This window comes from Profundicola chukchiensis, assembly GCF_029664245.1.
GTDB lineage: Bacteria > Bacteroidota > Bacteroidia > Flavobacteriales > Weeksellaceae > Profundicola > Profundicola chukchiensis.
The window spans coordinates 1-461,373 of sequence record NZ_JANAIE010000001.1; the positions used below are offsets into that span (position 1 = coordinate 1).

The following is a 461,373-nucleotide window of genomic DNA, read 5'->3' on the forward strand; positions in this document are numbered from 1 at the left end:
TATAGAACTTTTATTTCTTCCCAAACAAAAGTTTTATTGATTTATTTTTAAAGTAATTTGCTACTTTCTTATTTACAATTACTTATGTCTTGAATTAATTTTATCTACTGGATTTACTCCTCTATTTTGAGTGAATTTTTACTTTAATATTGGCTCCAGAGTCGTGCGTCTTTCGCGTGAAGGATGGACAGGGCTTGGTCTTCTGCTGGACTTAGTGTGAATTTCATGTGAGGCATGTTTAGTGACGTATTGGTTTTACCTGTTACTAAGTTGGTCCAGGCCAGCAGAAGACGGAACCCCGAAACAGCCTGACCTTGTTGCCTATCTTCTTGTTTGTTTAATTAGAGGACTAACCTCGCAATCTGTGATGCTTCTTTAATCAAGGACCTAAGCCGGCAACAAGGGCACGCCCAAATAAAAAAAGGAGAGCTAATGCTCCCCTTTCTTTATATCTATATATGTAATAAGATTATTTACGTATTACTTTATAACTATTCTTAGCTCCCTGATCGGATGTGGTTATTATATACATACCTTTTTCTGGCAATGGAACCTCCTCTACTCCTTTATAAGTTTGGATTAACTGCCCCATACTATTATATACGTTGATAATCGCTGTTGATGTTAAACCTGAAAGATTAACTGTTTCAGTGGTTGGGTTTGGATACACTTGAACCTTAGAAGAAGTAAGATTAACTGTTCCTAAAGTTGTTGGCCAAGTATTTTCAGCAGCCGGTCCACCCCAAATAACTGTCGCCAAGAATGGATTGTCTATGAAAGGGTTTCTATTTCCTTGAACACCTTGAAGAATTGTGTTGCGACTGGTTTCAATTTCCGATACTGGATCCTCGGCGTTCCATTCCAAAAAAATATCTGGCATTTCGGAATGGTAAGAATTAGCACCCGTTCCTGTGTAATTAGGATTCCACTGCTCGCCATAACGCAAATACATATACATAATAATACGTGCGACATCACCTTTCCAGTTTTCACCTGGATAGAAATCACCATTTGAATTGATGTAAGAAGGAACTCCTGATCCAAAACCGAAAGGTCTGTTTCCTCTTGAACCATTCATTTCAACATCTGACGGGCGCAAGTGATGCGGATCTGCTGTCGGGCCGTTATTATCTGAATTAGAGCCATCTAAACCTTTTGGAAACACATGTTCACGGTTCCATGTGGCATCAGTACAAGGATTTCCGTTACCACAAGTCGCATCTTTGTCACGCGAATAATCGTCGTCGTCCTCAGCATTGTTATTATCCCAACCGTATATTAGAACAACCTCTGAGGAATTTTCTGGATTTTCATCGGTTTGTTTCAAAATACTCCACAATTCATTATATGTAACCGTATAATTATGAGTATTTGTGATTAATCCACTCAAAGCTTGCTTGAGTGCTTGGCCTTCTAAAGAAAGATCAACACTCTGATAGTATGGTGGTGCGGTTTGCGCATGGAGCAAAAAAGAGAACGAAAGAAATAAAAGATATAAATAATTCTTCATTTGTAAATGGTATGTATATTTTTGTTAACACAAATGTAAGTAAAGTTTTCATTTTAAGTGAAAAATGGATATTAAGGACAAGATTTATAACGAGTTTCAATTTTTTGGAGTAGAAAGAAATTATCTTTTGGCCATGAGTGGTGGTATTGATAGTAGCGTTCTATTTAATCTAATGTTAGACCTAAACCTAAATTTTGGGGTTGCTCATGCTCAGTTTGGGTTAAGAGGCGAGGAATCTGAAAAAGACGAAGCTTTTGTGAGAGAGCTTTGCGCAGAAAATGAGATTCCATATTTCACGGAAAAATTCAATGTTCCGGAACATATGGAAAGTGAAGGCATCTCATTGCAGATGTCGGCGCGCGAATTAAGATATGAATGGTTTGAAAGATTATTGGAACATGAGCAGTTTAATTATTTGGTTACTGCCCATCATTTAAATGATTCAATTGAAACATTTTTTATCAATTTAACGCGAGGCACAGGTTTAAGAGGTTTAACTGGCATTGATCATAATGAAAAAGTTATCCGTCCTATGCGCGGTGTTAGTTTAAAAGAAATTGAAAATTACGCCGATGACAACCAAATAAATTGGCGCGAAGATGCTACCAATGCCGAAGATCATTATTTAAGAAATAGAATTAGACATCATATAGTTCCGGCTTTGGAGGAGTTAGATGTGAATTTCAATCAGAGTTTTTCTAATAGCCTTGAACACCTGAAGCAGGATGTTGAGTTAATTTCTGATTATATAGATGAGCTAAGAAATCGATTATTTATTCGAGAACAGAATCATATTAAAATCGAGGTTTCATCCTTAAAAGAGAAAAAGAACGCAAAAGCCATCTTCTATTTGTTTGAGCCCTTTGGTTTTAAGCATCCTAAAGCAGTCGAAAAATTATTGAATAGTCAAGAAAGTGCTGAAATTCGATCTGAAAATTATAGATTAATCAAAAATCGCTCACATCTGCTACTACAGGAAAAGTCTGAAAAATCTTTAGAGAAATACGTTTTTCACAAAATTAATGATATTGAAAAACCGATTCGATTGCGATTTAAGAAAAAATTAACTCTCCCAGAGGATTTTTCGAGCCATTTGGACTTCGAAAAAATTAAATTTCCCATATCTTTACGGATTCGTGAAAATGGTGATAAGTTTCGCCCGAGTGGCATGGGAGGACAATCCAAAAAAGTGAGCAAATTTTTCAAAGATTTGAAGTTATCTAAAATTGAAAAAGAAAACACTTGGATTTTGTGTGATGCAGATGATAAAATCATTGGTATTCCTGGGCTACGATGGGACGAAAGTTTTATCGCCGATAAAGAAACAAATATATGGTTACAGGTAGAAAAATTGGATTAACTCTATTATTAATTGTCCTTCATTTTTTCGCATTTTCCCAAATTCTGAATCCGATCAAGTGGACCTCGGAATCTAAACAAATCAACGACAACACTTTTGAGATTCACATGACAGCTATCCTAGAGGATACTTGGCATGTTTACTCTACCAAACAGGGTGATGATTCTGGTGGTGTTGGGATCCCGACTTCATTTACATGGACGGATAACAAAGACATTAAGATTGTTGGTGAAATTCAAGAGAAGGGGAAATTATTAGATGTTTTCAACGAATTGATTAGTGCGCGTGAGCAGTATTATGGCGGTAAGGTTACATTTATTCAGAAAGTCGAAGTAGCTAAAACCACCAAGGCGGAGGTTGAAATTATGTTTCAAGTTTGTAATGATGAAGGTTGTTTAGCGCCAGACTATAAAACATTTAGCTTTGATCTTAAACCTAAAAAATCAACCACACAAAACAAAACACTTGACGCTGAAGAGGGAGATAGTTCGGAGGACAACAATGAATTGACTTCAACTACGGATGACAGTAATGATTCTTCTACAGAGGAAACAGATGCTGATGGGGCGGTAAATTTACCTGCACCAGATTTATCTTCGGCTAACCAAGATGTAGACAATACATCTGAGTCAGCAAGCGTTGAGACTAATGTTGACGTAAAAGAACCAAGCAATAAAGGAAACCGCACGTTTTGGGAGATCTTCATTTTTGGATTCTTAGGGGGATTTGCAGCTTTATTAATGCCTTGTATTTTCCCAATGATTCCATTGACGGTGAGTATGTTCACCAAGCAAAGTAAAACAAGAAGTAGCGGAATTACTAAAGCGCTTATATATGGTATATCGATAATCGTAATTTATGTTGCTTTAGGACTAGTAATTACAGCTATTTTTGGTCCAGGTGCATTAAATGCTTTGGCAACCAATCCATGGGTGAATATCGCATTCTTTGTATTATTCATCATTTTTGCTATTTCGTTCTTTGGAGCCTTTGAAATTACATTACCTTCTAAATGGGTAAACAAAGCAGATAAAGGAGCTGACAAAGGAGGTTTAATTGGAATCTTCTTTATGGCATTGACTTTAACTCTAGTTTCGTTCTCTTGTACAGGACCAATTATTGGAACATTATTAGTAGAGTCAGCTAACACAGGAGCTTTATTAGGACCTGCTATTGGAATGTTTGGGTTCTCATTGGCATTAGCTTTACCATTTACTTTGTTCGCAATCTTCCCAGGATGGTTGAATTCATTACCAAGTTCTGGTGGATGGTTAAACACGGTAAAAGTATCTTTAGGTTTTATCGAATTAGCCTTTGCACTTAAATTCTTATCAAATGCTGATTTAGTTTGGCAAGCACACTGGTTAGAAAGAGAGATTTTCTTATCAATTTGGATTGGAATTTTCTTTGTGATGGGATTATATTTAATCAACGCATTCCGTTTATCATTAGATTCTGACGACAACAAAATTGGAGTTCCAAGATTGATGTTTGCGATCTTAACTTTTGTGTTCGTCTTCTATATGATTCCAGGTTTATGGGGAGCACCTCTTAAATTATTAAGTGGTTTAACGCCACCTAAAAACTATGCAGAATCTCCAACAGGATTCTTTGGCGGCGGAGGATTAACAAACAATGCAACTCAATTACCAGAAAATGCACACTATGGTCCACACCAAATTCCTGCTTTCTATGATATTGACGATGCATTTGCATATGCTAAAGAAGTTGGAAAACCAGTTATGATTGACTTTACTGGAGACGCTTGTGCGAACTGTAGAAAAGTTGAAGATAATGTTTGGTCAGACCCAAGAGTTATGGCAAAACTATCAGATGAAGTTGTTTTAGCTTCACTTTATGTAGATAGAATGATTGAATTACCAGAGGAAGAAAAGGTTTATTCGGAAGTAAAAGGAAGAAAACTAAGAACGATTGGTGACAAGTGGTCAGCTTATCAAATCGAGAAATTCCAGTCAAATTCACAACCATTATATATAATTGTTGACGAAGATTTAACTCACTTCAACGAACCGATGGGAACTGAGTTGAACATCGACACCTACCTACAATGGATGGATGAAGGAATTGAAAACTTCAATAAGAGTAATTAATCTTAAAGGATTTAAAAATAAAAAAGGCAGTCAGAATTGGCTGCCTTTTTTTTTATGGGTTAATGTTTTAAATTTTAATTCAATCGTCTAATCTCTACTCTCCTATTTTGCGCTCTACCCTCTTCGGTTTCATTGGTACGCAAAGGTCGAGTTAATCCAAAACCTTCGGTTTCTATACGACTTTCATCGATATTATTTTGGATTAAATAATTTTTCACGGCTTTGGCTCTACGTTTAGACAAATTAAGATTATAAGCAGCAGAAGCCACATTATCTGTGTGTCCAGAAACTTTGATTTTAATCTCAGGGAATTCTATTAATTTTTCAATAACCTTATTTAAATCCACTGTTCCGCTATATTGAATTTGATCTTCATCGGTATCGAAATAAACATTCTCTAGAATTAATATTTCATCAGTTTTTTCTTCTTCAAAATACTCTTCTACTTGGTCCATTCCTACATATAATCTCTTGTTTGCACCCGGTAATGCGTGTACAGAAACCAAGTCAAAACCTGGCGATGCACATTTAACATCAAGGCCTACCACCTTTATGAATCTTACGGGTTTATCGAATCCAATATCAGCCAAGTCTAATTTATCTTGCCCACAATCATTAACAACTCCCAAAAATGAAAACTCCTTACCATCGTTACTAACATAAATTTCTGCCCATTCATCACAACATCCGTGCTCCACAACTATAATATCGGGTTGATTGGGCGCATCTATAATTTCATTATCGGTAAACTCAAGTATGATATAGCTGTCTTTGGGCAAACTCACGAACCATTTTTCTTTGTTTTCTCCCAAAATCTTATCGTGGTTCATTCGGATGGGAAAGTTCAAACCTTGTCCGCCATAAAGTTGTTCAAAAACATCGAAATAGCCAGAATAATAGGCTTCTACTACAATGTCTGGATATTTGGATTTATCCTCTTTTTGAGCCAAAGCAATGTTTGTTAACCCAAAGTATAGGATTAAAAATGAGATTAAGGGATAATATTTAATATGGACTAGGAAGATGAGTTTTGCTTTTTAATATTTTATCAAATTTAGTTATATTTCGCTTACTTCTAATCTTTATGATAAAGCTTGCATTTCGTTTTATTTATTAGTTGCTGGGTTCGGCAATATTTTATTTTGTGGTTTATTATCCAGAATCGATAAATCAACCTCTACAATGGAGCCCACTATGGAAAAGTATGCTAGCAATGCTACTTATTTTGATCATTGGAATTTATATGGATAATAAATTTAAAACCGAATGATTATCCAGATGTAATTTTACATAAATTATTTTAAGACCATTATATCATTGAAAACAGATTCTGAATACAGGAAAATTACTTAATTTTGCCCTGTTTTGAACATTACTACACTTAAAGAAATAAAATCCTTACACAAATCAGCCGATTTTGTGCAGAAAGCTATTGCTTTTCATCAAGAAAACGCAGAAGGTAGTTTACAAATTAAAGGATTAATTGGTTCGTCTAAATCCTTTACTATTGCTAATTTATTTGAAGAAATTAAGCAATCCATATTAGTAATCTATGATGATCCAGAAGAGGCATCCTATGCTCTAAATGAGTTAGAGGAAATCTATGATAAAAACACCGTGCTTTATTTCCCTCCCTCGCACCGTAGGCCTTACGAAATCGAGGAAGTTAATAATGCCAATGTGGTTTTAAGAACCGAAGTTTTAAATAAACTTTCATCTTCTAAGAAGCCACGCATAATTGTATCTAACTCGAATGCGATAACAGAAAAAGTAGTTACTAAAGCTACTCTATCGAATAAAACGCAAAGACTTAAGGTTGGCGAACAAATTTCTGTTGAGTTTTTAAATGAAGTTTTATTCGATTATGACTTTCATAGAGTTGACTTTGTAACAGAACCCGGTGAGTTTTCCGTTCGTGGAGGAATTATTGATATATTTTCATTTTCTGATGAAAACCCATATCGTATCTCTTTCTTTGGAGATGAAGTGGAAAGCATCCGAAAATTCGATATTGAGACCCAGCTTTCTATTGAGAAAGTGAATAAAATTACAATTGTAGCCAATGTCGAGAATAAATTAGTTTTTGAAAAAAGACAGAATTTCCTTGAATTCCTACCAAAGTCGACTTGCATTGTGGGGACAAATTTAATTTTAACTGCTAAGCATTTAGATGATACCTTTTCAAAAGCCAAAGATGCTTTTGAAGGTTTATCACAAGATATCCAGCGTTCAGAACCAGAAGAAATATTTACTACAGAAACTGAATTAAAAAAAGAATTAGAAGCAAGATTTGTAGTTGAACTTTCAAATCAAACCTTGCTTACACCACATTATATTTACGAGAGCAATCAAACACCTCAACCTCCATTTCATAAGAAGTTTGATTTATTGATCGACGACCTACAAGAAAAGTCGGAGGATGGTTATACCAATTATATTTTCTGTTCGGGAGAGAAACAGGTGCAGAGATTCAAAGATATTTTTGAGGACATTGGTAGAGAAGTTAAGTTTAACCCTATCATCAGCACAATTCATTCAGGTTTTGTAGATAATGAATTAAAGATTACTTGCTATACCGATCATCAAATTTTTGAACGTTATCATAAATACAACTTAAGAAATAGCTTCTCTAAGAAAGAAAGTATTACGCTTAAGGAGCTTACAGGACTTCAAGTTGGAGATTATGTAACTCACATTGATCATGGTGTTGGAAAATTCGGTGGTTTAAAGCGAATCGATGTTAACGGAACTATGCAGGAGGCGATAAAATTGATTTATCGAGATAACGACATATTATATGTATCGATTCATTCCTTGCACAAAGTCGCTAAATTTTCGGGCAAAGATGGGAAAGAGCCAACCATTAATAAATTAGGTTCGCCAGCTTGGAAAAATCTTAAAAATAAAACCAAGAAAAAAGTTAAGGAAGTTGCATTCGACTTAATTAAACTATATGCTAAACGAAAAATGGAAAAAGGATTCCAATTTTCTGAAGATGGCTATATGCAAAATGAGTTAGAAGCATCTTTTATGTATGAAGACACACCAGACCAATTAAAAGCCACAGAGGATGTGAAAGCCGATATGGAAAGTCCTTTGGTAATGGATCGATTGATTTGTGGTGATGTTGGATTCGGGAAAACCGAGGTTGCTATTCGTGCTGCATTCAAGGCGGCTACAGACGGAAAACAAGTGGCTGTTTTAGTTCCAACTACTATTTTAGCTTTCCAGCATTGGAGATCTTTTAAAGAAAGATTAGCTGATTTTCCAGTTAGAATTGAATACTTAAATAGATTTAAAACTGCCAAACAAAAGACAGAAATCTTAAAAGATTTAGCTGATGGTAAAATTGAAATTATCATCGGTACTCATCAGATTGTTAGTCAAAAAGTAAAATTCAAGGATTTAGGTTTATTGATTGTAGATGAGGAACATAAATTTGGTGTTTCTGTCAAGGATAAACTAAAAACCCTTAGAGCACATTTAGATACGATTACATTAACGGCGACGCCAATTCCAAGAACGCTACAGTTCTCATTAATGGCAGCACGTGATTTATCTATCATAAAAACTCCACCACCTAACCGACAACCGGTTGAAACCAAATTGATTGGTTTAAACGAAGAGGTGATTCGCGATGCTGTGTTTTATGAACTTCAGCGTGGCGGTCAAGTCTTTATAATTTTCAATCGTATTGCCGGATTAAAAGATATCGCGGGAATGGTTCAAAGATTGGTTCCAGAGGCAAAAATTGGAATCGGTCATGGCCAAATGGATGGGAAAAAACTAGAAAAAACCATGCTTGATTTTATGGCAGGTAAATTCGATGTTTTAGTTTCAACAACGATTGTAGAAAGTGGTGTTGACGTACCCAATGCCAATACCATGATTATTGTAGATGCTCAGAATTTTGGTTTGGCTGATATTCATCAAATGCGTGGTCGTGTTGGTAGAAGTAATCGAAAAGCATTTTGTTATTTAATTACTCCTCCACTAGTGACCCTAACCAGTGAAGCCCGAAAAAGACTTCAGGCCATTGAGCAATACAGTGATTTAGGTTCTGGATTCAACATTGCCATGAAGGATTTAGAAATTCGTGGAGCTGGAAATTTATTAGGTGCTGAGCAAAGTGGTTTTATGGCAGAAATGGGTTTTGAAACCTATCAGAAAATCTTAAATGAAGCTATTGAAGAATTGAAATATTCACCAGATTTCAAAGAGCTTTTTGAAGACGAACCAGAGAAAGATCACTACGTATCTGATTTTAATCTAGATTCTGATTTAGAGCTATTACTTCCATATGATTATGTAAACTCGGTCGAAGAAAGAATGTCCTTGTATCAAGAAATCACGCAGATTGAAAATGAAGAGCAGCTAGAATCTTTCAGACAAACTTTAATTGATAGGTTTGGTGATTTACCAACTGAAGCCGTGGAGTTATTAAAGTCTATTGAATTAAAATGGTTAGCTCAAAAACTTGGTTTAGAGAAAATCATCATGAAAGGAAAAATTCTTTCTGGATATTTCATTAACAACACTCAATCGCCTTTTTATCAAGGAGAACAATTTCAACATATCATTCAATATTTAGCACAAAATCCAAATTTTGCTAGTTTAAAAGAAAGAACGGTTCGCGGTAGTGATTTACCTTCTTTAATCTTAAAAATTAAAGATGTTAGTTCCGTAGATGAAGCGCTAGAAGTTCTTGGCCGACTAAAAAAATAAATTAATCCTATCTATTTTTAAAAATTTAAGCACTAAGTTTGAGATCTAAAATTGGACTTAGTGCTCTCATTTACTTTAGATTCTAAAATTGTTAGATTGCTCTAACAATTTTATTATATTTGCAGAATAACATTTAAATAAATGAGAAAATACTGGATAAATTATTTAGTCATTATTTCTTGCTTCATGCTAATTTTCAGCTGCCAAAAAAAGAAGAAAAGTGCTAAATTCAAGGTGGTAACTACTACCAACATGATTTCTGATTTATTACATCAGATTGGAGGAGATTCTATTGAAGTAGTTGGTTTAATGGGAGCTGGCGTAGATCCGCATTTATACAAAGCAAGCGAAGGAGACGTTACCAAACTTACTACAGCCGATGCTATCTTCTACAGTGGCCTTCATTTAGAAGGTAAAATGGTAGATGTTTTCGAGAAAATGAATAAATCTGGCTATAAAACATTTGCCTTGAGCGATGGTTTGCCTGAAAAAAACAAAATTTCATCAGCAAATTTTGCAGGAAATCATGATCCACACATTTGGTTTTCTGTTGAGAATTGGAGACTTGCAGCTAAATATGTTACGAAACAGCTTTCCACCTTACAGCCACAGAATAAAAATTTTTTTGAAGAAAATTTAAGGACTTATGATTTAGAGTTAAAATCCTTGAAAGAAGATTTAAATGAAATTGCTTCTAAACTTCCTAAAGAAAAAAGAATTCTTGTTACAGCTCATGATGCTTTTTCATATTTCGGTAAAGAATTCAATTTTAAAGTGGTAGGGTTACAAGGTATTTCTACTACGGCTGAAGCTGGAACCAAAGATATTTTAGACTTAGCGAATTTTATCGTTGAAAATGATGTACCCGCCATATTTGTAGAAAGTTCAGTTCCAGAACAAACTATTCTCGCATTAAAAAGTGCAGTAGAGTCAAAAGACAAAAATGTTGCTTTAGGCGGAACTTTATATTCAGATTCATTAGGTAATTCTGGCACACCAGAAGGAACCTATCTTGGAATGTATATTTATAATATGTCAACCATTGTAAACGCATTAAATGTCACAGAATAAATTTGCCATAGAAGTAGACGATCTTACGGTTGCTTATCATCAAAAACCTGTACTGTGGGATATTGACTTAAAAATTCCTCATGGTGTGTTAATGGCGATAGTCGGGCCTAATGGAGCAGGAAAATCCACTTTAATCAAGTCGATTATGAATTTAGTTGATCCATTGGCTGGAACTATTACTATTAATGGAGATTCATACGACAGTCAGAAGAAAAAAATCGCTTATGTACCTCAGCGTGGAAGTGTGGATTGGGACTTCCCAACAAAGGTGCTTGACGTAGTGATGATGGGAACTTATGGTAAATTAGGTTGGATTAAAAGACCTGGAAAAAAGGAGAAAGACCAAGCGATTGACGCATTGCGCAAGTTAGAGATGTTAGATTTTAAGGATCGACAAATTTCTCAACTTTCAGGTGGGCAGCAACAGCGAGTTTTCCTAGCACGTGCGCTAGTTCAAGATGCCGATATTTACTTTATGGACGAACCTTTTCAAGGTGTTGACGCTACTACCGAGGTAGCCATAATTGCACTTTTAAAAGAATTAAAAGAACAAGGAAAAACCGTAGTGGTGGTTCATCATGATTTGGACACAGTTCCAGAGTATTTTAATTGGGTGTTGTTATTAAACGTCAAAGTAATTGCTTGTGGTCCGATGGAATCAACTTTCACCACTGAAAATTTAAAAAAGGCTTACGGTAGCAAACATTCTTTTGCTTATTTACTTACAAATCCCGAAAACTAATGGAAGTTTTATTCGAAAGAACTTTTTGGATTATTGCGTTAGGAACGGGATTGTTAGGTGCGACAAGTGGCATTTTAGGAAGCTTTGCTGTTCTTAGAAATCAAAGTCTTTTAGGAGATGCTATTTCACACGCAGCATTGCCAGGAATTGTTTTGGCTTATTTAATAACTGGAGAAAAATCCAGTTTCGTTCTTTTATCTGGTGCCATTGTTTGTGGAATTTTGGGTTCTTATTTCGTGAATGATATAGTTAAAAACTCGAGATTGAAAACCGATACCGCATTAGGAATCATACTTTCGGTTTTCTTCGGAATTGGAATGATGTTATTAACTTATGCTCAATCTTTAGACGATGCCAATCAAGCTGGTTTAGATAAATATTTATTTGGGCAAGCTTCAACTTTAATGCAAAAAGATGTGTTATTAATGTTAGGTTTCTTAATTCCATCTTTATTACTAGTATTCACTTTTTGGAAAGAAATCAAAATATTCCTGTTCGACGCTGAATATGCTCAAACCTTAGATATTCCTGTTCAAAAAATAAATTTAATGTTGACTTTACTCATTGTCATCATTATCGTGATGGGTTTACAAACCGTTGGGGTGGTTTTAATGAGTTCGCTTTTATTAGCACCTGCAGCCGCTGCAAGACAATGGACTAATTCCTTATCAAAAATGTTAGGAATTGCTGCTATAATTGGAGCATTTAGTGGAGTTTTCGGATCTTATATAAGTGCTACGGAATCCAATTTACCAACAGGGCCAGTGGTCGTTTTAATCGTGTCGGCAATCGTTTTCCTTTCTTTATTATTTGCACCTCAACGTGGTTTAATCGCCAAGTATTTAACAAATAAGGAAAAACAAAAACAGTATACAAAATGAGTCTTTCACAAGTAGAAATACAACTTATTGCTGTTCTAGTATCGCTTTGCTGTTCGATATTGGGTGTTTTCTTGGTATTAAGAAAAATCGCCATGATTTCAGATGCGATTAGCCATTCTATCCTACCAGGAATCGTTTTGGGATTCTTCATTACAGAGGATTTAAATTCTCCATTATTAATTTTAATGGCGGCTTTAATGGGCATGTTCACCGTGTTTTTAGTCGAATGGATTCAGAAAACCAAACTCGTAAAAGAAGATACATCTATTGGAATAGTATTCCCTGCCCTATTTAGTATTGGTATCATAATGATTACCCGGAGCGCCGGCGATGTACACTTAGACACTGACGCCGTTTTATTAGGGGAACTAGCTTTTGCTCCCTTTGATAGATTTTTCTTTAATGATATGAACTTAGGTCCTAAAGCTCTCTGGGTAATGGGAATTATTTTCGTCGTAATTATTTCACTTTTACTCTTATTCTACAAAGAGTTAAAAGTCTCGTCATTTGATGCAGGATTAGCGGCCACATTGGGCTTCTCTCCTATCATCATTCATTATTTACTGATGTTCTTATCCTCTGTCACTATAGTTGGGGCATTCGACGCAGTTGGGTCTGTATTAGTTGTTGGATTTATGATTGTTCCAGCGGCAATAGCTTATTTACTTACGAATGACTTAAAACAAATGATAATCATCTCTATGATTTCAGGAGCTATTTCAGCTATTGCGGGTTATTGGTTAGCACATAGTTTAGATGCATCTATTGCCGGAAGCATGATGGCAGTTCTTGGCGTCATGTTTTTAATCGTTTACTTATTCTCGCCATTAGAAGGTAGGTTTACCAAGAAGATTCGTCATAAAAGAAAGCGTCAAGAGATTTCCCTTCTAACTTTACTGATACATTTACAAAGTCATGAAGAAAAAAGTGAAAAAAGCGTAAATCATTTACAAGAACATATAAACTGGGACGAACTCAAAGCCAACAGAGTTCTTAAACTTGCTGTAAACAAGAACTTTGTAGACATAAATGAAGGTGTAATTCATATCACCGAAACAGGTCAAACATTCACTAGATTGAAGGTTAAAGAGTATTTAGAGGAGTAAAAAGCCGACTTTTATTAAACTTTTTTGAAGAAATGTTTGGTAGTTAAAAAATCGTTTGTATATTTGCAGTCCAATAACGCGGGATGGAGAAGTCGGTATCTCGTCGGGCTCATAACCCGAAGGTCGTTGGTTCGAGTCCAACTCCCGCTACTAAGCAAAAGGTTTTACAGAAATGTAAAACCTTTTTTATTGCCTTTATTTAAGCTTTCTTAATCTAAGAACTTAAAACAATCCAATCATTCCAACACAAAATTATCTGAATAGCAGAACTATAGCTTTAGACTATTTTTATAATTATTAATTAAAATTTGATTTGGTTTAATCCTAATAAACCATTCAAGTTTATTATATTTATTGAAAACCTAAAGATATGGCCAAGAAAATAGCAGATTTATTAGTAGAAAATTTAGTTGATGCAGGCGTTAAGAGAATATATGCCGTTACTGGCGATAGCTTAAACCCCATCAACGATGCCGTTAGACGAGACGGAAGACTGGAATGGATTCACGTGCGCCACGAAGAAGCTGGAGCTTATGCTGCTTCTATGGATGCCGAACTCGACGGAATAGGTTGTTGCATGGGAAGTAGTGGCCCAGGACATGTTCACTTAATCAACGGACTTTATGATGCTAATCGTTCTGGAAATCCTGTTATCGCGATTGCTTCTACCATTACAACGGATAAGTTTGGAATGGAAAATTTTCAAGAAACCAATATCGTAAAGCTCTTCGACGATTGTAGTAAATATTGCGTTATGGCTAATACACCTCAACAAGCTGCTAACGCATTTCAGTCTGCAATTCAACATGCGATTCAAATGAGAGGAGTTGCCGTGGTTGGTTTACCAGGAGATGTTTCGGAAGCTGAAGTAAAAGACATCACGGTTGCGAGTAAAAACTTTTACACCAATTCTATTGTAACTCCAGGAAAACAAGAGCTAGCTGAATTAGCTGAAGTCATTAACTCTAAAGAAAAAGTAATGTTATTCTGCGGCTACGGCTGTAAAGACGCTCAACAAGAAGTCATGCAACTAGCAGAGAAAATCAACTCCCCTATTGGATTTAGTTTCCGCGGTAAAATATTCTTTGATAAAATTGACAATCCTTATGCAGTCGGTTTAAATGGACTTTTAGGAAGTAAATCTGGCTTCAAAACCATGCAGGAAGCTGATCTTGTAATTATGTTAGGTACAGACTTCCCATACACTGACTTTTTACCAGAGGAAAATACCATGATTCAAATTGATGACAAACCTGAAAGAATTGGACGTCGTGCAAAAGTAGATTATGGTTATGCAGGCAAGATTAAAGATACTTTAGAAGCTTTACTTCCTATGATTATCAAGAAATCGGATGATGAATTCTTGAAAGATATGCGTGAGCTACACGAGGATCAAGAGAAAAAATATGCTTCTTATGTAAATGAAAGATCGAAGGATAAGTTTATTCATCCAGAGTTTGTAGCATCCATAATTGATGAAGTAGCAACTGATGATGCTATTTTCACTGTTGACACCGGAATGTCGGCTGTTTGGGCGGCAAGATATATCCGCGGGAAACGCAATCGTTATTTAACGGGGTCTTTTAACCACGGTTCGATGGCGAATGCAATGCCTATGGCTATTGGAGCTGGACTTTCTAGACCCGACCGACAAGTTATTGCTCTTTGTGGTGATGGTGGAATCAGTATGCTTTTAGGAGATATGATGACGATTAGTCAGTATAACATTCCTGTAAAAATGATAGTTTTCAATAATCGCTCTCTTGGAATGGTGAAGGTAGAAATGCTTGTTGCTGGATACCCAGATTGGCAAACAGACATGAAGAATCCGGATTTTGCTAAAGTTGCCGAAGCTATGGATATTAAAGCCTGGAATGTAGAAGAATGTGCAAATGTTAAAGACATTATTCAAGAGGCTTTAAATCACGATGGACCAGCCTTAGTAAATATATTTACGGATCCAGATGCGCTTGCTATGCCTCCTAGAGTTGACTTTAATCAAATAAAAGGTTTTGCAAAAAGCATGGGTAAACTTATGCTAAATGGACAAACAGCAGACGTAATCGATTCAGCAAAATCAAATATGAAGTACTTAAAAGAGTTATTTTAAATTAAACATAAAACACTTATTAATTCAAGACCGTTTTCTTAAAAAGCAAACGGTCTTTATGTTTACAAATATTTTCTACTAACTCAACCATTGAAATCAACCTCAACGAATGGAATATTTCTTGTTGCTTTTTCATGAATTAAAAAACTCTTACATGACATTATATTCAGCCTTAATAATTATCTCTTCAGTTTTCGCCATTTTCGCTATCATGATCCTCTTTACGCGAATATTTGGTCTGCGCACTTTCGCTAAAATGAGTAGCATCGACTTCGCTTCTACTATTGCTATTGGATCAATTTTAGCGAGTACGATTTTAAATAAAAATCAAAGTTTAGAACAAGGAGCCTTAGCCTTATTTTGCATTATTACTTTACAAACCATCTTTTCCTTTTTGGTTAGAAAGAGTAAACTCTTTAAAAAGCTTCTTACAAACAAACCACAATTCTTAATGCTGGATGGCGAAATTATAGATGAAAACCTAAAAAAGTGTAATGTCAGTTTAGACGATTTATTAGGAAAACTGAGGGAAGCGAATGTAAAACAAATGAAAAATGTGAAAGCAGTTGTCTTCGAAAGCACAGGAGATATTTCTGTTTTGCATGGCAACGACAACACTGAAATAGATGATATCATTTTAAAGGATGTTGAGAAACTATAAAAATCTATATTTTCACAAAACAAGCACTTAAAAACTCAATAATCACTAAAAAACACCGCTCAATTTTGGCATTTATTACACAAATTCACTAACTTTCTAAGAATTAAAATTTTAGCGAATTATGATAAAAAAAATAGCAGTTTTAGGTCTTGGTAAAGTAGGAAGTTTAGTAGCGACCTTACTAAGTTCAAAATATGATGTAATAGGTGTTGATCAGGCAAAAAGTGAAGAAAACTTCCCTTTTGAACAAACTACAGGTGATGTTTCCGATGAAAGCTTTATGCGTGAGTTTTTAAAGGATAAAGATGCTGTCGTTTCTTGTTTACCTTTCTTTTTAAACATTAAAGTTGCAGAAATAGCCGTTGATTTGGGCGTTCACTATTTTGACCTAACAGAAGATGTTCCAACATTACACGCAATTCAGAAAATGGCTGATAAGAGTAATTCCGTCTTAGCACCACAATGTGGTTTAGCGCCAGGGTTTATTGGAATTATGGGCGCCGGACTTTATAAACAGTTTTCAGAAGTGCGCAGTGTAAAATTAAGAGTAGGTGCTTTACCTCTACATCCTATGGGACAACTTGGATATAGTTTTACTTGGAGCGCTGAAGGTGTAATCAACGAATATATTAATGACGCGGAAGTTATTCATAATGGAGAAAGAAAAATGCTAGCTTCTTTGGATGATGTTGAATCGATTAATATTAACGGAAGACAATACGAAGCATTTCTTACATCTGGTGGATTAGGAACTATGTGCGAAACTTTAGAAAACAAAGTAGATACTTTAAACTATAAAACCATTCGCTACCCAGGACATAGAGATGGGATGAAACTTCTTTTACATGATTTATTACTTAAAAACGACAGAAAGCTAGCAAAGGATATTCTAAATAACGCTCTGCCTATCGTTGATGAGGATATTGTTTTGGTTTATGCAGCTGTGGAAGGTAAAATTGATGGAAAGCTATGTAGAAAAGAATTCTCTGAATCTTACCGTCGAATAACTTTAGACAATAAAGAATGGAGAGCCATTAGCTGGACAACTGCTTGTAGTATTTCAGCGGTAGTTGATTTGGTTTCGGAAGGAAAACTTAAAGACAAAGGCTTTATTAAACAAGAAGAAATCCCATTTGATTTATTTATGGAATCACATTATGGCTCTATGTACGAGACTTATAAGGACCCAAAATAATTAGGATTAAGTTTTAATAAGCCCGCTTTTAAATTACAATCATTGTCGATTTAACCTTTATCTATTTCTTAAATAATTTAATAAAAATAAGCTCAACTTATTCATTATCATAAATATTTATTAAAATAGCTTTGGTAGGCTCACGTGATTTGTTAGATTGGCATTTCTGAAAAAAAAATTACATGAAAAACCCTATACATTTTAATAAATCGAGGATTCTAGCTTTAATTTTCACATTTTTCTATGTTTTTAGCTTTTCTCAGCAAGTAGAAACCAATGCGTTGGAATTAGATATTGAGTTAATCAATCCATCTAAAGAGATTAATAATGGTATTGCGAAAGCTAAAGTGGTTGGAGGAAAAGCTCCTTATCAGTATAAATGGACCAACCAAAGCACACCTTTAAATTCAGCAGAATCAAAGGGTTTGATTGAAGGTATGCCCTATTCTCTTACTGTTACAGATGCCGATGGCAACAAAGCCACAAAAGAATTTGAACTCAAGGCTGAATCTATTACCGAGATATTTAATAGTAATGTTCAGCCCGCAGTAGATATTTTAGGGGCCATTTTATTTTGGGATCCATTTGCTAGCCTTGGCATTTATGATCCTGTGGTTTATTCTTCTTACCAAAACATAAACCTACCAAAGGAGATAATTGACGAAGAAACACAGAAATATTATCTTAAGGAATGGCTCGTAGCTAGCGGTGAACGTGTAGAAAAAGGTCAAGAGATTGCCATTATAGAAGATGAGAGCGGAAAAGAAACTTTGATTTCGGCCAAATCTAATGCGACTTTAAAACATTTATTAAAAGAAGGAGGTTTAATTTCTTCTGAGTCTAAAGCGATTTCAACCACAGCTAAAAAGCTAGGAAAACTTGAATTTGACCAAGCTCGTCCAATATTACACCCGAATGGAGACAAGAAAAAAAGCAACATTCCATTCATTGTAATTTGGCTCATCTTGGGTAGTATCTTCTTTACTCTAAGACTAAAGTTTGTTAACATTCGTGGTTTTTTACACTCTATTGATTTAGCTAAAGGTAAATATGATGACCCCAATGCGCCAGGAACTATTACCCATTTCCAAGCCATGGCAACTGCGGTTTCTGCAACTGTTGGATTAGGTAATATCGCCGGTGTGGCAGTAGCCATTTCCTTAGGAGGAGCTGGAGCAACTTTTTGGATGTTCTTAGCCGGATTCTTTGGAATGTCATTAAAATTCGCCGAGTGTGCCATGGGTGTAAAATATCGTTTCATTGATGATGATGGGCGTATTTTTGGTGGTCCGATGAACTACTTAAGACATGGATTGGAAAAAAGAAACCTCACTAAATTAGGTAAATTCTTAGCTGCATTCTTTGCCTTTTTAGGAATTGGAGCATCTTTCGGAGGAGGAAACATGCTACAATCTAACCAAGCATTTAAGATTGTATCAGAACAGATTCCCATTCTACAAGGTCAAGGATTTTGGTTTGGAATTGGTTTCGCCTTATTAGTGGGTGCCGTAATTATTGGTGGAATTAAGAGTATCGCTAAAGTAACAGCCAAGGTTGTTCCTATTATGGCCTTACTATATATTATAGGTTGTCTGGTAGTTATTGGAACTAATGTTCAACATTTAGGAACTGCATTTATGGCAATTGTAGATGGTGCTTTCTCAGCAGATGCATTAAAAGGTGGGTTTATTGGAGTTTTAATTGTTGGACTACAAAGAGCTGCCTTCTCTAGTGAAGCTGGTGTTGGATCTGCCGCAATTGCGCACAGTGCTTCAAAAACTAATCATCCGATAGCCGATGGTTTTACCGCTTTAGTAGAGCCTTTTATTGACACCATGGTAGTTTGTACCATGACGGCATTGGTATTAATCTTTACAGGGATGCACGAATCTAGTCAAGGAATGGGTGGTGTTGAATTAACCGCAGATGCCTTTGGTAGTGTAGTTTCATGGTTCCCAGTTGTATTAGCTATTGCTGTATTCCTTTTCGCATTTTCAACAATGGTTTCTTGGTCATATTATGGAATGCGTTCGTGGACTTATTTATTCGGTAGAAGTAAAAAAGGTGAGTTAGTGTATAAGTTGATGTACTTAGGCTTCGTAGTATTAGGAGCTTCTGTGAGTTTAGGCGCAGTTTTAAGTTTCGCAGATATGATGATTTTAGCGATGTCCTTCCCGAATATTATTGGTCTATATATTTTAGCTCCAGAAATTAATGCGGATATGAAAGCATATTGGAAGAAACTCAAGGAAGGGAAATTATACATCAATCCTAAATTCCTTAAAGCTAAATCTTAAAAACGCAGGAATTTAATCTTCCCAACCACAAAGTGTTCTATTGAGTCTTCTAGCTTCGTCTTTTGTGACTTTATAAATCTTGGTTGAACAATTAGACAAACCTCTGCAATTGGGAGTCAGGTGATATTTCTTGCTTGATTTTCCGTTGCAGATATAAACCGTATTAAAAGAAACATCCTGAAAAGAAGTTGTTCCGAACCAAAGTAGACAAAGTAAGAATATGCGCATTTGGTAAAAATAATGAATTTATTTAGCTTGTATAAAAGCTTTGTTTTAAAATTTACAAGTTTCCTTAATCAAAAATAATTTTACGTTACCTTTGTCGCTATGTCAGTTCGCGCAAAAAAACATTTAGGTCAACATTTTCTGAACGATAAAAATATCGCAGAGCAAATAGTCAATTCTCTAACTTGGGAGAACTATCATCAAGTTTTAGAAATAGGGCCTGGAATGGGTGTGTTGACAGAATTTTTATTAGAGCAAAAGCGTAATGTTTCTGTTGTAGAAATAGATCGAGATTCGATTGCTTATCTTAAAGAAAAATATAATGGAATTAAAGAAGTTTTGCCTATTTATGAGGAAGATTTCTTAAAAATGGATTTGGCTTCAGAGTTTAAAGAAGATTTAGCGGTAGTAGGAAATTTCCCTTATAATATTTCTTCTCAGATTCTATTTAAAGTCATTGAACATAAAGATATGGTGCCAGAGGTGGTAGGTATGTTTCAAAAGGAAGTTGCAGAGAGAGTTGCTGCGCCTCATGGAAATAAAACTTATGGTGTGATTTCTGTATTAATTCAAGCTTATTATAAAGTTGAATATTTATTTACAGTTCACGAACATGTATTTACGCCACCCCCTAAAGTTAAATCTGGTGTTATTCGACTGAATCGATTTAGACAAGATTTAGAAGTAAATGACAAGAAATTTAAGCAAGTTGTAAAAGCTGGTTTTAGCCAGAGAAGAAAAACTTTACGTAATGCTCTAAAGCAATTAGGTATTCCTGAGTCGCAAAAGGATCACAAATTCTTTAGTATGCGCGCAGAACAATTATCTGTAGAAGACTTTATTGAACTAACTAAAATAATGACAGGATGAACGAATGGAACATGAATGAAATTTTAGATCAAATTCTTCCATTTATTGAAGAAAAAAACGCTAGAGCTACCCTTGAAATACTCGCGACATTACACAATGCCGATATTGCAGAGTTGTTTCCAGAGCTGGATCTAGAGTATCAACTATTCATTCTTTCCATTTTAGAAAACGAAGACTCGGCGGCAGTTCTACTTGAGCTTGACGAGGAATATCGTAGACGTTTATTAAAGAATTTATCTTCAAAGCAAATTGCTGAAGAAGTTATTCAGGAGCTAGAATCGGATGACGCGGCCGACGTTATTTCCGAACTTTCTGATAGCAAGAAACAAGAGGTAATTTCTGAGATCCTAGACGAAGAACACGCCAAGGATATTGTTGACCTTTTACGTTATGATGAAAACACCGCGGGTGGTATCATGAGTAAAGAGCTTGTGAAGGTTAATCATAACAAAAGTGTATTAGGTGCTATTCGCTCTATGCGTCGTCAAGCCGAAGAAATGGAAGAAGTTTATTCCATTTATGTGGTAGATGATAATGATAAACTTCTCGGAACCTTAAGTCTTAAAAGTCTTTTAACCACTTCATCTAATACCAAGATTGCAGATGTTTATAATCCTAGATTTAACGCGGTAACCGTAACAGATCTTGCAGAAGATGTGGCTATTGACATCCAGAAGTATGACCTTTTTGAAATGCCAGTTTTAGATGAACGAGGACGCTTAGTCGGACATATTACAGTCGATGACGTGTTAGACGTTATGAGAGATGAAGCAGAAAAGGATTACCAAATGGCTTCGGGTATTTCTGTGGACGTAGATATGCAAGATAATCTTTGGACTAAAACCAAAGCACGACTACCATGGTTATTTATTGGTGTTGTGGGAAGTCTGGTGAGTTCAAGAATTCTAGATGGCAACTTAGGAGCTATGGAGAAAATTCCGATGCTGATTCTATTCATCCCTTTGATTGCGGCAACTGCTGGAAATATGGGAGTTCAATCATCAGCGATTGTGGTTCAGTCTCTAGCCGGTGGAACTATGAAAGGAAGTTTATGGGAGAATTTAGGCAAAGAAATCGGTATGGGACTCATCAGTGGCCTTGCTTTATCAGTACTTTTATTTGCTTTTAGCTATACCATGTATGGAGATTTTTTAGCTGGAGTCACTATATCCATTTCATTATTTTCTGTTGTAATTGTAGCCGCGATTGTAGGAACAACGATTCCAATATTTTTAGATAAAAGGGGTATCGACCCAGCTATTGCGACAGGTCCATTCATCACAACTAGTAATGATGTTATCGGAATTTCAATCTACTTTTTGGTAGCGAGACTATTTCTTGGGATTTAATTTAATAAATACTTAAGGCCTAAGATTTAAACCTCATCATTATCCTGATTCTTTTTACCAAACCAAATATTCCAGATATTTTTAATTTTTTCTAAAATTGTTATGCGCGGAGCTTCTGGTTCTGCAGGCGTTAAACTAATCTCCGTCTTTCTTAAATCCACATGATCCGGAACATCGATATCATCTTCATATAGCTCCTCTCCCATTAATAAAGCTAGAGGCTGTAGCCCAGAAACATGTCTAAAGATTTTTTTAAGCATAGCTATAAATGGAATAGACAACACCATTCCTGCAATTCCCCATATATATCCACCAGCGATTAAAGCAACAAAAGCGGTAAGAGCATTCACACTGGTATTGCTTCCAACAATTTTAGGTGTTAAAAAGTTACCTTCCACAACCTGAACGACAATAAATCCTATCAGAATCATAATAGCATGTGTCAAATCCATCGTTACCAAGGCGTATAAAATAGGTAGTGCCGCTCCAACATAGGTTCCGATATAAGGCACTATGATAAGTATCGCAGCCAAGCACCCAAACATAATAGCATAATCAACTCCGATAATTAAAAGCATAGTACTATTAATAACAGCCATTATCAGCATTACCGAGAATAGCCCTACAATATAATTCTTACCAACTCCTTGAACTTCATATAAAATCTCCTCTACTTTTTCTCTTTTTTCGATAGGAAAGAAAAATGTAATTCCTTTTTTAATCCCTTGTCGATACAATAACAATAAGAAAACATATACCGGAACTAAAAACACGTGCGCTACAAATGTAGAAGTCTGCGTAAACGTAGAAGATAATATCGAGCCTCCAGAACTTTCAAAGAAACCTAATACTTTCTGTCTCACAACACTCACATCAATCGGTGGCAAATAGGTGAAAGTTGAGTTATATTTCTCGATTCCTTGACTCAGTAATTGAACAAAATTATCTCTGAAATTATTGAACTCCGAAATTAAATTTGCAATCTGAGATCCAAAAAAGAAGGACACACCGAAAATAGCTGCGATTACCACCACAAAAACCAATACAATGGAAAATACAGTGGGAATTCCTTTTCGCTCAAACCAACGAACTAAAGGAACAAATATAAAAGCTAGTAATAAAGAGAAACTAAAAGGTATCAGAAAACTTTTACCATAATAAAGACATGCAATACTTAAAAATATTCCTGCTATGGTATAAAAGTAATTTTTCGGAGAAAATGTGAAGTTCAACATGGCCTTTCTATCTTTATGAGATACGTGTCAAATATAAACTTATTTTCTATAGCATTATTTATATCTAAATCAGATTTATAATTTTTAATTCTTAATAAACCCTCAGGCAAAACAGACAAAATGACAGATTATTAACCAAATTTTAATGCATCTTCAATTCTTAAGGCTCATTAATGCCTAATCTAGCCAAGAATCTTATAAAAGATGTTAAGGCTTGTTAAGGCCCTTGTATAGCTAATTGAATTGGTACTAAATTTGTTCTTGTTGATTCAAATAAACAATATACAAATGAAAAACATTCTAACTTATGCGTTCGTGGGTGTTTTAAGTGCGGGAACTACCTACGGCTTAATTCAATATTCATCCGACAACAACTTGTTGAATGATTCTAATTCTATAATAACGCAAGCTGATCCTGAAGCCGAGGCCGATGGAAAATTTGCAACTTATAATTACGCATCATCTGGTACTGTAATGCCGGATTTCACACAAGCTGCCGACAAATCAGTAAATGCGGTGGTTAGTATCAAAAACTTTGGTAACCCTTCTGCTAGTCAAAGAGGACAAAATCCATTTGATTTTTTTAACGATCCTTTCTTCGATCAGTTCTTTGATCAAAGAGGAAGAAGACCTCAAAGAGACGAAAACACACCTAGCGGCGCTGGTTCTGGAGTAATTATCTCTACAGATGGTTACATTGTCACAAACAACCACGTGATTGCTAATGCAGATAAATTAGAGGTTACATTAAACAATCAACAAACTTATACCGCCAAATTAATCGGTACCGACCCTAATACAGATATCGCTTTGATTAAGATTGATGAAGATAACTTACCTCATTTATCTTTCTATAACTCAGACCAAATTAAGGTTGGAGAATGGGTACTAGCGATTGGAAACCCTTTTGGACTTAATTCTACAGTAACTGCAGGAATTGTGAGTGCTAAAGGAAGAGGTATTGGAATTTTAAGTCAAAACGGAGATCATCCTATTGAATCATTTATTCAAACTGATGCCGCCATTAATCCAGGAAACTCGGGTGGTGCTTTGGTAAACACCTATGGACATTTAGTGGGAATTAACACTGCTATATACTCTAAAACAGGTTCTAACGCTGGATACGGTTTTGCTGTTCCTTCTAACTTAGTTAAAAAAGTAGTTGACGACATCAAAACTTACGGAATGGTTCAGCGTGGCTATATTGGTATTCAAGGTATCGACTTAACCAATGAAGCTGCTGTTAGAGACTACAACCGCATTAACAAAACAGAACTTAAAACTACACAAGGTGTAATGGTTGCTGAGCTTTCTGAAAACGGTGGAGCTATCGAAGCTGGAATCGAGGAAGGTGATATCATTAGAGAAGTGGATGGCAAGAAAGTAACAACTTTCAACGCACTTTCAGTTGCTGTTGGTTCTAAAAAACCAGGAGACATCGTTGATGTAAAAGTTGAACGCAATGGTAAAATGAGAACTTATAAAGTTAAACTTAAAGACCTTCAAGGTAACGACACGGTTCGTTCTTTAGATGACTTAACTATTACAGAGAAAATGGGTGCTAAATTTGAGCCTTTAACTAACAAACAAAAAGTTCAATACGGCATCGAGAGTGGAGTCTTAGTAACTGATGTTAATAGAACTGGAATCTTACAAGAAATTGGAGTTCAAAATGGATATATCATTCTTAAGATTAATGGAAAAGAAGTTAATTCGGGAGATGATATCGAGAAAATCCTTAAGAAACATAAAGGTAATGTGTCTGTAAACTTTGTAGACCGCTATGGAAGAATTTACACCAAAGGATTTAAAATGTAATTAAAACCTATAGGTTGAAAAACAAAACCCTGAAATCATTGATTTCAGGGTTTTTATATTAATATAAAATTGTAATTTAATTCTTGCTGAGAACTCTAAGTTTTGCAAACTTTAATAATAATTTCTTCTCGCCACTATTATCAAACAATATCTTAGCTTTCACATTATCGGGCTCACCCTCTAAAGAAAGAACTTTTCCTTTACCAAATCTATCATGAACCACTGTGTAACCTTCTTCTATGGTTTGATGATCTGCATCACCAGGATTTACTTGAGCTTGTTTAAGCGGTCTTAAAGTTTGAGTAGTATTCGTCAACTTCTTCTTAATCGGCTGAGATTTCTTTTTAAACCTAGGAACTGGTTTATCACCAAATAAATCTCCTGACAAGCCACTGTTATTAACCGGTAACATAGGCGTTGGGTTTTCCCAATCAAGGTATTTATCATCCATTTCCTCTAAGAATCTACTTGGCTCAGCATCTATAATCTTACCCCATCTCTGTCGAGAAACTGAATAAGAAAGAATAGCTTGTTTTTCAGCCCTTGTTAAAGCCACATAAAACAACCTGCGCTCCTCTTCTAACTCTAAACGCGTATTCAAGTTCATCATAGAAGGGAATAAATTCTCTTCTAATCCTGGAATGAAAACAATCGGAAACTCAAGACCTTTCGCCAAGTGTACTGTCATCAGCGCCACTTTATCAGCATCTTCGTCTTCGTTATCCATATCAGTAGCCAAAGCAACATCTTCTAAAAAGTTAGCCAAAGATGGATCTCCTTCATCTAATTGTTGCTGCTCTTCAACAAATCCTTGTAAACTGTTCAACAACTCTTGAATATTCTCTAATCTAGAGATTCCTTCTGGAGTATCATCATCTCTTAACTCCTTCAACAAGCCTGTTTGCTTAGCTACTTCAAGTGCTACCTCAAAAACATCATGAGTTTTTAATTTAACCTGAAAGCTTTGTAGCATCGTAATGAAGTTATGAAGCTTATTCAAAGTCCCACCATTCAATCCTGTTCTAGGACCATGTAGAGGTAAGTTTTCTAAAACTTCGTATAAAGTCATTTTTTGCTCATCCGCAAATACAGTCAACTTTTGAATCGTCGTTAAACCAATTCCACGTTTTGGATAATTAATTACTCTTAATAAAGCTTCCTCGTCATTGGTATTGATTAGCAACCTTAAATAAGAAATTAAATCCTTAACCTCTTTTCTTTGGTAGAACGAAATCCCACCAAAAATACGATAAGGAATATTCTTTTTCCTTAAAGCCTCCTCTATCGCTCTAGATTGAGCATTGGTTCTATATAAAACAGCAAAATCATTATTATTTAATTGATCTCGCATTTTGATTTCAAAAATTCTAGAAGCAATAAATCTCGCTTCATCGATATCCGTCAAGGCACGATATACTGGAATAGTCTTTCCCTCATCATTACTTGTCCAAACATCTTTTTTCAGCTGATCTTTATTTTTAGCAATTATGTCGTTGGCCGCATTTACAATATTTTGTGTCGAACGGTAATTCTGCTCTAAAGCAAAACTCTTAGCATCTGGATAATCCTTTTGAAAACCTAAAATATTACGAATATTAGCACCACGGAAAGCATAGATACTTTGTGCATCATCACCCACCACACATAAATTCTCGAATCTTGAAGCCAAAGCCTTTACGATTAAATACTGAGAATGGTTGGTATCTTGGTACTCATCCACCATAATATACCTAAATCGATCTTGGTATTTCGCTAACACTTCTGGGAAACGTGTAAGCACCTCATTGGTTCTTAGCAATAAATCGTCGAAGTCCATAGCACCAGATTTATAACAACGCTCTACATAGGCTCTATAAACCTCACCTGTCTTAGGTTTCATAGCTGCCTCGTCGGCTTCTATAAGCTCTGGATTATTCAAGTAAGCTCTTACAGTAATCAAATTATTCTTGAACTGAGAAATTCGATTAAGCATCTGTTTAGGCTTATAAATATCTTTGTCCAACTGCAAATCTGTAATCACTTTACGCATTACCGACAAAGCATCTTGCTGATCGTAGATAGTAAAGTTAGATGGATAACCTAATAAAGGCGCCTCAACCCTTAGGATTCTAGCAAAAATGGAGTGAAAAGTTCCCATCCATAAGTTTTTTGCTTCTGAATGCCCTACAACTTTGGCAATACGCTCCTTCATTTCACGTGCCGCCTTGTTGGTAAAGGTTAGTGCAAGTATATTAAATGAATCCACTCCATTATTCATTAAATGAGCGATTCGATAGGTTAAAACACGCGTTTTACCAGATCCAGCACCGGCAATTACCATCACAGGACCTTCTAACGCCTCGACAGCCTGACGTTGAACATCGTTTAATTCTGATAAGTATGTTGACATGGCGATAAAGATACAAAGGATTCTTTTTACAAAAGAATTCATTTAAAATACTATGCTATAAAAACAATCTAAATGTTATTCTTGCATTATTCTTTTAGTTTTACTATTGTCATTTTATCAAAATAAGCAATAAAACTTTTTAGTTTAACAAAATTTTAATTTACTATTCATTGATTTGAATTTTAGACAATTAACTTATTTAATCTTTTAAACTTTAAGATTAATATTAAATTTTATTTGTATATCTAATTATATCTTGACATATTTGTAGGGATTAAAAAATAATTTTTTTTTCATAGGTTTAGGTTGATTAGTTAGGGTTTACCTCTCCACTGCGGTGGAGAGGTTTTCTTTTTTTAGGAAGTCAAGCCAAAAGTTCGTAAAATTGTATAAAAATTTATAGTTAAATGAAGAAAATAATCTTAACAGCCGCTTTAGGTATCATCGTTTTTTCTTGTAAGAAAGAAGGAGATGCTGTCGTTTCTGGTGTTGATGCTAAAGGCGAAAAAGTAGAGCTATCTGAACTAGATATGAAAGCATCTTACGCCTATGGAGTTTCTCTAGGTCAAAACACTGAGCGCTACAACCAAAACCCTCAACTTCAAGATTCTCTAGACATTGATCAAGTTAAAAAAGGAATTCAAGATTTCCTTAAAGACTCCAAAACATTAGACTCATACGGCTATGGTCTTAATATTGGTAAACAAATTAAAGGAGCTTTAGAAAACAATGTAATCCAAGGTCACTTAGACACAGATGAGATCTTAGTTGGAATGATGGATTATTTAAAGAAAAATAACCTAAAAGTTTCTGTAGACTCAGTTGCTATGGTAATGGACGAGTTCTATCAAACTCAATTAGCTAATTCGGCTGCAGCCAACAAACAAAAAGGATTAGACTTTTTAGCAGCAAAGAAAAAAGAAGAAGGTGTTAAAACTACAGAAAGTGGACTTGCTTATAAAGTAATTAATGAAGGTAGCGGACCAAAAGTTAAAGAAGGTGATAAAATTAAAGTTAAGTATAAAGGAACTTTAATCGATGGAGACGTTTTCGACAGCACAGACTTAAACAACAATGGCGAGCCTGTAGAATTCACCTTACAATCAGGTGGTTTAATCCCAGGATGGGTAGAAGGAATGCAACTTATGTCTAAAGGAGCTAAGTATGAATTCTACATCCCTTCAGACTTAGGATACGGCGACATGGGAAGTGGTAAAATCGGACCAGGTGATGCTTTAGTATTTGATATCGAGTTAATTGATATTTCAGAAGGAGTTGGTGCTAATAGAGCTCCAGGTCAACCAGGCGTTAACATCGAAGCTGTTAAACCAGGTAACTAAAAATATTCGTCAAATAATTATTTGACTTAATTATGTCCCAAGATTCAATGCTGAATTTTGGGACATTTTTATTTTAATCCTATTAGAACTCCACGCAAAACTTAAACACAAAAAAAGAGGAAGACCATTGGCCTTCCTCTTTTTATATAATTTATAAACTAAATTATCTAGCTAAATAAGTCTTTAAGATTTTACTTCTAGATGTATGTTTCAATCTGCGAATTGCTTTCTCTTTAATCTGTCTTACTCTCTCTCTAGTTAAGTCAAATGTTTCACCAATTTCCTCTAAAGTCATTGGGTGATTTCCATTTAAACCAAAGTATAAACGAATCAAATCAGCTTCTCTAGGCGTCAATGTTTGTAAAGATCTTTCAATCTCAACGCGCAATGATTCAATCATCAATTCCTTATCTGGATTTGGCGACTCACCCGAACGCAATACATCGTATAAGTTAGAATCCTCTCCTTCAACCAACGGAGCATCCATAGATACGTGACGACCACTATTCTTCATAGATTCTTTCACGTCTTCCTCCGTCATATCCAACTGATCCGAAATCTCCTCGGCAGAAGGCGCACGCTCATGCTCTTGCTCTAAAGATGCGTAAGCTTTATTAATTTTATTAATCGAACCAATCTTGTTCAATGGCAAACGTACAATTCTCGATTGTTCCGCTAATGCTTGCAAAATCGACTGTCTAATCCACCAAACTGCATAAGAAATAAACTTAAATCCTCTAGTTTCATCAAATCTTTGAGCAGCTTTAATCAATCCCAAGTTACCCTCGTTAATCAAATCCGGCAAACTCAAACCTTGGTTTTGGTATTGCTTAGCAACCGATACAACAAATCGCAAGTTAGCTTTGGTCAGCTTCTCTAGCGCAACCTTGTCCCCAGCCTTAATACGCTGTGCTAATTCAACTTCCTCCTCTGCTGTAATTAGGTCAACCTTTCCAATCTCCTGTAGATATTTATCTAAGGAAGCCGTTTCACGATTAGTTACCTGCTTTGTAATTTTTAACTGACGCATATTATATGTTCTCTATTTTCAGGGTTAATATTTACGAAAAGGCACACGACTATCTGCTGCAGATATTGCAGAAAAAATTCTAATAAAAATAGGATTATATACTTGGTAGCGTATTCATTCTCGTATCTATATATACGGATGTACTCTAGGAATGTTACAAAACTAAATTGTTAAACTTTTGTTAACAAGATTCCTTTTCACGTTAATTGCCCTCCCGACATCAAAAATAAAGCGTAAATTAACACTCTTTTTCACCAAAAGATCAGCCAACTTTAGGCTAAAATCCTATACAACAACACTTTAATTTCTTGGGCGGCTTTTCACGCTATTCGTTGCAATCTTTTCTACAATAGCCAACAAAAAATCTCGTAGAAGGAGTTTGTTTCATAACGACACTCTTCTACTTCGTTTTTTGTAAATGTCTTTTGTAAAAAAGGATTTCCACTGCTATCGTGGCCGCACTACGACTACGATTTAACTATAAAGTCTCTTGCGAATAAACATTCCTACCAAGCCAATTAACCAAATAAAGATGAGAGGAAAAACAATGTTATACCATCTCCAGGTTTTTTGATCGGCTGCTACGGTATTCTTATCTAAAATATGAAGCTTTCGTTGTTTCTCATTCAGCTGAATCATCATATCATCCCCCGTTAAATAATCAAGAGAATTAATCAAGAAAGCAGCATTATCATATATCACTGTAGCTTGATCAGAAACATCTGGTCGCATACTATACTTATCAGCTCCTAGTGCTAAAGGCTCACCTCTAAAGATATGATTCTTAGCAAAATCACCATCTGAGATAACAATCATTTCATTCAAATCTGATTTTGACTTGAAATTAGCAACTTCTTGAGATTCAATTCTACCCTTATAAGCCGAATCAAAATAACCTTCTAATAAAACCGCCATCGGATAAACTCCTGGCTGCTCCGGATAGTTCTCTGGTTTTACCTGCTCAATTTCCCCGAAATCAATATAAGTCATCGGTTTCTGCAATTGAACGTGTCTAGATGTTGTTAACAACACCTCAGCGTTCACAGAGTCTCTTGGTAATATCTCAATTGGATTCGCAAACTCAAAACGAATAGGATTAGCTATTTTTCTATTAATCGTGTGATTCTGTTTAGAAATGCTCAACGGGAAATACGGCCACGGAAATTGCTCATAAGCTGTATTGTTCCCTGCTTGACCAATTGCTAAAGTAATATAACTAGATTGTAAATCTTTAACAACAGAAGGCATTAAACGAACACCATAAGCAAACATCAAATCCGTAAGATTTGTATTTCTTGGGAAGGCAACAATTTTCTCCGACCTAAATAAACTATCCATTTCGGCGTCCACGTCCTCTATCATCCACAAAGTCTTCCCTCCATTCATAATATATTGATCCATGACCAATTTATCTTTATCACTGAAGGGTTTTATTGGCTTTGCGATAATCAGTGCATCAAACTTACTTAAACTATCTAAATCAGATAATTGCAAACTACCTGTTCCATTTTGTAATGGACTCGTAAAAGGTGTTACATCATAATCCTTAGCTGCTACTCTAAACAAACCATCTAAGTAGTTTGGCAACAACTCATCATGATGAACAATTAAACCAATTTGTTTACGCTCCTTAAAACTCAAGCGATAAATTTCCTTTACAAAATTGCCTTCTAGGATATCAACAGATGCCAAGGCTCTCTCCTCAATAGGAATCTTCTTATTTGACAATAAAGGAACACTTGCTGTCTTGCCTTTGGTATCTACCGTAGCAAAAGGAAAAACGCGTAGAATCTTATCTTGTGTCGGTACCGACATGTCCATTACTCCTCTCGAACGCAGGGAATCAATATTTAAATTCGCGCTTATCGGGTTTATAAATTCATATTGAACTTGTGGATTCCTACGACTAATTTCATTTAATAAAAATCGGATTTCATTCTGTAGAACTCTAAAATTACCAGTTAAATCCCCTTCTAAATAAACATTAACCTTAACTGGATCTTCAATATTTTCTAATAAGCTAAGCGTTCCTTCAGAAAAAGAATAACGCTTATCTTCGGTTACATCCCATCTTTCATAAACAAAAAGAGACAACAACCAAACGCTGAGCAATACTAAAACTCCTATAATCGCACGATACTTTTTCATTGTCTTTGGAGTTGTTGTAATGTGAAATAGGTGAAATATAAAAACAGCCCAGAAAACCCTAAGAAATAGATTACATCTCGACTATCTATGATTCCCTTTAAAAAGGAATTGTAATGAAATTCTGCACCAATTTGCTGCATGTAATAATCTGCATTTCCTAATAAATTATAAGACGCCAATCCTTGGAATCCATAAAATAAAACAAAACAGATAAAAACACTTGCAACATAAGCCACTACCTGATTTTCAGTAATAGAAGACATCGCAAAGCCTATCGCCGAAAACAAAGTCCCTAATAAAAATAGACCTAAATATCCCGAAACAATGGCACCTATATCTGCCTGTCCATCAATACTAAAATGTTGTAAGCTGCTAATATAAATCAAGGTTGGAATTAGCATAAATAAGATTAAAACCAAAACCGAGAAAAACTTACCAAAAATGATATGGTGTATTTTAATAGGCTGAGTCATCAACCAATCTAGCGTTCCCATTTGCTTTTCTTCCGACAATTGACGCATCGTTAAGGCTGGAACTAAAAATAACATAGCCCAAGGCGCAATAAAGAAAAACGTACTTAGCGAAGCATTTCCAAGATTGAAAATATTATATTGATTGTCAAAAAACCAAAGAAACAACGAGCAAATCAGCACAAAAATACTGGCTACGATATATGCCCCTGGCGAACAAAAAAAACTTCTTATTTCTTTTTTAAAGATTGTAAACATGCAGAATTCCTAACCACAAAATTAAACATTTATTGTTGGATAAAACCATTTTTAGGCTTTCTTACCTCGATTAACTATTTTCACAACAAGCATAATAAAAATACCCATCGCTACAAATGAAATCAACGCCCAAAACCAATTGGCTATAAACATGGTTTTCAGCACTACAGCAAAAACAACCACGAATAAAATCAAAGTCGCCACCTCATTCATCATTCTTAACTGAGTAGATGACATCCCTGTTTTCGCTTGATGTAATTGCTTTAAAGTCCTCCAACTCCAAAAATGATAGACGAATAAAATGAGAATAAAACTTAGTTTGACGTGCATCCAACCTTGTTCTAGATAAGCCCAATTCCCAAGATAGAGCATATAAGTTCCCGAGAGAATCATAATGATAAATGCAGGAACCGTAATAATATTCCACAGTCGTTCTTCCATGAATGAAAATTGCTCATGAAGAATATCTTTCTTAGGCCCATCTTGATCTAGAAGTGCTTCGGTGTGATAAATAAACAACCTAACGATATAGAACAAGCCTGCGAAATAACTCACCACAAAAATGATGTGAATAGCTCTTATAATTGAATATTCCATTTAACTAAATTCTACGCTAATTACATCTCCAACACTCAAACCAAGCAAACTGCTTGCTCCACCAAAACTATTAGGATTTCCTTTATAAACTGCTACCTCTAAATAACCAGCAGAATTAAACAAAACCATCTTTTCTCCATGAGAGTCCACTTCATTATCAAAATCCTTAACCGCATCGGCATAGCGATCTAAGATTTTCTCAAAAGGCAAATGCCTCACTTGAATAACGAAATTTCTACCTCGTCTCTTTTCCTCAAATAATTTCTTCTGAATATTGGTTACGACATTTCCATAATTGTCGATATGGATAACATTTCCCATGATATTATCATCACCATGAACCACTGGGCGAATGGTATTCAACTCTTTATAAGTTTCAGTATAATTTCCAATCACCTCAAGCTTACCTCCTCTTAATAAGTGACAAGCCACCGGAACAAATATATCTCGCGTTGGGAAATTACTAAACTCATGGAACCTACCTAAGGTAATCTCTACCATATTCTCTGGTCTTTGCTCCGCAAGAATAAGTGATAAAATCCCATTATCTGCTGCAATAAAATAATGACCATCGATCTTAGCCGCAAGTAATTTGGTGACTTTATTAGGTAAAGAATCAACACCAATTATATGCACTGTCCCATCGGGAAAATCCTTATAGACATTACGAATTAAAAAAGCAGCCTCAGCTATATTAAAAGGTTCAACCTCGTGAGTTATGTCTACCAAACAGGCATTTTCAAACTCTTTTAGGATTGCACCTTTAATGCTGGCTACCATATAGCCTCTATTTCCGAAATCTGTTGTTAAAGTAATTACTGACATCTGTGAATGCACAAATATATTCCTTATTTTTGTCTTAAATAACTAAAATATAAATCATTTGCACGAAAGATTAATCGAACTCAAAGATATTAATATTCAAGATTTTTATGGAAGTCAAAATAAGAACCTTGAATATATTACTTCACACTTTCCTAAACTTAAAATCGTTGCGCGCGGTAGAAATGTTGCAGCGGTTGGTAGTACTGAAGAATTAGACGTTTTTCAGGAGAAAGTAGAAGAAATCATCCAGCATATTCAACATTATAATCGTTTAAATCAAACTGATTTAGATTTAATATTATTGGAAAACGCTCCCAAAAAGATGAATCCCAAAGATGAAGTCTTAGTGCATGGCGTAAGCGGAATTTTAGTCAAAGCCATTACACCCAACCAACGAAAAATGGTGGATGAAATGGCGAAGAATGACATGATGTTCGCCACTGGTCCTGCCGGTACCGGAAAAACCTACACCAGTGTTGCTCTTGCGGTTAGAGCTTTAAAAAACAAAGAAGTTAAAAGAATTGTTTTAACTCGACCTGCTGTAGAAGCTGGAGAAAGTTTAGGCTTTTTACCTGGTGATTTAAAGGAAAAACTAGATCCTTACCTACAACCTTTATATGACGCTTTGCGTGACATGATTCATTATGAGAAATTAGAAAACTACATAGAGCGTGGCGTTATCGAAGTGGCTCCATTGGCTTTTATGCGTGGTAGAACTTTGGATAATGCTTTTGTTATCTTAGATGAAGCTCAAAACACAACACACTCTCAAATGAAAATGTTCTTAACCCGAATGGGAAAAAGAGCTAAGTTCATTATCACAGGAGATCCTGGACAAGTTGATTTACCACCAAGACAAAAATCTGGCTTAATCGAAGCTATGCACATCCTAAAAGATGTAAACGATATCTCTTTTGTTCATTTAGATGGGAAAGATGTTGTTCGACACAAATTAGTGAAGAAGATTATCGATGCTTATGATGAGGAAGATGGAAGAACGCATCAACCAAAACAGCAACCTACTATCACCAAATAAAGTGATTTCAAAAACCACCTACATTGTTCTCTACTTACTTTTAGGCGTAGCACTTGGCTATGGCCTTATGTTGCCTTTAATGGAAAACGACAGTGCGCAACATGCCACCATGGCTATGCAAATGGCACAGTCTAATCATTATTGGGAAATACTAAAAGGTGGTGGAGATTATTTAGACAAACCTCATATGCACTTTTGGTTATCGGCTTTTAGCTTCGAGCTTTTTGGCTACGAAGTTTGGGCCTATCGCCTACCCGCTTTGGTGTTGACGCTTTTGGCTGGTTTTGGAACTTTTAAGTTAGCAGATTTACTGTATCAAAATAAAAATACAGCTCGTCTTAGCGCTTTAATGTTTTTGACAGCCCAAGCGATTATACTGAGTCTACACGACGTTAGAACTGATGCTGTTTTAACTTCCTTCACGATTTTGGCTATTTGGCAATGGACTTATTTCTTGAAGAAAAAAGCTTTGCTAGGCGCTATTTTGGGAGGACTTTTCACAGCTTTCGCCTATTCAACCAAAGGAATTATAGCCATTGCAGTGATTGGAGCTTTTCTGTTTTTCATGGTGTTGTACAAAAACTATTGGCAACGTCTTTTAAGCTGGAAATTAGCTCTAGGTTTAGTTGCTTTCATATTGGGTTCAACTCCGATGCTTTATGCTTATTATTTGCAATTCGGCATGGAAGGAATAGAATTCATCACCTATGGACAAGCGACCGGCCGTTTTAGTGGCGAGGACTTTGGTGGCGCAAGTAAAAACGATTATTTTTTCTATTTCCACACCTTATTATGGGCGTTTTTACCATGGAGTTTATGGTTTTATATGTCCTCATATCTCAAGATTAAAAACTGGAACAAACCCAAGTGGGTTGAAGTTTCAAGTTTGGGAGCTACCTTGCTTTTTATTGTTGCTATGAATTTCTCTCAATTCAAGCTTCCGCATTATTTGAATATCGTTTTCCCATTAATGGCCATATTCACAGCGAGTTCGATTGTTGAGATTTTTCAAAATTATAGAAGTAGAATCCCTAAAGCTTTTCAAATTACACAATATAGCATTGCGGCTTTAGGCTTAGTTTTATTAGCGTTTTTAGGTTTAATTGCTTTTCCTCTTGAAAGTATTCCAGTAATTGGAATTTTACTTTTAACTCTTCTTCTATTGATCGTATTATTTATTAGAAGCAACACAAGATTAGAGCGCACCGTTGTAGTAAGTGCCGGTTTTATTTTATTTACTAATATTTATTTAAACACAACTTTTTACCCACAACTCATCGAATATCAAGCTGGTGAAAAACTAGGTAAAGTTGCTGCTAGAAATGAAATTAAAGCTAAGGATCTATATATGATCGATGGTCAATATAGCTGGGCGATGGACTGGCATATTCAAGGGACTACGCAGAAAACAAGTTTGATGGAGCTTCGTAGCAAAACAGAACCATTTTGGGTGATGGTTTATGATAAACACCCAAATGACATTAAAGCCGCCAATTGGTCTATCGGCAAATCATATCGTGTAGATAATTATAGAATTACAAGATTAAACAAAGATTTCATCAATCCATTATCCCGTCCCGAAGTCTTAAGCGATGCTTGGCTAATTCAATTTATTCCTGAATAAACGAATGCATTCGGCCTTAAAAATCATTAAAAAATAAATTTCACAAGATTTATAGTCGGCCTAGTGTAGTTTCCTTTTGGCTTAATAGGAATGTCAGTATATTTGCCAAATGTTACAAGCACAAAAAGTTGGAGTTCATTTTGCGGGAAATTATCTATTCGATAATGTTTCTTTTAGAATTAATAAAGGAGATAGAATTGGTTTGGCCGGAAAAAATGGAGCCGGAAAATCAACCTTATTACAAATTTTAGCTAAAGCTCAACCTGCCACCGAAGGAGATGTGGTACACGAAGGTGAGGTTAGCGTTGGTTATCTTTCTCAAGATATTGATTTTGAAGAAGGTCGCACGATTTGGGATGAAGCTTCACAGGCTTATGTTGAGTTAAATAAAATTCAAGCAAGAATAGATGAAATCAATCATCAGCTAAGTACGCGCACAGATTACGAAAGCGATGAGTACAGCAAATTGATTGAAGACATCAGCCATTACACCGATCGATTCACTGTTTTGGGTGGATATAGTAAGGATGCGGACATGGAAAAAGTGCTAAAAGGCTTAGGCTTTAAGGAATCTGATTTCCCTCGTCTTACTTCTGAGTTTTCAGGAGGTTGGAGAATGCGTGTTGAATTGGCAAAATTATTACTTAAGCATCATGATATTTTACTTCTTGATGAGCCAACTAACCACTTGGACATAGATTCCATTGTTTGGTTAGAGGAATTTTTAAGTGGCTATCCTGGAGCAGTAGTGTTGGTTTCTCACGATAAGTTATTCTTAGATAACATTACCAACAGAACCCTTGAAATCGCCAACAAACAAGTGCATGATTACAAAGCGAACTATTCTAAATATCTCCAATTGCGTGAAGAAAGAAGAGAAAAGTTAGAATCTGCGAAAAAGAATCAAGAAAACTACATTAAACACACCGAACAACTGATCGATAAGTTTAGAGCGAAGGCATCTAAAGCTTCTACAGCTAAGTCTTTGCAGAAAAAACTTAACCGAATGGAGGTGATTGAAGTTGAGAACGAAGATGTTCACTCTATGAATATCAGGTTTGCGCCATCACAACGTTCGGGTAAAGTGATTTTCACTTTAGAGGATGTTTCTAAATCATTTGGTGATAACACAATTTTCTCTGGCGTTAACTTAGAAGTAGTACGTGGTGAAAAAGTAGCATTCGTGGGACAAAACGGACAAGGTAAAACAACTTTGGCGCGTTGTATTGTAGGAGAACTCGATTATGAGGGAAAAATTCAACATGGACATAATGTTGAAGTAGGTTATTTTGCTCAAAATCAACATCATGTTCTTAAAGACGAAAGAACAGTCCTAGAAGAGGCAGAATATGCTGCAACCGAACAAACTAGACTTAAGGTTCGTGATATCTTAGGTGCATTCTTATTCAGTGGAGAGGCTGCAGAAAAGAAAGTGAAGGTTTTATCCGGAGGGGAGAGAAACCGTTTGGCATTAGCTAAATTACTTCTACATCCATCGAACGTGTTGATTATGGATGAGCCGACTAACCACTTAGACATTCAATCAAAGGAAATCTTGAAAAATGCTTTAAACAGCTACGAAGGAACTTTGATTTTGGTTTCTCACGATAGAGAATTCTTATCTGGTTTAGCTCAGAAAATCGTTGAATTTAAAGATGGAGAAGTAAAAGAATTTTTAGGAGGCATCGACGATTACTTAGTTTATCGCAAAGCAGAAAACATGCGAGAAATTGAGAAGGTTGAAAAGACTAAAGCTGCTCCAGTTCCTAAAGAAGCTCCTAAAACTCAAACCGATGAAGCTGAGATTAAAAAAATTAAAAATAAAATTAGTCAAGTTGAATCAGAGATTACTGAGATAGAAACGGAGATGGAAAAAATGGAGAAATCATTTGCAGAACATAACCCAAGCGAGGAGGAATTAGCTAAATACGCTGAGCTACAAGAGTCTCTAGAAGATAAAATGCAAACTTGGGAAGAACTTGCTGCTCAAGTTTAAAACCTTAAAAACTAATACTTTAAATCAAAAAATTGCTTTTCTCTAGTTTTATGGGAATAAATCAAGTAAACTCATTAAATTTGTGTTAAGCGTGGTTGAGCCCACAACTTAAATTTCAATCATATGAAGAAATCAAATAAAATCATTGCTGGCTATCACTTGTTGACGATGTTGGCAACTGCAGAAGGACATTTAGACGCTAAAAGCGATGATGTGATTCGTGAGTACTTATCTGTTGAGTCATTAATTCGACTTAATCTAGATGATGAATTAGATCAAATCATCACCTTAACTGAGTCTAGTTTCGATGAGCATTTTGCTAATAAAGCTCGTGATTTTTATGATGATTCATCTTATGAGGAAAGAGAAGAATTTATATTATTTGCTAAAGATTTAATTCGTGCAGATGATGAGATTACCGACGAAGAAAACTCTTTATATAGACTATTATTAAAGACTTGGCGTAGCAGAGAAGAGGAATTAAAAGCAAATTCATAAGCATGGAAAGAATTGCCGTATTCCCAGGATCTTTTGACCCTATCACTTTAGGACACCAAGACATTATAGAAAGAGCTTTACCGCTTTTTGATAAAATCATTGTGGCTATCGGTCATAATGCATCAAAAAAATACATGTTTACTCTTGAGCAAAGAATTGAGTTTTTAGAGAAAACCTTTGCTTCTCACGATAAAGTTGAAGTTGATACTTACAAAGGATTGACTGTAGACTATGTGATGTCTAAAAATGCTCAATTTATCTTAAGAGGTTTGAGAAACCCTGCCGATTTTGAGTTTGAGAAAGCCATTGCTCACACCAATCGAGCTATGACAAATAAAGAGATTGAGACTGTATTTTTACTTACCTCATCAGGTAAATCCTACATCAGTTCAAGTATTGTGCGTGATGTAATGCGCAATGGAGGTGATTACACCATGTTAGTTCCAGATACGGTTAGATATCCTTTTTAAATTCGATTTCGATTTGAGGGGAAATTAAATTAAAACTCATGCGATGATATTTGCATGGGCCATTTTCTTTGATTCCTAATCTGTGTGCTTTGGTAGGGTAACCCTTGTTTTTATCCCATTGATAATATGGGAATTCCTCGTGAATCTCTTTCATATAATCATCTCGATAAGTTTTAGCCAAAACAGATGCTGCTGCAATATTTAAATATTTTGCATCGCCTTTCACCACACACTGATGTTTTACTCTTTTATAAGGTGTAAAACGATTGCCATCAACCGCAATAAAATCAGGCGAAAGTCTTAAGCCATCTAGGGCTCGGTGCATGGCCAAGAAACTTGCATTTAAAATATTGATTTCATCAATTTCTTCGGGAGAAACATATCCCACCGCCCAACAAACAGCTTCGTGCTCAATTCTAGTGCGTAATTCATAACGCTGTTTCTCGCTCAATTGCTTAGAATCATTGAGCTCACCTGGATTAAAATCATGTGCTAATATCACCGCAGCAGCGACCACAGGCCCCGCTAAACATCCGCGTCCTGCCTCATCGCATCCGGCTTCTAAAAATTCAGTCTGAAAGGTGAGTTGCATATGGGCGCAAGTTAAGAATTATTTAAAAATTAAAAATCCCTAGCTTATATGAATGGAGCTTAAATAAAGTTATGATTAAGGTTGTAAGCTTTTGTTCTCTAAACGTTTTGCGCTTTCTGTAATTAAATCTGCATTTTCTAAGGTCCAATCTCTAGCCATAAGAAGTTCTTTTAATACCAACTCAATTTGCTCAGCAGCAGTTTGAGGTAAATGACTCTTCATAGCGGCAATTCTGATCTGATTTTTTCCTTCTCTCTGAATATTAGCTAAATCTTCTTTACTAAAAAGATTATAAAACTGCTCCTCTATGTTATAATACTCATAATCTGTATCCAAGGAAAGTAATTCAGGCTCTGGAAAATGAATTAATTTTATTTTCTTGTTGTCTTCGTCTATTTCCCATTTAGCTTTAGCAAAGTCATAGCCTAAGTGAACCTTACCTTTGATAATAACCAAAGCTTTTTTAGTAGAAGGAATAAATTTAAACAATTTAGAAGTTTCCTTATAGTCGTAAATCTCGTTGAAGTGACCTTCTGCAGTTACAATTTTAAACACCTTTTGCATGCTCTCCATCACCGTGTGTGAAGATTCTGTTCTAAGTGTTGGGGCTGCATCTTTTCTATCTTTATTAAGAATGATTACCAACAATGCTCCTAAAATCAACCCGAGAATTAAAAACGCCACCATCAAAAGTGTTGGGTCTTGATTTTTTTGAAGATTATAAACAATATACGCGATGTCTACTAGCAAGAAAAAGCTCAGTGTCCAAAGCGCAGCACGGTGTTTTAAAAATCCTAACATTCAATTTATTTTGTTAAAAGATTAACGAAAATCGTTCCATTGTTAAAGATAAGATATCCTCTAAACTATTAGGCAAGCATTTGAACTGCCATTTTAAGACCTTTAATGAGCTCATCTACTTCTTCTTTGGTATTATAAACCGCAAAACTCGCTCTCACCGTACCAGGAATCTCAAACTTACTCATGATAGGTTGACAACAATGATGTCCCGTTCTAACCGCAATACCTAATTTATCTAAGATCATTCCTACATCGGATGAATGCACTCCTTCTCTTTGAATATTAAAAGAAACAGCTCCCGAACCTGGGGCATCTTTTGCATACACAACAATTTCTGGAATAGTAGCCAGTTGCTCTCTGGTATATTTAATCAGTTCTTGCTCGTGTTCATAAATAAAATCAATACCGATTTCATTCATAAAATCAACTGCTTTTCCTAAAACTATATTACCAGCAATATTAGGCGTTCCTGCTTCAAACTTAAAGGGTAAACCAGCATAAGTGGATTTCTCCATGCTCACCGTATCGATCATCTCTCCTCCTCCGCGATAGGGATTGAGCTGATTTAGGATTTCTTCTTTTCCATAAAGAATTCCAGTTCCGGTTGGTCCGTACATCTTATGTCCTGAGAATGCATAAAAATCTGCATCTAAAGCTTGTACATCAACTTTCTTATGTGGGATTGCTTGTGCTCCATCTAATAAAACCCAAGCGCCCACAGCATGTGCTCCTGCTATAATATCTTCAACTGGATTAACCACTCCTAATGCATTTGATACATGGTTAACTGAAACCAGTTTGGTCTTATCAGATAACAAGTTTTTATAAACTTGCATATCCAATGTTCCATCTTCTTTAAGTGGAATATATTTTAAAATTGCTCCCGATTTCTGACATAGCATTTGCCAAGGAACAATATTAGAGTGATGCTCTAACTCAGAAATTATGATTTCATCACCTTTTTTAATAATTCCTTCTAATCCTCTTGCAACAAGATTAATTGAATCTGTAGTTCCATAGGTGAAAATTACCTCATAATCATGTTTAGCATTAATAAATGCCTGAATTTTCTTACGGCTATTTTCCATAGCATCTGTAGCTTCCTGACTTAGCGTATGGATTCCACGATGCACATTGGCGTTGATGCTTGTATAATAATCTACAATAGCATCATTCACCGATTTCGGGTTCTGCGACGTAGCTCCATTGTCTAAATAAACCAATGGTTTTCCGTTCACCCTGCATTCTAAGATGGGAAATTGATTTCTTATGTGAGATACGTCTTTCATATAAAATGATTGTAAAAATGAATAGCTCAAAATTGAGCTATTCATATGTAATTATTAATTTTTAAAAACTTAAGTCAACGCCCAATTTTTTGGCGATAATGACTGAAATTTTGTTTTTCAATTCTGGGATATCAATTGTTTCCATTACGTCGGCACAGAAAGCAAATAACATCATTGCTTTGGCTTCTTTGTCTGGAATACCTCTTGATTTTAAATAGAACATCGCTTCATCATCTAACTGACCTACTGTACAACCATGTGAACATTTCACATCATCTGCGAAAATCTCTAATTGAGGCTTGGTATCTACACCAGCGTTAGGAGATAAAAGAATATTATTGTTTTGCTGGAATGCATCAATTTTCTGTGCATCTGCATCAACTAATACTTTCCCGTTGAATACTCCTTTTGAATTATCATTCATTACAGTTCTGTACAACTCATGGCTTTCGCAATTTGGGCTCATGTGCTCTACAAATGTATGGTGGTCGATCAACTGATCTCCTTCACCTAAGGTAATTGCCTTCAAAATTGAATTACAATTAACTCCATTTTGAATAAAGTTCAAGGAGTTTCTAGTGATATTTCCTCCTAATGAGAAAGTATGTACGCTAGAAGTTGCATCTCTTTCTTGTGTAGAATAAGTGCTATCTACTAGAGAAGCCGCGAAATCATCATTTTGAATTTTATAATAATCCAAGTGGGCGTTTTTACTCACGTGAATCTCAGTCACTGAGTTAGAGAAATTCTCTAAACCATTCAGCGTTTGATGTCTTTCGATAATTTTGGCGCTAGAGTTATCTCCTAAAACTACTAAGTTTCTTGGGTGTGAAATCAACTTTTCATCTCCCGTTGTGAAATAAGTAATTTGAATAGGTCGAGATAAAATCACATTATTTGGAATGTGAATATAAGCTCCGTCTCTTGTATAAGCTGTATTTAAAGCAACAAAATGCTCCTTATTATCAGCGATTTTGTTGTAATAATTCTCAATAACTGGCTGATATTTACCTTGTCTCATTGCGCTTGACAAAACACAAATATCTGCTTCGTCGTGCGTTGTAGTTGATAAATAGCTTGAATAAACACCATTGATGAACACCAAATTATAACTATCGATATTATGTACCATGTACTTTTTAATATCAGAATAGTTTAATGGGATGTCTTTGGTTTCTGAGAATATTTTATACTCGTCTTTTAAGACTGAACGCATATTGGTGTATTTCCAATCTTCTAATTTAGTCGTTGGAAAACCTAATTGTTCAAAATTCTTTATGGCTTCTTCTCTCAACTTTTCCATCACCGTAGGTTGCTTACTGCCTCTACGATCGAATAGAATATGTTCTGAGATAAGTTTTTCTTGTAATTCTTTCATTTTAAGCTTCTTCTTTTACCCAATCATAACCTTTGCTCTCTAACTCTAAGGCTAATGATTTATCTCCAGATTTAATGATTTTACCGTCTGAAAGAACATGTACAAAATCTGGTTTAATGTAGTCTAACAATCTTTGGTAGTGAGTAATTAATAAAACTGCATTATTTTCATTTCTGAATTTATTAACTCCCTCTGCCACGATACGTAATGCATCGATATCTAATCCACTATCGGTTTCGTCTAGAATAGCCAATTTTGGATCTAACATCAACATTTGGAAGATTTCGTTTCTCTTTTTCTCACCTCCAGAGAATCCCTCGTTTAGTGATCTAGAAAGAAAATCTCTTCTAATTCCTAATAAATCCGATTTTTCACGAATCATTTTCAACATTTCAGCTGCAGGCATTTCTTCCTGTCCTCTAGCTTTTCTAACTTCGTTTATAGATGTTTTGATGAAATTCGTTACCGAAACACCTGGAATTTCAATTGGATATTGGAAAGAAAGGAAAATTCCTCTGTGAGCTCTCTCGTCTGGTCCAAGCTCCATAATGTTTTCATTCTCCATTTCAATACTACCCTCAGAAACCTCGTAATTCTCGTTTCCAGCAATTACAGATGACAAAGTCGATTTACCAGAACCGTTTGGCCCCATGATAGCGTGAACTTCACCTGGTTTAATATCTAAGTTAATTCCTTTTAATATTTCATTACCCTCAATACCGGCATGAAGATTTTTTATCTTTAGCATAATCAATTTATTGTGGTACAAAAGTAGTGAATTTAAACGCTATTTAAAATTAACCTAAATAAAAATTAGTTATCTGCTTATATCGAAAATGATATCAGTTAAAAATAAACTCTAAAACACGTCCATATCCACTATTTGCGCAAATTGCTCTACCTAAAGTTGATTTTAATCATGCCTGAGCAAAATCCAGATAACATAAAGCGTGATTGATGACGCAACTTTCATCTTGGCGGTTTTATATTTTTAGTATCTTTAAAACTTAAATTTAAATAATTAATGAGAAAAATAGAGCATTTAGGCATAGCAGTTAATAACTTAGAGGAAGCCAATGAACTTTACACCAAATTACTAGGTGTAGAGCCTTATAAGCAGGAAAGCGTAGAAAGAGAGGGCGTTACAACTTCCTTTTTTAAGATTGGTGAAAGTAAAATAGAATTATTAGAAGCTAGCAATCCAGAAAGTCCTATCGCTAAATTTTTAGAAAAACGCGGACAAGGAATTCATCATATCGCTTATGCTGTAGATGACATCAAGGCAGAGATGAAGCGTTTACAAGACGAAGGATTTGTTTTACTTTCAGATGAGCCCAAACCTGGAGCAGATGGGAAAGTTGTAGTTTTCTTACACCCTAAAAGCTCGGGAGGAGTTTTGGTAGAGTTGTGTATGGATCAGGATAAATATGAGGCATAAGAAAAAGTCCCAAGCACAGCTTGGGACTTTTTAATTTTTAACTTCGTAAGAAATAGTTATCTAGTTGCTACTACCTCATAATCGGTACCATTTGATTTCAACTTGACAGATTTATAACCAGACCCCAATACAAATGTATTATTTGTACTTCCAGTTCCTACTATTGATCCAGCACCGTTTACCTCTAGTGTAAAGGATTGTGTTCCATCTCCATCATACACAAACACTATCTCCTGCCCATACATGTGCTCGATTGTCGGCGTTATTAACTTAATATTTCCAGCAACAAACACTTTCCTATCCGTTCTAGCGGTCAATTCATTATTAAATAACTTCACAAACTCAACTGCATCTGGATTTTCTAAATTTGTTTCACTTATAACATACCATCTATCTAAATACTGCAAAGTATAGCTAGGCGTGTTTCTACTTAATACCAATTCGTTTGTAGTATATGCATGATGTTTGATAACTCCCGAAGCCGGAACAATCTTTTGAATACCCGGATGTTGCGTATCAAACACTACATTTATCACTTTGCCAACATACTCATCCCCTACAGGTAAAGTTAATGTAGTTCCATGTGTTCCTCTAGTTAGAAAGCTGTAATCATCAGGTCCAACTGTTATTACATCACCCAATTCAGCCTTTCTGATTGGCATATATGTTAAATTCATTTCTTCATCGGCTCCATTGACTTCATATCCTCCTACAACAAACCATTTAGAACCATCGGATTGCAATGTGTATCCAACATTTATATCATTAATAGGTAAGCTATTAATCAAATATCCTTTATATTTCATTGGGCCAGTAATAGTATAACTTAATTCAGTTTGAGAATCATAAACTAAATTAATCATTTTACCAACAAACTGATCTCCCGTCGGAAGAGTGATGTCTCCTCTAACTAAAATTGTATAATCCATTTCATCAATTTCTCGATAACCTATAAAAGGAAGAATAGATGGTCTTGCTGGAAGATAAGTGAACGCCCATCGCTTCATATGATTTACCTTACCATCGGAAGCATTCTGAACCAAGATATTTTGACTTTGTAATTCATTAAATCCCAATAAAGGATTAGAAGATGCAAGAGTCGTTTTTTCCACTCCCGGGTATTCCAAAATCATACCTCCATTGGTATAATCAGAGTTTGAGTTGTTGGAGTCTTTACTTACATGTAATGTCGCTTCTGGAGTATCGGTATTGATACCTACCTGAGCGAAGACTAAGGAAGAAAACAGCAGAGCTGTTATAAAATAAATTTTTCTCATTTTTAATGCTTTTAGTTTAGTGTTTTCAAATATACATTATTTTTCCATATCATATCATCAAGAAATAAATGATTTTATTGATGCTTTTTAATTTGCAAAGATTTCAGCATATATCTTATTTTAGAAAATAAAATTTAACACTTATATATAATTTAAGTTTTTTTTAACTATATTTGAAGTGAGCAAAAGAATGATTTGAGCTTCTTTTTGCTCATAATAAAGTTAGTTAGTTAGATATTGATTTGATAAAGTCAAAAAAAAACTTTATCAAAATAAAAATTGGTTGTCACTATGGATCACATCTAGTTAAACATAATTTAATTAGAAGGCGATTCTGTACATGTAAAATCACCTAAAAATTTGAGTAGAGGTATTCAGCTTACGCAAAAGAATCCTCCTTAGCAGTATGTTTATATTTTTTAGTAAATAAAAATCTATATTATCAGTTTTGATAATAGTAAAAAGTGCACTCAAATTTTAATCTCTAACTATCATGTTTATTGTAGTAAGATTGAAGAACTATGACCAAAAACATTGATACTAAGAGTAAAAATAGTATAAACTCAAAGGCTAAATCAGCCTTAGAAAAACTCATTCGTGAAACTTATGGTAAGCCCATAAATTCCATCAATAGTTTCAAAGAATTATCTGAAACTACTCAACTGAGTGTTCAAACCCTAAGACGCTTTTTTGGAAAGATTGAAAAAAATAAAAATGTAAGTAAATCCAGTCTTACTATACTTTGTAGATATGTTGGATATGCCGATTGGGACAGCTTTGTAACCGAACTTAATACTGAAAAGCAGCTAGATGCAAAAGATAAAATCTATATCGAGAGCATGAAGCCCTTTTTTGCGAGTGGAGAGAAGTACTTCGTTAAATATTCTCAAGACACTGTTTCTGTAGACACTCTAAACGCCTATGTAAATGTAATCTATAAGAATATTGAAAACATAAAGTATTTTCACAAACTCTACAAGAAAAACAACTGGGCTTGTGATTACATCTATGCTTGGCTACCGAATTACAACTATTTTGGCAATACAGAATTTAGGAAATTATTATCCGAAAGAGTTAAGTCTACACCTTCTAAAAAAGTAAAATTAGCTTTATGTAATTTCTTGTATTTCGGTGAGTTTTTGAGTGCGAAGGAATGTCAGTATACTCCAGACATTTCAGTTATTAAAAAACATTACGCAGCTTATAAAAAAGAACATCCTTATATGGCCTATCATGAAATGCGATATACTAGCATTTTATTGATGGACGCTAAAATAGAAAATAATAAGGAGGCTTTTCAAGAAATTTTGGGCAATTATTTATTTCAACTTGAACAAGCTGAATTAAGCGAATTCAATAAAATAGAAATTCTCATTTTCTTTAGTAATACCCTGATTTGGTTAGAAGAATATAAATTGGCTTACAGCCTTCTGAAGGACAAAACTAGTTTTATTAAGGATTTCATTGACCAAAAACCTAATAAAAACCCTCTCCATTTTTATGGGATTAATTTAGCTTTTGTCAAGACAACTTTTCTTATAACTTGGGTTACCAATGGACTACCTCCTTTGAAGGATTTCGCTTTGTCAGATAAGGACTTTAAATCCCCAACAGGATTATTATATAAGGACTACATTAGACTAATGTACCTATTAGCTTATATACTTAAAGAAACCAAGTCAAAAGAAATTGAATTTTCGACACAAGAACTGGACAAATTAGTAAATAAAACCGGCTACAAAAGAACCTTAAACATCTCAAAACAAGATAGTTAAAGACAAACTAATAATAGACATCAAATTGGACAATTTTGGACTTTTTATTCTTTTCTATTGACTTTATCTTTGTCTCAGCGAATAGAGGTGAATCGCTAACTAACTAACTTTAACCAAATGTTGCAATAACAGGTAATCAAGGTTTACTTGGACAATCTAAATGCTTTAGTCGATCCATTATAACTTCTCAAAAAGTCCTTGAAACCTGTAATTGCACATTTTTTATTCTAAGCATTTCAAAACTTTTTGTACGAGGTTTTGCGAACAAGTTTTGCGTCTACCTTATTACTTGCACAATATACTTCACAGATAATTTTACAAAAACTATCATTTAATTTTTGGTACCCAAATTTCCCATAGTATCAAAAGGGTATCAAAAAAATGGTTTATTGTGGAGACTACACAAAGTCTAAATCGCTGATATAAACCCTTTTAAACTAAAAAAAGCACCCATAAAGAGTGCTTTTGGTGGTCCCACCTGGGCTCGAACCAGGGACCACTTGATTATGAGTCAAGTGCTCTAACCACCTGAGCTATAGGACCTTTCCTTCTTTATGGCATTTAAGCCATATTCCGGACGGCAAATGTAATAATTTTAGATTAATTGTCACAACAATAATACACTATTTTTTAGAAATATCCTCATCACTATTAAATGCAGTTGAACGTATATACAGCCTAAGCAAGATTTAAATATTAATCGGAAGAAACATCTGCTTAGAAATCTTTACCTTTAATTCATTATGAAATCATCGCCAGAAGACAAAACACAGATTCCACTTAATAATATCGAGATTGAACGTAAATACAAAGTTCAGATCTTGATAGATGAACTAAATTTACCCTACCATGAGGTTGAAATCTACCAAACTTATCTAACAACACAGGACGATAATATAGAAGAACGCGTAAGAAAGATAATCGACGATCAGGAGATTAAATATGTTCATACCATCAAAAAACCTATTTCTGATACAGAAAGAATTGAAGATGAAAAGACCATTAGTGAACTAGAATACAATGCTTTTCTTAAACGCAAAAATTCAGTAAGTCAGACCATTCACAAAAAGAGAAAAACCTTTAACTACAAAGGTCAAAACTTTGAGCTTGACACCTACTTTTCTCCTCAACTTTCGTTTTTAATATTAGAACTTGAAGGAATAAAAAATCATCAGGACATTGATTTCCCTCCATTTATAGAAGCTTTAGAAGATGTTACAGGTAATAAAGCATATAGCAATCACTCCTTGAGTTTAAAGTAATTTCTATTTCACACACAGCGACTTTAGTCAGCTAAACTTGAACGCATAAAAAAACCACCTACAATCTGTAAGTGGTTTTTATTATTTTTAAATTCTCTTGTGAATTAGAATTCCATTCCTTCAGCTTCGTCTACTCCACCGTTCATTCCTCTTTCACGTTTCTTTTTCTGATTAATTCTATAAGCGAAGTTCAGCGTAAACTGTCTTCCTCTCCATTGCATATCCATGTTAGACTCATAACCAGGACCAAAGTTAAACACCTTTCTTCTACGTGTTTCGAATAAGTCTCTTACGTTGAAAGATAGAGTTCCTGCACCAGCTAAGATATCTTTACTTAAAGCTAAATCAACTCCATACATTGGATCTCTTTCACTTTGTGCATTTTTAGATCCACCATAGTAGAATCCACTCACTTGCATATCTATCTTAGATGGCAATGAGAAAGTATTCGACATTCTACCAAACCAGCTAAATCCATCTCCACTTAAGTCATAAGTAGTATCTGAAATAGGATCATAATAACTTCCATTAGCATCATACCCATAGAAATTCACGTTACCAAAGGCTCTCCACCAAGAAGTAAATTGCGTTGCAGCTACTAACTCCGCTCCATATCTTACCTCGTCACCAGCGTTTACAGGCTGAGAAATAAAGATTTGATTTCCATTAAACTCAGCTCTACGACGGAAAACATTCATATTATCCGTACTCTTTTGGTAGTAAACAGAAGGCGTAATAGATGTCTTGCCGATTTGAGTAATATAAGCCATTTCAAATGCATTAGTAAATACAGGATCCAAATCAGGGTTACCCATAAAAGTGTTTCTATCGTCAGAGAAGTTTCTGAATGGCGTTAACCATCTACTCCAAGGTCTACGAATTCTTTTACTATAACTTACCTGTAATTGATTTCTATCGTCCTCGTCAAACGAATAGTTTAATGTTGCTGATGGGAAGAAATTAGTATAATTCTTTTTGTCATCACTTCCTAAACCATCATTAGCATTTGCCGATTGAATTCTAATATCTGAATTCTCCATTCTTAAACCTAACAAGTAAGAGAATTTACCCATTTTGTTTCCGTATTGTGTATACAACGCATTAACATTCTGATCGTAATCAATAACATCTGTAAAGAAAGGATTCTCTATAAACTCTCCATTTTCTCTTTGCATCACCGTAAAGTCATTCATATTAGATGCAAATTGTCCCTTATATCCTAACTCAAATCTTGCGCTTTCTCCGTGTGGATAAACATAATCAGCTTGCAACAAATATCTTGTTTGCTCCTCGTAGTTAGAAGTTTTATCATGACCATTTTCTCCATTCCCCATATAGGTTCTTTCAATAATATCTGAAAACTCATCCTCTTTAGCAAATGAAGCACTCGTTTCAATTCTCAACTCATGTCCTTTATCGTCAAACTCAAGTCTATAGCCCACATTAGCTTCTATACTTTCATCTGTCTCATCCTCTATCTCTTGTCTACTACTTTTACCAAATAATGTATTACCTGCATAGTCATTATAGTTCAAGGTATTTTCGTTCTCTCCAGTAGACCTTCTTAGGTTAACAGAAGCCGTAAGCGTATTTCTATCATCAATGAATCTCTCGAATCCTATCCCTGTACCGTAGTTAAATCTTTTTCTAATTCTATCACCATCCTGAGTTTCAATGGTGTCTGGTTGAAATTGAGAGTAAAATCTATTCTTAAATGAAGAAGATCCCTCTGATCTTCCATATCGTACGTAAGGTGAAATAAAGAAATTCCACTTATCTGTCTTGTAGTTTAAATTCGCATTAACTCCTGTCTGAAAAGGAATACCAACATTGGTATTGAAACTTGCGTTAAATCCTTGATTAGTTCCTTTTTTCATGATAATGTTGATAATTCCACCTGTTCCAGCAGCATCATATCTAGCCGAAGGATTTGTAATTACCTCTACTCGCTGAACAGCATCTGCTTGAATATTCTTTAATGCATCTGCAATATTAGAAATACCTGTCATCGCCGATGGTTTACCATCAATCAATACTGTGATACTTTCACTTCCTCTCAAAGTAACCGTACCATCACCATCTACCGTTACAGAAGGTACGTTATTCAATGCATCCGATAAATTCGCTCCTTTAATGGTAGGGTCACGATCCATATCATAAACTCTTTTATCAAGTTCGAGTCTATATAGAGGTCTCTCCGCTACAGCTACAGTAGACGCAAGCTGAATCGCTTCTGACAATCTTATAATTCCTAAATCAGTATCTTTTGTAAAAGTTTCAATTCTTTCGGTAATGGATCCAGTGGTAGGTTGAATAATGATATCATACTTACCTGCTGGAATATGGACCATAAAACTTCCATCTCCTTCGGTATAGATTTGCTCGAATATATCATTGTCTAACCCATCAAACGTGATTGATGTGTAGGCTAATGGTAAGTCCGAATTATCCTGAACCGTTCCAGTTACCGTAATTTCTTGTGCTAGAGTCAAAACTCCCACTAAAACCATTGCAATGGCTAATAAATTCCTCATAATTGTCCTCTATAAATTTGGGGTGCAAAATTAGTATTAAAATTGTTAGACAAAGACTAAATCAAAAGGTTTAATATAAGATTATGAATTTCTTAAAAATAAGTTTACTTTTTAATCCCCAAAAGCTCTTAACACCTATCCCCTAATCACGACGCAAATTCTTATAAAAAAAGGACTTAATCTAAATTAAGTCCTTTATAATTAACCATCTATAAATTTAATAATTACTTCTAAGTAGTGGATTTAAGAACAGGTTTCACCTCATCTATCTGCTTAATGATTTCCTCATAAGTTTGTGCAGTAAAAGTAGCGTGTCCCATTTTTCTACCTGGTTTCGTAATTTTCTTACCATACCAATGCATCGCCGCACCAGGAATTTTCATTAAATCATCTAATCCCTCTACTTTTGCATTTCCTTCGTGACCTTCTGCACCAATTATATTAAGGATAGCTGCTTTAGATGTCATTTCAGTTGAACCTAATGGAAGATTTAGTAATACTCTCAACATCATATCAAACTGAGAAGAAGCCGATGCTTCTATGGTAGCATGCCCACTATTGTGAACTCTTGGCGCTGTTTCATTAACCCAAATAGAATTATCATTATTTAAGAACAACTCAACAGCATAGATTCCAGGCTCATCAAAAGCATCAACCACTTGCAACGCAACTTCTTTAGCTCTTTCAGCTATGTCATCATTTATTCTAGCCGGAATTAATAAATACTCTAATAAATTATAAGTTGGATTCACCACCTGCTCCACTACGGGATAAATCGCGGTTTCACCAGCAGCATTTCTAGCAATAATTACGGCTAACTCTAATTTAATGTCGGCTAAAGTTTCAAAAACAGAATCTTCGCTCCACTTTTTATCTTTGTTTTCCTCAGTTAAAACCTGAACACCTTTACCATCGTAGCCACCTCTACAAAGTTTTTGCACTACAGGAAATGTATTTTCATCCTGAACAGGCGCTGTTGGAATATTATGTTTTAAATAAAAATCTTTTTGAATTCCTTTATCTTGAATGATTTCTAAAACTTCTGGATCTGGAATTACGGTTTTCCCTTGAGCTTTTAACTTTTTAAGCGCTTCTAGATTTACGTGCTCAATCTCTATCCCAACAATATCTACATCTTTAGCAAAGTCAAGCACAGTTTGTTCATCATTAAAATCGCCTACCACAAATCGATGCGCAAAATTCGCACAACTCGCCTCTGGATTGGGATCTAATATATGTATTTCGATAGGATAGCTCAATGCATTTTGCACAAACATTAAACCTAATTGACCGCCGCCTAAAATTCCAACTTTTAACATGTTATTGAAGAAATAAAGATTTTTAAATAATATTTTGTTATTAAAGGGTGCAAAGTAAAAATTTTAATTTAAAATTGCATTGCAAATAGAATGGATTGTAATAAGTAATCACAAATTCTTGGATTACTTATTTTTTCTTTAACTTCAATCGATAATTTATTTTGAAATGAAATTAAAATACCGCGACTTAATAGATCAGACCTATTATTTTCCACAAGATGAATTCGATACCAAGGGAAGTAACCTAACTTTTCATGGTATAGAAGTAATGGATTTGGTAAATAAATATGGTGCACCTTTGAAATTCACCTATCTACCCAAGATTTCGGAGAATATTCAGAAGGCCAAAAATTGGTTCAGAGAAGCCATGGAAAAACATGATTATGAGGCTACTTATAATTATTGCTATTGCACCAAGAGTTCGCATTTTTCATTTGTATTAGATGAAGCGCTTAAGAATAAAATCCATATTGAAACTAGCTCTGCCTACGACATCAATATTGTTGAGATTCTTAAAAAAGAAGGAAAACTAAGCAACAAAAGCTGGATTCTTTGTAATGGTTTTAAACGCGATCAATACATAGACAACATAGCTAGATTAGTAAACGGTGGTCACAAAAAGTGTATCCCAATTTTAGATAATGCAGAAGAATTAGATCTTTTATCAGAAAATATCAACGGTAAATTCGATATTGGAATCCGTATTGCCTCTGAAGAGGAACCAAAATTTGAGTTCTATACTTCTCGTTTGGGAATAGGGTATCGAGACATTGTGCCTTTCTATAAAAGCAAGGTGAAAGAAGATCCAAAAGCAAGCTTAAAAATGCTTCACTTCTTTATTAATACAGGAATTAGAGACACTGCTTATTATTGGAACGAGCTACATAAATGTTTAAAGGTTTATGTTAATCTTAAAAAGATTTGCCCAACATTAGATTCATTAAATATTGGTGGAGGATTCCCGATCAAGAATTCATTGGCTTTTGAGTATGATTATGCTTATATCATCGACGAGATCATCAACCAAATCAAAGTAGTTTGTCAAGATGCCGGAGTAGAAGTTCCTAATATTTTCACAGAATTCGGTTCATTTACGGTTGGAGAAAGCGGTGGTGCGGTATATGAAGTTTTACACCAAAAACAACAAAACGACCGTGAAAAATGGAACATGATTAACTCATCTTTCATTACTACCCTGCCAGACTCTTGGGCGATTAACAAACGATTTGTTTTATTATCTGTTAACCGTTGGGACGACGAATACGAAAGAGTTTTATTAGGTGGTTTAACTTGCGATAGTGATGATTACTATAACAGTGAGCAAAACTTAAACGCTATTTATCTTCCTAAGTTCAAAAAAGACAAACCATTATATATAGGTTTCTTCAACACAGGAGCATATCAAGAGAGCATTGGAGGTTTTGGTGGAATTCAGCATTGTTTGATTCCTACGCCAAAACATATCCTGATCAACAGAGACGAGAATGGAATTATTTTCACCAAAGTTTTTGCTGAGCAACAATCACACGATAATATGTTGCGCACCTTAGGATACAATGTAGACGAAGAGAATAAATAAATCTTAAATTGTTTGGAGATTTTGGAATATATCATTTAGTTTGCTCTAATAATTCAAGCCAAAGCTTCAATCACATTGAAACAATTTTGAATATAAGTTTTTAACAATAACATAAAAAAATATAAATGAAAGGGCCTATATCTAATTTTATAGAAAAATATTATCTTCATTTTAATTCTGCTGCTTTAGTGGATGCTGCTAAAGCTTATGAGCAGCAATTAGCACAAGGTTCTAAAATGATGGTTACCTTGGCTGGAGCCATGTCAACCGCCGAATTAGGGAAGATTTTTGCTGAAATGATTCGCCAAGACAAAGTGCAAATCATTTCTTGTACAGGTGCCAACCTAGAGGAGGATATCATGAACTTGGTAGCTCACTCACACTACAAAAGAATTCCAGAGTATAGAGATTTAACACCTCAAGAAGAATGGGATTTAATGGAGAAAGGCTTGAACCGCGTTACGGATACTTGTATTCCAGAAGAGGAAGCATTCAGAAGATTACAACAACATATCGTAAAAATCTGGAAGGATGCAGAAGCTGCAGGTGAGCGCTATTTCCCACACGAATTTATGTACAAAATGTTGCTTTCTGGTGTTTTAGAAGAATACTACGAAATCGACTTAAAAGACAGCTGGATGTACGCTGCAGCAGAAAAGAATTTACCAATTGTAGTTCCAGGATGGGAAGACAGTACCATGGGTAATATTTTCGCAAGTTATGTGATTAAAGGTGAATTAAAAGCCACCACCATGAAATCAGGAATTGAGTACATGGCTTGGTTAGCTGATTGGTACACAGAAAACTCTAAAGACGGAGTAGGATTCTTCCAAATTGGAGGTGGAATCGCGGGAGATTTCCCAATTTGTGTAGTTCCGATGTTATACCAAGATTTAGAAAGAGAAGACACACCTTTCTGGAGTTATTTCTGTCAGATTTCTGACTCAACTACAAGTTATGGTAGTTATTCAGGAGCTGTACCGAATGAGAAAATCACTTGGGGAAAACTAAGTGTAGACACTCCTAAATTTATTATTGAATCAGATGCAACTATTGTTGCTCCATTGATATTCGCCTATTTATTAGACTATTAAAAACTTAACTTAAAAATGAAAAAGCCAACACCAAAAAGAAGAGTTATCGTAGATTTCAAGAAATTGAACGACGAGATATTAACTTTACTCGTTGAGAAATATCCAGATGGCTATAGTGATAAAGATGTAATCGTTTTCAAAAATGCTAAAGGAGAAACTGTTGAAGCCGTTGAGGTTCAGACAGAAGATAGCAGCTATTTAGTTAAAATTAGCCAGCGTCTAGAAAACGTTATGGAAATGTTTGAGGAGGATGAAGATTATTCATTCGACGACGACGTAAGCTTCGACGAGCCAGATCCAAGCGCTCTAGAAGATTAAGAGATTGCATTTACAAAATATAAAAGACGAGACTTTTGAGTTTCGTCTTTTTTTTGTTTTAAGAATAGTAGTCCTTAGTAGTTAGTAATTGGTTTAGGGTGTAGAGTGTAGGGTTTAGAGTTTTCATTTAACGAAATAAAAAGGCTCATGTCATGCTGAACTTGATTCAGCATCTAGCGCAATAATCGGTTATAGCTTAAAAGATTCCGCATCGAGTGCGGAATGACGCTCTGGGTTTAATTTAACGAAAAGCCAAAACGCTTGTCATTCCGGGCTTGACCCGGAATCTAGTTTTAGCTATTCGAAGAAAACTTTTACATCTTATCTCGAAAGTTAGGAGCGAAGAAACTGCTCCTCTTTTAAGGGGAGCTGTCCGCAGGACTGAGGGGTTCTACATTAGTATATAGTAATGAATAGTTAGTACCTAGTAGTCAGTAATTAGTTTTGGATGTAGAGTGTAAGGTGTAGAGTTTTCTGTCTCATGGAGGAGGATTTTTCCTTAGAAAAATTTGTATCGAAATGTCGACAGAAAAGAGGCTTAACCTACTTCGCTTTTCATTTAACGAAATAACAAGGCGCATGTCATGCTAAACTTGATTCTGCATCTAGCACAATGATCGGTTAAAGCTTAAAAGATTCCGCATCGAGTGCGGAATGTCGCTTCGGGGTTGTTTAGTTTTGAGTGTAGGGTTTAGAGAATTACTGCTATACAGCATGCAGAATAATTCAAAATTTATAATTTAAAATTCATCATTTCCTTCGTGTCTTAGGCTTCGATACAATTTTGTTTCACAAAATCACTCAGCCTGACAAGAAAGACTCTGAATCGAGTTCAGAGTGACGCTTCGGGTTTTCATTTAACGAAAAGCCAAGCCGCATGTCATGCTGAACTTGATTCAGCATCTAACATAATGATCGGCTAAAGCTTAAAAGATTCCGCATCAAGTGCGGAATGACGCTTCGGGATTTCATTTATCGAAAAGTCAAAGCGTATGTCATGCTGAACTTGATTCAGCATCTAGCGCAATGATCGGCTAAAGCTTAAAAGATTCCGCATCAAGAACGGAATGACACGCTAGATTAAATCACCTTTAAACACTAATAGCGTCCGCAAGCCCCTGAAATACAACAACTAGGAAAAACCGCGAGTAAACTCTTCATTTTCTCCTGGGATGCTTATCTTAAACTTCTTAATTTAGCTATGATTCAAATGATCACACATGAAAAGCCTAAGCAACATCCTATATCCGAACTTCTTAACAAATAAATTTATTAGTTTCATTTCATCTATTCTCATATATTTCAAATTAACTGAACTGATATCAGAATTTCTTCTGGCGAATAATCAACTTGAAATCTCTAAACATATTAAGGTTCAGCAAACACTGAACTTCTCACTAACTCAAATTCAAAAAGAAAAGAATTACACGCAATCATATTTTAGTATTTCTTCTAAATTCTCTTATGCTCACTCCCCCTTAGGCTTAAGATTTTATAATCTCATTTAGCTTACTTATAGAGGTAAATCATAATATTCAAACAGCCTGAAATTTCATTTCAGGCTGGTTTTTTGGTTAAAATCATGCGTATCTTTTACTAAAAAGATGCGCATCTTCTACAAATTTCATCCGCATAAAGTTGTTTCATCATGCGCATAAAGTGTTTTGATCATGCGGATGAAATAAATTTTCATGCGGATGAAGTTATTTTTACTCAAAATCATAGATTTTAAGGCTCTTTATCGGGTGAAATGGTTGTATATATCTAGCATTTTCACGCTGTTTTAATGCCCATTTTGTGGCTTTTAACTGGTGTTTTTTGAGGATTTTAAGGGGAATTCAGTTTAGGGTGTAGGGTTTAGAGTGTAGAGCTTTCTGTCACATTGAGTGTTTTTCTCCTTAGAGAAAAATGTATCGAAATGTCGACAGAAAAGAGGCTTGACGTACTTCGTTCTTCTCTTGTCTTAGGCTTCGATACAATTTTGTTTCACAAAATCACTCAGCCTGACAAGAAAGACTCTGAATCGAGTTCAGAGTGTCACTTCGGGGTTTCATTTAACGGAAAGCCAAGGCGCATGTCATGCTGAACTTGATTCAGCATCTAGCGCAATGATCGGTTATAGCTTAAAAGATTCCGCATCAAGTGCGGAATGACGCTCCGGGTTATATTAGTGTAGGGTATAGAGCGTAGTGTTTAGAGAATTACTGCTATACGGCATGCAGAATAATTCAAAATTTATAATTTAAAATTCATCATTTCATCCCTGTCTTAGGCTTCGATACAATTTTGCTGCGCAAAATCACTCAGCCTGACAAGAGATGCTCTGCATTAAACAACCTTTAAACAATTTAAACTACTTTTAAACCACCTTTAACCCACTTGAGCATGAGATTCCGCATCAAGTGCGGAATGACGCCCCGGGTTTCTTTAGTTTAGGGTGTAGGGTTTAGAGAGTTGCTACTCTGCTGCAAGAATAATTCAACATTTATAACTTAAAATTCATCATTTCATCCCTGTCTTAGGCTTCGATACAATTTTGCTGCGCAAAATCACTCAGCCTGACAAGAAAGACTCTGAATCAAGTTCAGAGTGACGTTTCGGGTTAAACTATTTAAACTACTTTTAAACCACCTTTAATCCACTTGAGCATGAGATTCCGCATCAAGTGCGGAATGACGCTTCGGGTTAAACCACCTTTAATCCACCTTAACCCTACCTTATCATCAAAAGAAAAGCCCCTTAAAATCTTGCGATTTTAAGGGGCTTAATTGTTTTTAATTTAGATTAATCTCTAAACCTATTAATTCCAGAAGCTCCAAACTTGGCCGTTGTAAATAGCTAAAGATTGACTGTTTCTATCATATACGATCGTACCTGCTTGTGGAGATGGTAATTGGGTAACGTCTGCTACATTAGGTAAAACCATTGCTTTATCACTTGCATTTAAAGATAAAACACTATCTGGTGTTTCCATTCCACCTATAGTGAATCCAGTAGTAATAGCAACTCCCTCTGCATTCAATTCAGCAAAATCAGGATTAGTGTAAACTGCAAAACCATTATATGGATGTGACAATCTCACCCACTCTGATCCATTATAATATTCTACTTGCTTTTTAGCTTGATTGTATGCCAAAGAACCTGCTGCTGCATTAGCAACATTAACTGTGTTTAACAATCTTGGTAATAAAATTCCTCCTTTTGTATTTTCAGCATCTATTGGAAAGTCTAATATAGCACTTCCTCTTACGTCTTCACGATCTATAGCTACTTGAGCACTCATCGCTCCTAAGCCTAAAACTAATGTTATAGTTAAAAATATATTTTTCATTGTATTATTTCTTTAAGTTAATTATTGATTTGTTCTTAACACAGGTTTGTTACATCCTTCTCTCAGCGTACTCCACCCTGATGCTTTGTAAAGCTTCAAACTTCTTGTGCTAGTTTCCCAAACCAACATTCCCTCTACTGGTTCAGTTATATTAGAAACATTAACTACTCTTGTAATTACAAATGGCTTAGTAGATGACTCCAATACTAAGTTCACTCCCTGGTTTACATCTTCTAACCAAGTATTAGAATTTCTATTCAAGGTTGTAATACCTGTAGACGCAACTAGAGCTGGTACGCTTGTGTTTCCTTCTACAGTACAAACACAGTGCTCAACATTAACTGTAATTGTTGCTGGCAATGAACGATAATCGTCTCCATCATAAGGAGAAGTTCTACCTATAATACTATACTGAATGCTTGCCTCTCCCTCAAAGCCTTCTTCCTTTGTGAAAGTAACTAGCCCTGTATCTGAATCATAAGACCAAACACCTACTCCATCTTGAATATAAGAATTTGTATAGACATTACCATTCTCAGCAATAAAATTAAATTTAGTTTTATCTATGTATTCACTAGATGCAACAGCAGGAATACCCTCGTAAGCAAAATCATTCTCTAACACAGCAATCTCAACTGATTCTTCACAAGATAGACTCGCCAAATCGTCTTCTGCTTCTGCAGCAAATAACTTCTCTACTTTAAGATTTCTAATTAAATGGATATTTGTTTCACCACCTGTTGAAGCACCAAAACCAATTTTAAAATTATCCGGGATCGAAGCGTCTAAAGTATGTTTAGAATCATCACTTCTTTCTCCTCCTAGAATATTTCCTTCTCTATTATCTCTAGCATTTGCATTCTCTGTATAACGCAAAGATTCTTTATAATGATAATTTTCGATTATAGTGGAAATTGTATTGCCATGTTGAATTTTAACGGTAACTAAGTATCCATTTGGTGATGCAGGTACCAATTCAATGATAGCCTTTCTATAATTTTGATCAGATGGATTGTCTCCAAATGATTGAGTATTCAATGTAAAACCTGTTGGATTATTAACAGCTGTAATATCAAAATCACCATTATTTTTTAGAATAACTTTTTTCTGATCACCACTATTGGTTGGTTCTGATATCAAAACAGGATAGCCATGATACCCTTCCGTTCTACCATTATAACCATAAACATTTGGATCCGGCAAATCCCCTTTTCCAAATGCTCCTCTTAGTGTAACATGGTTCTTAATAAATTCTTCCCCAATATCCTCCGTGCGCACTCCATTCTTTCTTTTATCATTAAAATAAGCTTGTTCCTTAAATTTACCCCAAGCATCTAAACCAATACCTAAATAAGCTCCAGATAATCCTTTTTTTCTATCCCCAAGATTCCCAATGCTTTTAGCTCGATTGTACATATAAGCCAATCCTTCACCCTTAGCTCCTATTTCAAAATTGTCATTATCTGCTTCTGCATCAAATAAAAATACAGAAATACCATCAGCTCCAGATCCGCCGTACATTCCATATTCAAATTCAATCTTTAGCCCTTCGTTCGAAGCAAATGTTGCTCCTGCTAAAATAGCAGCACCAAATTTACTATTCTCTGCCGGTGTCAGTCGTAACCCTAACCCATCAACAAATTGAGCATCATTGTACAACCTAATTTCGCTAGGATCTACCGCAGTTGTAAGATTTTGAGAGTAAGGAAAAGAGACTTGCGCCAATAAAGGCTGTAATAAAAAACCACTAAGAAGCAACAGACTCCAATGGGTTTTACTTAAATAGTAAGTTAGTTTTTTGTTCATAATCTAATGTTTAGTTTGATATATTATTTTCTTAATTTGGTTTGTTGTTGGATACTGGTTTTAAGATAAATTGAGTTAAAACCTAACAATCTGCAAAGTTAATACACTTTTAACATTATAAAAAGCTTTACTATACTAATTATTCATAATATGATAAATATTTTGTATAACCAGTCTTTCATAAGTTCTTAATTTATAGGTTTTTTAAGACCTATTTGTAACAGAGATTAAACAATTTCTCAGTTTATTAATAACAAAGCGCATGTCATGCTGAACTTGATTCAGCATCTAGCGCAATGCTCGTTTAAAGCTTAAAAGATTCCGCATCAAGTTCGGAGTAAAACTTCGGGTTTTCATTTAACGAAATAGCTAGGCGCATGTCATGCTGAACTTGATTCAGCATCTAGCACAATGCTCGGTTATAGCTTAAAAGATTCCGCATCAAGTGCGGAATGACGCTTCGGGTTATATTAGTTTAGGGTGTAGGGTTTAGAGTGTAGTGTTTAGAGAATTACTGCTTTACGGGATGCAAAATAATTCAAAATTTATAATTTAAAATTCATCATTTCATCCTTGTCTTAGGCTTCGATACAATTTTGCTGCACAAAATCACTCAGCCTGACAAGAGGATGCTCTAGTCGAAAGTAGAAGGTAGAAAGGAGAAAATAGTGAAGAGTGTAACGTTTTTCTGTCACATTGAGTGAATTTTTCCTTAGAAAAATTTGTATCGAAATGTCGACAGAAAAACAGCTTGACGTACTTCGTTCTTCTCTTGCCCTAGGCTTCGATACAATTTTGCTATGCAAAATCACTCAGCCTGACAAGAGTATGTTCTAGTCGAAAGCATAAAGTAGAAGGTAGAAAGGAGAAAATAGTGAAGAGTGTAACGTTTTTCTGTCACATGGAGGAGGATTTTTCCTTAGAAAAATTTGTATCGAAATGTCGACAGAAAAACAGCTTGACGTACTTCGTTCTTCTCTTGCCCTAGGCTTCGATACAATTTTACTCCACAAAATCACTCAGCCTGACAAGAGAGGTTCCGCATCAAGCTCAGAGTAACGTTTCGGGTTTTCATTTAACGAAATAACAAGCCGTGTGTCATGCTGAACTTGATTCAGCATCTAGCACAATGTTCGGTTAAAACTTAAAAGATTCCGCATCAAGTGCGGAATGACGCTTCGGAATATATTAGTTTAGGGTGTAGAGTGTAGTGTTTAAAGAATTACTGCTATACGGCATGCAGAATAATTCAAAATTTATTATTTAAAATTCAACATTTAACTCTTGTCTTAGGCTTCGATACAATTTTGTTTCACAAAATCACTCAGCCTGACAAGAGGATGCTCTAGTCGAAAGCATAAAGTAGAAGGTAGAAGGAAGGAAATAGTGTAGAGTTTAGAGCTTTCTGTCACATTGAGTGTTTTTCTCCTTAGAGAAAAATGTATCGAAATGTCGACAGAAAAACAGCTTGACGTACTTCGTTCTTCTCTTGCCCTAGGCTTCGATACAATTTTGCAGCGCAAAATCACTCAGCCTGACAAGAGAGACTTTAGGTTAAACAACCTTTAAACTATTTAAACTACCTTTAAACCACCTTTAACCCACTTGAGCATGAGATTCCGCATCAAGTGCGGAATGACGCTTCGGATTTGATTAGTTTAGGGTGTAGGGTGTAAGGTTTAAGGATTCCTAGTGTTGCAATATGAAGAGTAATTCAAAGTTTAGAATTTAATATTCATCATTTCATCCTTGCCTTAGGCTTCGATACAATTTTGCTACGCAAAATCACTCAGCCTGACAAGAGGAACTCTGAATCAAGTGCGGAATGACGCTTCGCGTTAAACAGCCTTTAATCAGTCTTCGTCACAACTTATTAGCAATAAAAAAGCCGACTCTAATGAGTCGGCTTTCTTTATGAATGTGTTAATTGAATTAATTCCAAAAATGCCATAGGCTACCATTGAATACGGCTATGGATTTACTTTTTAAATCATAAACCAAAGCACCTGGCTGTGGATTAACTACCTCTTCGATTCCATTAACTCTTGGCAGGACTAATGCCTTGTCTTTACTATTTAATTTTAGAACCGCTGGAGCATCAGCTGTAACCTCTGCTGATTCTGTAAATGTACCATCCGTAATCTCAACACCTGCGTTATCCTGAGTGCTTCCTTGAACTTCATTAGAAACCTCTTCAGTTCCAGCCTCTGTAAGATCTACCCAAACATCGCCCTCCTTTAAAAGCTTTACTTTTTTGTCTGCAGCGTCATAAACAATCGTTCCTTGCTCTCCTGTTTTATCTGCTCCAACCCAAGGAAGGATAATGGATTTAGCTTTTCCATTCGTATTCCCTTCTGCTTGATCATTAAACTCTAATAAAACTGAATTGTTGGTGACATTGTCTTTTTCAATGGCAACTTGTGCCTGTATCATACTAAATCCTACTATTGTAAATAGTATTATATATATATTTTTCATTATTATTTTCATTTATTTATTATTGATTACAACCTTTTTGTGTACAAACCCATTGTGTACCATTGTACAACTCTAAACATTGCGTATCGATATTCCAAATCACCATTCCCTCGATAGGTTCAGCAATAGCATCTCTTTCGTCTGTTTTAATTCTAGTAGGTACAAAACCATATTTATCAGACTCTAGCTTGATAAATCCATTTTTATGTTGCGTCACCCAATCCGTTGTATTTCTATTTAATGTAGAAATTCCGATAGGTGTATTTGAATCTGTGCCACCGCGAGTTGGTTCGGCTGTACAGTTACAAGCATTTATGCTTGCATCCTTAGAGGTTCCTACTCCTTGTCCTCTATCTCCTCCAACATCAGCAGCTCCACCATCATTTACTAAAGTTGGAACTCCCTTATCATCTACAGGTGAATTAATTGTATTATCATCATTTAAATCATGCCTCGTTACATTTTCGTCCCCTTCAATCGCATCTGGGCAACCATCTCCATCACTATCTGTATCTAAATAATTTGGAATCCCATCGTTATCTGTGTCACACACCAAGAAAAGACCAATCGCAAAGGCTTGCTGTTGTGTTGAAGGTGATTTAAGCTCAAAACTCAATTCAGTAGCATTAGGTGAATAGAAGAATGCATTACCTGTATTTAATTCTGTATCAGTGGTTGTAATCTTATTACTTCCAACGCCTTCCCATACACCCCCCGTACCTATGTGATCTAGATATTGCCAATTACCACCGTTGGTAGTTGCCGACCAACTTTCTTCTAAGCCTAAAGAAGGGGTAGTTGTCTCAGAATCCATTGCTATCAGATCTAGCCTAAAAGGAATATCAACACCATCAACAGTTTTATGGGCTGAGAAAGTTACTGTGGCTTTTAAAGAAGTAACCGCTTGATTACCATAGAAACTCGTATGATTACTCTCGGTGTTATATTTTTTAGCTAGCCAAGAATGAGTCCAAGTTTTAAAAGGTTTGGTGTCTACCGCAGCTGCACCTTGGCTTCCCCCGCCGCCGCCAACAATCTCAACATTAGAAAATGTAGCAGTAATTGTTAAACCATCTGGAAGGGTAAACGTTTTAGTAGCACCATTCGTTAAGCTTATACCTTGCCAATCAAAGAAATATAATTGTTGTTTATAAGCTCCAGGATTATAATCACCACCGGCATTCTGAACAATATTAGACACATCTGGGGTATCACACCTCAGTTCATCAGCATCTAAAATACCATCGTTATCATTATCCAAATCACAAATATCACTAACACCATCACCATCAGTATCTATCCCCGAATTACATGGTTTAGCTACGACTTCTACAGCCACACTAGAAGTATTATCTCTAGTATCTAAATCCACATCTGCACTAGTAATAGTAGCCGTGTTTAATAAATTATTAGTATCAGCTCCTTGTGCAACCGTAGCTGTTATATCTAAGATCTCTGTTTGGTTTGCATCCAAGTCTCCAATACTCCATTGATTATCTGCCCAAGTACCAGCAGAAGGACTAGCAGAAACAAAAGTATAACCTGCTGGAAGTTGGTCGTCTACTTTAACAGCCGTTGCATTTTCACCACCAATATTTTTAGCTGTCAGCCTAAATATTACAGTTTCTCCCACTTGAGCCTGCGCTGGATATACTGTTTTAGAGATACTTAAATCTACTGTATTACACCCACCAAATGGGTCTTGTTTTGAGGTAGCGCCCAAAAAAGTTTTACCTGGGCCTAAATCTACGTCTTGAACCTGTTCATAATCTAATACATAATTATCATTTGCTACTGTAGGTACAACTATTTTTTGTAAACCACGATCCACCGTGGCATAAAGTTGCCCATCTACACCAGCCAAACCTAATGGTTTTGCTCCGAATCTCCCTAAAGACCTAAGAGATGAATAGTTATAATTAGAGTCTAGCGTAATTTCATACAACCTAAACTGCCCATCACGGTGCGAAAATGTTGCATAAAGCTTACCATTTAAATAAACCAAATCACCAATAGGCCCATAGCCTTGATATGAAAATTGGAAGTCCAAATCTTTCCAAACTGAGAGCTGATCTGAACTTTGATTTAGCTTAAGCCTATAGACAATCGTACTTCTACTAAAACTCATAAGAGCCGACCCATCCGGCAAAAAGGTTAATGATTCTCCAAAATCATACGTTGTACCTTCAGAGGAAAAAGTGTATTTCAGAGTATTATTTCTTGCCGCGCACGAAACAGAAGTAGTAGAACCAAGGTCTGTCACAGAGGTGTTCACCTCATAAATCTTAGCTGGGTTTTCCCTTGTGATACCATACAACTTACCATCTACATCAAATGCTATATCACCAAATATGCTTCGCCCGCTTCCAACATCACACCTTGGATTCCAAGAGTTACCGTCAATTGTGTCTAATTCAATATAGCCTAACATACCGTCTGAATCTGTATACCATATGTGCTCGCCTTCCGGCGTACCACATGGTGAAATTTGCGCCTGCACAGCTTGCAGGAAAATAATTTGTAGAAGGCCGCAACATAGCCATAACAGCTTATGCCGACCTTGAGGATTAAAAATCATAATTAAAGTTTTATGGTTAAAATTTAGTTTAGTTTGTTTGGGCGCTGATTTAAATTATAAATATTTTACTATCAATTACTTAAACCAACCTCGCAAACATACAAATAAAATTAAATTCAAAAAAAATCTTTAATATTTTAACATTTCACCCTACAAATCAAACCATATTTCTCTTAAAATATTAATTTCTAGATGCTATTTTTAATGATTATAAAAATTGTGCTGCAAAATATTTTTGTTTAATAATCATGAATAAAAAGTTTCCAGATTTTAAAAGTTAAGGCCGTGTACACTCTACACAAAGTCTATGACTAAAGACGTTGAGGAAGCACAAAAAAATATGAACAAAAAAAAAATCAGCTTGAGAAAATCTCAAGCTGATTTATATATAATTAAACTATGTGAATTCTTATAACTGTGGTCCAGCAGCAACTAATGCTTTTCCTTCGTCGTTATCTGTATATTTCTCGAAGTTTTTGATGAATCTCTGACCTAAATCACGAGCTTTCTCTTCCCATTTGTCTGGGTTTTCGTAAGTATCTCTTGGATCTAAGATATCAGGGTTCACATTTGGCAATGCAGTAGGAACCTCTAAGTTAAAGATAGGAATCATGGTTGTTTCCGCTTTTTCGATAGAGTCATCTAAAATAGCATCAATAATAGCACGCGTATCTTTAATAGAAATTCTCTTTCCTGTTCCGTTCCATCCTGTGTTTACTAAATAAGCTGTTGCATTGTTAGCTTCCATTTTCTTCACTAACTCCTCACCATATTTGGTTGGGTGTAATGATAAGAAAGCCTCACCAAAACATGCAGAGAAAGTTGGTGTAGGTGTATCTACTCCTCTTTCTGTACCTGCCAACTTAGCTGTAAATCCAGATAAGAAGTGATATTTAGTTTGCTCAGGTGTTAATTTAGATACTGGAGGCATAACTCCAAACGCATCTGCTGTTAAGAAAATAACCTTCTTAGCAGGTCCAGCTTTAGAAACTGGCTTAACAATATTGTCAATATGGTAGATTGGGTAAGAAACGCGTGTATTTTGTGTAGTAGAACCATCTGTAAAGTCAATTTTACCGTTTTCGTCTACAGTTACGTTTTCTAATAATGCATCTCTCTTGATAGCACCGTAGATGTCTGGCTCAGCTTCTGGATCTAAGTTAATAGTCTTAGCATAGCATCCACCTTCGAAGTTGAATACACCTTCGTCGTCCCATCCGTGCTCATCATCACCAATTAATTTTCTTTTTGGATCTGTAGATAAAGTAGTTTTACCAGTTCCAGATAAACCAAAGAATACCGCAGTATCACCATCTTCGCCTACGTTAGCAGAACAGTGCATAGAAGCGATACCTCTTAATGGTAGGTAATAGTTCATCATCGCGAACATACCTTTTTTCATTTCACCACCATACCAAGAACCACCGATTAACTGCATTTTCTCAGTTAAGTTGAAGGCAATAAATACTTCTGAGTTAAGACCGTGCTCTTCCCATTTGTCGTTTACAGCTTCAGAACCATTCATAATAACGAAATCTGGTTCACCGAAGTTTTTAAGTTCTTCTTCCGTTGGGCGGATAAACATATTAGTAACGAAGTGAGCTTGCCATGGCACTTCCATAACAAATCTAACTTTAAGGCGAGTATCCTCATTAGCACCACAAAAAGCATCAACAACATATAATTTTTTGTTGCTCAACTCGTCTGTAACAAGACCTTTAAGGTCGTTCCAAACTGCTTGTGTAGTAGGTTTATTATCATTTGGCGCTGCAGGCGAGTTCCACCAAATAGTATCTTTAGTCACGTCGTCTTTAACGATGAATTTATCTTTAGGTGATCGTCCGGTAAATTTTCCAGTCATTACATTCACAGCACCTAATTCGGTATCCTGTGCGCGTTTGAACCCCTCTAATCCAGGTTGCATTTCTTCCTTATATAATACATCATAAGAAGGATTATACATGATTTCCTGGACGTTTTTAATTCCGTAAGATTCTAGAGCTGACTTTATTTTTTCCATTTAATAATTAATTTAGAAGGGTAAATTTATGAAGATTCAATTAAAGAATCATTATAAAAATCCCTAATTTTAATCATTAAATAAAAATTGGATTTAATAATTATTGTGTTGGTAGCCAACTCACTACAGGGGTTATTATGCATACATTGTAAAAATTTGGTGCCATATTGATAAAGTTTCTTATTTTTGCCCAATAATCTAAAAAGTAAAATTATGTCTGATATTACATCAAGAGTAAAAGCAATCATCGTTGATAAGCTAGGAGTAGAAGAAAGCGAAGTTACTACAGAAGCTAGCTTCACCAATGATCTTGGAGCAGATTCTCTAGACACAGTTGAATTAATTATGGAATTCGAAAAAGAATTTGATATCCAAATTCCTGATGATCAAGCAGAGAAAATCTCTACAGTTGGTCAAGCTATTCAATATATTACAGAAGTAAACAAATAATAAAACATTATTTATGGAGCTCAAAAGGGTAGTTATTACCGGATTAGGCGCACTTACACCAATTGGTAACACGTTCTCAGAATACTGGGAGGGATTAATTAATGGTGTAAGTGGCGCAGCTCCTATTACTTTATTTGACGCTTCGCTTTTCAAAACACAATTCGCTTGTGAGGTGAAAAACTTTGATCCTCTAGACCATTATGATCGCAAAGAGGCGCGAAAAATGGATAGGTGCGGACAATTAGGTATAGTAGCAGCAAGAGAAGCGGTAGCACATAGTCAATTATTGGATGCTAAACCGGATAAAGGAAGAGTGGGCGTTATTTGGGGTTCAGGAATTGGTGGACTTACCACCTTTGAACAAGAAGTAACTTCTTATGTTAAAGGGAATGGGATTCCAAGGTTCAATCCATTCTTTATTCCGAAAATGATCGCTGATATCACTCCAGGTCTTATTTCTATGGAATATGGATTTATGGGACCTAATTACACAACAGTTTCTGCTTGTGCGTCATCATCAAATGCTTTGATTGATGCGTATAATCTATTAAGATTAGGAAAAGCAGATGCTATTATTACAGGTGGTTCAGAAGCTGCAGTTACGGCTGCAGGTGTAGGTGGATTTAATGCATTACATGCGATGTCGACCAGAAACGATGATCCAAAATCAGCATCACGTCCTTTTGATAAAGGAAGAGATGGTTTTGTTTTAGGTGAAGGAGCTGGTGCGATGGTTCTAGAAGAATTAGAACACGCACTAAAAAGAGGTGCAACAATTTATGCAGAAGTTGTTGGTGGAGGTTTATCTGCCGATGCTTATCATATGACAGCACCACATCCGGAAGGATTAGGCGTATATCGTGTAATGAAAAATGCATTAGAGGATGCCGAAATCACAGCAGATAAGATAGATCACATTAACATGCATGCTACCTCAACGCCTTTAGGTGATATTGCGGAGCCAAAAGCAGTGGTTGATTTATTTGGAGATCACGCAAAAAACATTCAAATCAATGGTACGAAGTCTATGACTGGCCATTTATTGGGAGCAGCAGGCGCTGTAGAAGGAATTGCCACCGTGGCAGCTATTTATAATAGTTTAGTTCCTCCTACTATCAACCTTCATGAAAAAGATGAAGAAGTACCTGATCTTAATTACACCTTTAATAAGGCGGTAGAAAAAGACATCGAATATGCGATGAGCAATACCTTTGGATTTGGTGGACACAATGCATGTGTTTTATTCAAAAAATATTAAATGTTATCTGGGCTTAGGAAATTTCTAAAAATTGGAGCAAAACAGAAAGTTGCTTCCACCGAAGAGTTGTCTCCTAAACTCCTAGATATACTACAATTCAAGCCTCTTAAACCTCATTTGTTTAAAGAGGCTTTTATACCTCGTAGCGCTCAGATTCTTGACGCTAACGGAATTTCTGTCAATTACGAACGTTTAGAATTTTTGGGAGATGCCATGTTGGGTGCAGTGATTGCCGAATTTTTATTCGATCAAGCGCCCGAACAAAAAGAAGGCTACCTAACTCAGATGCGTTCTAAAATTGTAAGCCGTAGACATCTAAACGAAATTGGTAAAGATTTAGGCTTAGTTGGATTTGTTGATAAAGGCAACAAACAAAAAAGCGCCCTAAGCAATAATGTGGCGGGAGATTTATTCGAAGCTTTAGTGGGTGCTGTCTACGAAGATCAAGGTTATGCTGAGACCAAAAAATTTATTGATCGCATAGTTATTAAGCGATATGTAGATTTAAATCAGCTAGAAAATCGAATTAGTAGCTACAAAAGCTATATATTGGAATGGGCTCAAAAACAAAAGGTGAACCTAGAGTTCAATACTTTTGAAGAGCAAAATGCAGAAGACATCACAGTTTTTGTGAGTATTGTGCGTATAAATAAGACGGTGATTGCGAAAGGTAGAGGTACGTCTAAGAAAAAAGCAGAAGAAAATGCTGCAAAACGTACTTTCTATACCAAACAAAATGAGATGAATTGATATGGCACTACAATTATGGGATGATTTCGAAGATGAATTTACACTATTCGGAATAAGCTCTAATCGCCTAGACGAAGTCAAATTTATCTATTCAATCAACAAAATTTTCAAGGTTAAGTTTGCCCGTATAAAAGACTTTGATATTTACCTAGACGAGCAAGTTTTTCACTACTCGCTTTATAGTTGTGCCTTAGGGTCTGAGCAAGATCCATTCTATATCATCAAAAACCTTTCACATCCCAATCAAGGTAAAGGAAACAAGGATTCCTTATTCCCCAATATGGGCTCACAAAGACATATATTAAAAAAACATAAACATTTTGATTATCTGCTTAAAATACCCTATCATTTGGAAGCAGGTGAATTAAATCCTCTACCTTTGGAGCAAGCTTGGTTTGTTTCAAATTATAGCCAAATTATAGATTTATCTAACAAAGAAGAAAAACTATTTTTCATATGACAATCGAAAGAAAAATATTTAATAAAAAGACTAAAATCGTTGCAACCCTAGGTCCAGCAACGAATACCAAAGAAATATTACGCGAATTAGTTTACGCAGGTGTAAACGTATTTCGAATCAATTTCTCGCATGCTGATTATGAAGATGTTCTTCAGAAAATGGCTTGGATTAGAGAGATTAACGAAGAAGAAAATGTTTCTATTGGGATTTTAGGAGACTTACAAGGTCCAAAGTTACGTGTGGGCGTAGTTGAGGAAGGATCTTTCTTAAATCCTGGAGATGTTTTAACCTTCACCAATGATAAAGTTACCGGAAACGCTGAAAAAGTTTTTATGACTTATAAGCAGTTTGCGAAGGATGTAAAAGTTGGGGAAAATATTCTTATCGATGATGGTAAATTGATTCTTGAAGTTTTATCAACCGATCAAGACAAAGAAGTTACGGCGAAAGTAATTCAAGGAGGTGAATTAAAATCTAAAAAAGGGGTTAACTTACCTAAAACCAATGTTTCCTTACCCGCTTTAACTGAAAAAGATATTGAGGATGCTAAGTTTGCCATTGAGCAAGAAGTAGATTGGATTGCTTTGAGTTTCGTAAGACATGCACAAGATGTAATCGACCTTAAGAACTTAATCAACGAGCATTCTCCACATAAGATTCCAATTATTGCTAAAATCGAAAAACCAGAAGCAATTGAGAATATCGACGAGATTATCACCCAATGTGATGGATTAATGGTAGCCAGAGGAGATTTAGGTGTTGAAATCCCTATGGAGCAAGTTCCGGTAATTCAAAAAGTCTTAGTAGATAAAGCAAAAATTGCTAGAAAACCTGTGATTATTGCGACTCAAATGATGGAGTCTATGATCGATAGCTTAACGCCTACGAGAGCGGAAGTGAACGACGTAGCCAACTCTGTAATGGATGGCGCTGATGCGGTTATGTTAAGTGGTGAAACTTCGGTAGGAGAAAATCCAGTGGAAGTTATCAAAGTGATGGCGAACATTTGTAAGACAGTGGAAAATGATCCGCACATTAGTGTTCCTACGCATACACCATCAGATACAGAGGGCAAAAGACATATTACCAATGTAATTTGTTTTAATGCAGCTAAAATGGCTGAACACACAAAAACAAAAGCTATTATTACTATCACCTACTCGGGATACACCGCTTTCCAAATTTCATCGCACAGACCAGATGCTAACATCTTTGTATTCACACCTAACAGAACCATTTTAGGTATGTTGAATTTACTTTGGGGTGTAGAGGCTTTCTACTACCAAGGAGATAAGAGTACAGACGAAACTGTGATTGAAGTAAACCGTTTCTTGAAGCGTCGTGGATTGGTAATGGATGGTGATTTTGTGATTAACTTAAATGCCATGCCAGTATTTAGAAAGGGTATTACGAACACTTTAAGATTTACTACCATCTAAGGCATAATATTTGCACTTTCTACCGGTCAATTGGTAGATAATGAGCTATAGAATATTATTACTTTTTACCTTATGCATAGGGTGCTTTATTAGTGGTCAAAATATTGTTGTAAAAGACAGCCTCACAAACATACCGTTGGAGGCTGTTCTCATTAAATCAAATAACGGCTCTAAACCTACGTCTACCAATCATTTAGGTGTTGCACATCTACCAGAAGTTCTAGGAGATTCGATTAGTTTTTATCATGATAAATATGAACCGAAAACTATTGCTACTAGCCGATTATCTAAGTCAGAACAAAATACAATCTTCCTACAACACGAGATTTTTACACTACAAAGTGTTATTACAACAGGTACCAACTGGAAAAATAACTCTCAAAAATCTCCGATTTATGTTTCTTCACTATCTGAATCAGAAATTCAAATTTTAAATCAACCTACCACAGCTGATTTACTAAGTCAGACCAATGAAATTTATGTTCAAAAAAGTCAACTTGGTGGCGGAAGCCCTATGATTAGAGGCTTTGCGACCAATAGATTGTTGTTAACTGTGGATGGTGTGAATATGAACAATGCGATTTTTAGATCTGGAAATCTGCAAAACATCATTGCAATTGATCCTTTTACGGTTAAAAACATAGAGGTAATTTCGGGTCCTGCATCTGTTTTATATGGTTCTGATGCCATTGGTGGTGTAATTAGTTTTGAAACTAAATCTGTTTTACCCACCTCAGAATTTAAGGTTATTGGAGATGCCAGCGTAAGATACGCTTCGGCTTCAGAAGAGAAGACCATACACGCAGATGTTGACATTTCAATGCCTAAATGGTCTTCTATTACTTCCATTACCTACACCGATTATGGTGATTTAAAAATGGGAAAACATGGTCCACAAGAGTATTTGCGTCAACATTATGTTACACGTGTAAATGGACAAGATATTCAAGTTGAAAATGATAATCCACATATCCAACGCGAGACAGGTTATAATCAAAAGAATTTGTTGCAGAAGTTTCATTTTCAACCTTCTTCGAGTTTGGATTTAACAGCTTCCTTTTCCTATTCAGAAACTTCAGATGTTCCGCGATATGATAGACTATTGAGATATCGAGGCGAGAATCTTAGATCTGCAGAATGGTATTACGGACCTCAACAATGGTTGTTTTCAAATATTAAGGCTGATTATCATCAACCCAATCTTTTGTTTGATGAGGTTCAAAGTATTTTTTCTCATCAATACTTTACAGAAAGCAGACATGATAGAGACTTTGATTCATTCCTTAAGAACAATCGATTTGAGCGTGTGAATGTTTGGGGCTGGGAAAATGCTTTCTTGAAAAAGATTGATGATAAGAATACCCTACGCTATGGAACCGACATGAAGTTCAACTATGTGAACTCTTCGGCTAACATAGAAAATATCAACACGGGAGAGAAAGTTCCTGGTGCTAGTAGATATCCAGATGGTTCAACATGGAACCAATATGGAATTTATGCTAAATATATTAGAGACATTACCAGCCGATTGAATATAGTTTCAGGAATTAGATATGGTTATGTAACTTCTAAATCTAAGTTTTCTAATGAATTTTATCCTTTGCCATTCGAAGAATCTGAATTAAAAACGGGTTCTTGGACAGGTAAAGTTGGTGCTTATTACAAACCTTTTCGCCAATTGGTGTTAAACGCTCAATTCTCTACCGGCTTTAGAGTTCCGAATATAGATGATATGTCTAAAGTTTTTGATTCTGAGCCAGGAAGTGTAGTTGTTCCAAATCCTGATTTAAAACCTGAATATATTTATAATATAGAAGCAGGAATTTCTAAATCTTTTGGAAATACGTTTTACATAAATGGAATCGCATATTATAGCTGGCTAGAGGATGCATTGGTTAGAAGAGATTTCACGCTCAATGGTGAATCAACTATGATGTATGACGGAGAGTTAAGTCAAATTCAAGCTATTCAAAATGCGGCAAGCGCTAGAGTTTATGGTGGTATGATCCAAATGGAGCTTAACATAAGTAAAGAGTTTAAGTTTTTGAGTAAAGTTAATTACACCCATGGTGAAGAAGAGTTAGATGATGGTAGTATTGCACCTTTGAGACATGCTGCCCCCCTTTTTGGTAATCTTGGTTTAGAATATGCGAAAAATAAGTTTAAAGCTAAATTACTCTACCAATACAATGATGGTGTGAAGGCAGAAGATATGCCACCTAGCGAGAAACACAAGGAATATTTATACGCTTTAGATGAGAATGGAATGGCTTATGCGCCTTCTTGGAATATTTTCAATATTTCAGCAAAGTATAAATTAACCGACTATATCTCATTACATGGGCGCGTAGATAATATTTTTGACCATTTATATCGTCCTTACTCCTCTGGAATTTCTGCACCGGGTAGAAATTTCGTATTTTCGATTCGAACAATTTTTTAATCAAGCGCATGGATTCCAAACAGAAAAAATACGACAAGGCTTATTTGAAAATGGCCATGGAATGGGCAAAACTTTCCTATTGCAAAAGAAAACAAGTAGGCGCACTTATTGTCAAAGATCGCATGATTATTTCTGACGGTTATAATGGCACGCCAAGTGGCTTTGAAAATCATTGTGAAGATGCCGAAGGCGACACCAAATGGTATGTATTGCATGCCGAAGCTAACGCTATTTTAAAAGTAGCATCCTCTACACATAATTGTAAGGATGCGACCTTGTACATAACTCTTTCTCCATGTAGAGATTGTAGTAAATTAATCCACCAAGCAGGTATCAAACGTGTGGTTTATATTAACCCCTATTCAGATACTGCTGGTATAGACTTTCTAGATCGTGCTGGTGTTGTTGTAGAACAGATCACCATGGAAGAATTAGCTTAAATCGCCTATGAACTCTACCCTCCGCACTTTAAATATTATTCTAGCTTTGATAGCTGTCCTCATTATTTTTGGACTTGGCTACCAGACCGGGAAGAGATATGATATTGCGGTAGATGAGAATGATAAATATGTTGCTATCTCCTATTCGGTAAATGAACAAAAAATGCGTCGATTGATGAGTTTAATCGACAATCACTATGTACATGATATCAATACGGATAGCTTAGTGGATAAGACCATTGGTTTTGTAATGTCTAACCTAGATCCACACAGTGTTTACTTAGAAAAGAAACTATCCAGAAATATGGATAGAGAAATGAAAGGCTACTATGTTGGAATTGGAATCCAATATGTGATTTATAAAGACACAATAGTCATTACGCACGTAGATAAAAACAGCCCCAATAAGAAATTGTTTAAACTTTCGGATCGTGTCATTCAGGTAGGCGACTCTACGGTTGTAGGCCAAGCAGCCGAACGGGTGGGTGATATGATACAAGGAGAAAATAATTCTACGGTTGAATTAGACATTCTTCGTGATGGAAAACGACAAACACTCACTGCAAAACGTGGTGTAATACCAAAAGCTAGCGTTACCGAATATTTCATGATAAATGAAAATTTAGGTTATGTGAAGATAGCACGCTTTGTTTCTACCACTGCCGAAGAATTTAGCGAAGCCCTAAAGCAACTTAAAAAAGAAGGCATGCAAGAGCTGGTTTTGGACTTAAGGGGAAACCCTGGTGGAATCATGAGCGCTGCCGAGAAGATTGCCGATGAGTTTTTAACCGAGAATAAGCTAATTGTGTTTACGCAAGACAATCAAGGTAAAAAAGAATTCCGCTATGCTACCAACAGAGGTACAATGGATGGCAAACCACTTTATGTCTTGATAGACGAAGGTTCGGCATCGGCGAGTGAAATTATAGCCGGTGCAATTCAGGATAACGATGCGGGCGTTATAATTGGCCGAAGAAGTTATGGTAAAGGACTTGTTCAAAGAGAAATTAGCTTGGGCGATGGTTCTAAATTAAGATTAACCACTGCCAAGTACTTTACACCTTCAGGTAGATCTATTCAAAAACCCTATTTAAACGGAATCGAGGAATATAATAGAGATATTAGTGCGCGCTACATGAGTGGCGAAGTTTTTAATAAAGACAGCATTAAAGTTCCGGATTCATTAATGTTTAAAACCAGTAAGGGAAGAACTGTATTTGGCGGTGGAGGTATTATTCCGGATGAGTTTATTCCGATTGATTCTGTAGGCTATGGAAGATGGTATTATGAGCATGCGCATCGCAATATTTTTAATACAAGAATCTTTGAATACATTGAACAAAATAACAAGAGTTTAAGTAAGATTAAAGAAGAGCATTTTATAGCTTTTCACAATCCAAAGGAATTGGCAGAGGAGTTATTGGCTAAAATAAATCTAGTTCCAGAGCAGTTTAGTGAAGCTGAAATGATGAACTTCCATACATTTATTAAGGCTACCATGGCTAGATTTTTATATGGTGAATCTGCTTATAACAAAATTTGGAATCAACGCGACCCTATGATTCAGAGGGCGATTGAACTTAATCAAGCGAATTGATATGCAGTGGAAAGAAGCACTCGAACAATATCGCATCTATCTTAAATTAGAAAGAAATTTATCTGAAAACACGATTTCAAACTATATCCGGGACATCCTGAAACTAAAAACAATGTTTCCCGATCTTGCACCTACCAAAATCACTTCGGAACAGGTGAGAGAATTTAACTACGAGAACGGAAAGAAATACGCTGTACGTTCACAGGCTAGAATTCTTTCAGGTATTAAAAGTTTCTATGAGTTTATGATAGAAGAAGAATGGATTGAAATTAATCCTACCACTTTGATTTCTGCTCCAAAAATCGGAACCAATATTCCTGACACTCTTTCTACCAAAGAGATTGACAAAATCATTGCAGCAATAGATTTATCAGCTGCGCATGGAGAGAGAAATAGAGCCATTATCGAACTCTTGTATGGGTGTGGGCTTCGTGTGTCGGAGTTAACAGAGATTAAAATTTCTGATTTATTTTTTGATGAAGATTTCATTCGTGTGGTGGGAAAAGGAAATAAACAACGCTTAGTTCCTATTGCTTCTTATACCCAGAAAGTGATTAATATTTATAAAGACCAAGTTCGTGTTCATCAAAAAATTCAACCCAAGTTTAGCGATCATTTGTTCTTGAATAATCGTGGTGGTAAGCTAACTCGAGTGATGATTTTCACCATTATAAAAAAATATGTTGAACTAGCTGGGATTAAAAAGAATATTAGCCCACACACTTTTAGACATAGTTTCGCTACACATTTATTGGAAAACGGAGCTGATTTACGCTCTATTCAATTGATGCTTGGTCATGAAAGCATCACCACGACGGAGATTTACATGCATATCGACAAGAAATTCTTAAGAGAAAACATCGAGAAGTTTCATCCTAGAAAATAATTCGAACTAACTATAAATTTAAGCTTTTATTAAATTAAATAATAGGATAGTAAAAGTGACTTTAACGTCTAAGCTTGCTATATCTTTGCTGCGTGGAAATTACATCGAGAGAAAAATTAATATTAGTCTTAATATTAGGTAGTATTGCTGCCTTAGGACCTTTTACAGTAGATATGTATTTACCAGCATTCCCTGCGATTGCTGAAGATTTATCTACGTCGCTAAAGGTGATGTCTTATACCCTAACAAGTTACTTCTTGGGGATTTCTATCGGACAATTAATCTATGGTCCTATCATCGACAAATATGGTAGAAAACCTCCATTATTAATTGGTTTGGCGATTTATTCTATTGCCTCATTTTGCATTATTTTCTCGCCCAATATCGATACGATGATTGTGCTGAGGTTTGTTCAAGCTTTGGGCGCCAGTGTAGGTATGGTGGCAAGTATGTCGATTGTTAGAGATATTTTCAAAGGAAAGGAAATTGCCAAAATGCTCACCAATATTATGTTGGTGATGGGTGTTGCTCCTGTGATTGCTCCTACTTTGGGTGGTCTTTTTCTAGATAACTTTAAATGGGAAGCTATCTTCTTTTTCTTGTTTGCTATCTCAGCCGTGGTTTTAATTGCCGTTTATTTTTTACTCAAGGAAACCACAGGATATCAACCAGATGTGAAGTTGAGGTTTGTTTCTAGCGTTAAGAACTATTACAAAACGTTGCAAAATAAAGCTTTTACTAAATTCACCATATCGGGAAGTATGGCGATGGCATTTTTATTCTGTTATATCGCATCCATTCCATTTATTTTCATGACTTGGTATGAGGTTTCACAACAAAATTTTGGTTTGTTATTCGGGATGAATGCCTTTGGATTAATCATCGGAAGTCAGGTGAATCGCGTATTGCTCAAGAAGTTTAACTTAATCTACATCACCAATGTAGTCTTTGTAATTATGTTGGTAGTAATGCTTGGTTTACTAATAGCCTTTTATATCACCACTGTTAATTTGGTGGCTTTTGCTATTACCATCTTTTTTATCATGTTTCTGATTGGCTTTTTAAACCCTAATTCGATGGCACTAGCTATGGACAATGTTGACAAAAACATTGGTTTAGCCTCTGCCCTCAATGGAAGCTTTAGAATGGCGTCTGGTGCTGTAGCCTCTGCTGCAATTGCAATTTTCTTTGATGGAACACCTATGCCTTTTGTTTGGTTTATTTTTATTCTAATGAGCCTAAGTTTTGCATTACACCTTTGGGCTATGAAAGGAAGCAAAGTGGCAGAATAAAAAATAAAAGACACAAAAAGCGAAAAGCAGAGCTTTACCCCACCATTCTAGATTTTAATTTTCTAAAAACTGATTTACAATTTGTTGAACCTCTTTTTTAGCTTCATCTAATTGGTCATTAATCAAAATCGTATCAAATTTTTCGGCAAAAGCCAATTCATCTGCAGCTTTCTCGATACGCATTTTTAGCTTTTCTGGGCTATCTGTATTTCTAGCTGTTAAACGTTTAGCTAATTCATCCAACGTTGGAGGTTGAACAAAAATAGATAAAGCTTGGTCGCCGAAGAGTTTCTTTAATCTCAATCCACCTTGAACATCGATATCAAATAATACATGTTTTCCTTCAGCCCAAATACGTTCGATTTCTTGGTTTAAAGTTCCGTAAAAGTGATCTGGATAAACCTCTTCCCACTCAGCGAACTCTTTGTTTTCTATCTTTTTGTTAAACTCATCTACAGAAATAAAGTAATAATCTTTTCCGTGGACTTCTCCTCTTCTTTTATCGCGCGTAGCACAAGAAATAGAAAAGCATAAATTATCGTTTTGTTCTAATAAATGCTTTACCAATGTGGTTTTACCAGCACCCGATGGCGCAGAAAATATGATTAATTTACCCTCTTGCATTATAGTACGTTTAACATTTGTTCTTTGATTTTCTCTAGCTCGTCTTTCATGTCTACCACCAACTTTTGCATTTCGGCGTGATTGGATTTAGAACCTAAAGTATTGATTTCTCTACCTAATTCCTGAGAAATAAAATTAAGTTTCTTACCATTACTCTCCTCTGAATTCATGGTTTCTAAGAAGTATTCACAGTGGTTTTTTAAGCGAACTTTCTCTTCTGTGATATCCAACTTCTCTAAGTAGAAAATAAACTCCTGCTCTACTCTATCTTGGTCTACATCTTTAAAATCTTCTAAAGATTTATGAATTCTTTGCTTTAATCTTTCAATACGCTCTTCCTCATACGCAGGAACTTGCGCCAGCAAATCCATAATGTTATGAATTCTTTGTCTAAACTCTTCTTCTAACACTTTTCCTTCGTCTAGCCTAAACTGCTGAATATTATCTAAAGCTTCCTTCAAGCCCACTTGGAATTCCTTCCAATCCTCTTCAGAAAATTCATTTTGATCTGATTGCATTACATCAGGCAAGGTCATAGCTGCCTGAAATCTCTGCTCAATACTCAACTCATGTGATATAGCATCCATTTGACTCATATAAGCCTTAATCACCTTAATATTAAGATTGGTAAGTGCAGCAGGGTCTAACACATCTGTATTTACATACACATCCACCTTTCCGCGCATAAGCGACTCTGTGATTTGCTTTCTCATGTCTAGCTCTATCGAGCGCATCCAATGCGGTAAGCGAATATTTAAGTCTATATTCTTACTATTCAGAGACTTTATATCTAAATTATATCGAATTCCGTTGATGGTAACACTAGATTTACCAAAGCCCGTCATGGATTGTAACATAAGATTGTATTATTTGCATCAAAAGTACTAAAATGTGTTAAGAATTCCTTGTATAATGCCCTGTTAAACTATATTTAAACTCAATCTATCATCAAATAAATGGTGTAAGATTTGCATAAAAATCAAGTCGAATTTAAATTAAAACATATCTTGATTTAACCTATTAAGAACAAGCTCTCAATGAAAAATTTATTATATTTTTTTATACTTATTTCTAGCCTAAGCTACGCCCAAGATTTAAGTGGAAGATGGGTAGCTATTACAGGCTATGACTCGGGATATTATGCCGAACTTTATTTAGTTCAGAATGATAAGGATGTATACGCCGGACATTGCTATGACACCCAAGAGGGTGGCTATTGTAGACATTGGTTGGATGCTACTTATAATCCCGACACCAAAGAGTTTATTGGTTTGGATATGGAGCTTATTCAAAAATCCTATAGCCACGAACCCACGGACTATATCTTGAAATATGAAAAGGGAGAAAATGGTAAAGAATATTTAGTAGGAACTTCGGGTACTATTCCTTATTTCATACGACCGAATGGAATCATGCGTCCTAATAAAGCTCAACTTTTTGATTTAAGGTTTCGTAGTAGAAGTATTCCTAATGTGGTTCGCTATGTTAAGGTTTCGGACGATTATAAAATTTACAATGATGAAATGCCTTTAGCGATGACAGAAGATCAGATTATGTTTGAAAAAGCTGCTTTTCCAGAGGTTTATGACGAGGAAGAGGTGTCTAAATTGAATGAATTACACGATCTTCAAAAAGCACCAGACGTTATTTCATTCCCGAATATTTTAGATATTCCAATGAGACGAAATAGACCCAACCCTCCAACGCTAGAAATTCCTGAATTGCCAAAGGCTCCCGAGGAATTAGCCGAAGCAGAAGAAATAATCCCAGAGGAGGAGGAAGTTGTTGCAATTCCAGATGAGGAAATTAAAACCGAAGAAACCCAACCCGAGGTTGAAATAGAAGGTTATGTAAGTGTAGAACCAAAAAAAGAGGAAGTAGAGGTCAGCATTACTGAAAAGAAAGAAAAGCGAAGTAATCAAATCTTCTCTCATTTAAGATTGAAAACCAATAAAGTCACTTTACTCATTATGGACTACGGAACTATTGATAATGATACTGTTACCGTCTTTTATAATGATAAAATCATTGCAGATGGGATTCGTTTAACTCATACAGCTGCTGAGTTTGAGTTGGAATTAGATCCTAACAAAAGAAATGAATTAACTTTTGTTGCCAATAATTTGGGTGACGTACCTCCGAACACAGCGAGAATTACATTAATCGCCGATGACAAGAGATATAATTATAGACTTTTTTCTGACGAGCAAACCAATGCGGTGATTCTGTTAGAAAATGTTGGACGAATGGAAGAAGAAGATTAAATTGAAAAAACCATAAAACAAAAAGCCACTTTCTAAAGAAAGTGGCTTTAATATTTTAAACTAAAATTTGTTTTAGTTTACTTTAGACTTAATGTAATCAACTAATTCTTGTGCTACGTCTTTTCCAGTTGCCTGTTCCATTCCTTTGAAGCCTGGTGATGAATTAACTTCGCAAATCATATAACCATCTTCTCCAAATAGTAAATCAACGCCAGAAATTTCTAATCCTAATTCTGATGTTACACTTAATGCTAATTTTTCTATTTCAGGAGTCACTTCAAAATATCTTACACCACCTCCGCGAGAGAAATTCGCTTTGAAGCTATCATCTGTAGCATATCTTTCCATACAACCTACCACACGATTTCCAATCACGAAAACACGCAAATCTCGACCTTTACTGCTGCTAATAAACTCTTGTAGAATAATCTCAGCATTAGGATTCGTAATTTGAATTAAATTTCCTAAATCCTCAAAAGACTGAGCATCGTGAGATAGAATCACACCACTTCCTTGAGAACCTGATAGTGTTTTTATAATCACTGGAAAACCTAATTTCTTAGCGACTATATCTGCATTCACAGGAAACTTAACCATAATGGTTTTAGGAACTGGGAATTTCTCTGCTAAAATCTGCATTTGAAAAAGTTTGTCTTTTACTTTTTCAATCGCCTCCGAAGAGTTTACACTATAAACACCTAATCTCTCTAAATGACGAATTACTGCCAAGGCAAAATAACTCGTTGTAGCTCCCATTCGTGGGAATATAAAATCTGGTAATTTGGTTATTTTATCATCTAAAAGAACACTCTTTCTGTCGTCTTGGGTAACAATAATTTCTATTTGGCGAGGGTCGTGCAACTCAAGCTCAATTCCTGCTTGCTTTGCAGTTTCTATCAGCTTTAATGTTTCGTACGAAGGCTCCTTTCCATAGACTTGCTTTTGCAAAATCCAACCTTTCATCATATAAATATTTAAAGTTGCAAAGGTAGACTATTCACCGATATGAATAATCATGATTTAATCCTGATTCTTTATCCCTAAAAACTTATCTCTACCCACCAAATACACAAAAACAGCAAGCATTGGAATCGTAGCGAGAAATAATATCCACATCAGCTTATCGTGAACGGGATTTTTAATTAAATCTATAATCACAGCAATTAGAGAAACTAAATTTAATCCTATACCTACATACAGCCAAGTGGTATCTACATTATTCTGCTGAAAGGCACTGTAGAAGGCTCCTATAATCATGGCAATACCAATCCCAGAGAAGGCTACCAATAGTTTCTTAGGTAATATTAAATCTTGAATCTGCATTATTCTTCTTCTGAATTACTTTCCTTCTTAGCCTTAATAACTTCTTGCTTATACTTTTGAAATGAATCCCAACCTTGTGAAGTTAAAGGCACTTTCGTTTGAAAACCTCTACTTACCAAATTACATCCTTCGCTTTTGGCTGTTGCATGACCAATAACGGTTAAATGAGGATTGGCTTTAATTTTTTCGTGATCTTCTAATGGAATTGTAAACAACAATTCATAATCCTCTCCTCCATTTAGAGCCGCGATAGATGCATTTACATCAAACTCCTCTCCTGCACTAATCACTTGTTGATCCATTGGAATTTTTTCTTCATATACCACAAAACCAACATTACTCTCCTCAGATAAATGAAGAGTTTCTGAAGCTAATCCATCGGAGATATCAATCATAGCTGTTGGCTTAACATCTAATTCTTTTAGAAGTTTCACGATATCCAACCTTGCCTCTGGCTTTAATTGTCTTTCGATCAAATAATTATAAGGCGACAAATCAGGTTGTACAGCAGGATTCGCTTTCCAAACTTCGTTTTCTCTTTCTAGGATTTGCAATCCAAAATAAGCAGCTCCCAAATCACCGGAAACTACTAATAAATCATTTTCTTTAACCCCATCGCGATAGACAATCTCCTCCTCTTTTTGATGTCCGATAGCTGTAATACTGATGACCAATCCCGATTGAGAAGAAGTTGTATCTCCACCAACTAAATCCACCTTGTATTTCTGACAAGCGATTAGCATTCCGCTGTATAATTCATCGATGGCTTCTACCGGAAAACGATCTGAAACCGCAATAGAAACAAGTATCTGAGAAGGAATGGCATTCATGGCACAAATGTCACTTAAATTAGTAACTACGGCTTTATATCCCAAATGTTGTAAAGGAACATATCCCAAATTGAAATGCACTCCCTCGGTCAACATATCTGTAGACAAAATAGTTTTTTCACCTTCAAAAGAAAGCACAGCAGCATCGTCACCAATACCTTTTATACTACTTTCGTTTTTAAGTTGTACAGAATCTTTAATCCTATGAATTAAACCGAATTCACCTATTTCACTAAGTGGCGTTCGTTGTTGCTCTTTATCTTCTAACATCTTATTTTAAATCTTCTGGATTAATATTTTGTGGAGCTACACCCAAGTTTTTGATATCCATTTTACTCAAAATTCTTGCTCCTTCTGTATTTAAGGCCTCCATTACTCCCATCATTTCTTGTGGAAGTTCTGTGGCCATTTTGCGGGTTGTAAAGTCTAACCAACAACCAAATATTTTAGATTTAGCCTTGTGTTGACCTTGCTCATCATACAAATCATGTTCAAATTCAAAAAGAACAAAATCTTCTGATACACCTGAAATTTTGGTATGAATATAAATCGTTGTATCAGGTAAAATCTCTCTGAAGAAATTAAATTTTTCTTCAAAAATAACTGGACCTCTTTTCCAAATATGCATGTGTTTGGTGTCAAATCCAAGTTCGTTTAATGCTTTCATTCTCGCAAAAGAAGTAAAGCTCATATAGGATTGATTAGCCAAGTGCATATTAGGATCTAGGTCACTCCATCTAACTTGTACATGGGATTTAAATATCTTCATCTTCTAAATTTAAGGGTAATGTGATAATAAACGTTGTCCCCTTGTCTGGGTTGTTTCTAAAACGAATACTACCATCGTAATCTTTAATAATTTTATTCACCATCGGTAAGCCCAATCCAGAGCCCGATGATTTTGTGGTAAATTTAGGTTCAAATAGCTTTTCGGCAATGTCATCGGGAATTCCAACACCATTATCTTTAATGAAAATTTCTACTACTTTTTTAGATTTAACCACATCGATTTTAACTTCTGGTTTTACACGAGCTGGAACCGATTGAATTGCATTTTTAACTAAATTGGTAATAACTCTTACCAAATAATTCGGGTCGAATTGAATATAAACCGGTTCTTGACTTGAATCAAATTCAATTAATTCATCATCAAAAATATCTAAACTGGTATCTATTTCTTCGATTAAGTTGATATCCTCATCTTTTCTAAGCGGCATTCTTGTGAAGTCAGAAAAGGCTTCTGCAATTCCACTTAGGGTATCAATTTGTTTAATAATTCCTTTGGCTAATTCTGCAACTTTTTCGTTCGCATCAGGTGCCGTGGGGTCAAATCTTCTTTGGAAACTCTGCATCTGTAGACGCATCGGAGTTAATGGATTTTTCAGCTCATGAGCTACTTGTCGTGCTGCTTCGCGCCAAGTTTCTTCACGCTCTATTTTCAATAATTGCTCTGATTGTTCATTCAACTCACAAAGCATACTATTATAAGATTCAATCAAGACTTTCACCTCATCATTAAACTGATATTCAATAGGTTTATTCCCTTTAATCATGTGAGTAGATTGCAAAATTTCAGCAATTTCATTTAATCTACCCGTAATGGATTTAGAAATCCACCATGATACCAAAGCACCAATCACCAATACACCAATCACTACTCCCAAGAAAAGTTCTAACAAGGCGTATAATTCTTCTTTCAAGAATGAATCATCGTGCAAGTAAGGCAAACTCACAATTGCAATCGGTTGCTGAAAAATATTATAAATGAGACTATAGGTGGTTAAAAAGGTATTATCACCTTCTGTTCTTCTCACCTCAAATCTATCATTGCTTGGATTAATTCTCTCTAGAATATAACTTGGTACTTCTCGTCTTTGATCAGAAATTTTAGCTTCTGAGGTAAGTAATAATTTTCCGCTTAAATCATAAATATTAATTGGAATATCATTAATGTCAGCAAATTCAAAGAGTTTGTGCTCTAGAATATCCTTGATGTTTTCTTCTGTTCCTTCCTCTGGATAATCTGTAATAGCATAATCCAAAGTTTCGATAATGGTTTTTTCCTTTCTCGCCAGTCTGTTTTCGTGATAAACTTTAGTGGTTTGTTGGAAATGGAAAAAGGTTAACAGACCAATAATAGTAGCCGTAAATAAAATCATCACCACTAGGGCAATGAAAATGCGCATTCGCAGCGTAAGTCTGTCTATGATATTCAAATTATTTCTTTTTTTGATTAAGCCCTAGCATCAAAAATCATGCTATGACCTTTTCTCCATGAGTTTCTGGACATATTTCCCCAATATATCAAATTCTAAGTTCACTTGATCTCCTACTTTAAGGTCTCCTAAGTTGGTATGCTCCCAAGTATATGGAATAATGGCAATCGAAAATCCGTTATCATCAGAATCAACCACCGTTAAACTAACACCATTTACACAAATAGAACCTTTTTGAACCGTCACAAAAGTGTTCGCTTTATAAGAAATATAGATTTTATAACTTCCGTTTTCATCGGTAATGCGCTCTACTGTACCAACTTGATCTACATGCCCTTGAACCACATGACCATCTAGTCTGTCGTTTAATTTAATACAACGTTCTAGGTTGATGTTCTTACCAACTTCCCAAGCATTAAGATTGGTTTTTTGTAAAGTCTCTTCAATTGCAGTTACCGTGTAAGTTGTATCCGTAAGCGCAACCACGGTCAAACAAACACCATCATGGGCAACACTTTGGTCAATTTGAAGCTCATCTACAAAAGAGCAGCTCAAAGTATAATGAGTGTTTGATTTATCTTGTTCAATGGCTTCAACTTTAGCCATTTCCTCTACAATTCCTGTAAACATAATTTTCTATTACTTAATTCAACCTAAATATAAGGTATTTTACCAATAGCCATTAGAGCTATAATCACCACCAAATCCATAAGGATCATCATCTTCGTCTTCATCGTCAAAATCGAACTCCGAGTCGATGTCTAATTCACCTAATAAATCCTTTTCTGGCGCTTCTTCGGGTCTTTGCCCATAGCTGAATACAACGGCTGGAAATTCAGAATTTACAGAAATTACATCAGTTTCCACAACTTCAACATAGAAAGTCCAAAGTGAAAGGAAATCATAAACAAAGATCATTTTATTTCCTTTTTGTGGAATCACTTGTCCCACGGTGATATCAGCCATGGTTTCGGCTGCCTCTTCTTCCGAGATATCCATCAATGGAATTTCGCTTCCTTGAAACCAATCATCATTAGAAAGATAAAAAGATGCCATTTCCTCTCCTTCCATTTCAAAGGCTTTTTTGATTCCCTTGTGCAATTCTAGAAGCGTTTGATCGTCTTTGATTTCAATATCTCTGAAAACGTCTTCCTCTGCCTCTAGTATTATTCTTAGTTTGGTTATTGTCATTTGCTGATTTTATTGCTGTTTGTTTGCGTCATTCCCATTTTCTCACCCAAAGCAATCATATACTTATAGGCATCTTCGCGATTGTTGTGCAAATCGCCTTCCAAAATGGCTTCTTTTATTTGGTTTTTAATTTTACCCACTGCCGGACAAGGCTTAATATCAAAAGCTTGCATGATATCCTCTCCACTAATAGGCGGCTGAAAGTTTCTTACGTGATCCCTATCCTCTACTTCTTTAATTTTTTGCTCTACCAGGATAAAGTTTTCAGTAAAACGCTTTTGTTTTTTGTTATTCTTGGTCGTGATGTCTGCTTTACACAGGATAAATAAATCCTCTAAATCATCACCAGCATCAAATAATAGTCGTCTTAAAGCAGCATCTGTAGCAGTTTCGCTCACCAAGGCAATGGGGCGCGAACTTAGCATCACCAACTTTTTAACGTATTTCATTTCTTGGCCCATTGGTAATTTAAGCCTTCTGAATAACTTTGGAACCATTTTACTTCCCACAAATTCATGGGAATGGAATGTCCACCCGATTTTTTTATGGAATTTCTTGGTAGGTGCTTTTCCAATGTCGTGTAATAAAGCTGCCCAACGAAGCCATAAGTTATCGGTGTTTTTTGAGATATTATCAACCACTTCAAAAGTGTGATAGAAATTATCTTTATGTCGCTGACCTTCTATTTCTTCTATTCCTTTAAGCGCTACTAATTCCGGTAAGAATTTCTCTAAAAGTTTAGCCTGATCTAGCATGATTAAACCTACAGATGGTTTATCGGTCATTAAAATCTTATTGAACTCATCCATGATGCGTTCCTTTGAAACGATTTTTAATCGATCGGATTTATCTTGAATCGCAGCAAATTCGGTGTGATTGATATCAAAACCTAGTTGTGCTGCAAAACGAATGGCGCGCATCATGCGCAAGGGATCGTCTGAAAAAGTAATATCAGGATCCAAAGGTGTGCGAATCATTTTGCTTTCAAGGTCTTGTAGGCCTTCAAAAGGATCTACAAATTCGCCATAAGTTTCTTGATTTAAGGAAATCGCCAAGGCATTGATGGTAAAATCTCGTCGAAGTTGGTCGTCTTGAATACTACCATTTTCTACCGCAGGATTTCGGCTATCTTCTGAATAACTTTCTTTTCTAGCACCCACAAATTCCCAGTCTACGCCTTGATAGCGAAACATAGCGGTCCCAAAGCGCTTAAATACAGAAACCTTGGGTTGATTGGGTAGACGCTGAGCTACTTTGCGCGCTAGTTCTATTCCGCTTCCCTCGGTAACGATATCTATATCTTTCTTGCCAGGCCGTTGCAAAATATGATCACGTACGAATCCTCCAATCACAAATGTTTTTTGGGCTAATTGATCTCCGACCTTTCCAATTTCCTGAAAAAGTGGCTCCTCCAGAGCATCTTTCAAATTCATGGGGCAAAGATATAAATTTGTTATCTGAAATATAGGTTTTAGACGAAAGACTGCGGTGCTGATTGTAGCAAAAATCCTTTTCTTTCTTTGGGCACTACAAAATACGAAATACAGAGAGCGACCCTAGAAGCTCCTCTGGATGAGATATTTTGTTGGCAAAAGAAGGAAAGATTGCCGCGGAAAGCAGCTTCAACCGCCCTAATCATATTTATTTTTTTAAGTTCTTAAAACTTTAACCTGAAAATCGTGCGTGATTTGAATCAGCGACGAGGATGGGAATTCGGGTACAAAGTTTTGGGCTTCGGGCATAATGTAGTCTACTTGTTCAAGAATTTGATTTGAGATCTGCTGATAATTCGTTGGGGCAGCTTCGCCAGCAATATTAGCCGAAGTGGAAATTAATGGTTGTTTGCTACGTTGAATAAGACGTTGCAACAAGGGATATTTTACCACTCGAATGGCGATAGTGCCTTCGGGAGACAATAGAAAGTCTGGCAACTCGAGGATTTTCTCGTAAACTATGGTTACGGGTTTTTCGGATAAATCAATGATGTCCCAAGCTAAATCGGGCACGTCTACATATTTCTGTAAACTAGCATCGCTGTCGACTAGCAAAATATAGGATTTATTGTCGGGCCTGTGTTTTAATTGGTTGAGTTTGACAATGGCTTTTTGGTCAAAAGCAAGACAACTCAGACCAAAAGTGGTGTCTGTGGGCGTGAGAATTACGCCTGAATTTTGTAGGATTTCTGTGATTTGTTGCATATATGATTTAGAAAACATTGAACTTTATAACAGAAATAGTCGCCTACAATTATAGGCGACTAATCAATGAATTTGAAATTCTATTCTTGCCAATTTGCTTCTATATTAATTGAATCATACATATCCCAGTTGCTGGCACCATTATCTGATTGTTTGTAAAACCATAATTGACCACTCCAATAGAAATCATAATCTTTACCCAAATTATTAACCAACCCTTTAAGATTTGCCGAAGCAAGAACGTAATCCTGTATACCTTGTACAATTGTCATTTGAGCCGGGGTAGGTGAGTAAGAAGTCATTGGTATATCCGAAGCGTAAATCCATGAATCTGTAACTTGATAAGGTGGAGCAGAACTGAAACCTATTCTATAAACATCTGAACTATCATACCATCTTCCAGTCCAAAGACTTCTCGAATGGTGTTGTAAAGCAATTGCTAACTTTATTTTACTGCTAGTGTAAGTGCCATTCCACACAATAGCTTCATTTCTCATCCAACAATACATCCTTCTGAGAGTAGCACCTGTATTATAAGAACCAGTAATATAATTTTGCTGCCAATCACGTAAATCAAAAATATCCATACGTTTTGTTGATGTATTTAAATCGTGATTAACAATCCTCCCTAAAACTAAATTGTCTTTTGTAATAAATTTATTATTATTTAAGGTGATTACTTCGCCTGAAATGATAATTTTATAGTCTGAATTAAATAATCTACTAATACTGTTTGAATAAAATTCATTAATAGAAATATCATTTTTACTAAGAAAATTCTTTTTCAATAGACTTGAATAATTTAGTTGATTTAATTCACTAATTACCAATTCATTACCCTTATCCAATTCATTGTAATAATACATAAAATCATCAAAACTATCCAAAGTTAATATTCCATTATAAACTTTAGCCTTGACTTTATTATTTGAAGATTGTAATTCTTCACTTAACGTAAACTCATCTTCATCATAGCTATTGCATGAGAAAGTAATACTCAATGCCATTACAGCAAACCATACTTTGAAAATTAAATTTTTTATAATGTAAATTTTAAATTATGATTCAAATTTACAATCCCTTTTTGCTATAAAAAATGACTTAAATCATTCTTCAATGTTATTTGTTTTACCCAGTTCTCTATTGTGTATTTTTTGTAAATTTCGTTAGGAATATCCTCATAAGGTGTTGTTAAAAAGTCGATTGGGATTTTCGAATCATTTTTTAATATATGAATATTATTAGGGTTGAAAAAGTCGTAATTTTCAATGTCTTGATTGGTCGTTATTACTTTTTGCTGCAAGCCCATAGCTTCAAAAATTCTAAAAGAAACCCCTGACTGCCTATCTCTCTGAATATCAATTTGAAAAGATGCTTCTTCTAATTTTTCATATACTTTTTGTAGAGGAATTCCTTTAGTTTGGATTTGGATGAAATCGTTATTTTCTGGTTTTTTTGAAATCAAAAAAATATCATACGGAATTTTAGAAGATTTGAGCTGTTGCGCAATTTTGGTCAATATTTCTTTACGGTTTTTTCTTTGAGAACTGATATGAAAAAGGTAATTTTTCTTTTTTTCACAAAACTGCAACTCATTGTATGGGTTAAAATTAGGCAAAAAATCAATGTCATAATTTTCTGCATCTTTTGGTTCAAAAGTATAAACTTTGTCAAAATAATAAATCATTTTTGGAATTCGTGGATAATTGGCGACAGCGTCGTAAAACCATGCGATTATCTTATCTGTTTTTTTCTTTAATTTTTTGATTGTTTCTTGCGGTAACCAATCAGAACTCACTACAAGTATCAAATCTTGCCTAGGCATTTCATTAATCTCTTTTTCAATGTTTTGCGCTAATTTTTCTCTTTTGAAGTTATAATTAAAGAGTGTTTTTGTGAAAGCATTTACAAATTTGATAAAGAAATTAGGATAGCTATAACTTAGCTCGTTCATTTTTATATGATTTACCGTGTGACCTTGTCGTTTCATCTCTTTATCTACCAAAGAAATGTATCCTAAATTATCCCAACTAATCAGCGTAATTTTCATTTCGTATACAATACTTTTTTAACCCAATTTTCTACTTTGTATGGAGTCACAAATTCGTCTGAAACAGGAACATAATCAACTTCAAAGAATTCTTTTGGGATGTGCATTTTGTCCCAGTCTAATAAAAGTATATTTTGTGGATGATAAAATTCGTAATTAACAATATCTTTATTGGTTGTGATGAGCTTTTTTTCATTTCCGATTGCTTCAAAAACACGGAATGTCAAACCATTTTGAATAGGTCTTTGAATATCTAGCATGATTTTACAACTTTTAATGTAGGGCAAGACTTCGTGAACAGTAAGTTTTTCTTTGATTTGTTGAAAGTTATCGAATTTCTTTTGGTTGAAAAGCATGAATTTAAAGGATATGTTGTGATTCTTTAAATAGGAAGCTAATTGTTGAATTTTGGAATATCTCTCGTCTATTCCACCTACATTAAAAACCGTATAATCATATTCACTAGATTTGTAATTTGTTGAAGGAATAAAGTTGGTAATGAATTGGTATCCTTCTACCTCACAATCAATTGGCTCATAAGAAAAAACTTTGTCGAAATGCGGCGCAATCGTTTTTTGTTGTGGCATTTTTGCCAAACTATCAAAAAAATAAGCAACATATTTTTTAGAAATGGACTTTAGAAAAACATGTGTTTCTTGATTTAGGTATTGTCCGTGGATAATTAGGGTATAATCAAATGCTTTATTACTTAATGTTTTTTTTAATGCTTTTTCACGAGCTTTCTTTTTAGCATTTTCGCCAAACAACTTACCTATTCCCGCGCTAATCTTATGAAAGATATTTTTGTATTCAAATTTAAGCGGTGCATCTTCATAGTACAAAACTTCCACCTCATGACCTTGGCGTTTCATTTCTTCCACTGCAAAATCCATGTATCCGAAGATATAACTAGAAATAAGTAGAATTTTCATGCTTTTGGAATCTTGATTAAACCCAACTTTCTTTTAAAATAAACTTTTCGAACTTTGTTTGTCCAATTTTTTCTCATGTCGCCTAACCAATAGATATAAGGATTTCCTCGCCTTATATCACCTGGAATCGTCGCAAATTCAAAATTATTTTTCCAAGCGACATAATTAAAACTCATTTGGTCCCTTTTGCTATAGTTTTCTACCATATACCACCAATCTTCCATTAATTTAATGACTTCAAGATGGTTATGATTTCTAACTAAGCATCCTCCTTTTATAAGTCCATTATCAGCTGGATAATTTTCACTTTTTAAAAATTTTAAATGATTATCGATAATAGATAAGTCATCTTTAAAATATAGACCTTGTTCATGTAAATCTTTGATGGCCCGACCTTCTTCGTAAATGCAATTTCTGATGTCTGGAAAGGTCTGCGCATGACTAAATGCTGCCATATTGTGATGTTCTAAACTCTTCTGAAGCAAGTGATTCATATCGCCAACAATCAGAAAATTGGCATCTATATAAATACTTGTTTCGTATTCGCCCACAAACTGATGTGCCAATATTTTAATTTGACGGTTAGAACGTGTAAAATCTGTAGCATCGTAAGGCGTGACTTGAATTACTTTCCAAGGAATTGCTTGTAGGTTAGATTGATCGGTAAAACAAATAAAATCGAAACCCTCTATTTTAGGTTGCGGAACAAGTCCACATTGATCCCCAAAAATAGCTGTATAAATTACTTTCTTGTTTATTGGTTTTCCCATAATTCATCTAGATACACATATCTTTTGTGTACGTAATCCGCGAGTAATTTAGACATTTTAAAACCAACAAGACCATCTAAGAAACCAAATCTCAACACATAATGATGGAAAAACCTGAATCCAGGTTTAATATAAAAATGAAAGAAATTAGGCTTCACTCGTTTTTCATACAATTCTTGAGCTCTTAATTGAGAGTAAAAGAAGAGTTTCTCCTTATAATTATCAAAAGACTTATAAGAGTAATGATCTAGTTTTGTTTTAAGCTTACCAGGCTTTTTATCACATTCTAGAATTTCATGCACTAAGAACTCATCTTTATATCGACAACATGATTTTCTAAATAATCGAATCGCTTTATCATTTTGCCAACCACTGTATTTCAAGCGGTTATTTTGAACATAGAATTTTCTATAATTATAAAAAGAGCTAATTTCCTTTTCTGTTCTCACGGTATGTAAAATCTCTGCGATTAAGGCTTGCGGCAATCTTTCGTCGGCGTCATAAAAGGTTATCCAGTCATATTGAGCTTTTTCTAAGGCAAAATTTCTCTGACTAGAGAAGTTATCGAATTTGCGCTGATAGACTTTCACTTTCGAATTTCTTTTAGCCAACTCTACGGTTCTATCCGTACTAAATGAATCTACCACAATAATTTCATCAGCAAATTTATCCACCTCCGATAAATATGCCAAAATATTCTCTTCCTCGTTTTTAGTGATTACCAATGCCGAGATATTTTGATGTTGAGACGGAACTATTTGCTGAGACTGAAACTGAGGGAAATTTTGACTTAAGAATTCTGAAAGTTTTTCTATCACAAAATCCTCCGTTAGCAAATCATAATAAGTTGCAGCCTTTTCCTCGTATAATTTCAGATCCGGTTTAATGTATAAATCTGGTCGAAGTTGTCTTAAATGAACACTCGAGTGCTCTACCTTATTTTCCATACATCCCCAAATTTCTGGGAATTTATGAGGAGAGTAAATACTAAAAGTTTTTTTATCTAAAGCCTTAGCCATATTGATTCCGCCACCTTCGTTTCCAATGTAGGCATCACAATTCGACATTATTTTTAGATACTCGCGTACACTTTTCCCAATTAAATGAGGATAGATTTTATCTTTAGACTTTAAGTTCTTTAAGATTAAATCAACTGATTCTTGCTGTTTAGGAATATAATTAAAGAGAATATTCACGTCATAATACTCCTGAATGAATTCAATGAGCTGAGCCATTCTCTCTAGACTCCATGATTTAACAGGACTACTTCCTAGAATTCCTAACATAAAACTAGGACGACTCAAATCTAAGCCAGCATCTTGCATGAGTTGCTTGCCTTCTTCTTTTTCCTCTTCAGAAAGAAATAATTTAAAACTAAAATCCAACTGCGTTAAGTCCTCACAAAAAGGTTTTAATAACTTCAAACGATCCTCCAGGGCTTTGCAATAACCCATTTGAGTAGTATCTGCTTGATTTATCAAATCCGTATATAAATGTCGGAAAATAGGCTTGTTATAACTCACGCGTTGTTTAGCTCCAGAACGCCAAGTGATGTATCGACTCTGTAACTTGGCATAAGGATCAATCAGGATATCGTAGTTTTCTTTACGAATGAGGCTAGCATATTGCTTAAGAACTTTAAACTTTTTTAATTCTACATCATCAAAAGATATTACCCTATCGATATTAGGATTTCCTTTTAGCACATCTAAAGCCTGTTTATAACAGAAAAAATGAATTTCGCTATTAGGGTAAATCTTCTTTAAATTATTGGCAATGACCGACGAAGCCAAGACATCACCAATGAATTTATTTTGTATGATTAAAATCTTCTTCAACAATACCGATACAAGAAATTAATTAAACAGCAACATTATGCGTTCTCAAAGCTTCGTTTAAAGAAGTCTTTTTATCTGTAGAAGCTTTTCTTTGACCAATAATCAGAGCACAAGGAACTTGGTACTCACCTGCTGGGAATTTTTTGGTATAACTACCTGGAATCACCACAGATCTAGGTGGCACATATCCTTTAATTTCTTTTGGCTCATCACCGGTTACATCGATGATTTTAGTTGAAGCTGTTAAAACAACATTAGCTCCTAAAACGGCTTCTGTTCCAACCCTAACACCTTCTACTACAATACAACGAGAACCAATAAATGCATTGTCTTCAATGATTACAGGAGCAGCTTGCAATGGCTCTAAAACCCCACCAATTCCTACCCCTCCACTTAAGTGAACGCCTTTACCAATCTGTGCACAACTACCCACTGTAGCCCAAGTATCTACCATGGTTCCCTCGTCTACATATGCACCTATATTTACATAAGAAGGCATCATGATTACTCCTTTAGCTACAAAAGCACCATGTCTAGCAATCGCATGAGGTACTACGCGCACTCCTTTAGCAGCATAATCTTTCTTTAATGGAATTTTATCATGAAACTCAAAAGGGCCTACTTCAATGGTTTCCATTTCTTGAATCGGAAAATACATTACAACTGCTTTCTTCACCCATTCATTCACTGTCCAACCACCTTCACTAGGCTCTGCCACACGTAGCTCTCCTAGATCCAACATATCTACTACTTTTCTAATGGCATCTTGATTTTTTTTATCTTTCAATAAATCCCTGTTTTCCCAAGTATCATTGATAATCTGTTGAAGTTCTTGCATGTTCGTATTTTCTAATTTTACAAAGATAATTTCTAATTCTTAAAAGCCTCGAAAATAGGCAAATTAATTTTATTTAAGAATTAAAAGGAATGTGAGCAGTTAAGCTTGAGTTTGGGTCGGGAGTCTGTATTTTTTAAAACTAAATGCATCATTGATAATTTAATTATAAATTATGCATTCCTCAACAATAAAACACCCTAAGTCTTAACACACCTAATTGTTTTAAATTGAACTAATTAAGAAATCTCGACAAAAAAATAAACTTTCTTAAAATATACTTTCCGCAAAGGAATTAACTAAAAGCGCCAATGTTTTGTTAAAAATCCAATAAAATTTAACATTCGTAAAAAATAATTTTCTAAATCGGCTCATCTCTTAAATTATCATATTCTCAAAATATAGCAAAGCATATATCGAATTCAATAAATATATTTGTTTTATACGTATATATCCATATATTTGATAGTTCACAATTAAAACTTTTATATTATGAAGAACTTTTACTTCTGGATGTTAACGGTGGTCAGTAGCACGTTAATGTTTTCAGGAACTAACAACTTTACGTTTGAAACCCAGACCAAGGGTTGGTCTATGTTTCAAACGCGGGCATTTGGTCCAGAAACAGCATTTAAATACGATGGTAACTTCAACCATGTGTTTTATGCGAATAACTCGGCAACTTTAGCTGAACCTTATTGTACCCCTGAAGGAACTAATTCTGGTAGGTACATTAATAACTTTACTACTAGTCCAGGAATTTCTAATTTAAACTCTGGTTTTTCTGAAGGTGGTTATGGTGAGTTTAATTCGATGACAGTTTCTCAAGGAAGAGGTGAGTCAGTAAATTTCACTGCAGGTGTAAATGGTGGTACTGCTGGATTCAGAATTTGGGTTGATTGGAATCAGGATGGTGTATTTGATACTTCCACAGAAGTAGCTTATGCCTCTAATGGTTATTTAGACAATCATGTAGGTTCCTTTACGGTCCCTACTTCTGCTCTAACAGGACAGACTACAATGAGAATAGTTAGTCATTGGCTAAGTTCTACTGGTAATATCGATCCATGTGAGACTGGATTTACTTATGGTGAGTTTGAAGATTATACATTTAATGTAACTACAGAAGCAGTTTGGGATTGTCCAAATCTTCAAGCTAACATTGGAGATTCTTGTGATGATGGTGATGCAACAACTTCTAATGATACTATTAACGAAAACTGTGAATGCGAAGGTATTCCAGCTGCTACGAATGATGAAGCATGTACTGCTACGACATTAGCATGTGGAGATGTAATTACGCAAACTTTGATTGGAGCAACGGAATCTGTAAATGATAGCTGCTATGGCTCGGGCACAAGTGATGTATGGTTTACATTTACTTCAGATGGTTCTCAGATATATACAGTAGCAGAGACTTCAAATTTTGACGCAGTTGTTCAACTTTTTGTTGGTGATGATTGTGGAAATTTAGTACAAGCAGCTGCTTGTAAAGACGGTCCAGAAAACTTTACCGTAACAGAAGCTGGAACTTATTACTTCAGGGTAAGACCTTATTACTCTAGCGACAATGCTGGAACGATTGTAGTTGGACTTACTTGTGTTGATTATGATTGTCCAACACTACAGGCTAATATTGGTGATACATGCGACGATGACAATCCAGACACTTTTAATGATGTTGTAAATGAAAACTGTGAGTGCGAAGGAATTATTCCTCCTGCAGGATCTACACAGGAAAACCCTATTGAATTAACATGTAACGATGACCCTTCAACGCATTCATCAACTACGAGCATTGCAACGAATACTACAGGTTGTTCAATGGGAAATAAGGGTCTCTGGTTCTCATTTGAAGGTACTGGTGGAGATATTACTGTAAATTCTTCAGCCACTTTCGATCACGAAATGTCTATTAATTTTGAGGTTTATGGGGACTTGGTAAGTATAGTGTGTAGAGATCTAGCACTTTCTGGTAACACGGAAACTTATACGATTGAATCCACAGAAATAAATCAAACGTATTTAGTATATGTGGCTCACTATGGTTCAAATAACACTACAACTGGTGATATAACCATTGGTATTGAATGTGCGAGTCCACCAGTATTATGTAACGATGTGGACGCTGGAGTAGCTAGCTCTAGCAGTAATGAAGTTTGTGCAGGCCAATCATTCACCTTAACTTCAGAAGGCAGCACAATGGATGAGGAGAACATTACCGGACTTTCAGGACAGTGGCAAGTCTTGATAGATGGTGAATGGACAGACATTGCAGGCGCCAACAGTACATCTTATACAGTTCAAGATGGTATTAATGCACCAACATCTTATCAGTTTGTTGTAAATTGTTCTGAAGGTAATTCTGATACTTCAAATGAAGTTACTTTAAGTATTAATTCAAATATAAATGAATGTTATTGTGATGTGAATTTCTCCAATGCAGTTGAACCAATTACTTATGTTGGATTTGCTGGAATTGATAACACTTCGGATGCAACTATCGACGGAAGTCCAGCTTGGGAGGATTTTACAGCCCAAACAGCTTTTGTAAACGCAGGCAATGAATATGCTATTGAAGTTAAAGGAAATACAGATGGTAATTATACATCTAGAGTAGTCGTTTATATAGATTGGAATCAAGATGGTATTTTTGATAATGCTGCAGGTTCTAATGAAATGTATTCACTTCCAGATATTATAAGTTCAACTGGTGAAGATGATATTAGTTCTGAAGGAATGATTGCAGTACCTGAATCGGCAATAGCTGGTAATACGCGTATGCGAGTTATTAAGAGATTTCTTACTGTTCCCACTCCTTGTAATACATCAGGATATGGTCAAGCAGAAGATTATACTGTTAATGTGAGTTCGGAGGAGCCAGTAGAATGTGAATCTCCATTAGGAATCACCGTTAATGATATTACAGAAAGTTCTGCCAATATCACTTGGTCACCAGCTAATGATGGTGATAATATGTGGGAGATTTCTCTTGTTACTGGAGGTTTAAGCGCAGATGAAGGTATGATAGATACAGTTTCTGAAACACCAATGTATGATGCAATGGGATTAGATTCAAGTACCACTTATAGAGTTTATTTACGTACTATCTGTACAGATGCTAGCAGCGAGTGGGAATATAATGGGGAATTTACAACTAATGAAGCAACTCCTGAATTCGACTGCCCTGAATTACAAGCTAACATTGGCGATAGTTGTGATGACAGTGATGACACAACAGAAAATGATGTTGTTACAGAAGACTGTGAGTGTGTTGGTACGCCAATCATTGTTGAACCTGAATTCGACTGCCCTAGCTTGCAAGCTAATATTGGCGATAGTTGTGATGACGGTGATGACATGACAGAATATGATGTTGTTACAGAAGACTGTGAATGTGTTGGTATTCCAATCATTGTGGAACCTGAATTTGACTGTCCTGAACTACAAGCTAACATTGGCGATAGTTGTGATGACGGTGATGACACAACAGAAAATGATGTTGTTACAGAAGACTGTGAATGTGCTGGTACGCCAATCATTGTTGAACCTGAATTCGACTGCCCTAGCTTAGAAGCTAACATCGGAGATAGTTGTGATGACGGTGATGACATGACAGAAAATGATGTTGTTACAGAAGACTGTGAATGTGTTGGTACGCCAATCATTGTGGAACCTGAATTTGACTGTCCTAGCTTACAAGCTAACATTGGTGATAGTTGTGATGACGGTGATGACATGACAGAAAATGATGTTGTTACGGAAGACTGTGAGTGTGTTGGTACGCCAGTTGAACAAAATGATATGGATGGAGATGGTATTCCAGATGATATCGACAACTGTCCTAGCGTTTACAACCCAGATCAAGCTGATGGAAACGGCGATGGTATTGGTGATGCTTGTGAGGAATGTGACGTTCCATACATGGTAGAATTAGCTAGAACTAGCCCTACAACGGCTACCTTCAATGCTGGTAACTCTGTGTGGCATTATCAAGGTTCTGCGAACAGAGCAGGTAGACCATTACGCCCTTATCCAATGTATGGTATGAATGACATGACCGTTCCGCATACGCAGTATGCTTTGGTTCCTGCATTTGAATACGATGTTTGGTTGAGAACAATCTGTGATGATGGATCATTTAGCCCTTGGGCAGGTCCTTACTTCCTTCCAACCTTCGAAACAGGCGCTAGAAGGACTCCAAGAATGGACATTACGCCTAACCCTGCTATTGCAATCGTGAAGATTTCTAAAGTAGAGGCTAAAACTATCGAAGTATTTGATATGAATGGTGGACATGTGAAAACATTCAACACCAATGACAATCAATTTGATATGACAGGACTACCAACTGGTAAATATAACTTAAGAGTTATAGATACAGAAGGTAATATCCACTACGATCAAGTGATTAAAAAGTAATTATTATTAACCCTTAAATAGATAAATAAGCCGCTCAATGAGCGGCTTATTTTTTTGTATAAACTTAAATGCTTTTTGACTATAATTTAAACCCAACCCTAATATATAAAGTTTTAGCACAAAAGTTGGAGGAGGTTGAATTAGACTAATTTACCGTTTATACAGCATTCCTTACCGTTTATACAATATTTCTTGCCGTTCATACAATTTTCACACAAGTTTTAAACTAATTTGATAATTTAGTGTTACTAACAATTAAAACTTAACACAATGAAAAATTTTTACTTCTGGATGTTAACTGTATTTTATAGCACGTTAATATTCAGCTCTCCCAACAATTTAAATTCTGAACATTCATCCCCTGATGAAACGTGGTATCAGACTAAAGCTTTTAACCTAGACACCTCCTTTAACTATGAAGGTAAGTTTAACAATGTCTTTTATGCTAACAATTCTGTGAACCCAGAATATTGTGATGTATCAATTAGTATTATTCACCCAATAACACTAGTTAGCTTTGGGGACATCAACAACTCAACTGCTGCAGACTCAACCGTTGGCTATGAAGACTTCACCCATTTATCTACAGAATTATCCCTATTAGAAAATGTTGAAATTACTCTTAAAGGCTATACCGATTCATCGAATGGTTATTTTGCTTTTATTGATTGGAATCAAAATGGCATTCTTAATGATCCAGGTGAATGGTATTGGTTAGGGGGCCATGGTCCTAGCTCCGGTGAGGATGACATTTCCCAAATCACTTCATTTCAAGTCCCTATAGATGCCTTGCCAGGAGTTACACGTATGCGTATAATTAAATATGCTAGAGGGAATTTTAGTGGCAATCCTTGCGGCCGCCATTATGATCGAGGACAGATAGAGGATTACTCTATAATAGTAACAGAAAATATTATGTGGGAATGCCCTAACTTGGAGGCTCAAATAGGCGATGCGTGTGATGATGGCGATCCAAATACAAACCATGATACAGTAACGGAAGACTGCCTATGTGTAGGAGAACCAGCCCCAATTAATGATGATTGTATAGATGCAATACCATTAACCTGTGGAGATAGATGGATTCCTGGGACAACTTATGGAGCAACATATAGCGAACTCGGTAACATGTCTTGCCAAAATGAAGTAGGTCAGGATGTTTTCTACAGTATAGATGCAGTTCCAGGGATAACTTATCACATAGGAATAAGTCGTCAAACACTAGGATATAGAGCAGCTATAGCTATTTATTCGGGGACATGTGGTGATTTAACTGAAATAGGTTGTAGCTCTGGTTCTTATCCTGAATATTATGATTTTTATGTCGATGAACCTTCAACAATTTATGTTAGAACTTTCGATAGGTCTTATAATAGCCAAAGAGGGGACTTTACTATTTCATTAAATTGTTCGTCAAATTACACCTGTCCTAACTTACAAGCTAACATTGGCGATAGTTGTGATGACGGTGATGACACGACAGAAAATGATGTTGTTACGGAAGACTGTGAATGTGTTGGTACGCCAATCATTGTTGAACCTGAATTTGACTGTCCTAGCTTACAAGCTAACATTGGTGACAGTTGTGATGACGGTGATGACACAACAGTAAATGATGTTGTTACAGAAGACTGTGAATGTGCTGGTACGCCAATCATTGTTGAACCTGAATTTGACTGTCCTAGTTTACAAGCTAACATTGGCGATAGTTGTGATGACGGTGATGACACAACAGTAAATGATGTTGTTACAGAAGACTGTGAATGTGTTGGTTCGCCAATCATTGTGGAACCTGAATTTGACTGTCCTAGTTTACAAGCTAACATTGGCGACAGTTGTGATGACGGTGATGACATGACAGAAAATGATGTTGTTACAGAAGACTGTGAATGTGTTGGCACGCCAGTTGAACAAAATGATATGGATGGAGATGGTATTCCAGATGATATCGACAACTGTCCTAGCATTTACAACCCAGATCAAGCTGATGGAAACGGAGATGGTATTGGTGATGCTTGTGAGGAATGTGACGTTCCATACGATGTAGTTCTAAACAGAACGAGCCCGACGACAGCTACATTTACTGCGGGGAATACCGCATGGCATTATCAAGGTTCTGCGAACAGAGCAGGTAGACCATTACGTCCTTATCCAATGTATGGTATGAATGACATGACTGTTCCGCATACGCAGTATGCTTTGGTTCCTGCATTTGAATATGACGTTTGGTTAAGAACAATCTGTGATGATGGATCATTTAGCCCTTGGACAGGTCCTTACTTCCTTCCAACCTTTGAGACAGGCGCTAGAAGAACTCCTAAAATGGATTTAACGCCTAACCCTGCTATTGCAATCGTGAAGATTTCTAAAGTAGAGGCTAAAACTATCGAAGTATTTGATATGAATGGTGGACATGTGAAAACATTCAACACCAATGATAATAAATTTGATATGACAGGACTACCAACTGGTAAATATAACTTAAGAGTGATAGATGCAGATGGTAATATCCACTACGATCAAGTGATTAAGAAGTAATTAGTATTAACCTTTAAATAGATAAATAAGCCGCTCAATGAGCGGCTTATTTTTTTGGGATTTACCTTTAAATACGTTTGTACAGCCATAAGGATAATCTCTCTATAAACAACTATCCCTGGTAATCTGCACAAAATAAAATACTCAAAATATCCAAAGCCCTTGAATAATATTTATTTTGAGCAAATAATATTTAAATAATTTTTATAATAGTTCATTTATTATTATCTTTAAGGTATCAACTACTCAAAAAACTTATTTTTATGAAAAAACATTCCCACTCTTTACTTGACTTGCTATTCCTATTGATTACAAAATAATTCAATAAGCATTATTTACACTTACAGCCAAGCATGAAACTCAAAAGTCTATATTAACTTTCTGAGGAAGTATATGAATGTGAACAACAAAACTATTAAACCTTTTAAAAACGAGTGTTTTCTGTCTCTAGTTCAGAAAATTAACTGAAATGTGAATATTATTCACATCATTAAAAGCTCAAGGCTAAATGGCGCTTAAAGCGTATATCAATCTATCAATATTTTTGATCAAATATTCTTTAGAATTTTTGATACGATGAAAAGATTATTATTTGATAGATTAATATGACTAAACCGAAATTCAAATAAACTAAATTAGGAAACCATTCATTATTTCCCTTATAGTTGAATTTGAAAATCAATTTAGAATTTTATAGCAACACTGCTATTGTATTAGGCTTGATTTCTATTTTGGCAATACTTGTCTTATGGAAATACTCTTCAATAAAAAAAACACAATCTACTCATTATCAATAATTAAAAATTAAAATCATGAAAAAGTCTATATTATTAATTCTTGCATTTCTAAGCTTTCAACTTAGTGCTCAGATGACTACAGCCCAGCTAGAAACAAGGCCTGAAGTTTCGTTAGAAATGCAAACACAAATACAGCAGGCATTAAGTAATTCTACGGCGATTAATCCTCATACCAACAGAACTATGACATATACATATGTTGGTTCATTTCAAACCGATGCTGGTCCGAATTGGACAACTAATCCAGATGTATATAGTGGTGTAGAAGCCGCTGCTCAAATTTTTGGCGGCAATCCATCGGATTATGCTATTTCTACAAATTCTAATACGACAGATCCTAATACTATTACCCATACAGCATGGGCAAGCATTTGGGGAATAACAGGTTGTCACGAAGTTGCAGAAGATTATTCTTTAGACCTAGGAAATCCTGGCTATAATGATCCAGGAGGAGCCAATACAGCTACCTCGTCTTATGTTGATGACAATTGCACCTCTAATAACATAAACCATGTTTGGCTTGTCAACCATACTCCTTCAAATTCATTCATCACCACTTGGCAGACAACATCAGATAATGAATCCATTACAATTCCCACCACAGGAAGTGGATATAATTATAATATAGATTGGGGGGATGGAGATACACAAACAGGTCTGTTAGGAGATGCAACACATACCTATTCAACTGCTGGGCTTTATACGATTGAGATTAGCGGAGATTTTCCACGTATTTATTTTAATAATACTGGTGATAAAGATAAAATTATGTCAATTGAACAATGGGGAGATATTAACTGGACTTCCATGGAAAATGCGTTTACGGGATGTAGTAATTTAATTAGTAATGCCTTGGATATGCCAGATCTTTCAATGGTAACTAATATGAAAGGCATGTTCGGTTATGCAACTTCTTTTAATGGTGACGCGAATATAATGAATTGGGATGTTAGCAATGTAACTAATATGCATGGTATGTTTGGCGGAGCCTCTAATTTCAATGCTGACATAAACAATTGGAATGTGGAAAACGTGAGCAACATGAAGCTTATGTTTAGCTATGCAACTTCATTTAATCAAGATTTAAGTTCATGGAATGTTGGAAGCGTTATAAATATGGATAGTATGTTCCGAGGCGCTACCGCTTTTGATCAAAATATAGGCAATTGGAATGTCACCAACGTAGTAAACATGTCGAACATGTTGAAGGGCGCTTCTCTTTCAACCGAAAACTATGACGCTTTATTGATTGGATGGAGCACTCAATCTCTGAATAACGGAATCGATTTTCACGCTGGAGATAGCATGTATTGCTCAGGTGAAGATGCAAGGCAAGAAATTATAGACAATTTTGGATGGACTATCACAGATCTTGGCTTAAATGAAGGTTGTACCTTAGAGCCATGTGGAATTCCCTATGATGTGGTGCTAACAAGAACTAGTGGGACAACGGCTACCTTTATGGCTGGTAATACAACTTGGCATTACCAAGGATCTGCCAATAGAAGCGGTAGACCTTTACGCCCTTACCCAATGTATGGCATGAACAACATGACAGTTCCGCATACACAATATGCTCTTGTACCTGCCTTTTCATATGATATTTGGTTAAGAACTATTTGTGACGATAATAGTTTTAGTCCATGGGCTGGACCTTTTTCTTTACCTACATTTGAAGGAAACATCACTAAAGTTTCTTCCATGAATTTATCCCCTAACCCAACCGTTTCAATGGTTAAGATAAATAAAGTTGACGCTCGAACTATTGAAGTATTTGACATGAGTGGCACACATATTAAAACTTTTATTACTCAAAACAATCAATTTGATTTAACCGGCTTACCAGTTGGAAAATATAACTTAAGAGTTATAGATGCAGAAGGTAATATCCACTATGATCAAGTGATTAAAAAGTAATGAGTATTAACCTTTAAATAAATAAAAACGCCGCTCAATGAGCGGCTTTTTTTGTTTACAACTTAGGGTCAACTTGAAGAACTCAATAATATGTCAAAATAACTTTGAACCGAATATAAACCTAAAACTTCACGCACTAACGAATACCGTTTAAACAGCATTTTGAGCACTTTATACATCATATCCTACCGTTTAAAAAGTTTTCTTAAATCGACGATGCATAAGTTATAACTTAGCCTATATACTTTAAATAAAAGTTCATGAAAACAATTCAACTACTCAGTTTGAGCCTCGCATTAGCTGTAGGCTCCACAAATTTGGTAAGTGCTCAGCATTCACCATTGGATCAGATGCCAAAGCCCGGTACAAATGCATATAAAACAGCTAAGAAAAATGGGGATTTAAATGCATTTCAACCCCAATCTATTCCCTCATTACAGAAAAATAATATTTCTAGTCAGGGATTACAAAGTCCAGCCATGGACAATATGTCTGTAGGATGTTATATTCCACATGATATAAATACCTATACCATGATTCCTATGAATGACGATGACTCATCCGATGAAATAATTTTACCTTTTACATTTAATATGTATGGCACGGAATACACTTCAGTGTTTGTAAATAACAACGGAAACATAACATTTGATGAAGAGTTCTCTAATTACACAGCGGATGGTTTTCCTATCGAAACGCCTATGATAGCACCATTTTGGGCAGATGTTGATACAAGAGGGACAGGATCGGACGCAGTTTGGTATAAAGTTACTCCACATGCTTTGTATGTGAATTATCCAGGAGTTGGATACTATGATTCAGAAGACGACAAACTCAATACATTTCAAGTGATTATTACTGATGGCACTGACCCAGTAATTGGCATTGGGAATAATGTAGCTTTCTACTATGGAGATATGCAGTGGACAACAGGAGAGGCTTCCGACGGTATCAATGGATTTGGAGGAACACCATCAACGGTGGGAGTTAACAGCGGAGATAATGTTAACTTTTTTCAAATTGGAAGATTTATTCAACCTGGAGATACTTTCAATGGTGCTTATGATATGAATGGTGGTGTAGACTGGTTGGATAATAAATGTTTCATTTTTAATGTAGATTCAGAAAGCACATCCAACATTCCACCTTTATTATTAAACATTTCCAGCACTTCTGAAACCATTTGCGAGGGCGAAAGCAAAGATATAAACTTCAGTTTTATCGGTCCAGAAGCAGGACAAGTAATTGCAATTAACCTTGTTGATCCTTCAAATACAGGTAGTTCAATCATTACAAGCATGGAAGGTGACTCAACCAATGGCATTTTAACTTTAACAGGAGCAACCGCTGGCACTTATAACCTACAATTAGTTGCAACAGATAATGGAGTACCATCTGAATCGACTACGGTTAATATTGAATTAATTATTGAGAATTGCGAGGTAATCGATTGTCCCGAGTTAGGTATAAGCATAGGCGATGCATGTGACGATGGCGACGACAACACTGAAAATGATGTTGTTACTGCAGATTGCGAATGTGCTGGTACACCAATCGTAGTTGAGCCAGAATTTGATTGCCCTAGCCTACAAGCTAACATTGGTGATAGTTGTGATGACGGTAATGACATGACAGAGAATGACGTAATAACTTCTGACTGTGATTGTATTGGTACGTCAGTAGAACAAAATGATTCGGACGGAGACGGCACTCCAGACAATATCGACAACTGCCCTAACGTTTACAATCCTGATCAAGCTGATGGGAACGGAGATGGTATTGGCGATGCTTGTGAAGAATGTGGTCCTCCATATATGGTAGAATTAGCAAGAACCAGTGGCACTACTGCTACATTTAATGCTGGTAATTCCGTATGGCACTACCAAGGTTCTGCCAACAGAGCAGGCAGACCACTACGTCCTTACCCTATGTATGGCATGAATGATATGACTGTTCCACATACGCAATACGCTTTGGTCCCTGCATTTGAATACGATGTTTGGTTAAGAACTATATGCGATGACGGAAGTTTTACATCTTGGACAGGACCTTACTTCCTGCCTACATTTGAAATGGGCTCAAGAGTTAATTTATCCATGAATTTATCCCCTAACCCCTCTTCATCTATTGTGAAAATATCGAAAGTAGATGCTAAGTTGATTGAGGTTTACAACATGAATGGCACACTCTTAAAAACATTAACACCTTCTGAAAATCAATTTGATTTAACTGGATTACCTGTTGGAAAATATAACTTAAGAGTTATTGACGCTAATGGAAACACCCACTACGATCAAGTGATTAAAAAGTAATTATCATTAATTTTTAAATAGCTATAAGCCGCTCAATGAGCGGCTTATTTTTGTTTTTATGAAAATTAACTTGATTTTAAAAAATATAAAACCAATATAATATGCAAGCCAATTATTCTTTACCACTAATTCCGATTTTAACCGAGTTATGATTTTGTGTAAGTATCAAAAAAATAATTTTCCACTGGATTAAAATTATTGATGTTGAAATTATAAGCATTGAAGTATAAAATCATCATGGACTTTCATCATTATCCATAACAGATCCAATATTAAATATTAGTTTATCTGTATTATTTTCAGGTAACTCTTATAATGAAAATTATAGATGTTATGGGAAAAACTTATAAAGAACAAATCAATAAGAATTAAAGTTTAAAAAAAACCTAGATGTTTCAATATTATTTATATCTCAAATCAAATGAATTCTACTGATAATCAGCGCTAAATTTTGTTATAATTATTATAAATTCCTAAATTAGAACATTATTAACCAATAAATTCATAATTATGAAGAAATTTACTTTTTTTCTCTGTGCAATCTTCCTATCTCTTATAGGATATGCACAGAATTCAGAAACATTTACAAACCTTGACAACGCTTCAGGTGGTGGAAATGGAATATCAAGTTCATATCAAACATGGACGTGGATAGGAGACAATGGTGCAACATGGGAAGCTACAGATGCAAGAAAAGATCAAAATATTGATGGAAAAGCAATCACTGTTCGAGATGGAAGTTTAACCACAACGATTTCTGGAGGCATTGGTAACTTAACGCTTACAACCCAACGTAAATTTACCGGTGGCTCAGGTAATTTAACCGTTTTAGCCAATGGAGAGGTTGTAGGAACTTTTGCGTACGGTGATTCTGAGCAAACCAATACAATCGCCGGAATTAATCTATCGGGTAATGTAGCCTTAGAAATACAGACTCCAGGTAATGGTGATAGAGTGGCTATGGACAACTTGAATTGGACAAATCCCATTGATAGTCCAGATTATGACTGCCCAAGTTCACAAGCCAACATTGGCGATAGTTGTGATGACGGAAACCCACTTACAAATAACGATACGATTAATGAAGATTGCGAATGTGTTGGTACACCAGTAGACGTTGGTAATCTATGCGGTTTTGAGAATTTTGATAATGCTGATCTTTCAGGGTCATATGAAGATGGTAGCTTTGTAGGAAATGATAATATCACTTGGACTTATATAGAAGCTAGAAGTGAATCTGCAAATTCTGATACTGATGTTAATGCACTACTTGATGGAAATGCAATCATATTAAGAAACTCAGATACTGGTAGTAAGATTTACTCTAGTACTATTTCTGGCGGAATCAGTAGGTTCTCTGTTAAATTATATAAAGCATTTACTGGTGGCGGAGATAGACAAGTGGAACTATTTATTAACGGAGTATCCTATGGAAATTCAACAGTATTTGATGATTATAATGAACACATCTTTACAGTAGATGATATTGATTTGGCGGGTGATTTCACCTTAGAAATTAGAAATACTACAAGCAAACAAATCATTATAGATGATATTTCATGGACTTGCTTTGAGGATGAAGGAGGACCAGCTGATTGTGAAGCTCCAGATACGCTTGAAGTAAATAACATTACTGAGAACAGTGTTGACTTAATTTGGAGTGGAGGAAGCATTGAATATCATTGGCTCGTTGCCTATGGAGAATCTCCTTATACACCTTCCGAGGAAGATGGAGAACTAGTTTATGGTTTTATTGACTACGATTCAACGAATTTTATGACACATTCTTTAGGAGAGTTGAATCCTGGAACCCAGTATGATGTTTATGTAAAAACAATGTGCGAAGAATCATGGGATAATTTAAGTGATTGGATTCAAACATCCTTCACAACTGAAGCTCCAGCACAATGTTTAGCTCCACAATCAGCAGAAGCTTCTGACATTACTCCTCATACTGCTAACATATCATGGACTGGCGGTAGCGCTGCTGAGGCATGGATTATTGCTTATGGCGTAGCACCTTATACTCCAATGGAAAGTGATGAGGAACTGGTAATAGGTAATGCACAATATTTATTGGAGAGATTAGAGGCTGATACAGAGTATGAGTTTTATATCAGAACAGCTTGTGATGAAGATCTTGAAAACTTAAGTGATTGGCTATTTATTACGTTTACAACGGAAGCAGCAGAACCTTGTTTAGCTCCTGAAACTATTGATGTTACAGAAATCACTGAAACTTCAGCACAAGTTTCTTGGTCTGCAGGTAGCCAAGAATATTGGTTTGTTTCTTATGGAGAGTCTCCTTTTGAGCCTTCAGGAGATGTTACGATGGTTAGCGGTAACCCAAGTATTAGTTTAGATAATTTAGAGCCTGGAACAAGCTATGATGTGCATATTCAATCAATTTGTAATGATTTTGACACCGCAAGTGAGTGGACCACTGTAACATTCACTACAACAAGTACAGAACCTGAGCCAGAAGAATGTGATATACCTTATGGTGTTGCATTAAATAGAATTAGCCCTACGAGTGCAACATTTGTTGCTGGAAACTCAGTTTGGCATTACCAAGGTTCTGCAAATAGAGCAGGTAGACCATTACGTCCATATCCAATGTATGGAATGAATGATATGACAGTTCCACATACTCAACATAGACTTGTTCCTGCATTTGATTATGATGTTTGGATTAGAACAATCTGTGAAGACGGAACGTTTAGTCCATGGGCAGGGCCATTCTATCTTCCAACGTATGAAGATGCGTCTAGACGTACACCAGACATGATTCTTAGCCCTAACCCAGCTGTTGCGATGGTAAGTATCTCTAAAGTGGATGCTAGAACCATTGAAGTGTTTGATATGAACGGAAGTCATATTAAAACTTTCAATACAAAAGACAGTCAATTTGATGTAACGGGATTACCAACTGGTAAATATAACCTAAGAATTATAGACGCTGATGGTAGTATACATTATGATCAGATGATCAAGAAGTAAAATTATAGTTTAATCTTTAAATTTAAGAAGCCGCTCATTGAGCGGCTTCTTTATTTATATTATTTTTTATTAAAACACCTTTAAATATAATTTATATAGTTGTTCTGCTTTAAGCTAGTTTTGACCTTTTCACTAATTTGGAGCCCTTCATAAGCTTTGTGATAAAATGATAAATAATAACCTCATAAAATGAAGAATCAGTCTTCGTGAGTTCAATTAAGAACTAAATTAAATTTGAAATAAGAGCCTTAAATGATTCTTAAGAAAACGCAGAAACATTAAGTAGCCATATTTATACCTACTAGATTTACTACAAAGGCATTATCAACTATTCTTTACTAACGCATGTACTTAACAAATAATGTATTCATACCTATTTTTACCTAGGATCAGACAATACGCATAGAGACTATAGCTATTCCTTATTCTAAAATTTAAAGACTTGGACTTCCTTTATTAAGAAAGCGAATACTTACAGGACTCACTATTTTCTAACTAGCAAGATTAGTACTACCTAAGTTACATACAAGATTAAGAATATTGTCCTCCAAAAGTTATTAGATAAAAAAAAGGCTACTCACTGGGAGTAGCCTTTTCTATATATTATTCTTTAATGATTTATTTCTCAATAAAGATTACACGTCTGTTTGCATGGTTTTTCCACTCAGGACATTTAGTCGCTGGTTGACACTCAGGGAATCTAAGGTCATCTTTACCCATAGCTACTACGTTTAATTGACTAGCAGGAATTCCGTGCTTCTCAACTAAGTAGTTCTTAACATTTGTTGCACGTCTTTCAGATAAGCTTAAGTTATAAGCTCTAGACGCTCTAGCATCTGTATGTCCAACAATGTCAAATGATTTGTCATTGAAGTGCTTCAAGTACTTAGCTGCTTGATCTAAGATTGGATAGTAGTTAGGAGAAATTACGTCAGAATCTAATGAGAACTCTAAGTTAGCAATCGCTAAGTTCAACATTTCTTCTGCACTTCCACCTTCTGGACATCCATTGTTACTTGCAGGACCAGGTAATGTAACACATTCATCATATAAGTCAATTACACCATCTAAGTCAGTATCTAATGCACGACCTGCACCATCAACTCTTGCACCAGCTGGAGTATCTAATTCTCTATCCCAATCATCACAAACTCCATCATCATCTTTGTCTCCTGAAGCACAAACTACTAACATACTTTGTAATTCCTCTGGAGAAGGACCTGGATAAATATCTGCTAATGGATCAGCCCAAGCTAAATGCTCTTGGTGTTTACCAATTTTATACATTAAACCAAGGTTAAAAGTAAACATACCGTCATCTTTACCTTCTTCAATATCAGCAATTGCACCATGCGAACCAGAGCCATCAAACTCCTCATCTCCTGTTAATACATACATAGCTTTAAGCTCTGCATCAAACTTTTGGTTGATTTTATACCTTAAACCAGTACCAGCTGTTGCGTACATTGAACCAAACCCTCCTGGATCTGCAACTTTCTTGAATCCAGCATTATTAGATTTATCTCTAATATGCGCCTCATACTGTAAAGTACCGATTCCAGCATATCCATGTAAAGCCCATCCAAAACGAGACTTATTGTCAACTCTTCTGAACAATTGGCTGAAGTTTAAATCTCCCATTAAAGCCCACATCCAATATTTTGTATGCGCTCTATATTGAGTAGATTGTTGTTCTGTTCTACCCCAGTTTACTTGTGCTCCTAATCCAAATGCATGCGTGATTTGTTTCATCAAAACAGCGTGAACATCATAACTATATAAGTTTGACATATCATCACTATCAATCCAAGAGTTTAAATCAGCACCTTGAACTAAGTTCATACCACCGTAAACACCGATAGACCAGTCATTAAATTTCTTTTGATCGGAAGTAAAATCAACATAGTTTTGATTCATTCCGTAATATTTGTTTTCAAAATATTCGTCTGCCGTAAGTTCGTCTGTTTCCACAGCACTGTCTGTTACCACTACAACTGTTTCCTCCTCCTGTGCGAACAAAGGAAGTGCACAAAACAGTAAGGTAAGCAATGTTAAATAATTCAGTTGCTTCATAAGTTTATCGTTTTAATTTCATTAGTTTTCAAGACGCAAATTTAACACATCATTCGTCAATAACAAATTAATCGTTACTAAACTTTAGTCTTGTAGACAAAAATACAATAATTTAAAACATTTCCAACAAATCGCTTACGAATTTTCGTGTAAAAATTTGATTATGAGGAACAACTAAATCCTTAGACACATAATTAACACCTCCGAATTGAAGTATGTCAATGTCTATAATTCTGGAAACATATTTTTCGTTGGGAAGAGGTTCGGTATATTTTCTACCCATTTTATGTTCTATTTCTTTAATAGATTTTAACAGTTTTATAGGACTTAGATTAATGTTAATTTCTATCAATTGATTCAAAAACATAGTAGATGATGTGAAACCTACAGGTTCTGTTTCTATAATTTCTCCAACCTTAACAATCCCCCCTACTTCAGTATCTATGTAGGTTCTAGCTAGCTCTAGGTTTTTATTTCTATCACCTAAATCACTTCCGAGTAACAAAATGGCATTCATTGTCGACATATAGAGGTAAAAGTAAGTAATTTAAAAATATGAAGACATTTTTTGGAAGAGTAATAGCCGTTGTATTCGGTATTACGCTATTTATTATAGGATGCTTTATTGTGATTTCGATTCTAGGCTCAATCTTAGGTGGCGCAGATAAAGTGACAGTTGATTCAGGTAGCGTTCTAAAACTAGACTTTAAGGAACCTATTTATGAAAGCAATATGGAGATTCAAACATCTTTGTTTAATCTTACTGAGAAAGAATCCCCGAATTTATTGCAAATTCTTAATGCCATTGAAAATGCTAAAGAAGATGATAACATAAAAGGTATCAGCTTAGAGCTTAATACAACAACACCAGAGGAGATAACTCAAATTGATTTAATTAGAGATAAAATTCAAGACTTTAAATCTAGTGGAAAGTTTGTATACGCTTACACGAATAGAGCTTCACAAGCTGATTATTACCTAGCTACGGTAGCAGATTCTATTTTCCATAACCCTCTTGGAAGCATTGACCTTAAAGGACTTTCATCTGAAGTTATGTTCTTTAAGAACTTTGGAGAAAAGTATGGAATTGAATTCGAAATTATTCGCCATGGTGATTATAAATCTGCTGTTGAACCATTCTTACGCGATAATTTATCTGATGAGAATAGAGAGCAATTAACACAAATTGTTACTCAAATTTGGGATGGAATGACAACCAAAATGTCTGACTCCCGAAACATATCAACGGAACAATTAAATCAATACACTGATAGTTTAGTAGCATTTAATGCTAAATCTGCCTTGAGTCACAAACTAGTAGATGCGCTATATCAAGAAAGCGAATACCATGAGTTTTTAAAGTCTAAATTAAACATTGATGATGATAAAAAACTTAAAGCTATTGAGATAAAGGATTATGCGACAACCTTAAAGAACAAATTTGAATCTGATAAAATCGCTGTTTTATATGCACACGGAACCATTATGCCAGGCGACAGTCAATTTGGGATTCAATCAGAAACTTATAAAGAAGCTATTCAGAAGATTGCTAAAGACGATAAAATCAAAGCTGTTGTACTACGTGTCAACTCTGGTGGTGGGGATGCGAATACTTCAGAAGAGATTTTACACGAAATGAGAAAACTTCATGCTAAAAAGCCAATCGTTGTTTCGTTTGGAGAAGTAGCGGCAAGTGGAGGTTATTATATTGCCATGGATTCGGATAAAATCTTTGCAGAACCTTATACCATTACTGGTTCAATCGGTGTTTTAGGAATGATTCCTAACATAAAAGGTTTGGCTAACAACAATGGATTTACCACTGATTATGTTAAAACCAATGAAAACACCATATATTATAGTCCGTTCCAAGGTTTATCTAAGGGTGGATTAGAAACCATCACTAAATCTACAGAATCGATTTATGAAATCTTCGTGAACCACGTGGCTGCCAATAGAAACAGATCTTTCGAAGAGATTGATGCACTAGGTGGGGGAAGAATTTATACTGGAACCGAAGCTAAAAAGCTTGGTTTAGTAGACGAGCTAGGTTCATTACAAGATGCAATATCTTATGCTGCAGAGATAGCCGAAATTAAAGATTACCAACTTAAATCTTATCCACAAAAGAAAACGGATTTGGAAACGCTAATGAAAGAATTAAACTTATCTACAGAGGTTAAAGCTCAAATCCAAAACTCGATGGATCCAGCTCTTTTGAAAACTTATATTCAAATCGATCAAATGCGTAAATTGAATGGCGTACAGGTTCTTTGGCCCTACGACCTCAACATTAGATAGGAGTAATTAATAAATCATCTTAAAAACTGGAGCATCACTTGATATTCCAGTTTTTATTTTTTATAATACATACTTCTTTAATAATCAATTCATTAAAAAATAAATTTCAATTTTAAGCTCAAAAATTATAGTCATTTATAACTTGATTTTTAAGCATTCATTTACAATTTGAAAAAACGTAACTTTGCAAAAATTTATTCAATGTCAAATATTGTAGCTCTTGTTGGAAGACCCAATGTCGGAAAGTCAACCTTGTTCAACCGAATGCTAAAGAAACGCCAAGCGATTGTAGACAGCGTTGCTGGTGTAACGCGTGACCGTCACTATGGAAAATCGGATTGGAACGGAAGAGAATTCACAGTTATCGATACGGGTGGATACATTGAAGGTTCTGATGATGCTTTTGAAGGTGAAATCAGAAAACAGGTAGAACTTGCTATTGAGGAAGCTACCGTAATTCTTTTTGTTGTAGATAACCAGATTGGCCTAACCGATATGGACAAAGAGGTTTCGCGTTTATTACAAAAAACAGATAAACCAGTTTTATTAGTAGTTAATAAGGTTGAAACAAATAAAAATCGCCTTGACGCTGTTGAGTTCTACGAATTAGGTTTCGAAAGATATTATACTATTTCGGCTATGGATGGAAGTGGAACAGGTGATTTGTTAGACGCTGCTATTTCTCATTTTAGCCCAGAGGTACATGTGGATAAATTTGAAGGCTTACCTAAATTCACGATTGCGGGTAGACCCAACGCAGGAAAATCAACCTTCACCAATGCTTTATTGGGAGTTGATAGAAACATTGTAACCGATATAGCTGGAACTACAAGGGATTCGATTGAAACTATTTACAATAAATTCGGACAAGAGTTTGTGTTAATCGACACGGCGGGAATGCGTAAGAAACGTAATGTTGAAGAGGACTTGGAATTTTATTCTGTTATGCGTGCCGTTAGAGCGATTGAAGACTCTGATGTAGTTTTATTAATGTTAGATGCACAGCGTGGAATTGAATCACAGGATATGAAGATATTCCAGTTGGCTCAGAAAAACCGCAAAGGTTTAGTTATACTTGTTAACAAATGGGACCTTGTTGAAAAGGATTCTTATACTATGAATGAGTTTGAAGATCAAATCAAACGCAAAATTTCTCCTTTTACAGATATTCCAATTTTGTTTATTTCTGCTCTTACAAAACAACGTATTTTCAAAGCTGTTGAATTGGCGATGAGAGTTTATGAAAATAGAAATAGACGAATTAAAACAAGCGAATTAATTGATGTCATGATTCCGATTATTAATGCTACTCCTCCACCAGCAGTTAGAGGTAAGTACATTAAAATCAAATACGCGACTCAATTACCGACGAAAACACCTCAGTTTGCATTTTTTGCGAATTTCCCTCAGCACGTCAAAGAACCCTACAAGCGTTTTATAGAAAATCAAATACGCGAAAGGTTCGATTTTTCTGGTGTACCAATTCAAGTTCATTTCAGAAAGAAATAGAACTTTTGTTTGGAGCTGAGGAGGGGTATAAAGTGTAAAGATTCTAGTTAATATTTAGAGATTGCAACTCTGCAGGTTCATTAATTTCAATGATTGATTTGATATTTAAATTTTAAATATCTGAATCTGCGGATTACAGCTCTCTTGTACTATTCATAATCTAGAAATCAGAACTCTCAACCTCTAGCCATCGTAGCCAAAACGTTTAAGCTCGATATCTCTTTTTCTCCAATCTTTTTTAACCTTAACAAATAATTTAAGGTAAATCTTTTTATCGAAAAACTTTTCTAACTCTTCTCTAGCCTCCTTCCCTACTTTTCCTAAGGAACGACCTTTGTGACCAATTAAAATTCCTTTTTGAGAATCACGTTCAACATAGATATCACTATCTATTTTAATGATATTTGCTTCTTCCACAAAACGCTCTGTAACCACTTCTACAGCATACGGAATTTCTTGTTGAAAGTTTTCTAGAATTTTTTCTCGAATCACTTCGTTAATAATAAACCTCTCTGATTTATCTGTAAGCTGATCCGCTGGGTAATACATAGGTCCCTCTGGCAGCAACTCTTGAATTTTTGCCAACAAAAAGTCTGTATTCAATCCTTCTAAAGCTGAAATCGGCAGAATGTTAGCCTCTGGTAATTGCTCGTGCCAATAATTCACTGCTTTTTCCATGATTTCCTGAGATGTTTGATCAATTTTATTAATCAAAACAATAATCGGAACGTTCAAGGATTTCAGTTTATTATTAAAATCTTCGTTTAAAAGCTCGGTATCATTAGGTTCTACTACATATAAAATTATGTCAGCATCATCAAAGGCTTCTTTAACGAAGTTCATCATCTTTGATTGCAGTTCATAAGCTGGGTTTAAGATACCCGGTGTATCCGAAAACACCACTTGCATATCTTTAGTGGTAACAATCCCATGAATCCTATGTCTGGTAGTTTGTACTTTATTTGTAATAATAGAAAGGCGCTCTCCCACCAATTGATTCATCAGTGTAGACTTGCCTACATTGGGGTTTCCAATAATATTAACAAACCCAGATTTAAACTTTTTTTGCATGCTACAAAAGTACGAAAAGCTATGATAAGAAAAATAAATAAAAATTATTTTCAGAATTATTTGCTTCATATAAAAAGTGTTTCTATATTTGCCGTCCGATTCAAGAAAATTGAAAGGCGAAAATAGCTCAGCTGGTAGAGCACAACCTTGCCAAGGTTGAGGTCGCGGGTTCGAGCCCCGTTTTTCGCTCAAATTATCACTCCGGTGATGATTGGCAATTAAGCCGCCCTGGTGGTGGAATTGGTAGACACGCAGGACTTAAAATCCTGTGCTCATTAGAGCGTGCGGGTTCAAGTCCCGCCTGGGGTACAAAAGCTGTTCGAAAGAACAGCTTTTTTGTTTTGTATTAATTGGTAAACACGTCATGACATAGACGCTGATGCTCATTTAATCATTCGGCTTCAAAACCTACTTGAAAAAGTAATTGAGCGTTTTAATCTATAAAACAATCCAAATTCGTTGTAAATAAAAAAAAGCTGCACCTAAATGCAGCTTTAACTTTTATATAATTTTGAATAAATTTTATTGCTCTTCTAACATACTCTCTAATGAGTAAAAAAGCCTATTCTGAGCACCATCTTGTGATCCAAAAATAGATTTATACAATTCTCCCTCTTTATTAATTAAGAGCCAATGTGGCGTTCCGTCTGCTTTTAACTGATCATATACTTTGTGATTCTCATCAATGTAAATTGGAAACGGTGCTTCTCCACTTGTAAAAATGGCGTTGATGTTTTCCTTGGTTCCTTCTCTGTTGGGGAAATCAGAGTGAATTCCCACTACTTTAATCGATGGGTACTTTTGCTGAAAGTCATAAGCCAATGGAATTCCTCTTCCAGTACAACCCATACAATCATTATTATAAATTATAATTAATAAGTTTTCATTGGCGTATTTCTGCATTAAATCCACAGCATTACCTTCAAAATCTTTGAGCTTTATATTATTGATTTTCATATCGTTCTTACCTTAAACATTTACAAAGGTAAGTGATTCCTCACTCAAAGTTGGTGACAAGAGTATCCTACTTCAAAAAGCTGTTTCGGATTAATTTAAAAAAATGTAGTTAATAACTAAGGCTTCTTAACAATAGGAAGAATTTCTCCTTTCATTAAGGCATATTTTCTTTGCTCTTCAACCGAAAATTGGGATGTTGCATAAGTTGTATCCACTTCAAAACCTGCGGACCTCAACCTTTCAAAATAGTCCATTCCATACCAACGAACATGATCATACTGACCAAAATGCTTTTGTCGCTCTTGTGGTGAAGTTATTGAGAAATCCTCATAAGTTTCTTGCTGGTCATATTTCATCGGAACTTGAAAAATCCCCCAACCACCAGGCTTCATAACGCGATACAATTCTTTCATCGCTTGGATATCCTCTGGTATATGCTCTAAAACATGATTGCAAAAAATAACATCATAAGTGTCATCCTCTAAAGGCAATTCCCTAATATCTGCCTTAATATCAGCTAATGGAGACTCTATGTCTAATGTAGTGTAATCTAAATTAGACATTTTTCTAAAACGCTTTAGAAAAGCTTGTTCTGGAGCAATGTGCAGAACCTTTAAAGGTGCTGAAAAAAAATTGGTTTCATTCTTTAAATAAAGCCACATCAGGCGATGCCTCTCCAATGATAAGGTTGAAGGAGAAAGAACATTTGGACGAGGGTTTTCATAACCGTAGGCCAAAAGCTTTCGGTAGGATTTACCATCTATAGGATCTACATAATTATTTCCTTTATAGAATTGAACCAAAAATGGTCGTGCTACATAACTCATGCGAATAAGCCACGGGCGTGGAAAAAGATTTAAGGCTTTTTTTAAAAGATATTCCATAAGCTATGTAGCCGACGAAGCTTGTTTTAATTAATTAAAAGTAGCGTCTTTAAACAAAAACTCTTGTTCTTCGTCACTTTCAATTCCTAAAACATCATAAATATATTGGAAAGTAGAAAGCAATCTAGGCTCTCCATTTACCATCGCCACATCGTGTTCAAAATGCGCTGAATATTTATTATCTCGGGTTGTTACCGTCCAGCCATCTCTGTGAAACTTAACAGCTCTAGTTCCCATATTAATCATAGGTTCAATAGCTAGCACCATTCCATCTTTTAAAGCTTTACCGGTACCACGACGTCCATAATTTGGCACTTGCGGATCTTCGTGCATAGTCTTACCCAAACCGTGACCTACTAGTTCTCTAACAACACCATAACCTTCGGCTTCGCAATAAGTTTGGATAGCATAGCCAATATCACCTACTCTATTACCTTTTTTAAAGGCGCGAATTCCTTCGTATAAACTTTCCTTGGTGATTTTAAGTAATTTTTCAACTTCAGGCGAAACTTCTCCTACCTTAAAAGTATAAGCATGATCCCCATAAAACTCATTCATATAAACACCAATATCCACAGATACAATATCGCCATCTTTTAATGGTTCATCATTAGGAATTCCGTGTACAACTTGCTCATTAGGCGAAATACAAAGTGATTTTGGAAAATCATACATCCCAAGAAAGGCTGGATAAGCACCATGGTCACGAATAAATTCATCACCCAAATCATTGATTTGCTGCGTCGTTACGCCTGGTTTAATGATTTTCGCAACCTCGCCCAAGGTTTTGGACACCAATTGCGCACTTTGATACATTAACTCTAATTCCTCTGCTGTTTTAATTATAATCATACTTTATTCTAAAATCCGAACCAACCTTTTTTCTTTTTCTCTTCTTCTCTACCGTGTATATCAAGATCGAATTCAATTCCTTCTGTGATAATACGATAAACTTCTCCCCAACCAGGGAAACCACCTAAATTTCTATCATCGATAAAAATATCAGCGTTTAATTTTCTACTTGCTTTTGCTGGATCATAGTTTTCTCCACTAAAGCTGTTGTTGATGGCATAAAACTCAATCCCATTTTCTCTACAAAACTCAACCGCATCGTCTAATGTTTGTCCGTGACGATAAGTCCAAAGAATCAATCTATGGCCATCTTCTTGTAACTTTCTTAAAGTTTCAAAAGCAAACATCTTTGCTCTACCCACTTTTGGATAAGCGTCATCTGCAATAGTTCCGTCAAAATCAACGGCAATAATCTTACTTTCTGTCATCTTAAATTTCTTCTATAATAATATTTCCTGTCATAGCCTCTGGAACAGGAACATTCATCCATTTCAAGAAACTAGGAGCTAAATCTCCCAATTTTCCGTTCGAAATTTTCGCATTTCCATGAGGAGTAGCAAAAAAGAACGGAACTGGATTAGTTGTGTGCTGTGTATTTGGCGAACCATCCTCATTGATCATCATGTCTGAATTTCCATGGTCAGCAATAATTGCTACTGAATATCCATTCGCTAAAGCTGTTTCAGCTACTTTCTGAGTACATTCATCTACTACTTCGCAAGCTTTAACCGCTGCTTCAAAAACCCCTGTATGCCCAACCATATCTGCATTAGCAAAATTTAAACAAATAAAATCTGCTTCACCTTTTTCTAATTCAGGAATGATACTATCTCTAATATCATATGCTGCCATTTCTGGTTTTAAATCATAAGTCGCAACCTCTTTTGGAGAAGGACATAGGATTCTAGATTCCCCAACGAAAGGCTCTTCTCTACCTCCTGAAAAGAAAAATGTAACATGTGGGTACTTTTCAGTTTCTGCTATTCGAATTTGATTTTTACCATGTTTCTCTAGCACTTCACCCATTGTTTCATTTATGGTGTCTTCTTTATATATAACATGAATATTTCTATACTCCTCGTCGTAACTTGTCATTGTGACAAAATACAAATCAAGTGTTTTCATGTTGTACTCTCCAAAATCTCTTACCATTAAGGCTTCTGTAATTTGGCGAGGTCTGTCTGTTCTAAAGTTAAAGAAAATTACCACATCTCTATCTTCCACCTTGGTTTGTGGTTCTCCATCTTCGTTTAAGCAAATAATTGGCTTTAAAAACTCATCTGAAATTCCTTCATCATAAGAATTCTGAATCTCTTGAAGAGGATGAGAAGTATGCGTACCCATGGCATTCACTATCGCATCATAAGCGAACTTAACGCGCTCCCATCTTTTATCACGATCCATTCCATAGTATCTTCCGGTAATTGAAGCTAACTTACCTATAGAATGATCCATATAATCCATTATATCCGCGATAAATCCTTTTCCACTATGTGGATCACAATCGCGTCCATCTGTAAATGCATGAACAAAAACATCTTGTAATCCTTCATTTTTCGCAGCATCTAACAATCCTTTTAAGTGATTGATATGCGAATGAACGCCACCATCTGAAACCAATCCCATAAAGTGAACTTTCACTTGATTGTTTTTAGCGTATTCAAAAGCTTTTTTTAACTCCTCTTGTTGAGCTAAAGATCCATCTCTAACGGCAATATTGATTTTTTCAAGATTTTGATAAACCACTCGACCCGCACCGATATTCATGTGTCCAACTTCTGAATTCCCCATTTGACCAGCTGGTAAACCAACCGCAGTACCCGAAGTATCTAATTCTGCGTGTGTATAGTTTTTATAACAACTATCAATAAATGGTGTATTGGCTTGGGCTATGGCAGAAACTTGAGGGTTTTGGGTTTGTCCCCAACCATCAAGAATCATTAAAATCACTTTATTTTTCATTCGATTTATTTCAGATTGACAAAGTTACGAAATGCGTTTTTGTTTATAGAATTTCAGCCACTTTGGTCATTAAATCCTCTAATAAGGCTTTATCCTCTGCTGTGATAGAATCTTTATAATGAGAATCTATATCAATTTGCCCAATGTTAACTCCATCCTTAAAAATAGGAACTACAATTTCGGCTTTAGTTTCAATACTACATGCAAGATAGTTTGACTCTTCATGAACATCATTTACAAGCATAGCTTCATTGCTAACAGCCACTTGACCACAAACTCCTTTACCATATGGAATAATCGTGTGATCCGTAGCAGCTCCAACATATGGACCTAACTTAAGTTCATCTTTATCGCCATTTTTGAAATAAAATCCAACCCAATTAAAATGTTCAAATTCGTCGTGTAATAACTGACAAATCATTTGAAGTTTTGCATTGGTTTCTTGTTTTGAGCTTAAAATTGTGTCTAAACGTTTTTGCATGGGATTCATTTAATTTTATTTTGACAAAATTAGTGAATTAAATCTTCGTATTTTTGCATTTATGTGGAAGGAATTTAAACCTATTGTATTATTTATCGCCAAATTCTTTTTGGTTTATATCGTCCTTACCGTTATTTATAGTTGGTATTTACAGCCCTATTTATACGAACAAAACATAACAGACCCCATTACAAGTTGGATGGCAGATGTTTCTGCGTCTCTAATGAGAGCAGTTGGTTTTGATGCTTATACGGTGCAAGTTGAAGGCGAAACCCATAAAAGATTTTTTCTTGATGGCGAATTTGCTTCCTTGGTCAACGAAGGTTGTAACGCTCTTTCAGTCGTAATTATTTTCATTTCCTTTATCGTTGCATTTTCAAATGGAATCCTTAGAACCTTAAGCTATGTCCTTGGCGGATTAGTTCTTTTATTAGTGACAAATATTTTTAGAATTAGCCTATTAACCTACATTTACAGGCATTTACCGGAATATTCTAAAAGTGCACATGACTACCTTTTCCCAGCGATTATCTATGGAATGGTTGTGGTTTTATGGTTTATTTGGGTCAACAAATTCGCATTTAAGAAATGAAAATCCTAAGAGGTTTATTGGTTGTGATATTAATCATTGGTTTGGTGATGGTTCGCAAATACGAAACACAACTATTCTATGATCCTATTTTAGCCTTTTTTAAGGGAGATTTTCATCACGCTGCATTCCCAGAAATTCAATTGGGTAAACATTTATTAAGTATTAGCAGCAGATATGCTTTGAACGCATTGATAACGCTTGGAATAATTCAGCTTATTTTTAATGATGCGAAGATTTTAAAGTTCTCTTTATTAATCCTTTTAATCTTCTTCATTCCATTTATATCCCTGTATACCTATTTTATAAATATAGAATTTAAGGAAGTGTTCACAGCTGGGTTTTATGTCAGAAGGTTTCTTCTACAACCCATTATGTTACTGATTCTAGTTCCAGCAATTTGGTTCTATAAGAAGCAAAAGGAAGCTTAAGTTAAGTAAATTTAAAATTTACTTAAAATCTATTTCCAGCGAATTGTTTCCATTAAATGTTCTACATCTTTTCTAATGTAGTCTAAAGCTGGAGATAAAGAATCTGGTTTTGGATGTGATCTAAAGTAAACCGCACCTCTCAAGAAGTTTTTGGTGCTATCTGTTACGTGAAACTGATAGTTCATAGCTGATTCTCCACCTAAGGCATACAATGTTCCATAAACTTTTTCATTCGGGCGAACGATCAATTTTGGCTCGATATATTCCGCTTTGGTCGTATGAGGCTCGTAAACTGCCTTCTCAGCATCGCGGATAAGAGAAACTATACCTTCTTCGCCTATTTCTTCATAGGTCAAATAGATCGTAGCTTTTAATTTTGGATAATATAAATCATAGGCACATAATGAGTCTTTTGGCTTTTTTTGCGCTCTATCAGAATACTCAAAAGTATAAGAACATTCCGTTTTAAAATCGATGTAATTCGCCTCAGCATATTCTAACCTAACATTTCCATAAGGCTTTGGAATACTTTCATCTTTGCAGGCTACAAATAAGAATAAAACACTAAATAGCAACATCAACTTATTCATCATCTTGATTTTCTTCTACTCTTGGGGTTCGTGTAACTTTAATTCGTTTAATTCTCTTTTTATCTAAAGATTCAATCGCGAAAACGTAATTCTCAAACGTGATTTTTTGTCTTCTATTGGGTACCTCTTGTGCAATTTCTAAAACAAAACCAGCTAGTGTTTCTGCCTCACCCTTATGTTCATCAAATAAATCTTCTTCCTCAACCTCCATCAATCTAAAGAAATCCTTTAGGGAAGTTTTACCCTCGAATAAGAAATTATCATGATCTAATTTTGAGTAATAAATCTGCTCATCATCAAACTCATCTGAAATATCACCTACAACCTCTTCTAATACATCTTCTAAAGAGACGATTCCTGAGGTTCCTCCATACTCATCCACCACAACTGCCAAGTGTGTTTTTCTATCCTGAAAATCACTTAGCAAGTCATCCAACTTTTTATTCTCTGAAACAAAAAATGGTTTACGAAGCAATTTCACCCAATCCACCTCTTCTTTGTTCAAATACGGCAATAAGTCTTTGGCATATAAAATCCCTCTAATTTCGTCGATATTGTCATCATACACTGGAACGCGAGAATATCCCTTATCTGACACTCCATTAATCACCTGATCAAAAGTCATGTTTAACCTCAGCGCATACATATCCACCCGAGGCGTCATAATCTGACGAGTTTCTGTATTCCCGAAGCTTACAATTCCTTCTAGTATTTTCTGCTCTTCAGAAGTCGTCATAGCATCTTCAGAAGTTAATTCCAAAGCTTGAGATAATTGATCTACCGAAATTTTATGAGAAGTTTTCAAGTTTTTTTCAAGCAAATTACTCATCCACAATAATGGGAGCGCAATTGGTTTGGTCAATAATTGAGCAAATTGAATAGATGGCGCAGTGAATTGAGAGAACTTCAAGGCATTTTGGGCAGAATAAATTTTTGGTATAATCTCCCCAAACAATAACAAGATGAAAGTAATAATAATTACATCAAAAATTACTGTAAAATTAATCCCCAAAAAGCTTAAACCTTCTAAGTAAGGGTGAATTATATTTGCTGACAAATAAGCTGAAAGCAAAACAATTCCTATATTAATAAAGTTGTTCCCAACTAAAATAGTTGCTAGAAGTTTCTTCTTATTCCTAAGTAATTTCTGAATAAGTTCAATGCGTGGTTGTTTATCATCTTTGGCTACATCGATGTCCTTTTTCTTCAATGAAAAGAAAGCCACCTCCGATCCAGACATAAGTGCGGATAAGAAAAGCAGTACGATTAGGGCAAAAATTTCTAGGGTTACTGTAGCTGAAGAGTAACTTTGTAAAAAGAATAATAAACTCGTGGGTTCGGGTTCCAATTTAAATTATTTAATTAAAAATCTTAATGAAGTTAAAACGGTAAATCATCATTTAATTCGTTTGAAGAATTGTCCTCATTCGAATCATTAACTTGAGTATCTGACTTAGATTCTTCACTAGGTCTTGTGTAGCTAGCCTCCTCGCTTTGTCCACTTGATTTTTTTGTATTTAAAAATTGAATGGTCTCAGCATGAATTTCAGTCTGATAGCGATCTACACCATTATCATTCCATTTTCTAGTTTTTATTTTACCTTCAACAAAAACCGTATCACCTTTAGATAAATATTTTTCGCATAGCTCCGCCAACCTATTTCTAGTAACTACTCGGTGCCACTCTGTTTGGGTAACACGTTCATTACTTTCTCTTAGGGTATAGGTTTCATTGGTAGCCATAGGAAAGCGAGCAATACAATTCTTATCGTCGAAGTAATGTATTTTGACATCATCGCCTAAGTTTCCAATTAACATTACCTTATTTAATGATCCACTCATAATAATTTATCTATCAAAAGTACAAAAATATAACAAGCAAATTAAATCAGACTGATTTTATGGATTTTAAATCAATTTTTCAAGTAAATTCCTAAACTTTCTAATAATTAGCTAAGCTTAAGGTCGATTTATATTTTTAAAATTACTTATTTTTAGAATTCTTAAAATAATTTAATATGAAACATACTTTTACTTTATTCCTAAGCTTTCTCTTCGTTGCTTTGTCAGCACAATGCGAAAGTTTAGATATCGACAGAACTGGGTGGTCTGTGCATTCCTTTGACACAGAGGAAACCAATGGAGAAGGCCCAAACAATGGCCATGCGATACACGCCATTGACAATAATAACAATACTTTTTGGCATACTAGATGGCAAAATTTCACGGCTGAATTCCCTCATTTTATAAGCATTGATATGGGTGCAGTTTACCCAATTAATGGTATTTCAATTAGATCTAGACACGACAATCCTTATAATAAAGCAAAAGGATATGAATTGTACCTAAGTTTAGATGGTGAAACTTGGGAACCTTTACAAGCTGCTGGGGATTTAATTTATCCTAATCCAAATGACACGGGTCAAACAGCATCCTTTGAATTTGGAGCTGTGAATGCTCAATACTTTAAATTGGTTTTTAACACCAACTATTCTAATGACAACCACGTAGCTATTTCAGAAATTAAAGCAACTCAAATTTCGGGTGATGGTTGTTCGGCGACAGGTCAAAACAATCAAGTTTTAGTATTTGATGAAATTGAGCAGCATTACACCACAGATAATGACTTTGAATTAAGTGCATCTTCTAATACGTCTACGCCTATTCAGTATGAAGTTGTATCTGGACCAGCAACTGTTTCCGGGAACACTTTAAGCCTTACAGGAGATGGTGGCGTCGTTGAGGTTCGTGCTTATCAAGAGGCAAGCACTGATTATTATTTAAGTGAAGTTTTCAGAAGTTTTGATGTAGTTGACCTTTCAACTATTCAACCTGAAATTATAACTAGAATCACCTCAGCTTATCCGATTGAAATGCCAGCTCTTTATGCTTATAAACTAATCGCAAGTTCTGTAATTGCAGAGGATGAAGTTTTAAGCATTAGTAATATGGAATTCTATGTAAATGGGGAATTATTAGAAACTGAAGAGGGTAACAATTCTTATTTCGCATGGTGGACGCCAAGTGAGTATGGCACACACAACATTGAGATTAAATCTTATGCTAGTAACGGCATGACACAATCTTTGTTCAAAACTGTTGAGGTTACTAATACCATTAATACCCGCGAAGTAACAACATTACAAAATGCGGTAATAGATTTTGGTTCGATTGGTTCACAATGGTATTATGGAACCTATGAAATGCCACAATTCGTAGGAGCTTATGATCAAATTTTAGCTGAGTTCAATGTTACATGTCCAAATGTTCCAGGAGGATGCGACGACTGGGATAGATTAGGCTACTTACAAATTAAAAATCCTGATGGAGAATGGGTAGAATTAATTCGATACATTACTCCTTATGGTGTGGCTTGTGACCATGAATTAGATGTAACTGACTTTGCAAGTTTATTACAAGGTGAAGTTGAATTTAGAATGTACATTGAAACTTGGGGAACCGGTGGCTGGGAGCTTGAGTTGAAACTTCATTATTACCAAGGAACGCCAGAATATAGATACTCTGAAATAGAAGAAGTATGGCATGGAACTTATAATTTTGGTGATTTAGCGGATTTACAACCTGTCCCGCAAGCGACTATTGATGCACCTTTGAGCACAGAAGAAGCAAGCTTCAGAGTGGTAACTACAGGTCATGGTTGGGGTGCTAATAATACAGGTAATGCAGCTGAGTTTTATTATGCAAATCATCACTTTAACGTAAATGGAAGTAATACTTTTGAACAAAGTATGAGAGTAACTTGTAATCCAAACCCAGATGGATGTACAGGGCAAATGGGGACTTGGTATCATGCTAGAGCTGGATGGTGTCCGGGGGCAATTGCAAAACCATATATCTATGACTTAACACCTCACATTGGAGAGAGCTTTGCTTTTGATTATGAGCTTGAATTAGATTATGTAGATTATTGTCATCCTAATAACCCAGAGTGTGTTAGTGGTGTGACTTGTGCCAATTGTAACGACGGATATAATCCACACTATAGAATTGGAGCTTATGCAGTTTACAAAAGCAATAACCCATTGGGAGTTTTAAGCACTAAGGAAGTTCAACCGGTAATTGATAATAAATTATCAGTATTACCTAATCCAACTAATGGTATTTTTAAAGTTTACTTAGAAAATGAAATGCAAAAATTAAACTTGCAGATTTATGATACGAATGGTGCTGCAATTAAGCGATACACGTTTAATAATGCTGCTGAGTTAAATAGTTACACATTTAATGTGGAAGATTTAACTTCGGGCGTTTACTTCATTAAAGTTTATAATGAAAAACAAATGGCAGCAACTAAGTTTATCATTAAATAATAAACACTAGATTTAAAATTAGCAGAAGGCGGCAATCATTTGTCGCCTTTTTCTTTTGATAAGATTTTCTGAATAATTAGGACAGGTATTAAACCTGAATCAAAATAATTTATTGAGCAGAAGGAGGGAGTGTTTTGTCAACCTCTTTTGTTTCTAGAGCTTCAGGTGGAAGTTCCGCCTCTAATTCTTTTTTTACTTCGTCTAAAAGAACATCATAAGCCGCATTATCTATGATATAATATTGATAGGATCTTTTAAATTGATCTAAACTAACATTATGCTTTCTCAGTACCTCAACATTAGCTTCCTCTTCTGCAGGAAGATCTTTGGCAACTCTGTAATTTTTAACTTGCTTAAAAACGTACACATCCTTAAGAATGGAAACCATGGTTTCTCTTGGAATTAAATCCTCTGGCTTCTCCATTTCTTTATTACAAGCCAAAAAAGTGAAGAACATGAGTGAATAAATGATTAGCTTTTTCATAATCGACCTAGCATACTTTTTATTCTCAGCTCAATCACGCCAAAAACAGCTTCCTTAACGATAGAATTACTAATTTTTGATTCGCCTAAAGTTCTATCCGTAAAAATAATAGGCACTTCAACGACTTTTAATCCTTTTTTCCAAACCTTATATTTCATTTCAATCTGGAAACCATAGCCTTTAAACTTAATTCTGTCTAAGTCTAAACTTTCTAACGCCTTACGCGTATAGCAAACAAAACCTGCTGTTGTATCATGGATCGGCATGCTCGTAAAAAAGCGAACATATTTAGAAGCAAAGTAAGAAAGCAAAACTCTCTTCATGGGCCAGTTGACCACATTCACACCTTGGGAATAACGAGAACCTACCGACATATCTGCACCGTCTACACATGCTTTCCAAAGTTTTGGTAAATCATTTGGATTATGCGAAAAGTCGGCATCCATTTCAAAAATATAATTATACTCTTTAGATAATGCCCACTTGAAACCGTGAATATAAGCTCTTCCTAAACCATCCTTAACCTTTCGTTCCTCTAAAAATAGTCTACCCGGATATTTAAGCATCAAATCTTTAACAATCTCTGCTGTACCATCGGGCGAAGAATCATCTACAACCAAAATATGAAATGCATCAGGCAATTCCAAAGTAACGTTTAGAATACGTTCGATGTTCTCTCTTTCGTTATAAGTAGGTATAATTACAAGTTTGTCTGGCATCGGGCAAAGATAACAAAGGTTAACAAGATAATTTCATAAATTTGTCGCAAAACAAATCAAATTTGGAGCCAATTGCAAGATCTTTCACGGATAATTCGTGGGTTTTTATAGTCCTATTAAGCATTATCGTCTTATTGGGCGTATCTCGAATTATGTTCCAACGTAATTATGCATCCCTGGGAACGCTTACTATTTTCCAAGAAAATCAAGAGAATTTTCTACCATTTGCATTCATGACCAATGCGATGCTGATTACCCTCATTGGCCTTGTTTTCTATCCTTTTACCAACCTAAATTGGCATATTATTGACTGGCCACCTGTTTTTAACCTATTTGGTGTAGTTTTTCTATGGCTTTTTATAAAATTCATAGTTAACACCTTATTAATCTACCTATTAGGCCTAGATGAATACTATAAAGACATCATAAAAGCCAAGATTTACTTCAGGTTATTTGGTGTTTTCGCCCTCTTAGTTTCGGTAATGTTTTTATATTATTCGGATGTTGATCAACAAATAATGTTCTATGTCTCTTTAGGCATCATAGTTATCATGAATTTGTTTGAATATATCTTTCAGTTACGCAAAAACGGCTTGTATGGCTTGTATGGTTCGTATTATTTTATTTTGTACCTTTGCATGCTCGAAATCCTACCTATTCTGTATGTTATAAACCATTGGAATGGATAGTATTAAAACTTAAAGAAAACTATGAGAGTAAAATCTATTCTGGTATCTCAGCCAAAGCCAACAACGGATTCTTCACCTTATTTTGACCTTAGTAAAACCCAAAAAGTAACAGTTGATTTTAGACCTTTCATTCATGTTGAAGGATTATCTGCTAAAGATATTCGTCAACAAAAAGTGGATTTAGCTAAGTTTACTGCGGTTGTTTTTACTAGTAGAAATGCCGTTGATCACTATTTTAGATTAGCGGAGGAATTAAGGTTTCCGGTGCCAGATGCCATGAAGTATTTCTGTCAGTCAGAAGCAGTAGCTTACTATCTACAGAAATATATCGTTTACAGAAAGCGTAAAGTTTATATCGGCGGAAAAACCTTTACAGACTTAAAGCCAATTCTTAAAAAGCACAAAGACGAGAAATTCCTTTTACCATCATCTGATACTTTGAAACCAGAGATTGTAAAAACAATGAACTCTGAAAAACTAAATTGGCAGCGAGTTATTATGTACCACACAGTTTGCAGCGATTTATCTGACTTAACTGATGTTAAATATGATATCTTGGTATTCTTTAGCCCTTCAGGCATTAAATCTTTATTAGAAAATTTCCCTGATTTCAAACAAGAGAATACAAAAATTGCAGCTTTTGGTAAAACAACTGTTGCCGAAGCTAAAAAAGTAGGTTTAAAAATAGATATTCCTGTTCCTACTCCAGAGACTCCTTCTATGGCCATGGCTTTAGAAAAGTATATCAAAAAAGTAAATAAGAAGTAATTTTAAATTCTCTTGAATTTAAATATGAAAAAAGCAAAGCGACTGATAAATCAGTCGCTTTTTTATGCGTTTAACTTTTCTAAGATTTAAGCACATAGAGACTGGGTTAATAAAATGAAATTAAATCCTAGCCACGCTAATTGCTCCATTTTGCTTTAACATATTCTAATGTTCAAGTTGTTAACCTAAACAATAACGAATCATTAGCTTTTTAGGATATATCATTAAAACATACTCAAACAATAATTAATAACATTGACTATCAGCGCTTAATAAGACTAACCACTTATTAACCTTAAAGGGTTCTTTCTTTAAAGACCATAATTAGTCAGTTAAATCCCGTATTGAGCTTATTCTATTTCATCTTAGATATGTTAATATTTTAACTTTTAAATCTGTTTGGCATATACTTTGAATCTAAAGAAGGCTAAACAAATAAAAATATTATGAGAAAATTAAGTGTTTTATTTATGTTGTTGATCGGTTTTGCATTTACTAATGCACAAACAGAAGGATCAAACTGGCTTAAAGTAGGTATTCACGCAGGTATTCCTGTAGGTGATGCTGGAGATATTTCTTCATTTGCTTTAGGTGTTGACGCTAAATACCAATTTCTGGATTTAGAAAGCTTTGGTATTGGTGTAGCTACTGGTTATACTAACTACTTTGGAAAAGAAGTGGATATTGCAGGACGCAAATTTGATATGGATGACTTTGGTGTTGTTCCAGTTGCTGCTTTATTCCGTTACTATCCAACTCAAAACTTCTTTGTTGGAGCTGACTTAGGATATGGATTCTTAGTAGGTGACAATGTTGATGGAGGCGGATTCTACTACCGTCCAGAAGTTGGATACCATAATAATGATTGGAATATCTTTGCTTACTACGCAGGTGTTTCTGATAACGGATCTATTGCTAACGCAGGTGTTGGTGTAAACTACAACCTTATTAAAGGAAAATAATTCCAATAATTAGATAAGAAATAAAAGTCCCTTTCGAGGGACTTTTTTTATGCCTATTTTTGAAACATGAATACGGATCATTTACTCGAAATACAAAACTTTAGCCTATCCTTCGATAATAAGGTGGTGATAGACCAAATCAACTTTGAACTTAAAAAAGGGGAAATATTAGGTATTGTAGGAGAATCTGGTTCAGGTAAATCCTTAACATCCTTAGCTATTATGGGCTTATTACCTAAAAACGCTAAGACTAGTGGTAAAATTCCATTTAGATTGGATGATAGAATTATTGACTTAGCTCAAGAATCAAATGAATCCATACGAGGTAATGAAATTGGAATGATTTTTCAGGAACCGATGACGTCACTAAATCCAAGTATGAGATGTGGTCAACAGGTTATAGAAAACATATTACAACATAAAAAGCAAGATTTAAAATTAGCTAAATCCAAAGTTTTATCTTTATTTGAAAAGGTGAAATTACCGGATGTTGAACGTATTTATAAGGCATATCCACACGAACTTTCTGGAGGACAAAAGCAACGTGTGATGATCGCTATGGCGCTGGCCTCTGAACCTAAATTGTTGATTGCAGACGAACCAACAACGGCATTGGATGTTACGGTTCAGCGATCTATTCTTGAGTTATTAAAGGAATTACAACAAGATTTAGGAATGAGTATTATTTTCATTTCTCATGATTTAGGTGTTATCGCCGAGATTTGTGATCGTGTGGTTGTGATGTATCAGGGTAAAATTGTAGAACAAGGCCCAGTTCAGCAAATATTTAATCACCCAGAGCAAAGTTATACGCAAGGATTAATCGCCTGTCGCCCAAGATTAGAAGGCAGGTTGAAAAAGCTTCCTGTAATCAGTGATTTTACCTCAGGAGTCGAAATTGATAATACCTTAGAAACACTTGAAGAAAGAAAAGAAAGATTTGAGAAGATTTATTCTAAAAAGCCTATTTTAGAAATTAAGAATTTATTCAAGTATTTTGAATCAAGCGGCGGTTTTTTCTCTCAAAACAAACAACAAGTGAAAGCCGTGGAGGATGTAAGTTTTGAACTTTATGAAGGAGAAACTTTAGGATTAGTTGGAGAATCTGGAAGTGGAAAAACAACTTTAAGTAGAACCCTTTTGCTATTAGAAAAGCCAACCGACGGAAATATAATTTATCAGGGTCAGAATTTAACTGAATTAAGCAAGAGTCAAATTAGATCGATTAGAAAAGATATTCAAATTATCTTTCAGGATCCTTATTCTAGTTTAAATCCTAGGCAAAGTGTAATGCAAATCATTACCGAACCTATGTTAATTCACAATATTGGAAAGAGCACCAAGGAAAGAAAACAAATTGCGGGTGAGTTATTAGAAAAAGTTGGCTTAAACAAAGAAGCTTTAAACAAATATCCGCATGAATTCTCTGGTGGACAAAGACAGCGTATTGGTATAGCTCGCGCATTAGCCCTACAGCCTAAAATAATCATCTGTGACGAAAGTGTTTCAGCTTTGGACGTATCGGTGCAAGCACAAGTTCTAAACCTCTTAAATCAGCTTAAAGATGAGTTTAATCTTACTTATATCTTCATATCCCATGACTTATCGGTTGTGAAATATATGAGCGATCGATTGATTGTGTTGAGATATGGTGAAATCCAAGAATATGGAGATGCTGATGAGATTTACAAAAAACCAAAAACACAGTATACTTCTGATTTAATTGCGGCTATTCCTAAACTTTAAGGACATTCCCACTACTTTGAAATTAGTTTAAAATAGAAATTCCCTTTCATTGCTGAAAGGGAACTAACCTATTAAATTAACCTAAACCTATGAAAAAACTGTTAAACTATAATTTAACAACATCTCAAAGATAAGGAAATATTATTTGATTATACAAATATTATTCAATGAAATGTTTCGACATTACAACAAAAGTCTCTTATTACTGACTAAAGTCGATAGTATCACTATCCGAAGATAACATTTCATTAATCGTTTTCTGTCTTACTTGTTGTTGAACTTTAGGCTTGTTATCCTCCATCGATCCAATGTTTCCGAAGTTGTAGAAACCTTGTAATGAGCTACAATCCCATCTTTCATCAATTCCTGGTGGCTTCTCGAATTTATCACTTTGTTTAACTCCAAGTTTTGAACCTTGATCATAAACATCTTTCATATAATAAGCCCAAATAGGCAAGGCCATTTTAGCTCCCTGAGATTGCCAACCTGGGAAGTGAGCTGCTCTATCTTCGTTACCTACCCAAACACCTGTAACAAGGTTTGGCGTTAAACCAATAAACCATGAATCCGAACCTTCGTTGGTGGTTCCTGTTTTACCAGCTACCTCAGCGGTAATTCCGTAATTTCTAATTCCTTTACCTGTACCAATTTCGATTACTCCTTCCATTAAATCCACCATGGTATAGGCAACATCTTCACTTAAAACCTCACGAGTTAATGGCTCGAAATCTTTGATAATTTTACCATTTTTATCTTCTACTGATAAAATATATTCTGGTTTTATATAAATCCCTTGATTCGCAAACGTACTATAAGCTCCCACCATTTCATATAATGTAAGGTCAGCAGACCCCAGTGCAATGGTTAAGTTTTCTGGAATTTCCGATTCCACGCCCAAGTCTTTTGCTAATTGAATCACAGCCTTTGGTCCACTTTCAGAAATTAACCTCGCAGAAATCATATTCACTGATTGCGCAAGTCCTTGTCTTAATGATAAATACCCACCATAAGCTCGTCCAGCGTTTTGAGGTTGCCAGTTACCCGCCTTAAATCTATCGTTTGATATTTTATGACATGGCGTATAGTTCATCTGATGAATTGCCGTAGCATAAACAAATGGCTTAAATGTAGATCCAACCTGTCTTTTAGCTTGTTTAACGTGATCATACTTAAAGAAATCCCAATCAATTCCACCAACCCAAGCTTTAATAGTTCCATCTTTAGGATCCATGGATAATAACCCCGCTTGAATAATGTGTTTGTGATATTTAATCGAATCCATCCAAGAAACATTCTCTTTTCTTTCGATTCCATCCCATGTGAAATACTGAACTGACTCTCTAGGTTTATTGAATTCTTCTAAAATCTCTTCGTCGTTTAAGCCTTTAGCCTTTAATTCTTGATATTTATATGAACGTTTCATTCCGGTCTCAAAAATATCTTGAGCTTGGCTTTGTGAAATATTATAGAATGGCGCTAATTTTCGCCCTTTTTGAGAATTAAAAAATTGCTTTTGTAATCCTACTAAATGCTTCTTAATCGCCTCCTCACCCATTCTCTGCATACGAGAATCGATAGAAGTATAAATCTTTAAACCATCACGATATAGGTCGTATTTAATTCCAAATTCCTCTTCATAATCTTCAAAATATTGCTGAAGTTCTCTCTGCATTGCATATTTAAAGTAAGCCGAATAAGCTTCTTTCACACTAGTTTTCAGCATTAAAAAATTAGTTTCAATTGGCTCATCTTTTAATTGATCATATTCAGTTGCTGATAAAAAGTTATATTTCATCATTTGACTTAAAACCACATTTCTTTCCTTCTTAGCCGCTTCTGGATGACTATGAGGATTAAACATATTAGGGTTTCTAAGCATAGCAACAAATACAGCTGATTCACTTACCGTTAAATCTTGAACATCCTTTTGGAAATAAGTTCTAGCTGCCGCCTGAATACCATTTGCTCTATAAACAAAGTCAAATTTGTTCAAGTACATGGTAACAATCTCCTCCTTGGTATAGCGTTGTTCTAATTGAACAGAAACAACCCATTCTTTTAGTTTTTGCTTTACACGCTCTAGTTTACTAGAGGCTGTTTTCTTGGTAAATAACTGTTTAGAAAGCTGCTGTGTAATCGTACTTCCTCCACCATCTTTACCTAAACTATAAATTGCACGTAGAACAGACTCTCCGTCAATACCCGAGTGATCATTATATCTAATATCCTCTCTTGCATATAAAGCCTGAATTAAATGCTCAGGAATATCATCATATTTAATAGGGATACGCTTCTCACTTTCGAATTTGTCAATTAATTTACCATCAGAAGAGTAAATCTCCGAAGCCACATTAATCTCAGGATTTTCTAAATCCTTAACGTCTGGTAATGGCCCCAACATACCTATAGAGGTTCCATAGATAATTCCAAACACAGTTCCAACGCCTAATAATAGAAGTATCCAAAAAAGGGCAATGATTCTCCACACCCACGGATTTCGTTTTTTATTTTTCTTTTGAGGTTGTTCCATCTTAGTTTTTTTCAATCATTAAACTGATATCTTCTATTCCAATTAGGTCGTTTTCACGCATGGCTTGAGCCACATTTATTTGATAAACACCCGTATCTTTCAACGCTACCTTTTCTTTATAAACAAGTGTATTTTGCTTAATATCACCCATTCCAAATCCCATCCACTCACCTGTAGGATAAGCCAACTGATATTCTAAAGTATCTACTACTCTTTCGCCTTGTGGGGATTTGAGCTCCGTAAATAAATAGATATTACTGTATGCGTATTCACTATTATTTCTTAAAATGAAATACATCGTGAATTCTTGATCAGGATTTTTCACGGGAACCGTAAATGTTTTAGGATCCGTAGATTTCCAACTAGAACCGACCTTAGCCACTTCTTCAAAATAAAAATTATTTTGCTGACAAGCGGCTAAGAAAAATATTCCTAGAATTATTAGATATCTTGATTTAATCACCTTTTTTCTTGGGTTTAGTCTTTTTATAACGTTTTTTATTCGGTTTTCTTTTAGCATTAGTCGTGCCATCTGTCTTCGTTTTATCCGAAGACTTATTTTTATTTTTAGAATAAGTATTCTTATTTCTTTTTCTACGACGCTTAGACTTAGGTGTTTCGAAACGTTGAAGCGAGTTTTCTTCAATAATATCCTTATTAAAACTACTTGCTACCTCGTTATATTCTTGATTAAGATCTTCTAAAGACTTCGTTGGTTTTCCTGCCTTATTTTCGGCTAAGAACTTTTGAACCTTATCCGCTTTAAAACTATACCAAGTCGATAATCTCGGGTCTTGATAAGCCAACCATACTTCTTTCTTAAAAACATCAATCTTAACACAATAGGCCTTTCCTTTTTCGGTTTCTAATAATAAATCCGTTCTTGGAAAGTCTTTCAATGCGTCTAAATAAGAATCTAGTTCATAATTCAAACAACATTTTAGTTTACCACACTGACCTGCAATCTTTTGAGGATTAATCGAAAGTTGCTGATATCTTGCTGCCGAAGTACTTACCGACCTAAAGTCTGTTAACCAAGTAGAACAACATAACTCTCGTCCACAAGAACCAATACCTCCTAATTTAGAAGCCTCTTGTCTGAAACCAATCTGTCTCATCTCGATTCTACATCTAAATGCAGAAGCGTACTCGCGGATTAATTGTCTAAAGTCTACTCTTGTTTCGGATGTATAATAGAAGGTGGCTTTAGAACCATCTCCCTGGTATTCTACATCAGATATTTTCATTTCTAGGCCTATCTCGCGCGCGATTCTTCTAGCATCTAACATCATTTGATGTTCTTTTTCGCGACAAGCTTGCCATACATCTATATCTTTTTGGTTTGCCTTTCTGTAAATTTTTGGTAGCGCCTCGCTAGGTTTAACTTTGCGATGTTTCATTTGAGATCTCACCAATTCGCCAGACAAGGAAACTCTTCCTATATCATGACCTGGATTGGCTTCAACTGCGATTACATCGCCTACCACTAAGGGTAGATTATCTATATTATAATAAAACTCTTTTCTATCGTTTTTAAACTTAACTTCCACATAAGGAAATTTAAGTATATCAACTGGTTGCGACATATTCGCTAACCAATCAAAAACTGGAAGTTTCTCACAACTTCCCGAGGCACAGGCACCATTATTCCTACATCCTTTTGGCAATCCATTCTCTGTGCTGCATCCACTACATGCCATATATTAATTTCTTAGTTGCAAAATTACGGAAATAAATGAAATTAAAATTTAAAATAATTATCACTCTCGCAATCAAGCCATTATTTAAATTGAAAAATATCCTAAAATCAATGATTTTCCCTAATTTTTCAGTTAAATTAAATCATTAAATACTTATAAATATTTCTCTTTTTTAAAATGCTAGTTCAAGCATTATTGGACAATGGTCGGAGTGCTTAGCTTCTGGCAAGTGCACCGAGCGAACTAAATTATCCTTTAAATCCTCCGCTACCATATGATAATCTATTCTCCAACCTTTGTTATTATTACGCGCATTTGCTCTATAACTCCACCATGTATATTGATCAGGCTCTGAGTTAAATTCTCTAAACGAATCAACTAAACCACACTCATCAATATACCTTGTTAGCCACTCTCTCTCCATAGGCAAGAAACCAGAGGTGTTTTTTAATCTCACCGGATCGTGAATATCAATGGGTTGATGACAAATATTGTAATCACCACAAATCACCAATTTCGGGTGTGTTTTTCGAAGTTCTGCGATATATTTCAGAAATGCTTCGCAGAATTCCATTTTAAATCCAAGCCTCGCTGCATTGCTAGCCGATGGAACATAAACCGAAATAACTGAAAACTGATCAAAGTCGGCTCTAATCACACGCCCCTCTCCGTCTAACTGTTCAACACCAGTTCCATATTCTACGTGATTGGGCTCAATTTTAGTCAAAATGGCCACGCCACTATAACCCTTTCTTTCTGCTGAGTGCCAATAATGATGGTAACCTTCTTTTTCTAAAACGTCTAAATCAACTTGTTCTTTGTGCGCCTTGGTCTCTTGAATACATAGAACATCGGGCTCTACCGCTGCTGCCCATTCAATTAAACCTTTTTTCATCGCTGCGCGAATTCCATTTACATTATATGATATTACTTTCATGTCTTTTTTAAATTCTTCAGTGCAAATTAAGCTTCTCAATTTATAATTAAAAACTTAACTTTGGAAATATGAAAAAATCCTTCCTCATTATCAGCATGATTTTCTTGTCTTTGAATTTACATGCCCAAGACAAGTCAGAAATCCTTCCGATGATGGAAAAGATCATAGAAAACTCTTTGAATAAGGATTTTGCCGAGGTCTTGGATTACACTTACCCTAAAGTTTTCGAATTTGCAAGTAAAGAGCAAATGGTTGAATTAATGACTTCAATGCTAGACAATGAAGATTTCTCACTTGTTATTTTACCAACTAATTATGATATTCAAGTATCTGATGTTAAGAACATAGATGGAGATAAATATGCTATGATTGAGTATAACAACTTTATGAGGCTGAAGTTTAAGGATGAGGAAAGTTTAAATACGGAAGAGTCTTTAAACCTTCTGAAAGTGGCATTTTCTAACGCCAATGTAAGTTATAACGAAGAAACCAAGACTTTTGACATTATGATCCGTTCTCAGAATTTAGCAATTTCTGATGAATCAACGGCGGGTGTTTGGAGATTCTTAAATGCCAACAAGCAAGACGGACAAATGTTGAGATTATTATTAAATGAACAAATATTAAATGCTTTTAACTTATGAGTGATGCATACGTAAATTATGAAATTGAAAATGGAGTGGCTACGATAGAATTCTATCATCCGAAAGGAAATTCTTTTCCTACTTTTCAATTAGAAAAACTAATAAAAACCATCGATGAACTAGGTCAAAATAAAGAGGCTAAGGTAATTGTTTTAAAAAGCGCTGGTGAAAAAGTATTCTGTGCTGGAGCTTCTTTTGATGAATTATTAGTGATTGAAGATTTTGAAACTGGGAAAAAATTCTTTTCTGGTTTTGCCAATTTAATTCTAGCCATGAGAAACTGCCCTAAGTTTATCATTGGTTGTGTAGAAGGCAAAGTAGTTGGCGGCGGCGTTGGAATCGTTGCGGCGTGTGACTATGCCTTAGCAATGGACAATGCAAGTATTCGTTTGAGCGAATTATCAATTGGGATTGGTCCTTTTGTGATAGAACCAGCTATTTCTAGAAAAATCGGCGTAAATGCTTTTTCTGAATTAACTTTAAATCCAAAAGAATGGGTTTCAGCTGAATGGTGTAAAGACAATGGGTTTTATAACAAAGTCTTTAAAACAGAAGAAGAATTAAAAGCAGCTACGCAAGAATTTAGCCAGCAACTTTCTAAATATAGTCCAGAGGCTATGCAAAACTTAAAATCAATCTTTTGGGAAAATGCAGCTAATTGGGATGAAATTATGCCACAGCGTGCTGCTATGAGCGGTAAATTAGTTTTATCTGACTTCACAAAAGAAACTTTAAATAAATTTAAATCAAAATAAAAATGACTTATAATAATTTAGAAATATCAACTGAGGATAAAATTGGATTGATTACGATTAATCGTCCAAAAGCTTTAAACGCATTAAACAAAGAAACTATTGAAGAGTTGAGCAATGCTTTTGGAGAATTAGAATCCAATGAAGACATCCGAGTGATTATTCTTACAGGAAGTGGCGAAAAAGCATTTGTAGCCGGTGCTGACATTAAAGAATTCAAGGATTTTGATGGCAAACAAGGTCAACAATTAGCACAGGTGGGACAAACGATTTTATTCAATAAAATAGAAAATCTAAAAAAGCCGGTTATTGCAGCTGTGAATGGCTACGCACTTGGTGGTGGTTTAGAATTGGCAATGTCTTGTCATTTTAGAATCGCTTCTGACAATGCTCTTTTAGGTTTACCAGAAGTTACTTTAGGTCTAATTCCTGGTTATGGTGGAACCCAAAGATTACCAAAATTAATAGGTAAAGGACGAGCGATGCAAGCTATTATGACTGCTGAAATGTTTAAAGCTGAGAAGGCAGAACAAATTGGCTTGGTTAACGAGGTTGTTGCGTTAGATGAGTTATTACCTAGAGCTAAGAAAATTGCTTCTAAAATTGCTTTCAACTCACCTGTGGCAATTAGTAAAGCGATTGAAGTGATCAACTTATCTGATTCCGATAAAGGCTTTGAAGCAGAAATTAATGCTTTCGGGGAGTTGTTCGATGCTGAAGATTTTAAGGAAGGTACCACTGCGTTTTTAGAGAAGAGAAAACCTAATTTCTAAATCGCGTTTAACCCATAAATTCATGAGCGACTAAGTCAAATTAGTCGCTTTTTTTGTACTTGAATTTAGACTACAAAAAAAAGAGTGAAAGCATATAGCTTTCACTCTTTTCTATTATCTGTAAGTGCCTATTGCAACTTAAGTTCAATTACTCAATAGTAAAGTTATCGAAATGTAAGTCGTAATCTGCATTTTTACCAATCTTTAAAGCAAATAAAGCTTCAGATGTGTTAGAAACGTTTAAGTCAGAGATTGATGATAAATCTAAAGTTACCAATACCCACTCTCCACCTGTATTAATAGTTCCTGTATACTGGTTAGATGGCGCATCTACAATTGTAGTGCTAGAAGTTAAATCACCTAAGTTAAACTTGTAATATCCATCTGCTTTGTAAACATTTAAAGAAACTGATTTAGAAGAGCTTCCTTTCATGTAGAAGCTAATCTTAGAATAAGTTGTTGGAAGACCCGCGATTGCAAGAGAAGTAAACACATAATCGTTTCCATCTGTAGTTGACGGATCTGTTGAGATGTGTAATGAATTACTTCCGTCTACACCAGTACCTTCGCTTAAAGTAGCATAGTCTTTAAGACCAAAACTGTTTAATCCACCTGTAAACGCAGCCCAGTTTTCGAAATTATAACCAGCAAATAATGCTTCGGCATCTTCTGATGGCTCTTCTGGATCAACTCCACCATTTCCTCCATCATCAGTTCCACAGTTAGGATCGTCGTTATTAACCACCATAATATCATCTAACTGAATAGTAGTTGTTACACCACCAGCGCTAGAGTATTTGAACATGATCGCACCGTTTCCAGTAATACCTGATAAATCATAATCACCTGAAGCAACGAATGTATCACCGTATCCGTTTGTATTACCTGTAGAGATTGTAAACTCAGATGTAATATCTGTTAACGAAGCAGGGTTTACGTCATCACCAATTTGGTATGAAGTTGTATAATAAACAGATAATGGGTTACCATTGTTGTGACCATCTTTAGATTTGAATGAGAAAGTATCTGCATCACTAAAGTTTACTGGAATAATGAAATAAGTTTCAATTTCAGCGTTTGCGTTAAATGCTGTCATTTGGATGTATTTATTTCCACCAAAGTCTTTAACAGTCCAATATCTATCTCCATTATAAGCATAGTTGATATAATCAGCAAAGTTTACAAGATCAGCATTAAAGCTTGTGAAATCTTCTGCATAACAAGCCTCGAATGATGCATTTCCACCACCAATAGCTCCAATACCACTAACGATATCCATTCTTGGTTGATCAAAGTTTACATCAGATGTATCTCTAATAAACATTTGGTATGTAGAAGGCGTTACGTTGTTACTGTTTGAGTAAGCAGATAAAACTGCCGTTAAAGAACCACTTCCATCAGGTAAAATATCAGCAGCAAAGTCAGCAAAAGATCCCGTTCTTAATACCATTGTATTACCTTCTGAATCTTCTACAACAACGTTGGTTGCACCACCGAATGCGTTATTTTCATCATAGTAAGTTTGACCATTTCCAGCTGATTGGAATTGAACGTTTTCTAATCTAATTAAAGTATTAACATTAGATTCGTTCAAAGCGTCAGGGATACGAGAAAAACTTTGAGGAGTAATTTCAACAACTGGCTCACAAGAAGCGGCAACGTGTGCTAAAGCATCAACCTCAGCCATTCTACCTACTCTCACAACACCGTCTGTATCAAATGTAGAACCTACTTTATAAGACCCTCTATCTTTTGCTACGTATAAACCATTTAGGTCAACTAATACTCTACTTCCCACTGGGAATCTAGTGTAGGTATTTGTAACATCCATTTCAATTGTCATACCCGCGCTTGGGTTGCTTGGAGAATCTTGAATAACTACTGATTTAAAGAAGTTACCAGTTTCGTCACTAGAAACAACATATCCTTCTAAAACAGAATCTGTTGTAATTTGGAATGGCGTACTAGTATCGTTTAATGCTTTAACAGCTGCAATATCTGTATTAGCTTCCCAACGATCATTACAATTCACTGGTGGAATATCAAAATCGTCGTTATCCACACAACTAGATACCGTTAAAAGGGCAGTAGTTGCTATAAATACGTTTTTAAAAAATTTATTCATCTTTATATTTTTTTACTTTAATTATTGAGTTTTTATTTAGAATCTTAAGAATACGTTCAAGAAATAACTTAAACCTTGGTCATACCAATATTTATTACCAAATGTTTTCATGTAGTTTTCGTCTTGCGCATTGTTGTAGTTAGCTACACGCAACTGCTCGAATCCTCCTGTTCTATAATCTTTATTATCTAATACGTTATTAACAGTTAAGCTAATTCCCATATAGTAATCTCCAAATCTGAAAGTTTTACCAGCATTTGCATTTAACATAAACTGATCGTCAAATTTCTCTTGCTGTAAAGTTCTTCTTAATCCTTCCTCAGTCACTTGTGGATATAAATCCCCGTACTGATCTCTAATAAATCTATCAGTTCTTCTAGATGGAGAAATGTCTACATAATTGTCAGCTAAGAAGTTTCCGGTTACACCAAACCACCAATACTTTGGATCGCGGTATTCAAATCCTAATGAATAACCTTTTTGAGGAGAAACAGCTAATTTGTAATCTTTCAAATAACTTGTTCCTAAGTATCTATATCCACCTTCTTCTGCATAGTCATCAGAGAAATAGTATAAATCTGGATTATTGGCATAAGTGTATTGTCCGATTGACGCTACTGCTTTAGCTCTAATTCTAGTTGTTAATTGTGCATCAACTGCGATTTCAGTTCCGAAGTATTGCTTATCAACTCCTGATAAAACCTCTGCAGTAAACAAGTTAGCATCTTCGAAATCTAAATACCCGAATGAAGTTTCTACCTCATCTGCAGTTTTAGTGAAGTATCCTGTTAATCTTGCTTTAACTTTAGATCCACGTAGGATATAGTTAATGTCAGCAGAAGAAACTTTAGTACTTTCTAAATCTGGAATAGAAGAGTTGTTTTCTCTACCTTGTGGGAATACATCATTCACAGTTGGTGCATTTGTATAATAAGCACCATTTGCAGTAATGAAGTTTCTACCATCAATTTTATAGATTAATTGAAGTTTTGCTCCATAATCTAAGAAATCATGCTTCTCACTTTCCCCATAAGAATTCGTGTATTGGTAGTTATCAAACAACCCATTTCTTTGGATTGAAGTATTAGATAACTTACCACCTAAAGTAACATCAAACTTCTCTACTTTGAAGTTAGCAGATGCCCAAGCATCCATTACATCATGTGTAGTTTCGTAGTTATATTGAATTCTGTCTCCTTCGTATGCTTTTCTGTTAGGATTAGATTCATCGTAGTTACCAGACTGTCCTGGATCTGCATAGTCATCAATATCCCAGTAGAATTGAGCCCCTAATAAATCATCTAATTCTCTATAGATTTCAGAATTTGTTGACTTATAATTAACTCCAGCAAATAAAGTTGTTTTATCATTTAACTGACTTCTTAATGTAGAACTAAAAGCTAAAATATCATCTTCGTTTACATCACTAACTAAAGCATAAACACCGTGACCATCAGCCTGATTTAAGTTGGCTGTATAAATATCTTGCCAGTTGATTTGTGTAAAAGAAGTATCATTGTTTTGCCATGCAGCTAAACTAGAATCATCAAAACTTGGCATTCTTCTATAATATATAGGAGAAGGATTATTACCCTTATACCAATCTAATCTTGAACCACCGTTCTTACCTGTTTGGTATGAAATAGTTGAGGTTAATTTAGAATTTTCACTAAAGTCCCAGTGGTGCGTTAACTGTCCCATTGGTTCGTGATTTTTCTTAATACGCTCACTTCTTTTCTCACCATTTTGATAACCCCAATAAGCATTGTATCCTGTTCCCATAAGATCATAAATCTCTTGTGTTGCAGGAGAATTAGTTGATCTTCTGTATGGAGCACCCATCACAGTTAAGTTTAAGGTATGCTGGTCATTAATTTTTTTCTCAGCTCCTAAATAGTAAGCCCAAGCGTCATAGAATGTACCATCGATTCTACCCTCGTTAGCCCATCTTCTAGAACCTGAAGCCATGAATCCCCATCCGTTTTTGTTTAAACCTGTATTATGAGTTGCCATAACACGTTGACGGTAAGATCTATTTGCTAAAGAGTAAGAAAGGCTGGTTCCTGTTCTCATCGTTGAAGGTCTTGTATCAATGTACATAACACCTCCTAAATCCCCGAATGTATAATCCGAAGGCTCTAAACCATAAGTTACCTCAGCAGGATAACGAGTTACATCGTTTAATCCACCCCAGTTACCAAAATCCACACGGTCATTATCAACTTTGTTCATTCGAACACCGTTGAACATAACATCACTGTACTTATTATCATATCCTCTAGTTCTAAACCAATAGGCACCTAATTCATAAGCTGCTGCTTGAGCGAATACATCTTTAGATGCTGACAATAGACCCACAGAAGATTGAGAACTTGACTCATCTGAAGATAATTCCTCATCTGACAATGAGATTACCCCAAGATTCATGGACTGTGGATTGTAGGAAAGTAAAATATCTCCTAATTCTAAAGGTTCCTCACCTACCGTGATCTTTTGAACAAAAGAATCATAGCCCATTTGATTCACCTCGATGGTGTAATCGCCTGGCGCTACATCTGATAATTGAAAAAATCCTAATCGGTCTGTTGTAACCGATACATTTGTCGGATTCAGCAAAACATTAATGTTGTACATTGGCTTCTCATCCATTGAGGATTTCACCGTACCAGTCACCTTCGTTTGGCTGAATATTTGCGTAGTCAAAAGTAAAACTACAAACGTTAACCATATTCTTATCATGAAAGAAAATTTTTATTATATTTTTGTACGAATAAAATTAGATCACAAAATTTAAATTATGAATATTTTAGTTTCGAGCTACAAATTTAAGAAAGACTTAGCATATTTAGTGTTAGTTTTCTTATTTATTTCAAATCTCACAATTGCACAAGAGAATCAATTCCAAGCTGCAACCGTTGGCTTCTACAATGTAGAAAATTTATTTGACATTTACCCATCCGCTGGGTTAATTGATGGTAACAAGGATTATCAGGATGAATTCTACCATATTAATATAAAGCGTGAAGACATCCCTAAATACGACACTGTTGACTGTAAATGTAGATTAACAGAAGAGAACCTTAAAGGAAAAAAGGTTGTTCGTGAGTTAATCCTAATCGATGAATTCACCCCAGATGGACCAAAAGCTTGGGACGAAACCAAGTACAACCAAAAGCTTAGAAACTTGAGTAAAGTTATTTCTGAAATGGGTGCAGATGTTACAGGAACCGCTCCTGTGGTAGTTGGTCTTGCCGAAGTGGAAAGCCGTGAAGTTATTGAGGATTTAATTGCTATGCCTTTGCTACAACCATTTAATTATGGTGTGGTTCATTACAACTCTTTAGATAAAAGAGGTATTGATGTTGGTTTAATTTATCAAAAAGATAGAGTAGTTGTAACTAAAACACAGAAATATGAACTAGAGATTTATAATACGAACGGCAGAAGAGATTACACGCGTGATATCCTTAGAGTTGATGCTTTATTAGATGGTGAGCCTATGCATTTTCTTGTAAATCACTGGCCATCTCGTAGAGGTGGAGAAGCTGCTAGTTCTCACAAAAGAGAAGCTGCTGCAGAATTAATGTTATCGATATTTAATGAAATTCGCGAGGAAGATAAAGATGCTAAAATCATCTCAGTTGGTGACTTCAACGACGATCCGAACTCTCCGAGCATTAAAAATGTTTTAAATTCTGTGGATAAGAAAAGAAAAGTGAAAGATGGTGATATATTTAATGCTACCGGAAGCATGTTCGAAAAAGGCTTTGGAACTTTAGCTTATAGAGATGGATGGAATTTATTTGATCAAATCTTGACTTCTAGCTCTTTGGTTGGAGATGATTATGATTCATACCAGTTGTATAGAACAGAGATTTTCTCACCTTTATATTTAGTGAGTAGAGAAGGTTCATTTAAAGGTTATCCTAACAGAATGTATGGCGGCGACACCTACAATGCTAATGGATACTCAGACCACTTCCCTGTTTATTCAATATTATTAAGAAAAGTTAAAAAGTAAGTTTTTATGAAAAAATTCCTTTGCCTGTTTTTAATAAGCTGTTCTATATTTTCAATGGCTCAAGTTTCTTCAAAGTCAGAAGATACCGCACCACATAGCGTAGCAAAAAAAGCTTTAAAGCCGGTGATGAAAATTGATTTTGAGAAGGAAGTATATTTCCCGAATCAAATTACAAAAATGGCTTTATTTCCGAATTGTACGGCTACAGAAACACTAAGAGAAGGCTTTGAATGTTTTAATTATGAAATGCAAAATCTAATTGCTGAAGCTAAAGAAGAATTAAACTTTAAGTCTACATCTGCCGAGGAAACAGATATCACTATGGAATATACCATTAAGAGAGATGGCACGATAGAGAATCTTATGGTAAGAAGTGGAGATGAGGCTTATCACAAAGAAGCTTTAAGAATTATGCAGAAAGTTGTTTCAGACATCAATGGAGCAGATGAAAAACTAACTCCTCCTATGATCAAAAATAGAGAAGTTAATATGTTTATGAGAACAGTTATTCGATTATAAATTGAATTAAAACTTGGATAAAATAGAAAAACACTACTTTCGAGTAGTGTTTTTTTATGCTTTTATCTTAAATTTATTTTATCGTTTTAAGAATGACTTTAAGATTTCTAAACTTTCCTTTGGCGCTTCTAAATGCCCCATGTGCCCAATCGGCAATACATTTAATTTAATGTTTTCTCGATTTGGAATAACTTTCTTGAACTCTTCTAAATCAATAGCCCCATCAAACTCACCTAAAATTATTTGAATTGGATAATCAGCTTTTTCTAACACCTCTGTGGTATCAGTACGTTCACGCATACCTTTTAAAGCAGAAGTAACACCATCCACAGGCATTTCATAAGCCCAAGATCTAGCAATTTCGATTTCGTCTCTTAAATTCGAAAGATTATTTTGATCAAATAAATTCTTAACCCCAATTCTCACAAAATTATCCTTATCCTCTCGTGCGGTCTCAGCTGCTTTTAATCGTTGTTCTTTTTTCTCTTCAGAATCCGGAAGTATGCTAGAGAAAAACAAACCTAATTTTTCAACTTTATCTGTATAGTCACGTGCTAGAGCTAAACTTATGTATCCACCCATAGAGTGTCCGATAAATGCAGCAGATGAAATCTCTAGATGATTTAAGACTTCCATTACACCAGCAGCTTGCATTTCCATGGTGTGCTTCTCATCTATAGAGGCCGTTTCACCATGACCATATAAATCTGGACTAATTACACGATACTCTTTTGAAAGTTCCTCCGCGAATTCATCCCACATTTTTGAGTTTTCAAGAAAACCATGTAAAAGGACTACCGGCTTACCTTTCCCTATATCTTTAAATTTCATCATGACAATACGTTTTTTAAATATTGAACTAATACTTAATGCAATAACTACACCATCTCTGGAAATTTTTCAGCCAGAAAACTTGCTATTGGTTTCGGAAATGGAGTGTGTTTAATTTCACTTGTTTTTATCCTAAGAAAATCTTGATTTGTTATAGTTTGAAACTCTTCAATCCCACCTTGAAATTCATAAAATTGAATATTCAAATGCTGATGCGTAAGTATATGTCTTAATTCCCCTACTTTACTGACTTTATTTTTAGGTATAAATGAAACATCATAATTCTTGGTCTTCGTTTCTATCATGGGCAAATCATATAGATTCTGCCAAACATCCTTATTTATTCTCTTCTGAACTAAAAACTCATTGGTTAAAGCATCGAAAACAAAGAAATAATGAAAATTACGTTTTCTAACTTTCACTTTCTTTGTCTTAACAGGGTACTTTTCTATGCTCCCAGTTTGATAGGCTACACAAGATTCAGCGATGGGACAGTCTTTACACTTAGGCGATTGAGGCAAACAAATAGTTGCACCCAGTTCCATAATAGCCTCATTAAAATCTCCTGTATTTTCATTAGGCATTATTTCCAACACATAATTAAAGAAGAATTTATGCGCATTTGAATCACTAATATCTTTATCTAACCCAAACAGTCTAGCGTATACTCTATATGCATTTCCATCAATAGCCGGCACTTTCTCGTCAAAACAAATAGATGCAATTGCCGCTGCAGTGTAAGGTCCAATGCCAGGCAATTTCTTTAAATCATTGAAGTTATTAGGAAACTCTCCATGGAATTCGTTTGATATGATTTTTGCTGTTTTATGTAAATTTCTTGCTCGAGTATAATAGCCCAAACCTTGCCAAAGGTTGAGTACCAACTGCTCATCAGCTTTTGCTAATTCATGAACATCAGAAAAGTGATTTACGAACTTCTCATAATAATTTAATCCCTGATTTACACGTGTTTGCTGAAGTATGATTTCTGAGAGCCATACATTAAAAACCTTCCTTTCTAAACGCCAAGGAAGAGGTCTTTTATGGGTATGATACCAATCTAATAGCAAGAGTATGAATGACATAATTTAAATAGTTATATGCTTTTAATTAATAAAAAGTCCCTATATTTGCAAACTCAAAATCAAACAAATTAAATAAATATAAATGACTAAAGCAGAAATTGTAAGCAACATTTCAAATGAATTGGGATTAGAGAAGAACGATACCCAAAGAGTTGTTGAAACTTTTATGGAAGAAGTTAAGAAAGCCTTGACAAGCGGAGAAAATGTTTACCTAAGAGGTTTTGGATCTTTTATTATAAAGACACGTGCAGAGAAAACAGGTAGAAACATATCAAAAAATAAGGCGATTATAATTCCTGCACATAACATTCCTGCATTTAAGCCTTCTAAGACTTTTGTTGAGGATGTAAAAAAGAATGTAAAAGTAGATTAATTTTAAAAACGAGAATTTATGCCAAGCGGAAAAAAGAGAAAAAGACATAAGGTTGCAACTCACAAAAGAAAGAAGAGAAGAAGACTAAATAGACACAAAAAGAAAAAATAATTTCTTTTCGTGGACTAAAAATTAATGCACCGCTCGCAAGAGCTGGTGCATTTTCGATTGAAATATTGTGACGCAAAATGAATAAGGAACTTGTAATAAGCACTAGTGATGATCTGGTGAAAATAGCATTGCTGGAAGATGGTAGATTGATGGAATACCAGCAAGAAGAGGCCAATCAAAAATTTACTGTCGGTAATATATACCTCGCTAAAGTTAAGAAACTAGCGCCGGGTATGAATGCTGCATTTGTTGGAATTGGGTCTAAAAAAGATGCTTTTTTACACTATCATGATTTGGGGCCACAAATCAAATCCTTATTAACTTACATTCAAATTGTTAGAACTGGAAAGTTCAAAACTCACCTGCTTAAATCATTCAGAAATGAAGAAGACATCAAAAAAGATGGTAAGCTAGAGGAAGTTTTACAACCAGGTCAAAACATACTTGTTCAAATTGTAAAAGAACCCATTTCTACGAAGGGACCAAGAGTTACTTCAGAGATTGCCATACCAGGTAGATATTTGGTATTGGTTCCATTTTCGGATAGAGTTTCTATCTCACAAAAAATTCAAAACAAAAAGGAACGCGATAGATTGACCATGCTTATCGAAAGTATTAAACCCAAAAATTGTGGGGTCATCATTCGTACGGTAGCGGAAAATAAAAAGGTTGCAGATTTACACCAAGATTTAATTGATTTATCAGAAAAATGGAAAGGTGTTTACGACAACTTAAGAGCCAAAAACCTACCGAAATGCGTTCACTCAGAGTCAGGTAGAGCTGAGACTATCTTGAGAGATAAATTCAACGCTGACTTTGTTAAGATTCAATCTGATGACAAAGAACTAGTTAAGGACATTAAAGAGTTATTATCTGTAATTGCTCCTGAAAAGGTGGATATTGTTGAATATTACAACAAACAAACACCGATTCTAGAATCTTATGGCATCGAAAAACAAATCAAACAATCTTTCGGGCAAAATGTTAATATACCAGACTCCAAAGGAGCTTATTTGGTGATTGAACATACCGAAGCATTACACGTGATTGACGTAAACTCTGGAAACATTAAAGGATCCAAAGATACTCAAGAACAAAACGCATTAGACATCAACATGAAAGCGGCTAAAGAAGTTGCTAGACAGTTGAGATTAAGAGATATGGGTGGTATTGTTGTGGTAGACTTTATCGATTTGAGAGAGTCTAAAAACAAAAAGAAATTCTACGAATATCTGAAAAGCGAAATGGCTAGAGATACAGCCAAGCACAAAGTTCTACCTCCTAGTAGATTTGGTTTAGTGCAAATTACACGTCAGCGTGTTCGTCCACAGATGGTGATTAAGACTCATGAACCCAACCCTAATCCAAATGGAGAAGTAGAAGCTCCAATTGTTATCTTGGATAGGATTGAAGCTAAAATCAAAGAAATTTCAGAAAAAGGTCAAGCCAAGAAATTAAGCATTCACATGCATCCTTTTGTGGCAGCTTATATCAAACAAGGCATTCCATCGCGTCGTAAAAAATGGGCTTGGAAATATAAGATTCAAATTAAGATCATGCCTCGTGATGCCTTTAAATATCTTGAATTGCATTTCATCAATGAAGACGATGAAATTGTTTACCAAGAATCTAATTAAAAAACCTACTTCTTATCTTTTTTTTAACCATGCCTACATCACTTTGGCCATGGTCAGAACAGATATTTTTAAATCTTTTTTATTCAAAATAGATTGACAACAACTGCTTAAGGTAGCTCCAGAAGTTAATACATCATCTAATAAGAGAATATTTTCATATTGCTGAATATCCTCAGAAACGTGAAAAGCATTCGCTAATGAATCATATCGCTCGGATCTATTCCTATGGGTTTGAGAATCTCTCCTTTTGGTTCGTTTTAGAAGATGTTTATCAAATTTAATATTCATTTTCTCTGATAGCTTTTCGCTAAACCTTTCTACTTGATTATAGCCTCTCTGGCGAAGTGTTCTAGGATGTGAAGGAATACATAGAATTAAATCATATTCGTGCTTAGAAACCACTGGGAAAGCTAATTCAGCCATAAAATCACCAATATGTGGTTGATTAAAATACTTATTTGCCATGACGAGTTTTTGAACGGCGTTGCCATGCTGATACATTAAAATGGAAGTTCCTTTTTCTACCGCTACAGATTTCCGAATTAGCTCATAGCTTATATTTTTGTCATCCATTTCCCAATGTGTAAACGGAAGATTGGCGTAGCAGACCAAACACAAAGGCATCTCTTTTTGGTGAATTATTTTGCTACAATTCACACAACGATGAGGGAAAATATAGTCGAAAACACCACGCATTGCACTAAATTACTGTAATTTTGTAAATTAATCTAACAAAAATCGACTAACTCAGGACCAAATTTTGGTTCCTTTTCGATTTATTTTAAAGCATTTTGAAATGAATAACATTCGTGTTACCAAGATATTTAACTTTGAAACTGCACACGCTTTATTTGGGTATGAAGGGAAGTGTAAAAACATCCATGGACACTCTTATAAGCTGTGTGTTACCATATTAGGACAGCCTATTGACGAGAAAAACCATCCAGAATTAGGAATGGTATTAGATTTTGGTGATTTAAAAAAGATTGTAAATCGTACGATAGTAGATCGTTTGGACCATGCCATTTTATTGAATGAAAATACAGAGCATAAAGTGCTTGGATTACATTTATCTAAACAAGGTCATAAGGTGATTTTCACGGATTATCAGCCGACTTGTGAGAATATGTTGATTGATTTTGCTCAAAAGTTACAGAAAGAACTGCCTGAAAATATATCTTTGGTGAAGTTAAAATTATACGAAACAGAGAATTCTTACGGTGAATGGATCGCTTCAGACAACATACAATAAAACTAGAGGAAAATAAGAAAATATATTTCTGCTCAGATCAACATTTGGGTGCTCCAAACGATGCCGAAAGCGCTGTTCGTGAGCGAAAATTTGTTGCTTGGTTAAATGAAATTCAAGCCGATTGTCAAGTTTTATTCTTACTTGGTGATTTATTCGACTTTTGGTTTGAGTACAAAGAAGTGGTTCCAAAAGGATTTGTTAGAACCTTAGGTAAATTAGCTGAATTTCAAGACAATGGAATTCAGATCTATTTCTTTATTGGTAATCATGACCTGTGGATGCGAGATTATTTAGAAAAGGAAGTTGGTGCTATTATGTTCCACCGTCCACAGCAGTTTAGCATTAATGACAAAGAATTCTTTATTGGGCACGGAGATGGATTAGGACCTGGAGATAAGGGATACAAACGAATGAAAAAAGTATTTACCAATCCTCTTGCAAAAAAATTGTACTATCTACTCCACCCCGATTTTGCTATTTGGTTAGGGAAAACTGTCTCTAGAAAAAACAAATATATTTCTGGAGATCAAGATGATACCTATTTGGGTGATGATAAGGAATGGTTGGTTCAGTATGCTTTAAGAAAGCTAGAATCGAATCACTACGATTATTTTGTTTTTGGACACCGCCATCTCCCGATTGAGGTTCAACTCAATAAAAACAGTCAATACATTAATTTAGGCGATTGGGTAAATTACTTTACCTATGCCGTGTTTGATGGTAAGGAGCTTAAGCTTTTAGAACGTGACCGTATCAAATAAATCTGGCACCTTGATATAAGGGTGGAAACGATACAATACTAGACAAATCACAAACAACCATAAGATAACTTCTGACTTCCAGAAGGTTTTGCTGTATGTTAAAAGGTTGGAGGTGTACAATACTACCGGTAAAACCAATAAAAGCAAACCATTGTCATTATTGCCTCCATACAAGACATTAAAAATTACTGCGAATATAAACCATAACATAGCATCAAAGAATACTGCTTTTTTATTAGCAGACTGTCTGTTGATATTGGTGTAGTAATCTACCAAACCAAAAATTGCGACTAATACCAAAGGAGCTAGAAATAAAAGATCTAAATCTAAATGCATAGGCATTAGATATAGCTGCTCTACAAATCCATCCCAATAATGCCATGAATCAAATATCGCTAGAATTTGCAAGCATAGAATAAATAAGGCAAGAGTTCCCAATAAAGAAAAAATAAGATTTACAATCTGTGTTTTACCTAAAACAATAAAGTGGAAAAGTAAAAACAAGCCAAAAACCCAAAAAGGTGGATAGAATATAATGGCTACACCTATATAGAATCCTAAATCAAAGGAATTAAAAATCTGGTGTTCCTTTTGATTTATATAGAGTATTTGAGATAAAATTAGATATAGAAAGAATAGCCCTGCAAAGAAATTGAGATTCTCTAAGCAACACCCAAGGAGTAGAAAACTCAGAGAGAATAGAAAAGCAAAATAGAAGTTGTTTTTAAAATAAGGGAAATTGTTTACCACAAATATGCTTGAACCAACTGTAGTTGCCATTAGAGCAAACGATATAAGTTGTTGATTTAAGTCGATATTATTTACATTAAGCAAGAAAAAACCTATCGCCCACAGGATAAAAATCATGATAGGTATAAAATTTTGGTTCCCCCTTAGGCTTTTTGTCAACATTTTTTATAAATTTGATGCAAATTAAAGCAATAATGAGACACTTTGCATTTTTCAAGGAAATTATTTTCGGTTTAGGTGATTTTTTCACGTGGAGTTTTCAAGTTTTACCTCCAATTGGAATTTTAATGAACTGGATATTGGTGTTTATTCTCGTAGGATTATTAACTTATTGGTGTATCCAAATCGTGAAATACGGTACAACTTCAGACAAAAGAGCTGTTGACTTCCGCGAGCCACACAATTTCATAGATTAAGAAATATTTTCATTTTTAATAAATAAGTGATTTTTATCTTTTTAGGTAGAAATCACTTTTTTATGCGATAAAGTCAAGCTTTTAGAATAAAGCTCAATTAATACAGATCTCTAAGGCTTTTAGATGGCGTTTTTATCTCCTTTAATCATATTCGCTACGGTTCTGTAGATAATCATTAGATCTAGCCCAAAAGACCAATTACGGATATAATACAAGTCTGATTGGATTCTGTTCTTCATATCTTCATCACGTTTAATTTCGCCTCTAAAACCATTAACTTGTGCTAAACCTGTAATTCCTGGTTTCACATAATGTCTAAAATTATACTTAGAAATAATCTGATTATAATGATTATTTTGATTTACCATATGCGGACGCGGACCTACCACCGACATATCTCCTTTTAATACATTTATAAACTGTGGAAGTTCATCTAAGCTCGATTTCCTAAGAATTTTACCAAACTTGGTAATTCTTGGATCATTTCTGACCGTAATCTTATCGTTTGAGTCTTTATTAACGACCATGGTTCGAAATTTCAAACAATTGAATTCTATATTATCCATTCCGTGTCTTCTTTGCTTAAAGAAAATAGGAAATCCGCTATCCAATAAATTAATAAGTGCAATCAATGGAAATAACCAAATCCCAATAAATACGAAGAATGCTAAGGCAAAAAACACGTCAAAAAGTCTCTTTAATGTTAGGTTAAATGCATTATCTAAAGGGAAATGATACAGATTTAAATAAGGGAAGTTACCTGCTAGATAATAGGTGCTTGGGATTAATTTAGACGCAAAAATCTCTGAAATTGCAAAAAACTTAATATTCTTTTCTTCAACTATATTTCTCAATACTTGTTCGCGCTGTTCATTTTGTGCAAACTCATCCCAGTTGATAAAAACAGCATCAATTTTAGACTCTTCTAAAAACTCGGCAAAACCATCTCTAGAAAACTCGCCTGGAACTAGCTTTTTAATAAACTTAAAGCCCATCCATTCATTTTCCTGGATACTTTCTATAAATTGTTGCGTGAATTTATTCTCACCAATTACTAGCGTATTTACACATGGAATATCAATTTTATACCAACGCAAAACCCTAATATAGTAAGCGTTTGCACCTAAAATTAAAGTAAAATAGAACAAAAAGAATAAGGTAATTTGCTCTTTACTGTAATTGATAGAATTAATTGCAAACCAATACATTAAAACTAATAAAATATACAGAAAAATGAATTCAACGTTTTTCCAGATCAGTTGTGGAATTTGTGTGGTTACATTGATTAAATTCTGTCGACTCAAGAAGTAAGTAAAGACCGTAGAAAGTCCACTAATTAACAATAGAGATGGATATGATTTTCCATCCATCCAAAAATGACCAAAAATGATCAAATTGGACAAACTAAAGGCTAAAAAATTGACTGTTAAATAAATAAGTAAATGAATCCAAATTCTATTACCCTCCGTCTTGTACTTCATTCGATGCTTGCGATTAATACTTTGTCTCCAATCTTTTTATCAAGTAAATAATAAAGATATATTCTAACTAAATTCTATCCCAAATATCATTAAAATAAAACTTAAAACCATAGCTTTTTAGTGTTTCCAAAGAAAATATAAACTTTTCGTTAATTCAGCTTTAATTTAAGCTCATCTATTTAGCATAGACTGTGGGTAGTTGAAGAATTTATAAATAAATATAATCATAATTTTCGCCTATCATTATCGATAATAAATAACGCAACTAATGGCGGTTTTTCAACTAAATTAAAGAAACCATTTTGGCTAATATTCTTTTGGATTTAATGCTTTGCATTCAGTTTATCTTGAACAAAATCAGATATTTCCGAAACAAATCGCCCCTCTGAAAATTGAAGAGCATGGGCCCTCATTTTATGAATATCAAAATTTTTGGTTTCAAACTTTTGGATAGCTTGGTTGAGTGAGGCTGACGATTGTTCATTAAAAAAAATGCCCGTTTCGTCTTCCACAACTGTTTCTAACACGCCGCCCATGCGATAAGCAATGACCGGAGTTCCACAGGCTTGAGCTTCTAAAGTGGCAATTCCGAAACCTTCTATACCCACTTGGATAAATGCTTTTGCTTTTTTTAAATATACATTAACCTCATCCGAATTTAAGAAACCAGGCATTGAAATATTATCGGGAAGATTCTGTTTAAATTGCTGATATAAATCGCCATCTCCAATAAGAATAAGCTTTTTCTTGTTTTCTCTAAAAGCCTCAATCAAGACATCAAAGCGCTTGATATGAGCCATTCGCCCTACTGCAACATAATAATCCTCTTTGTCAGCATCTAATTCAAATTTAGACAAGCTAACTGGCGGATAAATAACAGCGGCGTCGCGCCCATAGGTCTCCTTTACCCACTCTTGGACAAACTTAGAATTACAAACGATATAATCAGGGCGTTGTGCCTGCATCACATCAATCTTTCGTAGGATTGCAATGATTGGATAAATGAGATAATAACCTTTCCCAAAAAAAAGTTTGGCTTGGTCCCAGATATAGTTTGCATTACGCGCTTGGAAATAACTAATATGAATTTGACTATCGCGAGACTTTCTGATGCCTTTTGCAATAGCGTGCGAGGAAGATATAATTAAGTCTGCATCTTTTTCTATTTTGAACCTAGAGATAAAAAAGGGAAAAACGAAAAAAAATAATCTAAAATACTTACCTAAATATTTGAGTGGAGTCGTTTTTATTTCATGAGCTTGGTTGAGATAAATCTTTTGCAGATCATCTGGTTCCATAACGCAGGTTAGGGTATATGTTTCTGTAAATCTAAAAGTTTTCTGTAATAAAGAAATCACGCGCTCTGCTCCTCCATACTTATCTAACCAATCAGCGACCAACACTTTTTTCATGTACTAACTCTTTTTTACAAAAATAAATTATTGACTTAGGTTGTTTCTCCCCGGTTCTGTTTTGGCGGACAGAAAGCTCAAAAATACGACAATAAGCCCTATCAACATAGTCCCTAGTTGTCTATAAATAAGATTCTCAGTGGTTAAAAATAAAATCAAAAACACCAAGATAGCCGTTGCAAAGTAACTATTTCTATTTTCTATAAAGGCAAAAACCAAAAATCCAACGAATAAAATAAGCGCTATAATGCCTAAACTCAAGTAGATATCAAGGTACTGATTATGTGTGTTAAATCTACTATTCACAAACCATTGTTTCTGATCTTCTGTGTAGAAAGTTGTTCTTTGCTGATAACAATTTGTCAATTCTCTCTCAGTTTGTTTAAAGCCTTTTCCGAGAAAAAATGATGGTACTGAATGCTCTAAGTTTGCAGCACATTGCCAAATATGAAAACGAGGTTCTAAAATTAGTTTTTCTTTCAGAACGTAAGTTTTAGACGCCGGGGATGTTAATAGAAATCTTTGCTTAAGGTTATCATTCAACTTAAAAAGTCCAGCGACAAGAAAAAGGATTGAAACAAGAATTAATACTGCTATTTTAAGATGTCGGAAAAGATAAAAAATACTTGCAAAAGCCATTAGCAAAACGCTTATAATAGCCATACGGGCAGAGATGCTTATCACCATTACTATAAAACATAAACTCAAAAGATACCACACAAATTTCTGGCTAGTACGTGCTAAGTAAAAGGAAATGGCGGCTGCCAAAATATACATAAATCCAATATATGGTCGTTCACCCAAAAGCAATTCATTGATCATTGAACCGGTTGCAAACTTAAACTCCTGAAACTCTATAACATGGCGCACAATCTTGAAGACAGAGAACAATAATAAAGCAAATGTACTTAAGACAAATATTTTGAGAACGAGCATATACCGTTTGATAGGAATAGCCAAAATAGGAAGTGCTAAAATGCTCAATAGTTTGGGGATATATCCCGAATCTTCCCATCGGCCTTTGATTACAATCAGAAAAATTGCGAGCAAAACAAAACTAAATAAGGCATAAAAAGATTTAGTTTGTAAGCGTTTTATATCCTTTTTTTTAACGATAAATAAAAAAGCTACGCCTAAGACAATCAATAATAAGTTAGGTAAAACCTTAATAACATTTCCAAAAGGTAAGCTACCGCAAAAAATGGCAAATACATAGGGATATAACTTTGAGACTTGCCTCATCTCTTTAGTATTTTTTTTAAGGTGAGAATAAAATCTTGAGGAATTAGTTTTAACAAAGAATTTCTGAATAATCCATAGATGGGATAAAATCCAAAGTAGAAATGATCTTTGATAATAGAAATTCGGGCATTCACTTGCTCTTTTCGTCCTTTGGCAGAAAGTGAATTCGGGTTGATTTCATAATCAAGTAGTACTTCCGGTAGATTTTCAGCTTTAAAATGTTGAATGGCATTAAAGTAGAAAGCATAATCCTCACCATTTCTATGATATTTTTCTGGGAAAAGACCAATTTCCCTTAAGATATCTACCTCATAAATCGTTGCTGAATTAATAAAAGTGCTATTTAAATAAATCTTTTTACGAATTTTCTCATAGGACACAGGATGCCTTAAAACAAACAATAAATTACCCTGTAAATCCACCATATTCCCCCAAGTTCCTAGGATTTTTACATCGGGATTTTGCTGCAAATAGCTCAGTTGTTTTTTATATCTGTTTTTATGGTTTTTATCACCACAATCAAGCCTACCAGTATATTGATAGCCCATAGAAATGATTTTTTGCAAACCTATATTGGTAGCTTTTCCTACGCCCATATTCTTGGGCAGCAATTCCAGGAAAATTTTACCGTTTTTATATATAGATTGTAAATGCTCCAAATTGGGTTTTTGTACGCTTCCGTCGTCAATGATTAAAACATCAACATCAAAATCTTCTTGAATAGAAAGCAGCGAGACCTCTAAATCTTTTAGATTATTATAGTGACAAATAAGAACTATAATTTTTTTCATAACTGCACCTGGGTAAAGTTAAGTTTAGCTCGCTCTATAGTTTCGTTGACATGAGAAGGGAAGGTATAATCTCCTGAAACAAAACGAGCTATATCTTGCGCTACTTCTTCGGGATTTTTCTCTCCATCATAAATTCTCGCGTTTTTATCATAGCCAATGTCATCTAGAAAGTTACTGCACTTTCTATGGTATTCTATCAGCATAAAAGGAACCCCTGCATAACAGGCAAATATGCTTGCATGCAACCTGGTTGAGAACATGAAATCACATGCTTGTATTTCTCTCCAAGTAGATAAGGTTGTTTTTGAGTAAGGAACAATCTCATATTGCTCTTTGGGCAATAAACTGGCTACAGAATGTGTAAGACGCTCATCTCCGATGTGCTTATTCCCATTAAAAATAAAAAATTTAAAGCTGTATTCTTTATTTTTAGCGAGCCTAGTCAATACATTTTCTACAAATTGATTTCGTCTTTCTTCATTCTTAATATCACCATTAATATATCTTTCATAATTACATATGCTAATGCCAATTGTTTTTTGTTTACTTTCCTTTTTGGTCCGGATTGAATTCTCGTAACAAAACGGAAGCAATGCAGCTAAATCAAATGCCTTGATAGGCTCATAATCCAAGTCTAAGGACTTTGCATATTCATATGAATATGTATCTCTAAGTGCTAGGAATTTTAAGCTTCTTAAATAATTTTGAACTGCTTTTTCGTTTTTTATATTCGCAAAAGGTCCAATAGAAACACCGATGGCAGCATGTTTAAGCTTAGGGTTGAGCCATCTTGCTTTTTGTGCAAAGGCAATGTTGCTCAAGGGTCTTATTTCACTAAAAACAGAACCACCAGCATTAATAAAGTAATCACTTTTAAGCGATGCGTTAAAAACAGATATTTTCTGCGAAATTTTATGAGTATTAGGTGAATAAATCTCTTTTATCGGAATTTGCGTGTTGGGCAAATCATCTCCAGAAAAATATGTAATTTCTTTGTTGTCCCAATATGTTTTACTTCCCCACGAAGCTATTTCTACAAATGCATCGTCACCCGTATTTTTGAATCCATAAAATCCATTAAATATAATTTGGCTCATGCAGTGACGTGTTTTTTATAAAAATATATGATACTTATATTTGATAAGAAATATGCCAAAAATAAAGTTAATGACATACCAATATCTTTCCAAAGATACATAAATAAAATACCTAAAGAAGCTAAACCAAAGAGAGCAAGTGCGTGTGCTATAAACAATGGATAACTCACTTCTTTGGCCTTGAGCGCCATAGATAAAGGTCGAGAAAAGACCACCACAAGTTGAGATAACCATAAAATGCCTATAATGTAGATGCCATCACCAAATTTATCGAAGTAATAATAGTCATATACAAAATAAAACACCGGGAATGATATTAAAAAGATGATCGCCAACACCAAAGTGTATTTCTGGTAAAATTCTTTTACAACTTTTGATAGTACCTCAACATTTCTAGAAAATAAAGGTATGAAATAACTCTCCATCGACACGAGCAAAATCGTAAATAATCCTAGTAGGTTTTGAATAGATCTGACTTTTGCAATTCCCAAATCACCTACTCCCAAAAGGTCAGCCACAATAAAAATCCCCTGACTATAGCCCCAAAATAAAATACCGGCTGCTACAATCCATTTAGAAAACGTATAATGTTCTGTTATATATTTCCATGATTTTTTAAGATTATCACTTGTAGGAATAAATGATTTCCAGTTCAAAAACTTTTTGATGCAAATAATTATCAATAGAAATAAAGCTGATAATAAAAATCCCAAAGTATAAACCCCAAATACAATATCCAGGCTTAAGGAATCTTTGAAATACCAAATCATTCCAAAAAATAAGCTGACCAATCCAAAAGAAGAAATTACTGTATAGATATAGCTCACGCGGATTTGTGCAAAAATGAACTTCTTAAATAAATCATAGATAATCATACTAAAATTGATTCCTAGGAAAAGCAGAAAGGGCAAACCATCCACCTGAGAACTCACAAAGGGAAAGCTAATAAGCGTTAGTATAAGAGATAGTATAATATTTGAAACCAATAGAGAAGCCAGATAAGAAGACCCTTCTTTTTCTTCTTTTTTCGGAAAAAAAACCAAAACGGGAGCCGTTAGGAAATAAGTAACTAAAATAAATATCAGATTTGAATATCCATACGCCAAGACAAAGTTCGCAAATACAGGTATGTCTGCAAATTTTGATAATAAAAAAACAGAACCGAAATTTAATAAGGAAACAAATGCCTGATCAGCTAGAACATAATATTTGTTTTGAAATAATGTTTTTAAAAATACCATACGGATCATGAAATATTTTTATTGGAACAAAAACATTAAACGCGTTTTAATTTAAAGTTTGCGATTATACCATTGTCTTTCTCCAAAAAGCTTTTGCTCATCCTTTTTCAGCTTTTCCAATAAGTCAATTTTATTGCTATACTGGCGAAACCAAAACGAATAAATTTGACTAAAAAATCACCTAAATATAGGATGTTACAATAATACAATTATTTTTAATTTCTTAATCAGAATACAAAGTTTCTTTTCGCTTCAACCTCGCACGTTTTAGGTTATTTCAACAGAAACAGTCCTAACCATATTGGGTTAAAAACAAGAGAAAAAAATCATTTATATTCGGTTTTTAGCGAAAGATGAGCTGCTCGAAAGTAGGTTTCTCATCCTACGCCGATTTACCTTGAAAATGAGGTAGTATAAAATTCTGCGAGAAAGACTATTTTTGTTTATCAACAAATAAAAAGCAATAACGCAAGGCTTTTGCTAAGTGAAATAAACCAAATATGAGAGTTTTTTGCTTAAAACTAAAAAATACACAATTCCTTTCAATCCTTCTTATTTTTCTAAGTATGATGAGCTGTTCCACTTCTCATTTGAGCAGTACATCTCCCAAAGAAATCACAAGCAAATCCCGTTTAGTGCCAAATAACAAAATATTTATTTGGGGCGTCAACGGTCATCCTGTGACAAATTTAGACTATGTGAACACTAGCCTTGATCAAGATTTACGCATATTGAAAGAGCATCAATTCGACGCTTATAGATTTGATATAAGAACAGATTTGGAAGGAAATGTCAGGTTACATCCAGATAGATTTCTGGTTTTATTGCAAAAAGCACAGAAAGAAGGGATTTCGATTAATCCTGTGTTGCTTATCAATGAATTCTTAGATGATTTTAAGCTTAATCTAGACGAAGCCTATAACAGAGGATATAGACAAATGAAAGGTTTTGCCCGTCAATACTCCGAATTTATTGAATATTATACTTTAGGCAATGAGCAAGAACTTCGCTTTATCACGTCGGGATCGGATGGGAAATATATGCACGATTATGATATCAAAAAATTTAAGGTTGTTGCGGCGTATCTCAAAGGTATGCATCAAGGGCTGAAAGAAGTAGATCCCAACGCCAAGGCGATCATAAATAGTGCAGGATGGCTACATTTTGGTTACTATGAGTTACTCCAAAAAGAGGAAGTTCCCTATGATATTTTAGGCTATCATTGGTATTCAAAAGATTATACATTTATTTCTGATTTTGGTGAAGGAAGGATTATTGACATTCTCTACGAGCGTTTTCAAAAACCTATTTGGTTAACCGAAATAAACGCAAAACGAGGTAGTTATGATTCGGAGATAAGTCAATCGGAATTAATGCAAACATATATTAAGAGCTTGTATCAACAGGAACATGTTAAAGCTTTTTTTGTGTATGAACTGTATGATCAGCCCTATTTAATCCACCAAGATTGGGCCGGTCCGGAGGAGGCAAATTTCGGTATTGTAAAATGGAAAAATGCGCCCAATCAATATGAATATAAACCCATCTCTAAGGTTTTACGCTTTGGTATTGAAGAAGCAAATCATGGTTATGAAGATTATATTTATGCGCTTTTTTCTGACTTAAAAAATGAGCTTCCTTCTAAAGAAAACCTAGCCTATTGGATACAGCGTTTAAAAGATTTAAAAAATAGCCCACAATTCGTGCATGAGTTTTATGAAAAGAATGAAATTAAAAAAATAGCTCATAAGACACCCGAAGCAATGATTAGTCAAACCTACCAAGATTTGCTACACCGTTTACCCTTGAAATCCGAAATCAAATTTTGGTTAAAAAAACTTGAGAAAAATCCGAATTTAGATATTAGAAAATCAATTATCGTTTCTCAAGATTATTGGGATGAATCTATTTGGGTAGGATACGAACGAAGAACTGGATTCGACCGACCATAGTCCGTATTTACTCACCCGGAAGTAGCCAAGTCATTTTTTGCGAGAATTGCCATACGATTCTGCCATAATTTAATTAAAATAGCCATACTCATCCACACGCCATATTGTCTAAAAAAGTCGGTCTGAAACCAGTTTACAAAGAGACCAACAAAGGAGACTAATAATATCAGTGCTATGTTTGCCACCACGGGATCAGAACTCTTAATCCAAAGGATACGACTTCTGTTTAAACAAATGAACAATAGACTAGCAAATATGCCAAATCCAATAATTCCAGTTTCTGCAAGAAGTCGGGTGTAGATATTATAAGCAGAGGGAAAAGATTTTAGTTTTTGGTTTCTATATCTATATTTAAATTCCCAATTACCATAAGTTGCCCAAAAAGGGTATTCATATATTTTGTGATAAGTTTCTTGCCCTAAACCAACACCTACAATTGGATTTTTTTTAAACACTTGTAAAGAGGCATACTGCATCCCAAAACGTGTTCGATTTGACAGATCATGCGCCGTTTTCTTGGTTGGATCTAGTGATTCTATTTTCTCTTGGATCGTGGAAATAATAGGTTGAGAATAAAACGTAAAAAGAATGCCAATTAAAATGCTTGTCGCCAAAAAAAGCTTTGTTATATCCTCTCTGTATTCCTTTTTAAAATATAATGCTACAAAGAAAACAATCAACTGTAACGAGACATTAATCAAAGCTGTCCTTGAGCCCGATAGAAACATCAACAACAAAACCATGAGCATTGGAATATATCGCCATTTGCTCTTTTCGGTTGCCACATAACTAAACATCCAAGCAGAAATCGTTATCAAATAATTACCCAAAGAAGGCACCTCATAGGTAACTGAACTTATGCGCCCTATGTCATTTAAACTTACATTAACAAACGGAAATATCTCAAATAAATTCAAAATGGGTAGCAGTTGACTCAGCCCAAAAATAACAATGGCGGACTCTATGATACCATACACAAAAACAAAAATGAAACTGAACAAAAATGTTTTTCTAATAAGGCGTAATATCTGCTCAAAACTTAAACCCCGTACGACATTCCAATACAAAGTAAAAAATACAAAAACAGAAATAATTAATGATAAAAACTGTCTAGCAAACCGACTCAGCCCAGACGTTTGTTTATAAAAACTATCTATAACGGTGGGCAAATTAAACAATGTGGCGATGATAGTCCACAAGACAAAAATGAAAATTAATTGAAAGATAATACTCTTGTACGGAATGTTTATCCGTCCTTTAAACAGTGTTTCTAACCCTAAAGCAGTAAAACCGAGTAAAAAGAAATAGGTTGCAGCTTCATTTTTATATTCACCTAAAAATGAGAGACCATCAAAATCGTTAAACGGAATAAAAAATAATCCTACAATGAATAAAACTGTATAAACATCTCGTAAAGTCCTCATTGCAAGTAAGCTAATCTGGAATGATTTTTAAATTCAAAAACACTATATTTCCAACGCAGTATCAAGATATTCTAGCGCTAATCTTCTTATATTTCCCAAGGAAAAACACCAGTAGTAAATAGATCAAAATCAGTACTAAAGGTATAATTATCATATACGACAGCGTATTATCTTTTATGTTCTGAACCCTAGCTATATCATAAAAAACCTTGGACTTTTCGACTTGCGAGATTTGGAGCTGTTCTATATTAGATAACAAATAATTCTTACTTTCTATCAGCCCATTTAGCTCAGGATACATTTCTATATTAAAATCGCTTTTCGCCACAGTATCAGCAGCACCCATCTTTTGAAACATATTATTTATGTTCTGAATAGAGGCTCGCTTTTCCTCTATCTCATTTATAATATGTGCTTGTTCGATTTCTTGTCTTTTCAGGAAATAAGGTTGTTGGTTTAATTTATTCAAATAATTACTTACAATTTCACCATCCGTGTCTCGTCGATCTGTCTTAATCGTTAACTTATGAAGTTTATAAATTATTTCTGTTTGATTACCAGGTTCATGCGTAGAAATATTGATATTATTCTCACTTAAGAACTCTCCTTTTTCCAAATTATTTGACCCAGAAGATAACAGACCAAAAACATCTATAATCGGTTCAACCTCTATTCCTACAATAATAGAATCTAACTTATCCTGCTGACTCGAAACTTTCTCATACAAATAAGATGAACTATCAAAGTTGGGTGACAAAATTATTTCATGCCTATATTCATCCTTTTTATTGGAATCTAAAAGATAACCTAGTACAATTCCGACTACAATTAAACCTATGAAAATAAAAATATTTCTAAGTATAAACTGAATAAACCGAACCGCTAATTCACCTAAGTAATCAAAAAAATCACCAATTTTTTTCATCACATAGAATAAATCTACTTCTGGCTCTGTATTTTCTAAGTTTGGAGACATATATTAATTATTTAAACAAATAAAGGTCACAAATATAGCGTAAAAATGTATACTGAAGTATTTTCGTTTGGCTATATGCCGCTAAGGGCCCAAAATATTACTATTTGGACTTATTGCTAGCGCTGGGTAATCTTTCAGATTTAAATAATTAATTTTAGATATGTTGTGAAATCGTTCTAAAGCTTACTAAGAAGCAACTTCAAACTATCTTTCCAGTGAGGGCTCTCAACATCATATACCTCTTGAATTTTAGCTGTGTCTAAAACTGAATAAGCAGGTCGTTTCGCCGGTGTGGGAAACTCAGAAGTTGGTATAGGATTAATCTTTATTTCTGCATTTGTAAGCTCTTTGATAGCCTCTGCAAAGCCATACCAGGTGGTGTCTCCTGCATTGGTAAAGTGATAGATACCTGGCGTCTTCTTCTTAGCTTGAACAACTTTTAGAATAGCTCTAGCGATATCATTTGCATTCGTTGGTGTTCCTTTTTGATCATTTACCACCGAAATTTCGTCTTTATCAGCGAACAAACGCAACATGGTTTTCATAAAATTCTTCCCATGTTGAGAGTAAACCCAGGCCGTACGAATAATAATCGTCTCTGGATTATTTTCCAATGCCAACTGCTCACCTACTAATTTAGATTTACCGTAAACGCTTATTGGATTGGTTTCATGATCAGCAGCAAATGGTTTATCAGCATTTCCATCGAATACATAATCCGTTGAAACATGAATTAACTCAATATTTTTTTCAGCGCAAATTTTCGCCATTTCTCCAACAGCTTCTGCATTCACAGCATAAGCCTTATCAACTTCTTCCTCGGCTAAATCAACAGCTGTATAGGCTGCACAATTTATCAAAACATCAAATTCATTTTGAGTCAAATAATCGCGCATCATTTGAATATTAGCCAGATCAAACTCTTGTCGAGTAACAAAGGTATAATGATATTCGCTGTTGTTTATTTGGCTAACGGCATCCTTGATACATTGTCCTAACTGCCCATTTGCTCCTGTAACTAATACTTTTTTCATAGCTCAACCGCCTTAAAATCAGAGAAAAGTTTTTGATTTAAATCCTTTTCTGATAAAATAGCTTTATCCTTTGGAATTCCCCAATCAATATTTAAATCTTCGTCAAATAAATAAATACCATCTTCTGCATCTTTATCGTAAAAGGCGTCACATTTATATGCGACAACCGCTGTTTCCGATAAAACTGAATAACCATGTGCAAATCCATGAGGGATATAAAGCTGTAGATTGTTTTCAGCGCTTAACTCAACCGCAACATGTTGACCATAGGTCGGTGAGTCTTTTCTAACATCTACCGCTACATCGAGAATTTCACCCTCTAAAACACGCAAAAACTTAGTTTGTAAAGATGGTTTTCTTTGTAAATGTAAACCTCTAATAACCCCATATTGAGATTTGGCTTGGTTATCTTGCATAAAAAGCAAATCTATTCCAGTGGCTTCTTTAAATCTTTGGAAGTTATAACTTTCAAAAAAGTATCCTCTTTCGTCTTTAAAGATTTGAGGTTTTACAATAAAACAACCTTCAAGTTTTGTTTGTGTTATTTTCATATCTATAAGGATTGTGACAAATATACAATCTTTAGAATTATTATATATTTTAGAAACATAAACTTAATAAAATTACACTTAAGTTATCGCCTTATTAACAAAAAAAGCCGACTCCATAGAGTCGGCTTTATAGTACTTATTTAGGTTCAATAATTATTGAGCTCCTAATTGTTTTTTAACGTCGTTTGTGATATCTACACCACCTTTAGAATACAATACAGTTCCGCTTGGTCCTGCAGTTGCCATATCGATGATATACGCTAACTGTTTTTCATCACCTACCTGCTGGATAGCTCCCAGTACTTTTTCACGGATAGGTTGTATTAAATCTCTTTCCAATTTATTTAAAGTATCAGCCGCAGTTTTTCGGTACTCTATTAATTCTTGTTGTTTCTTTTGAAGATCTTCTTGAACAGGTGCCAATTTTTGAATTAAAGCACGTTGTTCTGCTTCTGATTTATCTTGTATAGCCTCCATTTGTTTTTGACCGTCAGTCCAAATGGTTTGCATTTCTGCTTCTCTTCTTTCAACCTCTGCTTGGTGACGCTCTGCCTCTGTTTCTAATTTAGTCTGCGCAGCTATATAATCAGGAAGTGCCTCTAAAATTGTATTAGAATTTACGTGAGCAACTGATTGAGCGTTCACACTACCAATTCCTAATAATAGGAATGAAAAAAAGGCGATTAATGTTAAATTTTTCATAGTTATATTCAATTTATTTTATTACTTACTTTTAACCGGTTTAATAGACTCGGTTTTTTGAATTTTTAATCTGTTATCTATTTTCTTTAAAACTCTTTTGTCGCTATTCATAGGGTTCACACTATTATCTGGTGTTCTTCTATTTTTAGCATCGCGAATAGGTTCTTTTCCTTCTGGTAAAACCATTCTTAAAACTTCTTCGCTAATATCATATTTTGGATCTGAATAAAGCATAACCAAGTCACTTCCTTTGTCAAACACAAAACTGTATTTTCTTCTTTCAGCAACTGTTTTTACAGCATTCCAAATTTGATCTTGAATTGGCTTAACTAAGTTTCTACGCACTGAAAGCATATCACCATTAGGTCCATATCTCTGTGCTTGTAAATCCTTAATCGTTTGTCTTTTTTCTGCAATCTCAGCCTCTCTTTCTACAACCTGATCTTTTGTTAAAAGAATTTTCTCGTTTTGAAATTCAGTTAACATCACTTCTAATTGCTCATTATGATTCTCAATTTCCGTAGCCCAATTATTTGCCTGCATATCCAATCTCTGTTGTGCATCTGCATATTGCGGTAAACTATTCAATACATAATCTGTATCAACATACCCAAAACGCTGCCCAAACATACTGGTGCTTATAAGGAAAATGAATATTACAATACTGTTTTTCATAATGACTAATTTTGATTAAACGAAAATCGTGCCAAGGGTAATAGCTTTAGAATGACTGACCAAATATAAAGTGTGTTTGCCATCCAGATGCTTCCCCACTTGAATTAAGATAAGGATCGAATCCATATCCAAAGTCAAATCCTAACATACCAAAGGCCGACATAAATACACGTATACCAACTCCGGCAGATCTTTTAAGCTCAAATGGTTTGAACTCTTTGTGATCATCCCAAGTATTACCAGCTTCAAAGAAACCTAAACCAAAAATCTTAGCTTGTTGTCCCATCGTGATTGGGTATCTTAACTCTAACAAGAATTTATCATAAATAGTACCTCCACCTAAGGGTGTAATATCTCTACCTACTTGTCCTCCACCATCAGTGAAATCTTGATAACCTCTCAAAGGTACAATCTCACGACCATCGAAACGGTTGGCTTGTAATCCAGTTCCTCCCATGAAGAATCTTTCGAATGGTGAAATACCAATATCTTTATTATAGTTTCCTAAAAGACCGAATTCTGCACCCGTTCTTAAAACTAATTTTCCTACTAATTCCTTATACCAGTTACCAGAGAATTGAACTTTATAGTATTCTAACCACTTGTATAACTGTTCGAAATTACCATCTTCTTTTAATGCTTTGTAATCCTTGTTATTGTTTAATAAAGAATAAGGCGGTGTTACTTTTAAACTTACATTAAAGTCCGATCCATAAGTTGGGAACACAGGATCATTACCTGCAGACAATCTACTTAAACCGATTTGGTAAGCCAAGTTATTAGACTGACCGTTTTCGTATTGAATTGTACCTACATTATATCTATAGTTCTCAAAGTTGTAGTTCTGGAATGAAACCGCTTGATTTAATCTGAAGTAATCATCTGGCCAAGCTAATAATTTATTTAAACCAACTGAAGCACCCAAAATTCTCAATTTAGAATCCTCTGAGCTATATAAATTCTTATAGTTTGAGTTATAAACTGATAATGACAATGCTGTTGGTTTACTTCCTCCAATCCAAGGCTCCGTAAATGAAATACTATAGTTTGAGAAATAACTACCTGCTTGTGCTCTAATCGACAATGCTTGTCCATCTCCAAGTGGAACTGGCTTCCATGCTTCGCCTTTGAACAAGTTACCAATAGAGAAGTTCTGGAAAGTTAAACCTAAAGTACCGATGAATCTTCCTCCACCATAACCACCTTGTAGCTCAATCTGGCTAGAAGATTTTGGTGCTAATTTCCAATCGATATCAACTGTGTTATCTTCAACATTAGGTTTAATGTCCTGTGAAATTTGTTGAGGATCGAAGAATCCTAAACCTCCTAATTTAAAGTATGTTCTCTTAATATCACTTTTAGAGAATAAATCTCCTGGGCGCGTCATTAATTCACGTGCGATAACGTGGTCATGGGTTTGAGTATTTCCATTAAATGTAACACGATTCCAAGTTGCTTGCTCTCCTTCTTGAATTCTAATTTCTAAATCAATGGTGTCATTTTTAACTGACTTCTCAATCGGCATAGCGTTAGAGAATAAATAACCATTGTTTAAGTATAGCGTATGAATATCATCGTCTTTATCCGAGCCTGATACTTTTTTGTTGATACCAACTGCATCATAAGCATCACCTTTTTTATACGCGAATATTCTTTCTAAAATTTCCGTATCATATACTGAGTTTCCAACAAAAGTAACATCACCTAAGTAATATCTTTCTCCTTCGTCAACTTTTACTTTAACAACATATCTATTTTCTGAAACGCGTTCAATCGTATCCGATACTATTTTAGCATCTCTAAATCCATATCCTTTATAAACGTCGATTAAGTTTTCTTTATCTTCTTCGAAATCTTTCGGAACTAATTTAGATGACTTCAAGATACTTCTTAAGTCAGTTCTAGAGGTATTCTTAAATCCTTTTCTTCTTAGCATTCCGGATTTAAGCTCCTTATTTCCTTCAATGATAATATCTTTCACCTTCACACGAGGCCCCTTATCGATTACAATCTTTACATCTTCAGTAAGATTTTTACCTTCAACTGGAACCGTAGTGAAATCTACTTTTGCATCTGGGAATCCTTTTCCTGTAAAGTGATTCTTAATATTAATTCTTGTTTGATTAATAAGGTTTTGCGTAATCTTTTCGTTTAGCTTAAGCTTATTATCCTTGATTAATGTTTCTCTTAAAGACTTTTTAACGCCAACTATTTCAACTTCGTTGATTTTTGGAAGCGCTACCAAATTAACTCTAAGATAGATTTCGTTCCCTACAACTTTAGTTGCAAAAAACTCAACATCAGAGAACAAGTTAGTTCTCCATAATTTTTTAATCGCATTATTGATTTTCGCACCTGGAATTTCAATTTCTTCGCCTAATTGTAGGCCTGTAAATCTCAGGATTTGGTTTGTACTATAAGGCGTACCACCACTCACATCTAAACCTTTTAGAATGTACTGTGCCATCATTTCTACAGAACTACCTGGCATTTCAGTCACTTGAGCTGGCGCCGTAAGTGTGTCCTGTTTACTACCTATCTTTTCAAAGTTAAAAACGCCGTGTGTATTGATTTGCGTAGAATCTACGTTAAAATCAACCACTTTCTTTGGCTGAATTCCTGTCGAATCTACCTGCGCACTCAATGTAACACAACTAAATAAGGTTAGTATATATAATTTCTTCATCATTAATTCTTCGGTTCCGTTAATTGATCACCAGTTTTCCCAAACCTTCTTTCTCTTTTCTGATAAGAGTAAATAGCCTCAAATAGATCTTTTTTTCTAAAATCTGGCCATAAAATATCAGTAAAATAAAGTTCTGCATAAGCAATTTGCCACAGCAAAAAGTTGCTTATCCTCGTTTCGCCACTTGTCCTTATCATTAAGTCTACATCTGGTAAATCAGCAGTAAACAAGTAGTTTTTGAAAACTTCTGGTGTAATGTTGTTAATTTCTAGGTTATCTTCTTTGACGTCTTTTGCAATTGATTTTACAGCAGAAATGATTTCATCTTTAGCGCCATAACTCAAAGCTAGCGTCAAAACAGCTTTGGTATTATTTTTTGTCGACTCCATTACCGATTTCAACTCGGCAGACACATCTTTGGGTAGTTTGTCTATATCTCCAATCGTGCAAAGTCGAATATTGTTTTCTTGAAGTGTTTTTAACTCTTTTTTGAGTGAACTTGCTAGCAAGCCCATTAAAAAGCCAACCTCTTCCATGGGTCTAGACCAATTTTCAGAGGAGAAAGCGTAAAGTGTTAAATAAGGAATACCAAGATCGTCGCAGCCTTCAATGGCCGAGCGAACAGCTTTTATGGCATTTTTATGCCCAAAGGTTCGCAACATACCCTTCTTCTTAGCCCAACGACCATTTCCATCCATAATGATGGCAACGTGTTGTGGTATATTCGATGAGTCAATTTTATTTCTTAAGGTTTGTTGCATTCTTATTAATCACAGAAACATGCTGGTCTTCCGAAGGTGTAAGTTAAAGTTAAACCAGTGAAAACATACCAATCATTATTTGAATGATCTCCTAATTGTCTTCCGATAATTAACTCGTCGTTACGCTTTTGGATTTCTTGCGAAATTCCATTGTAAGTTTCTAATCCTGGTTCTATGACGTAGCTAAAGTCTTCGGGTTGCGCGAAAGCCATATCTAGGTCATCAACCATAGTAGGTCTAACGCCAACTTCTGCAGCTACAATCCAGTTCCATCTGAACTTGTATTTATATCCAGCTCCAAAAGGAACGGTATATGATATTTTTGTCTTATTTGATTTTTCTATTAAAGTTTCAAAATCTTGTGCTGATGTTGGTGCTGTACTTCCATCATGTAATTGGTGAGTAACTTTATACTCTGGATGATTATATCCAAAAACTCCACCACCTGCAAAGATGTAAGGCGAATGACCTCTTTCTTGCTCAGCATTAATTGGGAAGAAATTATATTCAAAAACTACGGATGCTTCAAATAAAGATTGAGAGTATTTGGCACCACGATCATATCTATAATCCTCAGCTGCTAATTTATCGTTATCAATAAACCTAGAATAATCTAAATTCAAACGTAGTGATTGTTGTGGGTTTAAATTGAATCTATAAATAGCCCCAATCGCAATAGGAATAGTTGGTTCACCTTTATCAAAACTCTTGGGCAAAGGATTGATAAAATCAGTTCTACCAACATCTGTAATACCATTGGCACCACCCAAAAACAAACCTACTTCGTGCTTTTGCGCTTGCAGATTACATGCAAAAATTGTTATAAATATGAATACAAAAAATCCTCTCATAATAATTGTATAATGTACATTGTTAACGTACAAACTTTGCCAATGTTGTATTTCCTACATTTTTTATGCGGGGCAAATATAAACATTTATGTCGGCAGAGCGTATGCTTTTAATAATTTCTTTTAAAATCCCTAAAGTTAGTTTCTTCTATCAATTCCCCAAAATAATTTTTGTCTTAATGTTTCTAAATAGTTACTATGGTTTAATTGAACAATATTGACCATAAAATCAGCCTTACTCACACATATTTCGTGTTTTACGTCTATAGAATCCAAGCGATTGTCTAGTGATAAAGAATATTTTGGTACTCGACTGTGTACTATCAATCTAATTTCAACACTATCTTGAATAACCAATGGCCTAACATTCAAGTTATGTGGCGCCATCGGGGTAATCACAAAATTCTCTGTTTCTGGAGAGATAATCGGACCATTACAACTCAATGAATATCCTGTAGATCCGGTAGGTGTAGAAATAATTAAACCATCCGCCCAAAATGAATTCACCAACTGCCCATCAATGTATGCATCAATCGTAATCATACTGGTAGTTTCCTTGCGCATAAGCGTAACTTCATTTAATGCAAAAGGAAATTTTAAATGTAAACCTGGTGAATGAATTTTGACTAAAGAACGTCGACTAATCTTAAAATTCTTAGCCAATATATCGTCTAAATAAGGAAGAATCTCTTTTTTATTAATTCCAGCTAAATAACCCAACCTACCTGTATTCACTCCCACCATAGGAACGTTAGAATCCTGTACAATCGTGATAGCAGACAAAATAGTTCCATCTCCACCAAAAGTGAAAAACAAATCTAAATCATCCCACATATCCTCATGGGATTTAAAAGTTGGAACGTTTTCTAAATTAATGGATTTAATAAATTTCAGGATTTCCAAGAATTTTTCTTCCACCTGAAACTCAACTTCTTTTTCTCTGAATTTATCTAATAATTCAGGCATAAAATCCTCTAAAGCTTCAGAGAATTGCATTCCATATATCGCAACCTTCATTTTAGACATCTAGGTACTTCATTAGTTGGTCATATCGATCGTGTATCATGTCTTGTTTTTCGTCGTTAAAGAATTTGAGTTTAACTAAATAACCAAAACGTTCAAAAGTTTCGACAACAGAAGACAGGCTTTCTGCATTGAATTTAATTGTAATCTCGGTTAAATCATCTTCAAAGCCAGAAATAAAGCTACCGAATATTCTTCCGTTATTGGATTCTACAATTTTAGCCACCTCGCTCATCGAAAACTGCTTGGTAGGAATCTTAACTGTTAACATAGCCGATGGCTCCGATAGCAATGGAAGTTTTGATAGTTTCCCCATCACATCCTCCACCAACAGAACACCAAGATATTCTTTTTGTTGGTTTAATACCGGGATTACGTTGGTATCATGTGTATAAAACTCGTTGATCGCATCGAAAATGCTACTTGTCTCCGTTAAGAAAAAGTAATCTACATATGGCTTTGCGTTGGTCAGAACATCCTGAAGTGGCGCCTCGTTTAAATGCGCCTCTGAAATGTTACCTAAAAAGGTTAAACCTTCAAACAAGGGAATATGTGTTAGATGAAATCCATCTAACATTTGTAATGCCTTTTCTACAGTTGTATTTGTAGAAACAGGAATAATTTCTTTTGATATTAAATCTGTAATTAACATGGGCAGATTTTCAGCTAAGTTAAAAAAAAATGACTACTAGTTATGGCTATCTGTTATTTTAACAAGATAATGTCAAAATGAGTACCAAGAATTATTTAATCTAAATCTAGGTTTTCCAATTCCATTTTTACTTTTTTAGTAAGTCCATTATAGACTCTTTCATAAGAATGATTAATAAGCTCTTTTAAAAATTCACCTGACAAACTTCCCTGAAAAGATACGGTATTCCAATGTTTCTTGTTCATATGATAACCTGGTTTAATTTCATGATATTTTTCTCTTAATTCAATTGCCCATTCTGGATCGCATTTAAGGTTTACCCTAAAATCCTCTGAGGACAAATCAGTTATGGCAAAGATTTTGTCTCCTACTTTAAGAACTAAATTATCTGGCCCAAAGGGGAAATCCTCTTGAGTATGAGGCAACGACAAACAGTAGTTTAAAAAGTTTTCAATATGCATGTTTAAAAATATGTATATTTGCACAGAATAATAGAAGGTATGAAACAACCATCTTTTTTTGCTAAAATCTTACTTTTCGGTGAATATGGAATCATCGAAAACGCTAAAGGATTGACTATTCCGTACAATTTTTATAAAGGTACTTTAAAATTTGTAGACGCGGAAGCGCATTCTGATTCTAACGAAAAATTGATGGAGTTTGCTGATTACCTTTCATCTGAAATGCCCGATAGTTTTGATATTGAGCGCTTAGAAAAAGATTTAGCGGCAGGCATGTACTTCGATTCAGATATTCCACAAGGATATGGCGTAGGTAGTTCTGGTGCTTTGGTAGCAGCGATTTACGATCAATATGCACATAATCCTATTGCTACAAATGGATTATCTAAAGGCAAAATCAGCGAATTAAAGAATATTCTAGGTAAAATGGAGTCTTATTTCCATGGCAAATCATCTGGAATTGACCCTCTGATTTGTTATATGAATATTCCTTTGTTGATTAATTCTAAAGACGACATTGACACTGTAGGTCTTCCAGAGGAAAAAGCAGGCAAAGGCGCTATTTTCTTAATCAATAGTGGTGTACCAGGTAAAACAGAACCTATGGTTCAAGCATTTTTTGAGAAAATGAAAAATGAAGGTTTTAGAAAAACCATGCACAAAGAGTTTACGAAGTACAACGATGCTTGTATTGATGCTTTTGTGAAAGGTAAAACCGAGCCTTTATTTAAAAATTTAAAGAATTTGTCTACTTGGGCATTTGTGAATTTCAAACCAATGATTCCTACTCGATTGCTTAACGCATGGGAAAATGGAATTCAATCCAATGATTATTACCTAAAACTGTGTGGTTCTGGTGGTGGAGGATTTGTTTTGGGCTTTACAAAGGATTTTGAAAAAGCGCAACAATCGCTTCCTGACTTTGAATTGGAGCCATTTTACCGTTTCTAATACATACTTATGACCTCTAAAGTAGCCAAAAACAGTTTCCTGAAACTTCTGGCACTTTTCACGGTGATTCGGGGTTACAATATTGCTGCACTTGTTGTGGCCATGATATTTACGGCCTATTTTATTTTCGCTAAAGATCAAACTTTAAGTCATTTTTTCTCTACTTACAAAGTACATTTAATCGTATTAGCATCAGCTTTTACCATTTCTGGGGGTTATATTATTAATAACTTCTACGATTTAGATAAAGACCGAGTGAGCCGACCGCTCACCACTTATATCAGTAGGTTTATTAGCCAGTCTTTTAAACTGAATGTTTATCTTGTCCTTTGTGGAATTGCTCTTGCTTTGGCTTTTTCTGCATCTTGGCGAATTGGGATTTTCTTTATTATATATCAGTTTCTAGTTTGGCTTTATAGTCACAAACTTAGTCGCCTACCCTTTATACAGAATCTTTCCTATACCATTTTGGGTATGTTGCCTTTTTTGGCGCTTCTATTACACTACAATAATTACTCACCAATTATATTCTTCCATGGTTTATTTCTTGGTTTGATTTTACTCATCATGGATATTTCAAAGGATTTAGTGAGTTACAAAGGAGATTTAATTTATAATTACAAAACCTTACCAGTGACATTGGGCATTCCGAAAACTAAGTTAATTTTAAGTATTTTAATACTAATTAGCATATTTTGGACGATAATAATGACACAATTTGAGGAGGTTGGTCATATGGATTATTATTTTGGAATCTCTGCGATTTATCTTCTAATCTCCTTGATTGTCATATGGTTTATTAACAAAAAATGGCAATTCAACCTATTTTATCTTAGTTTGAAGTTAATGCTTGGAATTGGTATCATAAGTATTGCATGGATTAAGATAAATCCCTTAGATTTGCAAAAGTTTTTCCCTATCAATTAACGGATTGAATTTTGCTGGTTTATACAACAGCAGAGGAAAGGCAATAAATATAAGATTATGAGAAGAAAGAATCCAAAATTCGACAATTCGAATTCAGATCGTCGCGAGGACGAATCAAGAGGTTCATCCGAGAGACGAAACACGGGGAACAGAAGAAGCAGTGGCAGAAGCCAAGATTCAAGAACCAAAGGGCGCTCTTTCGGAGGCGGAGATCGCAACAAAAGATCAGAACAACCGGGAGGCAGTGATCGAAGAAAGTCAGACAGAAGTGGTGGACCAAGTAGAAAACCATCTTTTGGTGGACGCAAACCAAATAGTAACTGGGGTGAAAGAAAAAGCTTTGACCGCAGTGGAGACAATGACAGAAGCTCTTCAAGCAGAGAAGGCTCAACAGAAAGAAGAACATTTAACAAAGATTCTAGAGATAATAGAGGTTCATCTGATAGAAAACCATCTTTTGACAGAAAAAGTTCATCAGACAGAAGTTCATCTTACGAAAGAAGAGGACCTTCTAATAGAGGTGACGCATCAGAAAGAAGAGGTTCATCAGACAGAAAACCATATAGCAGAGACAGTAGAGGCTCATCAGATAGAAGAAGTTCTACTGACAGACCCTACTCTTCAGATAAACCTAGTTCAAGAGGGAACAAATTCGGAGGAAATAAAAGCTACGGCGATAGAGAAACTGATAACAAAGGTTCTTTTGACAACAAAAGAAGTTTTGATAAAGATAGATCAGATCGCAGGCCAGCTCCAAGAGGAGGCAAAAAGTTTGGCGACAGAAAAAGAGCGGCCGACAGTGGACGTGATTTTAAGCGCAACTTAAGACCAAGAAGAAAAACAACTGAACCAGTTAAGGAAGATGATGGTTTAATTAGATTAAACAAATACATCGCTAATTCTGGTATGTGCAGTCGTCGTCAGGCAGATGAGTACATTAAAACAGGTGTAGTTGAAGTAAATGGAACTGTTATTACTGAAATGGGCTTCAAAGTTAAGCCAGAAGATGATGTAAGATTTGACGGTAGACGTTTGACTCCAGAAAGAAAAACTTATGTTCTTTTAAACAAACCCAAAGGATACATTACTACAACTAGCGACGAAAGAGACAGAAAAACAGTAATGGATTTGGTTGGAAATGCAACTAAAACTAGAATTTTCCCAGTTGGAAGATTAGATAGACAAACTACAGGTGCGTTATTATTTACCAATGATGGATATTTAGCTAAGAAGCTTACGCATCCAAGTCATGGTGTTAAGAAAATCTATCATGTTATTTTAGATAGAGATCTACACGGTGATGATATGGAGAAAATCCGTCAAGGTATTCACATGCACGAAGGTGTAGCTAACGTTGACAAAGTATCTTATATCGATGGAAAATCAAGAAATGAAATCGGTGTTGAGATACATATTGGATGGAACCGCGTAGTTCGTAGAATCTTCGAAAAATTAGGTTATAAAGTGGAAGCGCTAGACAGAGTGCAATTTGCTGGATTAACTAAAAAGAACCTTAAAAGAGGTGATTGGAGAATTCTTGATGAAAAGGAGGTTAACTTCCTGAAAATGATGTAGGATTAGTAAGTAGTATTTGGTAATTGATACGTAGTAGACAGTAACTAAATTCTATTGATAATATTTAAAAGAGAGGATGTAATCATTCTCTCTTTTTTATGTCCTAAGATGAAAGTTCTTAAGAGCACATTGCTAATTTTCAATTGAAGCATTCTTAAAGCTAGGTGTAGTTAGACTGTCCTTTCAAATAAACTCATAAGTGATAATTAAATAAATTCTTTAACTTTAAACGAGTTAAGCATCCACTATCGTTTAATATAAAATAGAAAGCTTATGAAATTCGTCGTCAAAAATTCTTTGTTTTTTGGTGCAGGCTTATTGGTTTTGTACAGTATTTATCACTTTCTAATTTTAAATGAGGGTTTTAACCTAAAGCGTCTATATTACATATTAGGCATATCGGTATTATCTAGCATAACATGGGGTATATGTATATATTATATCAAAAAGAAAAAGTAGGTGCCTGAAATTTTAAACTAAAACTTATTATCTCTACTCAAGCAATTGAATTGTTTAGATTTATATTATTAAATAGCTTAACTCCCCTTCTATTCAACTTAGCTCTATTGACTATTTTAACGAGCTTTGAACAACTTATTTATTGAAATAGGAACATTCCCCTTAAGAACAATTTTAAGCCCTAATACCTTTATTTTAAATAAAATTAAATCGTACAAAAAAGCCCGAAACAGAATTTCTATTTCGGGCTTTTAGTTTTTGGATTAAGTATATTGAATCTTACTTCAATTTCTTAATTCTATTATCTTTTACATCAGAAGCATCTACCAATGATGGAATCAATGAATTCTGAATTAAGCTTCTATTTTGTGTTTGAACACTTCTTCTTAATACAGAAGCATCATCCATTTCAGCAACAGCTCCTTTCTTAGTAACTTTTACAAAGTAAACTCCTGCGTTCCCTTGGATAGCACCCGAAGTTTTACCTTCTGCTAATCCTAATGCAGCTCCACCAACATTTGGCTCTAGACCAGCACCCTCGATCATTGGACGAGAATAGTTGATAGATGCAGTTTGTTTAGTTACACCTAATTTAGATGCTAAACTATTTAAATCAGCTTCTGTGTTTTCTGAGGCTAATTTCTGTGCAATTTTTCTGTTTCTCACTTTAGCCTCAATCTGAGTTCTAGCTGCTGCGATATTGTATTTACCATCTTCGTATTTGTTAGATAAGTAAGCAACGATTTGTCCACCATCTAAAGTTTCAAATGTAGAAACCGCACCTGGTTTTGTATCATCGTTGAAAGCCCATCTTAAGATGTCAGCTTCTTTTCTTGTTCCACCTAAACCTACTAAGTTAGTAGCAAATCTCGTTACACCATCTGCATTGTTCACCTCTGCATTCTCTTGACGAGCTGCATTAATGAAATCGTTTGCTGATTGGTCTTGTGCATTTAATGCTAAATTATTAGCTGAGCTAAATAAGTTTTCTTGAGTTTCCTCAGAAGCTTTAATTTGCTTTTGAATCGTTGCTAATTGATAACCTGTAACTTGTTTTACATCATCAATTCTAATGATATGGAATCCAAATTGAGAAGGAACAACATCAATAGTACCTTTTGGTTCTGTTACCGCAAAATCACGGTAAGACTCTGCAAATCCTTGTTGGAATCTACCAACCCATCCAATATCACCATTAGATTGAGCTGCTACAGCATCATCAGAAACCGTTCTAGCTAATTCATTAAATTTAGAAGGGTCTGCTTTAATAACAGTTAATAAACTATCTGCCATAGCTTGTGCCTCTTGTGGAGTTCTTGTGATTCCAGCTCCTCTTGCTTCGCTACCCGCATAACCGATTAAGATATGACTTGTTTTAGCTGAGTCAGTGATTGCTTTAACGTCTGAAATTTTAATTAAGTTATATACACTACCAATTTTAGTTGGCCCGATAACATCACCTTTATTTGCATTCTTAAGTTTCTCTTTCAAACCTTCATCTGGGAAACTCTCGAATTGTGCTTTAGTATAATAAGTAGGATCGAATTGAGATTCAGAAAAACGACTTACATACGCAGAGTCATTAACAGCTTGAGCAAAAGAACGGATAGTATCTGAAATACCATTCACTTCATCTTTAATCACCTGTGGCGCTAAGTAAGAGTTTAATTCATTTAAAATCTTGTTATTATCCTGCTCAGATGCAACACCAGGGAAATAAGCATAAGCTAAATTCACACTTGGTTCTGCTTTAAAGTTTTTAGGATGATCTTTCATATATCCTAAAATCTCATCATCTGTAACTTCAATTTTATTTTTTTGTGCGTAGTCTTCGTAGTTAACAACAATATACTCGATGTCGTTATTAGCATTTGCTTTGTTCATGAAAGCAGCATCAACATCCGTTGCCAAACCACCACTAGAAACTAAACCTAAGTAAGTTCTGTTAAGTAAACGAAACTGTGGATTTGCGTTTTCCCACTGCTCATAAAAATTTTGAGCTTGTGGATTACCTGCAAGAGCTGCAGTTTTAAGTTCACTAACAAATTGTTTAGTTAACTCAATGTTGACACGACCATTAGCATCTGTTAAATTTGGATTCACTGAAGAATAAAATCTACCAGCTTCCTCAAAATACTTGTTTTCGTCAACACCAATCCCCAATTCTTCCATTTGGTTAGTTACCAACACTTCAGAAACTAATTGATTCCATGCCATTTCTGATAACACGTTCTCACTTGCTTCCTGCATTTGTGGGTTTTTACTCAAGCGATTATACGCCAAGTTATAGTCTTGAATGTTAATAGGCGTTCCTGCAACAGAACCTAATTCATTTGGATCTCCAAATATACTTCCTTGTGAAAATGCGTCTCCAACAATGAAAGCAAATAAAGGCAAACCAATACCTAAAATCAATAACCAAGATCTTTTTCTAATATCTCCTAAAAGAGCCATCCTTAATAATTTACGTTACAATTTGCGAAAGTACAACATTCCTGTAAAAACAAAAAACAGATAAAGCATTTACACCCAATAATGTTAAGATTTATTAAATCTTAGTTGGATTTAGAACTATACCTATATGCTAATATTTGAAATGCTATACTTTAGCCTTAAAATTTCTAAAGTTCAAATATAAACTTTTCAATAAAATAATTTGCAAGTCTACTGATGAATTAATCCTCTTGGACGTAAATTCTAATTTCCTCGATGCGTGTATCCGAAACTCTTTCGATTAAAAGAATATAATCTTCTACTCTAATTTCTTCACCAATATCAGGCAAGTCCTCGTTGAGCTTTACGGCCAATCCTCCTAGGGTTTCATAAGCATCGGACTCAGGCAAGTGTAGTCCAAAGTTCTCGTTTAAATAATCGATTTCTAATCGGGCTGAAAACAAATATTCATCGTCGCTGATTTGTGTTTGAACCAGTTGAACACTATCATGCTCATCCTCTATCTCACCAAATAATTCTTCTACAACGTCTTCTACCGTTACCAAACCAGCTGTTCCACCATATTCATCTAATACAATCGCCACCGATTTGCGGTTTTTGATTAATCTATTCATTACGTCCTGCGCCAATACAGTTTCATTCACAAAATCAACAGGCAAAAGGGCTGAACGAATGTTTTTTGGTTTTTTGAACAAATCAAAGGAGTGTATATATCCAATGACTTGATCCATATTTTCTTGATAAACTATTAGCTTTGAGAACCCAGTATCAATGAATTTTTCTCTTGCGTAATCGATGCTTTCATTAATATTTACACCAATAATTTCCTTTCGTGGAATCATACATTCCCTCACCTTAATCTCAGAAAATTCTAAAGCATTGTGGAATATTTGAACCTCGGTGTCTATTTCTTCTTCATCAGCATCTATCAACTGTTCAGATAAGAAGTATTTTAATTCTTCCTTAAAGAATAATTCATCCTCCGAAACTTCTTTTCTACCTACCAATTGTAAGAAGATGTTTGAAATCCAAATAATGAAAGTAGTGAAGATTGAAAATAATTGGAAAATAATCCAAGCCGGAAAGGAAAAGAATTTAAATAACTCGTTGGAATAAATACTAAAAACAACTTTTGGCAAAAACTCAGCAGTTACCAAAATAACCAAAGTAGAAATTAGGGTTTGAATTAAAAGAGATAATAAATCTGAGTTTAAATCTGGAAGATTACTCATAATTAAATCTCCCATAAAAATACCGTAAACAACCAATGCGATATTATTACCAACCAGCATGGTGGCAATAAATTTTTGAGGTCGATCAGATAAATAAAGCATTAACTTAGAAACCCAAGTTTCTTTTTTGCGCTCAAGCTCTAAACTCATCCTATTGGATGAAATAAATGCTATCTCCATCCCCGAAAAGAAGGCTGAAGCAATAATCGATAAAATGATAATAATGAGAGTCGTCGCCATTATTGTTTTTCTTGTGATTCCATCAAAGGATTCAACTCAACCATGTCTTCTGGTATTTCTTGTTTCGGCAATTGAGGTTTGGTTCTTGGCGTTGTTTTATTATCACCAGCTTCATCGAAAAAGATTACACCATGATTATCAAACAAAGTAAATTCCTTGAAATCCTCAGATGCTGTTAAGCCGTGATTGGCAATATTTATGGTTCCGTCTTTCCTTTTGATAGTTACTGTATCTTCTGTAAATATACGCCTATTTAGATTATCCCAGAAAATATGTTGGGTACGCAAAGTATCTCCATCATTATTGATCATTTCAACATTTCCTTTGCCTTCATAGAACTTTTTTCGGTCTATTATTTTAGCCCAATCTGCTCTAAGATAATTTGGATTTGGTTTCCCAGAGTTCCAAAATTTAATATTTACCCCTTTTCGCATGATGGTGTAAGGTGAGTCGATTAAAGTAAACTCTTCAATCAATGGAGATTTCAACTCCATGGTGATTACACCAGAATCCTTATAGGTTAGAAAGGCATCAACGATGGTTCTATCAGCAAAATTTTTATTGAGTTGCCCCAATGGTTTGGAGTCTTTTTCCTCACAACTCACAAACAACAAAGCAGCCCCAAATAGGGCTGCTCTGATTATATTATATGTCTTTGAGACATTTCTTTTCATTATCTAACGGTGGTTGTAGCACCTCCAAGACAACTAATAGAAACTCTATCTCCTTTCTTTTTACCTGCTTGGAAAATTAATTCTTGATTTGGTGCTGTTCCTTCATAAGATCTTACGGCGCTCTTTGCCCAAGATGCTGAACGGCTATCTACCGCAGCAGCTTTATTAGCATAGTCAGCAGCTACCCAATAAGTAGATAATTTCTCGAATTGTGAATTACCACATGCGTTAGCACTTGCACCAAACGCACTTGCTATTAATTGGTAAGGTGCTCCCCAACCTGGCTTATAATTAGCGGCTCTTTTCGCCCAACTAACTGCATTACTTAAACTACCAGTTTTTTGATAAGATAAAGCAATGTAGTAAGCAACATCACCACGTGTAGTTCCAGTTACCTCATACATAGCTTTCTTAAAGTCTTCAATAGCTCCGCTATAATTTCCAGCTTTATATTTTCTAGCACCAGATCCATATGGAGAACCTACAGTTCCACCCCCACCTCTAGAAGCAACTTGTGTTTGCTCTGCTTGAGGGTTTTGTTTTTTCCAAACAATATTATATTGTTCTTCGATTCTTTCCATTATTGGATTGTCGTAACAATCTTTTGATGCTAAAGCTTGGTAAGAACTAGTCAACCACTCAATGCTATCTTTATTAGCTTCAAATCCGTTGTCAAACATAGGTGCAATATTATCACAAGTAGTATATTGTTCTAATATTGATTCCATACTATCATGTATATTAACAAATGCATCTTTATTCGTTTGTGCATTAGCCATCATTTGTTTTTCAGCTGGAGTTAAATCTTTCTTAGGATTAGTTTTCTGAATACTATCTAACTTTTCAGCAAGTGTACCATACTCAACTGAACGCATTTCGATATTATCTTCTGCAATTTTCTTTGTTTGGAAGTAAACTTTTAAAACTTCCTCAAAGCCTAATTTCTCTTCATTTAATAACTGTAGGGAAGTTGAAAAGTAAGCATAAACTGCTGGACTCGAAAACTTCTGAACGTCTTCTGATGAGCTAAACAATTCTTTAAACTTTTTGTAAGCTCCCATTTTATCAACTAAACCATAATTTAACTCATAGGTAATTGCTTCTCCTTTCCAGAAAGCTTCTTTACCATCTTTAAAATTCTTAATTCTATTATCGATTAAAGTCACTAACTCATTGGCATATTTCTTCTTCTCAACTTCATTCGCTGCATTAGCAACTTTATTCTCTAAAATTGTTTCACCAAATATATAAAAGTTGATTTTCTCACTAGGACAAGCTGCTAAAGCTTCTTTTAACTTAGGATAAGCTGCGTCATAGTCTTTTGTCTGTACCAATTTATTTAGCGAAATCTCATAGCTATCGCAATTTTGGGCATTTCCAAAGTTGGGTGCGATAAATGCAGATGCGACAAATAGTAGTGGTATTATTTTTTTCATTTTGATAGATTTTCTAGATTCAATTTAATCATATTTTCTTCGCTGGAACCAAGTGTCGTTTAATGTAAAACTTAGCTTAACGTTCGCGTAAGTTTCTTTCACCAAACTCTTATCAGTAGTACCTCTCTGCCCTAGCTCAACACCGATGTTTAACTCAGACGCGTCAGTAGCTTTTCCAACGGGTAGTCCAATTCCAAAAGTTATGCCATAATCTTTTATATCTTCTCCTTTAACGCTTATAGGCGTCTTCTCATAATACATACCTCCGCGGTAAGTTGCGCGAGACATATAACTCCTATAACTATTAAATTGAGGGATATAATATCCACCAACCGCAGCCTTAAATCTGTCGTTTGATGTATTCTTTTCATGTATTAAATTAAATGCAGAAGTCTTTTCCCAATCTACTTGTGCTCCAATATTCCATTTTAAATCTTTACCGTAGCTAATACCAAATGATGCGTTTTCTGGTATTCTAACTTTTCTATCTGAATCATTGAAGCTAATCGTATCAACATTAAACTCTACAAAGTTGGTTGGGATGATTTGATAAGTTTTAACAAGATAATTTTGATCTGCTTTAATATTAGATCCTAAACCATAAGTAGCACCAACCGTCAATAATTTATTGTTATCGAATTTCTTAGCAAATGAAATACCTCCATTCACAGTGATTCCGCTGATTTTACTGTCAAAATCATATGCTGTAAGCAATTGAGATTCAGAAGCGCTGAAGATTTCTGTTTTATCTAAAGATCCAAAAATATAATTTGCTCTAACCCCTAAAGCTAAATTGCTGTTCAAGTTATAAGAAGTCATAAAATGTAAACTATTCAATCCTCCACTACCTTCAAACTGGCTTGTGGTTGAAATATCATCATACATTTTAGTTGTACTTGTTTTATAACCTAAGGCTGAGAAAGGCTGAAAACCAAATCCACCTCTCCATTTTTTACCTAATGGAAATCCTAATGAAACCTTAGAAAGATAGGTAGTTGATCTCGAAAACTTATCGCTTTCGCTTTTGAACCTTGTCATATCTGTAGAACCTTCGAAAACGAAATTGGTAAATCTCAAGTTTTGGTTGGCGGCTGGGTTCATAAAGTTAGTTTCTGTTCCATAAGGACTCAAATAAGCTGTGCTTAATCCTCCCATTCCAAAGCTGGCTGCGCCGTTGCTAAGTCTATTGTCTCCATACCCAAAGGCTGAATAGGGTGAAATAGATATGTTTTGAGCGCTAACTTGCGCTACTGTAATTAGCAGTATCATACTGCATAAAATCCTTCTCATTCTTCTTTTGCTACTTATTAAATATTTGCAAATATGATGATTTGAATCCAATCTGAAAAAATATATTGTCATTTGTCGGTGAATTTGTTTGATTATTAAGCAATTAATACCTCCTATGTCCGCATAGGATAGTCACGAGCCTAAAAATTAAGTTTTAATTGAACATTTCCGGAATGAATCGCTTTATACTCTTCGTTCTTTCTTCCAGAATACTGAACGTTTAATTCTAAATAATTATTAATATTTCTTTGTAAAAGTAAACGCCAAACCAAGTTATTCCCATCTCGCAAACCTTCCATCATTCTATTTCCTACCACAGAATTTGGATTGCCCACGAAATCATTTTTAACCCAGTCCACACCCGCTAATACAGATGTTTTATTTTGATCGTTCCATGTGAAATCAAAATTAAGTTGATGAGCCTTTAAACTTTCCTCGCCCAAAGCATTCGAGTAATCTTGGTATTTATAGGCTAATGCATATTTAAAATTCTCTGAGCGACTATAATATACTTTTGGAATCCATTCGGAAGCTGAAAGCGCATATCTTCTACTTTCAAAAGCCTCTGAATCACTATCAATCCATTTAAGATTATTAGAAAATTCTAGTGTTAAGAATTCCGTCCAATTATATTGAGCTTTAATTTTATTTAATTGAGTAGAAAGTTCTTCTAAACCGGTAAAAACATACCTCGCATTCTCTTGAATACTAAATTCATGCACAAAATTCCATTTGTATTGTTTACCCGTATTATATTTATTCTGCATATAAAACTGCAAGGTTCTGAAACGTAGACTTTCATCATTCTGCCAGGGATTAAAGGCAGCTGTTTCATCATATTTTAAATAATTTCCCTCTGTGGAATACGTTAAATTCGACTGAACTCTTCTCCAAAATGTTTCATTACCAAAATAGCGCGATGGGTTTAATCTCAAAGAAACGCGCAGCCCATTTTTATTGGTTCTAATCTGATCTACGGTATTGGTATAAACTCTGATAAACTTAGCTTCATCGGCAAAGTCAGCTTGCTCAAACTCATCTAACTGCTGAATACCATCACCATTATAATCTGTCCATTTATAAATCCCCATACCATCTGCAACTTCTACATAGGTAAATGCTCTCTGTAATTCAGTCCCACCCGAAATCTCATAATTCGCATTTAACTCTACTGCCTTATTCCATAGACTTTTTCTCCATTGAATAGTTGCGTTCAAAAACGAAACTTTATTAATTGAATCGGTGTAATTCAATCTTCGGTAATGCGTCATAAACCTCAATGCATGATTTTCATTTTTAATAATTTGTGTGTTAAACTCAACACCAACAGCTTCTGAATATCTTTTAAAACGACCCAAACTCACCGAATCATCTTTTCTTTGATAAGCTCTTAAATAAGCATATTTATTAATGGTATCGCCCAACATAACCGAACCAAAAACTTCATTCCACCCAAAACTCAACGAATCAATTTGATGGTTCAGCTCTCTTCTGTTTTGCTCACCAACAATTCCTGTTGTCAATCTTACCTTACCGACTTGCCTTCCTACCAGCGCACGATATTCATCAAAAGTTGTTTTCTCATTATAGGAACTTGAATTCATGGTTTTATAAGAAGCTAAAAACTCTGTTTCAGGCGTTAAATATTGTAAATTCAACCTATGTCGATTACCGTTGTATCGGTTAGCTTCGTCTAGATAATCAAATCCATAATTAACAAAAATTGAATCTGAAACAGCTAACAAAATATTTGATTGTAAGAACTGCTGATCTCCTCCTCCAATTTCTTGATTTAAATTAAAATCTCTAACAAACTCAGGCGAGCGTAATCTTTCTAATGGCGAAAAATTCTCTTTTATAAATTCATAATTTAAACTTGGTGTAATTTGAAGTTTGCCTTTCTTATAAGATTTTTCTGCTCCTAATTTTAGTGCATAACCCACATTTTCTTCATCATCTACATCAGAAAACAAGTTTTGATCAACATTAGAAACACCCACATCTAAATTAATTTTTCCATTATTTTTAAGTTTATAAGAAGAAGCTAAACTTAAAACTTGATTCTTTTGTGGTGCCACTAATAAGCGAATAGGTTCGTATTCCCCTTGTTTAACACCATTTATCGGAGGAACAAATTCAAATACACGTCCATTCACTGCATTATCAGATAGCTTATAATTTCCTTTGTTTTTCCCTAAACGCGTAAAGTTGACATTATAAACCTCATCATGAGATTCTGCGGTATATTCAAAAATCTCTAAATCATTCCAAAAGACTTTTTTGTACAAAACCTTCCCCTCCTCAAATGGAACTTGCTCATAAGAATCAGCATACATCGCACTAGCATCATTTCCTGCTTGAGATAAGATTTCTTTATCTTCTAAACTTAAACTTTGATTGACAGCATTATTCTTACTATCACTTTCAGAATAAATATGCGTTGACAAAGAAAAACGCTGACCCACATGCTTTGCACCACCATACAACAGAAATCGATTGTAATATCGGTTTGTATATTGATATTCTGCAATAAATCTATCAGTCGAACGCACCAAGTGTTTATTCGTAAATGTAATTTCCCCGGTATTGTAATTAATTACATAATCATAATTTTCACCTCTCTGAAGCAGAATTCCATCCTTATAAACCTTCTCACTTCCAGATAAAATCGTGACATAAGCCTCGTCATAGTTTCCAGAAAGACGATAAGGACCTTGATTTCCCTCTTGTCCGTTGAATTTCATTTGTTTAAACTCACCTCTAGAAATACTACCTGCCGCCTGAAAATGCGTAGAACTAGAGTCGCTAGAAATCATATGATTTAAATGCAAACCCGAAACTCGCCTATTAAATCTCCCAAAATATTCCTGCGTTTGCGATAAGTCTACATGCCCTGCTCTTGCACTTGATTGATCTGTAAATAACTCAACAAATACTTTATCAAATTGTTCTAAATTCTGAGTATATCCATCGGCCTCAATTGGTACGTTGGTGTCAGAAATAGCAGCCGTAATTCCAATATCGGGAGACAACTGACCGTTCATTCTTAAATCTAAAGAAGATTGTGCCGACGAACCTTGATTATTCCCTAAACTTATCCCTCGCACCATACTACCTTGAGTGGAAATCCCATCAAAAATTTCTTTTTTCTCGGTTTCTTGATTTCCCAATACCATAGCCTGAACTTCACTTGCAGAAGCCACAATCAACTTGGGATCTTTAGGATAAGTAACCTGGCTTCTTAAAGTCGGATGCACAATATATTCTATCTTTAAACTATCTCTAAATTCAGGTTTAAAATAAATCTTACTCTCAGCATAATTTAGCTTATAAGCAGAACCCGGAATAAACTCACCCTTTAAATTTTCAACTTTTAAACCATCCTTAAGTATAAACATTGAATCCAGCACCAAGCTGTCTTGAGCTTTGATTTTAATACTTCTGAAATTTGGATTTTCCCATGTCGGTACCTGCGCTTTCACAAACGATATCAACATTAAACCCAAAATAAGTAACTTAATTTTCAACTTACTATACTTAACGTCAAAATAGCAAATGTGGTGTAAATCAATCTTCAGAATTTTGATTTTTTGCTTTAACGCTGTAGTGCTTCTTAAAATGATAAACTAAACCTCCTGATCTAAAAAGCATCCAAACCATAAAGCTTAACCATATTCCCAACACTCCCCACTCGAAGTAATTGGCTATCAACAAGGTGGGCACGAATCCAAAAATCAAGGCAATTACCAACAAGTTTCTTAAAACTTTGGTCTCTCCTAATCCTTTGTATACCCCATCGAATAAAAATGCCATAGAATTTATCGGTTGCATAATCGCTACCAACCAAAAAGCGCTATAAAAAACCACTAAAACATCTTCAGACTTGGTCAACAATCGGCCAATGGGCTCGCTAAGCGCAAGGTAAATTCCCATGAGAGAAACTCCTAAAATTAGCATAACACCAATTAGTCTTTTGACCAGATAGTTTAATTCTTTATAATCTCTCGCTCCAAATAATTTCCCAGAAATAGCAGATCCTGCGTGCGCATAACCATCTAATAAAAAGGAAGAAAACATCCAAACTTGAATCAAAATCGCATGTGCACCTACAAATTGATTATTTCCGTCGGAACCAAGTAATGTAGCGTATCTATATCCTAAGAAAAGAGCAATATTTAATGACAATGTCCTGATAAATAAGTCAAAACTCATCATCAAAGTTTTACTAAAATCTTCATGCAACGGGAACAGCTTCATCAACCTAAAAGGCGTTTTTAAATATAAAAAACGCATCGCCAACATAAACATGATAAACTGCGCTGTTACGCTCGCCCATGCAATTCCAACAACATCGAAATTGAAAACATAAACCAATATTATATCTAGAGCCGCATTGAAAATTCCGCCGAAAATACTGATTCTCATCGCCCAAGATGTATTCTGCAATCCACGGAAGACACCAAAAATAGTAAAGGTTAAAAGCGTTAAAGGAAATCCCCAAACCCTGACCTTAAAGTAATCTACTGCAATTTCGAGTAATAGATTTTTTGCGCCATATAAGCTAAGAATCCACTCTGCTAAAAAGAACGCACTAAAACTCATCACCAAGGAGACAATGAGGTTAAAGTAAAATAACTGCGATACCAAAGTTTTTAAACGCTCAACTTTACCTTGTCCGTAAGCATGCGATACCAAAGCTGAAATCGCATTGGATGTTTGTAAGAAAATCCAAATCAATGCCGACAAAAATGAGCCTACCAAACCGATTGCACCTAAGGCTTCATCTGGATTAGCTGTAAATCTTCCTGCTACAGCTGTATCAGTAAGCGAAATCAAAGGTTCTACAATCCCCGCAAAAATAGCTGGAATAGCCAGTCGATTTATTTCCTTAAAACTAATTTTTCCCGTCATCGCTTGGCAAAAATAAAGTTTATATCCATCATTCAATATCAAATTAGATTTTTGAAGAAAATAATTTTATGAATAAGGTGTTTATTTGTGGTTTTTATTTTTAACTTAATTACTTTATACATAAATTGCAGTATATTCTATACTTTTTAATGAGAAAATTTATACTTTTTGCATTATTACTCAACTTTGTTATTTCATGCTCGAGTGATGATCCAGATCCCGGACAAGAGGTAAATCCTAGTACAGGATCACCGGTTATATTGGATTTAAATCAGGTTCCTTACCCTACTCTTTCAACTTATAATTTTTTTAAGCAACCCATGAAAGGGCAAGTTCCTGTGGTAGGTGTGATTCCGTATGAACCTATCAATACTTTATTTACAGATTACGCCCATAAAAACAGATATATCTGGATGCCACAAGGTGTAAAAGCTGAATATGTGAGTGACAATCAACCACTCAATTTCCCTGATGGAACGGCAATAATTAAGAATTTCTATTACGATAATGTTGTCCCCAACAATAGTTCAAAAATCCTTGAGACTCGTCTGATGATTAAAAAGAACGGAGCATGGATGTTTATCAATTATGTATGGAACGAAGCTCAAACAGAAGCTTATTTAGATTTATCTGGAAGTGATGTTCCGATTGAATGGATTGAAAATGGAACTACTAAATCCGCCAATTATAGAATTCCAAGTGAATCGGAATGCTTTATTTGCCATAAAATCGAAGAAGAAAAAGTTTTAATAGGTCCCAAACCAAGAAACTTAAATAAAGTTTTCAATTATACTGACGGACCAATGAACCAGCTCGAAAAACTCATTAGACATGGCTATTTAAATGGCGACAATTTACCACAGAACATTGCTGCTATTCCAGATTGGACACACACTTCTAATCCTGTGGAAGTACGAATGAGAAGCTATTTAGACGCTAACTGCGCTCATTGTCATCAGGAAATGGCACATTGTAGCTATACGCCTATTCGTTTAGATTGGGATATGACCGCTAGTCCAGAAAACTTAGGATTGTGCGTTCCTGTTTCGGAGCCATTACCAGGAATGGACTACACTATCATGCCAGGGAACGCAAATCGTTCGGGAATGTATTACCGATTTACAAGCGACGATGTATCGACCAAAATGCCGCTAATCGGAACGAGTATAATCCATGAAGAAGCCGCTGAACTTATGAACGAATGGATAAACAGTCTTCCGGCTCAAAATTGCAATTAAACACAACTCAAAATGAAAAATTTTATTTACTTCTTTTTACTAATTCCCCTTTCGCTAGGTGCACAACAAAATTGCGAGTCTGCTATTGAAGTAGGCATGGGAACTCATCATGTTAGCGAAATGACAGGAGAACTACCTGGTTTATCCTGCATCTTTGGTGACAGCAATGCTAATTATGCGGCTTGGTATAAGGTTAACTTTCCGGAAACTCAAGCCATACACATAACAACGAGTTTAGATCAAAACGCTGGTGGAGATACAAGAATCCGTGTTTATAGAGGCTCTTGTGATAATTTAATTTGTCAAACTGGAGACGATGACTCGGGAAGTGTTTACCTTTCTTATGTTGATTTTGAGGCAGAAGCCAATCAAGATTATTTTATAGTTTTTGATGACAGATGGAATTCAAATGCTTTTGATTTTAAAATTGAAAACTCTACCGCTATTATAAATAGCCCAATCACATTTGTGTACGAAGATCGAGGACCTGGAAATCCTAAAGGTTGTGTAGTAGACATGAATGGAGATTATTTAGATGATATTGTGACGGTTGTTAATTCCAGTACCATTAAAATAGATTATCAAAACCCAGATGGAAGTTTCACGACGGAGAGTTTTAGTCTAGGTAATTTCTACACAAGCGATTGGAGCATAACCGCAGGAGATTTAAACGGGGATTTGAAAAATGACTTACTAATAGGAGGCTCTACAGGAGCTAGTATTTTACTATCTGAACCAGAAGGCAATAGCTTTACAGTACATTCATCTAATTCATATATTTTCTCTCAGCGCACCAATATGGTAGACATTGACAATGATGGTAATTTAGATGCTTTTATCTGTCATGATGTGGCACCGAATGTTTATGTAATGAATGATGGAAACGGTGGACTTACTTGGCTACAAGGTGGTTTAGGTGATTTCCCAAGTGGTGGAAACTATGGTTCAATCTGGGTTGATTATGACAACGACGGCGACATGGATTTATTTATTGCTAAATGTCGTGGTGGCTCTGATGCTAAATACAACGAATTGCACAGAAATAATGGCGATGGAACTTTCACAGATGTTTCTGAAGAAGCTAACATGTGGGATCCGATTCAAACTTGGTCTTCCGCTTGGGCTGATTACGATCATGATGGTGATTTTGATGCTTATATTGGCTCAAATTCATTCTCTGATGGTGGACATAAAATGATGATCAACAATGGCGATGGAACTTTCACCAATCAGGTTGAAGGAACCAACTTTGAAAACTTCAGTTATGGTGGGTTAGAAAATATAGCTTATGATTTCGATAATGATGGGCATACCGACATCATGGGCGACGCCAACAATGGTTTTATATATTTCAATAATGGGGACATGACTTTCTCTAGAATGGATTTAAACTTTCCAGGAGGCGCCGTTGGTGATTTAGACAACAATGGCTTCTTAGACATCTATAGAAACGGAAAAATATTATACAACCAAGGTAATGACAATAATTGGGTGAAAATCGTGACCATTGGTAGCGAAAGCAACACCAATGGAATCGGAGCGAGAATTGAATTAGTGAGCGAACTCGGAACTCAAATTCAAGAAGTAAAATCTGGGCAAGGTTTCTCTCATGGACACACACTAAACACGCATTTCGGACTTGGACAGGATACAATGATAGAACAAGTTGTAGTGAAATGGCCAAGCGGAATTGTTGATACCTATTATGATGTTCCGCTTAACCAAACTTTCTTTTCCATAGAAGGCGAAACGCTAAGCATTAATAATGTTGAAAACTTAGCAGAATTAGCTCTGTATCCAGTTCCAGCCAAAGATGTATTAAACATTAAAACGCCTGAAACTTTAAGCAAAACAGCTTATGTCTACAATCAAGCAGGGCAATTAATTCAAATGCCAATTCAAGATAATAGCATTTCGACTAAGAGTTTACCGAGTGGTATCTATTTCCTAAAATTAGTGGATAGCAAAGGATCTGTATACGCACAAAAGTTCATTGTTCAACATTAAAAACAATTACGAAACTCAAAACCCAGTACAGGATTAATAAAATTGATGATATATAAATTAAAAGATAAAAAGCGCTATTTAACTTGCAATATCATGAGATTCAAGCACTAATTAAGCCACTTTTATTAAGTTAAAAATTAGTGAATTCTATAAAAAACCAAAAAATTCACTTTCTACACTTTTATTATTTTGTATCTTTAACCTTTAAAATTTTAAACAATTAAAACATATAGTTTATGAAAGTTACTGTTGTAGGTGCAGGTGCCGTAGGAGCAAGTTGTGCAGAATATATTGCGATGAAAGATTTCGCAGCAGAAGTTTGTCTTTTGGATATTAAAGAAGGCTTTGCTGAAGGAAAAGCAATGGATTTAATGCAAACTGCGTCATTAAACGGATTTGATACCAAAATTGTTGGTTCTACTAATGATTATTCAAAAACAGCTAATTCAGATGTAGCGGTAATTACTTCGGGAATTCCAAGAAAACCAGGAATGACCAGAGAAGAGCTAATCGGAACCAATGCCAACATTGTTAAATCTGTTGTAGAGCAATTAGTAGCTCATTCGCCAAACGTAATCATCATTGTGGTAAGTAACCCAATGGATACTATGGCATATCTTGTACACAAAGCAACTGATATCCCTAAGAACAGAATCATTGGAATGGGAGGAGCTTTAGACAGTGCTCGTTTCAAATACAGATTAGCTGAAGCTTTAGAATGCCCTATCTCTGACGTAGACGGAATGGTAATCGGTGCACACAGCGACACAGGAATGGTTCCTTTAACAAGATTAGCATCTAGAAACGGAGTTCCAGTTTCTCAGTTCTTAGACCAAGAGAAATTAGATTACGTAGAGCAAGAAACTCGTGTAGGTGGAGCAACTTTAACTAAATTATTAGGAACTTCTGCATGGTATGCACCAGGAGCGGCTGTTTCTGCTTTAGTTCAAGCGATTGCCTGCGACCAAAAGAAAATGTTCCCTTGTTCATTATTCTTAGAAGGTGAGTACGGATTAAACGACATTTGCTTTGGTGTTCCAGCATTAATCGGTAAAAACGGTGTTGAGAAAATCGTTGAAATCGAATTATCTGAAGACGAAAAAGCTAAATTTAACGAAGCAGCTGAAAAAGTTCGCGAAGTAAACGGTGCATTGAGTCTATAAGATTCTCAAAAAAATTAAGAATCAAATGGTTGTTGAAGATATTCAGCGACCATTTTTTTTGCCCTATAAATTATGTTGGCTTTTGAAAAATCCGAACTTTCAACATAAAGCATACTCTTTAAATCAGTATTTTTTTTTCGGGGCGGCTTTACTGGCTTTTTGTTGCAATCTTTTGCTGCCCACTAGACGCTCTATCTCGCCAAAGGAGCTTCCTATGGTCGCTCTTTGGCTTCGTAGATTGTTGCTCGTGAGCAGCAAAAGGATTTCCACGTCAATCCAGGCCGCGCTCCGAACCAAGCATTATCCGCTCGACCAGCGATTAAACCACACTCCTATCTCACTATCCAAATTGGACAACTTTGGACTTTTTATTTTAAAATTTAATTGAGATTTTTGATAAAAGCATAGACAACTAATTTGGTTAAATTACCTCATAGTTATTAGATTCTAGAATTAAAAATCACCAATATTAACTATCTTCATTCTTGAAGGCTAGTCAAGACAACTAGATTCAATAATTTAATTCTAATTTCAGTATAAGAAAACTCAAATTTTTATGGCAGAAAAGCAACAACTCATCGAGGCAATCAAAAATCTAGATTTCAATCTATTGCATGAGCTTTTAGATGATAACAGATCATATATGAATGTCACGAAGAGTCTGTTTTTAGAAGCTTTAGAGAAAAACATTCTAAAACATCCTAAACTTACAGCCTATGAAGAAGTTATAGAAGGTAGTTGTGGTAATTGCTTCAAAGGATTTAATGGATATAAATTTAGAGCTAAAAACTGCCCGAGTTTGAGCTTACTCTTTTATGAAGAAAATGGAGAAGTCATTGATCTATTTCTATGTGATAATTTTATTACTTGCCAAGATCATGATGATGAATACATTATATCCTTTAGTTTCTTCGACGACCAAGAAGTTGATTTTCAACCAACTTTAGAACATATGATAAATGTTCAAAATGTTAACAAAGCCATGGAGGAGTTTTATTCTCTTGTGGATAAACACAATTTAAGCCTAAAAGACATTATTCTTTGGATTAGAAGACACATAGATTTGATTAGAAAACTCAAGCTAGATAACTTCTTTACAAGAAATAAATATCTTGCTTTTGCTGAGTTAAAAAGAACTTATTTCAAAATATCTAGCATCGAAGAAATTTATGAGAATAATGAGTTAGCCAAACAAGCTTTGGCTGATTTCGATAAGATCGACAAAAATGATGAGAAGTCGGTTGTCAAGTGGCTTCTACAAAACCAAGATTTCTCAACTTATTTTTTAGAAGAAACTGAAGGTTGGAAAAATACTGGTTTCAGAATTTTATCTTTGGAGATTGACCTGGTCATAGACTGTAGTGATTGTATGGATAATTTTTTATTGATAGATCTCCATAGAACTTTAGAATCGGGTTTAATGGAGAAATACCAACCTTCAGATGAATATTATGAAAAGCATAAAAGAGGAATTGAGTGTACACTCGAGGCCCATTTACGGCTACATAATAAATATTTAGACCTTTTTGAGTAAGGGAGATTAATAATATTTTCAAATCAAATTGACTTAAACGATCTTAAACGCCAAACTCCAAAACACACATCACACTATCATACAACTACTTAAATAGATAACTTCACCATAATTTGGCATAATGCAAATTGGACAACTTTGGACTTTTTATTTTAAAAATTAATTGAGATTTTTGGATAATCATCTTTGTTAAAGAAAATATAAATATTTAATTACACCAAAAAATTTTGATTTACCCCAATACAAATGGGGGCGGCAACCGAAAAGCCTTATGAGTAGGTCTAACTATAATAATTTATTTAAGAATGGAAAACAATGTACATACTACTGATTCAGCTCAAGAAACAAAGCCTAATATAGCGGCTGAAGTTAAAGAATTTTATAAAGAAGACTTTAAAAATATCTTTTTTACTTTTTTCAAAAATCCTATCAATGGAATTTACTCTATCCTGCAAAGACCATCTGAAAAATCATATAACCATTCCCTTATTTTATACGGATCTGTTTTTGTATTATATTTCATTGGTTTACAGTTGTTAGCAGGTGATAAGAAAGAGTTTTTGGAACTCAGCCATTTTCTTAAAATTAGTTTAATTCCAGTTATTTTAATGTTTGTAATATCATGTCTAAGCTTTGGTGTTAAATCCATCTCTGGCAACCCAACATTTAAAAATGAATTATTAACAGGTGGGCTATCTGGTATACCTTTAGGTATGATCATTCCAATCATGTTGATTTTTAAAATATTTGGTTCCGATGAATTGTTCGAAAAGTTAATGCGATCTCCTGAAAAATTAGGAATATTTATTTCATTATTCTTCTTCTATATAATTTTAATGTTGATAAATATTTTCCAACAATCTTTAAGATCAGCTAAAACTAATATGACATTAACATGGTATATACCTCCAGTTGCTATTTTATTAGCATTTTATATTACTTATAAACTAAGTGAAAGTCTATTGTTTTAGTTTAAAGATATCTCATTAATTGAATATTTAAAAAATTACTATTTAGAACAAACTATTATGAATAAAATAATTTTCATTTTCGCTATATCTTTTCTATTAATTTCGTGCTCAACTGGACCTGAAAAAGCCGCAAAAAACTTTAGTGAGAATTTAGCTAAAGGTAAAGTTGACGAAGCTAAAAAGTATGCAACTGAGTCTACTGGTAAACTATTAGATTTTACAAGTGGATTCGGCGGTTTAAAAGTTGATCCTGACTTTAAATTTAAATTTATAAAAGATTCCATCGTCGATAACCGAGCCTGGGTAACTTTCAAAGATGAATCTAAAGAATCAGCTAAAGAACAAGATATTGAATTGGTAAAAGTTGATGGAGAATGGCTTATTCATGTCGAGAGCAAAAAATAAAGCATTCTTAATATTATTTATTTTCCAACTTTTTGGATGCACCCAAGAAGTTGGAAATTCTTTTTCACAAAAAACTTCTTATAAATTCAAATTAAAAAATGGCACTATCGTGTGTAGGCTTGGTAATGGTTATTTTTCAAATTACTTTAGATTATACGCATCGAAAGAGCAACGTTACTCACACATAGGAATTATTTCTGTAGAGAATGACAGCCTTATGGTTTACCCTACAGAGGCTAGTGAATTAACTGGAGTTGGTTATGTTAAAAGAGAATCTCTTGACTCTTTCTTAAAAGGAATAACAGTTTACGGCTTCTATGAGTTTAATTACCCTCAAGAAGTTATATCCAACATTGTAGATAATGTAAAAGAGTACCACACCATCAAAGCCCCCTTTGATCTTTCATTTGATAGCTACGACGATAGTAAGCTTTATTGCACTGAATTAATAGCAAGAGCTATTAATAACACTGATAATACTACGAAAATAGAACCAACTTTAAAATTAAACGGTAAAAATTTATTTTCACTAGAGGACATATATTTAAATAAAAAAGTAGAGGTGATACACCTTTCCCTAAATTAGGGATAAAATATATTTCATGTCTTTCTATAAACACTAGTCGCTTTGGTCTTTGGTTAAACTATTGTACTTTTATCTACATTAATTGAACCCATGAAGTATTTCTACAAATGAACCTAACCATCACCATAATGACAGCTGTTATGCTGCTGAGTTTGATTTCACCTTTTGGGGTTTATTATGCTGTACAATTAGCTAAGAGAAAAAACTTCAAAGCTCATCGTAAAATTCAAAATATTATTTTCATCATTTGCGTGGTTGGTGTTTTGGCTTTAGAGGGCTTGATTCGTGCTGAAGGCGGATCGGGAAGCTTAGCCTCTGCAAGCAAATATTATCATACTTCATTTTTCAAGTTTACTTTAATCTCTCATATCATTGTCGCTGTCCTTAGTTATTTATTGTGGACCATACTGATTATCATTTCGAATATTAAGTTTCAAAAAAGCTTACCTGGAAAACTTTCTAAGTTTCATAAAACTGCAGGTTATATTGTTTTTGGTGGTCTTATCTATACGGCGATCACAGCTCTTATCGTTTACCTAATGACCTTGAATCTTATTTAATAAGTTTCATAGATTATTTATCCAACATAATAGCTCGTTCATAAATTTGCAAAATACCTTTCTAACATTTACCCGATTTTAATTAGACTTCATAATACTTGTATGATATAAGATGATGGCACTCAATTTGAATGTTTAACCTCAACACTTTACTGCACATAAGGCAGTATCTAATTAATTAAAAACCACATATGAAATATTCATTTTTAAAAGTAAAATCAATCGCTAGCTTGTTCGCAATAACGGGATTATTACTATTTAGTTCATGTTCTAATGAAGAAACAAAAACTACCAATAACGACGCAGTAGTTCAAGTTGAAGAAACTGAATCGAATGAGGATTTAATCATCGGTTCTTGGGTAGATAAATCTCCAGCAGCCTTACATTTTAGCATTCATGAAGATGGAACCGCAAGTTCAGACAACATGAAAACCTTATTATACAAAAGTTGGGCGCTTGAAGGAGATCAAATTTCTTTTGTTATCGAGAGTATAGGTAATAAAACTTCATCTATTGATACCTTAAATTACACGATTGAGAAACTGACAAACGACGAGTTAGTTCTTAGAGATGGCGATACTACGCATGAATACACAAAAGATTAAGTTAAATTAAAATTTAAACAAGCCGACACTATCTAGTAGTCGGCTTTTTTTATGTTTTGAATTAAGATATTACTTCTTAAATTTCCTTTTTATTTGGGATATTTCGATCGTTTAAACTTTCCCAACGTGATATACCTATTTATATAGATAGAATCCTATTCTATATTTTCTATTTACAACTAAAAATACTCAAGCTTTTAATTAAATATAAGGTTAGATTTTATGATTAGAAGACCTGATTTAAATCAATAATTCTCTTCCTTTATTCATTTAAATGTTAAAGTAAATTGTTAAAAACCTCTTAATTCACTCATTTATTTACACTTAGAGCTGATGAATTCTACAGTTCATTTTCTGAGTTAAAACATGCTTATTATAAGAAAAAAACTGATATATCTCAGACTATGCAAATAATTGATTTTAATCATTTTATAGGCAAAATTTTAGTCGCAACTTTACTATGAAATTAAAAACCAGATATTATGAATGTATTAAGTAAAGTAACACAGTTTAGTTCAATTTTATTGATCACTATGATTCTTTTTGCAGGTCAAGCATTTGCTCAAGAATTCAAATTAAACAACGCTGCATCTAAGCTAACAGTTTATGGAACTTCAAATTTACATGACTGGGATGTTAAAGCAGAAAAACAAAGTGGTAGCATCGTAGTCGATTTGTCTGGAACTGCACAAATCAAACAATTAAAATTGGTTGTTCCAGCAGAAAGCTTAAAAAGTGGTAAAAGCGGAATGGACAAAAACACTTATGACGCTTTAAACACTAAAAAGCACAAGAATATCACATTTGATATGAAGAGTGTTAAGTCAATTTCATCTATTGGAAATGGCAATTACAAAGTAAGCGTAGTTGGAAACCTAAGTATTGCAGGAACCACAAAGAGCACAACACTTAATTTCACTATGAATACTTCATCTTCTAAGATTGTATTGAAAGGAAAAACAAACTTTAAAATGACAACATTTGGTGTGAAGCCTCCTAAAGCATTGCTTGGTACAATTACAACGGGAGACGCTGTAACCATTGATTTCAACACAACATTTGTTAAATAAGTAGCGATTTTTAAGAATTTAAAACACACACAATAATGAGAATGAATTTGAAAAACTTAGCATTATCATTACTAGTCCTTGGAGGGTCAAGTATGTATGCGCAGCTGAACGACAGGAATATCGACAACTTTAGAGAGCCTGACAAAAGAGGAATCAATGTTTTTGAGGCTCCAAAAGATACAGCTACCACATTTGATGGATTAAAAGTTAGAATCGGTGGATCTTCTACCTTACAATTCCAAGCTTTAGATCACGAAAACTCTGGAGGCGCTGAATTAATAGAAATCGGATCTAACTTTAACTTAGCTACAGCTAACTTAGACCTAGACGTTCAATTATATGATGGAGTTAGAATGCACTTACGCACTTATCTATCTTCTCGTCACCACCCAGAGCCTTATGTGAAAGGTGGATATTTCCAGATTGATAAATTAAGTTTTATTGAAGAAGGTTTCTTAGATGAAATCATGGACTATACTACAATTAAAGTTGGTCACATGGAAAACAACTATGGTGATGCTCACTTTAGAAGAACCGACAACGCGCAAGCTATGCACAACCCATTCGTAGGTAACTTAATTATGGATGCGTTTACAACAGAAGTTGGTGCTGAGGTTTACTATAGAAGAAATGGTTTCATCGGTATGTTAGGGTTCACTAATGGTAAATTAAACCAATCGGTGGATAATCCAGATTCAGGAGGAGCTTCTTTCTTAGCTAAATTAGGTTATGACAAGCAATTCAATGATGATTTTAGATTCAGATTGACTGGTTCTCTTTATAACACCGGAAAAGTTGCTACTTCATACTTATACTCAGCGGATAGAGCAGGTTCTAGATATTATTTAGTAATGGAGCCAGAAGGATCTAAACCAGCTTCAGCTTTCAGATCTGGTAGATATGACCCTAAACTAAACAACAAGATTAGTGCGTTTATGATCAACCCATTTGTTAAATACAAAGGTTTAGAGTTCTTTGGAACTTATGAAAGAGCTAACGGAAAGGCTAGCTATGAAGAAGAAAAAAGAACTGCGAATCAGTATGCAGCAGAGATGGTCTACAGATTTGGAAACAACGAGAATTTCTTCTTAGGTGGTAGATATAACAAAGTAGACGCTGAAGACATCGGTGGAGACGATATCGAGATCGATAGAATGCAAATTGGCGCAGGATGGTTTATGACCAACAACATTATGGTAAAAGCTGAATATGTAAATCAGTCTTATGACGGATACGACGCAAGCAGCATCTTCCACGATGGTAAGTTTGATGGATTCATGGCAGAGGCAGTCATTAGCTTCTAATAAAGCTTAAATAAATAGTCCCAACAACCCTATTTACTAGCCTCAATAAAGGATAGAAATAGGGTTGTTTTATTAAAAACCTTATATTTAACATGTTATGAGAGCAATTACCTATTTAATCATATTTGTACTCAGTTCAACTTTTGCACAAATCGTACAGGGCCAGCATAACAAAACGATTGTTATCAGCCCCAAAAGTGAATTGAACATTATTGGAAGTTCTAATGTAAATGATTTTCAATGTTTATTTGGGTTTAACAATAAGCGCCAAACGCTGCCTGTAAGCTTTAAGGAGGCCACTAATGGGATTATTTTTAATAAAGCTACACTTAGCCTTAAAAACACTTCTTTTGATTGTGGTGGTAGAGCGATAAACCGAGATTTTCATTCTTTATTGAAAACTGATCAACATCCTCAAATCTATCTTACGCTTAAAAAACTAACCAAAAAGCCACAATCTAAAAATTTAGTTGAAGCCCTGGTTGAAATTCAAATAGCTGGCAAGTCTAAAAACTATGTTTTAAACGCCAAAGTGAATCAAAAGGACGAATTACACATCCTAGGAAATTTAAAGCTTAACATCAAGGATTTTGGCCTAGAAGCACCTAAAAAAATGATGGGATTGATTGTAGTCTCAGAACAAATAGAAATTAACTTTAACCTGATAGTAGAACAGAAAACTAGTCATATTACTAAGTTTTTAAAATAGCATAAGGTTTTTAATTTTAGATAAATGCTCTTTCAGTTTATAATTGGAAGAGCATTTTTTAATTAAACCTACTACATAATTATCGCAGGTGTAGCCTATGAATTAAAATACCTTATTTAATAAAGAAGTCTTCAAAGTAAATTATGCCCTTGTAACATTTTAATTAAATATTAAAACAAGCTTTACAAATTTTAAAATACAAAAAAAGGGATTCAATATCTTGAATCCCTTATAACTAATGAATTATTTATAAAACTTAACCTGATATCTACACATCGATTTTAGCATAGATAGCATTTTTCTCAATGAACTCTCTACGAGGCGGGACATCGTCTCCCATCAACATAGAGAATACACGATCTGCTTCAGAAGCAGAATTTATTGTAACCTGGCGTAGGGTTCTGTATTTCGGATTCATGGTAGTATCCCATAATTGCTCCGCATTCATCTCCCCCAAACCTTTGTATCGTTGAATCGCAACTCCTTTTCCAGAGCCATCGGTAGAAAGTTCAGCTTGAATTCTTTCACGCTCATTTTCACCCCATGCATATTCTGCTTTATTACCACGTTTTAATAAGTAAAGTGGTGGTGTTGCAATATAAATATGACCGTTTTCGATCAATTCTTTCATATAACGGAAGAAGAAAGTTAGAATCAGTGTCGAAATGTGAGCACCATCAATATCCGCGTCACACATGATCACGATTTTATGATATCTCAACTTAGTTGTGTTCAACTCTTTTGGATCCTCTTCAGTACCAACAGTTACACCTAAAGCGGTATAAATATTTTTAATCTCCTCGTTTTCGAAAACTCTGTGTTGCATTGCTTTCTCAACGTTTAGAATCTTACCTCTCAATGGTAAAATTGCCTGAAAATGACGGTCACGACCTTGTTTTGCCGTTCCACCTGCCGAATCACCCTCGACTAAGAAAATTTCTGATTCGTATGGATCCTTAGAAGAACAATCCGCTAATTTACCAGGTAAGCCACTTCCACTCATTGGATTTTTACGCTGAACCATCTCACGAGCCTTCTTAGCAGCCTGTCTTGCTTTTGCCGCAAGCATTACCTTGTCAACAATTACTTTGGCGTCGTTTGGATTCTCCTCCAGGAAGTTTTGTAGCATTTGACTTACAATTTTGTCAACTGCACCACTCACCTCAGAGTTTCCTAATTTGGTTTTGGTTTGTCCCTCGAATTGAGGTTCCATTACTTTAACAGAAATAATCGCGGTTAATCCCTCACGGAAGTCATCACCGGTGATTTCTACCTTATCTTTTTCTTTCGCCGACATATTTTCGTCAGCATATTTCTTAAGCGTTCTAGTCAGTGCTCTACGGAATCCCGTTAAGTGAGTACCACCTTCGTGTGTATTAATGTTATTTACATAAGAGTGTAAATTTTCATTAAACGAAGTGTTATATCGCATAGCAACCTCTACTGGAATATCTTCTATCTCTCCTTCCATGTAGATTACTTCGCTCATTAGAGGCTCTCTGTTGGCATCTATGAAAGTAACAAATTCTCGCAAACCTCCTTCTGAAAAGAAAGTTTCAGAAACGAATTCCCCATCTTCCTCCTTACGTCTTTCGTCGGTCAAAGAAATTGTAATCCCTTTGTTTAAGAAAGCTAGCTCTCTCATACGACTCGCCAAGGTATCAAAAGAATATTCTAAGGCATTAAAAATACTTGGATCTGGCGAGAAAGTAACTTTCGTACCTGTTCTCTTAGAAGTTCCAATCTCCTTAATAGGCGCTAATGCTTTACCTTGCGCAAATTCTTGTTGATAAATCTTGCCATTTCTCTCTACAGTAGCAATTAATTTAGTTGAAAGCGCGTTCACTACAGAAACCCCAACCCCGTGCAAACCACCGGAAACTTTGTATGAGTCTTTATCGAACTTACCACCTGCTCCAATCTTAGTCATTACAACCTCTAGGGCAGAAACACCTTCTTTTTTGTGCATTTCCACAGGAATACCACGACCGTTGTCACCAACTGTGATCGAGTTATCCTCGTGAATAATTACAGAAATAGTATCACAATAACCAGCTAAAGCTTCATCAATAGAGTTATCCACCACCTCATAAACCAAGTGATGCAATCCTCTAACGCCAACATCTCCAATATACATGGACGGTCTTAACCGTACATGCTCCATTCCTTCTAGCGACTGAATACTATCCGCCGTATATTGATTTTTTATATCATCCATAAATCAAAAACTTCATTATTTTGTAACTTAACAAAGGTACGAAAATCTTAGCGTTTTACCGCATTTTGAATAGCCTTAAAGCCGTTAGTTTTCAACAAATTGTTATATTCTAATCATTAAAAATTTAAATTGAACCTTATGAAATATTTTAAAATTTATCTGTTGTTTTGGCTCGTATTTCCCGTTTTGTCTAATTCACAAGTATTGAATATAGAAAAAGAAAGACTTGACCAGGATACGCTAAGTGATTTTAAAATTAAATTGGTAACAGATCTTGAATTATACAATCGAAGTGGAGGAGAAAATGACCGCAATAAAGGCATGGATTTCAGCTTTGATGTAAGCGCTATCTACGAACCTGGCAAACATGCATATATCTTTATTGCAGAACTGGATTATGAACGCTCTAATGGCATCGGACTGTTAGATTTTGGTTATGCACATGGACGTGTGAATTGGCTGGCTGAGAATAAATTGAGCTATGAAACTTTTGCGCAAATCTCTTATGATAATTCTCGTGGCTTGGACAGAAGAACCGTATTTGGTGCTAATTTGAGATATCAATTAGTAAATGATAAGCATTTTAGTGTTTACCTTGGTTCGGGTTTAATGCAAGAATCAGAGAATTGGCAACATCCGTATAATGATGAAATTATAAGTTCAAATATTTTAAAATCTACAAATTATTTGAATGCTCAATATAATATAAATGAAATGTTGAATCTCAATAATGTTGTTTATTACCAAGCCGGATTAGATGATAAACTTTGGCGTAATCGAATTCAGAATTGGTTGATTTTAAACACCAAAATAACAAAAACATTATCCCTGAAAAACTCTTTTGTTCTTGCTTATGAAGATAAACCAATTGTTCCTATCACTAAATTTATTTATACCCTTAAAACAGGATTTGCGATTAATTTATAGAGGGTTATCAAATTTTGAATGTTGAATTTTGAATGATTTTTTGGTTTTAAATGAGAACGGCAAGTGCAGAAATGTCATTGCGATGATTGGAGTGTAACGAAATGACGAAGCAATCTGACTGAGTGCGAAGCTATTGCCCTTCGGGTTACACAGATCGCCACGCAAATTTTCTGAAGTAAAATTGGCTCGCGATGAGGTTGGCTTCGCATTTCACAGATTACTGAAGAAACGTCATTGCGATGAATGGAGTGCAACGCAATGACGTTGGGTGTTTACAGTCTTTTAAAAGTTAAATTATACCATTTATTGGTACTGAAAAATCTTTCTGAACTGATAAAAGAATCTTTCTATTAAACGCAGGTTTTCGGTTACGATTTCTGCTGTTCCTCGCATTTCTTTGTTGAATTCTATTTCTTCATTATGAGAAGTTTTCAAGTCGTGTGGAAGGCTAATTTCTACAAAATAATTACCTTCTGCATTGGGTGATAATGAGATGTTTTTAACACTACCTTCTATCACGCCAAATTGCTGATAGGGATAACTATCTAATTTAATAATGACTTTTTGTTCTGGTTTTATCTTTCCGGAATTTTGAGCGGGAACCACCAGCCGACCTAATAAATCTTCCTTTTTTGGTAAAATCGTGAAAATAACTTCGCCAGGTTTAATGAATTGATTTTCTCCCCAGAAATTTTGAAAACTCACGGTTCCGTTAATCGATGAACGCAACAAATAGGTTTGATCCCATTGTGTCAAAGACTTTTTTAATTGATCATAAGCTTGTAATAAACTCTTGATTTGCTCTGTTTCCGTTTGTTGTTTGCTGATACTTGTGCCCGATAAGGTTCTATTTACCGTGCTTCTGCTTTCTTGTAATTGAGAAATAGATAAATCTATATTTTGCAGGTTTTGTTGTGCTTGTAGATAGTCCAATCTTTTGCTCTCATCTCGGTAGCGGAAATTACGCCTTGGTCATATAAGGACTGATTTCTGTCAAAATCTTTCTTTTAAAGCTTGACTTTGGCTACTTCTATGCTTTTTTGTTTTTGAATGGAATTAAGTCTTGCATTTATTTCGTTGATAGATTGCTTTCCTGCTAAGGTTTCTGGTGCAAAAGGCTGTAATCTTCTGTTTAAAGTATAATCTGTATAAGCTCTTTCAAAATTGATGTAATCACTTTCCACATCACCAAAAGAATGGGTTTCGAACAAACGAAACGGAAAACTGAAATTCAAATTCATTTTTGTCGATAGAGATTCCTCTTTTATCCAAATATTTGAATAAATATTTCATTTATATTTCTTAGAATTTATAATATTAACTATATTTCAAATAGACTTCGGAATTCATTCGGTAGTATCCACACCTGCCTCAAACATTTCTTTTGCCTTTTTGCGACGTTCAATTTCCATTTTTTTATAGGTTTCAATTTCTAAAATCTCATGGTCTTTAAATACATTAAAATCAATACATTTCTCTAATATTTCAATATTTTTGATTTTGTATTCCATACTATATCCGTCATTTAAAGTGAATTTATAATACAAAATCAATCCTGGCAATCCGCCAACCTTCCATGGTCCGGTACTGTAGTTTAAATCGGTTGTAAATAAAGCTTCAATTTCTCCATATTCAAGATTTCTTGTTGCTTTTCGAACTTCGTAGCCAAAATAAGATTTCTTTTCTCTTGCTATATTCCAGTCTTTGTTAGAAACGCTGTCCTCAACGACTTGATTCTTTTTCACCTCGTACTGAATTGTGTTTTTAGATAAATTTCTTAGATAGGTGGAGTTATCTGGACTGTCAAAAGAGTACCATTGTCCGTCAATGGTAATTATGCCTTCTTCTTGAACATGTGGAATACGTTTCCATAGTGATTGATTCCCGTGAATAAAAAGTTCAAAATCATACGTTCTATCATTGTACATACTTGCTGCAAGCTTAAAATTAGCATCTGTTGATAGATTCTCTGGAACAGGATTGAAATTACGCTGTTCATATACAACACGTAGGGTTTCTTGTGATAAAAGAACAAATGGAGATAAAATAATGGCAAGAATTAAAAAATATTTCTTCATTGGAAAACTTTGATTGTTTAACTAAAGTCGATGCTATTTAAAGGTAGTACGGCATAATTTTATTTAAGCTTTTAAAGATGTGTTCATTTTTTATTTGCACTTTCTAACTCTGAAAAAATCTTACGAAGCTTGGGTAATCCTGGATGCTGTGGGTGTAGTTTCTGGAAATTTTCCCAAATAAATTTAGTATAATCGTAATCATACTTTTTGTCGTCATGGTACGAAATCATTTGCTCATATGCGATCATTGGTTGCAAATAAATTGGCACAAAATTAAATACATTGTCTCTTTCTGGCCATAGCCCAACATCATACCTTCCACCTTCCATTATATTATTAGAAATTAGCAATGCTTTGCGTCTAATTTGAATCAACCTGATGGATCCTGGAACATTATTGTACTTCTTATCAAATGGATCGTAAGTTTGAAATAAGTACTTTAGAAATTGAGATTGATTTTTATTAGCTTTCTTTATTTCTATATTCCACAGCATTGAACTTACCCAACTAATTTCCAGTATTTTGACAAGTTCCCGGTGATAAACCGAATCTATTTTTTTTGCCTTTAAAAGTTGGTTAAGAGGTTTTCTTATTTGTTTATCCAATTCATATTCAAAAAAATAAATCATTTTATCAGAAGATGTATATTGCAAAAGAGTTTTACCTAAATCAAAAGGTTTCTGAAAATAATATTCGTTAGATAAATAGCGAATACCATGTTTATTCGAAATTGATCCTTTCACATCCAAATCCTCTTCTCCTTCAATCTTTAAAGCAATGTTAGGTTCAAGAATAAAGGCTAAAACTTTAGGCCCAAAATTTAATGAGAATATTAAACTTGAATCCAATTTAAATTTCACATTAGCCTTTCCATTCTCGAATTTTAAATCTATCTTTTTATAAAATGGAATTGAGTCATTATAGTAAGAGATGTATTCACAACGAAGAGATTTACCATATTTGTTTTCATCCCTATTGAAAAAATAAACGGCACTCTCGCTTATTTGTGAGAAACCAAAATTGCTCAATAAAAACAATAATAAAATATATTTCATTATCTCTTGTAATTTTTATGTATAACTATAAATCTAAAAAAATAGTATAGCTGAGGACTTTAAATCATAAGCCTCTTTACTAACAATCACTTTAAAAATTTAATTACTGCTTTTACAAAACTCCTTCGGTCGTGTATGAGAACAAGCTTCACAACATCCATCATTACAATCTTGTGGAGAATCAGCACTAATAGTTACCCCACATCCACAATGGCAATTGCTTCCGCTTCCATAGATAGAAGACATTTGATTTCTTGATAAAGTTTTAAATTTTTTCATAAATATAAATTTTTATTTGTTAATAATACCGAAATCTGAAAACAAAATTTCTAATAACCAAATAAATGTAAATATATATTACGTCATTTTAGACTTAAAATAAACTTACGTAATGTAAACTTAAAAGATTGAAATTTGTTTCTATGGAAATGATTCCAGAAAATACCATTGAACTCCTTAAACAAAAAACTCCTGTACAGGTGGGCAATAGACTAAAGTCCTTGCGTAAATCTAAAGGAATTAGTCAAACTTTTATTGCGCATAAAACAGGAAAAGACAGACAATATATTTATAAAATAGAAACGGGGAAGGTGAATCCGACTATTTCCACCATTGCGCTTATTACCCTTGCACTCAATGTTAGCTTAGAAGATATTTTCAAATCTTTGTGATTTTGTTTTAAACAAAACATAAGATTTAGCTTTCTAACTTTTCTCTCTTTCAGAATTATTTGAAGGTATTGAATTATAATTTTATATAGAAATTTCATTTTTGTTCAATGAACAGTCTGCGAACATCATCCACCAGAATACAGGAGATAATGCACAAGCCAAAAATTAAACCATCTATAATGCAGATAAGGAGCATATACATACTGTCCATTCATATATAGGGTTGATACGATATTCACTTTTCATTCTTCACTTTACAAAACTCCTCTTGCTTTGACTTCTAAATATTTATTAATCACAGAAATACTCAAGTTTTCAGGCAACGTATAAACCGATTGAATGCCATATTTCTGTAATTCCTGACGAATTAATTTTTTCTCATACTCAAACTTCTCGGCGATGATTTGATCATAAACATCTTGCATAGATTCACGATTTCCACCACGACTGATTTTCATGATTTCGGGATTCTTGAAGAAAACAACTATTAGCAAATGATTACGAGCGATTCCTCTCAGATATTTTAATTGTCTTTGTAAGGCATCTAAGGTTTCAAAATTACTAAACAAAATCATTAAACTTCTTCGGTTGACTTTGTATTTTAAATCGGTATATAAACGAGAAAAATCAGATTCATCAAAGTTTGTATCTATGTTGTATAAGGTTTCAGCGACTTTTTTTAACTGCCCTGGCTTGCCATCAGCAGCTAATACATTTTCTACTTTTCTAGAAAAAGTCATAACTCCTGCGTGGTCTTTTTTCTTAAGAACAATATGCGACAAAGCCATGCTGGCATTGATAGCATAATCCAGTAAGGAAAGTTCATCGAAAGGCATTTTCATGGTTCTTCCTTTGTCTATGAGCATATAAATCCTTTGCGAGCGCTCTTCTTGATATTGATTTACCATCAACTGACCACGTTTACCTGTAGCTTTCCAGTTAATATTTCTAATATCGTCACCAATCACATAATCCTTGATTTGCTCAAATTCCATGGTGTGCCCAATGCGACGAATTTTCTTGATTCCACCCATCAAAAACTCATTTTGAAGTGCCATTATTTCATATTTTGGTAAGTGAATAAAAGACGGATAAGATGGAATCATTTTATCTTTATTGAAGATAAATCTACGCCTAACAAAACCAATAGGAGAAGTCGCAAATACGTTTAAACTTCCAAAAGTGTATTCGCCTCTATTTTTAGGGTTTAATGCATATTCAAAGTATTCATTTTCGCCTTTGGACAACTTTCTTATAATTTCAAAATCTCTTAATTGAAATTGAAATGGAACCTCATCTATCACCGAAACTTCTATCCCGAAATCATAGTTGTTTTTAATATCTATTTTAACTTGGTTTTCGTCTCCATTTGATAGTTTTTCAGGCAAAATACGCTGACTAACAATACCTTCTTTGGCTCTAAAAAGCAATAGAACATCAACCATAAAAACAAGGGCAACTAAGACCAAAAGGCTATGCGCCACCCAAATAAGAAAAGGGAAGAAAAATGCTAAAATATAAAATAGGCATATTACGCCCAAGGCGAAAAACAGGCGATTTCCTAGATATATTTGTTTAAAAATTTTTTTCATTCTCCCGATTTTGGATGATGCTAATTTCTACCTTGGAATCTCAATCGATTCAAGAATTTGTTTTATGATTTCTTCTGCAGTTAATCCTTCCATTTCTCTTTCTGGTGAAACCATAATTCTATGTCTAAGAACAGCTGTTGCAGCAGTCTTGATATCTTCTGGAGTCACAAAATCCCTCCCCGAAATTGCTGCAAAACCCTTAGAAGCAATCAATAAAGCTAAAGAAGCTCTAGGAGAGGCTCCTAAGTACAAAAACTGATTTTCTCTTGTATTCACAACTATATGCGCAATGTATTGCAGCAGATTATCCTCTACCACAATGTCCTTAATCAAACCTTGATAATGTTTTAAGTCATTAGCGGTCAATACAGGTTTAATGACATCTGTCTTATCATCTGTTCTAGAGATATGTTGTTTTTTAATGATTTCAATTTCTTCCTCAGGTGTTGGATAATCGACATTAATTTTAAACAGAAATCGGTCTAATTGTGCCTCTGGCAAACGATAGGTTCCCTCCTGCTCTATTGGGTTTTGTGTTGCCACGACCAAGAAAGGCTCTTCCATTTCATAAACTTCGTTATCCATAGAAATTTGGCGCTCTTCCATCACTTCAAACAAAGCTGCTTGGGTTTTGGCTGGCGAACGGTTGATCTCGTCGATTAAAATAAAATTAGAGAAAATAGGTCCTTTTTTAAACTCAAAATCTGTAGTTTTCATGTTAAAGACAGAAGTTCCTAGAATATCGCTCGGCATTAAGTCTGGCGTAAACTGAATCCTGCTAAAATCTACATCGACCGTTTTCGCTAAAATCTTGGCTGTAATTGTTTTGGCAACCCCTGGAACACCTTCTATTAGCACATGTCCATTGGAAAGCAATGCTACCAATAAATGATCTAGCATTTCCTCTTGACCAACGATTACTTTCTTAATTTCAGCTTTTATCTTCTCTATATTTTCTCTCAATTGACTTAAGTCTAATCGAGATTGAAATTCGGGTTGAAATTGATCTTCCATAAGGTTGATTTATATTTTTAAACTTTTAATTATTGGTAAATTTCATCTATGAGTTGGTTTAACTCGATTAATTCCTCTTGTTGTACAGGTGCTTGTTCGTGTAATGCTTTTTCTAGCAACACCAACATCCTATCTATTTTTTCTTGTTTGGCTCCAGTTTTTAATTGAAGTCTATGACTAAAAGTACTATCTAGTTTTGTGGTATCAATCAGCAATTCGGTTCTCACCCTATTTAAGAAATAAACTGCCTTTTTGTGTGCCATATCCTTGTTGCTACCTTCTTGTAAATATAAATTTCCGATGGTTTTAACAAACTCTGCCGAAGTATTTCTGAGAGGCTCTATAATGGGAACAACACGCTGTCTTCGCTTCGCATGGAAAATTACAAATAAAAACAAACTGAATAAACTTAAATACCAAGCATATCTCAATGGTTTTTGATTAAGAATAAATCTTAAAACTGATGAACTTTCCACCTCTGGAGCATGCTGAAACCAAAGCGTTTTTCTATCAGGCAAATAAGAAAACACATTTTCAGTGTATTTATAATCTTCATCATTCAGCATATAAAAATTACTCAACATCATAGGTTCAGTGTGATAGAATAATTTCCCTTTCCCGAAAGCTACTTCAATAAAAACAGCCACATCATCTTCATTTCTTCCTATACTCGTCCCTAGAATTTTGGTTGTACTTGGATCATGTTTTCCAATGCCTATATTCCCTGGATATTCTTTTATATAAATGGAATTATTTTCGAATTTCCGATCGGTTAGTTTTAAGTTATTATGATATTGATACAAGGTGTTTTCTAAATCAAAATTCAGCGTATCCATCACGATTGGATTCATATCATAATCAACAACAAAAACATGATCTCCTTGATGTATTCTATCTAACATCTTTTTCCAGCCTTGCTCGGTTACATAGCGTGTAACAATCAATATATTCAGTGGTTCAGAGACTTCTTCGTTGGAGAAATATTCATAAGGTGTTTCGCTGATGCGCTCTATTTTATGATTTAATAACTCATCTACCTCATCATTAAAAACAGAAATACCAAAAGGCGATTTACTATCAACATCAAAGCTTTTTCGCCAATCAATTATTTCTGTTTTATTCAACTGCAATAGAGATAAAACTAGAATTACAACGCCTAAAAGGACCAAATATATTCTAATGGATTTACTCATAGTTCTTGATTAAACTGTGAAACTCATTTTTATATCTAGCGTAGGTTTCCTCGTCTACGGCAAAATCTCCATACCACACATAATCAAAAATATGGGTAAGGCGCTTAAAAGTCTTATCATGGGGTGTACCTTTTAATTCTCTAATATAATCTAGGTTGGTTTTATCTGGATCCCAAGTAAGTAACTTCTTGTCATTAAAAATCTTTAATAGCTTAAGATATTGATATCTTGTCGCAAAACGATAGTTATTCTCTGCTTCATATTTAGAAATAAGTGCATTCAGATCAATTTCGTGGATATTTTCTTTAATGGTTCTCGCCTCTGGATTAATCTCTTCGTTCTTCTTACTAAAAATCCAATTTCCGTCTTTTTTAAGTAAATAATTTATAGCCCAGTACAGGACTAATCCTACAATTCCAAAAGAAAGGATGCGCATCACCCAAACGGTAATATTATTGATGGAAGAAACGTCGGTATCGACCAAGAAATTAGAAAAGAATCTAGCTAGCCAATCTGTTAATTTATCCCACAGCGAAACTTTTGGTTTTGTACGTGTATAATCATAATCAGCAGATGTGTACTTTTCTTGAAACTCATCTTCAAAACTACGCGGGCGTATATTTTCGTCTAAATGATATTCTGATTGTTTTAATCTTTCTCTTGTTTTTAAATGCTTATTCCCGTCAACCGTCTCTACCACATAAGGCGAAACTTGATTATCTGGCGTTTCATGTGATTGAGCTAGGCTAAAAACACTTATAAAAATGATATGTAAGAATAACTTAAACTTCACTCGTTCCTAAACTATCGATTTCTGAAAATTGTATATTTCTATGTAAATCCTTTCTAGAGTCATAGTACATAAATCCAGTATTGATGTAGACCAAATTAGTTAGAACTAAAGAAGCTACAATGGAAAACGCATAAATAGATATAACAACTATCGCTATTAACATATCGCTTTCATCCGCTAATCCTGCAGGTTGGAAAAAATCAGCACTCCCAAGAACTATCATTGGTAGAAAGCTAAAAATTGAAGTTATAACCTGAATTAAAATATACATGATGGCCAATGAACCCCAATATTTCCAAAAGCTTTTGCTACCTATAGTACTATTCATAGCATATGAAATGGACCTAAAAAATCCCTCGTCTGTATGATAATGGTGAAAAAATGCAAAGTTGATAATGTTCATCACTGCTGGAACTAGCAATATCATTAAAAGAAAGCCTATTAAAATGAACATTAACGCCATTGAAATACTGAAGACAATCAACATAATGGGCATAATAATGAAAAGCATTCCTAGGAAGAAAATTAAAAACTTAGGAATCACACTCTTTAAATCTGCAGTCATCTCATCCAGTGAAACTTCCGTGGCTTCAGTCTCAGAAATTCTTTTCATATAAAGCACTGGAAACGAATAAGAAACCATACTCAGCAAGACAAAAACGATAAATGTTATGATGCTTACTAATATAAAAACGCTTGTATTTTCAGCGAAATAATCTTCAAAGAAAAACTGTTCTCCGCCTAAGTTACCACCGAACATCTGACTAAAAAACTCACCATAGCCAATAAAAACAACAACCATTAACAAGATGATTATCAAACCATTTAGAATGATGTATTTTTTAAAATAATCTCTACCATAAAGCTTCACGAAATCAAAAGTGGCCGAGATCAATTCTCCAAAATCTCTATTTTTATAAAACTGCATGGGCTTTTAATTTTTTATGAACACGAACCGGATAAATAACATAGTAATAGAATATGAATCCCAAAGTTCCGAAGATGATGATTAAATTTAGGATTAGTGGCATACTGAGCGCATGACGAGTAACAAAGCCTTCTAAAATGCCTGCAATTACCGTAAAAGGCAAAACGCTAAGAAATATTTTAAATGACTTTTTAAAACCTATTTTAAACGAATTGTAGCGTGAATAAGTCTTTGGAAACAAAATAGACGCTCCCAATATAAATCCTGCCATGGCTTCTATGACCATACCGAAGATTTCAAAAGCGCCGTGAATCCAAATTCCGCGCATACTCGTTCCCAATACTTCTTGCTGCTGAAACATATATTGAAAACTTCCTAACATGATACTGTTGTACATTAAAACCAATAAAGTACCGATTCCGCCAAAGATTCCATAGAGATAAAGCTTTGCACCTACCATGACATTATTTTTAATAATCCCAATGGCAGATCCCCAAGTGGAACCACCTTCATAAACAGCAATTGGATTTCCATCTTCAATGTTCTGTTCAGTCATGAAAACATAATCATCTCCAAGAATTAAGCGCACAAAATCCTCATCATAATGTGTTGAAACAACTCCAATTCCTATAAAAAACGCAAAAACAGCAAATGCAAACCAAAGAAACTTCCTATATTCATAGGCGATTAATGGAACTTCTGTTTTAAAAAATTCAACAATTCGATTAGACTCTGTTCTTTTGGTTTTATAAATTTTTTGATAAATCGAAGTCGCTAAATGATTAAGATAAATCTTTGTTTTACTTTTGGGGTAATATGTTTGTGCAAAAGAAAGATCGTTGATAAGGTTAATATAAAGAGAAGATAGTTCATCTGGATCCTTTTTAGTTTTTCCAGTGATAACCTCCTCGATTTCCAACCATTTTTCTTTATTTTGTTTTATGAAAGCAACCTCACGCATACCTCGCTAATTTAATTTAAAATATGAATGTAATTGCAATAAATACCTCACAAAATGTAAATTTAGACTTTAGCGTGGCTAGTTTAGGTGATCGTATTCTTGCTTTTGTCATTGATTGGATTGTAAAAATTAGCTATCTCCTATTTCTGTTCTTCATTTTTAATTATGTTTTACCGCTCGATAATATCATCAGAGGATGGGACAGCTGGTCTGTAATGGCATTTTTTGGGATTATTCTTTTGCCTGTAGAACTATATACCTTAGTTTTTGAGAGCTTAATGGAAGGTCAAACACCAGGCAAGAAGATGGCAAAAATTAAAGTGGTTAAAAAAGATGGATACCAAGCGAAATTCAGTGACTATCTTATCCGTTGGTTCTTTAGATTAGTCGACGTGTTTCTGAGCTCTGGTTTTGTAGGTTTAATGAGCATGATATTCTCACCTCACAATCAAAGATTAGGTGGTATAGCAAGTGGAACAGCAGTTATTTCTCTTAAAAGCAAGGTAGGGATTGATCACACTATTATTGAGGATATAGATCTATCATATCAACCAAGATTTCAACAAGTATTGGCCTTATCTGATCGCGATATGCAAATCATTAAGACCAATTACCAAAATTCTCTTTTGCGCAAAGATTATCAAGTTATTAGCAAGCTAGCTCAGAAAATTAGAGAAATCACTAACATTCCAGATCAGCGCCCTGAAATTCAAGACATCGAATTTATTAATATTGTGATTAAAGATTTTAACTATTATACTGGAAAAGAGAATTAGAAATCTTTTTTATTCGCTTTATATTGAATTAAGAAGATAGGTACAATTACCCAAAGAATTAATATACTCAAGGCAATAAAAAAACCTTTGCTACTCCCAAAAAACTCTTTAAAAATAGCTCCGGTATATCCCAGTAATGCTGCAATATCTAGTTGTAATAAGATTAATATTCTAGATAAATCAATCGGGTTAAATAAGCTCATAAACAGAGTTGGCTCTTCGAGTGGGTATTCCTTGAAAACCATTACAGAAAGCAAGAAAATACCATCGTAGATAACTGCCATAAATAGCCATAATAAGATAGCATAACCAAATCCTTTGATTTTATTTTCATTGCTCAAACCAATTAAATAGGCCAAGGCAGTGAAAATTAAAGTTAGAAAACTACCAGATAAAATCAACAGTAGAAACTTTCCTAGACTAGATGAATCGAACAAGCCATAGGCAATAAAAGGGATTCCTAGACCTAGCACCAAACTCATCATTAAAGACAAAGAAAGCCCAAGATATTGACCTAAAAATATCTTTGAACGCTTGATAGGTTGCGCCAAGAGAAGTTCTGTAAATTCTCTAGAATCGTAGTAATACATCACTCCGAAAATAGTGGCAATCAATGGCACCAAAATAATAATGATGTTCATTAAAGTGATAATACCTTTAGATAAATCGTTGTTAAGAAATAACAAGACAAAACCTAATACCAAATAAAACGCGAAGTAGACATAACTCCAACGGCTTCGCATTAAATCGTAAAAACTATATTTCAGTACTTTTAGCATGTTTTCAAATTTTAGGTGCTTAATAAAACACTTTAGGCTACACTCTTGTTAGCAGTTAGGAGTTTTGCCATAGCTCTTTCTAGGCTAGTTTCTTCGGTTTTCTCGTTCAAACCTTCTAAGGTTCCTTTGTAGTAGATGGTTCCTTCGAGTAAGAAAATAATTTCATCAGCCATTTCCTCTACAAAAGAGATAATATGGGAAGTTATCAAAATCAACTTTCCTTTTGCTTTGGTTTCACGAATAAGATTTTTTAGGTGTAACATCGCCACTGGATCTAGACCACTCGTAGGTTCATCTAAAATCACAATCGGTGAGTCGAACATAAAAGTTAAAACTAAATTCACTTTCTGTTTGGTTCCACCCGAAAGGTTGTTTAATTTCTTTTTAAGGAAAGGTTGCAAGCCAAACAATTCAATGAGAGGAGTTTCATCGGCATCATTTCCACGAATATCCTTAATCATTTTTATTAATTCGTGCACCTTTAGATTCCCTGGGAAGTTGGCAATTTGTGGTAAATAGTCGATATCATTTCGGTAGGAGGCATTTTTCTCAATATCAATTCCATTGACCGAAATACTTCCTTTATCCTTGATTACCATTCCTAAAATGGTTTTGATAATCGTAGTTTTACCCGAACCATTAGGTCCCAAAACTGCATAAATCTTTCCTTGTTCTACGGAAATATTAACGCCTTTCAGCACTTCTTGTTTGCCGAATTTTTTATGTAAATCTTTAATTTCTATCATGGGTATGGTTGCATTTTTGGTTTAGCATCTACCAAGTCATCTGGTGTAAATACAGGAGAAACCTTTTCAGAGAAATTGATGATGTCTACAAACAAACTTCTTAATAAAATAATGGCCTCAGGAGCTTTTTCCACAATGTAGGCAAAGAGCTTAACAGGACGATATGGAATATCACCAAAACCATCTTTATCTAGATCATAGCCTGTGTATTCGCTCCAATAGTTTTCATTAAATAAATTATCATTCAAGTTACTATTATAGGACATGTCGAATGAATTATTAGAGAAATTATTTCCTTTAAAGTTGTTGGTATAAGCAGCTCCGTGGAATTTGAGCGCCCAACCATTGCCATTAAATTTATTTCCGAAATAATTGATTCTTGTAGAACCCTCCACCTGAACTCCGATGGTATTTTCCTCAAAAATATTATCTAAAATTTCGGCGTCATATATTTCTTTTAAAAGAAGTCCATATGCAGAAGTTCCCCAATTTTTCTTGAAGATATTCTTTTCCATGTGGATCCTTTTAGAGAACATCACTGCCACGCCGGTTCCGTTTTCTTTAAAAGTATTACCAAAGTATTTGTCATCATTAGAAAACATAAAGTGAAGACCGTAACGCAAATTGTTATGACTCACATTATCACGAATGATACAATTATCTGCGAATTCAAAATAAATTCCATCGCGAGCGCCAGAAATATCGTTTCCAATGATTTCAACATAATGTGAATACCATAAATGAATTCCATTTCCAGAATTATACTCATCTTTTGCAATTCCTCGAATATTGTTATTAATCACTTTTCCGTTGGAGGATTTAGCTAAATAAATTCCAAAGAACATATCGCGCAGGGTAAGATTTTCGAGTCTAAAGTGCTGTGAGTTTGAAACTCTAATGGCCGCCCAATCATTGGTGTAGCTTAATCCTACATTCTGAACTGTTAGGTTTTTTAAAGTAACATGATCTGATTTAATATGAAAAATCTGACCTTTTTTCATTCCATCTACAATCACTCCATCTTCCCCGATAATGGAAAGCGGTCGAGTAATTTCGATGTCAATTTCGTTATAAGTTCCTTTAGCGACCTTGATTATATCATTATCCTCGGCCATAGCAATGGCAGATTTAATGCTTTTGTACTTTTCGTTTGCGCCCACCTTAATGGTTTTTGCAAAGCCTAAAGTCAAACCAAATAACAAGAAAATGAGACTTAGATTTTTCATTCAATTATGCTTATCCAATGTTTTATTTAACCAAGATTTTTCTTAATTAATTTAAAGCAGCTTAATGATGAGACATTTCGTGCTTGGTTTGCACACTTTTTATTCCTTCGAAATCATAAACTTCTCCACCATTTTCAGCTTGAGAAGCATCAGCTAATTCTTTGGTTGAATATGCCGTAATATTTGCCCCCATAGGACTAGGCATATTTTCACTCACCAAAAAATAAGAAGATTTGGCATCTACCAAAACGCCAGGATTATCCATGGTACAAGTCAAAATATGTGAATAAGCCTTGTCTTGGTTTTCGTGCATATAATTAATCATACATTCACTAGAATCGAATTTGTGCACCTTTCCTTTATCCGTAACCAATTCGGTACCGTAGGGTTTATCCATGATATTCATGGAACAAAAATCGCATTTATCTGAACCAAAATTGATTTCTTTAGGCCCTGAACTACAAGCCATAATGCTTAGCAAGAATAGACCAAATATAAATTTATACATGAGTGATTTTTTTTTTAATTAATAATTATTTTGAGCAAGTTCTTTCTTCCCTAAGAAATAAGCAACTAAAGACAAGGCAATTCCAGCACCCATAATGAATGCTCCAATTCCTGGATAAGAGTGTGCGATAAAGTTTAATATTTGTTTACTACCGTAAAATGGAGGTTGAAAGCCCATTGGGTTTCCATCTTCATCTGTAAATTTCATGATGGCATTAGGGTCTAAATCGTTTCCATAGTTACGCTCCCAGATATAGAAATCAATCATACCTGCTGTGGCTAAAAGAACCATAAGAATAAACCATCCTAAAAACCATTTATAGTTTTTGAAAGCTCCAATCAAAACACCTGCTAATGACATAATTCCGATAACAATCGGGAAAATAACAAACTCAGGAATCGTCTCTGGGATGAATTTCATTCCAACATAGTGGTTCATGAGATTGATGTTTTTAATATCATCTGGGTTGTAATCTTGGAATTTATAAATAAAAATATCCATACTTAATGGTCTCGGATACTGTGGCGCTTCGAGTGTAATACTCCATAACGGAAACACAAACAAAGCCAACAGTAATAGCGCAGAGACAATCATTAATATTCTTGATAGTTTCATGGGGTTTGTTTTTTAATGTTATTGTAATGAGTCTTTATGGTTTACAATACATTTCTTAAAAGAAAAAGGGCAGAAAACTTGTATTACGTCTCCTGCCCCAAAAATTGAAAAAAGTATATTTTATCTCTTTTTTAGCAAGAATTACTCACTTAAAATTAGATTTATTCTGACTCTGCTTGAGCGTCTTCGGCTTTCTTCTGAGATGCTGCTGCCTCACCTAAACTCCAGTGTAGTGGCGTATTAGATCCAGCTGCAGATACCCTTACATATCCTGCCATCTCTTGGTGTAGTGCCGAACAGAAATCTGAACAATAGAATGGCCAAACTCCAACTTGTTTTGGTTCCCACAGTAAGGTTTCTGTTTGCCCTGGCATAATCAACAACTCAGCATTATTAGCTCCAATCATTGCAAATCCATGTGGCACATCGAAGTCTTGTTCTAGGTTGGTGATGTGGAAATAAACCTTGTCACCTACTTTGATTCCTTCGATATTATCTGGCGAGAAGTGAGATCGAATCATCGACATATAAACATGTACTTCGTTTCCATTTCTCTCTACTCTACCTTCACCATCAGATTTAATACTATGTGGGTGCTTGTTATCCTCTAATTTGAAATACTTAACAGATTTATCCATTAACATTTCTGCTGGCAATGCACCTGCATAGTGAGGTTCACCAATAGTTGGGAAGTCTAATAATAACTCCATTTTATCACCTGTAATATCAAATAGCTGAGCCGAATGCGCTAACTCTGGACCTGTTGGTAAATATCTATCTTTAGTAATCTTGTTCATAGCTAGTAAGTATTTACCATAAGGTTTTCTTGTATTACCACCTGGAATCATTAAGTGACCTGGAGAATAATAAGTTGGTTTTCTATCTAACACTTCCCAAGTTCCTAATTTCCATTTTACAACTTCAGATGAGATAAAGAAGGTTGTATAAGCATTTCCTTTACCATCAAATTCTGTATGCAATGGTCCTAATCCTGGTTGTTTAACAGTACCTGCCAAAACATCTTCGAATTTCAAGATTGGAATACCATAAGCATCACCATCAAATTTCTTGTTTTCGATAGCATCAATCATCTTAGTGAATGAGTGAACTGTTAAGTCAGCTGATAATTTACCATTTCCGATAATGTATTCACCTGTTGGGTCAACGTCACAACCATGTGGAGATTTTGGAGTAGGAATAAAGTAAACCAAACCTGGCACATCTGCTGGGTCGATTACTCTTACTTCTTTTTTCCATTCAGTGGTTGCCATGTGCGTTTCCTCGTCATATTTGTTATGTGCATAATGCGCTGGAACCGTTTTGAATTTTCCATCTTTAATCGCTTGTTCTGCTACTTTCCAGTTAACAGCAGCAATAAAGTCCTTGTCGTTTTGAGATGCGTTCACCTCTTGTAGTGTGTGTGCTTCCTCTGTATTATAAGTTGTAAAGAAGAACCAACCATGTGATTTATCTCTACCTGGGTGAGCTAGGTCATAATTGAAACCTGGCATTAAGATTTGGAATGCAATATCCATTTCACCCGATTCTTGATCTACTGATAAGAAAGACATACTTGCCTTAAAGTTACCTTTAGCCTCGTTGATTGGCATATCTTTTTGAGGCGTTGGAACCGCAAACCTTGTATTTGCTACAACATACTCTGTGTTCTCTGTAATGAAAGATGAAGAGTGGTTACCTGCACTATGTGGAAGCTCAATTACCTCTACAGTTTCGAAGGTTTTAAGGTCGATTCTCGCAATACGTGGTGTATTGTTACCGTTCATAAATACCCATCTACCATCAATCTCTCCATTGGTTTGAGATAAATCTGGGTGGTGTGTATCATCCCATGGAATCATACCATAAGATGTCATTAATAATGGCTTGGTTTCCTCATTATATCCATATCCTTTTTCTGGATCTTGAGATAAAACTGGAATTACCTTAAGCAATCTACCAGATGGCAAACCATAAACTGCCAATTGCCCACTGAATCCTCCTGATAAGAAGGCATAGAACTCATCGTACTCTCCTGGAGCAACATAAACTCTCTCTGCAGCGTTACTAGCTATAGCTCCAGAGCCTTGACCTGTTTTCGCGTCTCTACTTTTGTTACAACTGACCGTAATGGAGGTTGCAAACACAAGTAGGAATAACTTAAATAAAATGGAATTATTTCTCATGTGATTATTGTTTTTCGTCTCGAAATCTCAACTACCCCATTAGAGGTAATTGTATTATTTATTTAGAACTTACTCAATCGTTCTAATGTACTCTAACACCTGGCGTGCCTCTTCTTCAGTTAAGTTTTGGTTGGCCATAGGAGCACCATTCGCTTCTGCTAATAATTGTTTAGCAATTGGGTCTTTTTGTGTCATTTCTTCTGGGTTTAAGATCATGTTCATAGCCCATTCTGGTGTACGACGATCTAATAAACCTTTTGGTGCAGGACCAATAAATTTCTCTGTTGGTTTGTGACAAGCAGTACATTTTGCTTCATATATGGTTTTACCCTTTGCTGCCATATCTTGGTCAATCGTTTCAGGTATTTCAAGTGACTTAATCGGCCCAATTCCTTTGTTAGACATTGGGTCATTTGGATCAGCTGTTTCTGGTGCATCTAGCTGAGGTGCTGACTGCTCTGTTTCTGTTGCTCTGTCTTTAGCATAATCTGGTGCTTCTTCCTTTCCACCACAGCTAATGATAAACATACTCGCGATTGCGCTTAATACAATTACTTTTTTCATATCTATTATTTTTATTGTTTTAATTTCTTGTACAAATTTAAGTCAACAACTAAGGCCTGTTTATGACTGCAATCACAAACACACCAAAATATGTATGACATTTAGCATATAAAAGACTAAATACTCCTTTATTTTGTCCTACTAAGTTAGGTATTTAACAAAAGTTATCAAAAATAAACTTTACGTTTTCTGATTTCTAAAAGCTCTTCCTGCTCCATTTGCTTGATCGTACGTATTACGGTTTCAACTCTTAGCGCCGTAAGATTCGCGATTTGCTGACGTGTTAATCGGATTTCCTCTCGTGTTTCTTTGGTCTTAAGTTGATCGAATAGCGTCAATATTCTATGTTGAGGATCATGGAGAGAAATCTCAGAGGACATAATGGATTTAAAGTAAATTATCTCACTTAAACCCTTGACAATAGCTTTTAAAAATTGTGGATTATCTTCTAATAATTGATAAAAGCTTTCTTTGTTCAATTTTAAAATCTCCACATCTGTTTTAGCTACTGCAGTAGATGGATAAGGCTTGTCTATGAATAAAGGTGGCGTTCCTAAACTTTCTCCTTCGTTAAAAATCTTATGAGTGAACTCTTTTCCTCCTTCGCTCAAGGTATAAATACGAACCGTACCTTTTAATAAGTATAAAAACGATGTTGGGTTTTCTCCGGCTTCAAATATGAAATCATCCTTTTCTAATTTTTCTACTACGGCTCCGTATTTTATTAATAAGTCTTTATTCATGTGCTTTGGAATAAATATAAAACTAAGTTCTATATATTTATTTCCCAAATTGAATCTAAAATTTAGTCTATAAAAGAAAAGCCTCAAATTTCAAATTGAAATTTGAGGCTTAATTATTTTAATAAAATTTATTTAATATTAAGACTTTTCTAGGCCATTGATAAATTTATTTACCAATCCTTCTGAAACTCCCATATTGCTATAACCACCGTCATTGTATAAGTTCTGTAATGTAACACGCTTCGTAAAGTCACTAAACATCATCACACATAAATCTGCACAATCATCTGCAGTGGCATTTCCTAAAGGAGAAACTTCATCTGCAATTTGCAAGAATCCGTCGAATCCAGAAACACCTTGACCTGCTGTAGTAGCTGTAGGAGATTGAGAAATTGTGTTCACACGTACTTTCTTTTCTTTACCCCAGTAATATCCAAAGCTTCTAGCAATCGACTCTAAGTATGCTTTGTTATCTGCCATATCATTGTATCCAGGATAAACTCTTTGGGCTGCGATATAAGATAAAGCTAAAATACTTCCCCAATCGTTCATACAATCTTTGTCCCAAGCAGTACGCATTACCTTATGGAAAGAAACCGCAGAAATATCCCATCCTTTGGTCAACCAATCGTAATTCATTTCGGTGTAATGCTTACCTTTTCTTACGTTGATACTCATTCCGATAGAGTGTAAGATAAAGTCAATTTTACCGAATTTTTCAATGGCAACATCGAACAAGTTACTTAAATCTTCCATAGATGTAGCATCTGCTGGCACAACCTCGCTACCAGTATCTTCTGCCAACTTGTTGATTTCGCCCATACGTAATGCCACTGGGGCATTGGTAAGAACAAATTCAGCACCTTCTTCATGACATCTCATTGCAGTTTTCCATGCAATAGAGTTCTCATCTAATGCGCCGAAAATTATTCCTTTCTTTCCTTGTAAAATTCCCATATGATTTGAATTAATCGTTAAATTTAAATGTTTGTGGCGAAAGTGCCAAAACTCTGTGCTAAGTCTAGCTCTAAAAAATGTTTTATAAATTGAACTTGGCCTCTATGGTTGGTCTATTAAATACATGAGAAACAATCTCTAACTTATCATTTTGGAATAAGTATAAATCATCGATAAAGAAAAAGCTAAAATGTTGTGATTCCACATCAAAGATACCAAAAGCTTCCTTGTCTTCACTCCATAAAACGATGCCTTCTCTCCTCATTTGCATGTCATTTATTTTGTAAGATACAATATCATACTCATAAATCATTCGATTCATTTTATCTAAAATACCAACCGAAAGATCAACATGCGTATATTTTTGATCAGATTTTAACCAAAACCAAGGGTATTTGCCAGTGAAAAGCATGCCTTCTTTAGTTTCTTCGGCATAGCCCACAATGGTTTTATCATCTCTTAATCTATATTTCTTTGTTTTAATTCGCACGTCGCAAAAGTAGAAATTTATTTCGAAAACTAAGTTGATAGCCCTAATCTAGCAAATTGTATATTTGCATTACTTGACTAATTAATTTGAAAAAAGCCGTAATTTTTTACAAGGATACCGACAACATTGGAGACGATGTTCAAACCTATGCCGCTTGGCAATTGTTGGGTGGTGTTGATTATATGCTAGACCGTGAGTCACTGAATAATCCCGGTATCGACGAAAAAGTAAAGTTACTCTGCAATGGCTGGTTTATGAAAAATCCAGAAAACTGGCCGCCTCATAAGGATTTAGAGCCTTTGTTTATTTCTATGTATGTGGATCATAAACATGGATGCTATGAGAAAATGCTATCCCAAGAGCTTGTTCCCTATTATCAAAAACATGCTCCGATTGGGTGTAGAGATAAAAACACTTTAAAGTTATTTAAAAACTTAGGAATAGAAAGCTATTATTCTGGATGTGTAACACTTACTCTACCTCAATACAAAGGAGAAAGAACAGACGAAATTCTTTTAGTGGATCCATTTGTTAAGATTTTTGATAAAAAATACACGGAAACTCAAATCAATCGATTAATTCCAGAAAAATTTAAAAATAGAATTAGTGTTATAACTCACCATGATTTCGAGATGAAACATTTAACTATAGAAGAAAGAATGGAGAATGTAGAGAAATTATTAGAGCGATACGCCAAAGCAAAACTCATTATCACGTCGCGCATTCATTGTGCTCTTCCAGCTACGGCTATGGGAACTCCAGTGTATTTTATGGATGTTGGTTATGACAGAAAACAAGCACACGATAGATTAGAAGGTTTGCTGGATTTGTTTGAAGTTGTTGATGACACACATTTCCCAGCGAGCAGCAATCAACCTTTGACTAAGATTCAACGCAAGTTGGGCTTATATTCTAAGTCAGCAATAAAAGAAAATCCCATTGATTTTGATTTAAAACCAGAAACGATGAAGAAGTTTGAAAATAATTTTAAAAACGCCTCTCTTTTGGCTGACGGAATTAGATTTAAAGTGAAGGAGTTCTTTAATGAAAACTAAGAAAGTCCTTTAAAAAATTCATTTTATACGTGCTTTAATTTGCAGTATATTTGCAATTCATGAAAACATGGAAGGATTATCTTGCCCTACCTTTTATTGGGCTTATCCGCTTATATCAGTTATTAATTTCGCCTTGGTTGGGTAGCAATTGTCGTTATCAGCCAACTTGTTCTCAATATGGAATTGAAGCCTTCAAAAAACATGGTGTTTTTAAAGGAGGATGGTTAACCATTAAGCGAATTTCTAGTTGTCATCCTTGGGGTGGAAGTGGCTATGATCCTGTTCCAGAAAAAGAAGAAAAATTATGATAGAATTGATGGGGTATTTCACCTTTGGAGGTTCAGAGGGTATCGATTTAGGCTTTCTAACTTTACATTATTACAGTCTTATGTGGATTGTAGCCTTTGTTTTAGGTTGGTTTATCATGGCCAAAATCTTTAAAATTGATGGGGCTTCAAAAGAATTATTAGATCCTTTGTTCTTATACACTTTTGTTGGAGCCATAGCTGGTGCTAGATTAGGTGAGTATGTATTTTATGATCCCATGGCTTTCATAGAACGACCGTTAGAAGTCTTTTTACCCATCGTTTATTCTCCAGGAGACTCTTGGCTATTCTTACAAGATTATAAGTTCGTTGGATTCATGGGCTTGGCCAGTCACGGAGCGGCTGTAGGTCTATTAATTGCGATGTATTTATTTACGCGCAAACATTTAAAGGGCAAATCTATGCTTTGGATAATAGACCGATTAGCCATTGTTGTACCTATCGGAGGAGCTTTCATTCGCGTTGGTAACTTCATAAATTCAGAAATTGTTGGTAAGCCTAGTGATGTAGCATGGGCCGTTTTATTCCAAAATCAAAGCCCTGATTATGGTCCGATTGTTCCACGACATCCCGCACAATTATATGAGGCGATTGCTTATGTGATTTTATTTGGAATCATGTGGTACATCTATAGATATACTAAGAAAAAATATCAATCAGGATTCTTGTTCGGATTTTTCTTTATGGCATTATGGTTAATTCGTTTCACCGTGGAATTCTTCAAAGAAGATCAAGGTGTAGAATGGGTAGCCGACACATTAGGCATGAGTCTTAATAATGGTCAGGTATTGAGTATTCCTTTGATTATATTAGGAATCATTATATTAGCAACTTCTAAAAACAGAATTCAAGATGAAAATAATTCTTAATTTATTATTTGTATTGGTTTTAATGTTCACTTTTTCTTGTAAAAGCGAAACTGAAAGTTCTACGCAAGTTGATAGAAATGAGCCAATCAATATTGAGTTCATTAAACAAGGTGAACTATCTTTAATCAACAATGATTCTATTATCAAAAAGCTTGATATTGAGCTAGCTAAAACAGATAATAAGAGAGCCATTGGTTTAATGAATCGTAATTCTTTAGAAGAAAATCAGGGAATGTTGTTTGTTTTTCAAGAGGATAACATGAGTGGATTTTATATGAAAGACACTAGAATATCATTGGATATCATCTACTTAGGCGAAGACAGTACTGTGATTTCAATTTCTAAAAATCGTCAACCTTTTGATTTAAATTCTGAAGGAGCGCCTTCACCTTATCGTTATGTATTAGAAGTAAACGGAGGTATGTCTGACGCTTGGGGCATCAAAGAAGGTGTTACCAAGATCAATTGGACTGAGAATTTGTAATTTATTCGCTAAAAAGTTTTAGATTTAAATACTAATTAAAAATTGAAAAATATGAAAATGTTAAAAGAATTTAAGGAATTCATTATGACCGGAAACGTTATCGACCTGGCCGTAGCTGTTATTTTAGCAGGTGCTGTTGGTTTGGTTGTTAACGGGTTTGTGTCTGACATCATGATGCCTGTAGTAGGTCATTTCTCTGGTGGAATGGACTTCGCAGACATGAAAACCGTACTAGACCCTGCCGTAGGTGTTGAGGGTGAAGAAGGATATCAGCCTGAAAATGCTATTTACTATGGTAGATGGATCAACTCAATCATTAACTTGATTACAGTGGGTGCGGTATTGTTTATGATTGTTAAGGCGTATAACAAGACTAAAAAGCCAAAAGCTGAGCCAGCTCCAGCAGGACCTACTCAAGAAGAGTTATTATCTGAAATCAGAGATTTATTAGCTAAGAAATAAATTCTTAACATTATAAAATAGAAGCCGAATTGAGAAATCAGTTCGGCTTTTTTTATAGAGTCAATTGTTTCGAAAGCTAACGTGTCCAATTCATTAGTTAGGTGTTCTACTTATTTAAAAAAATAGACACAAGGTTGAATGCAGCCCGGATGGCAGCGGCATTGGGCATACTAGAAGCATCTACAAAAAACAAGAGAAAAGAGTGGCGTGCTTGCACAAACTCCTTTTCTCTTGAGTTTTTGTATGCTTATGGGCTGAACAATACAGCGAAAAGCCGGAATAGCTGCCCTAAAAGAAAAGTTAATTAAAATGTACAGAATGACCTTTCAAATCCTGCAAAGTGTTTTAGAGTTGAGCTTTCTTACGCTAAAAGGCTTAATAACCAGTTCTCATATCTACAGACTGTAGCCCTTATTAAGTTTAAAGTAGGTTCTAGAGATAATAATCTGAAATCAAGTAATTGAGTTGGTTCAACAAAAAAAGCGTCAACTATTTTCGATGAAAACAATTGACGCTTTATTATAAAATTTATTGTCGCTTCTTAGTAGCCGAAATAGAATGGATTTCCGAAATCAAACCCTAAACTGATAAGGTGTCCGTCGCCAGCTTCTTTTGAGATGTCGGTTAATCCCATTTTGTATGCATAGCCTAAACGAAGTTTACCAATTTCTAGGTTGATAAGTGGCGTAAGACTTAAGGTTTGTGTTCCTGTCTCGTCCATGTCTGTTCTATAGTTTACACCTAATCTCACTGCATTGTGACCCATAGCAAATCTAGAGCGCATCGTAATATCTACTTGACGCTCTGAGTTGGAGTTAAGATTCATTAAAACTGATGGCTCTAATTGGATTCCATCTGCAATGTTCCACTTATATCCCGCTTGGAAATAATACCAAGTTGGAAGTGGCTCGATAGAGTTCACAATAGGTCGGTTATCACCCAAAGGCATATCTAACACTGAAAATCCTACATAAACGCCATTGTATTGAACATTGGCACCTAAGTTAAAGTAAGACAAGAAATAGCTCGTGTCTTGTAAATATGGATCTTCTGGGTGCTGAGCATTCCACTTTGTTCTGTCAAAAACCTGAGAGATTCCGTTGTAGGAAAGACCGAATGAGAATTGATTTTCATCTTGGTCGTCATAGTAGCTAAAACCATCTCCAATAGGAATATGATAAGCTGCCGAAACATTTACTCCTCTAAGACTAGTCGCACCGTTTCTATCATTGAAAGCATGAAAACCTGCTGCTAATCGATTAGATACACGTCCATGTGCACTCAATGTTTGAGTAGATGGCGCATCTTCTAATCCTGCCCACTGAGAATAATGTGTTCCTCGAACTTTTAAGATCTCTGCGTTGGATCCAGCAAATGATGGATTTATTAAATAATTGTCGGCCACCAAATAATGCTCGTAGAATGGTAAGCCTTCCTGTGCATTTATCTGTTGTACAAACAACAAGCAAAAGGTGGCGAATAATATATTTTTAACTCTCATTATCAATTTCTCATGTTCTTTTCAGATTCTACAAATATAGTTTTCTTGCTGAAATTGCCCATATCTTTGTTATTCAAAAACACTTTCATAACGTAATTATTTATAAAAGATTGCTTTATCTATTTTTAACAGTGATATGACCCGTTGTATTTCTACCGTCGGCAAGCTCTAGCAAATACCAGTAATCTCCAGATGGTAATGTCCTACCATGTGATTTTCCATCCCATCTAAAGCTAGTTTTATCATTCGAAGATTCTTCTTGGAATAAAAGCTTACCATATCGATTGTAAACTGAGAAAGTAGATTTCTGTACATTCCCTGCTTCGTCTCTAAAGGCATCCATAAATGGAACTACGAAATAATCGTTTAGACCGTCATCATTTGGCGTAATTACATTCGCAACATTCAATACTAGGGTTGACATTCCAACACCATCACAACCTGCAACTACAGATCTCACCATTACATCGTACATACCTGGTGTCAAGTTGTCAAATGTTGGACTTTGCTGCCAATCTATACCGTTGATAGAGTATTCGAATGGTCCGTCACCTGAAGCTACTACTGTAATACTATTGTTAGTTGTATTTAAGCTTGTAATAACTGGCACAGCAATCGACTCAAAATCAACTGTTGCTTCGTTTGAACAAGTTGTATTTGGATCTGTTACAGTTAAGGTAATAGTTTGATCACCTGCTTCACCATCAAGTTGAACGGTTTCACCATTTCCTAAAACATTTCCTAATCTATCTTTCCATTCATATGTTAATTCCGGGTTGAATCCTTGCGCCGAAATTACTAGAGAATCCGTTGCACAGAACGCAGTGGTTGGTGCTAAGATTTCTGCTAATGGAATCGGGCTAATTACAACATCGAATTGAGTGATAGATGGACATTTTCCATCTGCAACAACTCTAACATAAACAGTTCCCGCTACTAATTGAGCATTATCTGGATCGATAGGGTTTCTATCATTTTGAGCATCTGCCTCACTTGTATGATAAGAAATCCAATGGTTAGTATTCTCATTAGTAACTAAATCAGCCATTGATGTTAAATCAAAAGTACCGGTTCCAAATCCATCGTCACACGCTTCTAGCGGTTCGATGTTAGCATTCACTTGTGTTTGCTCTCCTGGAGTTAAAGTTACTGATGTATAGTTAACACATGCGTTAGCTGTTCCTGTTTCTTCTACTCTAACAAATACTTCTAATGGCAATGTTGTAATGTTATTTGCATCTACTTGAGTAAATACGTCATCGTCATTTTCGGCACCTGCTTGTGAGTTGTGATATGAAATAGATACACCAGCTGTTGAATTCACAACTATGTCATCTAAATCTCTCAAGGTAAATGCATAAGTTCCATCAAATTCCGGATCACAAACTTGGAACTCTAAGTTTGTATTTACCGCTGGTAAATCTTTAAGCTCTAATTGTAATTCTGTAATTGAAGTACAATTCTGATCATTTGAAACTAAAACATAAATTGTAGTAGAACCAGAATCATAGCTTGTTGGGTTGGCAATGTTATTCGCATTGGCATCTATAGCATCTTGCTCAGTTAAATAATAAGCAAAGTTGAATCCAGCAGCATTTGCTAGGATATCATCATTAGCTAAAGTTAAATCCCACGTTTCTGTATTATCTTCGTCGATATCACACAATTCAAGTGTTGCTGGCGTTAAGGTTAATCCTTCATCAACAATCACATCAAATTGAGTTATCGCAAAACAACCTTCGGCATTTTCAACTCTCACATAAACTGTAGTTGTTCCTGTGTTAAAGCTGTGATCTGCCGGGTTATTAATTAATGGCGTACCATTTCCAGCATTTGCTTCTGTTGTATGATAAGTAACTGTTAAGGTTGTATCCCCACCAGTGATTACATCTTCGTGAATTGTAATATCAATAGATTCTGATCCATCATCAAATAAGTCACACACCTGAATATTCTCTGGCATGTTGGCTACCGGTTGATCGTTGTGATTAAGTGTTAACTCAGCAACAGCAAAACATCCGTTGGCGTCTTCTAATCTTACATAAATAACTTCTCCATTAACTGTACTTGTATACTGCGTTGGGTCGGCAACCTGATCGGCTGTATCATTATTTTCAGCTCCTGTTAAGCTTGTAAAATATGATAAGTTAATTCCAGTTTGTCCATTCAATAAATCAGCATCGGCATCAGTCAAGTTAAAGACATAGTTTCCATCAACATCAGCACAAATAGCTAAATTCGCTGGCGTAATTTCAGGACCTGCATTTAAAACCAATTCGATAGTTGTCATTTCCTCACAACCATCAGCGGTGCTAACTACCACCCAAATTGTAGTTGGGCCAGATTCAAATGCAGTAGCATTGGCAATAGCATTATTTCCGCCGATAGCATCTTGCTCGGTTGGATAATGTGTAAATGTAAAGCTTGCTGAGTTTGGAATAATATCATCACTTACCTGCGTAAGGTCGAAAACCTCTAAACCATCATCTCCAACATCACATAAAGTAATTGTTGCAGGCGTAAGCTCTAATCCCTCTAATAATGCAACTGGCATGGTCAACACCTTATAACATCCATTTCCATCTAAAATTACAATGTAAATCTCTGTTGTATCTGGTGTTAAGCTATAAGCAGTTGGATCAGCAATAGCATTATCTGTATCATTTTGGCTAGCGTCATCATAATTTTCGTAATAAACAAAAGTTACATCTGGTGCACCACCTAATATATCCTCTTCGCTACCTGTTAAATCAACCACCTCAACACCTAATTCACCTGCATCACAGAACTGAATTGGGTTGTCGAAAACATAGGCCGTTGGTCCATCGTTCACTTCAAGCGTTAGCTCAGCAATTCCATAACAACCTTCTTCGGTTTCAATTCTCACCCAAAGCGTAGTTGTCGTGTTAATTGTATATTCCGTAAGGTTTGTACCTGTTAAGAATTGATCGTTTCCATCTTGTGCATCTGTTTGATTTTCGAAGTAGTAGATATCATAAAACTGACCTTCTAAGAAATGATCATTAAATGAATTTAAATTATAAACTACGTCTGTAGCATCTGGAGCAATACATTGTGTCTCCGTTAAATCTTCAGGCTCTAAATCTGCCAAGAAATTCAAGGTTAAATCAAGTATTGAGTGACAACCATTAGCTTCATCTTTAACTCGAACATATACTGTTCTTGAGCCTGAAACAAATGCATCTGGAGTATCAATCAAAGCAGCTTCTACTCCCATATCCGCAGCTCTACGGTTGGTATAATATCCTTCAATCACCCAATCTGGCTGACCATCTGTCACTAAGTTAGTGTAAGAAGGTAAGTTCCAAGTTGTTTCACCTGAACCATCTACATCACATACTTCAATAACAATATCTTCAACTTCTGGAGAATCGTAGTCAAATGTAATATCAATTCTATCCGATACTACTACAGGATCTTGACCACAAATATCATAAGTTACAACAACTGTATAGAATGTATCTTGAGTTGGATAAATATCTAAGTTTCTAGTTTGTCCTACTAAAACATCATTTTCATCAAACCATTGAATCGTAACTGGCATTTCATCACCATCTGGAATAAATCTCCAAGCCTCCTCTTGCGCTGACCAGTTTCCAGTATTTCTACCTGGTGCCACTGCAAATTGACCTTGGTTTGCACCTTGAAGACCAATTAGTGAATTTCCATCATTCCAAGAAGGACATGCAGGTTTGTTGTGAATGTAAACGTCTATATAGTTAGAGCCTTCCCACAGTACAATTTGCTGTGATGTTGTAGCGCCTGCCTGACAAGAGCTACCAAATAATGGAATATTACTGTAGTTTACAACAAACATTCTACAAGGATACTCTCCTTGGAATCCATATGAGAATTGCGCACTAGGATCTGCACTACTTGACGCAATATTTATATCGTGATAAGCACCATTAATGGTGTTTAACATATGCGTGGTATTGGTCGGTAAAGTTTCATCGTAACTCCATTGGTCAAATTGATTTGCATAACTTAAATCAAAGTTAATTCTACCATTAGCTCCTACGACTAAAGCATCTCGCTCTTGACCGAAGAAACAGAATCTATAGCCTGGGATATCACCTTGTGCATCTGGGAAATTCACAACAGGACCATAATAATCATCTTGCGTAATATCCACACCGGCACCATCCGTCACTGGATAAGGCGGTTGGAAAGGAATGGATTGAACAATATATGATGTAGTTTCTTTCATTGGAGCATAATCTGCACGTAATCTCATTCTACCACCTTCTTCTAGAGGATAGTTACAGTTAACGATTACATCACTAGATTCTTCAATGAAGTCCACACCTGTTACGGACGGACAAGGAACGTTAGTATCAAAAGTAACTCTAACTAAAAATGTATAAGATTTCGTACAGTCTGGATTACCCGAGGCATCTGTTACAGTAAAAGTAACGGTATAGGTTCCCGCATCTGTATAGGTATGTGTAGCATCAGTTCCTGTAGCAGTGGTTCCATCTCCAAAATCCCAAGTATAGGTAGCTCCAGTACCATCTTGCGAGAATTCAGCACTACCTGTAAAAGTCACCGTTTCTCCCTCCAATACAGTTACACCACCACTCTCGTCCATTTCTGGAATGGTTGTTACGTTTGGCGTAATAGCTTGACAAGGTACAGCACAACTAATTTGCGCTGACCATCCTGGACCAGGACCTACCGCATCTGAAATAAATTCGACGGTTAAACAACCACTTGGGTTGATAGATAAGTCCGAAGCATGGATTCCGTTTTCCTCACCTGGGCGCATACCACCGATGTAAGTCCCAATAAGAGGTGCTGTTGTATCATCTCCATCGTAGATATTCATGAAATCTGCCCCCGAACGTGTCATGGCCAAAATATCATCGAAAGTAAGAATCGTGGCATTATTTGGCTCAGTAGTTCTATCAGGACAAATGGTAAAAACTAAGTTTTCATCATTCTGGAACGGGTTCGCCGGCCCTCCTGAATCATAGAAAGTCCCTGAACATGTTGTAACACTTCCATTTTCCATCCAATATTCTTGGGCGTTTATGAAAGTAAATAATATGATGAAGGGTAAAAGTAAAAGTCGTTTCATTATAATATTTATTTTCGCTCTTTTTTAGCTTGTGGTAAAATCGTGATGTAATGATTTCCCAGTTTATAAGTCTCTTTCTTCTCTGGATAAAAGTTTATCGCATATTTTAAAATATTAAAAGACTGCGGAGAGTATTGCATATCATGTGTAAGATTGGTGTTATACACATTATACAATTCTACCGTAGACAAGTCTTTAGCATTTCTTAAAACTTTAGAACCTTGAGCCTTTTCATAAGGGATATGCTCTACTTCAACTCGATTCCTAACTAAATCCTTGAGGTTTCTTAGCAAAGACGGTCTTTCTTTCACATAGGTTGCGTTGGGACCATAAACTTGTTCAAATTTAATTTTTTCCTTTGCATTTAAAGGTGCTTTTACATTGTCAGGAAAATGTACATGCGTCTGCTGCGCACTAAGCATTCCTGTAACAATGAAAAAGGTTGCGAGTAAAAATCTTTTCATTATATACTTTTAGTGTAGTTAACAAATATAAACATCCTACCTTAATTAAATAAAAAATTTGCGCTTTTATTGTGTGGTTAATGTTAATTAGGCTACTTTTTTAACAAAGCCTCTATTTAAATTTCAACTTTAACATTAAACCTTTCCGATTTTGAACTGTCCAATACACGAATCACTAAAAAACAATAAAATGAAAAAGTCCTTAATACTATTACTTCTTGTATTTTTTACACTAGGTGGAATAATGAATGCACAGCACCGAGATGGAGAGCACAAAAAAGATAAAGGAGAGATGCTTGAGAGAATGAAAGAAAAATTGGGGTTAACAGACCAACAAGTATCAAAAATCAAGGCAATTGACGCCAAATATCAATCTCAAGAAGATGCATTAAAAGCTAAAGCAAAAACTTTAAGAGAAGAACACAAAGCTCTTAGAAGTAAAAAAAGAGAAGAAATCGATCAAATCTTAACTGCAGAACAAAAAGAGAAAGTTAAAAGCATGAAGAAGAATAGAAAGAAACGCGACATGCATCAACACAGAAAATAAAACTCTAAAAGAGTTAAACGATAATTATTTTTGTTTTCAATTTAAATAAAAGAGTCCGCTGGTTTAGCGGACTCTTTGTTTTTTATAATAAAATTGACTTTTCTTAATAAGCTTTGGCAAATAAAACTCTTTGCGTACTTGGCTTTCCTGTGTAAACGCATTTACCTTCTTCTTGTTTAGCATCTAAAGGAATACAACGTATGGTAGCTTTTGTCAACTCTTGTATTTTGGCCTCTGTTTCCATGGTTCCGTCCCAATGAGCAGATAAGAAACCTCCTTTCTCCTCTAAAACTTTTTGGAACTCATCCCAATCATTAACTTCAGTGATGTGTGAATCTCTATATAATTTAGCCTTATTATAGATATTAGCATCAATTTCTGACAATAAAGCCGGGATTGCCTCCTCTAAATTCTCTAAACTGACAAATTCTTTAGTTAAATTATCTCTTCTCGCTACCTCAACTTGACCTTTTTCTAGATCTCTAGGCCCTACTCCAATTCTAACTGGAACACCTTTCAATTCATATTCAGCAAACTTCCATCCTGGCTTTTGCTTATCATCGTTATCATATTTAACGCTGATACCTTTTTCTTTAAGTGACTTAACAATAGCTTCGGACTTCTCATCTACCAATGCTTTTTGCTCATCATTAAAGTAAATTGGAACAATTACCACTTGTATTGGCGCCAAAGTAGATGGCAGTACCAATCCTTTATCATCGGAATGCGTCATAATTAAAGCTCCCATCAACCTTGTAGAAACTCCCCAAGAGGTTGCCCAAACATATTCTTGTGTTCCCTCGCTTGTTGCATATTTCACATCGAATGCTTTAGCGAAATTCTGACCCAAGAAGTGAGAAGTTCCAGCTTGCAGAGCTTTTCCATCTTGCATTAAAGCCTCGATACAATAAGTATCTTCTGCTCCAGCAAATCTTTCTGACTCAGACTTAACTCCTTTAACCACTGGCATCTTCATATAGTTTTCCGCGAAATCAGCATAAACGTTTACCATTTGTACAGTTTCGTCAATTGCTTCTTGCTTGGTCGCATGCGCAGTATGTCCTTCTTGCCATAAAAACTCTGCAGTTCTTAAAAACAAGCGGGTTCTCATTTCCCAACGAACTACGTTTGCCCACTGGTTTATTAAAATAGGTAAATCTCTATATGATTGAATCCAGTTTCTATAAGTGCTCCAAATAATTGCTTCCGAAGTTGGTCTTACCACTAATTCCTCTTCTAATTTCGCATCTGGATCCACCATTAACTTTCCAGGTTCATCTGGGTTTGACTTAAGTCTATAATGTGTTACAACTGCACATTCTTTAGCAAAACCTTCAGCATTAGTTTCTTCGGCCTCGAACATGTGTTTCGGGACAAATAATGGAAAATAAGCATTTTGATGTCCTGTCTCCTTGAACATTTTATCTAATTGGGCTTGCATTTTCTCCCATATAGCATAACCATAGGGTTTGATGACCATACAGCCTCTAACACCCGAGTTTTCGGCCAAATCAGCTTTAACAACTAACTCGTTATACCATTTGCTATAATCTTCTTCTCTTGAAGTTAATTTTGCCATATAAATTCTTTAATCTCTTTAGCAGCGCCTATTTTAACATAACATGGCACCACTTTTGTTTTATTATTAACAGTTTGCAACGATATGCAAATTTAATTAAATTACTAACTTTACATGCAATAATTCTACAAGATGAAACCAACAAAGTACAACTACGACCAAATCTTTAAAAAAATCCTTCCCGTTGGAATGATTTTATTTGGAGTAACATCATGCTCGGTTTCTCAACAAACAGTTGGAGAAAACGACGGAATATATTATGACCCATCTTCTCAACCAACTAGGCAAGTTGTGGTAGAAGATAGAGAATATCAACAAAGCGATGAGGTGTATACCTATCAAGAAGAGCAGCCTATTAGAATGGGCGGAAGATACTTCGATGATAGTGGAAATGCACCAGAAACGTCTCAAACTACACAGCAAGAATCTAGATCATATAATGACGATAGCGTTGTTGTTACTAACGACAGCAATGGAAATTATAATGATTGGGGTGATTATCAAGGTGTAGAAATCCATGTGAACAACTATTACGGCCCTCTTACATATAACTGGAACCGCAGATTCTACGGAGGTTGGTACGGACCTTACAGAAGTTTCGGATGGAACTATGGCTGGAGTTCTTGGGGATATAGTCCTTTCTATTCAGGCTATTATGGATTCGGATACCCTTACTTTGGTTACGGATACGGATATAGCGGATTCTACGGACCCTTCCACCCATATTATGGACCTTACTACTACGGTAGCTATGGTTATTATGGCCACCCTTATTATTCAGGATATTACGGAAGTCCATATTATAACAACTACTATGGTAACAGAGTAATGAGAGAAATATATAGAGGAAAAGGTATTCAGAATGGAATTACTAGAGACAATGTCGCTGGAAAGAGAAATGTGACTAGAACTAACTCTGGAATTACTAGAGACAATGCAACATTAACACCTAATTCACCAACTAGAACTAGAGCTACAAGTACTGTAGATGATAATCAAATTAGAACAACGCCAACTAGAAATTCTAGAAACCAGAATGTTTCAAGTGATATCAACACGAATCCAGTAAGAATTAGACCTAGAACTACTGAGGAGGTAAATACAAATAGCGGTGTAAGAACTAATAATAGAGTTAATCCTAACATTAGATCTACCACACCAATTCGTCAGAATGATGTGAGAAATACGCCAAGACCTACGAGGGGTACTAAATACAATAATAACGTACCGACTAGGACGCCAAAGGCTACGCCTAGCACACCTCCTACTAGAAATAGAAATTACAACAGTACTCCGTCAAGACCAACCTCGCCTTCTATCCGAAGCACACCACCAGTTAGATCTTCTTCACCCGTAAGAAGCTCAGGCGGAATTAGAAGAAGATAAATAAATTAGGAAGGAAACTATCATTTAGTTAATTATCATGAAAAAAAATATAATTTTAAGCTTTATTGTTGGATTATCAACTTTCTCCTTTGCACAGGAGAATTTGGTAAACCAATATCCAGAAGAGTTACATCAATACAATAGTGGTTCAGCTTTAGGTGGAACTGCTAGATTTCAAGGAATGAGTGGCGCTATGGGTGCTTTAGGTGGAGATTTATCTGCTACCAGTATCAACCCTGCAGGTGCGGCAGTTTTCTTACAATCAGAAGGTACGCTAACCGCTGGAGTCAATATGGCTAAAACAAAATTGAATTCGAACCAAGGCTCTGATTTTAGTGATTCTAAAATAAATTTTGATCAAGCAGGTGCTGTATTAGTTTTTGATGATTTACAGAGTCACAATTGGAAAAACATTGCTGTAGGTTTAAACTTTCAAAGGCAAAATACAGTAAATGAAGCTATAAATTTAAAGCCAAATACAGTTGCTTCTAACGGAAATAAAATGACGGATTACTATTCTGAAAGAATTGGTAGTTCTTCCGTTACAAATTTAAATGTGGCTGCTAATTATAATAATAACATCTATTTAGGTGGTGGTTTGAATTTCCATACCTACGATGCTGACCAGATTGAAGCCATGCGTGTTGATGATGTTCAGTTTGATAATAATTATAGATTTATTAAAGATGGAACACCTAACTCACGTTTAGGAACGGGAATTTCTGCAAGTCTTGGTGTGATTGCTAAAATAAATCAACAGATTAGATTAGGTGCGTCTTATCAGTCTCCTACATGGTATACGGATACAGAAGAATTAACGACACAATATGCCATGTTTAGTGCAATAGACGGCGAAGAGGAATATTATTATATAGATAGAGAAACACTAGCTTATTTAAATGATTTAACCACAGCTCAAAAGTTCACAGGATCAGCTGCTGTTGTTATTGGATCTAATGGTTTAATTAGTGCTGATTATATCTATACAGATTATAGTTCGGCTAAGTTTAAACCAACTGATGCTTTCTTAGCAGAAAATGCTTTTATCTCAAATAATATGAAAGGAACCAGCACTATTAAAGTGGGTGCCGAGATGAGATTACAGGATTTTAGATTAAGAGGTGGTTATAGATACGAGCAAACACCATTTGAGGAAGTAGATTTATTAGGAGACGGTAATACTTACCAGCCTTTTGGAGACCTTTCTGGCTTTTCATTAGGATTGGGTTATGAATTCCAAAGCTTCTATATAGATGCTGCCTATAGCTTCTACGAAAGAGATCGAAACTATTTAATTTCAGGAAATTTCTATGACTACGGTGGTGAAATCAGTGCAACAGGATTAACCCAGACAGAAGCTTTAAATGCTTTGTCTTTGAATGCTAGCGAAAGTGGATTTGCACAAAGTGTAAAAGATATAACAGAGCAACAAGGGAATATTGCTTTAACGGTAGGATTTAGATTCTAATCTTGTAGATAAAATGTAAAGTTATACAAAAGCCGTCTCCTAGGAGACGGCTTTTTAATGCGTTATAGTTTTTAACTTTATTCCTCTAATTCTTGAAAAGGAACTTCTGGATTAAGAATTTCATCAATTAAATAACCTACTTCAGTTAAAATAGGCTCTAAATCACTTAAGCTTAATAAATCATTCTTTTCCCATTCTAGGTAGTGAATATCTTTTGAGAAATAACGAAGTGGGTATATCCCTGTTTTTGCTTGTTTATAGTTCATCATATAAGCATACATAGCCAATTGAATCGCTTTAGCGCCAGTATAATCCTTTAGCAGATTCTCTACATTTTTCTCAGTTTTTCTTAAGTCAGCTTGGTTAACCGAACCTGATTTATAATCTAGAATTCTAGTGACTCCGTTCACCTGATCGATTCTATCAATAAATCCAAAAAATGAAACTTCATTTCCATTAGGCGTAATAAAATCTTTACTATGTGATTTCTCGAGCTCTTTTATTACCAATTCATTATCTCGAATTAGTAATTTATCTTTCTTAATTACATTCGAAATCATTTCTTGAGCAACTTTAAGAATAATGATATTCTTTCCTCTAGCCTCGTGGCCCTTCAACAGTTCTTCCTCTACCACTTGATGGAAAACTCTATCCTGTTTCTTCTCAATTTCCTTGAAATGATGCTCATCTAAAATTTGACCGATATAATCCGAATACAATTCTTCTAAAACCTTATGAACAATATTACCTAAGGTTCGATCATCTGCCACTTCTTCAACCTCATCCTCTTCTCTTACTCGTAAGATTTGTCGTGAATAAAAATCAATAGGATTAAATAAATACGTACCTAAAGAAGAAGGAGAAATCTTTTTCTTCCACTTGTCTAATTGCTTGAGAACGCTTTCACTTTTTTCAATAGTTAGCAGACTCGTTGGAGATTTACTGTAGCTAGGTGTTGCAATTTCTTCAATGATAGCATGAGGAGATTCTAACTTTAATTGAAGTAAAAACCTACTTGCTTCTCCTGTCCCCATGCCTTCGCTATCCGAATTATATAAGAAGACAGCAGATTTACATCGTTGAATTAAACGATAGAAGTGATAAGCATAAATCGCATCATTATCTAGGAAAGTATTCAGTTTGGCTTCTACCCTAAAGTCAAAGGGTATAAATGAATTTTCTTGACGCCCTAAAGGAAGGGTTCCCTCATTCACCGAAGCAAGAATTATATGTTCGAAATCAAGCAAACGTGTTTCTAACATTCCTAATAGCTGTAAACCCACCAAGGGTTCTCCCACAAACGACACGGATTCTGAGAGCAGTAACTGCTGATAAAGTTGATGCAAGACTTTAAAGTTATCGATAAAATCATGTTCTTGCACTAAATCGTTTAGCTGCATAAAAATACTTCTGAACCTAAACAGATATTCTTGATCCATCGTAGGCAAGTCACCGCTTTCGTAGACTAAATTAATCCAGGATATCACATTACTCAATAAATCCTGAACAGAATTCGGAGCATCAAAAATCTTATAAAATGAATTTTCTATACTTAAATCATTTAGCTTTGAGATAGAAACAAAGATTAAATTATGCTTGTGTAAATGCTCTAACAAGGATTCTGCTTGAGGCAAAAAGAAACCTCTAAAATTCGAATGTTGTAATAAATTGAGTACATTTTTATAATAATAAACTCCAGTTTTATCAAACTTTTCTCTTGTGAGATGCAATTGAAATAGTTCCTTAAAAAAGCTAGAAATTGGAACCATTTGTAATGGCAATCCCATCGTAATATTCAATTTTTGAATATTCTCCGGTAATGCATTCAATACAGCTGGCAAAAGTTGTTCATCCGCTAGTACGATGGCTGTTTTCTCTCTTTCCTCTTCCGTTAATTCTTGTAAATGATTTCCAATATATTTTGCTTGAGTTTCCTGCTTGGGAACATTTACAATTTTAAGCTTCTTATCTTTTTCAAAGTTCTTGTGTATGAATTTAAATTCATCTGGAAATAGAGCTCGATACTTTCTCAAGAAATCACCTGCTTCTTGATCTTTATTGTTCATATAATAAACATCGGCATCCCAATAAGAGATTGCCCTTTCGGCTTCTACAAGATACTGAAGCATATTCAATTCAGCATGAGTGAGAGCATTAAAACCTATATAAACATATTTCTCCGAGCTATCTTTAGCAACAAAATTTTGAATTTCTTCACTCGCTTTCTTTGCCAATAAACCTCGATAAGCTTTTCCTTCCTCTAATAAAATTTTTCTTAAACCAAAAAAAGTTGCTCGAGCATCGGTCCAAAATCCAAGATGATTTTTCATTAAATCACTCAAACCTACCTCCATACTCCTTCCCCAAACCTTAATTCTCTCTTCGGAAATTAAATTATCTAAAAGTCCTCGATCATCACACAACGAAGCATCGATATCATCAAAATCTTTTAATAATATGGGTGCAAACTTTAAGAACTCATCAAAAGTTTTAGGCTCTTCTACGTGGCTCTGATAAGCATTATAGGCAGCAAACCAAAGCGGTACTCCAGAAACCATCTTCAAGCCAGTCACCTCTTCTAAAAACTCCTCTATGGTAATCATTTGAGGAAGCATCCCTTGAAAACCTAATTCGACAAAAGTCTTACGCAAAAACGCTTTCGGGCGAACACCAGGAATAATTAAAGTGGTGTGTTTAAAGTCTAATTCTTGTGCTAATAAATCTTCTACAACTTCAGTTAAAAAGCTTTTCATAGGACTTCAAAATTTGCTCGATCATAAATAATACCTTCGTTTTGGCACAAAGGCAATAAATTAGATTGAATGAAAGCTTCTATTTTCTCTTTTCCCTCATCTGGATATAATAAGTGAATGTTAGCACCAGCATCTAATGTAAAAAACAAAGGCAGTCCTGTTTCTTTTCTAAATTCCCATAATTTATCTAATGCGGATACTGTATTTGGTTTCATTAAAATAAATGCTGGATCAGACAACATCATCATAGCGTGTAAGGACAAAGCTTCATGTTCCACTAACTTTCCAAATGCTTCTAAATCTCCACTTTTTAGAATTTCTAAAAGCTTTTTGATATTTTGCTTAGCTTCATTAAATCTTAATTGTGCATAAGGATGGTTATTCATTAATTGATGACCCACCGTGCTAGAAACCGATTTAGTGCCTTCGTGAATCAATAAAATAGTATCATTAAATGCTTTAAAAACTGGGTGAATATCCTTTTCTAATGGAATTGCAAATAAGTCAGAACTTCCCTCAATATACTCAGATTCCCCCCAAGTTACTAAACCTGGATAAACAGATCTACAGGCACTTCCAGAACCTAATCTTGACAAAAAAGAACTTCTTTGTAATTGGTTTTTAGCTTTATAACCTAACTCTACTTCCATCTGAATCAAACACTTAGATAGTGCGCTCATCCCACTGGCCGATGATGCAATTCCACTACTATGCGGAAAAGAATTGTGGGTATGTAGAGTAAAGTCATAATCCTCTAAGTAAGGAGCATACTCCGCAATTCGTTGAAAAAACTTCTTGATTTTTGGAACAAAATCCGTCTTTTCTACCTCATCTAAAAACACTCTAATTTCTGATTCATTCGCTTTTTTAGGCTCAAAGCTTAAAGTTGTTTCTGTATAGCTATTTGTCAACGTATAACTAATTGAAGGATTGGTTGGGATTTGTGGGTCTGTTTTTCCCCAATATTTCACCAAAGCAATATTAGATAGGCTTTTGGCACTTACCTTTCCTGATTTATTTAAGTCAAATTCAGATTTTTGAACAATGAAATCCTTTGCTAGCATAGTATGAAGTTAGAATGCTAAAGTAAGGAATATTCTTAAAAGTATGACTCGTAAGACAAGTGTTGAATTTGCAATAAAACCACAATTTTCTTTAAAATTAAAAAGACCCACGAAATTCGTGAGTCTTATATATCAAATTTGTGTTATTTACTGTTTTATTAGTGCCTTCACTTCTGAAGTTCCATCTGAAAAGATGATTTTCACTAAGTACTTACCTTTTTTGTAGTTCTGTACGTTCAGTTGAATCGTTTTGTCATCACCACTGTAAGCTCTTTCGAATAGTTTATTTCCTAAAAGGCTATAAACACTCACCTCTACAATTCTTGATTTATCAGAAATAACTTTAATCTCTGAAGTTGTGGTAGCGGGATTAGGATAAAGTACAACTTTCTCCTTCGTGTCTACGACAGCAACTTTAGTAAAATCGATATCCTCCATCGGTAAATTAGCATTCGCCATTCCGATTGAGAAAATCATAAAGAATAATATGTAGAAATATTTTTTCATCAGTTACGTACAAAAGTATAACATTAATTTCAAATATCAAACCATTTTATTGTATTCATGCTTCAAAACTATAATTTTTCTTCAAAAACTTATTAAAAGCTAATTGAAGCATAAGCTTTTTTGATATAAATCATTTATATACGCTTGCTTAAGCCGTATCTTTGTAGCTTAAATTTTATGTCATGTATCCATACCAAAGAAATAGAAGATTAAGAAATTCACATGCTATTCGCAGCCTAATTAGAGAAAACACACTAACGGTTGATGATTTAATGATGCCTCTTTTCATTGTTGAAGGTGAAAACCAAAAACTTGAAATCAGCAGTATGCCAGGCTATTATAGATATTCTTTGGACATGCTTGAAGAAGAAATCAAAGAAGCCTATGCGCTTGGGATTAAAGCGGTAAATATTTATACTAAAGTTCCAGATGAACTAAAAGATAATCATGGAACAGAAGCTTTAAACCCTGAAGGATTGATGCAAAGAGCGATTCGCTTAATTAAAAAAGTCCAACCAGAGATTTTAGTTTTTTCGGATGTGGCTTTAGATCCTTTCTCATCCAACGGACATGATGGTGTGGTTGAAAATGGAGAAATCTTAAATGATGAAACCGTTGAAATTTTAGCAAAAATGGCACTTTCTCATGCAGAAGCTGGTGCTGATTTTATTGCTCCATCGGATATGATGGATGGTAGAATTTTAGCGATTCGTGAGATTTTAGAAGAAAATGGATTCCACCATGTTGGGATTATGAGTTATTCTGCTAAATATGCAAGTTCTTTCTATGGTCCATTTAGAGATGCTTTGGATTCTGCTCCAGGGTTTGGAGACAAGAAAACTTACCAAATGGATTTTGCTAATTCAGATGAAGCCTTAGCCGAAGCGGAATTAGATATATTAGAAGGTGCAGACATTTTAATGGTCAAGCCAGGAATGCCTTATTTAGATGTTTTGGCGAAAGTTAAAGACCATACCAAAATGCCAGTAGCAGTTTATCAAGTTAGTGGTGAATATGCTATGTTAAAAGCTGCTGCAGAAAAAGGTTGGCTAGACCACGACAAGTGTATGATGGAAAGCATGATGGCATTTAAACGCGCGGGTGCTGATATCATTAACACCTATTTCGCTAAAGAAGTAGCTAGGATTCTTAAGCAACCTTAAAATAATTTAAGCAAACAAAATCAAAGCGTAAAATTAGCTAGAGTCTGATTTTACGCTTTTTTTAATTCAATAATTCCTGAATCACTTTCAGCAATCGTTCCTTACGATCCTCAAACCAAAACATGGACTTAATTCTATTTTGAGAACATATAGCCAATTCTTCACCCGATTTAAGAGCTTTATTTACTAATCCCACTGCTTTATCCACGTCTTTTTCATGTAAAACAAAGCCACAATCACCGATAGCATTAGGAATTCCATTTGCTGAAGTACCTACAGGAACGCAGCCCGACATCATGGCCTCGCATAAAACATTAGGCAAACCTTCTGAAACCGAGAACTGAGCATATACTTCGCTTTCAGCATATAAGTTTATCAAATCTTCTTGTGGTAAAATTGGATAAATCGTCAAGTTTGGTAAGTCCCTTAAATCCTCTGGAATCAAACTTAAATTCTGTAAACCCACCAAATAAAATGGCACTTCAGGCATTCGTTTGGCAACATTTAAATACAGATCGATTCCTTTTCTATTAAAAACTTTTTTATCCTTGATCAATGCTATTGTTAAAACTTGTCGCTTTTTAACCTTACTTTTCCATTTACCAGAATCATAGCCGGTTGGGATTACCAAAGATTTCTCTTCTATTCCCTCTACAAAATGAGCAACACCCGTAATTGCTCCTTTTCCTGCATAGGTGTTCTCTCCTTTAATTAGTGATTGGTCAACAGCAATAATTCGATCGCAGTTTCTATAAGCCCATTTTGCCAATTTAACGCGTAATCCACTATCCATAAACAAACCATAATCTATAGAAGGTATTCTCACTGCATCAAAGCCTCCGACAATAATGATGGATTTCTTATTGAATATTTTAGAGATTAACACCGACCAAAAAGCATGATAATCGCAAAACCAGATATAGCTTACATCATGGCGTGGAACTTGTTTAAGCAAGCTAATAATCCCTAAAAGCTGACCTTTTATGAATGCAAAAAGAGATTTATTTAGCTCAAATTGCAACTTATTCACTTTTAATTCGTCAGATAAGAGATTGTAATCCTCTCTAACAAAGGATTGCCATTGGGAATAAACAAATAAGATAGATTTGCGTTTCATAAGTATTATGTGCAAATATTGTAATTTTGAACTTAAGTTAATTGGTTAATGTTGAACAATTTTATTAAATACCTAGTCCTAACAAGCTTTTGTCTATTTAATGCTCAGGTATTAGCGCAAGAGAAATCTTTAAATGGAATGATTGTCGTCGACTTTAGGGATGATTATCCACAAGGTGTAGTCATTACCAATAAAAGCACGAAAGTTTATTCCGTTAGCGACATTACGGGTTCGTTCAAGGTTCAAGCACAAGTGGGTGATACCTTATTGTTTCAAGCTCCTTTTTTGATTGATAGAAAGTTTGTTGTGAGAGAGTCTTCCTTTGAACAAAAGCCGTTGGTTATCCACATGAATTATGAAGTAATTACGTTACAAGATGTCATTGCACGACCACCTTTGACGGGAGATTTAAAAAAGGACATGAAGTCGGTTAGAATGCGTGATGATGTGGAAAGGATTTATGCGAATTTGGGTATTGATATTCGCACACTCGACATGAAGCCAAAAGAAAGAAAGGAGGATGTAATTCCTAAATTAGGTCCTATTCCAATCCCAACTTCTTTAAATGTTGAGGCGCTCTATAAATCAATTACCGGTTATTACCGAAAAATGGAAAACCTCAACCAATTTGAGCGATTAGAGAAGCGAATGGTTGATGTTCAAGAATATTTGGGAAATAAATATTTTGTCGAGGTTTTGGGGATTCCAGAAGCAGATATTCGCGGATTCTTGTTATACACTTATGATCATTCTAATGGAGAATACGAAAGCTATTATCTGCAAGAAGATTACCTAAGTTTTGCGAGATTATTTAAAGAAAAAGCGCCTATTTTCAAACGTAGATTAGAGATAAGAGATGCAGAATAAACCACTAATTATAGCAGTTTATTAAATCTTAATTTGCATTAAACATCAAGCTTATCTTTCTCTTCTAATCTGAGATTTCGTCTTGCGATTGAGCGTATTATCAGACTTAATTTGAATCTTTTGAGGACTATTTTGTAACTCTCCTCCTTTGCCTTGAAGTATATCTCGTTTTTGCTTATCAATTAGCTTTTGAGATTCGTCTTGCTGTGGCTTTTTCTCCTTCACATCCTCAGCTAATTTCTTAGACTCTTCTTGCTTAGGAGTTTCTGGCTGCTTCTTATTTTTATTATTTAATTTATCCAATAAACTTTGAGCATGTTTAGCCTCATCTGTGCCTGGATATAGAATAATGACTCTTTCTAAACCTGCCTTATACTGTTCCTCACCAGATAGTGCGGCATCAGCATAGGCATTTAACAAAGCAAATTTTGAAATGATTTTAGCCATTGGAAATTCCTCGAAAGCTTGAATCGCATTTTGCTTCACCAACTCATATTCCTCTTCTTTATAAGCATCATAGGTCTCTCGATATAATGCCAAGACTTCTGGACTATTTTCTTCAGAGAAATCACCCTGTGGGTTTAAGATAAATTCAGCGTAAATCGTATTTGGATATTCTTCTAAAACTTTATTTTTATACTTCTCACTTAAAGCTACATTCTTATCAGCATTTACGCGATATAAATTGTATAAAGCTTTTAATAAAACCTCATCCTCTTTAGGCGGAGTACTAACCAAATGTTCTAATGTATTGGTAGATAATTTAGCATCTTTAAACTTATCAAAGTAATCCATTCCTAAAGATAGTTCAGTAGTGTCACGTTCCATCTTTAAATCATGAATTGCTCTAGGAGTAGATGGAATTTGCTCTAAATAATAAGCCAACTCATATCTACGTGGATTGTTAAGATTTGCAGTACCCGTAAGTTCAGCTTTTTGATCTTCAATCGTGCTTCCAGTAGAAGAAAGTCTCCAATTATCTTTTAAAGATCTATCACCCCAAATTCTTCTAAATTCAGACTCTCCTTGAGATTTAGCTGAGCTACTATAGAAATAGAATTTACCATCTCCTTGATCAAAACCACTACCGAAGTTTCCTCCCTTAGTCTGCGTTAAGAATTGAGTAGCTTGCTCCTCTTCTTCTCTTTGTTTTTCCTCATCTCTCTTCTTTAAATCCTCGATATAAGCATTAAAGAAAGTAGTTCTATCCGCCTCTGGCATCGCAACCAACTTAAGAATACTATCATTTCTTTGAACCAAGTAATACTTATCGATTACTGATCTAAGATTATCTCTAAATTTAGTTAACTCTACTTTTCTAGGACCTTCAGTTATAGCAGTTACTGCAGAATCATAATATGCGCCTGCATAAACATAATCAGATGCGTTGAACTTAATTTGTCCCATGGCAGCGTAAGTTTCTGCTCTAAATCTAGGGTCAGACATTTTTTCATTCAATGCCATCATATAAGCTTCCTGCGCCAATCCAATTGAATCTCTTTTTTCTTCAAGTTGTCCTAAAGCATAGAAAAATTCATTTCTATAAGTTGCATAAGTTCCTGTATTAGCTAACTTCATCAACCTCTTTCTATAGCTATTATAATCATGAGTCATAGGGTCAAAATTCATAGCAACAGCTACTTGCGAACGAGCTTCCATCTCGAATCCTGGCTTTAACTTAAATGATTTATTAAACTTAGCGTTTGCCTCGTCATATTTACCCATTTCGGTCAAAATCTGACCTTGAATAAAGTTCAAACGAGCTTTTTCATTTCTATTTTTTGAAAACTTAATCGCTCTATCTAAACCATTTAAGGCACTTTCATTTTCTCCTTCTTCATAGAATTTCCAAGCCAAATGCTTTGCAACTCTAGATTTCAAATCTTTTTTAAGATCATCGTTTTGATATAACTCATCCAAAACTTCCATGGCAGCAAAATCGTTTCCAGCCTGTACTTGTGCTAAAGCAGCATAATATTTAGACTCCTCTTTATGCTTATCAAATGGTAATCCTTGAACTTGCTGAAGCGCATCCATCGCTTGGAATGGTTTACCTTGGTAATACCTCGCCTGCCCCAACATTAAGTAAGCTCTAGAGATCAACTTATTACGCTCTTTTCCTCTAATATTCATAGAGTGATTAGAAATAACTTTAAGTGCTTTTTCTTCTGCTTTTGCAAAACCAGTTTTAGAGCTACTTTCATTGCTCAATAAATTACCAGATTTCAAGTTTGGTCCTCTACCAACACCAGCAGGTGCTTGCATAATATCTGGACTATCGTCTGCAACAAATTCACCATAAGGCTCAACGGGCAAAGTCTGGAAATAATCATCTTTATGTCCAGATTTTAGCTCATCAAGTTTTTGATCCATCGCAGCCTGCCCATTAAATAGCGCATTGAACCATGAAGTCATATTGTGATAGGCTCTATTCTTAAGGCTGTCTTTGCTCGCCGAACAAGCAGATAATGCAAAGAATGCCACTAGAATAACAACCGAAAAAGCTCTTTTTGTCATAAGTAACAAATCTAATTAAAAAAAACGTTTAATTCACAGAATTCGTATATAGATTGGTCAAGTCTTTCGTGGAATTTAAGTCGAATTAATTTTATGTTCAAGTTTAAGTTAAGCTTATTCTTAAAATTTATCTAAATTTAATCCTAATAAATTAAATATCTCCTATTCTAACATAAACCAAAATCTTGGCAATAAAATTGTTTATAATGTAACAAACCAAGCTCATGCGTAAATTTTTTATTATATTCGGTATGCTCCTAATATGCATACCAACTATGGCACAAAAATATCCTTTCAAAGCAAAATGGGATAATATTCAAAACGAAATTAATTCAGGAAAAACTAAGTCTCTTGCTCCTTTATTAGATGAAATTTATCTCGAAGCTAAAAAAGCTAATCAATCGGCTGACTTGATTAAAGCCCTACTTTTTAAATCTAGAATCGCCATTGAAACCTCAGACGATGAAAATGTAGTTTTAGAAACAGAGCAGCAAATACAAAATGAAATTGATAATTCAGATTCAGTTCAAAAAGCTGTTTTACAATCTGTATTAGCTGAATTATATTTCAATTATTATAATGAGAACTACTATCGCATTCACAATAGAACCAATGTAAATGAAAATTCGTCGAAAGATTTTAGAGCTTGGTCTACTGAGCAATATTTAAATAAAATAGATGAGCAGTTACAAGCATCCCTAAGCAATCAAAATAAACTCTTTGCAACGAATTTAAATTCAATCGATCTCTTACTTTATGGAAGTGATGCCTATAGATTCCTGCAACCCACCATATATGATATTTTAGCCAAAAGAGCTTTACAACTTTATACTAATCAAAGATTTAATGCGCAAGAATTTAATCAAACTATTAAAGAAGAAAAAATTGATGAAATTTATAGTCAGCTGATTAAGCTTCATCAATCTGATAAAGACAAAAGCGCTTTAATTCAAAGTCATTTAGACAAAATCGATTATTCAAAATCTAAAAACGCTGATTTTAATTTAATTGAAGCCTTAACTGAGCTTGACCAACAGTACCAATCAGAGCCATGGTCTACTCGTATTTTGTCTGGTTTAGCACAGGAATACAGAAATCAAGGAGATCTTGTGAAAGCCATGGAAATCGCTAAAGAAGCTCAAATGAGAGCTCCTGATAGCTTTGGAGCATCTGAAGCGAAAATCATTCAACAGGAAATAGAAATGACTCAATTAAGCTTCTCTACTGATGATTCTTTCTATGCAGATCAGCACAATCCGCTAAGCATTTCGCACACCAATGTAGATAAAATCTTTTATCGTGTTTATAAGTTAACTCCTGATCAGCTTGCTAAAAATCCGAATGGATTTGAATACAATTATAAAACTAAAAAATTAAAAATAGTAGGTGAATTAAAACTTCAAAATTCAGTTGATTTAAAGAAGTTTAAAGATTACAAAAGCCATACTACTCACATTCCATTTCCAGCGATAGAAGCAGGTAATTTTGTGATTCTGATTTCTAATAACGACAATTTTGAAGGAAAAATTAATCATCACTTATTCCAGGCGCCCGTTATTTCAACTAAGTTTGATATAGCATCTAGGAATCGCGCAAATGAAAGTGAAAGTTTCAAAGAAGTGCAACTTCTTGATAAAAACACAGGTTTACCTTTAAAAAATAAAAAAGTAGATTTTCTTCAATCTATCAAAAATGGACCTTTTACGACGCTCAAAACATTCACTACGGATGATTTAGGTCGTTTAGAATTAAAATCTATCAAACGTGACTATAACTCACAATACGCACTACAGTTCAAAGACGATCAGGCAATACATCCTTTGGATACCTATTCTTATCACTCCTATTCTAACAAACAGGAAGATACATGGAAAAATGAGATTAAAATCTTTACCGATCGTGCTATTTACAGACCAGGACAAACTGTGTACTTTAAAGCTATTCTCTATCAAACTAAAGGAAAAGAAAGACGAATTGCTAAAAATGAACCTTTTGAGGTTGTATTAAACGATCCGAATTATGAAGATTTAGCTAAATTAAACCTAACATCTAATGAATTTGGCTCCGCTCATGGCGAATTTGTTTTGCCTTCCTCGGGATTAACAGGACGCTTCACTTTTGAAAATAAATGGTCGCCTTTTAGCGCCTATTCCATCAGTGTAGAAGAATACAAACGACCTAAATTTCAGGTTAAATTAGATACGCTAGCTGGGGTATATAAATTAAATCAAAAAGTTGAAGTTAGTGGAAATGCAAGCACATTTTCTGGGGCTAATGTTTCGGACGCAAAAGTTGTTTATCGTGTATTCAGAAAGAGCTACAATCCATACGGCTGGTGGTGGCGTTGGTATGACACAGAGGAAGTCGATATGACTTCTGGTGAAACCAAGACTGATAAAGACGGAGCTTTTAAGTTCGATTTTAACGCTTTACCAAAAGAAAATGAAAAGGCCGGTAAAAGAGCCTATGTGTATAGAATCGTGGCTGACATAACAGATATTTCTGGGGAAACGCATTCTGTAGAAGGAAGTGTGAGAATTGGAGATCTACCTTTAACTCTTAGAATCGAAACTCCTGAAAGAGTTTCTGTAGATGGGTTTAATAAGATTAAATTGATTTCGCAGAATTTAAATGGAGTTGATACAGACGCAACTGGAAGTTTTAGCATCACTAAAATAAAGCCACAAGATCGTGTATTACGTCATTCTCAAGATCAAGTGGATTATGAATTGATTGATAAAAATGAGTTCATAAAAAAACTTCCATATATCGCTTATGACAATGAGCATTTAATAGAGAACAGAGAACGATTAAACACTGTTTTAACCTCAGATTGGGATACTTCTAACTCACAAGAAGTAACTTGGGAAAACAAAATTCCAGCAGGTTTCTATGAATTAAAAGCAACTTCTATCATAGAAAATGATAGCATTGAAACGATAAAAATTATTGAGGTTTATGATTCTAAATTAAGTTCAAATCAGAATATTTATTTTGATGCTTCACTTAAAAAGAATTCACTTAAACCTGGGGATACAGCAGAAATAGAATTCATTTCCGACGCTAAGGATGCACATGTTTTGGTTGAATTAGAAGTCGATGGAAAAATTATTAAAAAAGAAATTTTAAAATTAAATAACGCTAAAACTTTTAAATTCCCGATCAAGGAAGAATATCGAGGCGGAGTCTATGTTCATGCTTATTTTTCTAAATTCAATGAATCTATTTACAAAAGAATAGACATTCAAGTTCCTTATACCAATAAAGAGCTGGATATAAGTGTAGAAACCTTAAGAGATAAATTAAAACCAGGTGAAGAAGAAACTTGGACCTTGAATATTAAAGATAAAGTTGGAGATAAATTCTTAGCTGAGGTTTTGGTAGGAATGTATGACAAATCCTTAGATGAATTTGTTGCCAATCCTTATGAATTTACTGTATATAATGCTAATTATAGCAGCATATCAAGTTGGGAGAAACACAGCGGAATTTACTTTAGAGATCTCTATCATTTTAATCGATTACCAAGATTATCTTTAAGCTATGAAGATATTAGTTTATTCGGCTTAAACTTAAATGAATATAATTTAAGAAATCAAGTAGTAGCAGTGTATTCACTTCGATCTCCCGAAATAGAATCAATGGCGGTTAGAAAAGAATTATCGGGAGAGGTAGCAGAAGTAGCAGCTGCTAGTGATGCAGCCGCTCCTGCACCTGCAGAAGAAGTTGCTGATGAAGCATTGAGTATTTTAAAAGATGGAGAGGATAAAAACTTAGGTCAAATTGAAGCGCGTAAAAATCTTCAAGAAACTGCCTTTTTCTTTCCGAATTTAAAAACGGATGCAGATGGAAACCTAAAAATTGAGTTTACAACACCAGAGAGTTTAACACAATGGAACTTTCAAGCGGTGGCACATACCCAAGATTTAAAAATAGGAACTTTCCAGGCAGATATTGTTACTCAAAAGGAGTTGATGGTTGTTCCGAATGCGCCTAGATTCTTAAGAGAAGGCGATGAAGTAATTTTCAATACCAAAATCATCAACCTTTCTGATAAAGATTTAAGTGGCGATGCACAGTTAATGCTTTTTGACGCATTTAGTATGCAGCCGATAGAAGCTAAGTTTAATTTAAATCAAGCTCAACAAAGTTTTGATGTAGAAGCTGGAGGGAACTCGAGTGTTTCTTGGACCTTACAAATCCCGAATGTAGATGAAGTTCAGTCGGTGGTTTATAGAGTCGTGGCTGGCACTGGTGAGTTCTCTGATGGTGAAGAAAATGCTTTGCCTATTCTTACGAATAGAATGATGGTTACGGAGACTATGCCGATTCATGTGAGAGAAAACCAATCAAAAACGTTCACTTTTGATAAGTTGGTGAACACGACTTCAGCTACTCGAGATAACTTCAAGCTTACGATGGAAATGACCACCAATCCAATTTGGTATGCGGTGATGGCCTTACCCTATTTACGTGAATATCCTTATGATTGTTCAGAACAGGTATTTGCTCGTTTATATGGAAATTTAATCTCTCAATCCATTGTAAATTCAAATCCAAAAATTAAAGCTGTTTTTGATGACTGGAATCGTAAAGGACAATTAATTTCACCTTTGGAAGAGAATCAAGAACTTAAAAATATACTTTTAGAAGAGACGCCTTGGGTGAGAGATGCGCAAAGTGAAACTGAGCAAATGAAGAGAATTGCAGTTTTATTTGATTTAAATAAAATGCGCAATGAGTTGAATGATACCTATAGAAAATTGGAGCAAAAACAATCAGAAAACGGAGGTTTTGCTTGGTTTGAAGGCGGAAAAGAAAATATTTATATCACAACACATATTGTAGCTGGATTCGGACATTTAGCCAAAATGGGCATAGGTGAAAACTCAGATATCTCGATAGATTTAGAAAGCATTCCAGATTTAGCCATTGAGTTTATAGATAATGAAATGGAGAAAAAATGGGATAAATTCCAAGCCGATAAAAAGCGCTATTTCTTGAGTGATTATGATGGTTTGTATTGGTTATATGCTAGAAGTTTTTTCTTGGAATCACACCCATTAAATAATAAATTGAGTAAGGCTAAAGACTATTTCTTAACCGAATTAGATAAAGAAAAATATGATCGCGCATTGAACACGCAAGCCCTATTAGCACTAACTCTTCATAGATTTGGTCACGAGCAAAAAGCCAAAGATTTAGTTTTTTCTATTAAAGATCGCTCGGTTGAGTCAGGTGAGATGGGCATGTATTGGAAAGAAAATGTGAGTGGTTACCGATGGTTTGAAGCTCCTGTTGAAACACAAGCCTTGTTAATAGAGGCATTTGATGAGATTACGCCAAAAGATATTGAAAGCGTAGAAAGCATGAAAGTATGGTTATTGAAAAATAAACAGACTAACCAATGGAATTCTACCAAAGCAACTACCGAAGCCGTTTATGCCTTAATGAACACAGGAAAAGACTGGACAAATGCAGAGGATGGAATTGAGGTAAAAGTTGGAAATAACATTTGGTATGATGCCAACACAAAACCTTCTACCGACGTACAAAGTGGTAGTGGTTATATAAAAGAAAGTTGGAGTAAAGGAGAAATCACACCAGAAATGGGGAAAGTTGAAGTAGAGAAAACTTCTCCGGGAGTTGCTTGGGGAGCTATGTATTGGCAATATTTTGAGGATTTAGATAAAATCACAAATGCTGAAACAAATGTTAAGTTTAAAAAGCAATTGTTTATTCAAAAGAATACACCACAAGGTCCTAAACTGTTTGAGATAACTGAGAATGCTCCGATTGAAATCGGTGATTTAGTGAAAGTTAGACTTGAAATTCAAACTGATAGAGCGATGGAGTTTGTACACATCAAAGACATGCGCGCGAGTGGATTTGAACCAGTGAATGTATTGAGCTCATTTAAGTGGCAAGATGGTTTAGGCTATTATGAAAGCACGAGAGATGCGGCTACGAATTTCTTTATCGATTATTTGCCCAAAGGTGTTTATGTCTTTGAATATGATTTAAGAGCCAACAATGCGGGAAGCTTTTCGAATGGAATTACCCAACTTCAAAATATGTATGCACCAGAATTTACAGCGCATAGTGATGGTATGAATATTCAAATAAATCAATAGAATTAGATTTTAAAAAAAGTAGTCACCTATAAGTCATAAAGTAAGAATTTGCTTTAATATAGAATATTCAATAACTTCGAAAGTTTAATAGTAAAAAAATTAAATATGAAAAAAACTTTACTTAGCCTTTCGTTAATCGGAGGCATGCTTTTCGGTTATTCTCAAACAACTATTTGGATGGATGACTTCAATGATGAAGACATTTCTGATTGGACTTTAGTTGATGCTGACATGGATGGATATAATTGGGGAGATATGTTTCAAGTTACTGATCAATTTGGGGATCCTATAACTCCAACATCATTAATTTCTAGATCATGGCAACAAGCTCCATTGACTCCTGATAACTGGGCTATTTCTCCAGCGATTGATTTATCATCGGTTGATGGTAATGCCATTTCTTTAGAATACATTACTCAAGTACCTGCTTTTGAGTGGGATCAAGAGCACTACTCTGTTTATGTTGCAACTTCTAATTCTATTGCAGATTTATTAGCTTCTGAAACTCAAATGTCAGAAACTTTAGGTGATGCATCACATTCAGGAGCACCTGTAGCTAAATCTTTTGACATTTCTGCTTTTGCTGGTGAACCAGAAGTTTATATTGCTTTCAGACACCATGACGTAACCGACATGGACTTTATCTCAATTGATGATGTTAAAGTTGTTGCTGAAACTTTATCAACTGATGATTTGACTTTATCTAAAAGCAGCTTATCTTTATACCCTAACCCAGCTAGTGATTTAGTAAAAGTTAATTTAGGTGATAACTTCAACACAAGCAAAGTTCAAATTACTTTAACTAACTTAAGCGGTAAGCAAGTTTCTAAAGTAGCTTACAACGCTAACGGAATCGATGTTTCTAATTTACCTGCAGGATTATATATAGTTACTGCAACAGATGGTAAAAACACTGTAACTAAGAAATTAATTAAAAAATAATCTTAGTTAAACAATAAATTAAAAGCCGTTGCAATTGCAACGGCTTTTTTATTTTAATAACTGAACTTTCTATAACTCCTTACTGAAAGTATTCATGATAAACTTGGTAAGATTTTTTAATCTCATTCACTTGCTTATCAGCAGCTTCTTGATTATCCATATCTCCCAATTCTTTTACCATTTCCAAATGAGGATGCAACCATTTATGTAATTCATCGTGGCTAGTTCCTTCCATGGTACAACTTTTAATCAATTGATTATTTTGGACGGTTAAGTCTTCCGCCAACTTTTTATAGTCTCCTCTGTATTCTGCTACTAGCTTTTCACCTTCAGCTACAAAAGGTTTCATTTCTTCATTTACTACCCAACGCTCACCGTCGTTAAGACTTACTTGCTCTGCTTCATAATGATCATCCATCATTTCATACTCATCCGCAGCCATCTCGTGCATTTCCTCTGTAGCATCATGCATATCGTGGTCTTGGTCTGCACTTTCTTGCTTGCAACTCATAAAAGCGAAAGCAACACTTAAACTGAGTGCCATTAATTTAATTTTTTTCATCATAATATATTTTAGATTTACTACTAATTTACTGAATTAATTCATAAGCGCCTTTATCTAAGAACTGAGCCGTAGTGTCAATTTTGGTTTTAATCTCGGTGAAACCATTCTTAGTGTCACCTACTTCCACTTCTAATTGCTCAAAAGTATAGGCCTCGGCATCTTTGTCATTTAACTTAAGAACAAAATAAGTATTCTCCATTTCAGCCACAGCTGTTTCGGGTAGCGAAATAACACTTTTCTCCTCGGTTACAATATCTGCTTCTATAAACATACCTGGTAAAAATGTTGCATCTCGATTATCATCAATCTTTCCATAAACCCTAACCGTTCTATTTTCATCAATCGCCTGACCAATCAAATGCACTTTTGCTTCAAAATAAGTCGCGTCCATCTCAGGGATCTTAAATAAAATTCTTTGATCTTTTTTGATTTGTAATACGTCTTTCTCATACACCGTAAGCTCAAGTTGCAAATTGTCTGAATTTACGATTTCCATGATTTCTGTAGACGGCGCCACATAGCTTCCCTTGGTGATATGTACTTTGGTGATATAACCAGAAGTTGGTGCGTAAATATTTACCGTAGAACTGAAATTACCTCTCGATGCTTGTGTTGGAGAAACATTAAATAAACTCAATTGCTTTTTAAGTCCAGCATGTCTAGCTTTTGTCGTATTGTACTCGCTCTGAGCCTTTAAATAATTCTTTTTGGCTGCAATTTTCTCTTCATACATCAATTTCTGACGTTCTAATTCTGAACCCAAATAATTCAAATCTTGGGTTAATTCTAGATACTCCTGCTGCATTGCGACAAGTTCTGGATTATCGATAGAAGCCACCACTTGACCTTTTCTCACAAAGTCACCTTCCATTAAATTAGAAGTTTTTATATATCCACCTGTGGAAGCAAATACAACAGATTTATCACTAGGCGGAACATCTATCACCCCAGTGGTAGAAATACTTGCTGGAAAATCTCTTTTTTCTGGATGTACCAAATGCATTTCACTTAGTTTAAACTGCTCCGACGTAACTTCTACCTGCCCATCTGGTAGCTCCGATTTTTGTTCTTCTACAACTTGAGCTGATTCATTTGAACACGCCTGAAAGAATACCAGCATGATGAAACCTAAAAGGCCAATAAATTGTCTTGTATATTTTATATTAAAAGTTGTCATAGGTTAAATTATTAAGTTGAATAATAGTTTGATTATATAGATTCAATTGATTTAAGTAATCAATCTTAATTTGGTAAGCATTTTCCATACTTTGGATATATTGAAAGAAGTCTATTTCGCCGTGCAAAAAGCTTTTATCAGCTGTTTTCACGATTTCGTCGGCTAAGACTAAACCTTCCTCTTCGTAGTATGCAAGCGCTTTGTTATGCTTATTTAATGTTTTTAATAAATTTTGATATTCTATATTTAACTTGAAATTCAAGTTTTCTTTTTCAGTTTCAATTCTAGTCTTCCCAATTTCTAATGCATTAAATTGGGCTTGATATTGCTGATTAAAAAATGGAATCTTAACCCCCACTTGAAAACCAGGTTGATATGTATCAAGATTAAAACTATTGAATAATTCCAATGTCAAATCAGGTGTTTTCTTCTTCTTTTCGTAATTCAACTGAGCTTCTAACAGTTCTGATTGTTGATTTAAAATTTGCAATTCAGGTGTATTTTCAAATGAAAGCTCGTTTCTAATCAATTGTTTTAAAGGTAAAATCTCTATTCGCAAACTATCTTTTGCCTGAACCCATTTCTGAATCTCTTGATAAGCAATCTGCCCATCTATCAGGGCTTGCTCATATAGCAAATGAACTTGTCGTTGCTTAGTACTCGCCGTAATTTTCTCTAAATAATTACTTTCACCCAACTCATATCTGCGTTTGGCCATATAAGAGAACTTGTTATAAAGACTATCCAGTTCAGCATAAATCTTCTCCTTTTGTTTCTCAGTTTGAAACTGATAATAAGCTAAAGTCACCGCTTTTTTCAATTGCTTTTCTTGCAATGAAAGTTGTGAACTTACTAGGTTAAATTCAGCTTCTTTTAATTTTTTATTGGCCTTATAAACACCTCCTAAGGAAATATCTTGCTCTGCTCCAATCACGTTCAATGGCTTGTTGTTATTACCTAAGTTGTTTTGATCTCTACCCAAATAAATATGGGTTTTATCAATGTTTTTATAAGTTCCAATCAAAGCTTCTGCCTCATCCATTTTTAAATATTGAGACTTAATTCCCAAATTGTTTTGTAGCGCCATAGATTGCAGCTCTTCTAGATTCATCGGCTTTTCTTGTGCCATCATTCCAACCGAGATGAACAGTAGCAGCATACTAACGACAGGCTTAATATTTAATTTAGAGACTCTATTTTTCATAAATATGGAATATAAAATCGGAAGCACGATTAATGTTAAAAAGGTTGAAGTTATCAATCCTCCAATCACAACCGTTGCCAACGGACGCTGTACCTCTGCACCAGCTCCATTAGAAATCGCCATTGGCAAGAAACCTAACATCGCAGCAGAAGCAGTTAATAAAACAGCACGCATTCTATCTTGTGCACCTTGTTTAATTAATTCTTCTAAATTCTTGAATTTCTCAATTTTAAGCTCTTTGAAATGTTCGATTAACACAATACCATTTAATACTGCAATACCAAACAAAGCAATAAAACCAACCCCCGCAGAAATACTAAAAGGTAGATCTCTCATCCATAAAAGCAAGACACCACCCACAGCAGCCAATGGAATGGCAGAGTAAATCATTAAAGCTTCTTTCACCGATCTAAAGGCAAAATATAGCAGAACAAAAATCAATAATAACGAAATTGGTACGGCAAGCATTAGTCTTTTACTTGCACTTTGTAGGTTTTCAAACTGTCCACCATAATCCACACTATACCCAATCGGTAAATCAATATTATTATCTACTAATTCCTGAATTTCTTCTGCAACCGATTGCAAATCTCTATCTCTAACATTTACACCTACAACCATTCGGCGCTTGGTGTCATCACGTGAAATTCTAGCAGCACCTTTAGTATAAGTGATTTCAGCTAACTCAGACATGGGAAGTTTTCCGCCATTAGGCAAATCAATCATTAAGTTTTTGATATCATCAATATCCTTGCGCTGCTCTGCCCCGAGCCTAACTACCAAATCAAAACTTCTCTCACCCTCGAAAACATTACCAACAATTTTCCCTCCAAACGCCATAGAAAGTACATCATTTACATCAGCGATATTCAATCCATAGCGGGCAATTTTATGTCGATTATAACTCACATTCATCTGAGGCAATCCCTCGATTTTATCTACTACCACATCGCTTGCACCTTCAACATTTTCAACTAAAGCTTTAATTTCTTCACCTTTTTTGGCCAAGATGCTTAAATCATCTCCAAAAACCTTGATGGCAATATCTGCACGAACTCCTGTAATTAACTCATTAAAACGCATTTCAATAGGTTGGGTAAACTCTACTTCCATACCCGGAATCACCGATAATTCCTCCTCAAATTTATTTGCCATTTCATCTCGATTGCTGGCAGAAGTCCATTCACTTTTAGGCTTCATCGTAATGATAACATCACTCTCTTCCATACTCATAGGGTCGGTAGGAACTTCGGCAGCTCCAATACGCGTAACTACTTGGTTTACCTCTGGGAAGTTTTCAATTAATATTTTCTCGATTTTTGTTGTAGTCTCAATCGTCTTTTGAAGCGAGGTTCCTGTTTTTAAGACCGGTTGAATCACAAAGTCATTTTCATCTAATTGAGGTATAAACTCCCCACCCATTCGAGTGAAAATAAAGACCGTAATCATTAAAATAAAAAATGCAAAACCAAGAACTATATATTTAATTTGAAATAAAGAATTCATAGCTCTTAAATACCAAGCTTGTAAACGCTTTATCACTTTATCTGAAAAGTTAGGTTTATCCGATTTTTTAGGTTTTAAAAATAAAGCTGAAACTACCGGAACATAAGTTAAACACAGAATCATTGCTCCAATTAAAGCAAAACTAAAAACCAATGCCATCGGTCTAAACATCTTACCTTCTACGCCTTGCAACGTTAAGATGGGAATAAATACAATTAGAATAATAAGTTGACCAAAAATAGCGGAATTCATCATGGTAGATGCTCCAGAAAATGAGATTTCATCTTTTAAGTTTTGTCTTTCCTTAACTGGAACATTTTGAAGCTCCACCCTATTCTGCATCATTTTAAATGTGGTGAATTCAACAATAATCACAGCTCCATCTATAATAATCCCAAAATCAATCGCTCCCATACTCATCAGGTTGGCGTCAACACCAAATATGTGCATCATAGAAAGCGCGAATAACAAACTCAACGGAATTACTGAAGCTACCACCAATCCCGATCTTAGGTTTCCGAGCAAGATAACGACCACAAAAATCACGATTAAAAACCCAAAAACTAAGTTCTCGGTAACCGTATTCATGGTTTTTCCAATCAATTCACTTCTCTCTAAAAATGGATTGATATAAACTCCCTCAGGTAGCGTTTTTGAGATTTCAGCTACTCGTTCTTTTACAGCATCAATTACTTTTTTGGAGTCAGCATCCTTTAACATCATTACTTGCCCCAAAACCTTTTCGCCTTCTCCATTCGCCGTAATAGCACCGAATCTTGTTGCGCTACCATAACCAACCTCAGCGACATCGCGAATATAGATGGGACGTCCATTGCTGTTTTTAACCACAACATTTTTAATGTCTTCTAAGTTTTTAATCAAACCTTCTCCTCTAATAAAGTAGGCTTGATTAACTTTTTCGATATAACCACCACCAGCAACACTATTGTTATTTTCTAAAGCTGTAAACACCTCTCTAGCGGTAACATTCATGGCCGCAAGTTTTTGTGTATTGATAGCAACTTCATATTGTTTAAGATGCCCTCCCCAAGTGTTAACTTCAACTACACCGGGAATTCCCGATAATTGACGTTTAACAATCCAATCTTGGAAAGTTCTTAATTGTTCATCGGTATATCGATCTTTAAATTCAGGCTCAACATCTAGTATGTATTGATAAATCTCTCCCAATCCCGTTGATATGGGTCCCATTTCTGGAGTACCAAATCCCTCGGGAATCTTTTCTGCTGCGGTTTGAATTTTTTCAGCAATTAATTGTCGGGGAAGATAAGTCCCCATATCGTCATCGAAGACGATAGTAACTACAGACAATCCAAATTTACTATCAGACCTAATCTCTTGAACTCCAGGTAAATTCGCCATTTCGAGTTCAATAGGATAAGTAATAAATTGCTCCATATCCTGGGTTGATAAGTTTTTGGAGGTAGTAATTACTTGAACTTGATTATTGGTAATATCGGGTACTGCTCCAATAGAAATTTGTGTGGCCGAATAAAGCCCGAAGCCCACCAAAAGAGCAGTAAAAAGGAAAATTAATATTTTATTTTTAACGGAAAACGCTATAATTCGTGAAAGCATTGTTCTCTAATTTTATAAATTGAACAACTACATTGATTTAAAAATCAACAAGTTGATAAAAAATGATATGAAGAGAATTAGTTAGTTAAATTCTCTGATCGAAATAAAATTAGATAGAACGAGGTGGCTGTAAAATTGTATTTAAATCGGGTGATTTATAAATACTTACATAAAATGAAGTCAATTCTTTAAACTCAGAAAAGTTGGGTGTAGGAATCAAAGTTTCATCTTCGAAAGCAAAAAGTAATTGAAAATTGTTTGAATTATGATGATCACAATGAAAAGGTAACTTCTCGTGATCTTTGTGCTCATAAGGATTTTGCTTTTCATGTTCTGCTTTTAGCTCACCATAGTGCTTAGCAAAAAAAGCAAACATATCGTCCCCATATTCTTTTTGATGAAATTGCGCATGCTCAACCAAGTCCCCAAGTTTAACAATATCGCTAAGATGGAAATTCATACTTTGTACAAGTAGAATGGTTGATATTATGAATGCTATCAGTTTCATATAGGCCAAAGTTAATCAATTATCAACTCCTAAAATATGATTAAACGCATTTTAAATTATTCTAAATAAATGGCTTAGGATTTTAAAGGTGTTCTAGAGCGAACTCCAAGGCTCTTTCTTCATTATAGTAAACATTGCCAGGTTGCCAAAACGCCACATGACCTCCGTATTTTGGAGTTTCTAAATAAACGTATTTATGATTTTTAGCAATTTCATAAGGGTAGGATTTCTCGGAAAGAAAAGAATCATTTTTAGCATTTAAAATCAAGGTTGGTACTTTAATGTTTTCCAGAACATTAAGCGAGCTACATTGTTCATAATAATCGTCGGCATCTTTATAGCCATGTGCTTTAGACGTATATAACTCATCAAAATCTCTTAAATTCTTAATCGATTTTATCATTTCATCTGAAATCCTTTCCGGAAAAATCTCTTGTTTAGCTTTAATTTTCTTTCTTAAATGAACATGAAAATTCTTTCCATAGACAAAATTCCTCGGGCCGATAATTTTATCAGATGCTCCGGCCAAATCACACGGCGTAGAAACAGCGATTACCGCTTTTAAAGCTGATGGAATTCCTATATTATCTCCAGCTAATTTTAAAGCAACATTCCCACCCAAACTAACGCCTTTGATAATGACATTTTTATAAGCCTTGTCTTGCGTGATATGATTTAAAACTTCTAAAACATCATCGGTTTTACCCGAATGATAACAACCAAAAGAACGATTCATTTCTCCACTACAACTGCGGAAATTCATAGCACAAGCATCTATTCCATTTTGGTTAAAGAGTTTTGCTGTACCACGAATATAAGCACGATCTGCTGCTCCTTCTAATCCATGTAATAATAAAATACAGGTATCAGACTTTTGCTCACTTAGACTCCAGTCGAGATCAACAAAATCTCCATCTTCTAAGTCTAATCTTTCTCTTTTCTGCTCAACTCCTTCCACTTTTCTGACTTTTGCAGAATATATGGTTGCAATATCAGCTTGTCTAAAGATAAATGGCGGTCGATAATTCGATTCAATAATTGGCAATGCTATTACTTTTAAAAATGATTAGGCTGAGTTTCGACTTGCGTTAATGTTTCCGAACAAAGATCTTGTGACCATAGCGGAATACATTTCTTCCTTGTCTGTTCCTTCTTGAAGCTTCTGCAAGGCATATTGCTGAATGGCTAATAATGGTAAGACAATCTTTTCTCGCATTTCTACAGATAATCTAGAAATCGGTTCGTCCTGCATTAAAATATCATAACCTGTAATTTCTAACATCATCTGTTTAGACAATAAAAACTCATCATATAATAAGGTCCAGAATTCACTGTATTGTGGATTCTCTTCCATATAGAACGTTAATGGGAAATATGTTTTTGTCATCGACATCATGCTGTTCTGCACCAAAGTTTTGAAGAAATCAGAATGATTGAATAAGTCAATAATTTCTTGCTTTCTACCTTGGTCAACAAAAGTTTTAATCGCGGTACCAAATCCATAATATCCTGGAACATTTTGTTTTAATTGACTCCATGACCCCACAAATGGAATAGCTCTCAAATCTTCGAACACCAAAGCATCATTAGGGCCTCCACGTTTGGTTGGACGCGATCCGATGTTGGTTTTCCCATAGAACTTGAGCGTACTCATGTTTTCCAAATAAGGAACAAATTGAGGATGTGACTTTAAATCAGCATATTTCTTATAACTTAACAACGCTAAATCATCCAACAACTGTCTTTCATGCTCTTTAATTTCCATTTTAGAGTCCATAAAAACTGAATTCTTTAAACCAGCGGAAATCAATTGTTCAAAATTAAATTTCGCTTGATCTTTAGTTCCAAAAACAGATGTAATGGTCTGCCCTTGTATAGTTAATTCAATCCTATGGTTGGCAATAGTTTTTCCTTGTGCTGCATAAAACTGATGTGTCTTTCCACCTCCACGTGCTGGCGGTCCTCCGCGACCATCAAAGAAAACAACTTTCATTTCATTCTGATCAGAAACAGCGGTTAGCCTTTCTTTGGTTTGATAAATCTCCCAATTGGCTTTTACATAACCACCATCTTTGGTTCCATCGGAGAAACCTAACATAATACCTTGCTCAGAATTTCGGCGCTCTAAATGCTTGCGATAAACAGGTAGATTATAGAGTGTGTTCATGGTTTCTTCCGAGCCATTTAATCCGTTTATGGTTTCGAAAAGAGGAATTATATCAAAATTGATTTCATCGTCTTGATAACCGCAATATTTGAATAAGGCATAAACGATTAAAACATCAAAAATGCTTTCGGAATTAGATATAATATATCTATGAATTCCTCGCTCGCCATTTCTTCGCTGCAACTCGCGCAGTTGTTTTACATTCTTGATGGTATCTATACTAACATCGGTTTCATAGTCATTTTCATCAATATTTAAAGACTTTTCTGTTAGAAATTCAATTCTAGCTTCATCGCTGATTTCATCGTAATTAAGCCCAAATTCCTTCTGAAAAATTTCACGAATAATTAAATCATGTTTAGAACTATCTTGACGAATGTCTAGACTCGCAAAATGATACCCGAACATTCTAACACGGTCGATGTAATCGTTGATATAATTTAAATATAATCCGTTGTATTTATTTTGAATATCTTCTTTAATAAGAAGCAACTCTGCAATCAATTCTTCATGTGACATCGAGACTTTACCATGAAAAATCATTTCATATAGTTTTTCACTAATGGAGGTCATCCTTTCGGAAACGCCTCTAAAAGTGAGCTTTTTTCTTAATTTTTTAAGATGATTATAATAGCTTTTGAGGATTGAGATTCTTAATTCGCCTGCTACACGTTTCGTAGTTTCAGCTGTTACATAAGGATTTCCATCTCTATCACCACCTGGCCAAAAACCTAATTGAATCAAATGAGGGTTTTTCTCAATAGTTTCGTTTCCGTAAAGTGATTTTACCTTTTGAGCAAGTTCTCCCAAAGTGTCATAATAAACATAGCGCAAATAATAAATAATGCTCAATGCCTCGTCGTAAGGCGTTGGTTTGGTATGACTAACAAATGGCGTAAGACCCAATTGCTGTAATAAAAGATCAATGTTAGTTACTGAATCACTTTTGATTGCCGACCTTAAATCATATAAAATCCTTTGAACATTATTAGAATAAAACTGAGTTGGATGCGCCGTGAAAACAACTTTAACCGCAAAATCTTTCAACTTTTCTGCAACACCTTCTAATTTTTCTCTTTCTTCTGCAACTTGATGAAATTGAGTTAAGGTGCCCGCCTCGGTCGTTTCGTGTAATGAAGAAAAAGCAGCATCCTCTATACTATCAAACAATACTACTTGTCGCTCGATATATTGAATAATCCTAAACAACAAATCTGCCTTCTTGTCTTCGTCGGTAATTTTTGTATGATCCTCAAAAAAAGCATCTATAATTTCAATCGGTGTTTTTCCTTCTGGGAACTTTATCCTGCTTTCCTCGTATAGAAAGGGAAGTAGCATACCAATATTCGACATCTTATCATAAGGGAGACTCATGAAAAGACTATTATAGATCTGATATTTATTCTGAACGAGTTGTCGGAACTTCTCGGTTTGTTGCGGCTGTTTCATATGTATCAAAGTTAAGAAATGTAACGATGTGATATCGAATTCTATATTTCTATTTATAACATAAAACAATTTTACTGAAAAAAGGCAATGAATTCTTAAACAATGTGGCTAAAAATTATATTTTTCTCTACCTTTGCAGCACATTTATTAATAAGCAATTATGAAAAAACTATTATTATCTTTAGTTCTTGGATTCTTACTAGTTCAAACGAACGCACAGTTTTCAATGACTACAATAGATGACCAACCTATCGAAAATGGTCAAACTTTTACTTTTAACACAACTACTGAGGAAGACGCAAAGTTAGGCTACATCGTGCATAACAACTCAGATGCATTAATTTTAATGAAAGCTGAGGTGGTAGAACTTATTGATTCTGATGGAAGTGAATTCGAGCTTTGTTTTGGTGGATCTTGTTACTATTCAATTAGTCATGGTTTAATTATGCCACAAAGCCCTGTAGCTATTCAGCCAGGTGGAATTCAAGGTATGTTCGACCATATGTGGAACAAAAACACATCTTCTCCTTATATGTCGGCTAAGATTAAATTCTTTATGATCGATACATTTGGTGCTGAAGTTGGTGAGCCATTCTTTGTTAACTATGTTTACAATGAAAACTTAGGAGTTCAAGATATTGAGCAAGCCGTTAAGTCTCAAGTTCAAAATACTATCATTAAAGATGTATTAATGTTAGACTTACACGAAAATTCAACAATTAACATCTATTCTGTAAGCGGAAAATTGATTAAAGCTACAAAAGCTAACCAAGGTAAACTTAACTTAAACTTAAGCAACCTAAACAAAGGTCAGTACATTGTTGTTGTTAATTCAGCTTCAGGAAAAACAGCTTCTACGAAAGTTTTAGTTAAATAATATATATCTACAAAAATTAAAATGCCACATCTTGCGATGTGGCATTTTTTATTATATCTAAATTCTAGTAATTACTTTACAATCACAATGTGATAGTTTTTCTTACCTCTTTGTAATAACAAGTATTTACCAGCGATTAAATCCTCTTTAGAAGGCTTGTAATCATCGCTTATCTTATCCTTGTTGATAGAGATAGAGTTCTCTTTCAAAGCTCTTCTCGCCTCTCCTTTTGAAGCCAAGAAACCAGAACCTTCTGATAAGAAGTCTAATAATTCTAATTCAAAAATATCTTCACCCACTTCTTGCTGAGAAACACCTTCGAATACGTCTAAGAAAGTCTGTTCGTTTAAGTTTTTCAAATCTTCTGAAGTAGATTTACCAAATAAGATTTGAGATGCCTTTTTAGCTAATTCTAATTCTTCTTCTCCGTGAACTAAAGTAGTCACACTATCTGCTAAAGCATTTTGTAAGATTCTTCTATGTGGCTCTTCTTTATGTTCTGCTGTTAATTTCTCAATCGTTTCTTTATCCAAGAAAGTATAGAATTTAATGAAACGTTCAGCATCCTCATCGGCTACGTTCAACCAGAATTGATAGAAAGTATATACACTAGTTTTGTCCGCGTCTAACCAAATATTTCCTCCTTCTGATTTACCGAATTTAGTTCCATCAGCTTTTGTAACCAAAGGACAAGTCATCGCAAAAGCTTCTGTTTTACCGTCGCTCATTCTACGGATTAACTCGGTTCCCGTGGTCATATTTCCCCACTGATCTGAACCTCCCATTTGGAATTTAACGCCCATATCATGGTATAAATGGTGGAAGTCATAACCTTGAATCAACTGATAAGTAAATTCAGTAAATGACATACCAACACCTGATTCACCCGACAATCTCTTCTTAACAGAATCCTTTGCCATCATGTAATTCACGGTAATTCTCTTACCAACGTCTCTTACGAAATCAATGAATGAAAAATCCTTCATCCAATCGTAATTATTCACCAAAACAGGTGCATTTTCGTCGGTTGCGTCGAAGTCTAGAAAACGACTCAATACATTTTTAATTCCTTCTACGTTTTTGGCTAAAGTTTCTTCATCTAACAAGTTACGCTCGTCTGATTTCCCAGTTGGGTCACCAATCATACCTGTAGCTCCACCTACCAAAGCAACCGGTTTGTGTCCGGCCTTGCGATAATGCATCAAAATTAAAATCGGAACTAAACTACCGATATGTAATGAATCTGCCGTAGGATCAAATCCGATATAGCCCGTGGTTTTTTCTTTATTTAATTGTTCTTCTAATCCAGGTGTTGTGTCCTGAATTAAACCTCTCCATTGGAGTTCTTCTAAAAAATTATACATAGTTGGATATTGAAGTTCGCAAAAATACAAATTTAATATAGCTTGACTTTAACAGATTAGATTAAATCCTAATGAAAAACTTAAAGCATAAAAAAACCAACCCGAAATTGATTGGTTTTATAAGTATTTTATTTAAGAATTTAATCTGTCTTAAACATTCTGTTCATACAACAAACATAAACCTCGCAAGGTGTGTAACTTGTCATCTTTATTGATTTTATCCGTCAAAGGATTAAAAATATGCCCTAAACCACCGGTAGATATTACGTAGAAATCTTTATTAAATTCCTTTTTAATACGAGCGATTAATCCTTCAACCATTCCAATATAGCCATAGACCATTCCGCTTTGCATACAAGCTTCTGTATTCTTACCTAAAGACGATTTAGGTGGTACCAATTCAATGTCTGGTAACTGGGAGGTATCTCCCACCAAAGCTTTTAAGGAAGTAATCACACCTGGTGCAATCACAACACCCATAACTTCACCTGACGCATCGATACCAAGAATGGTTAATGCTGTTCCAAAATCAATAATCAATTTATTATCTGGATATAACTCATGTGCCGCTACTGCATTTGCATATAAGTCAGTACCCATTTGATCTGAATGCTGAACTACATTAGATTTCGTATTTCGGTCCACAATCATGGCTTCTATACCATGAATCTCATTTAAGGCCCTAGCAACAATTCCTGTTTGATGTGGAACCACCGAACCAATAACAATCCCTTTGATTTGATTCTTATCGATTCCATGTTGTTCATACATGTTCTTGAACATCAAAAACAACTCATCAGCCGTTTTAAATGGCTTGGTGTTGATTGTCCAAGAGGTTAGATTCTTATGGTTTTCTCCAACCCCAAATCGAATGCTTGAGTTACCAATATTTACTACTAAAATCATATATTATGGTTGTGGTGCTGGATAAATATTATTCGCTCTATTTACGTCTGCTAATCTTTGTGTATAATCAATTTCCACTTTTTGAACATCTTTAGCTGCCTCAAATTCATAAGAATTATAAGTCCAACCCCAATCTTTTAATTGTGTTGATTTAATACCTTGGTAGAATTTATTTTCTTTTTCTTTACTACCTCTCATAGCATTGATTGGAATATAAAACAACTCTTTGCTGCCATCTTTATAAGTTACTAGAACGTCTAAAGGCATGGCGAAGTTAGAATGATTTTTTAGTGAAACTTTTCTACCTTCAACCTTTTCAACTCCGTAATCAATGGTTCTGATGGTATTAACGAATAGATTGTTATACCACTTTAAGTTAATTCCAGAAACTTCTTGAGCTACTTTTTGGAAGTCGCCTAATTTAGGATGTTTCATGCTCCAATCTGCATAAAACTTCTTGAAAGTCTCTTTCAAAGCGTCTTCACCAATTATATATCCTAGCTGGGCAACATAAACTTGCCCTTTGTAATATGCTGCTAAACTATAAGCAAAGTTGGTGTCATAATAATCTGCCAATAAACTCATCGGCTCTTCTTTTCCACTTTGAGCCAAATGATAATATCCATTATAAGCTCCTTGGAAAGGATTAATTTGATTTTTGTTTGCATCCATGATTTCAGCCATAGCCGCTGCCTCTGCATAAGTTGTGAAACCTTCGTCCATCCATTCGTCTCTCGTTTCATCAAAAGCAAATAAATGCTGGAACCAAGAGTGTGCAGCTTCATGATAAATCACCCCCAACAAACTTTCAAAATTACGTTTCCCTGTGATTAAGGTAGAAGTTCCATATTCCATTCCACCATCACCACCTTGAATAATACTATACGTGCTCCATGGATAAGCTCCAAAGTTTTTATCCATAAATTGGAAGAACTCAACTACTTTAGGCTTTGCAGTCTGCCAATGGTTTACAAATTCTTTATCTAAATTTTTGTCATATAAATAATATAAAACTGGTCCATTAGGAACTTGTTGCTTCTCTACCACGTAGTCTGGATCAGCTCCCCAAGCAAAATCATGAATATTTTCTGCTTTAAAATTCCAAGTTACATTAGATCTCTTTTTGAATTTTTTATTTGAATAACCTGGCATGCTGTCTTCATTCTGTAATTCACCAGATGCTCCAACTATATAATTTGATGGAAGAGTGATTTTAACGTCAAAATTTCCGAATGGCGCATAAAACTCACGACCGATATATTCATCTAAATGCCATCCTTCATTATCATATTGTGCGATTTTAGGATACCATTGTGTCATAGAAAAGTCAATCCCTTCACTAGAATCTCTACCGCCTCTACGAATGATTTTTGGTACTTGTGATTTCCAATCAAGTTTCAAAGTTGTGCTCGATTTAGGACCTAAAGGCTCTTTTAAGCTAACTTCTAAAATAGTCCCCATAGATTTAAAATCTAATGCTTTGCCATTTTGATGAATACTATTCATTTTCACAAAGCCAATCTCTTCGGGCGTTAACTTAGAAATTCTACTTTCGTAAATAGGATTATCTTTCGTCCCGACATTGTTTGTCATTCTCCTATCTGGATCTTCAATAGATTTCAGCCTTTCATCCATCAAACTACCTGGTTGAAAAGCATTATAATACAAATGAAAATAGATTTTATCCAATGTATCATCTGAATTATTGGAGTAAGTAACCTCCATTTTTCCATCATATTGGAATTTATCTACCTGCATGTGGATATCCATTTTATAATCCACGAACTGTTGCCAATAACTTTGTGCACTCAACGGAACACAAATAAAGGCCATCAAAAGCCAACTTAATTTCTTCATAAAGCTAAAATAAGATATTTTATTGTTTGTTAACGAATTTGCTCAACTTTAGCTAAAGTTTAGCGATTTTACCATGAAATAAAGACTAAAAGTACTATTTACCTAACTTATGATAAAAGAATAATTCATGATTAGGAAATACTTCTGGATGAAAAATATAAACCAAATCTTTTAAAACCCAATCTGCACGAACCGATCCTGTTTCGAAATAATCATTAGCACCGGCGGTGTTCATTCTATTAGACAGAGAATATACTTTTGCGGTCTTATAAGCTTTAAACCAATCATGGTTAATATAAGATTTTTGAATTTCGTTTAAAGAGGACAAATCTGAAGCATTCATCCAGAAATCAGCTTCTGCCGCTTTTTCATAAACCTGTTCAAAATTAAGTTTCACACTTCCCTGGCTGTCATCATTTGACCATAAGTAGTTTGCACCCGCATCTTTAAAATACTGAGCAGCAAAACTCTCTCCTCCTGGCATATACCAAATATCACCACGCATAATTTCAGCAAAGGCGGTAGGTTTATTTTCTTGTTTTAAAGCTAAATCTTTATAAGAATGATAGTTTGTTTCAATCTCTTGATATAGTTCGTTTGCCGCATCTAACTTTCCGATTAAAACGCCATACAACTTGATAAATTCAGCTTTTCCTAATGGCGTTTTCTCATTATATTCATCTGCATAAATCATTAAAATACCTGCCTCTTCTAACCTTTGGTAAGTTTTAGACATGTTTGGATCTGAGAAACCAATAACTACATCGGGATTTAAAGCAATGACTTTCTCTAAGTTAATTGCCGATAAATTTCCTTGGTCTAAGTTAGGATTATCCTTAATTCGCTGATGAAGTGCTGGACTATAAATCCATTGAGCATCAAAAACACCTTTGATTGCATCTAAACCATTCAATGCTTCTAGGTATCCAACGCTAGATGCCGATAAAATTGCCATATTTTTTAAAGGCAACTTAATTTTAGGAATTTTGATGGACTTGGTGCTTTTATCTAATTTAATCTGGTAGTTCCAAATAGAATCTTCCTCAAATAAAGCTACGGATGAAGCATTTTTAAAAATATTTAAAGAATCTTTTTCATGTACATTAATCTCCTTAATACTTGAAGATGAATCTTTTTCACATGAAATTAAAAGAAAAAGTGATATATTTATAAATAAGAAAATAAAAGTTTTGTTCATAATTTAAAAATAATTGTATATTTGCACCCCGTAAATGGCCACGTAGATCAATTGGATAGATCGTCAGATTACGGCTCTGAAGGTTGAGGGTTCGACTCCTTCCGTGGTCACTAAAACAAGAAAGCCGCTTTTTCAAGCGGCTTTTTCTATGTTCTAAATTTAGACTAATTCTTCTGGCCAATTATGACGCTTCATGATAGTTGAAGCATAACCACAAATTGGTTTTGGCCTCATATTTTTCTCCTGCGCTAATAAAATACCTTGTTTAACGATTTCTTTACCAATCTCTTGGTCTCTATATTCTGGTTCCACAAAAACATAATCTAAATATAAACTACCAACTCCTTCGTGATAATCCATATAACCAACACAAACACCGTCTTTGTGCATTTCAAATTTTCTTTGATGAATGGGAACCACTTTTAATTCTGACATATAAACCTTTTTTACAAAGGTAAAAAATAATACATCAGCATAAAAGACAATTGGACACGGACTTAGAATTTTGACCGATATTACCTATCATTTTACAACATACTTTCTATCTTTGTACATTAACAAGAATTTATGTCAAAAAGATATACCGTAACCTCTGCGTTACCCTACGCTAATGGTCCAATCCACATAGGGCATTTAGCAGGTGTGTACATTCCTGCTGATATCTATGTGAGATATTTAAGAAGAAAAGGAAAAGATGTTTTATTTGTGGGCGGATCCGATGAACATGGAATTCCAGTTACTATTCGTGCTAAACGCGAAAACACAACGCCACAAGCTATTGTAGATCGTTATCACGACTTAATCAAAAATACATTTGCTGATTTAGGAATTTCTTTTGACATCTATGATCGAACTTCTTCTCAGCATCATCATAAAAACGCTGCTGAATTCTTTACACACCTTTACGATAAAGGTGTTTTTCAAGCAGAAGAAACAGAACAATATTTTGACGAAGAAGCTGGAGAATTCTTAGCCGATAGATATATCGTTGGGGAATGTCCTAATTGTGGTAATGCGAATGCATATGGAGATCAATGCGAGAGCTGCGGATCGAGCTTGAGCCCAAGAGAATTAATCAATCCAAAGTCGGCTTTAAGCGGAAATATTCCTGTTTTGAGAAAAACAAAAAACTGGACTTTGCCATTAGATCAATATGAAGATTTCTTAAGAGAATGGGCTGTAGAAGGTCATAAGGATGATTGGAAATCAAATGTATTAGGTCAGGTTAAATCTTGGTTAGACGATGGTCTAAAACCTCGTGCTATGACCAGAGATTTAGATTGGGGTGTAAATGTTCCATTAGATGAAGCAGCAGGCAAAGTATTGTATGTTTGGTTCGATGCACCTATTGGATATATTTCTGCAACACAAAAATGGGCGGAAGAAAATGGAAAAGATTGGAAACCTTATTGGCAAGATGAAGAGACCGAATTAATTCACTTTATCGGGAAAGACAATATTGTTTTCCACTGTGTTATTTTCCCGGTTATGTTGAAAGCGCATGGTGATTATATTTTACCCAAAAACGTACCTGCGAATGAGTTTTTAAACCTTGAAAATGATAAGATTTCTACCTCTAGAAATCATGCTGTTTGGGCTCATGAATATGTTGAAGAATTCCCGGGCAAACAAGATGTTTTGAGATATGTCTTAACATCTAACATGCCAGAGAATAAAGATAATAACTTCACTTGGAAGGACTTCCAAACTAAAAACAATTCAGAACTAGTTGGTATTTTAGGTAACTTCTTGAATCGTGTGATGGTATTAACTAACAAATACCACGATGGAGTTATTCCAGAAGGAGAAACCACCTTTGAAGAATTAAAAGAGTTAAAAGAATACCCAAAAAGAATTGGTGCTTATTTAGAGAAGTTCGAGTTTAGAAATGCTTTAAGTGAATTAATGAATCTAGCTCGTTTGGGTAATCAATTCTTACAAGTCCAAGAACCATGGAAAAAGATTAAAACCAACCCAGAAGAGGTTCCATCTATCATGAGAGCTTCTTTAGAAATATCTGCTTTGTTAGCTCAATTAGCAGAACCTTTTATGCCACAGGCAAGTGCAAAAATGCTACGCATGCTGAATCTTGAATTAAAGACCTGGGACGAATTAGAAGAAAGTGATTCATGGGTTACTACAGGACAATTATTGAATAAAGCAGAGCTTTTATTTGACAAAGTAGAAGATGATGCGATTGAATTCCAGTTAAATAAATTAAACGAAACAAAAAGACAAAATAAAATGACGAATCCTAATGCCGAACCACAAAAAGAAACTTGCACATTTGATGATTTTCAGAAAATTGACTTACGTGTAGGAACTATTTTAGAGGCAAAGAAAGTGGAGAAGGCTGACAAGTTATTAGAATTGAAAGTTGATACAGGAATTGATGTTAGAACCATCGTTTCGGGTATTGCTGAAAGCTTTACTCCAGAAGAAGTGATTGGTAAGAAATGTACAGTTCTTGTGAATTTAGCACCACGTAAGATTCGCGGAGTTGAAAGCCAAGGAATGTTATTATTTACAGATAAAGCAGATGGCAAACTTAGCTTTGTAAATCCTGAAGACGATGCAGCAAACGGTGCTGGAATAGCATAAATCTCCCTCCAATTTGGATATAATATTAACTCGTTAGTCTTCTCGCTAACGAGTTTTTTTATGCCTTAAAATTGCTTTATAGAGCAATCTCCTTAGTTTTTGAGAGAAAACCTAGTTTAAGCTCATAGTTAGCTTATAAAGCGAATTAGGTATTTACTTTATATAAAATTCATGGCAAATAAAAACGGCTTCCAATTGCTTGGAAGCCGTTTAGTAAGATATTTAATTAAGAGTTACTTCTTGATTAACTTCTTAGTTTCTGTTTTAGTTCCATCTGTAATAGTTAAGATGTAAACTCCAGCAGGTAAGTTAGCAACGTTTACTTTGTTAACGCTATCAAAAGAAGCAACTTTTTTACCAGATACATTCGTAACAGTTACTAAAGTTTTAGCTGCATTGAAATCATTAGCTAATTTGATATTTACTACATCTTTAGCAGGGTTAGGATATACAGCAGAAACTGATTTAGTAGATGCTATATCGTTAGTACTTGCAGTATCGTTGATTCTGATGTTATCAAAGTAAGCATCTCCACCATAGTTATCATGTACTAGTCTAATGTGATCAAGGTTTGATCCTCCATCAAAAGGAGCACCTGAACTAATTAACTCATTATCTAAGTATAAGCTCATAGATAAACCATCATATTCTAATCTTATATTATGCCAAGTATTAGTTGTCCATGTACCTGTAGTTGGGTGAACTTGACCCTGTCCCATTTCATCTAATCCAGTGAATAAAACTGTACCGTCATAGCTAAAATAGATTTGAGTTATATAGAAACCAGCCGCGATGTCTGCAAGACCGAACATAAAATCAGATGAATTCTGTGCATTCCATTCAGTTCCGTAGAAATCATATGAAAGAGTGAAACCTGAAGCAAATGGAATCACCTCTGGAAAATCGTACATAGCTCCAATAATAGGACCGTCTTCTTGTATTGGATACACATCCATATGAGGATTGTAAAATGATTGTGACCCATCGCTCGCTAATTCATCTGTAACAAGCTGACCTTCAATAAACCCGCCTGCTCCATCTGGAGTGGCATACCAATTTTCAACTTGTCCATTAATATTTCCTGGGAAAAATCCTTCTGACTGCTCAAAAGAAAATGTTTGAGCTGACAACAATCCAGTTCCTGCTACCAATAAAGATAATAAAACTTTTTTCATAAACTTAAATTTTAAATAATTTTTCTGTTCTAAGTAGGTAAAAATAGAGATAATTTTAAACAATAGAAAATTTTGTCCATTAAATCTTTATAATAATATCTAATAATTCTCTTTACCCACCCTAATACATTAGTAAATTTTAGATTTGAGACTATAATTTATAAGAATCTGACAAAGCACTAATGAGCATCTAGCCAATTATTACCAATTCCACATTCTACAACCAAAGGAATTTTAAATGTTAAAGCCTCTTCCATAGTTGATTTTATGATAGGTTGTATGCTATCTACTTCATCTTTCGGAACTTCAAACACTAATTCATCATGCACTTGAAGCAACATTTTGGTTTTATAATCCTTTAATGTTTCATGAAGTTTCACCATGGCCAGTTTTATCACATCGGCAGCACTTCCTTGTACGGGAGCATTAATAGCATTTCGCTCAGCTTGAGTACGCACAACAAAATTTGCAGAGTTAATACTTGGCAAGTATCTTCTTCTGCCTAACAAGGTCTCAACATAACCATGCTGTCTTGCAAAGGCAATTTGCTCATCCATATATTCCTTTAATCTTGGATAAGTTTCAAAATAGATGTCAATCAAATCTTTTGACTCACTTCTAGACAAATCTGTTTGATTACTTAAACCAAATGCAGATACGCCATATATAATACCAAAATTAACGGTTTTAGCATGGTTTCTTTGCGTTCTAGTTACTTCCTCAAGCGGAATATTAAATACACGTGCGGCGGTGGCAGCGTGAATATCTTCTCCATTTAAGAAAGATGTAGTCATGGCTTCGTCGCCACTCATTCCCGCGATTAAACGTAATTCGATTTGAGAATAATCTGCTGCTAATAGCACATGATTGTCATCTTTAGCAACAAAAGCTTTTCTAACCTCTCTACCTCTTTCGGTTCTGATAGGGATATTCTGTAGGTTAGGATTGTTAGAAGCCAATCGACCAGTAGAAGCAATCGTTTGAGCAAATGTTGTATGAATTCTACCGGTTTTTGGACTTACCTCATTTGGTAAAGCATCTATATAGGTTGATTTCAATTTTTGGATTTGACGATATTCTAAGACATGATTAACAATTTCATGCTTATCCTTAAGCTCGACTAAAATATCCTCTGAAGTTTTATATTGACCTGTTCTTGTCTTTTTAGGTTTTTTTACAATTTTAAGTGTATCAAATAACACCTCTCCTAATTGTTTTGGAGAATTAACATTAAACTCTGATCCTGCTGCTTTAAAAATATTTTCTTCTAATGCACCTAGTTCATCCGCCAATTTCGCAGACATTTGATTTAGAGCATCAACATCTATCTTAATTCCGTTGCGCTCCATATTGGCCAAGACTCCCACCAATGGAAATTCTATTTCTTCTACCAATTTATTAGCCTCAACTTCTTTAAGCATTGGATCAAAAGTATGCTTCAACTGTAGCGTAATGTCGGTGTCTTCTACGGCGTATTTGGTTTGGACATCGATATCAATCTGTCTGAAGTTCTTTTGATTTTTACCTTTTTTACCAATTAAAGTTTCAATATCAACTGGTTTATACTTCAAATAAGTCTCAGACAATACATCCATTCCATGTCGCATATCTGAATTAATAATGTAATGTGCGACCATGGTGTCATAAATAGGTGCAGTGATTTCGATACCATATTTATATAATACTTTCATATCATATTTAAGGTTCTGACCTATTTTTAAGATTTCTGGACTTTCTAAAACTTCTCTAAATTCTTCGACGATGGCTTTTGCTTCATCAAAATCTTCTGGAAATGACACATAGAAACCTTTTCCAGCTTCATAAGAGAATGCTAAACCTACCAATTCTGCTTCTAACGCATTTAAACCGGTGGTTTCGCAATCGATACAAACTTCTTTTTGTTTTAAAAGTTTTTTAAGGAGCAAACTTCTACCCATTGGCGAGTCTACCAATTGATAAAAGTGGTCTTCAGTTTCTATAGTTCTAAACCCTGATTCACTTACTACGATTTCCTCATTGTCGTTGGTAGCAAACATAGACATTTGATCTCCAGTAGAAATATCGGGCTTGTTTTCGTCGATTTTATCTTCTACACCATAAGTTCGATATAAATTTTCTAGCATTCTTCTGAACTCAAGTTCTGTGAAGATTTCTTTTACTTTATCAAAATCAGGACGATCTACATTATATTTTTGTTCGCAAAACTCAACAGGCGCATCCGTAAGAATGGTTGCAAGTTTCTTTGAAAGAAAAGCCTGTTCTTTGAAGTTGGTTACGTTTTCTTTTTGTTTTCCTTTAAGTTTATCTAGGTTCTCATACAAGCCTTCCATGCTGCCATAAGCCGCTAAAAGCTTTTGAGCTGTTTTAGGTCCCACACCCGGAATTCCTGGAATATTATCGGCGCTATCTCCCATCATTCCGAGATAATCTATAATTTTGATAGGATCATCGACTCCAAATTTTTCTTTCACCTCATCTACACCCCAAATTTCAACACCATTACCACGCGAAGATGGTTTGTACATTTTAATATTCTCTGAAACCAATTGAGCAAAGTCTTTATCGGGTGTCATCATATAAGTTGTGAAACCTTCTTTCTCGGCTTGTTTGGCTATAGTTCCGATTACATCGTCTGCTTCGTAGCCATCTGCATACATCACCGGAATATGCATGGCTTCTAAAATCTCTATGATATAAGGAACGGCTACTTTAATACCTTCTGGCGTTTCGTCTCTATTGGCTTTATATTCGGGGAAGTACTCATGGCGAATGGTTTCCTTTTTACCCACATCAAAAACAACAGCCAAATGTGATGGTTGTTCACGCTTTACTACATCTAGTAGCGCATTCATAAAGCCCATAATAGCTGATGTATTTAGGCCTTTGGAATTGATTCGTGGATTTTTAATAAATGCATAATAACCTCTAAAAATCAATGCATAAGCATCTAATAGGAATAAGCGTTTATCGTTTTGGGTAGAACTCATAGAATATAATTAATGCTGCTAAATATACGGAATTTAAGAGGAATGCCGAAGGCTTAGAAGTAGAAAAGACTAAACATGCAAGAAGCCTGATATGGACAGAAATGGGATTTTAATTTTAATTCCGAAGTGGTCATCACCCCAATTCTGGAAAAAGTTTGAGCAAGTATCTCTAATGTATTTTTTAGAAGAAAATTTCGGCGCGGAGCTGCGAAAGGGATTGGCGTGGAAATCCTTGTGATGATTTGACGCTAACAAAAAACAGCATGAAAAAGCGACCTTAGAAGCTCTTTTCATGCTATTTTTTTGTCGGCAAATCATTACAAGATTGGAACAAAAAGCCCGGTTTTTATCTTGTCAAGCTATGGACAAGATAAAAATTCGCCCTACCTAAAATAGGCTAATAAAAAAGCCGACCTATTGAATAGATCGGCTTGAGTAATTTATTTTTTCAAGACTTTTAGTAAGCGCTCGTGAACCTCTAAATAGGCTTCTGAAACCTCACCTAAATCTCTTCTGAAACGGTCTTTGTCTAGTTTCTTACCAGTTTCTTTGTCCCACAAGCGACATGTGTCTGGCGAAATCTCATCGGCCAATACTAATTCTCCGTCATTTGTGATACCTAATTCAATTTTAGAATCTGCAAGGATTAATCCTGCCTCATCAAACAATTCAACCAATAAATCATTGATATCAGCCGTTAGCTCATACATGTCTAGCAACTCGTCATAAGTTGCAGCACCTAACAATACAGCGTGGTCATCATTGATTAATGGATCACCAAGATCATCGTTTTTATAACAAATATCGTAAACTGTATTCTCGATTTTTGCACCTTCTTCTAAACCTAAACGCTTTGCCATACTTCCGGCAACGTAGTTACGTGTAACGAACTCTAGCGGAACAATTTCAACTTTCTTAACCAACTGCTCGCGGTCGTTTAGACTTTTGATAAAGTGAGTTGGGATTCCATTGTCTCGCAGGTATTCGAAAATTAATACCGTAATGGCGTTGTTCATGGTTCCTTTATGTTCGAAACTACCACGCTTTTGCGCATTGAATGCAGTTGCATCATCTTTGAAGTATACAATTACTTCGTTAGGATTGTCGGTAGCATAAATCTGCTTTGCTTTACCTTCGTATAGCATTTCTTTTTTTTCCATAGTGGAATTTTTGTGGATATGAATTGTGTAGACAAAGATACTTTTTTTCTAATCGAAATTAGAATTTGAATTTATAATTTGCACCTAAGCTAACCCAAAATCCTGGCATCGGCACCAAGTTAGATTCTGTGTAATCCGTTCCTAATATATTATTGAAGGATGTGAAGACGTTCCAGTTTGATTTTCTATAATCTAATTTTGCGTCTAAAAGACTGTAATTATCCAGCGCTACACGGTCTAAATAGCGAAAAGTGATTCCACTGCTTAGGTCTTTGTATAATTGATTTTCCATTTTTAGCACAACATGATTTCTAAGATTATCTAAAACATATTTAGATAATTCGAATTCTTCGTTGGCAACAGATTTATCTAAATAAGTGTAACCCAACTCCAAGGCACTCACAAATCCTGTGAAGCTCTTGCGCATGGTCAACTCCACTCCTTTTACTTCGATATCTGCAACGTTATAAGCTTGCCAAGCATCGGATTCGTTTTGTTTTACCCAATCGATGGCGTCATCAGTTTGTTTGTAGAACAAACTCAGTTTTCCTACAAAGCTTGGTTGCACATAGCGATAACCTAGCTCAAATGAATTGGCTGTCTCTGGGTTTAAATCTTCATTTCCTACCTCTACTGGGCTGTTATAATACAATTCTGTGTAAGAAGGAATTCTGTGTACTTTGGCTGCATGTGCGTATAGTTTGTTGAATTTATTGATTTCATATCCGACTTCTAAACCGGGGTAGAAAAAGTCACCACGGTTGGAGTAATTGGTCCAGTTGAATCCAGGAGTAATATTTAATTTATTATTGAATAAAGAAAAATTGTGTTCTAAAAACATAGAGCTGATTTCTCTGTCACGACTTCCTAAGCTATTGCTACGTAGCATTTCTTTTCTAAATTCAGCACCGATACCGGTTACCCCCAATGCATTAATAAAACTAGCTGAGGCTTCTACTCCAACATTATTTCCGATATGCATATTTCTATAGAAACTAGGGTCGTTTCTTTTTAATAAGTACATGTCTTGTGCACGTTTCCAGTAAGTAGAAGCTTTAAAGCCCCAATTATTGACTCTTTTATCAACTCCTAAACTAACAATCGAGTTTTGTGTTTCTTCATATTGATCTTTAAAACTTGGAGAAGCATAAAATCCATTAGCTCCGAATTTTTTCTCAACAAAACCAGCTTGCAAATTAATTTGACCTTGGTTGATATCATAAGAACTTTGATAGTGAGCACTGGTCTTTTTATAATCGGTGTTATATCTATAACCATCCGATGCTCCATAGTTTGCGCTGATGCTATTTTTGAACTTTGATGTACCTGCGTTAGCCGAAAAACCTAAATCATAAGTTCCATAGCTACCCCCCACTCCGCGAAGTGAAATACTATTTTCGTCATCTACTTTGGTGATGATATGAATAACTCCTGCAAACGCGTTAGAGCCGAATTTACGTGCGGCAGGGCCTTTTATGACTTCTATTCTCTCTACACTTGATAAATCGAAAGGTAAATTCCAAAGGTTGTGGCCTGTCTGTGTATCTGATAAACGAACACCATTAATTATTAGAAGAACTTGCTCAAAGCTTCCACCTCTAATAGAAATATCACCCTGCATTCCATCAACACCACGACGACGAAGGTCGATACCTGTTTGGTAAGCAATCAACTCTTCCACCGTTTGGGAAGGCGTGTTTTGAATGTCTTGTTTTGTAATTAGGATGTAATTTTCATCCACTTTGTTCATGGTTAGTGGATAGGTTCTACCTTTAGTAACAACACTATCAAGCTGTACCTCCTCTTGTGCTAAAGCATTTAGCCCCAATAGGATTAATGCAAAAAAACTAAGAATTTCTTTCATTGAATTATTTTTCTGTAAAATTCAGCTCAAAAGTAGACTTTTATTTATTGTTTTATCATCATGAAGGTTTTTTATTTTCGGTAAATTCCAGAAAGTTTTGAACAAAACGAACCAAGCTACTTAAGTCAAATGACCTAAGTAGCTTGGTTTAAAATATTTATCGATTTATGTATTAAGCTTTTTTGAAATACTCAACACCGTTTTTAAAGATGTCCATAAACACTGCGTCTGGAATATTACATAATAATCCTTCTCTATAGCGCTCTGGGTGTCCCATTCTACCAAAGATTCTACCTGTTTTATCAGTAATACCTTCTATTCCCATATGTGATCCATTTGGATTGAATGGCATATATGTTGCTGGCTCACCTAAAGCATCAACATATTGTGTTGCCACTTGTCCATTGGCGATTAAATCTTGTAGAACATCGTCTTTAATAGAGAACCTTCCTTCACCATGTGAAATTGGAATTGTATAGGTCTTATCTTTCATTCCTCTCAACCATGGAGAATGATCGTTAACAACCTTCACATCTACCATTTGAGAAATATGTCTTCCGATTTTGTTGTGTGCTAATGTTGGTGAATCTTCGTCTAAAGTTCTGATTTCACCGTAAGGCACTAAACCTGATTTAATAAGCGCTTGGAATCCGTTACAAATTCCTAAAATCAATCCTCCACGTGCAATAAGACCATGAACAGCATCTTTGATTCTTGGATTTTTTAGCACAGAAACAATAAACTTAGCTGATCCGTCTGGCTCATCTCCCGCAGAGAAACCACCAGATAATACCATGATTTGAGCTTGATTTAACATAGAAGTGAATTTCTCAACAGATTTCTCTAAATACTCTTGATTTAAGTTATTAAAGATAAATGAATTCACCTCTGCACCAGCTTCTTCGAATACTTTTTGAGTTTCATACTCACAGTTGGTTCCAAAGAAAATTGGTAAGACTACTTTAGGTTTCCCATCAACAACTTCATGTTTAACGTGCTGATCGTCTTTAAGCCTATCTTCCTCTGTTATTTCAGCACCAGCAATCGTAGCTCCATTACGCGTTGCATCCTCCATCTCTTCTGTAAATTCAGCTAATGCCTCTTTAATTCCTGTTGGGAATAATTCTTCAAAAGTGCTTAACCACGCTTTTAATAAGTCATTAATTACAAAAGTTTGCCCATTAATTGTCAATTTATCATCGAAACTAACAGTTCCAAGTTTTGTAAAATGCTCTAATTCCTCAGTTGTTTCTAGCACTAAACTACCTAGCATTGGCTCAAACATTGGCAAGCTAGTCTCGATATCTGCCCCAACGTTATTACCAAAGCTCATTTGCGCTAAAGCTGTAGCCAAACCACCATTTTTAACGATTTGAGCCGAAACAATTTTTTCTTCTTTAATTAATTGATGAATGGTCTCATACGCATCTCTTAATTGCTGATAATTTGGCATTCCATTTTGTTGTGGTTTATGCTCAAACATATAAACGAAATGACCCGAGCGTTTAAATTCAGGTGAAATCACATTTGAAATATGACCTGGCGCCGCAGCGAATGAAATTAAAGTTGGTGGAACAGTCAATTCTTGGAAAGTTCCAGACATTGAATCCTTACCACCGATTGCGGCGATTTCTAATTCTAATTGAGCGTCTAAAGCCCCCATTAATGAAGAAAGAGGTTTACCCCATTTTTTAGGATCGTTTCCTAGACTTTCGTAATATTCTTGGAAGCTTAAGCGAATATCTTCTCTTTTTCCTCCGCTACCAACAATTCTAGAAACACTTTCCACAACCGCATAGGCTCCACCAATCAGTGTGTTTTCAGATGACAATTCAGGACAATAACCCCAAGATGCCATAGATACAGTTTGTGAGTTTCTTCCTAATACAGGTAATGTATGCACACTTGATAAAGCTGGCGTAAATTGATTTTTACCTCCTAATGGTGATAACACTGTAGTTTGACCAACTGTACTATCAAATTTTTCAATTAATCCTTTTTGAGAAGCAACATTTAATTCTTTTAAAGTAGAAATAAAGTTCTCTTGATTAAATTCTTTGGCATCTTTTTTCTGTAAAGGTTTTAAATCAACCGAAGCGTCATTTTTCTTAGAACATCCTGCTGTATCTAAGAATTCACGATCTAAATCGACTATTTTTCTTCCTTTATAGCTGATTTCTAATCTATTTTTGTCGGTAACTTCTCCAACTTCAACAGCTAAAATATTTTCTTCGTTGGCCAAACGTATAAATTCTGCTACGTTTTCTGGAGCAATGACCACTGCCATACGCTCTTGAGATTCAGAAATAGCTAATTCAGTTCCGTTCAGACCATCGTATTTAACTGGAAGCGCATCTAAATTAACCGTTACACCTTCAGCAATTTCACCAATAGCGACAGAAACTCCACCCGCACCAAAATCATTAGATTTCTTAATTAAGGTTGTTGCCTCTGGCTTTCTGAACAATCTTTGAATCTTTCTTTCTTGTACTGCATCACCTTTTTGAACTTCAGCACTCATTTTGTCTATGGCGTCAATCGTTTGAGTTTTAGAAGAACCAGTAGCTCCTCCTACACCATCACGACCGGTTTTTCCGCCAAGTACAATAACTTTATCACCAATCGCCGGGTTTTCTCTTTTTACCCAATCTACTGGCGCTGCACCCATCACAAAACCAACTTCCATTCGTTTTGCTTTATAACCTTCGTGGTAAATTTCATTCACCAAAGAAGTTGCTAAACCAATCTGGTTTCCATAAGAAGAATATCCATTAGCCGCCTCTTTGGTAATTTTACGCTGTGGCAATTTACCTTCTCTTGTGTTTTCAATAGGCTCCAATGGATTTGCAGAACCAGTAATTCTCATTGCTTGATAAACAAATGACCTTCCGCTCAAAGGGTCGCGAATAGCTCCTCCCACACAAGTAGATGCACCACCAAAAGGTTCTATTTCTGTTGGGTGATTATGTGTTTCATTTTTAAACAATAAATACCATGGCTCTTTTTTACCATCGATTTCTGCTTCAATTTCTATGGTACAAGCATTAATTTCATCTGACACTACTAAGTTCTCCAACTTTCCTTCAGCTCTGAAATATTTAGCCGCAATAGTACCAAAATCCATTAAAGAAATAGGTTTATGTTCTCTACCTAAGTCTTTTCTAATTTGTAAATATCTCTGGAAGATTTCTTCTAAAGTTTCTTTAAAATCTCCATTAAACTCAATATTCTCCAACTCGGTCATAAAAGTTGTGTGACGACAATGGTCAGACCAATAAGTGTCTAAAACTTTAAGTTCAGTTTCAGTTGGATTTCTTTGTTCTTTTTTAAAGTAATCTTGAATAAAAGCTAAATCATCTAAGCCAAATGAGAATCCCCATTCTTTGTAGAATTCCTGTAAGCTATTTACATCAAGATCAATAAAACCATCGATTACAGGTACTGCTTCTGGAACTGGGTTCTGAGGAATGTCTAAAACATCCATTTTCTTTTCACGAGCATCTACTGTGTTGATCAAGAATTTCTTTACCTCATCTATTTTAGAAGTTGGCAAATCTTGGAAAGCATATAATTTGGCTGTTCTAATCTTAACTTGATCGTTGTTGGTAATTAATTGAACTGCCTGCTCTGCAGAATCTGCTCTCTGATCGAATTGACCAGGCAAGAATTCTACTGCCAATGTGTAAGGATAACTAGCCAAGTCAGGCTGAGTCGTGTGCAAAATATCCATTACTGGATCTGCAAATACGGTTTCGGCTACGCTTTCAAATTCCTCATCTGATAGATTAAAAATATCATAAACAATAAAAACCTTTAGTTTGATGTTTTCATCCACCATTTTCAGGTCTTGTGAAACCGTTTTAGATAAATGGTCAAAAGCAGGACGTTTCTCTATAAATACACGACGATTCATATAATGATTTTGATAGTTTGTTGCGCAAAAGTTGTAGCTAATCGCAATTAAAAAAAGTTTGCGTAAAGTTAATTTAAATTGAGAAGTGTGCCAAGTCTAAAAAACATAGTTTATATCATTTTATTTATTTTGTTTCAACATTAAAAATAAACTTGGATATATTAAAAAAAAGAATATTATAAGCTGTTCAAAATTTGCTATTTTTGCAGATTCAGAGATATTTATGAAGAACATCAGGAATTTTTGCATTATTGCGCATATTGATCATGGTAAGAGCACATTAGCTGATAGGCTATTAGCCTTTACTCAATCAGTTACTGAGCGAGAAATGAAAGCGCAGTTATTAGACAATATGGATTTGGAGCGCGAACGTGGGATTACAATTAAATCACACGCGATTCAAATGGATTATGTCTATGAAGGAGAAACTTATACGCTAAATTTAATCGATACCCCAGGCCACGTGGACTTCTCATATGAGGTTTCACGTTCTATTGCCGCTTGTGAGGGTGCATTATTAATTGTGGATGCGGCACAAAGTATTCAAGCACAAACGATTTCTAATTTATATTTAGCTATTGAGAATGATTTAGAGATTATTCCAATTTTAAATAAAATTGATTTACCAAGTGCCAACCCAGATGAGGTTTCAGATGACATCATAGATTTATTAGGCTGTGATTTAGAAGACATTATTCACGCAAGTGGAAAGACTGGATTTGGAGTTGATAAAATCTTAGAAGCTATTATTAAAAGAGTTCCGGCTCCAGAGGGAGATCCAGAAGCGCCTTTACAAGCTCTTATTTTTGACTCTGTTTATAATCCATTCCGTGGTGTAGAAGCTTACTTTAAAGTTGTTAATGGAAAAATTAACAAAGGTGAAGAAGTAATGTTTATGCAAACGGGCAAAAAATATTTTGCTGACGAAGTTGGTACTTTAAAACTTCAGCAAATTCCAAAGAAAACTATCAATACGGGAGACGTAGGTTATATTATTTCTGGAATTAAAACCGCAGTTGACGTAAAAGTGGGTGATACAATTACCTCTGTTAAAAACCCAGCTGAAAAGGCTATTGAAGGATTCGAGGATGTAAAACCTATGGTATTCGCCGGGATTTACCCAGTGGACACCGAGGATTATGAAGAGCTAACTTATTCACTTGAGAAATTACAGTTGAATGACGCGTCTTTAACTTTTGAAAAAGAAAGTTCGGCGGCTTTAGGATTTGGATTTAGATGTGGATTCTTAGGAATGCTACACTTGGAGATTATTCAAGAGCGATTGGAGCGCGAGTTTAACATGACCGTAATTACTACGGTGCCTAACGTATCATACCAAGCATTTACAACCAAAAATCCAGATGTTCCTATCGTTGTAAACAACCCTTCTGATTTACCAGATCCGAATGGACTTGATCGTGTGGAAGAGCCTTACATTAAAGCAACTATCATTACTGCTGCAGAATATGTAGGTAACGTAATGACTTTATGTATTGAAAAACGTGGAGAAATTGTCAACCAAACTTATTTAACTACGGATCGTGTTGAGCTAACCTTTAACATGCCTTTAGCGGAAGTTGTGTTTGATTTCTATGATAGATTAAAAACTATTTCTCGCGGATATGCATCGTTCGATTATCAACCAATTGGAATGCGTGCTTCTGAATTAGTAAGACTTGACATTCTAATTATGGAGGAATCTGTGGATGCTTTATCTGCTTTAGTTCACAAAGACAATGCTTATAACATCGGTAAGAAAATGTGTGAGAAATTACGCAAACTGATCCCAAGACAGATGTTCGATATTCCAATTCAGGGAGCTATTGGAGCCAAAGTTATTGCTCGTGAGACCATTAAAGCCTTAAGAAAAGACGTAACTGCTAAATGTTATGGTGGTGATATTTCTAGAAAGCGTAAACTATTAGAAAAGCAGAAAAAAGGTAAGAAGAAAATGCGCCAGATTGGACGTGTAGAAGTTCCACAAAGTGCATTTATGGCGGTATTGAATTTAAGTGAAGATTAATAAATCTTACTCATATAAAACAAAAAGGGTTTCCAAATCGGAAACCCTTTTTACTTTACTATATTTTTTAAATTTTAGCTTAACCCATTAATGAAATCAACTAATTTTCCTTGTTCTATGGTTTGCTGATCACCCGTTTTAAGATCTTTTAATGACAAGGTTTGGTTTTCGATTTCATCTCCTCCAATCATAACCACGTGTGTAAATCCGCCTTTATCGCCATAAGAGAATTGTTTCTTCAACTTGGCATTATCTGGATACAACTCCGATTGAATTCCTGAGCCTCTTAATTTCTGAACTAATTTTATAGACTCTCTAGCTTCGTTTTCTCCAAAGTTGATGAATAGGATTTTCACTTTTGAATCATCAAAGTCTGGGAATAATCCTAATTCCTCTAAAACTAAATAAGTTCTATCTAAACCGAAAGAAACACCAACACCTGGCATATTTTTTAAACCAAAAATACCCGTTAAGTCATTATATCTTCCACCTCCACCGATAGATCCCATTTCGACACCTTTAGCCTTAACTTCTAAAATTGAACCAGTATAATACTCTAATCCACGAGCTAAAGTCAGGTTTAAAACTAAATCAGCTGAATTTAATCCAACTAAATTTTCATTGATAAAATTTAATTCATCAATTCCTTCCAAACCGATTTCTGAAGTAGACAAAACTTCTTTTAATGCCTCAGTTTGCTCGGCAAAAGAGCCGTTAATATCAAACACAGGAGATAATTTTGCAATCGCATCCTCTGATATTCCTTTTTGCTGCATTTCTTCGATTACCTTTTCTCTGCCTATTTTATCTAATTTATCTAACGCTACGGTGAAGTCGATTAACTGATCTTGAATGTTCGCCACTTCAGCTAAACCAGATAATACTTTTCTATTATTAATATGTATTTCTGTACCCAAGCCTAGCTCTGTGTAACAAGCATCATACAATTGAATCAATTCAATTTCTTGCCAAAGCGAAGTGCTTCCTACGATATCAGCATCACATTGGTAAAACTCTCTGAAGCGTCCTTTTTGAGGTCGATCAGCGCGCCAAACAGGTTGAATCTGATATCTTCTGAATGGAAAATTAATCTCGTTCTGATGTTGCACAACGTAACGTGCAAAAGGCACTGTAAGATCGTAGCGTAAAGCTTTATCTGAAACTTTGGTAGTAACGCTCGCTGGATTGGCTTCTAAATCCTCAGGTTTAACTTTCTTTAAAAAGTCACCTGAATTTAAGATTTTAAAAATCAAACGATCGCCTTCTTCACCATATTTACCAGTAAGCGTACTTAGGTTTTCAAAAGAAGGTGTTTCTATCGGATGAAAGCTATAGGTTGAAAAATGTTTTTTAAGAATATTAATAATGTACTCTCGTTTTTGCACTTCTTCCGGTGAAAAATCTCTTGTTCCTTTTGGTAAAGATGGTTTTTGCATTTTTATTTTAATTGAATTGACAAAGGTAGTTATGTGTATTATGTAATCAAAATGAAAAAACCTTCAAGATTGAATTCATCTCGAAGGTTTCTTTTATAGAGACTAAAGTGATTGAAGTTTTTTGTAAACTTCGCTCACCAGTAAATGATCTATATTATTTTTTTGGTGTTTGCTTCAAGATTTCTAGTAAATATTTCCAGAACTTTTGAGTTGAAGAAATACTTGCTCTTTCGTCTGGTGAATGCGCACCAAGAATGGTTGGCCCAAAAGAAATCATATCCAATCCTGGAATTCTTTCTCCCAAAATACCACATTCTAAACCTGCGTGGCAAGCTGCTACATTAGGTTGCTCATTGAACATTTCTTTGTATAAACCTTCTAATGTCTTTAAGATTTCAGAATTTGGATTCGGTTGCCATCCTGGGTATGAACCAGAGAATACAGTTTCAAAACCTGCAGTATCAAAAGCTTCTTTTAATTTGTTCGCAACTTCTTCTTTTGAAGACTCAACACTACTACGGGTTAAATTTTGAACTTCAGCTTTCCCATCTTTTAACTCAACACGCGCAACGTTGTTAGAAGCTTCCACTAAATCAGGAATATCTGCACTCATTTTATACACTCCATTGTGTAAAGAATGTATCATTTGAGTGAATTTTCTTGAATCCTCCTTGTTCAAAGCTTTCGCAGGCGCTGCAACCTCAGCATCAATGTGTATAGTTAAATCTGGATCTACATCCTCAAAGTCTTTTTTGATTTCCCATGCAGCCTTTTCGATTTCTCTTGAAACCTCAGCTACATCTGAGTTATCAATAATCACCATCGCCCAAGCTTCTCTAGGAATAGCGTTTCTTAATCCACCACCTTTCACTTCTGCAATTCTGTATTCTTTTGAAATAGAACAAAGCAGACGTCCTAAGATTTTATTTGAGTTTCCTAAACCTTTATGAATTTCCATTCCAGAGTGACCACCGTTTAGACCAGTTACAGAAATTTTAATCCCATAATTGTCATTATCATCTACATCATGCATTTCGTAGCTACGACTTGCAGTTACATCTATACCACCTGCACATCCGATTCCGATTTCGTCATCTTCTTCGGTGTCTAAATTCAATAAAATTCGACCATCTAAAAGACTTCCATCTAAATTCTGAGCACCTGTCATTCCTGTTTCCTCATCAATAGTGAAAAGAGCCTCAATAGGTGGGTGAACAACATCTTTGCTCTTTAGAATCGCCATAATAGCCGCTACCCCTAAACCATTATCTGCACCAAGTGTGGTTCCTTTAGCCTTAACCCAGTCACCATCTACCATCATTTCAATTCCTTGGGTATCAAAATCAAAATCGGTATCGTTATTTTTTTGGTGAACCATATCAAGGTGTGATTGTAAAATCACTGTTTTACGGTCTTCCATTCCCGCAGATGCAGGTTTCTTGATGATTACGTTTCCAATTGCATCTTCTAAAGTTTCTAAACCTAAAGAATTACCAAAGTCCACCATGAATTCGCGAACTTTTTCTTCTCTTTTAGAAGCACGCGGAACTGCATTTAGGTCTGCAAATTGAGTCCAAACTTCTTTTGGCTCAAGATCTCTAATTATATCGTTCATTTATTATTTGTTTTAAAATTATGTGAAAACTGCTGTTTTATCCAACAAAATCAGTTCCACTATTGGTGCTTTAGCTTTTAATTAAGCTTCTGCGAAATATTTAAAGAAAAATGGTATTGTCTCAATTCCTTTGTAGAAATTAAATACTCCAAAGTTCTCATTAGGAGAGTGAATTACATCTGAATCTAAACCAAATCCTAACAATACAGATTTACTTCCTAATTCCTCTTCAAATAAAGCAACAATTGGGATACTACCTCCACTTCTAAAAGGAATAGCTTCTTTTCCAAAAGTATGCGTCATAGCTTTTTTAGCCGCTAAATATCCTTTACTATCAATTGGCAACACATAACCTTTACCACCGTGGTGAGGTTTTGTAGTAACTTCAACACTATCTGGCGCGATAGACTCGAAGTGCTCACAGAATAATTGGGTAATTTTCTCTGGGTCCTGTCCTGGAACTAAACGCATAGAAATCTTGGCTTCTGCATAAGAAGGAATCACAGTTTTAGCTCCTTCTCCAATATATCCACCCCAAATTCCATTAACGTCTAAAGTTGGACGGATAGAGTTTCTTTCCATAGTTACATAGCCTTCCTCTCCTTGAATATCTTTAATACCGATGGACTTTTTGTAGTTTTCTAAATCAAATGGAACTTTTGCCATTTCAGCACGCTCTTCATCACTTAATTCAATCACATCGTCGTAGAATCCTTTCACGGTAATTTTCCCGTTTTCATCGTGTAATTGACCAATCATATCACATAAAACATTGATTGGATTCGGAACAGCTCCTCCATATAAACCAGAGTGTAAGTCTAAATCAGGTCCTTTAACCTTAACCTCAACGTAGCTTAATCCTCTCAATCCTGTACACAAAGACGGAACGTCCTTAGCTACTAAACTCGTATCTGAGATTAAAATAACATCGTTAGCAAGTTTCTCTCGATTATTTTTAACAAAGTCACCCAAGTTTTCTGAACCAACTTCTTCTTCACCTTCAATCATAAACTTAACATTACAAGGAAGTTCACCAGCTGACATCATAGCTTCAAAAGCCTTTAGGTGCATAAAGAATTGACCTTTATCATCAGCAGAACCACGCGCAAAGATTGCGCCTTCTGGATGAATGTCTGTTTTCTTAATCACCGGCTCAAAAGGACCTGATTCCCATAAGTCTAGCGGATCTGGCGGTTGAACATCATAGTGACCATAAACAAGGACAGTAGGTAAATTCTCATCGATAATTTTCTCTCCATAAACCACTGGATAACCTGCAGTTTCACAAATTTCAACATTATCAGCTCCTGCTTCTTTTAAAAAGTCAGCTGTTTTTTGTGCTGTGTCTAACATGTCTTGCACATAAACAGGGTCTGCACTAATCGATGGAATTCTGAGCAATTCAAAAAGCTCATCTAAAAATCTTTGTTTATTTTCTTGTATGTAATTTTGCGTTGCGTCCATTAAAAATTTTAATTATTTCTTAATAGGTAAATATACAAAAAATGAGTAGAGTGAAAGATTTGATTCCGGGAAGTTTATTCAAGATTTTTCACCCAAAAGGACTAAACTTCAGTCAAAATCGGGCAAATAGCTCTATTTTTAGATAAGCTATCCTATATTTGTCTTAATGAAGCTAAAATTTGATCCACAAAATTTACTTAACAATCGAAACCTCAATAAATGGTTGGGTTTCGCGCTTGCTTCTATGATTGTAATCCTAACGATTTGGATGTCTAATTCTATTGTTCAGAATTTAAAGGAAGAGGAACAAAAGAAAATGGAAACCATTGTAAAGGCGACTGAGCTTCTTGGTTCTCTAGACACATCTGATGATGCTAGGAGAATTGCTCTTAAAATTATTGAGGACAATACTTCCATGCCGATGATTTTGGTGGATGAAAACAAAGAGGCTTATGAGGTTAGAAATCTCGAAAAACTCGAGAATGATTTATTGACGGATTCTATTTTTTTAAAGCAAAAACTAAGTGAATTAGAAGCTATTCATGATCCGATAGAAGTAAATCTACCTTTTGGAAAACAATATATATACTATCAAAACTCATCACTTTTAACCAAGCTGAGATATTATCCATTGGCATTATTAATCATTTTATTGTCTTTTGCGGCCTTTACTGTTTGGTATTTTAGAACTTTAGAAAGAACCCAACGAAGCTTTCTTTGGGCAGGAATGGCCAAAGAAACGGCTCATCAAATCGGGACACCTCTTTCTTCTCTTTTAGGTTGGATTGAAATTTTAAGACTAGAAAATGTAGATCCCGATACGCTCTCTGAAATTGAAAATGATGTACAAAGATTGAATCAAATTGCTGAACGATTTTCTAAAATTGGTTCACGCCCTACTCTACACCCACATAATATTGTTGAAATCTGCGAGAATACTTATAATTATCTTAAACCAAGAATTTCAACAGGTATTAATTTTCAGTTGAGAACTAAATCACCTGAAATCATGGTGGACTGTAACCCAGAACTTCTGAGTTGGGTATTGGAAAATTTAGTGAGAAACGCTGTGGATGCTATGCAAAATCGCGGTAAAATTGAAATTCGCGCTAGTATAAAAGACAACAAAGCAGTCATAACTGTAACCGATGATGGTTCTGGAATTCCAAGTAAATTGCAAAAAAGAATTTTCGAGCCAGGATATACGACCAAAAAACGTGGTTGGGGATTAGGTTTAAGTCTAGCTAAACGCATCATCAATGAATACCACGACGGTCAAATCTTCGTCGCCCAATCTGACAAGGAACATGGAACTCAGTTTAAAATTATATTAAAAACAAGCAAATAGTTCCATTTTTAATCGGTTTGAATCTTAACAAAATCGACTTTTATTCAGGCTAATAGCGTTAAGCTTTTGGGATATAACTTAAATCATATGTTTTTGTCTTAATTTATTGGTAAATTTGCACTCGCAGTTTGAACTATGCATTACCACGAGAGTTTACATAATTTTAAGGTTATTGGGATTAGTTATGAAAAGGCCGATGTGGAGACACGCGGGCAGTTTGCATTTCTAGACCAATACGCTGATGACTTTATACAAAAATCTAAAGAAAACAATATAGAGGATTTCTTTGTTTTGTCTACTTGTAATCGTACCGAGATATATTACTTCGGTTCGGAAGATGATAAAATGAAGGATATTTATTGTGATCAAGTTCAGGGAGATAAAGAGTTATTCGATGAGATTACCTTTGTTAAAGCCGGACGAGATGCTATCCACCATCTATTTAGAGTTTCTACAGGAATTGAAAGTCAGATTTTAGGTGATTTTGAGGTTTTAGCTCAAATGAAGAAGGCTTTTAAGGCCTTTAAAAAGAAAGGAACTTCCAATGCTCGTATGGAGCGAATCATGAATACCGCGATTCAGATTAGTAAGCAAATCAAGAATGAAACATCCTTAAGTGATGGAGCTACTTCGGTTTCGTATGCAGCGGTTCAGTATATTATTCAGAATATTCCTGATTTCAATGAAAAGAAGATTCTATTATTTGGAACAGGTAAGATTGGAAGAAATACTTGTGAGAATTTAGTTAAGCATTCTGATAATAAACATATTACACTGGTAAACAGAACACCAGAAAAAGCAGAAGCTTTAGGTAAAAAATTACAGCTTACATATAAGCCTATCGAGGAGTTAGAAAAAGAATTATCTAACACAGATATTTTAATTGTTGCAACTGGAGCTCCCAAGCCAACCATTTATAAATCTCTACTTCCACAAGACAGAGAAATGTTGGTGATAGATTTATCTATTCCAGAAAACGTAGCCAAAGATGTAGACGAGCTAGAAAAAATTCAAGTTCTGAATGTTGATGAGCTTTCTAACATCATTAATAAAACATTAAAATCTAGAGAATCTGAAATCCCAAAAGTTGAAACAATTATTCGACTTAAATTATGGGAATTCGAGGATTGGATTGAATCTAGGAAATATGTTCCAGCTATCGAAGCATTTAAAGATAGAATGGAATTCTTGAAATATCACGAGAAAAAGCAACTTCAGAAGAAGGAAGTAGAATTAAATGGTAAAGATCCTTTATCGGAAAGATTAATTCAAAAAATGACTAATCAATTTGCATCGCATATTATGGAGAACCCTGATTCTGCAGATGAAGTTATTGAATTAATGAATAAAGTCTTTAATTTAGAATTGGAGAAATGAAGCTAAGAATTGGTACTCGAAAAAGCCCACTAGCCATGTGGCAAGCCCACAAAGCACAGGCTTTATTAGAAGAAAATGGTTATGAAACCGAAATAATTCCAATTTCATCTGAAGGTGATCTTAAGTTATCTCAACCTATTTATCAATTAGGAATTACAGGTGTTTTCACTAAAACTCTAGACATTGCTTTAGTGAACAATCAAATCGATGTTGCTGTACACAGTTTAAAAGACGTTCCAACCCTTTTGGCCAATGGGCTTAAGCTTTCTGCTTGTTTAGAAAGAGGTGACAACCGAGATATTTTTATTACTAAATCAGATGATTTTTTCACCAAAGAGAAAAGAACCATCGCAACCGGAAGCCTTAGAAGAAGAGCATTTTGGTTAAATCAATTTCCTAATGATGAATTAGTTGATTTAAGAGGAAATGTTCAATTACGAATCCAAAAATTAATAGATAACGATTGGGATGCAGCCATATTTGCCTATGCTGGTCTCGATAGAAGTGAGATTTTACAAGAACTAAAGACTAAGGGCCTAAATTATCATTTCTTACCAGAAATGGTTTCTGCTCCTTCTCAAGGAATTGTAGGGATGGTAACAAGAGATGATTTAGACCTGTCGCATATCTCAAATAAAAATGCTGAAAAAGCAGCTTTGATAGAACGATCTTTCTTGAGAAAACTACAAGGTGGTTGTACCGCACCGATTGGTGGTTTTGCTAAAATTCTAGACAACGACCAAGTGGAGTTTAAAGGTGTAGTATTAAGTTTGAACGGAAAGCAAAAAATTGAAGTCAACGAGACGGCAGCAGTAGCAGATTCGCAAGAATTTGGAACTAGAATGGCGGATATTTGTATTGAACAAGGCGCCGCAGAAATGATTAAAAAAATTAAAAAGGAACTGAACGAAGCATAATTCAGTTTCAATTAAGTGCCAAAAAAACGGAGTTAAATTAATTTAACTCCGTTTTTTATTTATATGATATTTTAAACTTAATTAAGCATAATATTTAGCTCTAAGTTCTTTCACCTTAGGATCTTTTAAGTACTCGTCATAAGTCATATAACGATCAATCGTTCCTTTAGGCGTAATTTCAATAATTCTATTACAAACCGTTTGAATTAATTCGTGGTCATGAGACGACATTAATATGGTTCCTTTAAAGTTTTCTAATGAATTGTTTAAAGCCGAAATAGACTCTAAGTCTAAGTGGTTGGTTGGCTCATCAAATAAAAGCACGTTTCCTTTTAGCAACATCATTCTAGAAAACATACAACGCATTTTCTCTCCTCCTGATAACACAGAAGCCTTTTTAAGCGCTTCGTCCCCCGAGAACAACATTCTACCTAAGAAACCTCTTAAGTACTCTGCGTGTCTCTCCTCGTCAGTTTCCACATATTGACGTAACCAATCTACTAAGTCAACATCTGTATTGAAGAATTCAGTGTTATCTAATGGTAAGTACGTCTGAGTAGTTGTAATTCCCCAGTTAAAATCTCCTTCTTCTTTTTCTTGATTTCCAGTTATGATTTCAAAGAAAGCAGTTTTTGCTAAAGAGTTTTTAGAGAAAATCGCCACTTTGTCGCCTTTTGCTAAGTTGAAAGTGATATTTTTAAATAAAACCTCACCATCCACACTTGCTCCTAAATCTTTAACGTCCAAGATTTGGTCTCCTGCTTCTCTTTCCTGTTCGAAGATAATCGCAGGATAACGACGAGACGAAGGCTGAATTTCTTGCATGTCTAATTTATCGATCATTTTCTTACGCGCTGTTGCCTGTTTAGCCTTAGCCACGTTTGAACTAAATCGAGCGATAAATTCTTGTAATTCTTTTTTCTTCTCTTCTGCTTTCTTGTTCGCTTGTGCTCTCTGGCGAGTAGCCAATTGAGATGCCTCGTACCAGAAAGAGTAGTTACCAGAATACATATTCAATTTAGAATAATCGATATCCACAATATGTGTACAAACCGTATCAAGGAAGTGTCTATCGTGAGAAACCACAATTACTGTGTTTTCATAATCTGCTAAAAAGTTTTCTAACCAAGAAATAGTTTCAACATCCAAGTCGTTGGTAGGCTCATCCAGAATAAGAACGTCTGGGTTTCCAAATAAAGCTTGCGCCAAAAGGACACGCACTTTAGCTTTTGAATCTAATTCACCCATTAATTTATAGTGATCAGCTTCTGGAATTCCAACATTAGATAATAAGGTAGCAGCATCTGTTTCTGCATTCCATCCACCCATTTCTTCGTAGATGACTCCTAATTCCCCAGCTTTAATACCATCAGCCTCATCGAAATCTGGTTTAGCATAAAGCTCATCCATTTCTGTTTTAACGCTGAATAATTTTTCATTTCCTCTCAAAACGGTTTCTAAAACTGGAACATCATCATATTTAAAGTGATCTTGTTCTAGCGTAGACATCCTTTTATCTGATTCTAAAGAAACATGACCTGAAGTTGGTTCTTGCTCTCCAGCTAAAATCTTAAGGAAAGTTGATTTTCCGGCACCATTAGCGCCAATGATTCCATAACAATTACCTTTGGTAAATTTAACATTAACCTCATCGAAAAGGACTCTTTTACCAAATTGTAGGGAAATATTTGAAACTGTTAACATACTTGGAATAACTTTTGTATAATAATTCGCTGCAAAGATAATAAGAATTAACTGTCCTGTGATACAAAAAGAAATTAGAATTAGAAACAAGAAAGCTAAATTCAATTATGAATTACTTGAATCTTTTGATGCTGGTATTAAATTACAAGGAACGGAGATTAAATCGATTCGTATGGGTAAGGCGAGTATTGCTGAGAGTTTTTGTGAAGTAAAGGATGGAGAGGTTTATATTGTCAATATGCACATAGACGAATACGCTTGGGGAACTCATTACAATCACAAAATTAAACGTGATAGAAAACTCTTGTTGACAAAGAACGAGATTAAAAAGTTAGAAAAGCAAACACAAGATTTAGGGACAACTATTGTACCTACCTTATTATATATTAATAAAAAAGGATTGGCAAAATTGCGCATTTCTTTAGCAAAAGGTAAGAAGTTGTACGACAAAAGAAATTCTTTAAAAGAAAAAGATTTGAAGCGCGATATCGACAGAATTCAAAAGAATTTCTAAATTTGTAATAAATTTTGTTAAATTTAATAAATAAATCAATATTAAAATTTTAGAATATGAGTATGAAAAAGTTTAATTTAGTGCTAACATTAGCATTTGCATTGTTGTTCAGTGCATCTGTTAATGCGCAGGACTCGAGAAACCCATGGGGTATTTCGATTGGAGCACATGCTGTAGACCACACTTCGGTTCGCGGTATGTTTGACGGATTTTTTGATTATGACGATTATAGTATCGTACCACCATTATCAAAATTATCTTTAATTCGCCACTTAGGAGGTAAATTCTCTGCTGATTTAACAGCGTCTGTAGGTGAAGTAGACAACAAAAGAATGATGATTAATGATGAGTTCTTCATCAATGCAGGTTTAGGTTTAAGATATAAACTTTTAGGAACTGAAAGCGAAACTAAATGGTTTGATCCTTATGTAAGAGTAGGTGCTTCTTATAGCCATTTCGACTACAGCAATGTAAGTATCGATGCTGACAACCCATACACTGTTGCACAAAGAACAGGTTTGAACGACGATAACCCAAATAGTGATATGATCTATGGTGACTTTGATGGTCAAAAAGCATACTTTATGTTACAAGGTGGTTTAGGTATTAACTTCTGGTTAACTGAGCACTTTGGATTTAACGTAGCTTCTGATTTCAACGGAGCTCCTAGCGTAGAGAATGATTACGTAAACTTTTTCCAACACTCTGCTGGTATAACTTTCAAATTTGGAAAACAAGATAGAGACAAAGATGGTATTCCTGACGAAGAAGATGAATGTCCAGATACTTGGGGATTAGAAGAATTCAACGGATGTCCTGATACTGATGGTGACGGTATTCCTGATCACTTAGACGCTTGTCCAGAAGTTCCTGGTTTACCAGAATTCGACGGATGTGTTGATACAGACGGTGACGGTATTGCCGATAACTTAGACGAATGTCCTAACGAGGCTGGTCCTGCTGAAAACAACGGATGTCCTTGGCCTGATACTGACGGTGACGGATTCACTGACAACGTAGACAGATGTCCTTACGAAGCTGGTGTTGCTCCTGACGGTTGTCCAGAAGCTGCTCAAATGGTAGAAAACATTAACGTAGGATTCGTAGTTGAATTCGATTACGCTAAATCTACAATTAGAGACTCTTCTAAGCCTAGAATCGAGCAAAAAGCTAAAGAAATCAAGAGAGCTTTAGAAGTTTACCCAGATATGACATTATATATCGACGGTCACACAGATAACAAAGGTTCTGCTGCTTACAACAAGAAATTGTCTAAAGAGCGTGCAACTTCTATCGATAAAGCTTTAGAGGCTTACGGAATTGATGTTGACGTTATGACTCCAAGAGGTTTAGGAGAAGAAGTTCCTAAATGTACTAACGATACAGACGAAGGAAGACAATGTAACAGAAGAGTTGAAGTTACTATCAAGTCTTTAGGAGATAAAAAATAATTCTTAATCGAATTATCTAATAGTATAGAAGGCCGCCCATTGGGTGGCCTTTTTTTGTTTCAGTCCAATTAGGCTGACCTTATTATGAGTTATTTAATCCTTGTTGCTTAGCAGAATCTAATATCGAATTTTTGATATAGGTATATGTAAAGCCTTCTTAGTCCTTTCGGACATCTCCCTTTAAAGTGGAGCAGAATCATGTTCTTAATTATTTCCAAAGGTTTTCTACATTTTCGTATTCGGTTAAAAAGACTAGACCCTGAATCAAGTTCAGGGTGACGCTCCGAATTTAGTTGTTACGTTAAACAATTTTAAACAACCATTAAACCATTTTAAACTACTATTAAGCAATCTAAAATATCCTCTTTAACAAAGGCTAATTATGAAATAACTTAGTGGAATACCTTTTTCTTCTTTAAAGGCATTATTAAAGATTTTTAAATTGTTAATGAATTCGGTATGTATAAGGAATGAACAATCCGTGAACTGCGAACAGATAACCGGAAATCAAAAAAACCGTTTTGTATTAAATACAAAACGGTTTTTATATAATTTAAGTTAGAAATTATTTCACTTCAAAAGTAATCTTTAAGTTGACTCTGTATTCAGTAACAGTTCCATCCTTTACAACGGTAGAAAACTCTTTAACGTAAGCAGATTTAATTCCTTTAATAGTTTCAGATGCTTTCTCTACCCCTTTTTTGGTTGCGTCTTCCCATGATTGGGTTGAATTCGATAAAATTTCTACTACTTTTAATACTGACATAATAATTGTTTTTAAGGTTAAACCTAAATATACAAAAACTTATATCTTAATCATATTAAATTCAATGCTTTAACACTTACATAACAGTCCAAACATTATTAGAGATATCTATATCCGCAGTCTCCTGTTTTGCATCGATGGTTATTTTCTTTACGGGCTTATCAAATCCATAAAACTTAGTAAAGGTTTCATCGTTTAACCTCCACATCATATACGGATATCGAACTTCTTTTACGGTTCCATCTTCAAACTCAAAAGTCACCAATAATGGCATAATTAATTTACCTGGTCTATTATAAACCACTTCATAGAAGTAAGTAGGATTTTTAAGGTCTTTTCTCACTTTCGGGTCCATTTTAGAATCCAATTGCTTTAACTCTTTCATCTTTTTAAATTCGGCAGGATCTATCTCGTTTGATTTTTCAACAAATTGAAGCCTATTTTCGCCGTTTACTTGAGTTTTTTGCAAATAGTAAGGTGTTACCTTCTCAATCCCCATATCTACGTACCAGGTGGTATAAAACCATCCTCTCCAAAACCAATCTAAGTCCATGGCTGATGCGTCTTCCATCGTTCTAAAGAAATCTGCTGGTGTAGGGTGTTTAAACTTCCATCTGTTTGCATAAGTTCTAAAAGCATGATCAAACAGTTTTTTGCCCATAACCGTATTTCTAAGAACTACAAGCGCCGTTCCTGGCTTACCATAAGCATTTGCTCCAAAATTATGAACGTGATCACCTTGAGTCATAATAGGTTCTAATACTTTTTGAGGCATAGACATATACTCTACGATGTCTTTAGGCGCACCTCTTCTAGATGGGAAACTATCAAATCCTTCTGGAAATACTTCATTTGGAAATGATTTTTTAAAGTTTTGCTCCGTAGTGTATTGTAAAAATGTATTCAGGCCTTCATCCATCCATGTCCATTGTCTTTCATCGGAGTTAACGATCATTGGGAAAAAGTTATGTCCAATTTCATGAATAATCACCGCAATCATTCCGTATTTTGTTCTATCAGAAACATAGCCATCCTTTGTTGGTCTTCCAAAGTTCCAGCAAATCATTGGGTACTCCATTCCTTGATCTTCCGCTGAAACAGAAATTGCTTTATGATAGGGATAGTCAAAAGTTAAGTTAGAATATTCTTTTAATGTATGTGCCACGGTGCGCGTTGAATATTCTTCCCAAAGTGGATTAGCCTCTCTTGGATATAAAGACATCGCAATTACATCTTTATCATTTAATTTAACTGCCATAGCATCCCAAATAAATTTTCGAGATGAGCTAAATGCAAAATCACGAACATTATCTGCAAAGAACTTCCAAGTCTTCATTTTTTTCGACCTTGACTTTTCAGCTTTTGTTGCCTCGGCTTCATTTACAATCATAACAGGTTTATCATATGATTTCCAAGCCTGTTGCATACGTTGATACTGTTGGTTACTAAGTACTTCTTTCTCATTCATTAGTTTACCAGTAGCGTTCAAAACATGATCGTCCGGTACGGTGATACTTACATCATAAGTACCAAATGGAAGTGCAAACTCTGATCTACCCCAGAATTGCATGTTCTGCCAACCTTCTACATCGTTATATACCGCCATTCGTGGGAAGAATTGAGCAATCACATAAATTTTATTACCATCTTCCATTAACTCAAAGCCAGATCTTCCGCCCTCACCTTCTTTTCTATAGTTATTGATATTATAGTTCCATTTAATTCTGAAGCTAATTTTCTCAGTTGGAGCTAAGGGTTTTTCAAGGTCAATACGCATCATGGTTTGATTAATGATGAATTGCATATCCTTTCCATTAGCATCTTGAAGTAGTTCTAATTTAAACCCACCATCAAAGGCACCTTCACGGTATCTTTTAGAATAGGTTTCTATGGTCATTGGTCGCGTATCTGCTTTACTCTCGTATAACATCTTGGTTGGAGAATCAGCAGCACGCATATTTTGATCTAATTGAACCCAAAGATACTCCAGCATATCTGGCGAGTTATTGGTGTAGGTAATGGTTTCATCTCCATAAATTACATCCTTTTCCTCATCCAATCGAATGCTCATTTTATAATCAGCTTGTTGTTGGTAATAAGCTGGTCCAGGAGCTCCAGAAGCTGTTCTAAACATGTTTGGCGTAGGCAGTTCTTCTTTTAGCTGCTTGAATGGAGATTCATCGTAATGACCCTTGTTTTTATCTTCTTGTGCATAAACCGATAGCATCAAAAAGCTTAGAATCAAACACCATATTCTATTCATATCAAATAAATTTTTCTAAATATAAAAAAAAGCACCAATAATTGGTGCTTCTATCTTAGGTTTGAATTAATTTAATCGAATTGATTAAGTATCCAAAGTATGTTATAATGTAATTTTACCTTTCTCTGCTCCTTTTTTAGTTACAAAAGAATCTCGTTTACCATCAATATTAAATGTGATGAAATTCTGTTGTTCTGGGAATTCATTTACTAACATAGAGTTTTTAATCTCAATACTAGTTACTCCTTTAACATTAGGTATTTCGAAATACAATCTTGTTGCCTTAGGTGAAATTTGAGCTTTAGCATAATTAAATGTCTTAGGCGCTCCATTAATGCTTACAACAAAATTTTGTCTTAAATACTTTTCTGTAGCAGCATCGAAGGCTTCGAAGTTATCGGCAGAAACGCCAACAGCTTTTTCTAGATCTTCTGTTACAAATTTAGAGGTAAACTGCAATGCAGCACTTCCTGTGTTTAATTCTACTTTTGTGGTTGATGTATGGTAGTCGTGCATAATTGTAAAGGCAAATAATACCATACCAACGGCAAAAGTTAATATGTATTTTAAATTTCTCATCTTTTTTAGCTTGTTAAGGTTAAATTCAAACGCAATGCCAAATTCAAAAAGACATTGACATTTAACATATTAAGCCATCCACTGAGTCCAAGGAATCATGTAGAAGCAAACTAAAGCTAAGATTAAAAAGATTAAAGGAGAAACAGCAACGGTTTCACTCTTTTTAAGTTTAGCATTGGCAATAGTGATTAAAATTACCGCAGTAAACATCATCGCTGGGTGCTCTACTGCCAATAAACGACTTGCTTTATTTGACATAGCTTCACCGCTTTCCCAAATAGCTTGGATTTTTGGCGATAGGATATACATTACTAAACCAATTAAAAACTGAATATGGAAAGATAAAACAGTATAAAAGAATACTTTTCTAATGTTTCTATGTAGTGGTTTTTTAGTCGCAAAGTGGTACACTGCTGCTAATAGCGTGATGATGGTTAAAATCAAAACCAAATAAGCCCATCCACTGTGGAACTGTAGTAAAAAATTGTAAACTTCTGTCATTATCTTGTTTATTTATGTTCAAACAAATATAGTCTTTTAAAATTAATGCAAAAAAAACGCGGGCAATTTGCCCGCGTTTAATATTTAATAAGACTCTAATTCGAATATTAGAAGTTGTATGTAACTGAAGCGTTCCATGTTCTTCCGTTACCGAAGTAGTATCCGTAGCTATCTTGTTGAGAAATGTAGTTGTGGTTGAATAAGTTTCTCACATTACCTCTCAATTTGATATCCTGGTTTCCAAATTTAAACTTGTAAGTTAAACCTGTGTTTATCAAAGCATAGTCGTCAATTTTTTCTACTTGGTATTCTTCACCTTTTCTAACTGCCTCAACTAAATCTTCTACATCAACAAATCCGAAGAATTTACCGTAGATATTTAAGTCAGCATCCCAAGAAAAGTTTCTTGTAATATTCCATTTAGTTCCGAAACCAGCAGTTACTTGTGGAGCTTCACCAACTTTAACACCAGTCAAATCAACTTCTCCACTATCAACAGTTTGGTTTTGGTCTTCTTCTCTAACTTTGAATGGAGTTGTTCCATCGTAGTTCCAGTCACCATAAGTAACATAACCTCTAACATTGAAGTTTCTGTTAACTTTAGCGTCGAAGTCTAATTCTAAACCTTTGTGTAACTGACCTACTTCTGTATATAAGAATTGTACTCTTGAATATAAGTTACCGTTTGATGCAGTATACTCTTGTCCTCCTGCTTGGAAGAATCTGTTATCCCACTTAGAGTAGTAAGCGTTTAAGTTAACTTTCAATTTATTAGTTTGGTATTGGTAACCAGCCTCAAATCCTGTAATTAACTCATTGTCTACCTCTGGATCAACTAAAGTACTGCTGTATCTTACGTTATCGAAGATATTATCTAAGAATGGTTGACGAGAGTAGTATCCAGCGTTAGCGAATAATTTATTCTCACCGTTGATGCTAACAGAAGCACCACCTTTTACGTTATATCCTACTTTGTTTACTTTATCAGACTCACCTAAATCAGCCCAACGACCTTCTCTTTGGTAGCTTTGTGTAGAAACCGCACCTTGGAAGAAAGTTGAGAATCTTTCAGTTGCATACTCTAACTGACCAAATCCACCGATGTAGTTGATTTTCTCTGAATAGTCATAAGAAATTCTCTCATCCTCATCTGCATAGTTAAATAAAGCTGCCCAAGGGTTTGCTTCGTATGTTGCACTAACAACATTTCCACCTAAAGACTCATCTCTTCTGAAGTCATCATTCCAAGAAGTTAAACCTAATAAATCGTTTAATTGTTGGAAGTGAGTTCCTTTGTACATTCTACCGTCGAATCCAACGTTTAATGATAACTCATCAGAGAAATCATGGTTGAAGTTAGATACTAAACCATACCAGTTGTGGTTGTTAACTGATGAACGTCTAATGATACCATTTCCAAAACTACCCGCACCGTTTTCTACGTTGTTGATATTGTTTTGTTGTAATAAATCGAAGTTGAAATCACCTGATTCTGTATAGTATTGATCTGCACCATCTCTAAAGTAATCGATTGGAGCGTAAGAACCATATGGTCTTGAAGAGTTACCTGCAGGTCCTGTTCCACCACCTCTACCGAATGAAGCATATAATACAGTTGATAAGTATGATTTATCTGAAATATCAAAATCCCAGTTTAAGTTTAAGATTGGTTTGTGGTAGTAGTTTTGTCTCCAAGAGAACTGCTCACCATTTAAGAAACCAAAGTTTGAGTTCCATTTAGTACCGTAAGTCTCATAACTTCTTGCACCTGTCATATTCTTAGAGAAGTTCTGACCGTGTAATTGTGGAGCACCAGTAACTAAGAAGTTGAAGTTATGTGTATCATTTGGTTTAAATCCAACTGACATAAAATAACTTTGTCCGTTACCATAAGTACCTTTAGCATATTTTCTGTGTGCTTGCCAGTGGCTTAAAGCGATAGAGAATGCCCATTTGTCTACTAAACCAGTGTTGTATCCAACAGATCCTTTGAAATAAGAATCGTTACCAACTAAACCTTGAACATATCCACCTTGTTTCTTATCTGTAGCTTTAGTTACGATATTTACCGTACCACCCACAGAAGAAATAGCTAATTTAGAAGAACCTAAACCTCTCTGTACCTGTACTGCGTTTGCAATATCAGTAATTCCTGACCAGTTAGACCAGTACATTCTACCGTCTTCCATTCCGTTGATTGGCTGACCGTTTAATAAGAATGCTGTGTTAGTTTGGTCAAATCCACGTAAATACATTTGTGAATCACCAAAACCACCTGCTTGGTTAGAAACGTATACGTTTGGAGTGTTTTCTAGAATCTCTGGAAACTCTACGTTACCTTGAGCTTTGTCTAAGATTTCTTCTCTGAAAACTGTTGATACAGCTACAGGAGTTTTTCTATCTTCCTCTAAGTCGATAACTCCTTTACCTACTACAACCATGCTACCTAAAGAAACTCCTTCTCCAGATAAAGCGATTGTACCTAAATTTAATGTCTCTCCGTCTACTCCCGTAAATGAAACTTGTTGAGAACCATTTGAAATATCAAGAATCTCTAAGATTCCTTCACCTGCTTCTGTGGTTATACTAAAAGAACCATCAGTTTGTGTATTTACAGAACTAGCTGTGCCTAACACATTTACTTGTGCGCCAGAGATAGGAAAGCTATCTCCATCTACCACATTACCGGTAATTACAGCCTGCGAGAACGCAAAGGATGTAAAAACAACCATTAAAAGTCCTGATAAAAGACCTTTGGATACATTTAACCTCATTGTGTTTATTTGTTTTTTAGATTTCGTTGCAAAATTGAGTTGAATTGATAAATTGAATGTTACCTTAATGTTAATTATTGTGAATTATATAAAAATGCATCATTTAGAATGCCTTTAAACTAAGATCTATATTTTTTGCTGAATGAATTATGGCTCCAGACGAAATAAAATCTACGCCAGTTTCAGCAACTTCTTTTAAAGTTTCTAATGTAATCCCGCCAGATGCCTCTGTTTCTGCAAGATCACCAATCATATCTACTGCTTTCTTGGTTTCTTCTATAGAGAAGTTATCAATCATAATCCTATCTACCTGAGCATCCAATGCTTGTTGGACCTCCTCTAGGTTACGGGTTTCTACCTCTATCTTTAAATCTAGATTATTCTCCTTTAAATAGGCTCTTGTTTTTTGAACAGCCTTTTCGATCCCGCCCGCATAATCTATATGATTGTCTTTCAGCATAATCATATCATACAATCCAAATCTATGATTGTGTGCACCACCAATCACTACAGCCCACTTTTCAATCATTCTGAAATTAGGTGTAGTTTTACGAGTGTCCAAAACTTTAGTATGAGTTCCAGCAACCTCCCTCGCCATTGAGTTGGCTAAAGTTGCGATTCCAGACATGCGCTGCATTATATTTAATACCAAACGCTCTGCTGTTAAAATAGATTGAGCCGAACCTTCAACTGTAAAAGCTATATCTCCAACTTTCATCTCATCCCCATCAGACATCAGCGAATTAAATTTTAGATCTGGATCTAAATAAGAAAAGACGATTTCCGCCAGTTCTACACCCGCTAAAATACCGTCTTCTTTTACTAATAATCTTGCTCTATTCTGAGCCTCATAAGGAATACTTGCTAAAGTTGAATGGTCACCATCACCCACATCTTCTCTAAATGCTTGATGGATGAAACTTATTAATTTTTCATCGGTGATATAGGATGGCCTTTCGATTTTATTCATCTTCTAAAATTGTGAATTCTAAAGTAGAAATTTTATCTAAATGTTAAAATTATGTTTAAATCTACTGCAAATTTAAACAATATTCAAATTATACCTCTAAATCTTTGTTAAAAAAGGCCCCACGATTCTCCTTTTGTTGGATACTTTGGCTAATAATTAAATGCGCTACACTCACTAAATTTCTTAATTCAGAAAGCTGTGGCGACAATATCGAGAATTGATAAAGTTCATTTACAGATTTAAATATTTTATCTGCTTGCATAGCGGCTAACTTCAATCTTTCATGGCTTCGAACAATTCCTACAAGATCACTCATCAATGACTGCAAATCTTTTCGCAAATAAGTAATCACAACCATTTCGTCCATCATGCGCATACCTTCATCATCCCACTCAGGAACATTAGATAAATAATCATAATTAAAATCATCCTTTTCTAAAAGCTCAGCAGTTTTAACGGCAGCATTATGCCCATAAACTAATGCTTCAAGCAAGGAATTCGAGGCTAATCTATTTGCTCCATGCAATCCTGTATTGGTGCATTCACCAACTGCAAAAAGATTTTTGATGCTGGTCTGACCGTCTTTATCTACATTAATCCCTCCACATAAATAATGTTGAGCTGGAACCACTGGAATGAGCTGATTAAATAAATCAATTCCTTCTGAAAGACATTTCTCGTAAATATTTGGGAAGTGAGCCAAGAATTTTTCTCTATCTAAATGACGACAATCCAAGCCAACGTATTCGGCGCCGGTTTTTTTCATGACATCATCTATGGCGCGTGCCACAATATCTCTTGAGGCTAATTCTTCTCTTTCATCATAATCCTGCATAAATGGCTCATCTTTCATGGTGCGCAATTTTGCACCAAAACCTCTAACCGCTTCTGAAATTAAGAAGAGTCTACCACTTCTATTACTATATAAAGCCGTTGGATGAAATTGAATAAATGCCATATTTCTAATTTCTGCTTTAGCTCTATATGCTAAACCAATGCCGTCACCTGTAGCAATGACTGGATTGGTGGTGTTTTCATAAACTTGTCCCACGCCACCCGTCGCCATTAAGGTTATTTTTGCTGTATATTTCAAGATTTTCTTGGCATAAATATCCAAAACATAAGCGCCATAACACTGAATGTTTTCCTGATTAAATTCAGAAGCCTTAACGTGATGTTCTGTAATAAGATCAATCACATGATGATGCGCCAGAAGTGTTGTATTTTCTAATTTATCAATCGCAGCTAATAAAGCTCTTTCAATCTCAAAACCTGTAATATCTTTGTGATGAACCACCCTATTTTCTGAATGGCCACCTTCTTTGCCTAAATCGAAAGTACCGATTTCGTTCACATCGAATTGTGCGCCCCAATCAATAATTTCCTTGAATCTTTTTGGACCTTCTTTGACTACCATTTCAACAACTTCGCGATCATTTAGGTAATCACCCGCCATCATGGTGTCTTCTATATGTTTATTGAAACTATCGTTATCAAAGTCGGTGACAACAGCGACGCCGCCTTGTGCGTATTTAGTATTGGACTCGTCTTCGTCTGCCTTGGTAACAATGGTTATTTTTGCATCAGGATTTCTCTGCGCGACTTTTAAAGCATAAGATAAACCGGAAATTCCAGACCCAATGACGAGGACGTCTGTTGCTAGCATGTGTTAAATAAATTATAGATAGAAATGGAATGTACTCTCATTCCATTTAGGCGTCAAATTTATTACCATTAATTAAGATTACAAAACAATTGTTTTGATCGTGATTTCAACTTCGCACAGCAAATTCTAATCGATTATTTTCTTAGATTTTCGCTTAGGATAATAATTTAACCCTAGACCTATATAGTGATTGTTCATATCGTGAGATGAGCTTGTGTCTGGAGAGACTATTAAATTATAGGTATTTACTTCTGTCTCAAAATACTTATTGAACCCAAGATGACCATGAACATTCAAATTAAACACACCTATTTTGGTGGGAACTATAAAACCAACATTTCCAATGACACCGTAAAGGAATTCATTGTTAATATTTGTTTCGTATTCTACACCAATTACATCCTGTTGATCAGGTAGATTGGTTGATAATGCAGTCAAACCATAATTAATTCTACCGGTAGTTAACATATAAGAAACTTGTGGGCCAACACCTATAACTAAATAATTATTTTTTAGCGGTAGCATATATTCGTAAGTTGGCGCTATTTTGAATTCATTATAAAGAGTAAATAACTCAGTATGTTTAGCAAATCCTAGATAGGCATCTTCTTCTTTAATTTCATAGGAATCCTTAAAATAGTAAGGAAATAAGGAATAACGTAATTGTAATTTTAAATTATGATTCTGCCATTGATGATAATTCCATACAAGTCCTAAATCAATGGATTTTATATTTTCTATTTTATAATCTACAGAGTTATTTTCGTTGTTCACAAAACGTAAATCTCTATTGAAGCTTAAACCGATTTTCCAATAATCGTCGAATAGATTTGATTGTTCTGTTTGCGCTTGAAGCTTAAACAAAAATAAAACCAGAAACATAAAAAAAATGTTTCTGGTTTTTAAATTTAAAAATCTTTTAATATTCTTGACCATCATAAATGTCAATTTTAAATTGTTAATATGAAATCAAAAATCTAAAACCAAATTATTTTGAAATAAAACAAGAAAACTTATTAACAATATTAGTTTAATAGAGAAAACATAGGATTTTAAACCCACTATTCTTCTACATCTTATTGCCAAAAGACTTCATCAACTTTTCAACAATCGGCGCATCTCGATTGATAAATACCTTTCTATATTTCCCATTTTTTAATTTAAAAACCAATCCAACTACGGACTTAATTTCAACAGAATCAATTTCTGAGAAGCTTAACGTCGTTTGCTTAGATAGTTTTGTAAAACTGAAATAGAGTAAAAAGACATTTAATAAAGCAAACACCAACCAAACCCATTTCAGAATATCATCTTGATAATTGAACAATAAGAAGAAAACTGCCGCATTCAAGACATTTAATCCAAAAACAAAGCGAATTAAATTCACCAAATTCTTGTTCTGATCCTGAAAACGAATCTCTTTCTTCTTATTGTCAATTACTAAATTTTGCATTATTTCTTATAGTTAACTACGGCTTCTATAAAGGCTCTTGCATTTTCAACCGGAATATTTGGTAGAATTCCATGCCCTAAATTCGCAATGTATTTGGTCGTTCCAAACTCATCGATCATTTCTTTCACCATTTTCTGAATCGTTTCTGGTGGAGAAAGTAAGCGCGACGGATCGAAGTTACCTTGAAGCGTAATTCTATTTTTGGTCATTTCGCGTGCTACAGAAGGCTTAATCGTCCAATCCACACCCAACGCCGAGGCATTTGACTGGCTCATTTCATCTAATGCATACCAACATCCTTTAGCAAAAACTACTACCGGAACTTGTTCGTATAAAGCATCCACGATTTGAGTTATGTAGGGATAAGAAAATTCTTGATAATCCTTTGGCGATAGCATACCACCCCAAGAATCAAAAATTTGAATTACATCTGCTCCAGAGTTTATTTTCTCTTTTAAGTAAATTATAGTAGAATCTGTAATTTTCTGCAATAATTCATGCGCAGCTTTCGTCTCTGTGTACGCAAATGCTTTTGCTTTGTCAAAATTCTTAGAACCTTGTCCTTGCACGGCATAACAGAAAATTGTCCAAGGTGAACCAGCGAAACCAATCAATGGAATTTCGTCGTTTAAGGCTTCCTTGGTGATTTTTAATGCATCGAAAACATATTTCAACTCATCATTTACATCACCCGTACGAAGTTTAGCCACATCTGCAGCAGAACGCACAGGATTATCTAACCATGGTCCAACACCAGGTCTCATTTCAAAAGGCAAGCCCATAGCTTGTGGAATCACCAAAATATCGGAGAAAATAATCGCGGCGTCGATAGGAAATCTACGAACAGGTTGCATCGTGATTTCAGCAGCCATATCTGGTGTTTGACAACGAGTGAAAAAGTCATATTTATCCTTTAACTCCATGAATTCAGGTAAGTAACGACCTGCTTGTCTCATCATCCAAACTGGCGGACGACTTACTTCTTCTCCACGTAAAGCTCTTAGCAATAAATCATTTTTCGGCATTCAATCTTGTTTTTATAAATTGTATAAGCGAATCATTGTCCGGTCTATCCGGAAATTCAGCTTTTCTACCCATGCTTTCTTCTACAGCATCGGCAGTTGTTTTACCAATGGCAAAAATACGCCCTTTTTCGGCAATCCCATATTGTTCTACAAAAGAATTTACCCCCGACGGACTGTAGAAGACATAGGCGTCAAAATCATCTTCTATTTCAATGTTTTTATAGGTCGTGTGATAAGCAACAATTTCATTGACTTCATGGCCTAAAGCTTTTAAAGATTCTGGGATGGTATCCCGTCGAATTTGGCTACATAAAAAATTAAAAACAGTCTTTTCTTTAAAATTATTTTTAATAAAATCGACTAGTTCAACCGCATACAAAGCACAATGCGCAACATGATAGCCAGCTTTTTCTAAAATTTCTTTAGACTTTTCACCTACAATATAAAACTGAGAAGAACTTGGCAAATCTTTAATCAAACGAGCTGATCTAACACTACTGACTATAAAATTCGTGCTTGTTGTATCAATATGCTGCTCTATTTCGGCCCAATCATTTTCCTCCGTTTGAATAAAATCATGACTTTCGACTTGAAAACCATCACCTAAGGCAGTTTTCAATTCATCCACCGGAAATTCTTTAGTAAATAAAATCCGTTTCATGCTTACTCTATTGTGGATTCTAGACTTAAATTAATTGTCAATTTCTTAGCACTATCTTTAACATTCAAATCACCTCTTTTAATAAATCCACTCTTGCGATCCATCAAATATTGTCCTTTGATCAATCTAGCATCGTTTTGATTTTCGCCAGAATCAACTTGAATCACCACCTCTTCATCAGATATTTTATCGACCGTATATTTAATTCCAACATCGCCAATACTCGAGACTTTTTTGTTCACTACCCAACTATCTCCTACACCCATGGCCTCTACTGGAAATGATATAAATTGACCATCCATTTCGAAATTGGTATTATTTTCTACCTTTTCTTCTTCGTCGATTTTAACAGATCTCACTTGAGCTAAAGTATCTACCTGCATGATGGCTTTTTTGCCTAAAAACTTTTCAAGTTCTGAGGTAAGCGTTGCGGGTAAAGAATTCTCATCACTCTGTGAATCATATTTCACTTTAGCCCCCATGATATTAGTCGTCATCCTAAATCTCTGGAAGTCGACATGACAAATATTTACAGAGTCCTCGACAGAAGCCACACGCATATTAAAATCAGCAATAAGCTCCGAATCTAAATTGGGCAAAATACCTTCTGGATTGATTTCAAACCTCATCATGGTCGATGTTTTACTTCCGATTTCAGGTTTAAATCTCAATAAAATCTTACCTTTTTCGGTAGATTGAATAGCATAATCAACGTGATCACCAAAAGAGTTAGCATCGTTTTTACAGGAAAGCACGAAAACTAAAGTGAATAAGATTAAGCATAAATTTTTCATCGATTTCCTTTTTAATTTTTAATAATACTAAGCTATAATTATTCCTTTGGCTCTATAATTTCGCTAAGGGCTAGATCTCCTTTTAAGTTTCTAACCTGACGCTGAATCCAAGTTCCTCTCCTAGAGATATATCCACTTGGCGGATTTACATTATACTTTTTAGGACTTGGTAAAGCTGCCACGATATGAGAAATCTCTTGTTTACTCAAATCCTTAGCTGATTTTTTGTAATAATATTGTGCTGCCGCCTCAATCCCAAAAGTTCCTCTTCCCATTTCGGAGATATTCAGGTAAATTTCTAGAATTCTATTTTTACTTAATGTTTTTTCTAAAGCAAAGGTACAATAAGCTTCTAAGCCTTTTCTAAGCCAACTTCTTTTTTGCCATAAGAAGACATTTTTTGCTACTTGTTGAGAAATGGTGCTTCCTCCGCGTAGTTTCTGACTGTCTTTATTTTCTAGATTTTTTTCTAAAGCTTTTTGAATTCCTTCGAAATCAAACCCACTGTGTACAGCAAATTTCTGATCCTCTGCCCCTACTAAAGCCCATTTGGCGTAAGTTGGAATTTCATCACCAGCAATATAATCTCTGTTTAATCCATAACCATCGATAGCACTACTAATTTGAGTAATCGTAATCGGTGGATTGATATAATTTAATGCAATTCCATAAAGCCATGGAAATACCAATAGGAAAGAAATTAACCTAAATATTTTTCTAAAAAGACTACCCATTCAATGCGTCTGCTATAATTTATTCGAAACTACTTATACTTTACCGATATCTTCTCTAAAGTAAGCGTAATCGAAGTTAATTTTAGCGATATTATCATAAGCACTCTTGCGCGCTTGCTCTAAGCTATCTCCTATTCCAACCACATTTAATACACGCCCACCCGAAGTCACGATGGCATCTTCTGTTTTTTGAGCTCCTGCAATAAACAATGGAACATTTACCCTATCAAGACCTTTAATCTCAAAGCCTTTATCGTAGTTTAATGGATATCCACCACTCGCTAAAACCACACAACAAGTATGTTGATTTTTCCAACTTACTTCAAAAGATTCACCGTTTACTGCTTTTTCAATAATCTCTAATAAATCACTGTTCATTAACGGTAAAACAGCTTCTGTTTCTGGATCCCCAAAACGAACATTATATTCCAATAAATAAACTCCGCTTTCATTCACCATTAAACCAAAGAAAATAACTCCAGCAAAGTCTAGTCCTTCTGCAGCTAAACCTTTTTGAGTTGGTTCTAGAATATCTTTTTTAAAGGCTTCAAAGTGAGCATCTGTAAACAATGGGTTTGGAGCAACAACTCCCATTCCACCTGTGTTTAAGCCAGTTTCTCCCTCACCAATTTTCTTATGGTCTTTTGCCGAAATAAATGGAACGATTTCTTTTCCGTTATAAATGGATAGAATCGAACATTCAAATCCTTCTAAAAATTGTTCAATCACTACTTGAGTCCCTGCATCACCAAAAGTTTTATCGTTCATCATATCACGAATCACCTCTTGAGCCTCGTCATTATTCTGAACAATCACAACACCTTTACCAGCAGCTAATCCGCTCGCTTTAATTACAACAGGAAATTCCTCAATGGTATTTAAGTAATCTCTCGCGTCAACAAAATGCCTAAAAGATTTAGCAAAAGCAGTTTTAACACCATGCTTTTCCATAAAATCTTTAGCAAAAACTTTACTTCCTTCTAGCTCTGCCGCTTTCTGATTAGGACCAAATATCTTTAAACCTTCAGCTTCAAAAATATCAACGATACCGTCTACTAATTCCATTTCTGGGCCAACAATCGTAAGGTCGATTTTGTTGTTTTTAGCAAAGTCCTTTAATTCCTCTAAATCAGAAATACCAATATTTTCTCCAATTTCAGCCGTTCCAGCATTTCCCATTGAGAAAAACAGTTCAACAGATGGATTATCTTGTTTAATTTTCCATCCAATGGCATGTTCACGTCCTCCAGAGCCTACAATTAGTACTTTCATGTATTTATTTTAAGGAATTAATAGGTGCAAATTTAAGAAAATAATAAGGCAGTTCGACCTAAATATTAAAATGCTTTGAAGCAGAGTTAAAAACAAACAAAACCCCGAGATTTATTAGATCATCGGGGTTTCTAATTTATTTAAAATAAGTTTTTTAGTGTAAGAAATGACGCATTCCTGTTGTTACCATAGCAATTCCATGCTCATTGGCTGCATCAATACTTTCTTGATCTCTCATACTTCCACCTGGTTGAATGATAGCTGTAATTCCTTTTTCGGCAGCAAAATCAACCACATCTCTGAATGGGAAGAACGCATCTGAAGCTAAAACTAAACCTTCTGTTTCTTTTTCCATAGCACGCTCAATCGCTTGTTGCGCTGCCCAAATACGGTTAGTTTCTCCAGTTCCTACTCCTAAAGCTTGTTTGTCTTTAGCAACTACAATCGCGTTACTCTTAACATGCTTAATTACCTTCATCGCAAAATCTAAATCAGATAATTGTTCTTGTGTAGGTTCTTTATCTGTTACTGTTTTTAAATCATCTGAGATTTGTAAATCTGCATCCTGAACAAGTAAACCACCATCTACTTGAACCATGTGCATTTGATCACCTAAATCTGAATTGATTTTAATAACTCTTAAATTCTTTTTATTCTTAAATACCTCTAGCGCATCTGCATCAAATTCTGGTGCAACAACGATTTCTAAGAAAATCTCGTTACATTTTTCTGCTGTTGCTTTGTCAACTTTTTTGTTAAATGCTACAATTCCACCAAAGATTGAAATCGGATCACAATCGTGAGCTTTTTGATATGCATCTAATAAGTTTTCAGAGATAGCAACGCCACAAGGTGTTGAGTGCTTAACTGCACAACAAGCTGTTTGCTCAAATTCACAAACTACTTTCCAAGCTAAGTCTAAATCTCTAATATTATTGAAAGACATTTCTTTTCCTTGCAATTGCTCGAAATCTTTCAGCGCTCCAGAATTGGTAGTTTCTGTGTAGTAAGCAGCACTCTGGTGAGGATTTTCTCCATAACGAAGATCCATATTCTTCTTATAAGAAATCGTGTAATATGGAGGGAATTTATCTTCTAATAGTTTTTGAGAAATCGCTGCGTCATAAGCTGAAGTCAGGTTAAATACTTTTCCAGCTAGAGCTTTTCTTGTTTCAAAACTAGTTTCACCATCTTTTTCCATTTCTGATTTAACTAATTCATAATCCGCAGGATCAGAAACTACAGTTACATCAAAAAATGATTTAGCCGAAGCACGCAACATGGTTGGTCCACCTATGTCAATAAACTCAGCTAATTCGCTTAATTCTAATTCTTTTTGAGCATTCTCAAAGAACGGATAAAGGTTTACAACTACCATATCTATGGTATCGATTCCCTTTTCTTCTAAGGTTTTCATGTCATTCTCATTCGAACGTCTCGCTAGAATACCACCATGAACATTTGGGTGAAGTGTTTTGACTCTACCGTCAAGAATTTCTGGGAAATTAGTTACGGTATTAACTTCTTTTACATCAACACCATTTTCAACAAGATGTTTGAATGTTCCACCTGTAGAAATAAGTCTGTAATTTTTGCTTTGAAGAAACTTTGCGAATTCAGCGATTCCTGTTTTGTCGGATACGCTGAGAAGGGCTGTTTTTTGCATGAAATGAGGTTTGCTTAAAATATTATTTTTAAAGCACGTAAATTTACGAAATATATATCTTAATTTATTTCAATATTTCAGCATTTATGAAACATATCATAATTCCAGCTTGTCCCATTCAATCTATTTCAACTCCCTATGCTGTGCAATTAGACGTGTTAAGAGAGGATTTAAACCATCCGCTGATTCAAGGAAATAAATTCAGAAAATTAAAATACAATTTAATTGAAGCTCAAAAGTTAAACTTAGATACTTTACTAACTTTTGGTGGAGCATATTCCAATCACATTCATGCCACGGCCGCTGCAGCTAAAGCATTTGGATTTAAAAGCATTGGTATTATTCGAGGCGAGGAATTAGCGAATAAAGAGTTAAACCCAACCCTAAAGGATGCTCAAGACATGGGAATGGAGTTAAAATTTATTAGCAGATCTGAATATCGAGATTTAACACAAAACCAAAATTATCATCATCTGCAAGAGCAATTTCCTAATACCTATATATTACCAGAAGGTGGAAGTAATGAATTAGCCGTAAAAGGCTGTGAAGAAATTTTAGATGAACGCACATCTGCATATGATTTTATTTGTGTGCCTATGGGAACAGCAGGAACTATTTCAGGGATAATTCGTTCGGCAAAACCTCATCAAAAAGTCTTAGGGTTTCCTGCATTAAAGGGAGCTGACTTCTTAAAAGAAAGTATAGAAGCCTACACAACTCATACGCATTATGAAATTATTAACGCATATCATTTCGGTGGTTACGCTAAATTTACTGATGTTTTGATTAAATTTGTGAACAATTTTAGCGCAGAAAGCCAAATTCCCGTAGAACCTATATATACCGGCAAGATGTTTTATGGCATTTTGGATTTGATTGAAAATGATTATTTTCCGGAGAATTCAAAAATATTAGCAATTCATACTGGTGGACTTCAAGGGATTGAAGGTTTTAATAAAGCGCACAAACAATTTATTTGATATTAAATTTAAACATGAGGAAACTATTTTTAGTCTTGTTAATTTTGGGCGTAACAATCCAAGCTCAATCTGATCGAGAAGTTGAATACGTTCAAAAACACGCTTATTTGGCAGTTGAAGAAATGGAAATCTATAAAATTCCAGCTAGTATTACTTTAGCTCAAGGAATCTTAGAAACAGGGGGCGGACAATCTCGATTAGCAGAACAAGCCAAAAATCACTTTGGAATTAAATGTAAAAAAGAATGGACGGGTGAAACCATCACTCATGATGACGACGCAATTGGAGAATGCTTTAGAAAATATAATTCTGTACAAGAAAGTTATAGAGATCACTCTAAATTCTTAGCAGAAAGACCTTTCTATAGAAAGTTATTCGACCTTAAATTGACTGATTACAAAGGCTGGGCACACGGCCTTAAAAAAGCTGGTTATGCAACCAATCCTAGATATGGTTATATTTTAATTTCTAAAATTGAAAACCTAAATTTACAAGAGTTCGATAAAATTAGAAAAACAGATGTTTATGATAAATTAGTTTCACTATACGGACCAGTTGATCGCAAATTAGTAGATCCTTTATATAAAGAAGAGGTTATGGTAGCAGCGACTCCAGAACCAAAGAAAAAACCAGTTGTATCTGAGCCAAAAACCAAAACAATGGAAGTTCCAAAACGTGAAATCAGCCCTAGAGCAAGGGTTAAAAGACATCCAATTGGTAAGGAGTATATAGTTGTTAATCAAGGTGAGACATTAAGTCAAATTGCTAAAACTTATGAAACTGAAGTTGATAAGTTGATGAAGTACAACGAACTAGACCGACCTGAAGATTTAAGATCTGACCAATATTTATTCTTTGCTAAAAAGAGAAATAGAGGTGCTAAAAAATATTACAAGGTTCAAAGTGGTGAAAACATGTATGTAATTTCACAAAAAACTGGAATCAAATTAAAACAATTACTACGCAGAAATAGAGTTGACGAGAGCTATAAACCAGCTATTGGAGAAACTTTATATTTACGTGGAAGAAAACCAAGAAAATAATGAGATATCAGAGGAGTAGTGCTTTATTCCAAGATGCACAGAAATATTTACCAGGAGGTGTAAATTCACCTGTAAGAGCTTTTAAAGGCGTTGGCGGGACACCTATATTTATTGAAAGAGCCAAAGGCGCTTATATGTATGACGCAGATGGGCATTCTTACATAGACTACATCAACTCTTGGGGACCTATGATTGTGGGTCATGCTCATCCTAAAGTCACAGAAGCGATTATCTCTCAAGTGGAGAAAGGAACTTCTTATGGAACCCCTACGGAACTAGAAAGCGAAATCGCCAAATTGGTGGTAGAAAGCGTTCCAGGGATTGACATGGTGAGATTTGTAAACTCAGGAACTGAGGCTTGTATGAGTGCAATCCGTTTGGCGAGAGGTTTTACCAAAAGAGATAAAATCATCAAGTTCGCGGGATGCTATCACGGTCACTCAGATTCATTTTTGATTCAAGCTGGAAGTGGTGCAGCAACCTTCGGCGAACCTAACTCTCCAGGCGTTACACAAGGAACAGCAAAAGACACCTTGTTAGCTAACTTTAATGATTTAGAAAACGTAAAGAGTCTTTTCGAAAATAATCCAGGAGAAATTGCAGCTTTAATTTTAGAGCCAGTTGCTGGAAACATGGGATGTATTCCTCCACAAGAAGGATTCTTAGAGGGATTAAGAGAATTATGTACAGCGCATGGAGCATTACTGATTTTTGATGAAGTAATGACAGGATTCAGATTATCTATGGGTGGAGCTCAGGAATTATTTGAAATTACGGCAGACATTGTAACTTTCGGGAAAGTGATTGGCGGTGGTTTGCCCGTTGGAGCTTTTGCTGGAAGAAGAGAAATCATGGAGTATTTAGCTCCGATTGGCCCTGTTTATCAAGCAGGTACTTTAAGTGGGAATCCATTAGCTATGCGTGCTGGTTTAACAACGCTTCAATTATTGAAACAAAATCCAAATTGTTTTGAAGAAGTAGAGAATACAACTTTAGAAATCGCAGAAGGCGTTCATAATATTTTCACTAAAAATAGTATAGAACATTCTATCAATGTGATTGGATCTATGTTCTCCGTATTCTTTACAGACGTAGAGGTTACCGATTTTGAAACAGCTAAAACTGCAAACAACCCAACTTTCAATAGATTCTATCATCACATGTTAAAAAATGGCATATATTTACCACCAAGTTCGTTTGAAACGTGGTTTATTAGTTTAGCCATTCAATCGGAAGAAATTGACAAAACACTATCAGCTATTGATAGTTTCAAAGGATAAATTGACGGATTAACTCCGTTAATTGGGGGATTAGCTCAGCTGGCTAGAGCGCTTGCATGGCATGCAAGAGGTCACCGGTTCGATTCCGGTATTCTCCACTTAAAAACCTCAAGTACAATTACTTGAGGTTTTTTTTATTTATAAAATTCTATATTTAACTTTCTAATTAAGTTGTTTATTCTAACAACTTAATCACTTCTTCTGCCGCTTTTTCCGACGCTCCAACGCCACCAAGCTTTCGGATAAGTTGATTATAATCAGAAAGCATTTTACTGCGTTTTTCGCCTTCTAGAATATCGGATAGTTCACGTTTAATGTTCTCGTAATTCAAGTCATTTTGAATCAACTCGGTCACCACTTCTCTATCCATAATTAAATTGACCAAAGAGATATACTCAATGTTTTTAACCAAGCGCTTTCCAATTTCATAAGAAATACGACTTCCTTTATAACAAACCACTTCGGGAATCTTTAATAAGGCAGTTTCTAAGGTTGCTGTACCTGAAGTCACCAACGCAGCATGCGAAAGTTGAAGCAATTGATATGTTTTATTTTCTACCAATTGAACGCCATTTCTCATAAATGGAAGATAATATTCCTTGTCTTGCCCAGGTGCTCCGGCAATCACAAATTGATAATCTGGAAAATCATCTACCACCGATAGCATTAAAGGCAATTTAGTTTGAATTTCTTGTTTTCTACTTCCCGGCAATAAAGCGATAATCGGCCTTTGGTCTAAGTCCCATTGAGCGATGAACTCATCTCTATCTGGCGTTTCTCGTTGCTCAATAGCATCAATTAATGGATGGCCGACGAACTCTACTTCATAATCCCATTTTTTGTAGAAATCCTTCTCAAACGGAAGAATCACCAACATTTTGTCTACACTCTTAACAATGGTTTTAACCCTACCCGATTTCCAAGCCCAAACTTGTGGAGAAATATAATACAACACAGGAATGTTGAGTATTTTAACGAACGGAGCTATTCTTAAATTAAACCCAGGATAATCAATTAAAATAACAACATCGGGCTGATAAGCGGCAATGTCCTTCTTACAAAATGAAATATTCTTTAAAATTGTAGTCAAATTCATAGCAACTTCTACAAAACCCATAAAGGCCAATTCTTTATAATGCTTTACCAAAGAACCACCTTGTGCTTGCATAAGATCACCACCCCAAAACCTGAATTCAGCCTGAGCGTCTTTTTTCTTAAGCTCTTTCATTAAATTGGCTCCGTGTAAGTCTCCCGAAGCCTCGCCTGCTATGATATAATATTTCATCTCATACAAAAATAGGTATTTGATTTCATTTATAAATATTCAGTATATTGAGTTTATTCGTAAATTCGAAACTTAAATTTGCAATCATGAGTGAAATTATAAATAAAGTAGCCAATAGTCCTTTGGTAAACATTGATTTAGAGGAGTTTTACCCAGAAGGTAAGCGCATGGAGATAGATATCGCTCAATGGCTAGATCAAGGATTAATTTTGAGAGAGAAACAGTTTAGAGAAGATTTAAAAAATCATGATTGGAGCATTTATCAAGATGCTTATATTGCTTTGAATTGTTCAACTAAAGCAATCTTACCAGGCTGGGCATATTTACCCATTACAACCTATTTACAACCCTATGCTAAATATGTTTCGGTAGGAACTATAGATCAATTGAACGAGGCATTGTATCAAGAGAAAGTTTTGAGCTTGAATCTAGATGCTTATGATGACAAAAAAGTAATTATTAAAGGATGCAGTCATAAACCAGTTCCTCAAAGCGCTTTTACACTATTGGTTCAGAGACTATTACCTAAAGTTAATTCTTTAATGTATGGTGAAGCTTGTTCAACAGTTCCATTATATAAAAAGCCAAAATAAAGCAACATTATAGTTTAACCTTATAAAGGCTTAGGTAAATAATATAGAAAACTTATAGTCTGAATGTTAAATTTCGTATCTTTGTATTACAAAATCAGTATAACAATTAAAACAAATAGATTATGTCAAACGTAGGTTTAAAATTTCCAAACATTGCAGTTAACGCTATGGATGAAATGGGCGATACTTTTAAATTAAACATTTTTGAGCACGCCAGAGAAAACAAGAAAAAAGTATTATTGTTTTGGTATCCAAAGGACTTTACATATGTATGTCCAACTGAATTACATGCATTCCAGGAAGCTTTACCAGAATTTGAAAAAAGAAATACATTGGTAGTAGGTGCATCTTGTGATACTGCAGAAGTTCACTTTGCATGGTTAAATACTCCAAAAGATAACGGAGGAATTCAAGGTATTACTTACCCAATCTTAGCGGATACTAACAGAAACTTATCTTCTTTATTAGGTATCTTAGATATTACAGATGGTGAGTACGATGAGGAAACAGATACTTTCTTATTAGAGGGAGATAACGTTACTTACCGTGCTACTTACTTAATCGACGAAGAAGGTAGAATTTTCCACGAGAGTGTAAACGATATGCCATTGGGTCGTAATGTAAACGAATACCTAAGAATGGTAGACGCATTTACTCACGTACAAGAAAAAGGTGAGGTTTGTCCTGCAAACTGGGAAGAAGGAAAAGACGCGATGAGCGCAGATAGCAAAGGTGTTAAAGAATACTTATCTTCTCACTAAGCTAGATCTAAATTCATAAATCTCTTAGCGTACCTTTTTACAACGAGAGTTTTCTAAAATTTTTGAAAGTCGCCCCTAAAAGCGGCGACTTTTTAACCCTTAAAAAACATTAAAATGAAAGAATTAGAAAAAGATAACTTACAAGAAATATTGAGCAATAACGAGAATGTATTCGTTCAATTCGGTGCCACTTGGTGTGGAAACTGCAAGATTATGTTACCTAAATTCAAGAAGTTTGCTCGCGAAACAGAAGGCGCTGAATTTGTTTATGTAGATGCAGAAAAATTTCCAGAATCACGTAAATTGGCTGAAGTAAACAACTTACCTACTTTTGCTTATTTCAAGAATGGAGAGTTGCAAAAACAAGAACAAACGAATAAAACAGAGATTTTAAAAGCATTGATAGATGAGGCTGCCATTAATTAAACATATCAACAAATTCATTGAAGAGAACGATCAAGATTTCGTTTTAGAAACGATTGAAACTTTAGAAAACTTGATTGAAAGCGACAATGTTAAAGACGAAGAATTAGATGTGATTGGAGAATTACTTTCTAACTTCTATGGCGCTATTGAAGTGAATAAAATGATAAAAGATGGTGCAGCTGAACGTGACGCTCTGAATGAGTTCATGAAGCGTGTAACGGGATCTATTGATAGATAAATTAGATTTTCTAAATAATATTAAAGCTACGAATTTTCGTAGCTTTTTTTATGTCTATAGATTTTGTCCCGCTTTAAACTATGCATAATTGCACAATACTCTAAAATAACTTAGTTTTATTGACTTAAGAAAAAATATTATATGACTAAATTTTTGGATATATTGTTAATTGGTGCTCTTCTATTCAACCTATACAATACGTATAGGGATTTTGAACCAGCAACTCAAATTTTTGGTTCGAGTACTAGCATTCCAACTTGGGTGGCTGTTCTAATACAAGTAGTGCTAATCATTGTATTAGGATTCAAAGTTTATAAAAATTATGCAAAAGAAAACAAGCAAGGCTAAAGTTACTTTTAGGCCTCTTATTTACATACTTATATTTATACTCATTGCCATTTTCTTTTTTGGAAGCAAATGGTATTTCATTTTCGGTGCCTTTGCAATGCCTTTATTTTACGGAGTCAATCAGTTTTTTACATCATACACAATTATTGACAACAAACTGATTATTAAAGAATTGTTCGAAAAGACTGAAATCCCGATAGAAAACATCAGAAAAGTTGAGAATGTTCCCTCAAGCTTTTTGCAAAAGCATCTCGTAGGTTTTCCTAAAACTCATCAAATTATTCGATATAATAAATTTGATGATAAACCAATTTTACCAAAAAAAGAGCTTATTTTTAACCAAGAAAGTCGTGAATTATACTTTAAAGATTAAATTCTATGTTAAACGAAGAGCCATTTAAACTCCATAGCATCATAAGACAAAAATTCGTGGGTTATTTAGAGCATTTAACCCCAGAGCAATTAGCCGATATTCCTTATGGTTTTAATAATAACATTTGGTGGAACATTGTTCATGTGATTGCTACCCAGCAACTTTTGTCATATTATCTATCAGACAACGAAATGCTTATGGACATGGCATGGATAGAAAATTACAAAAAAGGAACCGCTCCAAATGGTGACTTTCCTTTACCAGAAGAAATTGCTGAAATCAAGAACCTATTGATGAGCACGCAACAGCAACTGCAAATTGATTATTTCGACGGAAAATTGAATTCCTTTAAAACCTATTCTTCTAGCTTTGGCTATACCATGAACAGTATTGAAGATGTGATATTATTTAATCTAACGCATGAAAACATGCATTTAGGTACAGTAATGGCGATGAAAAAATTAGTTTAATTGTAGCGATCTAATTAACATTACTTAGCAGGCCAACCTCTTTCTTTTCTCCAATAATAACGCTTAAGTTGCGAATGAATCATTTCATAGCAAGTTTCCTTGATTTCTGGAATATGGGTTTTATTTAACCTAGAAGTTTCTAAGGTTTGATGAAAATAAACATCAACTAATCCTGGTTTTCCTTCGCAATAAGAATAAGGTAGAATCTCTTTTAATCCACAAATTGAAATCGTCAACAAAGGAATCTTATTCATAATAGCAATCGCAAAAGGACCGTCTAAGAAGTTATCTAACATAATTTCTCGTTCAGGAACACCACCTTCTGGGAAAATACAAATAGATCTACCTAGTTTCACATTTTTAATGGATTCTCGAATAACTTTACTCCTACTATTGGGATCTTTTCTGTCCACCACAATATTCATTCGGTTAAAAATATAACCGAAAATCGGCAAATTTAATAACTCCTTTTTACCCACAAAAACCATTGGTTTCTTATTAATCAGCAACATCAACATTATATCCATCATAGAGGTATGATTAGATATAATTAAATACGGATGCGACTCATCTATATTAGGAAAACCATGTTTTTTAAGGCTTAAACCCGAACCATAAAAAATAGTTTTTGCCCACAATCTTTCAAAGAAGTAAGCTTTAGCAAAATCTTCATCTCTTATACTTAAAGGCAATACAAAGAAAACCCCGAAAAAAATGGTTGCAATGGTCGATAGAAACACGAACCAACATCTCCAAAGAAAGGATAAGATTTTACCTAGAAACTCCATTATTTTCCATTGAATTCGTTCATGGCATTATTCAATCCAGCAAAGATAAACTTAAAAGCCGCTTGTGCGCTCCAAGAAATTCTCTCTTGTAAAGTTTCTTTTTGCTCGTCGGTCCATTGGCCTAATACATAATCCACTTGCCTGCCTTGTTCGAAAGCATCGCCAATCCCAAAGCGTAAACGTGGATATTTTGTAGTGTTTAATTTTGCTTGAATATGCTTTAAACCATTATGTCCGCCATCACTACCTTTTCCTCTAATTCTAATGGTTCCGTAGTCTAAATTAAGGTCATCTGTAATCACAAAAATGTTATCTACAGGTATATTTTCCTTCTTCATCCAATAATCAATGGCATTACCACTTAAATTCATAAAAGTATCTGGCTTTAACAATGTCACCGGACGACCTTTATATTTAAATTGACAAACCTCTCCAAAGTTAGAAGACTGAAACGGGAAACCTGCAGTTTTAGCCATTTCATCCACTACATCAAATCCAATGTTATGTCTTGTATGACTGTATTTATCACCGACATTTCCTAAACCGACAATCAAATATTTTCGCATAACGCAAATATAAAATTTGTATATTTGATTAAAGACCTAAACTCACTTTTTGTTTTAATTCAATACTTATTATTATATGAAAAGCTTTAAATATGCCTTAATACTTCTATTTTTTGTAATTATTTCATGTGTCCCACAAGACAAATCAGATTTCAACGAAGCTTCTTTGAAACAAGCCGTTTATGACAAAGAAATGAATGCTTCCACTGTTGGAGATGTTCTAGAAGCTCACAAAGGTGAAAAAGTTATGATTGTGGTTTGGGCCTCTTGGTGTATAGACTGCATTAAATCCTTACCCAATGTTGCTCAATTTCAAAAAGATTATCCGGAAGTTAATTTTGTGTTTTTATCTGTAGATGAAGAAGAGGAAAAATGGCAGATGGGCCTAGAAAAATACATGAATAAATTCAAGATTGAGGGTGAACAATATTATTTTGATACAGGTTGGTCTAAAAATGTTGACAATGATTTCGTTGATTACATCGGTCTAGACTGGATTCCAAGGTATATGCTACTAGACGAAAAAGGCAAAATAGCAGTTTATTATGCTAAAAAAATTAATGCCAATAGCATCAAAAAACAATTAGAAAATTAATTAATTTCGCACTCTAAATAAAAAACAATGGGACGCGCATTCGAATATAGAAAAGCAGCAAAATTTGCACGATGGGACCGAATGGCTAAGCAGTTTAGCCGTATTGGTAAAGAGATTAACATGGCAGTTAAAGAAGGTGGTCCAGATCCGGAGAGCAATCCAGCCTTAAGACGAGCAATTCAGAATGCCAAGGGTGTTAATATGCCTAAAGACAATGTGGAGCGTGCTATTAAAAAAGCTTCTGGTGCTGATGCAGAGGTTTATGATATCATTACATTTGAAGGCTATGCGCCACATGGAATCGGTATTTTTGTAGAGTGTACTACCAATAATAACAACAGAACCGTTGCCAACGTAAGAGCTATTTTCAACAAAGTTGGAGGTAACTTAGGTAAAACTGGGGAAATTGCATTTTTATTCGATCGCAAAGGTGTATTTACGATTGAAGAAGATAAAATCAACATGGACTGGGATGATTTCGAACTAGAAATGATAGATGTCGGTGCCGATGATATCGAAAAAGAAGAAGGTTTAGTTACGGTTTATTCTAATTTCGAGGATTTTGGTAATGTTTCTCATAAGTTAGACGACCTTAAAATCGATGTTCAGAACGCGGAATTACAACGTATTCCTACGGTTACAAAGGAATTACCAATTGAACAAGGAAAAGAAATTTTAGACATCATCGATCGCTTTGAGCAAGACGACGATGTCCAAAATGTTTATCATACGCTAGAAATCACACAAGAGTTAGAAGACGCTTTATAAAGCTGTCTTACATTCTCTCTGGAGTTTGAATTCCTAATAAGTTAAGCGCATTTTGAATGGTATAAGCAACACGTTGTGCTAAATGCAAACGTGCTTGCTTTTGCATTTCTGTTTCAGCGTTTAAGATGCTATTGTTCTGATAGAATGAATTGAATGTTTTCACTAAATCATAAACATAATTCGCAACATAAGAAGGATTCAGCTCATTAGCTGCTTTTTGTAATGTATCGTTATATTCGTTTAAGGTCTTAAGAAGATCCTTTTCAATTTCATTGAAATCATAAGTTGATAAATCAATGTCTTGAGGTTTTTCTTTTCTTAAGATAGACTGAATTCTAACATAAGCATATTGAATGAAAGGCCCTGTATTTCCGTTGAAGTCAATACTTTCTTTTGGATTAAACAAGATTCTCTTCTTAGGATCAACTTTTAGGATATAGTATTTCAATGCACCAAGACCAATGATTTCATATAAGTCATCCTTCTCTTCTTGAGTCATTCCTTCCAGTTTACCGGCCTCTGCAGCGATTTCTTTAGCAGTTTGAACCATCTGATCCATTAAATCATCTGCATCGACTACAGTCCCTTCTCTCGACTTCATTTTACCTTCAGGCAAGTCAACCATACCATAAGATAAGTGGTGTAGATTTTCTGACCAATCATAGCCTAATTGTTTTAAGATTAGGAACAAAACCTTAAAGTGATAATCTTGCTCATTACCAACAACATAAGTTAAGCCATCAATCTCATATTTTTCGAAACGCTCCACGGCAGTTCCGATATCTTGTGTAATATAAACCGAGGTTCCATCAGATCTTAAAACGATTTTCTCATCCAATCCTTCTTCAGTTAAATCAATCCAAACCGAACCATCTTCTTTTTTGAAGAAAACATTTCTCTCTAAACCTTGTTGAATCAAATCTTTACCTAAAATATAGGTTTCGCTTTCGTGTTGAACCATATCAAAATCAACACCTAGTCGTTCATAAGTCGCATCAAAACCTTCGTAAACCCAATTATTCATTTCGCTCCAAAGCTCACGAACTTTAGGATCATTATCCTCCCAATCTCTCAGCATTTTTTGAGCTTCTAAAATCATCGGAGCTTGTTTTTTGGCTTCATCTTTAGACATGCCTTGGTTTACCAACTCCTCTATCTCTTCTTTGTATGCTTTATCAAAAGCGATATAATAATCTCCAACTAATTTATCACCTTTTAGGCCGGTTGATGCTGGTGTTTCATTATTCCCAAACTTCTCCCAAGCTAACATCGATTTACAAATATGAATTCCTCTATCGTTAATGACTTGCGTTTTGATCACATCATTTCCAGTTGCCTTTAATATTTGGGCAACAGAATAACCTAATAAGTTATTTCTAATATGACCTAAGTGAAGTGGTTTATTGGTGTTTGGCGAAGAATACTCCACCATTAATTTATTGTCTATAGCTTCAAATGCTTCTGGAGAAGATTGAAGGAAATCTACAAAAACATCTGTTTTTAAACTTAAATTCAAGAAGCCTTTAACCACGTTGAATTTTTCAATCTCAGATCTTTTCAATAAAGCTTCTCCGATAGCTTCAGCAGCTTGCTCTGGTTTCATTTTCATTTCGCGCACCAAAGGGAAAACCACCAAGGTGTAATCACCTTCGAATTCTTTACGGGTTACTTGAATCTCTAATTTCTCAGTTGAAATTTGAAATTCTTCCTTAAGCGTATTGAAAATATTCCTTTCTAATTGTGATTTTAAGTTCATAATCTAAGATTGAAGCGCAAAAATACGGATTGTAATTGCTTTTTTATGTGAATTTGAAAATGTCTTTTTTATTTAAGCTAAGTTCAGCTATAAATTAGAAGAGGTTTTCGATTTTAAATATTAAAATTAAAGCCTACCCCAAATGATTCTTGAATCTGTAAGCCTGCATACTCCTCATTATCATAGCGTGTCCTGAACATAAATTGAGTCGTCAGTAATTTATTTACCTTCATAGTAACGTGCATAGAATAATCTAAGTCTACATTTTCTGGATTGTTCAGATAATTAGAATAAAGACTGACGCGATTCTCCATTTTAATATTGCTTGCTAAATCTACTTTAAGCAAGGCAGAAGAGTAAAACCCAAGTTTATGTTTAAAAGATTCTCCTGGCAAGACACCATAAAGCTCTTTTTCATCATTACTAACGAATCTATCTAGCTCTTTATCGTATTTGTGAACATGCCCATTGATATAAATAGATTTGGCAGTAATTGGCGCAATATTGATGTACATATCATTACTTTTTTTCCACATAAATCCAGGACCTGTCGCGATATACAAAGGCGCTAACACACCTGCCGTTCGATTCTCCTTATTTAAATCTTTATCGTAGTTGTAGGTATTGGTTAATGGTGTTTGAATATTTACAAAATAAGAATAAGACCACATCCCCGGAAGTTTACCTCCAATAATAGAATTGAATTCCATTTTGTCTTGTGTCTTTCTGATTTCGAATCCATTAACCTTACTCAAACCATAATCTACCAAGAGCGTATTATCCCAAATTAAATCCTCTTTTTGGTAATTAAAATTATGTTTGAAATGTGTTTTAAGCTCGATATTACTCACGCCACCCGATTGCCAGTTTTCATATAAACTTTGGTTGATGAGCAATTTAATATTGTTTTTCTTTTTCCACCCTTGAGTGCTATCAGGGAATTTCACCTGAATACGTTTCACCTCTTTTGGAACCTCAGTAATTTGAGCTTCCGCCATAAGAACACTAAATAGCAAGAATAGAGTGAAAAAACGAATCATAGTTGCAAAATTACAAGCATAAAAAAGGCCAAACAAGTATGTTTGGCCTATTTAACAAATATTTTGATTTTAGAAATTTGCTGTTACGCCAAGTCCAAACACCTCGCGAACTTGCAATCCTTGATAAGCATTGTCATCATATACAGTTTGAACTGTTAAGTTAGTAGACAAATACTTGTTGATTTGCATCGCTAAGTTCATAGTGTAATCAATATCTACATTTTGTGGATCCTCTAAATAGTTAGAGTATAATGCCAATACGTTTTCCATAGTTACGTTCTCCATTAGCTTCACTTTGTAGTATCCAGAAGCGTAAAAACCTAACTCATAACGAGAGCTTTTACCTGGATCTACACCAAATAAAGTTACTTGATCGTTGTTAACGAAACCATCTTCGTTTGCTAATTCGTTGTTTGGATCATGTTTCCATAAAGTATCACCAATGAAAGTAACTTTAGAAGTTAGTGGTGCTAAGTTGAATTTTAAATTATCGCTTTTCTTCCAAAGCATACCTGGACCAAAAGTCAAGTAAGCTGGATTGAATAATCCAGAAGTTTCATAGTTTTTATCAGCGTCATTATCGTAGCTGTAACCGTCAGTGAATTGAGTTCTTAAGTTAGCAAAAAGTGAGTAACTCCAGTTTCCAAAGGCTTTTCTACCAACCAATGAGTTAATTTCTAATCTATCATCAGTTTTACGGTAATCTTGGTCTTCGTTTTTTGTCAGACCGTAACCAAACATAAATCTATTATCCCATGTCCAGTTTCCTTTTTTAAGGTTTGCATCGTAGTTAATGTTTACGTTACCTGCAATGTTACTTACTCCACCAGCAACCCAATTAGAGAATGCTGATTGATTAAATAAAACCGTTGCAGTTCCACCTGTTTTCCACCCATCTGGAATGGTATCGTTTACACTAATTTCTGCTTTAGAGGTGTGCGTTTTAACCTCTGTAAGTTGAGCAAAACTCAAGGTAAAAAGACCTAATGTCAATAAACTAAGTACTTTTTTCATTTTGGTTATTTTAAAAATTTAGCGTGCAAATATATAACTTTTCACTAAAGTGCTATTCTCGCAGAGCATTTTTAACTTTAATACAATTTATTGAGTGCAGAATGGCTGATTTTTATTGAATTATAAAAAATTCAAATTAAGACATCCAATCATTCACTTTGTGCTCTAAAAACTCAACCAAATCATCTCGGTCGTTTAAGCATGGGATATAAGTGAACTCTTCACCGCCGGCTTCTAAAAATTCTTCTTTGCCTTCCATTTCTAATTCTTCTAAGGTTTCTAAACAATCAGAAATAAAAGCCGGAGCAACAACAGCGATCTTTTTTACTCCTTTTTCTGGAAAGCCTTCTAGGGTAGCATCCGTGTAAGGTTGAATCCATGGGTCGCTTCCTAATCTAGATTGAAAAGATTGGAAAACTTGTTTATTGGTCAGTCCAAGTTCTTTTCTCACCAACTCCGTGACTTTATAGCTTTGATGTCTATAGCAAGTGGCATGCGATGGATTATCCTCCTTAAAACAGCATTTACCAATCTCGCAAGTATTGGTCTTGTCGGTTTTGTAAATATGTCTTTCTGGAATTCCATGGTAAGAGAATAAAACTTTGTCAAATTCCTCTGGCAAATGATCTTTAATAGACTGAGATAGAATCTTAATATACTCAGGATCATTATAGAAAGCTGGTAAATAAGTTAATTTTAAATCAGAAAAGTATTTAGCTTTAACCTCATTGGTCTTGTCAATCACAGTTTCTGTGGTACTCATAGCATATTGAGGATACAACGGAATCACGAAAATATCTTCGCAGCCTTGTGATTTTAGCTTTTCTAGACCTGATTTAATACTAGGATTACCATAGCGCATCGCCATTTCCACCGGAAAATCGAATTTCTTTTGAAGCTTTTCTCTTAAGCGTTCGGTCAGAACAATTAAAGGCGAACCTTCATCCCACCAAATTTTACGATAAGCTTCAGCTGATTTTTTTGGACGTGATGGTAGAATAAAAAGTGGAAGAATGATATTTCTAACATACCATACATCTATGACTTTTGGATCAGTAAGAAACTCCTTCAAATATCTTCTAACATCTTTTGTCTCGGTAGAATCAGGTGACCCTAAATTAACTAATAATACTCCTTTCTTCATTGTTCTACAAAGGTAATTAACTAGCACATCATAAACCATATAATCTATATTGATTTTAATCAATGGCTGTATTTATTAAACTTATTTAAGTTCGATGAATTGCCTGCGTTTAGAAAATCTTAATTTTAGTTACCTTTACGCCATGGATGATTATTTGAATCCGGACGATGAGTTCTTTCCTGAAGAGGAACTACAGCAGGAAGAAAAATTTAGACCACAGAGTTTTCAAGACTTTGCTGGTCAGGTACATATTTTAGATAATTTAGAAGTCTTTGTGAAGGCCGCCAAGCTTAGACACGAAGCGCTAGACCATGTGTTACTACACGGACCTCCGGGGTTGGGTAAAACCACTTTAGCACATATTATCGCCAATGAATTAGGCGTTGGAATTAAAGTTACTTCTGGTCCTGTTTTGGACAAACCGGGTGATTTAGCTGGGCTTTTAACTAACCTAGAAGAAAATGATATTCTTTTTATTGATGAGATTCACCGAATGTCATCAGTGATTGAGGAATATTTATATTCTGCCATGGAGGATTATAAAATCGATATCTTGATTGAATCAGGTCCTAACGCTAGATCGGTTCAAATCGATTTGAATCCATTCACATTGATTGGAGCTACCACGAGATCTGGTTTGCTGACTGCACCTTTACGAGCAAGATTCGGGATTAATTTTAGGTTTGAATATTATAATGTTGAGTTATTAACTTCCATTATTGAAAGAAGTTCTAGAATTTTGAATACGCCAATTGAAGAGCAAGCCGCCATAGAAATTGCTGGACGAAGCCGTGGTACACCTAGAATTGCGAATGCATTACTAAGAAGAACACGTGATTTTGCACAGATTAAAGGAAATGGAAAAATCGATCCTGCTATCGCAAAGTATAGCTTACAAGCTTTGAAGGTAGATCAAAATGGTTTAGACGAAATGGATAATAAAATTCTTCGAACCATGATTGAGAAATTCAAAGGTGGACCGGTTGGATTAACAACTATTGCAACTGCAGTAGCCGAAAACCCTGGAACTATTGAGGAGGTTTACGAGCCATTTTTAATTCAAGAAGGTTATTTAATGCGAACTCCGCGTGGTCGTGAAGTTACGCAGAAAGCTTATGAACATTTAGGCATCAATAGACCTGAAGATCAAGGGAGATTATTTTAAAAATACTCCTATGAAATCACCTGCCGATTATTCTCTACTCATTAAAGAAAAGGCCAAGGAACTTGGTTTTATGCATTGCGGGATATCTAAAGCAGGTTTTCTAGAAGAAGATGCTCCACGCCTAGAGAAATGGTTAAAGTCAGGTTTTCATGGAGAAATGGGTTACATGGAAAACCATTTTGATAAGCGTCTAGATCCTACAAAGCTGGTTCCTGGAGCAAAATCTGTGGTATCATTAACCTATAATTATTTCCCTGAACAACAGCAAAGAGAAGATAGTTTTAAGATTTCAAAATACGCTTACGGCAAGGATTATCATTTTATTATTAAAGATAAACTAAAAGAATTTTTCCAGTGGATTCATCAGGAAATTGGAGAAATAGATGGTCGTGTTTTTGTTGATTCTGCTCCTGTTTTAGAAAGAGCTTGGGCTGCAAAAAGTGGTATCGGTTGGATTGGTAAAAATGCCAATTTATTAACCAAACAAGTAGGTTCTTTCTACTTTCTAAGTGAACTTATCATTGATTTAGAACTTGCTCCCGACGGCCCAACTACCGATCACTGTGGAAAATGTACAGCCTGCATCGATGCTTGTCCTACTCAAGCCATTGAATCAGAAAGAGTTATAAATGGAAGTAAATGTATTTCCTACGCAACCATCGAATTAAAAAATCAGATTCCATCGAGCTTTAATAATCACATGGAAGATTGGATGTTTGGTTGCGATATTTGCCAAGATGTTTGTCCGTGGAATCGCTTTTCCAAACCTCATCAACAGCCAGAATTCATAGCGAATGATGAGATTTTAAATTACTCCAAAAAAGAATGGACTGAATTAACACAAGAACTATTCAGTGAAATCTTTAGAAAATCTCCTGTTAAACGCACAAAATATGCTGGTTTAATGAGAAATATAGAGAAATTGAATCGAACTAATTCTTAAATTAAAACTTAGTTTATTTGTCCTCCTTGAATAAGGAACCACCCTTATCCCGTTTTTGTTCATTTTCAAAAACAGAATCAATTTTAAGTTTATCGCTGTCCGCCGCTTCGGTTGCAAGCTTATCTGCTAGCTCGTTCCACACATTTCCAGCGTGTCCTTTAACCCAAACCAACTTAACCGAATGTTGTCTATAAACTTTTAGGAATCTTCGCCAGAGATCTTCGTTCTTTTTACCTGCGAAATTCTTTTTCTCCCAGCCAAAAACCCATCTTTTATTCACAGCATCACAAATGTATTTGGAATCCGTAAAGATGGTAATATTAGCTCTTAAGACTTTTAATTTTTCCATAGCGATTATCGTCCCCATCAACTCCATTCGGTTGTTGGTGGTCATTCGATAACCTTGTGAAAATTCTTTTTTGTACTTTTTCTCGGGAACTAACAGCACTACGCCATATCCGCCTCTACCTGGATTTCCACGTGAAGAGCCATCCGTATAGGCTATAATTTGCATAGTTTAGTTTAAGCTAGGAAAGTCGTCGTAATCATTATCTGTTGCGCCAAATTCCACATTTAAATGTGCCATTTGAACGGCTGCAACAGCTGCTTCTACTCCTTTGTTACCATGCTTACCTCCTGCTCTATCGATAGATTGTTGCTCGTTATCGTCTGTTAAAACACAGAAAATAACAGGCACATCATAGGCCACGTTTAAATCTTTGATTCCTTGAGTAACTCCTTGGCAAACATAGTCAAAATGAGCTGTTTCTCCTCTAATCACAGATCCAATAGCAATCACAGCGTCCACATAGTTTTCACACATCATTTTACTACCATATACCAACTCAAAACTACCAGGAACATCGATTTGCAAGATGTTTTCCTCTAAAGCTCCTAAGTCTTTTAGGGCTTCAATAGCACCGTCTCTTAAAGCGTGCGTAATGTGATCGTTCCAATTAGAAACGACAATGCCAAACGTATAAGGTTCGGCACTGGGTAATTTATTTTTATCGTAATTCGATAAGCTTTTATTCTCTGTCGCCATTATTTTCCGGCATATTTAAGCATTTCTTCTAATTTGGTAATTTCGCCATTACCCTCTGCATCAGCATGGTTTTTCAAGTATGATTGTACAGTTTTTAAACCTCTATCATAAGCTTGTAAATCTAATGCAAGAACTGCTGCTTTTTTAGTATAAATTTGTTGTAACACCTCTAATTTAGATGCATTGATAGCACCTTCATAAGCGTCTAAACCTTCTTCTTTTTTACCTAATTGCACTAAAGCATCACCTTTAACACCCATTTTCATTGCTTTCAAAGCTTCTTCTTTTGTTGAAAAAGAATTAACTCTGTCTAGTGCTTCTTGGTATTTACCTTCTTGGTAGAATGCAATAGCTGATTTGTATTTTGCAATATTAGCAACATCTGAACCGCTATACTCCTCGATGATTTGGTTGTATCCCATATATGAACCTGGGCTACCATCTAAAGCTAAAGCCATAGAATCTGACTCGAACATTTGATCTGCTGTAACGATTTCTTTTTGTGCTTCTAAGTTTTTAGGCTCTTTAACGAACTTAAGGTAAGCAAAATAACCTACTGCAATTAAAATAAACGCACCGAAAACAATACCTAAAATCTTTGCATTCTTTTCAAGAAAGTGCTCTGATTGCTGTACTGTATTTTCCAAAGACTGAAAAGCCTCTTCCGTAGCGTATTTTTGTTCTTTTTTCTGTTTAGACATAACTATAAAATCTATAAGACGCCAAAAGTACAAAAATTAACTATAATTGAAAGATTTATTTCTATCTAGTTAAAATTATAACTTTTAGCGTCTTATCTGAATATTGTCCCTATAGCGGGATTAGCTTATGTTTTAGAACCTATATCCAACACTTAGGTGTAATAATTTAGGCGTACTTTCTGTGTTAAAATTAAAGTCATTATCTCTAACCCACTCAGTTTCTCTATCTCCTAATGGGAAGTCATATCTTAGATTAAGTGATAAATTATTTAACTCCACTCCAGCTCCTAGTTGAAAGGCTAAAGCGATTTCGTCTTGTTTAACGTTAGATAATTCATTCACGTCAATTTTATCATCGAAGTAATATGATAAAACAGGACCTGCTTGTACATAACCCATTTTTAAAACGGTTGTACCCACACTCACAGGCACATCAATTCTTTTATAAGTAACCTCATAATCCTTTCTAGCACTATCCTCGAATTTTGATTTGTAGTTCACATACATCACTTCGGGCTGAACATATAATCCAGTTAATGCAATTCTTTTGTAGACACCAATGTTATATCCCATTGATCCCTCACCCTTTGATTGATAAGCTTGGTCTACAGATTTAAACAATCCATCGTCGGCGTTATAGGTTAAACCACCTTTTACACCAAATCCTGATTGCGCAGAGAGTGATGTAGCCACGAATAAAACTAAAATACTGATAATACTCCTCATAATTTTTTGTTTTTAGGTTGATTGAATATAATGAAATAACAATGCCAATCTCAACTTTTTAAGACTTAAAATTAATTTGACATATGGAATTAAGAAATTAGAGCAAAAAAAGCTTATTTCCCTTCGCGAATAAGAGCTTCTCTTACTTTCTTCATTAAATCTGAATTGTACACAAAGTTGAATACATCTTCTTGTTCGGTATGCAAAATTTCTTGGTTGGTTCCTTCCCAAGCCTTTAAACCTTTGCTTAAGAATATAATTTTCTCACCAATCTCAATTACCGAGTTCATATCATGTGAGTTAATCACTGTAGTAATATTATATTCTTTGGTTAAATCTTGAATCAAATTATCGATCACCGTAGCCGTAGCTGGGTCTAATCCCGAGTTAGGCTCATCACAAAACAAGTATTTTGGTCTTGTAACCACCGCTCGAGCAATAGCTACACGTTTCTGCATTCCACCCGAGATTTCAGCAGGATATTGTTTAAAGGATTCTTCTTTTAAATTTACTCGCTTCAATACTTCGTGGGCTCTGTCCATCATCTCCGAGCGTGACAAGTCACTAAACATTTCTAATGGAAACATTACGTTTTCCTCCACCGTTAAGAAGTCTAATAAAGCGGAATATTGAAAAACTGTACCGATATTCTTGCGGCGTTCTTGCTTAGATTCCTTGGTATCATTAGCAGAATTATCACCATCATAAATAATCTCTCCACCTGTTGGCTCAAATAATCCGAGCAGACATTTAAAGAAAACTGTTTTTCCAGCTCCAGAAGAACCAATAATTAAACTCGTTTTTCCTTCCTCAAATGTGGTTGAAATGCCTTTTAAAACTTGAACATCATCAAAAGACTTTTCTAAATTATTCACCTCTATCATACCAATAACATTTGAGTTAATATCAAGTTCAAAACAATGATAACCACACAAGTCCAAACCACAGCGGTAGTACTTGCTCTACCCACTTCTAAACTTCCTCCATCTACATAAAATCCAAAATATGCTGGAATAGTAGCAATAACAAAAGCAAAAACCTCCATTTTAATGAAAGTATAGGTATAAAACCAAGTATCAAAATCCATTTGAAGCCCTTCTACAAAATCTACGGTAGACCACTGACCCGTAATAGCACCCACCAAATAAGCTCCTAAAATACCTGTTACTAAACTCACCATAAGCAGAACAGGGTAAAAAAGAAGTGAGGCTATAATTTTTGGTAGAATTAAAAAGTTAGCCGCATTCACGCCCATCACTTCTAGAGCATCTATTTGTTCGGTTACCCGCATAGATCCAATACTGGAGGCAATAAAAGAACCTACTTTACCTGCCAGGATAATACACATAATCGTAGACGAAAACTCCAAAACCAAAACCACTTTGGTTGCATAACCTACATACGCATCAGGAACAGGAAAGGCTGCTCCTTTAAAGTTTTGGTACATTTGTATGGCCAAAACAGCTCCCATAAATAGGGAAAGAAAGGCTGTTAAGCCCAAAGAATTGAAACCTAAATCGTGTATCTCTCTTATAATAAGCTTATAATACACCCTTGGATTCTTAGGAATCCTAAAGGAATCGCCTAATAGCATAAAATACTTGCCGATGGCTTTTAATGACGGAATCAATAAATACATAAAGCTAAATTACATTATTTAGCAATAGCAGTAAAATTTATTATTTTTGAATCTTGTTTACAGAAAAATTAAATCCATATCTTATTCCTGGCGCATTAGAATACATCAATCTATGGTGTGATGGTTATCCGGTGCGTTTAGTTATAAAAAATGCCAGAACCACCAAGTTGGGTGATTACATCAAACGAGATGGCAAGCATCAAATTACCCTCAACCATGGTTTAGACAAGGCCTTAAGTTTTCATATTCTCACCCACGAAATTGCGCATATGCACGCAAGAGAAATGTATGGAAGAAGCATTAAACCTCATGGCCCCGAATGGAAGTCAATTTTTTCTAATTTAATTCTACAGACAATCCATTTATTTGAGCCAGAATTACAGACTATTTTAAAAGAGTTTGCCAAAAACCCAAGAGCTGGATATTATTCTTATCGACCTCTAGCTGCCTATTTTCAAAAGAAAGAAAACGCAGAAGTTGTTCACCTACAAGACTTGCCGATAGGAACAGTTTTCAGAATTAAAGATAAAATATATAAAAAAGGGCAAAAGAGAAAAATACGATATCTTTGCAAAAATCTGGCGACGGGTAAGCAGTATAGCGTCCACCCTTTAGCGCCTATAAATGAGATAATTGAAGATGGAAAAAGCGGATAGTAAAAATACATATTGTGTGATCATGGCAGGGGGGATAGGAACGAGGTTTTGGCCATTGAGCACATCCAAATTTCCAAAGCAATTTCACGATGTCTTAGGTACTGGGCAGACACTTATTCAACAGACTTATAATAGGTTGAAAAAGATTACTGATGCCGAGCGAATTTTTGTCATTACAGATAAAATATATACCGATTTGGTGGCTAAGCAGTTACCAGAAATGGAGGAAATGCAAATTATAGCAGAACCTATGGGAATGAATACCGCGATTTGTGCTTTGTATTCAGCTATGAAAATTAAAAAAATTAATCCTGATGCAAATATTTTATTGTGCCCATCTGATCACCTGATTATGGATGAGCAAAAATTTGCAGAAAAAGCAGAATTAGCCCTTTCAAACCTTTCAAAAAATAATGGTTTATATACTTTAGGAATTGAACCCACACGCCCTGACACAGGTTATGGTTATATTCAGTTTATCGAAAATGACCAAGAAATTAAAAAGGTTAAAACATTTACCGAAAAACCTAATAGAGAATTAGCTGAAAGTTTCTTGCACTCAGGTGATTTCTTATGGAACTCGGGTATCTTTATTTGGTCGGCGGATACCATCATTAAAGCTTTTGAAACTTATTTACCAGACATGTATCAAAGTTTTAAGAACATTGAAGATGACATCAATACAGATAAAGAAGAAAAGCAGGTGAAAAAGATTTATCCTACGGTTCAAAAGATATCAATTGATGTAGGTATCATGGAGAAACATAAGAAAGTTTTTGTTCTTCCGTCTAGTTTTGGCTGGAGCGATTTAGGTACATGGACTTCTTTATATGAAAACCACGATCGCGACAAAAACCGTAATGCTGTTGTTGGAAATTGGGTTAGAATGTATGAATCTAAAGGTAATATGGTTCATGTTGAAGGTAAAAAAGCAGTTGTAATAGAAGGATTAGAGGACTATATTGTTGTAGATACCGAAAAATCTCTTTTAATCTGCCCATTGAACAGTGATCAAGAAGTAAAAAAATACGTGAATGATCTTAAATTAAACAAAGGAGAAAATTTTGTTTAAATTTACTTCATAGATAAGTAATAAAGTTGAACATGACAGAAAACGATAAACAACCCCACGGTTTTATTACCGAGACCTTGGATTTCGTCAAAACTGTATTCAATATTCAGGAACATATTGATAAACAGCGTGCTCGTGATGAAATCTTAGCAAGCATTAACTTTAAGGGGATGGCTTCTTTCATTTTGATGGCTTCTGTTATGGTAGCTTCGATTGGATTGAATGCAAACTCTGTAGCAGTTGTAATTGGAGCGATGTTAATTTCACCACTTATGGGACCCATCGTTGGATTGGGATATTCCGTAGCGGTGAATGACTGGGAAACCTTAAGAAGATCTCTTATCAACTTCGGGATTATGGTGGTTATTGCGTTATTAACCTCCACCATCTATTTCGCGCTTGTTCCACTCAAGTCTCTAACCATGGAACTTAGAGGACGTATTGAGCCAACTTCCCTAGATGTAATGATTGCGTTCTTTGGTGGTTTTGCTGGAATTGCAGCTCTAAGTAGTAAAGTTAGAAATGCCAACGTAATTGCGGGTGTAGCTATTGCAACGGCACTTATGCCTCCTTTATGTACGGCAGGTTATGGAATTGCCATGGGTGGGGAGAAAATTGGATATAAAGACTTCACAGGTTTTGCGGCTGCGCTGAATGCTATGTATCTTTTCTTTATCAACTCGATTTTTATTGCTATTGCGACCTTCTTATTTGCTAAACTTAGTAGGTTTCCTTTGGCTAAGTTCCAGAATGCTGAACAAGCTAAGAGAACCAACTGGATGATTGCTGGAGTTGCAATTATTACTATGATTCCAAGTAGTTTCATTTTCTATAAAATTGTAAATGAAGAGGTGTATAATGCTAAAGTCAGAAGGTTCTTATCAGAGGAAGTGGAAACAACTTATACCAACGCCTTTTTTGATATTCACAGACCAACTTTCTCTAAAAATGATTCGATGAAAATTGTATCTATTTCTACAATTTCACAGAGAATTCCTCAGGAGGTAATTGAAAACTGGAATCGTGTTTTGCAATCGAAATATAAGATACAAAACACACAATTAATTGTACATCAGGGAGCTTTTGATGAAAACATTATACAAAAGAAAGGAGAAGAGTTTATTCAATCTCTATATGCTTCTACAGGAGTTGAAATACAGAAAAAGGATTCAACCATTAATGCTTTAAAAAATCAAATTTCTCGACTAGATAGTGACACTATTCCATTCTATACTATTTCAAGGGAGCTGAAATCTCAATACCCTAATTTACAACACTTTGGATATGCTATTTTCAATTACAAGGATTATAATAAGAAGGGTAAAACTGTAATGCCGACCTTTATCATCACTTGGAATAACAAGTCTAAATCGAGAGCAACTGTTAGGCTTCAATCACAAGACGAAGAAAGAATCAAATCATATTTAAAGGCTAGATTAAAACTCGATACAATTCAGCTTTTAAAAGAGTAATTGATTCACTCTTTAGTTTTGAAAACGCCAACGAATTGAATCATTGGCCTTAAGAAATTGACTTTAAATTAATTTCTACAACTTAGGAATAGAGCCATTTTTTATGTTTATATTTCTTGGTTCAAGATTAATTTCTTGCATTAAAAAAAGTTAACTTTACCACATGTTTTTAGAGAACACCATAAATCATCAACATCGTAGTGGCTGGATAGAAGTCATCTGTGGCTCTATGTTTTCCGGCAAAACCGAAGAGCTAATTCGTAGGTTGAAACGAGCTGAATTTGCTGGGCAGAAAGTAGAAATCTTCAAACCTGCTGTTGACACGAGATACGCCGATGAAGATGTGGTTTCGCATGATCAAAATAAAGTTCAAAGTACACCTATAGAAGCTAGTTCTAATTTACCTCTCTTGGCAAGCGATTGTGATGTTGTTGGTATAGATGAGGCTCAATTTTTTGATGATGGTATTGTAGAGGTAGTTAACGCGCTTGCGAATGATGGTAAACGTGTAATCATCGCTGGTTTAGATATGGATTTTAAGGGCCGTCCTTTTGGTCCAATGCCTAATCTAATGGCAATTGCAGAATATGTAACCAAAGTCCATGCGATTTGTGTTAAAACAGGAAATCTAGCGAATTATTCACACCGAAAAATCCATAGTAATAAATTGGTGGAATTGGGAGAAACTTCTGAATACGAACCTTTGAGTCGTGCTGTATTTTGGAAAACTCTAGAACAGGAACAAGAACGACAAAAAGAAAAAACATCTTAAATTATGTTTTCCTACAAACTTAGTGAGGTCGCCGATGCTATGAATGCGAAATTGGTGGGAAGCCCCGACCAAATTATTGAAAGCATTTGGATCGACTCACGCCATATAGTTTTAGCCAAAAATGGGATATTTTTTGCGCTTAAAGGTGCTCAAATCGATGGACATACCTATATTCAATCAGCCTATGACAAAGGAATAAGGAACTTTGTTGTAAGCGAAATACCTAAAAATTTAGGAGAAGCCAATTTTCTAGTCGTTGATAACCCAAAAAAGGCATTGCAAGCTTGGGCAAAACATCATAGACAAAAATTTGATTATACAGTTGTTGGAATTACAGGTAGTAATGGGAAAACCATTGTAAAAGAATGGCTTTATCAGCTTTTATATGATAAAATAAAACTCATCCGAAGTCCAAAAAGTTTTAATTCTCAGATTGGGGTCCCCATTTCAGTTTTAGAAATGATGGACGGGATTTCTTTAGCTATTTTTGAATTAGGAATTTCTCAACCCAATGAAATGATGCAGATTAGCGACATCGTTAAGCCTAATCTAGCTGTCATTACAAACATTGGTGAGGCACATTCCGAATTTTTTGAAGATAGAGAGCAGCATATTCAAGAGAAAATTCAGATTGCTGAACATGCCGAAATCATTATATATCCTTCTGATGATACAGCATTTAAACAAGCTATCAAGAATAAATATCCGAATAAAAAACATATTAGTTTTGGCGAAAGCAGTGACGCAGATATCCAAAAACTTGAAACTAAAGAAGGTTTAAATGTTAATTTCAAGAATAAAACTTACCAACTTCCTTTTGAATATAAGGATGAAGCTTCGCTGAATAATGCACTTATTTGTTTTGCTGTTCTTACACAACTAGACATTGATTTAGAGGATGTTTTAGATGATTTCAAAAGACTTATGCCGGTCGAAATGAGGCTAGAAGTATTAGAAGGTTCACATCAGATTGAAATAATAAATGATGCTTTTAATTCTGATTTATCTTCAATTCCCATTGCATTGAATGTCTTAAATCACCATGCAAAACCAAAAAAGACTTTAATTCTAACCGATATTCTTCAAAACCGACAAAAAGGAGCTGCTTTGTACCAAGAAGTAGCCGATTGGGTGAATGCTTATCCTATCCAAAAAGTTGTCTTAATTGGAGAAGAAATCACAGAATTTAAAGCTTTGTTCAAAAACTTATATGCTAGCTTTAAAGACACTGCTAGCTTTTTAAATGAATTGAAAGCTTCTGACTTCGCAGGCGAGACTATTTTACTCAAAGGGGCTAGAAAATTTGAATTAGAACGAATTTCTAAAGTTTTCGAGAAAAAATCTCACGATACAATTTTAGAGGTGAATCTTCAAAATTTATTAGAGAATCTTAATTATTTTAGAAGCAAATTAAAGCCTAGCACCAAGCTCATGGCGATGGTTAAGGCATTTGGTTATGGCGCCGGTGGATTTGATATTTCTCAAGCATTAGCTTCTCAACATATCGATTATTTAGGCGTGGCCTATGCAGACGAAGGCGCGGAGTTGAGACAACAAGGGATTTCAACACCAATCATTGTGATGAACCCTGAACAAAATAGCTATACAAGTATCATTGATTCTTCTTTAGAACCAGAGATTTATAGTCTAAGAGTGCTGAGAAAATTCACTGAAAAGTTAATAGATAAAAACATAGCTACGGCTTATCCTATTCACATTAAGTTGAATACCGGAATGAATCGTTTAGGTTTTAAACCTGAAGATATTTCTGAGTTAGTTCAGGAGTTAGCTGACAATCCTTATGTGAAGGTAAAGACTATTTTCTCACATTTAGCTACGAGCGATGTTCCAAGTGAACACGCTTTTGTGCATCAGCAAATGCAGAAATATCAGGAAATGTATGAGCGAATAGTTTCTAATATTGGATATAGGCCCACTCGACATATTTTGAATTCTGCAGGAATTTTGAATTTCCCAGACTATCAAATGGATATGGTGCGTGTCGGTATTGGAATGTTTGGAGTTTCTATGGGTTCAGAGCATCAAAAACACTTGAAACCTGTTGTTACTTTTAAGACAGTAATCTCACAAATTTCAACCTTACAAGCGGGTGATACGGTGAGTTATGGTAGGAACTTCAAAGCAAATGAAATCACTAAAATTGCCACACTGCCGGTAGGTTATGCGGATGGTCTAAAACGATCACTTGGAAATGAAAATGGTCATGTTTCTATTCACGGACAATTAGCACCCATTATTGGCACAGTATGTATGGACATGATGATGGTTGATATCTCTGGAATCAATTGTCAAGAAGGTGATGAAGTTATAATTTTTGGTGAAAAACCAAGCCTTGAAGAAGTTGCCGAGCAATGTAACACCATTACTTATGAAATTTTAACCTCGATTTCTTCTCGTGTTAAAAGGATTTATCTAAAAGAGTAATTATTGACTTATCAACTTGCTACAAACTAGCCTAAAAGCCTTGCTTTTCTATACTTTTATCATTAATTTTATGTCATTCTACTAAGACTTAGAATATGGTCTTAGATTCTAAAATTAAATTTTAATCTTTAATATAAAATTATGAGTAAATTTCAAGAGAAGTATGACACTGTAGAGTCTGCTTTAAAAGACATGGGTGTTAAGGTAAATACCGAGCTTTTAACTGCGGTTTGTAAAGGTTTAGGGCCTGCTTTGTACAACAATGATGCTTCTACTGTTGCGTCATCCGATAAAGAAGAATTAGACCGTTTAAAGAAAAACTTCTTACAGAAAAAACTAGGTCTATCTGATTCTGACGATTTAGATGGAGCGATTGACAAAGTTGTAGAAACCATGGGAAGATCTAACCCAAGAAAATACCGTGCAGCTTTCTATTATTTATTAACCGAGCATTTCAGAAAAGAGAGTGTTTATTTATAAATAAAGCACTTTATAATATTTAATAAAAAACAGCCTCAATATTACTATTGAGGCTGTTTTTTTATTGCTGTCTATTGGAATCATGAGTAATTCAATACTGCTTCTTAAACTTTAAGCAAAATAAAGCCCGAAGCTTAAGGCCTCGGGCTAAACTAACTATGTATGAGGACTATAGTTATTTCTTAATAAATTTCACATTTACCACTTGTCCTTCTGCATTTCTCATAACTGCGATATACGTACCTACTGGTAAGCTACCTACAGCTTTAGAAGATCCTACTAACTGACCGTTAGTGTTGTAAATAGCAATATCTTTTGCTTCAAATCCAGCTACATTTAATTCTCCGTTTGCTACTGCAACTTTAACTAAAGCAGTATTAAAGTTTGGATTACGAACACTTAAGTTATCGATGATATCTTCGCTATCTCTTGGGAAGATTTGTGCATCATCGTTAAATCTAGAAGCGATACCTACTAAATGAACTGTACCTTCTGGAAGAGCTGTTCCAATATAATCTGCATCGTAGAAATTCGTACGAACGATTAAGTTCTCTGCTGATCCAGTTTGCATGAAATCATAGTTTGTTCCAGCGTTCCAATCTCCAGTAGCATCTGTTGAAACATTTTCAATCTTGATTAATTGAGACTCATAAGCAGTGATGTTTGCATTTAACTCTTCAACAGTAACCACTACAGGCATAACCTCGTTTCCTGTTGAAGTTACAACACCTGTATCCGCTGTTGGGATAAACTGCATAAGTCCTCTAAATACAGAAATTGTACCTTGTAATCCAGAAACTCCATCATATTGATTGTATGCGGTAGTAATTAAACCTGCATTATCATCAATTAAAATAGCTCCTGTAGAATCTTGAATCCATTTTTGACCTCTAAAGTCTTGTTGCATTGTGATGATTGCTTCACTCGTTAAAGTATAAATACTTCCATCTGTAGCTCCAGCTCTTAATTCTGCAATGCTAGAAACCTCATTCTGTCCTGGGATAGAGAAGTTAACTGTAGCAGAAGCTTCTGGGTCTAAAGCGTTGTGATCTCCATCAACTAACCACATGTTTAAAGTGTGAGAACCTGATGTTAATCCAGATAAAGTAAATGCATCTGTAGAGTATAACATTTGAGCCTCACCATCATTTAATGAATAATGAACGTGACCATCAGTTCCAACCACAAAGTTATTTACAACAAACTCAACTGTAGTTTCAGTTGTACCAGCTGCTAAAACTTCGCCTTCTGAAGGAGAAGAAATAAAGATTTCTGGAGAAGTAGTTGCACAATCTAAACATGTTACCGTGTAGTTATCGATAATAACAAATGCTCCAACCTCTGCATCAAATACATCAGCTTCGTCATAGAATCTTAAACCAACTGGAACACTTCCTGTTTCAGATGCAGTAAACTCATATGAAATAGTTTGCCACTCACCTACTAATGCAGGATCTGAATAAGTTCCCCAATCTGTACCATAAATTCTAGTTTTAGAAGCATTATCTAATTGATAAACGTCTACTGTAATTTCGTAAGTTTTTCCGATTTCAACAGCTACGTTCTGTCTAAAATCTGTGTTACCTTGGGTAGCTGTAATTACTTGAAATTTCGCTGCAGAAGAACCTTCTGAAACAATTGTACTTTCTTGTGTAATTACTGTACCATCTTCACTAGTCCAAACGTCTAAAACGCCGTCAGTCCAGTTTTCCATTCCACCATTTTGAGCGATATTTTGCCCAAAAGCGAAAGAGAAAGGGATTAGTAATAAAAATAAATAAAGATTTCTCATAGTTATAATATTGTTTAATATTCCAAAGTTACAAATTATTAGCTTATTTAATTAATTTTTAGACTTTAAAACAGCTAATTACTGAACTTTGGAATATTATTTAAGATTAGAAATTATAAACCACTTGCCCAACTTCTTGCCCAAGCATTTACATTTGTTCCGTTGGCACTCTCATCAATATTAATAAATTGGCTTTCCTCGAATTCAACTCCAGATGCATTTTTAACTTTAGTAGTTACGTCTTCAAATTTACCTTTAACAGCTAATTCACCGTTTAATACGTGATCTCCTGAAGTCAATGAAGTATCTTCTGAACCGTTTCCTTTAATTTGAAATGCTCTACCAAATCCTCTTACAACAATGTTGTTGAATGTTGCTTTAGTTGCTTCTCTCAATCGAACTCCTTCGTATGAACCAACGTTAATTCCTTCTTGATTTTGAACATCCGTAGCTGAACCTAATCCTTCGATAGTTACATTCGTTAAAGTTGGGTTAGAATAGAAAACTGGATCAACATTGATACCTAAATCTGGGTTGTAACCATCTCCTTCGATCGCTTTGTCATATTTAGTTCCTTCGTGACGAATATAAACATCTGTAATATTCCCTGAGTATCCTTCAGTCCAGTCTAATGAATCATCTTCGTTACCGATTAAAACGATGTTGTTAGCGTTTACAGTTCCACCAAAGAACTCAACACCATCATCAGAACCATAGTAAGATTCAATGTGGTTAACAATAGTTCCGTTTCCTACACCGTAGAAAGAAAATCCGTTATTTTCTGATGCTGCATCAACTGCTCCACCTGAATATTCAACTTTTACGTATTCAACCACACCTGAATTATCGTTTGGATCTGTTCCACCATAGTTAAATCCACCGATTTCTGAAGTTGCTGTAAGACCAGAGTTGATAGGTGCTCTACCTAATAAAATTAACCCACCCCAAGCTCCTGGAGTTTTGTCCTCAGCTGTCAATAAAATGGGTTGACTTGCTGTTCCTTGCGCCATAATTTTTGCGCCTTGCATAACTGCGATATAAACGTCTGCTCCGTTTTGAGCTATAATTTGAGTTCCTGCAGGAATTGTTAATGTTCCTCCTTCTTTTACGATTAATGGACCATTTAAAGAGTAAACAACATTAGCGTCTAATACTTTATTTTCACCATTTAATACAAATCCGCTTAGCGTACTTGTTGTTGGCGCTGGAATACCTCCATTTCCGTAATCAATATCTTGATTTATGGTTAAACTTCCACCATCATCCTCACATGAAGTTACAGCGAAGATTGAAAATACAACGGCAAGATTTAATAATAGTTTTTTCATTTTTGTAAGTTTTACTTTTAATACTATTCTATGTTTTGTTAAAATTTATATGTTAATTCGAATGAGAAAATTTGTCCTTTTTTAAAGCTTTCTAGCACTACGTCATTTCCAGATGTTTCTCTAAATATTTCTATTGCAGGATTTAATAAGTTTTTAGCTCCTAGTTTGAAAGATGTGTTTCTACCTAAGTCTGCAGACATTAAAAGGTCTAGCGTAGGAATTCCTTTTTCTACTTTATTACCAATTTGTCCCGAACCTAAAGCGTAGATTCTATCTGAAAAGTAGTTTCCTACTAAAGTGAAGGTTGGCTCAAACCCATCCCATTTTTTTCTGAAGTTAAGATCGGCTTGTGTTATAAAATCCGAAGCTCCTTGTAGCTTGTCATCCTTGCGGTTGAAAGTAACGTTTCTTGTTCCGTTGATTTCGCTATACAAATCTTGATTAGTTTTAATGTATGAAGCATTGAATCCAAGGAATAACTCTGTTTTATCTGTACTTAAGATGTCTTTCTTAAAATCGATCTCAGCTCCAACAACAGTTGCTTTATCACCGGTTCTAAAGTAGTACTCATCTCCAGTTGCTGAAGTTCCCACGACTAAGTTGATCGGATCATTAATAACTTTGTAAAATCCTGCGATTGAAATCATTTCTGAACGATTGAAGAAGAACTCATACTTAGCATCGAAGTTTAAGATTTTAGAATAAGCCACGTCTTTCACATTTTTATATTCTTTGTCATCTGCAGTTCCTAATAAATCTGGGTTACCTCCAATTCTTGTCGTTATACCTTCATAAACGAAAGGTGCGAACTCTTTAAACTCTGGGAAGGAAACTGTTTGTGATCCTGAAATACGCAAATTGCTGTCTGCATTGATGGCGTATTTCATGTTTAAGCTTGGCAAGAATATCTGTGACTTAGATTCTGCTTTACCTGGGTTAAACAAACTACTTAAGTTGTTTACATCCCAATTAATCTTTTGGGTCACATCCTCGAACCTCATGCCTGGAATTAATAGAAGATTCTCTCCTAATTGCCACTGAAAATCCACATAGGTTGAAAGGTTGATTAAGGTTGCATCGTAAGTGTTTTCAGGCATTCCAGGCATATTATATTGTGACATATTCACCACATTAGAACCATCTTCTGGATTGGTCACATTAATAGGGTTTAAGGTGAAAGTATTGTAGTTTTCCATCCAATTTTCAATGGAGAAGAATGTATCTATGTCATCTAAAGAGCCAATATTCTTTTCAAGGAATTCATATCCGTATCTAATACTTTCGAAATCTCTCTTTTTGTATCGTGTATTTCCTCCCAAGTTGATTTTTAAATTATCTGATACATCAAACTTGAAATTGATTCTTGAGTTAAACTCATCTTCATCAATCTTTTGAAAATATCTTTGGCTATCGAAGTTGGTTGTACTTACAAAAGTTCCTAAAGTAGAAGCATCATTATCTAATAGGTTTTGATAGTTGCTGATACTTAATCTTTTTCTATCTGGTTCATCAGCATTTAAGATGTTATATCCCACTCCCCAATCCAAATTCAATTTCGGAGTCAATTCATGCTCACCCATTAATTGATTAATAAAAATTAATTCTTGATTGAACTGAACGTTTGATTGGAAAAATCCTTCGTCGGCGATATCACGCTTAAACCCTAATCCTTTATAGCCATAATAACCTACCTCATCTGAAGAGTTATTAATTAAGAACGAACTGAATTTTAAGCTTTGCTTATTGTTGAATTTCATCAAAGCCGACAACATTCCAGTACTTACTGTATTGTATTGGTATTTCTCTACATCTGGGAAAGCAAGCGTACTAATACTTGTATAAGATTGTTGATTTCCTTCTTGGTAATTGAATTCATTGGCAAAACTTCCCGCTGCGAAAAGAGATAATTTTGCACTTTCACCAAATCTGAAAGTTTCTCCTAAATTCAATGATAAGTTCGTACTCAAAGGCGTTAAACCTTTAGATTTTTCTGGTGCTAAACCTTGACCAATCACCGTAGCAAAAGGATTATCATTATATCTACCATAAAGACCAAAATAGTTGGTTCCTTCTGATTGAATCATATCTTTCCCTACCGCGTTAGAGTTAACACGAGTTCCTACACTTAAATTAATATAATCTCTACCCGAGTGTTCTTTTGAAGTGATATCTATACTACCTGCAGCAAAATCGGCGTTTCCACCTGCGTTCATGGTTTTACTAACCGATATGTTTTGTATCAAATCCGATGAGAAAAGATCGAGATCTATGTTTTTCTTATTGATATCATTAGAAGGTAGACTTAAACCATTTAAACTTGTGTGAATATATCTATCTCCCAAGCCACGAACATATACATCACTAGAAGTAGCTTGTTTTGAAACTCCTACAATCGTTGCAACCGCTCCCGACGCGTCTCCTTTACCTAAACGAGAAAGCTCTGCAGCTCCTTTGTATTCCTTAATTTCGGAAGAATTACGTTGAAGCTTTAAAACACTTGCCTCACTTTCTTTATTGGTATTGGCCTGCACCAGAACTTGACCTAAATCCTGAACCACTCCATCCTGAGATTGAACGTCCAACATAGGAGACCATTCTAAATCCTGTCCTTCTTGAACACTAATTGACTCTTGAAGTTTTTCGAATCCAAAAGCGTTAATATTAAAGGTATAGCTACCTGCAGGAATTTCTATGGAGTAAGTTCCATCTGATTCTGAATAATAAAAATAATCAGTTCCCTCGACATAAATCTCAGCTCCCGCAATTGGTAACGCATTAGTATCTGTAACAGTACCATAAATACTTGATTGAGCCCATGCTAAAACCCCGATAAAAAATGCACTAACAATGAATAATTTTCTAATCATCTTTACTTAAATAATTTGATGCAAAGAAAGAGTTTGAAAACAGTTTTTATGTTAGCTTAACATGAACCTTATGTTAGCTAAATATTATGAAATCAAATTAAAGTTACCTCAATGTTAACAAGGTTATCATAGCGTTAACAAATACAAAATGAGCACAATCCACCTATAAAATCGCTGTAGAGTTGTATCTTTATGCACGCTTAAAATGCAAACAAAAAAGTATGAGTAAATTCAAGGTTTTATTAGTTGACGACGAACCAGATATTTTAGAGTTTCTTTCTTATAATTTAATTAAAGAAGGATACATAGTAGAAACAGCAGAAAATGGAATTGAAGGTGTAAAGAAAGCTAAAATCCTTAAACCAGATTTAATTATTTTAGATGTTATGATGCCTTATATGAATGGCATCGAAGCTTGTGAGCAAATCCGAAGTATTGAATCTCTTTCTAATGCGCTGATTGTTTTCTTATCGGCCAGAACCGATGAACTTACCCAATTGAGCGGTTTCGAAACAGGTGCTAATGACTATGTCACCAAACCTGTTAAGCCTAAGGTTTTAATGAAGAAGATCGAAGCTCTTCTGCAGTTAAATGCAAAAGAAGAAATGGATGAGGTAATTGAGATCACCGATATTGTTATCGATCGCGAAACCTATAAAGTAACCTATAAGGGTGAAGAAATGTCTTTACCTAGAAAGGAATTTGAATTATTATCCCTATTAGCTTCTAACACAAGACGTGTTTTCAAAAGAGAAGAAATTTTAGAAAAAGTTTGGGGTAATGAGGTGATTGTTGGAGGTAGAACCATCGATGTTCACATTAGAAAACTGAGAGAAAAATTTGGAAACGAGCGCTTTACAACCATTAAAGGCGTTGGATACAAAATCAATGATTAGTTAGTCAATGAAGATTAATTATAACAACATCATATTTGCTGGATTAGCCACAGGAGCGCTTGCCTTATTAGTAAAAGCCTTTTGTTATCTATTAGAAATCATATTTAATGTAGAAATTCCAATGTTACCAACGGTATTTTGGGTTCTACTTTTCGCTAGTGCATTTCTAATGTTGTTATTGACTATCTATTTAAGTTCTAAGTTTCAAACAAAGCGAGATATTTCTCAATTATATGAACTTCTCCCCGATCTCGATGAAAACAGCCAGCGACCGTCTGATGTTGAAACTTTATCAGAGAAGATTTCAAATATTACCAGCGACAAGACTCAAGAAATCGATGTCTTAATCGAAAAGGAAAATTATCGTCGTGAGTTTGTGGGAAATGTAGCTCATGAGCTTAAAACGCCGCTATTTTCTATTCAAGGATTTGTTTTAACCTTGATTGAAGGCGGTGTAGAAGACATTGAGATTAGAGATAAATACTTAAGCCGCATTAATAAATCGGTTGAAAGATTGACTTACATTGTTCAGGACTTGGATTTAATTACGGAGTTGGAATCTGGTAACTTAAAACTAGAAAAAACTTCTTTTGATATTCTTGCGCTTACCGAAGACGTAGTTGATTTATTGGAAAATAAAGCAGAAGAAAATAATGTTAAGCTCGAAATTGATCGAAATTGCTATGGTCCGATTAATGTATTTGGTGATGCCGAAAAGATTGAACAAGTAGTGACTAATTTAGTAACCAATGCTATTAATCACTCTCAGAAATCTTCTCATGTATTCATAACTTTCGAGGAGGAGAAAACAAGAGTGAAAACCATTGTAAAAGATACCGGACAAGGAATTGAACCTGATAAACTTCAACGAATTTTTGAACGATTTTATCGTATCGACCAATCTAGAAGTCGTCGACAAGGTGGATCAGGATTAGGTTTAGCGATTGTGAAGCATATCCTAGAAGCTCATAACCAAAAGCCTTATGTGGAGAGCACTTATGGCGAAGGAGCAACTTTCTATTTCTATTTAGATACGCCTTAAAGTTCAAAGGGCTCGAATGCATCAATTAAAATCGTTGATGCTAATCCGTCCGATTTTTTAATCACCACAGCGATATCAAATCTGCATTCTAATTCAATTTCGTTGATTTCCATGTATTCGTTGGCGGCCTTTACTAAATTCCTCTTTTTGGTTAGATTTACAGCTTCCGTAGGCTCTACAAAAGTATCATAAGCTCTAGCTTTGACCTCAACAATCGCCAACACATCATCTTTTTGAGCAATAATGTCAATCTCCAATGGATGAAATCGCCAGTTCCTTTCTAGGATTTTATATCCATTAGCCAAATATTTTTGAGCGATGAACTCTTCGGCTATTCGACCAAAATCATTGTGCTCAGCCATAATCTGATCTTTAAACTTAATCTAACCATTCAAGGAGAACTTCCTTGTCGTTCACCTCAAATGACACTTGTTTTCCTAGCACCAAGGCTCTATTGTCTCCAATATGCCCAGCAGGGAAGTTAAATACCACAGGAATCTTCAAATCATCTACAAAGGATTCTATAATTTGATTTGAAATTCCATCAAAATCTGATTCGTAGTTTGGATTTTCTTCTCGGGTGTCCATTTTAGTGAAACTTCCAACAATCACTCCTTTTACTCTTTCGAAAAGTCCACTACGTTTCAACGCCATCATCATACGGTCTAGATGATACCAGTTCTCTTGCCAATCCTCAATAAATAATATCAAATCATCTCCCGACAACATGGTTTCACTCCCTAATTGACTATAGAGCATTGATAAGTTTCCACCCACTAATTTCCCTTCTGCCTTTCCTGGCAAGTCATTAGCAGATTTTTGAAATTCATAACTCAACTTCTCTCCTACCAACACTTGATAAAGAGTTTCATAGGTTTCGTTGGAATAATCTGTATTCAATTGTTTCGCCGTTACAGCGTGTAAAGTCGGAATATTCAGATTATTTAAATGATTGTGAAATACCGTAATATCAGAATAACCTATTAACCACTTAGGATTCTTTTTAAATTCAGTGAAATCTAATTGATCAATTAAACGTACCGACCCATAGCCCCCTCTAGCAAACCAAATTGCATCTAAATCTGGATTATTAAGAGCTTCTTGCACCAATTTAAGCCTATGCTCATCATGTCCTGCATAGAAATAACCAAAATTATGCTCTCTAAATAACTCCTCGGAATATCCTGCTTGCCAATGATTTTGTTCAATCCAATCGATAGCAAAATCTAACTCATGACGGAAAATTCTCCCCGCAGGAGCTACGATTCCAATTTTAGAATTTGGTTTTAAGGTTTTAGGCATATTCTAATATAATTTATTCTCTTCATTGATTTGTTTCCCGGTAAACAGAACATCTTTGATAGCCGGATAATAACAAACATAAGCAAATCCCATAGAAGCAAATACACCAATTAAACACAAAAAACTACCAATTTGAGCTATCATTCCTATTAAAATAACAAAAAGAATAATCAGCAATGGCTGTTTTAAAGATAGACTCCAAGACGTGCGTAATGCTTCTATAGCCGAATAATCACCGAAGAAAATTAGATACGGTGCAAAGAAAAGTGCTAAACTCAGCACTATACCAGCGACAAACATAACTCCATACATTAAAAACACACTTCCCATTGCTACACCCTCTGCCATAGTACCACCATCTTCAGAAATGCTAGCCATACCCATCATTACTCCACCAAAAGGCAATGTAATTAACAACATAATTAAAACTGGAATTAGAGTTAAGATTGCTAATTGTGGAAGTTTTTTAAAGCCTCCAAACATATCTCCAATAGACAAAGATTCACCACTCTCAACTCGCCTTGCTCCAATAAAAAATCCTAACATTAAAGGATATGCTGTAAATAGAAGTCCAACAATGGTTATCGAGGCAATCGTTAAAATGATTAAAGCTAAAAAAGCATAAATACTGAAGGTTAACCATTCTTGTTTATAGATTTCCCACCCTCTGCCGAGATAGTTCCCTATATCGAATTGGTAGCCGTTTTGAAGCTTTTGTTCAACTACTGTTCTGTCAATTACTAATTCTTGATAAACTGTTTCCATAAAAGTTGTTTTATCAAATATAACAATTCCACACTCAAAAAAGAATATTAAAATTCTAAGTTAAATGTGGAATTGCTTCAACTTTAATATCTATCTACTATATCGTATAAGAAGTACCGTCTTTACCATCTTTTAAGGTAATTCCGCCGGCCGCTAATTGATCTCTAATCTGATCTGAAGTGCTCCAGTCTTTATTCTCTCTAGCAGAGTTTCTGAGATCGATAATCAACTGCATTGCTGTGTCTAATTTATCGTTCTTGTCGGTGCTAATTGGCTTAAGACCTAATACATCTTCAATGAACTCTTTCATTCTTATCTTTAAGATCGCCTTGTCATGCTCATTGATAGTTTCTTTTCCATCTTGAATCAATTGAATCATCTTAGCTCCTTCAAAAAGCTGAGCAATCAACATAGGCGTATTGAAATCATCGTCCATTTTCTCGTGACAAGTCGCCACCCAAGACTGAATATCAACGCTAGATTCATCAGAAACACTCAAATTGTCGATTAATCCATAAGCATCCATCAATCGATTAAAGCCTTTTTCTGAAGCAACTAAAGCATCATTAGATAAATCTAAAACACTTCTATAATGCGCTTGCAACATAAAGAACCTCAACACCATAGGATCAAATCCTTTCTCGAAAATATCATTTTCTCCAGAGATTAATTCACGTGGATTAACAATATTCCCGGTTGATTTAGACATCTTTTGACCGTTCATAATCAACATATTGGTGTGCATCCAATAGTTAACTGGCGCTTCGCCATTCGCACCTTTGGCTTGTGCAATCTCACACTCGTGATGAGGGAATTTTAAATCCATTCCACCTCCGTGAATATCAAATCTTTCTCCCAAATACTTCGTGCTCATCACGCTACACTCTAAATGCCAACCTGGGAATCCATCACTCCATGGCGAAGGCCAACGCATGATATGCTCTGGAGCTGCTTTCTTCCATAAAGCAAAATCTTGTGGGTTTTTCTTCTCTTGCTGACCGTCAAGCTCACGTGAATTCGCCATTAATTCGTCGATATCACGATTACTTAACTCACCGTAGTTGTGGCCTTCTTCGTTATATTTTTTTACGTCAAAATAAACCGAACCATTGCTTTCGTAAGCAAAACCATTATTGATTAATTTCTTAATCCATTCAATTTGCTCGATTAAATGTCCAGTAGCTGTTGGCTCTACACTTGGCGGAATCGCATTAAATTGTTGCAAAACCTGGTGGAAATCGTTGGTATATTTCTGTACAATTTCCATTGGCTCTAACTGCGCCAAACGTGCTTTTTTAGAGATTTTATCTTCTCCTGTATCACCATCGCTCTCTAAATGCCCAACATCTGTAATATTGCGCACATAGCGAACTTTATATCCTAAATGTTTTAGGTATCTAAATACGATATCAAATGATAGAAAAGTTCTTACATTCCCTAAATGCACATTAGAATACACCGTAGGCCCACACACATACATGCCGACAAAATCAGGTGTAATCGATTCGAATTTCTCCTTTTCTCCGGAGATCGTATTGTATATTTTTAGGTTATGTTTTTCTACCATTTTTATTAGTTTTTAAACGTTAAATTTAGTTTGGAAGCCAATGTACTTCAAGAATTCAGCTCTGGTTGTAGGATCTGTCTTAAAGCATCCTCCTAACTCAGCTGTAATTGTACTACTCTCGATATCTCTAATTCCTCTTGAGTTCACACATAAGTGCTTAGCATCAATCACACATGCTACATCTTCTGTTCCTAAAGCTTCTTGCATAGACTTAACAATCTGCATCGTTAAACGCTCTTGAACCTGTGGACGTTTTGCATAATAATCAACAATTCTATTGATTTTAGACAAACCAATCACACGACCATTTGAGATGTATCCAACGTGTGCGCGACCTACGATAGGTAAGAAATGATGCTCACAAGTAGAGTAAACAACAATGTCTTTCTCCACCAACATTTGGTTGTACTTATATTTATTCTCAAAGGTTGACATGCGAGGCATACGCTCTGGGCTCAATCCACCAAAAACCTCTTTTACAAACATTTTTGCAACTCGGTTAGGCGTTCCCTTCAAGCTATCATCGGTTAAATCTAAGCCCAAAGTGTGCATAATTTCAGCAAAATGAGACTTGATTTTATCTATTTTTTCTTCTTCACTTATACTGAATGCGTCTTCGCGCATAGGTGTATCGAACTTGCTAGGAATGTGGCCATCGCCCATATCGTCAAATAATTCCTCCTCTTTATATTCTTTCATATTCTTTTCCTTGTAAATAACAAAAATACTTAAATTTAATGGGTTTAAGCTTTCATTTCGAAATGAGTTAAACTTTTAAAGGTCTTCACTCGATCAGCGATTTCATCTCTTGTTAACTCAGCTAATCTTTCGGTTCCGAATTTCTCTACAGTAAATGAAGCCATAGCCGAACCATATATAATTGCTCGTTTCATGTTTTCAAACGAATAATCTTGGGTTTTAGCTAAATAGGCAGCATATCCCCCTGCGAATGTATCTCCAGCCCCTGTTGGGTCAAACACTTCTTCTAATGGTAATGCCGGCGCAAAGAAAACTTCATCTTTATGGAACAATAAAGCTCCGTGCTCCCCTTTCTTAATAATTAAGTATTTAGGTCCCATTTCTAGAATAACTTTAGCTGCTTTTCTTAAGCTAAATTCCTTACTTAATTGTCTTGCTTCCTCGTCGTTAATGGTTAAAACATCCACCTTTTTAATGGTGTTTAAAACATCATCCCAAGCCGTGTCCATCCAGAAATTCATGGTATCTAAAATCACCAATTTAGGTCTTTCGATTTGATCAAAAACAGAAGACTGAACCAAAGGATGTAGGTTTCCTAACATTAAAACATCAGGAGATTTCCAATGATCTGGCACATTAGGCGTCCAGTTTTCTAATACATTCACTTCCGTTGCCAATGTATCGCGTGAATTCATATCTAAATGATATTTTCCTTCCCAAAAGAAAGTTTTACCATCTTTAATGACTTCAATTCCTGAAATATCAGTTCCGTTATCTTTTAAAAGATCTAAATATGATTGAGGGAAATCACCACCAACAACCGAAACGATTCCATTTTCTACATTTAATAAAGAAGATGCCAAACCAATGAATGTTCCTGCACCTCCTAAAATTCTGTCTGTTTTACCAAAAGGAGTTTCGATTTTGTCAAATGCGACACTTCCAACGATGAGTAAGCTCATAAAAAATATTTTGTGCAAATATACGCTTTGTATAGAAATCTAAAATTAGATTCCAAGAGAAGCTTACAGCCAAAATCGGATTACATAATCTTCTTAATCCAAGAGAAATACTTGTAGGGAGCGTATTTTAATGGCAAATCAATCCATGTAGGTGTGCTTACCACGGCTCGTTTATGAGAAAATGCATCAAAACTATATTTCCCGTGATAATTTCCTTGTCCACTATTGCCAACGCCTCCAAAAGGTAAATTATGATTGACAATATGCATTAAAGTATCATTAACACAAACTCCTCCCGAAGTGGTTCTGGCTAATACTTCTTTAGCGCTAGATGACTTACCGAAGTAGTAAAAAGCCAATGGTTTTGGATGAGTTTTTAAGAATTCATACACCTCATCCATTTGTTCAAATTCTAGCAAAGGCAAGATAGGCCCAAAAATTTCGTCCTGCATCACTGGACTTTCTAAAGATGGATTTAATAACAAAGTCGGCTCAATAAACTTTTCATCCTCACTCGACTTTCCACCTAAAACAATTTCGCCATCCTTCATATAGGCATTTACCCGCTCAAAAGCTTGTGTCGTAACCATTCGTCCGTAATTATTACTTTTCTGGATATCTTCCCCAAACATTTTCTTAAGCTCGATTTCAATTTGCTCAACCAATTTTTTGCGTTGACTTTTATGAACCCAAACATGATCTGGCGCAATACAAGTTTGACCAGAGTTCACGGTTTTACCCCAAATAATTCTTCTTGCTGCAACTTCTATATTCGCGTTGTCATCTACAATACACGGACTTTTACCACCTAATTCCAATACTACCTTAGACAAATGCTTTCCAAATGCTTGCGCAAAGATGCTTCCTACCTTAGAACTCCCTGTGAAAAACACAATATCAAACGGAATCTCAAATAAAACTTCATTGGTTTCTCGCCCTCCTTGGATCGCAGCGATATAATTCACGTCAAAGGTTTCGCTAATCATTTCCTCTAAGACTTTAGCTACATTGGGCGCATCTGGAGAAGGTTTAATAATGGCACAATTCCCAGCGCTTATGGCTCCAATCAATGGGTTTATCAAAAGTTGAAAAGGATAATTCCATGGCGATACGATTAATGCCTGTCCCAATGGCTCTAGGATTAACTTGCTCGAAGATGGCATTAAAACCATAGGCGAGCTAACCGATTCGCTTTTTGACCAAGAATTAATGTTTTTAAGATGATTATCTAGTTCAGATAAAACAATTCCAATCTCTGTTAGATAAGCTTCTTCATAGCTTTTATGTAGATCCTGCCACAACGCATCAACTATCTTTTTTTCAAACTTAAGAATAGCAGATTTTAATTTTTTTAATTGACTTTTCCTAAAGGCGATTGACTTAGTTTCCTGTGCTTGAAAATAGTTTTTCTGTGCGTCGAATAGAAAGTTAATTCTGTCTTTTGATGTCTCTGAAATGGAACTCATAATTTTGGAATTATTGAACTATGTAATATAGTGATTTTTCACTAGAAAGTCGGCTTTACCAATTCATTCCTTAGCCAAATAAGCAAGAATCGCCTCGGTTGCTGACTGCTGATTTTCAAACAAATCTTGTGCAGCTTTTGCTATTTCCAAACGTTTTTCTTGATGCTGTGTTAAATCCAACAGAACCTTTTCAAACTCAGCGTAATTTTTAATCGGATAAACAATAGCCTGCGACTTCATTACTTTCACCTCATTAAACTTCTGATAATTCGGCCCAATCACTACAGGAATTTTAAATACCGCTGGCTCTAAAGTATTATGAACACCAGATTTATTAAATCCACCACCCACATAGGCTAAATCTGCAGAAGCATATATCTTACTTAAGAATCCAATCGCATCAACAATGATTACATCTTGATTTGCCAAATCAATATTTGGCGTTATTTCACTGTATAATACAGACGTAGCGTTTAAATCGGTTTTAAGCTTAAGAATATTAGGCGTTTTTATTTCATGTGGAACAAAAATAACTTTCCAATCCTCTTGTTGATATTTATTTAAATACTCAACCCAAAGCTGCTCATCATCACCCCATGAACTTCCAATCACAATCAGTTTTTTATCTGATTTAAACTGTTCAACCCAATCTAATTTATTGGTTTCAGCTGCTATACTTTTCACTCGATCATAGCGCGTATCACCTGCCACACTCACTTGATTTATGCCAATGCTTCTTAATAGCTTTTCAGAGGTTTCATCTTGAACAAAGAAATGCGTGATATATTTCTTTAAATTCTCTGACATCCAAGCTCCATGTGGTTTAAAATACACTTGATTTTCTCTAAAAATTGAAGAAACAACAATGGTTTTAGTCCCCATCTTATGCTGTTCCCTCAGATGGTTATACCAATAATCATACTTCACCAAAATCCAATATTTAGGTTGAAGGATTTGAGCTAATTTCTTTGCATTATTTGGCGTATCAAAAGGTAGATAGAAAACCACATCAGCCAAGTCATAATTTTTTCTGATTTCATAACCAGACGGAGAAAAGAACGACAAAGCCAATTTATGATTTGGAAATTGTTTTTTTAAAGCTTCAAACACAGGTCGTCCTTGTTCAAACTCGCCGAGCGAACTACAATGCATGCAAATCCAATCCGACGCTGGGTCAATCGCTTTTTTCAAATTATCTTCCCAATTCTTTCGGCCATCTAAACCTTTTCTAGCTTTTGAATTAAAAAGAGCAAAAACTCGAAATCCGAAAACATAAAGTTGAATAAAAAATTGATACAAAAAGGACATAAAAACTAGATTGGACCGATGAAATTGGTGTTTTGACTCAACAAATATATGCTTTCTGCACAATCCTATAAGTTAAGCCTAAGATTTAGCCATTAAATATGTAAATTTACAACGCAAAAATTCTTTCTATGCAAAAAATACAAATGGTTGATTTATTTAATCAATATCAACAAATAAAAAATAAAGTTGACCAAAAAATGATTGAAGTTGTTGAATCTTCAGCATACATCAATGGTCCAGAAGTTAAATCTTTTCAAGCTGAATTAGAATCTTACCTAGATGTTCCTCACGTAATTCCTTGTGGAAACGGAACAGATGCGCTACAAATTGCTTTAATGGCGCTAGATTTACAGCCAGGTGATGAGGTAATTACAGCTGACTTCACTTTCGCCGCTACCGTAGAGGTGATTGATTTATTAAAATTAAAATCTGTATTAGTTGACGTTTATAACGACGATTTTACAATTAACACAGAAGCTATTGAAGCAGCCATTACAGATAAAACTAAGGCTATTATTCCAGTTCACTTATTTGGACAATGTGCGAACATGGATGAAATCATGCGTATCGCTGTAGAGCACGATTTATATGTGGTAGAAGATACAGCTCAAGCTATTGGTTCAACTTATACTTTCCCAGATGGAACAGAGAGAAAAGCTGGTACGATGGGACATATCGGAACTACTTCTTTCTTCCCTTCTAAAAACTTAGGTTGTTATGGTGATGGTGGAGCAATTTTCACTAGCGATGACGATTTAGCTCATAGAATTCGTGGTATCGTAAATCACGGAATGTACGAAAGATACTACCACGACGAAGTTGGGGTTAACTCAAGATTGGATAGTTTACAAGCAGCTATTTTACGTATTAAACTTCCTCTTTTAGATGAATACAATGCGAAAAGAAGAGCCGCTGCAGATTTTTATGATAATGCATTTAAAGGCTTTGACAATATTGAAACACCAAAACGTAGAGAGGATTCTCACCACGTTTTCCATCAATATACTTTAAAGGTTAAGAATGTAGATAGGAATGCATTGCAGAAGTTTTTAGGAGAAAAGAACATTCCTGCAATGATTTACTACCCAGTTCCTTTACACAAGCAAAAAGCTTATACTAGCGATGACTATAGCGACGATCAATTCCCTGTAACCATGGAGTTAATCGACCAAGTTATTTCTTTGCCTATGCACACTGAATTATCAGAAGAGCAATTAACCTATATCACAGATAGTGTGAAAGAGTTTTTTCAATGAGTAAAAAAATATTAGTTACCGGCGGTTTGGGATACATTGGATCCCATACCGTTGTGGAACTACAAAAAGAAGGTTTTGATGTTATCATTATTGATGACTTATCTAATTCAGAGGAATTTGTATTAGATCGCATTGAATTAATCACAGGCAAAAGACCTGATTTTTATAAGTTTGATTTAAAAGATCAGACGAAAACCAATTCATTTTTTCAGTACAATAAAGTCGATGGAATCATTCACTTTGCTGCGTCTAAAGCCGTGGGTGAAAGTACCGAAAAGCCATTGATGTATTACCGAAACAATGTAGTTGGTTTATTAAACTTGATTGATGCAGCTAAAGAAAATGAAGTAGATAACTTGATTTTCAGCTCATCTTGTACGGTTTATGGCCAAGCTGATAAATTACCTATCGACGAATCTGCTCCTTTTAAAAAGGCAGAGAGTCCTTATGGTAAGACCAAACAAATGGGTGAAGAAATCTTAGAAGATTACGCTAAAGCTTTTGACAAAAAAGTATTAGCCTTAAGGTATTTCAATCCTATTGGTGCGCATAAATCAACCCTAATTGGTGAGTTACCTAAAGGTGTTCCTAATAATTTAATTCCTTTTGTAACACAAACTGCAGCTGGAATTCGTGAGTGTTTATCTGTGTTTGGGGATGATTACCCAACAAGAGATGGAACAGCGATTCGAGATTATATTTATGTGGTTGACTTAGCACAAGCTCACGTGAAAGGTTTAAAACGATTGCTAGCCAACGAAAATAAAGTAAACTACGAAATCTATAACCTTGGAACAGGAAATGGTTCAACGGTTTTAGAAGTAGTTGATGCTTTTGAAAAAGCCAATAATCTTCAATTAAATTATAAGATTGTAGGACGCAGACCAGGTGATATTACGGCTGCCTATGCGGATAACACCAAAGCCGAAACAGAATTAGGATGGACACCAGAAACCTCCTTAGAAGAGGCTTTAAGGACTGCATGGGAATGGCAAGTTTCCCTTGATGGTTCAGATCATCAAAAATAAAAAATTACAAAATCCCAATTTGATTCGGGATTTTTTCTTTAGTACCGGCTCAGCATTAATGAAATTTTAAATAAAAATATTTAAATCCTATTTCTAGAAAAGAAAAACATTGTATATTTGCCATCCCAATTGCCCGAGTGGCGGAATTGGTAGACGCGCTGGATTCAAAATCCAGTTTCTTCGGAAGTGCCGGTTCGATTCCGGCTTCGGGTACAAAGCCTTCCTTTTCAGGAAGGCTTTTTTTTTTACACTAAAATCAAAGCATTAGTAGAGATGTCCTCATAACTATCGGGATTCGTTTGTAGGCGAGAACAAGCCATTGCTTATAGACAATGTTGTGCGCTGGTTTTTTTATTTCCATTTATTTATGTGTTCAACTTTCTCATCAAATTGTGCTGAAAGTGACTTTACTCTTGACCTTAAAAGCAGTTTTCTTCCGTCCAGTGTCCTTGTAAAAATTAAGTCGCAAGAACCAACAAGTCGTTCCCATTGGTCTTTGAAATATTCCGCTAAATTCTTATTTCTACCAAGTGCTTCAGGAACTGAATGATAGTCCTTTTGCTTAATAAAAAGCATAAACATGTTCTTTCTTATAATTACATATCTCGGATTGTCGATTGGTGCAATTACTTCTTGAAGCGCATTTATAAAAGTTGACTTATCGAAAGTTGTCCCACCTTCTAAATGACAGAAAATCGAACCCGAATTATCAACCGTAGTTTCAACTTTCAATTTTGAGTAGTCTGTATTTATTAAACCTGCTTTAATCAATGAGTTTAGCAATGCATCTCCAATTTGTTGAATGTCCTTAGATATATCGCGGTATTTTAAATAAAGTCTTAATGTCTTAAATGTTAGTCTGCCGAAAATCAGCACTCCTATTCCTCCAAAAACCCCTAGATAAAAATACAAGTCTTCAATAGTTCGAATATTTCTTGCAGATCGAAAAATAGCTTGTATGCTTTCTGTTCCATAAGCAACTAATCCCGAACCTAAAGCTGCCAATAGGTTACCAATTGTTTTATATAAATACAGTGACTTAACGGCATTGTAGTCCTTTTCTTCGGGGAATGGAATTTTAATTTCTTCAACAAGGTTGACACCTGTTTCAAGTGCCGTTTTCCATCTTTGTTTTAGATTTTCTCTGTCGCCTGCATAGGAAAACATTTCAATATTCTTTTTCTCAACTTCTTCTTTTAGATGAATGTTTTCCGATATATTCAAACGTCCAATACCATTCTCAATTCCTGCTTCTTCTTTGAATGAAACACCTACAAAACTTCTAAACCGTCTTTTAAGTAAATCAAAATCGTCTCCGCCTGTTTGTGAGGTTGGGTCGATACAGGCCAAGTGCCATATGTTTCCTGTTTTACCGTCATTTCCATTTTGGGCTCTAATGGCTCTACCGCGCATTTGATTTGAAAGCACAAACGAGCCAACAAAACTTGCTAATACCAATGAATTGATGGCAGGAGCGTCCCATCCTTCACCGAGCAAAGACTTTGTACCTATTAACACTTCTATTTCTCCACTTTGAAAAATTTGAGTTACAAGATGAACAATGTCGTGTTTGAGTTGATCGGTTTGGTTAATTAGGACATAGTCAGAGTCATAAGAAACTGGACTTGAGTTTACTTGAGTTATTCCAATTTTCGCTGCTTTTGCTTCAAATGCTGAATAGGCACTTACAGGGATTATTATTAATGACCCTGTTAAAACTGCAATCCTTTTGTTGTCCTTGTTTTCTCGCCTTAATTTTTCAAAAATCGGTATGATTCCAATTTTGTTCAGTTCGAGATTGTTTTCAGACTCCTTAATGAAAAATTCTTTCCGGATAAAGTCCGAAAGAATAACCATTCGTAAATCTTTACCTAGTTGATTATATTCAAAATCAACAATCTCCTTTATGCCGCTAAGTTTACTAATACTTGAAGTTAAAAAACCCGTCAAACGTTTGTTGTGTGAAAAGTTAATTTGTCTCCTTTCAATCGCTCCGTATCGTCTCAGTTTGTTTTCAAGGGATTTTTGATGATCTTCAAAATTTTTGAAATGTTCCTTTTCTTTGTAGAGATAGAAATCTAGAAGAGTCTCAATCCATTCGTAATCAAGATTAGGGATTTTAAATTTCCTGTCACCAATGACTTCAAGATGTGTTTCAGGAATTTCCTTTTCATTCGATTTTAAAAATATTAAACAAGCCGAGTAATAGGAAAGATTATTGTAAATCCAATCTAATTGCTCTGTTGGCTTTTTCCAAATGGGATGTTGCTCAATTGCTTTAATGATAGTTTCATCTGTCTTAATTTCTTGAAATAACTTTTCAATATTCTGTCTAAATTCAAGAATTTTTCGATTTTCTTTCTCCGTCGGTAACGTAAAATGAACGTAGTCTTGATGTGGGCATAAATCCCCTTCAAGAACTAATTCTGGAATTGAAATTTCGGCGTCGACAGGCCCGTTGAGGCTTATATATCGTTGCCATTCTGTAGCTGAAACGTCATAAGGCGGAGTTGCTGTTAAACCAACAATAATCGGCTGTAATTTTTCTTTAACTTTTGTCAGCGTTTGCCACCATTCGTTTTTTAAATGGTGAGCTTCGTCAACAACAATAGTTTTTATGTTTTGTGATTTTAGTCCGCTTACAATACTTTTAAGTTCTGAGTTAGTTGAATTATCATTTCCTTCTTCTTCGGTTACTTCTTCTTCGTCATCAATTTCTTCTTCATTTCTCCAATTATTACAAGCAGCATGAAGTCCTTGATAAGTTACTACTGTCATAAATTTTGGATTGCGTATATCTCTAGAAATCCAATCAGGTGTTAAGGTAGTTTGAAGAAAAAGTTCACAAAATCTTTGTATCCATTGATTGCGAATTGCAATTGTTGGTGCGAGTATTAACGTAGGTTTATTAAGCCGAATAGCAACTTCAAGCCCTAATACTGTTTTACCCGAACCTGGCGGTGCAATTACGTGAAGATGTTCGTCAGACAGGTGGTCTTGCAACTCATCAAGCACTCGTTGTTGGTATTTTCTCCAACTGTATTTAAACTTTATGTCTTTAGGATACTCTGTCAATCTGTGGTTTTTTTTTACTTACGCCCAACGTCTCGGCTATGAGTAGTTGCGTGTTTCATCAACTAATTTAGTAAACAAAAACGAACGCGAGAAAATTCCGAAGGAATTTTCCAAATAAGCACTTGCCAAAGCAATTAATTATACACGGTGTTGTGCTTAGTTTTTTTATTCATAATTGATACTCCGTTTACTCCAATCAATCCATATTCCTCATAAGCTGTTAATCCACGAATTACTTCAATCTTATAATTACCAGGATTTTCTAGAACATCGGCTAATGCTTTATTAAATCTCTTGTTTTTCCGAGGTTCTCTTCTTATTAATCCATAAACAATTGAGTAAACGAGTTGTTCCGGAATTAAGCACAACGATCTAGTATAACGAAAGTCGTGGCGACTGGTGTTGTTTCCTTATTGTCAGTTAATGATAAAGTTTTTTGTAGGAATAATAACATTCTCTTGACCAACTAGCTAGCCATTTTTGTTATACGTTGTTGGCAACTGGCGTTTTACTTCTCCATAAAAACCAAATTCCACCACCAATAAGACTAACACAAATTAAAGTAAGAAACCACCAAGTCCAGGATGCATCTTCTTTCCTCTTATTATTATATTTCTCTAAAGTAAGATATTTGTAGTTATTATCTTTTAACCCATAAACAGGAATAATATCATAATTGATTATTTTATCCCATAATTCAAGTTCTTTTTCTTCAGTTAATTTCTTTAAATAAATTTCAGTTTCTATATCGAGTGAAATTAAATCTCCTTTTTTTGCTTTTGACACATAATTTTTTGAATTACTTGCGTAATAACTATTACCTGAAAGTGTAAATATAAATTCTGGATGTTCCTCTATTCTAATTTCAATTGAGCGTTTTCCTTTTGTTCCTTTCTCTATTTCGACATCATTTATAATTTTCCCTTTAATTGTTGTAATATCCTCAGTATTCAATTCTTTGTTTTCGTTTCTATAAAGATTATAAAAGAATACAGAGAATAATATTCCAACTATTAGAAATCCTATTCCAAATTTTCTATTGGATTTTCTTACCCATTCAAGTTCTAATTCTAAATTTCTTCTTTTCCCACTTGTAAGTTTGTTTTTGAGTGAATCGTAATTTTCAAAATTTGATGAAGAAATTTTAAATTTTGAGTTAGATGTAAAAATCGTTAAATCTTTCCATTTGTTATATTTTGATTCTTTCTCAACTTCATTAAAACTTAAAATTTCATTTAAGTAAATTATTTTTTTTTGATCACCGAATATTGTATTTATTTCTAATTTATCTGAAGATAATATTAGAACATCTAAATTATAGATTGAGTAAAAACAAATTGCTCCAATGAGTCCAAAAATTAACCCGAAAATTATTCCCACTATTTGTGGATTATCATTCGATAAAGCATTGTTTGTAAGATTATAAGAAACAATTGATGCTACAATTCCACCAATGATAAGAATGATTATATTCTTATAGTTTAATTTCGATTTAATTCTTTCTTGTTTCACTCCTTTTTTCAGCTTGTTGCCAACGTTACGTGTATGAGCAGTGGCGTGGTTCGTAACGGACAATTGCAAACACTCACGTAACATTGGAAAATCCGCAGGATTTTTCCAAGTAGGCGAGAACAAGCCATTGCTTATACACATTGTTAGCCACAGTTTTTATCTACCATTTATTAATTCCGCGTGAGTTTTTGCTTTTCGGACATCAGCTTTCCATTCGCGTGAAAAGTCATTTTGTTCTAAATCAGAAATCCGTTCGAGTAAGTAATTCCGCAATCGTTCAATATCCATTTCCTCATTTGTGTTTTGAAAAATGATTTTGGTTTTCCACACATTCGGAATAAATCGCAACCAATTCCGCCAACTTTCGGTCATTTCCGCTTTTTTAACCGCTTTAAAAATCTTTCCTTTTCCGTCACAAAAAAGTCGGTCTTTATAATATTTTTGAAAAATTGATTCTTTTTTAGTGTATATGTATTCGTCGTAAATTACATATTCCATTAGGTCATCCATAACCCATTTTTTTGTCGATATGTCAATTGCAGGAAATGTCATTTTTCAAATTGTGGTTAACATTGTTATAAACGAAGTCTTAATGGAATTATGGCTGTTATATTCACCTTGTACGACAAAACCACTATTTCTTCGCTTTATCAAATATAGTATTTTCAAATAAATTATCCTATGAACTTTTAAGGCTAAATGGCTATTATCCACAAGAGTAAATATAAACCTTAGTAGTTTCACTCTATTAAAAACAACTTAATACTCATCATTTCTTCTCTTGTCCTAGGCTTCAATACAATTTTGCTTTGCAAAATCACTCAGCCTGACAAGAGGATGTTCTAGTCGAAAGTTTAAAGTAGAATGTAGAAAGAGAAAATAGTAGAGAGTGTAGAGTTCAGTGTTTTACTTTTCCTGACTCACTGAACAACTAGAATTCTTATAATTCAACATTTCATCTCTGAGTTTTATCTCAGAACATAGCCTCGTAGAGGCGAAATATTTATAGCATTCGTAAGTAGACAAAGTAATAAAGCTCCGTAGGAGCGACATTAGCAGTTAGTTTGTAGTACCGCTCCTGTGGAGCTCTTTAAGCCTTCGTGGGTTAATATTATTAATATTTCGCTCCTAACGGAGCTGTTTTTTTTCTGTTCAAAATTCGTAGTTCAACGTTATGCAGCAAGCAAAATCATTCAAAATTTAGAATTTAAAATTCAACCTTTCGTCTCTTGTCCTAGTAACTTCAAACAATATTAAACCACTTTTAAACACCCCTTTAAACCACTTGAACAAAAGATTCCGCATCAAGTGCGGAATGACGCTTCGAGTTTATTGTTGGAGAATTTTTAGTTAATAGTACTCGAATTGCGGTTCATTCTTTTCTGTTCATGGTTTAGAGTTCGCAGTGCTGCACTTTTTAGAATTTAAAATTCAACATTTACTCTTCTTTCTTGCACAAAAAAAAGGACAACTTCAAACGAAGTTGTCCTCAACCAAACTAAACTTTAAAAATAAAGCTTATACTATTATCTTACTTCCTGAAGTGAATGACATAAGAATTCATATCATTCTTTTCAATTACTTCAAGGGTTAAGATTTGAAATTTATTGTTGCCAAAAGCTCCAAACTGCTCCGTTAAATACAGCAATTGATTTTTGTCTTTTGTCGTAAACCAAAGATCCTGGTTCTGGGTTCACAACAGCTGCTACACCATCTACTATAGGCAATACCATAGCTTTATCTGTTGCTTCTAAAACCAATACGCCAGCTGCCGTGCTTGACTCCGCTCCTACTATAGTTCCATTAAGCGTTGCAATTTCGGCCAAATTGGGTGAATTTTCATCACTTCCAGCTTCCGTCATATTTATGGTTGCTGAAGCAGATTTATATTTAATGATATCATCGGTAGCATCAAACCAAATCGTCCCTTGACTAGTTGCTGCATTAAGCTCACTTAAGATGGGCAAAATCAAAGTTTTATTTTCTCCTCCAATGGATGTGGTTGATGTAGACGTTTTAGCTGATTCTCTGGTGTCATTGAATTCCATCAAGACACTTGAATTTCCTGTAAAGTCTTTTTCTATAGAAACTTGAGCGCTAAGAGCTACCGCTGCAGCCATACTTATTATACTTAAAAATATTTTCATTGTATTCAATTTATTAGGTTAGGATTAAAGGTTACATTTATTCTGACCACAAACCCAGTTAGTACCGTCGTAGAATTCCAAACATTGGTTAGTTAGATTCCAAATCATCATTCCTTCTTCAGCGTTTAACTGATTTCTTTGAGCTGTAGTTAAACGTGTTGGAACAAAACCTAAAGTTTTAGATTCTAATTTAATGAACCCGCTTTGTGCGTCTTCTACCCAACTTCCGTCTTCACCTCTATCTAAAGAACTGATTCCAACGTAAGTATTAGATTCAACATTACCTGTAGTTGGATCTTGAGTACAACGACAAGCTGTTGTATTAAACCCATAGGCAATACCATTAATATCTGTTAAACCTCCATGAACTTCTTGAATAATAGTAACCGAATTATCTGCATTTGAATTCCAAGGTATCGTATTAAATGAATTAACTTGGTTTACATCTTGCTTAAATCGTAATGGATATAAATCATCATTTGAGTTTTTGATTCCGAACATTGAAACTACTCCGTCAGGACTTATTTTTACTCTAATTAAAGGGCTTTCGTCATTTCCTAGCATATTATATAATTGCAGAGTGGCAGATTCATATTGATCTCCATCCGCAAACTCAATATTAATATTGGTTGCCGTTCCAGCTTCAAACTCAATGTTTTGTTCAGCTAATAATACTCCATTTATTTGCATATTAAAGGCGTTATCTAATTTGTAAATGTCAAAGACAAAACCTGCATTTGTACCCGGTTGAGTTGTTTCAAAAGTTACAGGACTAGCTTGATTAGGTCCATAAGACCATTCATAAGATTCACCCTCTACACGGCTAGAGCAATACACTACATTTTCTGCTGAATCGGATACACTACCAATTACATTCGAAGCAGTAGCTGTTGCATTATTTACAAGAGTATCAAAAGCTGCATCGTTCACAATACCCTTAAAGTAAAGAGTAAAAAATTGTCCGGGAGCTATACTTACGTTATCACTTTCTTTCACCATTCTCTCCGGGTCATGCGTTGACTCTCCAGCGTATTGATAATTAATAGTAAGCGATCCACTTATATCATCATGTTCACGAGGATACACATTAGTATTAACTGCATCATAAAAAGTAAACTTAAAGTTTCCTACAGGATTTCCTGCAGCTGGAACATTTTGTCTACCTATATTCGTATTCCAAGCACCTGTGCTATTCGAACCAAATTCATTATTATCACCATCAGCACCTCTATCAATTTCACTAATTACGCCTAAAGGAGAGGTTACAGATAAACTTAAATCCTGTTGATTTGCAAAAGCATTAGTATTAGAAAAACTAAAACCATTTACGAAATAAGAAATGCTTGTTAAGGTAGCACCAAATGGCAACTCTGATTCAGTAAATAAAATATTTCTTGTTGAGTTTTGTCCACCGTTAAGTGATACATATTCAAAGGTTTTTGTAATTGACCCTGTTGTTACGGGGTTAGATGCATCTACTATTTGTGCCGAATTAGGAACATAAGTAAGCCCAACAGGTACAAGGTCTTCTACCACAATATTATTAGCTGTTTGATTTCCAAAATTGCTAACTACAATAGAATAGTAAATCACATCCCCTTCTTGAACATTTCCTAAAGGTGCAGAGGTTTTATCAATTGCCAAGATTGGTCCGTCTACCACCACTGTCGCCACTGCAGGGTCACAAGGGCTTTGATTTTCATTATTTTCACAAATCTCATAGTTAATCGTATAAATACCTGGAGGAGTCGCCTCTTCTAAAAATAATTCTCCAGTGAGATCATCAATATATAAAGGACTTGTCGGATTTGATATAATCACCACATCATCCGTAGTTGCTTCTATTTCACCAAATAAATCATTCAATAATACATTCCCAACTGGTGAACCTTCTACGCCCTGTTGTGTGGTTACTGTATAATAATCATCATTCGCCATTGGGCCTGATAGCACCTCTGGAGTAACTTCACTTGTATTATTTAAAAGATTAGGATCGGCTTCATTAGAGAAAATACTCGCCGTATTGGTGTAGTTTCCTGTTTCTTTCACTCGCAGAACTACCTCTAAAGTTGCGGTATCTCCCGAAGCAAATGGTCCTATAGTCCATATTCCTGTTGTTGGATCATAAGTTCCTACGGATGGATTCGCACTAACAAATTCATAACCCGTCGGAATTTGATTAGATACTAAAGTATTGGTTGCATTATCTGGTCCAAAGTTTTCAGCTGTTAAAGTAAAAGTTATCTCGTCATTAACATTAGGACTTGCATTATTTACTGCATTGATAATACTTAAATCTGAATTAAAGCAATCACTCCCAATAGATTCTTGTCTGGTCGTTGCTCCGAAGTAGTAATAAACGTTATTATCTCTGTGGATTAATTGCTTAACTATATCATTAACAGGTGAAGTAGGAATTGTTAATTTATAAAGCGAATTATATCCAATAGAATAAAGTTCACCATTCAACCCTGCTAAACCATATGAAGTACTTTGTAAGTTACCTAAAACCCTATGGCTAACATAATTATAATCTGTATCTACTTCAATTTCTACTAATTGAAAGGTATTATTGATAGCAAACCAGGACATATAGATTTTACCATTTAAATAAACGAAATCCCCTCCTGGTTTACCACTAGAAAATGCATTTGCACCCGTTCCAAAATCCTTCCAAACCGTTTGCGTATATCCTTGATTGTTTGCACCTATAGTAAATCTCATTACCTCTCTCGCTGCTGCAAATGTATTAGAGCCAAAGCCTCTAAGCCCCGAGCCATCAGGAAGAAAACTTAATGAATTTCCCTCTAAACCATTTCCTGCTGAAGAACCAGCAAATGCTACCGCAGTACCTGTTAGCTGATTAATTTCGTGTAATTCTGAAGGTTCATCTAAATCATAAGTAACACCGTATAATTTACCATCTATATTGAAACCAATATCTCCGAATGATCTATTCGTATGGGATAATACTGTTTTAACTCCCGTATCTGCATTTATATACCCAAGCGGATATCCAGATCCATTCACGAAATCTCCAGAGTTGAACCATATACGTCTATCTTCTTCACACTGAGCAGAACTCAACTGGGTTCCTAATAACAAAAAGAGACCTATGGTCCAGAGAAAAACTTTTTGAAAGTTTAGTAAATTTAAATTCATAGTTTTAATAGCTTAAATATTATGATTACAATTCGCACTGCTCATTTAATTATGATGCTGAAAAGAGTTTCTATTTATTTCAGAGAATTGTAAAAGTTTAGTTGAGAAACATTAAGTTTTTCAATATTCTATTTTTTAGAACTTGGCTAAAGTATAACCTCTCAGTCAACCAAAATGCATTTTGCACATTAAATCTATGTAAACTTTAAAATTAATTTAATTTTATCTTATTAATTTATTAAAAACGTAAAAATATAACTTAATAAAGATACGAGCTAGTTCCCTAATATTAAGTAGCTAAGAAGCAAATCAAGGCTCTATAAACACTAAATTCAAATTAAAGTTTCCGCAATATTTAAATTTTAAATCAGAGCTTTATTGAGAAGAAAGTATTTGATTAAGGGGTTTTGGGTGACAATTATCTGTTCGGAGTTTATAGGTGGCAGTTCTTGGTTTTGAATTCGCAGATATGCTGCTTTTAGATTAATTTAGAATTCATCATTCCCTCTCTTGTCTAAGTTTTCGATACATTTTTGCAACGCAAAATCACTCAGCCTGACAAGAAGCCTTATGTTATCACATGGAGGAGGTTTTCTCCTTAGAGAAAAATGCATCGAAATGTCGACAGAAAGTGAGCATAACATCATTCGTGTTTCTCTTGTCTAAGTTTTCGATACATTTTTGTTTCACAAAAACACTCAAACTGACAAGAGGATTCATGTCTTAATTTATTTTTAAACAAGCTTTAAACTAGGTTAATAAAAGACTCTGAATCAAGTTCAGAGTGACGCGCTGGATTTAAACTACTCGGAATACCCAAGATCATGTCATTCCGGGCTTGACCCGGAATCTAGAAAGCTCATTCGAAGAATATTTTTGATTTATAATTTAAGGGGTTAACTCAAAGCAAGCCGCTCCACTTTTAAGGGGAGCTGTCCGCAGGACTGAGAGGTTCATTTAGCTTAAGGTGTAGAGTTTAGGATTCGGAGTTCATAGTTGGCAGTTCTTGATTTTGAGTTCTCAGTTCTGTTGAATTCAGATTAATTTAGAATTCATCATTTCCTCTCTTGTCCTAGGCTTCGATACAATTTTGCAACGCCAAATCACTCAGCCTGACAAGAGGATAAACGTCTTAATTTATTTTTAAACAAGCTTTAAGCTACATTAATAAAAGACTCTGAATCAATTTCAGAGTGACGCGCTGGATTTAAACTACTCGGAATACCCAATATCATGTCATTCCGGGCTTGAACCGGAATCTAGAAAAGTTATTTGAAGAATATTATTAATCTATAATTTAAGGATTTAACTCGAAGCAAGCTGCTCCTCTTTTAAGGGGAGCTGTCCGCAGGACTGAGAGGTTCATTTAGCTTAAGGTGTAGAGTATAGAGTTTACTGTTTGCAGTTTGGGGTTATAAGTTCTTCAGCGTGTACATTAATTCAAAATTTCCACTCTTGTCTAAGTTTTCGATACAATTTTGCAATGCAAAATCACTCAAACTGACAAGAGTATGCACCTCTTAAGCAATTTTAAACTACTTTTAAACTAGCCTTAAATCACATCAACATTAGATTCCGCATCAAGTGCGGAATGACTCCTTGGTTTAGACTTTGTCGTGTATAAAATTTAAACAATATTAAACTACTTTTAAATCACCTTAACATGATTGGGTGATCTTCTTTTCTCTTTTCTAATTCCTTACAATTCAAGACCTATTATACCTCAACTTCCAAAGCTTCTTTCTCCAACTCTTTTATAAAGACTGAAGGCGCTAAAGTAGTGGCCTTCTTAAAGACGGTAGAGAATTTATTGGAAGAAGAAAAACCTGCTTCCTCGGCTAAAGTGGCAAATTTATATTTTCTATAAACCGGCTCATTAATTAATTTATCGATGATATATTGAACCCTTAAATTATTAATATAATGGTTAAAGTTCATCCCCTTATGATGATTGATACAATAAGATAAATATTTGGTATTGGTATCACAGTAAGAAGCTAGCCCAGGTAAGGAAATATTAGGATCTCTAAAATGCTTAGACTTCTCAAATGCTTTTAGTTTTCTTAAAATTTGTTCTTCGACCTCAGCGGATACAATAGGCGATTCACTTTGGGTTTCATCTTGTGTAACCTCTTTCTTAAGTTTTTGTTCTTTTAATATTGCTGGTTCTAAGATAGGTTCGTCTATACCTTTTAAACTAAGCTCTTCTTCTTTTTGTTTTGCTTGTTGGAACTCAGCCAAAATAGCCTGGAACTTTTCAACTTGTCGATTCTTCTCTCTTCTATAATAAATGAAATACCCCAAACCACTCAAGAGTAAGATAATAGCAACAAGAATTAAGTACTTTCGAGTTTCTAAATCTATACTTAGCGCTTCATTTTTAGAAGTTAAATCTGTATAAGACTCATCGAGATAATCAGTCTTTTTTAATGCAAGTATAGCGTTTATAGAATCTCTCTTTGAAAGCGCACTCCTAAAATTATCTATATTATCAGTCCTAGAAAAATATTCAGTTTTCACGACATAATATCTTCGTAAAAACTCTAAATAAGTAGAAGTTTGAGCAATCTCACTTGCTTGGTCAATATAATATTTAGCCTTATCCAAATTATCTTTTACCAAATAGGCCTCAGCATAGTTTATAAAAATATATCCTTTACCATAGGTAGGTGGCAATTCATCCCACTTATCAAGAGCTGTATCTAAGTACGAGAGAGCTTTATCATATTCCTTAAGATCTATAGCAGTCTGTGCCATAAGTTGATAATTTTGAGCAACCGAAATATTCCCTTTTTCATCATCTAAATATTTGCTTGCTTCTCTAAATAAATCGATCGCCTTATGATGGTCATTTTGCGCTTTAGCAAGGAAAGCTTTCTCTTGCATAATCATTGCTAAGGTAATGCGAGAAGCCTTTTGATCTGGAATTTTCTTAGCTGCCTCATAAGCTTTATCAGAATAAATTTCTGACTGTTTATATAGGGACAATATTCTATACTGAGATGCCATAAAGCCTTGAACACGAGTTTGCCAATCAAAATGTTCAGTTTTTTCAATGATCTTATTAGCTTGTTCGGCAAACTTAATCGACTTCTTCAATTCCCCAGCTTGCTCATACAAACTTGCCGTTAACATTAAACTCCTTGTTTGAAATAAAGGCGTTTCTGAAATTTGATATAAAGAATCTGCTACTTGTAGTGCTTTTTCAAAATCTGTCTGTGAGGTTTCAAAAAATGTCTTATTTAATATCTCAGTGTATTTATCTGGGTCTTGGGCTTTAGATGGAGAAAGGCAAAAGATAAGAACTATGGACAGAATTAAACCATACTTAAACTCACTAATATTCACATACATAGAACACTTACTTTAATACAAAATTTTTGTGCCTACCAAAAATACGAATATTATTTAATCTTAAATCTATCAATAGAAGATTTAATATTTACTCTAAATCCATCGTATAATTCTGTTGAAATTATCATTTATGTAAAAAAGCCTAATTTATAAAATCATTTGAGTCTTTTGCTTTATCAATATTTTATCGAAATCAAACAAAGATATTCGACAATTTAGACAAATAAAAAGGACAACTTCCTACGAAGCTGTCCTCAACCAAACTAAACATAAACATTAAGTCTATATCCTTTTTCTTAATCCATATTAATAGAACATATTAATTAATTATAAATTTTATTTTACTCTCCCCAAAAGGTCCATACGATTCCATTGAATACCGCCAATGACTTTTGAGCTTTATCATACACAATAGACCCAGGGGTTGGGTTGACTATTTCTCCAACTGCATCTACTACGGGCAATACCATGGCTTTATCCGTAGATTCTAATACTAAAACACCAGGAGCATTAGATGATTCTGCGCCTACGATTACTCCAGCATTAGATGACTCAAGACCTTCAGACACTCCAAGCTCATCAGCTGGTGATTTTACATCTATACCGGCAACCGTCATAGAAACTACTGAATTAGCAGACTTATATTTAATCTTATCATCAGTAGCATCAAACCAAAGGGTACCTTCATCAGAATCTGGATGAATTTCACTCACAATTGGCAATATCAAGGTTTTATTATCTCCATCAATAGACTGGGTACCATTAGCTGTTATTGCAGCCTCACGTCTGTCATTAAATTCCAAGATAACACTCGAGTTTCCGGTGAAGTCTTTGTCAATCGAGACTTGTGCATTCAAAGCTAATGCACAAGTAGTTGCTATTATTATACTTATAATTGTTTTCATTTTTCAGTTATTATTGATTAGCGATTACATTTATTCTTACTACATACCCAAATTGTTCCATTATAGAACTCTAAACATTGAGTATCGATATTCCAGATCATCATACCTTCTTCCGCATTCAAACTATCTCGTTCAGTAGAATTTAAGCGCGTTGGCACAAATCCTAAGTTCTTAGATTCTAATTTGATGAAACCATTCTGAACACCTTCCGCCCAAGATGTATCTGCAACATCTCTATCAAATGTACTTATACCTATTTTTGTGTTACCTTCAACCACGCCTATATTTGGGGCTTCCGTACAGAAACAATCAATTTCTTTCACAGTTACTTTAGTCGGTATCCAATCCTCACATTGTGAAGGGGAATAGAAAGCATAATATACACCTGCTCCCACCTGCGTAGGGTCTTCTACCTCAGTTCCAGCTTGATGATCTTCGGTAGTATACCATACCAAATTTACACCAGAAGGAAGATCGCCGATATGAGCATCAGATAAATTAACCGTTCCATCAGAATATTGACAAATCTCGAATTCGCCAATAACATTAGGCCCTGTAGGAGCTCCACATAAACTAATTTCTGCAGTATTGGAAAAATTAAACTCAGGAACATCAGCAGATTGATAAGAGCCATCGGCCATACTACCTCGAGTTTTATGTCCTAGATAACCAAACTTAAAGCTACATTGCTTGATTACCATAGTTGTATGTCCTCCTGTTTCAACTGCCATGATATTATCACTTTCAGTTAGGCCACCAACCATAAGGGATGGATTAATAGAAGAACCGCCGCTACCTAACATATCATGACTATTTCTACCCCAAGACCATAACTTCCCTGAAAAAGTTAAAGCGTTAATTGCACCATACCCCTTACTTCCATCTCCGGCAGAATGTTCATTGGGTGAAATCCAAGCAATATCCATCAGAAAGTCGTTGTTAGAATTTGCCTTTTTTACCTGAACCCAATTATTTTGATTATTAGTATTAAAAATCCCTAACTCACGATTATTATTTTCTCCTAGAGCATATAAATAGCCGTCCGTCATAAGTGCATAGTAACTATTTCCACTGGTCATACCTATTTGCTTAATTGTTTTATCAGCAGATGGTCTTTTCATTTCCTTCGCATAAGTTTCATTGCTTATTCCACTACCATAACCTAAATAAACATTTTCTCCCCAAGTATAAATCTTATTATCAGCGGTTAAAGCCATTAAAGCTGAAGTACTTCCTCTTAAAGCAACTACATTTTTTAGCGGTATACCTGAATAAGTTGAGACTCTATGCCAAACATTATTGCCACTAGATGATCCATCACCATATAATGTGTTTTTTTGCGATAGAACCCAGGCTTCCCCACTACAAGTTACGATAGCTAAGGTTTTATGTGTACCAAACATCATCTTGACATCTCGAGGCATTACACCAATCGGAAGGCTATAATTACTCGTACCGGATTGCCCAGCAGTTCCAATTGCATTTGCTTTTTGAAATTGTAATCCAGCTTTAATATTACTACTTACTAAGACACCTTCAATTCCCCAAAAGTAAAGACCGTCTGTGGTTAAAATTGTAAATTGAGCATTATCGCCATTAATAGCACCTCCAGTGAATTTTAAAATTTCTCCATTGTAATTATATCCATTCTCCGGTTTTACTAAAACAGGAACTAACTGATGATTTCCAGTTGCAGAAGCGGAGGCTCCCCAAACTTTCAAAGTACCATCTGTTTCTTTTAACATGGTAGAGTGATATAACCCGACTATATTATCATATTCTAAAGTATTAGGATCGGTACTATTTAAAAAAGTATTATCGTTACAGCCCGTTACACAATATCCTTGATTAGGAGTACAGTCAATTTCTTTCACTGTTACCTTGGTAGGAATTAAAACTTCACAAGGTGATTCACTATAAAATGCATAGTAAACTCCCGCTCCCACCTGCGTTGCATCTTGCACCTCTGTGCCTGGTTGTTGGTCTTCAGTAGTATACCATACCAAACCTAATCCATTAGGGATATCACCTATATGTGCTGTAGTTAAATCCACTGTTTCATTAGATTCTTGACAAACTTCAAATTCACCGACAACATTAGGACCCGTGGGTGCACCACATAAGCTAATTTCCGCGGTATTCGTAAAGTTAAAAGTACTAACAGCAGAACTAGTTGCAATTCCATCGCCCATACTTCCTAGAACTTTATGCCCTAAATAACCAAACTTAAAACTACATTGCTTGATAACCATTGTAGTATGTCCACCAGTTTCTACTGCCATAATATTATCGCCATTAGATAGTCCGCCAACCATATAAGATGGACTAATACTGTGTCCTCCACCGCCTAACATCTGTGAACTATCTCTACCCCAAGACCATAATTCCCCTGCTGTAGTCAAAACATTAATAGCGCCATAACCTTTACTTCCATCTCCAGCAGAGTGCTCATTAGGGGATATCCATGCTATATTTGAAAGCAGGGCGGTGTTTGTCTTCTTAACTCGTACCCAATTTTTTTGAGCTTCCATATTAAATATTCCTAATTCTTGATCGCTATTTTCTCCTAAGGCAAATAAATCTCCATTTGCCATTAATATGTAGTAACTATTTCCACCAGTCATACCAATTTGCTTAATAACACCAGATGGCTTAGTCATTTCTTTAGCGTAAGTTCTGTCTTTGCCTTTTTTAGCATCTCCTAAATAAGCATTTTCTCCCCAAGTATAGATTTTATTATCAGAAGTTAAAGCCATTAAGGCTGACGTACTTCCTCTTAGGGCTACCACATTAATCAAAGGTGTACTCTCTGAAGTTTGTACTCTGTGCCATTTAGTAATATTACTTCCACCGTCACCAAAAACTTTTTGATTTCGAGATAGCACCCAAGCTTCACCACTGCATGTAACTATTGCTAATGTTTTATAGGTACCAAACATCATTTTCACATCTTGGGGTGCAACTCCCAAGGGAAGACCATATTGACTTGTACTACCTTCACCTGCTGTACCAATTGTTGTTACCTTTTGAAATTGTGTATCGGATTTAATATCATTACTTATCAAAACATCTGGCTGTCCCCAAAAATATAGTCCATCAGTAGTTAAAAGTGTAAATTGCGCATATTTACCATTTGAAGCTCCACCTGTAAATTTTAGAATTTGGCCACTATAAGTATATCCATTTCCAGGAGTTACTAAAATTGGTGTCAACTGATCATTACCATTTGCTGCAGCGGAAGCTCCCCAAACTTTTAAATTACCATCGGTTTCCTTCAACATGGTTGAGTGATACAAACCGACGATATTATCATATTCAATAGTGTTAGGATCTGAACTATTTAAAAAAGAATTACTGTTACACCCACTTACGCAATAATTATTTGAGGTGTTCGTCTCTTGGAATTGATTTCCATTTTGAAATTCTTGACTACTTAAATTTGATAAATTAAATAAGAGCAAAAGAAGGAAAAGGTTGTTAGTTAAAAAGTTTGTTTTTCTCATAGGTTTAGAATTATTCCTGGGTTTATTTTCTTTTTATAAATCACTTCAAACTTAGATTTAATAAATAGGTATAAAAAGCATAAACCCTATCAAATTCTGTAATTCGATAGGGCTCCAAACTGATTTAAAAAACTATTAATCAACACATTAACAACAAGTCTATATCTTTTCTTATTCTAGCTCTATTTTGAGGATAAAATGAGATAAAGTAGTTGATTTCTTGAAAATGGAGATGAATTTATTGAGGTAAAAGAAACCAAATTCATATACCAAAGTGACTATTTTATATATTCTATACGCTAGTTTTTGAAACCATATTTCCATGATATATTCAACTTTTAATCATTTAAAATGATGATTAAAATTCACCCTTTAATCATGGTTGATACAGAAAGATTAATATGAGGTGTTGGTTTCGCAATACCAAGAATGCCCTAGCAAGATGGACATCGAGCATGGAGATTGGTAAAAAATTATGAAGCAACTAAAAAAGCTAGTATTCTACTTTCAAACTTATAAAATGAAGTCACCTACATCTCTTTTTAAATTCTCTAAAAATTTATTTTAAACAGCAAAAGCCAAGAATAAACTAGCATTTTGGATTTAAAGTTATTAATTGAAATAGGAGATTAAAGCGTTTGTCCATAAAAAAAGACAACTCCACAAGGAAGTTGTCTTTAACCAAACTAAACTATAAAAATTATTCTTGTTTTAATTCCAAAAACTCCAATGCGTGCCATTATACACTGCAATAGATTTTGTAGCCATATCATAACAAATAGTACCAGCTTTTGGCGACGGCAATAGCGTCGCATTTTCTACTTGGGGTAAAACTAGAGCTTTGTCATCTGATTCTAAAACCAGAACTCCACTAGGTGGATTCGTATTAGTTACTGTTCCTGCCGTTATCAGAGCGCCACTTCCCACATCATTCGTTGAATAATTAGAGTTATGTCCTTCTACTGTCACTTCACTTTGCTCTGTCATCGGTTTCCAAGTATTTTCGTTGGCATTGTAAAACTCTACTTGTTGGGTGTCTAAATTAAAGACCATTGCTCCCCCAGCCGTAGGTACTTCTTGAGTACTCGTAACACGAGGCAACAATATTCCCTTTGTAGCTGGAGACTCAAAATCCATAATAGCATCTCCTCTCACCAACTCAGGCGCTGATTCTCGTTCGATACCAACCTGTGCCTGTAAGGCACTTGCTGCTAAAGCTATCGTTATTATAATTAATATATTTTTCATGATAATTTCTATTTAAATTATTGATTACATTGATTCGTCGTACACTCCCATCCAAGGGTATCTCCTTTATACAGTTTCAAACAATTATCAGTTGTATCCCATACAACCATCCCCTCAACTGGAGATGTAATATTGTTTGCTGGATCCGCATTTCTGGTAATAACAAACGCCTTGTTGGTAGATTCTAAAGCGATATAAGCACCAAGTTTATTTTGATTCTCATCTGTCAACCACTCTTCTACATTTCTATCTAAGGTAGAAATACCTATATGAGTAATACCTGGTGTACCAGGAGCTCCGGGCACAGTACAAGGGATTTCTAGGTTCGTAAGATATAATGTTGCATCATCACATGCCTGCGGCAATCCATTATCACAAGCCTTATAGATTAAATCTAATGTTCCAACATATCCAGGCACTGGAGTCCAAGTAAAATCACCATTAGAATTCACTTCTAAGGTACCTTTACCAGGTATCTCTACTGTTCTAGGTGAATTAGGATCAACTGTATACTCAACACCATTAACAATAATGGAAGTTAATGTTTGATTATTTCCTTCTGGATCAAAGTCATTGGCTAATACATTTCCATTTAATACATCTCCCTTCTTGCCAATTTTCGCATCATCATTAAGTATTGTAATGTTTTCTGTTTCTGCCAACACTTGAATTTTAACTTGAGCCGAATCTATTTCATTTTGTTCATTTTGAATGTTATAGTTAATCGGATTTACCGTACCAACAAACCCAGGTGAAGGAACGAAAGAATAACTTCCATCCTCAGCCAAAGTAAATGTTCCGGCATTAGAAACAGGAGTTCCGACATTACTTACTCCAGCTACAACGATGCTACTACCTACTGGATTAGTATTAGCATCTTGACCAAAAACTGTTGCCGTAATAGCTTCCGATTTAGGATCATTATCATTAAATAATACATTATTAGATAATTCAGTGTTTAATACCGTTGTCACCACATCATTCTGAGCAATCGGAGCATGCGGCTGATTGAATGGTACAATGGGTAATACTTTGATATCTAATTTAGCTCGACCAACATTATCACCATCAGACATTGTATAAGCCAAAGGAACATTTCCGTTAAATCCATTTTCTGGTGTAAATAAATAAGAACCATCAGTATTTATTGAAACTTCCCCAGCTTTAACCGGATTTGGCCCTTCTGTGTATACAGTGGCTGAAGCAGAAGCATTATTTAACTCGAGCGTTTGCAAATTACCTTGAACATCATAATAATCTAATGAACTAACCGCTAAGTTTTGTCCCAAGTCATTGGTTAAAACATTTCCATTTACTTGTACATTTTGAGGAGTTTGATTAATATCATCCTTCACAAATAAATTACATAAGCGATCCACTGAATACAAATGAATCGGTGGGAAAACAGAAGCTTGAACCAAGGTTTTAATTCCCACACTTATTCTGTCGAACCTTTGACCTGGTGAAATATCTAAGGTCACCATCTCATTATTAGTCAATAAGTCGGCTACATTGATACCATTGATCAATCCATTTTGTGAAGTCAAGCTATATACTTCATTATTTGCTAAGTAAGCTTTAATTTCTAATCCTCCTAAAAGATCAGCATCTACAACTCCACCTTGAGTTTTGAATTGAATCCTAGCGATGTCGTTTTCATTTGAAACAGAATTGAAGTAAATCCATTGTTTCGTCGAAGCTCCAATGCCTAAAGTTCCATTACTGATTTCAGAATAATTGGTAGTGTTTCCATTAATGGCATAAGACATATTGGTTACGCCTGCACCACCAAGGTCATTAACACTAAGACTTAGTCCAGAATGCTCATAAGACGTAGCAAAAGGCCCAAAACACGGGTCAGTTACCATATCTGTACACATACCATAAACATTCATCGTATTAGGTTGTGCTAGTAATCCTAACACACTATTGGTAGTATCTGTAATACGTACAGACTGATAGTCAGAAGTAGGTGTTACAGCTATATAATATCTACCTGCAGCATCTTGAACCACACGAATCGTACCGTCACCACCAGCAGAAGCAGCATTACTACTTGCTGTATGGATAATGTTACTATTTGCATCTTTAACATCGACTCTAAAGAAATGATCTCCTAAAATTAGATTGTCTAATAATCCTGAGACTACATTTCCAAGGCTTCCACCTACTAGCCCATCTAAGATAGTTTCTTCAAAATCAATACGGATATAAGATGTAGTTCCAGCAGACATGGGTTGGTCGTATCCCATCTCAACATAGCCTTCATATTGATTTCCGAGGCCAAAAAGAATCCCTGCGCCTGATTTTAAAGTGGCATAACTATCGAAATCATCGTCAAATAAATTCTGAACGTTATCTGCGTTATGTGCATCTACTAATGTAGTAGAGCAAGATGGCACTTCAAAAGGGAAAGGCGTTTTCGTCAATGGACATGTATCTCCATATCGCTCTACGCTATATAGACGTAAAGGTTCTGCTGCAACGTTAACGCTTGCTATAGATTCTGCACCTATTTCTACTCTGTCAAAAATTCCATTGGGCTCATATTCTAATTCTACCATTCCGCCAGAACCGAATAGCGCAAGTAAATCTAAATTATTTATCAATCCACTTTCTAAAGTTTCATCATTCCCTACTTGGGTGTTCCCATTAAAGAATTTAATTCTATATCTACCTAATACGTCTAAACTTAGTGCAGAAGATGGTTCTAACGCCAATCTAATTTTAACCTTGTCATTAGGTTGAGAAGGTTGACTAAAGTATATTGTCTGATAGACGTGAGCTGCTAAACCTGCTACCCCTAAATTAATTTCTGAATAGTCAGAAGAGTTTTCGCTAATAGCTCCATAAGCATTCGTAACACCCACACTTGAGATATTACCAGCACTTAAACCAATTCCACCACCACGATACGAAGTGAAGTTTGCAGGGAAACAAGGATCGATTCCTATTTCGAAACACGCATTGTAAACATCTAAAGAAGCTTTTTTACCTGTAGACAACAATGCTACTACGTTATTCGTAATACGAACACGGTTGTAAGCTTGATCTGGTGTAATAGCTATATAATAACGTCCAATATTATCTTGAACCAAGGTAACTGCACCATTTGAAGTACCTTCGAAACCATCAGAACTAGTAGCGGTTAGAACATTTGTATCTTCATTTTTCGCCTCTACTTCAAAATACTGGTTACCTAACAATAAACTATTGGCTAAGTCGCCTACTAATTTTCCTAAACTACCACCTACCAATCTATCAAGCACATCTTCGTCGTAATTAATACGTACATAAGTGGTTTTATTAGCAGGAACCGTTTGGCCTAAGTCCATTTCTATAAAGCCAGCTGTTGGGCCACTAACTAATAAGTTTCCTGCATCGGCAAATAGGGTTGCATAAGATTCGTTGTTACCATCGACAGCTCTAGGTGTAAAATCTACATTCTCAAAATCTATTAATCCACTTGCACAAGATGCCGTTTCAAACGGGTCGTCTGTAGCTGGTGGTAATGCAGCTATCTCTGGGTTAGCACAACCAGCAGCATCATCATAACGTTGTACGTCGTAGATTTTAACTCCATTTCCTAACAAATTCACTCCTACTGGCGAGTTAAGTTTAATCGCAATACGATCAAATGCCTTACCTGGAGCAAAAGTTAAAGTTACTGGGTCTCCACTATCTAATAAAGTTACTGCGTTTGTATTATTAAGTAAGCTACTCTGCAATGATCTTCTACTTACAATGGTATTATCTTCGAAAAAGATAATTTCTATAGCTCCTAATAAATCGGTATTTACTAAACCTCCAGAACCTAAAGCAAGTTTGATGTTTGCTGTAGTAGTTTCTGCCGATACAGTTGGAAAGTAGAAATACTGTGAAAGCGTACTCGCTACATTTACATTTAAAACGGAAGAGGATTTTAGTCTTGAAAAACTATTTTCATCATCATCTATAGCATTTCCAAGGTTTTGATCGTTTAAATCACCTACTTCCAATCCAATTCCACCACCACCATCAAAAGAAGTAGCAATTGGACGGTCACAATCATTGCCCGTGTCTTCATAATAGAAAGCACTGTAAACGTCTAAAGTTGTTTCATTTCCAACTCCTATTAGCGAACCAATCTGATTAGTAATACGAAGGCGATCGTAATCACTTTCCGGGCGGATGGCTAGGAAGTTGTTTCCATTTCCATCTTGCATCAGTTTTACACGATCGATACCAAATCCTAAGGTGCTAGAACGAGATAATACTGAGGTATTACCCATTCGAGCGTCGATAATTATTTCTTGATTTCCAACAAGTACAGCTCCAAGTACGGTACCTAGTGCATTTCCTAAACTACCACCAAGTAGGGCTCTAAAAAGATCAGATTCGCCTTCCATACGCACATACGACCACGTATCTGCAGGTAAGGTTTGAGCAAATTTCAGTTCTATGACACCTTTATATGAACCTAAAGTTGCAACCACTCCCGGAGAAGCTAATAATCTGGCGTAGTTATCGTCATCTACTAAGGCGTTGTCTGGGTTTTTTACGGTTGGTGTAGTTGAGAGTGGTTTATTCCCACTCGTATACGTCACTTCATTGGCTAAAATCTTTGTCTGCGCCCAAGTTTGTTTTTGTGCGGCGACGAGAAAGACCCCAAATAAGATTAGGAGCTTTAAAAAACCTCCAGATTCTTTAAAATTGTAATTTATTGTCTTCATATTTTTATTATTTATCGTTAAAATCTAAGTCATCAAAACCCATTGTGTTGTTTTAGTCTTGTTCCTTTAAAACAGACTACATCAATGTATTTTGAGCATCATAAATTTTCTACGTATTTCAATAATAAAAACGTGACCAATAATTAAAATAAGAATATTCCTTTTTTAATACCCGTAGATCCGATTACAATACCGTCAAATGTACAATTCTGAAACCCCCATATATAATTAATAAAAAAGCATAACCTTAATTTAACTTACCTCAAAACATATTCATATTAAATGCAAAAAAGCCAAAACTGCTTAGCAATTTTGGCTTTTTTATAAATTATGAGATTATTATTACTCCTGCGAAACGCGTGGGTCCATTTCTCCCATTATTTGTATCATTTCCTCAAACTTCTTGTTCGCATAAGTACTATCGATGTCCATAGCATAAGGCAGAATACCTCTTTGTAAGCTTAAGTCTGTTGATAACTGATTATGCTCCGCGTCTGTTAAACCACCTAACCCAACTTTTTGAACCTTGGCGTTCATGGTTTTGATTCGATTCTCGATAGGCGTATAATACTCCTTGAAGTACTCTAAGGCTTTAATAGTATCCTTTTCTGTCTTTAGATAGTAATCAATCAAACCAGATACAGAATACTGCTCCTGCCCCAACAATTGCTGCATTTCATTGTACACAGACATTCTATCATATTCATTTAATGATTGATAGTAATCTCTTTCTTGGGTGATACGATTTTGTAAGAATGTTTGTAATTCTTTTGCTTTCTCGTTTTCACCTAATTTATTGTAAATCGGCACAAAGCTAAATAGGGTAATTCCTTCTGAATAGCGCTGATATGGAATCTTCTCCTGAATTAAGTCCATGATTTCTTTAGCCTTATCATTTTTCCCTTCTTTGATTAATGCTTCTGCCGTACGAGCTACTGCATTTCTATAAGTCAAAATATTGTTGGTACTCGTTGGATCAAAGTAAGCTTTAGGATGGTTGTAATTTGCCCACTCATAGTTCTTAATTTGTTTATACATATCATCTGCATTAATGATACCTCTCTCTCCATATTCAGAACCACCAGATTTGATTGGAACTAACTTATAAGTAAAGCCTTCAAATTGTAGGTAATCGTTCATATAGAAGATATTTACATCATCATACAAACCACCACTAGAGAAATAAACTCCACGTGTCCAGTCATAATTAGCTAGCATATCTAGCATGAACAATTCATTTTTATAGCTAATCTGTTGACCTTTTAAGTTAATCACCAAGTTCGGAACAATTTGATCCGCATATTTTTGATCAACAATACCATGTTTTAAAACATTTTTCTTATTTACAGGAACAATAATTTTCTTGGTTGGTAACACATTATCGATACCGGCATTAAAAGCCATTTTAAGCTCAGCAACCAAGGCTTTTTTAGCAGGATTATCTCTATCAAGAATCCAGTTCATGGCCTCTTTTGCTGTCATTCCATTGTCTACATAAGACTGCATAGAAAGCATGTGCTGATATAGATTAGGATTGTTTTGTTGTGCGTAGTTTTTAATCTGCTCCATTAAATCCGGAGAAAGTAAAATAATACCTTCGTTCACGCCCATTTTGTAATCATCTGGCGTCATTTGGGTTTTAATCGCATCGGCATTATAAGTCTTACGCTGTACTTGTGAAATATTCCAAGGAGAACCTAATAAAGTAAAGTTCGCAATCTTAACATCGTCTCTAAACAAGGTTGTTTCCTGTAATCCCCATAATGGATAAGTATCATTATCACCATACACGAAAAGTATGGCGTCCTTATCTAAATTCACCAAGTAATTATGCGCTAAATCGTGTGCAGCTCTACGCTCACTTCTATCATGATCTTCCCAGTTTTGAGAACCCATTAATACAGGTGCAATCAAAGTTAGAGAAGCAACGCCCATAGCAGCTTTCGCGGATACTCTATCTTTTAATAATGTATAAATCGCCAAGACACTCATTCCTACCCAAATCGAGTAAACATAGAAGGAAGAAACTACTGCATAATCTCTCTCACGTGGTTCAAAAGGCCTAACGTTGGTATATAATAGAATTCCAACTCCAGTTAATAAAAACAGGGAAATCAAGGCAAAAGTTCGACCAAAATCTCGATTGAACTGGAAGGAAAAACCAATTAAACCTAGGATTAAAGGAATCCCAAAATATACGTTTCTTGATTCTGTATCTTTAAAATAGGTTGGCAAATCCTCTTGATTTCCACCTACAATTATATTATCTATAAAGTTGATCCCTGTAATTGCATTTCCTTTGGTAACCTGCATATTACCTTCAAAATCGTTTTGACGCCCCATAAAGTTCCAGCCAAGATATCTTAGGTACATATAACCGATTTGATAGCTCAAAAAGAACTGAATATTCTGCCCCAATGTTGGCTTTTTATAAGAAACTTGTTGCTCTCCTGTAGCAGGATTGTAGACTTGAATCTCTTCTGGAGGTCCCATGATTGCCTTATAGTTTTCAATTGCTTGTGGATTATACATCCTAGCAAATGGACCGATATGATCTTTGTTGTAAACATACTCGGTTCTTCGTCCTACCACTTCATACGTTCCTCTTCGAACGTCCTTTTTATAAATAGGACCATTATCAATCATTTTATAAGAACCATCTGGATTGGTTTCAACACCATTAGGATCAATATGAGCCGTATATAGAGGACCGCTAAACACAGGCCAGTCACCGTATTGCTCACGGTTAAAGTAATCTAATAAACCAATCGCGTCATCTGGATCGTTTAAGTTCATGTGAGGATTAGCATTAGCACGAATCGGAATTACCAACCATGCACTAAATCCAATCAGCATAAACATAGTAGCTAAAATGAAAGTATTCACCGTCGCCCAACCTCTTTTCTGGGTATAAGTTAAACCGAAATAAAAGATAGCAGCAAATAAAATAATAGTCACTAAGAATCCTGAATTGAAAGGTAAGCCTAGTTCATTCACCATAAAAATCTCTAGATTCCCCACGAAAGACATGGTGGTAGAGAATATGATTTTAAAGACAAATACAAAGATGGCTAAAGTAATCACATTGGCGATTGCAAAGGATTTCCAAGTGAAATCATAATGTCTAAAATAGTAGATATAACATAAAGCAGGAACCACCAAAATTGCCATTAAGTGAACTCCAGTACTGAGCCCCACCAATAGAGCAATTAGAACAACCCACTTATTTTCTCGGTATTTACCCGCGTCGTTTTCCCATTTACAAGCTAACCAAAGCATGAGTGCCGTAAACATGGACGCCATAGCATAAACCTCTCCTTCTACTGCAGAGAACCAGAATGAATCTGAGAACATAAAAGCCGCTGAACCAACAACTCCTGTAAGAATTAAAGCCCATTTATTGCTTCCTTCGATCACATCATCATTAGATGTCATCAAGATTCGGCGAGCAAAGTGTGTGAGTGTCCAGAAAAGGAATAGAATGGTAAGTGCACTACAAATGGCCGACAAGGCGTTGATTAAAATGGCATAAAGCGAACCATCTCCAAAAGCCAATCCAGACCATACCGCACCAATCAATTGAAAAGTAGCCGCTCCGGGCGCGTGGGTTACCCCTAATTTAGCAGAGGAAACAATATACTCTCCTGCATCCCAAAAACTCAACTCTCTTTCCATTGTGAGTAGATAGACGCATGCAGCGATAGCAAACATCACCCAACCCACAATATTATTCAATTTCTTAAAACTCATACTAAAAATTTACCATGCGAAAATAAGGTTTTTTTTACTATTAAGTTTTGGGCATGGAACGAATCTAAAAGTTTATGATTGTTTTAAGAATTAATAAGTTAACAAAACTACTTATAAGCGGTTTTTGAAGGAGTTCAACTCAATCTAGGGTGTAGATTCGAGCTTATTTAAGAAATAAATTAATTCATGCTCAAATACATCAATCGGAATTCTATGTTCTAATCGATTTTGCCAATGAATCTCCATCGGAACTTCTTTATCAAACTCTCTGGTAAGGAAGTCAAAAGATTTTTGAGGTGGCACATCTTCATCTCTAGCACCCAAAACAATTTGCAAAAACTTGGTTCGCGGCGGTAAATCCGGTATGTACTTCATGTAATGCCTAAAAGGCAAAGCTGGATTGAACAACAAGGCTGGTAATTGTTTAACTCCAGAAAAATAATAACCTCCTAATCCACCTGCACTCGAACCCACAACCATGTCAACTTCATAGCTGTCTAATAATTCTTGTAGGGCATTGGGATTCCCTTCGTAGTCCACTTGGGGCGCAAATATTTCTAGTTCATACTTTTCGAGAACTTCTCTCCTATCTTGGTGTAAGGTGCTATTAAGCCCATGAAGATATAATACTTTATTCATTGAGTAGTTGACTATTTTTTAGTTGAATTAAACATAATTAATCGTGTCATCGACACCTAAAGTTAGAGCAGAGTATTCTTTTTGCTTCGTAAACGGATCTAGATAAAAATCAACTCTACCTAGGTATAATCCAGCCCATCCCACTTGATTCACAATTACAGTTTGTCCGGCTGCATTCTGAACTTCCACAGGATTCTTTAAGAAAGTATGTGTATGTCCACCAATAATCAAGTCAATATCTTTTGTGGCTTTGGCCAATTTCATGTCTGAAACCTTAGAAGACTCACCATAATCGTATCCTAAATGCGAAAGACATATGATTAAATCACACTTTTGAGCTTTCAAATCACGCGTCACATCTTTAGCTACTTCAATTGGGTCTAAATATTTAGTTTCCTCAAAATACTCTTTTCCCACCAAACCTTCTAATTCAATTCCTAAACCGAAAATTCCAATCTTAACACCATCTCTTTTTAAGATTTTATAAGGCTTAAAATGACCTTCTAAAATGGTATTGCTAAAATCGTAGTTGGCAGAAACAAAATCAAACTGAGCATGAGGTAATTGTTTTTTCAATCCAGCTAAACCATTATCGAAATCGTGATTTCCAATGGTAGCTAAATCATACCCCATTTTAGACATTAATTTAAATTCTAGCTCACCGCCATAGAAATTAAAATATGGAGTTCCCTGAAAAATATCTCCGGCATCTAACAACAAGACGTTTTTTTCTTGGGCTCTAATTTTATCAATTAATGCAGCACGGCGCGAAAAACCACCTTTGTTGCTATATCGTTCATCACTCGATGGTTCGAAAGGCTCGATTCTACTATGCTGATCGTTGGTATGTAATATCGTTATCTTTTTGGTTGGCGTTTTAGCCAATAAATCAACCGCTGGCATGGCCACTAAGCCTGTTGCTAAGGCTGATTTCTGTATAAATTTTCGTCTACTTATCACTTGAATGGGTTTATGCGTGGGTTAATTTTATAAATATCTTGGATTCTGATTTACCTGAATCGTATCAACTTTTTCAAAATGCTGAATGAACATATCTCTTAACTTGATTTGAAGAAATTCAACTTCAATGGGATCTAAAAAGAAAGTCATTTGATCTCCACCTTTCTGAAGATAATCATTGGTAAGTACGCGGTAGTTTTTACTCTCATCGATTAATTCTCCACCAACCATAATTTCTTTATCCTCGGATTCCTTTTTAAAACTAATTCCTGCAATCGGATGATTTCTTGGAGTTAATCTTAAGAAATCCACCATTTCCATCAACTTTGTTCCGGTCATGGTTACCACTACAGCTTCATTTTCAAATGGCATTAATTCATACATAGAACGAACGCTCAAATCACCTTTTGTAAAAGATCTTCTTAAGCCTCCTCTATTCATCAAAACCACATCGATTTTCTCATTTGGATGACGTTGAGAATAGATTTTATTCCCCTCTTCTAACATTAAATCTGTGATTAAATTCCCCAAAGGCGTGTTCATTCCTTTGTAGCTTAAATCCACGGGCGCATAGGTAAGAACTCGATCGAGCTCATTGGCCATTTGAATTTTATAAGGTTCAATCAACTGATTTAAATCTTCTCTTTCCTCGAGGGAATCCGAAATAAATATTCGTTCAACCTTCGAGTTTTGAACTTGATATACTTTATGCGAACAAGCATAGAAGCCTAAAATTAAGACCACCGAAAGCATGAATCTTAACTTAAGCACAGGCGCTGTATTCATATAATTTTGAATTATTTATTAAGTTTTAATTTAGGAAATGTCTTATGATTAGATTCTAAAAATATTTTTCCTCTAACCAAACTTTGAATCAAACTTTGCATTTCCTCTACAAACTTTAATCTTAATTGGGTTGAATGATAAATGATGCTCACTTCTCTTGTTGGAACAGGCTCTTTGAAGTTCTTAATATATTTTTGATCTTCTTCTTTTAATTCTTCTGCCTGTAATAAAGGTAGAATCGTCATCCCAAAGCCGTCTTTGGCCAACTTAATTAAAGTATGAAAACTTCCACTGTCTACAGCAAGTGAATTTAATTTATCAGCCTGACCATTGTTGAAAATATTACAAATGCTCAGCACATTGTTTCTAAAACAATGACCTTCTTCTAATAACAATAAATCTTTAAGCTCTAAATCCGTCTCACTGATTTCATCTTGATTACTCAATCGATTTCCTGGAGGGACAAAAGCAACCATAGGCTCGTGATACAATGGCATTTCAATAATGTCATCATGGTTTAATGGCGTAACCGCAATACCAAAGTCAATTTTGTCATCTGCCAAAGCTTCTAACATTTCTTCGGTCTTTAATTCTTTGATAGACAAACTGGCATTTGGAAATTGAGTTTTAAAATTCTTGTAAAACATTGGAATTAAAGTCGGCAATACCGTTGGAATAACGCCAATTACAAATTCACCTTCTAAACTATCGCGTAAATCACCAATCATGTGGCTCATGCGTTTAGCTTCGCTCAAAATTGTTTTAGCTTGGTCAATAACTTTCTGTCCCACCGCTGTGATTTTGATCGGGTGCGTACTCCTATCGAATATTTCAATGTCTAATTCCTTTTCTAATTTTTGAATCTGCATACTCAAGGTCGGTTGCGTCACAAAAACTTTCTCTGCTGCCAAAGTAAAATTCTTACTTTCGGCTACTGCCAAGACATATTCTAATTGGATGAGTGTCATTTATAAATAATTTTGATAAAGATATTAAAACTTATGAATGCGAACAATAGACTTTGCCACAATTCTTGCAATATTAGAAGTAATTGATTAAATTAGAAGAACAATAAAAAACTAATAATATGACACTTACAACTATTGGATTGAAAGAAAATCAATCAAAGGATTTAGTAGAAAACTTAAACGAATTATTATCAAACTTTCAAGTTTATTATCAAAACCTAAGAAGTGTTCACTGGAACATTAAAGGTGAAAACTTCTTTGCGTTACATGATAAATTTGAGGAAATGTACACTGAAGCTCAAGTTCAGATTGACGACATTGCTGAGAGAATTTTAACCTTAGGAGAAACTCCATTACACACTTACGAAGATTATTTAGCAAATTCTAAAGTTAAAGTTGCTAAAAACGTATCAAAAGACTCTGAGTGTGTGAAAGTTATTTTAGACTCAATGAAAGAGTTATTAATTATCGAGCGTGAAATTCTTAAGAAATCAGATGAACTGAATGACGAAGGTACTAACGCTATGATGAGTGATTTCATTGCTGGACAAGAAAAAACAGCATGGATGCTTAACTCATGGTTAAATAGAGCTATCTAATTCATAGCTTTTTAGTAAACACAAAAAACACCTTGCTATGGCTAGCAAGGTGTTTTTTTTATTCTGTAATAACAACATCAGAATTTTAAATCCCTCTTCAGTTCCTTAAACTTCAAATCGAGAACTGCGAACTGAGAACCGTGAACCCTGAACTCTGAACTGCAAACTAGAATCTCAGCAACACACTTCCCCAAGTAAATCCACTTCCAAAGGCAGCTAAACAAACTAAATCACCTTTTTGGATTTTACCTTGTTCAGCGGCTTCGCTTAAAGCAATTGGAATACTCCCAGCTGTTGTATTTCCGTATTTTTGAATATTATTAAATACCTGATCATCACTCAAATTCATTCTTTTCTGAATAAACTGACTGATTCTTAAATTCGCTTGATGTGGAATTAACATTTTTAAGTTTTCTACACTTTCTCCGGCATCTTCAAAAGCTTCTTGAATAGCTTCTGGGAATCGAGTAACGGCGTGCTTAAACACAAAGTTACCATTCATGTGAGGATAGATTTTCTCGATTTCAATTTTAAAATCTTCATCTAATAAGTTATCCGCCCAACCATATTTAGTTCCAGGGAACTGCATCGTCAACTCTTCAGCGTATTTACCTTCTGAATGCATATTACAACTTAATATACCTCGAGACTCATCATCGGATGCACCCACAATAGCTGCTCCAGCACCATCTCCGAAAATAACTGAAACTCCTCTTCCTCTAGTCGTCATATCTAGCCCAAAAGAGTGATTCTCCGCACCTACGACTAAAATGTTTTTATACATGCCAGACTGAACATAGGCATGTGCAGTAGATAAAGCATAAATAAACCCAGAACATTGATTTCTAATATCCAATGCTCCTACCGTATCTATACCTAAATATTCTTGTAATTGAACCCCACAACCAGGGAAGTATAAATCTGGGCTTAAAGTCGCAAAAATGATAAAGTCAATTTCATTTTTATCTATACCAGCATTCTCAATAGCTTTTTGTGCAGCTTTGAATCCTAATACAGATGTTGGTTCATCACCATCTCTTCCTACATGACGCCTTTCTACGATTCCGGTTCTCTCGCGAATCCACTCATCGTTGGTGTCCATCAATTTAGCTAAATCGTGATTGGTGACTACATTTTCTGGGACATAATGTCCTAAACCTTTTATAACTGTTCTCATCTGTATTTCTATCGAAAAAACAAATGTAAAGGATTATTTTTAAGAATTTAAAAAATTAAGTCAATTAAATTATATAAGCATCATTAATTTCGCATTTTAGCAATCGCCATTTCCCAAAAACGAAAGAAAAGAATCCCGAATAATACACCAATTAAAGTACCTGATGCTATATCTAGTGGATAGTGTACTCCGATATAAACTCGGCTAAAGGCAATCGCTCCTGCCCAAACTAATAAAACAGGTAAAACCCATTTGCTTTGCCTAAAAATCATTCCTACAAATACAGCTACCGCAAAGTGGTTGGTTGCATGTCCTGAAAAGAATCCAAATTGACCACCACAAGTGTCTCTCACTAAGCGCATATACGGAAGAAGCTCCATATTTTTACATGGTCGTGGTCGTTGAATTAAAATATCTTTGTAGAATCTAGAAATCTGATCTGTAAATAATATCATTAAGCCAGCTAAAGCTAAGGTGATCATCAATTTTTTAGCTCCGAAATTTTTGTAAATAAAAAATGCAAATACTAAATATAAAGGTATCCAAGATTTCTTATTGGTTATGAACAACCAAAAGGCATCCCATTGAGATGTTCCTAGATTATTAAGGTATAAGAATAAATTTTCGTCCCAAGAGATGAAATCCATTATAGTCTTTTTCGGGTGACAGGTCCAACGGCATCGTCAATCTCTTTTTTAGCTTGATTGATTTCCGTTTCTATTTCTTGTTGTGCTTTTTTGATATCCTTAGAAGGGTCTACCTTTTCGGCACTTTCCATTACCTCACGTTTAATTTCGTCGGTGGCTTCGCGCATAGCACGTAAACCCTCGCCTAAACCACGAGCAATTTCTGGAATCTTTTTAGGTCCAAAAACTAAAACAGAAATCACAAGAATAATGGTAATTTCTTGAAACCCTATAAAAGAAAAAACTGTGAATATCATAGCGCAAAGGTATTAATTTTTTTAGATGCAAAAGTCTTTTTTTAAGTAGAAAGCAAAAAGATTACAATGTACTTAGTGTTAAAGTTCAAAAGTGAATTTTAAGCTTAGAGTTTTATCCTTTTATAAGCACTCAAAACTTATTTTAATTTAAATTCACCAATGCTCTCGTCTTCAATGACTAAAAACCAAGACTTCTAATCGGAAACTTAAAACTTATTTTTTGGAAGGATTTCTTTCTTCTTTTTTCTTTATATTTGTTCTCGAATTATGAGTGATTACATTGTTTCTGCGAGAAAATATAGACCACAAACTTTTGATCAAGTTGTTGGCCAAGAGGCTATTGTTACTACTTTAGAACATGCCCTTGCAAGCAATAAGTTGGCTCAAGCCCTACTTTTTTGCGGTCCGCGTGGTGTTGGTAAGACGACTTGTGCTAGAATTTTAGCACGAACCATCAACGAAACCGACAATCCCAACGATGACAATGATTTTGCATTCAATATATTCGAGTTAGATGCTGCATCTAACAACTCGGTAGATGATATTAGAAACCTAATCGATCAAGTTCGTTTCCCTCCACAAGTTGGAAATTATAAAGTATTCGTTATCGATGAGGTGCACATGTTATCAACCAGTGCTTTTAATGCTTTCCTTAAAACATTAGAAGAACCACCTGCGCATGCTATCTTTATATTAGCTACTACAGAAAAGCATAAGATTCTACCTACGATTCTTTCACGTTGTCAGATATATGATTTTAAAAGTATCGGTATTCCTGATATTAAAAATCATTTAGAGAAAATCGCGAAGAAAGAAGGGGTTACTTATGAGGATGATGCCCTACATTTAATTGCTCAAAAAGCAGATGGTGCTTTACGTGATGCTTTATCTATTTTTGATAGGCTCGTTACTTTTGGTGAAGGAAGTTTAACCCTAGAAGGAGTTGCCGATACCTTAAATGTATTGGATTATGATACCTACTTCGCTATTACCGATGCTTGTCTAGAAAATAAAATCCCTGAAGCTTTACACATTTTCGATAAGATTCTAAGAAAAGGTTATGATGCTCAGCTGTTTATATCTGGTTTAGGAGGTCATTTTAGAGATTTATTGGTTTCTCAACATCCGCAAACAATTGAATTGCTAGACGTTGGAGAGAAAACCAAAGTTAAATACATTGAACAAGGTAAAAAGTGTACGCCTCAATTCTTGATGGATGCATTAGATATTTGCAATCAAGCTGACATCAATTATAGAGCTAGTAAGAATCAACGCTTAACAGTAGAAATTGCTTTAATGCAAATAGGATCGCTTACCCAACAAGGTCAGCCTAAAAAAAAAAGTATAGCATAATTCCGTCTTATTTATTTAAGACTGAAAAAGCTAAGCCTACTGCTCAACCAAAAGCAAAAACAGAAACCCAAGCACAAGCAACATCAGCGCCTGCTTCATCAACGTCTGCCACAAAACCTGTAGCAGCAACAACTGATGAGAGTACAAAAACGGCCACACCTCCTCCACCTGTTACCAATAAAGCTAAGGAGAAAAAGAAATACTTTAGACGTCCAGAAAAATCTATTTTCTCTATTCGTCAGAATGTGGTTGAGGAACAAGAGAAAGAAGATGAGGAAAGTTTAGACGATATCGACTATAGCTTACCACAAGATAAATTCTCGGATGATGAGTTTAAATTATTTTGGGACGCTTATAAAGCTAAGCTTCAGAAAAAGAACAAGCCTTTGTTCAATGTCTTAGATACGGTGAATTGGCGCATCGACGAAAAACATCATGTTCACTTAATTTTCGATTCTAGAATGATGCTTTTAGAGTTCGAAAAGAGCAAAGAAGATTTCGTTAAGAAAGCTAGAAAAAAGCTAAACAACTATGCTTTGTTGGTGGTGAGCGATGTAAGTGAGGAAACTCAAACCGTCAACCATATTAAAACCAGAAAAGATATTTATCAAGAGTTTGTAGAAAGAAATCCAATGGTAGACAAACTTGCTCAGCAATTAGGTTTAGATATTGAAAACGAACCTGGCTAGGACTAACTTTACTCTCATTTTCAATCGATAGAATTAAAGCGTATTAAAATTAGCTTTTCATAATTTTCACAGGATTCTATTTTAAAAAAGATAAGTTTCATTCAGTAATAAGATAAAAGTCATCTTTAATAGGTCTTAATAAGTGAAATAGGTCAATTTTATATTTAAAAATTCATAAATAGTTTTTATATTGGTGTTCGATATCGATTTCAACCATCGAGATTATACTTTATTTTACTCAAAATTTAAATTTATATGGAAATTACAAGGTTATTTGATTTTCTAACTCACCAGTTAGAGAACAATCCTTTGCCAGATGCTTTGGTATCTAAGACTTCGGGAGCTTGGGTTAAAACTTCTACACAAGAATACCAAGATCAAGCTAACCAAATAAGTCGTGGACTACTAAGAATGGGCATTAAGCCCGGCGATCATATAGCATTAATCACCACTACCAATCGTACAGAATGGAATATTATGGACATCGGTTTACAGCAAATTGGTGTTATTTCGGTTCCAGTATATCCTTCTATTTCCCCAGAGGAATACGAATATATATTCAATCAAGCTAAAATCTCTTTTTCATTTGTTTCTGATAAAGAACTTTATGAAAAGATGATGAAAACTAAACCCAATACACCTGATTTAGTGGGGGTTTATACTTTTGACGAGGTGGCAGATGCTCCGAATTGGAAGGAAATTCTGGACATGGGTGAAGATGATAGTAATCAAGGTGAGGTAGATGCTATTAAGGATTCAATTAAAAATGATGATGTAGTAACGATTATTTACACATCAGGTACTACAGGTAAACCAAAAGGGGTTGTATTATCCCATAACAATATCGTTTCAAACGTTTTAGCTTCAAAAGAACGTGTTCCTGATATGGGAGATAATGCACGTGCTATGAGTTTCTTGCCGATTTGTCACGTTTTCGAACGTATGTTGATCTATCTATATCAATACAACGCGATTCCTATTTATTATGCCGAAAGTATAGAATCTATTGGTGATAACTTAAAGGAATTGAAACCAACGGTAATGACGGTAGTACCTCGCTTGGTAGAAAAAGTTTATGCTAAGATATACGATACAGGATCGAACGCAGGTGGTATTAAAACTAAATTATTTATGTGGGCATTAGATCTAGTTAAAGATTTTACGCCTTACAAAGAGATGCCTTTCATGTGGAAGCTTAAATACAAATTCGCATCGGCTACCGTCTTCAAGAAATGGAGAGAAGGTGTTGGTGGAAATATGGTTTGTATGGTTTCGGGAAGTGCTAAATTATCACCAAGATTAAATCGTTTGTTCTGGGCTGCTGGAATTCCGATTATTGAAGGTTATGGACTTACAGAAACTTCACCTGTAATCTCTGTTAACTCTATGGATCCTAAAGGATTTGCTATTGGAAGTGTTGGTTCGGCTTTAGACAAAGTAGATATTCGAATCGCTGAGGATGGTGAGATTCAAGTGAAAGGACCGAATGTATTCCAAGAGTATTATCAACAACCAGAAAAAACGGCTGAAGTATTCACAGAAGATGGTTATTTCATGACGGGTGATATTGGAGAAATCAAGGATGGTTTATTATTCATTACCGATAGAAAGAAACAAATTTTCAAGACCAGTGGTGGTAAATATGTTGCTCCACAGATCATTGAAAATGCCATGAAGGCGATTCCGTTTATTGAGCAAATCATGGTGGTAGGTGAAGGTCAGAAAATGCCTTGTGCTATCATTCAACCTAACTTTGATTATGTTAGAGAGTTCATCAAGCGAAACGATCTTCCATTTGACAACCCAAGCAACGAAGAAATTGCAAATGCTCCTTCTCTTAAGAGCTTGATCGAAGAGCAAATCAAAGTTGTGAACAGGCAATTCGGTAAATGGGAACAAGTGAAGAAATTTGAGTTAACTCCTGATGTTTGGACGATTGAAGATGGTTTATTAACGCCGACTTTAAAGCATAAGCGTAAAAACATTCAAGAGAAATATCAAGACTTGTATGATAAGATGTACGACGAGACTTATTAATTAAATCTTAAGTAATTCGTATCAAATAAATAATAAAAAAATGAGCTGGTTTTACCGGCTCATTTAAATTTAAAGCCAACTGAAAAATTAAAATCATGAGCAAAAAACATATTGTAGTATTAACCGGTGCAGGAATTTCCCAAGAAAGCGGAATTAAAACCTTTAGAGACTCCAATGGACTATGGGAAAATCATGACATTATGGAAGTCGCTTCCCCAGAAGGTTTTAGAAGCAATCCTGAATTAGTGTTGAATTTTTATAATCTAAGAAGACGGCAGTTACAAGAAGTTGAACCCAATGCAGCACATCTTTTCTTAGCTGAATTAGAAAAGCATTATGATGTTTCGGTGGTTACCCAAAACGTAGACGATTTACACGAGCGTGCAGGGAGTTCTAATATCATTCATCTTCATGGTGAACTTAAAAAAGCACGAAGTGTAGCCGATGAATACACCACTTATGATCATCCAGGAGATTTAAATCTAGGTGATTTAGCACCAGACGGACATCAACTGCGTCCACATATTGTTTGGTTTGGCGAAGCCGTTCCAGAAATGTCTCGTGCCATGGAAGTTACTCGCAAAGCCGATATTTTACTCATCATCGGAACTTCTATGCAAGTTTACCCAGCGGCAGGATTAATAGATTTTGTGGATAGCGATGTTCCAATTTACATTGTCGATCCAGAAAAAGTTCCTCAAAGTGGAAATTCTCGTGTAACGCACATCCAAGAAAAAGCGGTAAAAGGCTGTGAAAAGCTGAGAGAAATATTATTAAAGGAATGAATTTCCAAAATCTTTAAAAAAATATTTTTCTCGTAAAAAATTGATTTCAAAACGCTTACAAATGGCTTTGTTAAAAAATCAGAATTTTTCTTAAAAATTGGTGGATTTGATTTGGCTTTAACAAAAATATTCTCTTATATTTGCACCCGCTTGATACGATAAACGAGCGATGATTAAAGGAGAGTTGGCAGAGTGGTCGAATGCGGCGGTCTTGAAAACCGTTGAGGGTCACACCTCCGGGGGTTCGAATCCCTCACTCTCCGCAAAAGGAAACCCTAACATTAGTTAGGGTTTTTTTATTTCCATTAATTTCTAAACAAATTCAAGTTTCAGAAATCCTCATTTCATCTTATCTCATCTAGAAATATTCTTTAACCTAAAAAGAGGTTTTAATTCCATAAAAAAACTCACATAAGTCAAACCTATGTGAGTTGTTATATTTCTATCAGAAATGATTTAATGCTTAGAGAAGCATTCTTAAGCTATGCTAATTACCAATCTTTTTCCTGATTCAATTTTCTGATTCCATAATTGCTCTATATTTTCAATAGAATCTACTACCAAATCCATTTTTAATTTACCTTTTGCAGCCAAGTCAAACATTTTTGGTAATACTTCTTGACTTAACGAAGCTAAATCATCTGGCGATAAACTACCAAATCCTGAACCTAGAATCTCAATCGCAGAACTTCTTAAGATACCAGAAGGCAAACTAATCGTTTCTCCTGCCATAGATCCTACGCTTACAATACGTGTTCTATGAGATTGATGATCGAGTCCTCCACCCTTTAAAGCGGTTAGAATTAATTCTGCAGGCTTTCCCCATACATAATCAATCACTAAATCAATCGGCGTTGCTGCGTGTACTTTTTTCAGTTGCTCTACAATGGCATCGTCCTCTTGTTTTAACGAGATAATTTGATCTGCTCCAAGTTCTAAGGTTTTCTCTAAACTTTCTTGATTCCTTCCGGTAGTAATGATGTTTTCAGCGCCATAGTATTTCGCTACTTGCACCGCTAAAAGTCCTGTTACGCCCGTTGCTCCATTGATTAAGACATTTTGCCCTGGCTTAATTTCTCCTCTTACTTTCAAGGCCATTGCCGAACCTAATACCGCATTTGGTAAAGCTGCCGCTAAATCATCGTCTAAACCATCTGGTATCACCGTATATTTATTTTTATCGATAATAGCTTTCTCTGCTATCATACCCGAAATGCCTTGTGCATAAACACGCGTACCGTCTTCTAAAACTCCTACGCCGTCCATTCCTACCACCACTGGCAATTCGGTATAGCTTGCATAGTGCGTTCCACCGGCTCTTAATTTATCTAAATTCTTAACTGCCGCTGCTTTTACATCTAGCAGTACTTGATTTTCATTTTGAATCTCCGGATCTGCAAAGTCCATATATTTTGGTGCTTTGCCCAACTCTTCTAAAACTGCTGCTTTCATAGGCTTATATTTTAATTTTCTTTTATCTAATCTTAACGAAAAAGAGGCAGTAAATCATGCTGCCCCTTCTCCTACTCTAAATTAATTATGAATACTTAATAATTATTATATCGATTTCTTCGAAAGCAAATAATCTACTGAGTACTTTCCTGCGCCAATTAATCCTACTGCTGCAAACATAGCCGCAAAAAGTGTTGGCAATTCTTGTCTAGCAAGAGGATCATCAGCATGTACAATTAAAGCTGCTACCAACATGGTGAAAATTAATGGAATCACCGCAAAACGTGTTGCTAATCCAATGATAAGCAAAATAGCACATAATACTTCAGCAAATACGGCAAGCACTAAAGATACTTCTTGACCTAATCCAATCGGATCTGCGAACTGAATAGGTTCTCCACTAAATAATGCTTCCATTTTTCCCCATCCGTGGGTTAACATAAATACACCTGCAACTAAACGTAATATCAACATGGCAATACTCACACTTTCGTTGCTAAGGCCAGGGTTTAGAAATCTGCTTAAATTTTGTTTCATCTATTATTATTTTTTAAGTACGTCTTGAATATCATCTAATTTTTTGAACATTGCCGCTGCAAATGGACATAATGGAGTAATTTTAATTCCTTCTTCTCTTGCCCACTCTACGATTTTGTAAAGCATTTTTTTACCAACACCTTGTCCTTTAAATTCTGGTTCAACTTCTGTGTGGTCGATGATAATGTGATCCTCACTAGGTTTTCTAAATGTCATAGCTCCAGCTCTTGCTTCGCCTTCTCTAGCCATTGCATAACCTCTATTTTCTTTTTCTCTGATAAATACTTCCATGATAATTGTTTTTTTTGTTAATAGTATATTTATATGCTCATTGGTACTTCCATCAGTAGTACACGAGCATCATTTGTTGCCGTTACATTAATGCTATCGGTATCCCAAATTCCCATTCCGTCTCGTTTAGACAACTGAGTACCGTTTATTTCTACCTCTCCATCGATGATAAAAGCGTAAACTCCGTTTCCTTCTTTCTTAAGTTTATATTCGTCTGACTTACCTTTTTCAAACTTTCCTAAGTGAAACCAAGCATCTTGATTGATCCAAACTCCTTGGTCATCTTGGTTTGGCGAAAGAATTTGATAAAACTTGTTTTCCTTGGCAATATCTCTGATGGATATCTGATCATATCGAGGCTCTAAGTTTCTTTCTTTTGGGAAAACCCAAATCTGTAAAAACTTAACTTTTCTATCTTTATTCTTATTATATTCTGAATGCGTAATTCCAGTTCCTGCACTTAATACTTGCACATCACCTTCTTTAATGATCGCCACATTGCCCATGCTATCTTTATGCTCTAAATCTCCCTCTAAAGGAATAGAGATAATCTCCATATTGTCATGTGGATGCGTTCCAAAGCCCATTCCAGCTGTTACAACATCGTCATTTAATACGCGTAACACGCCAAAATGCATTCTATCTGGATTGTGATAGTTCGCAAAACTAAAAGTATGATTAGATTGTAACCATCCATGGTTCGCATAACCTCTGGTTTCTGCTTTGTGAATTACACTATTCATAGTTTCTATTTTTTCGTTAGGTAAATGATTAAAGCCCACTTGCTGCATCAATTTATCATAAGTTGATGAAATAGCTTCTTTATTAGATGCACTCAAAACTTGAGGTGCAACACTTCCCACCACTCCTGTTAAAAAGATACTTTTTATAAACTTCTTGCGATTCATAATCTATGCATTAACTTGAGTACAAAGATATATAGCATCCAAAGTCTACAGAATATTAAAAATAGAGTTAATAATGTGAAAATCCGATATTTTATTTATCAATCCATTTTATCGAAGCTTCCCTCCTCTACGCCTATTTAAAATTTAAACCATTTTAAGCATTAAATACTTTCCTCTAATCGCCTATCTGGAACTAACCACATAATGGCAACAATCGCGTATAAAGCCAAGGCAATCCATGTGTTGACAAAAGAAAATGCAACACCCAAAGAATAGCAAACAATCGAAATCTTACCCTTTCTATCCGATCCTACTACTCTTTTTAGTGGGAAATCATCTTCATGGTATTTAATGATCTGAGCTTGTAAAATAAAATAAGCAATCGCACAGAACAGCAGAATCACGCCATAGGCAATCACCGGAAGCTTTTCATTATAGTTAATACCAATCCAAGCCGTTGTAAAAGGAATCAAAGACAACCAAAACAGCAAATGTAGATTCGCCCAAAGGATTTTACCGTTCACACGTTGCGTAATTTGAAACAGGTGATGATGGTTGTTCCAATAAATCCCGATGTAGATAAAACTAAAAAGATAACTAACAAAAACAGGCAATCTAACCAGCAAGGCATTTAAGGTAACTTCTTCTGGCGCACCTAGTTCTAGCACCATAATCGTAATAATAATGGCTAATACACCATCGCTAAATGCTTCTAATCGACTTGTTTTCATATCTAATTAATTTAATAGTTGAGGCCGCAAAAATAAATTCTATTTATAAATATTCTATCTCAATTCATTAAAAATTTAAGATTCAATCTTATTAAATTAAGTTGCAGCCCAACGCAAAGCCTCATCTAAATCCGCTTTATCAAAGCCTTTAAACTCACCAGGCATCACATGACTAAAGATTTCTGTGAAATTCTGAATAGCATTACTATCCGTTACAATCGCTGACTTATGCCACTTAGTAATGTTTTGAATGCCCAACATCGCGTCCTTCCACCAAGCGCCCATGGTAAATTCAGACAAATCTGTATTGAGTAGATAAACCAAATTGATTTCATCTATATCATCAATCATGGCCTCAATGGCAGGAATCACCATTTGGTTGAAATCCTCTTTGGTAACTTCTCCTAGAAATTCAAAGGCAACGATATTGTCGTACGAGTGATCTACTTTTTTAATCATTTTTATATTTTTACTAAAAATAATGAATTAAATTTTATTATTCACATTTATACCCACTTAAGTCAGGTTAAATTTAAGTCAAGCAAATAGAAATTTATCATTTTACCAAGACCAGTTTTTGTTGTAGAAAAGAGAACTAGATTTATCTTGCATTTACCTCAGCAAATTCACTAATTTGCAACTTCCTTTTTTTATAGTTGAGTCATGAAAGTATGTATCGCCGAAAAACCAAGTGTTGCACGTGAGATAGCATCTGTATTGGGAGCAAATTCCAAGCACGATGGCTACTACGAGGGCAATGGCTATGCCGTTACCTACACTTTTGGGCATTTATGTACACTCAAAGAACCACATGATTATAAACCGCATTGGAAAAGTTGGGACCTCAACAATCTTCCGATGCTTCCCGAGAAATTTGAAACCAAAGTGGTTCAGAATTCTGGGATACAAAAACAGTTTAGAATCGTCAAGAGTTTATTCGAAAAAGCCAGCGTGGTCATCAATTGTGGGGATGCTGGACAAGAAGGAGAATTGATTCAACGTTGGGTGTTGAACGAAGCCAACTATAAAGGAAAAGTCCAACGATTGTGGATTTCATCCTTGACGACAGAGGCCATAGAAGAAGGTTTTCAGAATCTAAAACCGGCAGAGGATTACGACAATCTATATTATGCTGGATTTTCTAGAGCTATCGGAGATTGGCTTTTGGGCATGAATGCTACCAGACTCTACACCGTTAAACACGGCGGATACAAACAAGTGCTATCTGTGGGGCGCGTGCAAACGCCTACGCTTGCCATGGTGGTCAATCGTTTTAAGGAAATCGAGAACTTTAAACCTCAACCTTATTGGGAATTGCAAACCCTTTATCGAGAAACCAACTTTAGTTATGAGGAAGGTCGCTTCCACAACAAAGAGGACGGTGAAGCCCTTGCGAATAAAGTAAAGGAAAGTGAGTTTGAAATCATCTCTATCGAGAAAAAGAAAGGAAAGGAATATGCGCCTAAACTCTTTGACTTAACGGGTTTACAGGTTTATTGTAACAATAAATTCAGTTTATCGGCAGATGATACGTTAAAGATTGTTCAGAAACTATACGAACAAAAATTGGTGACTTACCCTAGAGTAGACACCACTTTCTTGCCGAATGATTTATACCCTAAAGTACCTGGGATTTTAAAGAATCTCACCAAGTACGCTGAGTTTACGCAGCCACTTTTGGGTAAAAAGATTAAAAAATCAAGTCGTGTATTTAACGACAAAAAAGTAACCGATCACCATGCAATTATTCCTACGGGAGTTCAAGGGAATTTATCGCACAGCCATCAGCAGGTGTATGACATTATTACCCGAAGATTTATCGCTGTTTTCTACGATGAATGTAAAGTAGCCAACACAACCGTATTAGGAAGTGCGGCCGAAGTTGTGTTTAAAACTACTGGAAAAGAAATTCTAGAAGAAGGATGGCGCGTGGTGTTGAAGAATCCAAATGCTAAAGAAAAAGAACCAGACATTCTTCCGACTTTTGTGAAAGGTGAAAAAGGTCCGCACGAACCTTCGTTTATAGAAAAAGAAACCAAACCGCCTAAGCATTTTACCGAGGCTACCCTCCTACGTGCGATGGAAACCGCAGGTAAGCAAGTAGACGATGAGGAATTGCGTGATTTGATGAAAGAAAACGGAATCGGAAGACCTTCTACCCGAGCAAATATCATCGAAACGCTATTCAAGAGAAAGTACCTAAAACGAAATAAGAAACAAGTACTTCCTACGCCAACCGGAATTCAGTTGATTGATACCATTCAAAATGAGTTATTGAAATCGGCAGAGCTTACGGGTACTTGGGAAAAGCAGTTAAAAGACATAGAAAAAGGAGAGTTTAGCGCTGCAGCCTTCATCAGAAACATGAAACAAATGGTTGATGCCTTGGTTTATGAGGTGAGAAGTGAGAAAAAACGCGCTAATATTTCGCATGTCGTACAAACCAAAAAGAAGGAAGCTAAAGCTGCCAGCAAGAAAAAAGCTGGTATAGCCGCACAAGTTTGTCCGAAATGTAAGAAAGGAAACCTGCTCAAAGGGAATGCTGCCTATGGTTGTAGTAACTACAATTCGGGCTGTGATTTTGTCTTACCTTTTAAGTTTTTGGGCAAGACCATTTCTGAAAAGCAATTGATTCGCTTACTAGAGAAAGGTAGCACCATCAATCTGAAAGGTTTTAAAACCGAAGAGGGCAGCGTGACAGGATTGGTGCGCTTTGACGATGACTTTAATTTAAAACTAGAACCAAAGAAAACAGCACCTAAAGCTCCAGCCAAAGATGAAGACCCGCTTTGTCCGAAATGTAAGAAAGGGAAAATCATAAAAGGCAAAACAGCCTATGGATGCTCTGCCTATAAAACAGGATGTGATTTTAAAGTTAGTTTTGAAACCGTAAAAGCCAAAATCGCCGGACAAAAGCCAACCAAAGAATTGGTTTATAAGATTTTGATGGAGGAAATCTAAGCTTTTACTACATCATTCATTTAATTTTATAATCCGCTAACATTTGCCATACGCTTCATCGTAACAAAGAATGCTTGATAAAATGCACCATCTTTAGCATACAATCTATATAGATTTAATTCTTGTTTTCGCTGCTGCGTCATAACATCATCTAGAATCTTTTTAAAGGTTAAATCTTTGTTTTGGGCATCTTTGTTTTCAGCAACTTTCTATCGGAAATAAAGCTATGCTCCTTTTAATTTGTTTTTCATTAAATCAGAATGTTTCCTGATTTCTATTTCACTCCATTCTGGTTCAGACATCATTATCTGTTGCTTTAAACTATCTGCACCCACTTTATGGTAATAATCTTTTTTGGCTGATGGCATATGGTTACTCAAGCGAGAGTTTTTACTGCTACTTATCAGACACAAATTTCCGAACATATCATAAATGGAAGCATCTATTTTATGATCCTTGGAAATTGGATTTTGTGGATAATAGTGTTCTACAGAACTTCTAAAGGTGAATTCAAAATCAGATGATCCTTTCACACCTTCTTTCCAAAGAATATAATCCAAATAGTTAAATACAAAATTCTCAACCGATGTCCCCTGGTCTAATACATCCATATTGTAAGCGCCAGAACTCTTATTCACTGACAGACTCTGATTCTTATATATAATTTCAAAGTAGTCTATTGGATCTAAGGCGATATATCTATCAAACAAATAGGCTTCTGCTAATTTGAGCAAATAAGCTTTATATTCTTCTCCATTGATTACGGGTTGGTTAAACAAGTAATTTAAAGCTGCATTAAGCCAATGTTTATAAACCAATGTGGGCGTTGATACGTGGAACATTGACAATAACATAATCAACTCTTTGTTTAATGCCTCATCATTTTCTACGTTATTTACGTAACTCACCTTATTACCAGCATACCATTTTAGAACTTTTAAACTCCACTGGTCTTTTTCTCTGATAAATTCTCGTTTTATAATGTACTGATCAAATAGGTGTTTAATCTTCAATAAATTAAAGCCAAAATCCTTTACAAATTGTATCTGTGTTTCCTTTTCTGTATCTTTTAAAAATGTTTTAAAGGAATCAATCAGTCTTTTATCATCTAAAGGAATATCAGACTTAGTTTGAATACGAAGTACGTGCAATAAAAAATTCGAGAAATTAATAACAGAAGTAAAACGTTCTGGAGCATCTTCCTTTTCGTCTGTATTTACTTTAAACGAACCCTTGTAGTCAATGATTTCATTAATATTCAATTGGGCGGAATGCTTATCCTCTTTGGCTGCTTCAAATATTCTAGTAGCAATATCATCCAAGGAATTACAGTTCAAAACATTCCAGTTGTTATCCTTAAAAACAATATCTCGCTCTTTTGTAGAAAAACCATATTGCACGTAGCGCTCCATATCGGCACAAGCTTCCCAAATAGTGTTGAATGCATACGTCAATGCTGGATTGTCGGATAAAACCTCCAACATATTTGCTTTTAGAATTTCGTGCTTTTCCAGTTGTTCTCCGCGGTTGTTCATTATTTCAAAATAATGATTCAAATCGGTTTCTTCAGGCACAGAAACTCTAACTACTTTTACTTTTTGGGTTAAGTAATTGTAGAAAATATTCACTTTATCTGGCGTATCTAAAAAGCGGGCTAAGACTTTTTCCGCATCATAATAGCGTTGCTTTATTTGAGGATTGTAATCTTTACTCGAAATAAAGGCCACCTCTTTTTGATTTTGATTGGTGATGACCTCCAAAGTTTCTGTTGACTTTTTCCGGCTATCAAAACTTAAATCTAAATGATAAGAAATTTTATCTTCTATTTCCTGATCAAACTTTCTATGTAGTGCATTCAGAAGTATTTTTAAAGTGGTTAAGCGTTGTTGCCCATCGATGGTTTCATAAGTTGTCTGACCGTCTATATGGCGCTCATAAACCACCAATGTGCCAATGTAGTAATTGGTTTTACACTTTTCTTCGTCAAAAGCATAGTCATATACATCCTGAATCAATTGAGTAATTTCTCCCAAGCCCCAGGTATAATTTCTTTGGTAGATGGGAATGACGTAGGAATCAGAATTCTCAAATAAAGATCCTATAGAAAATGAAGGGATTGTATTACTCATAGATAAATTTCATTTTTATAAATAAATCTTTAAGCGCTTTCGTTTTATCGGAATTTACCAATTCCGCCTCCTGAAGCGGATGAAGCTTTATATTTAGAAAATCGCTAGGCTTTAAAGCATCTTTTATGGTTTTGAAAATGAAGGGATGTGCTAAAGCGTGGTTATCCATACTTGCCAGTTGAACACTATGCATCGTTAGACGTAAAGAATAACTCCATATAAATATTTTTTCTACGGCTCGTTCCATTTCCACCATTCCGAATTTGTCTACGTAATACGCCAGTGCACAATCAAAAAGATTACGAACATATTTATCGCCTGTTCTATCTTTTCCTGAATAAGTGTCTAGCGTGGTTAAAATTTCTTGAGCTATAGTATCATCTTTTGAAGAAAATTTTAATTTGTTGATGACCTTCACATAATGTTGAATCATTTCGAAAAATCGTTTACCATTGATTACGATTTGATCTAATTGAAAAGGATAAGGCATTGTTTTGCCATCTATCTTTCTGTTAAAATCTTGATTGTAGCCTTCTATATAAAAATGACTGATGCGATAGATACTCGCAAACGGAAAAGGCTCTTTTACTTCTGGACTGATTCCTTTAAAAACATCCACATCATCTTTCGTGAATTTACGGGCAGACTTTGCATTACTCCAATTTCTAATCCGGAATAAATAATGAGAAAACGTTTTCTTCAAAGCATCCAACTCCATATTCTCCCAATCGTTAACGGTGGCTATACGTTCAGATTCGGTACTGCTATCCAACATTTCACGAAGGTGAAACGCCTTTAATAAATCGTGGGGAAAAAGATCGACCCCGCGTGCATTTTGAGAATCGAAAAACTGAAAAGCTTCGGATATATCGTAAAGAACCACTTTTACCATTTCACAGCGTTCATAAAAAAATTGAACAGTTTCTTCGTCGAAATCATTTATTCTACGTTCAATTTCAAAATAATTATCCCGAATGTTTTCTTTGCTCTGTGGGTCTTGAAAAGATAAGGTCGAAGTAACAGAAAGCTTAGGCGTACTTATTTTTGCTTTTTTTAATTTCTCTTGAAGGATTTCATTATTTTGAATAGCCAAACCGATCAGTAAAAGTGTAATAGTGCGTTGTTGTCCATCTACTATATTTAGCATATTGTCTTCGTCCAGATGATAAACGATGGTTCCTAAACGATAGGCAGGTTTGGTTTTGAAAAAGAGAATATCATCCAACAATTGGTTGACATTTTTAGACGACCATTTGTATGGACGTTGATAGGGAGGAATCACAAAACGCGGCGTTTCCACCAGTTGTTGTACCGTGATAATTTCCGGCTGAATCTCTCTCAACTCTTTTTCTTTTGTAACCGGTATTGAATTGGTCTCCAAAACTTCTCTTCTCATAATCATTTTCAATTCTACATTTTCAAATTCATTTGTTTTGACCTTCTCCGAAATTAATCAAATTTTTGTTTCTTCATAAGATAATTCCGTAGTGATTTCTGCCTTATTTAGTTTATAAGCACTTTTATCAGCCCAACTTTTCAAAATCAAACTTATACGTAAATAGTTCTAAATCTTTTTTAGCTTTCACTTTCTCTATTAGTGCAGGGTTGGACTTGTGCATAAAGATAATTCCTTTTATGGGCTTGGCTATTTCTTTTTTCAAAGCAGCCATATAACTTTCAATTTGAGACACAACCTCCAATCCAGCTGAATTTCGTTTAAGTTCTACTACATATAGAACATCTGCAGTCTTATCAATCAATAAAAGGTCTAAACGCCCATTAATTTCTTTTAAGAAGTACTGCCGACCATAAATTTTATTATCTTGATACAGTTCAAGTTTTTTTCCAAAAACCTCACCCCTGTATTTTATCTGCTCCACAATCATATCCTCTAATACTTTCTCCCGCGCAATTTGTTGCGTCTTGTTAAAGGATATTATGTTATAAGGTCTTTTTATAGATTTTACATTACTAAGAATATCATCAGCCGTATCTTGACGCCCTTTCCCTTCTACAAACTTTTTCAATTGTTTTTTGTAGTAGTAATTTCCAGGCATTAATTCCAACACTTTTTGTAATACATTTATCGCTGTGACGTAATCACCTATTTTATCTAAAGCGAGAAGATAGTTATTTATAAAAATCTCAAATGTAGTTCTTCCTATGGTATCACTCTTTTCTGGAGATAAAATATAATATTGATCTTCAAGCTTATCTAGAGTCAAAACTTTTTCAAATTCAGTTTTTGCTTTTATATAATGCTTTGTAACATTATATAAATAGCCTAGAACTAAATGAACATCATTCATAAAGAAATTTAAGGAAAAGTTAGAATCAAAACCTTCATCTGGATATTTGGCAAATAACTGATTTAGGCCATCTAGAAACGCTTGAAAGTTTCGAATAGCATTAGGGTAATTTTCTAAATCCATATAACTAAACCCTCTAAAATAAGCCCCAATATAGTGTTCAACCTGATTAAAGTGTAATATTGCCAATTCGGGCGAACCTTGGTCCAAATAGTTTGAACCTTCATATATATTACCAGCTACAGTATTTACTCCTTCATTAATAATTTTCTCGTTAATATAAATCGCTATTTCTTCCGAAAACAAAACGTATAATCTACAGTCGTTTATCAACCAAAATTCTGGGAATTCATTAAGATTTGCACTAAATCGTTCAGCTAAATAATCATAAAATTGATTTGGTAAGTTGGCTATAATCTCTTCTGCGCTCGTCTTATCTCTAATTAAGTCTTCTGTATTAACCACTTTAAATGCCTCGATTACCTTCTTTAAGTTTTCTTCAGAAAACTCTTTAATCAATGTTCCTGCAGCTAAATAAAAAGTATTTAAGACTTTCTCATCAATAAATTTACTATCTGAATTCATGTTTTTATCTATAATTGTTGAATTTTATTCTTTTAAAACCAAGCAAATAAACATTTCACATTTACTTATTATCATTTATAATAAAACCTTTCAACCTATTGCTTACTATTTTAAAATCTTCTTCACTGTTACGGATTAAACGTTTATTTGACCTATGCTGAAACTCTGAGTAATCAAAAATTATAAGTTTAATTCCGTTTTTAGGTAATTCTGTTTTCCTTAAATCATCGTATCGTTTACGTTGCTCTCCTCTACTAATACCTGATGAAGTCATACGTTTATCAAAGAACTTCACAGTTTCTGAATGTTGTCGTTCATAGTATTCAATAACCAGGTTTAGGTTTGGATAGTAGCAATCGACGGGCAATTTAACACCAGTGTCTCCACGCAAAAAATCAAAACGATGTTGTCTTATTCCCTCCGATTGTAAAACAATATCACATAAATCAATTATATATGCTTCATCATTATGTGCTTTATTTTTGCTTAATAGTTTTATTCTTTCTGACTTGACTTTTCTAAATTCTTTTAAGTTTTGACCTCCATCAATTGTAACTACTCTTCTAAAATCTGAAACCGAATATCCACCACCAAGACCAAAATCTGAAGCATAAAAGCCTAATCGTCTTATTTTAGCTCTAATGCTTTTTTGCTTAACAGCAGTAGCCAATAATTTTTGATTAATTAAAGACTCAATTTCATTTGCTTCTGCCTGTGTAAAACGACTTCTTCCTTTCATAATAAACTATTTAATTATCAAAGCCTACTGAGCTTAATACTATAAGCCATTATAGTTAATTAGTAAACTAAATGAATTTCCACCTAATAAAAAAGTCCAAAGCTGTCCAATTTCCCAAAGCATTATCACCACATCATTTTTTTGCTTAATTTTATCTAACCCAATGCATAAACCTCTCGTGTTAAAGCATATAAAAGCATTCTAGATGAGGTTGATGAAAATAAAATGATTGTATGAACCCTAATTAAATCCAAAATATATGTCCACACCACGTGTCAACCTAAAAGTTCAGAGAAAGAAGAATCCGCGCGATTTGTCGGCGCCGGATCGTTATTATGTACAAGCCGTTAAGACCGGAAATTGCGATTTAGAACGCCTCGCCTACCTCATCTCTAACCAATCTACCGTAAGCGAAGCCGATTGTTTGGCCGTCTTGCATTCTTTTGTTCATAATATGATGGACGAACTAGAACAAGGTCGCGTGGTAGAATTAGGACATTTAGGGAATTTCCAGATCAAAGTGAGTTCTCTACCTAGTAATTCACCCGAAGAAGTGGGCATAGAAAACGTAAAAAGCATAGGCGTAAATTATCGCCCCAGCCTGAAGATTAAAAAACGCTTGCAAAAGATAAAATTCAAACTGCAGAAATAAGCGCAAAAGCCTTTATTCATAAGGCATTCACTTGATGATTTCATTTATTTATTTGATGAATCAAATTAATCATCCGCATGATGCAAAAAAAAGCTCTTGTACTTTTACAAAAAAGCTCTTGAGGTTTTTGGAAAAAGCTCTTGTACTTTTCTAAAAAAGCTTTTGAGCTTTTTTTCTGAAGATGCGCATAATCCATCGCGATTATGCGCATCTTTTGTCGAGAACATCTAGATAAAGTGGCTTAAAGGGTTGTTTAAAAGTAGTTTAATATTGTTTAAAGGTGGTTTAAAGGTGGTTTAAGACGTGAATCTCTCTTGTCAGGCTAAGTGATTTTGTGAAACAAAATTGTATCGAAGCCTTGAAATGAAATTTTGAATGTTGAATTCTAAATTTTGAATTATGCTGCATACTGCGATCATCGATTCTCGTCTTTCCTTATTTCTGTCGAGATTTCAATACAAATTTTTCTAAAGAAAAATTCACTCAACCCGACAGAAAACATAGTAGATGCTGAATCCAGTTCAGCATGACATGCGACTTGATTTTACCATAAAAGTCAGACCCGAAGTGTCATTCCGCACTTCATGCGGAATCTCTCTTGTCAGTCTGAGTGATTTTGCGCAGCAAAATTGTATCGAAGACTTAGACAAGAGAAGCAAAAAGGACGTCAAACCCTCTTTCTGTCGACATTTCGATACAAATTTTTCTAAAGAAAAATTCACTCAATGTGACAGAAAAACTCTACACTCTCAGCTCTATACTAAAACCAATTACCGACTACTAACCACAAACAACCCTACACTCTACACAATACACCCTAAACTATTTAGTACTTAGGTTTCTTATCTCTTTTTTCAGCTTTCTTTTCTTTCGCAGTTTTAGCTGGTTCTTTCTTTACGCTTTTTCTTGAATCTTGTCCTTTGGCCATGATAATAGGTTTTTAATTTTCCTGAAAGCTAGTCATTTAAGATGGATATTTTAGATTTAAGTTTATATAAATGGGTTAAAAATTACTAAACTCGAAAATCCTCTTGTCATGTAGAGTGATTTTGTGAAACAAAATTGTACCGAAGCCTTGAAATGATATTTTGAATGTTGAATTCTAAATTTTGAATTATTTAAAATGCTGCAAACCTAAAAGCAGGGGACTGAGCAACTCTACACCCTACACTCTACACCTTAAACTAAACCCCGAAGCCCTCAGAAATCCATGTTTAATGGTGTTCAGCGTACGCGTCCGTGGCCTATAGCTGTTTGGCCCTGGGAAGGCAAGCCGATGATCATCCATGTTCCCGCCACGTAAATATAAGACACAAGGTAAAATAGATAATCAGGCGGGAAAACATTATTTCTGATTGATTTTTTGGTTCGTTTTTGATCAAGCAAAAATGAACAGAAAGATTAAATCTAAACTCGCCTAAATAATAAAAAAACAAATAGATTCCGGGTCAAGCCCAGAATGACACGCGCCTTGTAATTTCGATTAAAGTTAAACCCGAAGCGTCACTCTGAACTTGATTCAGAGTCTTTTGCTCAAGTGGGATAATGGTTGTTTAAATGGTTTAATAAGTTTAAATATTACTTAAGACGAGAAGCCTCTTGTCAGGCTGAGTGATTTTGTGAAACAAAATTGTATCGAAGCCTAAGACAAGAGAAGCAACAAGGACGTCAAACTCCATTTCTGTCGACATTTCGTTACATTTTTCTCAAACAAGAAAAACTCCTCCACGTGACAGAAAGCATAGTAGATGCTGAATCAAGTTCAGCATGACACGCGTCTTGCATTAACGATTAAAATCAAACCCGTAGCGTCATTCCGCACTTGATGCGGAATCTTTTTAATTTTAAACTATTACTCCTCTTGATGCTGAATCAAGTTCAGCATGACATGCGTCTAATCTATAAACCCATAACAAATAATGTTAAAACCAAAAGAACTGAAAACCGAGAACTATGAACTGCAAACCCTAAACCGAGAACTCTAACCACAATTCACTATCTTGTTCTTCTAAACCCGAAGACGATGAACAAAAACTGGTTAAAATATAATCCTGAGATGGATGAGCTGTCAGAGAAAACTTTAGCAATCCTTGAGAAAGCTAAAACTTCAACGCAAAAGTTTGTTGAAGTTTCTCCCGAGTTGAGTCAGTCGAATTACTTTACAAGAGGAGCACACGCCAAGTCTTATGCTTATGTAGACGCCTACTTTTCTCCGAATCAAGAATTGGTGGATGCTTTAGGTATTTCAGATTATTTTTATGAAAATCAGAAGTTAAACATTCGTTTTTCTAATGCGAATAATGTCATCGAACCGGGTAAAAAGAACTTCCCTGCTTATGGTATGAGCCTTAAATTTGATCAGGTATGTTATCCATTAGTTAACTTTCCCCTATTCCCGACGGATGATGCTCACTCATTTTTAGAGTTATTTAATGATTTGAACGAAGCACGAATTGCACAAGCTAAAAGTGGTTGGGATGCGGTGAAAGAAATTCCATCTTTATTGGTTTCTGGCTTAAAAGCCTTTTATCACATCAATCCATTAAACATTGGAAATCTCATCTGGAAAGGCTCTCAAATGGAGCAAGATTTCCTAATGAACTATGCATACCACGGCATCGGATGTTATAGGTTTGGTGATTACGTTGGTAAGCTCCACACCGAAAAGAAAGATTTTGAGTTATTAGAGAATGAAAACTCCGATAATCTACAAAAGACAACTTTGCAACAGATTCTGGATACTCAAGAGATTCAGTTTAACTTATACATTCAATTAGGTATAGACGAAGAAACAACACCCGTGAATGTATTGTCTAAGGAGTGGGATCGAGAAAAAGCAGCTTGGCAGGTCTTGGGTACCGTCACTATACCTCAGCAAAAGGTGATTGAAAACAATTACACCCTTGAAAACACTTCTTATAGTCCATTTATTAATCCCAAAGCCATGCAACCTGTCGGTAGAATCCAACAAACGCGCAAGGAAATCTATCAAATTTCATTAGAAACGAGGACAAAATTGAATGAAAATCAAGGTGAACGTGAATTGAAGCTAAAAAAAGAATAATTTTTTAAAAATAAATCTAATTGGTTAAAGCACTAAGCAGTAGTGAACTTAAGTACTTTTTAATAAGTTTTATTTATGAAAAATCTAATTATTTATAAAGATATTCTATAAAACATTAGGTGGTTCGATTAATCCGTTCTATATTTGCATCACAATAAAACACCTACATAGTTTTACAGTATAGTATATAGTGCAATTAGTATTTATCGAGTTTTACTCCATCTTTCCCAATTAAATTTTTACAATTACTTTTTAATAGTGTTTTCTTATCAAAAGTGCAGAGTGCATTTTAGTTGATGCTTATATATAGGCTGTTTATTGTAAAAATTTATAACATTTAAAAATTATTAAAATGCAAGAAGGTACAGTAAAATTTTTCGACGAGACAAAAGGATTCGGATTTATTACAGCAGAATCAGGTGAAGAAATTTTCGTTCACAATTCAGGTTTGAACGTAGAAATCAGAGATAACGATAGAGTTTCTTTTGACACACAGGAAGGTAGAAAAGGTTTAAACGCAATTAACGTTGAAGTTATTGACTAAACCATTATGCTCTATCAAACGATAGAGTGATAAAAGTACAAAGGAGATCAGAAATGATCTCCTTTTTTTTGTGCCTAATTTTTTGAAAAAATATTTACTTATTTTATCGCTTGAGACTGTATTAGTTATGGGAATCATTAGGATTCTAACATAAAAACACCAACTTCTTATGTTTTAGTAAAATGTATTATTTATCTATCTTTAAACCTTTATATTGAAAAGACAAAACAATCAAAAAGGCAAATATGCAACGTAAACGTTTAACTATGTGCGCAGTATTGTTGTTAGGCATGGGTCTAACAGGAATGCAAGCACAAGAAAGTATTAATGCTTCTGGTGGTGAAGCCACAGGTACAGCAGGCTCTGTGAGTTATTCACTAGGCCAAGTGACCTACACCACTCAAGATAGCTCAACAGGTTCTGTAGCACAAGGAGTGCAACAGGCATTTGAAATCTCAGTTTTAGGTGTAGAAGACCTAGTGAATAAAGATATTCAATTAGCTGCCTACCCTAACCCAACTTCAGATTTCCTAAAACTTTTGGTGAAGGAAGATAATTTAAGCGATTTAAGTTTTCAAATGTTCGATGCTCAAGGTCGACTTTTGTTAGCTAATGAAATTAAAGATCAGCAGACCCTAATCAATATGAGCTCATTGCCAACTGCTACCTACTTCATAAAAGTTAGCCAAGCGCAAAAACCGTTAAAAACATTCAAAATATTAAAGAAATAAAAATTAGATATATGAAACTTCTTAACTTCAAAGTAGGTTTAGTTTTGGCCTTAACATTCGTTTTAAACACGACTCTTTTTGCCCAATCTCCAGAAAAATTGAGCTACCAAGCTGTAGTGAGAAATGCTGAGAACAACTTAGTGGCAAACACACAAGTTGGAATGCAGATTAGCATTTTACAAGGTTCTGAAAGCGGAGCGGTTGTTTATAGCGAGGTTTTAACTCCAACCACCAACGCGAATGGATTGGTGAGTGTTGCGATTGGCGAAGCTGCTGATTTGAGTAGCATCGATTGGTCAAATGGAACTTACTTTATTAAAACAGAAACAGATCCAAATGGAGGAACTGATTACAGCATCGTTGGAACATCTCAGTTATTAAGTGTTCCTTATGCATTACATGCAAAGTCAGCTGACGGGTTCACACCAGGAACTACACCAGGAGAAATGAAATACTGGAACGGTTCTGAATGGGCTGATGTAACTCCAGGAAACGAGGGTGATGTATTGACTTTTGTAAATAACACACCAACTTGGGTTGGCGAAGGCAGTGGAGAAGTTATTCCTACAGTTACGAACCCAACTACGGGTAAAATCTGGATGGACAAAAACTTAGGAGCTGAGCAAGTAGCTACTTCATCCTTTGACGAAGCTTCTTATGGAGATTTATACCAATGGGGACGCGGTACAGACGGTCACGAGAAAAGAACCTCTGCTTCTACTACTTCATTAAGTGATACAGATACGCCAGGACATGGTGATTTCATCATCAACGGAAACAGTCCATTTGACTGGAGAGTTCCTCAAAACCACAACTTATGGGATGGCGCTGCAGGAATCAACAATCCTTGTCCAACAGGATTTAGATTACCAACCGAAAACGAATGGAACTTAGAAATGATGACTTGGTCTTCTATGAACGTTGCAGGTGCTTTTGATTCTGTGCTTAAATTACCAGCAGCTGGACAAAGAAGATACAGCGATGGAGATTTCTATGGTGTTGGTGTAAGTGGAAGCTACTGGGCAAGTACTTTATCTAACGAAGCAGGTGGAATCTATTCAAGATTTATGAACTTTAGATATAGCGCTTATGTAATTTCTGCACACCGTGCGACAGCAAATAGTGTAAGATGTATTAAACATTACTAAAATTCATCTTTTTACATAGTTAAGAAAGTTTATAGAATGCAAGTTTTATAAACTTTCTTCTTTTTTAGACCTATGGGTTTTTGTTCTCCTTAGAATTCAATTAATTTTAGCACCGATTAAAATCACCACATGAAGCTTAAGTTTATTTCAAGTCTACTTCTACTCTATTTTTTAAATCTTAGCCTGAATGCTCAGCACAATATTCATGGTTCTTTTCCTGGTTTAGCAGGACAACAAGTTAAATTAGTAAGCTTTAAAAACCTAGGAATTAAAAGCATAGACAGCATTAAAGTAGATGCTAAAGGAGATTTTAAACTTCAATTTCCAAAAGATCAAGTAGGAATGGCTTATTTGACAGCAGAAGACAACAAGCCATTTATAATTGTATTAGACGGTGAAGATATTGTTTTGAATGGTCAGATTTTAAGTTATACGCAAGACGTAAACATTCTTGAGGGCAAACAAAACAAAATTTTCTCTCAATATGCTACAGAACATCCTAGAAGGGAACAGACCTATAGTGCTTGGGATTTCTTAGATAAAATCTATAGCCAAGATTCACTTTTTATGGTTCAACAAGAAGCCAAACTTGCTATTGAAAAGGAAAAAACACGAATTCAACAGGAGGATAATGCTTTCTTAAATAGCCTAGAAAAAGATACTTACTTAAGTTATTATTTACCTTTAAGGAAATTGGTTAGTCAGGTTAGAACCATTGCTCAATACAGGTTTACAGAAATTCCTACGAGTATAGAAAGTTTCAGAAACCTAGATTATACCGATGAGCGTCTTTATACCAGTGGCATTTTAAAAGAAAGTATAGAAAATCATTTTTGGTTGATTGAAAACAGTGGCAAGGAATTGAATCAAGTCTATGAGGAAATGAAAATTTCTGTAGATGCCATGTTTAAACCTTTAGCAAAAGATACGGATAAATTGAATTTAGTGGCGACTCATCTTCTAAAACTGTTAGAAGAGCGCAGTATGTTTGAGGTAGCCGAACATTTATCTTTAAAGTTATTAAATGATAAGAAATACAATATCCACTCAGATTTAAAGCTAGAATTAGAACGCTACCGAAGTGTTAAATTAGGCCAGAAAGCTCCTAATTTTAAATTGAAAGGAGATGTCTTTGCCCCTGACTATACTAAGAAGAGCAAGCCTAAGTCCTTAAACGATATCAAGGCTAAAAACACACTTATAATTTTCGGATCTAGCTGGTGTCCTGCTTGTCCGCCGGATTTAATGAAGATAGCTAAGCAATATCCACAATGGAAAGAATTAGGCTTGGAAGTCGTTTTTATTTCTTTAGATGAAGACAAGGAAATATTTAAGAACTTCGTAAAACCCTTTCCATTTATCAGCTTTAGTGATTATAAAAAATGGGAAAGTCCAATCGTTAAGGATTATTATGTAAATGCTACGCCAAGTTTCTTTTTATTAGACGATAAAAAAGAGATTATAATTCGTCCCAATAGTTTAAATCATTTAGAAGCATGGATAGATTGGTATTTAATTCAAGGAAAAAAATAATTCTCACACCCAACATAACTCATTGAATTAAAATCAATTACATTACAATCTGAAGTAAAGAATTAATAGCCAGCCAAAATTTAATTCTCCAAAACTCTTTGAACTTTGAAATATTTACTTAGTTTTGCCATCGAAATGAGAAATTTATCTATTATTCCTGCTATTATTATTGCAATTGTGATTATCACACCTGCAACAGGGATGCTATAGAAAAAATATAAAATTATATCTAAAAGCCTCCCGAGAAATCAGGAGGCTTTTTTTATTAGTTAAAACAAAATGACAACACATACAAACATTATTATTATCAGCATTATTATTCGCTCCCTAGAGTGAGGATTGCTGGTATCTATAATACTAAGCCTTTCTCACTCACCTGAGGAAGGCTTTTTTTGTTTAAAAACTTAAGAAAACATTGAATTAAATTTTAATTATAAAACGTAAACATGAAAAAAAGACTTTTAATCAGCTTATTCTCCTGCCTTCCCTTACTCGGAACGGCACAAGTATTCCAAGAAAACTTTGATGGCGATGGACCTGGAATCGATGCTTGGACTGTATTGGACTTAGATGGAAATACCGTTGCTCCTCCTGTGAGTGAAATTACAGACGCTTGGGTGGCTATCGACCGTGGAGGGCCTGCTCCAAATTATGGTGGTCCAGATGGAGATTTTGCCGCAGCGAGCACATCATTTTATATTCCGGATGGTATCGCTAATGATTGGCTTATCTCTCCAGAGTTCACAGTAACTGGTGAGTCACCTTATTTAGTATGGGATGCCAAAGGTACCGATCCTAGATTTTTAGATGGTTATAAAGTAATGCTTGCGCCATCAGCTGGTGATTCTCCAGAGGATTTTAGCGTAGAATTATTTAGTACTGAAGCTGAAAATTTTGACTGGACAACAAGACATGTAGATCTTTCTGCATATCTAGATCAAACTGTAAGAATAGCTTTTGTAAACAATAGTGAAAACAAATTTGTTCTACTTATAGATAATATTTTAGTCGACGAATATACTCCTGCCCCAGTGCCTGACTGTACTTCACTTAACCTTCCAGTGGATGGTGCGACTGAGGTTGAGTTTACAGAAGGTGTGTTATTTAGCTGGGAACCAGTTGGCGATACTGAAGGAATCGAATATGACTTTTATTTGGACATGCATCCTAACCCTACCACTTTAATCGGTACAACCAGCGAAACATCGGTAACGGTATCTGGAATCACACATGGAGGAACAACGCATTATTGGAAAGTTGTCCCAAAGAACACAAGTGGAGAAGCTAGCGATTGTAATGAATTTTATTTTACCACCATTGAAATGAATGTTGCACCATATTGTGGTCCTTTAAACTTCTCATTCAATGTCGAGCCGATAAGCTATGTAAGTTTTGGTGGCATGACAAATGAATCAGATGCTGCTTTGAACAACTCTCCAGCACACGAAGTATTCTTAGATCAAGTTGCCAATGTATCTCCTGGCACTACTGAGACAATTGTTATCAAAGGAAATACAAATGGTCCTTGGGAGAATTCTTTAATGGTGTTTATCGACTGGAATCAAGATGGAGATTTTGATGACGAAAATGAAACCTATACGATACCTACACCTTTAGCCGGATCTGATGGATTAGACGATGTTCAAGTATCCTATGATATAGAGGTTCCTTCTGATGCATTGCTAGGAAACACCCGTATGAGAGTTAAAAAGAACTTTGGCCCACAGAATTTAGAAAATCCTTGCGTAGGTGGAAGTTTCGGACAAGCAGAAGATTATACTGTAAACGTAGGAAGCCTATCTGTTCATGATGTTGATTTATTGGAATTTAGCTACTATCCAAACCCAGTTAAAAATGTTTTAACCTTTAAAACAAATCAATCTCTTAATGAGGTAAGTGTTTATGATGCTATGGGTAAATTCTTAATGAACAAGAAGTTTACTAACTCAGAATATCAATTAAATTTATCTCACCTACCTACAGGCGTTTACACCCTTGTAGCTAGTTTAGAAGACAAAACAAAAACCTTTAAAGTTGTAAAAAAATAATTTAAAAACTTAGAACAAACACACATCATGACAACTTTCACTAACATTATTATCAGCATTATTATTATTCGCTCCCCCGAGTGAGGAATGCTGCTATACCTATATCTAAGCCTTTCTCATTCATTTGAGAAAGGCTTTTTTTTTAACCAAAATTCAAAATTTAATAATCACATACCATGTACTACAACGACAACACATTAATCTATCTCGACGGAGAATTTGTTAAAGCCAATGAAGCTTCCACAGATTTATACAGTCAAACGCTTCACTACGGATACGGCGTTTTTGAAGGAATTCGCGCCTATGCTACAGAGGACGGAACTCAAGTTTTTAAATCTCATGAGCATTACGAACGCTTGAAAAAATCAGCAGAGCTTATTCAAATTCCATTCGAGTATGATGTGCAAGCATTAGTGGATGCTACGGATGAATTGCTGCGTAGAAATAAGCTAACGGATGCCTATGTTCGTCCTTTGGTGTTCTGTGATCCCAACATGACACTAGCGCGACCAAACAATGTTTCTATCATGATCTGCGCTTGGGAATGGGGCGCTTATTTGGGCGACAAACAATTGCGTTTAACGGTTTCCTCTTATTGCCGACCACACCCCCGTTCTATCAAAATCGAAGCTAAAGTTTGCGGACATTATGTGAATTCAATTCTTGCTACAAATGAAGCCAAAGATAAAGGCTATGACGAAGCCTTGCTTTTGGATAGCGATGGCTTCTTGGCAGAAGGTCCGGGCGCTAATTTATTCTTCGAAAAAGATGGTGTTTTATTCACGCCGCAATTGGGAAATATCCTTCCCGGAATTACGCGCGCAACTGTGTTAGAATTAGCCGAAGAACTTGGGTTGGAGGTTCAGCAAGGCTTATTTAAGCCGAATGAATTATTTGAAGCAGATAGTGCTTTCTACTGTGGAACAGCCGCTGAAGTCATTGGAATTGCTTCGGTTGATGAAACTGTATTTCCAAAAGCTTGGAAAGATTCATTAGGAAGAAAATTACAAGATGCTTACTCAAAAAGAGTGAGAGAAACTTCAAACGTATTGAGCAAAAATTAATCATGAAAACTTTAAATAAATACAGTAAAACAATCACGCAAAACGAATCTCAACCTGCTGCACAAGCTATGCTTTACGGTATAGGCTTGACGGAAGAAGACATGCAAAAAGCACAAGTCGGGATTGTGAGTACAGGTTACGAAGGAAATACCTGCAATATGCACTTGAACGACTTGGCGAAAGAAGTCAAAACAGGAGTCCAAAATGAAAATCTTGTTGGATTAATTTTCAACACAATTGGCGTAAGTGATGGGATTTCCAACGGAACAGATGGAATGCGATTTTCATTGGTTTCCCGTGATGTTATTGCTGATTCAATCGAAACGGTGGTTAGCGCACAATGGTACGACGCAGTTTTAGCCGTAGTGGGTTGTGATAAAAACATGCCTGGTTCTATCATCGCCATGGGCAGATTAAATCGTCCTGCTATCATGATTTACGGTGGAAGCATTCATTCAGGAAAATGGAAAGGTGAATCTTTGAATATCGTTTCGGCATTTGAAGCCTTGGGCAAGAAGTTCAACAACACGATAAGTCCGGAGGATTTCAAAGACGTCATCAAAAATGCCTGTCCTGGTGCAGGTGCTTGTGGCGGAATGTACACTGCCAACACGATGGCTTCTGCCATTGAAGCTCTGGGAATGAGTTTGCCTTACAGTTCTTCAAATCCTGCTTTGAGCGCTGAGAAAAATCAAGAATGTTTAGCTGCTGGAAAGGCGATACGCGTATTACTTGAAAAAGATATCAAACCCAAAGACATCATGACCAAAAAGGCATTTGAAAATGCAATTACCATGGTTACTGTTTTGGGTGGTTCTACCAATGCGGTCTTGCACTTAATCGCGATGGCGCATGCTGTAGACATCGAGTTAACATTAGAAGATTTCCAGAAAATCAGCGATAAAGTTCCTGTTTTAGCCGATTTAAAACCAAGCGGTAAATACTTGATGGAGGATTTACATGCTGTTGGTGGAGTTCCTGCAGTGATGAAATACTTACTCGCCAACAACTTGCTTCACGGTGATTGTTTAACCGTAACAGGAAAAACAGTTGCCGATAATTTAGCTGAAGTTCCAGCTTTAACGGCAGGTCAGGAAGTGTTTTTCTCCTTGGATTCTCCTGTTAAAGAAACGGGGCATTTACAAATCCTTTTTGGGAATTTGTCACCCAATGGAAGTGTGGCGAAAATCAGTGGAAACGAAGGTGAATATTTTGAAGGTTCTGCAAAAGTTTACAACGATGAATACGCAGCAATTGATGGAATAAAAAGCGGCGAAGTGAAATCAGGAGATGTGGTGGTGATTCGCTACTGTGGACCGAAAGGAGGTCCTGGAATGCCAGAAATGCTCAAGCCAACTTCTGCTATCATGGGCGCTGGTCTTGGGAAAAGTGTTGCGCTTATTACCGATGGAAGATTCTCAGGTGGAACGCATGGATTTGTGGTGGGGCACATCACTCCTGAGGCTTATGACGGAGGAACAATTGCTCTTGTTGAAAATGGTGATACGATTAAAATTGACGCGAAGCACAATACCATAGATTTAAAAGTGAGTGACGTGGAATTAGCAAAGCGAAAGTTGAATTGGAAGCGACCGGAGCTTAAAGCGAAAAAGGGAGTGCTGTATAAATATGCAAAGTGTGTTTCGTGCGCATCTACAGGTTGTGTAACAGATAAATAATGAAAGAAATGACAACAACAAAAACAACAGGCGCTCAAGCGGTAATGAAATCATTGGTCGCAGAACAAGTCGATACGATATTTGGATATCCCGGAGGAGCAATTATGCCAATTTATGATGCTTTATACGACTATGAAGATGCGGTAAAACACATTTTAGTTCGTCATGAACAAGGCGCAACACATGCTGCTCAGGGTTATGCGCGAACATCAGGGAAAACGGGAGTAGTTTTCGCCACTTCTGGACCGGGAGCAACGAATTTAATTACAGGTTTGGCGGATGCCATGATCGATTCAACACCTTTGGTTTGCATCACAGGACAGGTGGATTCAAAACTGTTGGGAACGGATGCTTTCCAAGAAACAGATGTGGTGGGAATTTCTATGCCGATTACAAAATGGAATACCCAAGTAACCAAAGCAGAAGATATTCCAGCGGCGATTGCAAAGGCGTTTTATATTGCGAAATCTGGTCGTCCAGGACCTGTTTTAATCGACATTACCAAGGATGCTCAGTTTGGTGAAATGGAATTTCAGTACGAAAAATGTACGACCATCCGCAGTTATCGTCCGAAACCAAAATTGAATTCTGCATTAGTTGAAGAAGCTGCCAATTTAATCAATGGAGCGAAAAAACCGTATTTATTGATCGGTCAAGGCATCATGCTTTCGAATGCAGAACAAGAACTTTTAAAATTCGTTGAAAAATCTGGAATTCCAGTGGCTTCTACTCTTTTAGGATTGGGTGCTTTCCCAAATCATCATCCTTTATATGCTGGTTATTTAGGAATGCACGGAGATTATGCTGCGAATATCAAAACCAACGAATGTGATGTGCTGATTGCCATCGGAATGCGCTTCGATGATAGGGTAACGGGTGATGTTTCTCGTTATGCCAAACAAGCAAAAGTGATTCATATAGATATAGATGCTGCAGAGCTGAATAAAATTGTTCAAACAGAAGTTGGAATTCATGCAGATGCCAAAGAAGTATTGACTGTTTTAACAGAATTGGTTCACCCAAAAGAACATACGGCTTGGTTACAGGAATTCAGAGATCTTAAGAAAGTTGAGGTTGAAACTTTGCAAAAAAGTACAGACGAATCACTCAGCGATGAAATAAAAATGGAAGAAGTGATTAAGGTGCTTTCTGAAATCACCAAGGGAGAAGCGGTTGTTGTTACCGATGTTGGTCAGCACCAAATGTTGACTGCGCGTTATTACGAATACAATAAAACGAAGAGCAACATTACTTCTGGAGGATTAGGAACGATGGGATTCGCACTTCCTGCGGCGATTGGAGCGAAGTTCGGTGCGCCTAAAAAACCCGTAATTGCTATTATCGGAGATGGCGGATTTCAAATGACTTTACAGGAATTGGGCACGATTTTACAAAGTGAAGTGGATGTGAAAATCGTCATTCTGAACAATCGATTCCTTGGAATGGTGAGACAATGGCAGCAACTATTTTTTGAAAAACGCTATTCTTTCACCCATATGGTCAGCCCAAATTTCACTGCGTTGGCTCAGGCCTACTCTATCAGCGCTAAAAAAGTGGAAGCTCGTGAGGATTTGAAAGAGAATTTATTAAAAATGTTGAATCACAATGGTCCTTATTTACTGGAAGTCATGGTGGCAAAGGAGGAAAACGTTTTCCCTATGATTTGCACTGGCGCTTCGGTTTCAGAAGTACGATTAAACTAATAAAAAATGGAAAAAACATATACTGTTTCGGTTTTTACAGAAAATAGCATTGGAATGATGAATCGTGTGACGATTGTTTTCACGCGTAGACATTTAAACATTGACAGTATTACGGCTTCTGAATCTGAAGTTCCTGGCGTATTTCGCTACACAATTGTTTTAAGAACAACTCGCCAACAGGTAGATAAGGTGGTAGGTCAGCTGGAAAAAGTAATCGATGTAATCAAGGCTTTTGTTCATGAAGAAAATGACATCGTTCATCAAGAAATTGCTTTGTATAAGATTAGGACAGAAACATTAACGAATGGCGATGTCGAAAAAGTGATTCGTGAACATCATGCGCGAGTGTTAACAGTTGATCCTCAATTTATGGTCATCGAAAAAACAGGACATGTTGAAGAAACGCAATTGCTTTTCGAAAAGCTCAGACCGTATGGAGTGCTCGAATTCGCAAGATCTGGAAGGGTGGCAGTAACGAAACCGATGAAGGAGTTGAGTACGTACTTGGAGGAGATTTAATTACGAATTAACAAAAAAAAGAATTAACGAATTAACAAAAATAAATTAAACAATAAAAAATGGCAACAATAAATTTTGGAGGCGTATTAGAAAACGTAGTAAAGCGCGATGAATTTCCGTTGGGAAAAGCGCAAGAAGTATTAAAAAATGAAACCGTAGCTGTAATCGGTTATGGAGTTCAAGGACCTGGACAGGCGCTCAATTTAAGAGACAATGGTGTGAATGTCATTGTGGGTCAACGCAAAGGAACTGGAAGTTGGAAAAAAGCTTTGGCAGATGGTTGGGAGGAAGGAAAAACACTTTTCGAAGTGGAGGAAGCTTGTGAAAAAGCAACTGTAGTGATGAATTTACTTTCTGATGCGGGTCAAATTCAAGCTTGGGAAGGAATGAAAAAACACTTAACCAAAGGGAAAACGCTTTATTTCTCTCATGGATTTGGAGTAACCTTCCACGAAAAAACAGGAATTGTTCCTCCTACGGATATCGATATTGTTTTAGTTGCACCGAAAGGCTCGGGAACTTCGCTCAGAAGTTTATTCTTGAGTGGTCAAGGTTTGAACTCTAGTTATGCCGTTTTTCAAGACGCAACAGGAAAAGCAAAAGAACGCGCTTTGGCTTTGGGTATCGCCATTGGTTCGGGATATTTATTCGAAACAACGTTCCAAAAAGAAGTGTACAGTGATTTAACAGGAGAACGTGGTGTTTTAATGGGCGCTGTAGCAGGAATATTTGAAGCACAATTCAATGTTTTACGTCAACGTGGACATTCGCCAAGTGAAGCATTTAACGAAACTGTGGAAGAATTCACACAAAGTTTAATGCCACTGATCGCGGAAAACGGAATGGATTGGATGTTTGCCAATTGTTCAACCACTGCACAACGTGGAGCATTGGATTGGAAAGGAAAATTCCGAGACGCAACAGAACCTGTTTTGAATGAACTATACGACAGTGTGGTTTCAGGAAAAGAAGCGGAAATCGTAATCGAAGCGAATAGTAAACCCGACTACCGAATGAAATTAGAAGAAGAACTTAACGAAATGCACAACAGTGAATTATGGCAAACTGGATTGGAAGTACGAAAATTAAGACCCACGAAATAATGGAATTATTAGGTAAAGTTTACGAAGCCAGAGAACGTATAAAAAACGTTGCACTGCATACACCTTTGATGAAAAATGAAAACTTGAGCGAGGAATTCTTCGCTCAAGTTCACCTGAAACGGGAAGATTTACAACCTGTTCGTTCCTATAAATTAAGAGGGGCATACAACAAAATTGTTTCTCTAACTGACCAAGAAAAAACCAAAGGTGTTGTATGCGCAAGTGCCGGAAATCATGCTCAAGGAGTTGCGTATGCCTGTTATAAATTAAACATCAAAGCAACGATTTTCATGCCGGTGACCACTCCTCCACAAAAGACAAAACAAGTCAAGCTCTTCGGAAAAGACAAAGTTGAAGTGATTTTAAAAGGCGACACTTTTGATGAAGCTTATGAAGAAGCCATGCTATTTTGCAAAGCATCCAAAGCAATTTTCATTCATCCCTTCGACGATGAAAAAGTCATGGCTGGACAAGGAACTATCGCTTTGGAATTATTGGAAGACAGCTCCTCTCCTATTGATTATTTATTTGTTCCCATTGGTGGCGGTGGTTTAGCCGCTGGCGTAAGTTCGGTGTTTAAAAAACTGAGTCCGCATACGAAAATCATTGGTGTTGAACCTGAAGGTGCACCATCCATGAAGAATTCGATTCAAAAAGGAGTCAACACAACTTTAGAAGACATTGATAAATTTGTTGATGGCGCTTCGGTGAAGCGTGTGGGAGAAAAAACTTTTGAAATCTGCAAAAACAACTTGGAGGACATTATCCTTGTTCCCGAAGGTAAAATTTGTACCACGATTTTACGTTTGTACAATGAAGAAGCCATTGTCGTAGAACCTGCTGGAGCATTAACCATTGCTGCACTCGACTTTTACAAAGATCAAATCAAAGGAAAAAACGTAGTTTGTGTGATAAGTGGCAGCAACAACGACATCACCCGTACGGAAGAAATCAAGGAACGTTCTTTATTGTATGAAGGATTGAAGCATTATTTCCTCTTGAATTTCCCCCAACGTCCGGGAGCATTAAAGGAATTCGTCAACGATATTTTAGGTCCAAACGACGACATCGCTTATTTCCAATATTCAAAAAAGAACAACCGAGAAACCGGTCCTGTGGTGGTTGGAATTGAGTTGCAAAACAAAGCCGATTTATCTGGAATTGAAGCCAATTTAAAGGCCAAAAAATTTACCTATCAGTATTTGAATGGGAATAGGGATTTGTTTACGCATTTGATTGGTTAATCATTAAAACATAAAAGGAAAGACAGCAAGGATAGATATTCTCTTTGGTTGGTGAAATTACTTAATGATTTGAGAGCATTTAATTTAACCTACAAACCGACAATCTGTTTATTTGAAGGAATAAATAGTCAACAATACAATGCCAGTAGTGTATTTAGAATTGAGAGAAATATGGGTAAAAAGCTGGTATAAAGTGTAAGGTTTCTCCAGATACTTTGAGACATAGTCTTGATACGCACTTAATGCAGTAAGGTGCAATCAATATATATAGAGCGCATTAGGGCACTACAGTAGCAAAACAACCGAAGTTTCTACTAAAGTATTAAGTATTAGCAACAAAACCTTAAAAAGTCGATAGGATAATTTAGTTGAAAATTCTATATTTGGTGAAGCGAAGAACTAGTGGTTTTGTCGTACAAGGTGAATATAATAGCCATAATTCCATTAAAACTTCGTTTATAACTATGTTAGCCACCATTTGAAAAAAACAACATTCTACATATCATTCATAATTCTGATTTTGAATTTCAGTTGTAAAACGGACAACAAGCTCGATTTGAAAAAATTAGAGAAATTGGACGCTCAAAAAACGACGGAATTAATAACGCAGATTTTAAAAGAAGAAAGCAAGGGATATTTAATGTCAAGTTGTATTACAGAAAAACCAAGAGCAGTTTCGCATCCAATGGTTTCGGATTTTAATGACTATGTCAAGGATAATTTGAATATAAAAGATACCATCCATTTAAAATTTCAATCAAGACTATACAAGAATTTTAAAATCACAGCGGATTTAGTTCCTAACAAAAATATTTTAACCCAAAAACAATTTGAGGAATTTGAACAAAAGTCGGAAAATGGTGGATTTCGATTTTGGGATTGGCTTGACACGAATTGTGACAATGGATATTGCTCAATAAGCAAACCAATATTTAATGAAACATTCGATTTAGCATATGTGCAAATCGGAACTGTTTGCGGAGGATTATGTGGTGGCGGAGAAGAAAGAATTTACGAACTTGTCAACGGAAAATGGATTGAAAAAGAAAGCCTCGGAAGTTGGGTAAGCTGAACGAAAAAACGGTGGCTAACAATGTGTATAAGCAATGGCTTGTTCTCGCCTACTTGGAAAATCCTGCGGATTTTCCAATGTTACGTGAGTGTTTGCAATTGTCCGTGACGAACCACGCCACTGCTCATACACGAAACGTTACCCAACATTAAAAAAAAGAACAAACTATGAAAGCATTTTTTTTTCATTGTCCTAATCACAGGACTGCTATTTAGTCAAAATTTATTTGCAGATTCACCTTTGACTTCAACTAATATTAGCGAAGCTTATAAAGATTCAGAGATTATCCAGTTAGCTTCTAAAACTGGAGGCAGTTTAACAATTGAACTGATGAATTACTTAACTGATACCAAAAACCCAATTGAAATGAAAATAGCTTTAATAAATGCGCTAGGCTGGGATATTGATGGAAAAAACAATTCAACCCAATTTTATGAATATTTAAAAGTAAAAAACAATCTAAAAGATATAAATGAAGCTAGTGCTGAAATCCTAATTTGTTATGCATATTTAAAAGCAATGGACAATTACTTTGATGTCGATGATGCCATAAAATATGCACAAAAAGCAAAATCAAAAAATTATAAGAATAGTTATACAATAAACATAATTTGCGTTCTTATAGAAGACCAAAAAGCAATGGATTCTGATTGGTGTGAAGTTTATAAATTAACAAATAACGTTCGAGTAAATAATTTGCTCAATAAAGATATGAAAGAAGATGCAATAAATATTATTTTTGGATATATGGATTTATACAAAGATAATTGTAAATAATAACGTTTTCTAACACTTTGTATTAATAGTGATAGAAATAGCGCTAAATATCAAGGGGTCTAAGCTACTCAAATTACATAACGGTTTAGTAGGGAAGCGCCACACAATCTGCAACCAAATATAAAATATATCGTAAGCTGTATGCTTCAGAAAAAACAATAACGAATGAAACTGTCCGAAAAGAATAAACATATTTTAAAAACATTACTTGTTCTTTCATCATCAAGTATTTATTTCTTTTTGGCTTATATTGGTTATGAAAATTCACATATAAATTTAAACCAAATAGATTCCGAAATTGGAATTGTTGATGAAGTTGGAATAACTCAAAGAATCGGAACTAAAGGTGAAAGATCAAAAGTATTTTTCATACAATTAGATAATATTGAAAAAAAACTTGGTGTATATAGAAAGTCAAAAAATTACTCCGAATTAATTAATAATATCAAACCAGAAGATGAAATTAAAGTTTATTACAAAGCAAAAAGTAACAAAAGAGAAAATGTAAATCTTGATCTGGTCCAAATTGAAAAAAACGGAAAAATAATATTACCAAAAAATGAATTTGAGAATAAACAAAGTTTTCTAATTTACATTGGATTATTTTTTGGTATCGGAACGATAATTTTTTCGTATTTGTATTACTTTAATTCGCAACCTCGCCAAGCGCCGGAACGTAACCAATTTGAGAAACTAAATGAGTCCTGAAGTACCAATCATAGTCATTATAATAGCAACTCCTACATTTTTTATTTTACGTTTGATATTAAAGCGATTTATAAAAAATAAGAAAACCAGAAATTGGACTTCAATTTTCGGAACAATAATTATTGCACCGATATTATACATCGGACTTGTAATGGCTTTCTTTAGTTATTTATTTTACGAACCTCAATATGATTTTGAAAAAGATAGGTGGTTTGCTGACAAAAACACAAGATTTGAAATGCGAGACGATTTAGTAAATAGTGGAATTTTAAAAGGAAAATCTAAAAGTGAAGTTATTGAACTGATTGGAAATTCGGAAAGCGCTGATTCAACTGATATTTGGACTTATGACTTGGGAACATCTGGAGCTGGATTTGGTTGGCAATTTAATAGTTTGATATTAACCTTTGAAAACAGAAAAGTTTCTGACGTTAAAAAACAAGAAATAGTTGATTAAAAAACTGATTACAACACCTTGTATAAATAATGGCTGGTTCTCGCCTACTTGCGAATCCCGAAAGCTTTCGGGACGCAGATTTTTGCTGCGCACAGTTCGCACTTCGTGCTCGTGTCTATTCGGTTTTTATTTACTAAATTAGGTGCTTAAACACGCCTCTTCCCATACACGAAGCCTGGATACAAAAACACGAAATCAAAAATTCACAATAGAGAATAATGAAAAAATTCATCGGAATTTTAATTTTTACCTTGATTTTAACTTCTTGTAGCGATAAAGTTGTTGCGGTCTTTGAAATTATGAACAACACGGAATTTAATATAGATTCTCTGAAAATAGAACCAAACATTAGTGATGTAGGAAAATACATTTCACTAAAAAAAGGAGAAAAAGCCGTATATAAATCTGATATGACGACTATCGCAAAAACTGACGGAGCTTACCAAATATCATTTTTAGTAAACGGAATCAATAAAACGCAAGTTTTTGGTTATTATACAAATGGATATCCTTTAGAAAGGATAACGAAAATAAATATCGAAAAGGACACGATACTGATTGACCAAGTTTTTGAAAAAGATTAAAAACCAATGCACAACAAAGAACTCTACTATAAACTAAACATTTTCTTCATAAAATTTTGACAAAACTTTCTTGGCTTTGCTTATCTGGAAAAACCTATTTGATTTCCTAGAGGAGTTTTGTACTTTTAATGGTTCGAGCCGAAACATATAATAATTCATACACATAACGTTAGCGACAAGCTAAAATGACGGACGAACAGATAAAATATTCGATTGAAACAGGTGAAATGAAACTTGAAAATTGGGACAAATTCACCCATTATGGAATAGTCTGTTTTCTATTCTTCATTCCAGCTTTGTTCATCTTCTTTCATGTACGAGACTATTTTCAAGGGATACCGAGACCTTTTCGAGATGCAGAAATATGGTTTATAATTGTTACATCAATACTTGGACTTTTGTTTTATCGACTTCAAAGGAATCGATTAAAATTCAAATCAATTGTTACTAAATTGACTCGTGAAGAAATCGACCCAATAATTGAGAAAGTCGCTAACGAACTTGAATGGACTCCATATGTAGTAGACAAAAAGATCATTATCGCTAAGACCCACCCAAGTTTCTTTTCAGGAAGTTGGGGCGAACAAATAACAATCTTGTTCGATAAGGATAAAATCTTGGTTAATAGTATTTGTGACCCAGACAAGAGAAGTTCTGTAGTATCAATGGGACGTAACAAACAGAATATGAATAGAATAATTGAAGAAATAAAAAAAGCCAGTAACTAATATCGGATATAGCAAATGCGGATTTGCTGCTTAAAAATGAGGAAATTAGAACTAAACAAAATCACGGTAGGAGGACTAGAAAGAGATTTCAAAATCCCAAACTTTGAGTACCCAAACCATTGTATTAAAAGAACCAAAACCTGAATTAAACATTTACATCTCGACCACCCATAAGAATTTCATTTGATTGAGTGTAATTGAATGAAACTGAATAATAAAAGAATAAAATTATATGGACACAATATTTTGGATATGCGTAAAAATAATGCAAGTAATGAGTGACTTTTTAGGAATCACCTACCAACAATTAAATGTTATATTATTTGTCATAATTCATCCATTAATCACGATTATATTATTTCTAAAATACATGAAGTATAAACATCGCTGGAAAAAGAGTCTTGCTAGAGATAAAGTTAACAGCTAATGTCGTCTTCAGTGTATTGTTATTGATGATCTTTTCACGAATTCTAATGAGTAATATAAGCAGATTTTCTATCTGTGATTTATTTGTTAAATTTAGCACTAAACGTCTCTAATAAACATACATATGCGTAACCAATAATTTGAAACAAACTCTAATTAAAATTTAATCGAATGAAAATAAAATTTTTACTAATAGGAATCGGATTATTTACACTTTCTGGATGTGGAGCATTTATGAACAAAAACATGAATCCCTACTATTTTGGAATGAAAACTATTGATCCACAAGTTTACAAAAAAAGCAAAAACGTGAAATTGTATAAATACAAAGAAAGTAGTGTCAAGTATTTATTAAAACAAGGATATGTAGTTAAGGCAACATCCGCTTTTAGAGAAAGAAACGTCCATTTATCTTGGGCTGAATTGGCGGCAAAACAAATGGGAGCCACCGTAATGTTAGCTGACAGAGAGTATGTTGGCACCGTATCTGGAAGAAGAAAATTAGCTTGGACAGTTCCTGGAGACACTTACAGAATTACATCAAAGACTAATGGGGTTGTCACAAATACAACGATTCAAGGCCCGGACAAGTTGCAGGTTACAGCAGTTCCATATCAAAATCATTATTATGACCAATATGCTGTTTTTATGGTAAAAAAATATTATTGGACAATTTCTGATGTGCCTTATTATAGTGATAAAAAACTTCAAAATATTGCTGGTTACATTAATGCAGGCGAATGGTTTATACTTTCCGAAAAAAAAGGTAAATACCGCAAATTGATTTATAATAACAAATTCGTTTATATTGACAAGAAAGTTCAAATTTTCTAAAAAACACTATTGTAAGAATATGGAATATTTTAAAATTTATGGTTTAAAAAAAACTTATTACGATATTAAAAACGAAACCAATTCTGACTCTAAATTGAAAAAATGCATATTTCCAAGCATTTTCAAATTCAAGTTAGGTAAATAACGGCTATTTAGTTGCGTTTGAATTTAGCGACAATTTATCGGACGAATTGAAGCGACTTAATCAATCATTTGGAATTGGAATTATTAAATCGAATTCAAATCCTTGTCAAAACAAAATTTTATTTCCAGCAAATTATCGGAATTTAGATTTAAAAACAATCGATAAACTTTGTAAAATACCATAAAGAAATTGAACAATTCATTGAATATACAGACATATTAATGACTGCTCATGAGCAATATTACAAATCCAAAGAAAAGAAAAGATACTAGATGAGTTCTAAGGAGATTATTTAGAAAATGCTACTGAAATTGAGAAATATTGTAAAAAACAAAATATATTAAATGGAGAATAATGCATTAGCCATTACTTGGATATAAGCAAAGGTTTGCTCTCGCATTATTCTGAAAATCCTATTGGTTTTTCTGTTTGGTGAATAGTTGCAAAGTTAACTGCTTATCCCAGCAACAAACCATACCCAATCCATTGTATTTAATTAAAAGAACCAAAACCTGAATTAAACATTTACATCTCGACCACCCATAAGAAATTCATTTGATTGAGTGTAATTGAATGAAACTGAATAATAAAAGAATAAATTTATATGGACACAATATTTTGGATATGCGTAAAAATAATGCAAGTTATGAGTGACTTTTTAGGAATCACCTACCAACAATTAAATGTTATATTATTTGTCATAATTCATCCATTAATTACGATTATATTATTTCTAAAATACATGAAGTATAAACATCGTTGGAAAAAGAGTCTTGCTAAAGATAAAGTTAGCAACTAATGTCGTTTACAGTTTATTGTTATTGATGATCTTTTCACGAATTCTGATTGCATTCAACCTGAAGAAATTCGCTCCTCTATTTAACTTAGCTCCTATCTGTTAGATTATTTTTATTAATTTAGTTACTTTATCACACAGCTCTCGTTCTAAGCAATGTAGACAGTAAAAACTTTTAAACATGATGAAAAGTTTACTACAAATTTTATTGATAATTATATTATCTGGATGTTCCTCCTCCAATAATGTAAAAAGTATAGAAAGTAACTCACCTAATAGCTGGATTAACCAAGAAGCACCTAGCTATACAATAGAAAACTCGGATGGTTCAAAATCTAAGATTAAGAGCCATTTTATAAGTACCTTAAACGTAGATGATTATGAAACTCTTAAAAATCACTTGAACCATATTTATGATAATAAGATAGACTTTGGTGAGCATATAATTATCAATTTCATAGACAATGACCCCAAAAAACATATAGATTCTTATCAAGTTCCTTGGGATATATTTTATGGAAACATCAAAAAAGATTTAGCGAAACTAGGAAAGTTAAACCATTTTTGGATCATCAACCCTAGAGTCAGAAACTTAAACTATTATCATGATGATAAAATTCAATGGATTCAAGATAAAGATGATGTTTTAAGAAAATTGTTTTTCGAATATAATGGTTTGAATGGTGGTTTTGTGATAATTAAACCCAATGCTAATTATTTTATTAAGGTTGGTGAATATAGAAAATCTGATATTTTAGAAGCCTTTAAAGAGTTTAAATAAATACTAGATAGAAAAATTACTTCTCACAAATCACATGACTTATAAAGTTTTAGTTTCTATTCATTATATAATATGCTAAAGTCAGGTAACAAAGACATAATGAAGAGCTCAATGATGATTTAATTAAACTTCATTCCAAAATTCTATGACTATATCAGATTTAACAGAAACTAAAACCGTTAGACGGCCTTATACGGATAAGTTTGGTAATCGCAAAATGGGTGTACAAGAATTTGAAGTAAAATATAATTATGAAATTGAGAATCATTTATTTAGAATCTTAGCGAAAATCATAGATCTAGCACTGGTCGCTTTTTCTATGCACTTCATGGTTTTAAACGAAATAATCAACTCTAATTCAATTATTTACACTTTCCCGGTTTGTTTTATTTTATACAACGCAATTATGGAATCAATGCTAGGATCATCCATAGGAAAACTTCTATTTAATATTGCCGTTGTGAATGAAAAGGCTGAAAATTTATCCTTCGTCAAATCTTTACAAAGAAATATTTTAAGTTTTCTATTTATTTTATTCCATGTCATAAGTCATATAGGTCTACACCATTTTTGGGAATACCTTGATAAAAAATATCTTGACTACAACATCTATATCATCGCACGAAACAAAAGAAAAGAAATAAAACAAATGCTACATCAGCATCTTCCGGCAAAACTAGATAAATAGTCAATTTTCAAATATATTTTTACTACCAACAATAAATTACTAGCAATCCCGCTGTATCTTTAATCTTCTAAAAACTTTAAACCCTTGGCTCATGAAATCTAATAAAGAATTGGTAACAGCATTTGCAAAAACCTGGAATAACCTTGACTCATCATTCATTCGTGATATATTAGATCCAGATTTTCATTACGCTTCTCAATGGGTGTTAGATGAAATTAAAAACAAAGAGGATTATCTAACTTATTTAGATAAAAAATTACGAGCTATTTCAAATTCCGGTACTCGTTTGGTAGCTGAGTTGGGTGAACATGAAAATAAATATTGCTTGGTACTTAATCAGATTCAGAATGGGCGTGCTAATAAAGTTACTTTTCTAATTGAAACCAAGGACGGAAAGATTCTAAGGGCAGATACTTGCATGATACCTGATCCAAAGGAAATTAAAATGTTAAACATCATTCCTAAATAAAAATATATGTGGTTTGAACAGCTAACTGGATTCAAAGAAGAATCGCCCGAAAATGTAAGAAATAAGATAGAGCTTAATGGAAACGAAATGATTTCTCTGGTGAATGAGCGTCGTTTTGTTTTTGGCCAATTAGAGATTCCCAGCCTAGCTGAACTCAAAGCTTTAACTCATAAGATCGATGCTTTTGATGACCAAATTAAAGTTTCTGAAATCGTTGCCAATGTTCAAGAGTTGCATCGACAACCCGAAAACGCAAATGCATTATTTCAGGCGGCTTCTCAGTTCAATCTCCTTGAAATGATAAGTCCATCAGTGACACCAGAAGAGGGAATTGCAAGGTATGAATATGACCGAACGCAAGGCCCAGCATGTGCGATTTCATGTGGAGCGGGAACCATTTATAGAAATTATTTTGTTGAAGTCAATGGACAAATTGGACAGACCGAAGATAATCAAATAGATTGCTTAGACTTAATAGGTTAATCTTTGGGAAATCATAATTCAGAGCTATGGACAATGAAAAATGGCTATACTTTAATAGATCCAAAGGGCCTAAAATCCATCAATGAAAAGCTAGCTAGCTTGTCACAACTTGAAAGAGAAGACTTGAAGGATAAGCTAAAAACGGGTATACAATGGAATACAGATGTTACCCTACCCGACGCGCAACACCAAGTTTCTCAGATATATTGTTCAGCGCTGCCTGTAGCTTATAATCACAACATAGAAACTTCTCATTGGGAAGCTTTTTCGAGGATAATTTTAGAGGCAACCTATGAATCCACAATTTTGGCAGCTATTTTAAATATGGAAAAAAATAAATCTAATAAAGTTTATCTGACCTTAGTGGGTGGCGGTGCATTCGGCAACGAAGAGCAATGGATTTTAGAATCTCTGCAAAAAGTAATTAGAAAGTATAAAAACCTGCCTTTAAATGTTAAGATAGTGAGTTATGGTCGTTCTAATCCAAATTTAGTGCGCTGTATTGATGATATTTAAGCTTTTTTTGATTTAAAAGGAAAATGCTTACTTATCGATATATTTTCCCTCACTCAATTGATTGAGTTTTAATATAATTCAGTACTTTTAAGTCAGAATTCTAGGTAGTAAATTGGCAATTTATAGATTAACTATTTATCAAAAGAGTTATAGCTACCAGTCTAAAACAAAAACACATGCTCAACCATATTCAAAAATTGATATTTCTCTTAGTTTTGATACTTGTTGGATGTAAGACTGAAGTAAAACCCCATGAAATTCAACCTCAATCTAGCATCCAAACATCTTGTGATAGAGCAAAATTAGATGCTAAAACTTCCTTTGAAAACGAAAATTATACATTCACTATTTATGGATTGAATTTAAGTTCATTAAAAAAACAATATCAATATAAATCACTTTACGATAGTATTTTGCTAAGCGATTACAAAATAAAATATAAGCAGGGTGGTTGTGTTATAAGCGATTATACGACTTGCTATGAAAAGGAGTTAAAAAGATATGTTGAAAACAAATATGGTAAAGACTACTTATCTATCGCTAAATCTAAAGCTCTAACTATTTACAGTAAAACCGAAGAATACAAAACAAAGGTATTACCTCTTTTAAAACGCGATACAATTTTTAACGCTATTGAGCCCTCAGAGTACAATAAAAGAGTAAATAGATCAGAAACGATTACTCACTTTATCAAAAACAAGCTCGGTGAAGAAATCTCTAATTCTAAAATTTCATTTCAATATATTTTATATAAAAATGGTGAAATTGAAATTATTAAGTTTTATTCCCCAGAGAACATTAAAGAACAAGAAAAGATAAAAACTGCTTTAGAAAACCTACCTCAACTTGATCCTGCATACTTTTTTACAGAACCTGTCAACAGCTATCAAAATTATCGTTTAAAAAATTAAATTCTCAATATTTTATTCCAAAATTGAATTCACTCTTTTAAATTATTTCTTCGATTATATTGAAATTTCTAAAAGCAAATAACAATAAAACCGATTTTTAATCAGACATTTGACTCAACACTCAACTTTTATCAAATGGAAGAAACGATTAAAACCCTGGTCTATATTCACGCTTTTTTTGGTGGAATTGGACTTATCTCCGGACTTGGTAGTATTGTCGTTAAAAAAGGGAATTCTTCTCATAAAAAGTTAGGTAAACTTTTCACCTATGCTATGGTCATTAGCTCATTGATATCTCTTATTGTCGCTAGAATGCCAAATCACGAAAATCTCTTTCTGTTTCTGATTGGAATATTTACCATTTATATGGTTTTAGCAGGAAATAGAGCTTTAACCTTTAAAAATAAAGCTAAAACTAAAGCTGATCTATTAGATAAAAGCATTTCGGGAACTATGTTTATTGCTTCTATCCTAATGATTATCCTTGGGGTTGTGGGAATGATTCAAAAAGTTGACAATTCAATTCTGTATTTATTTTTTGGAGCTTTTGGAAGTTTCATGACGTTTAAAGATTTTCAAACTTTCAAAAACTTCAGACAAAAGAAAAACGCTTGGTTAATTAGTCATGTAGGACGAATGATAGGAGCTTTAATTGCTTCGTTTACGGCCTTTTTAGTTGCTGGACTACATATTGGGACTACTGCTGTTTGGATTCTTCCTACTGTTTTAGGAACAGTTTATATTATTTATTGGAATAGAAAATTAAAATCTAAAAAGGTTTTAAAAAGCATTAAACTTTAAATTCTAAGTACGCTATTAATATGGATTAGAGTGGACATCTCTATCTTTTCAATTAATTATTCAAACCATATCCGAACTATCATCAAGCAATAGAATTTCTTAAATTTTGAAAGCTTCCGATAATTTTTATCTTTAAATGAATTGAAATCTTTAACAGATTTCTAAAATCAAATTAGAGATATGAGTTGGATAGATATATGCATTTTTGTGGTTTATATGTTAACCATGCTGGGCGTAGGCTTTTATTTTATGAAGCGAAATGCTAACCACGAGGATTATTATGTAGGCGGAAGAAGTATCGGACCATGGTATATAGGACTTTCTGTGGTAGCTACAGATGTGGGCGGTGGTTTTTCTATAGGACTAGGAGGTCTTGGTTTTGTTATGGGACTCTCTGGTTCTTGGATGTTATTTACGGGCTTGTTAGGTGCATGGTTGGCTGCTGTGGTGTTGATTCCGAGAGTAAAGGGCGATAGTGCCTTTGCGAAATTCTTTACTTTTCCTCAAATTATTAATCATCTATACAACTCCTCCACTGCTAAAGTGGCTGCCATCATTTGCTTTATTGGATATCTAGGCTTTGCTTCATCCCAACTTTTAGCAGGAGCTAAGTTAGCTTCCGGGACCTTTCCATCTCTAAATTTATCCTATGCCTTATTGGTGATGGGCGCTGTGGCTGTAATTTATACCGTAATGGGAGGTTTAAAAGCCGTAATTTATACCGATACGATTCAGTGGATTATTTTACTCGCAGGATTAATCTTCATAGGGATTCCGATGTCCTATAATTATGTTGGTGGTTGGGAAGGCATCCACACTACTCTACCCCCAGAGTTTTTTAGTTTTACTAATCTTAGTTGGCAAGATTTTGTGAATTGGGCTATTACAATTATTCCGATTTGGTTTGTGGGAATGACATTATACCAAAGAATATTTGCAGCAAGGGATGTGAAATCGGCTAAAAAAGCTTGGTTTATTGCAGGAATATTCGAGTGGCCTATTATGGCTATTTTGGGTGTTTCACTAGGATTACTATCTAGAGTTGCGGTTGAACAAGGAGCGCTATCTGGTTTTACAGGAGAAATGGACCCAGAAATGGGCTTACCGGTATTATTGAGCCAAATACTGCCCGTTGGGATTTTAGGCTTAATGATGTCTGCTTATTTCTCTGCCGTTCTATCTACAGCAGATTCATGTTTAATGGCAGCTTCTGGAAACTTAACAACTGATTTATTAGGTAACTTTTTTAAAGGTAAATCTCTCAAACTTGAGATGAGAATCAGTCAGTTGCTAACCTTGGGAATTGGTATTATTGCTATTATCATCGCCTGGCAAATGACAGAAGTATTAAGTTTAATGCTCTACTCTTACGCTTTTATGGTTTCTGGATTATTAGTACCCGTGGTTGCCGGTTTATTCTTTGGTCAAACCAACGCAACAGCTGCCACCGCTTCTATGGTTGTTGGTGGAAGTACCACGGCTGGTTTAATTGTTTCAGGGATATCTCTACCCTTAGGACTTGATGCAAATTTATTTGGTCTAACTGCTTCCTTAATCATCTTTTTATCCATCATTTACTTTCAAAACAAAGATCAAAAGCTTTCAGCGGATGTGTGAATGAAGTATTTACATTGATAATCAAAAATTATAAAATATCTATTTCAAACTTTCCTATATTTAAAGTTTAAAATCAGAAAAGCTATCTAGGCAAAACCAGAAGGGAGTTTAGTTGGCTGTTTTATAAAGGTTAGAATATTTTTTATGCATAAAATTATACTTCTTCATTTAACGTTACTTTTTACTTTAAGCTTTACGCAAGGGCAGCAAACCATTTTCTCCGATGAGGTGGAAGGCGTTAAATATTTGTTCTTTGATATTTGTCCTAGTGATGTTGAAGGCAAAACAACTGTAACTCAAAACAAGGAAAAGTCTTCATATAATAATGAAGAATTTGTTCAGTATTTAATTGATCAAATAATTATTAAAGATTTTATTCCCCATTTGAATTCTTTAGAAGAATGCATTGAGCTAACATTAGATATTGTCAATTCAAAATATCAAAGTTTGAACGAACTTGACACCAATTGTATTGAAAATTTTGAAGTAGGAAATTTTCATTATACACAACCTAACTTTCTAGATATTGAGGTTATAAGAACGAAAAATAAACAAATCGAAAAATCCAGCATTATTAAGCACATTTATCAAATTGATTGGGTAAGTCCTTGCAATTATTTATTGACAACATTAGAGGTATCAGATCCTAAAGAGAAACACTTAATTGGAAATACAATAGACATTAAAATTATCGATATTCTAGATAATGGAAATTATGTTTGGTTTACTGTTTTATCAAATGGAGCAATTATTTATGGCGAGATGGAAAAAGTGAATGATCATTTATAAAATGCTTATTTTTAGACAGATTAATATTTTTATATTTAATATTTTTCATTAATTTCGGTTCGTTTATAGGCAAAAATCTCTTCTGAGATTAAAGGCAATATTTTTTTAGAGATTGATGCAAAGAAATTTAAAAGAGCAAAAAACAGCATTATTAGTAGTATGGATGATAATTACTACTGTCTCGGCTGTTATTTTAATTCTTCCTTTTTTAGTAGATAGTAAAATCATTCTACAAATTTCTCCAACCTGCACCTATAAAACACAATTCAACTTAGAATGTTTTTTCTGCGGAATGTCTAGAGCATTTATAGAAATTAGTAAAGGGAACTTGAGCTCAGCCATCAGTTTAAACCGGGGAAGTCTTTTTCTATTTATTTTATTCAGTATTAATATTATAATATTTTCTATTTATTTTATTTACAAAACTTTTCAAAAAGGCAAAAACTATCAAATTTCGCGAACTCACTAATAAATAAAACAATCATAATTTTCATCTAAATTTAATTACAATGCAAACAGCAAGTTTAATTTTCGGAATTTTAGCAATCATTGGTATGGTCATAGGGTTTATACCGTGCTTTGGATCACTTAACTGGATCAATATCCCATTTTCAGCAATTGGAGCAATCTTTTGTGTTGTTGCTATGAATAAAAAAGAAGTAAACCCAGATGGTACACCTAACAAGAATGCGACAATAGGTTTAGTTCTTTGCGTAGTTGCTATGTTCTTTGGATTAATACGTCTATTACTTGGAGGCGGAATTTTATAAAAATTTGACTTTATATTAGTTTACGTTAAAAAAGTGGTAGTAAAATCTTTTCTACTCATGAAAAATTTTAAATATTTTCACGTAAATAAGATTTTGCTGCTACTTACAAATTAGAAGCATTTCAAACTTTAATTTTTAGATTTTTTGAATCAAATTTCAACCGAATGAAAAGTTTGTTGACATATTATATTTTGATTTTAGCACCATTAGCAGTTCTATTTGCGTTAAAAGCTTCTGAATTGCTTGGCGGATCATTATTTGTTACACTCCTCTTAGCTTACGCACTTTTGTACAGAACATATACGGACGGTAAAAGATTGGCTGATAAAAACATCATTCCTTATAAGGACATATGGAAAATAATTATTCCAGGCAGACGAGTTAAATATTTTAGAGATTTATATCTGAAATAAAATTAACCTTAACTTATTTTATTCTTAATAATTAATCTACTCACTCTCTCCTACTACCATCCTCTATATAAATTGAAAGTTCATAATTATTCAATTTTTATTCGTTATTTTAATCCTTAAAACACAACATTCGCTGCTAAATTTTAGAACAGGAATTTAAAAGCCTTCCTAATATTTTAGCCTTAACAAGCACGTACAAATGTCCCAAACCAAAGAATTAAAAGAACTTGCCAAAGTGTTCTTCAAACTTGGAAGCATAGCCTTTGGTGGTCCAGCGGCACATATCGCCATGATGGAAGATGAAGTGGTTAACAAAAGAAAATGGATGACACAGGAGCACTTTCTTGACCTTGTGGGAGCGACGAATCTGATTCCTGGACCAAATTCCACCGAAATGACCATGCACTGTGGTTATGAACGCGCTGGCTGGAAAGGACTTTTAGTAGCTGGTTTTTGTTTTATATTTCCTGCAGTTGTTATCACTGCCATTTTTGCTTGGCTTTATCAATCCTATGGTCAACTCCCCGAGGTTGAACCTTACATTTATGGAATCAAGCCAGCCGTTATTGCCATTATATTGATGGCTGTAATTAGACTCGGCAAAAAAGCAATTAAAACTACAGAACTTGCGATTTTAGGAGTACTCACTCTAATCGCGTGTTTATTAGGTGTCAATGAAATCATAGCCCTATTTGGTTGTGGATTACTTGGATTAGGAATTTATTTTATAAAGAAGAGTACTAGAAATTTAAACAGTTTATTTCCCATCCTTCTAATACAACTAGCTGAACCTGTAAGGCTTGGAGCAATTAAAATATTTCTTATTTTCTTGAAAATCGGCGCTATTCTATACGGAAGTGGTTATGTATTATTTGCTTTTCTCGACACCGAATTAGTTGCTAACGGATGGTTGACAAGACAAGCTTTGATTGATGCTGTTGCTGTTGGTCAAATTACCCCAGGTCCAGTTTTATCTACTGCCACATTTATCGGTTGGCAAATGAACGGTCTATCTGGTGCGGTGGCGGCAACTTTAGGGATTTTTCTACCCTCGTTTATTCTAGTTTGGATATTAAATCCATGGATTCCAAAACTCCGAAATTCGAAGATGATTTCAGCTATTTTAGACGCTATCAACATCGCCGCTGTAGCATTAATTCTAGCAGTTTGTATAGAAATGGCTCAAGAAGCGATTACCGATTGGCGAAGCATAGTCATTGCCGTCATAAGTTTGGTGTTGGTTTTCGTATTCAAAAAACTAAATAGTGCCTTTATCGTACTTGGAGGCGCAGTTATTGGTCTTATATTGAGCTTTGTTTAAGTCTAGAAAGATAATTTTGGTTAAATTAGAGTTTTAATCGAGAAAAAAGATTTTAATTTAAATTCTTTAATTGAAGATAGAAAAACTAAGTTCTCACAATTCTAATCTAATCCAAATAAATATAGCCATGAAAATCTTATTAGCTTTCATTTTATCCTCATTTTGCATATTGAATGCATATGCTCAAACTGATAATTTTAATATCGAAAACGGACAAGTCGTCTGGCAAAAAGTATTCAACACAGATCAATCAAAGGAGGAATTAATTAACAAAATACAGCGTACAGGAATATTCAAAAATATCAGTGATAATGGAGAGAGTCTAACTGCTGAAATCCAACAATTATCACTAGATTTTATAGGTTTTGGAGAAACAGAGTTTTCTACACCCATCTATATTGCACGAAATTATGTGAATGCATTTACATTAATTGAGTTGAGAGAGGGACGATACCGAGTAACAATTAAAAACATAATGTTAACTCAAAAGTATGAAGATGCATTATCCAAGGAAGGCGAAGTAACAGCTCTTGAGTTATATGCTTTAAGAAAAAGGAATACTGAGTTCAAACCAGGATTTTTAAAACTTCCATCAAAAATTATAAACTATACTTTCCAAAACATAGCTGATTTCACCTTGGAGCTTGAAGAAGATGATTGGTAACTAAATCAGAAATCTTTCGCTAAACTATATTGTTGTTTACTAAAGCTAAAATGAAAAAATCACTAGTTATTATTCTATCGATTTCTCTCTTGTGTTTATTAGGCTTAGGAGCATATATAAATTCAAAACTTAATGAACTTGAAGAAGCTTTCAAGGTAGAACATAACTTACAAGATCCTCATATTATTTTACTTGAGGATTCTATTTCTCCAAATAGAAAATTCAAATATTACGCATATCAATTTGATAATGGTGGTTTGGGTTATTCACGTGTATTTTGGTCCGTAATCGAAAACAATGATAGCCTTAAGGATCTTAAAAATGGACTAATTCCAATGGGGTATAAAATCAAAGCTTGGAGCAATGAAAATGATTTAATTTTAGAAAAATGGAAACCCTATTACGAATCCGATCCAGCCTATAAGCTAGATCGAATTGAAAGGTATAATGGAGTTGATATAATAGTTATTGAGAGATAATGTTTAATTCATATTTGCCCTTAACAGATTAAGTTATTACCAAATTGTTCTTTTTAGTTTATTATTTAAGGTTTTGACTTTAAATGTTTTAAATTTATCAGACAAAGTCAACCTAATCTTTAATAAATAAACATTAATAAAATGAATCAGCAAATATGGGATCTTTATAAAACCTCAGAAAGAGGAAAAACCTACATCAATCTATTCAGCTTTGATCCAGAAATTGAAAGGCTAGAAGATAAAACGGAAAGCATCTTTCATCACTTTCAAGAATATATAGGCTATGAAGAGCACCAAGATATTTTTATTGATATTTGTGAACTAGTTATTCTAAATATTGAATATCAAGAAATTTTCTTAAAAGAAAAAGAAACCAAATCTGAGTATTTTAAAAGATTAATTGAAAATCTAGAGATTGCAGATTTTAAACTAAGCCCAGACGGAAATTCATTAAATAAGGATGATAAAATATTCATTAATAAACAAGATTATAGATCCTTAAATGCAATTGTACCACACATTTCTCTCATTCTATATTTTTACGGTGCTGTACCATTTTATCCAATTTTATTTAAGGCACAGTTCGATATCTTAATTAAAATTTTCGATGTGTTAGGGATTCCTTTTCCTGAACTTCCTTCTAAAGTAGATAAAAAAGAAAGAATCCTCTATTACAATGATCTTAATGAAAAGATAGAAAAATTTGCCAATCAATACAATCTTTCACCTGCAGAAACATGCGCGTGCTTATATGATTTTTCTTTTATGCTTTTAAATGAAGTGGAAAGTTCAAATGAACTTCCGGAGCCGATGAATGTCTGGTTGACTGGAGGAAGCAAATACGATTATTCTGATTTTCTGAAAAACCCAACTGAGGGTAAAAGTTTAATATGGGCAGGAAATGAAAACACAAAACGCGGAGATATAATTGTTGTTTACGTAACTTCACCTTATAGCGCTATTCAATCTATATGGAGAGCAGATACGGATGGAAGTATCACTCCTTTTAATTTTTACCAAAGTCGTATTAGAATTACTAAAGGTATTACAATACCACATATCAAGAATAGAGAACTGAAAGAAGACTCTTATTTTTCTAACGTCTCAATTGTAAAAAGAAATTTCCAAGGCGTTAATGGTGTAAAACTATCTACAACTGATTATCAGCAACTTCTCAGAATCATCAAAAGTAAAGGTTTTGATACAAATATATTACCTCAACTATACTCACCTGATTTTGAGAAACATAACAATATTTATTTAGAAAAGGATGTTGAAGAAAAGCTTTTAATTCCCTTGTTAGAAAAGCTAGGCTATACTAGTGCAGATTGGTCACGCCAACTTTCACAAAAAGCTGGTAGAAACGTTAAAATTATTCCTGATTTTGTTTTCTTAGCAAAAGGCGAACATCTCTTCCAAAATGCACCAATGATAATCGAAGCAAAATTGGATTTTACTTCTAATATTGAAAAAACTAAGTCATATAACCAAGCTTTATCCTATGCACGTATGATGAAATCTACAGTATTAGGTATTTGCGATAAGCATCGCTTGCTAATATATAAGGAGAAAAACGGTTATTTCGATAGATTCAATCCTAGTTTTGAAAACTATTGGCAGAATTTAAATGATGCAGAGGTATTTAGCGAACTAAAGCAATTAATTGGAAAGGACTTCATTAATAAAAATAATTAGGTATTGTTTTATAGTAGAAAAATCCATCTAATTAAAATCAGATTTCAAAAGCAAATCACTCAACATTGTTTCATCTAAAAATATATGGATGCAAAATTTTTATTAAATATTAATAATTCATTTGACATCTGGTTTTATCACTTTAGCCTATAATATTGTTTTAAATTGAATCCATTCCAAAAGATACTTTAAGGACACAAGTCATATCCAATGTTCACATTTAAGACTTAAAAACAAGAATCCCAGCTCTTAAATTTTTTGATTATATTAGAATCAACTAACTCTTTAAACTTTAAGGAGTTTATTCATTTAATTTTAAACATCACCTTCATGAAATCAAGAAATCTTTTAATGATCCCTGGTCCTATTGAGTTTGAGCACGAAGTTCTGCAATCCATGAGTTCTGCTACACCTAGCCATGTTGACCCTAAATTTATTTCGACTTTTCATCATAGTTTAAATTTTATGAAGGAAGTATGGCAAGCACCTTCTGGTCAGGCATTTATTGTGGCGGGTTCAGGAACTTTTGCTATGGAAATGGCCGCTGCTAACCTTATAGAGCAAGGAGATAAGGTTCTTGTGATTTCCACTGGATATTTTGGTTTACGTTATGCAGATATTTTAAAGAGATACACTGTAGATGTAGATATTTTGGAAGCTGAAGTTGGTGATGTGGTTGCAATAGAAGATATAGAACAACAACTCAAGACTAAATCATATAAACTATTATGTTTTACACACGTAGATACTTCTACAGCTGTATTGAACGACGCTAAAGCCATTGGTAAATTAGCTCAAAAACATAATGTTTTAACTCTAATGGATGCCGTTTGCTCGGTTGCAGGAGAAGAAATCAAACAAGAAGAATGGGGACTTGATATTGTTGTTTCTGCCTCCCAAAAAGCTATCGGTGTTCCTCCGGGTTTGGCTCTTTTAGTTGCTTCGCCAAAAGCAATTCAAAGCTTTAAACAACGAAAAACTAAAGTTCAAAACTATTATGCAGATTGGACTAACTGGCTTCCTATAATGAAAGCATACGAAAATAAAGAAGCTTCTTATTTCGCCACACCACCTGTGAATCTAATCATAGCTTTAGAAAAAAGTTTAGAAATGATTATAGCAGAAGGCTTAGAACAACGTTTTGAGCGCCACAGAAAAGCCGGAAAAGCCATGCGTGTCGCGCTTAGAGCCTTAGGCTTGGAATTAGTTTCTAAAAATGAAAAACTATCTGCCAATACTTTATCCGCTCCATTCTATCCCGATAATATAGATGGTACAACTTTCTTAAAAAGCATAAATGAACAAGGTGTGACTTTAGCTGGTGGTCTTTTACCCAACTTGAAGGGTAAATATTTTAGAATCGGACATATGGGTTCGGTTAATCAAAATGATTTACTCGCCACTGTAGGCGCTATTGAAAAAGCTTTAGAAAAACATAACCATCAACAAGATCTTGGAGTTGGAACTAAGAAAATATTAGAGCTGTTTTAAATATAATTAATTCAATATCACATCATTACACATCCACCAACCTTGAAAAATGAAAATTCACAACGGGTCAGTTTATCCTATCCACTAAAATCGTAAATTAGCTAACATTTAAGTCCTATTCCTATGAACACCAAGCTCATCGAAACTTTAAAAACTCGACTACCTGAATTAAAACAGTGGCAAGAAAGTATGCACCAATCTCCTGAGTTATCAATGCAGGAAGAAAATACGTCGAAATTTATTGCCGAAAAATTGAAATCTTTTGGTGAGTTTGAAGTCGTAGAAGGTGTTGGGAAATACGGTATTGTTGCAACTTTAAAAAATGGAAATAGCTCCAAATCTATCGGAATTAGAGCTGATTTTGATGCTTTACCAATTCAAGAGGATAACAATTTAGCATACAAAAGCACAAAAGATGGAGTTGGGCACTTATGCGGTCACGATGGGCATACGGCGATGGCTTTAGGCGCTGCCAAGTATTTAGCTGAAACCAAAAATTTTGACGGTACAGTCCATTTTATCTTTCAACCCGGAGAGGAAACCATGCAAGGTGCTCCGGCAATGATTGAAGATGGTCTTTTTGAGCGATTTCCTATGGATGAAGTTTATGCCCTACACAATATGCCGACAGGTGAGTTTGGTAAATTTATCTTTAGAGAAGGCGAAACCATGGCGGCTGTCGATAATTGGGAAATTGAGATTGAAGGAAAAGGAAGTCATGGCGCGATTCCAGAGTTGGGCATCGATCCTATGGTTTGTGCGTCATCTCTTGTAATGGCCTTACAAAGCATTGTCAGCAGAAACGTCTCTCCATGGAAAGAATGTGTTGTAAATGTGGGTGCTTTTAATGCCGGGACCGCGGGAAACATTATTCCTCAAAAAGCACACTTAAAGCTGAGCATCCGAAATATGGACAGCGAAAATAGAAAAATGGTTTTGGAAAGAATTAAAACCATGACCAAGGCACAGGCAGAAGCCTTTGGATGCACTTACAGCATTAAAGAAGGCATCATCGGCTCTGTGTTGGTAAATTCTCCTAATCAAACTAGAAAAGCTCTAGAAATAGCTAAAAACACTTTTGGAGAAGAAAAGGTAACCGATCAAGGTTTTGCTTTTATGGGAAGTGAAGACTTTGCATTTATGTTGGAGAAAAAACCAGGAAATTATGTGATGTTGGGCAATGGCGACGGTTATATGTTGCATCATCCAAAATATCAATTTAATCAAGATCTACTACCGATTGGTGCGGCCTATTGGGTAGCTTTAACAGAGCAATTACTCAAGAAATAATTTTTGAGTTTTAAACATAAAAAAAGCCTCCGCTCCCGGAGGCTTTTGCGGTATTCTTTCGAACACCATGAAAACTCAACTACTCTTTATGAAAAAGATTGAAGCAAATATAAACATATTTTATTCTAATGTGAAAGTAATAATTTGTTAAAATTTCACAAATTTCATTCTATGAATGATAATCTGATCTAAATTCCTTGCGAAAAGCACTGGTTTTAAACCATCTGTGGTAAATTTATATTTTTTTCGTAATGACACTAAATTGTCAGGAAAGTTTCGGTGAATCGCCATTATTGATAAGTTTTTAAGTTCCTTCTTAGGAGATTTCACTTTTTCTAAGATTTCAAAAACCCTCCCAGGGTAGTTTTCATGTAGTTCATCCGAAGTAAAAAGTTGAGTGTTGGGATGTAATTTCTTTAAATTAAACTTGATACCTAGAACTTCATTCCCACCCGACTTTTGAATGGCTGCACTGGGTTCGTATAAGTATTTTCCAATCTCGCCAAGTGGACAAGAAGCATTATCAATTTCATCTGATTTAAATTCAAAATGAGCCTGGTCGCTCTCTAAATTTACAGCTGTTATCTTAGTAGTCGAAGAATTTGCTTCTTCTATTTTAACCATGATTTCCTTAACTTCATTCTTAAGTGCAACCACCTGAATTTCAGAAATTCCATCTAAGGTTTGAAGCAGATAGGATAAATCAATTAATGGAGATAATTTTATTAAAACAAGTTTAGCTTTAGAAGAAATAAGCTCTAAGTGCTCTAATAAATTCGGTGTCATATCTTCTAATAAAAACACGCGATTCTTTGAATCGTCCCTGCGCGATGGATCAACATACAGCACATCCCAAACTTCATTCGTGTTCTTAAGGTAGTCAATTCCATCTGTAGCTATAGAAGTAATGTTTTCTAAACCTAATTGCTTAAAGTTTGAAGCGGCTATAGCTTGTAATTCTTTGTTTTGCTCTAGATGATATACCTGCTCAAAGCTTGATGCAAAAGCAATACAATCAATCCCCAGTCCTCCGGTAATATCAATCACCGACTTCCCTTCTACAATGCTTGCCTTATGGACTGCAGTTGCTTCGGATGATGTTTGTTCGAGGTTTAATTTAGGTGGAAATAAGATTCCCTTTTGCTCTAAAAGCGGTATTTTTTTCTTAACTATATTTCGCCCCTGAATTTGTTGAAGCAAATCCTTCATCAAAATTTCTTCAAAGGGAGGTTTCTTAAAGGCCAAATCATGCACATTTTCGTGTTTGTGCGCCTCAAGCCAATCTTGTACCTTCTCTTCTTTTAATCTTTCTATATCCAAGATTAAATGTTTTTGGTTATGCTCTGTACAAACTTAAACTCAGAGAAAAATTCCTTTAAAATTACTCTTAAAATAGTATAGCTAGGTACTGCCAATATGATTCCTCCAACGCCTGCTAAAAGTCCACCTATTATTAAAATTAAAAATATTTCTAACGGATGTGACTTCACACTTCTAGAGTAAATCAACGGCTGATTCACAAAGTTATCTACCAATTGCGCCACGATATACCCCCCTGCAATCCAATAAATTCTTGGTAAAATATGTTGGTTAAACATAAAACCTTGTAAGTATAAATTACTCATACTTAATAAGATAAATACAAAAAAACCAACAAACGGCCCAAGATAGGGTACAATATTACACAAGGCACAAAGAAGCGCTATTATTAATGCTTTATCTGCCTCAATTCCACCAATCGCAAGTAGAATTGTGTAATAAATGGAGAACATTATAATCACTTGCAACGTCAAACCGATAAAGTAACGTGATAACAAGTTTTTAATATCAGAAATTACTCCAGCAACACGTGGAGTTGCCTTGTCCGGAATTGGCGACAGCAACATACTGTTGAATAAGTTTCTCTCTTTTAAAAAGAAAAATGATATAAATAAAACCGAAAAACTTCCGATCCCAAAGTTCGTAAGAACGTTGACAATATTTGAAAACCAATTAGTTATAATACTTAAATCAAAAGTTTTATCTAATCCAGTTTTAAGAAAATCATCAAGTACATTGATTTTATAACGCTTCAAACCAGCATTTAAGGCATTCAACTGATCCATAATCACCGCCTGAATTTCGGTGGTATCCATGCTGGTAATAGTCTCGGCTTGTTGTAACAATAGAGGCACAAAATAGTAGAGCGAGACGGATAATAAAACAATGAAAATTAGAATTGTAATGGCCGCACTAAAAGTTGAACCAAGACCTAACTTCCGATGGAGCAGAAACATAAATGGTCTTCCCATCAAGGCGATTACAGCCGCTAAAATTATATAAACAAAAACTACACGAATGGTAAAAATTAACCATAAAAACAAAGCAAGGATACACAGCGCAATAATGGCTATGATAATACCTTCTGCAATGCTTCTAGAATTTTCGTTAAGTTTTATCATACTCTTTTTCAGCTCCTTCTGCTAGTCGTTTTAAAGTTATGGTTTGAAATAATGTTTTACCAACACCTTGATATTTAGGCTTTATGCTATACTTCATAAAGTCATCGTCTTTTTTAGGGAATTTATTCACCCCAATAAGACTAATTTCTTGGTTCTCGAATTTATCCTGCTCTTTCTTTGCCGAAGAACTAATCATTT

379 protein-coding genes, 8 tRNA genes and 3 pseudogenes (1 of these 390 only partly in view) are annotated in these 461,373 nt (G+C 35.0%); 177 read left to right on the plus strand and 213 right to left on the minus strand.

Annotation, left to right across the window (positions count from 1 at the left end):
• Nucleotides 1–469 precede the first annotated feature (469 nt).
• Nucleotides 470–1,510, minus strand: a complete 1,041-nt coding sequence (locus NLM59_RS00005; RefSeq protein WP_304415679.1) for an endonuclease — start codon at nt 1,508–1,510, stop codon at nt 470–472.
• 64 nt (nt 1,511–1,574) lie between these two features.
• Between NLM59_RS00005 and tilS the strand changes: the two genes are divergently transcribed.
• A complete protein-coding gene (gene tilS / locus NLM59_RS00010) occupies nt 1,575–2,870 on the plus strand; it encodes a tRNA lysidine(34) synthetase TilS (protein WP_304415680.1) in 1,296 nt (431 codons plus the stop codon).
• The gene (locus NLM59_RS00015) at nt 2,843–4,981 is read left to right on the plus strand and encodes a protein-disulfide reductase DsbD family protein (protein ID WP_304415681.1); all 2,139 of its coding nucleotides are present in this window, start codon (nt 2,843–2,845) and stop codon (nt 4,979–4,981) included. The genes tilS and NLM59_RS00015 overlap by 28 nt, the downstream gene beginning before the upstream one ends.
• A gap of 74 nt (nt 4,982–5,055) precedes the next feature.
• On the opposite strand, the gene NLM59_RS00020 is transcribed toward NLM59_RS00015, so the two are convergent.
• Nucleotides 5,056–5,931, minus strand: coding sequence for an OmpA family protein (locus tag NLM59_RS00020; protein ID WP_304415682.1), 876 nt, complete (start codon nt 5,929–5,931; stop codon nt 5,056–5,058).
• A 415-nt stretch (nt 5,932–6,346) separates the two neighbouring features.
• On the opposite strand from NLM59_RS00020, the gene mfd reads away from it, so the two are divergent.
• The 10 genes from mfd (at nt 6,347) to NLM59_RS00070 (ending at nt 19,769) form a co-directional block, all read left to right on the plus strand.
• Entirely contained in the window at nt 6,347–9,706 is a 3,360-nt protein-coding gene (gene mfd, locus NLM59_RS00025) for a transcription-repair coupling factor (protein ID WP_304415683.1), read from the plus strand.
• A gap of 186 nt (nt 9,707–9,892) precedes the next feature.
• Nucleotides 9,893–10,777, plus strand: a complete 885-nt coding sequence (locus tag NLM59_RS00030) for a metal ABC transporter solute-binding protein, Zn/Mn family (protein WP_369426741.1) — start codon at nt 9,893–9,895, stop codon at nt 10,775–10,777.
• Complete coding sequence (locus tag NLM59_RS00035) at nt 10,764–11,519, plus strand: metal ABC transporter ATP-binding protein (protein WP_304415685.1); 756 nt, start codon at nt 10,764–10,766, stop codon at nt 11,517–11,519. The genes NLM59_RS00030 and NLM59_RS00035 overlap by 14 nt, the downstream gene beginning before the upstream one ends.
• Complete coding sequence (locus NLM59_RS00040) at nt 11,519–12,400, plus strand: metal ABC transporter permease (protein ID WP_304415686.1); 882 nt, start codon at nt 11,519–11,521, stop codon at nt 12,398–12,400. Before NLM59_RS00035 ends, NLM59_RS00040 begins: the two co-directional genes overlap by 1 nt.
• Nucleotides 12,397–13,506, plus strand: coding sequence for a metal ABC transporter permease (locus tag NLM59_RS00045; RefSeq protein WP_304415687.1), 1,110 nt, complete (start codon nt 12,397–12,399; stop codon nt 13,504–13,506). The genes NLM59_RS00040 and NLM59_RS00045 overlap by 4 nt, the downstream gene beginning before the upstream one ends.
• Before the next feature lie 77 nt (nt 13,507–13,583).
• Nucleotides 13,584–13,656, plus strand: a tRNA-Met gene (locus NLM59_RS00050).
• Nucleotides 13,657–13,876: 220 nt separating this feature from the next.
• Nucleotides 13,877–15,616: a thiamine pyrophosphate-dependent enzyme gene (locus NLM59_RS00055; RefSeq protein WP_304415688.1), complete on the plus strand. Its 1,740-nt coding sequence runs from the start codon at nt 13,877–13,879 to the stop codon at nt 15,614–15,616.
• Nucleotides 15,617–15,770: 154 nt separating this feature from the next.
• Nucleotides 15,771–16,277, plus strand: a complete 507-nt coding sequence (locus NLM59_RS00060) for a DUF421 domain-containing protein (protein ID WP_304415689.1) — start codon at nt 15,771–15,773, stop codon at nt 16,275–16,277.
• Between the two features lie 121 nt (nt 16,278–16,398).
• Nucleotides 16,399–17,472 carry a saccharopine dehydrogenase family protein gene (locus NLM59_RS00065; protein WP_304415690.1) on the plus strand — a complete coding sequence of 358 codons (1,074 nt, stop codon included), beginning with the start codon at nt 16,399–16,401 and terminating at the stop codon, nt 17,470–17,472.
• Nucleotides 17,473–17,654: 182 nt separating this feature from the next.
• Nucleotides 17,655–19,769 (plus strand): amino acid carrier protein, encoded by a 2,115-nt coding sequence (locus NLM59_RS00070; RefSeq protein WP_304415691.1) that lies wholly within the window; start codon nt 17,655–17,657, stop codon nt 19,767–19,769.
• A gap of 12 nt (nt 19,770–19,781) precedes the next feature.
• Here the strand turns inward: NLM59_RS00070 and NLM59_RS00075 are convergent, their stop codons facing one another.
• Nucleotides 19,782–19,997, minus strand: coding sequence for a hypothetical protein (locus tag NLM59_RS00075; protein ID WP_304415692.1), 216 nt, complete (start codon nt 19,995–19,997; stop codon nt 19,782–19,784).
• 99 nt (nt 19,998–20,096) lie between these two features.
• On the opposite strand from NLM59_RS00075, the gene rsmA reads away from it, so the two are divergent.
• Nucleotides 20,097–20,864 carry a 16S rRNA (adenine(1518)-N(6)/adenine(1519)-N(6))-dimethyltransferase RsmA gene (rsmA, locus tag NLM59_RS00080; protein ID WP_304415693.1) on the plus strand — a complete coding sequence of 256 codons (768 nt, stop codon included), beginning with the start codon at nt 20,097–20,099 and terminating at the stop codon, nt 20,862–20,864.
• The gene (gene mgtE, locus NLM59_RS00085; RefSeq protein ID WP_304415694.1) at nt 20,861–22,213 is read left to right on the plus strand and encodes a magnesium transporter; all 1,353 of its coding nucleotides are present in this window, start codon (nt 20,861–20,863) and stop codon (nt 22,211–22,213) included. The genes rsmA and mgtE overlap by 4 nt, the downstream gene beginning before the upstream one ends.
• Nucleotides 22,214–22,239: 26 nt before the next feature.
• Here mgtE and NLM59_RS00090 read toward each other — a convergent pair whose 3' ends face one another.
• On the minus strand, nt 22,240–23,448 hold the full coding sequence (locus tag NLM59_RS00090; RefSeq protein WP_304415695.1) for an AI-2E family transporter: 1,209 nt from the start codon (nt 23,446–23,448) through the stop codon (nt 22,240–22,242).
• A gap of 288 nt (nt 23,449–23,736) precedes the next feature.
• On the opposite strand from NLM59_RS00090, the gene NLM59_RS00095 reads away from it, so the two are divergent.
• Nucleotides 23,737–25,266 carry a Do family serine endopeptidase gene (locus NLM59_RS00095; RefSeq protein ID WP_304415696.1) on the plus strand — a complete coding sequence of 510 codons (1,530 nt, stop codon included), beginning with the start codon at nt 23,737–23,739 and terminating at the stop codon, nt 25,264–25,266.
• Between the two features lie 76 nt (nt 25,267–25,342).
• Here NLM59_RS00095 and NLM59_RS00100 read toward each other — a convergent pair whose 3' ends face one another.
• Entirely contained in the window at nt 25,343–27,655 is a 2,313-nt protein-coding gene (locus tag NLM59_RS00100; RefSeq protein WP_304415697.1) for an ATP-dependent helicase, read from the minus strand.
• A 407-nt stretch (nt 27,656–28,062) separates the two neighbouring features.
• Here NLM59_RS00100 and NLM59_RS00105 point away from each other — a divergent pair, with 407 nt between their 5' ends.
• Nucleotides 28,063–28,995, plus strand: a complete 933-nt coding sequence (locus NLM59_RS00105; RefSeq protein WP_304415698.1) for an FKBP-type peptidyl-prolyl cis-trans isomerase — start codon at nt 28,063–28,065, stop codon at nt 28,993–28,995.
• Between the two features lie 163 nt (nt 28,996–29,158).
• On the opposite strand, the gene NLM59_RS00110 is transcribed toward NLM59_RS00105, so the two are convergent.
• From NLM59_RS00110 to NLM59_RS00130, 5 genes are all read right to left on the minus strand, one after another.
• Nucleotides 29,159–30,025, minus strand: a complete 867-nt coding sequence (locus NLM59_RS00110; RefSeq protein WP_304415699.1) for a sigma-70 family RNA polymerase sigma factor — start codon at nt 30,023–30,025, stop codon at nt 29,159–29,161.
• Between the two features lie 474 nt (nt 30,026–30,499).
• Nucleotides 30,500–32,173, minus strand: a complete 1,674-nt coding sequence (gene gldG, locus NLM59_RS00115; RefSeq protein WP_304415700.1) for a gliding motility-associated ABC transporter substrate-binding protein GldG — start codon at nt 32,171–32,173, stop codon at nt 30,500–30,502.
• On the minus strand, nt 32,170–32,901 hold the full coding sequence (locus NLM59_RS00120; protein WP_304415701.1) for an ABC transporter permease subunit: 732 nt from the start codon (nt 32,899–32,901) through the stop codon (nt 32,170–32,172). The genes gldG and NLM59_RS00120 overlap by 4 nt, the downstream gene beginning before the upstream one ends.
• A gap of 51 nt (nt 32,902–32,952) precedes the next feature.
• Nucleotides 32,953–33,498: a CopD family protein gene (locus NLM59_RS00125; RefSeq protein ID WP_304415702.1), complete on the minus strand. Its 546-nt coding sequence runs from the start codon at nt 33,496–33,498 to the stop codon at nt 32,953–32,955.
• Nucleotides 33,499–34,323 (minus strand): SAM hydrolase/SAM-dependent halogenase family protein, encoded by an 825-nt coding sequence (locus tag NLM59_RS00130; RefSeq protein ID WP_304415703.1) that lies wholly within the window; start codon nt 34,321–34,323, stop codon nt 33,499–33,501.
• Between the two features lie 58 nt (nt 34,324–34,381).
• On the opposite strand from NLM59_RS00130, the gene NLM59_RS00135 reads away from it, so the two are divergent.
• The 5 genes from NLM59_RS00135 to coaD all read left to right on the plus strand — a co-directional run bounded on the left by NLM59_RS00135 (nt 34,382) and on the right by coaD (nt 39,947).
• On the plus strand, nt 34,382–35,359 hold the full coding sequence (locus tag NLM59_RS00135) for a PhoH family protein (RefSeq protein ID WP_304415704.1): 978 nt from the start codon (nt 34,382–34,384) through the stop codon (nt 35,357–35,359).
• A complete protein-coding gene (locus tag NLM59_RS00140; protein ID WP_304415705.1) occupies nt 35,301–36,983 on the plus strand; it encodes an ArnT family glycosyltransferase in 1,683 nt (560 codons plus the stop codon). Before NLM59_RS00135 ends, NLM59_RS00140 begins: the two co-directional genes overlap by 59 nt.
• Nucleotides 36,984–37,092: 109 nt before the next feature.
• Entirely contained in the window at nt 37,093–38,979 is a 1,887-nt protein-coding gene (locus NLM59_RS00145; protein ID WP_304415706.1) for an ABC-F family ATP-binding cassette domain-containing protein, read from the plus strand.
• Nucleotides 38,980–39,102: 123 nt separating this feature from the next.
• The gene (locus NLM59_RS00150; RefSeq protein ID WP_304415707.1) at nt 39,103–39,477 is read left to right on the plus strand and encodes a TerB family tellurite resistance protein; all 375 of its coding nucleotides are present in this window, start codon (nt 39,103–39,105) and stop codon (nt 39,475–39,477) included.
• A 2-nt stretch (nt 39,478–39,479) separates the two neighbouring features.
• Nucleotides 39,480–39,947 carry a pantetheine-phosphate adenylyltransferase gene (gene coaD / locus NLM59_RS00155; RefSeq protein WP_304415708.1) on the plus strand — a complete coding sequence of 156 codons (468 nt, stop codon included), beginning with the start codon at nt 39,480–39,482 and terminating at the stop codon, nt 39,945–39,947.
• Here coaD and NLM59_RS00160 read toward each other — a convergent pair.
• From NLM59_RS00160 to sufC, 5 genes are all read right to left on the minus strand, one after another.
• The gene (locus NLM59_RS00160) at nt 39,931–40,539 is read right to left on the minus strand and encodes a ribonuclease HII (protein WP_304415709.1); all 609 of its coding nucleotides are present in this window, start codon (nt 40,537–40,539) and stop codon (nt 39,931–39,933) included. The genes coaD and NLM59_RS00160 overlap by 17 nt on opposite strands.
• A 75-nt stretch (nt 40,540–40,614) precedes the next feature.
• On the minus strand, nt 40,615–41,340 hold the full coding sequence (locus NLM59_RS00165; RefSeq protein ID WP_304415710.1) for a DUF4230 domain-containing protein: 726 nt from the start codon (nt 41,338–41,340) through the stop codon (nt 40,615–40,617).
• Nucleotides 41,341–41,408: 68 nt separating this feature from the next.
• Nucleotides 41,409–42,629, minus strand: coding sequence for an aminotransferase class V-fold PLP-dependent enzyme (locus NLM59_RS00170; RefSeq protein WP_304415711.1), 1,221 nt, complete (start codon nt 42,627–42,629; stop codon nt 41,409–41,411).
• 61 nt (nt 42,630–42,690) lie between these two features.
• Nucleotides 42,691–44,007 carry a Fe-S cluster assembly protein SufD gene (gene sufD / locus NLM59_RS00175; protein ID WP_304415712.1) on the minus strand — a complete coding sequence of 439 codons (1,317 nt, stop codon included), beginning with the start codon at nt 44,005–44,007 and terminating at the stop codon, nt 42,691–42,693.
• 1 nt (nt 44,008) lies between these two features.
• Nucleotides 44,009–44,755 carry a Fe-S cluster assembly ATPase SufC gene (sufC, locus tag NLM59_RS00180; RefSeq protein WP_304415713.1) on the minus strand — a complete coding sequence of 249 codons (747 nt, stop codon included), beginning with the start codon at nt 44,753–44,755 and terminating at the stop codon, nt 44,009–44,011.
• A gap of 276 nt (nt 44,756–45,031) precedes the next feature.
• Here sufC and mce point away from each other — a divergent pair, with 276 nt between their 5' ends.
• The gene (gene mce / locus NLM59_RS00185) at nt 45,032–45,445 is read left to right on the plus strand and encodes a methylmalonyl-CoA epimerase (protein WP_304415714.1); all 414 of its coding nucleotides are present in this window, start codon (nt 45,032–45,034) and stop codon (nt 45,443–45,445) included.
• A gap of 56 nt (nt 45,446–45,501) precedes the next feature.
• Here the strand turns inward: mce and NLM59_RS00190 are convergent, their stop codons facing one another.
• A complete protein-coding gene (locus NLM59_RS00190; RefSeq protein ID WP_304415715.1) occupies nt 45,502–46,722 on the minus strand; it encodes a hypothetical protein in 1,221 nt (406 codons plus the stop codon).
• Between the two features lie 521 nt (nt 46,723–47,243).
• Between NLM59_RS00190 and NLM59_RS00195 the strand changes: the two genes are divergently transcribed.
• Complete coding sequence (locus NLM59_RS00195; RefSeq protein WP_304415716.1) at nt 47,244–48,497, plus strand: hypothetical protein; 1,254 nt, start codon at nt 47,244–47,246, stop codon at nt 48,495–48,497.
• A gap of 466 nt (nt 48,498–48,963) precedes the next feature.
• Here NLM59_RS00195 and NLM59_RS00200 read toward each other — a convergent pair.
• Nucleotides 48,964–49,040: transfer RNA gene (locus NLM59_RS00200), tRNA-Ile, on the minus strand.
• A gap of 200 nt (nt 49,041–49,240) precedes the next feature.
• Here NLM59_RS00200 and NLM59_RS00205 point away from each other — a divergent pair.
• Nucleotides 49,241–49,759 carry a CYTH domain-containing protein gene (locus tag NLM59_RS00205; RefSeq protein WP_304415717.1) on the plus strand — a complete coding sequence of 173 codons (519 nt, stop codon included), beginning with the start codon at nt 49,241–49,243 and terminating at the stop codon, nt 49,757–49,759.
• Between the two features lie 104 nt (nt 49,760–49,863).
• On the opposite strand, the gene NLM59_RS00210 is transcribed toward NLM59_RS00205, so the two are convergent.
• Nucleotides 49,864–52,293 carry an outer membrane beta-barrel protein gene (locus tag NLM59_RS00210; protein WP_304415718.1) on the minus strand — a complete coding sequence of 810 codons (2,430 nt, stop codon included), beginning with the start codon at nt 52,291–52,293 and terminating at the stop codon, nt 49,864–49,866.
• Nucleotides 52,294–52,523: 230 nt separating this feature from the next.
• Nucleotides 52,524–53,612 (minus strand): 5-(carboxyamino)imidazole ribonucleotide synthase, encoded by a 1,089-nt coding sequence (locus tag NLM59_RS00215; protein WP_304415719.1) that lies wholly within the window; start codon nt 53,610–53,612, stop codon nt 52,524–52,526.
• Nucleotides 53,613–53,778: 166 nt separating this feature from the next.
• Between NLM59_RS00215 and NLM59_RS00220 the strand changes: the two genes are divergently transcribed.
• From NLM59_RS00220 to NLM59_RS00230, 3 genes are all read left to right on the plus strand, one after another.
• Complete coding sequence (locus NLM59_RS00220; RefSeq protein WP_304415720.1) at nt 53,779–55,191, plus strand: type III PLP-dependent enzyme domain-containing protein; 1,413 nt, start codon at nt 53,779–53,781, stop codon at nt 55,189–55,191.
• A 125-nt stretch (nt 55,192–55,316) separates the two neighbouring features.
• Nucleotides 55,317–56,285 (plus strand): deoxyhypusine synthase family protein, encoded by a 969-nt coding sequence (locus NLM59_RS00225; RefSeq protein ID WP_304415721.1) that lies wholly within the window; start codon nt 55,317–55,319, stop codon nt 56,283–56,285.
• A gap of 15 nt (nt 56,286–56,300) precedes the next feature.
• The gene (locus NLM59_RS00230; RefSeq protein WP_304415722.1) at nt 56,301–56,603 is read left to right on the plus strand and encodes a hypothetical protein; all 303 of its coding nucleotides are present in this window, start codon (nt 56,301–56,303) and stop codon (nt 56,601–56,603) included.
• Nucleotides 56,604–59,403: 2,800 nt separating this feature from the next.
• Here the strand turns inward: NLM59_RS00230 and NLM59_RS00235 are convergent.
• From NLM59_RS00235 to pckA, 5 genes are all read right to left on the minus strand, one after another.
• Nucleotides 59,404–59,934, minus strand: a complete 531-nt coding sequence (locus NLM59_RS00235) for a hypothetical protein (protein ID WP_304415723.1) — start codon at nt 59,932–59,934, stop codon at nt 59,404–59,406.
• 21 nt (nt 59,935–59,955) lie between these two features.
• On the minus strand, nt 59,956–61,740 hold the full coding sequence (locus NLM59_RS00240; RefSeq protein WP_304415724.1) for a hypothetical protein: 1,785 nt from the start codon (nt 61,738–61,740) through the stop codon (nt 59,956–59,958).
• Between the two features lie 1,932 nt (nt 61,741–63,672).
• Nucleotides 63,673–64,218, minus strand: a complete 546-nt coding sequence (locus NLM59_RS00245) for a hypothetical protein (RefSeq protein ID WP_304415725.1) — start codon at nt 64,216–64,218, stop codon at nt 63,673–63,675.
• 19 nt (nt 64,219–64,237) lie between these two features.
• Nucleotides 64,238–66,796 carry a CshA/CshB family fibrillar adhesin-related protein gene (locus tag NLM59_RS00250; protein ID WP_304415726.1) on the minus strand — a complete coding sequence of 853 codons (2,559 nt, stop codon included), beginning with the start codon at nt 66,794–66,796 and terminating at the stop codon, nt 64,238–64,240.
• Nucleotides 66,797–67,205: 409 nt separating this feature from the next.
• Nucleotides 67,206–68,816: a phosphoenolpyruvate carboxykinase (ATP) gene (gene pckA / locus NLM59_RS00255; RefSeq protein ID WP_304415727.1), complete on the minus strand. Its 1,611-nt coding sequence runs from the start codon at nt 68,814–68,816 to the stop codon at nt 67,206–67,208.
• Between the two features lie 213 nt (nt 68,817–69,029).
• Between pckA and NLM59_RS00260 the strand changes: the two genes are divergently transcribed.
• From NLM59_RS00260 to NLM59_RS00305, 10 genes are all read left to right on the plus strand, one after another.
• Nucleotides 69,030–69,266, plus strand: coding sequence for an acyl carrier protein (locus NLM59_RS00260; protein ID WP_304415728.1), 237 nt, complete (start codon nt 69,030–69,032; stop codon nt 69,264–69,266).
• Between the two features lie 13 nt (nt 69,267–69,279).
• On the plus strand, nt 69,280–70,524 hold the full coding sequence (gene fabF / locus NLM59_RS00265) for a beta-ketoacyl-ACP synthase II (RefSeq protein WP_304415729.1): 1,245 nt from the start codon (nt 69,280–69,282) through the stop codon (nt 70,522–70,524).
• Nucleotides 70,525–71,274, plus strand: coding sequence for a ribonuclease III (rnc, locus tag NLM59_RS00270; RefSeq protein ID WP_304415730.1), 750 nt, complete (start codon nt 70,525–70,527; stop codon nt 71,272–71,274).
• A gap of 1 nt (nt 71,275) precedes the next feature.
• On the plus strand, nt 71,276–71,734 hold the full coding sequence (locus tag NLM59_RS00275) for an IPExxxVDY family protein (RefSeq protein ID WP_304415731.1): 459 nt from the start codon (nt 71,276–71,278) through the stop codon (nt 71,732–71,734).
• Entirely contained in the window at nt 71,731–73,173 is a 1,443-nt protein-coding gene (pyk, locus tag NLM59_RS00280; RefSeq protein WP_304415732.1) for a pyruvate kinase, read from the plus strand. The genes NLM59_RS00275 and pyk overlap by 4 nt, the downstream gene beginning before the upstream one ends.
• 136 nt (nt 73,174–73,309) lie before the next feature.
• Nucleotides 73,310–75,616, plus strand: coding sequence for a TonB-dependent receptor plug domain-containing protein (locus NLM59_RS00285; RefSeq protein ID WP_304415733.1), 2,307 nt, complete (start codon nt 73,310–73,312; stop codon nt 75,614–75,616).
• 8 nt (nt 75,617–75,624) lie between these two features.
• On the plus strand, nt 75,625–76,056 hold the full coding sequence (locus NLM59_RS00290; RefSeq protein ID WP_304415734.1) for a deoxycytidylate deaminase: 432 nt from the start codon (nt 75,625–75,627) through the stop codon (nt 76,054–76,056).
• Between the two features lie 7 nt (nt 76,057–76,063).
• Nucleotides 76,064–77,653: a S41 family peptidase gene (locus NLM59_RS00295; protein WP_304415735.1), complete on the plus strand. Its 1,590-nt coding sequence runs from the start codon at nt 76,064–76,066 to the stop codon at nt 77,651–77,653.
• Nucleotide 77,654: 1 nt separating this feature from the next.
• Nucleotides 77,655–78,539, plus strand: a complete 885-nt coding sequence (gene xerA, locus NLM59_RS00300) for a site-specific tyrosine recombinase/integron integrase (RefSeq protein ID WP_304415736.1) — start codon at nt 77,655–77,657, stop codon at nt 78,537–78,539.
• 92 nt (nt 78,540–78,631) lie between these two features.
• Nucleotides 78,632–79,831 carry a multidrug effflux MFS transporter gene (locus NLM59_RS00305; protein ID WP_304415737.1) on the plus strand — a complete coding sequence of 400 codons (1,200 nt, stop codon included), beginning with the start codon at nt 78,632–78,634 and terminating at the stop codon, nt 79,829–79,831.
• A 54-nt stretch (nt 79,832–79,885) separates the two neighbouring features.
• Here the strand turns inward: NLM59_RS00305 and gmk are convergent, their stop codons facing one another.
• Together gmk and NLM59_RS00315 are read right to left on the minus strand one after the other, a co-directional pair.
• Nucleotides 79,886–80,455, minus strand: coding sequence for a guanylate kinase (gene gmk / locus NLM59_RS00310; protein ID WP_304415738.1), 570 nt, complete (start codon nt 80,453–80,455; stop codon nt 79,886–79,888).
• Nucleotides 80,455–81,312 carry a YicC/YloC family endoribonuclease gene (locus NLM59_RS00315; protein WP_304415739.1) on the minus strand — a complete coding sequence of 286 codons (858 nt, stop codon included), beginning with the start codon at nt 81,310–81,312 and terminating at the stop codon, nt 80,455–80,457. Before NLM59_RS00315 ends, gmk begins: the two co-directional genes overlap by 1 nt.
• A gap of 180 nt (nt 81,313–81,492) precedes the next feature.
• On the opposite strand from NLM59_RS00315, the gene NLM59_RS00320 reads away from it, so the two are divergent.
• On the plus strand, nt 81,493–82,719 hold the full coding sequence (locus tag NLM59_RS00320; protein WP_304415740.1) for a hypothetical protein: 1,227 nt from the start codon (nt 81,493–81,495) through the stop codon (nt 82,717–82,719).
• Nucleotides 82,720–82,791: 72 nt separating this feature from the next.
• Here NLM59_RS00320 and NLM59_RS00325 read toward each other — a convergent pair whose 3' ends face one another.
• The 15 genes from NLM59_RS00325 to NLM59_RS00395 form a co-directional block, all read right to left on the minus strand.
• On the minus strand, nt 82,792–83,685 hold the full coding sequence (locus NLM59_RS00325; RefSeq protein ID WP_304415741.1) for an ATP-grasp domain-containing protein: 894 nt from the start codon (nt 83,683–83,685) through the stop codon (nt 82,792–82,794).
• A gap of 54 nt (nt 83,686–83,739) precedes the next feature.
• Entirely contained in the window at nt 83,740–84,042 is a 303-nt protein-coding gene (locus NLM59_RS00330; RefSeq protein ID WP_304415742.1) for a PLDc N-terminal domain-containing protein, read from the minus strand.
• Nucleotides 84,042–85,142 carry a thiamine-phosphate kinase gene (gene thiL, locus NLM59_RS00335; protein WP_304415743.1) on the minus strand — a complete coding sequence of 367 codons (1,101 nt, stop codon included), beginning with the start codon at nt 85,140–85,142 and terminating at the stop codon, nt 84,042–84,044. Before thiL ends, NLM59_RS00330 begins: the two co-directional genes overlap by 1 nt.
• Nucleotide 85,143: 1 nt before the next feature.
• Nucleotides 85,144–85,641: an acyl-CoA thioesterase gene (locus tag NLM59_RS00340; protein WP_304415744.1), complete on the minus strand. Its 498-nt coding sequence runs from the start codon at nt 85,639–85,641 to the stop codon at nt 85,144–85,146.
• A complete protein-coding gene (locus NLM59_RS00345; protein WP_304415745.1) occupies nt 85,628–87,088 on the minus strand; it encodes a sensor histidine kinase in 1,461 nt (486 codons plus the stop codon). The genes NLM59_RS00340 and NLM59_RS00345 overlap by 14 nt, the downstream gene beginning before the upstream one ends.
• Before the next feature lie 42 nt (nt 87,089–87,130).
• Complete coding sequence (locus tag NLM59_RS00350) at nt 87,131–87,718, minus strand: riboflavin synthase (RefSeq protein WP_304415746.1); 588 nt, start codon at nt 87,716–87,718, stop codon at nt 87,131–87,133.
• Between the two features lie 39 nt (nt 87,719–87,757).
• On the minus strand, nt 87,758–88,279 hold the full coding sequence (locus tag NLM59_RS00355) for an IS1096 element passenger TnpR family protein (protein ID WP_304415747.1): 522 nt from the start codon (nt 88,277–88,279) through the stop codon (nt 87,758–87,760).
• Complete coding sequence (locus tag NLM59_RS00360; RefSeq protein ID WP_304415748.1) at nt 88,276–89,712, minus strand: CCA tRNA nucleotidyltransferase; 1,437 nt, start codon at nt 89,710–89,712, stop codon at nt 88,276–88,278. The genes NLM59_RS00355 and NLM59_RS00360 overlap by 4 nt, the downstream gene beginning before the upstream one ends.
• A gap of 216 nt (nt 89,713–89,928) precedes the next feature.
• A complete protein-coding gene (locus tag NLM59_RS00365; RefSeq protein WP_304415749.1) occupies nt 89,929–90,477 on the minus strand; it encodes an L-threonylcarbamoyladenylate synthase in 549 nt (182 codons plus the stop codon).
• Between the two features lie 80 nt (nt 90,478–90,557).
• A complete protein-coding gene (locus NLM59_RS00370) occupies nt 90,558–91,484 on the minus strand; it encodes a hypothetical protein (RefSeq protein WP_304415750.1) in 927 nt (308 codons plus the stop codon).
• Between the two features lie 80 nt (nt 91,485–91,564).
• A complete protein-coding gene (locus tag NLM59_RS00375) occupies nt 91,565–92,527 on the minus strand; it encodes a hypothetical protein (protein WP_304415751.1) in 963 nt (320 codons plus the stop codon).
• Nucleotides 92,524–93,459, minus strand: a complete 936-nt coding sequence (locus tag NLM59_RS00380; RefSeq protein WP_304415752.1) for a glycosyltransferase family protein — start codon at nt 93,457–93,459, stop codon at nt 92,524–92,526. Before NLM59_RS00380 ends, NLM59_RS00375 begins: the two co-directional genes overlap by 4 nt.
• Nucleotides 93,456–94,229 (minus strand): glycosyltransferase domain-containing protein, encoded by a 774-nt coding sequence (locus NLM59_RS00385; protein WP_304415753.1) that lies wholly within the window; start codon nt 94,227–94,229, stop codon nt 93,456–93,458. Before NLM59_RS00385 ends, NLM59_RS00380 begins: the two co-directional genes overlap by 4 nt.
• Nucleotides 94,214–96,067 (minus strand): glycosyltransferase, encoded by a 1,854-nt coding sequence (locus tag NLM59_RS00390; RefSeq protein ID WP_304415754.1) that lies wholly within the window; start codon nt 96,065–96,067, stop codon nt 94,214–94,216. Before NLM59_RS00390 ends, NLM59_RS00385 begins: the two co-directional genes overlap by 16 nt.
• A gap of 22 nt (nt 96,068–96,089) precedes the next feature.
• Nucleotides 96,090–96,905, minus strand: a complete 816-nt coding sequence (locus NLM59_RS00395) for a 2,3,4,5-tetrahydropyridine-2,6-dicarboxylate N-succinyltransferase (RefSeq protein ID WP_304415755.1) — start codon at nt 96,903–96,905, stop codon at nt 96,090–96,092.
• Nucleotides 96,906–97,715: 810 nt separating this feature from the next.
• Here NLM59_RS00395 and NLM59_RS11920 point away from each other — a divergent pair.
• The 7 genes and pseudogenes from NLM59_RS11920 to NLM59_RS00420 form a co-directional block, all read left to right on the plus strand.
• Nucleotides 97,716–99,755: pseudogene (locus NLM59_RS11920) on the plus strand (GEVED domain-containing protein); the annotation flags it as partial.
• Nucleotides 99,756–100,700: 945 nt separating this feature from the next.
• Nucleotides 100,701–100,811: pseudogene (locus NLM59_RS11925) on the plus strand (thrombospondin type 3 repeat-containing protein); the annotation flags it as partial.
• A 297-nt stretch (nt 100,812–101,108) separates the two neighbouring features.
• Nucleotides 101,109–101,324, plus strand: coding sequence for a T9SS type A sorting domain-containing protein (locus tag NLM59_RS11930; protein WP_407986202.1), 216 nt, complete (start codon nt 101,109–101,111; stop codon nt 101,322–101,324).
• Nucleotides 101,325–101,594: 270 nt separating this feature from the next.
• Nucleotides 101,595–103,862, plus strand: coding sequence for a T9SS type A sorting domain-containing protein (locus NLM59_RS00405; RefSeq protein WP_304415757.1), 2,268 nt, complete (start codon nt 101,595–101,597; stop codon nt 103,860–103,862).
• An 812-nt stretch (nt 103,863–104,674) separates the two neighbouring features.
• Complete coding sequence (locus NLM59_RS00410; RefSeq protein ID WP_304415758.1) at nt 104,675–106,576, plus strand: BspA family leucine-rich repeat surface protein; 1,902 nt, start codon at nt 104,675–104,677, stop codon at nt 106,574–106,576.
• 260 nt (nt 106,577–106,836) lie between these two features.
• Nucleotides 106,837–108,888 carry a nidogen-like domain-containing protein gene (locus NLM59_RS00415; RefSeq protein ID WP_304415759.1) on the plus strand — a complete coding sequence of 684 codons (2,052 nt, stop codon included), beginning with the start codon at nt 106,837–106,839 and terminating at the stop codon, nt 108,886–108,888.
• Between the two features lie 510 nt (nt 108,889–109,398).
• Nucleotides 109,399–111,888 (plus strand): fibronectin type III domain-containing protein, encoded by a 2,490-nt coding sequence (locus tag NLM59_RS00420; protein WP_304415760.1) that lies wholly within the window; start codon nt 109,399–109,401, stop codon nt 111,886–111,888.
• A 618-nt stretch (nt 111,889–112,506) separates the two neighbouring features.
• Here NLM59_RS00420 and NLM59_RS00425 read toward each other — a convergent pair.
• The gene (locus NLM59_RS00425) at nt 112,507–113,961 is read right to left on the minus strand and encodes an OmpA family protein (protein WP_304415761.1); all 1,455 of its coding nucleotides are present in this window, start codon (nt 113,959–113,961) and stop codon (nt 112,507–112,509) included.
• Between the two features lie 112 nt (nt 113,962–114,073).
• A complete protein-coding gene (gene folK, locus NLM59_RS00430) occupies nt 114,074–114,478 on the minus strand; it encodes a 2-amino-4-hydroxy-6-hydroxymethyldihydropteridine diphosphokinase (protein WP_304415762.1) in 405 nt (134 codons plus the stop codon).
• 38 nt (nt 114,479–114,516) lie between these two features.
• Here folK and sppA point away from each other — a divergent pair, with 38 nt between their 5' ends.
• Nucleotides 114,517–116,262 carry a signal peptide peptidase SppA gene (gene sppA, locus NLM59_RS00435; protein ID WP_304415763.1) on the plus strand — a complete coding sequence of 582 codons (1,746 nt, stop codon included), beginning with the start codon at nt 114,517–114,519 and terminating at the stop codon, nt 116,260–116,262.
• Nucleotides 116,263–116,463: 201 nt separating this feature from the next.
• The gene (gene der / locus NLM59_RS00440) at nt 116,464–117,771 is read left to right on the plus strand and encodes a ribosome biogenesis GTPase Der (protein WP_304415764.1); all 1,308 of its coding nucleotides are present in this window, start codon (nt 116,464–116,466) and stop codon (nt 117,769–117,771) included.
• 183 nt (nt 117,772–117,954) lie between these two features.
• Here the strand turns inward: der and era are convergent, their stop codons facing one another.
• Nucleotides 117,955–118,842, minus strand: a complete 888-nt coding sequence (gene era, locus NLM59_RS00445; protein WP_304415765.1) for a GTPase Era — start codon at nt 118,840–118,842, stop codon at nt 117,955–117,957.
• A gap of 116 nt (nt 118,843–118,958) precedes the next feature.
• Between era and NLM59_RS00450 the strand changes: the two genes are divergently transcribed.
• Nucleotides 118,959–119,031 (plus strand) — tRNA-Gly (locus NLM59_RS00450).
• A 36-nt stretch (nt 119,032–119,067) separates the two neighbouring features.
• A tRNA-Leu gene (locus NLM59_RS00455) sits at nt 119,068–119,151 on the plus strand.
• A gap of 213 nt (nt 119,152–119,364) precedes the next feature.
• On the opposite strand, the gene NLM59_RS00460 is transcribed toward NLM59_RS00455, so the two are convergent.
• From NLM59_RS00460 to NLM59_RS00485, 6 genes are all read right to left on the minus strand, one after another.
• Nucleotides 119,365–119,799 (minus strand): TlpA family protein disulfide reductase, encoded by a 435-nt coding sequence (locus NLM59_RS00460; protein WP_304415766.1) that lies wholly within the window; start codon nt 119,797–119,799, stop codon nt 119,365–119,367.
• A 116-nt stretch (nt 119,800–119,915) separates the two neighbouring features.
• Nucleotides 119,916–120,683 (minus strand): class I SAM-dependent methyltransferase, encoded by a 768-nt coding sequence (locus NLM59_RS00465; protein ID WP_304415767.1) that lies wholly within the window; start codon nt 120,681–120,683, stop codon nt 119,916–119,918.
• Between the two features lie 30 nt (nt 120,684–120,713).
• The gene (gene map / locus NLM59_RS00470) at nt 120,714–121,535 is read right to left on the minus strand and encodes a type I methionyl aminopeptidase (RefSeq protein WP_304415768.1); all 822 of its coding nucleotides are present in this window, start codon (nt 121,533–121,535) and stop codon (nt 120,714–120,716) included.
• An 8-nt stretch (nt 121,536–121,543) separates the two neighbouring features.
• Nucleotides 121,544–121,963: a BT0820 family HAD-type phosphatase gene (locus NLM59_RS00475; RefSeq protein WP_304415769.1), complete on the minus strand. Its 420-nt coding sequence runs from the start codon at nt 121,961–121,963 to the stop codon at nt 121,544–121,546.
• A 1-nt stretch (nt 121,964) separates the two neighbouring features.
• A complete protein-coding gene (gene gpmI, locus NLM59_RS00480; RefSeq protein WP_304415770.1) occupies nt 121,965–123,497 on the minus strand; it encodes a 2,3-bisphosphoglycerate-independent phosphoglycerate mutase in 1,533 nt (510 codons plus the stop codon).
• Between the two features lie 43 nt (nt 123,498–123,540).
• Entirely contained in the window at nt 123,541–123,987 is a 447-nt protein-coding gene (locus NLM59_RS00485; protein WP_304415771.1) for a GAF domain-containing protein, read from the minus strand.
• Nucleotides 123,988–124,039: 52 nt separating this feature from the next.
• Between NLM59_RS00485 and xrtF the strand changes: the two genes are divergently transcribed.
• Together xrtF and NLM59_RS00495 are read left to right on the plus strand one after the other, a co-directional pair.
• Nucleotides 124,040–124,570 carry an exosortase family protein XrtF gene (gene xrtF, locus NLM59_RS00490; RefSeq protein ID WP_304415772.1) on the plus strand — a complete coding sequence of 177 codons (531 nt, stop codon included), beginning with the start codon at nt 124,040–124,042 and terminating at the stop codon, nt 124,568–124,570.
• Nucleotides 124,567–124,998: an exosortase F system-associated membrane protein gene (locus tag NLM59_RS00495; protein WP_304415773.1), complete on the plus strand. Its 432-nt coding sequence runs from the start codon at nt 124,567–124,569 to the stop codon at nt 124,996–124,998. The genes xrtF and NLM59_RS00495 overlap by 4 nt, the downstream gene beginning before the upstream one ends.
• A gap of 29 nt (nt 124,999–125,027) precedes the next feature.
• On the opposite strand, the gene gldD is transcribed toward NLM59_RS00495, so the two are convergent.
• Genes gldD through NLM59_RS00510 form a run of 3 tightly spaced genes read right to left on the minus strand, consistent with a single transcriptional unit; the run spans nt 125,028 to nt 127,430 of the window.
• Nucleotides 125,028–125,591 carry a gliding motility lipoprotein GldD gene (gene gldD / locus NLM59_RS00500; RefSeq protein ID WP_304415774.1) on the minus strand — a complete coding sequence of 188 codons (564 nt, stop codon included), beginning with the start codon at nt 125,589–125,591 and terminating at the stop codon, nt 125,028–125,030.
• Nucleotides 125,581–126,936, minus strand: coding sequence for a gliding motility-associated protein GldE (gldE, locus tag NLM59_RS00505; protein ID WP_304415775.1), 1,356 nt, complete (start codon nt 126,934–126,936; stop codon nt 125,581–125,583). The genes gldD and gldE overlap by 11 nt, the downstream gene beginning before the upstream one ends.
• A gap of 32 nt (nt 126,937–126,968) precedes the next feature.
• A complete protein-coding gene (locus NLM59_RS00510; protein ID WP_304415776.1) occupies nt 126,969–127,430 on the minus strand; it encodes a single-stranded DNA-binding protein in 462 nt (153 codons plus the stop codon).
• Nucleotides 127,431–127,606: 176 nt separating this feature from the next.
• Here NLM59_RS00510 and NLM59_RS00515 point away from each other — a divergent pair, with 176 nt between their 5' ends.
• Complete coding sequence (locus NLM59_RS00515) at nt 127,607–129,919, plus strand: discoidin domain-containing protein (RefSeq protein WP_304415777.1); 2,313 nt, start codon at nt 127,607–127,609, stop codon at nt 129,917–129,919.
• 109 nt (nt 129,920–130,028) lie between these two features.
• On the opposite strand, the gene NLM59_RS00520 is transcribed toward NLM59_RS00515, so the two are convergent.
• Both NLM59_RS00520 and NLM59_RS00525 read right to left on the minus strand, forming a co-directional pair.
• On the minus strand, nt 130,029–130,403 hold the full coding sequence (locus NLM59_RS00520) for a DUF4296 domain-containing protein (protein ID WP_304415778.1): 375 nt from the start codon (nt 130,401–130,403) through the stop codon (nt 130,029–130,031).
• Nucleotides 130,400–131,122, minus strand: a complete 723-nt coding sequence (locus NLM59_RS00525) for a polyprenol monophosphomannose synthase (RefSeq protein ID WP_304415779.1) — start codon at nt 131,120–131,122, stop codon at nt 130,400–130,402. Before NLM59_RS00525 ends, NLM59_RS00520 begins: the two co-directional genes overlap by 4 nt.
• Before the next feature lie 62 nt (nt 131,123–131,184).
• On the opposite strand from NLM59_RS00525, the gene NLM59_RS00530 reads away from it, so the two are divergent.
• The 4 genes from NLM59_RS00530 to NLM59_RS00545 all read left to right on the plus strand — a co-directional run bounded on the left by NLM59_RS00530 (nt 131,185) and on the right by NLM59_RS00545 (nt 135,287).
• On the plus strand, nt 131,185–131,811 hold the full coding sequence (locus tag NLM59_RS00530; RefSeq protein WP_304415780.1) for a DUF4271 domain-containing protein: 627 nt from the start codon (nt 131,185–131,187) through the stop codon (nt 131,809–131,811).
• A gap of 21 nt (nt 131,812–131,832) precedes the next feature.
• Complete coding sequence (locus NLM59_RS00535) at nt 131,833–132,579, plus strand: uroporphyrinogen-III synthase (protein ID WP_304415781.1); 747 nt, start codon at nt 131,833–131,835, stop codon at nt 132,577–132,579.
• 446 nt (nt 132,580–133,025) lie between these two features.
• On the plus strand, nt 133,026–133,541 hold the full coding sequence (locus NLM59_RS00540) for a hypothetical protein (RefSeq protein ID WP_304415782.1): 516 nt from the start codon (nt 133,026–133,028) through the stop codon (nt 133,539–133,541).
• A 66-nt stretch (nt 133,542–133,607) separates the two neighbouring features.
• Nucleotides 133,608–135,287 (plus strand): ABC transporter ATP-binding protein, encoded by a 1,680-nt coding sequence (locus NLM59_RS00545; protein WP_304415783.1) that lies wholly within the window; start codon nt 133,608–133,610, stop codon nt 135,285–135,287.
• Nucleotides 135,288–135,489: 202 nt separating this feature from the next.
• Here the strand turns inward: NLM59_RS00545 and NLM59_RS00550 are convergent, their stop codons facing one another.
• The 4 genes from NLM59_RS00550 to NLM59_RS00565 form a co-directional block, all read right to left on the minus strand.
• Nucleotides 135,490–137,817, minus strand: coding sequence for a penicillin-binding protein 1A (locus NLM59_RS00550; protein ID WP_304415784.1), 2,328 nt, complete (start codon nt 137,815–137,817; stop codon nt 135,490–135,492).
• Nucleotide 137,818: 1 nt separating this feature from the next.
• Complete coding sequence (locus NLM59_RS00555) at nt 137,819–138,280, minus strand: gliding motility lipoprotein GldH (RefSeq protein WP_304415785.1); 462 nt, start codon at nt 138,278–138,280, stop codon at nt 137,819–137,821.
• Nucleotides 138,273–139,517, minus strand: coding sequence for a PSP1 domain-containing protein (locus tag NLM59_RS00560; RefSeq protein WP_304415786.1), 1,245 nt, complete (start codon nt 139,515–139,517; stop codon nt 138,273–138,275). The genes NLM59_RS00555 and NLM59_RS00560 overlap by 8 nt, the downstream gene beginning before the upstream one ends.
• Before the next feature lie 172 nt (nt 139,518–139,689).
• Nucleotides 139,690–140,454 (minus strand): exodeoxyribonuclease III, encoded by a 765-nt coding sequence (locus NLM59_RS00565; protein WP_304415787.1) that lies wholly within the window; start codon nt 140,452–140,454, stop codon nt 139,690–139,692.
• 68 nt (nt 140,455–140,522) lie between these two features.
• Here NLM59_RS00565 and NLM59_RS00570 point away from each other — a divergent pair, with 68 nt between their 5' ends.
• The 3 genes from NLM59_RS00570 to NLM59_RS00580 are packed head-to-tail and all read left to right on the plus strand — an operon-like array spanning nt 140,523 to nt 142,623.
• Nucleotides 140,523–141,098: a hypothetical protein gene (locus NLM59_RS00570; RefSeq protein WP_304415788.1), complete on the plus strand. Its 576-nt coding sequence runs from the start codon at nt 140,523–140,525 to the stop codon at nt 141,096–141,098.
• On the plus strand, nt 141,095–141,853 hold the full coding sequence (locus tag NLM59_RS00575; protein ID WP_304415789.1) for an enoyl-CoA hydratase/isomerase family protein: 759 nt from the start codon (nt 141,095–141,097) through the stop codon (nt 141,851–141,853). The genes NLM59_RS00570 and NLM59_RS00575 overlap by 4 nt, the downstream gene beginning before the upstream one ends.
• Nucleotides 141,854–141,855: 2 nt before the next feature.
• Nucleotides 141,856–142,623 carry an enoyl-CoA hydratase/isomerase family protein gene (locus tag NLM59_RS00580; RefSeq protein WP_304415790.1) on the plus strand — a complete coding sequence of 256 codons (768 nt, stop codon included), beginning with the start codon at nt 141,856–141,858 and terminating at the stop codon, nt 142,621–142,623.
• Nucleotides 142,624–142,771: 148 nt separating this feature from the next.
• Here NLM59_RS00580 and NLM59_RS00585 read toward each other — a convergent pair whose 3' ends face one another.
• Complete coding sequence (locus NLM59_RS00585; RefSeq protein WP_304415791.1) at nt 142,772–144,748, minus strand: DUF5689 domain-containing protein; 1,977 nt, start codon at nt 144,746–144,748, stop codon at nt 142,772–142,774.
• A 36-nt stretch (nt 144,749–144,784) separates the two neighbouring features.
• Complete coding sequence (locus tag NLM59_RS00590; protein ID WP_304415792.1) at nt 144,785–147,487, minus strand: TonB-dependent receptor; 2,703 nt, start codon at nt 147,485–147,487, stop codon at nt 144,785–144,787.
• Nucleotides 147,488–147,545: 58 nt separating this feature from the next.
• Between NLM59_RS00590 and NLM59_RS00595 the strand changes: the two genes are divergently transcribed.
• On the plus strand, nt 147,546–148,769 hold the full coding sequence (locus NLM59_RS00595) for an endonuclease/exonuclease/phosphatase family protein (RefSeq protein WP_304415793.1): 1,224 nt from the start codon (nt 147,546–147,548) through the stop codon (nt 148,767–148,769).
• 6 nt (nt 148,770–148,775) lie between these two features.
• Nucleotides 148,776–149,288 carry a hypothetical protein gene (locus tag NLM59_RS00600; RefSeq protein ID WP_304415794.1) on the plus strand — a complete coding sequence of 171 codons (513 nt, stop codon included), beginning with the start codon at nt 148,776–148,778 and terminating at the stop codon, nt 149,286–149,288.
• A gap of 78 nt (nt 149,289–149,366) precedes the next feature.
• Here NLM59_RS00600 and NLM59_RS00605 read toward each other — a convergent pair whose 3' ends face one another.
• Both NLM59_RS00605 and mutY read right to left on the minus strand, forming a co-directional pair.
• Nucleotides 149,367–150,122, minus strand: coding sequence for an alpha/beta fold hydrolase (locus NLM59_RS00605; RefSeq protein ID WP_304415795.1), 756 nt, complete (start codon nt 150,120–150,122; stop codon nt 149,367–149,369).
• Between the two features lie 44 nt (nt 150,123–150,166).
• Nucleotides 150,167–151,204, minus strand: a complete 1,038-nt coding sequence (gene mutY, locus NLM59_RS00610; RefSeq protein ID WP_304415796.1) for an A/G-specific adenine glycosylase — start codon at nt 151,202–151,204, stop codon at nt 150,167–150,169.
• 82 nt (nt 151,205–151,286) lie between these two features.
• Here mutY and NLM59_RS00615 point away from each other — a divergent pair, with 82 nt between their 5' ends.
• Nucleotides 151,287–151,577 carry an HU family DNA-binding protein gene (locus NLM59_RS00615; protein WP_304415797.1) on the plus strand — a complete coding sequence of 97 codons (291 nt, stop codon included), beginning with the start codon at nt 151,287–151,289 and terminating at the stop codon, nt 151,575–151,577.
• A gap of 188 nt (nt 151,578–151,765) precedes the next feature.
• The gene (locus tag NLM59_RS00620; protein WP_304415798.1) at nt 151,766–153,325 is read left to right on the plus strand and encodes an Rne/Rng family ribonuclease; all 1,560 of its coding nucleotides are present in this window, start codon (nt 151,766–151,768) and stop codon (nt 153,323–153,325) included.
• A gap of 33 nt (nt 153,326–153,358) precedes the next feature.
• On the opposite strand, the gene NLM59_RS00625 is transcribed toward NLM59_RS00620, so the two are convergent.
• Nucleotides 153,359–154,021 carry a ComF family protein gene (locus tag NLM59_RS00625; protein WP_304415799.1) on the minus strand — a complete coding sequence of 221 codons (663 nt, stop codon included), beginning with the start codon at nt 154,019–154,021 and terminating at the stop codon, nt 153,359–153,361.
• Between the two features lie 100 nt (nt 154,022–154,121).
• Here NLM59_RS00625 and NLM59_RS00630 point away from each other — a divergent pair, with 100 nt between their 5' ends.
• Together NLM59_RS00630 and NLM59_RS00635 are read left to right on the plus strand one after the other, a co-directional pair.
• Nucleotides 154,122–154,577, plus strand: coding sequence for a 6-pyruvoyl trahydropterin synthase family protein (locus NLM59_RS00630; protein WP_304415800.1), 456 nt, complete (start codon nt 154,122–154,124; stop codon nt 154,575–154,577).
• The gene (locus tag NLM59_RS00635) at nt 154,550–155,338 is read left to right on the plus strand and encodes a UDP-2,3-diacylglucosamine diphosphatase (protein ID WP_304415801.1); all 789 of its coding nucleotides are present in this window, start codon (nt 154,550–154,552) and stop codon (nt 155,336–155,338) included. Before NLM59_RS00630 ends, NLM59_RS00635 begins: the two co-directional genes overlap by 28 nt.
• On the opposite strand, the gene NLM59_RS00640 is transcribed toward NLM59_RS00635, so the two are convergent.
• A complete protein-coding gene (locus NLM59_RS00640) occupies nt 155,315–156,250 on the minus strand; it encodes a DUF6427 family protein (protein ID WP_304415802.1) in 936 nt (311 codons plus the stop codon). The genes NLM59_RS00635 and NLM59_RS00640 overlap by 24 nt on opposite strands.
• Nucleotides 156,251–156,282: 32 nt before the next feature.
• Here NLM59_RS00640 and NLM59_RS00645 point away from each other — a divergent pair, with 32 nt between their 5' ends.
• Nucleotides 156,283–156,504, plus strand: coding sequence for a hypothetical protein (locus tag NLM59_RS00645; RefSeq protein WP_304415803.1), 222 nt, complete (start codon nt 156,283–156,285; stop codon nt 156,502–156,504).
• A 119-nt stretch (nt 156,505–156,623) separates the two neighbouring features.
• Here NLM59_RS00645 and NLM59_RS00650 read toward each other — a convergent pair whose 3' ends face one another.
• The 6 genes from NLM59_RS00650 to NLM59_RS00675 all read right to left on the minus strand — a co-directional run bounded on the left by NLM59_RS00650 (nt 156,624) and on the right by NLM59_RS00675 (nt 163,777).
• The gene (locus NLM59_RS00650) at nt 156,624–157,985 is read right to left on the minus strand and encodes an exopolysaccharide biosynthesis polyprenyl glycosylphosphotransferase (RefSeq protein ID WP_304415804.1); all 1,362 of its coding nucleotides are present in this window, start codon (nt 157,983–157,985) and stop codon (nt 156,624–156,626) included.
• A gap of 323 nt (nt 157,986–158,308) precedes the next feature.
• The gene (locus NLM59_RS00655; protein ID WP_304415805.1) at nt 158,309–159,397 is read right to left on the minus strand and encodes a glycosyltransferase; all 1,089 of its coding nucleotides are present in this window, start codon (nt 159,395–159,397) and stop codon (nt 158,309–158,311) included.
• A gap of 27 nt (nt 159,398–159,424) precedes the next feature.
• Nucleotides 159,425–160,639, minus strand: coding sequence for an O-antigen ligase family protein (locus tag NLM59_RS00660; protein ID WP_304415806.1), 1,215 nt, complete (start codon nt 160,637–160,639; stop codon nt 159,425–159,427).
• Nucleotides 160,636–161,430 carry a glycosyltransferase gene (locus tag NLM59_RS00665; protein WP_304415807.1) on the minus strand — a complete coding sequence of 265 codons (795 nt, stop codon included), beginning with the start codon at nt 161,428–161,430 and terminating at the stop codon, nt 160,636–160,638. Before NLM59_RS00665 ends, NLM59_RS00660 begins: the two co-directional genes overlap by 4 nt.
• Nucleotides 161,427–162,527 carry a polysaccharide pyruvyl transferase family protein gene (locus tag NLM59_RS00670; RefSeq protein ID WP_304415808.1) on the minus strand — a complete coding sequence of 367 codons (1,101 nt, stop codon included), beginning with the start codon at nt 162,525–162,527 and terminating at the stop codon, nt 161,427–161,429. Before NLM59_RS00670 ends, NLM59_RS00665 begins: the two co-directional genes overlap by 4 nt.
• Entirely contained in the window at nt 162,524–163,777 is a 1,254-nt protein-coding gene (locus tag NLM59_RS00675) for a polysaccharide biosynthesis protein (RefSeq protein ID WP_304415809.1), read from the minus strand. The genes NLM59_RS00670 and NLM59_RS00675 overlap by 4 nt, the downstream gene beginning before the upstream one ends.
• A 626-nt stretch (nt 163,778–164,403) precedes the next feature.
• Here NLM59_RS00675 and NLM59_RS00680 point away from each other — a divergent pair.
• Entirely contained in the window at nt 164,404–165,720 is a 1,317-nt protein-coding gene (locus tag NLM59_RS00680) for a glycosyl hydrolase (protein WP_304415810.1), read from the plus strand.
• A gap of 11 nt (nt 165,721–165,731) precedes the next feature.
• On the opposite strand, the gene NLM59_RS00685 is transcribed toward NLM59_RS00680, so the two are convergent.
• From NLM59_RS00685 to NLM59_RS00740, 12 genes are all read right to left on the minus strand, one after another.
• Entirely contained in the window at nt 165,732–167,144 is a 1,413-nt protein-coding gene (locus tag NLM59_RS00685) for an O-antigen ligase family protein (protein WP_304415811.1), read from the minus strand.
• Between the two features lie 61 nt (nt 167,145–167,205).
• Nucleotides 167,206–168,120 carry a hypothetical protein gene (locus NLM59_RS00690; protein WP_304415812.1) on the minus strand — a complete coding sequence of 305 codons (915 nt, stop codon included), beginning with the start codon at nt 168,118–168,120 and terminating at the stop codon, nt 167,206–167,208.
• A 176-nt stretch (nt 168,121–168,296) separates the two neighbouring features.
• Entirely contained in the window at nt 168,297–169,154 is an 858-nt protein-coding gene (gene rfbD, locus NLM59_RS00695) for a dTDP-4-dehydrorhamnose reductase (RefSeq protein ID WP_304415813.1), read from the minus strand.
• Entirely contained in the window at nt 169,151–169,705 is a 555-nt protein-coding gene (rfbC, locus tag NLM59_RS00700; RefSeq protein WP_304415814.1) for a dTDP-4-dehydrorhamnose 3,5-epimerase, read from the minus strand. Before rfbC ends, rfbD begins: the two co-directional genes overlap by 4 nt.
• 153 nt (nt 169,706–169,858) lie before the next feature.
• A complete protein-coding gene (locus NLM59_RS00705; protein ID WP_304415815.1) occupies nt 169,859–170,407 on the minus strand; it encodes an OmpH family outer membrane protein in 549 nt (182 codons plus the stop codon).
• A gap of 21 nt (nt 170,408–170,428) precedes the next feature.
• Nucleotides 170,429–171,082, minus strand: a complete 654-nt coding sequence (locus NLM59_RS00710; RefSeq protein WP_304415816.1) for an OmpH family outer membrane protein — start codon at nt 171,080–171,082, stop codon at nt 170,429–170,431.
• Nucleotides 171,083–171,128: 46 nt separating this feature from the next.
• Nucleotides 171,129–173,771: a BamA/OMP85 family outer membrane protein gene (locus tag NLM59_RS00715; RefSeq protein WP_304415817.1), complete on the minus strand. Its 2,643-nt coding sequence runs from the start codon at nt 173,769–173,771 to the stop codon at nt 171,129–171,131.
• The gene (locus NLM59_RS00720) at nt 173,771–174,529 is read right to left on the minus strand and encodes an isoprenyl transferase (protein WP_304415818.1); all 759 of its coding nucleotides are present in this window, start codon (nt 174,527–174,529) and stop codon (nt 173,771–173,773) included. The genes NLM59_RS00715 and NLM59_RS00720 overlap by 1 nt, the downstream gene beginning before the upstream one ends.
• Nucleotides 174,530–174,534: 5 nt before the next feature.
• The gene (gene porG, locus NLM59_RS00725) at nt 174,535–175,380 is read right to left on the minus strand and encodes a type IX secretion system protein PorG (RefSeq protein WP_304415819.1); all 846 of its coding nucleotides are present in this window, start codon (nt 175,378–175,380) and stop codon (nt 174,535–174,537) included.
• Nucleotides 175,381–175,517: 137 nt separating this feature from the next.
• On the minus strand, nt 175,518–176,396 hold the full coding sequence (locus NLM59_RS00730; protein ID WP_304415820.1) for an NAD kinase: 879 nt from the start codon (nt 176,394–176,396) through the stop codon (nt 175,518–175,520).
• Nucleotide 176,397: 1 nt separating this feature from the next.
• Nucleotides 176,398–177,054 carry a CBS domain-containing protein gene (locus NLM59_RS00735; RefSeq protein ID WP_304415821.1) on the minus strand — a complete coding sequence of 219 codons (657 nt, stop codon included), beginning with the start codon at nt 177,052–177,054 and terminating at the stop codon, nt 176,398–176,400.
• Between the two features lie 95 nt (nt 177,055–177,149).
• Complete coding sequence (locus NLM59_RS00740) at nt 177,150–177,515, minus strand: MmcQ/YjbR family DNA-binding protein (protein WP_304415822.1); 366 nt, start codon at nt 177,513–177,515, stop codon at nt 177,150–177,152.
• A gap of 39 nt (nt 177,516–177,554) precedes the next feature.
• Between NLM59_RS00740 and NLM59_RS00745 the strand changes: the two genes are divergently transcribed.
• The 3 genes and pseudogenes from NLM59_RS00745 to NLM59_RS11845 all read left to right on the plus strand — a co-directional run.
• Nucleotides 177,555–178,466: a mevalonate kinase family protein gene (locus NLM59_RS00745; protein WP_304415823.1), complete on the plus strand. Its 912-nt coding sequence runs from the start codon at nt 177,555–177,557 to the stop codon at nt 178,464–178,466.
• Nucleotides 178,467–178,475: 9 nt separating this feature from the next.
• Nucleotides 178,476–179,393 (plus strand): geranylgeranylglycerol-phosphate geranylgeranyltransferase, encoded by a 918-nt coding sequence (locus NLM59_RS00750; protein ID WP_304415824.1) that lies wholly within the window; start codon nt 178,476–178,478, stop codon nt 179,391–179,393.
• Nucleotides 179,394–179,933: 540 nt separating this feature from the next.
• A pseudogene (locus NLM59_RS11845) lies at nt 179,934–180,968 on the plus strand (pseudouridine synthase); the annotation flags it as partial.
• A gap of 738 nt (nt 180,969–181,706) precedes the next feature.
• On the opposite strand, the gene NLM59_RS00760 reads toward NLM59_RS11845, so the two are convergent.
• The 7 genes from NLM59_RS00760 to NLM59_RS00790 all read right to left on the minus strand — a co-directional run bounded on the left by NLM59_RS00760 (nt 181,707) and on the right by NLM59_RS00790 (nt 193,664).
• A complete protein-coding gene (locus tag NLM59_RS00760) occupies nt 181,707–183,881 on the minus strand; it encodes a peptidylprolyl isomerase (protein ID WP_304415826.1) in 2,175 nt (724 codons plus the stop codon).
• Between the two features lie 221 nt (nt 183,882–184,102).
• Nucleotides 184,103–185,353: a hemolysin family protein gene (locus NLM59_RS00765; RefSeq protein WP_304415827.1), complete on the minus strand. Its 1,251-nt coding sequence runs from the start codon at nt 185,351–185,353 to the stop codon at nt 184,103–184,105.
• Complete coding sequence (gene lptC, locus NLM59_RS00770; protein WP_304415828.1) at nt 185,353–186,027, minus strand: LPS export ABC transporter periplasmic protein LptC; 675 nt, start codon at nt 186,025–186,027, stop codon at nt 185,353–185,355. The genes NLM59_RS00765 and lptC overlap by 1 nt, the downstream gene beginning before the upstream one ends.
• Nucleotides 186,027–187,463 carry a hypothetical protein gene (locus NLM59_RS00775; RefSeq protein WP_304415829.1) on the minus strand — a complete coding sequence of 479 codons (1,437 nt, stop codon included), beginning with the start codon at nt 187,461–187,463 and terminating at the stop codon, nt 186,027–186,029. The genes lptC and NLM59_RS00775 overlap by 1 nt, the downstream gene beginning before the upstream one ends.
• Before the next feature lie 24 nt (nt 187,464–187,487).
• On the minus strand, nt 187,488–188,732 hold the full coding sequence (locus tag NLM59_RS00780; protein WP_304415830.1) for a porin family protein: 1,245 nt from the start codon (nt 188,730–188,732) through the stop codon (nt 187,488–187,490).
• 161 nt (nt 188,733–188,893) lie between these two features.
• Complete coding sequence (locus NLM59_RS00785) at nt 188,894–192,250, minus strand: hypothetical protein (RefSeq protein WP_304415831.1); 3,357 nt, start codon at nt 192,248–192,250, stop codon at nt 188,894–188,896.
• 70 nt (nt 192,251–192,320) lie between these two features.
• Nucleotides 192,321–193,664, minus strand: coding sequence for an MATE family efflux transporter (locus NLM59_RS00790; RefSeq protein ID WP_304415832.1), 1,344 nt, complete (start codon nt 193,662–193,664; stop codon nt 192,321–192,323).
• A 149-nt stretch (nt 193,665–193,813) separates the two neighbouring features.
• Between NLM59_RS00790 and NLM59_RS00795 the strand changes: the two genes are divergently transcribed.
• From NLM59_RS00795 to NLM59_RS00850, 12 genes are all read left to right on the plus strand, one after another.
• A complete protein-coding gene (locus NLM59_RS00795) occupies nt 193,814–194,902 on the plus strand; it encodes a hypothetical protein (protein WP_304415833.1) in 1,089 nt (362 codons plus the stop codon).
• A 12-nt stretch (nt 194,903–194,914) separates the two neighbouring features.
• The gene (locus NLM59_RS00800; protein WP_304415834.1) at nt 194,915–196,909 is read left to right on the plus strand and encodes an FG-GAP-like repeat-containing protein; all 1,995 of its coding nucleotides are present in this window, start codon (nt 194,915–194,917) and stop codon (nt 196,907–196,909) included.
• Nucleotides 196,910–197,145: 236 nt separating this feature from the next.
• Nucleotides 197,146–198,072 carry a malate dehydrogenase gene (gene mdh / locus NLM59_RS00805; protein WP_304415835.1) on the plus strand — a complete coding sequence of 309 codons (927 nt, stop codon included), beginning with the start codon at nt 197,146–197,148 and terminating at the stop codon, nt 198,070–198,072.
• Nucleotides 198,073–198,628: 556 nt separating this feature from the next.
• Nucleotides 198,629–199,606, plus strand: coding sequence for a hypothetical protein (locus NLM59_RS00810; RefSeq protein ID WP_304415836.1), 978 nt, complete (start codon nt 198,629–198,631; stop codon nt 199,604–199,606).
• A gap of 305 nt (nt 199,607–199,911) precedes the next feature.
• Nucleotides 199,912–200,577: a hypothetical protein gene (locus NLM59_RS00815; protein WP_304415837.1), complete on the plus strand. Its 666-nt coding sequence runs from the start codon at nt 199,912–199,914 to the stop codon at nt 200,575–200,577.
• A gap of 57 nt (nt 200,578–200,634) precedes the next feature.
• Nucleotides 200,635–200,982 carry a nuclear transport factor 2 family protein gene (locus NLM59_RS00820; RefSeq protein WP_304415838.1) on the plus strand — a complete coding sequence of 116 codons (348 nt, stop codon included), beginning with the start codon at nt 200,635–200,637 and terminating at the stop codon, nt 200,980–200,982.
• Complete coding sequence (locus NLM59_RS00825; RefSeq protein WP_304415839.1) at nt 200,963–201,568, plus strand: C40 family peptidase; 606 nt, start codon at nt 200,963–200,965, stop codon at nt 201,566–201,568. The genes NLM59_RS00820 and NLM59_RS00825 overlap by 20 nt, the downstream gene beginning before the upstream one ends.
• A gap of 128 nt (nt 201,569–201,696) precedes the next feature.
• Nucleotides 201,697–202,128 (plus strand): DUF420 domain-containing protein, encoded by a 432-nt coding sequence (locus NLM59_RS00830; protein WP_304415840.1) that lies wholly within the window; start codon nt 201,697–201,699, stop codon nt 202,126–202,128.
• 191 nt (nt 202,129–202,319) lie between these two features.
• On the plus strand, nt 202,320–202,733 hold the full coding sequence (locus tag NLM59_RS00835; protein WP_304415841.1) for a lipocalin family protein: 414 nt from the start codon (nt 202,320–202,322) through the stop codon (nt 202,731–202,733).
• Between the two features lie 482 nt (nt 202,734–203,215).
• The gene (locus NLM59_RS00840; protein WP_304415842.1) at nt 203,216–203,803 is read left to right on the plus strand and encodes a YceI family protein; all 588 of its coding nucleotides are present in this window, start codon (nt 203,216–203,218) and stop codon (nt 203,801–203,803) included.
• Between the two features lie 35 nt (nt 203,804–203,838).
• Nucleotides 203,839–205,107 (plus strand): hypothetical protein, encoded by a 1,269-nt coding sequence (locus NLM59_RS00845; protein WP_304415843.1) that lies wholly within the window; start codon nt 203,839–203,841, stop codon nt 205,105–205,107.
• Between the two features lie 97 nt (nt 205,108–205,204).
• The gene (locus NLM59_RS00850) at nt 205,205–205,816 is read left to right on the plus strand and encodes a YceI family protein (RefSeq protein WP_304415844.1); all 612 of its coding nucleotides are present in this window, start codon (nt 205,205–205,207) and stop codon (nt 205,814–205,816) included.
• 268 nt (nt 205,817–206,084) lie between these two features.
• On the opposite strand, the gene gyrB is transcribed toward NLM59_RS00850, so the two are convergent.
• A complete protein-coding gene (gene gyrB, locus NLM59_RS00855) occupies nt 206,085–208,034 on the minus strand; it encodes a DNA topoisomerase (ATP-hydrolyzing) subunit B (RefSeq protein WP_304415845.1) in 1,950 nt (649 codons plus the stop codon).
• Between the two features lie 138 nt (nt 208,035–208,172).
• Here gyrB and NLM59_RS00860 point away from each other — a divergent pair, with 138 nt between their 5' ends.
• Nucleotides 208,173–208,961 (plus strand): DUF481 domain-containing protein, encoded by a 789-nt coding sequence (locus tag NLM59_RS00860; RefSeq protein WP_304415846.1) that lies wholly within the window; start codon nt 208,173–208,175, stop codon nt 208,959–208,961.
• A 303-nt stretch (nt 208,962–209,264) separates the two neighbouring features.
• Here NLM59_RS00860 and NLM59_RS00865 read toward each other — a convergent pair whose 3' ends face one another.
• From NLM59_RS00865 to NLM59_RS00880, 4 genes are all read right to left on the minus strand, one after another.
• Nucleotides 209,265–209,894 (minus strand): HlyD family efflux transporter periplasmic adaptor subunit, encoded by a 630-nt coding sequence (locus NLM59_RS00865; RefSeq protein ID WP_304415847.1) that lies wholly within the window; start codon nt 209,892–209,894, stop codon nt 209,265–209,267.
• A gap of 74 nt (nt 209,895–209,968) precedes the next feature.
• On the minus strand, nt 209,969–210,202 hold the full coding sequence (locus NLM59_RS00870; protein ID WP_304415848.1) for a hypothetical protein: 234 nt from the start codon (nt 210,200–210,202) through the stop codon (nt 209,969–209,971).
• Between the two features lie 105 nt (nt 210,203–210,307).
• On the minus strand, nt 210,308–211,039 hold the full coding sequence (locus NLM59_RS00875) for a GLPGLI family protein (protein ID WP_304415849.1): 732 nt from the start codon (nt 211,037–211,039) through the stop codon (nt 210,308–210,310).
• An 83-nt stretch (nt 211,040–211,122) separates the two neighbouring features.
• The gene (locus NLM59_RS00880; protein WP_304415850.1) at nt 211,123–212,094 is read right to left on the minus strand and encodes a hypothetical protein; all 972 of its coding nucleotides are present in this window, start codon (nt 212,092–212,094) and stop codon (nt 211,123–211,125) included.
• A 422-nt stretch (nt 212,095–212,516) separates the two neighbouring features.
• Here NLM59_RS00880 and NLM59_RS00885 point away from each other — a divergent pair, with 422 nt between their 5' ends.
• Nucleotides 212,517–212,765 (plus strand): helix-turn-helix domain-containing protein, encoded by a 249-nt coding sequence (locus tag NLM59_RS00885; RefSeq protein WP_304415851.1) that lies wholly within the window; start codon nt 212,517–212,519, stop codon nt 212,763–212,765.
• Nucleotides 212,766–213,019: 254 nt separating this feature from the next.
• On the opposite strand, the gene NLM59_RS00890 is transcribed toward NLM59_RS00885, so the two are convergent.
• Genes NLM59_RS00890 through NLM59_RS00915 form a run of 6 tightly spaced genes read right to left on the minus strand, consistent with a single transcriptional unit; the run spans nt 213,020 to nt 219,246 of the window.
• Nucleotides 213,020–214,357, minus strand: coding sequence for a DUF58 domain-containing protein (locus NLM59_RS00890; RefSeq protein WP_304415852.1), 1,338 nt, complete (start codon nt 214,355–214,357; stop codon nt 213,020–213,022).
• A 27-nt stretch (nt 214,358–214,384) separates the two neighbouring features.
• Nucleotides 214,385–215,371, minus strand: a complete 987-nt coding sequence (locus NLM59_RS00895) for an AAA family ATPase (protein ID WP_304415853.1) — start codon at nt 215,369–215,371, stop codon at nt 214,385–214,387.
• Between the two features lie 29 nt (nt 215,372–215,400).
• Nucleotides 215,401–216,564: a hypothetical protein gene (locus NLM59_RS00900; RefSeq protein WP_304415854.1), complete on the minus strand. Its 1,164-nt coding sequence runs from the start codon at nt 216,562–216,564 to the stop codon at nt 215,401–215,403.
• Nucleotides 216,557–217,357 (minus strand): DUF4129 domain-containing protein, encoded by an 801-nt coding sequence (locus NLM59_RS00905; RefSeq protein ID WP_304415855.1) that lies wholly within the window; start codon nt 217,355–217,357, stop codon nt 216,557–216,559. Before NLM59_RS00905 ends, NLM59_RS00900 begins: the two co-directional genes overlap by 8 nt.
• The gene (locus NLM59_RS00910; protein WP_304415856.1) at nt 217,347–218,285 is read right to left on the minus strand and encodes a hypothetical protein; all 939 of its coding nucleotides are present in this window, start codon (nt 218,283–218,285) and stop codon (nt 217,347–217,349) included. Before NLM59_RS00910 ends, NLM59_RS00905 begins: the two co-directional genes overlap by 11 nt.
• Nucleotides 218,272–219,246 (minus strand): stage II sporulation protein M, encoded by a 975-nt coding sequence (locus NLM59_RS00915; RefSeq protein WP_304415857.1) that lies wholly within the window; start codon nt 219,244–219,246, stop codon nt 218,272–218,274. Before NLM59_RS00915 ends, NLM59_RS00910 begins: the two co-directional genes overlap by 14 nt.
• 23 nt (nt 219,247–219,269) lie before the next feature.
• On the opposite strand from NLM59_RS00915, the gene NLM59_RS00920 reads away from it, so the two are divergent.
• Nucleotides 219,270–220,022, plus strand: coding sequence for an RDD family protein (locus tag NLM59_RS00920; protein ID WP_304415858.1), 753 nt, complete (start codon nt 219,270–219,272; stop codon nt 220,020–220,022).
• Here the strand turns inward: NLM59_RS00920 and NLM59_RS00925 are convergent.
• The 10 genes from NLM59_RS00925 to NLM59_RS00970 form a co-directional block, all read right to left on the minus strand.
• Complete coding sequence (locus NLM59_RS00925) at nt 220,019–220,801, minus strand: ABC transporter permease (protein ID WP_304415859.1); 783 nt, start codon at nt 220,799–220,801, stop codon at nt 220,019–220,021. The genes NLM59_RS00920 and NLM59_RS00925 overlap by 4 nt on opposite strands.
• Before the next feature lie 32 nt (nt 220,802–220,833).
• Complete coding sequence (locus tag NLM59_RS00930) at nt 220,834–221,547, minus strand: ABC transporter ATP-binding protein (RefSeq protein ID WP_304415860.1); 714 nt, start codon at nt 221,545–221,547, stop codon at nt 220,834–220,836.
• Entirely contained in the window at nt 221,544–222,773 is a 1,230-nt protein-coding gene (locus NLM59_RS00935; protein ID WP_304415861.1) for a nitrous oxide reductase family maturation protein NosD, read from the minus strand. The genes NLM59_RS00930 and NLM59_RS00935 overlap by 4 nt, the downstream gene beginning before the upstream one ends.
• A gap of 61 nt (nt 222,774–222,834) precedes the next feature.
• Nucleotides 222,835–223,281 (minus strand): nitrous oxide reductase accessory protein NosL, encoded by a 447-nt coding sequence (locus NLM59_RS00940; RefSeq protein ID WP_304415862.1) that lies wholly within the window; start codon nt 223,279–223,281, stop codon nt 222,835–222,837.
• 18 nt (nt 223,282–223,299) lie between these two features.
• Complete coding sequence (locus NLM59_RS00945; protein WP_304415863.1) at nt 223,300–223,896, minus strand: hypothetical protein; 597 nt, start codon at nt 223,894–223,896, stop codon at nt 223,300–223,302.
• A 161-nt stretch (nt 223,897–224,057) separates the two neighbouring features.
• Entirely contained in the window at nt 224,058–226,079 is a 2,022-nt protein-coding gene (nosZ, locus tag NLM59_RS00950; RefSeq protein WP_304415864.1) for a Sec-dependent nitrous-oxide reductase, read from the minus strand.
• A gap of 69 nt (nt 226,080–226,148) precedes the next feature.
• The gene (locus NLM59_RS00955) at nt 226,149–226,643 is read right to left on the minus strand and encodes a c-type cytochrome (RefSeq protein ID WP_304415865.1); all 495 of its coding nucleotides are present in this window, start codon (nt 226,641–226,643) and stop codon (nt 226,149–226,151) included.
• A gap of 167 nt (nt 226,644–226,810) precedes the next feature.
• Nucleotides 226,811–227,386, minus strand: a complete 576-nt coding sequence (locus tag NLM59_RS00960) for a Crp/Fnr family transcriptional regulator (RefSeq protein WP_304415866.1) — start codon at nt 227,384–227,386, stop codon at nt 226,811–226,813.
• A gap of 138 nt (nt 227,387–227,524) precedes the next feature.
• A complete protein-coding gene (locus NLM59_RS00965) occupies nt 227,525–228,343 on the minus strand; it encodes an enoyl-ACP reductase FabI (protein WP_304415867.1) in 819 nt (272 codons plus the stop codon).
• Nucleotides 228,344–228,425: 82 nt separating this feature from the next.
• Complete coding sequence (locus NLM59_RS00970) at nt 228,426–228,833, minus strand: YopX family protein (protein ID WP_304415868.1); 408 nt, start codon at nt 228,831–228,833, stop codon at nt 228,426–228,428.
• Between the two features lie 86 nt (nt 228,834–228,919).
• On the opposite strand from NLM59_RS00970, the gene NLM59_RS00975 reads away from it, so the two are divergent.
• Genes NLM59_RS00975 through mscL form a run of 5 tightly spaced genes read left to right on the plus strand, consistent with a single transcriptional unit; the run spans nt 228,920 to nt 232,029 of the window.
• On the plus strand, nt 228,920–229,888 hold the full coding sequence (locus NLM59_RS00975; protein WP_304415869.1) for a polysaccharide pyruvyl transferase family protein: 969 nt from the start codon (nt 228,920–228,922) through the stop codon (nt 229,886–229,888).
• A gap of 59 nt (nt 229,889–229,947) precedes the next feature.
• Complete coding sequence (gene yidD, locus NLM59_RS00980; protein ID WP_304415870.1) at nt 229,948–230,196, plus strand: membrane protein insertion efficiency factor YidD; 249 nt, start codon at nt 229,948–229,950, stop codon at nt 230,194–230,196.
• The gene (gene lgt / locus NLM59_RS00985; protein ID WP_304415871.1) at nt 230,193–231,083 is read left to right on the plus strand and encodes a prolipoprotein diacylglyceryl transferase; all 891 of its coding nucleotides are present in this window, start codon (nt 230,193–230,195) and stop codon (nt 231,081–231,083) included. Before yidD ends, lgt begins: the two co-directional genes overlap by 4 nt.
• Entirely contained in the window at nt 231,067–231,567 is a 501-nt protein-coding gene (locus NLM59_RS00990; protein ID WP_304415872.1) for a DUF192 domain-containing protein, read from the plus strand. Before lgt ends, NLM59_RS00990 begins: the two co-directional genes overlap by 17 nt.
• A gap of 57 nt (nt 231,568–231,624) precedes the next feature.
• Nucleotides 231,625–232,029, plus strand: a complete 405-nt coding sequence (gene mscL, locus NLM59_RS00995; RefSeq protein ID WP_304415873.1) for a large conductance mechanosensitive channel protein MscL — start codon at nt 231,625–231,627, stop codon at nt 232,027–232,029.
• Between the two features lie 541 nt (nt 232,030–232,570).
• Here the strand turns inward: mscL and NLM59_RS01000 are convergent.
• The 3 genes from NLM59_RS01000 to NLM59_RS01010 all read right to left on the minus strand — a co-directional run bounded on the left by NLM59_RS01000 (nt 232,571) and on the right by NLM59_RS01010 (nt 239,095).
• Nucleotides 232,571–233,530, minus strand: a complete 960-nt coding sequence (locus tag NLM59_RS01000; protein WP_304415874.1) for a PorP/SprF family type IX secretion system membrane protein — start codon at nt 233,528–233,530, stop codon at nt 232,571–232,573.
• A gap of 115 nt (nt 233,531–233,645) precedes the next feature.
• The gene (locus NLM59_RS01005; RefSeq protein WP_304415875.1) at nt 233,646–238,631 is read right to left on the minus strand and encodes a PKD domain-containing protein; all 4,986 of its coding nucleotides are present in this window, start codon (nt 238,629–238,631) and stop codon (nt 233,646–233,648) included.
• A gap of 8 nt (nt 238,632–238,639) precedes the next feature.
• On the minus strand, nt 238,640–239,095 hold the full coding sequence (locus NLM59_RS01010) for a hypothetical protein (protein ID WP_304415876.1): 456 nt from the start codon (nt 239,093–239,095) through the stop codon (nt 238,640–238,642).
• 190 nt (nt 239,096–239,285) lie between these two features.
• Between NLM59_RS01010 and NLM59_RS01015 the strand changes: the two genes are divergently transcribed.
• Nucleotides 239,286–239,642, plus strand: coding sequence for a Spy/CpxP family protein refolding chaperone (locus NLM59_RS01015; RefSeq protein WP_304415877.1), 357 nt, complete (start codon nt 239,286–239,288; stop codon nt 239,640–239,642).
• A gap of 103 nt (nt 239,643–239,745) precedes the next feature.
• Here the strand turns inward: NLM59_RS01015 and proS are convergent, their stop codons facing one another.
• Complete coding sequence (gene proS / locus NLM59_RS01020) at nt 239,746–241,221, minus strand: proline--tRNA ligase (RefSeq protein ID WP_304415878.1); 1,476 nt, start codon at nt 241,219–241,221, stop codon at nt 239,746–239,748.
• Between the two features lie 132 nt (nt 241,222–241,353).
• Here proS and NLM59_RS01025 point away from each other — a divergent pair, with 132 nt between their 5' ends.
• Together NLM59_RS01025 and NLM59_RS01030 are read left to right on the plus strand one after the other, a co-directional pair.
• Complete coding sequence (locus NLM59_RS01025; RefSeq protein ID WP_304415879.1) at nt 241,354–242,607, plus strand: hypothetical protein; 1,254 nt, start codon at nt 241,354–241,356, stop codon at nt 242,605–242,607.
• 37 nt (nt 242,608–242,644) lie between these two features.
• Nucleotides 242,645–244,075: an OmpP1/FadL family transporter gene (locus NLM59_RS01030; RefSeq protein ID WP_304415880.1), complete on the plus strand. Its 1,431-nt coding sequence runs from the start codon at nt 242,645–242,647 to the stop codon at nt 244,073–244,075.
• Nucleotides 244,076–244,152: 77 nt separating this feature from the next.
• On the opposite strand, the gene NLM59_RS01035 is transcribed toward NLM59_RS01030, so the two are convergent.
• From NLM59_RS01035 to NLM59_RS01045, 3 genes are all read right to left on the minus strand, one after another.
• Nucleotides 244,153–246,828 carry a PD-(D/E)XK nuclease family protein gene (locus tag NLM59_RS01035; protein ID WP_304415881.1) on the minus strand — a complete coding sequence of 892 codons (2,676 nt, stop codon included), beginning with the start codon at nt 246,826–246,828 and terminating at the stop codon, nt 244,153–244,155.
• The gene (locus tag NLM59_RS01040) at nt 246,825–247,892 is read right to left on the minus strand and encodes a diphosphomevalonate/mevalonate 3,5-bisphosphate decarboxylase family protein (RefSeq protein WP_304415882.1); all 1,068 of its coding nucleotides are present in this window, start codon (nt 247,890–247,892) and stop codon (nt 246,825–246,827) included. Before NLM59_RS01040 ends, NLM59_RS01035 begins: the two co-directional genes overlap by 4 nt.
• A gap of 147 nt (nt 247,893–248,039) precedes the next feature.
• On the minus strand, nt 248,040–248,369 hold the full coding sequence (locus NLM59_RS01045) for a T9SS type A sorting domain-containing protein (protein ID WP_304415883.1): 330 nt from the start codon (nt 248,367–248,369) through the stop codon (nt 248,040–248,042).
• Between the two features lie 212 nt (nt 248,370–248,581).
• Between NLM59_RS01045 and hemB the strand changes: the two genes are divergently transcribed.
• Nucleotides 248,582–249,562 (plus strand): porphobilinogen synthase, encoded by a 981-nt coding sequence (gene hemB / locus NLM59_RS01050; RefSeq protein ID WP_304415884.1) that lies wholly within the window; start codon nt 248,582–248,584, stop codon nt 249,560–249,562.
• Nucleotides 249,563–249,623: 61 nt separating this feature from the next.
• On the opposite strand, the gene NLM59_RS01055 is transcribed toward hemB, so the two are convergent.
• Nucleotides 249,624–250,679, minus strand: coding sequence for a glycosyltransferase family 4 protein (locus NLM59_RS01055; protein ID WP_304415885.1), 1,056 nt, complete (start codon nt 250,677–250,679; stop codon nt 249,624–249,626).
• 48 nt (nt 250,680–250,727) lie between these two features.
• Between NLM59_RS01055 and NLM59_RS01060 the strand changes: the two genes are divergently transcribed.
• On the plus strand, nt 250,728–251,546 hold the full coding sequence (locus NLM59_RS01060) for a hypothetical protein (RefSeq protein WP_304415886.1): 819 nt from the start codon (nt 250,728–250,730) through the stop codon (nt 251,544–251,546).
• 51 nt (nt 251,547–251,597) lie between these two features.
• Here NLM59_RS01060 and porW read toward each other — a convergent pair whose 3' ends face one another.
• Nucleotides 251,598–254,063, minus strand: a complete 2,466-nt coding sequence (porW, locus tag NLM59_RS01065; protein WP_304415887.1) for a type IX secretion system periplasmic lipoprotein PorW/SprE — start codon at nt 254,061–254,063, stop codon at nt 251,598–251,600.
• Between the two features lie 224 nt (nt 254,064–254,287).
• Between porW and NLM59_RS01070 the strand changes: the two genes are divergently transcribed.
• Both NLM59_RS01070 and NLM59_RS01075 read left to right on the plus strand, forming a co-directional pair.
• Nucleotides 254,288–260,197 (plus strand): alpha-2-macroglobulin family protein, encoded by a 5,910-nt coding sequence (locus NLM59_RS01070; protein WP_304415888.1) that lies wholly within the window; start codon nt 254,288–254,290, stop codon nt 260,195–260,197.
• Nucleotides 260,198–260,302: 105 nt separating this feature from the next.
• Nucleotides 260,303–261,139 carry a T9SS-dependent choice-of-anchor J family protein gene (locus NLM59_RS01075; protein ID WP_304415889.1) on the plus strand — a complete coding sequence of 279 codons (837 nt, stop codon included), beginning with the start codon at nt 260,303–260,305 and terminating at the stop codon, nt 261,137–261,139.
• Nucleotides 261,140–261,218: 79 nt separating this feature from the next.
• Here NLM59_RS01075 and NLM59_RS01080 read toward each other — a convergent pair whose 3' ends face one another.
• The 6 genes from NLM59_RS01080 to NLM59_RS01105 all read right to left on the minus strand — a co-directional run bounded on the left by NLM59_RS01080 (nt 261,219) and on the right by NLM59_RS01105 (nt 271,314).
• Entirely contained in the window at nt 261,219–261,683 is a 465-nt protein-coding gene (locus NLM59_RS01080) for a hypothetical protein (RefSeq protein ID WP_304415890.1), read from the minus strand.
• A gap of 46 nt (nt 261,684–261,729) precedes the next feature.
• On the minus strand, nt 261,730–262,881 hold the full coding sequence (locus NLM59_RS01085; RefSeq protein ID WP_304415891.1) for an efflux RND transporter periplasmic adaptor subunit: 1,152 nt from the start codon (nt 262,879–262,881) through the stop codon (nt 261,730–261,732).
• The gene (locus tag NLM59_RS01090; RefSeq protein ID WP_304415892.1) at nt 262,868–267,190 is read right to left on the minus strand and encodes a CusA/CzcA family heavy metal efflux RND transporter; all 4,323 of its coding nucleotides are present in this window, start codon (nt 267,188–267,190) and stop codon (nt 262,868–262,870) included. Before NLM59_RS01090 ends, NLM59_RS01085 begins: the two co-directional genes overlap by 14 nt.
• Before the next feature lie 109 nt (nt 267,191–267,299).
• Nucleotides 267,300–267,698, minus strand: a complete 399-nt coding sequence (locus NLM59_RS01095; protein WP_304415893.1) for a hypothetical protein — start codon at nt 267,696–267,698, stop codon at nt 267,300–267,302.
• Between the two features lie 82 nt (nt 267,699–267,780).
• Nucleotides 267,781–268,743, minus strand: a complete 963-nt coding sequence (locus NLM59_RS01100) for a YheT family hydrolase (protein ID WP_304415894.1) — start codon at nt 268,741–268,743, stop codon at nt 267,781–267,783.
• Nucleotides 268,744–268,764: 21 nt separating this feature from the next.
• Complete coding sequence (locus NLM59_RS01105; protein ID WP_304415895.1) at nt 268,765–271,314, minus strand: phosphoenolpyruvate carboxylase; 2,550 nt, start codon at nt 271,312–271,314, stop codon at nt 268,765–268,767.
• A gap of 160 nt (nt 271,315–271,474) precedes the next feature.
• Between NLM59_RS01105 and NLM59_RS01110 the strand changes: the two genes are divergently transcribed.
• Nucleotides 271,475–272,191 (plus strand): T9SS type A sorting domain-containing protein, encoded by a 717-nt coding sequence (locus NLM59_RS01110; RefSeq protein ID WP_304415896.1) that lies wholly within the window; start codon nt 271,475–271,477, stop codon nt 272,189–272,191.
• 71 nt (nt 272,192–272,262) lie between these two features.
• Here NLM59_RS01110 and tyrS read toward each other — a convergent pair whose 3' ends face one another.
• The 4 genes from tyrS to NLM59_RS01130 all read right to left on the minus strand — a co-directional run bounded on the left by tyrS (nt 272,263) and on the right by NLM59_RS01130 (nt 277,516).
• Complete coding sequence (gene tyrS, locus NLM59_RS01115) at nt 272,263–273,555, minus strand: tyrosine--tRNA ligase (RefSeq protein ID WP_304415897.1); 1,293 nt, start codon at nt 273,553–273,555, stop codon at nt 272,263–272,265.
• Nucleotides 273,556–273,705: 150 nt separating this feature from the next.
• Nucleotides 273,706–274,461: a type III pantothenate kinase gene (locus NLM59_RS01120; protein ID WP_304415898.1), complete on the minus strand. Its 756-nt coding sequence runs from the start codon at nt 274,459–274,461 to the stop codon at nt 273,706–273,708.
• 3 nt (nt 274,462–274,464) lie between these two features.
• On the minus strand, nt 274,465–276,318 hold the full coding sequence (locus tag NLM59_RS01125) for a M1 family metallopeptidase (protein ID WP_304415899.1): 1,854 nt from the start codon (nt 276,316–276,318) through the stop codon (nt 274,465–274,467).
• A gap of 94 nt (nt 276,319–276,412) precedes the next feature.
• Entirely contained in the window at nt 276,413–277,516 is a 1,104-nt protein-coding gene (locus NLM59_RS01130) for an ABC transporter substrate-binding protein (RefSeq protein ID WP_304415900.1), read from the minus strand.
• A 36-nt stretch (nt 277,517–277,552) separates the two neighbouring features.
• Between NLM59_RS01130 and NLM59_RS01135 the strand changes: the two genes are divergently transcribed.
• A tRNA-Arg gene (locus tag NLM59_RS01135) sits at nt 277,553–277,626 on the plus strand.
• 49 nt (nt 277,627–277,675) lie between these two features.
• Here NLM59_RS01135 and NLM59_RS01140 read toward each other — a convergent pair.
• The gene (locus tag NLM59_RS01140) at nt 277,676–277,951 is read right to left on the minus strand and encodes a GNAT family N-acetyltransferase (RefSeq protein ID WP_304415901.1); all 276 of its coding nucleotides are present in this window, start codon (nt 277,949–277,951) and stop codon (nt 277,676–277,678) included.
• Nucleotides 277,952–278,083: 132 nt separating this feature from the next.
• Here NLM59_RS01140 and metG point away from each other — a divergent pair, with 132 nt between their 5' ends.
• The gene (gene metG / locus NLM59_RS01145; protein WP_304415902.1) at nt 278,084–280,117 is read left to right on the plus strand and encodes a methionine--tRNA ligase; all 2,034 of its coding nucleotides are present in this window, start codon (nt 278,084–278,086) and stop codon (nt 280,115–280,117) included.
• Between the two features lie 233 nt (nt 280,118–280,350).
• On the opposite strand, the gene NLM59_RS01150 is transcribed toward metG, so the two are convergent.
• From NLM59_RS01150 to NLM59_RS01170, 5 genes are all read right to left on the minus strand, one after another.
• Nucleotides 280,351–281,292: a T9SS type A sorting domain-containing protein gene (locus NLM59_RS01150; protein WP_304415903.1), complete on the minus strand. Its 942-nt coding sequence runs from the start codon at nt 281,290–281,292 to the stop codon at nt 280,351–280,353.
• 179 nt (nt 281,293–281,471) lie between these two features.
• Complete coding sequence (gene polA, locus NLM59_RS01155) at nt 281,472–284,279, minus strand: DNA polymerase I (RefSeq protein WP_304415904.1); 2,808 nt, start codon at nt 284,277–284,279, stop codon at nt 281,472–281,474.
• A gap of 440 nt (nt 284,280–284,719) precedes the next feature.
• Nucleotides 284,720–285,439 (minus strand): phosphoribosylaminoimidazolesuccinocarboxamide synthase, encoded by a 720-nt coding sequence (gene purC, locus NLM59_RS01160; protein ID WP_304415905.1) that lies wholly within the window; start codon nt 285,437–285,439, stop codon nt 284,720–284,722.
• 58 nt (nt 285,440–285,497) lie between these two features.
• Nucleotides 285,498–287,303, minus strand: coding sequence for a TonB-dependent receptor plug domain-containing protein (locus NLM59_RS01165; RefSeq protein ID WP_304415906.1), 1,806 nt, complete (start codon nt 287,301–287,303; stop codon nt 285,498–285,500).
• Between the two features lie 172 nt (nt 287,304–287,475).
• Nucleotides 287,476–291,216, minus strand: coding sequence for a phosphoribosylformylglycinamidine synthase (locus NLM59_RS01170; RefSeq protein ID WP_304415907.1), 3,741 nt, complete (start codon nt 291,214–291,216; stop codon nt 287,476–287,478).
• Nucleotides 291,217–291,439: 223 nt separating this feature from the next.
• Here NLM59_RS01170 and lepA point away from each other — a divergent pair, with 223 nt between their 5' ends.
• Entirely contained in the window at nt 291,440–293,239 is a 1,800-nt protein-coding gene (gene lepA, locus NLM59_RS01175; RefSeq protein ID WP_304415908.1) for a translation elongation factor 4, read from the plus strand.
• Nucleotides 293,240–293,313: 74 nt separating this feature from the next.
• Here the strand turns inward: lepA and hisS are convergent, their stop codons facing one another.
• From hisS to NLM59_RS01190, 3 genes are all read right to left on the minus strand, one after another.
• Nucleotides 293,314–294,675 carry a histidine--tRNA ligase gene (gene hisS / locus NLM59_RS01180; protein ID WP_304415909.1) on the minus strand — a complete coding sequence of 454 codons (1,362 nt, stop codon included), beginning with the start codon at nt 294,673–294,675 and terminating at the stop codon, nt 293,314–293,316.
• Between the two features lie 154 nt (nt 294,676–294,829).
• The gene (locus NLM59_RS01185) at nt 294,830–296,290 is read right to left on the minus strand and encodes an aminoacyl-histidine dipeptidase (protein WP_304415910.1); all 1,461 of its coding nucleotides are present in this window, start codon (nt 296,288–296,290) and stop codon (nt 294,830–294,832) included.
• Between the two features lie 81 nt (nt 296,291–296,371).
• A complete protein-coding gene (locus tag NLM59_RS01190; RefSeq protein WP_304415911.1) occupies nt 296,372–297,754 on the minus strand; it encodes a dipeptidase in 1,383 nt (460 codons plus the stop codon).
• Nucleotides 297,755–297,920: 166 nt separating this feature from the next.
• On the opposite strand from NLM59_RS01190, the gene NLM59_RS01195 reads away from it, so the two are divergent.
• The 3 genes from NLM59_RS01195 (at nt 297,921) to hemC (ending at nt 301,396) form a co-directional block, all read left to right on the plus strand.
• Nucleotides 297,921–299,102, plus strand: coding sequence for a sensor histidine kinase (locus NLM59_RS01195; RefSeq protein ID WP_304415912.1), 1,182 nt, complete (start codon nt 297,921–297,923; stop codon nt 299,100–299,102).
• A gap of 135 nt (nt 299,103–299,237) precedes the next feature.
• The gene (hemA, locus tag NLM59_RS01200) at nt 299,238–300,479 is read left to right on the plus strand and encodes a glutamyl-tRNA reductase (protein WP_304415913.1); all 1,242 of its coding nucleotides are present in this window, start codon (nt 299,238–299,240) and stop codon (nt 300,477–300,479) included.
• Entirely contained in the window at nt 300,476–301,396 is a 921-nt protein-coding gene (gene hemC / locus NLM59_RS01205; RefSeq protein WP_304415914.1) for a hydroxymethylbilane synthase, read from the plus strand. Before hemA ends, hemC begins: the two co-directional genes overlap by 4 nt.
• An 81-nt stretch (nt 301,397–301,477) precedes the next feature.
• Here the strand turns inward: hemC and NLM59_RS01210 are convergent, their stop codons facing one another.
• Nucleotides 301,478–303,100, minus strand: coding sequence for an ABC-F family ATP-binding cassette domain-containing protein (locus tag NLM59_RS01210; RefSeq protein ID WP_304415915.1), 1,623 nt, complete (start codon nt 303,098–303,100; stop codon nt 301,478–301,480).
• Nucleotides 303,101–303,161: 61 nt separating this feature from the next.
• Between NLM59_RS01210 and smpB the strand changes: the two genes are divergently transcribed.
• Nucleotides 303,162–303,614, plus strand: a complete 453-nt coding sequence (gene smpB / locus NLM59_RS01215; protein WP_304416113.1) for an SsrA-binding protein SmpB — start codon at nt 303,162–303,164, stop codon at nt 303,612–303,614.
• 56 nt (nt 303,615–303,670) lie between these two features.
• Nucleotides 303,671–305,065, plus strand: a complete 1,395-nt coding sequence (locus tag NLM59_RS01220) for an OmpA family protein (protein ID WP_304415916.1) — start codon at nt 303,671–303,673, stop codon at nt 305,063–305,065.
• 565 nt (nt 305,066–305,630) lie between these two features.
• On the opposite strand, the gene NLM59_RS01225 is transcribed toward NLM59_RS01220, so the two are convergent.
• From NLM59_RS01225 to purH, 15 genes are all read right to left on the minus strand, one after another.
• On the minus strand, nt 305,631–305,831 hold the full coding sequence (locus NLM59_RS01225; protein ID WP_304415917.1) for a dodecin family protein: 201 nt from the start codon (nt 305,829–305,831) through the stop codon (nt 305,631–305,633).
• A 76-nt stretch (nt 305,832–305,907) separates the two neighbouring features.
• Nucleotides 305,908–308,094, minus strand: coding sequence for a M1 family metallopeptidase (locus NLM59_RS01230; RefSeq protein WP_304415918.1), 2,187 nt, complete (start codon nt 308,092–308,094; stop codon nt 305,908–305,910).
• 102 nt (nt 308,095–308,196) lie between these two features.
• Complete coding sequence (locus NLM59_RS01235; protein WP_304415919.1) at nt 308,197–308,673, minus strand: DUF6702 family protein; 477 nt, start codon at nt 308,671–308,673, stop codon at nt 308,197–308,199.
• Nucleotides 308,674–308,742: 69 nt separating this feature from the next.
• Nucleotides 308,743–309,174, minus strand: coding sequence for a hypothetical protein (locus NLM59_RS01240; protein ID WP_304415920.1), 432 nt, complete (start codon nt 309,172–309,174; stop codon nt 308,743–308,745).
• Nucleotides 309,175–309,281: 107 nt separating this feature from the next.
• Nucleotides 309,282–311,948, minus strand: coding sequence for a TonB-dependent receptor (locus tag NLM59_RS01245; RefSeq protein ID WP_304415921.1), 2,667 nt, complete (start codon nt 311,946–311,948; stop codon nt 309,282–309,284).
• Between the two features lie 103 nt (nt 311,949–312,051).
• Nucleotides 312,052–312,909: a carboxylating nicotinate-nucleotide diphosphorylase gene (gene nadC, locus NLM59_RS01250; protein ID WP_304416114.1), complete on the minus strand. Its 858-nt coding sequence runs from the start codon at nt 312,907–312,909 to the stop codon at nt 312,052–312,054.
• A 97-nt stretch (nt 312,910–313,006) separates the two neighbouring features.
• The gene (nadB, locus tag NLM59_RS01255; protein WP_304415922.1) at nt 313,007–314,584 is read right to left on the minus strand and encodes an L-aspartate oxidase; all 1,578 of its coding nucleotides are present in this window, start codon (nt 314,582–314,584) and stop codon (nt 313,007–313,009) included.
• Nucleotides 314,585–314,710: 126 nt separating this feature from the next.
• Entirely contained in the window at nt 314,711–315,466 is a 756-nt protein-coding gene (locus NLM59_RS01260) for a hypothetical protein (protein ID WP_304415923.1), read from the minus strand.
• Nucleotides 315,467–315,653: 187 nt separating this feature from the next.
• Nucleotides 315,654–316,037 (minus strand): hypothetical protein, encoded by a 384-nt coding sequence (locus NLM59_RS01265; RefSeq protein ID WP_304415924.1) that lies wholly within the window; start codon nt 316,035–316,037, stop codon nt 315,654–315,656.
• A complete protein-coding gene (gene hemE, locus NLM59_RS01270) occupies nt 316,037–317,062 on the minus strand; it encodes a uroporphyrinogen decarboxylase (RefSeq protein WP_304415925.1) in 1,026 nt (341 codons plus the stop codon). Before hemE ends, NLM59_RS01265 begins: the two co-directional genes overlap by 1 nt.
• Nucleotides 317,049–317,723 carry a uroporphyrinogen-III synthase gene (locus tag NLM59_RS01275; protein ID WP_304415926.1) on the minus strand — a complete coding sequence of 225 codons (675 nt, stop codon included), beginning with the start codon at nt 317,721–317,723 and terminating at the stop codon, nt 317,049–317,051. Before NLM59_RS01275 ends, hemE begins: the two co-directional genes overlap by 14 nt.
• A 2-nt stretch (nt 317,724–317,725) precedes the next feature.
• Complete coding sequence (locus NLM59_RS01280; protein ID WP_304415927.1) at nt 317,726–318,517, minus strand: hypothetical protein; 792 nt, start codon at nt 318,515–318,517, stop codon at nt 317,726–317,728.
• Nucleotides 318,518–318,555: 38 nt separating this feature from the next.
• Entirely contained in the window at nt 318,556–319,251 is a 696-nt protein-coding gene (gene mtgA / locus NLM59_RS01285) for a monofunctional biosynthetic peptidoglycan transglycosylase (protein WP_304415928.1), read from the minus strand.
• A 33-nt stretch (nt 319,252–319,284) separates the two neighbouring features.
• A complete protein-coding gene (gene purD, locus NLM59_RS01290; protein WP_304415929.1) occupies nt 319,285–320,523 on the minus strand; it encodes a phosphoribosylamine--glycine ligase in 1,239 nt (412 codons plus the stop codon).
• 154 nt (nt 320,524–320,677) lie between these two features.
• Nucleotides 320,678–322,189: a bifunctional phosphoribosylaminoimidazolecarboxamide formyltransferase/IMP cyclohydrolase gene (purH, locus tag NLM59_RS01295; RefSeq protein WP_304415930.1), complete on the minus strand. Its 1,512-nt coding sequence runs from the start codon at nt 322,187–322,189 to the stop codon at nt 320,678–320,680.
• Nucleotides 322,190–322,275: 86 nt separating this feature from the next.
• Between purH and NLM59_RS01300 the strand changes: the two genes are divergently transcribed.
• From NLM59_RS01300 to NLM59_RS01315, 4 genes are all read left to right on the plus strand, one after another.
• Nucleotides 322,276–323,169, plus strand: a complete 894-nt coding sequence (locus NLM59_RS01300; protein ID WP_304415931.1) for a 1-aminocyclopropane-1-carboxylate deaminase/D-cysteine desulfhydrase — start codon at nt 322,276–322,278, stop codon at nt 323,167–323,169.
• Nucleotides 323,170–323,183: 14 nt separating this feature from the next.
• Nucleotides 323,184–324,212, plus strand: a complete 1,029-nt coding sequence (locus NLM59_RS01305; RefSeq protein WP_304415932.1) for a glucosaminidase domain-containing protein — start codon at nt 323,184–323,186, stop codon at nt 324,210–324,212.
• Nucleotides 324,212–325,492, plus strand: coding sequence for a glutamate-1-semialdehyde 2,1-aminomutase (gene hemL / locus NLM59_RS01310; RefSeq protein ID WP_304415933.1), 1,281 nt, complete (start codon nt 324,212–324,214; stop codon nt 325,490–325,492). The genes NLM59_RS01305 and hemL overlap by 1 nt, the downstream gene beginning before the upstream one ends.
• A 24-nt stretch (nt 325,493–325,516) precedes the next feature.
• Nucleotides 325,517–325,590 (plus strand) — tRNA-Ala (locus tag NLM59_RS01315).
• 77 nt (nt 325,591–325,667) lie between these two features.
• Here NLM59_RS01315 and lpxB read toward each other — a convergent pair.
• Nucleotides 325,668–326,777: a lipid-A-disaccharide synthase gene (lpxB, locus tag NLM59_RS01320; RefSeq protein WP_304415934.1), complete on the minus strand. Its 1,110-nt coding sequence runs from the start codon at nt 326,775–326,777 to the stop codon at nt 325,668–325,670.
• An 86-nt stretch (nt 326,778–326,863) separates the two neighbouring features.
• Here lpxB and NLM59_RS01325 point away from each other — a divergent pair, with 86 nt between their 5' ends.
• The 7 genes from NLM59_RS01325 to NLM59_RS01355 all read left to right on the plus strand — a co-directional run bounded on the left by NLM59_RS01325 (nt 326,864) and on the right by NLM59_RS01355 (nt 329,986).
• Entirely contained in the window at nt 326,864–327,370 is a 507-nt protein-coding gene (locus NLM59_RS01325) for a DUF2480 family protein (RefSeq protein WP_304415935.1), read from the plus strand.
• A 122-nt stretch (nt 327,371–327,492) separates the two neighbouring features.
• Complete coding sequence (locus tag NLM59_RS01330) at nt 327,493–328,131, plus strand: peroxiredoxin (RefSeq protein ID WP_304415936.1); 639 nt, start codon at nt 327,493–327,495, stop codon at nt 328,129–328,131.
• Between the two features lie 114 nt (nt 328,132–328,245).
• Nucleotides 328,246–328,557 carry a thioredoxin family protein gene (locus tag NLM59_RS01335; RefSeq protein ID WP_304415937.1) on the plus strand — a complete coding sequence of 104 codons (312 nt, stop codon included), beginning with the start codon at nt 328,246–328,248 and terminating at the stop codon, nt 328,555–328,557.
• Nucleotides 328,538–328,795, plus strand: a complete 258-nt coding sequence (locus NLM59_RS01340) for a DUF6952 family protein (RefSeq protein ID WP_304415938.1) — start codon at nt 328,538–328,540, stop codon at nt 328,793–328,795. The genes NLM59_RS01335 and NLM59_RS01340 overlap by 20 nt, the downstream gene beginning before the upstream one ends.
• A gap of 153 nt (nt 328,796–328,948) precedes the next feature.
• Nucleotides 328,949–329,143: a hypothetical protein gene (locus NLM59_RS01345; protein WP_304415939.1), complete on the plus strand. Its 195-nt coding sequence runs from the start codon at nt 328,949–328,951 to the stop codon at nt 329,141–329,143.
• Nucleotides 329,118–329,516, plus strand: a complete 399-nt coding sequence (locus NLM59_RS01350; RefSeq protein WP_304415940.1) for a PH domain-containing protein — start codon at nt 329,118–329,120, stop codon at nt 329,514–329,516. The genes NLM59_RS01345 and NLM59_RS01350 overlap by 26 nt, the downstream gene beginning before the upstream one ends.
• Before the next feature lie 5 nt (nt 329,517–329,521).
• Entirely contained in the window at nt 329,522–329,986 is a 465-nt protein-coding gene (locus tag NLM59_RS01355) for a DinB family protein (RefSeq protein ID WP_304415941.1), read from the plus strand.
• A gap of 20 nt (nt 329,987–330,006) precedes the next feature.
• On the opposite strand, the gene NLM59_RS01360 is transcribed toward NLM59_RS01355, so the two are convergent.
• Both NLM59_RS01360 and pth read right to left on the minus strand, forming a co-directional pair.
• Nucleotides 330,007–330,774, minus strand: coding sequence for a lysophospholipid acyltransferase family protein (locus NLM59_RS01360; protein ID WP_304415942.1), 768 nt, complete (start codon nt 330,772–330,774; stop codon nt 330,007–330,009).
• Nucleotides 330,774–331,340: an aminoacyl-tRNA hydrolase gene (pth, locus tag NLM59_RS01365; RefSeq protein ID WP_304415943.1), complete on the minus strand. Its 567-nt coding sequence runs from the start codon at nt 331,338–331,340 to the stop codon at nt 330,774–330,776. Before pth ends, NLM59_RS01360 begins: the two co-directional genes overlap by 1 nt.
• 76 nt (nt 331,341–331,416) lie before the next feature.
• On the opposite strand from pth, the gene NLM59_RS01370 reads away from it, so the two are divergent.
• Both NLM59_RS01370 and NLM59_RS01375 read left to right on the plus strand, forming a co-directional pair.
• Nucleotides 331,417–331,935: a TlpA family protein disulfide reductase gene (locus tag NLM59_RS01370; protein ID WP_304415944.1), complete on the plus strand. Its 519-nt coding sequence runs from the start codon at nt 331,417–331,419 to the stop codon at nt 331,933–331,935.
• Between the two features lie 27 nt (nt 331,936–331,962).
• Nucleotides 331,963–332,703 (plus strand): YebC/PmpR family DNA-binding transcriptional regulator, encoded by a 741-nt coding sequence (locus NLM59_RS01375; protein ID WP_304415945.1) that lies wholly within the window; start codon nt 331,963–331,965, stop codon nt 332,701–332,703.
• Between the two features lie 7 nt (nt 332,704–332,710).
• On the opposite strand, the gene argS is transcribed toward NLM59_RS01375, so the two are convergent.
• The 4 genes from argS to hemH form a co-directional block, all read right to left on the minus strand.
• A complete protein-coding gene (argS, locus tag NLM59_RS01380) occupies nt 332,711–334,459 on the minus strand; it encodes an arginine--tRNA ligase (protein WP_304415946.1) in 1,749 nt (582 codons plus the stop codon).
• A gap of 113 nt (nt 334,460–334,572) precedes the next feature.
• On the minus strand, nt 334,573–335,499 hold the full coding sequence (locus NLM59_RS01385) for a DUF3078 domain-containing protein (RefSeq protein ID WP_304415947.1): 927 nt from the start codon (nt 335,497–335,499) through the stop codon (nt 334,573–334,575).
• A gap of 69 nt (nt 335,500–335,568) precedes the next feature.
• Nucleotides 335,569–336,513, minus strand: coding sequence for a DUF3078 domain-containing protein (locus tag NLM59_RS01390; RefSeq protein WP_304415948.1), 945 nt, complete (start codon nt 336,511–336,513; stop codon nt 335,569–335,571).
• Nucleotides 336,514–336,649: 136 nt separating this feature from the next.
• The gene (hemH, locus tag NLM59_RS01395; protein ID WP_304415949.1) at nt 336,650–337,657 is read right to left on the minus strand and encodes a ferrochelatase; all 1,008 of its coding nucleotides are present in this window, start codon (nt 337,655–337,657) and stop codon (nt 336,650–336,652) included.
• A gap of 142 nt (nt 337,658–337,799) precedes the next feature.
• Here hemH and ruvB point away from each other — a divergent pair, with 142 nt between their 5' ends.
• Entirely contained in the window at nt 337,800–338,822 is a 1,023-nt protein-coding gene (gene ruvB / locus NLM59_RS01400) for a Holliday junction branch migration DNA helicase RuvB (protein ID WP_304415950.1), read from the plus strand.
• A gap of 10 nt (nt 338,823–338,832) precedes the next feature.
• A complete protein-coding gene (gene queG / locus NLM59_RS01405) occupies nt 338,833–339,765 on the plus strand; it encodes a tRNA epoxyqueuosine(34) reductase QueG (RefSeq protein WP_304415951.1) in 933 nt (310 codons plus the stop codon).
• Nucleotides 339,766–339,778: 13 nt separating this feature from the next.
• Here the strand turns inward: queG and NLM59_RS01410 are convergent, their stop codons facing one another.
• The 6 genes from NLM59_RS01410 to NLM59_RS01435 form a co-directional block, all read right to left on the minus strand.
• Nucleotides 339,779–340,279 (minus strand): ribonuclease HI, encoded by a 501-nt coding sequence (locus NLM59_RS01410; protein WP_304415952.1) that lies wholly within the window; start codon nt 340,277–340,279, stop codon nt 339,779–339,781.
• Nucleotides 340,280–340,282: 3 nt separating this feature from the next.
• Entirely contained in the window at nt 340,283–340,810 is a 528-nt protein-coding gene (gene ribH, locus NLM59_RS01415; RefSeq protein ID WP_304415953.1) for a 6,7-dimethyl-8-ribityllumazine synthase, read from the minus strand.
• Nucleotides 340,810–341,511: a tetratricopeptide repeat protein gene (locus NLM59_RS01420; RefSeq protein ID WP_304415954.1), complete on the minus strand. Its 702-nt coding sequence runs from the start codon at nt 341,509–341,511 to the stop codon at nt 340,810–340,812. The genes ribH and NLM59_RS01420 overlap by 1 nt, the downstream gene beginning before the upstream one ends.
• A gap of 132 nt (nt 341,512–341,643) precedes the next feature.
• Nucleotides 341,644–342,237 (minus strand): outer membrane beta-barrel protein, encoded by a 594-nt coding sequence (locus NLM59_RS01425; protein WP_304415955.1) that lies wholly within the window; start codon nt 342,235–342,237, stop codon nt 341,644–341,646.
• Nucleotides 342,238–342,350: 113 nt separating this feature from the next.
• Entirely contained in the window at nt 342,351–343,121 is a 771-nt protein-coding gene (locus tag NLM59_RS01430) for an ABC transporter ATP-binding protein (RefSeq protein WP_304415956.1), read from the minus strand.
• Nucleotides 343,118–343,876 carry an MlaE family ABC transporter permease gene (locus tag NLM59_RS01435; RefSeq protein ID WP_304415957.1) on the minus strand — a complete coding sequence of 253 codons (759 nt, stop codon included), beginning with the start codon at nt 343,874–343,876 and terminating at the stop codon, nt 343,118–343,120. The genes NLM59_RS01430 and NLM59_RS01435 overlap by 4 nt, the downstream gene beginning before the upstream one ends.
• Nucleotides 343,877–343,929: 53 nt before the next feature.
• Here NLM59_RS01435 and NLM59_RS01440 point away from each other — a divergent pair, with 53 nt between their 5' ends.
• The 6 genes from NLM59_RS01440 to NLM59_RS01465 all read left to right on the plus strand — a co-directional run bounded on the left by NLM59_RS01440 (nt 343,930) and on the right by NLM59_RS01465 (nt 350,773).
• On the plus strand, nt 343,930–344,532 hold the full coding sequence (locus NLM59_RS01440; RefSeq protein WP_304415958.1) for a SprT-like domain-containing protein: 603 nt from the start codon (nt 343,930–343,932) through the stop codon (nt 344,530–344,532).
• A gap of 22 nt (nt 344,533–344,554) precedes the next feature.
• The gene (locus tag NLM59_RS01445; protein WP_304415959.1) at nt 344,555–345,604 is read left to right on the plus strand and encodes a mannose-1-phosphate guanylyltransferase; all 1,050 of its coding nucleotides are present in this window, start codon (nt 344,555–344,557) and stop codon (nt 345,602–345,604) included.
• A gap of 32 nt (nt 345,605–345,636) precedes the next feature.
• Entirely contained in the window at nt 345,637–347,076 is a 1,440-nt protein-coding gene (locus tag NLM59_RS01450) for a DUF389 domain-containing protein (protein ID WP_304415960.1), read from the plus strand.
• Nucleotides 347,077–347,239: 163 nt separating this feature from the next.
• Nucleotides 347,240–347,848 carry a thymidine kinase gene (locus NLM59_RS01455; RefSeq protein ID WP_304415961.1) on the plus strand — a complete coding sequence of 203 codons (609 nt, stop codon included), beginning with the start codon at nt 347,240–347,242 and terminating at the stop codon, nt 347,846–347,848.
• Between the two features lie 3 nt (nt 347,849–347,851).
• The gene (locus tag NLM59_RS01460; protein ID WP_304415962.1) at nt 347,852–350,293 is read left to right on the plus strand and encodes a bifunctional UDP-N-acetylmuramoyl-tripeptide:D-alanyl-D-alanine ligase/alanine racemase; all 2,442 of its coding nucleotides are present in this window, start codon (nt 347,852–347,854) and stop codon (nt 350,291–350,293) included.
• 141 nt (nt 350,294–350,434) lie between these two features.
• Nucleotides 350,435–350,773, plus strand: coding sequence for a DUF2853 family protein (locus NLM59_RS01465; protein ID WP_304415963.1), 339 nt, complete (start codon nt 350,435–350,437; stop codon nt 350,771–350,773).
• A 175-nt stretch (nt 350,774–350,948) separates the two neighbouring features.
• Here NLM59_RS01465 and NLM59_RS01470 read toward each other — a convergent pair whose 3' ends face one another.
• The 3 genes from NLM59_RS01470 to NLM59_RS01480 form a co-directional block, all read right to left on the minus strand.
• A complete protein-coding gene (locus NLM59_RS01470; RefSeq protein ID WP_304415964.1) occupies nt 350,949–352,565 on the minus strand; it encodes a DUF5689 domain-containing protein in 1,617 nt (538 codons plus the stop codon).
• Between the two features lie 113 nt (nt 352,566–352,678).
• Nucleotides 352,679–353,893: a multidrug transporter gene (locus NLM59_RS01475; RefSeq protein ID WP_304415965.1), complete on the minus strand. Its 1,215-nt coding sequence runs from the start codon at nt 353,891–353,893 to the stop codon at nt 352,679–352,681.
• A 38-nt stretch (nt 353,894–353,931) separates the two neighbouring features.
• Nucleotides 353,932–356,760: a TonB-dependent receptor gene (locus tag NLM59_RS01480; RefSeq protein ID WP_304415966.1), complete on the minus strand. Its 2,829-nt coding sequence runs from the start codon at nt 356,758–356,760 to the stop codon at nt 353,932–353,934.
• Between the two features lie 221 nt (nt 356,761–356,981).
• Here NLM59_RS01480 and NLM59_RS01485 point away from each other — a divergent pair, with 221 nt between their 5' ends.
• Nucleotides 356,982–357,656: a response regulator transcription factor gene (locus NLM59_RS01485; RefSeq protein ID WP_304415967.1), complete on the plus strand. Its 675-nt coding sequence runs from the start codon at nt 356,982–356,984 to the stop codon at nt 357,654–357,656.
• A 7-nt stretch (nt 357,657–357,663) separates the two neighbouring features.
• Nucleotides 357,664–358,698: a sensor histidine kinase gene (locus NLM59_RS01490; RefSeq protein WP_304415968.1), complete on the plus strand. Its 1,035-nt coding sequence runs from the start codon at nt 357,664–357,666 to the stop codon at nt 358,696–358,698.
• Here the strand turns inward: NLM59_RS01490 and NLM59_RS01495 are convergent.
• The 8 genes from NLM59_RS01495 to NLM59_RS01530 form a co-directional block, all read right to left on the minus strand.
• Nucleotides 358,695–359,060 carry a YraN family protein gene (locus NLM59_RS01495; protein WP_304415969.1) on the minus strand — a complete coding sequence of 122 codons (366 nt, stop codon included), beginning with the start codon at nt 359,058–359,060 and terminating at the stop codon, nt 358,695–358,697. The two genes, NLM59_RS01490 and NLM59_RS01495, sit on opposite strands and share 4 nt — an antisense overlap.
• Before the next feature lie 16 nt (nt 359,061–359,076).
• A complete protein-coding gene (locus NLM59_RS01500; RefSeq protein ID WP_304415970.1) occupies nt 359,077–360,000 on the minus strand; it encodes a S66 peptidase family protein in 924 nt (307 codons plus the stop codon).
• A 3-nt stretch (nt 360,001–360,003) separates the two neighbouring features.
• Nucleotides 360,004–360,765, minus strand: a complete 762-nt coding sequence (locus tag NLM59_RS01505; protein ID WP_304415971.1) for a DUF2189 domain-containing protein — start codon at nt 360,763–360,765, stop codon at nt 360,004–360,006.
• A 97-nt stretch (nt 360,766–360,862) separates the two neighbouring features.
• Entirely contained in the window at nt 360,863–362,332 is a 1,470-nt protein-coding gene (cysS, locus tag NLM59_RS01510) for a cysteine--tRNA ligase (protein ID WP_304415972.1), read from the minus strand.
• A gap of 12 nt (nt 362,333–362,344) precedes the next feature.
• Complete coding sequence (gene folE, locus NLM59_RS01515; protein WP_304415973.1) at nt 362,345–363,031, minus strand: GTP cyclohydrolase I FolE; 687 nt, start codon at nt 363,029–363,031, stop codon at nt 362,345–362,347.
• 44 nt (nt 363,032–363,075) lie between these two features.
• A complete protein-coding gene (locus NLM59_RS01520) occupies nt 363,076–363,993 on the minus strand; it encodes a PfkB family carbohydrate kinase (RefSeq protein WP_304415974.1) in 918 nt (305 codons plus the stop codon).
• A gap of 80 nt (nt 363,994–364,073) precedes the next feature.
• On the minus strand, nt 364,074–365,459 hold the full coding sequence (locus NLM59_RS01525) for an aldehyde dehydrogenase family protein (protein ID WP_304415975.1): 1,386 nt from the start codon (nt 365,457–365,459) through the stop codon (nt 364,074–364,076).
• Nucleotides 365,460–365,522: 63 nt separating this feature from the next.
• Nucleotides 365,523–366,767, minus strand: coding sequence for a 3-deoxy-D-manno-octulosonic acid transferase (locus NLM59_RS01530; protein WP_304415976.1), 1,245 nt, complete (start codon nt 366,765–366,767; stop codon nt 365,523–365,525).
• A 128-nt stretch (nt 366,768–366,895) separates the two neighbouring features.
• On the opposite strand from NLM59_RS01530, the gene NLM59_RS01535 reads away from it, so the two are divergent.
• The 3 genes from NLM59_RS01535 (at nt 366,896) to NLM59_RS01545 (ending at nt 369,264) form a co-directional block, all read left to right on the plus strand.
• Nucleotides 366,896–368,023, plus strand: coding sequence for a DegT/DnrJ/EryC1/StrS family aminotransferase (locus tag NLM59_RS01535; RefSeq protein ID WP_304415977.1), 1,128 nt, complete (start codon nt 366,896–366,898; stop codon nt 368,021–368,023).
• Nucleotides 368,020–369,051 (plus strand): UDP-glucose 4-epimerase GalE, encoded by a 1,032-nt coding sequence (galE, locus tag NLM59_RS01540; RefSeq protein ID WP_304415978.1) that lies wholly within the window; start codon nt 368,020–368,022, stop codon nt 369,049–369,051. Before NLM59_RS01535 ends, galE begins: the two co-directional genes overlap by 4 nt.
• A gap of 131 nt (nt 369,052–369,182) precedes the next feature.
• Nucleotides 369,183–369,264 (plus strand) — tRNA-Leu (locus NLM59_RS01545).
• A 138-nt stretch (nt 369,265–369,402) separates the two neighbouring features.
• On the opposite strand, the gene NLM59_RS01550 is transcribed toward NLM59_RS01545, so the two are convergent.
• The 17 genes from NLM59_RS01550 to NLM59_RS01630 form a co-directional block, all read right to left on the minus strand.
• Entirely contained in the window at nt 369,403–372,126 is a 2,724-nt protein-coding gene (locus NLM59_RS01550) for a DEAD/DEAH box helicase family protein (RefSeq protein WP_304415979.1), read from the minus strand.
• A gap of 134 nt (nt 372,127–372,260) precedes the next feature.
• Nucleotides 372,261–372,494: a hypothetical protein gene (locus tag NLM59_RS01555; protein WP_304415980.1), complete on the minus strand. Its 234-nt coding sequence runs from the start codon at nt 372,492–372,494 to the stop codon at nt 372,261–372,263.
• Between the two features lie 115 nt (nt 372,495–372,609).
• On the minus strand, nt 372,610–373,638 hold the full coding sequence (locus NLM59_RS01560) for a hypothetical protein (protein WP_304415981.1): 1,029 nt from the start codon (nt 373,636–373,638) through the stop codon (nt 372,610–372,612).
• Between the two features lie 156 nt (nt 373,639–373,794).
• Nucleotides 373,795–374,148 (minus strand): hypothetical protein, encoded by a 354-nt coding sequence (locus tag NLM59_RS01565; protein ID WP_304415982.1) that lies wholly within the window; start codon nt 374,146–374,148, stop codon nt 373,795–373,797.
• Nucleotides 374,149–375,242: 1,094 nt separating this feature from the next.
• Nucleotides 375,243–375,785, minus strand: coding sequence for a hypothetical protein (locus NLM59_RS01570; protein WP_304415983.1), 543 nt, complete (start codon nt 375,783–375,785; stop codon nt 375,243–375,245).
• A gap of 24 nt (nt 375,786–375,809) precedes the next feature.
• Entirely contained in the window at nt 375,810–378,947 is a 3,138-nt protein-coding gene (locus tag NLM59_RS01575) for a hypothetical protein (RefSeq protein WP_304415984.1), read from the minus strand.
• A gap of 576 nt (nt 378,948–379,523) precedes the next feature.
• The gene (locus tag NLM59_RS01580; RefSeq protein ID WP_304415985.1) at nt 379,524–379,667 is read right to left on the minus strand and encodes a hypothetical protein; all 144 of its coding nucleotides are present in this window, start codon (nt 379,665–379,667) and stop codon (nt 379,524–379,526) included.
• 996 nt (nt 379,668–380,663) lie between these two features.
• Complete coding sequence (locus NLM59_RS01585; protein WP_304415986.1) at nt 380,664–382,301, minus strand: helix-turn-helix domain-containing protein; 1,638 nt, start codon at nt 382,299–382,301, stop codon at nt 380,664–380,666.
• 341 nt (nt 382,302–382,642) lie between these two features.
• Nucleotides 382,643–383,206 (minus strand): hypothetical protein, encoded by a 564-nt coding sequence (locus NLM59_RS01590; protein WP_304415987.1) that lies wholly within the window; start codon nt 383,204–383,206, stop codon nt 382,643–382,645.
• Nucleotides 383,207–383,223: 17 nt separating this feature from the next.
• The gene (locus NLM59_RS01595) at nt 383,224–386,709 is read right to left on the minus strand and encodes an RCC1 domain-containing protein (protein ID WP_304415988.1); all 3,486 of its coding nucleotides are present in this window, start codon (nt 386,707–386,709) and stop codon (nt 383,224–383,226) included.
• A gap of 711 nt (nt 386,710–387,420) precedes the next feature.
• Nucleotides 387,421–387,957 carry a hypothetical protein gene (locus NLM59_RS01600; protein WP_304415989.1) on the minus strand — a complete coding sequence of 179 codons (537 nt, stop codon included), beginning with the start codon at nt 387,955–387,957 and terminating at the stop codon, nt 387,421–387,423.
• A gap of 17 nt (nt 387,958–387,974) precedes the next feature.
• Nucleotides 387,975–392,669 carry an Ig-like domain-containing protein gene (locus NLM59_RS01605; RefSeq protein ID WP_304415990.1) on the minus strand — a complete coding sequence of 1,565 codons (4,695 nt, stop codon included), beginning with the start codon at nt 392,667–392,669 and terminating at the stop codon, nt 387,975–387,977.
• Between the two features lie 342 nt (nt 392,670–393,011).
• On the minus strand, nt 393,012–396,419 hold the full coding sequence (locus tag NLM59_RS01610) for a glycosyltransferase family 117 protein (RefSeq protein WP_304415991.1): 3,408 nt from the start codon (nt 396,417–396,419) through the stop codon (nt 393,012–393,014).
• Between the two features lie 144 nt (nt 396,420–396,563).
• The gene (locus tag NLM59_RS01615; protein WP_304415992.1) at nt 396,564–397,058 is read right to left on the minus strand and encodes an alpha/beta hydrolase family protein; all 495 of its coding nucleotides are present in this window, start codon (nt 397,056–397,058) and stop codon (nt 396,564–396,566) included.
• Nucleotides 397,059–397,085: 27 nt separating this feature from the next.
• On the minus strand, nt 397,086–398,015 hold the full coding sequence (locus tag NLM59_RS01620; protein ID WP_304416115.1) for a bifunctional metallophosphatase/5'-nucleotidase: 930 nt from the start codon (nt 398,013–398,015) through the stop codon (nt 397,086–397,088).
• A gap of 30 nt (nt 398,016–398,045) precedes the next feature.
• Entirely contained in the window at nt 398,046–398,804 is a 759-nt protein-coding gene (locus NLM59_RS01625; protein ID WP_304415993.1) for a 5'-nucleotidase C-terminal domain-containing protein, read from the minus strand.
• 11 nt (nt 398,805–398,815) lie between these two features.
• Entirely contained in the window at nt 398,816–399,772 is a 957-nt protein-coding gene (locus NLM59_RS01630; protein ID WP_304415994.1) for a LysR family transcriptional regulator, read from the minus strand.
• 119 nt (nt 399,773–399,891) lie between these two features.
• Between NLM59_RS01630 and NLM59_RS01635 the strand changes: the two genes are divergently transcribed.
• Nucleotides 399,892–400,371, plus strand: a complete 480-nt coding sequence (locus NLM59_RS01635; RefSeq protein ID WP_304415995.1) for a Dps family protein — start codon at nt 399,892–399,894, stop codon at nt 400,369–400,371.
• A 166-nt stretch (nt 400,372–400,537) separates the two neighbouring features.
• On the opposite strand, the gene NLM59_RS01640 is transcribed toward NLM59_RS01635, so the two are convergent.
• The 3 genes from NLM59_RS01640 to NLM59_RS01650 all read right to left on the minus strand — a co-directional run bounded on the left by NLM59_RS01640 (nt 400,538) and on the right by NLM59_RS01650 (nt 402,491).
• Entirely contained in the window at nt 400,538–401,548 is a 1,011-nt protein-coding gene (locus NLM59_RS01640; protein ID WP_304415996.1) for a 3-oxoacyl-ACP synthase III family protein, read from the minus strand.
• Between the two features lie 83 nt (nt 401,549–401,631).
• The gene (locus NLM59_RS01645; RefSeq protein ID WP_304415997.1) at nt 401,632–402,195 is read right to left on the minus strand and encodes a phosphatase PAP2 family protein; all 564 of its coding nucleotides are present in this window, start codon (nt 402,193–402,195) and stop codon (nt 401,632–401,634) included.
• Nucleotides 402,195–402,491: a Sec-independent protein translocase subunit TatA/TatB gene (locus NLM59_RS01650; protein WP_304415998.1), complete on the minus strand. Its 297-nt coding sequence runs from the start codon at nt 402,489–402,491 to the stop codon at nt 402,195–402,197. Before NLM59_RS01650 ends, NLM59_RS01645 begins: the two co-directional genes overlap by 1 nt.
• A 267-nt stretch (nt 402,492–402,758) precedes the next feature.
• On the opposite strand from NLM59_RS01650, the gene dnaX reads away from it, so the two are divergent.
• Nucleotides 402,759–403,844 carry a DNA polymerase III subunit gamma/tau gene (gene dnaX, locus NLM59_RS01655; RefSeq protein ID WP_304415999.1) on the plus strand — a complete coding sequence of 362 codons (1,086 nt, stop codon included), beginning with the start codon at nt 402,759–402,761 and terminating at the stop codon, nt 403,842–403,844.
• A 43-nt stretch (nt 403,845–403,887) separates the two neighbouring features.
• On the opposite strand, the gene NLM59_RS01660 is transcribed toward dnaX, so the two are convergent.
• Complete coding sequence (locus NLM59_RS01660) at nt 403,888–404,022, minus strand: hypothetical protein (RefSeq protein ID WP_304416000.1); 135 nt, start codon at nt 404,020–404,022, stop codon at nt 403,888–403,890.
• A gap of 67 nt (nt 404,023–404,089) precedes the next feature.
• Here NLM59_RS01660 and NLM59_RS01665 point away from each other — a divergent pair, with 67 nt between their 5' ends.
• The 4 genes from NLM59_RS01665 to NLM59_RS01680 all read left to right on the plus strand — a co-directional run bounded on the left by NLM59_RS01665 (nt 404,090) and on the right by NLM59_RS01680 (nt 407,618).
• The gene (locus tag NLM59_RS01665; protein WP_304416001.1) at nt 404,090–404,533 is read left to right on the plus strand and encodes a hypothetical protein; all 444 of its coding nucleotides are present in this window, start codon (nt 404,090–404,092) and stop codon (nt 404,531–404,533) included.
• A gap of 255 nt (nt 404,534–404,788) precedes the next feature.
• On the plus strand, nt 404,789–406,570 hold the full coding sequence (locus tag NLM59_RS01670; protein WP_304416002.1) for an AMP-dependent synthetase/ligase: 1,782 nt from the start codon (nt 404,789–404,791) through the stop codon (nt 406,568–406,570).
• Nucleotides 406,571–406,665: 95 nt separating this feature from the next.
• Complete coding sequence (locus NLM59_RS01675; protein ID WP_304416003.1) at nt 406,666–407,355, plus strand: SIR2 family NAD-dependent protein deacylase; 690 nt, start codon at nt 406,666–406,668, stop codon at nt 407,353–407,355.
• 178 nt (nt 407,356–407,533) lie between these two features.
• A tRNA-Ser gene (locus NLM59_RS01680) sits at nt 407,534–407,618 on the plus strand.
• Between the two features lie 214 nt (nt 407,619–407,832).
• Here the strand turns inward: NLM59_RS01680 and NLM59_RS01685 are convergent.
• The 6 genes from NLM59_RS01685 to NLM59_RS01710 form a co-directional block, all read right to left on the minus strand.
• Nucleotides 407,833–408,807, minus strand: coding sequence for a quinone oxidoreductase family protein (locus NLM59_RS01685; protein ID WP_304416004.1), 975 nt, complete (start codon nt 408,805–408,807; stop codon nt 407,833–407,835).
• Between the two features lie 105 nt (nt 408,808–408,912).
• On the minus strand, nt 408,913–409,344 hold the full coding sequence (locus tag NLM59_RS01690; protein ID WP_304416005.1) for a DoxX family protein: 432 nt from the start codon (nt 409,342–409,344) through the stop codon (nt 408,913–408,915).
• A gap of 6 nt (nt 409,345–409,350) precedes the next feature.
• On the minus strand, nt 409,351–409,635 hold the full coding sequence (locus tag NLM59_RS01695; protein ID WP_304416006.1) for a GNAT family N-acetyltransferase: 285 nt from the start codon (nt 409,633–409,635) through the stop codon (nt 409,351–409,353).
• Between the two features lie 29 nt (nt 409,636–409,664).
• On the minus strand, nt 409,665–410,378 hold the full coding sequence (locus tag NLM59_RS01700) for a pirin family protein (RefSeq protein WP_304416116.1): 714 nt from the start codon (nt 410,376–410,378) through the stop codon (nt 409,665–409,667).
• A 326-nt stretch (nt 410,379–410,704) separates the two neighbouring features.
• The gene (locus NLM59_RS01705; protein ID WP_304416007.1) at nt 410,705–411,274 is read right to left on the minus strand and encodes a TMEM175 family protein; all 570 of its coding nucleotides are present in this window, start codon (nt 411,272–411,274) and stop codon (nt 410,705–410,707) included.
• A gap of 96 nt (nt 411,275–411,370) precedes the next feature.
• Nucleotides 411,371–411,733: a SpoIIAA family protein gene (locus NLM59_RS01710; protein WP_304416008.1), complete on the minus strand. Its 363-nt coding sequence runs from the start codon at nt 411,731–411,733 to the stop codon at nt 411,371–411,373.
• Nucleotides 411,734–411,937: 204 nt separating this feature from the next.
• Between NLM59_RS01710 and NLM59_RS01715 the strand changes: the two genes are divergently transcribed.
• The gene (locus tag NLM59_RS01715) at nt 411,938–414,235 is read left to right on the plus strand and encodes a type IA DNA topoisomerase (RefSeq protein ID WP_304416009.1); all 2,298 of its coding nucleotides are present in this window, start codon (nt 411,938–411,940) and stop codon (nt 414,233–414,235) included.
• A 224-nt stretch (nt 414,236–414,459) separates the two neighbouring features.
• On the opposite strand, the gene NLM59_RS01720 is transcribed toward NLM59_RS01715, so the two are convergent.
• The 4 genes from NLM59_RS01720 to NLM59_RS01735 form a co-directional block, all read right to left on the minus strand.
• Nucleotides 414,460–416,364 carry a DUF262 domain-containing protein gene (locus NLM59_RS01720; RefSeq protein ID WP_304416010.1) on the minus strand — a complete coding sequence of 635 codons (1,905 nt, stop codon included), beginning with the start codon at nt 416,362–416,364 and terminating at the stop codon, nt 414,460–414,462.
• Nucleotides 416,357–417,760, minus strand: coding sequence for a DUF262 domain-containing protein (locus NLM59_RS01725; RefSeq protein ID WP_304416011.1), 1,404 nt, complete (start codon nt 417,758–417,760; stop codon nt 416,357–416,359). Before NLM59_RS01725 ends, NLM59_RS01720 begins: the two co-directional genes overlap by 8 nt.
• A 127-nt stretch (nt 417,761–417,887) precedes the next feature.
• On the minus strand, nt 417,888–419,258 hold the full coding sequence (locus tag NLM59_RS01730; RefSeq protein WP_304416012.1) for an endonuclease NucS domain-containing protein: 1,371 nt from the start codon (nt 419,256–419,258) through the stop codon (nt 417,888–417,890).
• A gap of 61 nt (nt 419,259–419,319) precedes the next feature.
• Nucleotides 419,320–419,997: a hypothetical protein gene (locus NLM59_RS01735; RefSeq protein WP_304416013.1), complete on the minus strand. Its 678-nt coding sequence runs from the start codon at nt 419,995–419,997 to the stop codon at nt 419,320–419,322.
• Nucleotides 419,998–420,310: 313 nt separating this feature from the next.
• On the opposite strand from NLM59_RS01735, the gene NLM59_RS01740 reads away from it, so the two are divergent.
• The 38 genes from NLM59_RS01740 to NLM59_RS01920 all read left to right on the plus strand — a co-directional run bounded on the left by NLM59_RS01740 (nt 420,311) and on the right by NLM59_RS01920 (nt 458,734).
• The gene (locus NLM59_RS01740) at nt 420,311–420,649 is read left to right on the plus strand and encodes an HU family DNA-binding protein (RefSeq protein ID WP_407986199.1); all 339 of its coding nucleotides are present in this window, start codon (nt 420,311–420,313) and stop codon (nt 420,647–420,649) included.
• 2,023 nt (nt 420,650–422,672) lie between these two features.
• On the plus strand, nt 422,673–423,713 hold the full coding sequence (locus tag NLM59_RS01745; RefSeq protein ID WP_304416015.1) for a catalase family protein: 1,041 nt from the start codon (nt 422,673–422,675) through the stop codon (nt 423,711–423,713).
• Between the two features lie 352 nt (nt 423,714–424,065).
• Nucleotides 424,066–424,257 (plus strand): cold-shock protein, encoded by a 192-nt coding sequence (locus NLM59_RS01750; RefSeq protein ID WP_304416016.1) that lies wholly within the window; start codon nt 424,066–424,068, stop codon nt 424,255–424,257.
• Between the two features lie 245 nt (nt 424,258–424,502).
• Nucleotides 424,503–424,988, plus strand: a complete 486-nt coding sequence (locus NLM59_RS01755) for a T9SS type A sorting domain-containing protein (protein ID WP_304416017.1) — start codon at nt 424,503–424,505, stop codon at nt 424,986–424,988.
• 11 nt (nt 424,989–424,999) lie between these two features.
• Entirely contained in the window at nt 425,000–426,136 is a 1,137-nt protein-coding gene (locus NLM59_RS01760; RefSeq protein ID WP_304416018.1) for a fibrobacter succinogenes major paralogous domain-containing protein, read from the plus strand.
• Nucleotides 426,137–426,265: 129 nt separating this feature from the next.
• Nucleotides 426,266–427,669, plus strand: coding sequence for a redoxin domain-containing protein (locus tag NLM59_RS01765; RefSeq protein WP_304416019.1), 1,404 nt, complete (start codon nt 426,266–426,268; stop codon nt 427,667–427,669).
• A gap of 446 nt (nt 427,670–428,115) precedes the next feature.
• A complete protein-coding gene (locus NLM59_RS01770; RefSeq protein WP_304416020.1) occupies nt 428,116–429,717 on the plus strand; it encodes a T9SS-dependent choice-of-anchor J family protein in 1,602 nt (533 codons plus the stop codon).
• 176 nt (nt 429,718–429,893) lie between these two features.
• Nucleotides 429,894–430,781, plus strand: coding sequence for a branched-chain amino acid transaminase (locus tag NLM59_RS01775; protein WP_304416021.1), 888 nt, complete (start codon nt 429,894–429,896; stop codon nt 430,779–430,781).
• Between the two features lie 2 nt (nt 430,782–430,783).
• The gene (gene ilvD, locus NLM59_RS01780; protein WP_304416022.1) at nt 430,784–432,460 is read left to right on the plus strand and encodes a dihydroxy-acid dehydratase; all 1,677 of its coding nucleotides are present in this window, start codon (nt 430,784–430,786) and stop codon (nt 432,458–432,460) included.
• A gap of 8 nt (nt 432,461–432,468) precedes the next feature.
• Complete coding sequence (ilvB, locus tag NLM59_RS01785; RefSeq protein ID WP_304416023.1) at nt 432,469–434,163, plus strand: biosynthetic-type acetolactate synthase large subunit; 1,695 nt, start codon at nt 432,469–432,471, stop codon at nt 434,161–434,163.
• Nucleotides 434,164–434,169: 6 nt separating this feature from the next.
• On the plus strand, nt 434,170–434,682 hold the full coding sequence (ilvN, locus tag NLM59_RS01790) for an acetolactate synthase small subunit (protein WP_304416024.1): 513 nt from the start codon (nt 434,170–434,172) through the stop codon (nt 434,680–434,682).
• Between the two features lie 59 nt (nt 434,683–434,741).
• Nucleotides 434,742–435,785, plus strand: a complete 1,044-nt coding sequence (gene ilvC, locus NLM59_RS01795) for a ketol-acid reductoisomerase (RefSeq protein ID WP_304416025.1) — start codon at nt 434,742–434,744, stop codon at nt 435,783–435,785.
• Complete coding sequence (ilvA, locus tag NLM59_RS01800; RefSeq protein ID WP_304416117.1) at nt 435,785–437,029, plus strand: threonine ammonia-lyase IlvA; 1,245 nt, start codon at nt 435,785–435,787, stop codon at nt 437,027–437,029. The genes ilvC and ilvA overlap by 1 nt, the downstream gene beginning before the upstream one ends.
• A gap of 556 nt (nt 437,030–437,585) precedes the next feature.
• Entirely contained in the window at nt 437,586–438,101 is a 516-nt protein-coding gene (locus tag NLM59_RS01805) for a hypothetical protein (protein ID WP_304416026.1), read from the plus strand.
• Nucleotides 438,102–438,341: 240 nt separating this feature from the next.
• Nucleotides 438,342–438,878, plus strand: coding sequence for a hypothetical protein (locus NLM59_RS01810; protein WP_304416027.1), 537 nt, complete (start codon nt 438,342–438,344; stop codon nt 438,876–438,878).
• A gap of 165 nt (nt 438,879–439,043) precedes the next feature.
• On the plus strand, nt 439,044–439,586 hold the full coding sequence (locus NLM59_RS01815; RefSeq protein WP_304416028.1) for a hypothetical protein: 543 nt from the start codon (nt 439,044–439,046) through the stop codon (nt 439,584–439,586).
• On the plus strand, nt 439,576–440,043 hold the full coding sequence (locus NLM59_RS01820; protein ID WP_304416029.1) for a hypothetical protein: 468 nt from the start codon (nt 439,576–439,578) through the stop codon (nt 440,041–440,043). The genes NLM59_RS01815 and NLM59_RS01820 overlap by 11 nt, the downstream gene beginning before the upstream one ends.
• A gap of 218 nt (nt 440,044–440,261) precedes the next feature.
• Complete coding sequence (locus NLM59_RS01825; RefSeq protein ID WP_304416030.1) at nt 440,262–440,627, plus strand: hypothetical protein; 366 nt, start codon at nt 440,262–440,264, stop codon at nt 440,625–440,627.
• 185 nt (nt 440,628–440,812) lie between these two features.
• Complete coding sequence (locus NLM59_RS01830) at nt 440,813–441,355, plus strand: hypothetical protein (protein ID WP_304416031.1); 543 nt, start codon at nt 440,813–440,815, stop codon at nt 441,353–441,355.
• A 597-nt stretch (nt 441,356–441,952) separates the two neighbouring features.
• On the plus strand, nt 441,953–442,615 hold the full coding sequence (locus tag NLM59_RS01835; RefSeq protein ID WP_304416032.1) for a hypothetical protein: 663 nt from the start codon (nt 441,953–441,955) through the stop codon (nt 442,613–442,615).
• 1,122 nt (nt 442,616–443,737) lie between these two features.
• Nucleotides 443,738–444,337 carry a hypothetical protein gene (locus NLM59_RS01840; protein WP_304416033.1) on the plus strand — a complete coding sequence of 200 codons (600 nt, stop codon included), beginning with the start codon at nt 443,738–443,740 and terminating at the stop codon, nt 444,335–444,337.
• A gap of 145 nt (nt 444,338–444,482) precedes the next feature.
• The gene (locus NLM59_RS01845; RefSeq protein ID WP_304416034.1) at nt 444,483–445,025 is read left to right on the plus strand and encodes an RDD family protein; all 543 of its coding nucleotides are present in this window, start codon (nt 444,483–444,485) and stop codon (nt 445,023–445,025) included.
• A 91-nt stretch (nt 445,026–445,116) separates the two neighbouring features.
• Nucleotides 445,117–445,494, plus strand: a complete 378-nt coding sequence (locus tag NLM59_RS01850) for a nuclear transport factor 2-like protein (protein ID WP_304416035.1) — start codon at nt 445,117–445,119, stop codon at nt 445,492–445,494.
• 6 nt (nt 445,495–445,500) lie between these two features.
• Complete coding sequence (locus NLM59_RS01855; RefSeq protein WP_304416036.1) at nt 445,501–445,977, plus strand: hypothetical protein; 477 nt, start codon at nt 445,501–445,503, stop codon at nt 445,975–445,977.
• A 33-nt stretch (nt 445,978–446,010) separates the two neighbouring features.
• Nucleotides 446,011–446,493 (plus strand): hypothetical protein, encoded by a 483-nt coding sequence (locus tag NLM59_RS01860; RefSeq protein ID WP_304416037.1) that lies wholly within the window; start codon nt 446,011–446,013, stop codon nt 446,491–446,493.
• Between the two features lie 176 nt (nt 446,494–446,669).
• The gene (locus NLM59_RS01865) at nt 446,670–447,404 is read left to right on the plus strand and encodes a hypothetical protein (RefSeq protein ID WP_304416038.1); all 735 of its coding nucleotides are present in this window, start codon (nt 446,670–446,672) and stop codon (nt 447,402–447,404) included.
• Nucleotides 447,405–447,539: 135 nt separating this feature from the next.
• Nucleotides 447,540–448,205: a hypothetical protein gene (locus NLM59_RS01870; protein ID WP_304416039.1), complete on the plus strand. Its 666-nt coding sequence runs from the start codon at nt 447,540–447,542 to the stop codon at nt 448,203–448,205.
• Nucleotides 448,206–448,385: 180 nt separating this feature from the next.
• Nucleotides 448,386–449,822, plus strand: coding sequence for a sodium:solute symporter family protein (locus NLM59_RS01875; RefSeq protein ID WP_304416040.1), 1,437 nt, complete (start codon nt 448,386–448,388; stop codon nt 449,820–449,822).
• A 144-nt stretch (nt 449,823–449,966) separates the two neighbouring features.
• Nucleotides 449,967–450,611 (plus strand): hypothetical protein, encoded by a 645-nt coding sequence (locus NLM59_RS01880; protein ID WP_304416041.1) that lies wholly within the window; start codon nt 449,967–449,969, stop codon nt 450,609–450,611.
• A 163-nt stretch (nt 450,612–450,774) separates the two neighbouring features.
• Nucleotides 450,775–451,080, plus strand: a complete 306-nt coding sequence (locus NLM59_RS11850; protein WP_369426754.1) for a DUF2752 domain-containing protein — start codon at nt 450,775–450,777, stop codon at nt 451,078–451,080.
• Between the two features lie 40 nt (nt 451,081–451,120).
• Nucleotides 451,121–451,381 (plus strand): hypothetical protein, encoded by a 261-nt coding sequence (locus NLM59_RS01885; protein ID WP_304416042.1) that lies wholly within the window; start codon nt 451,121–451,123, stop codon nt 451,379–451,381.
• A 164-nt stretch (nt 451,382–451,545) separates the two neighbouring features.
• The gene (locus NLM59_RS01890; protein WP_304416043.1) at nt 451,546–451,794 is read left to right on the plus strand and encodes a hypothetical protein; all 249 of its coding nucleotides are present in this window, start codon (nt 451,546–451,548) and stop codon (nt 451,792–451,794) included.
• 199 nt (nt 451,795–451,993) lie between these two features.
• Entirely contained in the window at nt 451,994–453,115 is a 1,122-nt protein-coding gene (chrA, locus tag NLM59_RS01895; RefSeq protein ID WP_304416044.1) for a chromate efflux transporter, read from the plus strand.
• 127 nt (nt 453,116–453,242) lie between these two features.
• On the plus strand, nt 453,243–453,779 hold the full coding sequence (locus tag NLM59_RS01900; RefSeq protein ID WP_304416045.1) for a hypothetical protein: 537 nt from the start codon (nt 453,243–453,245) through the stop codon (nt 453,777–453,779).
• A gap of 50 nt (nt 453,780–453,829) precedes the next feature.
• Nucleotides 453,830–454,258, plus strand: a complete 429-nt coding sequence (locus NLM59_RS01905; protein WP_304416046.1) for a hypothetical protein — start codon at nt 453,830–453,832, stop codon at nt 454,256–454,258.
• A gap of 141 nt (nt 454,259–454,399) precedes the next feature.
• A complete protein-coding gene (locus NLM59_RS01910) occupies nt 454,400–455,953 on the plus strand; it encodes a hypothetical protein (RefSeq protein ID WP_304416047.1) in 1,554 nt (517 codons plus the stop codon).
• A gap of 330 nt (nt 455,954–456,283) precedes the next feature.
• Nucleotides 456,284–457,444 (plus strand): pyridoxal-phosphate-dependent aminotransferase family protein, encoded by a 1,161-nt coding sequence (locus tag NLM59_RS01915; protein WP_304416048.1) that lies wholly within the window; start codon nt 456,284–456,286, stop codon nt 457,442–457,444.
• A 123-nt stretch (nt 457,445–457,567) separates the two neighbouring features.
• Nucleotides 457,568–458,734, plus strand: coding sequence for a M20 aminoacylase family protein (locus NLM59_RS01920; protein ID WP_304416049.1), 1,167 nt, complete (start codon nt 457,568–457,570; stop codon nt 458,732–458,734).
• A gap of 147 nt (nt 458,735–458,881) precedes the next feature.
• On the opposite strand, the gene NLM59_RS01925 is transcribed toward NLM59_RS01920, so the two are convergent.
• The 3 genes in view from NLM59_RS01925 to NLM59_RS01935 are tightly spaced (at most 2 nt apart) and all read right to left on the minus strand, a layout consistent with a single transcriptional unit that may run on beyond the window.
• Nucleotides 458,882–460,054, minus strand: a complete 1,173-nt coding sequence (locus NLM59_RS01925) for a hypothetical protein (protein WP_304416050.1) — start codon at nt 460,052–460,054, stop codon at nt 458,882–458,884.
• 2 nt (nt 460,055–460,056) lie between these two features.
• Nucleotides 460,057–461,175, minus strand: a complete 1,119-nt coding sequence (locus NLM59_RS01930) for an AI-2E family transporter (protein WP_304416051.1) — start codon at nt 461,173–461,175, stop codon at nt 460,057–460,059.
• Nucleotides 461,162–461,373: the 3' end of a methylmalonyl-CoA mutase family protein gene (locus NLM59_RS01935; protein WP_304416052.1), read on the minus strand. It continues 1,069 nt past the right edge of the window; only the last 212 of its 1,281 coding nucleotides appear in the window; the start codon falls outside the window, past its right edge; its stop codon occupies nt 461,162–461,164. The genes NLM59_RS01930 and NLM59_RS01935 overlap by 14 nt, the downstream gene beginning before the upstream one ends.

Coding starts and splice junctions, on each gene's coding strand:
- NLM59_RS00005 (WP_304415679.1), bottom strand. CDS start 1,510: ATGAAGAATTATTTATATCTTTTATTTCTTTCGTTCTCTTTTTTGCTC.
- tilS (WP_304415680.1), top strand. CDS start 1,575: ATGGATATTAAGGACAAGATTTATAACGAGTTTCAATTTTTTGGAGTA.
- NLM59_RS00015 (WP_304415681.1), top strand. CDS start 2,843: ATGGTTACAGGTAGAAAAATTGGATTAACTCTATTATTAATTGTCCTT.
- NLM59_RS00030 (WP_369426741.1), top strand. CDS start 9,893: ATGCTAATTTTCAGCTGCCAAAAAAAGAAGAAAAGTGCTAAATTCAAG.
- NLM59_RS00035 (WP_304415685.1), top strand. CDS start 10,764: ATGTCACAGAATAAATTTGCCATAGAAGTAGACGATCTTACGGTTGCT.
- NLM59_RS00040 (WP_304415686.1), top strand. CDS start 11,519: ATGGAAGTTTTATTCGAAAGAACTTTTTGGATTATTGCGTTAGGAACG.
- NLM59_RS00045 (WP_304415687.1), top strand. CDS start 12,397: ATGAGTCTTTCACAAGTAGAAATACAACTTATTGCTGTTCTAGTATCG.
- NLM59_RS00055 (WP_304415688.1), top strand. CDS start 13,877: ATGGCCAAGAAAATAGCAGATTTATTAGTAGAAAATTTAGTTGATGCA.
- NLM59_RS00060 (WP_304415689.1), top strand. CDS start 15,771: ATGACATTATATTCAGCCTTAATAATTATCTCTTCAGTTTTCGCCATT.
- NLM59_RS00065 (WP_304415690.1), top strand. CDS start 16,399: ATGATAAAAAAAATAGCAGTTTTAGGTCTTGGTAAAGTAGGAAGTTTA.
- NLM59_RS00070 (WP_304415691.1), top strand. CDS start 17,655: ATGAAAAACCCTATACATTTTAATAAATCGAGGATTCTAGCTTTAATT.
- NLM59_RS00075 (WP_304415692.1), bottom strand. CDS start 19,997: ATGCGCATATTCTTACTTTGTCTACTTTGGTTCGGAACAACTTCTTTT.
- rsmA (WP_304415693.1), top strand. CDS start 20,097: ATGTCAGTTCGCGCAAAAAAACATTTAGGTCAACATTTTCTGAACGAT.
- mgtE (WP_304415694.1), top strand. CDS start 20,861: ATGAACGAATGGAACATGAATGAAATTTTAGATCAAATTCTTCCATTT.
- NLM59_RS00090 (WP_304415695.1), bottom strand. CDS start 23,448: ATGTTGAACTTCACATTTTCTCCGAAAAATTACTTTTATACCATAGCA.
- NLM59_RS00095 (WP_304415696.1), top strand. CDS start 23,737: ATGAAAAACATTCTAACTTATGCGTTCGTGGGTGTTTTAAGTGCGGGA.
- NLM59_RS00100 (WP_304415697.1), bottom strand. CDS start 27,655: ATGTCAACATACTTATCAGAATTAAACGATGTTCAACGTCAGGCTGTC.
- NLM59_RS00105 (WP_304415698.1), top strand. CDS start 28,063: ATGAAGAAAATAATCTTAACAGCCGCTTTAGGTATCATCGTTTTTTCT.
- NLM59_RS00110 (WP_304415699.1), bottom strand. CDS start 30,025: ATGCGTCAGTTAAAAATTACAAAGCAGGTAACTAATCGTGAAACGGCT.
- gldG (WP_304415700.1), bottom strand. CDS start 32,173: ATGAAAAAGTATCGTGCGATTATAGGAGTTTTAGTATTGCTCAGCGTT.
- NLM59_RS00120 (WP_304415701.1), bottom strand. CDS start 32,901: ATGTTTACAATCTTTAAAAAAGAAATAAGAAGTTTTTTTTGTTCGCCA.
- NLM59_RS00125 (WP_304415702.1), bottom strand. CDS start 33,498: ATGGAATATTCAATTATAAGAGCTATTCACATCATTTTTGTGGTGAGT.
- NLM59_RS00130 (WP_304415703.1), bottom strand. CDS start 34,323: ATGTCAGTAATTACTTTAACAACAGATTTCGGAAATAGAGGCTATATG.
- NLM59_RS00140 (WP_304415705.1), top strand. CDS start 35,301: ATGATGAGGAAGATGGAAGAACGCATCAACCAAAACAGCAACCTACTA.
- NLM59_RS00145 (WP_304415706.1), top strand. CDS start 37,093: ATGTTACAAGCACAAAAAGTTGGAGTTCATTTTGCGGGAAATTATCTA.
- NLM59_RS00150 (WP_304415707.1), top strand. CDS start 39,103: ATGAAGAAATCAAATAAAATCATTGCTGGCTATCACTTGTTGACGATG.
- coaD (WP_304415708.1), top strand. CDS start 39,480: ATGGAAAGAATTGCCGTATTCCCAGGATCTTTTGACCCTATCACTTTA.
- NLM59_RS00160 (WP_304415709.1), bottom strand. CDS start 40,539: ATGCAACTCACCTTTCAGACTGAATTTTTAGAAGCCGGATGCGATGAG.
- NLM59_RS00165 (WP_304415710.1), bottom strand. CDS start 41,340: ATGTTAGGATTTTTAAAACACCGTGCTGCGCTTTGGACACTGAGCTTT.
- NLM59_RS00170 (WP_304415711.1), bottom strand. CDS start 42,629: ATGAAAGACGTATCTCACATAAGAAATCAATTTCCCATCTTAGAATGC.
- sufD (WP_304415712.1), bottom strand. CDS start 44,007: ATGAAAGAATTACAAGAAAAACTTATCTCAGAACATATTCTATTCGAT.
- sufC (WP_304415713.1), bottom strand. CDS start 44,755: ATGCTAAAGATAAAAAATCTTCATGCCGGTATTGAGGGTAATGAAATA.
- mce (WP_304415714.1), top strand. CDS start 45,032: ATGAGAAAAATAGAGCATTTAGGCATAGCAGTTAATAACTTAGAGGAA.
- NLM59_RS00190 (WP_304415715.1), bottom strand. CDS start 46,722: ATGAGAAAAATTTATTTTATAACAGCTCTGCTGTTTTCTTCCTTAGTC.
- NLM59_RS00195 (WP_304415716.1), top strand. CDS start 47,244: ATGACCAAAAACATTGATACTAAGAGTAAAAATAGTATAAACTCAAAG.
- NLM59_RS00205 (WP_304415717.1), top strand. CDS start 49,241: ATGAAATCATCGCCAGAAGACAAAACACAGATTCCACTTAATAATATC.
- NLM59_RS00210 (WP_304415718.1), bottom strand. CDS start 52,293: ATGAGGAATTTATTAGCCATTGCAATGGTTTTAGTGGGAGTTTTGACT.
- NLM59_RS00215 (WP_304415719.1), bottom strand. CDS start 53,612: ATGTTAAAAGTTGGAATTTTAGGCGGCGGTCAATTAGGTTTAATGTTT.
- NLM59_RS00220 (WP_304415720.1), top strand. CDS start 53,779: ATGAAATTAAAATACCGCGACTTAATAGATCAGACCTATTATTTTCCA.
- NLM59_RS00225 (WP_304415721.1), top strand. CDS start 55,317: ATGAAAGGGCCTATATCTAATTTTATAGAAAAATATTATCTTCATTTT.
- NLM59_RS00230 (WP_304415722.1), top strand. CDS start 56,301: ATGAAAAAGCCAACACCAAAAAGAAGAGTTATCGTAGATTTCAAGAAA.
- NLM59_RS00235 (WP_304415723.1), bottom strand. CDS start 59,934: ATGAAAAATATATTTTTAACTATAACATTAGTTTTAGGCTTAGGAGCG.
- NLM59_RS00240 (WP_304415724.1), bottom strand. CDS start 61,740: ATGAACAAAAAACTAACTTACTATTTAAGTAAAACCCATTGGAGTCTG.
- NLM59_RS00245 (WP_304415725.1), bottom strand. CDS start 64,218: ATGAAAAATATATATATAATACTATTTACAATAGTAGGATTTAGTATG.
- NLM59_RS00250 (WP_304415726.1), bottom strand. CDS start 66,796: ATGATTTTTAATCCTCAAGGTCGGCATAAGCTGTTATGGCTATGTTGC.
- pckA (WP_304415727.1), bottom strand. CDS start 68,816: ATGGAAAAAATAAAGTCAGCTCTAGAATCTTACGGAATTAAAAACGTC.
- NLM59_RS00260 (WP_304415728.1), top strand. CDS start 69,030: ATGTCTGATATTACATCAAGAGTAAAAGCAATCATCGTTGATAAGCTA.
- fabF (WP_304415729.1), top strand. CDS start 69,280: ATGGAGCTCAAAAGGGTAGTTATTACCGGATTAGGCGCACTTACACCA.
- rnc (WP_304415730.1), top strand. CDS start 70,525: ATGTTATCTGGGCTTAGGAAATTTCTAAAAATTGGAGCAAAACAGAAA.
- NLM59_RS00275 (WP_304415731.1), top strand. CDS start 71,276: ATGGCACTACAATTATGGGATGATTTCGAAGATGAATTTACACTATTC.
- pyk (WP_304415732.1), top strand. CDS start 71,731: ATGACAATCGAAAGAAAAATATTTAATAAAAAGACTAAAATCGTTGCA.
- NLM59_RS00290 (WP_304415734.1), top strand. CDS start 75,625: ATGGATTCCAAACAGAAAAAATACGACAAGGCTTATTTGAAAATGGCC.
- NLM59_RS00295 (WP_304415735.1), top strand. CDS start 76,064: ATGAACTCTACCCTCCGCACTTTAAATATTATTCTAGCTTTGATAGCT.
- xerA (WP_304415736.1), top strand. CDS start 77,655: ATGCAGTGGAAAGAAGCACTCGAACAATATCGCATCTATCTTAAATTA.
- gmk (WP_304415738.1), bottom strand. CDS start 80,455: ATGCAAGAGGGTAAATTAATCATATTTTCTGCGCCATCGGGTGCTGGT.
- NLM59_RS00315 (WP_304415739.1), bottom strand. CDS start 81,312: ATGTTACAATCCATGACGGGCTTTGGTAAATCTAGTGTTACCATCAAC.
- NLM59_RS00320 (WP_304415740.1), top strand. CDS start 81,493: ATGAAAAATTTATTATATTTTTTTATACTTATTTCTAGCCTAAGCTAC.
- NLM59_RS00325 (WP_304415741.1), bottom strand. CDS start 83,685: ATGATGAAAGGTTGGATTTTGCAAAAGCAAGTCTATGGAAAGGAGCCT.
- NLM59_RS00330 (WP_304415742.1), bottom strand. CDS start 84,042: ATGCAGATTCAAGATTTAATATTACCTAAGAAACTATTGGTAGCCTTC.
- thiL (WP_304415743.1), bottom strand. CDS start 85,142: ATGTTAGAAGATAAAGAGCAACAACGAACGCCACTTAGTGAAATAGGT.
- NLM59_RS00340 (WP_304415744.1), bottom strand. CDS start 85,641: ATGAAGATATTTAAATCCCATGTACAAGTTAGATGGAGTGACCTAGAT.
- NLM59_RS00350 (WP_304415746.1), bottom strand. CDS start 87,718: ATGTTTACAGGAATTGTAGAGGAAATGGCTAAAGTTGAAGCCATTGAA.
- NLM59_RS00355 (WP_304415747.1), bottom strand. CDS start 88,279: ATGACAATAACCAAACTAAGAATAATACTAGAGGCAGAGGAAGACGTT.
- NLM59_RS00360 (WP_304415748.1), bottom strand. CDS start 89,712: ATGAATTTGAAAGATGCTCTGGAGGAGCCACTTTTTCAGGAAATTGGA.
- NLM59_RS00365 (WP_304415749.1), bottom strand. CDS start 90,477: ATGCAACAAATCACAGAAATCCTACAAAATTCAGGCGTAATTCTCACG.
- NLM59_RS00370 (WP_304415750.1), bottom strand. CDS start 91,484: ATGGCATTGAGTATTACTTTCTCATGCAATAGCTATGATGAAGATGAG.
- NLM59_RS00375 (WP_304415751.1), bottom strand. CDS start 92,527: ATGAAAATTACGCTGATTAGTTGGGATAATTTAGGATACATTTCTTTG.
- NLM59_RS00380 (WP_304415752.1), bottom strand. CDS start 93,459: ATGAAAATTCTACTTATTTCTAGTTATATCTTCGGATACATGGATTTT.
- NLM59_RS00385 (WP_304415753.1), bottom strand. CDS start 94,229: ATGGGAAAACCAATAAACAAGAAAGTAATTTATACAGCTATTTTTGGG.
- NLM59_RS00395 (WP_304415755.1), bottom strand. CDS start 96,905: ATGCAAGAACTTCAACAGATTATCAATGATACTTGGGAAAACAGGGAT.
- NLM59_RS11930 (WP_407986202.1), top strand. CDS start 101,109: ATGGACATTACGCCTAACCCTGCTATTGCAATCGTGAAGATTTCTAAA.
- NLM59_RS00405 (WP_304415757.1), top strand. CDS start 101,595: ATGAAAAATTTTTACTTCTGGATGTTAACTGTATTTTATAGCACGTTA.
- NLM59_RS00410 (WP_304415758.1), top strand. CDS start 104,675: ATGAAAAAGTCTATATTATTAATTCTTGCATTTCTAAGCTTTCAACTT.
- NLM59_RS00415 (WP_304415759.1), top strand. CDS start 106,837: ATGAAAACAATTCAACTACTCAGTTTGAGCCTCGCATTAGCTGTAGGC.
- NLM59_RS00420 (WP_304415760.1), top strand. CDS start 109,399: ATGAAGAAATTTACTTTTTTTCTCTGTGCAATCTTCCTATCTCTTATA.
- NLM59_RS00425 (WP_304415761.1), bottom strand. CDS start 113,961: ATGAAGCAACTGAATTATTTAACATTGCTTACCTTACTGTTTTGTGCA.
- folK (WP_304415762.1), bottom strand. CDS start 114,478: ATGAATGCCATTTTGTTACTCGGAAGTGATTTAGGTGATAGAAATAAA.
- sppA (WP_304415763.1), top strand. CDS start 114,517: ATGAAGACATTTTTTGGAAGAGTAATAGCCGTTGTATTCGGTATTACG.
- der (WP_304415764.1), top strand. CDS start 116,464: ATGTCAAATATTGTAGCTCTTGTTGGAAGACCCAATGTCGGAAAGTCA.
- era (WP_304415765.1), bottom strand. CDS start 118,842: ATGCAAAAAAAGTTTAAATCTGGGTTTGTTAATATTATTGGAAACCCC.
- NLM59_RS00460 (WP_304415766.1), bottom strand. CDS start 119,799: ATGAAAATCAATAATATAAAGCTCAAAGATTTTGAAGGTAATGCTGTG.
- NLM59_RS00465 (WP_304415767.1), bottom strand. CDS start 120,683: ATGGAATATCTTTTAAAAAAAGCCTTAAATCTTTTTCCACGCCCGTGG.
- map (WP_304415768.1), bottom strand. CDS start 121,535: ATGATTATAATTAAAACAGCAGAGGAATTAGAGTTAATGTATCAAAGT.
- NLM59_RS00475 (WP_304415769.1), bottom strand. CDS start 121,963: ATGACAGAAAGTAAGATTATTGCCGTTGATTTTGACGGAACTATTGCA.
- gpmI (WP_304415770.1), bottom strand. CDS start 123,497: ATGAAAAATAAAGTGATTTTAATGATTCTTGATGGTTGGGGACAAACC.
- NLM59_RS00485 (WP_304415771.1), bottom strand. CDS start 123,987: ATGAATCCCATGCAAAAACGTTTAGACACAATTTTAAGCTCAAAACAA.
- xrtF (WP_304415772.1), top strand. CDS start 124,040: ATGTGGAAGGAATTTAAACCTATTGTATTATTTATCGCCAAATTCTTT.
- NLM59_RS00495 (WP_304415773.1), top strand. CDS start 124,567: ATGAAAATCCTAAGAGGTTTATTGGTTGTGATATTAATCATTGGTTTG.
- gldD (WP_304415774.1), bottom strand. CDS start 125,591: ATGATGAATAAGTTGATGTTGCTATTTAGTGTTTTATTCTTATTTGTA.
- NLM59_RS00510 (WP_304415776.1), bottom strand. CDS start 127,430: ATGAGTGGATCATTAAATAAGGTAATGTTAATTGGAAACTTAGGCGAT.
- NLM59_RS00515 (WP_304415777.1), top strand. CDS start 127,607: ATGAAACATACTTTTACTTTATTCCTAAGCTTTCTCTTCGTTGCTTTG.
- NLM59_RS00520 (WP_304415778.1), bottom strand. CDS start 130,403: ATGAAAAAGCTAATCATTTATTCACTCATGTTCTTCACTTTTTTGGCT.
- NLM59_RS00525 (WP_304415779.1), bottom strand. CDS start 131,122: ATGCCAGACAAACTTGTAATTATACCTACTTATAACGAAAGAGAGAAC.
- NLM59_RS00535 (WP_304415781.1), top strand. CDS start 131,833: ATGAGAGTAAAATCTATTCTGGTATCTCAGCCAAAGCCAACAACGGAT.
- NLM59_RS00540 (WP_304415782.1), top strand. CDS start 133,026: ATGAGAAAATTAAGTGTTTTATTTATGTTGTTGATCGGTTTTGCATTT.
- NLM59_RS00545 (WP_304415783.1), top strand. CDS start 133,608: ATGAATACGGATCATTTACTCGAAATACAAAACTTTAGCCTATCCTTC.
- NLM59_RS00550 (WP_304415784.1), bottom strand. CDS start 137,817: ATGGAACAACCTCAAAAGAAAAATAAAAAACGAAATCCGTGGGTGTGG.
- NLM59_RS00560 (WP_304415786.1), bottom strand. CDS start 139,517: ATGGCATGTAGTGGATGCAGCACAGAGAATGGATTGCCAAAAGGATGT.
- NLM59_RS00565 (WP_304415787.1), bottom strand. CDS start 140,454: ATGAAAGTAATATCATATAATGTAAATGGAATTCGCGCAGCGATGAAA.
- NLM59_RS00570 (WP_304415788.1), top strand. CDS start 140,523: ATGAAAAAATCCTTCCTCATTATCAGCATGATTTTCTTGTCTTTGAAT.
- NLM59_RS00575 (WP_304415789.1), top strand. CDS start 141,095: ATGAGTGATGCATACGTAAATTATGAAATTGAAAATGGAGTGGCTACG.
- NLM59_RS00580 (WP_304415790.1), top strand. CDS start 141,856: ATGACTTATAATAATTTAGAAATATCAACTGAGGATAAAATTGGATTG.
- NLM59_RS00585 (WP_304415791.1), bottom strand. CDS start 144,748: ATGAATAAATTTTTTAAAAACGTATTTATAGCAACTACTGCCCTTTTA.
- NLM59_RS00590 (WP_304415792.1), bottom strand. CDS start 147,487: ATGATAAGAATATGGTTAACGTTTGTAGTTTTACTTTTGACTACGCAA.
- NLM59_RS00595 (WP_304415793.1), top strand. CDS start 147,546: ATGAATATTTTAGTTTCGAGCTACAAATTTAAGAAAGACTTAGCATAT.
- NLM59_RS00600 (WP_304415794.1), top strand. CDS start 148,776: ATGAAAAAATTCCTTTGCCTGTTTTTAATAAGCTGTTCTATATTTTCA.
- NLM59_RS00605 (WP_304415795.1), bottom strand. CDS start 150,122: ATGATGAAATTTAAAGATATAGGGAAAGGTAAGCCGGTAGTCCTTTTA.
- mutY (WP_304415796.1), bottom strand. CDS start 151,204: ATGTCATTCATACTCTTGCTATTAGATTGGTATCATACCCATAAAAGA.
- NLM59_RS00615 (WP_304415797.1), top strand. CDS start 151,287: ATGACTAAAGCAGAAATTGTAAGCAACATTTCAAATGAATTGGGATTA.
- NLM59_RS00620 (WP_304415798.1), top strand. CDS start 151,766: ATGAATAAGGAACTTGTAATAAGCACTAGTGATGATCTGGTGAAAATA.
- NLM59_RS00625 (WP_304415799.1), bottom strand. CDS start 154,021: ATGCGTGGTGTTTTCGACTATATTTTCCCTCATCGTTGTGTGAATTGT.
- NLM59_RS00630 (WP_304415800.1), top strand. CDS start 154,122: ATGAATAACATTCGTGTTACCAAGATATTTAACTTTGAAACTGCACAC.
- NLM59_RS00635 (WP_304415801.1), top strand. CDS start 154,550: ATGGATCGCTTCAGACAACATACAATAAAACTAGAGGAAAATAAGAAA.
- NLM59_RS00640 (WP_304415802.1), bottom strand. CDS start 156,250: ATGTTGACAAAAAGCCTAAGGGGGAACCAAAATTTTATACCTATCATG.
- NLM59_RS00645 (WP_304415803.1), top strand. CDS start 156,283: ATGAGACACTTTGCATTTTTCAAGGAAATTATTTTCGGTTTAGGTGAT.
- NLM59_RS00650 (WP_304415804.1), bottom strand. CDS start 157,985: ATGAAGTACAAGACGGAGGGTAATAGAATTTGGATTCATTTACTTATT.
- NLM59_RS00655 (WP_304415805.1), bottom strand. CDS start 159,397: ATGAAAAAAGTGTTGGTCGCTGATTGGTTAGATAAGTATGGAGGAGCA.
- NLM59_RS00660 (WP_304415806.1), bottom strand. CDS start 160,639: ATGAGGCAAGTCTCAAAGTTATATCCCTATGTATTTGCCATTTTTTGC.
- NLM59_RS00665 (WP_304415807.1), bottom strand. CDS start 161,430: ATGAAAAAAATTATAGTTCTTATTTGTCACTATAATAATCTAAAAGAT.
- NLM59_RS00670 (WP_304415808.1), bottom strand. CDS start 162,527: ATGAGCCAAATTATATTTAATGGATTTTATGGATTCAAAAATACGGGT.
- NLM59_RS00675 (WP_304415809.1), bottom strand. CDS start 163,777: ATGATCCGTATGGTATTTTTAAAAACATTATTTCAAAACAAATATTAT.
- NLM59_RS00685 (WP_304415811.1), bottom strand. CDS start 167,144: ATGAGGACTTTACGAGATGTTTATACAGTTTTATTCATTGTAGGATTA.
- NLM59_RS00690 (WP_304415812.1), bottom strand. CDS start 168,120: ATGTCTCCAAACTTAGAAAATACAGAGCCAGAAGTAGATTTATTCTAT.
- rfbD (WP_304415813.1), bottom strand. CDS start 169,154: ATGAAAAAAGTATTAGTTACAGGAGCAAATGGGCAGTTAGGACAATGT.
- rfbC (WP_304415814.1), bottom strand. CDS start 169,705: ATGAAAATAACACAAACAAAACTTGAAGGTTGTTTTATTGTAAAACCT.
- NLM59_RS00705 (WP_304415815.1), bottom strand. CDS start 170,407: ATGAAAAATTTAACATTAATCGCCTTTTTTTCATTCCTATTATTAGGA.
- NLM59_RS00710 (WP_304415816.1), bottom strand. CDS start 171,082: ATGAAAAACAGTATTGTAATATTCATTTTCCTTATAAGCACCAGTATG.
- NLM59_RS00715 (WP_304415817.1), bottom strand. CDS start 173,771: ATGATGAAGAAATTATATATACTAACCTTATTTAGTTGTGTTACATTG.
- NLM59_RS00720 (WP_304415818.1), bottom strand. CDS start 174,529: ATGCAACAAACCTTAAGAAATAAAATTGACTCATCGAATATACCACAA.
- porG (WP_304415819.1), bottom strand. CDS start 175,380: ATGAGAGGATTTTTTGTATTCATATTTATAACAATTTTTGCATGTAAT.
- NLM59_RS00730 (WP_304415820.1), bottom strand. CDS start 176,396: ATGAAGGTTGCGATATATGGAATGCAATTCTCTGAAGCTTTAGAGGAT.
- NLM59_RS00735 (WP_304415821.1), bottom strand. CDS start 177,054: ATGTTAATTACAGATTTAATATCAAAAGAAATTATTCCTGTTTCTACA.
- NLM59_RS00740 (WP_304415822.1), bottom strand. CDS start 177,515: ATGCATATTGAAAACTTTTTAAACTACTGTTTGTCGTTGCCTCATACT.
- NLM59_RS00745 (WP_304415823.1), top strand. CDS start 177,555: ATGAAACAACCATCTTTTTTTGCTAAAATCTTACTTTTCGGTGAATAT.
- NLM59_RS00750 (WP_304415824.1), top strand. CDS start 178,476: ATGACCTCTAAAGTAGCCAAAAACAGTTTCCTGAAACTTCTGGCACTT.
- NLM59_RS00760 (WP_304415826.1), bottom strand. CDS start 183,881: ATGGCTCTTTTAGGAGATATTAGAAAAAGATCTTGGTTATTGATTTTA.
- NLM59_RS00765 (WP_304415827.1), bottom strand. CDS start 185,353: ATGGCGACGACTCTCATTATTATCATTTTATCGATTATTGCTTCAGCC.
- lptC (WP_304415828.1), bottom strand. CDS start 186,027: ATGAAAAGAAATGTCTCAAAGACATATAATATAATCAGAGCAGCCCTA.
- NLM59_RS00775 (WP_304415829.1), bottom strand. CDS start 187,463: ATGAAAAAAATAATACCACTACTATTTGTCGCATCTGCATTTATCGCA.
- NLM59_RS00780 (WP_304415830.1), bottom strand. CDS start 188,732: ATGATACTGCTAATTACAGTAGCGCAAGTTAGCGCTCAAAACATATCT.
- NLM59_RS00785 (WP_304415831.1), bottom strand. CDS start 192,250: ATGTTGATATCGTTTGTGAAAGCGCAGGTACCGACATGGGAAAATCCA.
- NLM59_RS00790 (WP_304415832.1), bottom strand. CDS start 193,664: ATGACGGGAAAAATTAGTTTTAAGGAAATAAATCGACTGGCTATTCCA.
- NLM59_RS00795 (WP_304415833.1), top strand. CDS start 193,814: ATGAGAAAATTTATACTTTTTGCATTATTACTCAACTTTGTTATTTCA.
- NLM59_RS00800 (WP_304415834.1), top strand. CDS start 194,915: ATGAAAAATTTTATTTACTTCTTTTTACTAATTCCCCTTTCGCTAGGT.
- mdh (WP_304415835.1), top strand. CDS start 197,146: ATGAAAGTTACTGTTGTAGGTGCAGGTGCCGTAGGAGCAAGTTGTGCA.
- NLM59_RS00810 (WP_304415836.1), top strand. CDS start 198,629: ATGGCAGAAAAGCAACAACTCATCGAGGCAATCAAAAATCTAGATTTC.
- NLM59_RS00815 (WP_304415837.1), top strand. CDS start 199,912: ATGGAAAACAATGTACATACTACTGATTCAGCTCAAGAAACAAAGCCT.
- NLM59_RS00820 (WP_304415838.1), top strand. CDS start 200,635: ATGAATAAAATAATTTTCATTTTCGCTATATCTTTTCTATTAATTTCG.
- NLM59_RS00825 (WP_304415839.1), top strand. CDS start 200,963: ATGTCGAGAGCAAAAAATAAAGCATTCTTAATATTATTTATTTTCCAA.
- NLM59_RS00830 (WP_304415840.1), top strand. CDS start 201,697: ATGACAGCTGTTATGCTGCTGAGTTTGATTTCACCTTTTGGGGTTTAT.
- NLM59_RS00835 (WP_304415841.1), top strand. CDS start 202,320: ATGAAATATTCATTTTTAAAAGTAAAATCAATCGCTAGCTTGTTCGCA.
- NLM59_RS00840 (WP_304415842.1), top strand. CDS start 203,216: ATGAATGTATTAAGTAAAGTAACACAGTTTAGTTCAATTTTATTGATC.
- NLM59_RS00845 (WP_304415843.1), top strand. CDS start 203,839: ATGAGAATGAATTTGAAAAACTTAGCATTATCATTACTAGTCCTTGGA.
- NLM59_RS00850 (WP_304415844.1), top strand. CDS start 205,205: ATGAGAGCAATTACCTATTTAATCATATTTGTACTCAGTTCAACTTTT.
- gyrB (WP_304415845.1), bottom strand. CDS start 208,034: ATGGATGATATAAAAAATCAATATACGGCGGATAGTATTCAGTCGCTA.
- NLM59_RS00860 (WP_304415846.1), top strand. CDS start 208,173: ATGAAATATTTTAAAATTTATCTGTTGTTTTGGCTCGTATTTCCCGTT.
- NLM59_RS00870 (WP_304415848.1), bottom strand. CDS start 210,202: ATGAATTTGAATTTCAGTTTTCCGTTTCGTTTGTTCGAAACCCATTCT.
- NLM59_RS00875 (WP_304415849.1), bottom strand. CDS start 211,039: ATGAAGAAATATTTTTTAATTCTTGCCATTATTTTATCTCCATTTGTT.
- NLM59_RS00880 (WP_304415850.1), bottom strand. CDS start 212,094: ATGAAATATATTTTATTATTGTTTTTATTGAGCAATTTTGGTTTCTCA.
- NLM59_RS00885 (WP_304415851.1), top strand. CDS start 212,517: ATGGAAATGATTCCAGAAAATACCATTGAACTCCTTAAACAAAAAACT.
- NLM59_RS00890 (WP_304415852.1), bottom strand. CDS start 214,357: ATGAAAAAAATTTTTAAACAAATATATCTAGGAAATCGCCTGTTTTTC.
- NLM59_RS00895 (WP_304415853.1), bottom strand. CDS start 215,371: ATGGAAGATCAATTTCAACCCGAATTTCAATCTCGATTAGACTTAAGT.
- NLM59_RS00900 (WP_304415854.1), bottom strand. CDS start 216,564: ATGAGTAAATCCATTAGAATATATTTGGTCCTTTTAGGCGTTGTAATT.
- NLM59_RS00910 (WP_304415856.1), bottom strand. CDS start 218,285: ATGCAGTTTTATAAAAATAGAGATTTTGGAGAATTGATCTCGGCCACT.
- NLM59_RS00915 (WP_304415857.1), bottom strand. CDS start 219,246: ATGCGTGAGGTTGCTTTCATAAAACAAAATAAAGAAAAATGGTTGGAA.
- NLM59_RS00920 (WP_304415858.1), top strand. CDS start 219,270: ATGAATGTAATTGCAATAAATACCTCACAAAATGTAAATTTAGACTTT.
- NLM59_RS00925 (WP_304415859.1), bottom strand. CDS start 220,801: ATGCTAAAAGTACTGAAATATAGTTTTTACGATTTAATGCGAAGCCGT.
- NLM59_RS00930 (WP_304415860.1), bottom strand. CDS start 221,547: ATGATAGAAATTAAAGATTTACATAAAAAATTCGGCAAACAAGAAGTG.
- NLM59_RS00935 (WP_304415861.1), bottom strand. CDS start 222,773: ATGAAAAATCTAAGTCTCATTTTCTTGTTATTTGGTTTGACTTTAGGC.
- NLM59_RS00940 (WP_304415862.1), bottom strand. CDS start 223,281: ATGTATAAATTTATATTTGGTCTATTCTTGCTAAGCATTATGGCTTGT.
- NLM59_RS00945 (WP_304415863.1), bottom strand. CDS start 223,896: ATGAAACTATCAAGAATATTAATGATTGTCTCTGCGCTATTACTGTTG.
- nosZ (WP_304415864.1), bottom strand. CDS start 226,079: ATGAGAAATAATTCCATTTTATTTAAGTTATTCCTACTTGTGTTTGCA.
- NLM59_RS00955 (WP_304415865.1), bottom strand. CDS start 226,643: ATGAAAAAAGTAATTGTATTAAGCGCAATCGCGAGTATGTTTATCATT.
- NLM59_RS00960 (WP_304415866.1), bottom strand. CDS start 227,386: ATGAATAAAGACTTATTAATAAAATACGGAGCCGTAGTAGAAAAATTA.
- NLM59_RS00965 (WP_304415867.1), bottom strand. CDS start 228,343: ATGGGAATTTTACAAGGAAAGAAAGGAATAATTTTCGGCGCATTAGAT.
- yidD (WP_304415870.1), top strand. CDS start 229,948: ATGAAAACATGGAAGGATTATCTTGCCCTACCTTTTATTGGGCTTATC.
- lgt (WP_304415871.1), top strand. CDS start 230,193: ATGATAGAATTGATGGGGTATTTCACCTTTGGAGGTTCAGAGGGTATC.
- NLM59_RS00990 (WP_304415872.1), top strand. CDS start 231,067: ATGAAAATAATTCTTAATTTATTATTTGTATTGGTTTTAATGTTCACT.
- mscL (WP_304415873.1), top strand. CDS start 231,625: ATGTTAAAAGAATTTAAGGAATTCATTATGACCGGAAACGTTATCGAC.
- NLM59_RS01000 (WP_304415874.1), bottom strand. CDS start 233,530: ATGAGAGTTAAAAATATATTATTCGCCACCTTTTGCTTGTTGTTTGTA.
- NLM59_RS01005 (WP_304415875.1), bottom strand. CDS start 238,631: ATGAAACGACTTTTACTTTTACCCTTCATCATATTATTTACTTTCATA.
- NLM59_RS01010 (WP_304415876.1), bottom strand. CDS start 239,095: ATGAAAAGATTTTTACTCGCAACCTTTTTCATTGTTACAGGAATGCTT.
- NLM59_RS01015 (WP_304415877.1), top strand. CDS start 239,286: ATGAAAAAGTCCTTAATACTATTACTTCTTGTATTTTTTACACTAGGT.
- proS (WP_304415878.1), bottom strand. CDS start 241,221: ATGGCAAAATTAACTTCAAGAGAAGAAGATTATAGCAAATGGTATAAC.
- NLM59_RS01025 (WP_304415879.1), top strand. CDS start 241,354: ATGAAACCAACAAAGTACAACTACGACCAAATCTTTAAAAAAATCCTT.
- NLM59_RS01030 (WP_304415880.1), top strand. CDS start 242,645: ATGAAAAAAAATATAATTTTAAGCTTTATTGTTGGATTATCAACTTTC.
- NLM59_RS01035 (WP_304415881.1), bottom strand. CDS start 246,828: ATGAAAAGCTTTTTAACTGAAGTTGTAGAAGATTTATTAGCACAAGAA.
- NLM59_RS01040 (WP_304415882.1), bottom strand. CDS start 247,892: ATGCTAGCAAAGGATTTCATTGTTCAAAAATCTGAATTTGACTTAAAT.
- NLM59_RS01045 (WP_304415883.1), bottom strand. CDS start 248,369: ATGATTTTCTCAATCGGAATGGCGAATGCTAATTTACCGATGGAGGAT.
- hemB (WP_304415884.1), top strand. CDS start 248,582: ATGTATCCATACCAAAGAAATAGAAGATTAAGAAATTCACATGCTATT.
- NLM59_RS01055 (WP_304415885.1), bottom strand. CDS start 250,679: ATGAAACGCAAATCTATCTTATTTGTTTATTCCCAATGGCAATCCTTT.
- NLM59_RS01060 (WP_304415886.1), top strand. CDS start 250,728: ATGTTGAACAATTTTATTAAATACCTAGTCCTAACAAGCTTTTGTCTA.
- porW (WP_304415887.1), bottom strand. CDS start 254,063: ATGACAAAAAGAGCTTTTTCGGTTGTTATTCTAGTGGCATTCTTTGCA.
- NLM59_RS01070 (WP_304415888.1), top strand. CDS start 254,288: ATGCGTAAATTTTTTATTATATTCGGTATGCTCCTAATATGCATACCA.
- NLM59_RS01075 (WP_304415889.1), top strand. CDS start 260,303: ATGAAAAAAACTTTACTTAGCCTTTCGTTAATCGGAGGCATGCTTTTC.
- NLM59_RS01080 (WP_304415890.1), bottom strand. CDS start 261,683: ATGGCACTCAGTTTAAGTGTTGCTTTCGCTTTTATGAGTTGCAAGCAA.
- NLM59_RS01085 (WP_304415891.1), bottom strand. CDS start 262,881: ATGACAACTTTTAATATAAAATATACAAGACAATTTATTGGCCTTTTA.
- NLM59_RS01090 (WP_304415892.1), bottom strand. CDS start 267,190: ATGCTTTCACGAATTATAGCGTTTTCCGTTAAAAATAAAATATTAATT.
- NLM59_RS01095 (WP_304415893.1), bottom strand. CDS start 267,698: ATGAAACTGATAGCATTCATAATATCAACCATTCTACTTGTACAAAGT.
- NLM59_RS01105 (WP_304415895.1), bottom strand. CDS start 271,314: ATGAAACAGCCGCAACAAACCGAGAAGTTCCGACAACTCGTTCAGAAT.
- NLM59_RS01110 (WP_304415896.1), top strand. CDS start 271,475: ATGAAAAAACTATTATTATCTTTAGTTCTTGGATTCTTACTAGTTCAA.
- tyrS (WP_304415897.1), bottom strand. CDS start 273,555: ATGTATAATTTTTTAGAAGAACTCCAATGGAGAGGTTTAATTCAGGAC.
- NLM59_RS01120 (WP_304415898.1), bottom strand. CDS start 274,461: ATGATTTTAGTAGTAAATATTGGTAACTCAAGCATTCGATTTGGGGTT.
- NLM59_RS01125 (WP_304415899.1), bottom strand. CDS start 276,318: ATGAAGAAATTAAGTTGGCTTTTGATGGCCTTTATTTGTGTTCCGTTG.
- NLM59_RS01130 (WP_304415900.1), bottom strand. CDS start 277,516: ATGAACAAAACTTTTATTTTCTTATTTATAAATATATCACTTTTTCTT.
- NLM59_RS01140 (WP_304415901.1), bottom strand. CDS start 277,951: ATGTCAGAATTAAAAGTGGTTCCCATTCATCAAAGAAAATTTGAAATG.
- metG (WP_304415902.1), top strand. CDS start 278,084: ATGTCAAAAAGATATACCGTAACCTCTGCGTTACCCTACGCTAATGGT.
- NLM59_RS01150 (WP_304415903.1), bottom strand. CDS start 281,292: ATGAAAAAAGTTTTATTATCTTTATTGGTAGCAGGAACTGGATTGTTG.
- polA (WP_304415904.1), bottom strand. CDS start 284,279: ATGAGTTCTACCCAAAACGATAAACGCTTATTCCTATTAGATGCTTAT.
- purC (WP_304415905.1), bottom strand. CDS start 285,439: ATGGAAAAAAAAGAAATGCTATACGAAGGTAAAGCAAAGCAGATTTAT.
- NLM59_RS01165 (WP_304415906.1), bottom strand. CDS start 287,303: ATGAAAGAAATTCTTAGTTTTTTTGCATTAATCCTATTGGGGCTAAAT.
- NLM59_RS01170 (WP_304415907.1), bottom strand. CDS start 291,216: ATGAATCGTCGTGTATTTATAGAGAAACGTCCTGCTTTTGACCATTTA.
- lepA (WP_304415908.1), top strand. CDS start 291,440: ATGAAGAACATCAGGAATTTTTGCATTATTGCGCATATTGATCATGGT.
- hisS (WP_304415909.1), bottom strand. CDS start 294,675: ATGCAAAAACCATCTTTACCAAAAGGAACAAGAGATTTTTCACCGGAA.
- NLM59_RS01185 (WP_304415910.1), bottom strand. CDS start 296,290: ATGAACGATATAATTAGAGATCTTGAGCCAAAAGAAGTTTGGACTCAA.
- NLM59_RS01190 (WP_304415911.1), bottom strand. CDS start 297,754: ATGGACGCAACGCAAAATTACATACAAGAAAATAAACAAAGATTTTTA.
- NLM59_RS01195 (WP_304415912.1), top strand. CDS start 297,921: ATGAAGCTAAAATTTGATCCACAAAATTTACTTAACAATCGAAACCTC.
- hemA (WP_304415913.1), top strand. CDS start 299,238: ATGCATTACCACGAGAGTTTACATAATTTTAAGGTTATTGGGATTAGT.
- hemC (WP_304415914.1), top strand. CDS start 300,476: ATGAAGCTAAGAATTGGTACTCGAAAAAGCCCACTAGCCATGTGGCAA.
- NLM59_RS01210 (WP_304415915.1), bottom strand. CDS start 303,100: ATGTTAACAGTTTCAAATATTTCCCTACAATTTGGTAAAAGAGTCCTT.
- NLM59_RS01220 (WP_304415916.1), top strand. CDS start 303,671: ATGAGTATGAAAAAGTTTAATTTAGTGCTAACATTAGCATTTGCATTG.
- NLM59_RS01225 (WP_304415917.1), bottom strand. CDS start 305,831: ATGTCAGTATTAAAAGTAGTAGAAATTTTATCGAATTCAACCCAATCA.
- NLM59_RS01230 (WP_304415918.1), bottom strand. CDS start 308,094: ATGAATAGAATATGGTGTTTGATTCTAAGCTTTTTGATGCTATCGGTT.
- NLM59_RS01235 (WP_304415919.1), bottom strand. CDS start 308,673: ATGAGAAATTTAAAATACATATTAACTTTTGCCGTTGGTATGGTATTA.
- NLM59_RS01240 (WP_304415920.1), bottom strand. CDS start 309,174: ATGACAGAAGTTTACAATTTTTTACTACAGTTCCACAGTGGATGGGCT.
- NLM59_RS01245 (WP_304415921.1), bottom strand. CDS start 311,948: ATGAGGTTAAATGTATCCAAAGGTCTTTTATCAGGACTTTTAATGGTT.
- nadB (WP_304415922.1), bottom strand. CDS start 314,584: ATGCTAGCAACAGACGTCCTCGTCATTGGGTCTGGAATTTCCGGTTTA.
- NLM59_RS01260 (WP_304415923.1), bottom strand. CDS start 315,466: ATGTTTCTGGTTTTATTTTTGTTTAAGCTTCAAGCGCAAACAGAACAA.
- NLM59_RS01265 (WP_304415924.1), bottom strand. CDS start 316,037: ATGCAAAATTTAGTAATTGACAATAAGAAGAAAGAGATTCGTTTTCAG.
- hemE (WP_304415925.1), bottom strand. CDS start 317,062: ATGCCGAAAAATGATTTATTGCTAAGAGCTTTACGTGGAGAAGAAGTA.
- NLM59_RS01275 (WP_304415926.1), bottom strand. CDS start 317,723: ATGAAACGGATTTTATTTACTAAAGAATTTCCGGTGGATGAATTGAAA.
- NLM59_RS01280 (WP_304415927.1), bottom strand. CDS start 318,517: ATGAAAAATTTATGCTTAATCTTATTCACTTTAGTTTTCGTGCTTTCC.
- mtgA (WP_304415928.1), bottom strand. CDS start 319,251: ATGGGTAGTCTTTTTAGAAAAATATTTAGGTTAATTTCTTTCCTATTG.
- purD (WP_304415929.1), bottom strand. CDS start 320,523: ATGAAAGTACTAATTGTAGGCTCTGGAGGACGTGAACATGCCATTGGA.
- purH (WP_304415930.1), bottom strand. CDS start 322,189: ATGCAAAAAACAGCCCTTCTCAGCGTATCCGACAAAACAGGAATCGCT.
- NLM59_RS01300 (WP_304415931.1), top strand. CDS start 322,276: ATGAAACATATCATAATTCCAGCTTGTCCCATTCAATCTATTTCAACT.
- NLM59_RS01305 (WP_304415932.1), top strand. CDS start 323,184: ATGAGGAAACTATTTTTAGTCTTGTTAATTTTGGGCGTAACAATCCAA.
- hemL (WP_304415933.1), top strand. CDS start 324,212: ATGAGATATCAGAGGAGTAGTGCTTTATTCCAAGATGCACAGAAATAT.
- lpxB (WP_304415934.1), bottom strand. CDS start 326,777: ATGAAATATTATATCATAGCAGGCGAGGCTTCGGGAGACTTACACGGA.
- NLM59_RS01325 (WP_304415935.1), top strand. CDS start 326,864: ATGAGTGAAATTATAAATAAAGTAGCCAATAGTCCTTTGGTAAACATT.
- NLM59_RS01330 (WP_304415936.1), top strand. CDS start 327,493: ATGTCAAACGTAGGTTTAAAATTTCCAAACATTGCAGTTAACGCTATG.
- NLM59_RS01335 (WP_304415937.1), top strand. CDS start 328,246: ATGAAAGAATTAGAAAAAGATAACTTACAAGAAATATTGAGCAATAAC.
- NLM59_RS01340 (WP_304415938.1), top strand. CDS start 328,538: ATGAGGCTGCCATTAATTAAACATATCAACAAATTCATTGAAGAGAAC.
- NLM59_RS01350 (WP_304415940.1), top strand. CDS start 329,118: ATGCAAAAGAAAACAAGCAAGGCTAAAGTTACTTTTAGGCCTCTTATT.
- NLM59_RS01355 (WP_304415941.1), top strand. CDS start 329,522: ATGTTAAACGAAGAGCCATTTAAACTCCATAGCATCATAAGACAAAAA.
- NLM59_RS01360 (WP_304415942.1), bottom strand. CDS start 330,774: ATGGAGTTTCTAGGTAAAATCTTATCCTTTCTTTGGAGATGTTGGTTC.
- pth (WP_304415943.1), bottom strand. CDS start 331,340: ATGCGAAAATATTTGATTGTCGGTTTAGGAAATGTCGGTGATAAATAC.
- NLM59_RS01370 (WP_304415944.1), top strand. CDS start 331,417: ATGAAAAGCTTTAAATATGCCTTAATACTTCTATTTTTTGTAATTATT.
- NLM59_RS01375 (WP_304415945.1), top strand. CDS start 331,963: ATGGGACGCGCATTCGAATATAGAAAAGCAGCAAAATTTGCACGATGG.
- argS (WP_304415946.1), bottom strand. CDS start 334,459: ATGAACTTAAAATCACAATTAGAAAGGAATATTTTCAATACGCTTAAG.
- NLM59_RS01385 (WP_304415947.1), bottom strand. CDS start 335,499: ATGATTCGTTTTTTCACTCTATTCTTGCTATTTAGTGTTCTTATGGCG.
- NLM59_RS01390 (WP_304415948.1), bottom strand. CDS start 336,513: ATGAAAAAAGTACTTAGTTTATTGACATTAGGTCTTTTTACCTTGAGT.
- hemH (WP_304415949.1), bottom strand. CDS start 337,657: ATGAAGAAAGGAGTATTATTAGTTAATTTAGGGTCACCTGATTCTACC.
- ruvB (WP_304415950.1), top strand. CDS start 337,800: ATGGATGATTATTTGAATCCGGACGATGAGTTCTTTCCTGAAGAGGAA.
- queG (WP_304415951.1), top strand. CDS start 338,833: ATGAAATCACCTGCCGATTATTCTCTACTCATTAAAGAAAAGGCCAAG.
- NLM59_RS01410 (WP_304415952.1), bottom strand. CDS start 340,279: ATGCAAATTATAGCCTATACGGATGGCTCTTCACGTGGAAATCCAGGT.
- ribH (WP_304415953.1), bottom strand. CDS start 340,810: ATGGCGACAGAGAATAAAAGCTTATCGAATTACGATAAAAATAAATTA.
- NLM59_RS01420 (WP_304415954.1), bottom strand. CDS start 341,511: ATGTCTAAACAGAAAAAAGAACAAAAATACGCTACGGAAGAGGCTTTT.
- NLM59_RS01425 (WP_304415955.1), bottom strand. CDS start 342,237: ATGAGGAGTATTATCAGTATTTTAGTTTTATTCGTGGCTACATCACTC.
- NLM59_RS01430 (WP_304415956.1), bottom strand. CDS start 343,121: ATGATAGAGGTGAATAATTTAGAAAAGTCTTTTGATGATGTTCAAGTT.
- NLM59_RS01435 (WP_304415957.1), bottom strand. CDS start 343,876: ATGTATTTATTGATTCCGTCATTAAAAGCCATCGGCAAGTATTTTATG.
- NLM59_RS01445 (WP_304415959.1), top strand. CDS start 344,555: ATGGCAGGGGGGATAGGAACGAGGTTTTGGCCATTGAGCACATCCAAA.
- NLM59_RS01450 (WP_304415960.1), top strand. CDS start 345,637: ATGACAGAAAACGATAAACAACCCCACGGTTTTATTACCGAGACCTTG.
- NLM59_RS01455 (WP_304415961.1), top strand. CDS start 347,240: ATGTTTTTAGAGAACACCATAAATCATCAACATCGTAGTGGCTGGATA.
- NLM59_RS01460 (WP_304415962.1), top strand. CDS start 347,852: ATGTTTTCCTACAAACTTAGTGAGGTCGCCGATGCTATGAATGCGAAA.
- NLM59_RS01465 (WP_304415963.1), top strand. CDS start 350,435: ATGAGTAAATTTCAAGAGAAGTATGACACTGTAGAGTCTGCTTTAAAA.
- NLM59_RS01470 (WP_304415964.1), bottom strand. CDS start 352,565: ATGAGAAATCTTTATTTATTTTTATTACTAATCCCTTTCTCTTTCGCT.
- NLM59_RS01475 (WP_304415965.1), bottom strand. CDS start 353,893: ATGAAAAAACTATTATTAAATCTTGCCGTTGTATTTTCAATCTTCGCT.
- NLM59_RS01480 (WP_304415966.1), bottom strand. CDS start 356,760: ATGATTAGAAAATTATTCATTGTTAGTGCATTTTTTATCGGGGTTTTA.
- NLM59_RS01485 (WP_304415967.1), top strand. CDS start 356,982: ATGAGTAAATTCAAGGTTTTATTAGTTGACGACGAACCAGATATTTTA.
- NLM59_RS01490 (WP_304415968.1), top strand. CDS start 357,664: ATGAAGATTAATTATAACAACATCATATTTGCTGGATTAGCCACAGGA.
- NLM59_RS01495 (WP_304415969.1), bottom strand. CDS start 359,060: ATGGCTGAGCACAATGATTTTGGTCGAATAGCCGAAGAGTTCATCGCT.
- NLM59_RS01500 (WP_304415970.1), bottom strand. CDS start 360,000: ATGCCTAAAACCTTAAAACCAAATTCTAAAATTGGAATCGTAGCTCCT.
- NLM59_RS01505 (WP_304415971.1), bottom strand. CDS start 360,765: ATGGAAACAGTTTATCAAGAATTAGTAATTGACAGAACAGTAGTTGAA.
- cysS (WP_304415972.1), bottom strand. CDS start 362,332: ATGGTAGAAAAACATAACCTAAAAATATACAATACGATCTCCGGAGAA.
- folE (WP_304415973.1), bottom strand. CDS start 363,031: ATGAAAGAATATAAAGAGGAGGAATTATTTGACGATATGGGCGATGGC.
- NLM59_RS01520 (WP_304415974.1), bottom strand. CDS start 363,993: ATGAGCTTACTCATCGTTGGAAGTGTCGCATTTGACAAAATCGAAACT.
- NLM59_RS01525 (WP_304415975.1), bottom strand. CDS start 365,459: ATGAGTTCCATTTCAGAGACATCAAAAGACAGAATTAACTTTCTATTC.
- NLM59_RS01530 (WP_304415976.1), bottom strand. CDS start 366,767: ATGTCCTTTTTGTATCAATTTTTTATTCAACTTTATGTTTTCGGATTT.
- NLM59_RS01535 (WP_304415977.1), top strand. CDS start 366,896: ATGCAAAAAATACAAATGGTTGATTTATTTAATCAATATCAACAAATA.
- galE (WP_304415978.1), top strand. CDS start 368,020: ATGAGTAAAAAAATATTAGTTACCGGCGGTTTGGGATACATTGGATCC.
- NLM59_RS01565 (WP_304415982.1), bottom strand. CDS start 374,148: ATGGATGACCTAATGGAATATGTAATTTACGACGAATACATATACACT.
- NLM59_RS01570 (WP_304415983.1), bottom strand. CDS start 375,785: ATGAAAATATTTTTAAGTATAATAAGTATGGCTGCAGCGGTAGCTCTT.
- NLM59_RS01575 (WP_304415984.1), bottom strand. CDS start 378,947: ATGAATTTAAATTTACTAAACTTTCAAAAAGTTTTTCTCTGGACCATA.
- NLM59_RS01580 (WP_304415985.1), bottom strand. CDS start 379,667: ATGAATCCTCTTGTCAGTTTGAGTGTTTTTGTGAAACAAAAATGTATC.
- NLM59_RS01585 (WP_304415986.1), bottom strand. CDS start 382,301: ATGTATGTGAATATTAGTGAGTTTAAGTATGGTTTAATTCTGTCCATA.
- NLM59_RS01590 (WP_304415987.1), bottom strand. CDS start 383,206: ATGAAAACAATTATAAGTATAATAATAGCAACTACTTGTGCATTAGCT.
- NLM59_RS01595 (WP_304415988.1), bottom strand. CDS start 386,709: ATGAGAAAAACAAACTTTTTAACTAACAACCTTTTCCTTCTTTTGCTC.
- NLM59_RS01600 (WP_304415989.1), bottom strand. CDS start 387,957: ATGAAAAATATATTAATTATAATAACGATAGCTTTAGCAGCAAGTGCC.
- NLM59_RS01605 (WP_304415990.1), bottom strand. CDS start 392,669: ATGAAGACAATAAATTACAATTTTAAAGAATCTGGAGGTTTTTTAAAG.
- NLM59_RS01610 (WP_304415991.1), bottom strand. CDS start 396,419: ATGAGTTTTAAGAAATTGAATAATATTGTGGGTTGGGTGATGTTTGCT.
- NLM59_RS01615 (WP_304415992.1), bottom strand. CDS start 397,058: ATGAATAAAGTATTATATCTTCATGGGCTTAATAGCACCTTACACCAA.
- NLM59_RS01625 (WP_304415993.1), bottom strand. CDS start 398,804: ATGAATACAGCGCCTGTGCTTAAGTTAAGATTCATGCTTTCGGTGGTC.
- NLM59_RS01630 (WP_304415994.1), bottom strand. CDS start 399,772: ATGACACTCATCCAATTAGAATATGTCTTGGCAGTAGCCGAAAGTAAG.
- NLM59_RS01635 (WP_304415995.1), top strand. CDS start 399,892: ATGACACTTACAACTATTGGATTGAAAGAAAATCAATCAAAGGATTTA.
- NLM59_RS01640 (WP_304415996.1), bottom strand. CDS start 401,548: ATGAGAACAGTTATAAAAGGTTTAGGACATTATGTCCCAGAAAATGTA.
- NLM59_RS01645 (WP_304415997.1), bottom strand. CDS start 402,195: ATGGATTTCATCTCTTGGGACGAAAATTTATTCTTATACCTTAATAAT.
- NLM59_RS01650 (WP_304415998.1), bottom strand. CDS start 402,491: ATGATATTCACAGTTTTTTCTTTTATAGGGTTTCAAGAAATTACCATT.
- dnaX (WP_304415999.1), top strand. CDS start 402,759: ATGAGTGATTACATTGTTTCTGCGAGAAAATATAGACCACAAACTTTT.
- NLM59_RS01670 (WP_304416002.1), top strand. CDS start 404,789: ATGGAAATTACAAGGTTATTTGATTTTCTAACTCACCAGTTAGAGAAC.
- NLM59_RS01675 (WP_304416003.1), top strand. CDS start 406,666: ATGAGCAAAAAACATATTGTAGTATTAACCGGTGCAGGAATTTCCCAA.
- NLM59_RS01685 (WP_304416004.1), bottom strand. CDS start 408,807: ATGAAAGCAGCAGTTTTAGAAGAGTTGGGCAAAGCACCAAAATATATG.
- NLM59_RS01690 (WP_304416005.1), bottom strand. CDS start 409,344: ATGAAACAAAATTTAAGCAGATTTCTAAACCCTGGCCTTAGCAACGAA.
- NLM59_RS01695 (WP_304416006.1), bottom strand. CDS start 409,635: ATGGAAGTATTTATCAGAGAAAAAGAAAATAGAGGTTATGCAATGGCT.
- NLM59_RS01700 (WP_304416116.1), bottom strand. CDS start 410,378: ATGAATAGTGTAATTCACAAAGCAGAAACCAGAGGTTATGCGAACCAT.
- NLM59_RS01705 (WP_304416007.1), bottom strand. CDS start 411,274: ATGAAAACAAGTCGATTAGAAGCATTTAGCGATGGTGTATTAGCCATT.
- NLM59_RS01710 (WP_304416008.1), bottom strand. CDS start 411,733: ATGATTAAAAAAGTAGATCACTCGTACGACAATATCGTTGCCTTTGAA.
- NLM59_RS01715 (WP_304416009.1), top strand. CDS start 411,938: ATGAAAGTATGTATCGCCGAAAAACCAAGTGTTGCACGTGAGATAGCA.
- NLM59_RS01720 (WP_304416010.1), bottom strand. CDS start 416,364: ATGAGTAATACAATCCCTTCATTTTCTATAGGATCTTTATTTGAGAAT.
- NLM59_RS01725 (WP_304416011.1), bottom strand. CDS start 417,760: ATGAGAAGAGAAGTTTTGGAGACCAATTCAATACCGGTTACAAAAGAA.
- NLM59_RS01730 (WP_304416012.1), bottom strand. CDS start 419,258: ATGAATTCAGATAGTAAATTTATTGATGAGAAAGTCTTAAATACTTTT.
- NLM59_RS01735 (WP_304416013.1), bottom strand. CDS start 419,997: ATGAAAGGAAGAAGTCGTTTTACACAGGCAGAAGCAAATGAAATTGAG.
- NLM59_RS01745 (WP_304416015.1), top strand. CDS start 422,673: ATGAACAAAAACTGGTTAAAATATAATCCTGAGATGGATGAGCTGTCA.
- NLM59_RS01750 (WP_304416016.1), top strand. CDS start 424,066: ATGCAAGAAGGTACAGTAAAATTTTTCGACGAGACAAAAGGATTCGGA.
- NLM59_RS01755 (WP_304416017.1), top strand. CDS start 424,503: ATGCAACGTAAACGTTTAACTATGTGCGCAGTATTGTTGTTAGGCATG.
- NLM59_RS01760 (WP_304416018.1), top strand. CDS start 425,000: ATGAAACTTCTTAACTTCAAAGTAGGTTTAGTTTTGGCCTTAACATTC.
- NLM59_RS01765 (WP_304416019.1), top strand. CDS start 426,266: ATGAAGCTTAAGTTTATTTCAAGTCTACTTCTACTCTATTTTTTAAAT.
- NLM59_RS01770 (WP_304416020.1), top strand. CDS start 428,116: ATGAAAAAAAGACTTTTAATCAGCTTATTCTCCTGCCTTCCCTTACTC.
- NLM59_RS01775 (WP_304416021.1), top strand. CDS start 429,894: ATGTACTACAACGACAACACATTAATCTATCTCGACGGAGAATTTGTT.
- ilvD (WP_304416022.1), top strand. CDS start 430,784: ATGAAAACTTTAAATAAATACAGTAAAACAATCACGCAAAACGAATCT.
- ilvB (WP_304416023.1), top strand. CDS start 432,469: ATGACAACAACAAAAACAACAGGCGCTCAAGCGGTAATGAAATCATTG.
- ilvN (WP_304416024.1), top strand. CDS start 434,170: ATGGAAAAAACATATACTGTTTCGGTTTTTACAGAAAATAGCATTGGA.
- ilvC (WP_304416025.1), top strand. CDS start 434,742: ATGGCAACAATAAATTTTGGAGGCGTATTAGAAAACGTAGTAAAGCGC.
- ilvA (WP_304416117.1), top strand. CDS start 435,785: ATGGAATTATTAGGTAAAGTTTACGAAGCCAGAGAACGTATAAAAAAC.
- NLM59_RS01815 (WP_304416028.1), top strand. CDS start 439,044: ATGAAACTGTCCGAAAAGAATAAACATATTTTAAAAACATTACTTGTT.
- NLM59_RS01820 (WP_304416029.1), top strand. CDS start 439,576: ATGAGTCCTGAAGTACCAATCATAGTCATTATAATAGCAACTCCTACA.
- NLM59_RS01825 (WP_304416030.1), top strand. CDS start 440,262: ATGAAAAAATTCATCGGAATTTTAATTTTTACCTTGATTTTAACTTCT.
- NLM59_RS01830 (WP_304416031.1), top strand. CDS start 440,813: ATGACGGACGAACAGATAAAATATTCGATTGAAACAGGTGAAATGAAA.
- NLM59_RS01835 (WP_304416032.1), top strand. CDS start 441,953: ATGAAAATAAAATTTTTACTAATAGGAATCGGATTATTTACACTTTCT.
- NLM59_RS01840 (WP_304416033.1), top strand. CDS start 443,738: ATGATGAAAAGTTTACTACAAATTTTATTGATAATTATATTATCTGGA.
- NLM59_RS01845 (WP_304416034.1), top strand. CDS start 444,483: ATGACTATATCAGATTTAACAGAAACTAAAACCGTTAGACGGCCTTAT.
- NLM59_RS01850 (WP_304416035.1), top strand. CDS start 445,117: ATGAAATCTAATAAAGAATTGGTAACAGCATTTGCAAAAACCTGGAAT.
- NLM59_RS01855 (WP_304416036.1), top strand. CDS start 445,501: ATGTGGTTTGAACAGCTAACTGGATTCAAAGAAGAATCGCCCGAAAAT.
- NLM59_RS01860 (WP_304416037.1), top strand. CDS start 446,011: ATGAAAAATGGCTATACTTTAATAGATCCAAAGGGCCTAAAATCCATC.
- NLM59_RS01865 (WP_304416038.1), top strand. CDS start 446,670: ATGCTCAACCATATTCAAAAATTGATATTTCTCTTAGTTTTGATACTT.
- NLM59_RS01870 (WP_304416039.1), top strand. CDS start 447,540: ATGGAAGAAACGATTAAAACCCTGGTCTATATTCACGCTTTTTTTGGT.
- NLM59_RS01875 (WP_304416040.1), top strand. CDS start 448,386: ATGAGTTGGATAGATATATGCATTTTTGTGGTTTATATGTTAACCATG.
- NLM59_RS01880 (WP_304416041.1), top strand. CDS start 449,967: ATGCATAAAATTATACTTCTTCATTTAACGTTACTTTTTACTTTAAGC.
- NLM59_RS11850 (WP_369426754.1), top strand. CDS start 450,775: ATGATAATTACTACTGTCTCGGCTGTTATTTTAATTCTTCCTTTTTTA.
- NLM59_RS01885 (WP_304416042.1), top strand. CDS start 451,121: ATGCAAACAGCAAGTTTAATTTTCGGAATTTTAGCAATCATTGGTATG.
- NLM59_RS01890 (WP_304416043.1), top strand. CDS start 451,546: ATGAAAAGTTTGTTGACATATTATATTTTGATTTTAGCACCATTAGCA.
- chrA (WP_304416044.1), top strand. CDS start 451,994: ATGTCCCAAACCAAAGAATTAAAAGAACTTGCCAAAGTGTTCTTCAAA.
- NLM59_RS01900 (WP_304416045.1), top strand. CDS start 453,243: ATGAAAATCTTATTAGCTTTCATTTTATCCTCATTTTGCATATTGAAT.
- NLM59_RS01905 (WP_304416046.1), top strand. CDS start 453,830: ATGAAAAAATCACTAGTTATTATTCTATCGATTTCTCTCTTGTGTTTA.
- NLM59_RS01910 (WP_304416047.1), top strand. CDS start 454,400: ATGAATCAGCAAATATGGGATCTTTATAAAACCTCAGAAAGAGGAAAA.
- NLM59_RS01915 (WP_304416048.1), top strand. CDS start 456,284: ATGAAATCAAGAAATCTTTTAATGATCCCTGGTCCTATTGAGTTTGAG.
- NLM59_RS01920 (WP_304416049.1), top strand. CDS start 457,568: ATGAACACCAAGCTCATCGAAACTTTAAAAACTCGACTACCTGAATTA.
- NLM59_RS01930 (WP_304416051.1), bottom strand. CDS start 461,175: ATGATAAAACTTAACGAAAATTCTAGAAGCATTGCAGAAGGTATTATC.